Raw genomic sequence first — 453539 nt, 5'->3', positions numbered from 1 at the left:
GGGGCGGAAACCGTCCCCGGAACTGCCCGACCGATCGGTCGTCACCGACGCGGGACCGAAGGCTGCGCCCAACGCGGGTGAACGGACCGACTCGACGTGACCGACTCGAGATCGTCCGTAACAGGCACCCGAATCCGCCGACAGCGACAGCACAGTCGCGAGTCTCGTGGTCGAACAGTCGCGAGTCTGGTGGTTTTTATTACTGCCGCCCCGCTGTACCACGTATGCAAACGCACATCGTTCCGGTCGGCTTCGACTACGATCGGCTGATCGCGCCGCTGGTGCGCGATCAGATCGACGTCGACAGCGTCATCCTGCTCGAGGGGGCCGTCGGCAGCGAGGCGAACGTCGAGTACTCCCGACACCTCTCGAAGAAACTCGAGACGGACTTCCGGAACCTGCTCGGCGCGGAAACCGAACGGTTCGTCCTCGAGGACGTCTACGACTACGACGAGGCGTTCGAGCAGGCCTACAACCTGATCACCGCGGAACTCGATCGGGGCAACGAGGTCTGGGTTAACGTCGCCGCGATGCCCCGGACCGTCAGTTTCGCGTTCGCGACGGCCGCCAACTCGCTGATGGTCGAACGCGAGGACGAACGCGAACAGATCCACACCTACTACACCGCCCCGGAGAAGTACTTAGAGACCGGACTGGCCGAAGAACTGCGCGAGCAGATCACCCTGCTCGAGGACCTCCAGGAGGACTCCGTCGAGGACGATCGAATCGGGAGCCGTCTCGAGAGCGCCCGGAACTTGCTCTCGGAGTTCGACGAGCGGGGGACGACGATCGGCGCGAAAGAGATCGACGGCAGTCACATCGTCGAACTCCCGGTCACCTCCTTTTCGAACGTCAAGCCGTTCGAGGAACTCGTCCTGTTCAAACTCGGCGAGGACGGCGAGTTCGATTCCGTCTCGGAACTCGCCGAATCGCTTGCCCGCGAACTGAACGAGGAGTACACCGACAGCTTCCGCTCGAAGGTGATCTACAACGTCGATCGGCTCGGTCCCGGCGGCAAGGGATACATCGAGCGCGAGGAACACGGGAAGTCCTACCGGACGCGGCTCTCGCGGATCGGCGAACTCTGGGTCCGGGCCCACTCGGACAACTGAGAGTCGACGGGAGACGCGCGAGAGGCGATCACTCGTCCGATCGACCCGCTCGTCCCGGCCGTCGTCGCTCGAACGCGGCACGAACGGCGTCGCTGGGCTCGATCGCGTCGAGTTCGGCATCGACGTCGACGGTCGCGAACGTTTCGGCACCGGCGGGCGTCGTCACGAGTACGGACACGTGATACAGGTACGACAGCCGGACGAGCCATCGAGCGCGGTCGTAATCCGCGGGGTCCTCGATGTAGAAGGTCGTCCAGCCGGACTCGGCGAGCAGGTGGTGAACCCCCGTCAGGTCTTCGTCGATCAGCGCGTCGCGAAGCGCCCGAAGGTACGCGATGTCGAGCATTCCCCGGGCGTGGACGTGCCCGATTTCCCGCGGGCCGACCCGCCACTCGGTACCGCCGAACCGATGCTCGCCCGCGGTGACCCCTGTCCAGGAAGACACCTCGTCGACGAGTCGCTCGACCGTCTCGGCGATGGCGCTCCGATCGTTCGATGCCATACGACCTCGACGACGAGTGTCAGCATAGCTCTTCAGTGCGTTGGAACGGGCGATACGGAACGCGTACGGACCATGTCGGGACTCACCGAGCGGGTCGTCGCTGTCTCCGAGCGTTACCCGCACGACCCGTCCCCGAATCCGTGCGATTAGCTGGCGACCGGTCAGTCGAGTCCCGTCTTTTTATCAGGTCGCGATTCGCCCGAGCAGTCGTTCCCGCAGGACGAGCAGACACGGCAGAACCGTCAGACAGGAGACGAACGCGAAGACGATGCTCAGCCCGGTCACGAGCCCGAATCGCTGGAGGGGCGGAGCCAGTGCGAGCGCGAGCACGCCGAAGCCCGCCGCCGTCGTGAGTGCGCTGCCGAACAGCGCCCCGCCGGTGCCGGTGACGGTCGCTGCGAGCGCACTGTCGAGTGACTCCGAGGTGCCATCGGCTCCCCGCCGCTCGTCGACGAACCGTTCGCCCACGTGAATGCTGTAGTCGACGCCCAGCCCGATCGCGAGACTGGTGATGACCGCCGTCTCGCTGTTGAACGGGAGATCGAGCAGCGCCATCGTCCCCAGCAGCCACGCGAGCGCGGCCACGACCGGGGCGAGCGTGACCGCCCCGAGCGAGAGCGAGCGGTAGCGCACCCAGTAGAGGACGGTGAGGAACGCGAAGATGACGACCAGCGTGACGGCGAACGCCTGGACGAGCGTCTCCAGCAGGGCGTCCTGAACGACGGCAGTCGTGACCGGCCCGCCGGTCGCAGTCGCCGTCACGGGCCCGCCGGCCTCGATCGCGGACGCAACCGTCCGGGTGTCGTCCGCGGCGTCCTGTACGGCCGCGTCGCCGCGGACGCTCACGAGGAGGCGCGCCGACTCGTACTCGCGATCGCCGCCGTCACCGGTTCGATGGAGCACCGACGACGCGGCGTCCTCGTCGGCCTCGTAAAGCACGTCGTAGAGGCCCGCGAGGTCCTCGTCCGGCAGACCGTCACCGTTCGTGTCGCGCTCGTCGAGTGCGGCGGCGACGGACTCGTTCTCGGCCGCGGCCTCCCGGAGCACCGTCACGGGGCTCTCGATCGCCGCCCGGCCGTCCGATCGGACGACGATCGTCCCGTCGGACCCGTCGGCGTCCGCGGTCGCGTCCTCGATCGCCGCGAGGGTCGCCGGATCGGTTACGTCGCCGCGTATCAGGATCTCGGTCCGACTGCCCTCGCCGCGTTCCCGGAAGTTGTCTCCGAGGTACGCCGCGTCGTCGCTGATCGTGTACGTGTCCGGCGCGAGCGGTCCGGGGAGGGACTTGGCCCACTCCGGGGCGTCCTCCGGCAGGAAGTCGGCCTGGTTGAACTCCGTATCGATGCCCGCGGCACCGTACGCGCCGCCGACTGCCAGCACGAGCGCGACGAGAACGATCGCGATCGGCGCGCGTCGGACGACCCCGACGCCGCCGGAGAGGACCCGGTTGGCGAGTCCCGCGCCCGCGCCGAACGGCTGGTTCCGGCGATCGATCCCGACCCGGGTCTCGAGCAGGTCGTCCACCTCGACTTTCAGCGCCGGCACGAGGACGGCGAAGGCGACGAACGTCGCGAGAATTCCCCCGGCGGAGAGGACCGCGAAGTCGCGAATCGCCGGCAGCGGACTGACGACGTTCGAGAGGAACCCGATCCCGGTCGAGAACGTCGCGGCCGCCAGCGCGACGACGACTCCGGCGACGCTGGCCGTCATTCCGGCTCGAACGCCCCGATCGGAGCCGCCGTCGGCTGCCGTGCCGTCGCGATCGAGCAGCCCCGCCCGCGCTTCGCGGAAGCGCATGATCACGTGTAGCGAGTAGTCGATGCTCAGCCCGATCAGCAGGAACGGGACGGCGATCAGCAACTGGCTCGACGGGATCTCGAGCCAGCCAGTGATGCCCGCGAGCCAGGCCATCACCACCGCGATGCCGACGAGGCTGAGCAGCACGTCGACGACGTCGCGATAGGCGACCCCGAGTGCGAACAGGACGAGCACGAGCGCGACGGGGGTGATGATGGCGAAACTGTCGCCGACGGCGTTCGCGGAGGCCTCGTCCACGACCCCCTGGCCGAAGACGAAGGCGTCGTCGAACCGGTCCTCGACGAGTCGATCGATCGCGACCTGTGCCTCGTAGGCGGCCTCGGGATCCTCGTCGGGGCTGCTGTCGTCGACCTGGAAGACGAACACGATGCGAGCGTCAGCCGTGGTCGAGCCGAGTTCGTAGTCCGTCGGCAGGAACTCGGAGGGATCCCCGGCCCCGCTCGCCCGCCCGGCCTGGTCCCCCTCCCGATCGGCGTCGGGAGCCAGCACGTCGGCGAGCAGCGCCTCGACCTCCGCGTCCGATCGGGACTCGAGGGCCGCGATCTGTTCGTCGAGCGTGGGCTCGGTCGCGTCCGGCGGACCGTCTCCCTCGGCCCGCCGGTCTTCGAAGACGGCGGCCGTCGCGACGACGTTCTCGAGGCCGACGATGCCCCCGTCGTCGAGCGTCGCGTTCAACTCGTCGTCCTCGCGGATCTCCTGCTGGAGTCGGAGCCCCTCCAGCAGGGACTCGCGAGTCAGGACGTCGCCGCCCTCGTCGCGAACGACGATCTGGGCGACGACGGCGTCGTCGGTGTCGTACGTGGCCTCGATCTCCTCCTGTGCTGCCGTCTCCTCGGAGTCGACGTCGAACTGCCCGATCCCTCCGTCTTCGCTCTCGCCGATCGCGGCACCGGCAGCGACCACGCCGGTCAGCAAAAGGACGAGCACGACGACGAGTCGACTGTGCGAGACGATCGCGTCGGCGTACCGGCCCGCGATCCCCCCGGTCATCCGTCGATCCAGCCCCAGTTCGTGGTCATCGGTGGCTACTGGGACCGGGTGATTCATAGTGCTTCGGATGGAAACCGGTGTCGTATAATCGGATATCGATTATGGACACGGAAATCGATCGCGAACGGGGCGTCCTCAGTCCGGCCGACCGGGCGTACCTGCTGGGCGAGCGGGAGATGGACCACGAGCAATCGAAGCGAAACGCCGAGGCGCGGATCCGACGGCGAATTCGCGCGGGGGTGCTCGACTTCGACCTGCTGTTGCACACCCTCCCGGCGAAGGATCGGCGGCAGGTGTTCGAGGCGACGACGACGGACGACGCCTTCCTCGACGGACTCCGCGCAATGGTCGCCTTCGTCTACCTCGGCACGGAGCGGTACGGCGTCGACTTCGAGGACGTCCTCGAACCCGCGATCAGGAGTTCGGAGGAGTTCCTCGCCGCGACCGATCGGGACGAGAGCGTCTCCGTCGACGTCACGTTCGAGGTGGAGACGTCCGTCGAGTCCACCCTCGAGGGGATCGCCGCGCGTCTGGACGCCGGCGAACCGGTGACCCCGCGAGAGCTATTCTCGGTGATCATGCAGGGCGACTACGACGCGCGGAGTCACGATCGGATCACGCTCGTCAGGGCCGACGAACACCACGCGGAGGCGGGCTTTCTCGATCGGCTGGCGGCGTACCTCGACGGCGAGGTGAGCCACGTGAGCGATTCGCGGGCCGTGATCCACCTGGGTACGGAGACGTCGGGATCGGAGCAGGAGTAGGCGACTGCGGTGTCGGGGTCGACTCAATCGGCGTGTTCCGGATGGTGTTCGGCGAACAGCGGCCAGAACGGCACCAGGAGCACGGCCCCGACCACGAGAAACGCGACGACCGCCAGGTTCGTCGGGACGCCCAGCCACCGGAGCCCGATCGTGATCCCGAGCGTGAGTGCCACGTACGCGTAAAACGCGGCCTGAACGCCGACGTATCCGTGAATTCCGTTGGCGGGGAGCATCGGTCGGTCATCGCTCTGGAAGCGAAATAACTGTTCGGAGACGGATCACCGACTCCCAAACGCCGTCGCAGTCCCCGATCCAGCGTCGACGACCCGGTGACGACGACGCCGACGACGAAACAACTAACATCGTATCGATCCTACACGGCACCATGACCCGCGTCGGCGCGGCCACGGCCGCGTTCGCCGGCCCACGCGACACGGTTTTCGTAGGGGCCCCATAGCCCCGCATTTCCAACCCCGTTTCGACGGATGTATTGTCGCCGATCAGAATTCACCGATCAAGGGCCAGTAGTAGCTATGAATACCGACCACCTGCGTATCGCACCGACGCACCGACGACGCCCGCGCCGGGCGGTGAGAACATGAGTATGGACGCACCCGAACAGGACCGCGACGAACCGAGCCTCGAGGGGGGCTACGACCCCGACACGGTCGAATCCCGCTGGCAGGAACGGTGGGTCGACGAGGAGGTCTACGCCTACGAGGGCGACGCCGAACGGGACCCCAACACCGTCTACGCGATCGACACGCCGCCGCCGACGGTGTCGGGCAGCCTGCACATGGGCCACCTCTACGGTCACACGCTGCAGGACTTCGCCGCGCGCTTCCAGCGAATGGCCGACGGCGAGGTCCTGTTCCCGTTCGGCTACGACGACAACGGGATCGCGAGCGAGCGCCTGACCGAGAAGGAACTGGACATCCGCCACCAGGACTACGAGCGCCGCGAGTTCCAGAACCTCTGTCGCGAGGTCTGCCAGGAGTACGAGGCCGAGTTTACGGAGAAGATGCAGGGACTCGGGTGTTCGATCGACTGGTCGAACACCTACAAGACGATCGAACCGCGCGTCCAGCGGATCTCGCAACTGTCCTTCCTCGACCTCTACGAGAAGGGCCGGGAGTACCGCAAGAAGGCTCCCGCGATCTGGTGTCCCGAGTGCGAGACGGCCATCTCGCAGGTCGAGATGGAGGACGACGAGCGGGGCTCGCACTTCAACGACATCGCGTTCGAGGTCGTCGGCGACGATGCGCCGCGCGAGGAGTTCGTCATCTCGACGACGCGCCCCGAACTGTTGCCCGCCTGCGTCTCCGTCTTCGTCCACCCCGACGACGACGAGAACCAGGACCTCGTCGGCGAGACGGCTCGTATCCCGATCTTCGGCCAGGAAGTGCCGATCATCGCGGACGACCGCGTCGACATGGAGAAAGGCAGCGGGATCGTCATGTGCTGTACCTTCGGCGACCAGAAGGACATCGAGTGGTACCAGGCCCACGACCTGCCGCTGAGAGTGGCGATCGACGAGTCCGCGACGATGACCGACCTCGCCGGCGAGTACGAGGGACTCTCGACCGAAGAGGCCCGCGAGGCGATCGTCGAGGATCTGGACGACGAGGGTGCCCTGCGCGATCGGTGGGAAATCTCCCACACGGTGCAGGTCCACGAGCGCTGCGAGACCCCCGTCGAGTTCCGCGTCTCCAAGCAGTGGTACGTCGAGATCCTGGACCACAAGGAGGAGTACCTCGAGGCCGGCCGGGAGATGGACTGGTACCCCGAGAAGATGTTCACCCGCTACCGCCACTGGATCGAAGGGCTGGAGTGGGACTGGCTGATCTCGCGCCAGCGCGACTCGGGGATCCCGTTCCCGGTCTGGTACTGCGCCGACTGCGATCACGAGATCGTGGCCGATCGCGAGGACCTGCCGGTCGATCCCCTGAGCGACGACCCGCCGGTCGACGCCTGTCCCGAGTGCGGCCACGACGAGTTCGAGGCCGAAGAGGACGTCTTCGACACGTGGGCGACCTCCTCGCTCACGCCGCTGATCAACGCCGGCTGGGATTGGGACGCCGACGCGGAGGCGTTCACGATGGAACACCCCGAACTCTACCCGTTCGACCTCCGTCCCCAGGGCCACGACATCATCTCGTTCTGGTTGTTCCACACGATCGTCAAGTGCTACGAGCACACCGGCGAGGTGCCGTTCGACGCGACGATGATCAACGGTCACGTGTTAGACGAGAACCGCGAGAAGATGTCCAAGTCGAAGGGGAACGTCGTCGAACCCGACGCGGTGCTCGCGGAGTACCCCGTCGACGCCGTGCGGTTCTGGGCCGCGAGTGCGGCGGTCGGCGACGACTTCCCCTACCAGGAGAAGGACCTGACCGCGGGCGAGAAACTCCTGCGCAAGCTCTGGAACGCCTCGAAACTCGTCGACACCCTCGCGCCCGCCGAGCCCGAGGAACCCGACGAACTCGAGGCGATCGATCGCTGGCTCCTCGCAGAGTTAGACGACGCCATCGATGAGCTCACGTCCCAGTTCGAGGACTACGAGTTCGCGAAGGCCCGCGATCGGCTGCGGACGTTCTTCTGGAACACCTTCTGCGACGACTACCTCGAGATCGCCAAGGGCCGCGAGGACAACCCCTCGACGCAGTACGCGCTGCGGACGGCCCACCGGACGTTCCTCGAACTGTGGGCCCCGTTCCTGCCGCACGTGACGGAGGAGATCTGGCAGACGGTTTACGCGGACACGGAGGCCGAGGACCTCGACAGCATTCACACCCGCGACTGGCCAGAACCCCTGGGATACGAGGCCGATCTCGCGGCCGGCGAGACGGCGATGGAGGTCATCTCCGCGCTTCGGCGGCACAAGAGCGAGAACCAGTTGCCGCTGAACGCCGACCTCGAATCCGTCTCGGTCTACGGACCCGTGGAGGGCTTCGAGGACGCGATTCAGAACGTGATGCACGTCCGGGAACTGACCCTGCTCGACGAGGAACCCGAAATCTCGACCGAGGTCGCCTCGATCGACCTCGACTATTCGACGCTCGGTCCGAAGTACGGCTCGAAGGTCGGCGAAATCGACGCCGGCATCGAGAGCGGCGAGTACGAGATCGATCAGGACGCGGGCGTCCTCCGGGTCGCCGGCGAGGAACTCGACGACGACCTCTTCGAGGTCGAACTCGAGCGCACGTACTCGGGCGACGGCGAGATGCTCGAGACCGAGTCCGCGGTCGTGATCCTCGAGTAGCGGCGACGGTTCCGACGCCCAACCGTGGGCTGACCGGCCCGTTCGTTCGACCGGATCGATCCCCGTCGGGATTGCCGACGTGCCCCCGTCCGATTTCGAGGTTCCGTCGCAGTTGAGGTCCAGCAGTGACGGTGCGATCAGTGGACTGCTGTGCCGAGTAATGGACTATTATTGTGTCTACACCGTCTCGTTCACCAGACGACGAGTATTTGTCCGGAAAACAGCCATACTATCCTATATTTAACGGAAGATTGATGTCCAGAGTGACCAATCGAGCGGTGTGCTCTGCTGAAGTCGCCGTGAGTCGACGGGTCGTCCGGAGCCGTGTAAGCCGAGTACAGAGCACCCATGAAGACCGATATCTCCAACGCAGAAACTTCGTCCGGCCACGCAACGCTCCCCGTGGACACGGTGTTCGAGTTGTTGCTCGACGAACAGCGCCGGGCAGCGCTGTACTACCTGTCCCAGAAAGTCGGGGCGGTGTCGATCGACGACGTCACCGCACAACTCGCCCACCGGGACGGTGGTCCGACGCGCGAACGACTCGCTGCGATCACGACCGCCTTCCACCACACGCACCTGCCGAAACTGATCGATTCGGGAGTCGTCCGGTACGATCGGGCGGCCGGAACGATCGAGCGGCGCGCGGCCGCGGCGGACCTCGATCCGTACCTCGAACTCGCACAGCACCACACGTAGTCACGGATCGCGACGCGAGAGCACCGGGTCCGCCGGACGTCAGCCGTCGGCGCCCTGCGGTCGAGCCGCTTCACACTTTTTGACCCGCGTCGCGAGCGCGAGGAAACACGCGAGCAACGTAAACGTGACTTCGCCCGCGCCGACGACGCCCAGCGCGTCGGCCGCGAGGAACATCGGTTCGTCGCGCGGGACGGGAAGGATCGTGTGATGTGGTTCGCCGACGATCGGAACGAAGTAGTCGACGAGGAGGTTGCTCGTGTACCAGGCGAGCGCGGCGGCGACCCCCCAGACGGGGAAGTCCGTGATCCGGTGGAGGACGTAGGCCTGGACGACCATCGCGAGGTGACTCCAGAAGAGGAACTGGTACATCAGCGGGTGGGTCTGCGCGGCGTAGGTCTCGGAGAAGACCAGCAGCGTGTAGGGGGTCCACAGTCCGAGGATGATATTTCCGAAGAACGCCAGCGCAGTCAGCCAGGGCTGTTCGTGACCGAGTTTCCACGCCGCGATCGCGAGCGCGACGAGCAACGTCGCCATCGGGCTGTCGGGGACCCACGGCCACATCACGGGCGCCGTCGTCGCGAACTGGCCCGAGTAGTACCAGAAGCCGAAGGCCGTCCCCGCGAGGTTGATCGCGACGATGAGCCACGCGAACCGAAGTCCGAGATCCTCGATCGTCTTCGGCACAGGTGCGAGATAGCTCGGCAGCGGGTCGCGATCGGGGATCCCGGTCGACGCGGACATCGTGTTGTCCGGCGCGACGAAGGGCACACCCAAAACGATAGCGATTGCCGGGGGCCGGCGCCGGGCCGGAGTCGATCGCGAAGCCCCACGTCCACAAAGGACACGCGTAAGTGCAGTGGTTCCTAACGCCTCCGCATGGCCGAAGATACCGATCTGGAGGAATTGCGACGCGGGACGGATCTCGTCAAGCGAGGGTTCGCCCGGATGCAGAAGGGCGGCGTTATCATGGACGTCGTCGACAGGGAACAGGCCCGCATCGCCGAAGACGCAGGTGCGGTCGCCGTCATGGCCCTGGAAGCGGTCCCGGCGGACATCCGCAAGCGCGGGGGCGTCGCCCGGATGGCCGATCCCGCCGACGTCGAGGCGATCGTCGACGAGGTCTCGATCCCGGTGATGGGCAAGGCCCGGATCGGTCACACCAAGGAGGCCCAGATTCTCGAGGCCGTCGGCGTCGACATGATCGACGAGTCGGAAGTCCTGACTCCCGCCGACGACGCCTACCACATCGACAAACGGGACTTCACGGCCCCGTTCGTCTGTGGCGCTCGCGACCTCGGCGAAGCCCTGCGCCGGATCAACGAGGGCGCGGCGATGATCCGCACCAAGGGTGAGGCCGGAACGGGCGACGTCAACCAGGCCGTCCACCACCAGCGGACGATCAAGGGCGCCATCCGCGAGTTGGCGGGGTTGACCCACGAGGAACGGGAGGCCTACGCCCGCGAGATCGAAGCGCCCGCAGAGCTGGTCCACGAGACCGCCGAGATGGGCCGACTCCCGGTCGTGAACTTCGCCGCCGGCGGCATCGCGACGCCGGCCGACGCCGCGCTCATGATGCACCACGAGTGCGACGGCATCTTCGTCGGCAGCGGCATCTTCGGTGCCGAGCACCCGCCGGAGATGGCAGAGGCGATCGTCGAGGCGACCAACAACTGGGACGATCCCGAGGCGCTCGCCGAAATCTCGAAGAACCTCGGCAAGGGAATGAAAGGCGACGCGAACGTCGACCTGCCCGAAGAAGAGCAGTTGCAGGGCCGGGGCGTCTAACTGACGGCCTCTCGACCCGATTTCGTCCGCCGACGTGATGGATCCGTTACTGCTCGGCAAGCACGCTCGTTTTGTCCCGGTACCGCCTACTTCCTGTATGAGTCAGGCGACGTCCCCAACCAACTTCGAGCAACTGTCCGATCAAATCAAAGCTGGAATCGAGCGGTTGTTCCGCGAAACGGACGGCGACGGCTCGGACGAGACGCTGTCGTCGACGGCGAAGGAACTGTGGGACGTCGTCGAAGAAGTCGAGGATCTCCTGGACACGATCGACCTCGAACGGCTGCCGGACGTCGTCGAGGTGTCGGCCCTGCCAGACCTCGTCAACCTGGAGGAACTCCCGAACGCGATCCGCGAGAAGGATCCTGACCTGGCACTGGACTTCAGCACGATCCGGCACGCCATCAAACTGCGAGAGCTCTGGAATACCGTCGATCTCGTCGATTTCCAGAGGGAACTCCGACAGCTCAAGGCCGAAGTCGAGGACGTCGTCGGCCCCGATGCGCTCGGGTCCTCCGGCGACTCCAGAGCGGCGGCCGAGATCAGGAAGTTCGGCGAGGAGGAGAAAGGCAACGCGACGAACGCCGCGATCCAGCAGGAGGTAAAAGAGGGCGCAAAAACAGCTCGTAAAGGGGTTATCGAGGGCCATTCGAAGTTCGAGGACCTGTACGAGTCGACGCAACGCGGTCCCGGCTACCTCGGCCGGAAACCGATTTCGAAGAACCCGACGGCGGTCTCGACGCTCCCGTACGGCCCGCTCCCGGCCAGCGTCTCCACGAGAGTGTCGACGGTCCCGCAGAGCGTCCGACAGGCGAGAGTCGACGCTCTCCCCCGGATCTACGCTCACCGCTGGCGAAGAGGTGCTCCGACGAAGTAACGCCGCAGCCGATCGAGCCGGTCGATACGCGCCGTCGATGTGGCCGACCTCGGATCAGTCGTCGATCGAGAGTTCGTACGCGGTCGCATCGAGATAGCGGAGGCGCGGTCCGGGACCGGGAGCGAGGCCGACCCCGGCGATCCGATCGTCGTACCGGACCACGCCGGGTTCGATATTGTCGATCTCGACCCGTTCGGCGACGATACTCCCGTCGATCGTCGGATTGCCCTGGAGGGAGACGGTCGAATCCGGCGCGTAGAGCAGCGCCGCAATCGTCGGGTCGCCGTTCGCGGTCGTCGCGGTCCCGTCGGCGGAGAACAGCAGGCGCGTCCGGGACGGGTCGGACTCGTTCCCGATCACGGCGTTGCCGCGCGCCGAGAGGTCGCCGTCGACGTAGATCGTCAGGTCGTTCTCCCCCTCGAACCGCAACTCGTCCCGGTAGTTCGGGTCGCCGATCGAGTCGCGGACGACCACCTCGATGTCTCCCGCAGCGGTGTCGAACGTGTGGGCGTCGTCGATCGAGTCGACGCAGTACCGTCCGGGCTCGGTTACCTCGTCGGGAAGGTCCTCGAACCCCTGGTCCTCGCAGCGGTCGACGAGTTCGGCGACCCGTCCGTCGACCGACGGATACTCGTACCCGGCGTCGATCACGCTCCCGTTGACCCGATCCTCGTCGACGGCACCGGTTCGCACGTCGCCCTCGATCGGCGGTGCGTTTCGATGGATATCGATCTCGTGAGCGACGACGGCGCTGTCGACGGGATCGATCGTCCGCGGGACGGCCAGTTCGATCCGCACGCGTCCTGGCTGCCCGTCCGAACAGCGTTCGACGACGCTCCCCGGAACCGTCGCCTCGAGTTCCCGCTCCCAGCCGTCGCAGTACGCGCTCTCGATCTCGATCCGGAGGTCGCCGGTCGCGTGCCCCCGAGCGGCGTCGTGATCGGGGAGGTCGATCCTCGTCGGGGACCGCGATCGGGTCACCGAAGCGTCGATCGACCGGCCCTGGACGCCGTCTCCGGTGACGCGGACGACGGGAATCGTGAGCGTTCCGTCCCGGTAGTCGACGGCTGGGTCGGAAAGCAGGACGGTGCCGTTCCCCTCGCGTCGCCACAGTCCGCCGCCCTGGTAGGCAATCTCGGTATCGCCGTCGACGTACGCCACCGTGCCGAGCGAGGCGTCGTACAGCACCGCTTCGGAGTCGGTGACGTGCGTGACGCGCACGCGGCCGTCGTCCGGAGTCGTCTCGACGGAGCCGTGATCGAAGGGGCCGAGGGAGACGGACGACGATCGCTGCCCGGTTACGGCGGCCGTCTCCGCGGCGTGGGTGAATTCGAGCAGCGATTCCTCGGCGCGTTCGGTTTCGACCGCCGTCTCCCGCGTGTCGAGCGCGGTCGAGCCGAGGAGCACGATTCCGACGCTCGCGACCGCGACGGCTCCTACGAGCAGAACCATCCCGAGGACGTGGACCTGGCCACGGCTCCCGATCCCGGACGCCGATCCCTCCGAACTGTACTCCCCTGTCTCGTCGGATCGACGGTCGTCAGGTCGATCGCGTCGGACCACCCGCCCCATTTCGTTCGGGATTCGTGAACGTCAGTAATCGTTATAGATCGAGTTACGGGTGGTACGGACCGCGTACCGCCGTGATAGGGAACAGCTACCGTAGAAATTCGGGCGGCGTCGAGTTAGTTCGATTCCTCGATCGACGATCAAGAGGACGATTCCGACCGTCGATGAGAACTCGCTTCGAATCAGATCGTCACTCGCGATGTGGACGCCCGTTCGAATCGCCCCCGTCGGTTCCGGCGGTCCGGACGAGCGCCCCCGTGACCAGTTCGGCGACCGGATCCAGGCTCCGGCGGAGTCGGCGACCGATCAGCACGATGGGGACGAGCCCGGTGACCAGGAACCCCGCGTGATAGACCCAGGACGCGGTGAGATCGGCGATCACGGGCTCGAACGCGGGCCGAAAGCCGTGGTACGCGACGAGGACGGCGACGAACGCGGTGAGGTACTTCGCACTCGCGGCGGCGTCCGCGACGATTCGATCGGGCCCCTCGAGACTGTCCCGGACGAGTCGGTCGATCGGTGGGACGGCCGCGAGGAGGCCGGCCGCGACGAGATACGTCGCTCCGGCGAGCAGGACGGCGTCGACGGCCACCGGGAGCACCGACAGGAACCGATCGAGTCCCGGGAGGAGCGCGATCAGGCCGAGCAGGGCGAGTCCGGCCGCGACGATCAGCGTGATCCGAACGAATGGAGAAACGTGCTCGTCGTCGATGGTCGGTACTACCGACAGTGAGTCGTCGTTCGTCATCGGTATCCCGACTGTAGTTCCGTCCTAGATATAAGCCTCGTGTTCGTTGAGCCGTTTATCGGTTGCAAACGGTCGAAAACGATCGGAAACGGTTCAGTACCGACGGCGGGCGAAGACGATCGCGAGGAAGAGCAGATAGGTGCACAGCGCACCGACGCCCGCGGAGAGCACTCGAGACGGGGCGACGACGCCGCCGACGATCGCGATCAGGAGCGCGGCCGCGGTCGACGCGACCTGGACGGGTCGGCGCTCCCACACCCGGCGAACGGCGTCCGCGCGTCGAAACGCCAGGAGTTCGAAGACGACGGTGCCGACCGCGCCGAGGAACAGGAACGGGATCGAGTACTCGGCACCGGCGACGAGGGACACGCCGAGAAACGCGGCGAGGGCGAGCAGTGCGAGACCGGCGTCCGTCGGGGTCCCCATCAGTCGCGATACAGCCGCGCCCCGTCGCTGACGGCCGTCTGGTAGGCCCGACTCTCGATGCCGGCGTCGTCGAAGGCGTCGATCATCGCCGCCGCGACTCCGCGTCGATCGGCCGCGTGACAGACCGCGAGCACGCCCGGGCCGGCCCCGCTGACGGTGACGCCGGTCGCGCCGGCGTCGAGTGCCGCCTCGGAGACGGCGTCGTAGCCGTCGATGAGCGCGGCGCGTTCGGGCGTGACGACGCCGTCGTCCATCCCGCGGCCGACGAGGTCGGGGTCGTCGCGGGTCATCCCGACGGTCAGGGTGGCCGCGTTCCCGACGGTTTCGACCACGTCCGTCATCGAGGTGGTTTCGGGAACGACGTCGCGGGCGTCGCGGGTCGAAACGGTGGTTTCGGGGAGGCACACGACGACGGGGATCGACGCGTCGACCTGCGTGACGCCGTCGTCGGTGACGATCGTGAACCCGCCGAGCAGGGATGGTGCGACGTTGTCCGCGTGGGCGTCACCCGAGACGAGGGCTTCGCCTTCGGCGGCGACGGGGACGAGTTCCTCGCGCGAGAGGCCCCGATCGTAGAGTGCGTTCAGCGCGACGGCGGCCCCGGCCGCACTCGCAGCCGACGAACCCAGCCCCGACGAGGGGCGGACGCCCTTGTCGATCTCGATGTGGGCCGGGGCGTCTAAGGCATCCGCGACGGCACCGACGGTGTTCTGGTCGGGCTCTTCCGGGATGTACTGGCTGCCGGCACCGGTGACCGTAATCCGCGTTTCGGGCGCGCGTTCGACCCGAATCACGTCCGCCGGCGTCCCGAGAGCGACGCCGAAGACGTCGAAGCCACTCCCGAGGTTCGCGCTCGTCGCCGGTGCCCGCACGGAGAGCATGCCGATTTCTTCCGAGACTGCAGGCAAAAAGGTAGCGAACGACGACGACCGGCCGCGCCCCACATCCGCAACTGCAAAGAGCCACCACCGCCGTCGTCGAGACATGATCGCCGTCGTCGGTGGGACCGTCTCGGGACTCGCGGCGGCTGCCAGCCTCGCCCAGCGTGGCTACGACGTTCGCGTGTTCGAAGCGGGTGACGAACTCGGTGGCGTCGCCGGGACAGCGGCGACGAACGGTGACCCGATCGAGGCCGTCCCCTGCTCGCTGTCCCGCCCGCGAGACGAGCGGGCCTGCGCCCTGCTCGCGGATCTGGGGCTCGCGACCCACCTCGAATGGCACCCGACTCGAACCGGGCGGTACGTCGACGGGACCGTCCACCCGACGGACGCGCCGTGGGAGTTCGTCGCCCTCCCGGACCTCTCGTTCGGCGACGCCGCGCGGTTGGCGGCGCTGCGGAGCGGCGTCGACGTCAGCGGGTTCCCGCGCACGCTGCCGAACCCCGGCGCGTACGACGAGCACGACGCGTTCGTCGACGTCTCGGCTGAAAGGTTTCTCCGCGCGCACGCGTCGTCGCGCGTCTACGATCGGTTCTTCGAACCCCTCCTCGCGGCGCGGTTCGGTTCCCGCGCCTCCGAGGTCAGCGCCGCGTGGGTTCTCGATCACCTCCGGGCCGAGCGGGAGACGACCCGATTCGGCCGAGAGGTCCGGGGGTACCTCGCGGGCAGTGCCGCTCGACTCGTCGACGCGCTGGTCGAGACGATCGGTCCCGAGGGAATCCACACGAACGCGCGTGTTTCCGCCGTCGACGTCGATGGCGCGGTCGAGTCGATCGCCGTCGATCGGACCGGCGAATCGGGCACGGAGTCCTACGCCGTCGATGCCGTCGTGATCGCCACGGGGCCGGCCCAGCTGGAGGGGCTGACCGGCTACCGCTGTTCGCTCCCGATGCGAACGCGGACCTGCGTCCGGGTCTCGACGACGACGCCGCTGACCGACGTGTATCGGGTGACGATGGGAGCGGACGCGCCGTTCGACGAACTCGTCGCGCACACGGCGTTCGTGGCCGTCGACCGGTACGACGGGCACCACCAATACTACCTCCTCGACGGCGGTCGTTCCGCCGCCCGCGACCAATCGCCGGCGACGATCGAGCGCCGGTGGCTCGAGGCGCTCGGGACGTGTTTCCCGGCGTTCGACCGGACCGACCTCCGGGCAGTCGAGACGACTCGGTTCCGGCAGCCGGTGTACGAGGCCGGCTATCGGACTGCACTCGTCCCCGTCGATCTCGCCGACGAGGTGGCCGACGGCGTCTACTACGCCGGGGTCGCGAGCGCGCCACACTATCCGGAGCGACGGCTGGGCGGGGCAATCGACGCAGGACTGGCGTGTGCCGATCGGCTCGACGGGAGTTCGGAATCGCCGGATCAGACGGACGGTGCGTCTCTGACGGCGTCGGCGTGATTCGCGCCCAGCGGAGAACCCGCGGTTGCGGTGGATCGGCGGGGGCGGTCGCCGTTACTCGGCGTCACCGGGCTGGTCACCGAACGTGAACACGTCCCCGGAGGTGGCGGATTCGGCGTCGTCGGACTCGTCCGTCTCGTCTTCGGCCGTGGACGCCGCGTCGTCGGTCGCGACCTCCGATTCGTCGAGCACGTCGTCGTCGTTCACCGGCGGGAGCGGTTCGGCCTCGGTGTCCGATTCGAGCGTGAGGTCCCGCTCCTCGTCGAACGATCCGGGATCGGTAGCCGATCCGCCGGTCGACACGGTCGCACTCTCCGACCCGTCCCCGACGGTCGACGACTCCCGCTCTCGCAGGGTCGATCGATCGACGTCGGTATCGAAGCGATCGAGCGCCTCGGAGAGTTCGGCGGCCTGTCCGGAGAGCTTCGAGGCGGATTTCGTCACCTCGGTCAGTGCCGTCGTCTGCTCCTCGGCGGCGGCGGCGACGTTCTCGGCCTCCGAGGTGGTCTCCTCGGAGATCGTCGCCGCGTCGTCGACCATGGCGACGACCTCCTGGGTCGTTGCGGCCTGTTCTTCGGTCGCCGCGGAAATCTCCTGGACGCCGACGTTCGTCTCACCCGCGAGATCGGCGATCGCCTCGAGGGACTCGACGGCCTCCTGGACCTGGTCGCTGGCGGCCTCGATCCGGTCGCTCGTCCCCTCGACCTCCGCGGCGGACTGTTCGGTCCGCTTGCGGATCGCCTCCAGCCGATCTTCGGCCTCGTCGGCCGCCTCCGCGACGTCCTCGGAGAGGGTCTTGACCTCCTTCGCGACGACGGAGAACCCTTCGTCCTCCTCGGCGCCGGCGGAGCGTGAGGCCTCGATGTTGGCGTTCAGCGCCAGCATGTTGGTCTGGTGGGCGATATCGGAGATCGAGGCGATCAGTTCGTCGATCTGCTGTACCTCGTCCTCGAGTCGGCGGATCTCGGAAACCGCACCCTCCGCCTCGGTTTCGATGTCGTCCATCGCGGCGATCGCCTCCTGGGCCGCTTCCTGTCCCTCCTGGCCCGTGTTGACCGTGCGTTCGGCGATGTCCGCGACCTCGTTCGAGGAGGACGCGATCTCTTCGGTCGTCGTCGAGAGTCCGCTCATCTCCTGGTTGACCGACTGGAGCGACTCGTTCTGCCGTTCGGCCCCGTCGGAGATCTCCTGGATCGACTCGGTGACCTGCTGTGAGGCGGATCGGACCTCCTCGCTCGACGCCGTCACCTGTTCGGAGGCGGTTGCGACCTCGGATGCGAACCGGTTCAGGTCGGCCACCGTCTCCTCGATCTCGTCGAGCATCTCGTTGACGTCCGTCCCGATCTGTTCCATCACCTCGTTCTCGCTGTCGGTGTCCGCGCGGGCGGTGAGGTCGCCGGCGGCGGCGTCGCCCATCACCGCGCTGTATTCGGCGGCTTTCGCCTCGAGGTGGTCGTTGATCTTCTGGACGCGCTGGCGCTCGCGTTCGGCCTCCTCGCGGGCCGCTTCGGCTTCCTCGATCTGTTCGCGCAGCGCCACGCGCATCGAGTCGAAGCCCTGGTAGAGCCGGCCGATGTTGTCGATCCGGTCCGTCTCCAGGTCGACGTCGAGGTCGCCTGCCTCCATCCTGCCGGCCCTGTCGGTGAGCCGATCGATCGCGACGGCCGTGTTCCGACCGAGCACGGCGCCGACCATCCCGATCAGTAGCACTCCGAGAAGGGTCGCGACCGTCCCGTACTGGTCGACGGCGGTGACGAACCCGTACGCCTCGGCGGTCGGTTCGTGGGTGACGACGACCCAGTCGGTGCCGAGCACGCGGGCCGAACTGACGACGTGTTCCTCGTCCGTGAAGCCGTAGCTCCCGTCGCCGTCGTCGATCGCCGTGGCGGTCGACCCGTCGATCTGCATCGTGGTCGAGCCGTTCGTTCGCGCCGACTGGAGGATCTCGTCGTTGCCGCCGTACGCGTGGCCGAGCGTCGCGTGGTCCTCGCCGTAGCCGGCGTTGTCCAGCATGACCTCGTCGTCGCCGTCGAGCACCATCGTCGTGACGTGCTCGTCTTCGTCGAGCCGCGTCGCGTAGGCCTCGAGATCGGCGGTATAGACGATCGTCCGGTTCCGGTCGTCGGGCGTCTGCATGACGTACGTGATGACGGCCGTCTCCTGCCCGAATTCGCTCTCGGTCGTGTATGCCTTGGAGACCCAGGGGACGTCCTGACCGGCTTCGTCGTGGGCCTCGACCGGTACGCCTTCGATCCGATCGATCGGCTGTCGACGGAGGGCATCGTCGGTGCTCGCGAGCACGGTCCCGTTTTCGGTATCGACGTAGGAGATCGAGAAGATGTCCACGTCCTGATGTTCCTCCCACTCGAGGAACCGTTCCTGGATCCGCGCCGGATCGTCACTCGCGACGGCGTCGGACCTGGCGAGGCTTCCGATCGTGTGTTCGTTTTGCTCGTTCCACATCTGCAGATTCTGTGCTTCCTGGCCGGCGAAAGAGGCGTGGTCGTTCTGGACCCGCTCTTCTACTTCGTTAGTTATTCCGGCGGTCGCGACGAACCCGATCAATCCGACCGACAGCCCGAGTAAGAGCAACGCGATTCCGAACTTGACCGCGTATCTGCGTCGGATGGCCGCCGGTACCAGTCGTCGGACGGAGCCCATTGATAGTCCACGGAGGACGTTACCGGCACATAAATTGTCAGCCGCGATTATCGCTATTGATACTGATCTATCGTGAGTGAGACGCCCGATCGGTTGAACCGATCTCTCCGGCCGAATTTTCGGAGTTGATCGGGCGAGGACGATCGAGGTTGTCAATGGTTCCCGTCCACAAACGTTAAGAATTTTAGGTCGAAACGACCGTGCAGAATGAACGACAGTTGCAGTGGGACCGGGACGAAATGCCCCGACGGCGGCCGAGCAAGCGGGCTGAACCGCCGCCAACTCCTCAGGACGACGGCCGGGGGTGCGACGGTCGCGTCGCTCGCCGGCTGTCTCGACACGTACGGGACGATCGCGGGCAACGACGACGACGACGGCCCGGTCACGATCGGCGTCCTCGCTCCCGAACCCGAGAGCGACTTCATCGGCCGATCGATCGAACACGCGGCGACGGTCGCGGTGGACGAACTCAACGAGGCCGGTGGCATCAATGGCCGCGACGTCGAGCGGGTCGTCGTCGACACCAAGGCCAGTCCGCTCGAGGCCAGGCGCAAGTACCAGGAACTGATCCTCGATCACGGTGCCGACGTGACCGTCGGCGTGTTCGCCAGCGAGGCGCTGATGAACATCATGGACGACATCGCCGAACAGGAGACGCTCCATCTCACCTCGGGGGCCGCGACGGCGGCCGCGAGTGCCCTGGTGAGCGAGACCCGGCCCGGCAACTACGAGGATTACAAGTACCACTTCCGGGTCGGCCCCGTCAACAACTACGACCTCGGGCAGGTCCAGATCGACTTCCTCCAGGACATGGGGGCGGATATCGGCTGGGACTCGATCGCCGTCCTCGTCGAGGACTACGAGTGGACGGAAGGGCCGTGGGAGGTCTACCAGAACCAGCTCGGCGACATCGACGAGGTGGAGATCGCCGTCGAAGAGCGGTATCCCCCCGCGACGGAGGACTTCTCGGACATCTACGAGCGGGTCGCAGCGAACGAGGCCGACGTGGCCTTCATCTCGACCGCCCACACCGGGACCGACGCGTTGCTCGACTGGGCGTATCCCAATCGCCCGGACGTCCCGCCCCGCCCGCAACCGTTCGCGTTCGGCGGCATCCACGTCCCGATGCAGATTCCGGCCTACTGGAACGAGACGAACGGGCTGTGCAGGTACGGCGTCAGTTATACCAGCGCAACGGCACAGAGCGAGATTACCCCCAAAACCCAGGGCTTCATCCAGGCGTACCAGGACGCGTACGGCACCAATCCCGTCTACACCGGCTACATCACCTACGACGCGATCAAACTGTTCGCCCACGTCGCCAACGGGGCCGGGACGGTCGACTCCGAGAAACTGGTCCCGGAACTCGAATCCGCCGAGTACACCGGCGTCACCGGGACCATCGAGTTCTACGACCACGATCACGAGTTCGCTCACGACGTCATCTACGGGCCCGACAACGTGCAGGCGGTCTTCTTCCAGTGGCAGGCAGACGAGAACGGCGACGGTGGCTCACAGGAAGTTATCTGGCCCGAAGACCAGGTGACGACCGAAACCGGGTACCTCGAACCGCACTGGCTCGCGTGAGCGGGTCCCGCGATTCAGTCGTCGACGTCGGTCCGTCTCTCCGGCGCGTGCCCGGTCACGAGATACCGATCGAGTCCGGCGACCAGTCCGATCGAGAGGAGGCCGCCGGCGACCGCGAACCCGGCGATCAGCAGGAAAAACGCCGCCAGCGGAAGTCCCCCGAGGACGAAGCCGCCGATCGCGATGCTCGCCGAGCCGAGACCGAACTCCCCGAGATACGTAAAGCCGTAGGAGAGTCCGCGGCTGTCCGGTGGGGTATAGACCGCGACGGCGTTCTGGTAGAACGGCTGGATCGCGAAGAGGAAGAAGCCGAAGACGCCACAGAGGGCGGCGATCGCACCCAGTCCCAGCCCGGTCACGGGGACGAACGCGACGGCGAGGACCGCGAGGATCCCGAAGATCGCAGCCAGTCCGCGGGCGGGCGCGACGCGGTTCGTCAGTTTGCCGCCGGCGTACTGGCCCGCCATCCCGACGACCAGCAGGCCGACGTAGATGTAGTCGGCCGGTTCGATCCCCTCGAGGCCGGCCGGCAGTTCGAGCGCGTCCATCGCGGGGAGGCCGTGGAGGATCTCGGGGAGGTAGGTGAGCATCCCCCGGTAGTACAGCCCCTCGAAGGTGACGATGACGAAGACGATCGCGAAGGCGCTCGCGAACAGCGCCCGGGAGTCGCCGACCAGGCCCGACAGGGAGAGCGCCTCGTCGGGGCCGGCGTCGGCGTCGTCTTCGACCGCCGCAGCGGGATCGAATTCCGCGGAGAGTCCGTAGAGGACCGCCACCAGCCCGGGAAGCGCGAGCAGGGCGGCGACGAGTTGCCAGTCGAGGACGATCAACAGGGTCGCAGCGGCGAACGGACCGAGCGCGATGCCGGCGTTGCCGGCGATGCCGTGCCAGGCGAAGACGGTGCCCCGATCCTCGACGCCGGTGCTGATGAGCGCCAGGCCGGCCGGATGGTAGATGCTGGCGGCGACGCCCCACAGGAGCAGGCCGACGGCGATCGCGTAGATCGACGTGCCGATCGAGAGGACGAGGAACGCACCGCTCATGCCCGCGAGACACCCCAGGATGAGTCGTTTCGTGCCGAACCGATCGGCGAGGATCCCGCCGGGAAGCGCCCCGAGGCCGAACGGGGCGTAACCGAGCGCGACGACGAGGCCGAAGAGCGCCACGCTGACGTCGAATTCGGCGAGCCAGACGACGAGAAAGATCGGGATCGACGTCTCGAACCAGTGGACCAGCGCGTGGCCGGCCATCGTAAAGCCCGCGATCGAGCGATCGTTCGCGTTCAGTGCCATACTCGGTCGTTGCTGAGACCGCGAGGCCCCGCCCACTTAGCCTCCTCGAAACGAGCGCGGTCGGGACAGCGCGGTGAACAGTTCGTGGTGGCGATTCGAACCGATCGACGCGCCGCGACGACCGGTCTCGGACGGTGCATCGATGACGACGGGACCGATCGGGACACTGGTACCGATCAGTCGTCTTCTGGCTCGGGCGTCTCGTCGTCGACGCCGACGGCCTGCGTGACGTCGACGTCGTCGGGTTCGTCCTGGCCGCCGACGATCAGGTCGCCGTCCGCGGTCTCGACGTAGACGTCGTCCGCGAATCCGCCCTCGGCGTACGGATGTTCGGGTGTTTCGAGTTTTTCGGGGGTCGAGGGTGCCGCGGGAAGCCCCTCCGGCGGCGCGAACTGGCCGAGCGGATCGTCGATCGTGATCTCCCACGTCTCGAAGAAGTCCCGGTAGCGGTCGTAGTGATCGTCGAGTTCGTCGGCGGGGAACTCCATCATCTCGGTCCAGCCGTGGTTGTAGAAGTCGAAGTTGGCCTGGACGTGGGTAATCTCGCGAGCCTCGGCCTCGGAGTACCCCTCCTGGAGCGCACGGAGGTAGGTGTCCATCGTCGCGTCGAAGAAGGCGTCGAGGCGATCGGTGCGTTCGTCGGCGTGGTCCGGATCGGCCTTCTTCGTGAATATTTTCGTGTGAAGGCGGACCAACCCCGACCTGGTGACCGATCGGACGCCCGGAATCTCGAGGGCCTTCCGCGAGGCGAAGTGACGCGCGTTCTGGCGGATCTTCATGGACCCACTTAGGGAATCGCTCCACAAGAACGGTTCGGAGGGGGCGAAGGGCGCTGCACCCGGGCCGATCGGGGACACGACGGGCCACGGGAGCGATCGGTCGGAACGCCCGTCATATATCGGGGTCGAAGTTTCGATCGTGGAGACAAACTCGCCTGCTGGCGGACAATCGTTGGCACAGTTCAGCCAGACGGGAAAATGAACGAGATAGCAACCCACTTTAACCCGCATTACGAACGGTCACGGTATGACCCAGTACGTGATCATCGGTGACGGGATCTCGGGCAGTTCGGCTGCCGAGACCCTCCGGGAGGAAGACCCGGAGTCTTCGATTACCGTCATCACCGATGAGGGGGAGGCTCTGTACAATCGGATTCTCATCAAGGAGCACGCGAAAGGAAAGCTCCCGGAGGCCCCCATCTCGATACACGACGAGGAGTGGTACGAGGAACGCGACATCCACCTCTCGCTCAACACCCACGTGACGAGCGTCGACACGGACGCGAAGACGATCCACACGCACGCGGGTGACGACATCTCCTACGACAAACTGCTGATCGCGACCGGCGGGACGCCGACACAGCTTCCGGTCGACAACAGCGACGCCGACGGAATCCACCACTTCTGGACGTTCCAGGACGCACGGAAGATTCGCGAGAGCGCCGAGGCGGCGGACCGGGCGGTCATCGTCGGCGCCGGACTGCTCGGGATCGACTTCGCCGCCGTCTGTGGCTCCCAGGGCGTCGAGGGCAAGTACCTCATGCGCGGCGATCGCTGGTGGCGGTACGCCCTCTCGGAAGACGGTGCCGAGATCATGCACGAGGGCATGCGCGAGAAGGGCGTCGAACCCGTCTTCGACAGCGGCGTCGATCACTTCGAGACCGACGACGACGGCCACGTCACCGCCGCCGTCGATCCGAACGGCGATCGCTACGCGTGTGACTTCGCCGGCGTCGCGATCGGCCTGACGTTCAACACCGAGTACCTCCGCGGTGCAGGAATCAAGCAGAACAACGGGATCGTCGTCGACGAGTACATGCAGACCAACGTCGACGACGTCTACGCCGCCGGCGACATCACGCGGTTCTACGACGTTCTGCTCGGCGAACAGGCCCAGAACGGCTCCTGGGGGTCGGCCAAGGAACAGGGCCGAATCGCTGCCGTCAACATGGCAGCGGACGACGAAGCCGAGGCGTTCCAGTGGGTGTCCTCGTACTCGATCACCCACTTCGACTTCCCCTTCCTCTCTTTCGGTCACCCGACCCTCGGCGACGACCACGCCGAACGCCGGTACAGCGACACCGAGTGGCGTCGCATCGCGTTCAAGGACGGCAAGGTGGTCGGCGGCGTCCTCATCGGCGACCTCTCGCCCCAGAGCAAACTCAAGCAACTGATGCGCGAACAGCGCATCGTCGCCGACCAGAAAGAGGTACTGCTCGAGGAAAGCGTCGATCTCGACGAACTCGCACCGTCCCAGGAGCAGTAGCGATCGCCGCCCGTTCTCGACGCGACGTCTCGATTCAGTACGCACATCACGAATCGCAGCACTCTCGACGCGCGTTTCGAAATCGTCTTCGCGACGCCGGCTTCACTTTCGGACCGTCGATTCTACAGTGGTGTCAGTTCCGCGCTCCATCTGGAGGCGGAGCGCATTCCTCGAGAAACGGCCGGAATCATTATAAACGGGCACTCGAAGGGCAATCAACCGATCCCGGTAGCACATATATAATGTGTCCTGACTTCTCTACTGAAGCACAATTCTCTTAATTGATTACTGTGTTGTTGGGGCTGGATATGGACGCTGATATTTTCGAGTCACCATCGAGGGCAATCCGAAGTCGCTTCTCACGGAAACTGGCCGTCCTGTTTTTGTTCGTCCTGCTGCTCATCGCGAGTATCGGAGGCGTCATCTACATACAAACGGGAGCGGCACTCCAGGAGAGCACCGAGCAGGAGATGAAGCAGTCGACCGTGCTTCAATCGAACACCGTCGGAAAGTGGGTCGATCAGACGCGAGAGCGAACGCGATACCTCTCGGAATCTGATCGCGTCGCCAGTGGGGACCTCTCGGACATTGAGGCGTATCTTCGAGACGAACACAAGGAGATGTCGGCCCCTGTCGCAGCGATTCACTACTACGATACGGCCGAGAACGAGGTGCTCGCCAGTACGGAAGAGGGGGCCACAGACGTCGATTATCGTGACGTAGGCACCGAATGGGCGGTCCAGGGCATCGCGTCCGAAAACGAGCGTCACACCACCATTACGCATCCGTACGAGGATCCATCGACGGCGACGAGATCGGTCGCGTTCGTCAGCCAGGTGCCGGACGACCCCGAGCGAGCGATCGTCCTGATCGTCGACCTTGAAGCCCAGACGCAGCAACTCGAACGACCGTCCACGGCGGATGGATCGTTCACGCACATCGTCGACAACCGGGGGACGGTCGTGATGAGCCACCACACCGAGGACATCAACACCCAGAACATGGGTTCCGACGACGAATTCGGGGTGGACTCGATGGCCGTCGAACGCGGCCTCGACGGTGAGACGGGCTACATGGAAATGGAACTGGACCACGGGCACGGCGAACAGATGGCGATGGGATTCACGAGGGTCCCCGATACGGACTGGGTGATCATGACGCACGTCCCCGCCGATTCGGCCTACACGCTGCAAAGCGAGATCGAAACCTCCGTAATCGCTCTGGTCGTCCTTTCGTTGCTCGGACTCACCACCGTGGGCGTCGTCATCGGGCGGAATACGACCCGTCCGATCGAACAACTGGCCAGACGGGCGTCCGAACTCGAAACGGGGAACCTCGAGACGGAACTGGAGACGAACCGGACGGACGAAATCGGGCAACTGTACGACGCGTTCGACAGTATGCGAACCTCCTTGCGCGAACGCATGCAGGAGGTGGAGGACGCCCGTGCCCGGGCCGATCGTCTCAACACCCATCTGGAGGAAAAAGCCGACGAGTACGCCGACGTGATGCAAACGTGCGGAGAGGGCGATCTCACGCAGCGAATGGATCCCGAGAGCCAGAGCGAGGCGATGACCGAAATCGCCGTCGAGTTCAATCAGATGGTCTCGGAGATCGAAGGGACGGTCGATCGAGTATCGCGATTCGCAAACGAGGTCGCTGCCTCGAGCGAACAGGTCACCGCGAGCACGGAGGAGGTTCACTCGGCGAGCGTCCAGGTGACGGAGTCGATTCAGGAGATCTCCGACGGTGCCGAGCGGCAGAGCGAAAACTTACAGACCGTCAACAAGGAGATGAACGATCTGTCGACGACGACCGAACAGATCGCCGCCTCTTCGAATAACCTCGCCGACCTCGCGGCGAAGACGGCACAGACCGGCAAGGAGGGCCAACAGGTCGCGAGCGAAATCATCGAGGAGATGAACGAGGTCGAGGCCGACTCCGAGCGAACCATCGACGCGATCGAATCGCTCGAGGACGAAATCGCTCAGATCGACGAACTGGTCGAATTCATCACCAAGGTGGCCAAGCAGACGAATATGCTGGCCCTGAACGCCAACATCGAGGCCACTCGATCGGTCGACTCCGGGGACGGGTTCTCGGCCGTCGCAGAGGAAGTCAAGGAACTCGCCGAAGAAACGAAGGAGGCGACCGAAGACATCGAATCGCGAATCGAGGAACTCAAAACGGAGACCGATCGCACTGCCAGCGAGGTCCGACAGACGAGCGACCGAATCGCACGCCATCGACAGGCCGTCGAGAATACCGTGGACGTCCTCGAAGAGATCGCGGAGTACGCGAACAAAACGAGCGACGGCGTTCAGGAAATCTCTGCGGCCACCCAACAGCAGGCGGCGTCGACCCAGGAAGTCGTCTCGATGGTCGACCAGGCGGCGACGATCGCCAAAGCAACCACCGAAGAGGCCGAAACCGTCGCGGCCGCCGGCGAAGAACAGACCACCGCACTGACCGAGGTTTCCCGATCCATCGATACCCTCTCACAGCAGGCCTCGGAGCTGTACTCGAAACTCGACGAGTTCGAAACCGAGGTCGATCCCGAGAACGCGACCGACGGCGATGCAGCGTCGACGCCGTCGTCCAGCGTCGACGCGTTCTCGTTCGTCGATCCGGCCGACTCTTCGAACGAAACTGACGATCGAGACGCGGAGCCACGAGACACCGGATCGGGCGGTGGAACCCGGTAGCTCGCCGGAAAACCTGCTCGTTTCGGCGGCAATGCCACGTGTTGCCGAACCATTCTCGGGCGCACCCCTCTGCTCCCATTTCCCGTCGACTGCGTACGATACGGTTCGCCGATCGAGCCCCGTCGTCGACAGCACTGCAGGAAAAGAAACCGAACTCGAGACGGCTACGACGGCGATCCGGTTCGCGCGGGACGATCGGAGTTAGCGGTCCGGTCCGTAACCGAGGCTACGATCGCGACCTCGGCCCCGGTTGTCGTGGCCGTTCCCGGGCCGGTCGTCAGCACCGTTACCGCTGACGACTTCGAAGGGTCGCATCATCTCGTGTTCCTCGTGCTCGAGGATGTGACAGTGGTAGGGATATCGACCGGTGTAGCCGTCGAACTTGACGGCGATACGGACGGTCTCGCCCGGATTCACGCGGACGGTGTCTATGCCGCCGCGTTCGTTGGGCAGTGGCCCTTCGGGGTCGTGCCCTTCGGCGTGGTGTTCGCGCTCGATGACCTCGAACTCGACCAGATGCAGGTGGATCGGGTGGGTGTGGTCGTCGTCGTTTTTGAGCTCCCAGATCTCGGTCGAGCCGAGCTGCGGTTTGAACTCCACGGGGTCGCCCCAGCGCTCCTCGTTGAGCGTGTGGATCATGTTCATGTTGTCGTCCATGCCCATGTGCATGGTGACTTGGCGCGTCTCCGTGGCAGCGCTCGGGTCCGGCCCATTTCGGTTCGGGAGCGACAGCTCGGTCGGGTCGACGCTAGTGTCCGTTCCCTCGGCTTCGTCGGCCACCCGGAACTGCATGATCTGGTGGATCTCCGGGTGGTCCATGTTCATCCCCCCCGTTCCACCGTCCTCCTCGTGACCGCTGTCTCCGTGCCCGCCGCCGTACGGGAATTCGGCGTCGTTGGTCACGGTGAACGTCTGGCCGGCGTAGTCCGAGAAGTCGACGACGAGTTCGGCGCGCTCGAACGGAGCGATCACCAGCGATTCCATGTCGCCGTGAGGGCCGATGGGAACGACGTCCTCGAGGAAGCCGTGGCCGGCTGAAATCTGGTGGAGCGTCGGGACGTCGCCGTGATGGCCGTCGTCATCGTCGTGATGACCGTCGTCCTCCGGTTCGCCCTCGACGAGGCCGAGATCGTAGGCTCGGCCGTTGGAGACGTTGATGACGTGGAACCGGTACTTGCGCGGTTCGACCTCCATGTACGGGTACGCCGCGCCGTTGACGGTTGGCGTGTCCCCGGCGACGTTCGCCATGAACATGCCCGGGTAGTAGAGTTCGCCGTCGTTCGTGAACGAGCGGTCCGCCAGAACGAGCGGGACGTCGTACTCGCCGTCCGGCAGCCCGAGGTGCTCCTCCTGCTTGCTTTTGATCCGGTAGGGACCCACCAGCCCGGCGTAATTGTTGAGACGGGAAATACCACGAGCGTGGTCGTGGTACATCGTGGTCAGTCTGTCCTGTCGGTTCGGAACTTCCTGAACAGGTCCGTCGAATCGCGGGCCCTCGACCCCGTCGGGAGAGGTCCACATCTCGGCCTGACCGTCGTCGCCCGGCGGGATCTTGAGCCCGTGGAAGTGCGTGACCGTCCTGACTTCCGGGACGGGTCCGTCGTAGTTGACGTAGTTCTCCGTAGTCGTTCCCTTGATCTGCTCGTCGACGTTGAACAGGTGATCGTCGGGCATCTCGCTGTTGTCGAACTCGATCGCGAGCCGCTGGCCCTTGCGGGCCGAGAGGATCGGCCCTGGGAACTGCCCGTCGAATCCCCAGATCGTCGTGTCCGGGAGATCCGGGTGGAAGCTGTGCTGGGTCTCCTGGACCGGGATGTTGTGATAATCGGCCCCGCGTCGCTTTCCGTCGGGGGTCCGCTCCTCGGGGACCGTCAGCTCGTGGCTGTACTTCTCGAGCTCCGGCGAGGAGTGCTCGTTGTAGGAGGGGCCCATATCGCCCATACCGCCGTCGTGACCCTCTTCCGCCGTCGCGTTCGACGAGGCGACCCCGGCGAGTCCGAGTGCGGCACTGGCTCGCAGCAAGCGACGCCTCGATACGTCGAACATTAGCGCCAGCGCCCTCCGTTTTCGGTTCGGGGTAGTAGCACGTCTCCACCATCGCCAGTTACCGGTCGTTTCCGTGGGGGTAACATGACTAACACATTCAGGGTTAATTATAATTAAACCTTATGGCAGAATTTGGTCGCACTACTCGGCCATAGATCGTCGTTCCAGTACCTGTTGTGCCGTTATACGCATATCCATCACTCTAAGGTCTTATGATAAGTTACCGAATCAATATATTTGCGTTGCACGGAGAGACACGGGTATCGTCGATGCTGCTGATCGCGTACGCGCCAGACCAGCAGGGGACCACGTCGTCCGAGACTGCTTCGTCCAGCGGCGTTCGGCCCGGGTCCTCGCGGTCGAACTCCGTCTCCTCGTTCGCTCCCGGTTCGGTTCGTCGCCCGACGCTTGCGATACCCCACCGACGGGAGCGATCGGGGGCGGTTCGCGACTGCAGTCGGTGGGTGCCTGCCGGCCGACGCGAACTGCCAGCGGACCGCCACGCAGCGGAACGTTTAAGCTGATAGTTGCCATTTGCTACCAATGAACATGGCCACCAGTGAACTCTCCGGACCCGGTCGGACGCTGCAGCTCCGACCGGTAGCGACAGCCGACGCGGACGCGACCGTTCGACACGTCGATCAACTCGACGAAGAGACGCTGGCGGCCGTCTGGAACGCGATCGAAACCGATCGATCGCTGCCGGCTGCCGGGACCGATCTGGAGCGTGGCGAGGTCGTCGTCTTCACCGACTACTACCGCGTCGATCGCGTCTAGGGAGGCTGCCGCCCCGGTCGAGGTGAGAGGTATCGAAGCCGTTTTCCCCGGTGCCCGTTTTCTGTGACCTATGAACGGGGATAGCGACATGACGCTGGCGTTCGAGCTCGAAGCGCTGAAAGAGCTCGCTTCGCCGGAGACCGTCTTCGAGGACGCCAGAAGCTGGACCGAGTACATCGGCGTCGTCTCCGAGAAACCGACCTACGTCGTCACCAACTTCACCCGCAAGAACCGCATCCGTCAGGACTTCTTCTCCGGGCCCCGCGGGAAACAGGAGAGCCTCGAGGGCGTCAAAGGACAGTTCGACACCGACCGACACGTCTTCGTCGGCGTGGACGACGAGGACGAACAACTCGCCGAGACGGTCGGCTGGGAGTACCTCTCGATCGAGGACGCCGCCGAGGCGGCCGACTGGACGCTGGCCGCGAGCGTCGAAACGGAAGACGAGGACACCGAACCGGTCCGGGACGACTGGCCCTGACGAGGCCGACGCTTCGGAGACGATCGTCACGACCCTTCTTCGCGGGGTTCGAACGAACTCCCTGGCGCCGCCGCGATCACGCGAGATTCTTGCGCATCTCGACGACGGTCCCCTCGACGCCGTCGTGGAACTCGTGGACGTGCTCGGTCACCCGCCGGTACCCCATCGATTCGTAAAACGGGACCGCGTTGCGGGACACCCAGAGCCCGAGCGATTCGACCGCCAGGTTCCTCGCGTGCGCCTCGAGCGCGTCGTAGAGTCGGGATCCGACGCCGCTCCGCGCGACCGATGGGGGGACGTAGACGGCGGTGATATCGCCGTCGACCGGCCGCTCGAAGCAGTCGTCGGCATCGGGTTGCAGCCAGCCGAAGCCGACGACGCGATCGTCGGCCGCCGCGACGACGAAGTACGTCTCCGGCGTCTCGATCGGGTACGCGTCCGGCGATCGATCGTGAGCCCACGCCTCGACCTGCCGCTCGTCGTACGCCTCGCCGCCGAACCCCTCGATCGACGCGAGGTGCACGTCGCGAACGGCCCGCCGATCGGTCGGGACCGCCTCGCGAACCGTCACGTCCATGGCCCATCGTATGCGGACTCGCCGGCGTAATACTCCCCCCGCTCGCGGCGGCCGGATCGACGAGCATCGATCGTCCGTAATCGATCACGCGGTCTCGAGTCGTCGCCCTTATGGCCGCGCCGGCCGAATTCGAACCGATGGCAGAACCCCGCGTCCCCGGCCCCCGCGACGACGAACTCGAGTTGCCCTGCGGGGAGACCCTCGACCCGCACGCGATCGACCTCGGGATGCGCGAGTACACCTGTTCCTGTGGCGACGTTCACGCGGTCGTCACCGACGTCCACCCGCCCTCCCGCTTCTTCCCGGAGTCGCTCGTCGCCGTCCTCCAGGAGACGATCGACACCGCCGACGAGTTCGAGGAGTTCGGCACCCCGCACCTCATGGGCGTCGTCATGGAGGAGTTCCCCGAGAAGGTCGCCGTCCACGACGCCAGCGACGACGGCGCGGTCGGCTACGCGATGCTGTGGGCGACGGACTTCGACTCGCGGCGACTCCACGAGATCGTCGTCGAACTCGTCGTCGAACTGATGGAACACGCGATCAGCCACGCCGAGGACGACGCCGCGATCACCGAGTTCGAGTCCCAGATGCTCGAGTTCGACGTGAGCGAGTTCGTCGAGCAGTACCGCCGCCGGCGCGAGTTCGAGACCGAGCACGATCGGCCGGTGTAGCGAAATCGCGGGGCGGCGCTCTATCTCGTTCGTAGTGAGCGACAACCGATCATTCGGCGTCGATCGGCTCGTAGGCGTTCTCGCTGGTCGGGAACGTGCCGGATTCGACGTCCGCCACGTAGGACTCGACGGCCTCCCGAATCACCGAGTCGAGGTCGGCGTACTGTTTGGAGAGGCTGTACCCCTCCCCGCCGAGACCGAGTACGTCCGTGATGACGAGTACTTGACCGTCGACGTACCGGCCGGCGCCGATCCCGATGGTCGGGACGTCCACGGCCTCGGTGATCCGCTTGGCGACGGCCTCCGTGACGCCCTCGAGGACCAGCGAGAAGATTCCAGCTTCTTCCAGTCGCTCGGCGGTGTCGACGAGTTCGTCGGCGAACGCCGAATCCGGTCCCTCGCGGCCCTGAATAACCGCTCCACCGAGTTCGTTCATCCGCTGGGGCGTGAGGCCGAGGTGGCCCTGGACCGGAATTCCGAGTTCGGTGAGTCGGTCGACGATTTCGATCGTCGTCTCGCCAGCGGGTGCGGTCTCGAGTTTGACCGCGTCGGCACCCGCCTCCTGAAGGAACCGACTGGCGTTTTCGACGCTCTCCTCTACGGACGCCCCGTACGAACCGAACGGCATGTCGCCGACGATCATCGCGTCCTCGGTGCCGCGGACGACGGACGCGGTGTTCGACAGTTGTTCGTCCATCGTCACCGGAATCGTATCCTCGTACCCCATGTGGTTGTGACCGGCGCTATCGCCGACGAGTATCATGTCCACGCCGCCTTCGTCGACGAGTTTTCCGATGGGAGCGTCGTACGCGGTGAGCATCGTCAGCGGTTCGTCGTCGCGGTACTTCCGCTCGAGGTCGCGGATCGTTGTTCGACCCATGGCTCGACGCGTTACCGATGTGCCGTATTAATAGTGACTGTCCGTAATACGAACGAATACGCGACCGCTGTTTGAGGCGAGTCTCGAGCGGCGCCGATCCGTCTCCCCGTCACGATGTCGTCGTTAGGAGTAGTCAACGGACCGAACGAGCGACGAGCGCCGCCGATCGAAACGCGAAAGGGCGATCAAACGAACCGCCCGCGGTGCGAGGTTCGAATTTCGAAAAGCCATTTCGAGATTCGTACTGTATCGTGGGGCTTATTACGATGTGCGAACTCCGGACTGACAGGAACCAATGAGTACGGACCACCAGGGCAGCGGGGACGCCGCAGGGGACGGACGCACGATCCTGCTGATCGGGAGTGGCCCGATCCAGATCGGCCAGGCCGCCGAGTTCGACTACTCCGGCGCGCAGGCCTGTCGGGCACTGCAGGAGGAAGGCGCCCGCGTCGTTCTCGTCAACTCCAATCCCGCGACGATCATGACGGACCCGGAGATGGCGGACCGGGTCTACATCGAACCGATCACGACCGAAGCGATCGCCGAAATCATCCGCGAGGAGAACCCCGACGGCGTCATCGCCGGGCTGGGCGGCCAGACCGGTCTGAACGTCACGGCCGAACTCGCCGAGGAGGGCGTTCTCGAGGAGTACGACGTCGATATCATGGGGACGCCGCTGGACACCATCTACGCGACCGAGGACCGCGACCTCTTCCGCCAGCGCATGGAGAAGATCGGCCAGCCCGTTCCGAAATCGACCACCATCTCGCTCGACGAGGGCGAGAAAGTCTCGGAACTGACGGAGGACGACCTCAAGGACCGCGTCGAGGCCGCCGTCGAGGAAGTGGGCGGGCTGCCGGTCATCGCCCGCACCACCTACACGCTCGGCGGGAGCGGGTCGGGCGTCGTCCACGAGATGGACGAACTCCTCCGCCGCGTGCGCAAGGGCCTGCGCCTCTCCCGGAACAGCGAAGTGCTCATCACGGAATCGATCGCCGGCTGGGTCGAGTACGAGTACGAGGTCATGCGCGACGCCGACGACTCCTGTATCATCATCTGTAACATGGAGAACATCGACCCGATGGGTATCCACACCGGGGAGTCGACGGTCGTCACGCCCTCGCAGGTCGTCCCCGACGAGGGTCACCAGGAGATGCGCACCGCGGCGCTCGACGTCATCCGCGAACTCGGCATCCAGGGCGGCTGTAACATCCAGTTCGCCTGGCGCGACGACGGGACCCCCGGCGGCGAGTACCGCGTCGTCGAGGTGAACCCGCGGGTCTCTCGATCCTCGGCGCTGGCCTCGAAGGCGACGGGCTACCCGATCGCCCGCGTCACCGCGAAGGTCGCCCTCGGCAAGCGCCTCCACGAGATCACGAACGAGATTACGGGCGAGACGACAGCCGCGTTCGAGCCCGCGATCGACTACGTGGTCACGAAGGTGCCCCGGTGGCCCAAGGACAAGTTCGACGACGTCGACTTCGAACTGACCACGGCGATGAAGTCGACCGGCGAGGCGATGGCGATCGGCCGGACCTTCGAGGAGAGCCTGCTCAAGGCGCTTCGCTCCTCGGAGTACGATCCCGACGTCGACTGGGACGCGGTCAGCGACGAGGAACTCGAAGCGGAGCACCTCGCGACGCCGACGCCCGATCGCCCGTACGCGATGTTCGAGGCGTTCGAACGCGGCTACACCGTCGAGGAGGTCTGTGAACTGACGGACATCTACGAGTGGTACGTCGAACGGTTCAAGCGGATCGCCGACGCCAGCGTCGCCGCCCAGGACGGCGACTTCACGGAGGCCGCGATCGCCGGCCACACGAACGCGACGATCGCCGCGACCGCCGGCGCGGACGTCGGGACCGTCGAAGAGTCGGTCCCCGGCCGCACATACAAGCAGGTCGACACCTGCGCCGGCGAGTTCGAGGCCGAGACGCCGTACTACTACTCCGCGCGCAAATCCGAGTTCGAGTCGGGGCCGCTGAAGGGCGACGCCGCGGCGGGCGAACTCGAGGTCGATCGGGACGTCGAGAGCGTGATCGTCGTCGGCGGCGGTCCGATCCGCATCGGTCAGGGCGTCGAGTTCGACTACTGTTCGGTCCACGCGGTACAGGCGCTCCGAGACCAGGGGATCGACGCGCACGTCGTCAACAATAACCCCGAGACCGTCTCGACGGACTACGACACGTCCGACGGGCTGTTCTTCGAGCCCATCACCGCCGAGGAGGTCGCCGACGTCGCCGAGGCGACGGGTGCCGACGGCGTGATGGTTCAGTTCGGCGGCCAGACCTCGGTCAACATCGGCGAACCGCTGGAGGACGAACTCGATCGCCGCGGACTCGACTGCGAGGTCATGGGCACCTCCGTCGAGGCGATGGACCTGGCCGAGGACCGCGATCGGTTCAACGCCCTCATGGACGACCTGGGGATCGCCCAGCCCGAGGGCGGGACTGCCTTCTCCAAGGAGGAAGCCCTGGAGCTCGCCCACGAGATCGGCTACCCGGTGCTCGTCCGTCCCTCCTACGTGCTCGGCGGCCGCGCGATGGACGTCGTCTACGACGACGCCGAACTCGAGCAGTACATCGAGGAAGCGGTTCGCGTGAGCCCGGACAAGCCGATCCTCGTCGACGACTTTCTCGAGGACGCGGTCGAACTCGACGTCGACGCCGTCGCGGACGGCGAGGACGTCCTGATCGGCGGCATCATGGAACACGTCGAGAGCGCCGGCGTCCACTCCGGCGACTCCGCCTGCATGATCCCGCCGCGTTCGCTCGGCCGCGACGTCAACCGCCGCGTCCGCGAGGTGGCCGAGGAGATCGCCCGGGCGCTCGACACGGTCGGCCTGCTGAACGTCCAGTTGGCCGTGACCGGTATAGACGACCCGGACGAGGAACCCACCGTCTACGTCCTCGAGGCGAACCCGCGCTCCTCGCGCACCGTCCCGTTCATCTCGAAGGCTACGGGCGTCCCGATCGCCAAGATCGCCGCGAAGGTGATGGCAGGCGAGTCGCTTTCCGACCTCGGCGTCGAGGAACAGGTGCCCACCCAGACCTCGATCAAGGAGGTCGTCCTCCCGTTCGATCGCCTCCCCGGCTCCGACCCGCGTCTCGGTCCCGAGATGAAGTCCACGGGCGAGGTCATGGGCACCGCCGATACGTTCGGCAAGGCCTACGACAAGGCACAGGACGCCGTCGGGAAGCCGATCCCGGAGGACGGAACGATCGTCGTCGACCTCTCGGCCGACGAGTTCCCCGACCCCGGCAGCGAGGCCGGCGAGGAACTCGTCTCCGGCTTCACCGAGTACTACGACCTCTGTGAAGCGGTCGACCTGATCCAGGCCGTCCGCGAGGGCGAGGTGGACCTGATCATTTCCCGGGACCGCGACCTGCTCGAGGTCGCCGTCGAGGAGGAAGTCACCTACTTCTCGACAGAGACGTCCGCGAAGGCGGCCCTCGAAGCCAGGGCGGCCAAGGACGAGCCGATCGACGTCCAGGCGATCACCGACCGTCCGCAGCGCCAGGAGTACTGGGGCCAGCCGAAAGACGACTGATCGTCGTCACGGCCCGACGGCATCGCGCTCGCGTCGCATACAACAGCGAATCGGCCATCTGCGGCGGGCCAGATGCCGCGACCGACGGGGGCGCGGACGGCGAGCACGTCGGCGGATTCGATCGAACGATCGCGTCGGAAACCGACGTCAGTGTATCGATTTCGGGCGTCGAACCCGAGTCCGACACCCTAAAGCGGGCAGACTCTGTGGTTCGAGTATGGAGTACTACGAGGCGGCGGACTTTCTGTTCGGTCTGCGGCGCTTCCGTCCGAAGCCGGGGACGGAGTCGACCGCGCAGTTACTCGCCCACCTCGATGGCCCCCACGAGTCGATCGACTGCGTCCAGATCGCCGGCTCGAACGGGAAAGGAAGCACGGCGCGGATGGTCGAGCGAACGCTGCGCGAGGCGGGGCTCTCGGTCGGACTCTACACCTCGCCACATCTCGAGGACCTGCGCGAACGGGTCCGCGTCGACGGCCGCAAGATCCCCCGATCCGCCGTCGCCGAGTACGTCGGGGCGGTCCGCGGGTACGTCACCGATCGCGGCGCCGACGGCGAGTCGCCGACGTTCTTCGAGACGATGACCGCGATGGCGCTGTGGCACTTCGGCCAGCAGGACGTCGACGTCGCCGTCCTCGAGGTCGGCATCGGCGGCAAGTACGACGCCACGAGCGTCGTCGACCCGGTCGCCAGCGCGGTTACGAGCGTGACCCTGGAGCACACGGGGATCATCGGCGATACGGAAGAGGCGATCGCCCGCGACAAGGCCCACGTCGCCCCCGGCGACGCGCCGCTGGTGACGGGCGTGACCGGCGACCCGCTCGACGCGATCCGCGAGGTCGCCGGCGACGTCGTCACGGTCGGCACGGAATCGGCTGCGGACGTTCGCGTCGAGTACGACGGACTGCGGAATCACACCGAAGCCGCCGTCTCGATCGACGCCGACGAGTGGGCCCTCGAGACGCGGATTCCGCTCCCGGGGAGTCACCAGGCCGAAAACGCCGGAATTGCCGCCGTCCTCGCCCGACAGGTCGCCGACGTCTCGCTCGCGGACCTCGAATGCGGACTGCGCAGCGCCCACTGGCCGGGCCGGTTCGAGGTTATCGACACCGATCCGCTGGTGGTCCTCGACGGTGCTCACAACCCCGGGGCCTGCGAGCAACTCGCCGAAACGCTCGGGGGATACGAGTACGACGACCTCTCGCTCGTCTTCGGGGCGATGCACGACAAGGACCACGGTGAGATGGCCGCCGCGCTGCCGACGCCCGATCGGGCGATCGCGACGGAACCCCCCCTCTCTCGGGCCGAAGACCGGGACGTCCTCGCCGAAGTGTTCGAACGGGCCGGCGTCGAGTCCGTGACGACGGAGCCAGCCGTGCAGGACGCCCTCACGGTGGCGCTCGCGGAGAGCGATCCGGACGACTGCGTGCTGGTCACCGGTTCGCTGTTCGCCGTCGCCGACGCCCGAACGCGCTGGACTGGGACGGGCATCCCGAAGCGCATCCGCGACCTCGACGACGCGACGGCCGCGCTCGAGGGGGCGGACGTCACCGACGCCGGAGTGACCCGTCTGCGCGGGGACGCCGTCCACCGCGTCGTCAAGACGAGTCTGCAGTCCAGACGGGCGAACCACCTGAAGGGGAAACTGCTGCGTCTCGGCGGCGAGTGTGCGATCTCCGGCCTGCAACGCGACGACGAGCGCGTCGATGCCGTCCTGATGGGGACGCTCGACCAGTTCGAGCGCCTCACCGAGACACTCGCGGACGAACCGCACGGACTCGCCGAGATCGGTCGCGAGTTGCGCGAGACGCTGGCGATCGACGCCGGTGGCGCCTCCACCGAGACGGACGCCGATCGCGGCACCGTCGGGGCCGACGGCGACTCCAGATACCCGTGGCACGATCGGACGGCGGTGATGGGCATCCTGAACGTCACGCCCGACAGCTTCCACGACGGCGGGGAGTACGACGCGCTCGAGGACGCGGTCGCCCGCGCCGAGGCGATGGTCGACGCCGGCGCGACCGTAATCGACGTCGGCGGGGAGTCGACCCGCCCCGGCGCGGACCCCGTCCCGGTCGAGGACGAGATCGATCGGGTCGTCCCGGTCGTCGAGCGGATTTCCGATCTCGACGCGACGATTTCGATCGACACGCGCAAGGCCGCGGTCGCCGAGGCGGCGCTCGAGGCCGGCGCGGACGTCGTCAACGACGTCTCGGGGCTCGAGGATCCCGAGATGCGATTCGTCGTCGCCGACCACGATGCGGGACTGGTCCTGATGCACAGCATCGACGCGCCGGTGGTCCCGGACCGGGAGGTCGCCTACGACGACGTCGTCGAGGACGTGATCGACCAGCTTTCCGAACGGATCCTGCTCGCGGAGAAGGCGGGGATCGATCGCGATCGGATCGTCGTCGACCCCGGCATCGGCTTCGGCAAGTCGGCCCGCGAGAACTTCGAACTGCTCGGCCGAATCGACGAGTTCCGTGCGCTCGGCTGTCCCGTCCTCGTCGGTCACTCGCACAAATCGATGTACAGCCACATCGGCCGCGAGGCCGGTGAGCGCCGCGAGGCGACGGTCGCGGCGAGTGCGATCGCGGCCGATCGGGGTGCCGACGTGATCCGGGTTCACGACGTGCCGGAGAACGTCGCGGCCGTGCGAACGGCGCTGGCAGCGCGGGATCCGGACCGGTTCGAGTGGACGTAGGGCCGGGCGATCGATCTCCGCACCTGCCGGTCCAAGCTTCAACCGTCCGGGACGAGTACGGGACGGTCACGATGACGTCAGACCACGATCACGACCCGCAGTCGGACGTCGGAATGGAACGACTCGCGGACCGCGAGGAGGTGAGTTCGCCGATGAAGATGGCAGTGGCTGCCGCCAGGGGCGGTGCCCGAAACGGGGCCCTCGCACTGGCTGGCGGCGGCGTGGTGCTGCTCTCCGCCGTCAGGTCGCTGGCGCGCGGGCAGCCACGGGCGATTCCGAAGGGACTCGTCGGTGCCGGACTGGTCGGTGTTGGCCTCCGGCAGCGCCGATCCGGCGATCGGTCGACGTTCCAGCCGAGGACGGACGAGATCGAGGGCGGGACCGAGGGCAAAGCGGTCTCGGATGCGGCTCACGCGGCCGCCGAGCGCCCCGACTCCGGGCGAGAGTCCCAGATCGACGCGAGCGGCGAGATCGACGACTCGTCACAGCTCGGCGACGAGGGTGATACGGGCTCGAAAATCGAGTTCACGGACGACGCGGCGGAATCGGAGCCGTATTCGAAACCCGGAGTCGAGGGGGGCGAGGAGGACCCCCGACGCGATACCGGCGACGATAGCGTGACGATCGACGTCTCCGACTCGGCCACGGCCGAGGAGATGTCCGAGGCGACGGGCCCCGATCCCGAACAGGCCCAACCGACGCAGACGGACGCGATCGAACCCGAAGAGACGCCCTCGGAAGACGCGTCGGAGATGCAGGTCGACCCCGACGAGGACGACGACGAAGCCGAGGCCCACGACGATGGCGGGAACGCGGCGGACGGCGATCCCGACGAAACGGAGGGAACGGAAGAAACAGAGGAAACGGAGGAGTAACGGGCGACGACGAGCAGGTCTTCGATACGAGCGCGTCGAGACGCCGCCCGACGACGGCCGCCTTGCGCGTGTCGATCGAAACCGGCCCACGGCCGTTCGACCCGATCGAACTGCAAGCGGTGTCCGAGCGGCAGATCGAACCGACGTGAAGCGGGGCGTTATCCGGAGCAGCCGCCCGAACGCGTGCTGGTGGTCCGAACCTGAGTCCTGAGCACCGGAGAACCGACCGACGCGATCGGTGAGACCGGTTCGAAAATGCTCGCGGTATTCGCCGTTCGAACCTCATTTCCCTGATGGGTTTATGTGGTGTGCGGTAGCATACACCAATATGCCACGTTCTAGTCGACTCGACGAGTTGCGCCATCCGGAAGTCGAAGCGTATCTCGACGGTACGGAGACGCCAACAGCGTTGATTCCGGTCGGAACGACGGAACAACACGGCGAACATCTCGCGATGGGTACCGACGCGTTCATCCCGACCGAGATCTGCGAGCGGATCGCCGAGGACGTCGACGCACTCGTCGGGCCACCGATAAACTACGGGGCGTCGGATATGCACGCGGGGTACGATGGCATCACCTATCTCAACTACCGGACGCTGGCGACGGTGGTGCGCGATATCGCCTATTCGCTTGCCGAGAGCGGGTTCACCGATATCGTGTTCATTTCCGGACACCTCACGAACGACTGGGCGGCGAAAGTCGGTGCCAACCAGGCGACACACGACTTGCCCGAAGAGAACTACGTGTACGCGTTCCCCTACTGGGACGCTCTCAGCGGGGAAGACATGGAGGACTACCTCTCCTTCGACGCCGGGTGGCACGCGAACATCGGCGAGACGGCCGCAGTGATGGCCATCGACGAGGACCTCGTCGACCTCGAGAGCACGTCCACCGACGACCCCGACCTGCCCGAGGACATCGAGAATCCCGCGGCGCTGCTTGACCACCTCCTGATCGGCAAAGGTGCATACTACCGGGTCAGCGAAACCGGGACGTGGGGAGACCCGAGCGACGCGACTGCGGACCTCGGCGAGGAGTACTTCGAGACGATCACGTACGCCGTTGCCGAACTCATCAATACGTTCCAGGAGGTTCGAGACGATATTTACCAGCGACAGCGTCCGGACCGCGCCCAGGAGCAGTGGTAGCCCCGACGTGATCGTCTCGAACCGAGAAATCCGTCAGTCCCCATCGATCCGTAGTATCTACTACGTTGTTCGATTCTGATACAACTGTACTTTTCTTTTATAGAACTTTGGATATGTGTATTGAAAAGCATTATTGCTGCGTTCATGGCCCTATGGAATGGGCTTGTTGGCCCGGAGTAACTTATGCCCGAAGTACAATTCGAGGTGGACGTCGACGAGCCACCCGACGAACAGCCAGGGGACAACCCGTTTAATCGCTGGCATCCGAAGATCGAGTCCGTCATCACGGTCGAGCCTGGCGAGACGGTTCGACTCGAGTGTCTCGACTGGACTGGTGGACAGATACAGGACAACGACAACGCGAACGAGGTCCGGGACGTGGACCTCAACCAGGTTCACTACCTGAGCGGTCCCGTGGAGGTAACCGGAGCCGAGCCGGGAGACCTGCTGAAGACGACGCTCCTCGATATCGGGCCGCTGAACGAACGGTCGGAGTTCGGCTTCACTGGGATCTTTTCCCAACAGAACGGTGGCGGGTTCCTCACCGATCACTTCCCCGACGCTGCGAAGGCGATCTGGGATCTCGACGGAACGTACGTTTCCTCGAGACACATTCCGGACGTCTACTACGAGGGGATGATCCACCCGGGATTGATCGGTACCGCCCCTTCCCACGAACTGCTCGAGGAGTGGAACGAGCGCGAACAGGAACTGATCGAGAAACACGAGGAGGATCCCGAGTCCATCCAGAACCACCCGACCGGCGAGTCGGAACCGCCCGTCGCGTCGCCGCCGACCACTGACGGGGCCCTTCCCGGCGAGGCGACCGGCGACACCGCCGACAGCATCGCCGAAGAAGGTGCCAGGACGGTCCCTCCGCGGGAACACGGCGGCAACTGTGACATCAAGGATCTCTCGCTGGGTTCGACGATCTACTTCCCGGTCTTCGTCGACGGTGCGAAGTTCGGCATCGGTGACATCCACGCCTCCCAGGGCGACGGGGAGATCACCTTCTGCGGCGCCATCGAAATGGCCGGCTACGTGGACGTGAAGTTCGAACTCGTCAAGAACGGGATGAACAAGTACGGCATCGACCACCCCATATTCGAACCGGGGCATCGCGGCCCGAACTTCACCGATTACGTCGTCTTCGAGGGCTACTCCGTCACGGAGGACGGCGAACAGCGGTACATGGATCCTCACGTCGCGTATCGGCGTGCCGCGCTCGAAGCGATCGAGTATTTGACCAAGTTCGGATACACGCGCGAACAGGCGTACATGATCCTCGGAACCGTCCCCATCCAGGGCAGACAGAGCGGGATCGTCGACATTCCCAACGCATGTTCGACGATCGCCGTCCCGAAGGACGTCTTCGAGTTCGACGTCAGTCCCGACGCACTCGACGAGCACGACGGCCGCGACCAGATCCCGATCACCGACGATCCGCTGGGCTGATCCGCTCGGTCGTCGGTTTCCGTCGTCGCTCTCAACTCGAATCCCGTTCGGCGGGGTCGAGCAGGTCCTCCCCGTCGAGGACCTCACGAACGGGGGCGGTCAACGGCAGCAGTTGTTCCTCGTCGACGGGTTCGAGTTCCTGAATCTCTCCGGTGGCCAGTGCGTGATAGCGGTCCGCACCGAGGAGCGCGATCCGCATGACGTCGTTCGTCGTGAACACTCGCTCTCCGACGCTGTCGTTGAGTTCGTCCTGGATCGCTCGAAGCCGGTCTCGGGTCTGGATCGACATCGTCAACGAGACCTGAAACTGGTGTGGGACGTCCTCGTGGAAGCGAGTCGCGGCGGCCGCGATTTCGTCGTCGGTCATGGGAGTGTGCCACCAGAGAGACGGACGTAAGTGTTTGGGAGGTTCCGACGGCGAGACGCGGACGCGCGAACGGTACCTGTCGGTTCCGGAGGATCAGTACCGGTGCCGATCGAGTTCTGGCGGGAGCACCGCGGTGTTCTCATTGAAGCTCCACAGTAGCTTTTTGTTCACACCTGGTGAGAGGCACATTCGAACCTCCATGACAAACGGTGGCAACCCTCAACAGGTACTCTCGCGGAGAAACGGGTTCCACAGGCTCGACGGACGCGACGCACAGGCGGACAACGTCGCGGCCGCCAGGGCGCTTTCGGAAACCATCAAGACGACGCTCGGCCCGAAGGGACTGGACAAACTCCTCGTGAGTTCGGACGGCACGATCGTCGTGACCAACGATGGAGCGAGCATCGTCGATCGGATGGAGATCGTCCATCCCGCCGCGAAATCGATCGTCGAGGTCGCGGCCCAACAGGATTCACAGGTCGGTGACGGGACGACGTCGGCGATCGTTCTGGCGGGTGAACTGCTCGAGGAGGCCGAGTCGCTTCTCGAGAAGGGGCTCCACCAGACGACCATCGCGCGGGGGTACACCCTCGCTGCCGAACGCGCACGGGACACGCTGGACGAACGGACGATTCCGGTGGCTCCTGACGACCGCTCTCGGCTTCGAACCGTCGCACGCACGGCGATCACGGGCAAGTGGGATCGAGAGGCGAGCGACTTCCTGGCGGAAAAGACGGTCGCCGCCGTCCGCGCGATCGAACGGGACGGGACGGTCGATCTGAAACGTATCACGCGCACCGCGATTCCGGGTAGTTCCTACTACGACTCGGAACTCGTCGAGGGACTCGTCATCGACATGGAGTCGTCGTCCACGACACCGGTATCACCCGAACCCGGCCTCCCCGACGTGTTCGAAGACGCCACCGTCGCACTCGTCGACGATCAGCTCACGATCGAAACGGCGACTGGACAGGGGGCGGTCACCCTCGAGTCCCCGGAGGACGTACGCGATCTCAGAGAGTACGAGCAGGAGGTCTACGAGCGATACGTCGACCGGATCACCGACGCGGGTGCAGACGTCGTCTTCTGCCAGAAGTCGATCGACGATATGGTCCGGTACTTGCTCGCGAAGGCTGGCATCCTCGCCGTCGAACGGACTCGACAGGACGAACTCGAGAAGATCGGTCGTGCCACGGGAGCGAGTCCGGTCGGAACGGTCGACGACCTGAGGGCTACGGACACCGGCCTGGCGCGACGGGTCGAGCGCCGTGACCTCGGCCCGACCGAAGTCGCGATCGTCGACGGCGGACCGGGTGTCGATCAGGTGTCGTTGCTCCTCCGAGGCGGGACACAACAGGTCGCCGACGAGACGAAGCGAGTCGTCGACGGGTGCTTTCACGTCCTGTCACGCGCGATCGAAGACGGCGCCGTCGTTCCCGGCGGCGGTGCGATGGAGATCCACCTCGCGAGGGATCTCCGCGAGTACGCGGCGAACGTCCCCGGAAGGGAGCAACTCGCCGTCGAGGCGTTCGCCGACGCCCTGGAAGTGATTCCCCGGACCCTCGCCGCATCGGCGGGGCTGGATCCGATCGACGCCATTGTCGAGTTACGAGCCAGACATCACGACGGCGATCACGCGGCAGGATTGCGACTCGAGGAGGAGTCGGGACGGATCGGCGACGTGGTCGAGGGCGGGATCCTCGAGCCCCGTGCGGTCACCGAGCGGGCGATCGCAAGTGCGGCCGAGGCCGCGAACGTGATCGTCCGCGTCGACGAAGTCGTCGCGGTGACCCGTGAAGAAGGTGAGCACGAACACGAGCACGAGCACGAGCACGGCCCGGGAGGCGTCGTCGAGAGTACCGAAGGATACCCGTGGGCGGTCGGTCACTCGATGGGGCACTGATTTGGGAGACGCGGCTCGAAAGATCGATCGCAAAGGGAGACGATCGGCGAATCAGGAGGGCTTGGCGATGTCTCCCTTGTCACCGGAGTCGTACTCGTCAGAGAGCGTATCCGGATCGATGTCGATGTCGAAGGCCTCGTTGGGAACCGACACCGTCACGCAGGTGTTCGGCAGGTCGACGATCCCCGCGATGCGGCTCTCGACGGGGATCGTGCTGAGGAGGATGTACGCCTGTTCTTCGGTGTAGCCGAAGTTCGTCAGGTAGTCGATCGCGTCCAGGCAGGCACGGCGCATTCCGACGTTCGCGTTCTTGTAGTGCTGGGTTCCGTCCTCGTCGACGGAGTAACCCTCGAAGACGACGTAGTTCGAGAAGTCGGGGTCCTGGTATCCGGGTTTGAACATCGCGTAATCAGTTCCCAACTGCTCCATCCCGTTTTTGATGACGTCCACCTTCATGTCGATCCAGCCGGCGATCTCGATGGCGCCGCAGAAGGTGATCTCCCCGTCACCCTGGGAGAAGTGCAGGTCCCCGGTGATGAAGTTCGCACCGTCGACGAATACGGGGAGGTACACCCGGGAGCCGCGACCGAGGTTCTTGATGTCGCAGTTACCAGCGTTCTCCCGGGGCGGGATCGTTCGGGCTGCCTCTTCGGCCGCGTCCTCGACGTCTTCCTCGTCCATGTCCCCGAGGAACACCTCGTTCGGCTCCGGTGGCAGGGCGAGCGGCGGGTCGTCCTCTCGAGTTTCGTGATTGACTGCGGTTTCGGCGTCCGGCCCCCGCTCGATGAGTGCCTGCTCGCGTTCGTTCCACTCCTCGAGCAATTCGTGCGAGGGTGCCGTTCCGACGATGCCGGGGTGGGCACAACCCGGGAACCTGACGTCCTCGATATGACGCGAGTGAGTCATTACGCCGTCGACCTCCCAGATGGCCTTCCGGGCTTCCGGGAAGTGGTCGGTGAGGAACCCGCCACCGTTGTCGAGTTCGAAGATTCCGGTGAATCCCCACTCGTTGTCCGGGAACGCCCCGAGATCCAGAATGTCCATGACGAGAACGTCACCGGGTTCGGCTCCTTCGACCTCGAAGGGGCCGCTCAAGTGATGGTTGGGATCCAATCGCATGTCTCGGATGTCGTTCGCGCTGTCGTCGTTTTTCACCTGGTTCCCCGTCCAGTCGAGGCATTCGATCCGAACCTTCTCACCGGGTTCGATCGTCGCTACCGGTGGAACGTCCGGGTGCCAGCGGTTCACTATCGGATCTGGCTGTTCGTCGATGGACGCGTCGACGTCCACCTCGAATATCGTTTCTGGCATGGTCCGTGTTGACCTCCCACATATCAGTATATATAGCTATTTGACAGCACGGTTTACCCTGATGATTACGTCGATGATCGGCAGAATATCAATTGGAATTCGCGAGTCGACTGCGCGGTATTTCGATTCGGGACCGCGTTCTCTCACCGAGAGTACCCGACAACGTTTTTTATCCGAGCGTCGCCGATTGCGGTACCGATCGATGGCAACGCTCGGCACACTTCCGGCAATCGACGACTGCATCGAGGCGTATCTCACAGCGCATGCCTCCTTCGGTTCCGACCCGTTCTCGGCGGCCGACGTTGCCGACCAGGTAGACGGCGACGAATCATCGGCATCTGACGTCGAGTACCGACTCACACTCCTCGTCGCGTACGGCCTCGTCGACCGTATCGACGACGATCGGTACCGGATTCGCTGTTCACCGGACGAGAGTATCACGCAGTGGCGGGAGCGAACCGCCGAGCGGGCCGAGACGTTACATCGACTGGTCACGGATCCGACGGCGGATCGGCGAACGGCGTCCGACGACGCGAACGTGGAACTGTTGCGGCAGGACGGTGATCCCTTCGCCAGCGTCTTCGTCTTCGAACACGACGACGCCGAGTCCGTCGCGAGGACGGCAGCGACCGCGCTCACTCGGGACGAGTCCGCCGCGGGAGTCGTCCTGCGGGCGTCGGGAGCGCGCGCTAATCACGTCCAGCGGATCGCGGACCAACTGTGTACTTCCGATATCGCCGACCGAACCGACCTCGAGCGGCCGCTCGAGAAGGGGCTTTCCGACGTCGTCGGCGAGTCCAAAGACGCCCTCGAATTTCGGTTGTTCCTGCGGACCGCGTGATCCACCGAGTCGAGTACGTCGTTCACGACGCGTCGCTTGAGTCGGGTGCGCCACCGACGCGATGTAGGGCGTGACGGTCGATCTCGGAAGTGTGTCGCACCCGATCCCCGAAGGTCGACACCCGGCCCGAGAAAACCGCCAGTCCGAGACGAGTCAGTCCACGCCCCGTTCAGCATCGATCCACCAGAGTTCCTCGTGGACGACCCACCCGCCGGTCTGGAGGTTCTGTGATAGCGTGACGCGATTGTCGTTCGGACCGGCGACCGTAACCGAGTATCTGTCCGTCTCGACGACCTCGTACGGGGTGTCTCGATCGTTGAACGATATTTCGTCGCCAACGCTGAGGGAATCGAACCGGTCGGTAATCGTCTTCGGCGGGAGCCGTTCTCGATCCGTGGCGGGGTCAGTCTCGTTCTCGGACATCCGTAGTCGTCCTCACCACGTCCCGAGATATAACCGTTGTACGTGGTGATGATCCGTTAATCGAGATCCGATACTCGATAACTCGAATCGGCTCCCGGGTTCCGGATTGCGGCTGCCGACGCACTGGAACGGGGGGTCTTCGTTTGTTTACGGACTCGAGACGGTATTCGAGCGAAGATAGTTCACAAGTCCTGTGACCAGAATTATTATTCTGTCCGCTGAAGCTGTATTTGTGTGGTAATAACACGCAATATCGAGTGATCATCAATGTCACTGTACATGATCCTGGGCATGGGACTGATTTTCGTCGGTGCCGTACTGGTAGTGAATGGGATATGGTTGCTCGGTAAGGGTGCAGACAGCGACGTCGCGATACTGAATCTGTTTGTCGGGGTATTGACTTTCATTATCGCGATGTGGTGGGCGTTCGGCGAGTTGTGGGCGTTCGGCGAGTACCAGTCCGGAGACGCGTTCGTGGCAGCGGGAACGTTACTGTTCTCGTTTACGTACCTGTGGATCGGAGCGAACGCGATCCGCGGGATCAGTGACCAGCGATCGTTCGGGTGGTATTGCATACTCGTAACCGTAGTCGCCGTTCCGACGGGCTACCTGGTGTTTCTCGGGGGTGATATCGGACTCGCTGCGCTCTGGTGGATCTGGGCGGTCCTCTGGGCGACGTTCTGGCTGCTGTTGGGGCTGGAACGCGATGATTTCACCGAACCAGTTGCCTGGTTCACTACGCTCGTCGGCATCATCACGGGTGCGGCCGGATATCTGATGGCGGCCGGCTTCTGGCCGTGGGCAGCCTGATGACATCGAGTTCGGTTTTCGAGCGCCAGCAGCCAGTCAGACTAGCAGAACCCAGGCGATCCCGATCGCCGTGACCGAGACCAGAATATTGCCGAGCGCGTAGACGACGGCAGTCCACACGTATCCGTCCTCGAGGAGTCGAATCGTATCGACGGAGAACGTCGAAAACGTGGTAAACGCGCCGCACACTCCGACCCCGACGAACAACTGGACCGACTCGCCGACGTCCGCGAACATAACGAGACCGAGCAGGAAACTCCCGATAACGTTCACCATGAAGGTCGATAGCGGGAAGCGCTCCCTCTCGATCGTACTGCTGACGGTGTACCGCCCCAGCGCACCGATCGCGCCACCGAAGCCGACGAGGAACAGCGGATCAATCACGAGACGCACCTCGAATTCGCAGCGCAACCCATCGACCGAGCACGACGCCCGCAAACCCAAACGAGTAATTGGCGACGACGTTGATCAGGCCGAACAGTGGTTCGGCCGTCACCGTTTGGTACGCGAACGTGCTGTAGGTCGTGTACGAGGAGAGAAACCCCGTCGACACGAGCAGTCGGCCTCTGTCGGTGAGATAGTCGGTGTACATCGCTTCGTACACGACGAATCCGAGGACGAAGCTCCCGGTCACGTTTGCGACGAACGTTCCGGTCAAGCCCGGGTAGGCGAGCCCGATCCCGTACCGGGCGTTCGCCCCCAGAAAACCGCCGATCACGATGAGTATTACCACCTCGGTGTCGGCGAATCGGTCTCGAACGGTCATCCCTTCAGACAACACCGCTCTCTGTGAAATCACTGTCGCACAACTGGTAGGTCTCCGAATCGCAAACGGCAAACCGGGCGGATCGTCACTCGTTCTCGACCTGCGTCGGGAAGCAGCGTTCGGCCTTCGATCGATCGAAGTAACACTCCAACCGGCACGGAGGGGAACAGCTTTCGGTCGAACCGAGCGCGGGAACGATCGAGGCGCTTTCGAAACCTCCCTTCGCAGCCAAAGGTTTCAATCCGGCCATCGAACGTCGAGTATGTACGATCGGATCGTCTTGACGACCGACGGAAGCGACGAATCGAACGTTGCCACCGACCACGCGATCGACCTCGCCAGGGCATACGAGGCTCCCCTCCACGTACTCCACGTCGTCGATACGAGACCGTACGACGCGGAGGGCATCACACAGTCGATGATCGAGTCGCTCGAGGAACGAGGACAGCGGGCCGTCGGGGAGATCGCCGAAACCGCGTCGACGCGGGGTGTCGATCGAGTCGAAACGGCCGTCGTTCGGGGCGAACCGCACGACGCAATCCTCGAGTACGTCGACGAACACGACATCGATCTGATCGTGATGGCGACGCACGGACGAACGGGTTTCAAGCGGTATCTGCTGGGGAGCGTGGCGGAGAAGACCATCCGGACCGCACCGGTACCGGTTCACATCGTGCGCGCATCGGCGGCCGATGCCGGGCACTGACGGACGACGGCGCGGATGGCATCCGGTGAGGCGTCTGCTGAGCGGAGGGGAACCGATACGAGAACGGATCTGGTGCTACGGTTCGCGCTCGAGCGGATACTCGAGTCCCGTGGGATACGGACTCGTTTCGGTGGTATCTAACCGCAACGCGATACAGAACCTGTCGAGTCCCACCTCGAGTCCGGCAAACAGCAGGAGTTCGATGATCGCCTCGTCGCTGTATTCCTCACTCAGTTCGGCAAAGAACGCATCCGGCATCTCCTGTGGATCGCGGGACATGTAGTCTGCCACGCGAACGGCGAGTTTCTCGCGCCGCGTGAGTTTGCTCGTATCGATCCGGTCGGAGAAAACTGCGTCTTCTTTCGGCTCGACTGCCTCCTTCACCTCCCAGGTACGAACGGTTCCACAGTAGGCACACCCGTGGACTGCAGCAACCCTCAGTCGCATCAGTTCCAGCGTCTCTGCGTCGATCGAGTCGCTACGAGGGAAGAGCCGGAACGTTCGCACGAGTCGTTTCAAAAGTCGCGGTTGATGCGCAACAGCGCCGAAGTAAGCGGAGTCCTTGTACCACCCGTTTTCACTCTCCTGTAGAATCTCGTTGACTTTCTCGTCGTCCGATTCACCGGGACCCACCGGTTCGATGCGGGGAGGCATATCGCACGCTATGTCACTCGTTCACATAAAGGCCGATCTCGGCACACACGTGAACGGAGGACGCCAACGCTGAAGAGTGGCAGTCGCCGCAGTGCCGTGGGGCGAGTACGATCGGCGAGCAGGTTCCGAGTTTCCGGCCCGTCGCGATCGGTGACCGCAGGCGTCCCCCCGAAACCGATCGGATCCCGTGACTGTCAGTACGACCCTCCAAAACCCTCATTCCCGTGTCGGGTGTACGTGAGTGAAACGCACGCTAGCGTCCGCAACGGCGTCCCTGGAGTCACCCATGAGTGAACCGGAACAGCGCGAGCGCGAGCGCATCGACCCCGAGTACGACCACCTGCGGGACGAGCAGGTCGACGAGACCGAACTCGAGGCGCTGCTCGACGAGTACGCGATCGGGCGGGACGACCACGAGAACGCGCCGGCGTTCGTGATCCGCCCGGACGACGTCCAGGCGGTCCTGGCGCTGCTGCGGGACGAGGCCGGGTTCGATCACCTCTCGTGTCTCACCCCACAGGAGTACGAGGACCGGTACGAGTCGGTCTACCACCTGACGAAGTACGACCGGCGGACCCACGAGGTGACGCTGATCGCGCAGTTACCGAAAGACGATCCCGTCTGCGAGACCGCGGAACCCGTCTTCCGGACGGCGGACTGGCACGAACGCGAGGCCTTCGACCTCGTCGGAATCGAGTACGAGGGACATCCCGATCCGCGCCGAATCCTCCTGCCCGAATCGTGGCAGGGCCACCCCCTCTCGCTCGATTACGACCAGGAGAAGCCACAGGTCGTCCGGTTCGCAGCGCACGCGAACCCGTTGCAACCCGACCGGGAACAGTCCGAGTCGGACACGATGTTCCTCAACATCGGACCGCACCACCCCGCGACCCACGGGGTGCTCCACCTCAAGACGACCCTCGACGGCGAGGCCGTCGCCGACGTCGACCCCGACGTGGGCTACCTGCACCGCTGTGAGGAGCAGATGTGCCAGAACGGCCAGTACCGCCACCAGATCATCCCCTACTCGAACCGGTGGGACTACACCGCGAACCTCCCCAACGAGTGGGCCGTCGCCCGGGCGATCGAGGATCTCGCGGACATCGAGGTGCCCGAGTACGCCCAGGTCCTGCGCACGATGGCGACCGAGTTCGGCCGGATGCTCGGCCACTTCCTCGCGCTGGGAACCTTCGCACTCGACGTCTACGGCGATTTCACCGCCATCTTCCAGTACGCCTTCCGCGATCGGGAGGTCGTCCAGGACATTCTCGAGGACCTGACCGGTCAGCGGATGATGTTCTACTACTTCCGGCTTGGCGGGGTCGCGTGGGACCTCCCCCGACCGCGCGACGAGTTCGTCGAGAAGTGCCGGGATTTCCTGGACGAACTGCCGGCGAAGGTCTCGGAGTACCACGCGCTGCTCACCGGGAACGAAATCTTCCAGATTCGGTGCGTCGACACCGGCATCCTGGAGCCCGACGTGGCCAAAGACTACGGCTGTACGGGCCCCGTCGCCCGCGGTTCGGGAATCGACTACGACCTGCGGCGCGACGACCCCTACGGCTACTACCCGAACCTCGACTGGGACGTCGTCACCATGGACGGCTGTGACAACTACGCGCGGGTGCTCGTCCGAATGCGGGAGGTCGAGGAGTCCGCCAAGATCGTCCAGCAGTGTCTCGACCTGCTCGAGGACTGGCCCGAAGACGAGCGAACCGTCCAGAGCAACGTCCCTCGCACGCTCAAACCGGACGCCGGCACCGAAACGTACCGCGCCGTCGAATCCGCGAAGGGCGAACTCGGCGTCTACGTCCGATCGGACGGCTCGAACTCGCCCGCACGGTTCAAGATCCGCAGCCCGTGTTTCCACAACCTCTCCGCCCTCCCCGAGATGGCCGAAGGCGAGTACGTCGCCGACCTGATCGCCTCGCTGGGTAGTCTCGACATCGTGCTCGGGAGCGTCGATCGCTGACGCCGTCGATTCTCGACTGCGACCCGATTTGCGCCGTCTGACGCACCGTGCTCGCACGGACTACTGGAGCCGGCACGTGGCGAAAGCCGCACAGCAGGACCCACGATGTGAGAGTCCCGCAAGCGGAGATGAGAGCACCTATTACGATCGGGCAAGAGTTGCCGGGTATGTCCGACGGAGAGTTCGAGGGATACGGTGGCCGACACGTTCCAGCACCGCTCGAGGAGCCGCTCGAGCAACTCGCGGCCGCCTACGACGAGGTCGCGACGACCGACGCGTTCCAGACCGAGTTCCGCGATCTGCTCGAATCGTACGCTGGCCGCCCGACGCCGCTGTACCACGCGACCAACCTGAGCGATCGGTACGGGGCCGACATCTACCTCAAACGGGAGGATCTACTCCACGGCGGCGCGCACAAGATCAACAACTGTCTCGGGCAGGCTCTGCTGGCGAAACGCGCCGGGCGCGATCGGCTGATCGCCGAGACCGGGGCCGGCCAGCACGGCGTCGCAACCGCGATGGTCGGTGCTCTGCTGGGCCTCGAGACGGAGATCTACATGGGGACGAAGGACGTTCAGCGCCAGGAGATGAACGTTTTCCGGATGCGCCTGATGGGTGCCGAGGTCAACGAGGTCACCCGCGGAAACGAGGGCCTCGCCGACGCCGTCGACGCGGCGCTCGAGGACTTCGCCGAGAACGTCGACGACACCCACTACCTCGTCGGCAGCGTCGTCGGTCCCGACCCGTTCCCGCGCATGGTCCGGGACTTCCAGAGCGTCATCGGCGAGGAAGCCCGCGAACAGTTCCAGGAGCGCACGGGTGATGTGCCCGACGCAGCCGTCGCCTGCGTCGGCGGCGGTTCGAACGCGATCGGCCTGTTCCACGCGTTCCGGGACGACGAGGTCGCGTTCTACGGTGCCGAGGGCGGCGGCGAGGGCGCCGACTCGAGCAAGCACGCCGCGCCGCTCACGAAGGGGAAAGACGACGTGCTCCACGGGATGAAGACGCGCGTGATCGACGACGACGTCGACGTTCACTCGGTGTCGGCGGGACTCGACTATCCCGGCGTCGGCCCCGAACACGCCATGTTTCGCGCCGTCGGCCGCTGTGAGTACCAGGGGGTCACCGACGAGGAGGCGCTGGCGGCGTTCCGGGAACTCAGCGAGACCGAGGGGATCATCCCCGCACTCGAGTCCAGTCACGCGATCGCGCGGGCGATCCAGATCGCCGAGGCCGGCGAGCACGAGACGATCCTCGTGAACCTCTCGGGGCGCGGCGACAAGGACATGGAGACGGCGGCCGCCAAGTTCGACCTCTGACTACACGTCCCGGAGTCGCGACCCGAGCCGTTCCCCGTCTTCGTCTTCGAGGCGATCCCGTAGCAAGGAGAGCGTGACGTCGTCGTCCTCGAATCGGGGGACGAGGTGGACGTGCGCGTGCTCGACCGTCCCGACGAGCGACCCCGTGGTGTAGAACACGCTGACCCCGATCGGATCGAGGACGTGGTCGACCGCCGTCTTGACCGTCCCGACTGCCCGGAAGACGTCCGCTGTCGTTCGGTCGTCCATCTCGAACAGTTCCGATCCGTGTTGTTTCGGAACGACCAGCGTGTGCCCCGTCGTGGCCGGCCGTCGATCGAGAAACGCGATCACCCGATCGCCGTCGTGGACCCGCGCTGCAGCGGCGTCACCGGCGACGATCCGACAGAAGTCACAGTCGTCGTGCATGTTCGTCTCCCTGTTACGAGTCGATCGTAATAGCTGTCCCGCAGCGACGCCCGATCGGCCGGCGAGCCGTACCCGATCTCGATCGGGTCCGACCACCGTTGGCGTTCCTCCCGTCCGCAGAGCCCGGTACATCACCGGCACGACGACCGTCGTCGACGGAGGACGGACGCTTCCGGAGCCCCAACTCGCCATCGACGAAATCGAGAGCACGTACGCCGTCCGTCTGGACGGTAAAACTCTCGAATCCGAGCAGAAAGTATTTATATGCCACTGGTTCGGTATTTAACATGACCGTCGATGCCTTTCCTCGCCGTTACCCGGTTCCGACCCTGGTGACAGCTGCGTTCGCCGTCTCCCTCGCCGTGACGGCGGCCTACTGGGGCGGCCTCCTTCCCACCGTTCCGAAGACGCTTCCAGTGTTCGTCGAACTGCTGTCGGTGACAGTCGTACTCTTTGCAGTCGCGGTGCTGGCGTGGATGGCAACGCTCCTGGCGCAGTAGCCGGGTACCGGATCCGCTCGCGTGACCGCTCGTGGTCGTCCTCCACCACGGCGTTCCGGAGTCCACGTAGGTCTCGGAGCCGGCAACTCGATGACATTCTCGACGGCCGTCACAACACGCCGTGGTCGTCCTGCAACGCCCGGTACCGCTGTAGATATCGATCGGTCACGGCGTCGCCGTCGTACTCGGCGAAGGTCTCGTCGTAGTCGCGGTGCTCGAGGTCACCCGCCGCGAGGATGGCGTCCGCGAGTTCCTGCTCGCTGGTGGTGCGAAAGCCACGATCCCAGCCCTCGACGAGTTCGTGGGCACTCGAGTCGACGTGGTACTCCACGATCCCGACACAGCCCGAGGCGAGCGCCCACAGCATCTCCGTCGGGAAGGCGCAGTGCTCGGCCGTCTGCGCGAAGACGTGGGCGCCGCGGTAAGCGGCGATCCGCTCGTCGAGCGAGAGTTCGCCGGCGAACGAGATCCGATCGTCGATCCGGAGGTCGCTCGCGAGTCGCTCGTAGGTCTCCCGTTCCGGGCCGTCGCCGACGACGGTCGCCTCCCAGTTGCGATCGCGAAGTTCCGCGAGCGCAAGCAGGAGACTCTCGAGGTTGGCTCCCTCGTCGAGCCGCCGGGCGTAGATCACGTCCACGCGCTCGTCGGGCTGGACGTCCCGGATTCGCTCCAGTTCGATCGGATTGGGGATCGTCTCGACGTCGTCGCCGTCCGCCCCGCGTTCCCGGACCCGCGTCGCGACGAGTTCGGAGGGTGTCACGATCCAGTCCGGGCGACCGGCCGCCAGCCGGGTCGATCGATCGCCGGTAACGCCGCCGTCACCGTACCACTCCACGAGCAGCGGGGCGCGAGCGAGCGTCGCCGCGCAGGTCGCCGCGAGGACCTGTCCCGGCGGCTGTGCACTCGCGTGGACGACGTCCGGCCGCGCGGGGCCGAGCACGAACGGCAGCCGCAACAGGAACGAGGTCGTTGCCTCCGGCCCGATCGAGACGCCGTGATAGGTGATGCCGTCGCGTTCGAGTCGACTCCGCTCGCCGGACCAGAACTGCGTACAGAACAGGTGGACGTCGTGGCCGCGTGCCGCGAGTAGCTCGAGGATCGACTGGAACCGCTGGTTCGTCTCGGTATCGCGGTGGAAGACCGTTTCGTACGAGACGAACGCGATGCGCATATGCCATCGGCACGCAGTGCGGGGATAAAAAATCACTTCTTTCGTTCAGTTCAGCGATGCCGCCCGGTCGCAGGACGCGTTCTCACCGATCGCACCGGCCCGAAGGCCGTGGTTGATTCAGTCCTCGTCGAATTCGGACACGAGATCGTCGATGAAGGACTCGATCCGATCGAGCAGTCCGCCGCCCGGACCGTCGTCGGTGACCTCGTCGATCGGATCGACGACGGTGTCGGAGTCGTCATCGGATTCCGCTCCGGTACCGGTCTGGTCGTCGGTACCGGATTCCGCCCCGGTATCGGCGTCGTCGGAGTCGGCTGGCGTCTCGTCTTCGTCGGCCGCGTCACCCTCATCCCCGTCGTCATCGTCACTACTGTCGTCGCCATCACCGGCACCTTCAGCGCCGTCGCCTGCATCGTCTCCGTAAGCGCCGTCACTCGCCGATCCGTCCCCCGTCGGGTCGGACTCGGTCTCCGGATCGGTCGAGGCGGTTTCGTTGCGTTGCGTGTCCTCGACCGAATCGGCACCCGTTTCGGAATCGGTGTCGGTCGACCCGGTTTCCCCGTCGTCGGCTGGCGACTCCCCGATCACGAACCCCGGTGCGACGATCGCGACGATCGTCCCGAACGCGACCAGCACGATCAGCGTCGTCAGGAGGAGCGTGCGAACCGAAACGTCGTCCGTACCGCGTTCGTCCCCGCCGTCGGTCATCGATACCGTCCCTAGGCCGTCCGAACCGCTTTGTTAGGCACACCGATTGGTGCCGCCGCGATCGGCGGCGAGCGGATCACGACCACCGGCGGACGCGTTCGGAAATCGTTCGTCGGCGCAGGGAACGGGTTCCCAACAGCCGCTGTACGCACGGGTTACGCGAGGGCCGGACCGTGTCGATCGGTCTCTGGTCGAGACCGGGACGTCTCTCCACGCCGATTCGAGCGTAACTATCTCGATGATCGATCGAAACGATCGCCGATCAAAACCGAATTGGTATCCTCAACCCGACGCCCCGGTGACGGTTTCGATCGTTTCGGGATCGACGTAGTACGTGAAACAGGGTACTGGCCGATCGGACGAACGCACCCGAAGAGAGTGCCGTGACGACCCCGTTCGGTTCTCTCGTTTCGAAGCCGAGACAGCGTCTATTACGCCACTTCCACAGCTGACTATCCGTCATCGAATCCGAACGCGATCGGAGTCGGCGAGCAGGAGTCCGGGTCCGGCAATCGAGCGAGTCCGAAGGCGCAGCCACAACACAAACCACTACGGGATCGGCTCCGTACGACTCTCCCATGCGTACCTACGACATCGAACGGTATCTCAACATCCGGAGCGCGTACGGCGCGTCGTTCGGCCCCGACGGTGATCGACTCTCGTTTCTGATGGACACGACCGGGACGCCGCAGGTCTGGACGCTCGCGGGCCCCCGCCAGTGGCCCGAACAGCGCACTTTCTACGACGAGCGGGTGACCTTCGCCTCGTGGTCGCCGGAGCGCCCCGAGTTGATCTTCGGGATGGACGAAGGCGGCAACGAACGGGCTCAGCTCTTCCGGCTCGACGCGGATACGGGCACGATCGAGAACCTGACGGCGATGCCGGACGCCAAGCACCGCTGGGGTGGCTGGAGCCACGACGGCGATCGGTTCGCGTTCGCCTCGAACCGGCGCGACGAGTCCGTCTTCGACGTGTACGTCCAGGATCGAGACGAGACCGGCGACGAGGCAACCCTCGTCCACGAGGGCGACGGCTGGCTCTCGCTGTCGGGCTGGAGCCCGGACGACTCCCGGCTGCTCGTTTCGCAGGCCTACTCCAACTTCGACCAGGACCTGTACGTCCTCGACCTCGAGACCGAGGAGATGGAGCACCTCACGCCCCACGAGGGCGACGTCCGCTACGGGAGCGCGAGCTGGGCGCCCGACGGGACGGGGATCTACCTGGTCACCGACGAGGGCGACGCGGATACCCTCTACCTGGCCTATCTCGACCTCGAGACGAACGAACTCGAACCGATCGTGGAGGGCGAGGGGTGGAACGTCGACGGCATCGCGCTGGACGACGAGACCGGCCGGTTCGTCTACTCGCGGAACGTCGAGGGGTACACCGACCTGACCGTCGGCGAGTTCGACGCCGACGATCCGATCGCGTTCGAAACCTTCCCCGAACCCGATCTGCCTGGCGGCGTCGCGGGCGGCGTGAGTTTCGACCCCGACGCGGAACGGTTCGCTCTCTCGACGACGGGGGATGCGGTCAACACGAACGTTTTCGTCGTCGAGTGCGAGACCGGCGACGCCGAACGCTGGACGGACGCGCCGACCGCGGGTATCCCCCGGGCGACGTTCGACGAGTCCGACCTCGTCCACGTCGAGAGTTTCGACGACCTGGCGGTCCCCGGCTTCCTCACGCTGCCGGAGGAGTCCGAAAAGACCGACGACGGCGTCCCCGTCGTCGTCGACATCCACGGCGGACCCGAGAGCCAGCGCCGACCCTCGTTCTCGAGCGTCAAACAGTACTTCCTCGATCGGGGCTACGGCTACTTCGAGCCGAACGTCCGCGGGTCGGTGGGGTACGGTGCCGACTACGCGGCCCTCGACGACGTCGAGAAGCGGATGGACTCCGTCGCCGACATCAGGGCCTGCGTCGAGTGGCTCCAGGACCACCCGGCCGTCGATCCCGACCGGATCGCCGCCAAGGGCGGCTCCTACGGCGGGTTCATGGTACTGGCAGCGTTGACCGAGTATCCCGACCTCTGGGCTGCCGGCGTCGACGTCGTCGGCATCGCCAACTTCGTGACGTTCCTCGAAAATACGGGCGACTGGCGACGGGAACTGCGGGAAGCGGAGTACGGCAGTCTCGAAGACGATCGCGAGTTCCTCGAAGAGATCTCGCCGATCAACAACGTCGAGAACATCGAGGCGCCGCTGTTCGTCCTCCACGGCGAGAACGACCCCCGCGTTCCGGTCGGCGAGGCCGAACAGATCGTCGAGGAGGTCGACGAACAGGGCGTCCCCGTCCGCAAACTGATCTTCGAGGACGAGGGCCACGGCTTCTCGAAACTCGAGAACCGCATCGAAGCCTACGCCGCGATCGCGGAGTTCCTGGACGAGCACCTCTAGCGGCCCGGACGAGAGTTTCTGGACGTGCCTCGAGCGGCCCGGGCGAGTGATACTCGCGCGCGTATTCACGCTCAGAAACTGCTGAGAAAAGCTACAAGTTACGGGGCGGGACGGGGCGTATGGCTGCGATCGAAACGGCCGCCCTGACGAAACGGTTCGGCGAGGACGTCCTCGCCGTCTCGGACCTCGACCTCGTCGTCGAGGAGTGAGAAATCTTCGGCTTTCTGGGCCCGAACGGGGCCTGGAAGTCGACGACGATCGACCTGCTCCTCGATTTCGTCCGGCCGACGACGGGAACGGCGACGGTGCTCGGACACGACGCCCAGGACGAGGCCGAACGGATTCGCAAGCGGATCGGCGTTCTCCCCGAAGGTGCGACCGTTTACGAGCGACTCTCCGCACGAGAGCACCTCGAGTGGGTCGTCGACACCGCGGAAGCCGACGACAATTCCGACGATCTGCTCGAACGCGTCGGTCTTCTCGAGGACGCCGATCGGAAGGCCAGCGGCTACTCGAAGGGAATGCACCAGCGACTGGGCCTGGGGATGGCCCTCGTCGGGGATCCCGACCTGCTGATCCTGGACTAACCGTCGTCCGGACTGGACCCGACGGGGATTCAGGACATGCGCGAACTCCTCCGCGAGGAGGCCTCGGCCGGGACCACCGTGTTCTTCTCGAGTCACATCCTCTCCGAGGTCGAGGCGGTTCGGGCGTGCGGACCTCGGGTGAGACGCGACGCCTCCGGTCGTCAGTCGATGACGCCCGTTTTCGTCGCGACTTCGCGCGCAGCGCGCTCGTTCATCCCGTCACCGAGTATCGTGTAGCGATCGCGGATCTCGTGGCAGGTCGTCAGCGCCTCGATCACGGTCTCGTCGTCGATACCGAGTTCGGCGGCGGTCGTCGGCGCGTCGATACTCGAGAGGGCGTCGCGGATGTCGCGCCAGAAGCCGCGTTCGCCGCCGTGGAGGTAGGCCGTCATGATCGAACCGACCCCGACCTGGTGGCCGTGCAGCGCCGCCCCGGGTGCGAGCCGATCGAGCTGGTGGGAGAAGAGGTGTTCGGCACCGCTCGCGGGCCGCGAGGAGCTGGCGATGCTCATCGCGACGCCCGAGGAGACCAGCGCCTTGGTGACGATCCACGCAGATTCCTCGAGTCCCGGCCGGACGAGGTCGGCGTTGTCCACGAGGATCTCGGCGGTCATCTCGGAGAGGGCGGCGGCGTACTCGGAATACTCGACGTCCTTGAGCCGCTTCGCGAGTCGCCAGTCCATGACCGCGGTGTAGTTGGAGATGATGTCGGCACAGCCCGCAGTCGTGAGTTCCCACGGTGCCTCGGCCAGGATCGCCGTGTCGGCGACGACGGCCAGCGGCGGTTCGGCGGCGACGCTGTGACGCGTGTCCCCGTCCGGAACCGAGCCACGATTGCTGACGATCCCGTCGTGGCTGGCCGCCGTCGGAATCGACAGGAAGCCCATCGAGAGGTGGTCGCTCGCCATCTTCGCGATATCGATCGCCTTCCCGCCGCCGATGCCGACGAGGTAGGCGACGTTCTCGGCCTCGGCGGTCTCGATCACGCGCTCGACGGCGTCGAACGTCGCTCGTTCGACCGTGACGATCGCGGGATCGATTCCGGCCGCCGCGAAGTCGGCGGCGATCGGATCGGCCGCGACTTTCTTCGGGGTCGGACTCGTGACGAACAGCGGCCGCCCCTGCAGGTGGAGATCGTCGATGACGTCGACGACCTCGTCCATGACGCCGTGGCCGACGACGACGTTTCGCGGCAGGCGAATCCACGTCGACTTCTCGAACATAGTTCGTTCCACGGAGGGGAGCACATAAAACCGTTCTCGTCGATCCGAGCGACCGGCACGGAATTCGGTGGCTCGTTCGCGATCGGACGGCCTCGAGTTACGATCGGACGGTCTCGCGTTCCACGCTTCCGTCTGCCCGCGGACGGCCGCCGACGGCCGAGGACGAGTTCACGAACGACTCGCGTCGACGTCGGCGACGGCACGACGGCTCGAGCGGCTCCGGGAGTCCTGATCAGAACGTGTCCAGAATACCCAGCACGCGCTCCTCGGCCTCCCGATCGGGGCCGTGCTCCCGCCCGGTCCGATCGCTCTCCGTGTGGGCCTCGACCGATCGGGCCATGGCCTCCTCGAGCGGCGTCGACTCCCAGCCCAGTGCGGCGAGTTTCGCGGTCGAGAGGACGTGGGGGTACGCCCGGTAGAGGACGTAGTCGTCGAGGGCGATGTCGCCGGCCGCGAGTTCGCGGGGGCCGGCGGTGACGACCTCCACCGAGGTCTCTAGCTGGTCGGCGATCAGGTCGACCATCTCTTCGAGCGTGACGAGTCGCCGATCGCCGACGTTGTACGCCTCACCCGCCTCGCCGCGTTCGGCGACGATTCGCATCGCGCTCGCGACGTCCTCGACGTACGCCCGGTGCCAGATATTCGTCCCGTCGCCGGGGACGACCACGCGATCGAACCGCTCGACCCGATCGATCCAGAAGTCCAGCCGCTCGGTGTAGTCGTGAGGACCGTAGACGATGCAAGGCCGGATCGACATCGCGTCGACACCGCGTTCCGCGGCGGCGAAGACGGCCCGATCGCCCTCGGCCTTGCGAGCGCCGTACGTCTCGTTCGAGTCGTCGGTCGCCTGATCGGGCGTGCACGGTTCGAGCGGCGTCTCTCCTTCGCGCTTGGGGATCTCCTCGCGGCCGTAGGCCGCGCCGCTCGAGATGTAGACGTACGCCTCGCAATCCGCGAAGATCCGGGTCGCCGCCTGCACGTCCTTCGGATAGTAGGCGACGCAGTCGAAGACGGCGTCCGGCTCGATCGTCGCGGCGGCAGCCTCGAGCGCGGAGTCGTTCGTCCGATCGCCCTCGACGTGCGTGACCCGATCGTCGGCGGCGAAGGGATCGTCGTGGTTGCCACGGTTGAAGGTCGTCACGTCGTAGCCGTGAGCGAGCAGGTCGTCCACGAGATGGCGGCCGATAAAGCGCGTGCCGCCGATGACGAGTGCGGTGTCCATGTCCGATCGTCGTCGCTGGCCGGGAAAACGATGGCGAAGCAGGCCGCCGTTTCTGACCCGGTTCCGTTCTCCCCGTCGAACAGTCAGGGCAGTCACGAAGGGGTTCTATTTCGCCGTTCGTCGTAGGGACGGCGTCATGAGTGAGCACCGATCGACGGACCGGACACCCCAGTATCCACTCCGGTGCGATCACTGCCACTACCCGATCCCGGACGAACTGCAGGAGGGGACGGACGGGCAATACTGCTCCGAGAGCTGTCGCGAGGCCGCCGACGACGAGTCGACGATGCCCGATCCCGACGCCTACAAACGCGTCGTGACGGGGATCGAACCGCTCGACTCCCTCGTACCGAACGGCATCCCGGCGGACTCGTTTCTGCTGCTCTCCGGTGACGAGGGCACCCGCCGAAGCGAACTCCTGACCGAACTCGTCTGGCGCGCCATCGAACGGGGCGAGCCCGCGATCGTCGTCGCCTACGCCAACCCGCCGACGGCGGCCCTCGAGCGGTTCTTCGGGAACGGCTGGAACGTCCTCCCGGCGCTCGAGAGCGATCGGCTGCGGATCGTCGACTGTTTCACCCACCGGCTCTCGGACCGCGAGGAGTTCCTCGAAACCTGCAGCCAGTGGCAGACGTTCGTGGGCGAGGCGGCGGCGGACTCGATCGTTGCCGTCGAAGAGCCGAGCGACGGGCCGGCGGTGGCCGAAGCGTTGCACGAGGCGCTGGACGCCCTCGAGATGACCGAAACGGGACTGGTGGCGATCGACTCGCTTGACGAACTCGGACGGCTGCTCCAGCGCGAACGCGTCCACGACTTCGTCACCGAGGTTCGCGGGACGGTCTGTACGGCCCGGTACGTGCCGATCGTTGCGGGGGCGACAACGGCCGGAAGCGACAGCTATCCGGAGGACGAGTACGTCTTCGACGGGATCGTCGATCTGCGGCTGACGGACCAGCTCGCGCCCGAGACCCGCCTCAAGCAACTCGGGGTGCGCAAACTGATCGGGGCACAGTTCCTGCCACAGTGGATCACCTACGAGTACGAACCGGCCCGTGGCCTGTTCGCGTTCGGCCCGTCGACTGACGCGAGGGAGGTATACGATCTTGCGAACGGACCGCGTGTCTCCGACCGCCGGTGAGTCGGGGCCTCGAACGCGTCGCGTCGGAACCCGATCGCCCGTCGAACGGCTGCAAGCGAACGCACGCCGTGCTTTTATTCACCTGATCGGCGAACCATCGCCCGGAGAACGAACGTAGCGACGGCCATCAGCGCCTCACCTGGGCGAGACGTCACCTCACTCCAATCATGAACGACCGATACGACGACGACCGGCGACGGCGGGATCGAGGAACCGTCCGACAGAGCGAGAGCGATCGGTATCGCGGCGACGAGGGCGGCCGGGATCGAGGCGGCGACGATCGCGGCTGGCTCCACGGGCTGTTCAGCCGCGGTGAGAGCGACAGCGAGCGTCGTCGCGGCGATCGAGGCAGACAGCACGAGACGGGTGACCGAACACGGACGGACACACCCTACGGCGAACCCGGTTGGGGTCAGAGCCCCGGCGTGCAGGGCGAACGCGACCGGAAACGAGGGGACCGCCAGAGCCGCCAGGGCCGCCAGGAGGGTCACCAGAGCCGCCAGAATCAGGACACCGGCTGGCGACGGGAGGGCCGGTCCGACGCCCGCGACCAGCGCGGACCGCCACGCGTCGCCGAGCGCGGCCGACAGGGCCGACAGCGGACGGATCGCGGCGACCAGCAACACGGGCGCCAGGAACGCCGCGAATCGAGCCAACCCGATCGCGAGATCCACCAGCCCCAGGGACGGCAGGACCGTGGCCAGTACGATCGCGAGGGCCAACAGCGACGCGGGCAGTACGAACAGCAGCGAGGCCGCGATCGAGGTAGCCGCCGCGATCAGCAGGCGGAGAGACGCGGCGGGGAGCGAGAAGGGTTCCACACCGACGCGATGCAGGAATCGAACCCCCAGTACGGCGGGGAGGCGCGCCGCGAAGGCAGCCAGCAACAGCACCAGCAGGGCCAGCCACAGGGGGGCCGGCGCGGCCAGCGGGACCATCGCGATCGCGAACAGCAGGGCCCCCAGGAGCGCTGGCACGAGGAACGCGACACCCACCAGGACCGACCGGGCCAGCCCCCGGGAGGCCGGCACCAGCGGAGCCAGGGCTCCCGTGGGCAGCAAGAGCAGGGCCGGACCGAGCAGGGGAGTCGCCACGAGTCTCGAGGCGGAGACCGCGGGCAGGACGAATCGCGTCGTGGGACCGGCGAGACGTCGCGGGACCAGCCCCGAGCGGAGGACCGAACCGGCGGCGGCCTCGAGTACGACCCCGATCGGCCACGCGACGAATCCGGAAGCTGGACCGAGGAGCGATCGAGCGGCGATCGTGACCAGAATCAGCGACGAGAACACGACTCGCGAGCTGACGAGGACAAGCGCAATCGGCGGCACGTCCACGAACAGGATCCGACTGACGAGAGCCGACGCGATCGGTACGAATCCGAGTGAGGGGCCACGCTGATCGATCCAGCGCCCCGAACGCGTCCAGAAATCACGCCAGTTTTTGTTCGTCTCGCCCTCACTCCCGGTATGGGCGGCACGTACGTGCTCGTGATCGACGTTCCGGAGGCGATCGAACTCGACGTCGGCGCGCTGGGGACCCGCGAGTTCCCTGCGGGCGCGTACGCCTACGTCGGCACCGCGTTCGGCCCCGGCGGCTTCGCCCGCGTCGACCGCCACCGCGAACTCGCCCGCGGCAGCCGCGACGTGCGCCACTGGCACGTCGATTACCTGCTCGGCCAGTCCGAGACGCGACTCGAGAGCGCGATCACGTTCCCCGACGCCGATCGGGAGTGCGAACTGGCGGATCGGCTGCCGGGCGATCGGGTCGCCGGATTCGGGGCCTCGGACTGCACCTGTGCGGCCCATCTGCTCGCCGCGCCCGACGCCGAGGCGATCCGCGAGGCGGCGACGGCCGAAGGCGGCACGCCCGCAGACGAGTGATGCCGTCGATCGGCACCGTCCGGTTCGGGAGTCGATCGCGTCGCGATCCAGCGACCGAACACCGCGAATTATCACGATCGACTGTGAAGAGGGGGCTATGTCCGAACCGGAATCAGACCCCGACGCCAGTCTCGAATCCCAGCCCGATCTCGCAGACGACGCCATGCACCGATTCCCCGTCCCCGAGTTCGAGAACCTCCCCGACGATCTCCAGGAGCGCATCGCCGACGAGACCGATCGGGCGGGCTTTACGCCGAACGTGTTCTCGGCGATGGCGTACAAACCGTCGCACTTCCGCGCGTTCTTCGCGTACCACGATGCGCTGGTCGAGGACACCGCCCTGGAGCGCGAGGAGATCGAGATGATCGTCGTCGCAGTTTCGGGCGTCAACCACTGTTACTACTGCAACGTCGCCCACGGCGCACTCGTCCGGATCTACGCGGACGACCCGCAACTCGCCGATCAACTCGTGGCGAACTACCGGACCGCGGATATCAACGACGCCCACCGGACGATGCTCGACGTCGCCGTAAAACTCACAGAACGGCCGACGGAGGTCGAGGAGAGCGATCTCGCGGCCCTGCGCGACGCCGGCTTCAGCGAGGAGGCGATCTGGGACGTTGCGGCCGTCACGGCCTTCTACAACCTGAGCAACCGGCTGGCGATGTTCGCGGACATGCGACCGAACGACGAGTTCCACACGCTGGGAAGAGAATAACCGTGACGGGGCCGATCAGTCGTCGCTCGCGGCGAACCCGGCCGACTCGACGACGGCCTCCGCCTCGGGCGAACCGGGCAGTTCGTTGCGCACGTCGTCCGAGCCCTGTTCGGTGATCGCTCGGTGGTAGGCCTCCGGCATGACCTTCACGAAGGCGTCGACCGCACGGTCCCAGTTCTCGAGGATGAGTTCGCCCCGATCGGAACCGGTGTAGGCGACGTGGTTCTCGACGAGTCGGCGCAGCATCGCCTCGTCTTTCTCTTCTAGCTCCTCGTGGAGCGAGACCATCCCGGTGTTGGCTTTCGCTTCGAACTCGCGGTCCGGGTCGTAGACGTAGGCGACGCCGCCGGACATCCCTGCGGCGAAGTTCGTGCCCGTCTCGCCGAGCACGGCGACGACGCCGCCGGTCATGTACTCGCAGCCGTGGTCGCCGACGCCCTCGACGACGGCCTTCGCGCCGGAGTTGCGGACGGCGAAGCGCTCGCCGGCCACGCCGTTGACGTACAGTTGACCGCCGGTCGCGCCGTACAGCGCGACGTTGCCGATCGCGACGTTCTCGGTCGGATCGTAGGCGGCCGTCTCCGGCGTCCGGACCGTGATCTTGCCGCCCGAGAGCCCCTTGCCGACGTAGTCGTTGGCGCTACCGTCGAGGTGTAGCGAGACGCCGTTCGCGAGGAACGCGCCGAAACTCTGGCCGGCCGTCCCCTCGAGATCGACCGAAATCGTGTCCTCGGGGAGACCGGATTCGCCGTAACGGCTCGTGATGCGGTTCGAGAGCATCGCGCCGACGGTCCGATCGACGTTGGTAACGTCGGTCGCGAGCGAGACCGGTTCCCCGTCCTCGATCGCGTCGGCCGCGGCTTCGATGAGGTCCCGATCGAGCTGGTCCTCGAGTTCGTGGTCCTGCTCGCGGATCTTGCGCCGGACCTCGCTGCCGGGATCCGCGAGGACTTCCGAGAGGTCGACGTTGCGGGCCTTCGGGTGGTCGACGTCGTCGCGCTGGGAGAGCACGCCGACCTGGCCGATCATCTCGTCGACCGTGCGGAAGCCGAGGTCGGCCATGATCTCGCGCAGTTCCTGCGCGATGAAGGTCATGTAATTAATCACGTGTTCGGGTTCGCCGGGGAACCGCTTGCGCAGGTCCTCGCGCTGGGTGGCGACGCCGACCGGGCAGGTGTTCTTGTGACACTGCCGGGCCATCACGCAGCCGGACGTGACGAGCGAGGCGGTCCCGAAGACGTACTCCTCGGCCCCGAGCAGGGCGGCGACGGCGACGTCGCGCCCCGTCTTCATCCCGCCGTCGGCGGAGACGCGGATCCGATCGCGCAGGCCGGTCCGACAGAGCATCTGGTTCGCTTCGGCGAGGCCGAGTTCCCAGGGGAGCCCCGCGCTCTTGATCGAGGTGCGCGGCGACGCACCCGTCCCGCCGGAGTGGCCCGAGATGTGGACCACGTCGGCGTTGGCCTTCGCGACGCCGGCCGCGATCGTGCCGATGCCGGCCTCGCTGACGAGTTTGACGTTGATGTCCGCCTCCTCGTTCGCGGCTTTGAGGTCGAAGATCAGCTGTTTCAGGTCCTCGATCGAGTAAATGTCGTGCAGCGGCGGCGGCGAGATGAGGCCGACGCCCGGCGTGGACTTGCGGACGTGGGCGATCATCTCGTTGACCTTCTCGCCGGGGAGGTGACCGCCCTCGCCGGGCTTGGAGCCCTGGGCCATCTTGATCTGGAGTTCGTCGGCCGACGAGAGGTAGGTGCTCGTGACGCCGAAGCGGCCCGACGCGACTTGCTTCACGTTGCACTCGCGTTCGGTGTCGAACCGTTCCGGCGGTTCGCCGCCCTCGCCCGAGTTGGACTTGCCGCCGATGCGGTTCATCGCGATCGAGTTGTTCTCGTGGGCTTCCGGCGACAGGCTGCCGAGCGACATCGCCGCGGTCGAGAACCGCTGGACGATGTCTTTGATCGGTTCCACCTCCTCGATCGGGACCGGGTCCCGGTCGCTGTCGAACTCGAGCAGTCCGCGCAGGGTCTGGAGGGTTTGCTGCTGGTCGTTGATCTGTTCGGCGAAGTCACCGTAGCGCTCGTAGTCGTTCGATCGCACGGCCTGCTGGAGCGTACCGACGGTGTCGGGGTTCCACTGGTGGTGGATACCGGTCGACCGGTGCTCGAACTCGCCGGAACGGGCGAGATTCGAGTTGTCGTCCCCGCCGAAGGCGGTCTCGTGGCGTTCGCGGACGTCCTCCTCGATCTCGGCGAGTCCGATCCCCTCGGTGCGGTTCTCGGTGCCGGTGAAGTAGTCCGCGACGAGATCCGAGTCGAGACCGACGGCCTCGAAGATCTGGGCCCCCTGATAGCTCTCGACCGTCGAGATCCCCATCTTGGCCATGATCTTCAGCAGGCCGTCCTCGACCGCACCGACGTAGGCGTCGATCGCGACCTGGGTGTCCGCGCCGTCCTCGCCGGCGGTGATGTCTTCGATCGTCTGGTAGGCGAGGTACGGGTTGATCGCACCGGCACCGTAGCCGACGAGCGTCGCGAAGTGGTGGACGGTCCGCGGATCGGCGGACTCGACGACGAGCCCGACGTGGTTGCGCAGCCCGTTGCGGACGAGGTGGTGGTGGACGCCCCCCGTCGCGAGCAGGCTCGGGATCGCCGCGCGCTCGGCGCCGACGTTCCGATCGGAGAGGACGAGCACGTCGTGGCCCGCCTCGATGGCGTCGACGCTCTCCTCGCGAACGCGTTCGATCGCCGCCTCCAAGTCGGTCCCGGGCGCGTCGCTCTCGGGTTCGTAGGTGATGTCGACCGTCGCGGCGGTGATCCCGTTGGCCGAGCAGTCTCGGATCGACTCGAGTTCCGCGTCGGTGAGGATGGGGGAGTCGAGCACGAGTTGGCGGGCGTGTTCGGGTGATTCGGAAAGCAGGTTGCGCTGGAAGCCCAGCCGGCTCTCCACCGAGGTGACAAGTTCCTCGCGGATGTAGTCGAGCGGCGGGTTGGTGACCTGCGCGAACAGCTGCTTGAAGTAGGAAAAGAGCGGGCGGTTGAACTCCGTGAGTACCGACAACGGCGTGTCGTCGCCCATCGAGCCGACGGGGTCTTTCCCCTTCTGGATCATCGGCTCGATCATGTTGTCGAGTTCGTCCCGCGTATAGCCGAACGCGGCCTGGTAGTCGCGCAGCCCGTCGACCCTCTCCCGCGGGGTGTTGTCGGCCGTGGTTCGAATGTCGTCGAGATGGACCTGCTCCTGTTCGACCCACTCGCCGTAGCGATCGTCGGTGAGATCGTCGAAGACCTCCTCGTCGGGAATGACCCGTCCCTCGTTCGGATCTGCGAGGAACAGTTGCCCGGGCTTGAGGCGGCCGCGTTCCTCGATTTCGGCGGGGTCGGCGTCGAGCGCGCCGGCCTCGCTGGCCATGATCAGGCGGTTATCGCTCGTGACGTCGTACCGGCACGGACGGAGGCCGTTGCGATCGAGCACCGCGCCGACGCGTTCGCCGTCGGTCGCCGCCACGAGTGCGGGACCGTCCCACGGCTCGACGAGCGAGGCGTGGAAGTCGTACCAGTCCTTGCGGGCCGAATCCATGGCGTCGTCGCCGCGCCAGGCCTCGGGAATGAGCATCCGCAGGGCGTGTGCGAGGTCGCGCCCGTCCTGCATGAGGAGTTCGAGCGCGTTGTCGACGCTCGCGGTGTCGGACTGGTCGGGGTCGTCGATGATCGGCTTGACCGCTTCGAGGTCTTCGAGGACGTCGCTCTCGATGTCCGTCTCGCGGGCGCGCATCCAGTTGATGTTGCCCTGGATGGTGTTGAACTCGCCGTTGTGGATGATGTTTCGGTACGGGTGGGCGAGGTGCCAGGCACCGAGCGTGTTCGTCGAGAACCGCTCGTGGACCATCGCGAACGTCGACGCCGTCCGCTCGTCGGTCAGATCGGGGTAGTAGGCGGGCACCTGCTCGCCCTTGAGCAGGCCCTTGTAGACGATCGTCTTCGAATCGAGCGAGCAGACGTAGAAGCGATCCGCGCCCTCGACGTCACGCGTTTCAATTTCGTTTTCGAGCGCGCGTCGCGCGACGTAGAGCCGTCGATCGAGGTCGTCGCCGTCGACGTCGTCCTCGGGCGTGACGAACACCTGCCAGACGTCGGGTTCGGCGGCGACGGCCGTCTCGCCGAGGTCCGCGTTGTTCGTCGGGACGTCCCGCCACTCGACGACCGAGAGGTCGTACCGATCGAAGACGTCCTCGGCGATCGCGACCAGTTCCTCGCGAGCCTCGTCGTCCTGCGGGAAGAAGATCGAGCCGGCGGCGTAGGGGTCCGGGAGAGATGCCTCGAGGACGCTCGAAAAGAAGGCGTCCGGAAGCTGGAGCAGGATGCCAGCCCCGTCGCCGGTGTTTTTCTCCGCGCCAGTGGTCCCGCGGTGTTCGAGATTGACGAGGAGTTCGAGGCCGTCGGAGACGACGTCGTGGCCTCCCTCACCGTCGAGGTCCATCACGACGCCGACCCCGCAGTTCGACCGTTCGTCCGCCGGGTCGGCGAGACCCTGCGAACGCTCGGTGGATGAGTGTGGCTGTGGCATACTCCCCACTGGCGCGACCGTACATAAGAGGCTACCCCATAATGGCTAAGGGTATTATAATCACATATAATCGGATATAAGGTATAGGGGTGTGGATGTCGATGCAGCGATCGAACGAGCGCGTCGACGGAAGTACCGCGTGGCCGGAACAGAAGTGTCAGAGGCATGTAGTGCTCACCCACCAGAGTGAACACCACACCCGTGGTTCGTTCTGTAACGGGAAGCCCTATTTGGGTAAACGATTAGGTTCCCACGTTCGACACGACGCGAGAGCGGCCGGGAAACCGTCTCGAACGCCCCCGAGAGGCGTGTTTTCGCCCACTGTTTTCATCGCTCGTACTGTCCGTCGGCGGACCGGGGACTCGACAGGTCGAGAGAAACGATCGCGGGTCGGACCACGCGATTCCGGCGAGTAGAATCAGTACGATTTCGCGAAGTACGCGATCTCGTCGGCGGCGTCGCCGCAGACACCACACGCCGCGTCGTCGTCCGGACGGACTGGTTCGCCCGCGCTCGAGCCGCCCTCCTCGGCCAGCGGCTGCATCACGATTTCGGCGGCGATCTTCTCCTTGATCGCCTCCTCGCAGGCCTGGTCGCCACACCACGGCGTCTTCACGTAGCCACCGTGCTTGCCGATCGTGCCGAGGATCTCCTCGGGGCTGTGTGCCTCGCGGACGTTCGCTTCCAGGTTCTCCGCGGCCGCGTCGTACAACTTGTCGTAGATGGCGTCGAGGTTCTCCTCGACGGTCTCGACGAGTCCCTCGCGATCGGCGACGACGTTCTCGGTGTCCGGCCGGTGGACGAGCGTGACCTCCTCGTCGTCGACCTCGTTGGGACCGATCTCCAGTCGGAGGGGGACGCCATTGAGTTCGTGTTCGTTGAATTTGAAGCCGGGATTGCGCTCGTCGCGATCGTCGAGTTCGACGCGCAGGCCCGCATCCTCGAGTTCGGCGGCGATCGCTTCCGAGTACTCGAGGACTTTCTCCTTGGTGTCGGCCTGCCAGATGGGAACGATCGCGACCTGGGTGGGTGCGATCGTCGGCGGGAGAACGAGTCCCTGGTCGTCCGAGTGCGTCATGATGAGCGCGCCGAGTGCACGCCAGGAGAGCCCCCACGACGTCGTGTAGGCGGTCTGCTCCTCCTCGTCTTCGTCGACGAACGTGATGTCGAACGCCTCGGCGAAGGACTGGCCCAGGTGGTGACTGGTGCCACCCTGGACGGACTTGCCGTCGGGCATCAGCGCCTCGACCGTCGTGGTCGTGTCCGCGCCGGGGAACTTGTCGTGTTCGGGCTTCTTCCCGCGAAGCACCGGAATCGCCAGCACGTCCTCGTAGACGCGTTCGTACTGGCCCAGGCGCGTCCAGACTTCTTCCCAGGCCCCCGCGTCGGTCGCGTGGGCGGTGTGGCCCTCCTGCCAGAGGAACTCCTTCGTCCGGAAGAACGGCTTGGTCTCGGTGGCCTCCCACCGGACGACCGAACACCACTGGTTCAGTCGCAGCGGCAGGTCGCGGTGGCTCCGGACCCACTCGGCCATGAAGGGCGCGATGATCGACTCGCTCGTCGGTCGAACGGCGAGACGCTCCTCCAGTTCCTCGTGGCCGCCCTGGGTGACCCACGCCACCTCGGGGTCGAACCCCTCGACGATGTCCTTCTCGCGCTCGAGGTAGCTCTCCGGGATGAACAGCGGGAAGTAGGTGTTCTGGACGCCGGTCTCCTTGAACCACCCGTCCAGCGCGTCCTGGATCGACTCCCACAGCGCGTAGCCGCGGGGCTTCGTGACGATGAACCCGCCCATCGGCGCGTAGTCCGCAAGCCCTGCCTTCTGGACGACCTCGGCGTACCACTCGCCGGGTTTGTGCGATTTCGACTCGGTGATCCCGAGTTCCTGACTCTCGTCGCTCATGCCTCGAACGACAGTCAGCGCGGTCTTAAACCATGCGAAGGCCGAACGGTGATCGCTCGTTCTCTCGGCCCGATCGTACGATCGACCCGATCCGACGGCCGAGCCAACCGCCGCAACGGCTCACGAGTTCTTTCCAGTTGTCGAATGTTTATGGACGTCGGTTACGAATGTAAGTCCATGAAAGCGATCGAGGTAACAGAGTACGGAGACAGCGAACAGCTCGCGGTCGTGGACCGAGAGGTTCCGGTGCCGGAAGCGGGCGAGGTCCGGATCGACGTCGAAGCCGCGGGGATCAACTTCGCCGACATCATGCAGCGCCGAGGGCTCTACCCGGGTGGGCCGGACGCTCCCTACGTCCCCGGCATGGAAGCCGCCGGGACGATCGACGCGACCGGCGAGGGCGTCGGACTCGACGAGGGCGATCGCGTCGTCGCGATGGTGAACACCGGCGGCTACGCGGAGTACACCACCGCCGACGCCCAGATGCTCTTTCCCATTCCGGAGGGGATGAGTTTCGAGGAGGCCGCGGGCTTCCCGGTCCAGTTCCTCACCGCTCACTCCTGTCTGTTCGAGTGGGGCGGCCTCGAGGAGGACGAGACGGTCCTGATCCAGGCCGCCGCCGGTGGCGTCGGGACGGCCGCCGTCCAGTTGGCCACGAACCACGGTGCAGAGGTGTTCGGCACCGCGAGCACGCAGGAAAAACTCGACCTCGCGGCGGAACTGGGCTGTGATCACCCGATCAACTACACCGAGACGGACTTCCGCGAAGTCGTCGACGAGGAGACGGACGGCGAGGGCGTCGACCTCGTCCTGGAGAGCGTCGGCGACGACGTCTTCGATCGCAGCCTCGACGCGATGGCCCACTTCGGCCGGATGGTCACCTTCGGGGTCGCGAGCGGGGTCCCCGCGAGCGCCGAGAACCAGCGGCTCCTCTTCGAGAACAAGACCGTCAAAGGATTCCACCTCGGCCAGGCCGCCTACCACGACCCGAGCAAGATCATGAAGGCCGTCCCCGACCTCACGCAGGGGCTCACGAACGGCGACCTCGAGGTCGTCCTCGGCGACTCGTTCGCGCTCGAAGACGCGGCCGACGCCCACCAGTACATCGAAGACCGCAAGAGTTCCGGCAAAGTCGTCCTGAAGCCCTGACGACTGCCGCACCCGATCGCGCGACCCGGATCTGCAATCCGATCGGGCGACCGGAGACCGCCGTTACTCGTCGTCTCCGCCGTTCTCATCCTCGCCCTCGCGCTCATCTTCGTCTTCACCCTCGCGCTCCTCCTCTCCATCCCCTTCATCTTCGTCCTCGTCGTCTGTCCCGTCCTCGTCTTCCTCATCCTCGTTCTCGTCCTCGTCTTCGTTCTCTTCCTCGTCTTCGTTCTCTTCCTCGTCTTCGTGCTCTTCCTCGTCTTCGTTCTCTTCGTCGCTTTCCCGATCCCCGTCTCCGTCCTCGTCTCCGTCGGCTCTCTCGTCTTCGTCAGCAGCCGCGCCATCCTCGTCGATTTCCCCGCCGACCTCGGCGTCGTCACTGACGTCGATCGACTCGGCGGTCACGTCGCCCTCGACGATCGCACCGGGGCGGATCGTCACCGCCGTGCCGGAGACGCTCCCGTCCACGGCGGCGTCCTCGCCGATCGTCACCGACACGCCGCTGACGTCACCGCCGACCGCGACGCCAGCACGGACCTCGACGGGACCGTCGGCCGAGACGCTCTCGTCCGTATCCTCGTCGATCGTAACGCCCGTCACCGAGCGGTCGTCGGTTTGGGATCGATTTCCACCGACGTCCCTGATCTCGTTCTCGCACTCGCCGTCGCACTCACCGTCATCCTCGTCGTCGCCCAGACAGCCCGCGAGCGCGGTCGTCACCGCGCCAGCGGCCGCCACGAGGACCGATCGGCGTCGAGACGTCTCGCGCATACGAACTCGGGGCTACCACGGCCCCGGTGAAGAACGTTATCGCGCCCTTCGCTGGCCGAGAGCGTCGGTACAGGGCGTTGACAGTCTCGAGCAGCGATCAATCACGGCCGGTCGTCGAACGAGACGCCCCGCTCGAGGTCGTGATCGACGAAGGCGGCTTCGTCCAGCGGCTTGCCGCCCTCGAACCGGAACTCGCCGGCGACGGTGTCCCCCTCGAGGACGGCCGGGAGCCAGAGTCGATCGTCCTCCCACATCCGATCGTAGGGCACCTCGCCGACCGGAACCCACTCCGGGCGGGCCTCGTCGGAGGGGGTCGGCTCGCCGTCGAACGATCGGGTCCGGTAGACGTGACAGAACGTGTGCGGGTCGCCGTCGAGCGTAAACGTGAGTTCGCCGGCTTTCGTCACCTCGCGAACCGCGAGTCCGACCTCCTCGCGGGTCTCGCGAACGGCACACTCCCGGGGCGTCTCGCCGCCCTCGAGTTTGCCGCCGGGGCCGTTGTACCACCCCTCGCCGAGACCGCGACGCTTCTCGATCAGGAGCACTTCGTCGGTCGCGTCGCGTTCGTCCCCGCCCGATCCGTCCCCGGGAGCGCGGTTCCGGAGCGGAAAACACAGCGTCGCCTCGATCATACCGGGATGTTCGTCCGATCGCGAATAAAGCCCACCATCACGATCCGGTGCGATCCCGGACACCCCTTCTCACGACGTGTCGCGATGGTCTCATCGTCCGTCACGACGTCCCGCGATCGATCCCGACGACGGTCAGGTACCCCACGTACAGCAGGGCCGCGACCACGAGCGCGGCGGCGAACACCGTGACGCCGACGTAGCCCTCGAGTGCGACCTCGGGTCGTTCCCAGAGATACGCCCCGCCTTCGACGGCGAAGACGAATAAGCCGCCGTAGACGACGGCGAGCGCGATCGCGCGCGCGAGCGTGATCACGTCGAGGGTCCCCCGCTGGAGCAACTCGAGGACGAACAGGAGGGCGACGGCCAGTCCGTAGAACGGTTCGGGAATCGCCTGCCCGAGTTGTCGCGGCCCCTGGATCGCGACCACCCCGTAGTACGCCAGGGCGAGCAACACGGCACCGACGAGCGTCAACGTGAGACCGTACCCGCTCGTATCCGTGGGCGACGGGACGGCGCTTGAGCTGGGGTCACCGGCGTCGGATCCGCCGTCGAACGTCGGCGAAGACGCCCTCTCGCGATCGTCGACCGGGTCGTCCGGCATACGTTGCGGTCGTGCCTGCAGGGGCTTTGTTAGGGAGTCCGTGAGCGAGTGCCCGGTCGCGTTCGACGGAGTGGGACTGACGACGAGGGTGTCGCCTGGCGCGAACGTCGCGGAAGCCGGATCGTCACCGCCGGCCGTGACCTCGAGCCCGCGTCCGCGGTCCCGACGAATCGCACCGATTGGCCAATCCTTATACTATCCAAGGGCCATCATTGTCTATGGACGATATTTTCGTCGCACGAGTTATGTCCACGTCACTCCACACCGTGACGCCGGACACGCTCGTCGAGGACGCGGGACAGGTAATGCTCGAAAACGACATCGGCTCGGTCGTCGTCGTCGACGACGACAACCAGCTCGAAGGAATCCTGACGACGACCGACTTCGTCAACATCGTCGCGGAGAGCCACCCGAAAGCCGAGACGTCGGTCTCGCGGTACATGACCACGGACGTCGTCACGGCCTCCGCACAGGACAGTATCGTCGACGCGGCGGACGCGATGGTCGAACACAAGTTCCACCACCTCCCGGTCGTCGACGACGACGAGGGCGTCATCGGGATGGTCACGACCTCGGACCTGGCAGCGTATCTCTCGCGCGTGTCCGCACCGACCCCCGAAGACCTGTAGTCGTCACGACCGCCGCTGGCCCGGAGTCGGCACGATCACGGGGATCGACCCTCGAGCGGCCGCACCTGCGAACGGCCCTGCCCGTCGGTTCACCCAGTTTGGTCACCGCGGATCGGTCCTTGGATTCGGTCACTCGTCCACGTCGGTCGGGTCGTCTTCAGTCATCCAGCGTGCGGTCGCGGCCAGCCGCTCGGACAGCTGGCGCGCCTCCGCGGGCGTCAGCGTCGCGTCGACGTGGCCCGTCCCGTGGTCGCCTGCCATCGCGTCGACGCTCAGGACTACCCGCTCGTCCTCCGGCCGGACCGAGATGTCCGCTCGATCGGGATAGTCCCGCGGCGGTCCGATCTCGATGTCGGCCTCGCCGCGAGTGACGCCGATCTGGACGTCGTCCGGATGCTCGAGATCGAGCGTGTCCGTCGGATCCTCCTCGATCGGGTCGGGTTCCTCGGCGCGATTGGAATCTGCTGGCATACCCGGATGTTGGCGGGCCGGGGCCTTGGCTGTACTCCCCGTCAGGGAGCGACCGGACGACGGAAAATCAACGATCGGTACCCATCGTGAGAACGAACTCCGAAGTTCGCACGCACGGGCGGGATACGAGATGATACGATACCGACGCTGACGTCGAGAATCGGCGCTCGCCCCCGCCACGAACGGCCTAACCGACGATGAACTGGCTCGCCAGTTCCTCGACCTCCGATCGGGATCGGGGCTGATCGAACGGCGTCGGGAACCCGATCTCGTCGTTGAGTTCCCGGAGGAACGAGGCGTGGCGAGCTTCGACGCTGTGGATACTGAGCGCCGGAGGGATCAGTTCCGCCGACTCGATCGATGGTGCTGCACCGGCGTACGCCGACACGCCGACGTCCTCGAGCTGGGCACCGGTCGCGATGAACTCGTCGGGATCTTGAACGGCCGTCCCGAAGTCGAACTCCGGCGCTGCGATCGGCTCTCCGCCGAGCAGTTCGACCGTCTCGCCGAGCGCCTGCGCGTGCGTGATTTCGTGATCGCGAATCACGCGAAATCGGTTGACGACCCGATCCTGAATCACACCGTACTCCTCGACGGCCGCTCTGAACTCTTGCTCGCTAATGTTTCGGATTCCCCTCGTGTAGAACGTCGCTTCGAGGAACTCGAGAAGACGAGCGAAGTTGAGGATCTCGATGTCGTTCGCGAACTCGTCCGGGACGGCCTCGGGTGGCTCGTCGACCGGTTTCTCGTCGCCTTTCCGTTTGTCACTGTCCACGTGGTCGTCTGCGGCGACGGCTGACACCCCGCCCAGCGCACCAGCGCTGAGCACTGCAGAGGCGGCGAGAACGCGGCGTCGTGACGACTCATTACTCATTATTCGCTCGTTCGATCCGGAGCCTGTTTCGGACAAATCGTTGTCGTCTGTCATGATCTACCTGTCGGACTGTCCCCCGTCGATAGGACCTTCTCTACCAGTCACCGATCGGGGTCGCCGACGGACAGGTGTAACGAAACCGTTGGAATATAGCTCAGTACTGTATGACGTGATAATCGTGTCGCAGGACACTCTTGCTCACTGACTGTCGAATCGAACGAACTGTCAGGCAGCCGCGATCGTTTGGCGGATCGAACGGACCGTCGACCCACGGTCCCCACGCCGTCGCCGGTTTCGATCCACTACAATTACAGTACCGAGAGCACACGCACTGCGAACAGCCTGATCGATCGGGTCGGACACCCGGAGTGACCGATTGCCGCTGGCAGCCGCGGACGGGGTCGTGGCTGCACTCCCCATCCAGCCGTCCTCCATCACCGAACCGAGCCTGCATACATTCGAACCTATAAACGCTGGTGACAGTAACGGATCCTGATAATGCCGGGCAGCTATAACTTCGTTTCATCGGTACACTGGGTGTGGGAGACAGTGGCAGTGTCGTCCAAACCGGGCGACGGGACCGGTGTCTCTCGAAACCCCCACAACCATGGACCGAAGGAGTTTCATTCAGGCGGGCAGCGCATCGCTCGGGGCACTCACCCTCGGATCGACGGTCGTGACGGCCGACTCGACCGGCCGCTTCGTCGTCGATCGATCGAGCCTCAACACCGAATCGGACCTCGAGATCGTCCACGAACTGGAGCCGGTGGACCTCCTCGTGGTCCGAGCGACGGCGGACCGGATCGATCGATCGGGAGCCGCGTTCGCGCCCGACGAACGGCTGTCGCTCGATCGGTACCGGCCGGTCTCCGTCGCCGGTGTCGAAGCCGTCGACGAGGAACTCGACCTGTTCGACTATCAGTGGGACAAACACGACCAGGGCATCCTCGAAGCCCACGAGATAACGCGGGGTGAGGGCAGTCGCGTCGCGATCATCGACACCGGTATCGCGACGGGCCATCCCGACCTCGAGGGGCAAGTCGACCTCGAACTGTCCCGGAGCTTCGCGCCGGACCAGTACGGCGTCGGCGAACCGTACGGCGGGGCCCACGGCACCCACGTCGCCGGGATCGTCGCCGCGTCCGATCGCGCCGGGAGCGTCGTCGGCTCCGCGCCGGGTGCCGAACTCGTCGACCTGCGCGTCTTCGGCGCGGCCCTCGAGAGCCGCGACCGGGGGGACCTGCCACCCGACTACTGGCGCGAGACGTACATGGGCGACGTCATGGCCGCGATCGTCTACGCCGCCGAGATCGGCTGTGACGTCGCAAACCTCAGCCTCGGCTGGACCTGGGAGATGCGGATGGACGGCTGGGGCAAATTCTGGGGCACGGTCCACCAGCGCGTGGGCCGGTACGCCCGCCGGAAGGGGATGGTCCACACCCACGCCTCGGGCAACTGGGGCGAGAGCCTCCAGTTCAACCGGGACGAGACGGACTCCTCCGAGACGGCCGGTGGAATCACCACAAGCGCAACGGGGCCCGTCGGGTTCGATCCGGAGACCGGGGAGTACGACGAGCCACCACACTCTCCGTCGACGTACACAACCCACGGCGTAGGTGCGATCGATCTCGCCGCACCGGGCGGCAAGGGCGGCGAGTTCCGGCACGACAACGTGGTGAACGCGATTGCGATCCCGCGGTTCGACGAAGACGGCACGTATCTCGGTGCGGAGTACGGCCACGCCTGGTTCGCGGGCACCTCGATGGCTGCGCCGCAGGTCGCCGGGGCTGGTGCACTCGTCGCGAGCGAGAACTCCCACTATACCGCGGAACAGGTCGCGAACGCCCTGACGCGGACCGCGAGCGTCCCGGACGAATACGAGCACAAATACTACGGGCACGGATATCTGGATACGGTGGCTGCGGTTCGGGACTAACGCTCTGGCGCAGCGGAAGCGATCGTCCCGTGACCGACGGAGCGAAAACCGCGATCGAGTCGATCGGTGACGGGGATCCTTCGCCGGCCACCCCGGCGTTCGTCAACCAATAACGTGGGATTAAAGATCGGAGTTGTAGAATCAAGCGTCTGGCTGGAGCGAGACCACCATCACCACCTACCACTCCAGCCTACTTTCGATCTTGTGCAGAGACGGTCATGTTGGTTCTGCCTAACTGTTATGGCCGGGCTGGATAGCGTCTCGAACGGGACCGATCGGGTCGACGGTCTGACTCGCCGGGAATCGCCTAATCAGTGGCTCGGACGAATCAGAAACACGAGAATTAATCCGCGTGGGTGTCTTCGAGCGCTTTGGCCGTTGGGCCGCCACTAAGTCGCAGGTACTTTTGTGCGGTCTGGAGGGTCGTCCCACGTTCTCGACATTCTCGACTTCTATGATGTCGATGCGACTGTCGGAGAAAGCGATTCGGACGACATCACGGTCACAGAACCGGATTACGACAAGGCCGACTGGAACTGGAACGCTCCTGGAGGTGACGTCGACGAGGACCCGATCGACGAACAGGACGTGAAGCAGGTCGCGGCCTGGACGATGGAGGAGTGTCGAAAACAAGGCATGTCGGCACGCGAAACCGCCGAATTCGTCCCCTACAGCCACGCTACCGTCTCGAACTGGTGGAAAGAGATCGACGAAGGCGGCGAGAAGCGAGACTGGGTTGACACCGTCGAGCAGGTGATCGCATGAGAGCGTCGGGGTGTCAAGCTGTAAAGCGTAAGCGAGCCCCCCTACACTGTAGCCCACAGCCCACCGCGCGATCTCGTGGCCAGCGGAGGAGTATATATATCGGCGCGCGGAGCGCGTGGTGCCCGTGAGTCGATCGCGCTCGAAGCGCGCCAACCACTTCGAGACGATCGTCGAGAAGCGGATGGCGAAGAAACGCCGGTTCGAACTCGCGCGGTGCAGCTGGCACGACGCCAGGTTCGGCAACGGAACGCCTGTCGAGATCAAATCGACGATGCAAGAGCACGCAAACGGCCAACCGGGGAACTTCAAGGAATATCGGAAATATCACGAGAAACTCCGGCGTCACGACGGCTGGTACTGCTTTGTCGTTTACCGGCCACACGGCCGCTCTGGGCTGACGATCCTCCAGGACAAGATGGTTCGATCGGGCGACCTCCCGTTACTTCGCTGGCATGGAGGTGGCGATCACCGTGGCACTCAGCAGGCGAAGATCCCTATAACAGCCCTATTCTGAACTAAGGTTACATAGTACCCCTTACACGGCTCTGTTGAAACCATATTGTTTAGATTTATTTTGAAGGTAAAACATCCGCTTGTTACCGTGCAAACTTAACGCCGTTACTTCTATCAGCTATCAGTGATGGTGGCAAAGCCGTGCTGAATACAGGGCGCGGGCCGTGTTTAGACGCGGCAACAATCGGCTCTCACGCGTTGTTCTCTACATACGAAACTGGACCGTGAGGTGGCCACCACCGTATTCTGGTTAGATGAAGGGACTCCTGACTCGTCCATTCAGGGGCGTCTAAACAAGGCCCAGGGCGCGTATTCAGCGGATGCCGATGATCACTCGGTGAGTACGGCCGACCGTCGGGACGAAAAACTGCCGTCTCACTAAACTGGTATCAGGAATTTACTCAATTGATCTATCAGCCCGAAGAAAACCACCCTTATCGTGCACCGTGGTGTGCTCTTGCAACAGTTGCATGACCAGCAATGGCTGCCAAATTATCACTAGATGCCTATCTATTCCCTGCGATCGTACCTCGCTTGAGGCGTGACTTATGACGATCACCGCTCCGATCGACGAACCCGAATACGAAACGCTTGCTCAGGAAACCCATGGCAAGGTGCTCCGTCCCGGAGACGACGGCTACGACGAGGCCCGATCGATCTGGAATGCGATGATCGACCGGGAACCGGCCGTCATCGTCCGCCCCACCGGGGCAGCCGACGTGATGACCGCCGTGGAGTTTGCCCGCGATCGCGATCTCCCGCTCTCAGTCAAAGGCGGCGGCCATAACGTCGCTGGTAACGCCATCTGTGACAACGGTCTCACGATCGATCTGTCCTCAATCTCATCGGTACGAGTTGATCCCTCATCCCGAACCGCCCGCGTCGGGCCCGGTGCGACGATGGCCGACCTCGACCACGAGACGCAGGCGTTCGGCCTCGCTACGCCTGGCGGCGTCATCTCGACGACCGGCGTCGCCGGGGTCACGCTCGGCGGTGGGATCGGCTGGCTCAGCCGTAAATACGGCCTTTCGATCGACAACCTTCGGTCGGTCGATGTCGTCACCGCGGACGGGGAGCTTGTAACCGCAAATGAAGACGAGAACCCGGACCTCTTCTGGGCGATCCGCGGCGGAAGCGGTAACTTCGGGATCATCACGTCGTTCGAATTCGATCTCCACGAAGTCGGCCCGCAAGTGCTTTTCGGGCCGATTGTCTACCCGTACGAGGACGCACCTGACGTGCTCGCCCGCTACGAGGAGTTTACTCGAGGCGCACCGCGGGAGTGCACTGTCTGGGCGAACAGCGTCGCTGCGCCGCCGCTTCCGTTCCTTCCCGAAGCGATCCACGGAACTACGGTTCTCATACTGATGGGATTCTACGCCGGCGATCTCGATGTGGGCAACGCGGTGCTCGAACCGCTCCGCGAGTACGGCGATCCCATCGCCGACGCCGTCGAACCGATGCGCTATACCGAGGTCCAGAGTCTGCTGGACGAGTTGTACGCTGAGGGTGCCCGAAACTACTGGAAGGCGCCCAATTTCACTGCCCTCACCGAAGAGACGATCGACACCGTAATCGACTCCGCTGAACGGTCCCCGACCCCGCAATCCGAGGTACTCATCCATCAGGTCGGCGGGGCCGTCAACGATGTCGCGTCGGATGCGACCGCATATCCACACCGGGATACGGAGTACATCGTAACCGTCGGCGCACGCTGGGAGGATCCGGCGAAAGACGACGAGTGCATCGCGTGGGTTCGAGAGTGTCACGATGCGCTCGCTGAAGGTGCGACGGGCGGGACGTACGTCAACTTCGAGGGCGACCGCGAGGGCCGTGAGCGGAACGCATACGGTGAGAACTACGACCGACTCGTCGAGTCGAAAAACGAGTACGACCCGGAGAATCGCTTCCAGCTGAATCAAAACGTGAAGCCAGCGGACTAGGAGGGAAGTGGTTCATAGATTCTTTGTATCCAGCACACCTCTCTTGACAGCGACTCGGGAGTTTGGACAGAGTCTGCTGAATAGAAGGCACATATTCATCAGATTCGACATCGAGTACTGAATTGAGACGGGTGTTAGCCCTGGTCGGGTGGCAATTCGATTTTGCTGCCCACGCCGACGGGGCGGAACGCCTCGGGAAGTCGATCGGCGAGGATAGCTTGTGCTTCGAAGCCCGTGCAGTGGGTTCCAGCGAACAGGTCGAGTTTGCCCTCGAGCCAATCTGCGATCTCGTTGATCGCCCGGTAGATCGTCGCGGGGTGTTTCCCCAACTGGTCGGCGAGGTCGTCGACGGTCGCACCGCCGTCGGTCGCGATCGTCTCCGTGACGTCGCGAGCGGTCTCGCCCATGTCCCGCAGCGTCGTCATCAACAGGTGGTCCGTCTTCGCTTCGAGGCGCGGCGTCGGATCCTCGTACAGTTCGACCGCCTCCTCTCGGGCAACCGCATCGAAGTGATCGTCCGCAACGTAGACGCCGTTGCCGTCCGGGGCCAGCGGGATGTCTTCCCAGTGAAGCGCGTTCAACAGCGTCTCGTCGATCTGTTCGGTCACTTCGTGACGATCGGCCTACGCCCACGCCTGACCGCCGTTCATTTTCTTGTTGACCAGTACCTCGACCTTCGGGTGGTACGACGGGTGGTCCTTCGACACCGCGTCCGGGTCCTTCAGCTGGTAGATCTCGAATTTGCGGCCGTAGGTGTGGCCCGGCAGGAGTTCGGTCACCGACGACGGCTCGAGGAAGAGGCGGTTCTGGTGGTTCATCACCTCCGTGTTGTCGATGTGCAACTCGGCCTTGACACCCTCCAGGTCCGATAGGTAGAGCGCGATCTTCTGGAGAACACCGGCCGACGAGAGCTTTTGCGCCCATTCGCGCCTGATCCGGACGTACCGCTCGTACGCCCACATCGTGCTCGTCGGGTGCGGATCGCTTCGGAAGTACTCCGGATGAACGCGCTCGTTTGCCTCGTCGAAGATCGCCGCGAAGAACTCCGGCAGCAACTCGAGGCCTCGTTCGGCTTCGATGTTGCTCGTGTGGTACTCGACGTCGACGCCTTCGGTCTCGCCGACCTGATTCTCCCAAGGAAGCTGCACTGGTTCGTCGGTCTCCCAGTGGCGCATGTTCGGAAACCGCGGAGAGATGTTGAACGACGCCTTCTTTTCGTTTCGCCCACGGCCCACGATGTCCCACTCGTACAGCCGTTCGGCGTTGATCCCGTCCGACAGTCGCGGCGCGAACCCGGACTTGCTATAGCTCACCTCGAGCCACCACGGCTCGCCGTCGACTTCGGTACTCAGTTCGAGGTATCCCTCGAACGGCGGGCCGAGCATGACCGACGAGAGCGCGTCGTACGGACCGCGATCCCAGTCGGGCCACTTCCAGCGGCCCTCGATCTCGTGCGGTGTCGTCGCTACTTGCAGCACCGCTACTCACCTCGCTCGCGGTCGAGCAGGCCGGTCAGCACCGCCACTGGGTTCCACCACGTCGCGCTCCCGCACGGGTGACAGACGTGTTTGAATGACTCAAGGTGGCGAACCTCGATTGTCATTGGGTCGACCTGCAGGTGCTGGCCTATCTCCTCGAGACCAGCCCGCTTGACGCGAATACGCCCACAACCCACGCAAATCGCGTCGACAGGAATGCCGACGTGGCCCGCACTCGCGCTCGCGAGTTCCGCCTCGAGGTCGCGATCGTCGCCGCTGGCCTTCGGTCTCTCGAGTTCCGACGTCCGCGAACTCATAGCGGACCCTCCCGCGCGTCGCGGACGTCGCGCGTACAGTCAGCACACAGTCGGCGAAGCGCGTCGACGCGATCGCCGCAGCGCTCGCACTCGTCGGACTCGACGAGACGACTCATCGCGACCCCCCGCTCCCGTTGACGGAATCAGCCGTGTGACAGCCGTTTTCCAGTCGAAATGGTGCCCCTTTTCGAGTGTTGTTAAACGTTGTCGTATGTAACTTATCCCCACCCTGCCCGCGTGTGTAACGAGCCGTCGATTCGTTCGGATTCTCGACGGCACGACGAACTTGCTCGTCCGTCGCTTGCGTCACTGGGTGGGCTATGGGCGTCCCGGTTTCGACATCGTACAGCCGATTCGCCGGGACGAACGCCCCGTCACGCATTTGCCTCCCCTCCGTGACGTCCCGACGACGTCTCCGGATCGAGTATCTCGACGTCCACGCCAGCAGCGGACCCGCGGCTCAGTCGGCGGTAGCTATCGCACTCGCTACAGCGATGGGCCCGATCGCGATCGTCACCGAAGACGCGCCGGAATCGATCGGTGACGTGGGCTCCGCAGTGACGGCACGTCGACCGATCGACTGACGACCACGGCGCGATCGTCACGCCGACCACCCCCGAATTCCTTCGGTAAAATCGCAGGACAGCGCGGATGCGAATCCCACATCCTCAATCACTCGATTTCGAGAAGGGGTTTGTACGCTCGACATACGACTGCAGAATTGCTCCTCAGGCGCTACAACAACGACTATCGGAACAATTCGAAATGTTGCAAAATCGGAGTGGACTCGCCGGGATTTGAACCCGGGGCCTCTTCCTTGCGAAGGAAGCGATCTGCCACTGATCTACGAGCCCTCGCACGTTCCTAACCCCGGTTTCTATTTGTAGCTTGTGTTTCGAGGATGGCGTGTGGACCGCCCCCATCCCGATCGCCCAGCCCACGAACCCACTCTCACCGATCAGGCGCGAGTCCGCTTGCCCCGACCTCGCGACCCCGACTCGAGCGCCCCGGCGCGGCCGGCGATCAGCCCGAGCAGGAAGCCGGTGAAGTGCGCGACAAGCGCGACCCCGGGCTGGGCGGTTGCCAGGGTGACGATCGCGGCGAGCACGAGGAAGACGGCGAGGCTCACCCAGCCCGGCACGTCGATCACCGACGCGAACGCGTCGGAGAGCCGGTTAGAGGCGAGCAGGTAACCGAGCAGGGCGAAGACCGCGCCGCTCGCGCCGAGGACGCTGCCAGTCGGCGCGACCGCGACGATCGGGAGCGAGGCGAGCGCACCGGTGACGAGGATCTGGGAGACCCCCGCCAGCGCGCCCGCCACGAGGAAGAACGTGTGAAACCGGATGCGGGTAGTCGCTCGCGCGACGGGCCACCCGAAGAGCACGAGCGCGACGCTGTTCGAGAGCAGGTGGCCGGCCCCGTCGTGGGCGTAGACGCTCGTGACGATCGTCCACGGGTTGTTCGCGAGCGGCGGCGCGAGGACGAAGAGCCCGGCCATCGCCCCCAGGAACGCGGTGATCGCCTGCACGACGAAGACGATGACGAAGACCGCGAGCAGTTCGAGGATGGGACTCGACTCGGCATCCGTCGACGAGCCACTCTCCTTCGGCCGCTCCGCTCCCTTCCGCCCCGATCGCGAGGGCGATCGCTCGGACATACCGAACGATGGGGCGGCGAGCCACAAAAGTCTGCGCGGCTTACGACCGGCTGTGGTCCGACTACACAACGATCGGAGTGAGACCGTTGCGATCGTGACGAACGGGCCGAGTCGGTGGACGCGGGGCGCTCGTGGTCGTGGCACCAGTGACTGCGTGACCCACCACTGTACGGTAGTGACGAACGCACAGCTACGGCTCGGACCCGAAGAAAGCGAAAACTCGCACTTCGATGCGATCGCGATCGTCAGTCTTCGAGGACGATCTCGATCGAGACGTCGTTCGGCACCTGGATGCGCATGAGCTGACGGAGTGCGCGTTCGTCGGCGTCCAGATCGATCAGGCGCTTGTGGACGCGCATCTCCCAGTGCTCCCACGTGGCAGTGCCCTCGCCGTCAGGCGACTTCCGGGTCGGCACCTCGAGGGTCTTCGTCGGCAGCGGGATGGGACCGCTCAGGTTGACGCCGGTGTTGTTCGCGATCTCGCGGACGTCGTCGCAGATATCGTCGAGGTCGTCTGGACTCGTGCCCGCGAGTCGAACGCGTGCCTGCTGCATTTATTTCTCGTCGACGCTCAGGACCTTGCCGGCCGCGATGGTCTGACCCATGTCGCGGATGGCGAAGCTCCCGAGTTCGGGGATCTCGCTGGACGGCTCGATGCTGAGGGGCTTCTGCGGTCGGATCGTGACCACAGCAGCGTCACCCGACTGGATGAAGTCGGGGTTCTCCTCGGCGACCTCGCCGCTCGAGGGGTCCATCTTCTTGTCGATGGACTCGATCGTACAGGCGACCTGGGCCGTGTGGGCGTGGAAGACAGGCGTGTAACCGGCCGTGATGACCGAGGGGTGCTGCATGACGACGATCTGGGCCTGGAACGTCTCGGCGACGCTCGGCGGGTCGTCGGCGGGACCGCAGACGTCACCGCGGCGGATGTCGTCCTTGCCGATGCCGCGGACGTTGAACCCGACGTTGTCACCGGGCTCGGCCTTCGGCACTTCCTCGTGGTGCATCTCGATCGTCTTGACCTCGCCGCCCACGTCGGACGGCTGGAAGACGACGTCGTCGCCGGTGTTCATGACACCGGTCTCGATCCGTCCGACGGGGACGGTACCGATGCCCGAAATCGTGTAGACGTCCTGGATCGGGAGTCGAAGCGGCGCGTCCGTCGGCGGCTCCGGCTCCGGCAGGTCGTTCAGGGCCTCGAGCAGGATTTCGCCGTCGTACCACGGCGTGTTGTCGGACTCCTCGGCGATGTTGTCGCCCTCGAACGCCGAGATCGGGATGAACGAGGCGTCGTCGGTGTTGAACTGGACCTGCTTGAGCAGCTGGGTGACCTCGTCGACGACCTCGTCGTACGTCGACTCCTCGTAGTCGACGATGTCCATCTTGTTGATGCCGATGATGAGTTCGTCGATACCGAGGGTGCGGGCCAGGAAGACGTGTTCCTGGGTCTGGGGCGCGACACCGTCGTCGGCGGCGACGACGAGGACGGCGTTGTCCGCCTGGGATGCGCCCGTGATCATGTTCTTCACGAAGTCGCGGTGACCAGGACAGTCGACGATGGTGAAGTCGTACTCGTCGGTCGAGAACTCCTGGTGGGCGATGTCGATGGTGACACCGCGTTCGCGCTCTTCGGCGAGGTTGTCCATGACGTAGGCGAACTCGAAGCCGCCCTTGCCCTTCTCTTCGGCTTCCTCGCGGTGCTGTTCGATGACGTGCTCTGGTACGCTCCCCGTCTCGTAGAGGAGGCGTCCCACGAGCGTACTCTTCCCGTGGTCAACGTGGCCGATGATGGCCAGGTTCTGGTGTCGTTCGCTCATTGTTGTAGCTCACGCGCAGAGGCGCTTATATCGGTCTCTTTTGCTCGTTGCAGTTAAAACCATTTCGAAAGCGTATTCAGTCGAACCCGACGCCTTCTTGCGGTTTGTGTCACATACACACGGTTTCGGTAACCGCCCGTCCGTCGATCGATCTCGATCGAGTCCGACACAACGCGGTCAGTGACCGGCGTTTTGCTCCCGTCCTGTCCCTCCCCACCGGTCTGCCCACTGGTCGCCAACGCCACCGCGGCGGCGAACGCTCGTGAGAACGGAGTCGCGGATGCGAGACGGAACCGACGAAGAATCGCGGATGCGAGACGATATCGCAGAAATCCGACGAGCAGCCGCCTGCCGTCCTACAGTTCCGGAAGTCGACCGACGTCCGACAGCACGGCGGTGGCCGTCTCCGGACCGCCCGCACCGCGCCCGCTGTTGTGGAGACTGCCGGCGTATTTCGTCTCGATCTGGACGATGTTACGCGTGCCCGTGACCGCGAGCGCGCCGTTCTCGGGGACGAGTCGCGGGCCGACGCGGACGCCGTCGCGGGTCGCCTCGCCGATGAGCCGGATCGTCCGACCGTCCTCGGCCGCGAGGTCGAGTGCGCTGCCGGGGATGTCCTGGATCCCCGTGACGTCGGCGTCGTCGAGCGCGAACCCGCCGTCGGCCAGCACGTTCGCGAGGATGACGAACTTCAGCGCGGCGTCGGTGCCGTCGACGTCGAACGTCGGATCGGCCTCCGCGACGCCCAGGTCCTGTGCCTCCGCGAGGACGTGTTCGTAGTCGAGTCCCTCGGCGGCCATCCGCGTGAGGATGAAGTTCGCCGTCCCGTTGAGGACCCCGCGGACGGCCGTCACGGCGTGTGGCGTCGAGTCCTCGATCGTCGAGAGGACGGGGATCGCACCCCCGACGGTCGCCTCGAATCGGATCGAGCCCGCACTCTCGTCTTCGAGCGCCCGCAGTTCCGCGTAGCGCTCGGCGACCGGGCCCTTGTTCGCCAGGACGACGTGCCGATCGGCCTCGAGTGCACGTTTCGTGTGCGTGAATCCGGGTTCGGCGTCGCCCAGCGTCGTCGGGGTCGCTTCGACGAGGACGTCGTAGTCGGTCTCGAAGACGTCCTCTGGGTCGCCGGTGCCGACGGGGGACCCGCCGCCTTTCCGCTCGAGGGTGCGTTCGACGTCGATCCCGTCGGGGTTGATCGAGGCGCCGGTCGAATCCGCGATCGCGACGACCTCGTGGCCGTACTCGCCGGCGAGGTCGGCGACGGATCGCCCGACGTCACCGGCACCCAGGATTGCGAGTCGCATCAGGCATCACCTCCGAGCAGCGGTTCGACGACCGCGAGGTCCTTCTCCGAACCGATCGACCGGATCGACGCCAGCGCCTCGGTCGTCCGCCCGGAGTCGATCGCGAGTCGGACCCGGGCGCTGGCGACGCCGCCTGTCCCCTCCGGCGCGGCCAGCGAGAGGTCGAGCACGACGGCGCTGGCCTCGTCTTCGATCCGCGAGAGCGTCTCCGAGAGATCGTTTTCGACGAGGTGGCCGACCAGGACGACGCTGATCTCCTCGCCGTAGCGCTCGGCACCGGCCTGGATGACGTTGACGCCGGCCTCGCGCAGCCCCTCGACGATGTCGTCGAACCGATCGGGGGGACACTCCATGTCGACCTCGACGGGGATGTGCCCGCGAGGTGTGATGTTCCCGCGTTCGTGGTGGATACTGAGGAGGTTCCCGCCGTTGTCCGAGATCGGTTTGAGCGCGCGAAGCAACTCGCCGGGCTCGTCGACGAGTTCGAGTCGGACGGTGTAGGCGCGAACACCGCCGTCGGTTTCGGCGTCCGCGTCCGATTCGTCCCCGGCGCCGGCGGTGTTACCCATCGCCGACACCTCCTGCCTGCGGGCGTCCACACGTCGTCATGGTATACGACTCCGTAATGGGCGCGTAAAAGGATATAGGACTTCCCAAAACTGTCCGACCCTGTCAACCAGCGGCATACGGGCTGACGGTGTCGGTTCGACAGCGCGATCGGTCCAGCGGGGCCTGCCGGGTCAGAGGTGGTCCTTCCCGGGGTTCGAGGAACCCCAGTCGCCGCGGCCGCCCTCGGTCCGATCGATGCCCATGATGGACTCGGCCTGGTCGGGGCCGCCGAGGCTCTCGCGGGCGTCGGGCACCCGGATGGTCACATCGTCGATCTCCGGCCACTGGATGAGTTCGGCCTCGATGTTCCCCGTCGTCACGTCGCTGACCGAACAGCCCTTGCAGCCGCCGCCGAGTTCGACGACGACCTCGCCGGTCTCCGGATCGGCCTTGCGGACGGCGCTGGTCCCGCCGTGCATCTGGATGATGGGCATCTCGCGTGCGAGCCACGTTTCGACCCGTTCCTTGAGCGGCGTCCCGTCGTCGGAGTCAGTCATTGGCCGTGGCTAGGGATCGAGCAGTAATAGGTCTGGTCCATGGTGACATACGTTCAGGATCGATCACGAAGGATTCTCGGCGTCGACGATTCGGAATCGACGGGCGTCACTGTTCCCGAGCGCGCCGCCGTCGATCGATCGTCCCGTTACGGGTGCCGGTCGGCCATCACGCGTGCCGACCAGCCCTCACTCGTGGGCGTCGCGGCGGCGCAACCACTTCAGCCCGGCGAGCCCGCCGGCGAGTCCCGCGAGGCTCGCCACGCCGGCGAATCCGGGGATCGTCTCGGCGGTATCGTCGTCCCCGCGCTCCTCGTCGGCGGAGCCGATCGGGAACGTGTAGAGTGCGCCCTCGGTATCTGCACCGGGGATCAACTGGGTACTGCTCGCGACGATCGTCTCGCCGGGGACGGCGACGCGTGCCGTCCAGAAGCCTGCGGTCTCGCGGTCCTCCCACGAGACAAGCTCGACGGGATCGGCCGGGTCGGAGACGTCGTGGACCTTCAGGCCGCCCTGGTACCACGACGAGTAGAGGTGGCCGTTCCGGAGTTCGAAGTTGTGAGACGTCGTCCACTCCCCGCCGCGATAGCTCGCGTCCTCTGTCTCGGGGGGTTCGATCGTCGCGACGCGTTCCGGCGCTTCGGTATCGGTCACGTCGTAGAGGTCGATCCCACCCGGTCCGCCCGCGTCGTCGGCGTCGGTGGCCCAGGCCTCCCGGCCGACCGCCATGAGGTCGCCCGCGTCGTCGACGGCCGCGTAGTGGTCGTTTCCCGGCAGGGCCTGCTGGGCCTCGATGGCGTCCTCGATCGTGCGCTGTTCGTCGAGGGCGGTGTCTCGCACCCGCGAGCGGAACTGGGGATCGGACGGGTCGCTGACGTCCAGCAGGTAGGTGCCGGCGTTCCAGTACGGGAGATAGGCGACGCCGTCGTGGACGTACACGTCGTGAAGATAGCGGGCGAGCCAGTAGACCTCGCGCCACTCGGGGTCGTGGTCCAGCAGCGACCAGCGACCGATCGCGTCCACCTCGTCGTCGCTCACGTCGTAGACGTCGAGCCGGTTTCCGTCGGGCATCTCGGGATCCTCTTCCGGCCCGTTGGCGACGACGTAGAGGACGTCACCGTCGAGATGGCAGTTGTGGATGTGGTAGCCGGTCTCGTACGGCTCGCCGACGCGGACGGGATCGGCGGGGTCGCTGACGTCGTACAGCAGGAACCCCTCGAAGACGTCGCTCTTCCTGTTCGCCGGTCCGGGAACGACCAGCCGATCGCCGTCGGCTGTGACGTCGAGAATCTCGGTCAGTCGGCGGTCGTCGACCTCGATCCGGCGCTCCTCCGCCAGGATGGACGGGTCGGCGGGGTCGCCCACGTCGACGGTCACGAACCCGTTCGTCGCCGCGAGATACGCGACGTCGCCGTCGTCGTCGACGGCCGTTTCGGCAGCACCCTCGACGGACACGCGGCCACGGGGTTCGAACTCGGCCGCGTCCGTTCCGGACGCGGCAGTCGACGATACAGCCGTCGTCTGCAGGGCGGACAGGGACGCCCCGGCGATCGTACCGCGCCGGAGGAGGGCTCGTCGGTACACACTCCCTGTTCGCACCGTCAAGATAAATAAGAGGTGGCAGCGACTGGCGGCGCGCAACGTTCGCGACCGGACCACGTCGATCGGACCCGTCGTCGCCGGTCGAATGACGCCGATCGCTCCCGCTCGGATTCCGCGTCGCTATCGCATCCGCCGTTTTTCGTGCCGCTATCGCACCCCCCTCAGTTCGCGAGCCGTCGTCGATCGCCAGTCCCCTGGGTCAGGGCGCTCGCGAGGGCTCCCTCGAGGACGACGTCGTCGCCGAGGTCGGTGACGCGGATCTCGGGCACGTTCGTCATCACCATCTCGGAGACCCGTTCGCGGATCGGATCGACGACCAGCTCCTCGTTGTTGAGTGCGACCGCGCCGCCGAAGGAGACGACGATCGGCGCGAACGCGTGGACCACGTTCGTCACGCCCATCGCGTTCCAGTGGGCGAGCTGCTCGATCGTGTAGTCGGCCAGTTCGTCCTCACCCGCGAACTCGAAGACGTCTTTCGCGGTGAAGTCCGGTCCCTCGAGGGGGAGATCCGTCGAGATGGTCGGGTCGTCCTCGGCGAGCAGTCGCGCGTAGTGGGGGATGGCGTTGCCCGAACAGTAGGCTTCCCAGTGACCGTCGCGGCCACACCCGCAGGTGAGCCGGCCGTGGGGATCGACGACGCAGTGGCCGACCTCGCCGGCGTTGCCGTCCCAGCCGTTCACGATATTGCCGTCACAGCAGACGCCGGCCCCGATCCCCGAGGAGATCGTGACGTAGACCATGTCGTCGGGGTTGCGGGCCGAGTGGAACCGCTCGCCGATGACGCCGGCAGTGGTGTCGTTGTGGAGGTAGACGTCGTCGCTGTCGATCAACTGTTCAATCGGTCCGGTCAGGGGGATGCGATCGATCGAGTCGGGCAGGTTGGCGGGATCGATCACCGCGCCCTCCGCGAGGTCGAACGGGCCGATCGAGCCGATACCCGTGGCTGCGATCGACTCGGGAGCGATGCCGGCGTCGCCACACGCCTCGCGAAGCGTTCGGAGGACGCCTTCCGTCACGTCGATCCCGGTTGGACCGCGCGGCGTCGCCCGACGACTGGCACCGATCGTCGTCCCGTCGGCCTCGGCGACGATGGCCCGCACGTTCGTCGCGCCGAGGTCGACGCCCGCATAGTAGACCATGCTACCTAGGGGACTGCGGCCGCCGTACTTAACTAAACAGATCCTGACTCGCGGGCGAGTACACCGTCGGCTGGAATCCCGGCGCAACCGAACGAGTGCGAACCGGCGACACACGTATGCTATAGTGTGACATAGTACGTCGTATGGCCACCGACGACTCACCCGCGGAGTCCGAACCGGACCCGACGCTCACCGAGACGGAACTCGAGGCGCTCCACGAGGTCGAACTGGGCCTCGAGTGGGTCCAGCGTGCCCAGGGCTGTCTCATCGAGTTCCACCACGCGACCGGCCACGGGATGGACCACCTCTTCGAGGCCGAACACCTGCTCAGGGAAAGCGGCCACGACGCGCTCGCGGACGCGATCAGGACCGACCTGCTCCCCCACGGCGTCGTCGACGAGGACCGGTGGTCCTACGACGTCCTCGAGAACTTCCAGGAGACCCTGCTGGCCGAGACGACCACCCTCGAGCGCCGCGTCCGCCGTAACCTCGCCGACGGCGAACGCCACGTCTGCGAACGACGACAGGAACGCGAGTGGAAAGACCGGGGGAATCGACGGTGATCGATCGGCCGCGGACGACGATCGGCTGTGGACGGAGCGGACGGCTACGAACATGACGGATCGCACGCGCGAGGCCGTTGCGATCAGTCGGTGATGTGCGATCAGTCGGTGATGTGCGATCCGTCGGCGGCGCTGAGAGCGGCGATCAGTCGGTGGCCCGGGGAGTATCGCTCGCCGTACTCCCGTCGGTACCCTCGGCGGTGGCGTCCGCCCGGGTGCCTACCTGGAGGAGATCCGCGGTGATGTCCGGTGCGGGGGGCAGCGATCGCAGGCCGGGACGAACGGCGACGTAGAGGCCGAAAAAGAGGTTGCCGACGGCCCACCAGTACATGACGAAGCGGCTGCCGATGACGCCAGCGACGGCACCGCCAACTGCGGATCCGACCGGGATCGCGACGGTCGCGACGCTCGTGATCAGCGAGGAGACCCGCCCCAGCAGGTCGTCGTCGACGGCCGACTGGAGCATCGTGAAGAAGAGCACGTTGAACGCGCCGACGGGAACGAACGTGAGGAAGAACAACCCGATCGTGGCGGGAAACCACGCGAGGGCGAGTGCGACGGCGAGCAGGATCCCCGTGAGCACGTTACTGACGACGGCGAACCGGCCGAGCGGCCGATCGTCCACGCGCGAGGCGAGCAGCGTCCCCGCGAGCGTGCCCCCGGCGTAGACAGCCATCAGGAACCCGTAGGCGTCCGGCCCGCCGACCGTTGCTGCGAAGGCGGGTAACACGCCGAGCAACGCGCCGGCGGCGAAGTTCGCGACGACGACGCCGATCAGCAGGACGACGAGCAACGAACCGCGGACGTAGGCGAACCCCTCCCGTAGGTCCGCGAGGTAGCCGCCGGAACTCACCGCGTCGTCGACGGTCGTATCCGCCGCATCGTGGGCGTCGGCGTCGGCATCATCGACGGTCGTATCCGGCGCGACGTCGACGAGGTCGGCGCTGGTCGGGACCGTGACCCCGGCGAACAACAGGAGTGCGACGCCGAACGTGACCGAGTCGATCAGGAACAGCGTGACTGCGCCGACGACGGCGATGAGAACGCCGCTCGCGGCGTTGAACGTCATATCGGCCCCCTGGTAGGCCGCTGACAGCAGCGAGTTCGCCTTCGCGAGGTTCTCCTCCTCGATCATCCGTGGAAGCGCAGCGTTCTGTGCGGGATAGACGAACTGGTTGACGAGCGTCACGACCGGAAGCACGGCGAGGATGACCCACACCGAGAGGTGGCCGGTCCAGGCTGCGAACGGCACCGCGAGCACCAGCACGCCGTTCGTCAGTTGCGTGCCGACGAGGACGCGCCGCAGCGACCACCGATCGACGAGCGGGCCGGTGAGAAAGGAGAGGGCAGAGGGCGCGCGCACGAGAAAGCCGGCGATCCCGGTGTACAGCGGCGATCCGGTCAACTCGAAGACCAGCCACATCGCGGCGATGTAGTAGAGGCTGTCGCCGGCGTTCGTGACCAGTCGCCCCGCGAGCAGTCGGAGAAACGCGGGGTTCGATCGCAAGTCCCCGAGAACCGTCGGCAGCCGCGAACGGATGCGTCTCATGGCGTGACGATGGCGCTACCCGCCCATAAACATCAGCTGAAACGTATTTCTATACGCGAACTAGTAGAAACGAGGTCCCTTATATACTGATACGTCGGACGGGGTCGTCGACGCCGACTCGCTCGCGCTACCGTCGCGTGCGTGAACGGGCCGTCTTCGTCGAGCGTTCGGGGCGTCCGTACCTGCTCTCGTGAGCGAGGGCGCGCACGACGCCTCCGGCGTGAGGCGATCGACGACGATCACCGCTTCCCTCTGGATCCCTCCTGTCTCGACGTCCCGAAACGACCGAATTGTATCGGTCGTCACGACGGGCCGCGACGGGCCGGCAGGGGCCGCCGCTCCGACACCAAACGGGGACGAGAGTCGAATCGTCGGTGACGTGAACTACTCCATGACGTCCAGGTCCCGGAAGTAGGTCACCGGACAGGGGGCCTGGAGGATGATCTCCTGGGAGACCGAGCCGAGTACCGCCTTTTCCGCCGGCGATCGGCGTCGGCCGCCGACGACCATCCGATCGGCGTCGACGTCGATCGCCATATCGACGACCGCCGTGCTGATCTCGCCGAGCGCTCCGCGAACCACGGTTTCGACGCCCGCGTCCGAGAACATCTCCACGAGATCGCCGACGGGCGGCCGACGGGCCGCGACCGCGTCCGGGTCGACGTTCTCGACGCGTTCCTCGAAGCCGAGATCGTCCCGGAACTCCTCGTACTCGTCTTCCGTGAAGGCGTGTCCGATCACGACGTTCGCGCCGAGCGGTTCCGCGACCTCGAGAACCGTGTCGGCGAGGTCCTCGGCGCGTACGGTATCCATCGGACCGACTGCGAGCAGAACAGTATCGATCGCCATAACCCTACGTTGGCGCTGCCATCCGCTTAAGTATTCTCGTCCTTGCAGTATTACGCCGTTTTTTACCGCCGGCGGGGACCGTCCCTCTCCGATCGCTCACTCCTCGCTCCGGACGAACGTCACCGGACACGGTGCCGACAGGAGGACCTCCTGCGCCGTGGACCCGAAGACCGCTTTTCCGGTCGGCGAGCGGCGGCGTCCACCCACTATCACGCGATCCGCATCGACGTCGGTCGCGAGGTCGACGATCGTCGGGCCGTGCTCGCCGACGGCACCGCGCGTGTCGTAGTCGACGTCGTGGTCGTCCAGTATCGTCTGCAGGTCACGGATCGTCGAGTGTCGCATCGCGACCTCGTCGGGATCGATCTCGTCGTGTTCGACGTCGAACTCGAGTCGCGTCACTACCTCGTCGTACTCGCTGCTGGTGAAGACGTGGGCGAGTGCAACGGTCGCGTCTGCCGGTTTCGCGACCTCGATGACGGCCTCGGCCAGTTCGTCGATTCGATCGGCGTCGCCCGGTCCGACGGCGAGCAGGACAGTATTCAGCGTCATACCCCGACAATGATCCGCGACCTACTTAAATTCCGGACTTTTGAAATCAGAACGGTGGGGAAGTGGACACATACTCGGATTCGTGGCGAATTCCGAGTGATTTTTCCATACAGTCACCGTCGTCGACGTATGGACGGACCCGACCTCGAGGGACGGACGGTACTCGTAACGGGCAGTGCGAAAGGCGTCGGTCGCGAACTCCTGCTGGCGACGGCCGACTGCGGCGCGCAGACGGCCGTTCACTACCACACGAGCGCCGACGCCGCTCGCGACGTCGCCGAGCGGGCACGGGAGCGCGGCGCGGCCGAAGCGATGACGGTCCAGGGCGACGTCACCGACCCCGAGAGCGTCGACGGCCTCTTCGCGGCCGTCGAGTCGGAACTCGGATCGATCGACGTCCTCGTGAACAACGTCGGCGACTTCGCACCCGCCCACTGGGAGGACCTCGAGTTCGACACCTGGAACCGGGTACTCGAGACGAACCTCAACGGAACCTACCTCTGCTCGAAGCGAGCGCTGCCTGCCATGCGCGAGAACGGGTTCGGCCGGATCGTCAACGTCGGCTACGCCTCGAGCGAGAAGGGGCTGGTCGACCCGACGAACTTCCCGTACTTCGTGGCGAAGGCGGGCGTGTTGATGTTCACCCGGATGCTCGCGGCGGACACTCAAGACGACGGGATCACGGTCAACGCCATCTCGCCGTACGTGGTGGAAAACTCCGCGGAGTTCCCCGACGACCTGCCGCGCGATCGGCCCGCGTCCTTCGCGGATCTGGTCCAGCCACTCTACTTCTTCCTCGATCCGGACAGCGACTACATCAGCGGAGAGAACGTCGAGGTCGACGGCGGCTGGTTACCCGAAGACGTCTGATCGGCCCCCGCAGAACCCTACGACCCGTTCCGATCGGGTCCGGACACCACGTCCGCGTCCGACGGGCCGTCCGCGTCGAACGTCGCGGCGAATTCGTCGAGGCGCTTCGGATCGTCCGCACCGGGCAGGCGACGATCGGCCGTGACGCAGGGGTCGTCGACGCCGAGGCGCTCTGCAACCAGGTCCGCCGTCGCCTCGGCCATCGCCCGGTAGGTCGTCAACTTCCCGCCGACGATCGACGCGACGTTGGTGACGCCCGCGTCCTCGTGATCGAGCAGGAAGAACCCGCGAGAGATGCCCCGGCCGCCGCGGGCCGCCTCGTCGGGTGCGTAGAGCGGACGAACGCCCCACCACGTTCGGATTGTCTCGGCCTCGGCGACGGGCGGCAGCATCTTCGCACACTCCGCCCGGACGCGATCGAGTTCCCAGTCGGCGGTCTCGAAGTCGTCAGGAGCGGCCACGTCGACGCTCGTCGTTCCGAGGACGACCTGGTCCTCGTGGGGGACGACGATGTCGCCGTCGCCGGGGTCGCGACTCCGGTTGAGCACCGGGCCGAGATCACCGTAGTCGACGGCGATCATCACGCCCCGGTTGGGTTGCATCTCGACGTCGACGTCCGCCATGGCGGCGACCTGACCGGCCCACGCCCCGGCCGCGTTGACGACGTACTCGGCCTCGATCGTGTCGTCGACGCGGCCGCCGACGCGAACGCCGGTGACCCGGTCGCCCGCGACGTGCATCTCCTCGACGGGCGTGTGCGTGAGGATCCGCGCGCCGTGATCGCGAGCGTCAGCGGCGTTCGCGGCGACGAGGCGGGACGGATAGATCACGGCGTCGGGAACCGCCATCGCCCGCCGAACGTCCGGGGGGAGATCCGGCACTCGATCGCGGGCCGCGTCCCCGTCCAGCAGCGTTACCGGGATACCGATATCGACGCAGGCGTCGTGTTTGGCTCGGAAGTAGTCCGGATCGTCCGCCGCCAGTTCCACGAACAGGCCGCCGGTGTCGCGAACGCACGCGCCGGCGATCTCCCCCAGGATCCGTCGTTCCTGGATGCACTCTTCGGCACCGATCGGATCGCCCGGCGCGTATCGCGCGCCGCTGTGGAGCAAGCCGTGCGAGCGACTCGAGGTCCCCCCGGAGAGGCCGTCGCGCTCGACGAGGACGACGTCGACGCCCCGCAGTGCGAGATCGCGTGCGATTCCGGCGCCCGTGGCCCCGCCGCCGACGACGAGGACGTCCGTTCGGAGTGTCATATCCGGGTTACGGAAGCGAGCGGGAAACGTCTGGTCCCGATCGGAAGACGCCGATCGGTGGTTCGATCGTCGAATTCGAAACGGGTCCTGAAGCCGGGTAGCCCCCGTCCAGAACCGAAAACGTCCTTGGGGATGAGTCCGAACCGCCGGATGATGAACGAGCCTGGAGTCCAGTCGCTGATGGACCAGGAGACCCTCGATCGGCGCGTTCGATCGGGCGAGGCGCCGGAGTGGGTCGCCGCCCACTGGGAGTCGTTTCGCGACGGACTGCTCGGCGAGCGAAACGACACGCCGTTCCCGTGTTTCTTCGGCGTCGAATCCGTCCAGAACGGGGATCCGCTCTACACCGCCGTGCCGTCGATGTCGGACGCCGACGCGCTGTTGACGCTGCGCGATCGGATCCTCGAGTACCTCGACGTCTACCGGGATCACTCGGAGCGGGCGTCGCTGGTCACCTTCTTCAGACCGCCCGAAGAGCCCCTCTCCGAGGAGGAGTACCACGACGCGCTGTGGCACGTTCTCCAGACCCTGCACCTCCACGACCCCGAACCCTGGCCGGAGGACATCCCGACGGACCCCGACGATCCCTACTGGGAGTTCTGTCTCGGTGGCGAGCCGATGTTTCCGACCTGCCGCGCGCCGTTCTACGAGGAGCGAAAGAGCCGCTACTGTCCGATCGGCCTCGAGATCACGTTCCAGCCCCGCGAACTGTTCGAGCGCATGGACGTGACGGCCGACACCGAGGCGGGCCAGCGGGCCCGCGAGGTCATCCAGGACCGCCTCGAGGGGTACGACGGCGTCTGTCCCCACGCCGACCTCGGCGACTGGGGCGTCGAGGGCGATCGCGAGTGGCCCCAGTACATGCTCTCGGAGGACGACGCGCAGGCCCCCGCGGAGTGCCCGATCACGATCACGCGACACCACCCGAAGCCGGCGGCTCGACTTCCATGACTCACGAATCCGACGGTACACCCGCACGCGACGACGGGCCACGGGAACCGGCCCACGACGACGACCTGGCGCTCCCGGACGACGCCGTCCTCGTGCTGATCGACTTCCAGCGAGGGTTCGACGACGACGCGTGGGGCACCCGGAACAACCCCGACGCGGAGGGGCGCGCCGCGGCACTCCTGGCCCGGTGGCGGGAGACCGATCGGCCCGTCGTCCACGTCCGTCACGCCTCGACCGAACCGGACTCGCCGCTGCGTCCCGATCGGCCGGGGTACGCGTTCAAACCGGAAACCGAACCGCTCGAGGACGAGCCGACGGTCGAGAAGTCGGTCAACGGGGCGTTCGTCGACACGCCCCTCGAATCGTGGCTCCGCGATCGGGGCTGTGAGACCCTCGTCCTCGCGGGCCTGACGACGGACCACTGCGTGTCGACGACGACTCGGATGGCCGAAAATCGCGGGTTCGACGTCTACCTCGTCGCCGACGCGACCGCCTCCTTCGATCGGACGTTCGACGGCGAGACGTTCGACGCGGAGACGGTCCACCGGACGGCCCTCGCCCACCTCGACGGCGAGTTCGCGACGGTAGTGCGGACGGCCGACCTTCTCGAGGCGTGAGCGAGCGGCCGGGAACGGACGCGACGATCGGAGCGACCGTGACCGACGAAACGATCGTGACGATCGGGAGCGGACGAAACGATCGAACGCGAGCGATCGATCCGGCGTCGGCGGACACCGGGGACTGTTCCAGCAGGTTAACGGTCGTCGCGGCCGTCACGATCGACAATGGCGTCGGACCGACACTCGCTGGCCCTCGTCGTCCTCCTCGGCAGTTCGGCGCTCGCCACGCTGATAATTCACCTCTCGATACTGCCGAGATACTATCCCGACGAGCCGTTCACGACAGGCCTGGCCCTGGTGGTCGGCTGGACGACGTTCGCGCTCGTGTTCTACGCGGCCGGGCGACTGCGGGCCAGTCCCGAGGCGATGCCGAACATGCGGATCGGCGACGTCGGCCTCGCACTCTTTCTCCTCTCCGTGTTGTTCGCGCTCGCGCTGGATTCGTTCGGGCTCACGCCGGAGTTGATCGCCGAGGCGTACGTCCTTCCGGGGATCGGAACCTACGTCGGCCTCGCGTTGCTCGGCTGGGCGATCGGCCGGCGCACGGCGGCGATCAACAGGATCGTCACCGCCGACTGATCGGCCGCTCGTCGATCGATCGCGACGATCAGGGCGACTCCTCGTTCGTGGTCGCGACGAACACCGGAACGTCGCCGAACCGGACGACGTGATCCGTCACGCTCCCGACCGCCATCCGGTGGACGCCGCCGCGGCCGCGGGTCCCCATCGCGACGAGATCGGCGTCGATCTCCCGGGCGTAGTCGAGGATTTCGGACTCCGGCGGCCCCTCGCGTACGGTCCCGGTCACGTCGAGGTCGGCCGGCGCGCGATCGAGCGCGCCGTCGACGGTTTCCCGGGCCTGTTGTCGAATCGCCGCTTCGGCACTCGCCGCGTCACCCGGCAGGCGAAGCGCGCCGAGCGGCCCGACGTCGGCGACACAGAGCACGTGCACCGCCGCGTCGTGGACGGCGGCGAGCTCGAATCCGTCCTCGACGGCGGCCGCGGCGTAGTCGCTGCCGTCCGTCGGAACGAGGATAGTATCGAACATCGGCGGACGTACGACCGCCAGTACCGAGAAACCTCCTGCTCTGCGCGACGTATCGTTCGAACGTATCGACTGGGATCGTGTCTCTACAGGAGGTCGCCGACGCTGAACTCCTGCTTCGCGAACCGCGCGAGCATCGGGAGATCGTCGATGTGGAGCAGTTTTGCGATCGCGGCGGGGTTTCCCTTGTTCGCCTTCGCCAGCGTGTCGTCGTCGAGTCGGTTCAGATCGGCCATCAGGCGGTCGTACCGCTCGTCCGGCGCGATATAGAGCAATTTCGTCATCAGCAGTCGGGCCCGCACGTTCGGCGCGACGTCCCGGTGCCAGAGCGTCTCGTAGACCTCGAGGTTCTCGGCGGTCGGTTCGATGTTGCCGTGTTTGAGACAGCTGTCGGCCGCAGCGGCCGCCATCCGGCCGGACTTCATGCACTTGTGGATCCCCTCGCCCCACAGCGGATCGACCGTCGGGACGGTGTCGCCGATCGCCATGAACCGATCGGTGTAGAGTTGTCCGGGCATCTGGATGTGCGCGGAGCCGCGGTGCATCTTTCCGTCGAGACGCGTCGCGTTCTCGAACCGCGGATCGGTGTCGATCCAGTGGTCCAGGTAGTCGTCGATACTGAAGTCCTCGCGGCCGTACTGGTGGTACTGTTCGTTCCGGATGTAACAGAGGCCCACCTTGGCCGTATCCTCGCCGGTATGGAAGATCCAGGAGTAGCCGCCGGGCGCGAGTTCGTGGTCCAGTCGGAGCATCATCGCGTCGTGGAGGTCCGCGAACCCGGGCCGGTCGATGTCGATGCCCTCGAACTCGTACTCGATGCCGATCGCGTGGTTCTCGTGCTTGAGGTCGACGACGTCGAGTTTCTTCGCGAGCGGCGCAGCGGGCCCCGTCGCGTCGACGACGATCTCGCCGTAGACCTCCCGATCGCCGTTGTAGGTGACGCCGACGATCTCGCCGTTCTCCATGATCGGAGCGGCCACTCGCGCGTCGAAGCGATACTCGGCCCCGTCCTCGCGGCCGTCGGCGACGAGGTACCGCTTGAAATCCGCGAACTCGAGGACGGCACCGGGCTGTTTCTGGACGAAATGCTCGGTCGGCGACTCGAGGACGACCGTGTCGGTGTACTGCATCACCACGTCGTCGGGAATCCCGAACGCGGCCATCATCGACGGGAACGTCCCCGCCGTCGACTTGTTGCTCTGGCGCGGGAACTCGTCCTCCGACTCGGTCTCCAGGACGACGACGTCGTACCCCCGTGCCGCGAGGTCCCGAGCACACTGGGCACCGGCGGGGCCTGCACCGGCGATGACCACATCGTAGCGGTTGTTCATAGGAACGGGACTGTCTCGGACCTTAATTAGTTTATTCAGTCGCGACCGCGTAACAGTTCACTGATACATAAGTAATCGTACCATTTTTCGCGCGTTAGCGAGCGATCGTCACGGGAACGTGTGCCCGGCGGACGATTTGTTCGGCGACGCTGCCCAGCAGGATGCGGGAGACGCCCGTGCGGCCGTGACTGCCGACGACGATCCGATCGACCGCGTGTTCGCTCGCGTAGTCGACGATCGCGTCCGCAGGCTGGCCGCGAACGATCGCCGTCTCGATCGAACAGCCGCGTGCCTCCGCGCGATCCCGGGCCGCCTCGAACAGTGCCGCAGCGTGTTCTTCCCGTCGTTCGAGCATCTGGTCCGTGCCGAGGTGAGCGAACTCGCCGTAGCCGCTCTCCGCGAGATCGATCGCGTGGACCACCGTGATCTGGTCGTCCCCGTGCTCCGCACACGCGAACTCGAGTGCCGCCCACCCCGGCTCCGAGTCGTCGAGCGCGACCAGCAGGTGCATAGTCGACCCTACGGGGGGACGATACTCGAGTGTACCGCCCGATTGGACCGATCGACGTGGGCGGACGGCGTCGCGAAATGCGCTGTCGGGGTCGTGACGACTGCGGCCACTCGAAGACCATCCCGTCTCGATCGTCACTCGGAGTATCCTTCCTGGAGGAACGCCCCTTCCGTCTCGTAGATCGACACCAACTCCTCGATGAATTCCTCGTACGATTCGTCCTCCTCGATGTGGCTGTCGATGCGTTCCTTGAGGTCGTCGCTGATTTCGATCGTGTGGGTCATGGTGGTTCTGTGACTGTCGGCGGGCGTCGAGAGTACTGTCGCTGGCACGGGTCAAATAGCTCCGGGCCGCGTGTGCAGCCCCCGAGCAAGCACGGGAAAGCCCTCCAGTTACGCCGTCCGTCGTCGTAGCACGACCACATGACAGCCACACTCACCGACGACGCGGTCGGGAAAACGGTCGTCGACGCAGCAGGGAAGGAACTCGGCATCGTCGCGAGCGTCGATCGGAACCGGGCCGCAGTCGATCCGAACCCGAGCGTCGCGGAACACCTGCTCGCGAAACTCGGCGTGGAGGGCGAAGACGAGGAAGACTACGTCGTCACCGAAGACATGCTCGCCTCGATCGACGACGAGATCGTCCTCCGCGATACCATCTGACGATCGGCGGGACGAGAGCCGTCGTCCAGCCCGGGTGTCGGGGCGACGCCAGCGACACCCGGTTGCCACTGTTTCCCAGAGCCGACGTGCGGTTTCCAGCGTTCAGCCGGACCGTGGATTTATTATCCAATGTTTTGTTATGGCGTGGCATGGGCCAGTGGTCTCGGGCACACGGCGATACAGCGGACCCGGCGGACGATACCGACGCGACGATCGCCCCCGAGTCGATGGGTGAGCGGCGGTGACCGATCGGCACGAGGCGAGCGTCGAGGACCTGATCGAGCGCGTCGAACGCGAGAAACGCGCGGTCGACGACGAGGGCCGCGACGCCGCCGTCACCGCCCAGCACGAGCAGGGAAAACTCACGGCTCGCGAGCGGATCGACTTCCTCTGTGACTCCTTCGACGAGATCGGCAAACTCGCGGCGCCGGCCCCGACGACGCCGGAGACCGCCGACTGGGAACGGGAGGACGCCCCGGCTGACGGCATCGTCACCGGAATCGGCGAAATCGACGGCCGACCGGCGGCGGTCGCCGCGACCGACTTCACCGTCGAGGGCGGCTCGATCGGCCACACCGGCGGGAACAAACTCAAGCGCGTACTGGACCTCGCCTTGGAGCAGGGGTATCCCGTCGTCTTGCTCCACGACGGCGGCGGCCACCGGATCCAGGAGGGGCTGGACGCCCGGCCGTTCGCACAGGGGGACGCTGGACTCACCACGCTCCAGACGAAACTCTCCGGCTGGGTGCCGACGGTGTCGGCGATGATGGGGCCGGGCTTCGCCGCCGCGACGAACTGGGCCGCGATGTCCGACTTCGTGGTGATGGTCGAGGGGACGAGTACGATGGGCGTCGCCGGCCCGTCGCTCGTCGAGGCCGCGCTGGGAACCGACCTGAGCAAGGAAGAACTCGGCGATGCACGGTTCCAGACCGCCGAGACGGGGATGGCCTCGCTCGCCGTCGCGGACGACGAGGCCTGTCTGGATGCGATCAGGACCTACCTCTCGTACCTGCCACGGAACGCACAGGCGGCCCCGCCGATCGACGACGATCCGACGCCGCCCACGGCGCAAGCGGTCGACCGACTCGTAGACGCGATGCCCGCCGACCCGAAGAAGGGATACGACGTCGACGCGATCGTCGAGGGACTCGTCGATCGGAACTCCTTCTTCGAACTCAGGCCCCAGTTCGCGCGAAACGTCGTGACCGGCTTCGCGCGCCTCGACGGTCGATCGGTCGGCGTCATCGCGAATAATCCCCGGATCAAGGCGGGGACGATCGACACCGGCGCGTCGGACAAGGCTTCGCACTTCGCGAGCGTCTGTGACGCGTTCGGCCTCCCGATCGTGCTCCTCGCGGACGTGCCGGGGATCCTGCCGGGGCCGGACTCCGAACGCGAGGGGATCGCCCGCCACTCGGCGAAACTCCCGTTCGAACTCAACCGCGCGACGGTGCCGACGCTGAACGTCGTCCTCCGGCGGGGCTACGGGTACGGCTACGTCGCGATGGGCGGCGGCCGGTCGACCGACAACGACCTCACCGTCGTCTGGCCGACCGCCGAAATCGCCGCCATGGGCATCGAGGGTGCCGTCGACGTCGCCTACCGCGAGGTCTACGAGGCGGCCGCCGATCCCGCCGCGAAACGCGAGGAACTCGTCCAGGAGTTCGTCGATCGCACCGGCCCCGTCCGCGCCGTCGAGGCGGTCGGCGTCGACGCCGTGATCGATCCTCGCGACACCCGCGATCGACTGTTGCGGGCGCTCGCTCGGGACGGCCCCGAGCGAGAGGAGTCGTGGCCGCCGAAGAAGCACCCGATCAATCCGATGTAGTGGTCCGGCTGAACCCCGGTAGTAGTCCCGTCGAAACCCGAACCGTCCGGTGACTTCGGCGTGACCCAGCCGATCGCTGAACGCCCGAACTGACCGTCGAGATTCCTCCCAGGTACGGCTACTGCTCGTCGGTCGCGCCGAGTACAGAGTGCAAATTCAGTTCGTGTTGACGGCCGTTCAGCACAGCGCTCGCAGGTTGCGATTTAGATACTCGAAACGATATTTCCGATCTGTGTTCGATTATTTGCTATTGGCACAGTTATTTTGAAAGCAATGGTGGCGTTCTTGTAAACGGACGAATAATATCTGGATATGCTCGACCAAATGTTGTCAGCGCTGGCGGATAAACATCGCCGACGACTGCTAGTGGCTCTCCTCGACCGGAATCCGCAAGACGAAGTTCTCGTCCCCGAGATAGTTCACACCGGCGAGAAAGAGCTGGCGATCCTGCGAAGCGAGATGGTGCACACGCATCTCCCCGCGTTAGCGGATGCGGGCTTTGTTCGCTGGGACCGCGAAACACGTTCCGTCTCAAAGGGGCCTACATTCGAAGAGATCCGTCCGCTACTCGAGTTACTGCAAGATCATGCAGACGAACTTCCCCGCGATTGGATCTAATCGCGACGATCTGTCGCTTCTTCCTCAGGGGCCCTTCGAACCACGCGAACTGACAGCAGCGGTCGGTCGGTATCCGTATTCAGCACGCTTCTCTCGAACGGGCCCGGGTAGACGAGCGGATTTCGATCCGTAGCGTTACGTCGTTCACCTGTACTGCCCGTCGGGTATCGGGTCGATCCCGTGGCAGAAGAGGGTTAACAGCGTGGGCAGTGGAAGCGTCGTCGCGTTCGCGGGAATCCGTGCCAGGGCTCGACGGCCAGCGACGGGCGCAGCGGTCGTCCGCCCCAGTCTCGATGGCCTGGAATGATCGTCAGACCGATGTCGGGGCGGCTCAAACGGGTGGAATATGGACCCAACGGAACTTCGCGAGGCCATCCCCGCCCTCGATGACGGTATCTACTGCAACTGGGGTGCCGGCGGCCCCAGTCCGCGTCGCGTCGTCGAAGCCGCGGAATCCGCGCTCGAGCACCACGAGTACGCGTCACCGACGGAGACGGGAATGTACCCCGCGGCGTTCGACTTCTACGAGGAGGCCCGAGCCGTCGTCGCGGACCTGCTCGGCGCTGCTCCGGCCGAAATCGCCCTGACCGAGAGTACGACTGACGGCATCAACCGGGTCGCCGGGGCTATCGACTGGGACGAAGACGACGTGGTCGTCCGGACCGACCTCGAACATCCAGCCGGCGTCCTGCCGTGGCAACGCCTCGAACGCGAGCACGGGGTCGAGGTGCGGGTGCTCGAAACCGATCGCGGGACCGTCGATCTCGACGACGTGAAAGCGGCCGCGGACGACGCCACGCTTCTCTGCGTGAGTTCGCTCACCTGGACCCACGGAACCCGGCTCCCGATCGCGGAGATCGTCGACGTCGCTCACGACGCCGGCGCGATGGTGCTGGTCGACGCCGTGCAGGGACCCGGCCAGATCCCCGTCGACGTCGGCGAGTGGAACGCGGACTTCGTGGCCGCGTCGGGTCACAAGTGGCTGCTCGCTCCCTTCGGGTCGGGCTTTTGCTACGTCGACGAGGACGTCGCTGCCGATCTGACCCCAGCCGCGATCGGCTACCGCAGCGTCGTCGACGCGAACGCTGGCGACTTCCGCTACGAGCCGGGTGCACGGCGGTTCGAGGTCGGGACGACGAGTCCCGTCGCCCACGCCGGCCTGATGGAGGCGATCGACATCGTCGAGGAAATCGGCATCGGGACGATCGCGGGCCGGATCGACGCGCTCACGAACCGGCTCGCGGACGGGCTCCCCGAGGACCGGTTACTGAGCCCTCGACCCCCGGAGAGCGGCCTCGTGACGATCGCCGTCGACGACCCCGAGGCGATCGTCGAGCGCCTCGCCGACGGGGGGATCGTCGTGCGATCGTTGCCCGATCCGGCGGCCGTTCGCGTCTCGCTCCACGCGGTCAATACGCGGGCCGACGTCGACGCGCTGCTCGAGGCGCTTCGAGCGGCGTGAGGGCGACTGACCGGCCTCGCGTGCGCAGTCGAAGTCCCACTGATCGGGAACTGTCGCATAGGTGTAAGTCGCTGTGCGATGAGGGGAGCATATGTTCGAACGGATCCTCGTTCCGACCGACGGGAGCGGCCCGGCGAACGCGGCGCTCGAGTACGCCGGCGAGATCGCGGCCGCGGAGGACGTGACCGTCCACGTCTTGCACGTGATCGATCCGGACGCCGATCCGGGTGACGTCGAAGGGCCGATCGCCGAGGGTCGCGAGTGGGCGGGCGACGCCGGTGCGCCCGTTATCGACGAGATTCACACCGGCGAACCGCGGGACACGATCCTCGAGTACGCCGCGACCCGGGACGTCGACGCGATCGTGATGGGGACGCGGGGACGGCGCGGCGTCGGCCGACTCCTGCTCGGGAGTGTGACGGAAGCGGTCGTCCGCGACGCCGAAGTCCCGGTCCTCGTCGTCCGAGGCGCTCCCGAGGTCGAGCGACGGTATCCGTTCGAGACGATCGTGGTTCCGATCGACGGCAGCACCCACGCCGACGCCGCGCTCGAGCGGGCTCTGGAGATCGCTCGCCACCACGACGCGACCGTCCACCTCCTCTCGGTCGTCGACGTGACGCCGGCGGGGATCGACGAGCGCACCGACCTCAGGCTCGATCGACTCGAGAGTGCTGCACGGCGGATCATCGACGACGGTGTCGCGATGGCCGACGAGGCGGGCATCGATGCGGTGACTGCGGTCCGGTACGGATCGACGGATCGAACGATTCGGAGCTACGCGGACGAACAGGATGCGGCGCTGCTCGTGATGGGGACCCACGGCCGAAGCGGAATCGATCGACTCCTCATCGGAAGCGTCACGGAACGCGTCCTGCGGACGGCGACGGTCCCGGTGTTGACGGTGCGCGCGGCCACCGACGGCTGAGGGGCAGTCGTCACGATCGTCACGACGGATGCTGGTGTCTGAGCTTCTCGGCGGTTTTGCCGGGAACCGGCGTGCCGCAGTCCTTGCACTTCCAGGTCGGGTAGACGCCGGCCCCTTCTTTACGGATATCCTGACGGAACTGGAGGGTTGCACCACAGGTGCACCTGTGGGTCGTGAGGGACATACGCACTAGCTCTCGCCGAAGCAAAATAAGCGATCCCCCGCGCTCACAGGGGCGACGCGTGACGCGGTCGGCGCGAGATCGCGATCGAGCGACCGGCGGCGTTCGCCGGGCGGTCGGGGTCGTGGAACGACGTCGAGATCGGAGAACCAGGGGACGAGGCCGGACCAGCGTCCCGGGGCGCCGATCGTCACTTCCGGTCGGACGAATCCGCTTCGATCGCGGCCTCGCACAGCGTCTGGCGCTCCTCGAAGTAGGCCGGCGCGTCGCGGTCCGCCTCGAACTCGACGACTCGCGTCAGCGCCTCCTGGCCGTCCTCGACCTCGTTCTGGAGTTGTTCGGCGAGTTCGGTGTAGCCGGCGGCGAGGTCCTGGAACGCCTGCATCCGGGCCTGCTTGGCGTCGACGAGCGTCTGTTTCTCCGAGAGATCGCGCTCCAGTTCCTCGATCGACTCGAGGTCGACCTCGCGCTCGTTCGGCCGGGCCGCCGTCGACGGCCCCGCAGTGCCCCCGACGTCGGTGGCCCCTCCATCGAGGCGCGATCGGATTTCGGCCATCTCCGCGTCGATCTCGTCGAGCAGGGCCCTGGCCTCGTCACCCATCCGTTCGACGTGCCCGGAGAGGAGGCCGGCCTGCGTCCGACAGTACTCGACGAACTCCGCGACGGTCAGCGAGGGCCCCGGATCGCTAGTCATACCGGTGCATTAGGGCTGGACCCCGAAGTCAGTTGGGACCGGGCGGCTATCGGCAGCAGTATCGCCCGGTGAAGGGTCGTGTTATCATACGCCACGGTATTGGTCATTCAGACTCGTTAAGTCCGTTCGGCCACTGACGCAACCACGATGGATCGAGCACCGAATCGACCACCCGCACATATCGGTTCCGCGAGCAGACCATGAGCAAGGACTTCATCGAGGTACGAGGGGCGGAAGAGCACAACCTCAAGGACCTCGACGTCTCGATCCCTCGAGAGGAATTTACCGTCGTCACCGGTCTCTCGGGGTCGGGCAAATCCTCGCTCGCCTTCGAGACGGTCTACGCCGAGGGCCAGCGCCGGTACATCGAGAGTCTCTCCGCCTACGCCCGGAACTTCCTCGGCCAGATGGACAAGCCGCAGGTCGAGACCGTCGAAGGGCTCTCGCCCGCAATCTCGATCGACCAGAAGAACGCGGCGAACAACCCGCGATCGACCGTCGGGACGGTGACGGAACTCCACGACTATCTGCGACTCCTCTACGCGCGCGTCGGCACCCCCCACTGTCCGGAGTGCGGTCGAGAAGTCGGCGAACAGTCGGCCCAGAACATGGTCGAGCGCATCCTCGAACTTCCCGAGGGGACGAAGGCCAAACTCGCCGCGCCGGTCGTCCGCGACCAGAAGGGTGCGTTCGAGGACCTGTTCGAGGAACTCGTCTCGGAGGGGTACGCCCGCGTCGAGGTCGACGGCGAGGAACACGACCTCACGATCGACGACCCGGACCTGGACGAGAACTTCGACCACACGATAGACGTCATCGTCGATCGCGTGAAGGTCTCGACCGCGGATCGACCGCGGATCGTCGACAGCGTCGAGACCGCGCTCGACGAGGCCGAGGGGGTTCTGAAGGTCATCCTCCCGGACCCGCCGGAGGAGGCCGCCGAAGACCTCGGCGAGGAGGCGCGCCGGACGGGCGCGCTCGGCGACGAAACCGACGAGGACGATCGGTTCGTCGTCGAGTTCTCGAAGGACCTCGCGTGTACCCACTGCGGGATCGACGTCCCGGAGATCGAGACGCGCAGTTTCTCGTTCAACTCGCCCCACGGCGCCTGTCCCGAGTGCGAGGGACTGGGCGAGACCAAGGAGGTCGACGAGGACCTCGTCGTCCAGGACGAGTCGAAGCCGCTCAAACACGTCTTCGAACCCTGGAGCTACAACCGATCGTACTACCAGACCCGGCTGGACGCAGTCGCGGAGCACTTCGACGTCTCGCTGTCGACGCCGTTCGAGGACCTCGACGAAGGAATTCGCCAGGCGTTCCTCTACGGCACCAGCGAGCAGGTGCTGTTCAAACGGCACACGAAGAACGGCACCCGCCGGAAGCGCAAGCGGTTCGAGGGCGTCATCCCGAACCTCGATCGGCGGTACCTCGAGACCGACTCCGACTCGACCCGCGAACACATCGAGGACTACATGTCCGTCACCGAGTGTCCGGCCTGTGACGGCACCCGCCTCAAACCCGCGTCCCGTGCCGTACTCGTCGACGACGCGTCGATAACCGAGATCAACGCGATGAGCATCGGCGACGCCCTGGCGCACTTCGAGTCGATGGAGGCCGATCTCACCGAACGCGAGAAGGTGATCGCCGAGGAGATCCTCAAAGAGATCCGCTCGCGCCTCGGGTTCATGTGCGAAGTCGGCCTCGAGTACCTCACCCTCGATCGGGAGGCTTCGACGCTCTCAGGCGGCGAGAGCCAGCGCATCCGTCTCGCGACTCAGATCGGCTCCGGCCTCGTCGGGGTGCTGTACGTGCTGGACGAACCCTCGATCGGGCTCCACCAGCGGGACAACGATCGGCTGCTCGATACGCTCGAGGAACTCCGGGACCTCGGCAACACCCTGCTGGTCGTCGAACACGACGAGGAGACGATGCGCCGGGCGGACAACGTCATCGACATGGGCCCCGGCCCCGGCAAGCGCGGCGGCGAAGTGGTCGTCAACGGTCCCGTCGAGGACCTCAAGGGGTGCGAAGGTTCGATCACGGGTGACTACCTCTCCGGTCGGCGGCAGATCCCGGTCCCGAACGAGCGCCGCGATCCCGACGGTGCCCTGACGATCCTCGGCGCCCGCCAGCACAACCTGAAGGACCTCGACGTGGACGTCCCGCTCGGCAATTTCACCGCGATCACGGGCGTCTCAGGATCGGGCAAGTCCACGCTCATGCACGAGGTTCTCTACAAGGGTCTCGCACGCGAGATGAACGACAACACCTCGGTGATTCCCGGCGACCACGACAGCCTCGAGGGCCTCGACGAGATCGAGACCGTCCGGCTGATCGACCAGTCGCCGATCGGCCGCACGCCGCGATCGAATCCGGCCACGTACACGAACGTCTTCGACTACGTTCGGGAACTGTTCGCCCAGACCAAACTCGCCAAACAGCGCGGCTACGAGAAGGGGCGGTTCTCGTTCAACGTCAAGGGCGGCCGCTGCGAGGAGTGTGGCGGCCAGGGAACCGTCAAGATCGAGATGAACTTCCTCTCGGACGTCTACGTCCCCTGCGAGGAGTGTGACGGCGCGCGGTACAACGACGCCACGCTCGACGTCACCTACAAGGGGAAGACGATCGCCGACGTGCTCGACATGAGCGTCGAGGAGGCCTACGAGTTCTTCGAGTCCTCCAGCCAGATCCGTCGTCGCCTCAAACTGCTGAAAGACGTCGGCCTCGACTACATGCGCCTCGGCCAGCCCTCGACGACGCTGTCGGGCGGCGAGGCCCAGCGGATCAAACTCGCCGAAGAGTTAGGGAAGAAAGACTCCGGCGAGACGCTGTACCTCCTCGACGAACCGACGACCGGCCTCCACAGCGAGGACGAGCGGAAACTCATCGACGTCCTCCATCGCCTGACCGACAACGGGAACACAGTCGTCGTCATCGAACACGAACTCGACCTCGTGAAGAACGCCGACCACGTCATCGACCTCGGGCCCGAGGGCGGTGAAAACGGCGGCGAGGTCGTCGCGACGGGGACGCCGGAGGATGTCGCGCGCCTCGACGACTCTCACACCGGCCGCTACCTCCGTGACCTGCTGCCCGACGTGGACCTCGACGGCCCCCGCGGCGAGCGCGTCGAACCCGTGACGGCGCCGATGGACGACGACTGAACCCCCGTCTGGTCTCCTCTCGAGTTGCTCCAGCCGCCGCGAGCGATCGGTCTGATCACGTCCATGGTGGGTGCAGTGCTTATGCCCGTCGGACGACTGACTCTCAGTAGCGCCGCCCGGGGATCGCCGCGGGTGGCCACCCCCAAATGACCGACCGAAACGCATCACTCGACGCGACCGGCTGTCTGAAGTGTGGAACCACGATGACCGCCGCCGGCGACCGCCTCACGTGCCCCGCCTGCGGCTGGGGCGAGCGTGCGGGCGCGGACTAACATCGCGATCCGATCGCGACCCCTCCCATAGCACCCGCGACGATTTCGTCGACGGGTCCCGGTTTTCGCGGTCCGAGTCGCGACTGCGACCCTCCGCTGCCCCATCGCACCGACGCGTTCAGCTCGATAGTTTCAAAAGAGTCGATCGCTCGCGACGACGGAACGGACGACCGTGACGGTCGATCGCTCCCGCTGCGGCCGCCGTCAGCCGCCGAGGTACAGCTTCGATACTTCCTCGTTGTCCAGCAGGGCGTCGGCCTCGTCCTCGAACCGGACCGTCCCCTGATCGAGGACGTAGCCCCGATCGGAGATTCCCAGCCCCTTCTTGGCGTTCTGTTCGACCATCAGGATCGCCGTGTCCATCGCGTTGACCTCCTGGACGTCCGCGAACACGTCGTCGGCGGTGTTCGGTGCGAGGCCCGCGGAGGGTTCGTCGATCAGGAGTACGTCGGGTTCCATCACCAGCGCGCGGGCCAGGGCGAGCACCTGCCGCTGGCCGCCGGAGAGGTTCCGCGCCTTCGCCGAGCGCTTCTCGTCGAGCAGCGGGAACCGATCGTACAGCGTCTCGAGGACCGGTTCGAGGGCGGCGTCGCGTGCGACGCCGCCCATGCGAAGGTTCTCTTCGATGGTGAGCGAGCCGAAGACGTTCTCCGTCTGAGGGACGAAGCCGATTCCCTCCCGGACGATGTCCTCGGGCGCCATTCCGCCGATGTCGTCGTCGTGGTAGCGGACGCGACCGTTCCACGGCGTCAGCATGCCGAAGGCCGTCTTGAGGACGGTCGACTTGCCGGCACCGTTCGGGCCGATCAGGCAGACGATCTCGCCCGGGTCGAGGTGGAGCGTACAATCGTCGAGCACCTGCACCTCGCCGTAGCCGCTGTCGACGCCGTCCAGTTCGAGGACGTGGTCGGCGCTCACGCGCCACCACCTCCGAGGTACGCGTCGATGACGCGCGTATCCGACTGGATCGCGTGCGGCGGACCTTCGGTCAGGACGCTGCCCCGATCGAGGACGACGACCGGATCGGCGAGGTCCATGACGAACTCCATGTCGTGTTCGATGAGCAGGAAGGTCGTGCCCTGTTCGTTGAGCCGACGAACCTGCTCGGCGAGCTTGTTCCTGAGCGTCGGGTTGACCCCCGCGACGGGTTCGTCGAGCAGGAGGATCTCCGGCTCGGCGAGCATCGCGCGGGCCAGTTCGACCAGTTTCATCTGGCCGCCCGAGAGGTCCGTCGCGGGCTGGGTCGCCAGGTGATCGATCTCGAACTCCGCGAGGATGCGTTCGACGTCGTCGAGGTTCTGCTGCTCGTGTTCCGCAACCGTTCCGGGATCGGTGAACAGTTTGACGAACGATTCGCCGGGCTGGTCCTGTGGTCCGACGAGCATCGCCTCCCGGACGGTCATCCCCTCGAGTTTGCGCGGGGTCTGGAACGTTCGGATGAGCCCGTGTTCGGCGACTTCGTAGGGTTCGGCTCCGGTCACGTCGGTTCCGTTGACCGTGACGGCACCGCCGTCCGGCTCGTAGAAGCCGGAGATGAGGTTGAACAGCGTCGACTTGCCGGCACCGTTGGGACCGATCAGGCCAGTGATCGTCCCGCGTTCGACCTCGAACGTCGCGTGGTCGGTCGCGACGAGCGCGCCGAAGGACTTCTGGAGATCCTCGACCCGGAGCACGACGTCGTTTTTCGACATGTCGGCGTTCGTCTGAACCGCACTCGCGTCCGCTTCGTCGGTCGATCGCGTCTCTTCGAGTAGATCAGTCATCAGTGCCACCTCCTTTCGAGTCGCGCACGCCCCGATCGGGTCGGGACGGCGCGGCGTCGTCGATCGCGCTCGGCCAGATCAGTTCCCGCTGCGGCGGCAGGATTCCCTGCGGCCGGAACCGCATGACGAGGATGATCAGGAGCCCGATCGCGAGCAGCCTGAGCGGGGCGCCTCCGAGGAAATCGGGAATCACGCTGATTTCGTTGACGAACCGGGACCCTTCCCGGATGGCCACCACGACGAAGCCGCCGAGCAACGCCCCGCGGTTCGAACCGCTGCCTCCGAGGATCACGGCGACCCAGACGTAGAACGTCGTGATCGGATCGAGTTGGTCCGGCGTAACCACGAGGTTCAGGTGCGCGAAGAAGACGCCTGCAAGCGCCATGATGAGGCTGCCGAGGACGAACGACTGCATCTTGTACGAGTACGTGTTCTTCCCCAGCGCCTTCGCGAGGTCCTCGTCCGATCGGATCGTCCGGAGCAGTCGGCCCCACGGCGATCGCTGGGCCCGCCGGAGGATTGCGAAGGTACCGCCGAGGAAGACGAGCAGCAACGCGACGTTGAGCAGTTGCTGCCAGAACGACAGGCCGAGTACGACCGGCGACCCGGGGAGGAGTTCGATCTCGATGGCCGGCATCACGTCCGGGACGGTTCCCAGCACTGGCCACTCCTCGAAGAACGTCGGGATTCCCCGGAGGCCGGCGCTCCCGTTGGTCAACTGGCGTTCGTTGATCGTGAACAGGCGAATGACTTCCGCCAGTCCGAGGGTCGCGATCGCGAGGTAATCCGCACGCAGTCGTAACGTCGGGATTCCGATCGCCACCGCGATCACCGCTGCGAGCACCAGCCCGACGAGCAGGCCGAACACGGGGTTGAACTCGCCCCCGAGCGGCGAGTTGCTGGCGGTCATCAGGGCCGCGCCGTAGGCACCGAGCCCGAAGAAGGCGGCGACGCTGAAGTTAATCAGGCCGGTAAACCCCCACTGAGAGTTCAGTCCGAACGAGAGGAGCGCGTACATCCCCGCCAGTCCGAACAGGAAGAGGAAGTACGACGCACCGAGCGCGCCGGTGAGCAAGAGGAGGACGAGTGACAGTACGATCAGGCCGATGGCAGCCGTGACGCCCTGCTCCGTGATCGTCAGGTCGTCCCAGTAGCCGCGCGGGTCGGTGAGTGCGCCCATGTTACACTCCCTCCCCGTCGATGGCGTCGCCGGCGATCCCGGTCGGCCGCATGAGCAACACGGCGACCATGATCAGGAACGCGACCGCCTCGGCGTACTCGATGCCGATCGGGATGCCGAGATCGGTAAACAGCGGCATCATCTCGACGACCATCCCGATGAGGAACCCGCCGAGCATCGCGCCGTAGACGGAGCCGATCCCGCCGAGGATCACGGCGGCGAAGATGACCAGCAGGACGTTAAAGCCCATCCGGGGCTCGAGGAAGTTGAACAGGCCGAGGAACGCTCCGCCGGACCCGGCAAGGCCCGCGCCGATGATCCACGACCAGAGCTTGATGCGGTACGTTCGAATCCCGCTTGCGCGCGCGAGATCCGGGTTGTCGGCCATCGCGCGCATTTTCCGCCCCAGGTCGGTGTGTTGTAACAGGACGTGCAGTCCGGTCACGAGCACGGCGGCCGAGATGACGATCGCGACGTCGTGCTGGGTCATCCGGATCCCGTAGGGGAGCAGCGCCTCGATGGGCCGGAGCGTGCCGACGTCGTACTGGATCGCGTCCGCGCCGAACCCCATCCGGATCAGTGCGCGGTAGACGAACGCGACCCCGATCGACGTGATCAGCAGGCCGATCGAGCCGATGTCCAGGGGTTCGTAGACGATCTTTTCGGTGACGACCGCGACGACGGCGGCGACGGCGATCCCGATTAGCATCGCGAGGAAGAAGCCCATCGGCAATCCGAGGACGCTGAACCCGACGCCGCCGACGACGCCGAACGCGACCAGCGTGGCATATGCGCCGACGGTCATCGTATCACCGTGCGCGAAGTTCGCGAAGCCGGCGATACTGTAGATCAGCGAGAGGCCGATGCTCCCGAGTACGATGATGCTACTGTATACCAGTCCGTTGGCAGCGTATTCGATAATAGACATTGTAGGGAAGACCGATTACGATTCCCGGAACTCGATCGAGACGTAATCGTGGTCCTGGACTTCCATCACCACGAGACTGCCCCGCGGATCGCCGTTCTCGTCGAAGTCGATCGGGCCGCTCACTCCCTGATAATTGATATCCGCGGGTGAGCCACCGTCGGCGAGAATCTCGCGGGCTTCCTCGTAGGTGAAGACCTTCTCGCCCTCGGGGCGGGTGACGTCGCGAACGACGTCGCCGAGCGCCTCGCCGGTAAACTCGTCGGCAGCCTGGATCGAGAGCGCCGCAGTGACCACGCAGTCGTACGCGAACGCGGACCAGGCCGTCGGCGCCTCGTCGTACTCGTCTTCGAAGGCCGCGGCGAACTCCTCGTAGTTCTCCTGGCCTTTCGGCGCTGCCGGTTCGACGAGTTTCATCCCGTCCATGCTGCCTTCGGGCGTCCCCTCGAGCACGGTGTCACCACGGTTGGAGTCGGCCCCGTACAGCTGGGCCTCGTACCCGTTCTCGTACATGTTCGTGACCATCGTCGCGAACTCCTGCTGGTAGGTGATACAGAGCCAGGCCTCCGCACCGGAGTTGTTCATCTCGGAGACGAGGCTGGTGTACGACGCCTGTTCACCGTCGTGGGCGCTATCGTAGACGATGTCCCCCTCGTAGGCGTCTTCGAAGGCGTCGAACAGGCTCTCACCGAACTCGTCGTTGTTGTAGGTCACTGCGACCTCGTCGTAGCCGTCTTCGCTGATGATGTCCGCAAGCGCGATCGATTGCGTTCGTCCGCTGGGTGACATCCGGAGCAGTCCGGGGTGGTCGGTCAGGCTGAGTCCGGTCGAGTTCTGGCTCAACTGGACGACGTCGGTCCCCTGAATGACGCTCTCGTAGATGGACACCGACACGCCCGAGCCGACCGCCCCGATGACGAACGGAACGCTGTTCTGGTTGACCAGTTTCTGTGCCGCCGAAACGCCCTGTTGAACGTCACCTTCGGAGTCCTCGACGATAATATCGAGGTCCCGATCCTTGACGCCGATCTCGTTGATGTGATCGATCGCCAGGTCTTTGGCACGCTGGTTTCGCTCACCGAAGTCGGCCAGCGACCCGGACAGCGAGTCGATCATCCCGATCGTGTAGGTGTCAGAGTCTCCGTTTCCGTCGCCCTCTTCGTCAGTCGTCCCGACGCAGCCGGCCAGTGCCGCCACCCCCAGGGCACTGCCGAACGTCAGGACGTCTCTTCGATTCTGTAGTGGTGTGTCATCGTCCGCCATAGCTGTTCGTTGGATTGGGAAGTTCCCCGGTTAGTACCACCACCGACCATGGTCAGCCCGGCCGCTGGACCCCTCGGTGCCGGGTCAGGATCGATCCCGTTCGCCGAGCGATCGGGCGTCACGAGGCCCACGATCGAGGGTTTGCCGCGGGCGAGCGAGTGTGCCGACGGCCGCCGCGGTCCGGTCGGGCGTCTATGGTCGGGTGTCCGTTTACCCCGTTTCCGTCCAACCTTCCGGCTATGCTCCTCCCAATTGCGAACAATTTCGTCGCCGCCGAAGAGCGGTCGGGGGCGCTGTCGCACGTCGCCGACCTCAACGATGACGGTATCGCGGGCATTCTGAATCTGCTCGGCGAACACTACGACGATCCGGCGGACGCGGCCGCAGACGCCGACGCCTACGTCGAACTCGTCGAGGCGATCGACGACGCCGGACTCGACTGCTGTATCTCGGTGAAACCGTCGCAGATCGGCCTCGACGTCGGTGACGAGGTCTTCCGGACCCACCTCGAACGAATCGTCGACGCGGGCGTCGAGCACGACGTTTTCGTCTGGATCGACATGGAAGATTACACGACGACCGACGTCACGCTCGACGCGTTCGAGCACCACGCGCGGGAAACCGACGGGAACGTCGGTGTCTGCATCCAGGCGAACCTGAAGCGAACGCCCGAGGACGTCGAGCGACTGGCCGACGTCCCCGGCAAGGTGCGCTTCGTCAAGGGCGCGTACGACGAACCGGGACGCGTCGCCTACAAGAAGAAGGCGCGGGTGAACGAGGCGTACCGCGACCTGCTCGCGACCGCCTTCGAGACGTTCGACGACGGGATCGCGGTCGGCAGCCACGACCCGGACGTGATCGAGTACGTCGAAGGCCTCGCCGCTGAGCACGACACGCCCTTCGAGTTCCAGTTGCTCATGGGCGTTCGCGAGGACGCCCAGCACGAACTCGCCGCGGAGTACGACGTCTACCAGTACGTCCCCTACGGAGGGAAGTGGCTGTCGTACTTCTACCGCCGCATCCGCGAACGCAAGGAGAACGCGCTGTTCGCCCTCCGAGCGATCGTTAGCTGACCAGTCGGTGCTGGCGTCCCGCACCGGGTCACTCGGGGGCGACGTCGTCGGGATCGAGGAGTTTCGACTCGGCCTTTCGCAGGTGGTCGAGCAAGGTCGTCTTCGAGATGTCGAGTTCGGCGGCGAGTTCGCGGGTCGAGACGCCGCGGGGCCACTGGTAGTACCCCCGATCGCGCGCGAGTTCGAACACTTGCCGCTGGGTACTGGTGAGCGAATCCATTCGGCGTTTGCGCTCGGATTCCCCCGGCGGCCTGCTCGTGATGGTCTCGACCGAGACCTCCGCGCCGCCGGCGTCGCAGACGCCGTCGATCGCGGTCTCGATCTCGTCCCGATCGCCGGGGAAACAGACCTCCCAGTACTCCTGTCCCCCCTCGATTCGAACGGGCGCGCTGTGGATGAAGCCGTGCTCGAGCAGCGTCGGACAGATCATGTCCCGGGGATCGTACTCGAGGAAAAACTCGGTGACGACGTTCCCCGGGAGCGAGGCCGATTGCCGTCGCCCGAACCGTTCCTGGAGTTCGAGCACCTCGCCTGCCAGCGGCGACTCGCGGATCTCGTCGAGCAACGCCTCGACCTCGGCCGTCGTCTCGCCGAACGCGGTGAACAGCCCGTTGACCGGCTGGTCCTCCGCCGTCGGTGCATTGTAAATCGCGTGTGCGAGAATTCCGCCGCCGACCCGATCGGTCGATTCGATCGCCCAGCAGTTCGGATGCCACAGCTCGAGTGTCAGCCGCGTTCCCTGAAGTGGTCGGCTCACGTTCGCTGTCATTCAGTGGCGAACCAAATAGTTCTCGTTTCACGGATCACCACCCTCCCATGGGCGGGTTGCGTTATTCTATCCCGACGGTAGAACCGCCGTCCATGAGTCAGCAACAGCAGGTGTACGGTCATCACATCGGCGGCGAGTGGATCGACGGTACCGGTACCGAGACCTTCGCGAGTGAGAACCCGGCGACCGGCGAGGAACTCGCGCGGTTCCAGCAGGGCACCGAGTCGGACGTCGACGCCGCCCTCGAAGCCGCCGAAGGTGCCTTCGAGGAGTGGCGCGAACTGTCGTACATCGATCGAGCGGAGTACCTCTGGGACATCTACCACGAACTCCGCGATCGCACCGAGGAACTCGCCGAAATCGTCACGAAGGAGTGTGGCAAGGAGATCAGCGAAGGGCGCGCGGACGTCATCGAGGCGTACCACATGGTCGAGTGGGCGGCGGGCAACGCTCGCCACCCCCACGGCGACGTGGTTCCGAGCGAAATCGGGAGCAAAGACGCCTACATGCGGCGCAAACCGCGTGGGGTCATCGGTTGCATCACGCCGTGGAACTTCCCGGTCGCGATTCCGTTCTGGCACATGGCGATCGCGCTCGTCGAGGGGAACACGGTCGTCTGGAAACCCGCCGAACAGACGCCGTGGTGCGGCCAGATCATCGCCGAGATGATGGACGACGCAGGGATCCCGGACGGCGTGTTCAACATGGTACAGGGCTTCGGCGGCGCTGGCGCGGCGATCACCGACGACGGTCGTGTGGATACGGTCCTCTTTACTGGCTCGGCCGAAGTGGGCCACGAGATCGCGAGCAAGGTCGGCGGCGAACCCGGCAAACTCGCGGCCTGCGAGATGGGCGGCAAGAACGGCATCGTCATCACCGAAGAAGCGGACCTCGACATCGCGGTTCATTCCGCGGTGATGTCGAGTTTCAAGACGACCGGCCAGCGCTGCGTCTCCTCCGAACGGCTGATCGTTCACGAGGACGTCTACGACGAGTTCAAGGAACGGTACGTCGACGTCGCCGAGAAGGTCGCCGTCGGCAATCCTCTGCAGGAGGATACGTTCATGGGGCCCGCGATCGAGGCCGACCACGTCGAAAAGATCCATCGTCACAACCAGTTGGCACGGGACGAGGGTGCCGAGGTGCTCGTCGATCGAGCGGAACTCGACGACGCGGAGATCCCCGACGGCCACAGCGAGGGCCACTGGGTCGGCCCGTTCGTCTACGAGATCGACTACGACACGGACCTGCGCTGTCTCAAAGAGGAGTGTTTCGGCCCCCACGTCGCCCTCCTGAAGTACTCGGGTGACATCGAGGACGCCGTCGAGATTCACAACGACACCCCCTACGGACTGGCCGGCGCGATCATCTCGGAGGACTATCGCCAGATCAACTACTTCCGCGATCACGCCGACCTCGGCCTGGCGTACGCGAACCTGCCCTGCATCGGCGCGGAGGTCCAGTTGCCCTTCGGCGGCGTCAAGAAGTCCGGCAACGGCTACCCGAGCGCACGTGAAGCGATCGAGGCCGTCACCGAGCGCACCGCGTGGACGATGAACAACTCGAAAGAGATCGAGATGGCCCAGGGCCTCTCGGCCGATATCACGACCTCGGACGACGACTGATCGACCCGGTCAGGTACCGGCGACCGATCGGCCCAATCGGTCTCGGATCCGTGCCTTGTCGGCGGCCTACAGATCGTCTACCGCCCGGCGAATGGGATCGACGTGGCTTCTCCGAGACGATCGTCTCGAAGGTTCGCGCTCAGAACAGGTCGCCCCGATCGCGCTCTCGAACGGCTTGCTCGAACCCGACCTCTTCACAGCGGTCCTTGAACGCGATCCCTTCGGGCGTGTGTCGTGCCATCCCGTCGAAAATGGTCGCCAGCGTCTGACTCGTCTCGAGACCCATGTTTTCGTAGGCCGTGTTGACGGCGAGTTTCTGCATCATCAGCTGATTCGCCGGGATGCCGGCGACTCGCTTCGCGAGGGCTGCGACGGCGTCGTCCAGTTCGTCGTCGGGGTAGGCACGATGGATAAGACCCATGCGCTCTGCCTCGATGCCGTCGATCAGGTCACCGGTCAGGAGCATCCGCTTGGCGTCACCGGGCCCGAGTCGATAGACCCACAGCATCGTGGTCGGACACCCCCACACCCGCGCCGGCGGATACCCGATCGTCGCGTCCTCGCTCATCAGGACCACGTCGGCACAGAGGGCGATGTCCGATCCCCCGGCGACCGCCGGACCGTCGATTTTACAGATCACCGGCGTGTGACTGTGCCATATTCGCATGTAGTTCTCCGTGAATCCCTTCATGAGTCGATAGTCCGCCATCGGATCCCACGGCATCTCCTGGCTGCCGGGGACCGGACGGGGTCGTTCGGCGAACAGTTCGAGATCGTACCCGGAGCAAAACGCCTCACCGGCCCCCTCCAGCACGATTACCCGGACCTCGTCGTCCGCTTCGGCGCGATCGATGGCCGCAGCGAGCGCCCCGGGCATCGACTCGGTGATCGCGTTGAATCGATCGGGTCGGTTCAACGTGACGTGCGCGATTCGGCCGTCGGTTTCGTACAGGACCTCGTCGGTCATGGAAGCCACTCCCACGGCACCCTCCATCAATGATAGTTTTTTGCCACTATCTCGATCCCGAAAACCACCCTCGTACTTATCGGGTATCCTGTTGGCGAATCACACATGAACGTCTACGATCACTTCGAACACGTCGCGACGAAATCACCGACGAAAACGGCGGTTTCGGGGCCCGGTTCCGGGGACGGGATCAGTTACGAAGAGCTCGATCAGCAGGCGAGACAGGTCGCCGCCTGGGTCGACGCAACGGTCCAGGACGGCGGACGCGTCGCGATCTACCTTCCGGACGAGCCCGCGTATCTCCCCGTCGTCCTCGGAATCTGGCGTGCCGGACGCGTGGGAACGCCGCTGAACGCCCGATTCGGGCTCGACGAACTCGAGTACACGCTCTCTGACCTCGACCCGTCGGCGCTGGTCACGAGCGAGGCGTTCGCCGACGAGAGCCGGCAACTCGTCGATCGGATCGAGGCGCTCGAGGAGGATGCCATCGTGACGGCCGACGACGTGAGACGATTCGATCCGGCGGCGTTCCCGCCGGCGACGGACGCCCCCGAGACGGTCCGGCGACTCGACGACGAGACGGCCGTCGTCATGTACACCTCCGGGACGACGGGCCGACCGAAGGGCGTCGTCCAGACCCACCGGAACGTCTCGGCGCAGGTCGACGTCGGCATCACGTTTTACGGACTGGACGAGACGGACGTCGTCCTCGCGCCGGTCCCCCTGTTCCACGTCGGCGGCCTGTACGGGTGTGCCATCCCGGCGCTACTCGCCGGCGGCACCGTCGTCGTCCAGCGCGGCTGGGACGCGACCGACTGGGCGCGGCTCGTCGAGGAGACCAGCGCGACCGTCACCGGCCTCATCCCCACGATGATGATCGACGCGCTCAACACCGACGAGGCGCACGCGTACGACACGTCGTCGCTCCGGATCGCCTTCTACGGCGGTGCCCCCGCGCCGGGCCCGGCACTCGAGCGGTTCGGCGACGCGTTCGACGTCGACGCGCTGTTGAACTACTACGGACAGACGGAGAATACGGGCCTGAGCGTGACCTTCGATCCGGGAACGGAGCCGGAACCGGGTCTCATGGGGCGGCCGACGCAGGCCGTCGAAGCCGACGTCGTCGAGATCGGCGGCACCGAGCCGGTCGACCCCGGAGAACCCGGTGAACTCCTCCTGCGGGGAGACGTCATCATGCCCCGCTACTGGAACGATCCGGAGCGGACGGCGGCGGCGTTCACCGATGACGTCCCCAGGAGCGAAGCGACTGAGGAGTCGGAAGACGGGACTTCCGGACGGTGGCTACGGACCGGCGACGTCGTCAGGCAGGACGACGACGGACGGCTGTACTACGTCGATCGGGTCGACGACATGATCGTCACCGGCGGTGAGAACGTCGCCCCGAGCGCCGTCGAAGACGTCCTCCAAGGGATGGACGAGATCGCGGCCGTCGCCGTCTTCGGGACGCCACACGAGCGCTGGGGCGAGGCCGTCACGGCAGCGATCGTCCCCGACGAGGATCTCACCGAGGACGACGTACTCGAGTACTGGGAGTCGACCGTCGAGATGGCCGACTACCAGAAACCGCGACGGATCGTCTTCGTCGACGAGTTCCCGCGGACGGCGACGCAGAAGATCGACAAATCGACGCTCGCCGAACGGGTGACCGACTGACTCGATCGGCCGGGACAACGTTTCTCCCCGCTGGCACCGTAGTGGCAGGTATGACGATCGGCTACGTCGCGATGCGAGACCGACTCCTCGTCTGCGAGGGGGACGGGACCGACGAGTGGGAGACGTCGACGGCACTCCAGGGCCACGACCTCGAGTGCGTCGCGGCCGCCCCCACGATGCCGGACCGGGTGTTCGTCGGGACGTTCGAGAACGGACTCGTCCGGAGTACCGACGGTGGGGAATCGTTCGATCGGCTCGAAACCGATTTCGTCGGGAACGAACCCGCGGCCGACGGGGACGAGACGCCCGGGGACACCGCCGTGATGTCGCTGGCGATCAGTCCCCACGATCCGGACGTCGTCTACGCGGGCACCGAACCCAGTCGGATCTACCGGTCGACGGACGGCGGGGACTCCTGGATCCACCTCGACGGCCTGACCGACCTGCCGTCCGCGTCGGAGTGGTACTTCCCGCCCCGGCCACACACCCACCACGTGCGCTGGCTCGAGGTGGACCCCTTCGATCCCGATCGGCTCGCCGTCGGCATCGAGGCTGGCGCGTTCGTCTACAGTACCGACGGGGGCGAGACGTGGCGGGAACGGCCCCCCGGATCGCGTCGGGACAACCACAGTCTCGCTATCCACCCCGATCGGGAGGGGCGGATCTACGCCGCGGCGGGCGACGGCTACGCCGAGAGCGACGACGGGGGCGAAACCTGGCGTCATCCACAGGCCGGACTCGATCACCGCTACTGCTGGAGCGTCGTCCCCGATCCCGGCGACCCCGATCGCGTGCTGGTCTCGAGTGCCAGCGGTGCCCGGACGGCCCACGCGGCCGAGCGGGCCGACTCCTACGTCTACCGGCGGGACGGTGCCGACGCCGACTGGGAGCGTCTCGACGGGCGCGGAGTGCCGACGGGCGAGGGAGTCGCCAGGACCGTCTTCGATACGACCGGCGAGAACGGCGTCGTGTACGGGGTGACCAATCGCGGACTATTCGTCACCGACGACTTCGGCGATCGCTGGGACCGCGTCCCGATCGCCTGGGGCGACGACCTCGAGAGGCTGACGCCGCGGGGGTTGGTGGTGCTGTCCGGGTGATTCAGCCACCGACGTGCCGTCGGTCGAGAACCGCGACGACTGCGACCGCGTGAACGGGAGCGACGAGCAGGCTGCTCGGAACGGTCCCCAACGGGGGTCGCGAGGAACAATCCCGTCTCGGTCGGTTCTGACCGGATGTGGAGTTCGCTCGAATCGTCTCGCCGGGGTCGGCCGTCGGACTGGCCTCGTCCGGAGACCAATCGAATCGCGACAATCAAACCGGGTCACAACCGTGCTTCGAGCAGCGAGAGAACCAGCGATACCCGGTGAAGGGGGCGTTACCGCTCCGAGTCGCGCCCGAGGCCCGAGAGCCACCCCTCGCGCCGATCGGGGACGTGGATCGTGTGGTCGTCCTCGTCGACGAGCGTCGCGGTGAGTGCCAGGCCGACGACGCTGGCGAGGATGAGGAACCCGCCGACGGCCACCAGCGGGCCCACGCCCTGCAGAAAGAACCCGAGGACGAGCACCAGTGACCCGACGAGCTGGGTACCGAGTAAGCCGCCGAAGACGATCGATTCTGTGTCCATGCTAGCACGGACGAGCCGTACGAAGGTAAAGGAATTACGCGAAACGCCTGTATTTCCGGACATCCGACCGGTATTCCGCCGTCGCCCGTCGACGGGAGACGCTCGATCGAGGAACGGGGCAGGACGGTGGGTGGTGACGCCCCCCGGCTTCGAAATCCTTTTAGGCGCTACACGGGGATAGTAGGGTAACTGAGTGATATCATGGACGTCGACATCATCTCCGAGGAGGAGAACCCCATGTTGCATCGAACGGACGTTACATTCGAACTGATCCACGAGGACGCGACGCCCTCGCGCCTGCAGGTTCGCGACAGTCTCGCTGCGAAGCTGAACAAGGACGCCGCCGAGGTCGTCATCCGGAAACTCGATACCAAGTTCGGGATGCGCAAGACGGTCGGCCAGGCGAAGGTTTACGACACGGCCGACTCCGCCCGCGAGGTCGAGCAGGACCACATGCTCGAGCGCAACAAGATCGGCGTCGAGGAAGAGAGCGAGGCAGAAGCCGAACCGGAGGAAGCATAGATGGCGCGCTACGAACTCTACAACGAGGACGGTACCACGGCGCGCGAACAGTGCCCCCGCTGTGGCGACGCCTTCCTCGCCGACCACGGCGATCGGACCCACTGCGGCAAGTGCGGCTACACCGAGTGGGAGTAAGGCGATGCGGCGAGCGGAGCGAGACGCATCGTGGAAAAGCGAACGGCGAACGCCGTGAGCGGCGAGGCATCCGGCGCAGCGAGAGGCCTCGGGAAACGCGTCCGGGAAGCGGTTGCCGGCGCGACGCCCCGTAAACCGGCCCGTGAGCACCACTCCGGGCGATAACTACAAACTGTGAGCACTGGTATTCGGGTACTCGGGATCGAGGGTACCGCCTGGGCGGCCAGCGCGGCCGTCTACGATACCGAGACCGATGACGTATTCATCGAGAGCGACGCGTACCAGCCAGAGAGCGGCGGCATTCACCCCCGCGAAGCCGCCGAACACATGCACGACGCGATTCCCCGCGTCGTCGAGACGGCGCTCGATCGCGCCCGCGAGACCGGCGATCGATCGGGAACCGAACCCCCGGTCGATGCCGTCGCCTTCTCCCGCGGTCCCGGACTCGGCCCCTGTCTGCGCGTGGTCGGGACGGCCGCGCGGGCGCTGAGTCAGACCCTCGACGTCCCACTGGTCGGGGTGAACCACATGGTCGCCCACCTCGAGATCGGTCGCCACGCCGCCGGCTTCGACTCGCCGGTCTGTCTGAACGCGAGCGGCGCGAACGCGCACCTGCTGGCCTACCGGAACGGCCGCTATCGCGTCCTCGGGGAGACGATGGACACCGGCGTCGGCAACGCGATCGACAAGTTTACCCGCCACGTCGGCTGGTCACACCCCGGCGGGCCGAAGGTCGAGGACGCGGCGAAAGACGGCGAGTACGTCGACCTCCCCTACGTCGTCAAGGGGATGGACTTCTCTTTCTCGGGGATCATGAGCGCAGCCAAGGGGCGGTACGACGACGGGGTTCCGGTCGAGGACATCTGTTACTCGCTACAGGAGACGATCTTCGGGATGCTCACCGAGGTCTCCGAGCGGGCGCTCTCGCTGACCGGCAGCGACGAACTCGTCCTCGGAGGTGGCGTCGGGCAGAACGCGCGACTCCGGGAGATGCTCCGAGAGATGTGCGCACGACGCGGGGCCGAGTTCCACGCACCCGAACCGCGATTTCTGCGGGACAACGCGGGCATGATCGCCGTCCTCGGCGCGAAGATGTACGACGCGGGCGATACGCTCGCGATCGAGGACTCCCGGGTCGATCCGGACTTCCGGCCCGACCAGGTCCCAGTTACCTGGCGGACGGACGAACCGGAACTCGCCGCCGGTCGCGGCGACGGCCCCCTGCAGGGCGCCGAAGCGATCGTCGATCTCGATCCCGAGGCGGGCCGGGTGACGAAACGACGCGAAGCCAAGACCTACCGTCACCCCGCTCTCGACGATCGACTCCGCCGGGAACGAACCCGCATCGAGGCCCGCCTCACGAGTCAGGCCCGCAGGGAGGGCGTGCCGACGCCGGTACTCTCGGACGTCGATCCACGCGAATCGCGCCTCGAACTCGAGTACGTCGGCGATCGGGACCTCCGGGCGATCGTCCGAGCGAGCGACGCGGCCGCCGCGGCCGATCGGGTCCGTGACGTCGGCCGGTACCTGGCAGTGCTCCACCGGGCGGGGTTCGTCCACGGCGATCCGACCACGCGGAACGTCAGAGTGAATTCGGACCGCACGTACCTCATCGACTTCGGCCTCGGCTACCACTCCGATCACGTCGAGGACTACGCGATGGATCTCCACGTCTTCGATCAGAGTCTCGTCGGCACGGCGGCCGATCCCGGCCCCCTTCGCGAGGCGGTCCGCGAGGGCTATCGCGAGGTCGGCGACGAGGGAGTTCTCGATCGCCTCCGGGAGGTCGAGGGTCGCGGGCGATACGTCGACGACGCGTGATCACGCCGCGGAGCAGGACTCGCCCGTCGTATCGACGCCGAACAGGTAGTTTCCGCCGCAGAATCCGAGCAACGCGTTATTGAGTAAACCGAGGCCGGCTATCCCCGCGATCGCCGCCCGCTCGCGTTCGTCGTCCTGGTAGGCCGCGAGTGCGACGACGACGAGCCAGATGCCGAGAACGCCACGAACGATGCGATCGTATCGGCCGACGTTTTGCTGCATACGCGTTCGGACGGTGGTATCGGAGGAACCGTTTGAGCCGAATATTTCGGCCCCGTTTATTACGGAGCGCGGTGATCGTCCCGATCGAAAGGGATCGATGAAACGCGTTCGCATCACGCTCGCTCCCGCCGGCGAGTACGCTCCGCCGATCTATCGACTGCTCGCGGGCGGTGCCGCGTACCTCGATCGGGTCGAGATCTGCAACTGGAACGTCGCGACGCCGCCGTCGGCGTTCCTGCTGTGGCTCCGCGGCGACTACCGGCGGTTCGAGACCGAACTGGAGCGGCGCGAAAACGTCCACGAGTACGAGATCCTCCCGATCACGGACCGGGAGTGTCACTGTTTTTTCGAGGGGACGGTCTCGTCGGCCGCACGATCCCTGTTCGAGAACTTCACGCGGGGAAGCCTGATGACGGTCCCGCCGATCGAGTGCAACGACGACGGGAGCAACACCTACACGATCATCGGTTCCGAGCGGGACACTCAGGCCGCGATCGATGGCGTTCCCGACGGCGTCGACGTCACCGTCGAGGCGGTCGGCGGCGAGACCGTCGCCCCCGAGAGCGCGGTCGGTCGCCTCTCTCCCCGCCAGCGCGAGGCGATCGAGACCGCACTGGCGATCGGGTACTACGACGTCCCGCGCGAGGCGACGATCGACGACATCGCCCGCGAACTGGACTGCGGGACCGCGACGGCGGCGGAACACCTCCAGAAGGGGGAGTCGAACCTGATCGCGGCCCTGTTCGACGGGTGACGATCGATCGAGTGCCGCTATTCGCGAGAATCGGGCCGTTTCGTACGGCGGCGGTGGTCAACCGGGGTTATTTTGGGATTCCCAGCGGCCGTTTGCAGTTCTTACAGAGGAACAGATTTCGATTCCCGTAGAGGCTGATATTCTTCCCGTCGAACCCGAGTTCGGTCACCTCGTGACCCTCCGTAAGTTGTGCTTTCGATTCGATAGTCGTTTCACAGTTCGGACACGTAAGCTCGGATTCCATCGAGATACGTACGAGAGCCCCGCGTAAATAGCCATCTCCGAACCGTCGAGTGAGGGTTACTATTTTAACGGGTGTGTGGACGGGTATTCCGTGCAGTGGGACCGTCTTCGCAGTAGCCGCCGAACTCGATCGCGACCCGGAGGGTCGGTCGCGTGGGGTCGGTCGCCATCGATCGGAAACCGGGACACTCTTGTCCGGACTGAACCAGATCAGATCGATGAGCGACGTCCTGCTTACGGGGTACGAACCGTTCGGCGACTTCGAGACGAATCCCGCACTTCGGCTCGCGACGCGACTCGACGGCACCGACGTCGGATCGGGGACGGTCGTCGGCCGGGAACTCCCCGTCGCGTTCGATCGGGCGACACCGCAACTCGAGGCCGCCGTGGCGGAACACGACCCCGAGATCGTCTGTGCGCTCGGACTGGCGGCCGGCAGACGCACCCTCACGATCGAACGGGTCGGGATCAATCTTCGGGATACGTCCGGGTCCGGGGTTCCGGACAACGCCGATCGGGAAGTCGTCGACGACCCCGTCGTCGACGACGGGCCGGACGCGTACTTCGCGACGCTGCCGGTACGAGAGATGACGGAGGCGATGCAGGAGGCGGGCGTACCGACGCAGCTCTCGACCGACGCCGGGACGCACCTCTGTAACAACCTGTTGTACGCAGCACGTCACCTCGTCGAGACGACCGATCACGACTTTCGGGCCGGGTTCGTCCACGTCCCGTTCTCGCACGCACAAGCGGCTGCGAGGGCCGACGGCGAGCCGAGTATGGCACTCGAGACGATGGAGACCGGACTCGCCGTGGGTCTCGAGGCGGCACTCGAAGGCGTGACCGATACTGCAGCGACCGCCGACGCGGACGTCGGGGCCGACCCGGGGGAGTGATCAGGAACTGGGACTGAACAATTTCCGGGATCGAGACGGGCACACAATACTCTTATCGGGGGAGGCCGTACGTTCGCCTATGGCAGACAAGCCCACTTCCGGTGAGATTCTCGGGGTGCCGTACAACTTCGAACGACCCAGCATCGGCCGGATGCTCTCCTCGTACTGGCGGCCCGGGGAAGGAATGCTCGTCGAGAAACCCTTCGGCGTCGGCTACACCCTGAACCTCGCCAACTGGCGATCTTGGGTCGTCGTTCTCGTCGCCGGCGCGCTCCTCTGGCAGCAAGAACAGGATACGGGCGGGAGCACCGAAGATACCGACGACGAACCGGTCGAGGTCATCGTCGACGACGAGAGCGGCGACTGAATCGCCGCCGCACGTCGCGGTCGCCGATCGCGATTTTTGTTCGAACGACCGTGGCCGCCGTGTACGGCAGCGCAGTCGCACGTCGCGGCTCGTTTTTGACACCGGCACGAACGTCTCGAATCGCTCCGCTCGCGGTTGGAGACGCATGGACAGCGTGCGTATTCAGGCCCCGCCGGCTGTCACAGTAGCGGGACGACTCAAGCCGGATACTCGTCCACGAATCGATCGAGCGCCTCGTGGGCCGTCGATCGGTACGGCACCGACAGCGGCGAGATGCTGGTCCGATCGGCGAGGATCGCCCGGCGATCGGTCCCGGGTTCGTCGGGGATCGATCCGTCGGCCATCTGCTCCCAGAGCCGGTTGTGGAGTCGGAACTCGCCGTTCTCGACGCTACCGTCCATCTCGTAGACGGTTGACGGGCGCGTGAGTTCGACGGCGGTCGTCTCGCGGTGTGGCCCCGGCGTGTTGACGTTGAAATAGTCGACGCGCTCGAAGACGTCGTGCTCGAGTGCGTACTCGACGAGGTCGGCCGCCAGCGCGGCCGGTTCCGCGAACGACCCGGGAGTGAGATCTCCGTCGTGGCCGAGCGTATCCATCGAGACGGCGACCGACGGCGTGTCGAGAAACGCGGCCTCCATCGCGGCGCTGACGGTCCCCGATCGGGAGAGAACGTACGCCCCGAGGTTCGCACCCGGGTTACAGCCGGCGACGACGACGTCGGGTTCGGGATCGAGTGCTCCCAGTCCGACGACGACGCAATCGCAGGGCGTCCCGTCGATCGCGTAGCCGAGGTCGTGGTCGGCGTGGGGGACCGGACTCGAGAACTGGGCGTTCTCGAATCCGATCGCGGGTTCGTCGTCCTCGCCCGCGGTCCGACCGTACGTGAGCGACCGACCGACCGCGCTCCGGTTGTCCGCGGGCGCGAGCACCCGGACCGTGCCGATCGACGAGAGTTCGTCGGCCAGCGCGCGGAGGCCGGGCGCGTCGATGCCGTCGTCGTTGGTCAGCAGGATGTGTGGGCCGTCGCTCATCTACCGGATGCTGAACCGGCGGCGAGTAAAAGCTAGCCGGTTGGGGACTCCGGTTCCGACCGCACGGAAGCCGAATCAGTCGATCGAGACGGACGTTCCCCGCTCGGCGGAGCGATAGATGGCGTCCATCACGCGCTGGACGGTCAGCGCCTGATCGACGGTACCGAGTTCGTGTGGTTCGCCGGAAGCTACGGCCTCGAGGAATCGCCTATCGCTGCCCTCCCAGCCGGCGTGGTCGATCGATCCCTCGGTCAGCGTCGCATCGAGGTTGTGATCGGTGCCCTGCGTGCCGCTGCGGAACATCGTGAGCGCCTCGCCGCCGAGTTCCAGTTCGGCACCGGCTTCGGTCCCGCGGACGACGAAGTCGGTCGTCTCGGCCTGATTGGCGGCCCACGTAACCTCGAGCGAGATCGTCCGATCGTCCGCACAGCGGATCATCGCCGTCGCCGAGTCCTCGACGTCGAACACCGCCTCCTCGGTTTCGTCGTACCAGTCGCCGGGATCCACGTAGTCGTCGCGCTGACCGAACTCGGTCCGGGTGACGGCGAAGACCTCCTCGACCTCGGGATACCCCAGCAGGTAGAGCGCGAAGTCGATCGCGTGGACGCCGATGTCGACGACGGCACCGCCGCCGGCCAGTTCCTCGCTGGTGAACCACGAACCGACGCCGGGGATGCCGCGGCGACGGACGTAGTTCGCGTCGACGTGGGTGATCTCGCCGAAGTAGCCCTCGGCGCGGTAGTCCGCGAACACCTCGGCGGCCGTCGAGACGCGGTTGTGGAAGTTCACCGCGCAGAAGCCGTCGGCCTCCGCGGCCGCGGCGGCGATCCGCTCGGCGCTCTCGAGGTCGTCCGCGAGGGGTTTCTCACAGAAGACGTCGTAGCCGCGTTCGAGCGCCGCGACGACCGCCTCCTCGTGGAACGTGTTCGGCGTCGAGACCGCGACGGCGTCCAGATTTTCGCCGTCGTACATCTCCGCGAACTCCTCGTAGGTCCGCGCGTCGTACGTCTCCGCGAACTCCGTGCGCGTCTCGGCGACGAGGTCGGCACCGGCGACGACCTCGTGGCCGAACGCCTCGGCGTTGGCGGCGTGCGTCTGTCCCATGAACCCGAGTCCGACGACGCCCAGGCGGACGCGATCGTCTGCATTACTCATACATCGAGTAAATATCTCCCATCGGTGAAAGAAGTATGCGTGGCGGCGACTCCCCAGGCACCGTCGACGGTCGCGGCCTCGTCGGTCGACCGGGGGACTACCGATCGACTTCGCCCATGATGCAGTCCAGGCTTCCGATCGCCGCGATCAGGTCCGCGACGTACTCCCCGCGGACGATCTCGGGAAGGACCGAGAGGTTCGAGAAACAGGGGCTGCGGATCTTGAACCGGGCGGGCGTGTCGGTCCCGTCCGACCGGACGTAGATCCCGAGTTCGCCCTTGGCCCCCTCGACCGCACGATAGATCTCGGCGTCGGCGTCGGGTTTGAGCGTCCGCGGGACATTGGCCTGGATCTCCCGATCGTCGCTGGGCCAGGTCTCGAGGAGGGCACAGCACTGGGCGACGATCCTCGCGGACTCCTCGAGTTCCCCCATGCGGACGAGCACCCGCGCGTAGTTGTCGCCGTCCGGTTCGGTGACGACGTTCCACTCGAGGTCGGAGTAGTAGCCGTAGGGGTCGTCGCGCCGGAGATCGTAGTCGATCCCGGAGCCCCGCGCGACCGGCCCGGTACAGCCGTACCGTCTGGCCGTCTCCGGATCGAGGACGCCGGTGTCGACGCACCGGTGCTGGAAGACCTCGTTCGTGACGAGCAGGTCGTGGTACTCGTCGATCTTCGCGGGGAGCCCGTCGAGGACGTCCCGGACTCCGGTGAGGAACTCCTCGCGCGGCTCCGGCAGGTCCCACACGACCCCGCCCAGCCGGAAGTAGTTGAACATCATCCGCTGGCCGGTCAGGTCCTCCAGGAGGTCGAGCACGAGTTCCCGATCGCGCATGGCGTACTGGAAGGTCGCGGTGAACTCCCCGACGACGTCCAGCGCGTAGGTGCCGAGTGCGATGAAGTGGGCGGCCATCCGGGAGAGCTCCGCGCCCATCGTCCGGACGACCTGCGCGTACTCGGGGACCTCGATATCGGCCAGGTCCTCGGCGGCGCGAGCGTAGGCCCACTCGTTCAGCAGGCCGGCGGACACCCAGTCCCAGCGATCGGGGTAGGGCATGATCTGGTGACGGTAGGTGCCCTGCTGACACAGTTGCTCCTCGCAGCGGTGGATGTAGCCGATGTCCGGGTCGACGTCGACCACGGTTTCCCCGTCCAGGACAGTCTCGACGTGGAGCACGCCGTGAGTCGAGGGGTGATGCGGACCAATGTTGAGAAACATCGTGTCGGACTCGGGGTCGCGCTCGTCGCCGGCGATCGGGTTCGCGTGCTCGGAGAGGGTGACGACCTGTGGCTGATCCTGATCGTACCCGAGCGAGAGCGGGTGGCCCTGCCACGTCTCGGGCAACAGGATCCGTCGCAGGTCGGGGTGGCCCTCGTACTCGATCCCGACGAGGTCGTAAGCCTCCCGCTCGTGCCAGTTCGCCGTCGGATACACCGGCGCGGCCGACTCGCCCACCGGGTCGTCGATCGGTGTCTGGACGACGACGCTCACCTCGCGGGTCGGATCGGCGTAGGATCGCAGGTGGTAGATCGTCTCGAACCGATCGGGGTACTGCTGGGCCGTGACGCAGGCACAGTGGTCGAACCCGGCCTCGTCCCGGAGCGCGGTCAGCGCCGCCTGGACCTCGTCCGGGCGGACGACGAAGCCGGGCGCGTTCAGGTGGTCGTCACGATCGATCGCGTACTCGGCGACCACGTCCGCGACCGGGCGATCGGTGCCCGATCCCCCGGGCGACTCCTCGAGCGACGAGTGTGCGGCCATACCCCTCTGTTGGGACAGGACGGGCGAGTCGCTACTGCGCCACGCGCTAGGCTATTTATATCACCCTCCTGAACCGTACGGCCATGAAGGCCGTTCGGCTCACCCTCCGGCACGACGCCGAGACGGTCCATCCGATGCGCCGGTTCGTCTCGGATCACGACGCCTTCGGGGACTATCGGATGGTCCACGGGAACTTCTCCGGTGCCGACGAGCACGCGTTCATCTTTCACGTCGTGGGCGACCCCGACGTATACGAGACCGCCCTCACGGAGTTCGGCGGCGTCGAATCGTACGACCTCACCCGGACGGGTGACCGATCGTTCTCGGTCTACGTCCGCGACGTCCCCGACGACGTCGGCAGCCAGTTGATCGACACGTTCTCGCAGGGGAGTCTCGTTCCGCTCCCGCCGCTCGAGTACCGATCGGACTGGTCGGTCCGCTTTTCCGTCGCCGGCGAGTCCGACGACCTCAAGCGATCGCTGGCACAGATCCCCGATGGGATCGAGCCGACCGTCGACGGAGTCGGCGAGTACGACGGCGGCGACGCTGTCATCGGGGCGCTCACTGCCCGCCAGCGCGAAGCGCTCCGGGTCGCTCGCGACCTGGGGTACTTCGACGTGCCGCGATCGGCGAGCGTCGAGGACGTGGCGGCGGAACTGGACTGTGCACCGGGGACGGCCGCCGAACACCTCCGGAAGGCCGAGGCGACGGTGATGGGCGAACTCGAGTTGTGAGCGCGAACCGGGAACCGGCCCGACAGCGGTCGAGTCATCCGATCGCCGTCCCGCCGCCCGACTGCTGTCCGTGCGTTCGATCGCCGTCTCTACGCCCGACCGCCGTGTTTGCGATACCAGACCCGTTCGCCGACCGGGGACGCGTCCCCGTCGAGATCCAGCCTACGCAGGACCAGGTCTCGGACCGCGGCCGTGACGACGAGTTCGATCGTCTCCCCGGCCGCGGTCCGGACGGCGACCACGCAGTGGCCGTCCCGGTCGTCGATCCGTTCGATCGTCCCGATCGACCACCGGGCGGTGTCCTGAGTGGGTTTTCTCGCGTGGATCCGATCGTGGGGTGCGGTCACACTGCAGCAGGGTTGGCGGGCAGAGCACTTCCGTGCGTCGCCGACCGGTGCCGGAAGCGCCGCGAGCTAACCGACGGGATTTTGCCACCGCCGGCCGGCCAGTCGTACATGACCATCCGCTTCGTCACGGGAAACGAGGGCAAGGTCGAGGAAGCGCGCGAGTATCTCGACGGGATCGACGACGTCGAACAGGTCGCGTACGACTACACCGAGATCCAGAGCGACTCGCTCGCGGACATCGCGGCCCACGGCGCACGCGAGGCGTTCGAGGCGCTCGGGGGCGAGGACCCGGTCCTCGTCGACGACGCGGGTCTGTTCGTCGACGCGCTCGGTGGCTTCCCCGGTCCGTACTCGGCGTACGTCGAAGAGACGGTCGGGGTCGATCGACTCTGGCGACTGGCGAAGGGGGAAGAGAACCGACGGGCGCGATTTCGGACGGTACTGGCCTACGCGGGGAGCGAGGTCCCACGGACCTCGAGCGACGCGGAGAGCGACGCACCAGCCGTCGGCGTCGAGACGTTCGCGGGATCGGTCGCCGGCACGCTCGTCGCGCCGCGCGGCGAAGGCGGGTTCGGTTACGATCCGATCTTCGAGTACAACGGCCAGACGATGGCCGAGATGAGCACCGCGGAGAAGAACGCGATTTCACACCGGGGCCGGGCGCTGGCCGAGTTCGTGGAGTGGTACGCCGATCGCCACGACTGATATCGTAATTTCTCGATCTGATCATTCCGGAGGTCCCGCCGATTCTAACCAGTAGGTGGATTATTCGAGGGCGTGGAGCGCAACCCTAGACTTATATCGGAGTATCTCGATGTGGGACGTGGAGACACGAGATGACGAATAGCTGCACGACGTCGAAAATACAGATTGGGAAAACCCGATATGTCGTCGGACGATGACCACCTCGCGGACGCCTGTTGCACGGTCGAACAACTGCGCGACGACGTGGCGGACCCCGTCGCGGATCTCGAGGGGTTGCGATCGGACGCGGAGCGAGTCGAGACGCAAACGGCGGTCTACGGCGCGCTCGCGAACGAACACCGGGTCCGGATCCTCGAAGCGCTCCGCGACGGCGAGCGGTGCGTCTGCGAGTTGCAGGTCGTCCTCGACGCACCGCAGTCGACGGTTGCGACGCACCTCCGGACGCTCCGTGAGGCCGGCCTGGTCAAGAGCCGAAAGAAGGGCCGATGGACGTACTACCGGATCGCCGACACCGCGGTCTTCGAGTTGCTCGACGTCGCCGCGGCCGTGGACGTTCCGGACGACGACTGACGGCGAACCTGTACCGACGACGAACGACACACGGACACCAACACGATGACAGACGAGACACCGACCGCACCGACGACGGACGAGACGACACCGACCGATACCGACCCGACGACCCGCCGATCGACCGTCCGCGATGAGTACGGGTCGATCGCGAGTACCGACTGCGACTGCTGTGGCACGGACGACACCACCATCGAGGCCGACGAGACGGCCAGCGATCGGGCCCGCTCGATCGGCTACGACGCGACCGATCTCGAGGGGACTCCCGACGACGCAAATCTCGGACTGGGCTGTGGGAACCCGATCGCGATCTCGAACCTTGAGGTCGGCGAGACGGTACTCGACCTCGGCTCAGGCGGCGGGTTCGACTGCTTCCTCGCGGCGCGCGAGGTCGGCCCCGAGGGACGCGCGATCGGCGTCGACATGACGCCCGAGATGCTCGAGAAGGCCCGGGCGAACGCCCGCGAGAGCGACCTCGAGAACGTCGAGTTTCGGCTCGGCGAGATCGAGCACCTGCCGGTCGCGGACGGGACGATCGACGCGATCATCTCGAACTGCGTCGTCAACCTCTCGCCCGAGAAGCCGCGGGTGCTCGCGGAGGCGTTCCGGGTGCTTCGACCCGGCGGCAGGCTCGCGATATCGGACCTCGTCGCGACCGAGCCGCTTCCCGACGAAGTCCGGGAGAATCCCGAGGCCGTCACCGCCTGCGTGGGCGGTGCTGCGACGATCGACGAGATGGACCGCTGGCTCGACGACGCGGGCTTCGTCGACGTCTCGATCACGATCGAGGGCGAGTGGACCGACGACCTGCCGATCGTCTCCGCACGGATCGAAGCGCGGAAACCGGAGGCCGAGTGACGGTGCCGATCATGCCCGCGGATCCCGATCGGGCCCCGGATACGAGCCACCCTCGACGGCCTCGTAGAGACTTTCGGGATCGAACAGCTGGGCGAACGCGTCCGGCGGCCGGACGCTGACGGACACCCGGGGTTGGAGGGAGAGGCCGGCTTTCGCCGACCGGAGGCGTTCGTCGTAGGAGAGCAGATGGGCCGCGTTGCCCTGGTAGGCCGAGGCCAGCGCCGGGTGATCCTCCTCCGGGTGATCGACCGCGATCCGATCGGCTGCGAGACGGTCCCGATGGGCGGCCGCGAGGTCCGGGTCGGCGAGCCGCGCGACGACGCGTTCCGTCCGATCGAGCAGCGAGTCGCTCGCGACGAGTTCGACCCAGGAGTGGCGGCGAACGTGATCGAGTGCCTCGCGGGCCGCCCCGCCGACGAGCAGGTCGGCCGCCAGCACGTCCGCGTCGGCCACGACGCGGGCCGCGTTCGACCCCTCAGCCATCGATTCCATCCTCCAGTTCGTCGCACGCCTCCCGGACGGCCTCGAGGTCGACGTCGTACTCGCGGCTCCGATCGAACAGGTCGCTCCAGCTCGCGGTCATCGGCGGTGGTTGGACGCGCGGGGTGAAAAAGACCGTCCGTCTCGCAGCGCCGTGGTCGCCGGAGACGGCTATCGATCGAGCAGCCAGAACGCCACGGCGCCGAGCCCGAACGCGACCCCGACGTTGACGACGACGCCGACGAGGCCGACACCGGCGACGAGGGCGATCGATTGCGCATCGCTGACGGGGTCGAACGCGGCCCGGCCGAGTTCGAGGGCGACGACCACGAGCAGGACGCCGAGCAGCGCGAGCGGGAACGCCGCGAGGAGAGCCCCCGCGGCGACCAGCGCGAGCGCGAGGTAGCCTACGCCCAGCAGGACGTTCGCACCGCCAGTACGAGCGCCGAAGGCGTACTTGCCCGCGAGGCCGCCGCTGCCGTGGCACATCGGGATGCCGCCGATCGGGATCGCCGCCAGGCAGGTGACGCCCATGCTCTGAGAGAGGGCGTCGGCCGAGACGTCCCGGTCGTAGAGATCCCCGCAGAGCAGCGCCGTCGCGATTGCCGCGTTGCCGATCGTCATCCCCAGCTGGGCGACGGTGCCCTCGAGTGCAGCCGCGTTGAGCGTCGGCGTTCCGGCCGGGAAGAGGGTGGCCCGCGGGACCGTCGGCGTCGGAACGCCGGTCGTGGCGACCGCGGCGAGGCCCCCGAGCCCGAGGACGACCAGGACGCTCGACTGGCGATAGCCCGCGAGCGCGAGCGTGGCGACGATCGCGAGCCCAGCCGCGGCGATCGGGACGTTCTCCAGCGAGAGTCCGATCGCGGCCTGGAGCAACAGCAACGCGACGGCGAACTGGACGCCGCGAACGACAGGTTCGCCGACGACCCGCTGGAGCCGATCGACGAGGCCGAGACGGCCGATCGAGAGCAATACCCCGCCGGCGAGCAGTCCCGCGGCGGCCAGTTCGGGATAGGAGAGCGAGCCGACGATCGCCAGCCCGACCAGCGCCTTCATCGGCTCGACGGACAGCGGCAGGCCGTAGTGAAGGCCCCAGACGATCTGGAAGACGCCGAACCCCACGAGGACGTGCGGGAGCGAGACGGTCGTCGTCGCGGCGAGCGCCACCAGCAACGGGAGGACCGTAACCGAATCACCTAGCGCTCCCGTCAGTTCGGTCGTCGAAAATTCGATCGCCGAACCGGGCTCCAAACGGGGCGAGTACGCCATCTACCACCGCTATGTCCGGTGACCACTTCATCGTTTTCAGAAACCAGTATCGTTTTCGTTTCCCGGATACGTCGGGGGAATCGGTTACGTGACGGGGCGATCGGGACGTGACGGGGCGACCGAATCGTGACGGACGATCGGGTGGACGTCGGGTGATCGATTCCGCGGCCGGGCGATCGACTACCCCTCGATCGTCTCCGCGAGAACCGATTCGAGGTCGGCGACGGCCGCGTCGTCGAGCGGGCGAAGCGGTCGCCGGGGCGTCCCGACGGGCCGTTCGCGGAGCGAGAGCGCGGCCTTCACGCCGGGGACGCCGTAGCGGGCCGTCACGGCCCGGTTGAGTTCGACCAGGTCCATGTTGCGCGATCGTGCCTCCGCGGCGCGATCGTCCCGGTGGGCGCGGTAGATCGCGCTCGCCCGTTCGGGTGCGACGTTCGCCACGGCGAGCACGCCGCCGTCGGCACCGATCGCGAGGCCGGCCGCGTAGACGCTGCCGCTCCCGACCAGGACCGAAAACTCCTCGCCGCGGGTCAGGCGGACGAGTCGCTGGAGCGATTCGAGGCTCCCGCTGGAATCCTTGATTCCCGCGATGTCGTCGTGAGTCGCGAGCGCCGCAGCCGTATCCGGCGAGAGCGCGCGGTCGGTGAACTTGGGGACGCTGTAGAGGTAGATCGGGATCGGCGACGCGTCGGCGAGGTCGCGGTAGTACGCGGCGAGTACCTCGTCGTCCGACCCGTAGTACGACGGCGTGACGACGAGCGCAGCGTCGGCTCCCGCCTCCGCGGCGCGTACGGTCGTCTCGAGCGTCGGGTCGAACCCCTCGTGACCCGTTCCCGCGACCACGGGGAGATCCGTCGCCTCGGAGACGATCTCGACGAGCCGTACGCGTTCGTCGGGCGTCAACAGCGGCGCTTCGCCGGTCGAGCCACAGGGGACGAGGAAGTCGATTCCGGCGCCTTCGAGCCAGCGGACGAGGTCGGTCAGCGTCGACTCGTCGATCGATCCCGACTCGTCGAACGGCGTGACGATCGGCACTCCGGTTCCGTGCATGGCCGCGGCTACGACGGCGGTGGGTAAAGGCGAGTGGGAATCGATCCGGCGACGCTGGCGACGGGACCAGCACACTCATGATCGATCGACGAAACCCTTCGCGTGTGAGCGACCTCGGCAAGATCGATCGGACCTTCTTCGACCGTCACGTCGCGCCGAACCTCGGCGCGGATCGCAGCGACGTCCGCCTCGGTCCCAGCCACGGCGTCGACTTCGGCGTCCTCGATATCGGCGGGCAGGCGCTGGTGACCGCGACCGACCCGGTGTCGATCCTGCCATCGATCGGGTTCGAGCGGGCGGCCCGGTTCGCGCTGGATCTGATCCTCGCCGACGTGGCCGTCAGCGGCGTCTCCCCCTCGCACCTCTCGATCTGTTTTACCCTCCCCGAGGCGATGACCGACGACGAGTTCGCGACGGTCTGGGAGGCGATCCACGCGGAATGTGCGGCCCTCGGCGTGGCGATCGTCACGGGCCACACGGCCCGCTACTCGGATTCGTCCTACCCGTGGGTCGGCGCGGCGACCGCGATGGGCGTCGGCGACCACGACGCCGTCGTCCGGCCGGACGGGGCCCGCGAGGGCGATCGACTCGTCCTGACGACCGGCCCCGCCGTCGAGGCCGTCGGCCTCCTGAGCACGCTCTTCCCGGAGCAACTCGACCTCCCGGACGACGTGATCGCGGCCGCCCAGGATCGACTCGACGAGGTGTACGCCGTCCGCGACGCCCTCGCCGCCGCGGCCGCGGGTCCCGTGACGGCCGTGCACGACGTCACCGAGGGCGGACTCGCCGGCGCGCTCAACGAGATGGCCGACGGTGCCGGCGTACGGTTCGCGATCGATCGCGATCCGGTCCCGATGCGACCCGGCGTTCGCGAGGTGTGTGACGCCCTCGAGATGGACCCCTGGGCGGCGACCAGCTGCGGCTCGCTCGTGATCGCGGTCGACCCCGACGGCGTGGACGACGTGCTCGCCGCCCTCGAGGATCGGGGAACGGTCGCAGCCGAGATCGGACGCGTCGAGTCGATCCCGGACGGGGGGAAAGACGTACCGGACGACCGCGGAGACGCGGACGCCGGCGGGGAGGTGCTCGTCGACGGCGATCGGCTCGAACACCCGGGCGTCGACCCGTCGTGGGCGGCCTACGCCGAACTCGCGGGCGAGTAACGGTCTTCGCTCCGGGTACGCCGACGTTACGACTCTTCCAGGTACTTCAGCACGCCGGCGACGTCGCCCTCGAGTCCCACGCTGCCCCACTCCGATCGGAGTTCGTTGGCGATCGCGATCGGATCGTCCGTGTCGAGCCGCTGGGCGGCGTCTTCGACCGCTTCGACCCACCCCGGGAGCGTGCGCTCGTAGGTCTCGAGCCGAGCCATCGCGTCGGATGCGACCCCGAAGTGTGGGTAGCAGTTCACGGCCGGTTCGAGGGTCTGCAACCGCTCGACGGTTGCGACGGCGTCTTCGAGGTCGAAACTCGGCGGCTGGGTCGTCGGATAGACGTCGCCGTCGAACAGCATCCCCGCGGCATCGGCGGTGAACAGCACCCCCGTCGTCTCGTCGAAGAACGCGGCCTGGTGTGGTGCGTGACCCGGCGCGTCGTGGACCGAGAGCGATCGATCGCCGAGGTCGATCGAATCGCCGTCGCCGAGCGCCCGGGCCCGATCGGCGGGGACGAGGTCGGGGTCGCCGTACGGTTCCGGCATGCCGATGGCCTTCTCGACGCCCCGTTTCAGCTTCTCGAGCAGGTCCGGGTCGGTGAGGTAGTCGATCCCGCGCTCGTGACAGTGGACGGTGGCGTTCGGGCACGCGGCCGCCAGTTCGCCCGTGCCGCCCGCGTGGTCGAGGTGGACGTGCGTCGGGATCAGGTGCGCGAGGTCCGCGCGATCGATGTCGAGTTCGTCCAGCGCGGCGAGGACGGCGTCCGGCGTGGTGTTCGCCGTCCCGGTATCGATCAGCGCCGGCTGCGGTGTGTCCAGAAGGTAGACGGCGAGCTGGCCGGCCTGGTGGAACATCCGACCGTCGACGCGGTAGACGTCGTCGGTCCCGGGAACGAGTTCGACGTCGGGATCGAGATCGGTCACGGGGCGACGATCGCGCTACGGCGACTTGAAACTACTGTGCCGATCGACGTGTTCGCGAGTTCGATCCGGAATCGTGGCTTCGGTCATTGATCGGACCATCACTGCTTTGTATAACCGCCGAATATTCTCGTCCATGAAGACGCCAGTACCCGAAACGCGTCCCGTAGCGCTGACGATCGCGGGCAGCGACTCCGGCGGCGGGGCCGGGATCCAGGCGGACCTCGCGACGATGGCGACCCACGGAGTCTACGGCACGTCGGCGATCACCGCCGTCACCGCCCAGCACACCCGCGGCGTCGAATCCTCGTTCGTGCTGCCGGTCGCGGAGGTCGCGGCCCAGATCGACGCGGTCACGGACGACTTCGCGGTCGGCGCGGCCAAGACCGGGATGCTCGCGACGACCGAGATCGTCGAGACGGTGGCCGACTACGCAACCCGGTTCGAGTTCCCGCTGATCGTCGACCCCGTCATGGTCGCGACGTCCGGCGATCGGCTGCTCGAACCCGAGGCCGAACGGGCCTACGAGGACCTGATCGCCGAGGCGACGGTCGTCACGCCGAACACGGACGAGGCAGACGTTCTGACCGGCATCGCGGTCGAGGATCGATCGAGCGCGCGCGAAGCGGGCGACGCACTCCTCGAGATGGGTGCCGACGCCGCGCTGGTCAAGGGCGGCCACGTCCCCGGCGAGACGGTACGGGACGTGCTCGTGACGGCCGACGACGCGACGACGTTCGAACACGATCGCGTCGACACCGATGCGACGCACGGCTCTGGGTGTACGCTCGCGGCCGCCGTCGCGGCCCGACTGGCCCGTGGCGAGGAACTCGACACCGCCGTCGAGGGCGCGACTGACTTCCTCGCCCGCGCGATCGAGCACCACTACGACGTCGGCCGGGGTCCCGGCGCGGTCAACCACTCCGTAACAGAGGACGCGGGCGAATGAGCGGGCTCGGTGCCGACGTCGGCGTCATCCTCCCCCAGTACGGCGCCGACGTTGGAACGGTTCGCGACGTCGCGATCGAAGCCGAGACCCGGGGCTACGACGCGGTGTGGCTCGAGGATCACTTCCAGTCGTGGATCGGCGACCCTCGTCGCGGCGCTCACGAGTGCTGGACGACCCTGGCTGCGATCGCCGAAGCGACCGATCGAGTCCGCGTCGGCACGCTGGTCACGAGCCAATCGTACCGACATCCCGCGCTGCTGGCCAAGATGGCGACGACGGTCGATCACGTCAGCGACGGGCGTCTCGACCTCGGTCTCGGGGCGGGATGGTACGCCGACGAGTACGAGCGCTTCGGCTACGAGTTTCGGGACCCTCCGGCGGAGCGGATACGACGACTCGCCGAAACGATCGTGATACTGCGAGGGCTGTGGACGAACGAGACGTACAGTCACGAGGGCGAGTATCTCGACGTCGACCTCGCGGACGCGTTCTGCGAGCCCCGGCCGGTGCAGGACCCGCACCCGCCGATCTGGGTGGGTGGCGGGGGAGAGGAGTTCACCCTCCGGTACACCGCCGAACTGGCCGACGGCTGGAACTACGGCACCCTCGAGCCCGAGGGGTTCGCGGAGAAACTCGACGTGCTGGGCGACTACTGCGACGCGCGGCGGTTCGAAGAGATCGACAAGTCCGCCGAACTGTTCGCCTTCGTCGGCGAGACGACCGACGCGGCCGAGGAGAAACGGGAGCGGTTCAGAGCAGAGTACCTGCCCGACGAACCGAGCGACCCCCGCGAGTTCTTCCTCTCGGGCTACGTCGAGTCGGCGCCGACGGGGACGCCGGCGGAGATCCGGGAGCGACTCGACGAGTACGTCGACGTCGGGATCGAGACGTTCATGCTCGCGATTCCCGACACGACGGCTGACGGCGACCAGAGCCTATCGCTGCTGGTCGACGGTCTGCTCGACTAACTCGCCGTCACCCGAACGATCTTTTCCCGTCCCAATCGATATCGGGGAACATGGTCGAGAATCCGTTCGACGTCGAGATCCGCGTGGGAGAAGTGCTCGAGGCCGAGTCGTTCCCTGAGGCGAACAAGCCGAAGATGACCAAGCTCTGGATCGATCTGGGCGACGAGTTCGGGGAGATCCAGTCCGCCGCCCAACTGGATCACCACTACGACCCCGCGGACCTCGTGGGGCGGCAGGTCCTCTGCGCGACGAACCTCGGCTCGGTCCGGATCGCCGGGTTCAAATCCGAGGCGCTGACCGTCGGCGTCCCCGACGAAGACGAGTATCCGGTCCTCGTCGAACCCGACGAGGACGTGCCGCTCGGCGGGCTCCTGTTTTGAGCGACTGCCCGACTCGAACGAGCCGTCCCGAAACGACCAGCCTGCATCACGGCCGATCGTGAAAACAACTAACTTATAACCGATCGTGAATATCACCCTCCATGAACCGCCGTCGGTTGCTCGCAGTCGGCGCGGCCGTTGCGCTTGCCGGCTGTTCGACCACCGTCGAGCGCAGCGTCGATCCCGAACCCGAAGATCTGATTCGCGACGCCATCGAGACGCGTACCGGCGTCGACTCGATCGCTGGTCGCCGGACCGTCACCGCCACCGCCGACGATGGAGGGATGAAGCGGACCGAACGCGTCTACGAGCGGCCACCGGCGAAAAAGCGGCTCGAAGTGCTCGACGCGACGAACACCACGGTTTCGCCGGGAGCTGTCTCGGTGACGACCCGTCCGGTCACGTGGGAGTACGAGCCGGGCGCGAACGAAGTCACCAAACGTCACCACCCACACCGGGTGTTCGCCGATCGGGTACGGCTCGTTCTCGAGAACTTCCTCGAGGAGTGCTGTCTCACGTACGACGGGACCGAAACCGTCGCCGGGCGGAAGACACACGCGATCGAGGTCGCGCCACCGGCCGACGCGGACGTCAAGCGCTCGATCGACGTCCTCGTGGGGGACACGAGGTACGTCATCCCGCTGGAAGAGGTTCCACAGGAGGAACTCGACGACGCCGAGGTGACCCGGCGGCTCTACGTCACCGACGAGGAGCGGTACCCGGTCAAGGAACGGAACGCGGTCACCGCCGGAAACACCGAACTCCACAGCCTGACCGCCGCCTTCGAGGAGGTGACGATCGACGGCGACCTCGACGACGGGGTCTTCCAGTACGAGCCGCCGGCCGACGCGACCGTCACCGAAACCGGGCTCGAACCCGAGGGAATCTACGACTCGCCCGCTGCCGCCGAAGCCGTCGCCCCGTACGATCTCCCGGAGCCCGACCTTCCGGAGCCGTACGAACTCGATCGGGTCACGGTGGTCGAGATGCCGGACGTGACGACGACGACGCTGTGGTATCTCGATCCGGAGTGGACCGAACGGGAACTGTACGTGAGTGTCCGCGACGAGCAATCGTTCAACGAGGACGTCCTCGAACGCGTCGATATCAACGGTCACGACGGCTACTATCGCGACGGTCGCATCGAGAGCGTCTTCTGGAACTGTGGCGGCCTGAGTTACGAGGTCTCGAGTCCGGACGTCGCCGAACCGGTCGTCGAGATTGCGGCGACGATCGACTGTGACTAGCCCGAACGGTCGCTCCCGTCGACGGCGATGTCGCGATAGCGGTCACGGGATCCGATCGGCTCCCGACGGTGCGGAGGCCGATCGATCGGTTCCACGGGACGATCGGTGCCGTGGGAGTCCCGAAGCCCCGTCGATCCGGGCCGTGTGAACACTCGGTAAACATAACTGGCGTTGCGAGAGAGAGAGTAACTATGAGCGGCGAGTCGTCGGTGAGCGAGGGGACGAACGTCGAAGGCGAGGCTCCCGTCGTCGAACCGACCGTCGAGACGGACGACGCGACGATCACCGACGAGTCGGAACTCGAGCGGACGCTCGGTCTCACCGGCGGACTCGCGATCGGAATCGGGACGATGATCGGGGCCGGTATCTTCGTCTTCCCCGGGCTCGCGGCCGGTCGGGCCGGTCCTGCCGCAGCAGTCTCGTTCTCGATCGGGGCCGTCGTCGCCCTGCTCGTCGCGTTGCCGACCTCCGAACTCGCGACGGCGATGCCCAAGAGTGGCGGCGGCTACTACTTCATTTCGCGCGGTCTGGGCACGCTTGCGGGAGCCGTCGTCGGCCTCTCGCTGTGGTTCGGGCTGGTGTTCGCGACGGCCTTCTACCTCGTCGGGTTCGGCTACTACGCCGTGGACACGCTCGCAGAACTCGGAATCGCGGTCGGTGAGGGACTGGTCATCCCGATCGCGCTGCTTTTCGGCGCGGGGTTTACCGTCCTGAACGTCACGGGGACGGAGAACGCGGCGAAGCTCCAGAACGGCGTCGTCGCGCTGTTGTTGTCGATACTGATCGTGTTCCTCGGATACGGTGGACTCGAGTCGGTCGGGCTCGTGGGCGACCCGGCGGCGCCCGAGCGGTTCGCGCCCTTCGGCGCGATGCCCGTCTTCACGACGGCCGCACTCGTGTTCACCTCGTACCTCGGCTTCGCCCAGGTGGCGACCGTCGCCGGCGAGATGAAAGATCCCGGCCGGAACCTGCCGCTTGCGATGGTCGGTTCGGTGCTCATCGTGGGCGTCCTCTACGTGGTGACGATCTTCGTCGCGACCAGCGCGTTCGGGAGTGAGACGCTTTCGGGGTTCGGCGAGACGGCGATGGTCGAAGTCGGCCGCGACTACCTCGGCCCGATCGGGGCGTTCGCGATCGTCTTCGGCGGCCTGCTCGCGACGATGTCCAGCGCCAACGCGTCGGTTCTCAGCACGTCTCGGGCCATCTACGCCGTCTCGAGGGACGCCCTCCTTCCGCGGCGGGCGAGCCGGATCAACCTCCGGTACGGCACCCCACACACCGCGCTGGGGATGGCCGGCGGGCCGATCCTCGTGCTGACCGCGACCGGGCGCGTGGAACTCCTCGCCGAAGTGGCGTCGTTCCTGCATCTCATCATGTACGGGCTGATCTGCGTCGCGCTGATCGCACTGCGGCGAAACGAGCCGGAGTGGTACGATCCCGACTTCCGGGTGCCGGGCTACCCCGTCGTCCCGGCACTCGGTGCGATCAGCAGCTTCGCACTGATCGGTTTCATGCAACCCGCATCACTGTACGTCGGCACCGGAATCATGATCGCGACCGCCGGGTGGTACGCGTACTACGCCCGGGACGTCACTCTGAAGGGGCAACTATGACACGGATACTCGTTCCACTGGCGATACTCGAGGGGGAATCGGTCTCGGCCGGATTGACGTCGCTGCTCCAGCCGATGAACGTGACCGTGCTGGGCTATCACGTCGTTCCCGAGCAGACGCCGCCGGACCAGGCACGATTGCAGTACGAAGAACGGGCGACCGACGCGCTCGAGGACCTCGCCTCGGAGTTCGGAGCAGAGGACGGGACCGCCGAGTACCGCCTCGTGTTTACGCACGATCGAACACAGACGATCGATCGAGTTGCCGCGGAGACGGGGTCGGACGTCTACGCCATCAGGGGCGCGACCGGCCCCGTCGATCGCCTCCTCGTGGCGCTGACGGGCGACGTCGCCGTCGAACGGATCTGTTCGTTCGTCGCGGAACTGATCGGCGATCGCGAGATCGGCGCGACGCTTTTTCTTGCGACCGACGACGAGGAGGGGGGGCGGGAACTGCTCGAGTTGGCCGCGACGCCGCTTGCTGATCGCGGGATCGACGTCCGGACCGAACTCGCGGTCGACGAACCCCCGTTCGAGGCGCTCCTCGACGCCGCGGCAGACCACGACGCCGTCGTGATGGGCGAACGGGCCCCGTCGCTCCGATCGCTCGTCTTCGGCGAGGAAGCCGACCGCGTCGCCGCCGGCTCCGTCGGTCCGGTGCTCGTCGTTCGACAGCGAGAAGACGATTCCGAGGAGTCCGCCGATCGGACGGCTAACGGCGACGACTCGTGACCGGTCTCGCGGATTCGGTCGGGATCGTGGTCCCCGAGTCGTCGAACCGGTAGAAAGCGGCCGGGATCACGGGGCGACGTCGCCGTCGTCGCGTTCCGCCGGCCGATCACGCATCCTCATCGTCTCGCACCACCGTCCGATCACTCTCGTCAGGCTCCTCCTCGTCCTGCTCGAGGTATTCCCCGCGGATCACGAGCACCGGATCGACCGTGTCCCTGGCCAGCGTCTCCGCCCGATCGCGGAAGATGAACCGGCGCACGGAGGGCCGGCTCTCGCCGGCAACGAGCAGGTCGTGATCGGCCGCGGCGTCGAGAATCGCCTGCGTCGGCGATCCGTCTACGGCGAGCGAGGTGTCGATCCGATCGCGGTCGACTCCCTCGTCGGCGAACGTGTCGACCGCGGCGTCGAGGAGTTCGGTGCCGCGGTCCCGATCGGCCTCGTCGGACACGACGTGAAAGAACGTCACCGTGAGTTCGGTGCCGGTGAGCAGCGTCCCGAGGAGTCGGGCGATGTACTCGAGGTTGACGTCGCTGCGGACGGCGACGAGCACCGATTCGAGAACCGGTGCGGGATTGAGCAGCAAGACCGCGTCGCACTCGGCCTCGACGGCGACGCGTTCGAACGTCTTGAGACGATCGTGGGTGAAGACGAGTCGGGACGTGACGTCGAGACAGCCGGCGTCTTCGAAGACGGTCACGAGTTCGTCGAGTTCGGCGCGGGCACGGTCCTCGTACTGCTCGCGTGCCTGGTCCGTCCCGGTCTGGTCGGGAATCTCTCGGTAGCCGAGCAGGACGACCGGAACCGACGCGAACGCATCGACGATCGTCTGGGGTACGCTTTCGCCGCCCAGGACGTCGATCGGGACGAGCACACGGTGGTCACGGGGGCGAGCCATTGTAGGCGGGTCGAAGGACGTACGACGGCGAGCGTAATAGAACCCCGTACGACCGCGTCGAAGAGAGTCACAGCCGCCGTCATGTGTACCGGTTCGGCGCGATCACTTTCACCGCGGATCCCGCAGGGTTTTTGTCGTGGCCCGCCAGTCACCGACCATGACCGAGGCGACGGGTATCGTCGGGGAGTTTCTCTCGCTCAAGGAGGGGACCGACGCCGACGTGCTGGCGATGCAGTGTGGCGACTTCTACGAGTTCTTCGCGGAGGACGCCGAAATCGTCGCCGACGAACTGGACCTGAAAATATCACAGAAGTCCTCGCACGGATCCTCGTACCCGATGGCCGGCGTGCCGGTCGACGACCTCACGCCCTACCTCAAGGCGCTCGTCGAGCGCGGCTACCGGGTGGCCGTCGCCGACCAGTACGAGACCGACACCGGCCACGCACGCGAAATCGTCCGCGTCGTCACGCCCGGGACGCTGCTGGAGACGACCGACACCGACGCACAGTACCTCGCGGCCGTCGTCGACGGGAGCGGCGGGGACTCGAGCGGTCGATCGGACGACGCCCGCTACGGACTCGCGTTCGCGGACGTGACGACCGGCCGTTTCCTCGTCGCGGAGGCCGACGACGCCGACGCGGCGCTGACGGAACTGTACCGGTTCGATCCCGTCGAGGTGTTACCCGGTCCGGCGGTTCGATCGGACGACGGCGTGCTGGGCCGGGTCCGCGAGCGCGTCGCGGCGACGCTGACGCTCCACGAGACGGAAGCGTTCGCGCCGAAGCGCGCCGCCCACGCGACCCGCGAACAGTTCGGCCGCGAGACCGTCGATCGGCTGTCGGTCGGCGAGGCGACGATCGCGGCCGCCGGCGCGATTCTCTCCTACGTCGAGGAGACCGGCGCAGGAGTGCTGGCCTCGATGACGCGCATCCAGGCCCACCGCGGCGACGACCACGTCACGCTGGACGCGACCACCCAGCGGAACCTCGAGTTGACCGAGACGATGCAGGGCGACGTCGAGGGCTCGCTGTTCGCGACGATCGATCACACCGAGACGAGTGCCGGCCGGCGGCTCCTGAAGGAGTGGCTCTGTCGGCCCCGCCGCTCGATCGAAACACTGGAACGGCGACAGGAATCGGTCGCCCGCCTCTCGTCGGCGGCGCTCGCCCGCGACGAACTGCAGGGCGTCCTCGGGGAGGCCGCCGATCTCGAGCGACTGGCCTCGAAGGCGACCCACGGGAGCGCCGACGCGCGGGACCTGCTGTCGGTCGGGGAGACGCTCTCGATCCTGCCCGCGATCGCCGAGACCATCGCATCGACGCCTGAACTAGCCGACTCGCCGCTCTCCGGGATCGTCGATCGACCCGATCGGGAGGCCGCCAGCGAACTCCAGTCGACGCTCGCGGAAGCGATCGCCGAGGACCCGCCGTCGACGGTGACCCAGGGCGAACTCTTCCAGCGGGGGTTCGACGACGAACTCGACGAGGTGATCGAGCGCCACGAGGAGGTCAAGCAGTGGCTCGACAACCTCGCCGAGCGCGAGAAGCGCCAGCACGGACTCTCGCACGTGACCGTCGATCGGAACAAGACCGACGGCTACTACATCCAGGTCGGCAAGTCCGCCGCCGACGGCGTCCCGGATTACTACGAGGAGATCAAGACGCTGAAGAACTCGAAACGGTTCACGACCGACGAACTCGAGGACAGGGAACGGGAGATCCTCCGGCTGGAAGAACGTCGCGGCGAACTCGAGTACGAACTCTTCGAGGACCTTCGCGAGACGGTGGCAGCGAGTGCCGAACTCCTGCAGGACGTCGGCCGGACGCTCGCGACGATCGACGCGCTCGCGAGCCTTGCCACCCACGCCGCCGAGAACCGCTGGGTCAAGCCCGACCTGCACCAGGGCGATCGACTCGCGATCGAGCAGGGCCGGCACCCGGTCGTCGAGCAGACGACGGAGTTCGTCCCGAACGACGTGCGCCTCGACGACGACCGCGGCTTTCTGGTCGTGACGGGGCCCAACATGTCCGGGAAGTCGACCTACATGCGACAGGTCGCCGGGATCGTCCTGCTGGCCCAGATCGGCAGTTTCGTCCCCGCGAAGGAGGCCGAGATCGGACTGGTCGACGGCATCTTCACCCGCGTGGGCGCACTGGACGAACTCGCGCAGGGTCGATCGACGTTCATGGTCGAGATGAGCGAACTCTCGAACATCCTCCACACCGCGACCGCGGACTCCCTCGTGATTCTCGACGAGGTGGGCCGCGGGACCGCGACCTACGACGGCATCTCGATCGCGTGGGCCGCGACGGAGTACCTGCACAACGAAGTGCAGGCGAAGACGCTCTTTGCTACTCACTACCACGAACTGACCGGACTGGCCGAGAAACTCCCCCGCGTCGCCAACGTCCACGTCGCGGCGGACGAGCGGGACGGTGACGTCACCTTCCTGCGGACGGTTCGCGACGGGCCCACCGATCGCTCCTACGGGATCCACGTCGCCGACCTCGCCGGCGTTCCCGATCCCGTCGTCGATCGGGCCCGGGACGTGCTCGACCGACTGCGCGAGGAGAAGGCGATCGAGGCCAAGGGCGGCGGCTCGAACGAGCCCGTCCAGACGGTGTTCGACGTCTCGAGCGGCCAGTTCCGCGGTCCGGCGAACGCGGACGGCGGTTCGCGATCCTCGTCGGAGGGCCCCTCTGACGCCGGGAAACCCGAGGAGACGATCGATTCAGATACCGAACGGGTTCTCGAAGAACTCGAGTCGATCGACGTGAACACGACGCCGCCGGTCGAACTGATCGCGAAAGTCCAGGAGTGGCAGCGCCACCTGGAGGACTGAAGGGGCCGCCGATCGACGGCATCGAAGACGCGTTTTTCTCTGCACCCACTGTCACAGCGGTCGGTTGCGCCGCGATCCCAGTCGGCTCAGCGGGTCGTTCGAGCCGATACGAAACGCGGTATCTCGGTGGCACGCGACTGGCGAGTTTTTGCCGTTCGGGACCGTAGACGACGTATGCAAACGCGAGTCGCTGCAGTTGCCTCGGTCGTCACCGGCCTCCTCGCGGCCTGGATCGGCTGGGGGCTCTACGTGATCACGACGACCGAGCGCGTCCCGTCCGAGACGCTCGACCGCGACGGGCCGTTCGAACGTCGACGGTATCCTGCGACGGCGCTGGTCGAGACGACGGCTCCGGACGAGCGGACGGCGTTTCGACGCCTCTTTCGGTACATCGGCGGCGAAAACGGTGCGAGCGACGAGATTTCCATGACCGCACCAGTGACCACGAGTGCCCACGGGCGTTCGGCGACCGCACCGGGTCGATCGAGCCGTCGCGACGGCGAGTCCGTCGCGATGACCGCACCCGTTCGAACCGATCGGACGGGCGAGGCGGTGACGATGGGATTCTTCCTCCCACCGGAGTACACGCTGGAGACTGCACCCGCGCCGACCGACCCCGACGTGCACCTCGTCGTCGAGCCGTCCCGAACGGTCGCCGCCTACCGGTTCTCCTGGTACGCGACGCCCGCTCGCGTCGATCGAGCACGTGCGGCGCTGCTTGCGGAACTCGAGGAGCGGGGCCTCGAGCGTCGTGACGACCCGGTCGTGTTCCAGTACAACGATCCGTGGACGCCGCCGTTCATGCGGCGGAACGAAGTAGCGGTGACGATCGAGAACTGAGCGCGCGACGGAACCGAACGGGAGCATAGACCGTTCACTGGATTTCGGATAGGCTCGAATTTCGTACAACTCCACCGACAGAACTGCTTCCACCGGTAACACTATACGACGATGGACACCCAGTCCACACCATGTACGAACCGGACTTCGGCGTGGCGGGCGAGACCGCCATCGTCACGGGTGCGAGTCAGGGTATCGGACGCGCGATCGCCGAAACGCTCGCGGCGGGCGGCGCGAACGTCGCGATCTGTTCGCGATCGATCGATCGGGTCGGTCCGGTCGCCGATGAGATCAACGAAGTCGAGGACGCGGGCGAGGCGCTGGCCGTCGAGTGTAACGTCCGCGAGCGCGAGCAGGTCCAGGATCTCGTCGATCGGACGGCCGAGGAATTCGGCGACATCGACGCCCTCGTGAACAACGCCGGCGGGGAGTTCGTCGCGCCGTTCGAGGACATCTCGGAAAACGGCTGGAACTCGATCGTCGACCTCAACCTGAACAGCACCGTTCACTGCACGCAACTGGCGGGCGAGGTGATGCGCGAGGGTGACGGGGGCGTCATCGTCAACCTCTCCAGCGTCAACGGGCAGCACCCGGCACCCAACGAAAGCCACTACGGCGCGTCCAAGGCGGCGATCATCCGCCTGACCGAGACGCTCGCCGTCGAGTGGGCCGACGACGGCATCCGCGTCAACTGCGTCGCGCCCGGCCTGATCCAGACCCCCGGCGTCGCGGAGACGCTGGGGATCCGGAGCGAGCAGATGCCCGATCGGGACGAGACCGATCGGCGCATCGGTCACAGCGAGGAGATCGCCGACGTCGTCCAGTTCCTGATCAGTCCCGCCGCGTCGTTCATGAACGGTGAGACGGTCACCGCGAAGGGCGTCCCGCGGCCCGGCAACTCCTTCGACGTCGATCTCGGACTCGAATGAGCTATCAGTAGTTAGCAATACGGGTTCCTTATCTAGTGGGCTGAATCTGAATCGGCCGATTCGTCGTGTAGAGAGTGCGAACTGACCGCCGGGATTTCTGTCAGGGAAAGGGCATCTCCGTTGAGTCGTGCTGAGTAGCGGGCGCGTATTCACCACGTCCTGTAACCCGGTTCGTCTCGGAAGAGGCTCGACGAGAGCGTCACGCACGCCGAGACGCCGAGCCGACACGCGAGGCGTTAGATTCGCACGATCGATTTGACCAGTGACGGTCGACGAAACAATCGATCTTGGCTAATTCTAGGGCTTCGCTTCGAAGACCAGACTGGTCGGCGTCTCTGCCGCTCGGCGAAAGCGTGTAAATCCGCCTTCGGCGACGACTTCACGCGTCCGCTCCTCACCCGCTTGTGCGCCGAGACCGTAGCCGACATCCTGACTGAGCGAATTCGGCGTGCAGGCCACCGTCGAGATCGAGTACGCGAGGCGGCCGAACGGGGTCAGGTTGTCTTCGACCCGGTCCTCGGCATAGGGTTCGACGATCATCCACGCGCCGTCGTCGGTAAGCGTCTCCCGGACGTGGGCCGCCACACCGACGGGATCGCCCATGTCATGGAAGCAGTTGAACATCGTTACGAGGTCGTAGTCGGTGCCGTTGTACTCCCTCGCGGTCGCCACCTCGAAGTCGACGCGGTCGCTGACGCCCGCCGTTTCCGCCCGTTCGCGTGCCACCTCTATCGATGCCTCGTGATAGTCGATACCGACAACCGTCGAGTTAGGGTACGCTTCGGCCATGCGGATCGTCGGTGCGCCGTGTCCACAGCCCAGGTCAGCGATTCGCCCGCCCGCTTTCAGCGTGGCATCCATCCCGTCGAGCGACGCGATCCAGTCGAGCAGATAGGCCCCATAGGACGGTCCGAAAAAGCGTTCGGTGCCATGAAACAGGTCCTCGTCGTGTTCGTGCCAGCCGATGCCCTCGCCCGTTCGAAACGCTTCGCGGAGTTCGGGTTCGATCTTGGCCGCCGACGTGACCAGCTGGAACGCGCCTGGCATGAATACCGGACTCTCCTCGTTGGCTAAAACGTACGCCTGCTCAGGAGAGAGCTCGTAGCGGTCGGTCTCGGGATCGTAGGTCACGTACCCGCCAGCGGCCTGCGAGCGCAGCCACTCTCGGACGTAGCGTTCCGAGGTGTCCGTTTTCTCGGCCACCTCGGCGGACGTGAGCGGCCCAGCGTCGTCCAGGACCGCATAGAGTCCGAGTTCGTCGCCGATGACGGCCAGCGCGGCGTGGACCGTCGCGCCGAGATCGACGAGCGACGTTTCCACGAGTTCGTTCAGTTTCTGTTCGTTGATCGGGTCCGCGTCCGCTCGGGTTTCTGTCGTCATTGGTTCCTATACGATTTTCAGGTGTTCACTTCGGAGTTCCTCGTCCGTGTAGTCCTGCCCGTGGACGTCGCGCATGTGGGTTTTCGTCAGCTCGACCGCCTCTTCTTCGTTTTCCGATTGAACGATGAACCGACAATCGGCTGCTGCTTCACAATCCAGCCTGTGAGCGTGTGCCACTTCTGTCCACCTCCGGATACACCATTGCCAGCGATCGAAATAAGCGTAATTAGAACGACATTTCTATTGGAACGTCGATCGAACCGCGATTCTATAAACAAATCCACATACCGTTCCTCGCTCGATGCATCACGGGGAGGCTCCCCTCGTCAATCGTCGACGCCCTTTGATGGTCTCCGTCTTTGTGTCGTATGTTAACAAGGGGAAACCATCTTTACTGTCGTTCACGTCTACGGTGTATGGACTCCTCGAGTACGAGCGAACCAGTACGGCCGGACCCGTCAGCCGGAAATGAGGCGTTCCACCTCCTCTCGGACGGGACCAGACTCGCAATATTACAGGTTCTCTGGGAAGCATACGATCCCGCGGACCAGACGCCGATGCGGTTTGCCGAACTCCGCGAACGCATCGGCGTTGAGGATCCCGGCCGCCTCAACTACCACTTGAACGAGCTTATGGACCACTTCGTCCGGCGGACCGAAGACGGATACGAGCTCATGGATTCGGGAAAGCGGATCGTCAGAATGCTGCTTTCCGGCACCGCGATCGATGACCCGGAGATTGAACCGGTGGCGGTGGATATATCGTGCTGGTACTGTGGGGGGCAACCTGAGTGGAGCTACCGGGAGGGGTGGCGATATCTGGAATGTACGAACTGTGACGCTCGGTGTGTCGATACCTTTCCGCCCGGCGTCATCAGCAAGAACGAGTTCCCACCGTCGGGGTTACGGGGACGCACGCCGAACGAAATCAACGAAGCGGACCGGATCTGGGGCGCTCATCGACGAGCATCCGTGATGGACGGCGTCTGTCCGGAATGTGCGGGTGATATGCCCATCACCTCGGTCGGGATCTGCGACAATCACCGGCCGAATTGGGACGAGTACCAGTTCTGCGAGTCCTGCGGATCGATCTTCTGGATGCTCGTCTCACACGTCTGCGAGGCGTGTAAATATCAGTGGCGGATGCCGACGTTATTCTACCCGTCGAGACAGCCGGCGGTGATCGCGTTCTATTACGAGCACGGCATCGAATTCGACCTCGCCACGTACGAACAACGCGCGCACCTCCTCAGCTTCGAGGAGGAACTCCTCTCGGAGGACCCGCTTCGCATCCGCATCTCGATTCCGTTGGAGGACGAAGCGCTACGGCTCACATACGACGAACGGATGGAGGTGGTGGATGAGCAACGGCGAGGGTGAAAACACTGACTCAAGTGGCCGGTTGCCTATTTCTCGGTGGCTGGTGCTCGAATACCTGATTCTGTTGGACCGCCTCTGATGACCTGGTCGCGATGGTGAATACACCCTCTGTATTTAGCACGCCGCACCTGCCAGCTTTCGAACGACAGCGAGTCCCTGGAGTCGAGCGCTCGGGGCTTTCGTGGCGTTTCCATCGACCGTGTAGAACTCGCGACATCATCTGAACGCTATCGAGCGGTACGCGTAAGACCTAACCAGCCCCTTTCTGTACGAACTAGGGATGAGTCGATCGGGATCGCAGTCACCCGCGTTCGACGCGACTCGAATCACAGTATGAGCGACGACAGCGCCACACCACCGACCCCGGAGGAAACCGAGATTCACCAGTTAGACGAGGACACCGTCGCCCGGATCGCCGCCGGCGAAGTCGTCGAGCGGCCTGCCAGCGCGGTGAAGGAACTCGTCGAGAACAGCCTCGACGCCGGTGCCGAAAGCGTCGACGTGACCGTCGAGGAGGGCGGGACGGAGCTGATCCGGGTCGCGGACGACGGCCGCGGAATGACCGGAGCGGACGTCCGCGCGGCCGTCCGCCAGCACACGACCAGCAAGATCGACGGCCTCGACGACCTCGAGTCCGGCGTCGGAACGCTGGGCTTTCGCGGCGAGGCGTTGCACACGATCGGCTCGGTCTCGCGGCTGACGATCCGATCGCGGCCCCGGAACGGGGACGGGGCAGGAACGGAACTCGTCTCCGAGGGCGGCGACGTCGTGTCGGTCGAGCCGACGGGCTGTCCGGCGGGAACGATCGTCGAGGTCAAGGACCTCTTCTACAACACCCCCGCTCGCAGGAAATTCCTCAAGACGACGGCGACGGAGTTCGCCCACGTCAACCGGATCGTCACGCGCTACGCGCTGGCAAATCCCGACGTCGCGGTCTCGCTGTCACACGACGGTCGCGAGGTGTTCGCCACGACCGGGCAGGGAGACCTACAGGCCGCGGTCCTGTCCGTCTACGGTCGCGACGTCGCGTCCTCGATGATCGCCGTCGAGGCCGACGGTGACGACCTGCCGCCGGGGCCGATCGGATCGGTCTCGGGGCTCGTCTCGCATCCCGAGACGAACCGATCGAGTCGGGAGTACCTCGCGACCTACGTCAACGGACGCGCGGTGACGTCGGACGCGATCCGCGAGGGGATCATGGGCGCCTACGGCACGCAACTCGGGAGCGATCGGTACCCGTTCGTCGTCCTGTTTCTCGACGTCCCCGGCGACGCCGTCGACGTGAACGTCCACCCGCGCAAGCGCGAAGTCCGGTTCGACGACGACGACGCCGTGCGCCGGCAGGTCGACGCCGCGGTCGAACGCGCACTGCTCGAGCACGGCCTCCTGCGATCGGGTGCGCCGCGCGGCCGATCGGCTCCCGGCGAGGCCCGTCTCGAACCCGGGAGTGTCGAGGAGTCGACGGCCCGATCGGGGGCAGGTGACGGGGCGGAGACTGCCGGAGACGACTCCGACGTACGAGACTCGGCGCCCGGCGACGGTGTCGGCGACGAGTCGATCGACACCATGACCGCTGCGTCCACCCCGGACGACCAGCCGCCGCACTCTGACCCCCGGACGGGGTCCGACGGCGACGATCCGTCCACCCCGGATCCGGCGTCGGACGCGGGGATCGCCCGATCGGGCGCGGACTCGAGCGCGGCAGACGAGTCGATCACCGACAGCGAATCGGGAACCGATGGCGGTTCGGGTGCCGACGGCCGCTCGGGAGCCGGCGAGGAACCGAAGCGCCGGACACCGCCGACGCGTTCCACCGACGCTGGCGCGACGAACTCCGGTACCGACGACGCGTCGAGGAGTCGATCGGCAGCGGCCACCGATCCCGCACACGCCGCCGATCGAGCGCCCGAACGGAAGTTCGACGGGCCGACCGAGCAGCGGACGCTCACAGGCGAGGCGGCGACGGGCGACGAGACCGAGTTCGACTCGCTGCCGCCGCTGCGCGTGCTCGGCCAGGTACACGACACCTATCTGGTCTGCGAACTGCCGGACGGCCTCGCACTGATCGACCAGCACGCCGCCGACGAGCGAGTCAACTACGAACGGCTCCGTGATGCCTTCGCGGACGATCCGGCCGTGCAAGCGCTTGCCTCCCCCGTCGAACTCGAACTGACCGCCATCGAAGCCGAGGCGTTCGAGAGCTACACCGCAGCGCTCGAGCGACTTGGGTTCTACGCCGACCGGGTCGACGATCGGACGGTCGCGGTGACGACGGTCCCCGCGGTGTTCGCGGAGACGCTCGACCCGGAACAGTTCCGGGACGTCCTCGCGTCGTTCGTCGAGGGCGATCGCGAATCCGGCGCCGAGACGGTCGACGCGCTGGCCGACGAGTTCCTCGGCGATCTCGCGTGTTACCCGTCGCTGACGGGGAACACGTCGCTGACCGAGGGATCGGTTCTCGACTTGCTGGATGCGCTCGACGACTGCGAAAATCCGTACGCCTGTCCGCACGGTCGGCCCGTAATCGTCGAGATCGACGAGACGGAGATCGAGGATCGGTTCGAGCGGGATTATCCCGGTCACGGCGGCTGACGTCCCTGGATGCCGTATAAAACACTACTACTGGTGATTTCGATCGAGATACTCGAGCGTCGCCTGCCAGGCGCGGGCTGAGGCGTATCCGTTCGCCTCGTGTGTGCCTCCGAACCGGTGCGTCTCCGCCGGATCGGTGTCGCCCCGGAGCCGGTACGGAACCCGAATTGCGTGACCCGCGTCGGGAAACGAGAGATGCTCGAACGGCCAGGGATGGTCGTGCGCAGCGAGCCGATCAGTGACGCGTTCCGCCAGTAGCGTCGACGGCCACACGGTGTCGTTTCCGCCGGAGACGACCAACACCGGGCCGTCGATCGACTCGACGGGGATCTCGGCCCGTTCCTTCTCGGCGGCGGTCGAACGTTCGATCGCCAGCGATCCGGGATTCGGTTCCGGGACGCCGAGCGGTTCGTCGATGCCGTCATCCTCGTAGACGTACTTGTCGATGGGAAGATGCGGCAACGGCTCTCCGTCGAGCGTCCAGGTTGGCTCGCCTTCGCCGATGCCGTCCATCCAGGACGGAGCGGGCCAGACGTAGCAACTCGGAACGTACGCGGCGACGGCGCCGATCGCGTCGAAGTGTGATCCGACCAGAAGCGACGCTTCGCCTCCCCTGGAGAATCCGTCGACGCCGACCCGATCGCCCGCAACGTCGGGACGCTCGAGGAGCCAGTCGGCGGCGTTTCCGATCTCCTCCAGGGGTACTTCGAGCGGTCTGTCACGGACGCCGGGCGCCTCGAAGTACTCGACGCAAAACGCCGTGTAGCCGTGTTCGGCGAGCAGCGCCGCGTACGTCTGTTCGTACCCGCGGGCACCGCCGCCTCCGTGGAGGACGAGCACGCCCGGCGTCGGATCAGCGCCGAGACCCGGATAGAGTCGCCCGCGCACCGCGTCCGTCTGAACCGTCCTCCCGGAGACGAATTTTCTGCCCATGCGATCGCTTCAAACATGACACTAATTAATTATCTGGTACGCGTCGAGTACGACGTCCCCCGTATTCATCGGAGGCCGCGCACTACCGCCGTCACGACCGCCATTTCGGCGCGACGACGGGTGCGATCGCCGCCGATGCAACAGCGGTCCCGATCGCCCATCGACTCACTCGATCGTGCTGAACTCCTGCCAGATTCCGAGCAGGACGAGTAACAGGAGAAGGCCGAGGGCGCCGAGGACGATCGTATCGGCCACCCCGCCCAGCACCGCCTCGACGAGCCCGCCCGCCCAGCCCGTGATCAGAACGAGCAGGGCGGTGGCCGCGACGACGAGGATCAGCAGTCGATCGGTCAGTTCACTCATGGGTCGTCCTACTGCCCAGCGGAGGATAATCACCGAGCCTGCAGTCGAAGCCCGTCGCTCGCGGTGGTGTGATCGGCCGTGAATGGAACGTGCAGGGCCGAGCGTCGGATCCTGCGCTCGCGACGATCGCCCACCCGGCGCGTTCGGCCGATACAGCCGGGTCGATCGCTCAGTCGGCGCGTTCGTGCCGATACAGCCAGAGCGTACAGGCGAGCGCGATCGCGCCGGCGACGGTCGCGATCCCGAACGCGATCCGGTAGCCCGTCTCGGTGTAGACGCGAACGCCGCCGACGAGTTCGCCCGTCCAGTAGGCGTCGAGCGCCCACCCCATCACTGTGGGGAGCATCGCGGCGCCGAAAAAGGCCGCACCGTTGATCGTTCCGGTCGAGATCCCGCTCGCGCTGCTCGGATGGCGCTCCTTGACGATCGTGTAGCTGAGGACGAACGCCCCCAGCAGCACCCCGGTCAGGAAGAACGACGCGGCGACGACCCACAGTGGCGGGTTTCCGGTCGCGGCGATCACGCCGAGCGCGGCGACGAACGTGACGCCGCCCGCGACCATCAGGTCGACACGCCGTCCGAGCCGATCGGAAACCCAGCCGATCGTCGGCGGGCCGACGATGGTTCCGATCCCGCCCAGCAGGGTGAACACCGAGGCGTACGCGATCGAGACGTCGTAGGTCTGGACGACGTACGGGACGCCCCAGAGCCCGAACAGGGTGAGGTTCACGCCGGTCGTGCAGAACAGGAGGACGCTGACGACCCAGATATGGGGGTCCCGGAGGGCGGATCCGAGGTGCGCTCGAAGTTCCGCAGTGGTCAGCGAGGGCTGTCCCGGGACGCCTTCGATCGGATCGAATCCCGCGTCTTCCGGCGTGTCGCGGACGAGGACGTAGACCGCCACGGAGAAGGCGAGTCCGAAAACACCGAGCCAGCCGATCGCCGATCGCCAGCCGACGGCGCCGACGGCGAGAGCCAGCGGAGTCGTCGCGAGGACGCCGCCGACCCCGGAGACGGCGAACGTCAGCCCGCTCATCGTCGCGAACTCGTCGGCCCGGTACCAGCTCGCACAGAACCGGAGGAGACAGACGAAGATCACGCTCCCGCCGAGGCCGACGAGACTCCGGGCGGCCATCGCAGCGAGGTAGCTCTCCGCGAGCGCGAACCAGATCGTCCCGACGCTCATGACGAGTCCCCCCGCCGTCGCCGTCCGACGAGGGCCGACTCGATCGGCCAGAACGCCCGTGGGGATCTGCATGACCGCGTACACCCAGAAGAACGTCGCGTGAAGCGTGCCCAGCTCTGCGCCCGTGGTTCCGAACGCGACCATGAGGTCCTCGGCGAGCACGGCGGAGGAGAGCCGATTGACGTTGACGAGCAGGAAGACGACGCCCAGGATCAGCCACAGCAGCCACCGACGTCGGAGCGGATCGCGCCAGAGTCGCATTCGTGCCGGATCGCTCCCGGAGCATTGAAAACATTACACAAGCGGAAAGCCGAGCCGGGTTCCCCACCGTCCTCGTAGACGCGTCGCCGTCGTCGAGCCGTGTCCGTTCCGTAGCTCGACTCCAATCCCGATCCCGATTCCGACGACCATCGACAACGGGAGGTCGATCGAACCCGTACCGACCCGCATGCGCGAACTCGACGGCTCGGGCGCCGGCGGCCAGTTCGTCCGAACGGCGCTCGCACTGTCGGTTCTCCGGAACGAACCGATCCGAATCGAGAACGTTCGGGGCGATCGATCGACGTCCGGCCTCCGTCACCAGCACCTTGCGGTTCTCGAGACGATGGTCGCGATCTGCGACGCCGACGTCTCGGGTGCGGAACTCGGCGCGGCGGTCGTCGAGTTCGATCCGGCGCTGGAGGGCGACGGGCGCGTCCCCGGCGGCAGCTACGCCGTCGACATCGGGACGGCCGGCAGCGTGACGCTGCTGTTCGAGGCCCTCCTGCCGCTGGCGACGGTCCTCGATGCGCCGCTGTCGGTCACCGCTACCGGCGGGACGGACGTGAAGTGGTCGCCCCCGATCGACTACGTTCGACACGTCAAGCTCCCGCTGGTGAGACGGTACGGGCTCGTCGCCGCCTGCGAGGTCGATCGGCGTGGCTTCTATCCCGCGGGCGGCGGCCGCGCGACGCTCCGACTGGCACCCTCGACGCTCGACCCGATCGACCTCACCGAGCGGGGCCCGATCGAAGACGTGCGTCTCTACTCGACCGAAGCCGCGTCGCTCGCGGATCGGGACGTGGCTCACCGGCAGGTCGCAGGCGCGCACGAACGGCTACACCTCGACGACGAGGCCGATCGATCGGGTTCGGACGGCGATCGCGACGCGGTCGGCGAGCGATGCGAGACGACGGCGGAGAGCCACTGTCCGGGTTCGGCGATCGTGATCCGAGTCGATCACGGGACCGGACTGGCCGGATTCTCCGCGCTCGGCGAACGCGGCACACCCGCCGAGCGGATCGGCGAGGACGCCGCCGACGCGGCGAACCGGTGGCTCGACGGGAGCGCACCGGTCGATCGACACATGGCCGACCAGTTGCTGGTGATGCTCGCCCTGGCCGGCGGCCGCGTGCGCGTTCCGGCGGTGACCGACCACGTCGCGGCGAGTTGCGAACTGCTCCGGTCGTTCGGAGTCGGGCCGACCCTGGAGGACGACGGCGAGACGACGATCGTCTCGGTCGACTCGCCGATAGACGGATAGCAGGAGCCGATCCCGTCCACGGACAGCAGGTCGAGATCGAGCGGATGGTAGTTCCCGACGGCGATCGAGTTCTGCCAACGAGTCGACAACGTAACAACTTATACCGCACCCGTTCGTTTACCCGGTATGACCGAGTCACGTACCACCGATCGATCGGGGTGGAGGCCCGAGCCGTGAGCGACCTCGTCACGTTCGGCGAGACGATGCTCCGGCTCTCGCCGCCGGACAGCGAACGACTCGAGGACGCAGCCGAGTTCGAGGTTCGCGCCGCAGGGGCAGAGAGCAACGTCGCGGTCGCCGCCCAGCGACTCGGAACGCCGTCGACGTGGCTCTCGAAGGTGCCGGAGACGCCGCTCGGGCGCCGGGTCGTGGGTGAACTCAACGGGTACGGAATCGAGACGGACGTCGTCTGGAGCCACCGGGGACGGCAGGGTACCTACTACCTGGAACACGCGGGCAAACCGCGCGGCACGAACGTCATCTACGATCGGGAGAACGCCGCCGTCACGACCGCCGAGGCGCGGGAGTTCGACATCGACGTGATCCAGGACGCGCGCGTGTTCTTCACGAGCGGGATCACGCCGGCACTCTCGTCGACGCTTCGAGAGACGACGGCGAACATGCTCAAGGCGGCCAGACGGGGCGACACCACGACCGCCTTCGACTTCAACTACCGCCGAAAGCTCTGGTCGCCCGACGAGGCCAGGGAGACGCTGACGCGGTTCTTCCCGGGTATCGACGTGCTCGTGATCGCCGCCCGCGACGCCCGGACCGTGCTCGGATTCGAGGGCGATCCGCGTCAGCTCGCGCACAAACTCGGTTCACAGTACGACTTCACGACCGTCGTCGTGACGCGAGGATCGGAAGGGGCGGTCGGCTGGCACGACAGCGTCGTCCACGGCCAGGAGGCCTACGAGACCGATACCGTCGACGCGATCGGGACCGGCGACGCGTTCACCGGGGCGTTCATCGCTCGCCGACTCGACGGCGACGACGTTCCGACCGCCCTCGAGTACGCCGCCGCGACGGCCGCGCTCAAGCGAACCATCCCCGGCGACGTCGCCCTCGTCACACAGGAGGAGGTCGAATCCGTCGTCGAGGAGAGCGGGACGGACATCTCCCGGTAATCGCGTATCGATCGGTCCCTCCGCGTCGGTCACCGTCCGCGTCGGTCCCCACCAGCGACGGACACCGATCGAGCGGGCCGCAGGGCCGCGTTCTCCCGGACTGTTCTGTGTGCGACAACGGCGGCGAGCGCCCGTTTCGGACGGTCCACTCGCCTACGGACCCGGTAGCGGTCGTTGCACGTTCGCGATTGCCCGGGATCGTCGTCTGGGTCCGTGACCGAATCGTGGCACGCGCGCCGGACGTTTTGACGGGTTTGCCACAACCCACTTTTCGTCCACGGAGACAGTCACCGATAGCATGAAACGAACACTAGCGATCGGCCTGGCGGTCCTGCTGACCACGAGCATGGTCGGGATGGCTGCCGCGGCCGGTGGGACGACGTCGACGATCGACGCCGAATCGAGTACGACGGGGACGACCACCGAGGCGTACGCGGGGGCACACGTCGCCTTCGACGTGGAGGACGACGCCATCACCAACTACGAGGTGGGCGGCGACGAGGCGTTCTCCTCGATCGCCGTCCAGTCCCAGAGCGAGGTCGACGCGACCGCCGGCGTCGGAGCGGACGTCGCGCTCGAGACGATGACGGACCTCGTGGGTGCGGGCCTCGCGCTCGAAACGCGGACGTCGGCCGGCGCCGAGGTCCAGGCCGAAAGCGGTGCGACGCTGTCGGCACACGACAACGAACGCGGGACGCTCGTCGTCGAGAGCGGCGGCGAGAGCCAGTACGTGCAGGCGGAACTCGGTGCGAACGCCGACGCGAGCGACGAGGGCGATCGCGTTCGCGTGGAGACCGAAGACCACGAAGGCGTCTTCCTCGTCGTCGGCGACGGCGAGGTGACCGTCACCGAGGAGGGTGACGTCTCCGCCGCGCTCGAGGAGAACGCGACCCTGGCGTACCGATCCTACGAGGACGGCGAGCGCGACGAGGACGCGAAATACGAGGAGTCGCTGATCGCCGAGGGCTCGGCCGCCGCCGAAGTGTACGTCGAAGAACGCGACGGCGAGACGGCCGAGAGCGCCGTCACATACGGCGAGGGGACCAGCGCCGAGGTTTCGGGGGAGGCACGGAACGGGGTCGAGGTGACCGTCGATCGAACCGTCGACGAGGGGACCGTCGTGCTGACCACCGTCTCCGAGGAGGCCGTCGGAAGCCTCGAGGACGTCGCGGTGGCCGTCGACGGGGAGGCGGCCGTCGAAGCCGAATCCGAGAGCGAACTCGAGAGTGCGATCGAGGGCGGCGACACGCCCCGTTACATGGTCGCCCAGGAGGCGACGGCCCAGGGCGAGGCGACGATCTACGTCGCGATCACTCACTTCTCGGAGCGGACGGCGACGATCAGCGGAGACGGTGACGGCGAGGACGACGCTGGTGGCGACGAGGCTGCCGACGACGACACCGGCGGGAACGACGCGGACGACAGCGACACCGAGACGGCCGAGGACGGCGGCACCGACGGACTGCCCGGATTCGGCGGTGGCGTCGCCGCGGTCGCCCTGCTGCTCGCCGTGGCCGCTCGCGTTTACGAGTAACGCCGTACGGTTCGGAGTCCCCGCTCGACCCCGATTCGATCCGCTCTCGATCGAGCCCAATTCGATTGCGTTCCATCCTGCCCAACTGAGTCCCGCTGACTCGATCGGGTGTGGCCGACGCACGACCGCACGAACGTCTTTTTGTATCGCTTTCGTTGACTGTATATGGTCCACGTCGCGATTCTCGACGGCCTCGTCCGCGAGGCGCGTACGAAACTCGAGGGCGGACGGGAGTGCGTCGGCGACGTCGACTCCCCGGACACGGCCCCGTGACTATCGTATCGCTTCACTAACCGTGAGACGCTGACTGGCACAGCAATCACAAAAGTGGGGAACGTCTGGGTGGCGGACGGAACTGTGGTGGAGTCACCCTCACGTGAGAGGTGGCGTGGGCCGTCCGCGTGCAACCGGTCGGCCGAGACCGAATCAACCGTCGTGACAAACCGATCAAAACGAACGACCGTACGTCGAACCGAACTACCGGGGTTGCCACGGCACCGTCCGACGACGAGGGACCACCGGCCCGGGAAGCGCACCGATACCGGCGGTACCGCTGGCGAGACGACGGGCCATGACACGTCTAGAATAGGTCAGCTGTGATCGTATCCATCGTCGTCGATCAGTCAATTGGCCGCAAACCCGGCGAAATCAGCCATGGTTATTTTTGTCGGCTGGAGTGATAGGACCGGACGTGACGCGAGACATCCGGCAGGCGACGACCGAGGACGTCTGGGCCGTCCACGAGACGGCCCGCGAGAGCTGGCACGCCGCCTACGACGACCTGCTCGGCCGGGACCGGGTCGACGAAATCGTCGACGAGTGGTACGCGATCGGCGAGATCGAATCGTCGATCGACGACACCCGTGGGCGCGACGACGCGGCCTTCCTCGTCGTCGAGTCGGCCGCGGACGCGGGATCCGAACCGACCGAGACGGACGAGCGATGCCGCGGCTTCGCCCACATCGTTCCGTGGCCGGAAGACGAACGGGTCGCCTACCTCGTCCGGATCTACGTCCGCCCCGAACTGTGGGGCGAGGGTATCGGCACGGCGCTGTTAGAGCACCTCGAAGCCGAGTGCGAGGAGGTCTTCGATCGACTCCGGTTGGCCGTCCTCGCCGACAACGAGATCGGCGTCTCGTTCTACGAGTCGCGCGGGTTCGAACGCGTCGGGACCTACGAGAGCGACCTCGGTGTGGACCTCGAGGAGTACGTCTACGAAAAGCAACTGTGAAAGACGAGGTTCTCGGTCGCGTCGCTCACACGACGTCGCTCACAGCGTCTTCTCGGCCTCGCTCTCGTCGACGACTTCGATCCCGCGATTGTTGACCGCCATCGGGTCGAGGCCGACCTCCTGGAGGAAGTTCTTGTACTCGCGTTCGCACTGCTCGGCGGCTTTCCCCTTGTCGCTGGCCCGATCGCAGAGTTCCACGAGGTTCTCGGGGACGTCGTTCTTGTAGACGATCCAGTGGTTGATGAGGTCCGAGAGCCGGCGGATGGGACTCGTGAAGTGGCCGTAGATTTCGAAGTTCAGCGCGTGGTGGCCGCCGAAGGGGTCGTTCATGTAGCGCGCCCGGGGCATCACCTTCATCACCGCCCACTGGATCTTGTCGAGTTGGCGGGCCGGGGCGTCCTCCAGCGTCGCGTTGACCGCTTTCCGCGGGTCGTCCCACGTGTCGCCGGGGATCGAGACGCCGTCGAGATCCTGGATCTCCCGGAGGGCTTCGGACCACTCGTCGGGGCTGGGCTGGGGGTGGACCCGGTACATCGCCTCGACGCCGCGATCCCACATCAGCGTGTGCGTGACGGCCTTGTTGGCCTTCAGCATGCACTCCTCGATGATCGTGTGGGCACGATCGCGTCTCGGATTGAGCACGAGTGAGCCGTCCTCCTTGCGCTGTTCGTGCATCCGATCGGCGAGTTCGTGGACCAGCACGTTCTCCTCGTGCAGCGGTGCGTCGGGATCCTCCAGGCGGTTCTCGGCCTGCGAGTAGGTGAGCCGTTCGTCGGACTCGATGACCGACTTGTAGATGTCGATCGACTCGTAGCCGAGATTCTCCTTGTCGAGGTGCATCTCGACGGTGTGGGCCAGCCGATCCTCGTTGGGCACGAGCGAACAGACCGTCTCGGCCAGTACCGGCGGGAGCATGTGGATCGTATAGCCCGGCAGGTAGACCGTGTTTCCGCGCTCGACCGCCTCGTCCCACATCGCCGTGTCGGGGTTGACGTAGTGGGTCACGTCGGCGATGTGGACCCAGAGGACGTACTCCTCCTCGCGTTCCTCGATCGAGAGCGCGTCGTCGAAGTCCTGTGCGTCGATCGGGTCGGTCGTCCAGGTCGTCAGGTCGCGGAGATCCTCTCGCTCGTCGATCTCGTCGGCGATCTCGGACTGGACGTCCTCCGTCCGTTCCTCGGCTTCTTCGATGACCTCGGCGGGGAATCCGTCGCGAATCTCGAACTTCTCGAACAGTTCCTCGCGCTTGTTCTCGAGGTGGCGCGCGAGGTCTTCGGAGATCTCGACGGGCCCCTGCCCTTCGGCCGTCCCGGCTTCGGCCTGTGCGTCGTCGCTCATACAGTAGGGTACGGACGTGAGGGTGAAAGTCGTGTCGGGATCGGGATGAACGACAACGCCGATCGAGCCCGTACTCAGGACTCTTCCTCGAGCGTTCCGTACCGCTCTTCGACGGTCGCCAGATAGCCTTCGAGAAACGCCGCCTGGGTGTCCTCGCCCGCGTCGAGTTCGACCAGTAGCTCCTCGAGTTCGTCACGAGGGTGGTGACAGAGGTCGCCGTGGCAGGACTTACAGAGGTGCTCGAACTCCTTGTTCTCCCGGTCCCATCGATCGCCGTACTTGTCGTATTCGCGGGCTCTCGAACGGGGGACCTCGCTGCCACAGGCGAGACACGTGACCGTCTCAGCCCGGTTCCGGGAGGGCCACATGGTTCGACCGACACCACGCTATTACTTAGCGATTACCACACGTTTCGGGGGCCGTGATTCTCGCCGCTCTCGACCGGTTTCGGAAACGGGCGTTTTATACCGGGAACAGACGTGGTCCTCGGTATGCAGGTCAAGTCTCGACACCACCTCCGTAGCGACGCCGTCTCCAGTCTCGAAGAGATGCTGGAGGATCAACTCGGCGTCGTTCCCGAGGGTGACGCCTACGAGCGCGTCGAGTTCGAAGACACCGACTGGGAGGTGATCCTCATCGACGGAGAGCCCCAGGTCGCCTACTTCGACGAGGAACCGTTCCTGACGGTCCGCGGAGCGAACGCTTACGATCCCGATCGGCGACTGGTCACCGTCGACGCCGGCGCTGTTTCGTTCGTCAGCGACGGGGCCGACGTGATGCGCCCCGGCATCACCGAGGCCACCGACGACATCTCGCCGGACGACCTGGTCGTGATCGCCGAGGAGTCCCACGGGAAGGTACTGGCCGTCGGCCGCGCCCGCGTCGATGGATCGGACATGGTCGGCGACGAAGGGAAGGTCGTCGACTCGCTACACCACGTCGGCGACGAACTGTACGAGTTCACCGGATAGACGGACTCCTCACCGAGTAGCCGCCCTCCCGATCGCGGCGGGTCGCAGATACTCGAGACGGACGCTCCGGCGTTAGCCGTGGGTAGCCGACTCGTCGGTTTCGTCCAGCGAATCCGCTTCGTACGCCGCTTCGTACCGTTCGAGAGTGTCCTCGTACCCTCGCACCGCGAGGTCGTACGTCTCCCGCAGGTCGGCGATCGGCGTCTCCGTCGCGTCCACCCGGAGGTCGTTGTACGGGGGCGTCACGTCGTACTCCTCGGTGGTCTCGACGACGATCGCGGCGCTCTGGACGGTCAGTTCCTCGCGTTTGTCGCCGCCCTCGACGTCGCCCGCCGCCAGCGCGTCGATCAGTCGCTTCGCGAGCGGATCGGGACCGTCGCCGTCCCGTGGACTGCCGCTCGTGTCGTCGGTCGTCTCGTGGACCGCGTTCGCCTCGTAGGCCGCCGCGGTCGCGTCGACGACGGATTCGCCGGTCAGGAGGTTCCCGGCGACCGTGAAGTGATCGCCCTCGTGGTGGCCGTACCAGTCGCCACACTCCTCGCCGGAGAAGGCGAACGTTCCGTCGGCGTCGACGCCGTGGAGTTGGCGCTGCGGGGCACCCTCGTCGGCGTTGAGCAGCGCCTCAAGGGCGTCCTCGACGGCGAGTCCGTCGTCGACGTACGCGATCCCCCGCCGGCCGAGGTCGACGTTGACCAGGCTCTGCGTCGCGACGGCGCAGTTCTCGCTGACGAACGGACAGAGCGTCCCGACGCCCGGCAGCCGGGTCGTGACGGCGACGCCGAACCGCTGGTGTGTCTCGCCGTCGGGCGTTTCGTACGATTCGTGGACGCAGATGCTGAATGTCATGCTCGACTTCAGGCGACGAACCAGCAAAAAAGTCGGTATCGCGGACAGCCGTGATCCAGGCAGCCGAAACCGTAGTGGACACGGCTTCGGTAGTTCGATGCGGTCGCTACCGCGGGCTCACGACGAGTCCAGCAACTCTCGCGTGCGGATTCCGGCGTGGCCACCGGCACCCACCAGGATGCCGACGACGTACAGCATCGTGAGTGCGACGCCCAGGAGCGCGCTCTCGGCGGCCGAATCGGTCTCGTCCTGTCTGTCCGACAGCGAGGCACACCGGTCCACGATCGATCGGGTGGCCCGGGCCGTCAGGCTCCTGGGGTTCCGTTCCAGCGTCTCGGCGATGGGTGGGCTGATCCGGTAGTAGAGCCCGACCAGACCGCGACCCACCGGCGTCGCCGACATGGACTCGTCTCGGAACCGGCGCAGCGAGTTCAGCGTGTGCCCTTCGCCAGCGGTTGCCGTGGTGATGAAACAGCCGCCGTCGCCGCTGTCAGTCGTGAACGACGCCGTGGCTCCGGTGTCCGAGCTCCCGTCGCTTCCGTTGGCGACCGCGCGGAACTCGTAGTCCGTCCCGGAGTTCAGCCCGGAGATGTCGTCGCTGAACGATCCCGTCGACGTGAGCGTCTGGGTGCTCGTCGTGTTCGGGAGGCCGCTTCCGGCCTCGCCCCACTCGAAGTAGACGTCCGCGCTGCTGGCACCGCCGAGCTCGTTCAGCGTGCCGTTCAACGTCGCGGCCGTCTCGCCGACGCCGGTCGCCGAATCGGTGTAGACGGTGAGGACGGGGTCGCTGCCACCTCCGGTCACCGCAGCCTCGGCGTCGAGCAGGCCAGCGCCCTGTTCGTTGCTCGCGAGTCCGAGGTCCTCGGCCGTGTCTTTCATCGTCTGGCGCGCTTCCGAGTTGGTGTAGCCGTTGGCCATCAACTGGCCCGCGGCGCCGGAGACGTGGGGACACGCCATCGAGGTGCCCGAGAGGGTGTTGTAGCCACCGTCGTTGTACGTCGAGTAGATGTCCGACCCGGGCGCGGCGATCTCGACCTCCGGCCCCGTCGAGGAGAAACTCGACAGGCCGTCGCTGCTGTTGGTCGAGGAAACCGCCATGACCTCGGAGTACGCGGCAGGGTAGCCGACGCAGTCCGAGCACGGCCCGGAATTGCCGGCCGCGGCGATCAGCAACACGCCGTTGCTCTGGGCGTACTGGACGGCGTCCTGGAGCGCCGAACTCCCCGAGGAGCCACCGAGAGACATCGACCCGACGTCGTACCCTTGGTCGGCGACCCACTCGATGCCGGCCGCGATGTCCGAGTAGGTCCCGCTGCCCTGGCTGTCGAGCACCTTCACCGCGTGTAGCGTCGCCTCCGTCGAAACGCCGACGACGCCCTCGCTGTTGTCGACGGCGTCGGCGATGCCCGCACAGTGGGTCCCGTGGCCGTTGTCGTCGTCCCACGATCCCGTACCGGTGAAGTCCTCGCCGGTCCCCAGGTTCGCCTGGAGGTCGGGGTGGTCGGCGTCGATCCCCGTGTCGATGATGGCGATATCGGCGCCGTTTCCGGTCTCGCCGTTCGAGTGGAGAACGTCGGCGTCGACGCGATCGACGCCCCACGGGAGCGTCTGCGCCAGCGCCTGCATCGTGCCCTCGTCCTCGACGTAGCGGACGTTCGGGTGTTTCTCCAGCCCCTCGACCGCCTCGGCCGAGAACGTGCCGGACACGACTTTCCCGACCCGATCGAAGTCCAGTTCGTGCGTGACTTCGCTGGCCGCCTTCCTCGCGAGTCCGAACGGTGCGTCGGCGTTCAATCCGACGATTTTCCGTTTCGATCGTCCCTGTGCGACTGCTGTACCTGCCATTCCCGTCGCCGTCACGCCTGCAGCGGTGTTGCGGAGCAGACGGCGGCGAGTGACGTGTTTGTCTGACATAGGTTGCTGGGGTGCACGGCGTCCGTGAAGCGTCCCGATCCCGGCACACCGGCCACCGTCGGCCGGCAGGTACCCTCCTCGACGACGGTTCTCCGCGACCTTCCCCCCGCCATCGAGTCGACACGCTGGTCACACCCACGTCGGGACACGGCTATCGGCGAACTGCGCGTGCCGCCGACGTGGCATGATTGGACGTGACATGCACCTGTTCCCTCCATATATATTACAATACATTAAAGTTATTATATTCATTGAACATTATCCGAACCTACATACGTTCATTAGATAGACGCGTGAGTAATAATCGAAAGATTTGCTGGTACCTTCCGGATCACGGGGACGAGATCGAGACTCGTCTCTCGTCGAGGCCCTACGAACCGATACTCACCGTTTGATTTGTAATCGGTCCGCTGTGACGGTGCCTGCCGCATCGGTGACCGTCAGGTAAACCGGATCGGGCCCGTCGGGGGCCTCCGCAAACAGTCACTGCACCTCGTATCGGGTCACGTGACACTCCGTCTGACGTAAGAACTATACTCGCGGCCCCGGTGGATATCGGCAATGGGACTCATGAGCAAAATTCTCGGCGGCAACCAGTCCCGGACCGCCGAGGATTACGTCGAACTGGGCCTCGACGACGTACCCGCAGAGTCGACAGAGGCGACGATGCAGGTCCACATCGCGGAGGTAGACAACCAGGCCGACGCCATCGACATCAAAGACGCCGTCTACGACGGTGATCTGGTCGTCGCGGACATCACGCGCCTGCGAACCGAGGACAAAACCGTCGAACACATCGTCGACGAACTCCGGCAGGTCGCCCAGGAGGTCGACGGCGACATCGTCCGGAAAGGCGAAGATCAGATCATCATCACGCCGACCGGCGTCCGGATCAGCCGCGAGAAACTGGGCCAGAACTTCTGACGGCGAGCGCGGTCACACGCTCCGATCGAAATCGACCGTTTCGGTATCCACTGACGGACCGCCGGTACTGCGGGAAAAGTTACTTTCCCCGGCGCGATTACTCGCGGGTATGAGCGAGAAGCCGCTCGACGATCTCGATCGACGAATCGTACACAGTCTCCAGCAGGACGCCCGCAAGACGTCGGCGAGCGAGATTGCAGAACGGGCAGGCGTCTCGGCCAGCACGGTCCGGAATCGGATCCGGAATCTGGAGGAAACGGGCATCCTCACCGGTTACCGACCCGAAGTGAACTACGAGAAGGCCAGTTATCAGCTACAGACGCTCATCGTCTGCACTGCGCCCATCCCCGATCGAGAAGCCCTCGCGAAGAAAGCCCTGGAGGTGTCAGGCGTCGTCGCAGTTAGAGAGATCATGACCGGCACCGAGAACGTCCACGTCGAAGCGATCGGATCGGACGGCGACGACCTGAGCCGAATCGGCCGGGATCTCGACGAACTCGGCCTCGAAGTCGTCGACGAGGACTTGATACGAAACGAGTACGAGTGCGCCTTCTACGGGTTCGACGTCGAGGACGTATAGCGACGTCTCGCGGATTCCGTTGCGCGTCCTCGGGAGAGAATCACTGCCCCCCGACGAAGGTTCGGGATTCTCAGTCTCACCTGTATAGGTTGTGTGGCGGAACCGAAAAAGTACGGGTGGAATGTTGGGGATTCCTGAATGAAAACGCCGGTTTTATGCTGATCCGGGACGATCGACCCGTACGGAACTACTCGTGAGCGACGCCCTGCCGGCCCGCACGATGCGGCTGCGTTCGGGGCCATCGACGTTGACACCGTCTGCACGACCTCGATGCCGGTGAAAAGGTAGCCGAACGTTGCTGATCTACATCGCTGCACTCCCGTAATGCCAAAAGAACTCGAACGAGACCTCGGACTGTTCGCGGTCGTTGCTATCAGTATCGGCGCGATGATTGGAAGCGGGATCTTCATCCTTCCCGGCCTGGCACTGAAGACGGCAGGACCGGCGGTCATCCTCGCGTACCTGCTCGCCGGGGTACTCGTCCTGCCGGCCGCCCTGAGCAAGGCGGAGATGGCGACGGCGATGCCGGAGGCCGGCGGTACGTACATCTACATCGAACGCGGAATGGGGCCGCTGCTCGGAACGATCGCCGGCATCGGGACGTGGTTCTCCCTGTCGTTCAAGGGAGCGCTGGCGCTGGTCGGGGGCGTCCCCTACTTGCTGTACCTGTTCGACCTGCCAGTGAAGCCAGTTGCGATCGCGCTGGCAGCCGTTCTCGTCCTCGTCAACCTCCTCGGTGCGAAACAGACCGGACGCCTCCAGATCGCCATCGTCACGGTGATGCTCGCGGCGATGGTGTGGTTCGTCGCCGGTGGACTCCGGTCGACGACCGGGACCTACTACGGCGGGTTCTTCGATAAGGGATCGGGTGGTCTCCTCGCCGCTACTGGCCTCGTGTTCGTTTCGTACGCGGGTGTGACCAAGATCGCGAGCGTAGCCGAGGAGGTCGAGAACCCGGATCGAAACATCCCGCTCGGGATCCTGGCGTCGCTTTCGTTCACGACGCTCCTGTACGTGCTCATCGTCGTGGTGATGGTCGGCGTGACGCCACCGGACCTCTTGAGCGACTCCGCGGTGCCGATGATCCACGCGGCCGAGGCGACGCTCGCCTGGCCGGGCGTGGTCGCCGTCATCGTCGCGGCCGTCCTCGCACTGGTCAGTACAGCCAACGCGGGTGTTCTGTCTTCGTCCCGATATCCGTTCGCGATGGCCCGAGACGAACTCGCGCCGCCGTCGCTGACGGCGATCCACGAGCAGTGGGGAACGCCCGTGCGGGCGATCACGCTCACGGGTGCCGTGATGCTGCTGCTCATCGCGTTCGTTCCGATCCTTCAGATTGCGAAACTGGCGAGCGCCTTTCAGATCGTCGTATTCGCCCTGGTCAACGGCGCGGTGATCGCGTTCCGTGAGGGGAACGTCGGGGAGTACGACCCCAGCTTCCACTCCCCGCTGTATCCGTGGACCCAGATCGTCGGCATCGCCGGCGGGTTCCTGCTCATCGGGTATATGGGAACGATCCCGCTCGTCGGCGCCGTCGTCATCACGGTGGGATCGGTGCTGTGGTACGCCTACTACGCGCGAGACCGCGTCCAGCGCGAGGGCGCCGCCACGGACGTCGTACGGCGGACCGTCGGCCGCAAGGCCGTCGAGCGGACTAAATCGACCTTCGAAGAGGTTGCCGGGTACGAGGTGCTCGTCGCGATCACCGAGGAGACGAGCGGGCGGCGAGAGCGTACACTGCTGCGGATCGCCGCCGATATCGCTCGCGAGAACGACGGGACCGTCACCGTCGTTCAGTTCGACGAAGTTCCCGACCAGGTGCCGCTCCGACAGGCATCGGAGACGCAATCGCCGGCGGACATCGAGTTCGAGGAGCGGACGGCGCCCCTCACCGAGGAGTTCGACGTCCCGGTCCACTACGGCGAGATCGTAAGCCACGACACGAAGCGGGCGATCGTCAACTTCGCCGAACACGAGGGTGCGGACTTCCTCCTCCTCGAACGAAGCGACGACCCGCTGTACGCATCGGTGTTCGGCACTCCCGTGGAGTGGATCACCCGCAAGGCACCGTGTGACGTCTTGCTCATCGAGGACCGCGATCTGGACCGGGTCGACGCCGTTACGGTCATTACCGATCGCGGACCCTTCGATCCGCAGAAGATCACCGTCGCGAACGCGTTAGCGAGCGAGGCCGGGGGTAGCATCGACCTGCTGTACCCACTCGATGACGCGGCGACCCAGACGCAACGCGAGACGATAGACGAGTACCTCGCGGAACTGGAGTCGTTGTGTTCGGTTCCGGTGAACAGTTCGATCGTCGAGACCGACGACCCCGAACGGGACTTCGTCTCGGTGACCACCTCCGCCGACATTCTCGTCATCGGGACGGACGGAGGACGGATACGGGGGAACCTGTTCGGTCGGCCGGCGGACAGGATCGTCAACAGCGTCGACTGCACGGCGATTCAGGTCGAGTCGAACTGGGGGAGTTCCGGTCCCCTTCGTCGGGCCGTCGAGCGGTTCGTGTTCTAACGCATCCGGACGGGTTCTCCTCGACCGCGTGGGGGAGCGAAACGATCACTGAGCAACGATGCACGAACAGGCTTCTCGTGTTTCCTCGACGAACGACGGGTTCGAGTAGCGAGTCCACGAGAAACGCTCACCGTCTCGTAGTAGCGTGTAAGAATACCACTATTTTTTGCCAGGGCGTCAGTATCTTCCCGCATGGACCCCGAACCATCCCCGTCGACCACGACCGATGCACCGGAGACGGACAGGCGTTCAAGCACCGCGGTCAACGCGCTGATCGGCGCGGTCGCCGGGATCGTCCTCTCGTTCATCCCACTGTCGACGCTCCTCGGTGGCGCGGTCGCCGGCTACCTCGAGGGCGGCGACACGAACGACGGACTGAGAGTCGGTGCGATCGCCGGCCTCATCATGCTCGTCCCGTTCGTGCTCATCGGCCTGTTCTTCGTGACGTTCCTCCTCGGCGTCGGGCCAGGCGGTCCGCCCCTCGCGTTCGGCATGATGGCCGTCTTCATGCTGGTCGTCGGCGCGCTGTACACGATCGGATTGAGCGCGATCGGCGGTTATCTCGGCGTCTACCTCAAGTACGAACTGTGACCTCGTGTCCCGCTCTCGTCTCGGTTATCGGTCACCTGCCGAGTGCGAGGTGGGTTCTCACCGCTGACGGGGAGAGGTCTTCTCGAGCCCTGTTCGAGAGATCCCGATTCGATCACGGTACAATTTTCCGAGGTTCGGTACCGTCGACCGTCCGAACGGTCCTCGGGGGGAAGATCTAGCGGTCGGTTCCCCACTAGAGTTTTTGCTGCTAGACCCACAGTTTCCAGTAATGGAATCGTCACGGGGGTGCCCGCGTGCGCTTCGTCGCGCCGAGTTAACCCGTGGAGTGACGATTTCGCTCTCGACGGCGATCCTCCGCAGCGCACCAGCGACAAACGGGTGGTACGACGAATGATCGCCTGCGCGGCCACCGTCGGTGCTCCCCCGCTCGCACCGCCGACGGCGAATACGAACGCCGACCGCGTGTCGCGGTCCAGCGCGTCTCGACGATCGGTGACCGCGAATCAGCGTTCGAGCGCGCATCGCGTGCTCGGCGTCGCGTTCCTCGCTCCAGGATCCGTCCCCTTCTCGCACGGATCGGCACCGTTAGATATCGACGCTCCACACGTCGACCGTCCCTACTATCAGCCGTCGATCCGAATATGACCGACGAGTGTACGCTGTGTGGATTGCCGACACCGACGCCAGCCGTCACGACGACCGACGTTCGGGGATCGTTCTGCTGTCGTGGGTGTCTGGAGGTCGCTCGAGCGGTCGACGAGATAGAAGACGTGGATACGACAGCGGTCAGGGAGTACTCTCGTACCGTCGCCGACGACGACGCAGCCGTCACGGCCGCCGACGAACTGGAGGAGGTCTTCCTCGAGATCGGCGGAATGCACTGTACCACGTGCGAGGCGTTCCTCTCCCTTCGGGGCGAATCCCGCGACGGGATCGACTCCGTCGAGGCGAGCTACGCGACTGACACCGCACGCATACGATACGATCCCGAGCGGATCGACGTGGCGGATATTCCGGCGGTGTTGAGCGGATACGGATACACCGCGAAACGCAGGGACCGAACCGACGACGATCGGCCGAACCGCGACGAGGAGACGCTTCAGCGACTGCTCGTCGGTGGGTTTCTCGCGATGCTCGTCATGCCGTGGTACGTCTTCTTCCTCTATCCGAGCTACGTCGGAATCGAGACGGGTATCCTCACCGCCGATAGAACCTCGGTATTCGGTCTCTATTTCCCGATGGCGGTCATCGGAACGCTCTCGAGTATCGTCGTCTTCTACACCGGATGGCCGATACTCCGGGGCGCGTACGTCAGCGTTCGAGCGCGGCAGCCGAACATGGACCTCCTCCTTTCGGTGGCGATACTGTCGGCCTTCACGTACAGTACGGTCGCGCTCATCACCGGGAGCATCCACCTCTACTACGACGTCTCGATCGCGATCGTGATCATCGTCACCGCCGGCAGTTACTACGAGGGGAAACGAAAGCGACGGGCGACCGGCCTGCTGTCGGATCTCATCACGACGCGGGTCACCGAGGCGACGCGTCGAGACGAAGACGGGGTAACGGAGACGGTTCACGTGGACGACCTCGAACCGGAAGACGAGGTTGTGGTCCGACCGGGCGAGCGCGTTCCGATCGACGGGACCGTCGTGGAAGGCGTCGCTGCGGTCGACGAGGCCGTGTTGACGGGGGAGTCGCTTCCCAGTACGAAACGGCCGGGAGATGCCGTCATCGGCGGGAGCGTCGTCACCGATGACGCGCTCGTCTTCGCGGTAGACGAAGACGCCGAAAGTACGCTCGATCGCATCACGTCGCTGCTCTGGACCGTACAGAGCAATCGGCCCGGAGTGCAGCGATTCGCCGATCGCCTCGCGACGGTGTTCGTACCGCTCGTCCTCTTGTTGGGGACGGGCGTAACCGGTTGGCGTCTGGCCGTCGGTGAACCGATAGCAGGGGCACTGTTAGCCGGGCTGACGGTTCTGGTCGCTGCCTGTCCCTGCGCGATGGGACTGGCGACGCCGCTGGCGGTCGCTGGCGGCCTCCGCGACGCGCTCGGACGCGGCGTCGTCGTCACCAACGGATCGCTGTTCGAGGACGCACCGACGGTCGACACGGTAGTCTTCGACAAGACGGGGACCCTCACGACGGGCGAGATGACCGTTCGGAAGGTGATCGGCGACGCCGACGCGCTGGTTGCGGCGGCCGCCGTCGAGCGGCGGTCGTCTCACCCGATCGGGTCCGCGATCGTCGACCACGCACAGGCTGTGACCGACGGTGGAACGGGCAGGGACGGGGAGGATGACGACGGCGATCGGGGTTTCGCCGACGTCGAGACGGGAACGGTGACCGACTTCGAACGCCATCCCGGAGAGGGCGTGAGCGGCGATGTCGCCGGCGAGGAGGTCGTCGTCGGAACGGACGAACTCGTCGAGCGGCGGTGTGGACCGCTCCCGGATCGCCTCCGGGCGGCCGTCGAGAACGCGAGGGAAGACGGCGACGTCCCCGCCGTCGTCGGTCGAGGAAGTCGACCGGCGGCGGTCGCGGTCGTCGGAGACCGCGAACGGGGCGACTGGCGACGGACGCTCGACGCGTTCGACGATCGAGGGGTGATCGTCCTCACGGGTGACGACGAGACGGCAGCCGCACGGTTCCGCGACCACCCCGCCGTCGATCGAGTGTTCGCAGGCGTTCCACCCGACGGGAAAGCGGCGACGATCCGTCGGGTAGGAGCTACCGGTTCGACAGCGATGGTCGGCGACGGAACGAACGACGCGCCGGCGCTGGCGGCGGCCGACGTCGGGATCGCGATCGCCGGGACGGCCCGTGCTGCGGACGCAGCGGACGTCGTGCTCGTCGACGGGGCGCTGGACGATGTCCCGGCCGTGTTCGAACTCGCTTCGGCGACGCGACGCCGCATCCGAGAGAACGTCGGCTGGGCGCTCTGCTACAACGCGATCGCGATTCCCCTGGCCGTCGCCGGCGTTCTCAACCCGCTCTTCGCGGCCGTCGCGATGGCCACCAGTAGCGTCCTCGTCGTCACGAATTCCCGACGTGAGTTGCTGTGAATCCGAATCTCGAGGAAGGTGATCATTCGCCCGGAATCGTCTCTACAACGCGAACGTATCTCCGCAGGGTCTGGCCGTCGCTATCCCGTAGCTCGACGGTGAACTGTTTCTGTCCGCGGACGGACTCGAGTTCGTCGATCCGGACGTCGAACTCGAACGGGGACTCTTCGACCGTCTCTATCGTTCTATCACTCGACGTGACGACGAGCTGATCGATCCCTCGAGAGTCCGAGAGGTGGCAGTGAACCTCCTCCTCGGACTTCGTACACTGGAGTTGCGGGTTGACGTCCCCGCTCGATTCGCTGCCGGACGGCAACTGAAACTCGAAGGTCATGGGGCCGACGGGAAACGTCCCGAGAACGAGCACGAGTATCAGGAAGATGGTGAGATTCGTTTTCGATCCGTGCCGAGAGATGAAGCGTGCGATTGGCCCGTCTCCGCGTTTCCGCATTCGAATGACGAACGGAACGACGACGAAGTGGGTGAACGGTCCCCAGAAGAGAAGCAGAAATCCGTATGCCATCACGTACCACAGGATCCCCCAGTCGGGACGATACGAGAGCAGCAGGTTCGCCCCCGTCCAGCAGAACAGACCGAGGAAAACGAGGGCTCCGCTCTTGAATACGCGCCAGATGAGCGTGTTCGCGTAGTAGACGCTCAGAAGGTCGTTCCACGACCGCCGGACGACGTTTCGGATCCACGTTACTGGTCCCCCCAGTTCCGGCGGACCCGTGCTTCGTTCAGTCATCGGGACGTCGTAGTCGTGGGGTGCGTTCGAACATCCCGAGACTGCGACGACGATCGGTGGGAATCACAGTCCAACCGACCATAGTTCGGTGAGCAGGTACCAGTTCGCCACGTACGACGCGACGAATACGGCCAGGAAGAGGAGGCAGAGGAGAAAGGTCCCCCGCATCTCGTAGGCGTGGACCGGATCGTCCTCGTCGACCGTCGCGCCCCCGTCCGGTACGATGTCCGCGTCGCTGCCGGTTCCATCGACGCGCTCGCCGACGAGAATCGATGCGACCGCCACCAGAACGAACGCCGCACCGGCGAGGATCGCGATCACGGCGAAGACGCCGAAGATCGCGAACAGCGGAGCGGCCGCAGCGAGGTTAAACTCCGTACCGGGGATGTTCTCGACCACCTCGGCGGTTCGACGGGGCACGCCGTAGAGGAGGCCAGCGTACAGCATCATGAGCGTCGCGATACCCATCCCGCCGGCGTAGAGGTACGGCTGGAGGGTCGCGAGCCGATCGAAGACGAATCGACGCAGAAACATCGTGCGGACGACGAAGTAGACGAGTCCCATGAAGGCGAGCGTCGTTCCGAGCGCGACGGTGGCGTGGAAGTGACCGACCGTCGCGAACGTGTTGTGCCACGTCATGTTAACCTGCAACTGGCCCATTACGACGCCGGTGATGCCGCCGACGAAACCGAACAGGACGATGCTGAACACGGTCGCGGAGAAGACCGGATTGTTCCACGGTGCAGACGTGAGCCAGCCGAACAGCCCGCCGCCCAGCCCCCGCTTGCGTCGACCCGCCTCGATGCCGGCCGGGATGGCGAACGCGTGAATCATGCTGGCGAAGGCAGCGCCGTACATCGCGTAGGAGGCGTTCCAGATGCGCCACCCCGTGGAAACCGCCGGATCCGACAGGATGTGGTGTGCGGCCCCGAGGTTGATGAAGAAGATGTAGAGGATGAACGCGGTCCGCGAGACCTTCTCGCTGACGACCTCGGCCCCGCCGACGACGTGTGTGAGGAAGTACCAGACAGTCACCATCGCCGCGAGGTTGATCTGTTGCGTGCTGTGGCCGATGGTCCAGTACATGTGACGATACCAGGCGGCGTCCATCCAGCCGATGAACTCCATTCGCCAGAGGAACGCGACCACGAACGTGACGAGGCCGCCGACCAGCGCCTCGAAGGCGATGATCGAGGTTGCGAACGCGCCGAAGGCGATGAGCGGCAGGGTCTTGTACGGCTGGCCTCGCTTTTCTCGCCACAGTGTCACGAAGAAGGGTATCGCCGCAACGATGGCGCCGAGTATGAACAGGATCGCCCCGGCGTAAAACCACGGATGAGCCGTCAGCGGCACGTAGGCCGTCAACAGTGGCGCCGTATCCGGCGGGGCCGTCATCCAGACCCCGAGATTGACGAGAACGGCCCCGACGACCATCGTCACCCAGCCGGTCTTTGCGAGCGCGGTCAGTGGCAGTCGACGGCCGAGCACCATCGGCCCGCCGACGTACAGAACCGCGATTTCCATGAACACCATCCAGAAGATCAGCAGGTTCCAGGCGTGAAGCGTGAGGTGAACGTAATAATCCTGGGCCTCGAGTAACCCGATCACCTCCCACCGCGTCATCGCGACGAAGAACGCGAAGGTGCCGCCGATCACCATCGCTACGACCGCCGACAGGCCGAACAACTTGACCAGATTCTCGACGGTTCGATGGACGTTCAACCCTGTCACGGAGCAGCGCCGGAACCCGTCCTCGTCGTAGTCGTTATCGAAGAGACCGAGCGTCGACATCTATGAATCCCTCACGACGATCCGCCCGTGCATCGTTCTGTGTCCCTGGCCACAGAACTCGTTGCAGATGATGTGGTACTCCCCGGGTTCGTCGAACTCCATGGGCAGAACCCACTCGTAACCGGGCAGCACCTGGAAATTCATCTGCTGGCTCAGCGCGTGTTCTGGCCGGATCGAGAACCCGTGCTGGACGTCCAGCGAGCTGAGGTGGAAGTCGTACTCCCGGCCGGTCTCGAGGACGACCGGCGTCCCCTGCCAGGAGAACCGTATCCCGGCGATGTACACGTCGTCGCCCGGAGGTACTAATCCGGCATCGGTCTCCTCCGCGGAATCCTCGTACTCCGAGAACTTGTCCTGAAACTCGCTGGCGCTGACCTCGTACGTCTCCCCGATCGGATTCTGGTCACCGAAGCGGGTGAAACCGCTCATCCAGCCGAAAATGATGACCGACCAGGTACCCGCGAGGCCCAGCCAGATGCCCTCACGCCTGTTGATCGGCTGGTTCCACCAATTGCCGTCCGGCGGTTTGAGTGGTGACGTCACGGAATCACCCCGGCGGTACGGTGAAGATGTCGACGTATCCCCACAGCACGTACGACAGTGCCCAGAACAGGATCGCTGCCAGTGCAATAAGCCAAATACGGTCGTAAAGACGCTGCAACAGCGGCGGATCTGTCTCTACGCCTCCGGACATAGTGGCAACTGTTAGCACGAATGACTTCAAAAAACTATGGGTTCGTCAACGATATCGAACGAAACGGGATCCGTCCGCGCGTACCGTTGCCGCCGATCCCGCGTCTGGCCGAGCAGGGGTGTACGAATCCGTCGGTCCCGACGTCACCGTCGTGTGGTCGATCTTCAAAGACCAGTATCAGCAGTCGTCTCGGTGTCAGCAGGGAGTGACCGGCGCAGGCGGAATACCTGCGCCAACTCGTAGCCCCACAGGACGACGAGGACGGTGTATCCCGGCCCGAAGAGGTACGCCGACCACGACTGATCCTGGTAGAAGAACCCGACGCCCACGAGCAAGATCGCACCGTTCCAGAGCCAGACCATCCACGTCGAGATCACCGACGGGACGTCCACGTCCGGAACGGCATCGGCTGAATCGACCCGGTCCCCGAGTCCGGACCGCTCCTTCCGCAGGACGGGGAGATTTCGGAAATAGAGCAAGAGTCCGCCGAGCGCGATGGGGAGGGCCCAGCCGACGAAAAAGAAGTGGAGAGCCCCGTCTTCGATGTACGCCGGGTCGACCCACTCGACGCCGAACAACACGAACGGGGCGAAGCCCGCCGGCCCGAGCATCCAGAACTGGGCGGCCAGCACCGACAGCGCGATGCCCGATCGGGAATCCACCGATCGGTACGTCTGGACGAGATTGTACAGGTACAGTGCGAAGCCCGTCGCGAAGAGGACGAGCCCGGTTGCCGTGACCGTCCGACCCATTCCGATCCAGGGGCCGGTGATCAGCGGGAAGATGCCGACGACGAAGAACCACGCCGAGTAGTTCTGTAGCTTCTCGCTGTAGAGATCGGTACCGAGCACGCGAGGGAAGAGATCGTAGAGCGTGCCGATGGCCGCGAGCCCGAGGAATCCCCAGGCGTTGGCGTGAACGTGGGCTTCGCGCAGGCCGAGCCAGCCTCCGGGAACCTGCCAGACGTGGGCGAATAGTCCGTACGCGTACGTGATTCCCCACAGGAACACGAAGACCGACGCCAGGTACAGCCCGATCGTCGCGTTCCACGCGCGACCGCTCTGCATGATCATTCGCAGCATCACGACCAGCAATCCGGCGACGAGTAGCCAGATCGCAACCAGACCGCCGTCAAATGCCCAGGTGTGGTTCCAGCCGCGTCCGTACCACAGCAGGAGGAACCCGCCGTTCAGCCCGACGAAGCTCAGCCAGTCGTACCACTTCGAGGGTAGCCGTCGATCGAGCTTTCGAGCCGTGAGTAGGGGGAGCGTCCCGAACAGGAGCTGCGTGAAGCCGCCGATCGTCACGAAGTGGATGTGACTCCACGAAACCCATCCGAGTCGCGGAACGAGATCGAACTGCTCGAGACCGTGGTAGACAGCCAATACGAGGCCGGCGAGCAGGAACAGCGCACCTGCGAGGTAGAACGGGGTGAACCGAACGGGTTGGCGTGCCATAGGTACGCACACGAGCGCAGACCGGAAATAGGCCTCCACGAATAGTCTACTACTCATCAAATATATTTGTACGTAACTGGTAGTCGGGAGGCGATTTCCTCGAACGGAGCGCGGGTGCGAACGCTAGTTCGGATCGAGGCTCGGTACCGTCCTGAAGTGAGACCGTCACTGGAACGAACTGACCAGCAGCACGTCGCGCCGGTCTATCGTCCGCGTGCGATCGGTCCGTAGAGTGAAGTCGATTCCTGGTCTCAGGCTGAGGTATGAACGTGGTACTGATCTCGATCGATAGCCTCCGGCGCGACGTGTTGGAGGTCTATCGGGACGAACCGACGGGCTTCGGGTATCAGGTGGCGACGCCGAACCTCGATCGCTTCGCCGAGCGAGCGGCGGTGTTCGACACGCACTACGCCGGAAGCCTCCCGTGTATGCCCGCTCGCCGTGAGTGGCTGACCGGGACGCAGGAGTTCCTGTGGCGGTCGTGGGGGCCGATCGAACCCTTCGACGCGCCGATCCCTCGGCTGGCGCGGGCCTCCGGTATCGTCACCCAACTGATCACCGATCACTACCATTACTTCCAGCACGGAAGTCACGGCTACTACGAGGACTTCAACGGGTACGAGTTCGTTCGCGGTCACGAGTGGGACGCCCACCGGACGAATCCACGAACGCCGCCGGACCGAACGTTCGCGAGTCAACTCAACGCCGAGACGGGAGCCCCGTCCGATCTGGTGAATCGAACGGTCTACGCTCGAAACGTCGCGGACGTCGCGGACGAACGCGAGTACTTTGCGCCCCGCGTCTTCAGGCGAACCGCGGAGTGGCTCACGGAGAACCGGGAGTGGGACGAGTGGTTCTGCTACGTCGATAGCTTCGACGTTCACGAGCCGTTCGACGTCCCCGAATCGTACGCGTCGATGTACACCGACGAGCCCCTCGACGACTCCGAACTGACGATCTGGCCGTTCTACGGGCGCATCGACGGCGAGGGGGATGGACCCGACTCACCCGGCGGGAGTGGCGAGCGGCTCTCCGATCGCCAGGTCGAGTTCGTGACGGCGCAATTCGCCGCCAAGACGACGATGACCGATCGCTGGTTCGGCCGCGTTCTCGAGACGCTCGACGAGCAGGAGCGCTGGGAGGACACGATGGTCATCGTCACGTCGGATCACGGCCACTACCTCGGCGACCACGGGTGGATGGGCAAGCCGTTCGCCCCGATCTACGACGTGCTCGCTCACACGCCCCTTTTCATCTGGCACCCCGAGACCGCTCGGACGGGCGAGACGATCGACGCGCTCACCTCGGCCGTCGACCTCTACGCGACGATCCTCGACGCGCTCGGAATCGACGCCGATCGCCGACACGGCCGGAGCCTGATTCCGCTGCTCGAGGGTACCACCGAACGGATCAGGGAGTGGGCGATTTACGGCTACTGGGGCTCGTCAGTCAACATCACCGACGGACGGTACACGTATCTCCACCCCTGTGAGGCCGACGACCCGACGTACTGTTACTCGGCGTCGATGATGAACCCGTATCCGGATCAGTTCCAACCGCCCCGGGCGAGGCCCGACGCCGAATGCGGGTCGTTCCTTCCGTACGCGGAGGCCCCAGTCTGGCGCTACCCCGCGGAATCACACGCTCGCCACGCGGATCCCTTGCTTTTCGACGTTCGAACGGATCCGGATCAACTGACGGATCTTGTCGGAACCGATGGGGAGACCGAAATCCGCATGCGCGGCCTCCTGACAGAGGCTCTCCGGGAACTCGGGGCCCCGCAAGGGCAGTACGATCGACTCGCGCTGTCCGGCCGGCGGACCTAACGGCCCGGCAGCGCGCTCGCTTGCGCCGACCGGCGACGGCTTCTGCGCCGAGAGCGTCGCGCGGCCGGATCCGGAGGCGGGTGCCGACTGAGCGCGCGTTCGGAGTCGAGCGTGGCCCGAAAACTGCGCCGCGACGCGAGAAGCGATGACGGGCGTCTGACTACCCGAAGCTGAACACGTGGGCGGCGTCCGCCGTTTCGTCGAGGAACGCGGCCGCGCCGGCGAACTCGGTCGTCAGCGACTCGTCCATCGCCTCGCGGTCCCAGCCCAGCATATCGATGGTCGTCGTGCAGGCCACGGTCGTGACGAGGTCGTCCCCGGCCTCCACGAAGTCCGCGAGCAACCCGTAGGGATCGGGTACGCCCGCCTCGACCATCCGCTCGAAGTCGCCGAGATCCTTCTCGCCCGACAGCAGGTGCGAGAGGCCGTCGAACGTGAAGTAAACGACGACCTCCGTCTCCATCGCCAGGGCGACCTGGCCGAGGTTCATGGCCATGGCGAGGCTCTTCGGATCGTCGCTGTACACGATGATACCGATTTTGTCGACGGTCGCCATGGTTACACCAGCAACTGGATGTCCGCCTCGGCCATGTGCTGCAACGCGGTGGCCGCGCCGACGCCCGTCGTCACGCCGTCGTAGAAGTCGTCTTCGTCGTAGTCCATCAGCTCGATCGTCATCTGGCAGGCCTGCAGATCGACGCCGCTGTCGAGCGAGAGGTCGATCAGTTCCTCGATGGTGGCGGTGCCGTTCTCGTCGATCTTCTTCTGCATCATCTTCGTGGCCATCGAGTCCATGCCGGGGAGCGCGGCGAGCGCGTTCGGCATCGGCATGTTCGGGTTCCCGACGGCGCTCAGCTTGAGGTTCTGGGATTTCTCCTCGTGGAGGATGTCGAGACCCCAGAAGGTGTGGAAGACGACGACGTCCCAGCCGAAGGCAGCGGCCGTGCTCGCGAGGATCAACGGCGGGTAGGCCATGTCCAGCGACCCCTTCGTCGCGATGATGGTCATCCGTTTTTGCTCGTCGTCGTTTTTCACGGCGGCGAGATCCTCCCGGAGTTCGTCGATCTGCTCCTGCAGCTTCGCCACGCTCGGGTCCGCCGTCGCGTCCTCCGTCGGCGAATCCGTGCTCATGCGTCTGTCCTCCGGACGTAGTGTCGGTAGACGGTCTCGCCGTCCTCGTCGGTCTCGTCCTGTTCGAGGAGTTTTACGCTGCCCGTCGCGTTCGCCCATCCCTCGATGTCGGATACGCTCCCGGGGTCCGTCGCGACGATCTCGAGGACGTCTCCCGATTCGAGGCCGTCTACCGCCTGCTTCGCCTTGACGACTGGCATCGGACAGTTCAGTCCTTTCACGTCGAGCGTTTCGGTGACTCTGTGTTCCGTACTCATGTGTCTTGCCAACCTCGCACAATATTTCTCTCGTGTACAAGACAATAAAGATTCGTATTGTTGAAAAATGGGTGATAGTCTCAACCACAGATACCGGTATTCGTGGTTCTAATGTTCGTTTCTGACGGAGGTTCTCGATCGGTTGCCGTCGGTCCGCGCATCCGTTCCGAGCCGTACCCAGACGAAGTGTTCTGTATTCGGTATATTGTACAATTCGCACAAGCTTTAAGTATACTCCCGATCGCATGTTGATCGTTGCCATGACTCAACGGAGGTGGCCCCTATAACGAACTACGGCTTCGTCATCGACAACAGGAGATGTATCGGCTGTCACGCCTGTACCGTCGCCTGCAAGAGCGAGCACGACGACCCGATCGGTGTGAACAAGACCTGGGTCAAGTACATCGAGAAAGGCGAGTTCCCCAATACGAACCGCAACTTCTCGGTGATGCGGTGTAACCACTGCGACGACTCCCCCTGCACCGACGTCTGTCCCGTGACGGCACTGTGGGAACGCGAGGACGGCATCGTCGACTTCGATCCGGAGCGTTGCATCGGCTGTAAGGCCTGCATGCAGGGCTGTCCGTACGACGCGCTCTACATCGACCCGAACACGGAGACGGCTGCGAAGTGTAACTACTGCAGCCACCGGGTCGACACGGGGCGAGAGCCGGCCTGCGTCACCGTCTGCCCGGAGGACGCGATCGTCGCCGGCGATCTCGAGAACCCCGACAGCGAAATCGCCCGCACCGCCTCCCGCGAGGAGGTCCAGGCCCGCAAGCCCGAGAAGGGCACGGAGCCGAAGCTGTTCTACGTCGACGGCGACGAGGGCAGCACCACCCCGGGCACGACCGCCCGCGAGGAACACTACATGTGGAGCGACGCTCCCCACCAGGTCGAGACCGAGGGCGAAGCGGTCCCCGACTTCGACCTCGAGAAGGCCGCCGAGTCGCTCGCGGCGTCCGACGTCTCGCTGGGCGATGCCGGGGGATCGGACGACGCGGATGCCCGCGCCGACGGCGGGCGAACGGACTGTGGCTGTGATTCCTGTGGGTGCGGCAAGGAGGACGCGTCCGCGTCGTCGACGAACACGAGTGACGTCCAGTCCGATGGCGGGTACGGAACCGAGCCCGCAAGACGGAGCGGGTCCGACGACTCGAAAGGCCGGACCGAGCGAGCCTACGAACTCCTCCACGAGGAGGCAACGCGGGTCTACGACATCGGCGAAGACCACTACGGGTCCTGGGGCTGGGAGGTGTACTCCTACACCTGGACGAAGGGGATCTCGGCCGGGACGTTGCTGCTCTCGGCGCTGTTCATGCTGTTCGGCGTAGTCGAACCCGACGTGACCGCCTTCGGCGCGAGCGCGTTCGTCAGCGGTCTGTTCCTGGCGGCGACCGGCGTGCTCCTCGTCCTGGACCTCGAACAGCCGACCCGGTTTCACTGGGTGCTGTTGCGGCCGAACTGGAACTCCTGGCTCGTGAAGGGAGCCTACATCATCTCGGCGGCCGGCGCGTACCTCGGGCTGGCCGTCCTGGGAGCACTCCTGGGAATCGAAGCCGTCGTCCACCCGCTCTCGCTGGGCGCGGCCGCCGTCCTCGGCGCGGCGACGGCGGTCTACACGGCGTTTCTGTTCAGCCAGTCGAAAGGACGCGACCTCTGGCAGAGCCCCGCGATGCCGCTGCACATGTTCGCGCAGTCGATCGTCGCCGGGGGCGCGACACTGATCGTCCTCGGCGTCGCGGGTGTGCCGGGATTCGAGGCGATGGTCGGTCCGTCGGCGCTTGCCCTCGGAGCCGGCCTCGTCCTGCACGCCGTGCTGGTCGCCTCCGAGATCTTCACGCCTCACCAGACCGAGGACGCCGAGGAAGCCGCCGCGCGCATCACCCGCGGTCGGTTCCGGACGGCGTTCTGGATCGGCGGCGTCGTCGTCGGCATCCTGCTGCCGCTGGCCGCGCTGGCCGTCGGCTGGCCCGTCCTCGCGGCGGTGGCCGGCGCGCTCGCGCTGGCCGGCCTGTTTGCCTTCGAGTATTGCTGGATAACCGCCCCGCAGACCATCTCGCTCGCCTAATTATGGGACACGAATTCGAACCGAGCCGCATAGAGAAAGTCGCCGAGCGACTCGGCGTCATCTCGAACCGCACCGAGGAGACGAAGAAGCAACGACAGCGCCGCGGCGTGGACGGCATCGACCGCATCGCCCCGGAGGGCGAACTCGGCTCCTACCCAGACCCCGAGCAGTGGCACGACTGGGTCGAGTACGAGTCCGAGGGCCTCCCGAAGGAGTACTCGGTCGTCCCCACGGCCTGCTTCAACTGCGAGGCAGGCTGCGGTCTGCTGACCTATATCGACAAGGAGACCGGCGAGATACGCAAGATAGAGGGCAATCCCGAACACCCCGGAAGCCGGGGGCGCAACTGCGCGAAGGGGCCGGCCACTATCAACCAGATCAACGATCCCCAGCGTATCCGCTATCCGCTCAAGCGGGACGGGCCGCGCGGGAGCGGCGAGTGGACCCGCGTCTCCTGGAACGACGCCCTCGATGACATCGCCTCCGAGATGCGCGAGACCATCGAGGACGACCGCGAGAACGAGATCACCTATCACGTCGGCCGGCCCGGCCACGAGGGGTACATGGACCGGGTCATCAACGCCTGGGGGGTCGACGGCCACAACTCCCACACGAACATCTGCTCGTCGGGCGCCAGGGCGGGCTACGCCTTCTGGCACAAGTACGATCGGCCGAGTGCGGACTTCGCCAACGCCGAGTTTATCCTGCTGCTGTCCGCCCACCTGGAGTCCGGCCACTACTTCAACCCGCACGCCCAGCGCATCATCGAGGGCGTCATGGAAGGGGGCCAGCTCGCGGTTCTGGATCCGCGGCTGTCGAACACGGCCGCCATGTCGGACTACTGGCTGCCCACTCAGCCCGGCAGCGAGGCCGCGGTTCTGCTAGCGATGGCCAACGTCATCCTCGAGGAGGGGCTTTACGACGAGGAGTTCCTCCGCAACTGGGTGAACTGGCGGCAGTTCCTCGACGAGGAACACCACGGACGCGAGCGGACGTTCGAGACGTACCTCGACGTGCTCCGGGAGACGTACGCGGACTTCACGCCGGCGTACGTCGAGGCGGAGAGCGGCGTCGACGCCGCCACCATCGAGAAGGTCGGCCGGAAGATCGGTCTCGCCGGCGACCGGTTCGCCAGCCACATCTGGCGCTCTGCGGCGTCGGGGAACAGGGGCGGCTGGCAGGTCAGTCGCACGCTGCACTTCCTGTCCGTGCTCACCGGGAGCGTCGGCACGAAGGGCGGCACCTCGCCCAACGCCTGGCACCAGTTCGAGCCGGAGATGCCGAAGGAGCCGCCGCGCCAGAAGCTCTGGGACGAACTCCAGTTGCCGCCGGAGTGGCCGTTCGCCCACTACGAGATGAGCCAGCTTCTGCCGTACTTCCTCAAGGAGGGTCGCGGGAAGCTGTCGGTCTACTTCACCCGCGTGTTCAACCCCGTCTACACCTACCCCGACGGGTTCTCCTGGATCGAGGCGCTGAGCGACGAGGACAAGGTCGGGATGCACGTCGCGCTGACGCCCACCTGGAACGAGACGGCGTACTTCGCCGACTACGTCCTGCCGATGGGCCACAGCCCCGAGCGCCACGACATCCAGAGCCAGGAGACCCACGCCGCGACGTGGGTCACCTACCGACAGCCCGTCCAGCGGGAATACGCCGAGCGCGAGGGCGCGGACATCGAGCGCACCTACGAGGCGAATCCGGGCGAGGTCTGGGAGGAAGACGAGTTCTGGATGGACCTCTCCTGGCGCATCGACGAGGACGGCGAACTGGGAATCCGGGAGTACTTCGAGAGCCCCTACCGCGATCGGGAGACGTCCGCGGCGAACGGCGGCACGACCGAACAGCGGGACGACGGCGCGGCCGATCGGGAGGCGACGGGCACTGACGGGGCCACGGACGAACCGCCCCAGATGACCATCGACGAGTACTACCGCTACATCTTCGAGCACGAGGAGAACCTCGTCGAGGCCGCCGAGGAGGCCGGTATGGAGCCCCTGGAGTACATGAAACACCACGGGGCGTTCGAGGCCAGCCGGAACGAGTACGAACTCCACGAGGAGCCGCTCGATCCGGCACTCCTCGAGGAAGACGACGTGTTCGTCGACGAGTACGGGACCATCCACCGTGTACTGGACGAGGACGCCGACGTCTCGATTCCCGACGGGGCGGCGGAGTCGGCCGAAATCGACGAGGGCTCTGACTACCCCGGCGGGTACGACACGATTCCCCACGGCGGACTCTCGGACGTCGACACCCAGGTGCTAGGCGTGATGGTGGACGGCGAACCGAAACGCGGGTTCCCGTCCCCGACCGGCAAACAGCAGTTCTACTCGAAGACGCTCGCGGAGTGGGGCTGGGACGACGAGGAGTACACCATTCCCCACTACCTGAAGAGCCACGTCCACCCCGAGAACATCGACTACGACGACGGCGAGATGGTGCTGGTGCCCACCTTCCGGTTACCGACCCAGATCCACTCCCGATCGTCGAACTCCAAGTGGCTAGAGGAAATCTCGCACAACAACCCCGTCTGGCTCCACAGCAAAGACGCCGAGCGACTGGGGGTCGAGACGGGCGACCTCGTGCGCGTGGAGACCGACATCGGCTACTACGTCAACGAGGTGTGGGTCACCGAGTCCATCAAACCCGGGATCGCCGCGATGAGCCACCACATGGGCCAGTGGAAGATCGACCGCGACGGCGACGGCGAGGCCGAAGGGGACTTCGACGAGGGCGGCGACCCCTACGGGAAGGTCACGGTCGACCTGAAAGACGATGACAGCAGCTGGGGGATGCGCCAGCAGTCCGGCATCGGTCCCTTCGACAGCGACGACCCCGACTCCGCCCGGGTCTGGTGGACCGACGGGGGCGTCCCGCAGAACCTCACGCACGCGCCCCATCCCGACCCCATCTCGGGGATGCACTGCTGGCACCAGAAGGTCCGGGTCCGGCCGGCGAAGCCGGACGACTACTACGGCGACGTCTACGTCGATACCGATCGGTCCATGGAAATCTACCGCGAGTGGGTCGAGGAGACCCGACCGGCCGGTGGGCCGGACGGCAAGCGCCGGCCGAAGTGGCTCAAGCGACCGATCGCCCCGCCGACCGACCCCGACGAGGACGACGCCTGGTACATGGACGGCCCGGTCGGCCGGGAGGAGCGATGGGACCCGGACGAGTTCGGCCCGCGGGACGGGGACTGACTGACGATGGGTGACTCCGACGACGCGTCCGAATCGGAGAGGGTCGACGGTGGGGCCACAGCGCCGTCCCACGCCGATCGGCGGGACGATGCCGCCGCGGCCGTCCGGGAGGCCATCGCCTCGGCGGACGTGGGGCAGGACGAACTCCACGCCGACCTCGCGTCGATCGATGGCGTCGGCGACGTCGTCGTGCGCGACGGCGTGGCGTCGGTCGAGGTATCGCTCCCCGTGCCGAGCGAGACGCTCCGCGAGCACCTCGCCGCGGGCGTGGCGGCGGCCGCCGAGTCCGTCGAGCGCGTCGAGGCGGTCGAAGTCGGCTTCCGGGCCAGCGCCGCCGATCCGGGAGAGCGCATCGACACGCTCCCCGACGTGAAGAACGTCGTCGCCGTCGCGTCGGGCAAGGGCGGCGTCGGCAAGAGTACCGTCGCGGCGAACCTCGCGGTCGCGCTGGCGGACACGGGCGCGGCCGTCGGCCTGCTCGACGCCGACGTGTACGGCCCGAACGCGCCGACGCTCCTCGGCCTCGACGAGCGACAACCCGACGCGACGACCGACGACCAGATGGTCCCTCGAGATACCTACGGCGTCCGGACGATGAGTATGGGGTTCGTCGCCGGCGAGGACGACCCGGTTATCTGGCGCGGCCCGCTCGTCGACGAGTTCGTCAAGCAACTGGTCGGCGACGTGCAGTGGGGTGAACTGGATTACCTGATCGTCGACTTGCCCCCGGGAACGGGAGACGTACACCTCTCGCTGGTGCAGCACATCCCCGTCGCCGGGACCGTCATCGTGACCACTCCCCAGGAAGTCGCGGTCGACGACGCCGCTCGCGGACTGGTCGGGTTCGCGCGCTACGACACGCCAGTGCTTGGTATCGTCGAGAACATGGCCGGGTTCGAGTGTCCGGACTGTGAAGGGGTTCACGACATCTTCGGGACCGGCGGTGCCGACGACCTGGCCGACCAGTTCGACGTCCCGATTCTGGGGCGGATTCCACTCGACTCGGGCGTCGGAACGGAAGACAGCGACGGTGATCCGGAGCGTCCGCCCGGCATCGACGTCCCGCTCGTCGGTCGCCTCCAGTTGCCCCGCACTCACGAGGAGCGGACGGGGGCCGACAGGGCACCTCCGATCGCGCTCCGAACCGACGGCGGTGCCGCCCGCGATCACCTCCGGACTGCTGCGACCCGGATCGCGGCGAGGCTGAACCAAGCCGCCGTCGAACTCCAAAACTGACGCTAAATCTGCGGATCAGCCCGTCCAGAACTCACCGACGAAAGAGCCGGGGACGACCAGGATGCCACTGTTGCGGGCCGACTGGGTAGTGGGCGCGAACACGATCTCCCTTCCCCGGTCGAGCGGTGGGACGCTCTCGAACACGCCGACCCGGACGGCACCCTCCAGTTCGGCGTCCGGAACGGTGACGCCACAGATCGAAGCGTCGAGCGTGGACGGAAGCACGTCGCGATGGCGAGAGAGCGCTGCTGCGGACCGGTTCGCGGCGGCCGATCAGTGGCTCGGGCGTCTTGTGTCGCAATATCGTTGTACGCGAACGTCAGGGCGAGTTTCAGTTGTCCCTGGTCGGTGACCTGTTCTACGCCACCACACATGATACCCCACTGATATATAGGAGCACTGCAAGTCCCCTTTCAGGTACCAGAACCAATCAGAAATCGATACCTGTTATCAGATAGTCAATTACGGCCGACTGTTCGCGAGGTAGACAGTGATCGTGCCGGATCGGGATCCGATCGAGAGACCCGGACGGCTGTGACACCAGCCTACACGATTTCGACGTCGCCATCCTGTACGGTGATATCGAGAAGCGTCGTGACGTCGTGAGACAGATCCTCCAGCGCGTTCTCACCGCCAACTTTGTGCAAAACGACGACGATATCGACGATGTCGGCACCGATCGTTTCGAGAGCGTCGATAATCGCCCGAAGCGTCCCACCAGTACTGAGCATATCGTCGAGCAGGAGGATCGAATCGGTTTCGTCGACGTCGTTGATATACATCTCACTTTTCGAGTATCCGGTCCGTTGTGTCAACGAAACTTCCCCATCTAACCCGTATTCGCGTTTCCGAATGACGACCAGGGGAATGTCGGAGAGAAGGGACACGGCGGTCGAAATGTGAATCCCCATGGCTGCGGGAGTGACGATCTTGTCTACGGTTTCGAGATCGGCCGTTGCCACGATGTGCGACGCGACTTCACGGAGGAGTTCCGCGTCGAGTTTCGGAACGCAGTTACTGATGGGATGGACGAGATACTCGTACTCCCCCTTGTCGATAATCGGCGCCTCGTGGACCGACCGTTCCAGTTTCTCCATGTGCATACTTTTCGCGGGACAAATAAAGGATGCTGATTACTGCGTCTCGGGAGCGCAAAAGATCGCGTGTCGGACTGTATCGTTCTACCCCTCCAACCAGATCGCTATTTCGCGGGCCACCGGGATCCGCCACCGGATAGTGTACGCACCGCTATTTTTGTCGCAATCTGCTACTATATACTGTATTCGCACAAGATGTGATATAAGATTGCTGCTTTCGTCCCAAAGACAGTAGGGATTATTAAACCCAAATGGCTGAATTGGCCGTTGTTTATCAACCATAAATGTAATAATGACAGTGTATCGTGGTTCATACCTGGAAATATTGGGCATAGAAGTAATATAATGAATGCACAATATTCGAGTTATATGTGTACGTGTTACCATTCTGTTCGGCCGTGCATCGACTACTCCAAGTCCGATCGCAGACTGTCACACCCGTTCAGGTCCGACACGTTTCGAGAAGGGGTTCCACTCCTCCCACGACCGCGTGCCGATACACTCGGCCGGCGCTGTCGAACCTTTCTTCTCCGAATGTATTGGCCGCAAACTAACCGATCGCTACGCGTGCGAACCGATTGCGGCATGGAAATGCAGCTGTCGATTCAAAAAAGGTTATAATCAACCGCGACGCAAAAACTCCGATGCGTCTCTGGGACCGCTACGTGCCGGTCGTCGGTGGAAAGCGCGTTATTATGGCTCTCGGCGGGCTGTATCTCGCGCTCGCTGCCGGATGGGTGTTCACCCGGACGTCTCCGGAACTGTCTGTCCTGAGTGTTCTCATCGTCTCCAGTTTCATCGGTGGCTCCGGTGTCGTTCTTCTCGTCGGCGGCTATCGATTGCCTTACACCGACATCCACCCGCGATTCTATCCCACTATCGCGGGCTGGTGCTTCGTCGGGGTCGGAGTGATGCTCGCCATTCTGGCGCTTTACAACCTCCAGCCCGGACCGGGCCTCTCCAGCCCAGTGCGGTCCATCTCGATACTCACGGGATTCAGTTGCGTCGCCGGATACGGCGTCGGGACGTACAATGCGCAGGCCGAAACGCACGCCTATCGACTCGAACGGCAAAATCAGCTGCTGGAACGGACGCAGACGCAACTCGAAGAGTCGAACGAACGCCTCGAGCAGTTCGCGTACGCTGCGTCCCACGACCTGCAAGAGCCCCTCCGGATGGTGTCGAGTTACCTGGAACTCATCGACCGCCGATACGGTGACGAACTCGACGAAGAGGGCGAAGAGTTCCTCGAGTACGCGATCGACGGCTCGGAGCGAATGAAAGAGATGATCGAGGGGCTGCTCGAATATTCACGCGTGGACACGCAGGGAGAACCGTTCGAACCCGTCGATCTCGACGCGGTGCTCGCCAGCGTTCGCAAGGATCTCGAACTACAGATCGACGAAAACGACGCCACCATCCAAACGGAGGCGTTACCGCGTGTCGAGGGAGATGTGAGACAATTACGCCGGCTCTTTCAGAACCTCCTTTCGAACGCGATCGAGTACAGCGGCGACGAGCCGCCGCGGATCGTCGTTTCCGCCGAACGCGATGCCGAGGAGTGGACCATCTCGGTTCGCGATAACGGCATCGGGATCGATCCAGCGGAACAGGACCGCATCTTCGAGGTGTTCCAGCGGCTCCACACCCGTGAAGAGCACTCGGGGACGGGAATCGGGCTCGCACTCTGTAAACGGATCGTCGAACGTCACGACGGCGAGATCCGCGTCGATTCCAGTCCCGGCGAGGGGACGACGTTCGCGTTTTCGTTACCAGCAGCGACCGACGGGGGAGACAACCGCTCCGCACGGAGCAATTCGGTATCGACCTGACCGGCCCGATCGGATCGGTTCCCGTAACCGATCGGGTGTCTGCGTATCGGACCCGTCGACGTGACGGACTTCACCGGACCCGCTCACGGGACGACTGTGAGCCGATTCGTCTCGAACGAGGAGATGAGCCCCCGATCGAACCGCGTGGTGTGCTCGAACGCCGCCGAGAGGACTTCCTCCGCACGTCTTTCGAGAGCGTCGTCGTCCGCCTTGTTGACGAGCGGGACGATCGTCGCGTCGTCGGGGACGTTCTTTCGCCCACCAGCAGGATGCGCAAGTACTCGGCCAACGGTTTCTGGCGTGATCCGCTCCCCCTCGGCGGTATCGGTACAGCGTTCGATCCGATCGACGCGGTGGGCGACGTCGTCCGTGAGTGACTGGCCGACGGCCTGCACGGACGCGACCGGGACGACGCACGTGCTCGCCCGGGGAATGGGCGGTTCGTCCGGCCCCGGCGCCTTGAATTCGCGCATTCTGGCTCCGTCGGCTTTGACGAGGAGCCAGTCGAGGTCCCCGTCTCGAAACAGCGAACTCAGGACGGCGGGCTCGTAGCCTCGAACTTTCTCGTCGACGCGGTCCGGATCGGCGACGTGGTCGCTCGCCAGCGCGATCGGCGCCGTCTCGTCGTCCAGTACGGTCCGAACGCGGTCGGGGTCGGCGAGAACGAGCGGGAGATCCGTCGGCGGCGGCATGTGCGTCGACGTGGTGTAGCCCGCGTCGAGTCCGCGATCACCCGCCGCTGCGACCAGGTGCCCCATGGCGGTCTTTTTTCCGCCGGCACCGACGAACGAGACGAGTTCCTCGGCTCCGAGGCCGAGCCCGTCGGCGAGATTCATATCTGGACCTCACCGGCTGGCGGGATGAGCGTTACGGCGAGAACGGATGCCGCGGACGGGTGGTGGGGGCGACCTGGCGGCGGCGATACAATTATTCGGACAGCCTCGGTAGGCTACCGTATGGAACGTGTGGACGTCACCGGAGAAGTGTGTCCGCGTCCCGCTCTCATCGTCCGTCGGCGGCTATCCGAACTCGATCGGGACGACGAACTGCTCGTTCGTGGTGACTATCCGCCGGCCGAGAGCAATCTTCGCCGAACGTGTACGAAACGCGGATACGAGGTCGAGGACCGACCGACACCCGAAGACGCCGATGGCGGTTTCGAGTTGCTGATTCGTCCACCCGCGGATTCGAACCGATCGGAGGGGGCCGATGACTGACGAGGGAGACGATCGCTCGCCGGCGCTGACCGAATACGCGGACCTCCACGGCTGCTCGTGCAAGGTCGGTCAGGACGACCTCGACTCGCTGCTCGCCGACGTCGGGTTGTCGGGTGCACAGGCGGAACTGCAGTTCGGCGTCGGTGAGGACGCGAGCGCCCGTTCGATCGGCGACGATCGCAGTCTCGTGACGACGATCGATTTCTTCACGCCGATCGTGGACGATCCGTACGAATTCGGTCGCGTCGCCGCGTGTAACGCCGCCAGCGACGCCTTCGCGTCGGGCGCCGGCGACGATCTGACGTTTCTCGTCGTGCTCGGCCTCCCGCGGGAGGTAACGGACGCGGCCACGGAGATTCTGGGCGGTATCGTCGACGCGGTGGAGGACATGGGTGGCGTCGTCGCCGGTGGCCACACCATCATGAACCCGTGGCCGATCGCCGGGGGAACCGTCGCCGCGACCGCGTCGCCCGAGCACCTGCTACGGATGAGCGACGCGTCGCCGTCCGAGTACCTGTACCTGACGAAACCCCTCGGGACCCAGGCGGCGATGGGCGCCCTTCGAGTACAGGACGGAGAGTTCGGCGAGACGATCGCCGAAACGACGCCCCGTCCCGTCGGGACCGTCGCCGACGAGGCGCTCGCGTGGATGACGACGCCGAACAGGGCCGCGATGCTCGCGGCCCGCGAGTACGCGACGGCCGCGACAGACGTCACGGGGTTCGGCCTCCTCGGACAGGCTCGCGTCCTCGCCGAGAGCGCCGGCGTCGGCGTCGAACTCACGCACCTCCCCGTCATCGAGGGGACCCTCGAACTCTCACAGCTCTTCGGCTACGGTCTCGAGGACGGCGAGAGCGCGGAAACGAGCGGTGGGCTGTTGCTGTCGGTCCCGGAACGGCGGACCGATGCGTTCGAGGATTCCCTCTCGGCCGCCGGCGTTTTCCATCGCGAGGTCGGCCGCGTCACTACCGGTACCGGCGCGGCGCTGGTCGATCCGACGATCGAACGGGTTCGCGGGTAGCAGTCACGCCGATCGATCCGTGCCGAACACTGCAGGCGAGCGACCGGTGCTACGAGAGTTTGAGCACCGCCTCGAGGACGCCGCCGCCGAGACAGAGCGCTTTGTCCGAGAGTTTCGCGTGATCGACGTCCTCGCGAGGGTCGACGTCGCCGAGTTTCGCGTCCGTGGAGACGGGGACGCCCTCGTGGACGAGTCCCCGGACTAGCCCCCCGATCTCCGTGACGACCGGATCGTCGTCGACGTGGCCGACGATCGACTCCGCCTCGACGACGTCGCCGATTTCGACCGCCGGTGACCACTCGCCGTCGCTCGGTGCCCGCAGGACGCGTTCGTGCGTGTATCCCCGTCGGTCACCCGGTTCGCCGTCGTACGGACTCGGTTTACCGTCGTAGATGACGCGTCCGAGTTCGTGTCCCCGATCGGTTTCGACGACCGCGTCCACGTTCTCGCCGGCCTCGAACCCCGGTCCGAGACCGACGACGACGTCGGCGAGATCCCTCCGAGTTCCGGTGTCTGCCTTCCCTTTCGCCATGATCGCGTCGACGACCACCCCGGGCTCGAGTTCGTCGACGATGGCGGCGGTCGGATCCTCGAGGACGGGGACCGCGTCGTCGGCGAGAACGGCGATCGCCTCGTCCACGTCGTCGACGCGACGGCCCGTCACGCCTTGGACGGTGACGTCGTCTTCGTACATCGCCGCCCCGAACGCGACTTCGCGACGGACGACGGTCGGCTGAGCCGTCTCGGTGACGACGACCGGAAACCCGGCCTGCTGGAGGCGGTAGACCACGCCGGTCCCGAGGTCGCCGCCGCCCCGGACGACGATGAGATCCTCGAGGTTCTCGCGGGTCGCGCGCTCGCCGGTCGCTCCGTGGCGATCGCGGTGGATTTCGGCGAGGGTCGAGAGCGCGACGTCTTCTGGCCCGCCACCGCCGAGATCGAGACCGACGGGCGAGCGAACGCGAACGAGTTCGCGACGCGAGTAGCCGTCCTCGAGCAACGAGTCGACGATGTGTGCGGCCTTGTCCTCGCTGGCGACGACGCCGACGTAGCCGGCACCGCCGTCGAGTGCAGCGGCGACGGCCTGCTGGTCGAACGTGCCGCTTCGCGTCGCGACGGCGACCGCCGTTTCCGACGTCATCGGGAGCCCGGCGAGCGCCTCGTCGTAGTCATCGTGAACGACGTCGGTCGCCGCGGGAAACCGCTCCGGGGACGCGTACTCGTCGCGGTCGTCGACGACGGTGACGTCGTAGCCGAGCCGTCCGCCCATCGCCGCGAGTTCGACCGCGATGTGTCCGCCACCCGCAACGTAGAGCCGGGAGCGGCCGCGGATCCGATCGACGAAGACGTCCATAGAGCCGCCACAGACCATCCCCGTGTTGCCACCGGGTCGCAGTTCGTACGTCCGGACTCCCGGCTCCGCATCACCTCGGAGGACGTCACGGGCTTCGTCGACGGCGAGTCCCTCGACCGTCCCGCCGCCGATCGTGCCGAACGCGTCGTCTTCGGTCACGAGCATCTTCGCCCCGACGTCCCGCGGTGCGCTGCCATCTTTGTCGACGACCGTCAGCATCGCGGCCGGTCGGCCCCGTTCGACGAGGTCGTCCACGCGATCGAACAGCGTCATACGAAACTCCTCACCTCGTGGTCGACCATGAGTTCGATCAGTTCGTCGTACGTGACGGTGTCGATCCGATCGGGCAGGCTCGCGCCGCGCATCTCGACGTCCCGTTCGACCGCGAGCGTCGGGACGTCGAGATCCGGATTGAGCAGGACGCCGTCCTGTATCAGGACGACGATGCCGTCGGCGTCGGTCGCTGCGGTTCTGCGTCCGATCTCCGCCATCGGTTCGTCTATCAGATAGAGCATTGTCAAAAGTCGAGCGCGTGATCCGCCCGTTCGATCATCGATGCGACCTCCTCGCCGGACCGGATACTGACGTCGGGGGCGATCTCCTCGCTCGTGACGTTTCGTGCCGTCATCGACGCTTCGTCGACGAACAGGTCCCCGTCTTCCGCCGCCAGATCGGCGAGGTGGTCCGTCATATTGAGCGCATCTCTGTCGACGGCCGCGCGAGCGGCGTAGACGCCGTCCTGCGTGAACACGACCGAGACGTCGTGTCGATCGAACCCGGCCGCGACGCCGCGTGCCGCCCGGAGGCCCTCCGGGACGTGGACCCGTCCGTACGGCGTTCGCGTGAGCACGACGACGACGTCCCGTTTCATAGCGAGATCACCCTGTCGGCCTCGCCGATCGTGTCCGCGAGATCCGGCAGCAAGCCGACCTCGACGCCGTCCGGGTAATCGGTCTCGGCGTCGATACCCCGCGCGTTGACGCATAGCCCGCAACAGATCACGTCCGCACCGTCGGCGATCAACTCCTGAAACTTCTCGGTCGGCATCTCGTCGTACAGTCCCGCGTCCGAACAGTCGGGGAGGCGCTGGTCGGCGACCGGAACGTACGCGCCGTCGAGATAGTGAAAGTACGTGACCTCGTGACCGGCGTCGAGTGCCGCACGCCCGAGTTCGTAGGCGGTGCGCCACCGTTCGCTATCGAAGGGACCGCCGGTGAGCAAGAACCCGACGTGGATCATGTCCGAAGTATTGGCAGAGTACGATAATAAGGGTTAGCATGCGACAACGTCGAAAATCGCGGTGGGACGGGACGATCGGCGTCGGGGAGTCCCGCCTCACTCGATCACGACGTCGACGTGTTCCCAGCGCTCGACGTCGACCAGTCCCCGATTCGTCAGCCGATACTCGGGGATCACTTCGAGTGCGAGAAACGAGAGGGTCATCAGTCCGTGCCGGCCGAGCCCGAGGGCTTCCGCCCGAGCGACGACCGACTTGAACCGCTCGCAGACGTCGGTCAGCGGGTCGTCGGACATCAGACCCGCGACCGGAAGGGGAACCGCCGCAATCTCCTCGCCGTCCCGTTCCGGATCGCACACGGCGACGCCACCGTCGATGTCCCGGAGGTGGTTCGCAACTCGAGCCATCGCGTCGAACGCCGTGCCGGCGACGACGCAGTTGTGCGCGTCGTGGGCGACCGTCGACCCGATCGCCCCGCGCTCCAGGCCGAGTCCGCGGACGAAGCCGCGACCGATACCGGCGTCGCGTCCGTGTCGCTCGATAACCGCCATCGCGAGCACGTCGTCATCGGGCATCGGTTCGATCGTGCCGTCCCCGACGGGAAGTGACGCCTCCGCGCGTCCCGTCTGGATTCCGCCGGTGAGTTCGAGCACGCGGACGGTGGCGCGCTCCGCCGGCGATTTCGGCGCATCGAGCGCCAGGTCACGCCCCGTGACTGGATCGAAGTCGACGGTGCCCGTCGAAAGCGCGGTCGCCGGCGGATCGCGATCGGTACGCGTGGGATCGAGTTGCCCGTCGACGAGAACGCGATCGACGGACCACGTCTCGAGATCCTCGAGCAGCACCAGATCGGCCGGCGCGCCGGGTTCGATCCGCCCGAACGGGAGATCGTAGCTCTCCGCCGTGTTCAGCGTCGCCATCTGTACGGCCTCGACCGGGTCGACGCCTTCGTCGATCGCCTTTCGCACTGCGAAGTCGACGCCGCCGTTTTCGACCAGATCGACCACGTCTCGATCGTCCGAACACAGCGACAGCCGACGCGTGGGGACGTCGTCGACGAGGCCGACGAGATCGGCGAGGTTCTTCGACGACGACCCTTCGCGAAGGTAGACCCGGAATCCGAGATCGACTTTCTCGCGTGCCTCGGCCTCGGTGATGCTCTCGTGATCGGTGTCGAGGTAGCGTGCGGCTTCCTGCAGGTCCGATCCGGACACCCGAGGGAGGTGCCCGTCGACGGTCAACCCGCGCTCTCGGGCGGCGCGGATCTTCGCGTGAAGGTCCGAATCGCCCGAAACCAGTGCCGGGAGGTCCATCACCTCGCCGAGTGCGACGACGTGTTCGTGATCGAGTAACGCCGCGACGTCGTCCGCGTCGAGCGTGGCTCCGCCGTCTTGCAGGTTCGAAGCGGGAACGCTCGAGGGAACGCTAAACCGGACCTTCAACGGCGTTTTCGTCGCGTCCTCGAAGGCGGCCCGGACGCCGTCGACGCCGAGGACGTTCGCGATCTCGTGGGGGTCGTGGACGATGCTGGTGACCCCGCGAGGAACCATCGCTTCGCCGTACTGTGGCACCGTGACCATGCTCGATTCGACGTGTTTGTGTGCGTCGATCAGTCCCGGTGCGACGTATTCGGCCTCGAGTTCGCGGTCCGCCGGCCGCTCCTCGAGTGCGACCACGTCCCCGTCGTCGATGGCGATCGCGCGGTCCTCGAGCACGCCCGTGTTGACGTTGACGAGCGTCCCTCGAACGAGTGTGTCGACGCGATTCATGGGTGGATAGCGGCGGCCCTCCGGCTAGCTGCAGCGGCCGACACCCGAACACATGCGCGATCGATCGGACCCACCCCGTGTGAGGCCTTCGTGAGCGTCAACGCTGTGGTCATGGTTAGTCTTCCTGCACGGCAGAGCGTTCGGCGGGCGACGGCTGGTCGCCGTCGACCGGTTCCTCGAGTCCCATCTCGTAGTCTCCGTCCGGGCGCGGGACGAGAGAGTTGAGCAGGACCGCACAGAGAGCGGTCATGATTATGGCGTTGCCGAAGAAGATGGTCACGCCCCTGGGCATCGCCTCGAATATCTCGGGTCGGACTTCGACGCCGAGGCCGAGACCGATCGAGACGGCGATGATGACCATGTTCCGCCGATTCATGCGTTCGTTCAGGAAGATGAGCCGAAGACCGCTCGCCATCACCATCCCGAACATGACGATCACCGCACCGCCGAGAACGGCCTGGGGAATCGTCGCGACGACGGCACTGACCTTCGGAATGAAACCGAGCGCCAGCAGCACGGCACCACTGATGCCGACCACGTACCGGCTCATCACGCCGGTGAAATTGATGATGCCGACGTTCTGTGAGAACGTCGTCAGCGGGAACGCTCCGAAGACGGCGCCGAGTGAACTGCCGAGACCGTCGACGAACAGGCCGCCGCGAATTTCGGAATCGTCCGGAGTACGGCCCTCTGCGGCCGTGATACCGGACATATCGCCGATCGATTCGATCGCAGCCGTGATGTGAATCGCGGTGAACGTCAGGACGGCGATCGGTTCGAACGCGAACCCGAATCGACCGGGCACCGGAAGTGCGAACCAACTCGCGTCCGCGACCGTGGAGAAGTCGACGATGCCGATGGCAACGGCGACGACGTAGCCGACGACGATCCCGATGAGAATGCTGAGGAGTCGCCAGATTCCCTCCATGAAGAGGTTCATACCGACGGTGATAGCCAGGACGAGCAAGGCGAGGCCGAGGTGGTGGTACGCACCGTAATCGGCAGCGTCGGCTCCGCCGGCCATGTAGTCCATCCCGACCGGAATCAGGTACAGACCCAGGATCATGACGATGAGGCCGGTGACCAGCGGTGGAAACAGCTGTTTGACCCGCTGATACTGCCAGCCGATGAGGATCTCGACCAGGGCGCCGATGATGATCGCACCGAAGACGGCGTCGAGACCGTACTGCCCGCCGATGGCTATCGCCGCACCGACGAACGCGAAACTCGATCCCATTACGATGGGGAGTCGCGCCCCGACCGGTCCGATCGGGAACACCTGAACGAGCGTCGCCAGCCCGGAGAAGATCAGGACCATCTGTATGAGGTAGGTCGTGTCTGCGCCACCGGTCCCGATCGCTCCGGCGACGATGATGGCCACTGCGATCGTCGGGACGAACATCGCCGAGACGTGTTGCAAGCCCAGGAAGATCGCCTTGAGCGTCGGCGGTTTCTCTTCTAACTCGTACGCCAGTTCGATGGACCCATCGTTGGATGACATGGGATAACACGGTACAAATCTCCCCGGGGAGTGATAAATTCTTTGTTACATCCACATTTAACCACGGTGTGCCGGATTATACCTACATTCGTGCACCGTTTCTGGAGAATACGTATTAGGACGACGTATTTGTACGGCGTGTGCCACGTGAAGCCCAGAGATCGAAATCGACCCTCACGTTCCGGATATCACGCCGCCAGCCGAGACGTAGTAGTAGAGCACGAAGGCCGCGGCCAGGACCCATTGGCCGGGGTGGATGTCGTCCGTTTCCCCCATCGTCGCTTTGATGATCGGGTAGCTGATGATCCCCGCCGCCAGCCCATTCGCGATGGAGGCCGTGAGCGGCATCACGGTGATGGTGAGTCCGCCCGAGATGAGCCAGGCCGGGTCCTCCCAGTCGATGTCCGTCACGCCCTGGAGCATGATGATCCCGACGACCACCAGTGCGAGGTACGACGCGTACTGCGGAATCGCGGCGATCAGCGGCACGGCCACGAGCGAGAGCAGGAACAGGACGCCGACTGTGAGCGCCGTCATGCCCGTCCGCCCGCCCTCTTCGATCCCGGTCGAACTCTCGATGAACGTCGTCACCGTCGACGTCCCGACCATCGCACCGAACGTCGTCCCGATCGCGTCGGCCATCAGCGGCTTCTCTATCTCCGGCAGGTCACCGTCCTCGTCGAGGAAGCCGCCGAACTGTGAGACGCCGATCAGCGTTCCGGCGGTGTCGAAGAAGTCGACGAAGAAGAACGTGAACACGATCAGAACGAACGTCGCCGGGTCGATCTGACCGAAGCCATCGAGGAAGGCCCCGGCAAGCGGCGTGATATCGTACTGAGGGGAGGCGAGTTCCGCCGGTGCGAGGACGCCCCGATCGACGACCCCGCCGAGCGTGAGCGCCCACCCCGCGATCGCCGTCGTGATGATCCCGATGATGATCGCACCGGTAATATCGCGTGCGTACAGAACGAACGTGAACGCGAGTCCCGCGAGTGCGACGAGTGCGACGGGATCCGTCGCAACGTCGTTCAACTGAACCATCGTCGCTTCGTACTGGACGATGACGTTCATCTCGATGAGACCGAGCAACAGCAGGAACAACCCGATACCCGCACCGACGGCGAACTTGACCGGTGCCGGGAACAACTCGATGATGTACCGTCTCGCGCCGAAATACGTCAGGCCCATGAATATCACGCCCTCGACGAACACGGCCGCGAGCGCCGTTTGCCAGGGGACGCCGAGTAGTATCACGACCGTGAACGCGAAGTACGCGTTCAACCCCATTCCCGGGGCCAATCCGAACGGTCGATTCGCGTGAAAGGCCATCACCAGGATGGCGACGGCGGACGCCAGAATGGTCGCGATAGCGATCATCTGGAATACCTCCTGCTGAGAGTAGCCTTCGATCTGGATCGCTTCGGAGAGGATCGCGGGATTCACGATGATGATGTACGACATCGTGAGGAACGTCGTCATCCCCGCGAGCAGTTCCGTCTTCAGATCGGTCCCGTGCTCGTCGAATCCGAAGTACTCCCCCAGCCGGGAGTTCGTGCCAGTTGAATCTGACATATACGCCATGCCACACCATATCATCATATAATTTTCCCTGATCGATCCGATTCGTCACCGTCGCACAACTGTTCGGCCACACTGTGGCACACGATTTCGTCGGCGACCTGGGGTCGCGGTGACACCCTCCGTACTGCCGATGCCGATCGGCGTCGGGTCGCTGGCGCGACCGTTTCCGCGATCGATTCGGTTCGACATCGACGTCGAACGGCGAGCGGACGAACTCCGTTCCGCCCTCCGCTGGACAACGTTTAAGCGCTCGTACCTGTATTCGGGCTGTATGAAGCGCATCCTCGGTACCGACGACGCGCCGGCCGCGGTCGGTGCGTACAGTCAGGCGACGACCAACGGCGACGTCACGTTCACCGCCGGACAGATCCCCATGACCGCCGACGGGGAGTTACTCGACGACGAACCGATCGCAGTCCAGACGGAACGGGCGCTCGACAACGTCGAAGCCGTCCTGGCCGAGGAAGACCTCGAGATGAGCGACGTGCTCAAGGTCACGGTCTTTCTCGACGACATCGAGACCTTCGACGAGATGAACGAAACGTACGCCGAATTCTTCGACGAGGAACCGCCGGCCCGGAGCGCCGTCGAGGTGGCGAACCTGCCCAAGGGCGTCGGGGTCGAAATCGAAGCGATCGCGGCGAACCGCTGACTCGACCGCCGCAGTCGCGTTTTCGGTCACGGAGACCGGCGAGCGGCGTCACTGAATCCCCGCGCCGAGATCGCGGCCGTTCGACACCCGTCGTGGACTCCGACCCGGTTTTCGGCACCACAATCGGTGCAGCGATTCAGTCCAGCGAGAACGGACTGACGGAGAATCGTCCCAGTACGCGCTCGTCGGGGGCAACCATAATTATATGTAGCGCTGTCTCTCATCTTTCACTACGACACGTATGCTAGTGATACGCTTACAGGAGGGATCACTGTGCAGTTCACCCTGACCGTCAACGGCGAATCGATGGACGTCGACGCGGCGCCGGAGGACAACCTCGCGTCGGTGTTGCGACGCGAAGGCTACACGGGCGTGAAGTGCGGCTGTGACGGCGGCGTCTGCGGGGCCTCGAAGGTACTCATCGGGGGCGACGCCCGGATGGCCTGCGGGACGACCGTCCGGGAGGCCGACGGCGCGTCCATCCGGACGATCGAGGGCCTCGGCACGCAGGACGACCTCCATCCGATCCAGCAGGCGTTCGTCGATCACTTCGCGGTCCAGTGTGGGTTCTGTATCCCGGGGATGATCATCCAGGCGAAAGCGTTGCTCGAGGAGACCCCGGACCCGAGCGAAGCCGACGTTCGAGCGGCGATCGACGACAACCTGTGTCGGTGTACCGGCTACCAGAAACCAGTCGAAGCGATACTCGACGCCGCCGAGCGGATGAACGGCGACGGGACCGTCGCGACGGACGGCGGCACGTCGCCCGCATCCACCGCTCGAGAGGCGACCGAACGCAGCGGTGAGACGCATGACTGATCCAGACGATCCGAAACCCGACGGCGGTACCGCATCGCGTTCGGAGAGGGAGTCCCCCGAGTTCGAGGACCATCCCCTCGAGTGGGACGAACCCGAGAACAACGACCTGGAACCCGACGAGCGAGCCAGCGTCTCGCGACCGGCCCAGAAAGACGACGATCCGAAACTCGTCACCGGGCAGGCGAAGTACACCGCCGATTACGAGCAACGGTTCCCCGACCTCGCACACGCCGCGGTCGTTCGCAGCGAGATCCCACACGGCTACGTGACCGACGTCGACGCGAGCGCGGCCGAGGGGATGGACGCGGTCCACGCGGTCCTGACGCCGTGGTCCGAGGAGACCCCCGACGCGAAGTACACGAGCGCGGGCCAGTCCTACCCCGAACCGAGTCCGTGGGACATGAACGTGCTCAACGACCACGTCCGCTACGTCGGCGATCCGATCGCGGCGGTGGCGGCGGACGACGCCGAGACCGCACGCACCGCGGCCGACAGCATCGAGGTCGAGTACGAGGAGGACGACTACGTGCTCGACCCCGAGGAGGCCTACTCCGAGGACGCACCGCGGCTGTTCGACGACGACGAGGTCGAGAACGAGATCGTCGGGCACGACTACAGCCGCAACCGGATGTCCCGGATCGACGGCGAGATCGGCGACGTCGACGACGCCCTCGAGCGCGACGACGTCCACGTCCACGAGACCGAGTGGGAGACGATCCGCCAGTCACACGCCCAGATCGAGCCCCACACCTCCCTCGCGTACACCGACGAGGACGACCGACACGTGCTCGTCACGAGTACGCAGGTGCCGAACCACACGCGGCGGCAACTGGCTCACCTGTTCGACATCCCCATCCGGGATATCCGCGTCTCGAAGCCCCGGGTCGGCGGCGGCTTCGGCGGTAAACAGGCGATGGTCGTCGAGCCGATTCCGCTCGCACTGTCCCTCGCGGCCGATCGGCCCGTGATCTACGAAGCCACGCGCGAAGAGGAGTTCCACGCGATGCGCTCGCGTCACCCGATGAACGTCCGGGCGCGCACCGCGGTCACCGAGGACGGATCTATCGAAGCGATCGATCTGTACGCGCTCTCGAACACGGGTGCGTACGGGAGCCACGGGATGACGGTCGCGGGGAACGTCGGCAGCAAGCCGATGCCGCTGTACTCGAAGGTCCCGAACGCACGATTCGAAGCCGACATCGTCCACACGAACACCCCTCAGACCGGCGCGATGCGCGGCTACGGCGCACCGCAGGGAACCCTGGCACTCGAAGGCCACCTCGACGAGGTCGCCCGCGACCTCGACCTGGATCCCGTCGAGTTCCGGCAGCGACACTACATGGAGGTCGGCGACCTCGACGAAATCGCCGGCATGATGGGCGGCGAAGGCGCGGAACGACGGATTCGATCGTGCGGCCTCGACGAGTGTATCGAACGCGGCAAGGAGGCGATCGGCTGGGACGCCCTCGAGCAACCCGACGAGGAGCACCGCCACCGCGGCATCGGGATGGCGCTCTCGGCACAGGGAACCGGCGTCGCGGGCGACGAACTCGGGGCCGCCCAGCTAATGATGAACGAGGACGGCTCGTTCCACCTCCACGTCGGCGGCGTCGACATCGGAACGGGGGCGGACACGGCGTTCATCCAGATCGCAGCCGAAGTGCTGGGTTGTGAGGAGACGGACATCGTGATCAAGTCGTCGGACACGGACGTCACGCCGTTCGACTACGGCGCGTACGCCTCCTCGACGACCTACATCAGCGGCATGGCGGTCAAGAAGGCCGCGGAAGACGCGAAAGGGCGGATCCTCTACTGGGGCTCGAAGCTCCTCGAAGAGCCCGAGTCGAACCTCGACACCGGAGATGGGACGGTCTACAGCGAGGAGACGGGTGCGAGCGTAAGCCTCGAGGAGATCGGCTACGAGGCCGCCTACGGCCACGACGAGCGCGAACACATCCTCGGCAAGGGAACCCACTGTACGGAGGAAAGTCCGCCGCCGTTCGCCGCGCAGTTCGCGGACGTCACCGTCGACGAGGAGACCGGCGAGTTCGACGTCAACAAACTCGTCGTCGCGGTCGACTGCGGCGTCGCGATCAATCCGGGAATGGCGGAGGGGCAGGTCGAAGGCGCGAACCACATGAGCTACGAGATGGCCGTCTGCGAGGGCATCACGTTCGACGACGAGGGTCGAGCGGAGGTGACGAGTTTCGACGAGTACGACTGGCCGACGGCGGCGGAGACGCCCACGATCGAGTCGATCCTGGTCGAGACCCACGAACCGACGGGGCCGTTCGGCGCGAAGTCCGTCGCGGAGGTACCGACGAACACGGTTCCGCCCGCGCTGAGCAACGCCATCCGGGAGGCGGTCGGGGTCCGCATCACCGACATGCCGATCACCGCGGCGAAGATCAAATCCGCGCTCGAGGCCGACGACTGAACCCGCTCCCTGGACTCGTCGCTACCGCCGACTCGTTTTCGGTCGGCCCCGCGATCGGTTGCCGCGTCGGGCAGACGGGGTTTTTTGCACGCCAGTGGAGAGCAGAAACCTCGACAATTATTTAGGTGCCAGCGCGCGATGTGCAACACATAGTGTTAGCATCACCCATAGAGTGAGCGATATGCACATCGACTGTACGATCAACGGTAATGAGCGGACGTTCGAGGTATCGAAGACCGATCTCCTCCTCGACGTGTTGCGTCGAGACGGGTACACAGGTGCCAAGCGAGGGTGTGACACCGGCGCGTGCGGCATGTGTGCGGTCCAGATCGACGGCGAACCGGCGATGTCGTGCGTGACGCCGGTCGTGAAAGTCGACGGCGCGACCATCGAGACGATCGAGGGACTCGGCACGCAGGACGACCTCCACCCGGTCCAGCAGGCGTTCGTCGACAATTCGGCGCTGCAGTGTGGGTTCTGTATCCCCGGGATGATCATGCGCTCGAAAGCGTTACTGGAGGAGAACCCGTCACCGAGCGAGGCCGAGGTGCGCGAGGCGCTCTCGGACAACCTCTGTCGGTGCACCGGCTACAAGAAGATCGTCGAGGCGGTCCTCGACGCGTCGGAGCGAATGGCCGACCGCGGGGTGGCCGCGGACGGCGGGCGATCGTCCGACCGCGGTGACGACTGCCGCTGCGCCGGTGCCACCGGGAAGACCGGACCCGACTCGCGAGGTGAGACGCGTCGATGAGTACACCCGACGAACTCGATCGGTCCGACGCGGACGCCGACGCCGTCGAGGGGGACGGAGGGATGGAAGGCGTCGAGCGGGACGAACCGCAAGCGGCGGACGCCGAGGGATCTCCGATGGAGTGGGACGAACCGGCGAACAACCGGAAGAGCAGGGACGAACGCGTGAACCTCACGACGGACGTCGAGAAGGACGACGCGCGAAAGATCGTCACCGGGGAGGCACACTACACGGCCGACTACAGCCGCCGGTTTCCCGACCTCGCCCACGGCACGGTCGTTCGCAGCGAGGTCGCACACGGCTTCGTGACGGATATCGACGCGAGCGACGCCGAAGCGATGGACGGCGTGTACGCGGTCGTCACCCCCTGGGACGACGTCGTTCCCGACACGCTGTACTCGAGTTCCGGACAGTCGTATCCGGAGCCGAGTCCGTGGGACATGCGCGTCCTCAGGAGACACGTCCGGTTCGTCGGGGATCCGATCGCGGCCGTGGCCGCCGAAACGAGCGAGATCGCGGACCGCGCCGCCCGCGCGATCGACGTCGAGTACGACGAACGGGAGGCCGTCTTCGACGTCGGGGCGGCGACGGAACCGGACGCTCCGCGCCTGTTCGCGGACGACGAGGTCGAGAACGCACAGAGCGGCGCTGACTACGGGCGAAACCTCGAGTCGCACTTCGAGGGGGAAATCGGTGACGTCGACGCCGCGTTCGATCGGAACGACGTCCGCGTCCACGAGACCGAGTGGGAGACGCCGTACCAGTCCCACTGCGTTCCCGAGCCTCACACCACGATCGCCTACACCGACGAAGACGACCGACACACCTTCATCACGGCGACGCAGGTGCCGAACCACACGCGGCGACAGCTGGCGCACGTCTTCGACGTCCCGATCCGCGACGTCCGCGTGGAGAAACCGCGCGTGGGTGCCGGATTCGGCTCGAAACAGGAGATGGCGATCGAACCGATCGCGTTCGCGCTACACCTGGCGGCGGACCGGCCGGTCAAACTCGAGATGACGAGACGGGAGGAGTTCTACGCGCTGCGCTCGCGCCATCCGATGGACCTGACGATGCGATCGGCGGTGACCGAGGACGGGACCATCGTGGCGATGGACCTCTACGCGCGCTCGAACGCCGGAGCGTACGGCACCCACGGGATGACGGTCGCCTCGAACGTCGGGACCAAGGCGCTCCCCCTGTACCCGCGCGTGCCGAACATCCGGTTCGAGGGGGACGTCGTCCACACGAACCTGCCGATGGGGGCCGCGATGCGGGGCTACGGCGCGCCGCAGGGTCACTTCGCCGTCGAGGCCCACGTAGACGAGGTCGCCCGCGACCTCGGCGTCGACCCCGTCGAGTTCAAACGGCGACACGCGATCCGGAAGGGCGACCTCGACGACGTCTCGACCATTCTCAAGGACGACGATCGGTTCGCCCGGCGGATCCGATCGTGCGGCCTCGACGAGTGCATCGAACGTGGGATGGACGCGATCGGTTGGGACGACGTCGAACAACCCGACGAGGAGCATCTCCACCGGGGCGTCGGCATGGCGATGTGCGCACAGGGAAGCGGCGTCGCCGGCAAGGAACTCGGCGCGGCCAAACTCGCGATGAACGAGGACGGTTCGTTCCACCTCCACGTCGGCGGCGTCGACACCGGGACCGGCAACGACACCATGTTCACCCAGATCGCAGCCGAAGTACTCGGCTGTCGGCCGGCCGATATCGTCGTCACGTCCTCCGATACCGACATCACCCCGTTCGACTACGGCTCCTACGCCTCGTCGACGACGTACATCAGCGGGACCGCCGTCAAGAAAGCGGCCGAAGACGCGAAAGAGCGGATCCTCTACTGGGGCTCGAAACTCCTCGAGGAACCCGAAGCGCACCTCGAGACCGAGGACGGCGAGGTCTACAGCGAGGAGACGGGTGCGAGCGTCGACCTCGAGGAGGTCGGCTACGAGGCGACCTACGGCCACGACGAGCGCGAGCAGATCATGGGCGACGGACATCACTCGACGGACGAGAGTCCGCCGCCGTTCGGCGCGCAGTTCGTGGACGTCACCGTCGACGAGGAAACCGGCGAGTTCGAACTCGACAAACTGGTCTACGCCGCCGACTGCGGCGTCGCGATCAATCCGCCGCTCGCCGAGGGTCAGGTCGAGGGTGGCCAGCACATGAGCCTCGAGTACGCGACCAGCGGCGACCTGGAGTTCGACGACGAAGGGGCCCCACAGACCACCGGGTTCCGGCAGTACGGGATGCCCCGGACGACGGATCACCCGCCGATGGAAACGCTCCTGGTAGAAACCCACGAGCCGACGGGGCCGTTCGGCGCGAAGTCCATCGGCGAACTGCCGACCAACGGGATCCCGCCGGCGCTGAGCAACGCCATCCGCGACGCCGTCGGGGTGCGACTGACCTCCTTGCCGATCACCCCCGAGGACGTCAAGGCGGCGATCGAACGCCGTGGAGAGCGGACCTAGGTCGACTCCGACGGGATCTTCTGCCGACCCTGGGCGCTCGGCGAACGGCCGTCGAGTAGAGATCGTTTCGTCGGGACCCAGTCCGCGAACGCGTCGCACACGCTACGTACACGGCCGACGGAGGCCGGTTCCGGCACCGCGCGACCCGCTCAGCCGCTCCAACCGGGTGAAGAGGTGGACGATCGACCTCGGCCGTGAGGAACGCCAGTGGATGGAATCGAGGAGATCGAGGAGGCGGTGCTGGTGACGCGGTTCGACGACGCCGACGGAGACGCCCGGCGGAACCGGACGTCGAACGGTGCGTTTTCGGCAGCGATCGATTCCTGATCGATCAGCGGAGCGATACCGTTTCGCTCGTGGACGGATCGGCACGTTCGGTTACGCGGATGCGGAGGGTGAACGTCTCCGCTCCGTCGGTGTCCGCATCGATACTGTCGGCCTCCGCATCGGCACCGTCGGTGTCCGCATCGGTAGCGTCGGTAACGGCGTATCCGTGCTTGTAGCACGTTCGGCAGATACTCCGCTCGGCCGGCGGATAATCCCCAGTCACGACGAGTTCGTCGCCCGGTTCGAGTGCCTCGAGACAGCGGCGGACGATGCTCACCGGTTGCGGACAGACCAGTCCACTGACGTCGATGTGCACGCGAATCGCTACGATCACGCGCGTAATAACTGTTGGTGGCTGGGCTGTCGCAGCCGTTTGTCGGTGGCTGTCGCGGCAGTTCGCGGTCGGTTGGCGAACCCGATCGCGGTATTCGGCCTCGCCGTCGGCGACGGGTACTTCTCGACACGCCCCGAGCAGGACCGCTCTAGGGCCGCACCTCCGCCGCCGCGTCGCGGTGTTCCTCGAGCGAGAGTCCGACGTCGTTCGCCCGTTCGCGGACCGCGTCCGCATCGACGGTCGTCACCTCGCCGTCGTCCATCAGTACATTACCGTCGACCATCGAGAAGACGACGTCGTCGCCGTGGGCCCCGAAGACGAGGTGGGAAAGTGGATCGTGCAGCGGCGTCGCACGGGTCACGTCGGTTCGAACCCCGATAATATCCGCTCGCCACCCCTCTCGGAGCGCGCCGAGCCGATCGAAGCCGGCGGCTCTCGCGCCGTTGATCGTCGCCATCTCGAACAGCGTCTCGGCGGGTGCCGCGACGGGATCGAGCCGATCGACCTTCTGGAGGAGACTCCCCTGGCGCATCTCCGTGAACGGATCGAGCGTGTTGTTACACGGTGGTCCGTCGTTGCCGAGCGCGACGTTGATCCCGCGATCGAGGTAGTCCACGACGGGGGCGACGCCACTCGCCAGTTTCATGTTCGACGACGGGCAGTGGGTGACGTGCGTTCCGGTCTCGGCCAGGACCTCGCGTTCGCTCTCGTCCGTCCAGACGCAGTGGGCGAGGACGACGTCCTCCCCGGTGAGTCCGACCTCGTCCAGCCAGTGGATGTTTCGCATCCCGGTGTCCGATTCGACCGTCTCGATCTCGCTTCGGTTCTCGCTCGCGTGCGTGTGAATGCGAACGCCGTCGTACGTATCCGCGAGTTCGCGAGCGCCGCGGAGACACGCCTCGGAACACGAGACGGCGAATCGAGGCGTCACCGCGTACCGGATGCGATCGTCGAACGCACCGTGGTACTTCCGGATGAGTCGTTCCGTCTCGGCGAGCGCGTCGTCGGTCGCTTCCGCGAGTCCGTCCGGTGACCGTCGATCCATCAGGACCTTTCCGAGCAGCCCGCGGATCCCGACTTCGCCGGCCGCTTCGAACGCTCGATCCGCGTGGTTCACCGACAGATGATCGATACACGTCGTCGTCCCGCTCTCGACGAGTTCGAGGTAGCCCAGTTTCGCCGCGATCTCCATCTCCTCCGCCGAGAGCGAGGCTTCCATCGGGAGGATGTACTCGAAGAGCCAGTCGAGTAACTCCGAATCGTCCGCGATGCCCCGGCCGAGACTCTGGACCGAGTGGATGTGTCCGCCGACGAGACCGGGAAGGAGAATATCGTACGATCGCTCCTCGCGGTCCGGATACCGATCGACGAGTTCGTCCCGTCGCCCCACCGCTTCGATCCGCGTCCCCTCGACGACTACGCTCCCGTCGTCGACGACGGTGTCGGCGTCCGCGATCACCGTGCCGGATAGTATCATATACCTTCTACTCGTCGTCGAAATTGAAAATGATTGCTACTGCTGGCTGGCAGGCCACTCGCGAGTTTCGATCGCGAGCCGCGCGATCGGTCCCTCAGACGGATGCTTGCTCGTTCACGGCCCGGAGGAGGACCTCGGCACCTGTGACGACGTCTTCCCACTCGGTGTACTCGCTCTCCCGGTGGCTGATGCCGTCGACGCTCGGGACGAAGATCATGCTCGTCGGGGTGATCTTGTTGAGGTAGTTGGCGTCGTGACCCGCACCGCTAACCAATCGCGTGTACTCACAGCCGGCGTCCTCGGCCGCGTCCGCGACGGTCTCGATACACTCGTCGTGGAACGGGTCGGCGTCGACGCGCATGATCTCCTCGAACTCGTACTCGAGTCCCTCGCGTTCGGCGGCCCACTCGATCTCGTTCCGGACGCGATCGACGGCCGCGTCGACGACGGCGTTGTCGTACGACCGGAAGTCGAGGGTGAACTCGACGCGCTCGGGGATGACGTTGATCGCGTTGGGCCAGACGTCGACGCTGCCGACCGTGCCGACGAGATCCGTTCCTTCGGTGGCCGTGATCTCGCGGACGGCCTTCGTCACGTCCGCCGTGGCGACGAAGGCGTCGTGGCGCATGTTCATCGGCGTCGGGCCGGCGTGGTTCGCCTGCCCCTCGAAGGTAACGTTCATCCACGAGAAGCCGAAGACGCCCTCGACGACGCCGACGCTCAGGTCCGCCCGTTCGAGGAACGGTCCCTGTTCGACGTGCACCTCGAAGTAACAGTGGAGATCGTCCGGTTCGCAGGGCTCCTCGCCCTTGTATCCGATTCGTTCGAGTTCGTCCCCGAACCGGTTTCCGTCCTTGTCCTCCCGATCGTAGGCGTACTCGAGGTCGAAGACGCCGGTGTACACGCCGCTGCCGAGCATATCCGGCTGGAAGCGGACGCCCTCCTCGTTGCTCCAGGCGACGATTTCGAGCGGGCGATCCGTTTCGACGTCGGCGTCGTTGAACGCCTCGACGACCTCGAGCGCGCTGAGCACCCCGACGACGCCGTCGTACCGGCCGCCGTTGTACTGACTGTCGATGTGAGAGCCGAACAGGACCGCGTCCGCATCCGTATCGCGCCCCTCGCGGCGACCGAAGATGTTCCCCATCTCGTCGATACGCACGTCGAGGCCCGCGTCGCGGAACCACTCGACCAGCGTATCGCGCGCTTCTCTGTTCTCCTCGGAGAGTGCGGGGCGATTCACACCGCCGGCGTCGGTCGCACCGATCTCGTTGAATTCGTCGAACCGTTCGCGGAACCGACGCTCGTCGATCGTCGCATCCGTCATACACCAGTCCACCCAGGCCACGGTCTTTAACATTCCGACGGCTACTGTGTGGCGGCCCGATCGGCACGTCGAGCGGGGTGTGACGACCAAAAGAATCAAACCGACGATACACGATACCACTGGTATGTCGGCTACGAGCACCGAGTCGATAGAGTTCCGCAACGCGCGGGTTCTCGACGGGAGTGGCGGCGACGCGTACACCGCCAACGTCCTCGTCGACGAGGGCCGAATACGTCGAATTGCGCCCGACCCTGCCGGTGCCGATCGCGAACTCGATCTCGACGGATCGTATCTCGCGCCGGGATTCATCGACATGCATGCTCACTCGGAACTGCGACTGTTCGACAGGCCCGGGGCGGCCGAGAAAGTGACGCAGGGTGTTACGACGGAGGTCCTCGGCCAGGACGGGGTTAGCGTCGCACCTGTTCCGCCGGAACGCAAAGCGGAGTGGGCGAACCGGATCCAGTCGCTCGACGGCACGATCGAGGACGAGTGGCCGTGGACGACCGTCGAGGGGTATCTCGACGAACTGGACGACGCCGAACCGGCCGTCAACTGCGCCTTCTACGCCCCACACGGGAACCTCCGCTCGCTACTGGCCGGGTTCGAAGACCGCCCGCTCGACGACGCCGAACTCGAGACGCTCCGGGACGAACTGGCGACTGCGCTGGACGAGGGCGCGTTCGGACTCTCGAAGGGGATGATCTACCCGCCGAGTTCCTACGGCCGCGACCCCGAACTGGAAGCGCTGGCGGCGACCCTCGGCGATCGCGACTCGTTCATGATCTCGCACGTCTGGAACGAAACTGACTACGTCGTCGAATCCATCGAGCGCTACCTCGACATCTGTCACCGCGGCGGCTGTGACGCCCACGTCTCGCATCTCAAAGTCGGCGGCAAGCAGAACTGGGGGGCTTCCGAAGACGTTCTCTCGCTGTTCGACGACGCCGACGCACGCGGACAGCGCGTCTCCTTCGATCAGTACCCCTACACCGCCGGGTCGACGATGCTCACTGCCCTGCTGCCGCCGTGGGCGCGACGGGACGATTCCGAGGCGATACGCGAGCGCCTCCGCGACGAGTCGACGCGGGATCGAATCGCCGCGGACATCGACGAGTCGGGCGACTGGGAGAACCTCGCCCGTGCGGCGGGGACGTGGGACAACATCCTGATCACGCGAACGGCGAGCGGGCAGCATCAGGGGGCAACGATCGCGGAGATCGCAACCGAACGGAATCGCGAACCGATCGACGCGATGTGCGACCTGCTCGTCGAAGAGGACCTCGACGTGACGATGGCCGACTTCATCATGTCCGAAGCGGACATCGAGCGCTTCCTCGCCGATCCGCGAGGAACGTTCTGCAGCGACGGCATCTTCGGCGGCAAACCCCATCCGCGTGCGATCGGGACGTTTCCCCGGATCCTCGAACGATACGTGCGGGAACGCGACACGCTGTCACCCGAACGCATGGCGTACAAGGCAGCGGGTCGACCGGCGGACCTGCTCGGACTTCCCGACCGGGGCTACGTGACGGAAGGCTACGTCGCTGACCTCGTCGCGTTCGATCTCGACGCCATCGTCGAACGGCCGACGTACGAGAACCCGAACCAGTTGACGGAGGACTTCGACTACGTCCTCGTCGGCGGCGCGATTGCGGTCGAGGACGGCGAACCGACCGGCGTCCGGAACGGCTCCGTGCTCCGATCGACGGAGGAGTGGGACGGCCGGGCTCGTCCGTCCCGCTCCCGAAGAGCGTTCTGAGCGGTACGGGACACGTAGTGCGTGTGGCACCGTGTTCTCGGAATCGGGCACTGGCGGAGGCGGCCTCGGATCCGTGTTACCTTGCCCCATAGTTATATATCACCTGCTATGCTATTTGGAACCGACTCCATGAGCTACAGTCACGAGGCAAGCGACGGGAGCGACAGGGTCGGACTCTACCTGCAGGACAAACACCCGATTCGGGAGAACATGGAACTGGTACAGTACGCCGAGGAGCAGGGTTTCGACGAAGTCTGGCAGGCCGAATCTCGCCTCGCCCGGGACGCCATCACGCCGATGGCTGCCTACGCCGCCGTCACCGACGACATCAAGATCGGCTCCGGCGTCATCAACAACTGGACGCGAAACACGGCGCTCATCGCGCAGACGATGAGCACCCTCGAGGAACTTGCCGGTCCGGACCGGATCCTCTGTGGGATCGGCGCCTGGTGGGACCCCCTCGCGGAGAAGGTCGGCGTCGATCGATCGGACGCGCCGCGGGCGATGCGCGAGACCGTCGAAGTGACGAAACGACTGCTCGACATGGAGAACGTGACCTACGACGGCGACCACGTCACCGTTCGCGACATCGAACTCGACGTCGTCCACGGGGACGCCGGACCTCGAACCGTCCCCGTCTACGTCGGTGCCACCGGGTTCAAGATGATGGAACTGACCGGCCACTTCGCGGACGGGGCGCTCATGAACTACCTCGTCAGCCCCGAGTACAACCAGAAGGCCCTCGATGCGCTCGCGACCGGGGCGGATCGATCGGACCGATCCCTCGACGAGATCGATCGGCCGCAACTGATCGTCTGTTCGATGGACCACGACGAAGAGCGAGCGCTGGACAACGCCCGGGAACTCATCACGCAGTACCTCGGCCAGCAGCCACACATCATGAAAGCGAGCGGCGTGAGCCAGGACCTGATCGACGAGGTCGGCGAGGCCATCGGCGGCTGGCCGGCCGACAAGGACGACATCCAGACGGGTATGGATCTCATCCCGGACGAGGTCGTTCACAAGCTGACGGCGAGCGGGCGACCCGAACAGTGTCGCGAGAAGGTCCGGGAGTACGCCGATAACGGGTGTCTGTGTCCGATTCTGTACCCCCTCGGTGACGATCCGAAGCTCATGATCGACGAGTTCGCGGACGGCTACCGCTGACAGGTTGGACGCTGCGACGGACGACAGGTTCGTTCACATCACGATTCGCGGTGCGCTTGCCCGCTAGTTTCAGTTCGATAGGCGATCGACATCGATCGTAGTCTCGACTCGAGGGTGGCCGGCGAAAAACGCGGTCGACGGGCGGACCGATCGCCTGGCTCAGTCGTCGGCCGCAGCCGATTCCGGGACGTCGTAGCGTCGCTGGACTTCGGCGATGTCCGGGTCGATCCGCATCACGTCGCCGGTCGCCCGCTTCGCGCTCTCGGTGTCCTTGAGGCCGAAGCCGGTCGAGTTGACGACGACCGTCTCGTCGGATTCGATGATTCCCTCGGCGATCGCGCGCTTGACGCCGGCGAGCGGCGTCGCACCCGCGGGTTCCGTGTAGATCCCCTCGGTACTGCCGAGCAGTTTCTCGGCCTCGAGGATCTCCTCGTCCTCGACGAGCAGGGAGGTACCGCCGCTCTCCTCGAGCGCGCGGCACGCTTTGATCGTGTTCCGTGGCCGGCCGACGGCGATGCTGTCGGCCAGCGTGTCGGCGATGTCGTCGACGCCGTCGTGATCGTGGAACGCGTCGTGAATCGCGGACGCACCCTCGGCCTGGACGCCGAGCATCCTCGGCGTGTCGTTCACGTAGCCGAGTTCGTGGAACTCGCGGAACCCTTTCCAGGCGCCGGCGATCGTACAGCCGTCCCCCATCGAGAAGACGATCCAGTCCGGCACCTCGCCGCGGACCTTCGACTGTTCGGCGAGTTCGTGTCCGACGGTGCGTTTGCCCTCGACCTGGAAGGGGTTGATCGCTGCGTTGCGGTTGTACCACCCGTACTCGTCGGTGACTTCGACGCTCAGGTCGTAGGCCTCGTCGTAGGATCCGTCGACGGCCAGGACGTCTGCGCCGTAGACGAGCGGCTGGGCGAGTTTGCCGGCAGGGGCGTCGCCGGGAACGAAGATCCGACAGTCCAGACCACCGCGGGCGGCGTAGCCCGACAGCGAAGCCGCGGCGTTGCCAGTCGACGCGCAGGTGATAATCTCTCGCCCGGCGTGTTTCGCTTTCGTCACCGCGACGGAACTCGCACGGTCTTTGAAACAGCCGGTCGGATTTCGGCCGTCGTCCTTGACGAGCGTCTCGACGCCGAGTTCCTCGCTGAGATTCGGCGCGTCGAAGAGGTCCGTCCCGCCCTCGTTGAGCGTCACGACGTCGGCCTCGTCGTCGACCGGAAGGAACGCCTCGTACTTCCACTGGCTGTCGATGGTGCCGTCGAGATCGGCGTCGAAGGTGTCGTGGATGACGTCGTAATCGTACTTCACTTCGAGAATGCCGGAGACGCCGTCTTCCTCCGGGCAGGTGTAGATGATCTGGTCCGGATCGTACTCTTTCCCACAAATGGTACACTCGAGTGTGGTAACGTGATCCATCGCCATGCAGGGAACAACACAGGCGGCTCACATAAAGACTCGCCTCCGGGCTCCCGTGTGGCCGTGTACCACCGAAATCTGTGGCCGGCAGACCGGACTGCAGGACCTACAGTTGCAAAAACGGGAAGAGATCGATACGCATGGCGAATCGATCCGAACCAGATGGCTCTCCACCGTCGTCGGTGGACTTCGATTACCAGCCGGTGTCCGACAGCCGGGACACCCTTGGTCGTTCGAGGAGGTATACGCAGCGTGTACGGAGGTGGGATCGATAGCGTCCCCGGAACGGGGGCGGAGATTCTCGTCGACGCCGTCTGGGAGTACGACACCTACCCGTGGGACGTCAACGCCGGCCTCGTCATCGGCCGGGCGGCCGGCGCGACCGTAACGAACGCCGCCGGCGACCCCTACGATCCGAAGGCCGCTCTCGAGAGAAGGACCGAACTGGTCGGGTCGAACGGACCGCTCCACGACACGCTGCTCGCACACCTCCAGAACGCGGAGACGCTCCAGGCCACGACCACGAGCGCGGCCGACTGACCGCGTCGTTCGGGTTCGCCCGTCCGTTCCGTTACTCCGTCGGTGCGCGGGGACCCCGTGGAAGGAACGATCCGTCACCCGGTTCCGTGAACACGTCGTGATCGCACGCAGCGATCGATCCGTCGGTGATGACCGTATCGACCCGCCACTTCCAGGTCCGCCCCTCGAAGGGGGTCCACCCACCGTTGTACGCCAACTCGTCTGCCGACACCTCGTACGCCTCGTTGCGGAGAAGGACGAGGTCGGCGTCCGTCCCCACCGCGAGTGATCCCTTCCGCGGGAAGATGCCGGCCTCGCGCGCGGGTTGTGCACAGACGAGTTCGAGGAGCCGCGGCCACGAAATCCGCCCCTCGTGAACGCCTTCGCTGACGAGAAACTCGACCATCGTCTCGACACCCGGTAACCCGGCGTAGGGCTCCCAGATGTCCTCCCACCCTCGTTCGCGGTCCTCGCGGTGCGTCGGGAAGTGATCCGTCGCGACGAGGTCGATGGTGCCGTCCCGTACCGCCTGCCAGAGCCGCTCGACCTCCGCCGCGGATTTCAGGCTCGGATTGACCTTCAGGAACGGCCCGCGGTCCGCGACGTCGTCGACGGAGAACGCGAGGTACTGCGGACACGTTTCGAGTGTCACCGGAACGTTCGCACGAGACTGGAAGCGATCGGCGATCGCAGCGCCGCTCCCGCTCGAGATGTGGACGACGTGAAGGGGGCAGTCCGCGTACTCCGCGAGCCACCCCGCGCGGCCGATCGCCTCGAGTTCGGCCTCGAGCGGGCGCGATCGGGGATAGAGTTCCGGATCGGTACCGTCGAGCCGTTCCCGCGCTCGGTCCAGTATCGCCTGCGACTCGCAGTGAACCCGGACCGTCCCGCCGGCGGCACCCACCTCCGTCATCAGATCGAGGATCGCCTCGTCGTCCGCGCGGTACGGATCCGCCGTGAACGTCTTGAATTCCGGCACACCGGTTTCGAGGACCCCCTCGACGTCGACCTCGCCATCCTGGACGTTCCCGGCGACGAGTCCGAAGTCGACGTGGGCCCGTTCCTCGCAACGGGTCCGTTTCTCCCGGAGTTCCGAGGGCGTGGTGACGGAGGTTTGCGTCGGTAGTTCGACGACGGTCGTCACCCCACCCGCAACGGCGCTCTCGGTCTGCGTCCCGATATCGATGTCGTCCGGAAACAGGTCCGGATCGTGCATGTGCGTGTGAACGTCGATCGCGCCAGGAAGCGCGACCGTTCCGGCGGCCCGGACGACCGTCTCGGCGTCGGTGTCGGTCACCGAGAGGTCCGGGCCGATCGCCGCGATCGATCCGTCCTCGATCGCGATCGAGCCGCGCTGGAGCCCCGCGTTCGTCACGATGTGCGCGTTCTCCACGAGACAGTCCGTCATGGTTCGTATACTCATGCGGGAGTCTCATAACAGTTCAGGTACCTCTCCTGCGTCGCTCCGGTCCCTGACGCGCCACCGCGCCGTGGTACCCGACTCCCGATCGGAGCGTGGGGCGGGCCGGAGGTAGTTTTTTGAGGGTCGATAGAGAGTCCCACGTTGTGATACTCAATGCTGGTACGCTCGTCACGATGAACGACGAGCGCGAGGTCAGAGAAGAGGTACACGTCGTCGTCGAGAACGGGGAAATCGTCGAGATTGCGGACGGATACGTCTCCGGTGACGACGTCGTCGACGCGCGTTCCGAAGTCGTCATTCCCGGACTGGTCAACTGCCACACGCACATGTACGCGCTGCCGATCCGGGGTGCTCCGCTGTCGGCGTCGCCACGGAGTTTCTACGAAGCGCTGGTCGACATCTGGTGGGAAGTGGACGAGGCGTTCACGGTGGCGGACGCGCGCCTCTCGGCGCTCGGATCGTGCAAGGAGATGCTCGAGGGCGGGGTCACCGCCTTCTGTGACAACTACTCCGGGCCGAACACCCTCCCGGGCGGACTGGACGCCGTCGCAGAGGGGGTCGCCCGGACGCCGATCCGCGGCCTGATCGCGTTCGAGACCACCGCCCGGAACTCCCGGGACGAAGCCGTGGCGGGACTCGACGAGAACCGACGGTTCATCGACGAGAAAGAGGCCGAATACGATCGTGTGACCGGCCACTACTGCCTCCACACGCTGTTTACGAACCCGGAGGAGATCGTCCGCGAGTGCGTCGACCGGGCGACCGACGACGATCGGCCGATACAGATCCACCTCGAAGAGGGGCTGGTCGACGTCCACAGATCGATCGAGGAGTACGGCGAGCGCCCGGTGCACGCGCTCGACTCGATGGGGTTCTTCGACGCCGACGTCATCGCCGCACACTGCGTCCACGCGACCGACGAGGAGATCGAGGTCCTCGGCGAGAACGAGGTCGCCGTGGCGCACAACCCGTACTCGAATACGAACAACGCGGTCGGGATCGCGAACGTCGAGAAGATGCAAGCGGAGGGGCTCACGATCGGGATCGGGGACGACGGCTGGGACCCGGACATGTTCGAAACGATGCGGACCGCCGTCGGGATCCACAAACTGAAGCAGAACGACCCGAGCGGGTTCGACATGGCGACCGCGCTCGAGTGGGCGACGATCGGGAGCGCGACCGTGATGGGAATGGAAGATCGGATCGGCAGCATCGAGGAAGGGAAGCGCGGCGACTTCGTCACCCTCGACCTCGGACCGAACCCCGTCCTGCGAGAGAGCGCGCCCTACTACGTCGTCAGTGCGGCGAGTCGGGCCGACGTCACCCGGACGATCGTCGACGGCGACACCGTCTACGAGCGCGGCGACGGTGTGCACGCCGTCGATGCCGAAGAGATGGACGCGGTCGGTGCCGCGAGTGCCGAACTGTGGGAACGAATGCAAATCGGCGGTGAATCGCATACCTGAACGCCCCCTCTCCGTTTGCGCTCGAATCCACTCTCCGGACGGAGGACGGGATCGCCTATCGCGCGTGAACGGCGCGTATACAGCTCTCGACGGACTCGAGAGGTGGGGATCGAGGAGGGCCGCTCGGACCGACGCCGGGATTCAGCGACCCGTCACCGTTCCCGATCCACCTCCGCACCACGAGTATACGGCCTTAGGGTGTATATTCAATGCGTCGAAGGAGTGGCATTCCAGTTAGAAACGGCCGATCTAGTATACACCCTTAGGGTGTGAATTCGGACGGTAACGGGACTCGATCGAGCGATTCGTCACGGGAGCGCCGTCGATCGGTCACCGGGGCCACGAACGCCGCCGTGAGCCCCGGAAAGCGCGGTTACCGCCCGCCAACGAACCGTACACGCATAGTCAGGCTTATTAAACCGCGGAAGGTACTTCCGGTAGATGTCCCCTGATCCAGGTTGCAAGGTCGACGCAACGATCGATCAGTACGGCCTCGAGACGGCCGATCCTCGCCACGAATCGCTCGACGATGGACTTCTCGCGCGGTGGACGGGGGCCAGCGGGCACTCCGAGAGCGGGTATCGGACGCTGACCGAGTGGTTCAACAAGCGACTCCTCAAGCGCGTCTACGACGAGCACGGACGGGGGGCACTCGACGCACAGATCGACGCCGACTACGAGGCGCTGACTGCCGGCGACGAACTGGTCCGCGAAGAAACGATCGAGCGCCTCTCGGCGGCGGGGATCGACGGCGAGCAGTTGCTCGACGATATGGTCTCCTGGGGGACGATGCGAACTCACCTGAACGAGTGTCTCGACGGGTCCAAAGAGCAGTCGAGTGCTCGCACGGACTGGGAGCAAAACAGCATCGACGTCGCACGAGATGTCCTCATCGAGAACGTCGACGAAGCGCTCACTTCGCTCGCAAATAAAGGAGAACTCGACGGAACGACGATGTCCACCGTCGAAGTGCAGATTCACCTGCGATGCGACGAGTGCCCCACGCGGGTGCCACTCGCGGTGGCGCTCGAACGCGGATACGTCTGTGACCAGCACAGCGATACGACTGCAAGCACGCGTACACACTCATGACCTGGGAAATCGATATCGAGAACATCGCCGGTATTTACGAGGGGAGTGCACGACTCGAACCGGGCTTGAACGCGGTCAAGGGATCGAACTGGCAGGGGAAGTCGAGTTTCATCGAAGCGATCAAAACCGGCCTCGGAACGGCGGCAACGCTCACCGAAGGGCGAGACCGCGGGAGCGTGCACCTGGAGACGCCCGAGGAGGAGATTGCCGTCGAACTCAGTCGTGCGAACGGCGTCGTGTCCGTCGAGGGGTCCCCCTATCTCGAGTCCGAATACGACATCGCTCGCACCTCGTTGTTCGCCTGTCTCGGCGAGCAAAACGAGATCCGTCGGGCCGTTCGTGAGGGGGAGAACCTCGAAGACGCGTTACTACGGCCGCTCGACTTCCAGAACATCGACGTACAGATCGCAGACCTCAAAAACGAGCGCGAACAGATCGATTCCGAACTGGCACAGGCAAAGGAGGCGCGCAAACGTCTCCCTGCGCTCCAGGAGCGCGTTACGCAACTCGAAAGCGAAGTCGAAGACCTCCGCGATCGACGCGAAGATCTGTCGCCGCCCCCCGGCACCGAGGATCAGGCCGACTCCGTGCAAGGTGAACTGAGTCAAGCGCAAGCGGATCGCAGTCAGGCGAAGAGCCAACTCGAACGCCTGACACAGACTATCGCGCGCGTCGAAAGCCGCCTCGAGGACCGCCGTTCGGAACTCGAGGACGTCGAGGTCGACGAGGACGCCGCCGTCGAGTCCGAACTCGAAGCCGCATGCGAGAAACGTCAGCAGGTGAATCGGGCCCTGGAGGTGTTACAGAACGTCTACTCGGCCAACGAGATGGTTCTCGAGGAGGACCATCTCGATCTCATTACCACCGTCGACCGGGAACTTACCGGCGACTCGGTCGTCTGCTGGACCTGCGATTCGGAGGTGTCCAGAACGGATCTCGAGAATCGACTCGACGCGCTCGGGGAGAAGATCACCGAGAAGCGAGCCCAACTCGAAACCCATCGTGATCGGGTCGAGGAACTCGAGGCGCGACGGGAAGAACGCGCGCAGGCTCGGCGACGGAAACGGGAACTCGAGACGGAGATCGAAGATCTCGAAGAGAAACTCGCCGATCGAAAACAGAGCCTCGAGGAGGCCCGTGATCGCTTCGAACGCGCGGACGAACGCGTCGAGGCGCTCGGCGAGACGGTCGACGAGACCGTCGGAGAGATTACGGACGTAGAGAGCGAGATCAAGTATCGGGAAGCGGAATTGAAAGACGCGCGTACCGAACTCGACGAACTCGAATCTCGTGCGGACCAGATCGAGCTGCTGGAAGGCAAACGAGAGGAGGTTCAACGGGAGATGGAGGATCTCCGCAACCGCAAACGAGAGATCAAACAGCAGGCGCGCGACGAGTTCAGCGAATCGATTCAGGACATTAGCGAACGGTTCGAGACCGGATTCGAGTCGGCTCACCTGACCGGTGATTTCGATCTCGTGGTCGCTCGAGACGGACGCGAAGCGAGCCTCGAGGCGCTCAGCGAAGGCGAACTCGAACTGATCGGGTTCATCGCCGCGCTCGCGGGGTACGAGTCGTTCGACGTCGACGAGGCCGTGCCGATCATGCTCGTCGACGGCGTCGGGAGTCTGGCGGACGAAAACCTGCAAACGCTCGTCGAGTACCTGGACGACCGAACGGAGTATCTGGTGTTTACCACCTATCCGGAACACACGACCTCCGAGGGTCGGACTATCGACCCGACGACGTGGTCGGTGGCGAGTCGTGAAGCGATCGACGTCGACCAGTAGCCGATCCGGTGGCGCCGTTTCTCGCGTACGACGTTTCGACGATCGAACTGCCGACGCGAGCGGTTCGTCGGAGGACAAACCGATTCCCGAAGTGCCACACTACCGGTCGCGACGATACACCGCCATACCTGGCTGCGTTTTCGACACCCCACGAGAGACGCCGTAAACGAAGATTTTATTCTCATCTCTGCAGTACGTCCGGTGTAAATGACGTCCGATCCGAACGACGTAATATCCATCGGAAACCGCCTTCTCAAGCAGTATCCGGACGCGTTTTCGACGGAGTTCAGCGCGAACAGGGATGTCGTCCGGACGATGACCTACGTGAGTTCGAATCGACTCCGAAACCGTATCGCCGGATACATTACCCGGGAAAAACGGTCCAGTTGACGCCCCGAGTCCGTCTCGAGTTGGCTCTACGACTCCCGAGAAGGGGGCTGTATCGCGCTCTCGGACACCTATCAGGCCGACGTTCGATCGAGAAACGGAGCGTAGTGTTGGTACCACCACGACGTCGTATGACAATAGGTAACAAGAGCGTATGGTGGCCAGCGCCGCGATCGGAGAGTTCGCCGAGATCCTCGCACATCTAGAGCAAATCCCCTGGCGGTGGCGTTCGAGTGCGGTATTCGGAGCACCGTGCCGGTCGAATCGCGAGTCAGAACTTAATTCTCACGCGGTGACGTGACAGTTCGCATGCGGATTGACGATCGATACGCGATAGTACTCGGTGAATTTGACCACGTCGTACTGGGCCAGTTCCGCTTCGACGTCCGACTCGACGGCTATCTGGCCGTCCTCACACACGACCCTGTAGAAGCAGTCTTTGGCTGTATCGGAGAGTTCGTCGATGTGGCGGACCTCCAGCGAGGGTGGAATCGATTCGATTCGGGATACTGTAACTCGCGATCGCATGCTAAACGCTACCATTTATCTACACTCTCTCACCGGTAATCAATATACCGGCATCGGTAACTTCCCGCGGAAGTTCCGCGTGATCGAGTAGCGTCCTGGAACGATAGCCGATCCGCGCGTACACTACGAGTATAGTGCGCGTATACGACCGATATTTCGCGAGTGGTCGACCCGGAAGGTGATCCGTCGGCCCCGAAACTGATCGAGACGAGGCGTTCGTGACGCCGATCGACGAAAGTGGTTTTACAGGCCGATGCGCCTCGCACTGGCCGAGGATATAACCGAATATACACACGTCTACTGGGGGATCTTGAATAACGACGGCTGGAAACCGACCGTCCGACGTTCACCGCCGCTGACTGTTTGGCAAACGTTATTGTGTTTGGCAGGCACACGCACACACGAAGATGACAGCCGATTCGGAGAACATCATCAGTGTCGGTGATACCCTTCTCGAACGGTATCCCGACGGGTTCTCGACCGACTTCGAGGAGAACAAGGATCAGGTCGAGAAACTAACTGACGTCGAATCCAAACGGGTCCGAAATCGGATCGCCGGGTACGTCACACGAAAGCGCACTGGTAACGTCCAGTGAACCGATACCCTGGTGGTTCGCGCTATCCGGTCACGGGCCTCTTCGAACGATCGACACTGCGATCGACTACGAGTACGTAACCGGAAGAAACCATTATCTGTGTTTATACGGAGCGTATATGGTATGGCCACGATCAGAATACGGGACTGGACCAAAGAGCAGTTAGAAGAGATTCAGGACGCGGAGTCTCACTCGTCACACGACTCGGTCATCAAGTCGCTGCTGAAAGACCACGAGTTAGCGCAGTTCGCACACGCCACCGCACCGAGTGACGAATCGATCGAGTCCGAATCAACGCCCGAGGAGAAGGCCTTCGACGATTTGACCGTGTTCGACGAACTGACCGCCGTCGATAACGGCGTCGTGTTCCTCTGGTGTCCCAACTGTGGCAAGGAGATGGCGCATCTCTCCGTCGAAAACCCGATCCGGATTCCCGTCTACGAAATGGAATGCCAGCGCTGTCTCACGCACCTCGACCATCACGCGATCGTCGGCATCGAAATCGGCTATCCGATCGAAAAACGGCTGGTCGAGGAGACGTTACAGGACGATCTCAAAGCTTGCGTGATCGATTACTGGGATCGAAAGCTCGAACAACTGGCCATCGAGGTTTCCGACGACGCCGATCTAGATCATCTCGTCTGGCAGTTCGGCCAGTACGTCCGCACCTTCAACTGGGACTGGCCGTCCGACGTCCCCGTCATCGGGATCGAAATCGGTCGAACCTATCGTGACGACGTAACTGGTGACGTCCTCGAAGTACTCGAGTGCGTGACCGAAAACCGGAACGAACTCGATTCCTACCGGGTTCGGCGGTACCGGAACGACGCGGACGACCCGGAAACTGAAATCATGGGGAAAGACTCACTGATGCCGCTTCTCCTTCGTCGAAGCCTGTATGTAGAGGAAGAAGAGGCGTCGAACACTGATCCGTAGTGCGTCGTTCACACTTCACGCCGACTCGCGATCGGTTCGGCCGCGACTTGACGTCCTCCCATCCTACAGGGGAGGATTCTCCGAAGGAAGATCGATCATCTGCGAGAAGCGGTCCGGCTGAGAGGCGTCAGGTGCATCCTCGCACATAGTCGGGGGCGCCCTCGTACATGGAGACCGTCCCGCCGAAGGCGTGGGTCCCGGATCGGCATCTACGGCCCGCTCATTCTCCTTGACCGCCTGCATCAGCGCGCCCGAGTGGACGTGGACGGTGTCCTTCGGTTTGCCAGCGGTTCCCGACGAATAGAGGAACACCGGCTCCTGGGCCGACGGAAGTTCCCTGGTGGCGTAATCGTCGTCCTGCGATTCGTCGGCGTCGGTCCAGTGCTCGTCGGGGTCGTCCCAGGGGTCTCGCCGGCGAGTCCGAGTCGGTCGAAGACGATCGTGTGTACGAATCGGCGATCGGCGATATCCGGCCTCACGATCGGAGACGCGTTCCTCGAAGCGACCTTTGTCCCTGTACAGTCGGTCGTGTTCGACGTCCCATTCGTGTTGTGGCTGATTCGAGTATCCGGCTCGGTCTCTTCGAATTATCAGTTATTGATATTGTTCTGTATTATGGGAATTGCGGTGCCTAACGAGTCCGCTCGAGGATCTATTACCGGGTACGGAAAGTCGACATGCAGTCAGCAACTGGGATCCAACCGGTTCAGGTTCCGATCGACGAAGTGGTGATCCACCACGACGGTCAGCGCGACCGACTGAACGCTGCTGTCGATCCATCATTGAACGAATTTCTCCTCGTACCGCTCTATTCAAACCGAACTACACTATTTTCTTCGATGTTCTACGGTAAACTCATCGAAAACCAGAGCGTCACGAAGAGCGTGTTTCTCGTCGATCCAGTACCGCGGCTTGAAGCCGCACTTCACCGGTCGGGCTCCGATTTCGAGACGGAAAACACGGAAATCGGAGCACCAACGGATAGTTATTCTAAGCGATAAAAAGTCGAACCTCACGGATTAGAAACCATTTAGACGCGGCGAGACAGACACCGTCGAAACGTGGCTCCAGAGCGACACATACTGCTGGAATTACCTCCATTGACCGCTGCCTCGCGTTCGCGTGTCTGTTACGATCCGCCGAGCGATCGATTTTCGTTCGAATCGTACTCACTGGTGCGTACGCGACGTCACGATTGCGAACGAGATGGACGGTGACGATGCCCTGATCGCCCCGTCAGACCCTTCTGTTGGAACGAGGCTCCAATCGCACGCACCGACTCTACGAATCGGAGACAGAGGTGGAGCGGTTCACTTGCTGCGCCCGTAGCGAACCGATCGACCCGAAGAGTGGATCGTTCACTCTCTAAGCGAGATCGGGTGGATTTTCGGCCGGACGCTGTGACCGGGACTTCGCGATCGAGGTCTCGAAGTCGCCGAATCGACCGAAGAGACTTCGACAGCGAGCGGTCTGTATCGAGCGACGGACGGATGCACTCATCATTTTCTGAGAATCTCAAGAGAGGTTATGGGACGTGTATACAAACACCAATGTGGACGGTCCAATGAAACCTACACGTCGAACGCAACTCACGGTGCTGGGCAGTACGGCCGCGATCGAGAGCATAGGGACGGCAACTGCGCGCGAGCAGCCATCGAAAGGACGGATCAGGACACTCGGTCACGCCCTTCTCTCGGACCCGCCCGGAGGATACACCGAGAGAGACGTCCGCGACGACGGCCAGGACGCGCTCACGGGGAAGGTGGTAGCTTCCTCGTCGATACAGGGTCGCGCCTTCGAAGGGGGACGTACCCATGCGTAGTCCCCAGAGACGCGACGTCCTGAAGGCGACCAGTGCGCTCGCCCTCGCCGGCATCGCCGGCGTCGGAAGTGCCAGCGGCCCCGACGACGGCGGCGACACGCTTCGCCTCTTCAGCGAGGTGGCAGTCGGCGGGTCCCTCGAAGTCTCCACCCAGGGTACTCGCGCGTACGTCGCGACCGGAAACGGCCTCGCGGTCGTGGACTGGCGAAACCCGACTCGACCCGAAGTCGTCGGATCGATGACCGCCGCCGACCCCGCGGGAGGTATCCTCGACGCCAAGGTCGAGGGCGACCTCGCGAGTCTCGCGAGCAACGGCGGTCCCGGCATCACGCTCGTGGACGTGAGCGATCCGACCGACCCCACGGAAATCGGGTTCGTGGACGTCGGCCACCACATCCACAACAACTTCCTCGCGGACGGCTACGCCTACCTCACCGTCAACGAGTCCGGCGACGCCGCGTTCAGCGAAGCGCGGACCACCATCGTCGACGTGCGCGACCCGTGGAACCCCGAAGTCGTCGGCGAGTACCGACTCAAGGACGACTTCCCCGAGTTCGCCGCGGGCGGCGTCAATCCGTGTCACGACGTCTACGTCCAGGACGACCTGCTGTATCAGGCGTTCTGGGACGCCGGCGTCGTCGTCGCCGACGTGAGCGATCCGACTGACCCGCAACTGGTGTCGCAGTTCGGGGAGGCGCCGAACGCGGACTCGCCAGGGTTCGACCTTGAGGAGTACCTCACGGCACCCGGAAACGCCCACTACGTCCAGCCGTCGCCGGACGGTGACCTCGTCTACGTCGGCGCCGAGACGTTCCCCGGTGGCTTCGTCGAGAACCCCGACAACGACGACTACGGCGGCATCACGATTTTCGACGTCTCGGACTACGACGAGCCACGGGAACTCGTCCGGATCGACCCGCCGAACGTCGATGCGTTCCGCACGTCGCACAACTTCGACGTCACGGCGAACCGCCTCCACGCCTCGTGGTACGACGGCGGCGTGACGGTCCACGACGTAACCGATCCCGCGAACCCCGAAACGGTAGCGAGCTATCACACCGACGATACGTCGTTCTGGGGCGCCGAGGCCGCTCGAGGCTTCACCGTCGGGAGCAACATCGGCGGCGGCCTCGTGTTCCTCCACGAGGACCGCGGAAAGCGGGGCTCGCCCGGCTTCGATACCACCGGTCGCCCCGACTCGCCCGGCATCGAGTAGGGGATCGCAATAGCGATCCGGCATCGGGATTCCCAGACGGTCCTGCTGTAGTAACGTACGGGTATCTCGATACTGGGGACAGTGTACGCCGGATAACTCGACACGAGTTCACCAGTTCCGAGTTCGAGACGGCGACGACGATCGGAAACAGTGTCGATGCTGTACCGACGATCCCAGACGGCGATGCGAATCGAAGGTTCTACAGGGACGGTCGACCCTCGATGCTCCCGGACGGGCCGGTTCTATCGGAGCAGCCGCCGGTGTTCGGGTTTCATACATCGATCCTGGACGACTCGCACCCCAGCGTCCTCTGCTCGCGCAACCGCATCGTCGTCGTGAATGCCGAGCTGGAGCCAGATGACGTCGACGTCGTCACGTTCGAGTACCTCGTCGACGATCCCGCGAACTTCGTCACTCGGCCGGAATACGTCCACGATATCGATCCTTTCGTCGACGTCGGAAAGCGAGTCGAAGGCCGGCCGCCCCAGGACCTCGTCCGCGTAGGGATTGACGGGGATGACCTCGTACCCCTGCGCCTGGAGGTACTTCGGTATCTCGTGGGCGTCCTTGCCGGGTGTCGACGAACAGCCGACGACGGCGATCGTTTCCCGTTCGAGTATCTCTCGCAGTTCGGCATCCGTCTCTACGGGCATACGTCGTGTACGGACCGAAACGGCAAAACGGCACTGTCGTCGCGACCGCAACCCACGTCCACTCCAGCACCGGGCCCGACCGAGGGATCGTCAGTTGCAGACCGGAACGCGACGCTCACGATTCAGGTGAGCAGATCGGACCACAGCGGGACGGTACCACTGTCACCCGCAATAGCAGTTGCCGTCGGGACAGAACGACGGTTCCCGGTCACCGATCGAGAGACCGAGCGTTGACAGGGAACTCCGCAGTCGCTGGCTGGTGGTCGTCTCGGGCCGAACCATTCCGCCCACGGCACCCGTCGGCGACTCTCCGGCATCGATGGTCGTGAGAACGTCCCGCTGCTCGTGATCGATCACTGCAACGTGGTTCGCCGTCTGGACCGGGACGTACAGTTTCTCCCGAGCAGGACCCCAAGCCCCGGATATCGCACTCCCGCCGACGTCGAGTTCACGGTCGACGGCCCGTTCGTCGAGGTCGATCACCGTCACGGCGTCGATGTCGGGGGTAAAGAGGTAGGCTGCCTCGCTATCGGGGTCGATTTCGCTCGTGATCGGAGGCGCCGATACCCCGTCGTCGCGAGTGATGCGTTCGAGTTCGACTGGCTCCTCGGGATCGGAGACGTCCCAGATGCTCTCGGATCCCCGACGCGGAATATCCGGATCGGGTCCGAGTTCGCCCTCGCCGTTCTCGACCAGGAGACGATCGCCGTCGAACGACGCCGTACACATGAACGGGAGGACGCGTCCCTCTCCTGCCGGATCGCCGACGTCTATCCGAGCGGCGATTTCGAACGGATCGACGCGAACCACGGTCAGCGTCTCGTTCGCGATGTCCGCCACGAATCCGTACTCGCCGCTCGGAGTGAGCGTCATATCACACGGCCCTGTGTACCCGACCTCGATTTCGCCCGTGACCTCGCCGAACGTGTCGCTCTCACGATCGGCATCGATACGAACGAGGACGTGATCCTCGGGATCGTCCGGGTCGGGGTCGATGGTCGTCGTCCCGCCGGCAGCGACGAGTAGATGGTTCTCGTCCGGCGTCAGGTTGGGATAGTTCGGTTCGAATCCGGTTTCGATCGCCGCGATCTCGTCTAGCGTGTGCTGATCGAGGGCTCTGACGCCGCCGGAGACGTTGAGCCAGAGCGTGTCGGACGCCGAATCGACGCCGGTTCCGTACTGGTTGGCCGGGAACGACGCGGTCGTATCGATGAAGACGGTCTCGATCAGTTCGTCACTCGTGGCGTCGATGATACTCAGCGTTCGATCGCCGTTGTTGAACACGTACACCGTCGGCGCACGCTGTCCGTTCGTGTCGGACAGACAGCCCGACAGCGTCGCGGTCGCGCCGATGACGGCCGACGATTGCAGGACTCGTCGGCGATCGATTCCGTTCCGGAACGGGTCCCTCGCCGTCGGATTCGATCGACCCCGTCCTGACTCGCTGCCGATGTCCTCGTCCTCGTGGTGGACCATACGTGAGTTTCGGTCGGAAGCCAGTAAATACTGAAACACGCCTGTGCGTCGATCGCACACGACCAACGTCCGGTTATTGGGTACGCGCCCCCTCCGATACCCATGGGAGACGGACGGATACCCGGCGGCATCTCCAGACGGCATTGTATCGACTCGACCGGAGGCGTCGGTCTCGCCGCCCTGGCAGGGTGTCTGGATAGTTCCGGCGCTTTCGATCGCGGAGCAAGTGACGTGAACGGGTCGACTGGCGGCCCGCCGACTGCCGATCGGTCGCTCCCCGAGGAGTACACGACTCGAGAACTCGACGAGGCGAGCCTCTCCGGCGGCCCGGGACAGGACGGCATCCCCTCGATCGACGATCCGCAGTTTACCTCGGCCGACGATCCACCCACCAACCTGGCTGACGGCGATCCGGTCTTCGGCGTCGTCCTGAACGGCGAGGCGAAGGCCTACCCACAGTACATCCTCGTCTGGCACGAAGTCGTCAACGACGTCGGCGGCGGCGAGTCGATCGCGGTGACCTACTGTCCGCTGACGGGGACGGCGCAAGGCTTCTCCCGCGGTGAGAGCGACGGTGGAACGAAGCGGCGCTCACGGGACCCGGTGGCGATCGGCAGAGCTCCCGTTCGTCAGTGGGGGCGTCCCGTGACCCCCTCCGATCCAGCCCCGGCAACCTCGCCCCTCCCGCTGGTCCAGGAACCTGGAGCCGAAATGGCGACTGCGGGACCACCGGTGATAGCGAGCGAGTCAGAGGAGGGCCCGTTTCGGTGGGTTCCGTCTCGCTCGTCGGCCACCGCCTCCGCCGTGAGAGCGCGCCTCGAAACGTCGGCCGTCGCCGGTCCGCGTGCTGGTCGACGAGCAGCGATCGGTCTCGCGACTCTCGTGCCGGACCGCACAACGGTTTTGTACCGTGCTGACGGTGTTCGCAAACGACGGACGTGCCGGCAGATCGAGACGAGGACAACGACTCCAACGGTCCCCCGACCGGGCGAATTCCCGCGACGGGGGCCACGGAAACGCAGTCCAGCGAGACGCCGCCGGCGTAACGCTCGCCCGCGGCCGACGCGCACCGACTGCTCGAGAGTGTCAGGTGCGCGGGGTCAGCCGAGCCGTCCCTGACCGGGATCGCCGCGGTCGGCGACGACGTACCCTCGGCCGTTCGCCGCGGATGCAGAACCCGAAACCAGTTCGTATGACTCGAATCACTCCCCCGTTCGAAACCGCTCGAGGACAGGATACATGACGCCACGAAGCGTATTCAGGAGAGCCAACGGCGTATCGAGACGAACCGTACTGGCTACCGCGACCGCCGTCGGCGTCGGAACGATCGCGGGCTGTCTGGACGACGCGGACGGGACCGAGCAAGAGGCCGCCCAGGGGACCGGTGACGGAACCGGGGACGACGAAACCGACGTCAGTGAGGAGGAGAGAGCGCTCGCTGCGGAGATGGTCGATGCCATCGACGACGAACTCTCGGTGACGGACTGGGAATTACACGGGATGTTCATCCCGGAGTACGCCGACAGCGGCGGCCTGGAGGCCGACGTCCCGATACTCGGGGACGCCTACGCCGACATCGTCGATCAGGGGTTCGATCGGCGGGCGATGCCGACCGCGCTCGCGGACGACGGAACCGTGGACTTCATGGTCTTTCTCGAAACGGAGTGGGCCAACGCGTACCTCGACGGCGACTGGTCGGAAGACGAGTACTACGCGGAGATCGAAGACTCCGAACACTGATCGACGGCACGGTTCGACCGATGCGGTCCGGTCGACGTGACCCGATCGTTCGGACGAGCTCCGGGCAGCGTCTCCACCCGCTGTCCCGTCGGTCGTGTCTCGCCGGCGAACACCCCCGTTCGCTATTTACGTGTTCTCGGAGTCGATACCGCTGGAATGGGCGATTTTGACGTCCTCGTCATCGGTGGTGGCACAGCCAACAACGTCGCCGCGGCGGCGGCGGATCGCGGACTCGACACGGCGCTCGTCGAACCGGGACCGCTCGGAGGGACGTGTCTCAACCGGGGCTGTAACCCCTCCAAGATGCTCATCCAGGCGGCGAACGCGGTCAATCACGTTCGGGATGCCGAACGGTTCCACGTCGACGCCAGCCTCGAGGGGATCGACTGGGAAGCCGTCGTCGACGAAATGGACGGCCTGCTCGGCGGAATCGCCGAGGACATGGCGCAGCGATACCGCGAGAAAGACCACCTCACGCTCTTCGAGGAACGAACGGCGTTCGTCGACGACCGGACGGTCGAACTCGACGGCCGGGAGGTGACTGGTGAGAAGATCGTCGTCGCGACCGGCAGCCAGCCCGTCGTGCCGCCGATCGACGGTCTCGACGAGATCGACCACCTGACGAGCAAAGAGGCGCTGTACCTGACCGACCCGCCGGAGAGCCTCGTCGTCCTCGGCGGTGGATACATCGCCGTCGAACTCGGCTACGTCTTCGAGTCGATCGGGACGGACGTCACCATCGTCGAGATGATGGACGCGCTCGTCCCGCGAGAGGACGGCGACGTCTCCGCGACTTTCACCGAAATCGCGAGCGATCGCCACGACGTCTACACCGGACATCAAGTAACAGCCGTCGAAGCGGTTGGAGACGGACACCGCGTCCACGCCGAGACCGAAGCCGGCGAGACGATCGCCGTCGACGGCGAAGAGGTCCTCGTCGCGCTGGGCCGACGGCCGAACACCGATTCGCTGAACCTCGACGCTGCCGGTATCGACGTCGACGATCGCGGCTTCGTCGAGACGAACGAGTATCTGGAGACGTCCGCGGAGAACGTGTGGGCCCAGGGCGACGTCGCCGGAAACGCCCTGTTCAAACACTCCGGCGACTACGAGACGCGCCACGTCATCGACAACGTCGTCCACGACGAGCGTCTGGCACTCGATCTCACTGCGATGCCGCACACGATCTTCACCGACCCACAGATCGCCGGCGTCGGTGCTACCGAGGAGGAACTCGAAGAAGCAGGCCGCGAGTACGTCGTCGGCCGCGCCAACTACGCCGACTCGGCGATGGGGCGGGCAAAGAAACTCGAGGAGGGCTTCGTGAAGGTACTCGGGGCTCCCGACGGCGAGATCCTGGGCTGTCACGTGATCGGCTACGAGGCGTCGATGTTGGTACACGAGACGGTCGTCGCGATGCGGACCGGTGCCGCCGTCGACGAGGTGGCTGAGACGATCCACGCCCACCCGACGCTCGCGAAGGTCGTCGAGGCGGCGTTCCGCGACGCCTCGAGGTGACCGATTCCGAATACCGCTCCCTCTAGACGGTGACGACGTCTTCGCGTCGTCCAACCCTACCGATGAGGGCTGTTCGGACTCCTCCCGTGGGCCGTGTTCGTCGATCACCCCGTTCCTACCGCTGGGGCAGCGAAGCTTCGTTCTCGAGGGTGCCACTCGTGCCAGCATCGGTTTGCGTGTGGTACGCTCCGGGACCGATAACAGGCGTCGAGCGTGACTGCACACCCACTCACGATTCGGCAGCCTAAAGCGATGTCCCGGCCACACTCGCGTAAGTGGTTCATGTAACGCTTCAACGGCTCCCACGACGTAAACGGCCAACTGAAGAATCGCGGGTGAGAGTGTCCGCACAGCTTGACTCTCAGCCAAAATAATAATATTACTAGAAATTAAATAATACTTATCTTTGTGTGGAACTCCCTACCACCTATGAAAGACGAGGTTACTACTCCAGACGGTCACGATCGCGCGACTCTCCCGAGCGACGACCTGTTCCGCGTTCTCTCGGACTCGAGTCGACGGACCGTACTGTTCCATCTCCGTCAGCACAGGGCTGCGACGCTCGACGAACTGGTCGACGTGCTCTCGGCGACCAGCACGGAGGACTCTGGTGAGTACGACCGAGCGCACGCGCAAACGTCGTTGCTCCACAGTCATCTCCCATTACTCGAAGATCACGGCCTCCTCACGTACGATCCTGGCGAGCGTATCGCCGAATCGACGAACCTCCAGGGCAAAATCGGCGAGTGGCTCGATCTCGCGGTCCGCCAGCAGATCCGGTTCGAAAACGCGAGCGAAACGCACGATCGATCCGGCGACGAGATCATGGTGTTGCTCGTCGACGACGAACCCGGACTCCCCGAAACCATCGGAGCCTACATCGAACGCGAGAACGACGACGTGGAGGTCACTACCGCGGCGAGTGCGCTTGAGGCGGTGTCGACGCTCGAAGACGAGTCGTTCGACTGTATCGTCAGTGACTACGATATGCCCGCGATCTCCGGGCTCGATTTTCTGAAAGCTGTTCGCGAGGAGGACCCGACGCTTCCGTTCATCGTCTTTACCGCCAAAGGGAGTGAGCGAGTTGCGGGCGAGGCGATCGCAACTGGTGTCACCGACTACGTCCAGAAGGGACCCGACTCCGAACAGTTCGACGTCCTGGTCGAACGTATCCGCAAGGCCGCTACCCAGGATTGAAACTGTCGTACGCTCGTCCGTACTGCATCGTGCCACCCGTGTAACCGCCTGATCGATGACCGACGCCCAGCCCGAGTACGAGCGATTGATCGAACGCGTCTCGGACGCGTACTGTGCCGTGGATTCCGAATGGCGAATCACGTACTGGAACGAACGGATGGAGGCGTGGACTGGCAGTCGGGCAGCGGACGTCGTCGGTGGCGTTCTCTGGGATGCCCTGCCGGCGCTTCGCGGATCGCCCCTCGAGTCACACTGCCGTGCGGCTGTGGAAACGCACGAATCACGGTCGATCGAAACGCAGCTCGGTGAGTCGTCTGACACCTGGTTCGAGGTGACCCTCTATGCCGACGCGGACGGCCTGTCGATCATCGCCCGTGAGATATCCGATCGAAAGGTTCGGGAAGCGGACGTCCACCTCGCGGAAACGGTGTTCGAGAACACGCAGGACGCGCTATTTCTCGTCGACGTCGACGAAGACAGCGACGAGTTCCGGCTCGAACGAGTGAACCCGGTCTACGAATCCCACACTGGGCTATCGAACGACGAACTCAGCGGACGGCGGCTACGGGACGTCTTCGGCGACGAGCAGGGGAGTGCCATCCTCGAAAACTACCGCGAGTGTGTCGCCCGCGATGAGTCGCTCCACTACGAGGAGGTCCTCTCGGTCCCCGACGAGCGGACCTACTGGGAGACACAAATTGCACCGGTCAGTATCGACGGCAAAATCGAAAAAATCGTCGGCGCAACGCGCAATATTACCGACCGCAAGGAGCGAGAACGCCAGTACGACGCTATCCTCAACCAGACCTACCAGTTTACGGGTCTGCTCGACCCCGACGGAACGGTGCTGGAGGCGAACGATTCCGCGCTGGAATTCGGCGGGTTCGACCGCGAGGACGTGCTGGGCGATTCACTTTGGGAGTCCGAGTGGTGGCAGAACGGCGTGGACGCCCAGGAAACCCTAAAAGAGGCGATCGAGTCGGCAGCCGACGGCCAGTTCGTCCGGTGCGACGAGGAGGTCCAGGGCGCCGACGGGACCGTGATCATCGACTTCTCGCTTCGTCCGGTCACGGACGAACGGGGCGACGTCGTCCTGCTCGTGGCCGAGGGACGAAACATCACGGACCACAAACGACGGGCCCGGGAACTCGAGCAAAAACGGGAGTTTCTCGGGCATATCCAGTCGGTCGCAGCGATCGGCGGGTGGGAGGTCGACTTCCGGACGGAGACGATGCGATGGACGAACGAAGTCTATCGCATCCACAATATGCCCCTGGAGTACGAGCCGACGGTGGAAGACGGAATCGGCTTCTATCACCCTCGAGACAAGGCGACGATCACGGACGCGTTCGAGCGGCTACAGACGACGGGAGACGGGTACGATCTGGAGTTGCGGATCATCGCGAACGGCGACGAACCACGCTGGGTTCGAACGCTGGGAACGCCGTGGTACGACGACGAGGGCGAACTGATCGGTGCCCGCGGCGCGTTCCAGGACATCACCGAGCGCAAGGAACGCGAGCGGACGCTTCAACGGACCAACGATCGTCTCGAGGCGTTCGCATCCGTCGTGAGCCACGATCTTCGCAACCCACTCACAGTCGCGCAGGCCGCGCTCGAACTCGCCCGGGAGAGCGGTTCGTCGGAAGATTTCGATCGCATCGAGGCGGCACACGGGCGGATGAACGCGCTGATCGACGACCTGTTAACGCTCGCACGCGACGGCCAGCAGGTCGACGAGACGCACCCCGTCGCACTCGCCGGCCTGGTCGAGACAGTCTGTGAGACGATTCCGGGCGACGACGCCACCATCGACGTCGCGCTCGACGACTACCGTATAGAAGCGGACGAGGCGCGGTTGCGTCAGTTGCTCGAGAATCTCCTCTCGAACGCGCTCAACCACGGCGGCGTAGACGTGACGATCCGAATCGGTCCGCTGGACGATGGAGCGGGATTCTACGTCGCGGACGACGGACCGGGCGTCCCGCCTGCGATACGCGACGCGATATTCGACCAGGGTTTTTCGACGACGAGCGACGGAACCGGCTTCGGCCTCGCGATCGTCAGGGGGATCGCCGACGCCCACGGCTGGACCGTCGACGTGACCGAAAGCGTCGACGGCGGCGCGCGGTTCGAAGTGAACACCGGCCGGTACCCGCCGGACTGACCGGGACTGTCTACGACGAGTCTCCGTCGAAGAGCCGTGAAACCGTCTCGTCGTCCGGGATCCAGCCGACGAACTCGCCGCCCTCGAACGGCAGGTCGACCGACGCGATGTAGTTGCACAGGCCGACGTAGAAGTCGATCAGCAGGCCGGCCGCGACGATCTCCGACGGCGAATACTCGCGAGCCAGCGCGTCGTGGATCTGGTCCGTCACCGTTCCGGACTCGACGGCTCGAACGTACTGGAGCAAAACGAATTCGGCGTCGTCGAACGACGAAAAGTCGTCGCCGCCGATCGCACGCATCTCCGCGGTCGTGACGCCCTTTTCGCGGGCGATGTCGACGTGTTGATGCCACTCGTAGCGAGCTCCACGCGCTCGAGCGACCGTGAGGATGACCAGTTCCTTTCGTCGGTCTCCGAGTTGATCGTAGAGGGTATTCAGGTACTCCAGCGTGGCCTCGAGCACCTCGGGATTGTGGGCCCACGCGCGGAAGATGTGGCGATCGCCGAGGTACTCGTCGGTGAACAGGTGATGGTACTCTTTCGGGATGTCGTCCAGTTCGAGGAGTGGAAGTCGTGACATGGGTTTCGGTCTGTGATCGGTTGTCGTCGTGGTGTATCGCCGTCTCGTGATCGATTACTGAGTCGATGGGCTGTGCCGCGGCTCCGGGACGGTGTACTCGCTCTCGTCGGGCGGGCCGGTCTCGAGAAACGCGGCCGCACGCTCTTCGCCGAGGGTCATCAACTCCCGGACGAACGACGGGCTGCGATCGACCTTCGTCGAGCAGTGGTAGTTCTCTTCCATCGGAATCCGTCGGACGGCGGTCTTCGAAAACTCGCTCTCCGGGAGGTGGCCGGCGTCGATCCACTCGTTGACCCGCTTGATGACGTTCAACTCCTGGTTCAACGAGATGTTTCCGGCGAGTTCGTTGCGCCTGTCGGCGATTTCCTCGAACGACGTGGGTTCCCCGTCGATCTCCTGTGAATTGATCTGGATGACCCACAGTTCGTCCGGCTTGTGCTCGGAATCGACGGTCATGAGGTCGTCGATCGGCGGGTTCTGCGAGAAGAGGCCGTCCCAGTGGAGGTGGCCATCGATCTCGACGGCCTCGAAGAGCGTCGGGACGGCGGCCGAGGCGAGCACCGCCTCCGGCGTCACCTGTTCGTCGACGAACGTCTCGAACACGCCCGCGTTGACGTCGACCGTTCCGACGACGAGTTCCGGCGCGTCTCGCGTGCAGAGATCGGGAATCTCCTCGAACTCGATGTGCCGTTCGAGGGTGTTCCGGATCTCCTCTTTGCCCAGTTCCGGCCCTGGCATCTGGTACGGGCTGACCCGCGGAATCGGCAACCCGCTGCTCTCGAGGCGCGACAGGCCGGTGGCCCAGTCGTTGAGGAACCGATCGGTGACGCCGGTCGCCGACAGGTCCTCCCACAGCGCCTCGAGGAGTTCGATGGCGCGTTCTTCGTCGGCCGTGACGAGTCCGTACCAGGTCGCGAGCGCGTTGAAGGCGCCGCCGGAGGTCCCGCTGATCCCGACCAGTTCGTACTCCTCGGGCCACTCGCGGAGCAGCCCTTTCAGTACGCCCGCGGTGAACGCCGTGTGGCTCCCGCCGCCCTGGCAGGCGACGGCGACGTTCGTCGATGCGTTCGCGTCGTCGTTGCGCTCACTCATACGTCGTGGTGTAGCCGCCGTCCCAGAGCAAGTCGGCGCCGTTGAGGTGCCTCGCGTGACTCGAGAACCCGAAGACGAACAGGTTCGCCACCTCCGCGGGCGTCATCATCTCCTTCGTTCGCGCCTGGCCGAGCATCACGTCCTCGATGACGTCTCGCTCCGAGATCCCGCGCTCCTCGGCGGTGTCTTCGATCTGATCGACCATCAGCGGCGTCAGCACGTAGCCCACGCTCACGGAGAATCCACGGAGGGTTCCGCCGCCCTCGGCCGCGATCGCCCGAGTCAACCCCATGAGACCGTGTTTCAGCGTGATGTAGGCCGGTTTGTCCTGCGTCGCGTAGTGGCCGTGCACCGAGGACATGTTTCCGATCGCGCCGACGCCGTCGTCGGTCGCCTCGACGTGCGGAATTACGTGCTTCGAGAGCAGGAACGGCGACCGCAGCATGAGGTCGTGCATGAAGTCGTACGTTTCCATCGGGAAGTCGGCGATCGACGCGATGTGTTGCATCCCAGCGATGTTCGCGGCGTAGCGCACCGTCCCGTGGTCGGCGGCTTCCTCGACGGCCGCTTCGACGGCGTCGTCGTCGGTGAGGTCGCCCTCGATCGGGACGACGCGTCCGTCCGCGTCGATAGACGCTGCGACGTCGACGGTTTCCTCGAGACCCTCCTCGTCGATGTCGACGGCGGCGACGGTCAGTCCGTTGGTCGCCAGGGCGACGCTCGTCGCCTGTCCGATACCCGATCCGCCGCCGGTGACGATGGCGACGGTGTCCGCTGTGAAATGGTCGTCCGGAATGCGGAGGAAGTCGTCTGCCGATAGCTCCGGGGGTTGCAATTCGAGGGTACCGTTCGTCATGGGGTCCGTACTCCGACGATCGTTATATAGTCCACCCGGTCAGGCAACCACCGTGCACGGGGGCGAAGAACGCCGGAGAGTGCGCTCCGAAACGCGTCACCAGAGGGACCGAACGATCGCCGTCGCCCCGCCGCTGGCCAGGCGACGTCCCTGTTCGTGGACGCGCTCCCAGTCTTGGACGAACCGGGAGTAGACGTCGTCGTCTTCGATCCGGAGGACCGTCTCGTCATTGGTGGACAACCCGTTTCTGCTCAAGTTCTGCGACCCCGTGTAGACGAGGCGCCGGCGTCTCGTTTCGCCGCCCACGTCGACGTCGGCGTCGACGAGCATGGTCTTCGAGTGGACGTTCGGCGACTGCCACGGCGTCAATCGTCCCAGGGTAGTCGACGGGTACTCGAACACGTCCGCGCCCGCCCGTCGCAAGCGGTGGCCGATGTCGGATTTCTCGCCGTTGAGGATCACTTCGACCGTACAGCCGCCGTCGACGAGTTCCGCGACGCGATCGACGATCGCGGGACGCTTCTCGTTCCAGATCGAGTACATGAATCGGATCGTCGCGTCACGCGTCGGAACGACGTTCTCCAGCGCCGCGAGGTGCGTGTCGAAGTCGGATCGAGGAGAAAAGTACACGGTCGCGGAATCGGTCTCAGCCGTGCGATTGTAGTGGGGGTCGGTGTCGCCGACGGCCAGTTCGTTCCAGTACCCCCGGTACACGTCGTACAGGTCGCCGTCGCCGCGAAACACGACCGACGTGTTGTGGAGGTAGCGCTGCGTGTTCGTGAAGTTCGACGAGGACTGCCACACCACGTTCGACTCGCCGTTCTCCAGTTCCTCCACGAGGAGGAACTTGTTGTGATTCCTGCCGTCGCCGAGCCCCCCGCCGGCGGTGATCGAGATGCGATCGACCGACGTCTCGCGGAGTCGCTGCACCGCGTCCGCCTCCGCGAGGTGGTCGTCCAGCAGGACGTTGACGTCGACTCCGCGGTCGGCAGCCGCGATACACGCCCTCGCGACGTTGGTGCGCGTGAACGTGTACGAGGAGAGGTGCACCGCCGTCCCGGGCACGGCCCGGTGCAGCAGGTCGAGCACCGTCCGTTCGTGTACGTCGTCGGGCATCCCCAGCGCCGACGGATAACTGAAAATCGGCTCGATGCGAGGGGCGGATCCGAGACTCGTCCGCTCCCGTCTCGTGCCCGACCCGAGTACGACCGATCCCACCACGCTCATCGAACCGACCGCCCTGAGAAGAGATCGTCTGTTCGTAGTCATGAGAAACGAGTGGCGGATCGACGTCGCGTCGGCGCGATCGAACGGTGATCGGTACGTCGTCTGTTCGATTCGATCGTCGAGCGGGGTCGCCAGGGAGTCTCGGCTGTCATCGGACGGAGGCGGTGTCAGTCGATGGACCCCACCGTAGGCGCATAATCGTCGGCCTGCACCAGTCCTCCGTTTACGTTCGGGATCGCGAATTCGGACGACCTCGTCCGAACTTATTGCTACGCAGATCGTTCCGTGACGTCCTCGTCCGGGTCGTTGACCCGGCGCCGACGCGCGTCGTTCGGCCGTTCGATCGTCGATACTGTCCGTCGTGGCCAACCGGATCTCACAGCAGGAACGTCGTCACGAGAACGATTCCGCCGACGAGGCCGAAGATCACGCCGAGCCCCGCCTCCATCAGGTCGCTCGGAACGTACTTGCCCACGCGGGTACCGATCGTGCCGCCGATCAGGACGCCCGGAATCGACCAGGCGACGACGTACCAGACGGGGGTCGCGCTTAGCGCGTGAACGGCCGCCCCTGCGACGGCGGCGACGCCGAGGACGAAGACCGAGGTCGCGATCGCAACCCGGGGCGGGACGCGACACCGGATGACGAGCTGCGTCGTCACGATTTCCGGGAGACCGGCGCTGATGAGTCCGGTTACGAAGCCGCCGATCGTCGCCAGCGCTACCCCCGGTGGACGCCAGCAGGTGTCGAACGCGTATCGCTCGCCGTCGGCGGCCTCGACGACGGTCTGTCCTCGACCGGTATTCTTCTCTTTCAGATACGGTCCCTCGCCTTCACCGGGAACGCACTTCTCCGGCGGCTCGTAGTAAAAGAGGAACCCGCCGAGAACGAGTAGTCCGACACCGAAGATGCCACGCAAGAGAGCTTCCGGGGCGTACTGTGCGGCGAACGCGCCGACGACGATCGAGGGACGGCCCCGAGCAGGAGCCACTTCGCCGTCGCGTAGTCGACGAGTCCCTGCTTGACGTACGATCGGAGGCCGTTCCCCATCCCGAAGACCTCCGTCAGGAGCCCGGCACCGATCGCCTGGGCCGGCTGCAACCCGACGACCAGCAGGAAGAACGGACTGAAAAAGAGGGCTCCCGAGACGCCGGAGGCGAGCGCGATCGTCGAAAACGCGATCGACGCGGGGAAGATCCACCAGTGTGCCAGGAACGCCGCCGTCGGGAACGAACCGATCAGTGGAACCGTCGCGAGCGGTCCGTCGAGAGACGCCGCCACGACGCCGGTCGAATCGCCGAGGAGCAGCAGGCCGGTCAGTAGCCCGAAACTCGCCAGGCCGAACCGCCGTGGAGCTACATCCCTCATTCGTACTCCGACTGCGCGTTCGCGGAACGGTCCTGAGACGCTACGGAGCCGGCTTCGAGGTCGAACGCTGGGAATCGTATCATGTGAATCGAGACGGGGCCACCAGGTACGTACACGAATCGACGGGTGGATGTATGAATCCGGTCGGTAGCGCGCGAGACATTCGCTCAGGCGAAAATACCGGCACTCAGGACGGCACCGAGGACGACGCCGTAGACGACGTGGACGGCACCGAACATCACCATCGCGTCGCGATCGGGTTCCATCCCGAGCACGGTCCGCATCCAGAACACCATCTCCCCAATCATGAGACTCAACCCGTAGACGAGGCCCAGACCTACCGCGACGGCGATCGAGTCGAAATGCAATCCGATTAGGGGGACCCCGAGGGCAAAGACGGCACCGGCCCCGACGCCGAAGGCCATGTGCAAGAGCATTCCCGGCAGCTTGTACGCCGCAGGCTCGCCATCCGCAATTTTCGCGACGAGTCCGGCCGTCGGCAGCGGCCCGTCGTCACCCAGAATCATCATCCCCGTCGTCATGACGATCGTTGCAACCGCGCCACCAATGAGTCCCGCAAGCAGTGTTACCATACTGTGACAGAAGGAATGGGAACGGAGAATACCTTCTGCGGTAGTGTATTTCGACTACACACCCGACCGAACGACGCGGTGGTCGCTCCCTCCAGATCCGTCGGAAACTGGGCGCTTCAGTGAGGTATCGGAAGACGTTACAACGCAGGGTCACTAGTCCCGGTATGAACGGGAGTAGTCGGTTCGTCGTCGCGACGCACGTGCTGACAGTACTCGCTGTCAAGCGAGGGCAACGCCTCTCGTCGGAGAAACTCGCCTGGAGCCTCGACACCAATCCCGTCGTCGTCCGTCGTCTTCTCGGTGATCTGCGGGACGCTGACCTCGTCACGTCCAAACGTGGACCGAACGGCGGGTTCGCACTGGCTCGAAGTCCGGACGACGTGACGCTCGCCGACGTGTACGAGGCAGTCGAACTGGAATCGCTCTTCGTGTTCCATCCGAACGACCCGAACGAAGAGTGTCCCGTCGGCGACAACATCCAGGAAGTCCTCACCGAGACGCTGGAACCGGCGGAGGTCGCGCTGAAAGACGAACTCGAAGGCGTCACCGTAGCCGACCTCTCCGATCGGATTCTCGATCGATCCGCCACGCCGGACGGAGAGGCCGAGAACCCCGGCATCGGCGAGTAAAAGTGTGCCGCTTTTCGGATTGTCGTCGTAAAAATAACTGCCCGAAAACGGTTCCGTCCGGAGCAAATCGCATCGCCAACGTCACGACCAGCGCCCCGGTTTCGCCTTTCCTCACTGGTTTCGTTAGCAACTGCATCCCCCTCACGCAGTTTCGCCGGGATAGCAATAGATTGTAACATCCGAAGTTACAAATAGTGGGGCGCCGACCGATAGTTCGATGGCAAACGAACCTACCGCTCAGGAATGGACGAACGCGCAAGAAGAGACGACGGTCTCGCTCGACACTCACGAACTGACGGTGTCGTACTACGACGACGGCGCTACCACGGCGACCGAGAACCCGATCGTGTTCCTCCACGGCATTCCGACGTGGTCGTACCTCTGGCGCGACGTCGCGCCGGCCTTCGAGGACGAGCGACGAGTGATCGCGCCGGACTTCGTCGGATACGGTAACTCCGCGATGCACGACGGTTTCGACCGCTCCGTCCGTGCTCAGGAGGAGGTACTCGACGACCTTCTGGCACAGCTCGAGGTCGACCAGATCGACCTCGTCGCTCACGACATCGGCGGCGGCGTCGCGCTGCGCTACGCGGCACACAATCCAGATGCCGTCGGGAAACTCGTCCTCTCGAACTCGATCGCGTACGATTCGTGGCCGATACAGTTCGTCGTCGATCTCGGGCTTCCCGCGACGATCAACGACATGACCGTCGACGACGTGGACGAACAACTCACCGGCATGTTCCGATCGACGCTCGTCGACCCGGACGACGAATTCGTGGAGGCGATGGCGTCCCGATTCCGGAGCGACGACGGCCGGATTTCCCTCAGCCGAAACGCGATCGCGACGAACACGAGCCACACGACCGAAATCGACTACGGTGCGATCACGGCGGAGACGTACTTCATCTGGGGCGAGAACGACGAGTTCCAGCCGATCGAGTTCGCGGAGCGGTTGGACGACGACCTCGAGAACACGGCTGGCATCGCCCGACTGGACGCGAACCACTGGGTCCCGGCGGATCGTCCGTCGCAGTACGTCGACCAGCTCTCGAACTTCCTCGAGTGAATTTCCGGAAGACGACCCTCCGTTCGTCTCCGGCGTGTGGTCGCCGTGCATCGGAACCGAACGGTTGGACACTCGTCACTCGAAAAACGCGTCCGGGCCGTGATCGTCCTGCCAGGCGAACGCGAAGAGACGCCGCGTCGGCAGTCGCGTCAGTTGTCGTCCGTCGGCTGCTTCGCCCGTCGTGCGGTTCCAGGTGGTCGAATCGCCACGAAACTGGCCGTCTTCCGCCGTCGCACGACGCTTTTTTGTGATCCGAACACTCGCGACAGCTCGAGTCGATCACATCACCTGAGAGAACGTGCGAACGCGATGCACGACCGAGAGTGGGTTATTCCGGGTCCTGCTGTACTTCCGATCGAGAACACGATGGTAACAGATCCCGCCTGTGGTATGGAAGTCGATCCGCTCGTGTCCAGCGTGACAGCCGAGTACGACGGCCAGTTGTACTACTTCTGTTCGAACGGATGCAAAGAGCAGTTCGAAAAGGACCCACAACGGTTCGCAGAGGCTGCGATCCCGGCATTCGACCGTCAAGACGGCGTCAGAACGCCGAGACTCTCCTCGGAATCGGCGGGCGGAACGTTCGAACTCCACGTCCATCACGACGATCACGTCGGCGTCGGCGACGAAGTTACGCTGACGAAGACGATCACTGAAGTCGACGTGAATCGGTTTGCAGTGGCGACGAGCGATACCAACGCGTTACACCTCAACGAGGAGTTCGCCGGTCGAACGCGGTTCGGGAGGCGAATCGCCCACGGAACGCTCGTCGCGGGCCTCGTTAGTGCTGCTCTCGCCTCGCTCCCAGGGATTACGATCTACATCTCCCAGTCGCTCGAGTTCTACGATCCCGTCTACATCGGAGAAACGGTCACGGCGCGTTGTCAGATAGACGAGCGAATTGACGGGAACAGATATTGTCTCACCACCCGAGTCGAGAACGAACGTGGAGAGTCGGTTATCGACGGAAATGCAACTGTTCTCGTCGACGGATTACCGTTTGGAACACATGATGAGTGATCCTCACGGGACAGTAACGAGCCGGTAATCTACTAACGGGATCGTTAGACTATATTTTATATTCTTGTGGGGTCGATATTTGATCTGGAGGCGCCCATTGCACCACGTTTCACGTCCCTGCAACGACGAAATCACCCCAATCACCCTCAACCGCTCGAATTTCGAGTAACCCGTTGCTCGAGACTCGTCGAACGCGCGCCGTCTGTCACACGTCGGTACGATGCCGGGACAAATCGATGTCGCGATCCGGAGTCGAAATCGACTGCCGATGAGGTTCGACGCATCCAGACACGCTGCCAGGGTGCCTCCGCTTCGAGCGGATCGTCGGACGCTGATACCCGATTTCGAAGAAACTGAACGATCAATTCATTCCACACCATGCCTGAACTCACAGATTTCGAACTCTCGAACGCAGCTACCGGTCCCGATCCATTTCGACTGAGCGAATTCGCCGCGGATCCCGATCGCGACGCGATCGGCCTGCTGTTTCAGCGGGACTATCACTGCCCGAAGTGTCGTGAACAGGTCCAGACGGTCGCCTCGCGATACGACGAATTTACCGCTCGTCGAGCGGACGTCGTGTCGATCCTTCCCGAACCGATCGAGCGAGCACGGCAGTGGAACGAACAGTACGACCTTCCGTTTCCGCTCCTGGCCGACGAATCGAAGACGACGAGCGACCAGTACGATCAGCCCGTCCGGTTCGGTGCCGTCGGCTCGCTCCACGACATGGTCGGGCGGATGCCCGAAGCGATCCTCATCGACGCATCCGGTGACCGGCCGACGATCGAATACGTCCATCGTGGAACACACCCGGCCGATCGCCCCACCGCCGACGACCTTCTCGAGCGTGTCGACGAACTCGCGACGGCCCGGGTGGACGGGTAGGCCGGATCCGACTCGCCAGAGATCCAACGATAGCTGACACTTCCGGTCGTGCACGAACGACGCACCACCAGTAAACGGATATGTGCCCATACGGACAAGGAGACACGTATGACTGACGTTCCGGATCGACTCTACGACCTCCCGCCGAGTGCGAAACTCGTGTTGAAGGTCCTCGAAGTCGATGGCGCGATGACGCAGGGACAGATCGCAGCCGAATCCCGTCTGAGCAAGCGGACGGTTCGGTTCGCACTCGAGAGCCTCCGTGACGCTGACGTCGTCCACGAAGGCGTGTACTTCCGCGACGCGCGGAAATCGCTCTACTCGATTTCCGACTCGATGCCGACCGACGGGTCGGCAGCGGCCAGCGACTGACTTTCCTCGTCGTTACCTCGTAACGAGGTCGTTCGCGAGTCTTTATCAGTTACTAAGTGTTACCTAGTACTGTACGGTAACCCCTGGAGAACAGCCTCATGTCCGCAGACACCACCCCACGCGACCAGCAGTCGACGATCGGCGTCGACGCAGTCCCGCTCGAGCGATATTCGGCCGTCCAGACGGACGATTCACAGTTGCTCGTCTACGACGAACTGACCGAAGATGCCTGGATCCAATCTGACGACTGGATCGACGCGCTGACGATGGCGTGAGCGATCGACGGGCCGGATTCGCCGTCGACGAACCGATCGCCGATTCAGAAATTCGAACGAACGAGCCTCGAGCGAACCACTTCAATCACCTTCTGCCGACGAGTGAGTGTTCGCTTGCCGCCGTACCTCGGCGGAAATCGCGGGAACGTTCTGCGGTTCGACTGCGCCGTCGGCCTGGAGTTCCGCGAGCGACTTCGGGAACTCGCGGAGGCTCTTGTGAAGCGCGATGCCCGCTTTCGCACCCTGGCCCATCGCAACGGGGATCTGGTTGTGGCCGGGGGTCAGATCGCCGACGGCGTAGAGGCCGTCGACGGTCGTTCGGCCGTGATCGTCGACGACGACCGTGCCGTCCTCGGTGAGATCTGCACCGAGCGACGCCGCCAGGTCGTTGTTGTAGTTGGATCCGTACATCGCGAAGCCGCCGCGATAATCGCGAACGGTGCCATCGGCGAACTCGAGGGCCTCGAGCCAGCCGTCCTCGCCGTTCCGGACGCCGGTGACCTCCTCGCGAACGATATCGACGGGGTGGTGCTCGAGCAACGCGCCCGTCTCGTCGCTCCAGTCGGGGTCGTCGCCCCGCAACAGGAGGTCGACGCTGTCGGTGAAGTTGAGCATGAGCATCGCCACGGTGGCGGCGCTGTCGCCGTTGCCCATCACGTACACCGATTCGTCGACGAACAGATACGCGTCGCAGTGAAGACAGTAGTGCAGTCCACGTCCGGTCCGGGGCAGCGGTGGATCGGGTCGACCGTCGGAGAACCCGGTCGCGAGGACGACGCGATCGGCGGTCGCCGAGCCGTCGGTCGTCTCCAGGTGGAACGACCCGTCGCGGCGGTCGATCCCGGTCACGAACTCCGTGCGGTAGTCCGCACCGTACGATCGGATCTGGTCGACGGCCGTCGCCAGGAAGTCGTTGCCGGAGACGGATTCCGGAACGCCGATGACGTTGTGCGTCTCCTGGATCATCGCGGCGCGGCCGCCGCCGCGGTCGAAGACTGCGGTTTCGTGCCCGAGTCGGGCCGCGTACAGGGCGGTCGTCAGGCCGGCCGGGCCGCCGCCGACGACGGCGACCTCGTAGTGGTGCGTCGCTGCGGGTTCGGTCGATGTGGTGGAGTCGGTTGGTGCCGTCACGTTCAGTTACCTTCTGTAACTCCGTTACCCCTGGTTGGTCATAAGTGCGAGCCAACCGTCCCGTCACCGGGTTACCGATCGGTAACCCCGAGCGGAACGGGCGGAGGTCGGGACGTCTCGGTGGGAGTTATACAGTGACTACTAGTAACTAGCTAACAATACGTAACTATATGGTGATTCGGCCCGTTTCGACGAACATGGACGAGTCGACAGAGCAACTGGAAGTGTGGTGTGCTGGCGAAGACTGGTGTCCCGTCACGTCCACCGCGACGTTGATCGGCAAGAAGTGGCACACCGTGGTTCTCCATCGGCTGCTCGCCAACGGACCGCTCGGATTCAACGCGCTGAAAACGGAAGTCGGGGGGATATCGAGCAAGGTCCTCTCGGACGTCTTGGACGATCTCGAGGGGAAACGACTGATCGACAGGGAGATCGTCAACGAAAAACCCGTCCGCGTCGAGTACTCGCTGACTGCACACGGCGAATCGCTCGAACCGGTTATCCAGGAGATGGCCGAATGGGGGCGAGAACACCTGACGGCTGCAGCCGACGTGGAGAGTTCAATCGCGTAAGAGAGTATCGATCACGGGTTCGATCGACGGCCGTCCGTATCGGTTCGCCCCTGTTGGAACACCCACTCGGCGATGCATGCGCGCCTTCTACGCAGCAGCAATACAGCTGCGATCGAATACATCGCCGAAACACTGTCGGGAGTGACGTGTGAACGGAGCGGATGTCGCTATCACGTCGGGTGTGTTCCTTTCGATCCCAATCAATCGCAGTACTCGATTCGCGTACGTGACGAGTTGTCGACTGCTCGAGTCCGAGACGCCGTCCCGAGAATCGTGGGGCTTCTCGAGACGCTGCGGGTCGTGGTAGGACGCTGGAAGACGCTGCTCGAGTACGCGTAACGCCGGTCTATTGCCCGAGAATCTTCTCACGGGATGGGAACTGTGGGCAAGAATTACCTGCTCTGGAGTGGTTCGGTATTTATGGAAGACGTAACCGACTTCGACGACATCCTCGTTCCGACCGACGGCAGCAAAACCGCCCGCAACGGGGCGAAACAGGCTATCAAGTTCGCACGGCGAAACGGTGCGACCCTGCACGTGCTGTACGCGATGGACATGGGTGACGCCGACTACGTCGCCGTTCCGAGCGACATCGCGCAGACGCGAAGCCGCCTGGAGAAGAAGGGTCAGAAATTCGTCGGGGAGATCGAGGATCTCGCCGAAGACGCCGAGGTCCCCTGCGTCACGACGGTTACGCCGAACACGCCCGTCGAGGCCATCCTCGAGTACGTCGACGAACACGACATCGATCTCGTTGTGATGGGCAAACGGGGGCGCTCCGACCCTGACAAGCCGCTCATCGGTTCGATCACGAATCGAGTCGTCGGCTCGCTCGATATTCCCGTGTTCACCGCCTGATCGATGCGTCCCTCGGCGTCTCGCCGTCCACTGGCGCAGTTCCGACGTCGGAGCCTGAGCGGGAGATGCCGTGCTCGGGGTGGAACGCTTCCGGATCGCCCCGGTAGCGCACTCGAAAAGACGGTTGCGTTATTGTCCGTTCGATACGGGGACTGATATCGGAACCGTCAGCCCGAGAGACGGGATTCGAGTCGTGACGAAAGCGCGGAACGAGTGACCGTTTCCGTCTGGACGGACTCAGACCCCGTTCCCATCTCTTTGAACCCGGTTCCGGTCGGAACGAGTACGACCGTCTCGTCGTCGTCGATCTCTCCGCGCGCGCCGAGTCGAGCGACCCCGGCGAGCGGTGCCGCCGATGCCGGTTCGACGCAGAGCCCGCTCCGCTGAGCGTACTGCCGCTGCGCGTCCCGGATGTCGTCGTCGGTAACGGAACACACTGCGCCGCCGGTCTGCCTGACAGCGGTCAGCGCTCGGGTGCCACTGGGTGGATCCGGATTCCCGATCGAGTGGGCGATCGTCTCCCCGACCGCCTCGGTCGACAGCGCCGATACCTCGTCTCGATTCGCGTCGAACGCGCGGGTGATCGGATCCGATGCAGCCGTCTGGACGAGGTACAGACGCGGCGGGGTTTCGAGTAGCCCGGCGTTCTGAAGGTCGAGGATTCCGCGCCAGAGCCCGCTGGCGAACCCGCCCGAACTGGCCGGCAGCGCGATCGCGTCGGGTGTCTCGGGGGCCAGCGACTCGTAGATTTCGAACAGCGCGGTCTTGTAGCCGCTGATCCGTCCTGGAGCGTCGCTGGGCAGAAACGATACCGGCAGATCCCGGTTCAGTTTCAGCACCTCGTGATACAGGTCGCCGTAGTCCCCTTCGACCTGCAGGATCGTCGGATCGTACTGGGCGATCAACTCCAGGCGGCCGGGCTGAATGTCGGTGGGGACGAGTACGACGCACTCACAGCCGAGGCTGGCGGCGTGGGCGGCGGTGCTCATCGCCATGTTCCCGTAGGAGACTGTCCCGACGACGTCGGTGCCCCGCTGGAGCCCCCGAGAGACCGCGACCGCACTCCCGCGATCCTTGTACGATCCGGTCGGATTTTCGCTCTCGTCTTTGACGTACACTCGACAGCCGGCGACCCGATCGAGCCGTCGGCTTCGGACCAGCGGTGTGCGTCCAGCGGCAGTGGCGATCCCCTCGAGCCCGGAGACTGGGAGAAGTTCCGCGTATCGCCACAACCCCTGTGCCTCCGAACGGGTCGAGAAGTCGACTCCTGTCGAGTCAGCGTCGAACCAGAGCGGTTCGCCACAGTCACAGCGAACTCGATCGTCCTGATACTTCCGATCACACCGATAGCAGACCGCCGACGGAATCATGGATTGACTCTCGGACGAGAACGTGATATAGGTTCACGTCCCCGAACTGTCGGTGTGTTCACCGCTGGGGACCGGTGCTCGTCGGGAACGAGATCCGATCCGATTCGCGGCGCAGTATAGGCGGTCCGATCGGGGGGAGCACATTTATGTGCGCCGATACCGACCGCGGCGGTATGGAGACGCGTTCGCTGGGCGAAACTGGCCACGACAGCACCGTGATGACTTTCGGCGCGATCGCGCTCAACTGGCTCGAACAGGAGGGTGCCGATCAGCTGGTCGAACTCGTGCTCGACCGCGGGGTCAACCACTTCGACGTCGCCCCGACCTACGGAGACGCGGAACTCAAGCTGGGGCCCAAGCTCCGCCAGCACCGCGAGGACATCTTCCTCGGCTGCAAGACCCAGGAGCGGGAGTACGAGGGGGCAACGCGGAAGCTCGAGCAGTCGCTCACCCGCCTCGGCGTCGAGACGATCGACCTCTACCAGATCCACGGCCTCGAGTACGAGCACGAACTGGACACGATTACCGGCGAGGGCGGCGCGCTCGAGGCCTTCCGCGAGGCCAGATCGGAGGGCCTCGTCGACCACATCGGGCTGACCAGTCACGGCGATCCCCAGCTCATCCTGGACGCCCTCGATCGAATCGACGACCTGGCGACCGTGATGTTCCCGTTGAACCCGGTCGTCGTCGGCAAGGACGACGACGAGCACGACTACGAGGCGGTACTCGAGCGCGCGAACGAGCTAGACGTCGGGACGCTCGGGATCAAGGCCTTCGCGAAGGGACCGTGGCCATCGACAGACGAACTACCCGAGGCCGACCGCCCGTACGCGAACTGGTACGAACCGGTCGATACGCCCGCCGAGATCGAGGAACGGTTCGACTTCGCGGCCTCGCAGGGCCTGACGAGCGTCATCAGCCCGGGCGACCCAAAGCTCGTCGCGATGGTACTCGACGCGGCCGAACGCTACGACGGGATGGCCGAGTCGGCCCAGCGATCGCTCGTCGAGCGACTGCGCCACGAGCAGAGCCCCGTTCCGGAGCAACTCCACCACTGACTCCGGAGAGGGCGACAGAGCCAGGAACCCTGCGATGGACGTCCCCGAAACGGTCACGGCCGCGCTCGCGGATCGCCCGGTGACAGGACGGGTTTGTCTCGAAGCCGGTGCGGGCGTCGGCAACGCGACTGCCGGGTTGCTCGACGCTGGTGCGACCCGCGTCTACGCCGTCACGAACGACAGGGAGCACGCGACCGCCGTTCGCGAGCGGGTCGACAACCGTACGGTCGATCGGATCGACGACGAAATCGGTCGGGCCGCCGTTCTGGAGGCAGACCTTCGTCGCCTCCCGCTGACGGCGGATTCGGTCGAACTCATCACCGCTCACGGCCTGTTCAACGTACTCCCGCCAGCGTCGCTCGAATCGGTCGCAGCGGAGTTAACGCGCGTCGCCACCCCCGGGTGTCATCTCGTTATCGACGACTACGAACCGCTTCCCGAGGACGCAGCTGTGCGCGAACTCTTCGCGCTCGAGAACGCGGCGACCGAACTGGCCGAGGGGCGACCCGCACTGACGTTCTATCCGGCAGCGGTGCTCCGGAGGCTGTTCGTCGGCTACGGGTGGCAGTTCGATCGAGAACGGACGTTGCTCGACCCGGTTCCGTGGACCGCGAGCCACGTCGAGGCACACGCCGATGCGACGCGCACGGCGGCTTCGGAGGTGCCGGGCGAACTCGGCGCGGACCTGACGGCAGCGACGGAGCACCTCGCGACGGCGATCGGTGAGGACTCGGTCGGGGAGATGTACAGCGTCGCGTTGCGGTTGCCAGTCTAACTCGATCCGACGGCCGAGTACGATCGAATCGCGTCCGTCACGTCGTACGTACCGACGCCGTTGGCGCGGTGGAACGAGAACGGCCTGAAATCGATCCGGTCCGTTCGGCGACCGTAGCGTGGACTTTCGTGGCCGAGTACTTCGGATTCCATCGTACTCACGCTCGATCCACACGGGACGAGCATCGAACCGCTTTCTGTATCCTTTTTCCCGATGCCCGCCAAGCACCACCAGATGGCGCAATCACTGTCGGAGATCGACCTCGATTTCGTACGACTCGGACGCACCGGCATTCGGACGAGCGAACTCCAGTTCGGGACGTGGCGCTTCGGGCGGACCACGGAAGAGGGCACGCTCGAAATCAGCGAGGAGCGGGCGCACGAACTGCTCGACGCCTACGCCGACGCCGGTGGCCGGTATATCGACACCGCAGACGTGTATGGGGGCGGCGACAGCGAGCGGTGGATCGGTGACTGGCTCGCCGACCGCGATCGAGAACGCTACACGATCGCCTCGAAACTGTACTGGCAGATCCGCGACGGCGATCCGAACAGTAAAGGGACGAACCGGAAGAACGTCCGGCACCGCGTCGACGCCATTCTAGAGCGGCTCGACACCGAGTACGTCGACGTCCTCTACATCCATCGCTGGGACGACGAAACGCCGACCCGCGAACTGATGAAGACGCTGAACGGAATCGTCGAATCCGGAAAGGTCCACTACCTCGGCGCGTCGACCCTGCGACCGAACGCGTGGAAAGTCGCACGCGCGAACGCGATCGCCGACGCCCACGGCTGGGAGCCGTTTTCCGTCCTCCAGCCGCGGTACAACCTCGCCGATCGCGAAATCGAGGGCGATTACCTGGAGTTCGCTCGCCAGCGCGACCTCGCGGTCTGTCCGTGGAGTCCGCTCGGCCAGGGCTTTTTGACCGGAAAGTACTCTCGCGACGAGGACCTCCCGGAAGATTCGAAAGTGGCCGAGTCGAGTCGATTCAGAGAGTCGTATCTCACCGAGGCGAATTTCGACCTGCACGACGAACTGGACGCGGTCGCCGAGGAAGTCGACGCATCGCCTGCGCAGGTCGCACTCGCGTGGCTCATGCATCGTGACGGCGTTACCGCGCCCATCGTCGGCGCACGCACGGTCGAACAGCTCGAGGAGAACCTCGCCGCGGCGACGATCGATCTCTCCGCCGACCAGGTCGATCGGTTGACGGCGGCGAAGGCGGGCCCCTATCAGGGGTTGTAGTTGCCAGCAACGGCCCCTCGGGCCGTCTCAGTACGACGGGTGCGTGATTGGACCGGCACGTTCGATCGATCGCGGGGTATCGTCTCGCACCTTCCCGGTTCGTCGTATCGATAGCTCGCCTATCCGATGCGTCGTACCGGCGGCCTCGCGTTTTTGTAGCTGGCTCACTTGAACCATCACTGTGACCGTTCGAGACGACGGGAGGCCAGGCAGTGAGGGCGCTGGTAACCCGCTCGGTGAGGGACTGGCTGCGGACTCTTCCGACCGGTCTCCGTTCGCCGATCCGGTCGGCGATGCTGGGGGCGAATCCGCCTCCGAATCTCCTGCCGGTGTCGAAGGATCGACGACGGCCAGCCGTGACGTCGCCGTTTCCGTTACCGGTCTGAGCAAGCGGTTCGGTGACGGACCGGAAGCGATCACCGCCGTGGACGACGTCTCCTTCGAAATCGAGACCGGATCGATAGTGGGATTGCTGGGTCCGAACGGCGCCGGGAAGACGACGCTCATCAAGTCGATTCTCGGAATGGTTCTGCCAGAAGAGGGAACTGTCCGGATCCGGGGCGTCGACGTCTACGATCGGCCGCGTGAAGCGTACGCCTACGTCGATGCGATGCTCGAGGGTGCGCGGAACGATTACTGGCGGTTGACCGTTCGAGAGAATCTCCGGTACTTCGCCACGATCAGCGGCGTCGATCCGGATTCGGTGAGCGACCGACACGAACGGCTTCTGGCACAGTTGGGGCTCGCGGCAAAAGCGGACGTCCCCGTCCGCGAGTTGTCGCGTGGCATGAAACAGAAGGTGTCGCTGGCGAGCGTCCTCGCCGGGGGAGCCGAGGTCGTCTTTCTCGACGAGCCGACGCTGGGGCTGGATATCGAGAGCTCACGAACGCTCCAGCAGGAGTTACGACGGCTCGTCGAGGAAGAAGCGCTGACCGTCATCCTCAGCAGTCACGATATGGACGTCGTCGAGACGGTGTGCGATCGCGTCCTCATCCTGTCCGACGGGAAGGTTATCGCGGACGACACCGTCGACGCGCTTCTTTACGGAACTGATCTGCACCGCATTCAGATCACGAGTAGCGATCTCGACGCGGCGATCGTTTCGACCCTCCGGAATCGATTCGACGCGCTCAGTGTCGAGCCACGTGATCGCGGCGGCCGAATCGACGTGACGACGGACAGCGACGGACTGTACGAGTTGCTAGACCACCTCCGCGCCGCGGACGTAACGCTCGAACGCGTGCGGACGATCGAACCGGATCTCGAGGACGTGTTCGTCGACCTGACGACGTTCGAACGGGGGGACCGATGAGTGCACGACGGCACGACACGGATGGGGCACCTCGGGCGGCCGGCTACTATCACCTCGCCCGGGCCGTTCTCTACCGTGAATTCCTGATTTTCGTTCGCTACCCCGCGAACGCTATCGGCGGGATAATCGTCTCGTTGTTCTTCTTCGGAGTGCTCTTCTACGGCGGGCGAATGGTCGCCGGACGAGCGCTCACCGACTCGATCGAGGGGATCATCGTCGGCTACTTCCTGTGGACGCTGTCGGTGGGCGCGTACTCCGCAATCTCGAACGATATCTCGAGCGAGGTTCAGTGGGGGACCCTCGAACGCCACGTGATGACGCCGTTCGGCTTCGCGCCCGTTGCGCTGTTGAAAGGCGTCGCGAAGATCGTGCGGTCGTTCATCACCTCGACGATAATTCTGGCAGTGATGATCGGGATCACCGGCACGTCGCTCGAATTGCCGCTGTTCACGATCGGTGTCATCGCGACGCTCAGCATCGTCTCGGTGCTCGGTCTCGGGCTCGCAGCCGGTGGCGTTACCGTGCTCTACAAACAGATCGGCAACTGGCTCAACCTCCTCCAGTTCGGGTTCATCGTGCTCATTTCCGCGCCCGCGTTCGACCTCGGCTGGATGCGATTTCTCCCCCTCGCCCACGGCAGCGCCCTCCTCCAGCGTGCGATGATCGACGGAACTCGGCTCTGGGAGTTCACACCGATTGAGTTGGGGCTTCTGATCGGCGTTGCTGCCGGATACGTGGCGCTGGGGTATGCAGTCTTTCAGTACGCGACCCGACGGGCGAGACGGCTCGGCGTTCTCGGCGACTACTGACGGACACACGACTTCCCGTACGGTCTCGAGTCGTTCCGTGCCGCGAAGCTGTGCTCTCACGATCGACTGGATTTCGTCGGGAGCGACGCCGTCGGGAGGCGTACGACGGGAGGTAATCGGTCGCCCCTTGACGAGAGTGGAGAAACCCGGTCGCCCCGCGACGGGCGGTGTTTTCATCGCGCGGGAATTACGGCACCCGGTTATCAGATTGCGGTGCCAAACGATGGATATGTCCGGGTTTCGAGCAACAGTCGTCGTCACCGATCCCGCGGGGTGTCCGGTCGCCAGCGCGTCGGAGCGTGCCGACGAAACGATCGACTCCGTGACGCGGTCACGAACGGCCACGGACGGAACGGTCGTCGAGGAATTCAGCGTCGCCGCTGGGACGTCGGTCGCGACGGAGAACGACACAGAACTGACACCGGTGCAGGCGAACGATCGAGAAGAGGTCTACCGCTTCGAACGGGAGAGCGCGGCCGACTGTGCGTGTGAACGCGTCGAGCGCATGGGAACGCCGATCTCGTCGGTCCGAGCCCAGGACGGCTCGTTGCTGCTCACCTTCCGGACGCTCGAACTCGAGGAGGTCGCTGCCATCGTCGACGACCTCCGGGAGTACTTCGACGGCGTGCTGGTCGAGGAACTCACCCAGGACCACGAGGAGTCGACGGCCGATCCGGTCGTCGTCGATCGGGATCGACTCACGGACCGCCAGCGCGAGATCGTCGAGACGGCCCACGAAATGGGGTACTTCGAGTACCCGAAAGGGGCAAACGCGACCGACGTCGCCGAGGAACTCGGCGTCGCGAGATCGACGTTTACCGAACACCTGGCCGCCGCTCAGACGAAGCTGTTGAACGCAATCTTGGAAAAATAATCATCACGAACGAATTCCGGTTGACGTACGTCCACCTACCCACCCGGATTCCCCCATCAGTCATCCGTGCGAACGAAAGTAAACGAAGACATCGTACGTGTTCGGCCCTGACAGCGGACAAACGACAATACTTTTCCATCGGGGTACGAAATCCCCACTATGGCTGACGACCTCAAGAAAGGGCTGGAGGGTGTCCTGGTCGCAGAGTCGGAACTCAGCTCGATCGACGGCGACGAAGGTCGGCTGATCTACCGCGGATACACGATCGAGGACCTCGCGCGCGGTGCGAGCTACGAGGAAGTCGTGTACCTGCTCTGGCACGGACACCTCCCGGACGAGGCGGAACTCGCGGAGTTCACCGAGTCGATCAACGAGGAACGCGAGGTCCACGAGGACGTCCTCGCGACGATGGAACGCCTCGCTGAGGCCGACGAGCGGCCGATGGCCGCCCTCCGGACGGCGGTCTCGATGTTCTCGGCCTACGAACCCGAGGACGACGTCGAACCCGACGATCTAGACGCGACGCGACGGAAGGGACGGCGCATCACCGCCAAGATCCCGACCGCGCTCGCGGCCTTCGAGCGGTATCGACTGGGCGAAGACCCGATCGATCCACATCCCGACCTCGGACTCGCCGCGAACTTCCTCTACATGCTGACCGGCGAAGAACCGGACGACGTCGCCGCCGAGACGTTCGATCAGGCGCTGATCCTGCACGCGGATCACGGACTGAACGCGTCGACGTTCACCTCGATGGTCATCGGCTCGACGATGGCCGACATCTACAGCGCGGTCACCGGCGGGATCAGCGCCCTTTCCGGCCCGCTGCACGGCGGTGCCAATCAGGACGTCATGGAAGTGCTCATCGAGATCGACGAGAGCAACCTCGACCACCGCGAGTGGGTCGAGCAGGCGACCGAGGAGGGGCGGCGCATTCCCGGCTTCGGCCACCGCGTCTACAACGTCAAGGACCCCCGCGCGAAGATCCTCCAGGAGCGAAGCGAGGAACTCGCCGAAAACGGCGAGGACAAGTGGTACAACTACACCACGACCATCGAACAGTTCCTCACGGAGGAGAAGGGGCTCGTAGAGAAGGGGATCGCCCCGAACGTCGACTTCTACTCCGGGTCGGTCTACTATCAACTGGGCATCCCGATCGACATGTACACGCCCATCTTCGCGATGAGCCGCGTCGGCGGCTGGGTCGGTCACGTCCTCGAATACCAGGAGGAGAACCGTCTGATCCGCCCGCGTGCGCGGTACATCGGGCCCCAGGATCAGGAGTTCGTCCCGCTCGAAGAGCGGTAGGCCACGACTGACGCGGACTCGGACTCGTTTTTGCGCGTCTCACGTCGACGAGTGGCGACGCCATCGACGCGGCGAGTCGATCGACGATCGACCGACGCGACGCCGTGTCAAAGACGTCTCGTGGATCGTCAGCTGAGTTCCCGGACGATCAGCGAGACGCCGGTCAGGGAGGCGAGCAGGACGACGAGGTTGAACGCGGCGCGCATCAGCGGCTGGTGTCTGGGCTCGATCCAGAGATCGATCGCGTCGGCCACGCTGCCGTAGAACTGGACGAGCGCGAACAGCGCGAGCACCGAGCAGACTCCGAGCGCGCCCCACGCGAGATAGCGCCGGACCGTCGACGACTGGAGATCGACTCCGTCGTCGGGTTCGGGCTGCGGGCGATCGGCAGGCGATTCGTCGTCGGGATCGATCGTCGAGTCGGCTGTCGGATTACTCATTGGTTGACCTCCGTGCGAGTGCGATGGTTGCAAGCAGTGCCACTGCGGCGACGGCGACGCCGAAGCCGGCGGTTCCGTCGGCGCTGTCGGCCCCGTCGTCGTGATCGGCGCCCTCCACCTCGTCCTCCTCGTCGAACGACTCGGCATCCCCTTCGCTGGTCTCGAATTCTTTCGAGGTCCCGTTTTCGTCGAACTCGGCCGTGTCGAGGTCGCCGCCGTCCGTCGCGTTCGGACGGAGATCGGCGCCGGCCCGATCGGTCGCGACGATGGTGCCGTCGAGCCAGAGGATTCCGTCGAGGTGGTAGGCGTACTCGCCGGGGATCTCGAGGGTGGTCGTGGGCGAGACCGTCTCGCCGGGTTCGACGCCCGAGAGGTCGACCGTGGCCGAGTCGGCGACGATGTTCGAGTCCGCCTGTCGGGCTTTCAGTTCGAGTTCGAGGCCGTCAGCGGTACGGTCACCCGCGTTTGTGAGATAACTCTCGACCGCGAGTTCGACCCGGTCGCCCGTCGACGACTCGACCTCGTACTCGATCGCGGGGACGTCGGCGAGTGCACCGGTGTAGCTGTGGAACTCGAGTCCGGTGTCGGCGTAGGCGGGTGTCAGCGAATCGACGCCGGAGACGCGGTGGCTTACCGACTCCGTTCGCGTCCCGTCGGTGTAGACGATCGTCTCGATCCGGTGGGTTCCTTCCCGGGGGACGTCGACGGTTCCCGAGACGACCTCTTCGGACTCGCTCTCCAGTCCCCCGACCTCGCGTTCGGTGACGTCGACCACGAGGTTGGTGTCGGTGTCCGTCGTCCGGTGGACAACCGTGACGTTCTCGACGGCCGGACCCTCGTGTTGGAGGTAGGTATCGACCGCCAGCGTGGCCGTCTCGCCGGACACCTCGTCGGCGGCGATCGTCACTTCGAGCAGCGATGCGGTTCCGGCGCGATCGATCGCGGCACCCGTATCCGGAGCGCTTGGATCGCTGACTGCACCGGAGAGGGCGAGGGTCGTGAGGGCCGCGACGGCGACGACGAGCGCGGCGACCATCAGGGCGGACTCCCGATTCATGTCAGAGAAACTGATGTAGTTGTATAAGTGTTTTGTGTGGTCGGGACGAAAACACGTTCGAGCCCTGGACGGAGGCGACGACCATGTACGTCTTCGTGTACGGAACGCTGACGGATCCCGCGCAGGTCGAGCACGTTCTCGGCCCCGGAGACGAAACCGAGGGCGAGACGGCGTGGGAATTCACGGACTCAGCGACCCTCGACGGATTCCACCGCGTCGACGGTCGGTACCCTACGCTGGCCCCCGGTGGAAACGTCGACGGGCGACTGCTCGCCGTCGACGAGGCCGGACTCGATCGCCTCGATCGCTACGAGGGCGTCGATCGAGGGCTCTACGTGCGCGTCGCCGTCCCGCGGAGCGAGACGACCGGGACGGCCTGGACCTACGTCGGCGATCCCGATCGGCTGAGCGTCGACGTCGAGTGGCCCGGCGATGGGTCGCTGGTGGATCGGGTCCAACGGTATATCTCGACGTCGGAAATTGTGGTAGAAAGTAACGAATGACGATCGTCTGTCCAGCGTCTGACGCCGGAGATTCTCCCGTCGCCCTCGTGCGGTATCACTTTCGGTCCGCCTCCATGACCTTTATATGGTACCGGGCCCCGTCTACACTCGCACGTCACACGCCGTGCAATCCCTGTATTCCCTGTCGTGCTGCCACCGGCAGCACGTCCCTGTTGGGGGGACGACGGCTGTGCGGACCGCCCGCGACGGCCGCACCCCGACAGTAACTCTTACAACACGCGCCGAGTAGTCGGGCGTATGCTCGGACTCTCGGATATTCTCGAGGCACGCGATCGCGTCCGCGAGACCTCGCGGCACACCCCGCTCGAACACTCCCACACCTACTCCGCGATGACCGGTGCCGACGTCCGTCTGAAACTGGAGAACTTCCAGCGGACCGGCGCGTTCAAGATCCGCGGCGCGACGAACCGGATCGCGACGCTATCGGACGCCGAGAAGGAGGCCGGCGTCGTCACCGCCAGCGCGGGCAACCACGCCCAGGGCGTCGCGCTCGCGGCGACCCGCGTGGGCGTCGACGCGAAGATCGTCATGCCCGAACACGCGCCGATCTCGAAGGTCAAGGCGACGCGCAACTACGGCGCGGAGGTCGTCCTCGCCGGCGCCGACTACAACGAGGCCGCCCAGCGGGCCCACGAGATCGAACGCGAGGAAGACCGGACCTACGTCCACGCGTTCGACGACGAGTACGTCATGGCCGGCCAGGGCACGATCGGCCTCGAGATCGTCGAGGACTGTCCCGAAGTCGATACGGTCGTGGTACCGATCGGCGGCGGCGGACTCATCAGCGGGATCGCGACCGCAGTGAAGGAACGGAAACCCGACACCCGCGTCATCGGCGTCCAGGCCGAGGGCGCGTCGAGCGTCGCGACGTCCCTCGAAAAGGGCGAACGCGTCTCCCTCGACGGCGTCGACACGATCGCCGACGGGATCGCGACCCGCAGCGTCGGTGAGAAGACCTTCCCGATCATTCGGGACCGGGTCGACGAAGTCGTCACCGTCTCCGATCCGGAGATCGCGGTCGCGCTGGTCTACCTGCTCGAGCGATCGAAGACCCTCGTCGAGGGCGCGGGCGCGGTCCCGCTGGCCGCACTCCTCTTCGAGAAGTTCGACTTCGAGGACGACGAGACGATCGTCCCCGCCCTCTGTGGCGGGAACATCGACCTCAACACGCTCACGAACGTCATCGTCCGCGGACTGGTCGAGACGGGCCGATATCTCAAGATCCGCACCGTGTTGAAAGATCAGCCGGGCGCGCTCGAAGACCTGCTCGAGATCTTCACCGCCCACCGGGCGAACATCTACGCGATCCACCACGATCGGACCTCCCGGGACGTCGAGATGAGCGACACCGAGGTCGAGATCGAACTCGAGATGCGCGGCCCCGATCACGTCGACGCCTTCCTCTCGGACATGCGGGACGCGGGCTACGAGGTCGACGTGCTCGTCTGAGCGGCGTCCTCGAACACTTCGCCTGCTTTTATGCCCCACCGCCGAGACCACTCGATCGTGAAACGAATCATCGAAACCGACGACGCACCCGCCGCGGTCGGCGCGTACAGTCAGGCGACGACCGACGACTCGCTGCTGTTCACCGCCGGACAGATCCCCATGACCGCCGACGGGGACCTGCTCGACGACGACCCGATCGATCGTCAGACCGAACAGGCCCTCTACAACCTCGACGCCATCCTCGACGAGGCGGGCGCGTCCGCCGAGGACATCCTCAAAGTGACCGTCTTCCTCGACGACATCGACGACTTCGAGACGATGAACGAGGCCTACGCGAACTACTTCGACGACGAACCGCCGGCCCGGAGCGCCGTCGAAGTCGCCGCCCTTCCGAAGGGCGTCGGCGTCGAGATCGAGGCCGTCGCGTCGATCGAGTGAGCCTGCGTGACCACGGATCGTACCGCGACCGAGTCCGAACGCGCCCTCACGGCCCGGCGGAAATCCGCACTCCTGTGGGGTGCCGTCGGCGCGCTGACCTTCCTCGTCCTCCTCCAGGGGTACGCCCTGGTCGTCGACCCGCTCGTGACGATCTCCCAGGGGGTCGGGATCGCCGCGCTGGTCGGGATCGGGGCCACGATCGGGGCGTACGTCCTCGAGGACTCGATCGCGGCGTGGGCCCGCGATCGGGCCGAAGAGTGAGGCCGTCTCGTAACAGTTAAACGACGGACGTGGTTAGGACGAGGTGAGCCAGGATGGCCGAACGGTAAGGCGCACGCCTGGAAAGCGTGTTCCCTTTCGGGATTCTGGGTTCAAATCCCAGTCCTGGCGTTTTTCGACATTTCATAACCGGTAGCGGCCGGTATTCGTGAATTCGGGTGCGGTCGAGACGCCGCGTCGCGACGAACGGAGCACACGGACGCGATTCCGATCGGGCTAGCGGATTAGTCCCGGTGTTCTGCGGCCGTCGTGAGCCCTCGGGAAGCAGTACATTCCGACCCCAGTCCGAGCAGCGATCGACGCGAGCGAGAACGAGCGCCAGCGGTCCGTTCCACTACTGCTCGATCTCCGCGGGGGTATCGGTCTTGATCCACCGGTCAGGATCGTCCGGGTCCCGCAACTCGAGTAACCCGCTCTGACACACCACGAGTTCGTAGCGATCGGTCATCCTGGATCGTGACCCCGACGAGGACTCCATCCCGATCGGGTATCGTAACGAGTGGCCTACCAGCCTCAAAACGGGGAGTAGACGCTCCATAACCGGTTTCGGAGGGAACGGGAGAGGGGACGACGAGGGCCGTGGACGAACAGCGATTAGTACCGGCCGCCCGTTCGGACGTGTATGTGCGGCCGGTACACGCTGATCGTCGATCGAGACGACCTCGAAGACCGATTCGACGCGGCAGTTAGGGGGTCGTTTCGGCCGCGGTACAATATGGCGCCCGGCCAGGAGTTGCCGGTGATCACGGGCGACGAACCCGACGTCGTCCAGTACCTCGAGTGGGGACTCGTCCCGTCGTGGGCCGACGACGATCGCGACGGCCTGATCAACGCGCGGGCGGAGACGATCGACGAGAAGCCGAGTTTTCGGGACGCCTACGAGCGACGCAGATGTCTGGTCCCTGCCGACGGCTTCTACGAGTGGGTCGAGACGGAGTCGGGAAAACAGCCCTACCGTGTCGCCTTCGAGGACGATCGCCCGTTCGCGATGGCGGGGCTGTGGGGGCGCTGGGAGCCGGAGACGACACAGACCGGGCTCGACGCGTTCGGCGGTGGCGTCGAGGACGAGACGGACGAGGGCGGGGCGCTGGAGACGTTCACGATCGTCACCACCGAACCGAACGACCTGGTCGCGGATCTGCACCACCGGATGGCGGTCGTCCTCCCTCGCGATCGCGAGCGAGCGTGGTTGACGGCGACCGATCCGCGGGACCTCCTCGAGCCGTATCCGGCCGACGAGCTACGGGCGTATCCGGTCTCGACTGCGGTCAACGATCCGTCGATCGACGAGCCCTCGCTGATCGAGCCGATCGAGATCGAGTGATCGAGCCGACGGCGTCGATCGCCGGAGCCTACAGCCCCTCGCGCCCGCCCTGCGAGAGGAGCACGAGCATCGAGAGTCCGGAGACGGCGAGCAGGAGGAACGCCGGAATCGCGGTGTACTGGAAGTAGGCGGCTTCCTGGGCTCGCCAGATGATCGTCACGAGGGTTTCGAACCCGCTCGGACGGAGGATCAGGGTCACCGGAAGCTCTTTCATGGTCGTCAGGAACACGAGCGCGGCGCCAGCGGTCACGCCCGGCGTGACGAGCGGGAGCGTGATCTTCCGGAAGGTCCGCAGCGGCGTCTCGCCGAGCGTCCGCGCGGCTTCGACCAGTTGCGGATCGACCTGGAGCGTGGTCGTCCGGATCGAGCCGACGGCCTGGGGCATGAAGCGGACGACGTACGCGAACACGAGCAGCGGAAGCGTCTGGTAGAGCGCGGGGGCGTAGGCGAGGTCGAGCGAGTCGTAGCCCGTCGCGAAGTAGACGAGCGCGAGCCCCAGGACGATCCCCGGCACGGCGAAGCCGACGTACGTCGCTCGCTCGAACACCACCGCCACCAGCGACTCGTATCGCGCCGCGAAGTACGCGACCGGCAACGCCGCGAGGACGGCGACGATCGCGGCCGCCGTGGCGACCAGCACCGAGTTCAGCGCGTAGCTGAATTCGAACGCCAGCGTCTGTCGCGCGTACGGATCGGCGGTGACCATCCAGAGCCCGAGGATCCAGATCGGGACGGCGAGCGCGAGGGTCGTGACCGCCGCAGGGAACGCCGCCGCCGGCCAGCGCCAGACGCCCAGCGAGACCACGGGTTCGTGTGATCCCTCCGCACCGTCGCCCCGGATCGTTCGATCGGGCCGCACCCACCACTCGAGGGCCAGCACGACGAGGACGATCGCGAGCAACTGCAGGGAGAGCAACGACGCGTAGTCCAGTCCGCCGTTGTTGTACTCGACGAAGATCTGTCGCGTGAACACCGGGAACTGCATGATCGCCGGGGTCCCGAAGTCCGAGACGCCGTACAGCGCCGCGAGCAGGGCACCCGCGACGATCGCCGGGCGGATCTGCGGGAGCGTCACCCGGCGGAACGCGTCCCACTCGTCGTGGTTGAGCGTTCGAGCGGCATCGAGCAGCGTCGTGTCGAACGACAGCAGGGCCGCGCGGGTCGTGAGGTAGACGTAGGGATAGGTGTAGAGCGTGATAACCAGCGTCGTACCGGGGAGCCCGTAGATCTCCGGCAACTGTTCGATCCCGAACGGCTGGAGGATCGACTGGAACTCGCCTCGCGGGCCGAACGCGGAGACGAACGCGAACGCCCCGATGTAGCTCGGGACCACGAGCGGCAACGCGACGACGATCGACCAGAAGCGTCGGAACGGGAGATCCGTCTGGACGGTCAGCCACGCCAGTGGCACGCCGATCAGCACCGACAGGACGGTCACCGACGCCATCAGCAGGAGGCTGTTGGTGATGATGTCCACCGTCTCCGGGCGGACGAGCATCTCCCGGGCACGGGCGGGGTCCACCCGTCTCGCCTCGAAGAGCAGCCAGGTCAGCGGAAGGATCATGCTCGCGGCGATCGCGCCGGACAACAGCGCCAGCCCGAGCGGCACGTCGTCGGCTGCGTCGAACCGCCGAAGCGGAGCAAGCGATTTCATGTATCTCGAGTTGTCGACTCTCGGTCCGTGAACGGCAAGTGTCGATCGGTTCGTCCCGGAATCCGGTACCGCGATCGCCGAACGCTGCGCCACCGTTACGGGTCCGTATTTCGACGGACTCGTTCCAACGGGTATAAGGTTTAGGTTTGCCTAATCCGCGATATGGAGTTGACCAGGCGAGACGCGACCGCCGCGCTGGCCGCGCTCGGTGCCGGCGGCGCGGCCGCGGTCGGCCTCCGTCGGTCCCGTCGATCGGCGGATGCGCCCACGGTCGACGACGGGCAGGTCCGCGAAACGCTGGTCGCCGTCGCCGAAGTCGTCTACCCCGACGCGGTGACCGGGACGGCGACGTTCGTCGAGGCGTTCCTCGAGGGACGACTGGACGACCCCGGACACGCTCGGGGACTGCGCGAGGCGGTCGCCGACCTCGAACGGCTGTCGGCGGAGTGGTACGGCGACGCCGTCGCCGATCTCTCCGCGGCCGATCGCGACTCGCTGTTGCGCGAGGTCGGGTCGGACACCGCCGACGAGGATCCCGACGGCACGACCGCCGAGCGGGTGCGCTACTACGTCGTCAACGAACTCCTGCTGGCGCTGTACGCGTCGCCGACGGGCGGCGAACTGGTCGGCATCGAGAACCCACAGGGCCACGCCGGCGGGGTCGACACCTACCAGCGGGGGCCGGAGCCGTGAGCGCCGATCGGCCGCCCGCCGAGAGCGCGGGTCCGGCGGACGCGGAGAGCGACGCCGACGACGTCGATCGGACGCCGGTCGAAGACGCCGACGTCTGCGTCGTCGGTGCCGGGCCGGCCGGCGGACTGGTCGCCGATCGACTGGTCGCGGCCGGACTCGAGGTGGTGATCCTGGAGGCCGGGCCGCGGTTCGATCCCGGTGATCGCCTCGCGCGCCAGGAGCGGGCGATCCGGCCCGCCTACGATCGCCCGGCCGTCTGGGACGGCGACCCGGAGCGTGACGCCCACTCGGCGAGCGGCGACTGGTTCTACCCGCTGAACCACACCCGTGTCAAGGGCGTCGGCGGGTCGACGCTGCACTGGCAGGGGATGGTAATGCGCCTCCACGAGGACGACTTCGAGTCCCGGAGCGCCCGCGGAGTCGGAACGGATTGGCCGATCGACTACGAGGATCTCCGACCGTACTACGCCGAGGCGGAACGGGAACTGGGCGTGGCGGGGGCCGACGACAACCCCTTCGCGCCGCCCCGCCAGAACCCCCATCCGATGCCCGCCTTCCCGCCCTCCTACAGCGACGGGCTGTTCGCGGAGGCCTGCGAGGAACTCGAGATCGCGATGCACTCGGTGCCGAACGCGCGCAACTCGGAGAGCTACGACGGTCGAAGCGCCTGCGTCGGTTACGGGACCTGTCAGCCGGTCTGCCCCTCCGGCGCGAAGTACGACGCGACCGTCCACGTCGAGCGCGCCGAGGGGCGGGGCGCGACGGTGATCGATCGCGCGCCCGTCCAGCGTCTCGAGCACGGGCCCGACGCGATCGAGGCGGCCGTCTACGCCACCCCGGACGATCAGGAGCACCGCCAGGAAGCCGACGCCTTCGTGATCGCCTGTGGCGGCGTCGAGACCCCGCGGCTCCTGTTACTGTCGGATTCGAGCCACTACCCCGACGGGCTGGCTAACTCGAGCGGTCTCGTCGGCCAGTTCTTCATGGACCACCTGTTCGCGGGGATGGGCGGCACGCTCGAGGAACCGACGCGCCAGAATCACGTGGGTTTCCTGACCAGCGAGTGCCACCAGTTCTACGACGACGCCGACGCGGAGGTCGGCCCGTTCAAACTCGAGTTCTTCAACTACGCCGGCCCCTCGCCGGTCGAGACGGCACTCACCGGCGACGACTGGGGCGACGATCTCCTCGATCGGCTTCGCGGGGAGTACGGCACCCACGTGGGCCTGGGCGCGCTCGTCGAGCAACTCCCCCGCGAGGACAGCTACGTCGCGCTCGATCCCGATCGGACAGACGACCGCGGCAATCCCGTCCCCGACGTCCACTGGACCGTCGGCGATCGGGCGCTGCGGACGATCGAACGGGCGAACGAGGTCCAGGAGCGGATCCTCGAGGAACTCGGCGCGGAGATCACCTGGCGAGCGGGCCCCGACGACACCGGGCCGGCGTACCACCACATGGGAACGACCCGGATGGGGTCGGACCAGGAGGAGAGCGTCGTCGGCCCGGGTCTCCGGACGCACGACCTCGAGAACTGCTGGATCGCCTCCAGCAGCGTCTTCCCGACCGCCGGCGCGATGAACCCGACGCTGACGATCGCCGCGCTCGCGCTGAAGGCCGCGGATCACGTTCTCGACGCGCTCTGATCGTCACACTCGTCGTTTTAGGCGAACCTAAAATATAAGTGCGCCGGGCAGAGAGTACCGTCAATGAGTCGCGCAGACGGGCGCGTCGGAGACGACGCGGACGACACGGAGACCACGACGGGGGGCCAGGACGCCGACGGGGACGCCTACACCTTCGAGGACGTCAGCGTCGTGATGGGAACGTACGACGAGGAGGAAGCGATCGGCACGGTGCTCTCGGACATCGAAGCGATCACCGACGGGAAGGCGGAGGTCGTCTGCGTCGACGGCTCCTCGGACCGCACGCCGGAGATCGCCCGCGAACACGGGGCGACGGTCGTCACGCAGCGACCCCAGGGATACGGCGTCGCGGTCCGCGCGGCGATCCTCGAACCGGACCGACCGATCGTCGTCACGACCGACTGCGACGACACCTATCCGATGGAACAGCTCCCGGAGTTCCTCGAGTTGATCAACGATGGTTACGACGTCGTCAGCGGCGATCGTCTCTACCACGGCGCGGAGGCGATGCCCGCCTTCAACCGATTCGGCAACCACGCCTTCGCCGCCATCGCGAGCGTCCTGATGGGCACCCGGGTGCACGACACGACGACCGGGATGCGCGCGTACCGCCGCGACGTGGTCGAGTCGATCGAGTGGACCGAGAACACCGGCCTCTCCGCGGAACTCCTCATTCGGCCGCTGATGCGGGGCTACGACGTCCGCGAGCGCCCGATCGAGTACCGCGAACGCGCCGGCGAGACCAAACTTGACCCCGTACAGGGCGGCGCCGCCATCGCGAAGTCGATCGTCAAAGTCTGTCTCGAGGAGCGGTTCCGGTGAGCCCCTAGAAGCGGACGCTGCGAGTGAGGACGAACACCAGCAGCGCCATCAGCAGCGAGCCGAGCATCGTCTCGACCCCGGCGATCGCCCGCGCCCAGCTTCCGACCGGCTGGATGTCACCGTACCCGAGCGTGGCGAAGGTGATAACGCTGAAGTAGAGGCTCTTGAAGAAGGCCCGGAGAAGGACCCCGCCGGGCGTCTCGGTCGGATCCTCGACCCGGTAGGTCACGGCGGTGTCGGCCCCCACCTCCTGGATACCGCCCGTGAGCGGGAACAGGCCCGCACAGAAGAGGATCAAGAGGATCGACGCCGTCACGACCCGCCAGGGACTCGTCCCGTAGCGCATGATCCAGCGGGAGCCGGCGAATTTGAGCGCGACCAGATAGTTCCTGACACGCCACGCCTGTCGCCGCCGCAGGTCCATCTCCCGAACGTAGTAGTCGATAGCGCGCTCGGAAAACGCGTTTTCCTCGTAGAGGCGCTGGAGTTCCCGGTAGACCCACCGTGCGGATTCGGCCCGTTCGGTGATCTCGTCCGTGGACGGTTCCCCGGAGAGTTCGTCCTCGTAGACCGGCCGCTCGTCGAACGCCGTCTCGAGGTTGAGTCGGACGTCGGTCAGCCCCGCGCGGTAGAGTCTCGCACCGCGGAAATCGGCACTGCGGAGGTCGGCGAAGACGAACACCGCGTCGTGGAGGTTCGCGTCCCGAAAGGAAGTCCCGTGAGCGTCGACGTCCCGGAACGTCGCCCGACGGAGGTCGGTCTCGGAGAGATCGGCGCGGTCCAGCGTCGCACCCGTGAAGTCGGCGTCGACGAGCGAGCAGTCGGCCAGAACGTCCGACCCGCTCAGCGGCGCCTGACGCAAGTTCGCGCCGTCGAGTCGTTCGCCCGCTTTCGGACGATTTTGCTCGTAGGCCGGCGCCGGAACCGTGCTGTCCGTGTGCCAGATGCACCGATCGGTCTCGCGCCACACGGATCGCCAGCAACAGACTGATCCCTTGTCGCCGATACCGCTGATGTTCGCGACGTGGCCGCAGCGATCGTCGGACATACGGTTCGTACCGGCAGCCGATTCCTAACGGTGGTGCCTGAACTGTGCGACGAGTGGCCGAGAACGCACGATTCGTCTTCCGTGTCGCACATTACCCTCGCGGCTCGAGCCGCGTCTCGAACGATTCCCACTCGCGGTGGGTGTCCGGGCGGTCGGGAAGATAGGTTCCCTCGCGATCGCAGTCCGTGACCAGCGCACAGCTCGTCCGCTCGGGCGGCCAGACGACCCTGATCCCGTCGTCGGTCGCCCGGACGGGCGCTGCCTGCCGGTACGTGAACGTCGCGCCGTCGAACTGGACCAGCGTGATCTCCAGTACGACTTCGTCGGTCGGGTCGAGCGGGATCGTCGCGTTCTCGGTGGCCGCCAGCCGTGCTGTGGCGGTGCTCTCGTCGGCACCGGATTCGAGCGCCCACTCGACCGCGATCGAGTTCCCCGGATCGTCGATCCGGGAGGTGGCCGTCGCGCCGCTCTCGTTTTCGAGGCGAACTACCGCTCGATCGACCCGATCGGGAACGCCGACGACCGTCTCGCCCGCGAGCGACTCGCCCTGGCGAATCGACAGCGGTTCGAGTTTCGGCACGACGGGATCGTCGGGAACGGCCGTCCACTCGCCGCGATACGTGTAGCGGTAGTACTCGCGGTCGGAGTAGGCGTCGAGCACCGCGAAGTCCCGTTCTGGCGGGCCGTCCAGCGCGTAGACCACCGCACCGTCGAGATCGGGGTCGTTCCGCAGCGACTGGAACGGGTGATTTTGCCACTGGCCGTACGGCGTCGGCTGGAACACGAGCGCGTTCTCGAGGTCGCGCTCCTCGAACGGCTCGTAGGCCGACTCGAACCGATCGGTGTGGGCCGCGTTGCGCTCGATCGGCGCGGAGAGGAGAGCGACGGTGGCCACGCCGACGACGAGCGTGCTCGCTACCAGCGCCGCGAGGACGACGCTACGGACCGTGCGGGGCGAGCGCGACGCGGCGAACCGATCGCGAATCGCCCCGTCGCGGAGTCGCCGCCAGCCGGCCACGAGGCCGAATCCAGCGAAGATCGACAGGGGGACGAGCACGTCGAAGTGATAGAAGGGGCCGAACCTGGAGACGAGCCCAGTCGTGGGATCGGTCATCCCCGCGAGCACGTTGAAGTTCCCCCAGAACGCGAGGTTGCCGAGCGGAACGGTCACCAGCAGGCCGGCGAGAAGGAGCCCCGCCGTCCGACCGTCCGACGAATCGACGGACGCCGAATCGGCGGAGGGGGCGCTCCCGCGCCACCGATCGAGCGGGACGGGCTGCCACCGCCACAGCGCGAGACCGAGTCCCGCGAGCGCGGCGATCGACCCGATCGGGCCCGCGGTGAACCAGCGCGTCGTGAGGTACCAGAGGGCGTAGCCGTTGGTCTCGAGGGCCAGCGCCGGCGTGTACTCGATCGAGTGATCGAGGATTTCGCGGGTCCCGAAGCCGGGTCCGTCACGCGGTGCGAACGCCTCGTAGGGGAACACCAGCGGCGAGCCTGTGATCCGGGCGTTGTACGCGAGCGTGACGCCGACGAACGCCAGTCCGACGGCGGCGGTCAGCGCGTTCCGCCGGGCCGGATTCGGGAGCGATCGGAGCCTTCGCGGCCGTCCCTCGGCGCGTCGCACCGACCGCAGGATCGACCAGCACGCGTGACAGATGAACGGCGCGGCGAACAGGACGGCGGTGTACGGACGGGCGAAGAAGGCGAGGCCGATCGCAACGCCCGCGAGGACGGCGTCGCGAAGGCGGCCGTCACGGTCGCCGCGGAGGTACGCGACGGCGAATACCAGATTCAGGAGCGTCGTCGGCGCGTACGGCAGGAACACCGACGACGTGAGCAGGGCCATCGGCGAAGCGGCGAAGACGGCCGCGGCGACGGCGCCGACCCGTCGATCGAACACCATCGAACCGAGGACGTAGGTCAGCGCAGCGTTGCCGGCCGCGACGGCCGCCAGCGTCACGCGCGGCTCGTCGAAAAACGCCATCGACACGGCGTACATCGCGGCCGGAACGGGCGAGTACTTCGGGTAGAGTCGGCCTCCGTCCTCGACGAAGAACCACGGTCGGAACGCGCCGGCGAGATCGCCCGCGTGGAGTTCGAGTTGCCCCTCGAGGAGCATGGCCGCCTGCAGCAGGTAGACGGCCTCGTCGTCGTTACTGGAGTGGTACGGAAACAGTTCCGTTGCGAGCGCGAACACGGCGAGTCCCGCGAGGACGGCGATACAGAGCGCGTAGAGGGGGTCACGATCGGCGCCGTCGCGGACGCGGCCGTGCAGGATCGAGCGAGCGCGGCCCGCGAGCCCGCGAACGGCGGCGAGGCGAGTCGCGACGGACGACGACGAGGAGAGCCAACGGCGGGGATCGGGAATCACGGAGTGACGAGAGTGGGTGACTGACCAGGGTGCTGTGACCGTTCGCGGGCGCTCAGGTGTTGATACCGACCTCGCGCATGAGGTCGATCGTCGGCTGACGGTCCGACAGCCGGGACAGATCGAGGTCCGGGACGTCCAGTTCGTCAATCGTCGGCAGGTCGCCGACCGGCTCCACGCCCGGGATCAGCGGGTACTCGAACGTCGAGGTGGCGAAGTACTCCTGGGCCTGCGAGGAGAGCAGGTGGCGGACGAAGTTCTCCGCGAGGTCCGGATCGTCCGCCGCGTCGGTGACGGCAGCACCGGCGACGTCGAAGATCGACCCCGCGTCGCCCTCGGTGAACGAAGTTGCGATCGGCGCGTCGTCTGACCCGTCGCGGACCCGCTGGACGTAGTAGTGGTTCGTGAAGCCGGCGTCGATCTCGCCGTTGGCGATCGCCTCGCAGACCGCGTACTCGTCGTTGTAGTCGGTGATACCCGAGTCGACGACGCCTTCGAGCCACTCGCGGGTGGCGTCTTCGCCCTCGAGGAGTCGCATCGCGGTGACGAAGGACTGGCAGGAACCGTAGGATGGCGCCCAGCCGAGATCGCCGTCGAAGTCCGTCGCGTAGGCGTCGATGCTGTCGGGCATGTCGTCCTCGGAGAGCGCGTCCGTGTTGTACGGGATCGCCCGCGCGCGACCCGAGGTTCCGATCCACTGGTCGGTCCGGAACTCCGAGCGGACCATCTCCAGGAGGTCGTCGGAGAGCGTGCTCGCCCGTCCGTTGTCGGCGAGATCACCGAGTGCGGCCGCATCGACCGTGTAGAAGACGTCCGCCGGCGTTCCCGATCCTTCCTCGCGGATCTGGTTGACGAGGTCCGACGAGTCGCCGTAGCGGGGGTCGATCGAGAAGTCGTCGTAGTACTCCTCTAAGTCGTCGACGAGGCTACCGACGAGGAACTCGCTGCGCCCGGAGTAGACGGTGAGTTCCCCCTCGAGATCCGGTAACTCCTCGACCGGCGTACCGCCGGGTTCCGGCCGACCCGCGCGGCCGGAACCGATCTGGCCGAAGACGTTCTCGCCGTCGTCGTCTTCGCTGCCGATCAGGCCGAGGCAACCGGCCGTTCCTGCCGTACCGAGTGCGGCCGAACCGGCGAGGAATGCCCGGCGGCCCACCGAACCGTCGTGTCGCGTCATATCTTTTAGGCTCGCCTAAACTAACTTATAACCGTCGATTCCGCCGCACGGGACGTCGGCCGATCGAGCGCGTAGAGGCAGTCCAGCCAGTCGAGCATGTACTCGCCGACGTGGTTGAAGAACGCGCCGTTGGTGTACTCGGACCAGTCCCCGCGTGCGAGTTCGCTCCCCATCGCCTCGAAGACGGCAGCGTAGGAGTCCGCGTCGACGCCCACGTCGTCGGACGGCGACGCCGTCCGACCGTCACGTGGAACTTCCGGTTCCACGTCGTCGACGACGCGCCAGAGGTGTTCGTTGAGTTCGAGCCCCGGCACTTCGTTGTTGAGATCGTCGAACGTGCTGCGCGGGGCTTTGTTGTGTTCACACAGCGGCGCTCCGTTGTAGATCCGCTTGCCGAGTACGTCGCAGGCCCGCTTGAGGAAGACGCCGCTCCAGATGTCGTCGAAGCGGCCGACGTTCCACTCGTTGTCGTCCATCGGCAGCTGGTAGAACGCGGGGATCACTTCGCGGCGGAACGCGAGGTTCATCGAGCAGACGGTGAGGTAGTTGCCCCGCGCGGCGACGAAGTCCTCGCCGAAGTCCTCCCGAGTCGTCCGGGTCTGGGCCTGCCCCTCGAGGTCGCCGTCCATGAGAATACGGACGGCATCGAGGTCCGGGACGTTGGTCCACAGCCCCTGCGAGGCGACGACCTCGCCGGACGCGATCGCGGTCGTGTCCGTCTCGATCGTTTCGTCCATCGCCGAGTAGGGGTACCCTCGGGGATAGAGTCCGTGTTCGTCGGCGTTCTGGTAGAGGACGTTCACCCACCGCTCGTCCGAGGAGACCGCCTCGATCTCGCCCTCGAACGCGAGATTTTGCATGTGCGTGCCGAAGAAGTCCACGTCCTCGTGGGGCAGCGTGTCGTCGTCGATGAAGAAGCCGTAGTCGAACTCGTCGTGGGCCCACATGTAGAGCAACCCGAAACTCGTCTCGGCGTGACTCGCCGCCGGGACGACGTGGCCGTACCCCGCGACGCCGTGGTCGACGTACCACTCCTCGCGGCGCGTTCCGTCGAAAACCTCGCCGGAGACGCCCTCCTCCGCGAGCATCGCTTCCATCTCCCCGGTTTCGCAGAAATCCTCCGTGACGAGCACGACGTGGAGTCGCGAGAGGTCGAACCCGTGCTCGCGGGCGTTCTCGAAGTACGAACGCAGGCACTCGTACTCCCGTATCGTCGGCACGATAACGCAGATGTCCTGACTCATTGCCGCCCTATTTTTTAGGTGAACCTAAAAAGTTGCCGGTCTCCGCCGATCGGCTCGATCGGGACTCCTCGGCGGCGGACGATAGGGAAACGCCCAGCGACGCGACCGCGCCGGTGCCGCCGACCAGCGTCACCGCGTTCTTCAGGGCGTGATCGACGAGTGCGGCCGCCAGCGCCGTGCTCGCGCCGACGGGAGTGAGGCCGACGACGAGGGCCGTAAACGCCGCTTCGTAGAGGCCGATCCCGCCCTGGGAGAGCGGCAGGACCTTCGCGAGGTTCCCGACGCTGACCGCGAGGGTGCCGACCGCCAGCAGCGTGCCGGTGGGCAAGCCGCTATCGAGCGCCGCGAGGACGAGCACCGCTGTGAGCACGTCCAGCGTCCACACGGCCAGGCTCGCGCCGCCGATCGCGACGAGCGCCCGCGGCTGGCGGGCGACGATCTGGACGTCCGCCACGAACTGGAGGGCGGCCTCGAGCGCCCCTTCGAGCCGCGGCTCGCCGCGGATTCGCGCTCGGAGCCGCCCGCCGTACCCGTAGTTGGATCGGGCCGACGTCACGACGACGGCCCCGACCCCGAGGGTCGCAGCGCTCACGATCGCCGCGGCGACGAACGCGGTTCGCGCGCCGCCGGTCTCCGCGACGATCTGGAGCGGGCCGGTGTCCCCACCGATCGCCAGCCACCCCATCGCGACGCCGGCGAGGACGGCGATCGACGCCAGGTCGAAGACCCGCTCGACAGTCAGCGAGGCAAATCCCGACGCGTAGGGGACGTCCCGGTAGGTATTGACGACGGACGCGCGTACCGCGTCGCCCGCCCGCGCCGGGATCGCGAGGTTGGCCGTCTGGCTGACGAAGACGGCCAGCGTGAGAAACGTCGTCCCGGCCGGGTGGCCGATCGATCCGAGGATCGACCCGTAGCGACGACCCCGGACCGGCCACGAGACGGCGTAGACGGCGATCGCGGCGACCAGCACGAGCGGGTCGGCCGTCGCGACCTCCGCTGTGACCGCGCGGACGTCGAGTTCTCGCACAGCGACGGCCAGGCCGAGGACCACGAGCACCGTGCCCGCGATCGTCACCCGGCGTCGGGTCAGCGTCGCTGCGATGCCGCCGTTCGTCGCCCCATTTCCGTCGACCTCTCCCGACGTCGCCCCATCTCCGTCGGCGTCTCCCGTTCCCGACCCGTCCCCCCTCTCCCGCACGGCAGACTGCTCGCCGTCGATCCGCGGGGACCCCCGCTCGCCGCTCATGCTCGAAGGCTGCGACCCCAGATATTTAAGCCCACCTAAAACTCCACGGAATCGGGACTTCGGTGACTCTCGGAGGAATTTTCACCCGGAAAACCGATCGCTGTCGACGGACGACGAGGCAGTGAGATCGCCGTCGACGGTCGACCAGGCGATGGCGACGATTTCGGTCACGCCGGCGTCGGGAGCCGATCGATCGGCGGACTCGCGTCCTCTCGCGTGCCGCCGGCCGTTCCGGATCCGCGAGCCAGTCCGCAGACATATAAAAGCACCGTGTGGACGATCGACACGATGCGAACACCGAACGTCGCGTCTCGGATCGGACGCCGACGATCGTTCCGCACTGGTGCGGTTTTCGACGACCGATCGCCGAGCCACGCCCGATCGGATCGAGTCGAGCATCGGAACATTTATTTGGAACCACAAACAATCACTCGCTCGACTATGAGCCAGCGAATGCAGCAGGGACAGCCGATGATCGTAATGAGCGAGGACTCCCAGCGCGTCAAGGACAAGGACGCGCAGGACTACAACATCAGTGCCGCGCGTGCGGTCGCTGAAGCCGTCCGCTCCACGCTCGGCCCGAAAGGGATGGACAAGATGCTCGTCGACTCGATGGGGTCGGTCACCATCACCAACGACGGCGTCACCATCCTTCAGGAGATGGACATCGACAACCCGACGGCCGAGATGATCATCGAGGTCGCCGAGACCCAGGAAGACGAGGCCGGTGACGGCACCACGACGGCCGTCGCGATCGCCGGCGAACTCCTCAAGAACGCCGAGGACCTCCTCGAGCAGGACATCCACCCGACGGCGATCATCAAGGGCTTCCACCTCGCCAGCGAGCAGGCCCGCGAGGAGATCGACGACATCGCCGAGGTCGTCGACTCCGAGGACGAGGACCTCCTGCGCTCGGTCGCCGAGACCTCGATGACCGGCAAGGGCACCGAGGTCAACAAGGAGTACCTCGCGGAACTCATCGTCGAGGCCATCCGTCAGGTCACCGTCGAGGACGAGGAGGGCGAGAACGTCGTCGACCTCGAGTTCCTCAACATCGAGACCCAGACCGGTCGCAGCGCCGGCGAATCCGACCTCCTCGAGGGCGGCATCGTGGACAAGGACCCCGTCCACGACAACATGCCCACCGCGGCCGAGGACGCCGACATTCTGCTGCTGAACTCCGCGATCGAGGTCGAAGAGACCGACGTCGACACCGAAGTCTCCGTGACGGATCCGGACCAGCTCCAGAAGTTCCTCGACCGCGAGGAACAGCAGCTTCGCGAGAAGGTCGACAAGATCGCCGATCTCGGCGCGGACGTCGTCTTCTGCCAGAAAGGCATCGACGACCTCGCCCAGCACTACCTCGCCAAGGAGGGCGTCCTCGCCGTCCGCCGCGCCAAGAAGTCCGACCTCGAGTTCCTGAAGGAGGTCGTCGGCGCGAACATCGTCTCCGACCTCGAGGGCGCGACCGAGGACGACCTCGGCTTCGGTGACGTCACCCGCGACGAGGAGGACGAACTGTTCTACGTCGAGGGCGAGGACGCCCACGGCGTCACCCTCCTGCTGCGCGGCTCGACCGACCACGTCGTCGACGAACTCGAGCGCGGCGTCAACGACGCGCTCGACGTCGTCGCCCAGACCGTCTCCGACGGCCGCGTCCTCGCCGGCGGCGGTGCGATCGAGGTCGAACTCGCCTCGCGCCTGCGCGACTACGCCGACTCCGTCTCCGGCCGCGAGCAGCTGGCCGTCGAGGCCTTCGCCGACTCGCTCGAACTCGTCCCGCGCGTGCTCGCCGAGAACGCCGGCCTCGACTCGATCGATACGCTCGTCGACCTGCGTGCGGCCCACGACGAGAACGACGTGACGGCCGGCCTGAACGTCTTCTCCGGCGACGTCGAGGACACCTACGAGGCCGGCGTCGTCGAACCGGCCCACGCCAAGGAGCAGGCCGTCACCTCCGCTGCCGAGGCCGCGAACCTCGTCCTCAAGATCGACGACATCATCTCCGCCGGCGACCTGTCGACGGACAAGGGCGACGACGAAGAAGGCGGCGCCCCCGGCGGCATGGGCGGCGGCATGGGTGGCGGCATGGGCGGCATGATGTAACGTCGGTTCCCTGACTGCTTCCCACTGCCGACCTCGCGCCACACTCGAACCGGCCGTCGATCGATCGCGATTCTTCCATTTTTCAGGTTGTCGGTAGCGACTGCTCGGGAGTCGAGCAGGACCGTCGCCCCGCAACTGGCAGGCCGGCGAATTATTGCCCCCGGGCAGGTACGGTCGGTATGGCCTACCAGACGACGATCGGCTGGTCGCTGTTCACCTCCGGTATCGTCACGCTCGTCCTGAAAGTGCTCCCCGGCGATTCGCTCTGGTGGGGGCTCCTGCTCCTCGCGCTCGGCGCGGTGTTCCTATACGTTCGCTGAGGGTTTGGCGCGCGATCCGCGTCCGCGATGAGCGAAATCGGTGTAGGTTTACGAATCGAAACAGTAGCGAGTCGCCAGTGAGTACGCACGATGACGAGACCCCGTTCGACGCCTACCGCGAGGCCGTCGATCGACCGCTCACGCGACTCTTCCGCGAGTACGGGCCCGGTCGCCTCGGCTGGTTCGCGTCGGGGATGGTCGCCAACTTCGTCGCACGGATGGCGAGTCTCGTGCCGCCGCTGTTGCTCGGGGTTGCCATCGACGCCATCTTCGTCGGCGAGGGGGCGTTCGAACTGCCACTCGTGCCCGGCGGGTGGCTCCCAACGGCCCGGATGGCCCAGTTCTGGTTCACCATCGTCGCGATCGCGGGGTCGTTCCTCGTCGTCGCGCTCTGTACCTGGATCTACGGGGTCACCGCGAACCTGTTCGCCCACGGCGTGATGCACGCGGTGCGGGTCGACTGCTTCGAGAAGATGCAGCGCCTGGACATGACCTTCTTCGACGACAAGGAGACCGGGGAGGTCATGGCCGTTCTCAACAACGACACCCAGAATCTGGAGCGATTCCTCGACGACGCGCTCATGAACTCCGCGCGCTTGCTGGTGATGGTCGGGGGCATCGCCGGGGTACTGATGTATCTCAACTGGCACCTCGCCGTCGTCGCCCTCGTCGCCGTGCCGGCGATGGCCGCGTTTACGGTCTGGTTCATGCGCGCCGTCGAACCCCGGTACGTCCGCCAGCGCGCCGCAGTGGGGGCGCTCAACACCCGCCTCGAGAACAGCATCTCGGGCGTCTCGCTGACGAAGACGACCAACAGCGAGGCCCACGAGATCGGTCGCGTACGCCAGGCCTCGCGGCGGCTCTACGAGGACACGATGGCCATTCTCCGGCTCTCGTACGTCTATCGGCCCGGTATGGAACTGCTCGCGGGGCTCGCCTTCGCCGCGACCTTCCTCGTCGGCGGCCTCTGGCTCGCGACGGGGACCGCGCCGGGACCGCTCACCGGCGAGCTGTCGGTCGGCGACTTCGTCGTCTTTCTCTTCCTGACCCAGCGGATCGTCGACCCGCTCGCCGAAGTCTCGACCATCGTCGACCAGTACGAGAACGCCAACGCCTCGAGCGAGCGCGTTTTCGGGTTGATGGACGTCCCGGCCCACGTCGATGATCCCGACGACCCGGTCGACGTCACGCCCGTCGAGGGGCGGGTCACGTACGACGACGTCTCCTTCAGCTACGCGGAGAGCGAGGGCCGCGTGGACGACGGGGCGGACGCGGCGTTCGACGAATCCGTCGTCGACGACGTCTCCTTCGAGGCCGCACCTGGCGAGACGATAGCGTTCGTCGGACCGACCGGGGCGGGGAAGTCCACGCTGTGCAAACTCCTGCTCAGACTGTACGACGTCCGGGACGGTTCGATCCGGATCGACGGCCACGACGTTCGCGACGTGGCGCTGTCGGATCTCCGGTCGGCCGTCGGCTACGTCAGCCAGGACACGTTCCTCTTCGACGGGACGATCGCCGACAACGTCCGGTACGGGCACTTCGACGCGTCCGACGAGGCGGTGCGCGAGGCCGCGACGGCCGCCCAGGCCCACGAGTTCGTCGCCGATCTCCCGGACGGCTACGACACGCGCGTCGGCGAACGCGGCGTCAAGCTTTCCGGCGGGCAGCGCCAGCGAATCGCCCTCTCCCGGGCCGTTCTCGCCGATCCCGAGGTGTTGATCCTCGACGAGGCGACGAGTGCGGTCGACACGAAGACCGAACTCCGGATCCAGCAGTCGATCGATCGCCTGACCGACGATCGCACGACGCTGGCGATCGCCCACCGGCTCTCGACGGTCAAAGACGCCGACGCGATCCTCGTGCTGGAAGACGGAGCGGTCGTCGAACGCGGGGATCACGAGACGCTGCTGGCCGCCGACGGCCGCTACGCACAGCTGTGGCGTGCACAGGCGGGCGATCGGGAGACGGCGGCCGAGACGCTCGTAGACGGCTCCGGCTGAGGGGTGCGAAGGCCGGGGACTCGCGTGCAGGAGCCCCGCCGATCAGGTCTCTTCGACGTCGAGTTCGAACTGTTCGTTTTCACTGACCGCGTTGAGGACGACGCTGGTGTTCGAGGCCTTGATATCCGGGTCGGTCAGCAACTGTTTGATCTGATCGTTCATTCCGTCGGTGTCCCTGAACTTACCGATCGCGATCACGTCGTAGTCGCCGGTCACCTCGTAGACGCTGGTCATCTGTCGGTGCTCGCGGAGCGTATCCGTGATGTCCGGCAGAGCGTTCCCTTCGACCTGGAGCTGGATGACGGCGGTCACGTCGTAACCGACGGCGTCGTAGTCCACACGCGGCGTGTACCCTTCGATTACGCCCTGTTCCTCGAGATCCGAGAGGTGGTTCGAGACCGTCGTCACGGACACGTCGAGCTCCTCGGCGAGGCTGCGGAGGCTCGCTCGGCCGTCGCCAAGGAGTGCATTCACTAGCTTTGCGTCGAGATTTTCGTACGTCATCACGTTTACCCTCTCACTCTAGCCTTTAGAAGTTTACGAATATCCAATTCCATCCGGGAGACCGAAGAATTGCTCGGAGCAGCAGGGTTTTAGTAGCAGAGATACTTGGATACGCCGACGAGAAAGATGACAAGCGGAAACATCACTGGGGCCGAGCGGGCCGTACTGGACGAAATCGAGGAAAAAGATATCAGTTTCCTCCGACTGCAGTTTACCGACATTCTGGGGACGGTCAAGAACGTCTCGGTGCCGGCCCGCCAGGCCGAGAAGGCATTTACCGAGGGCATCTACTTCGACGGCTCTTCGATCGAAGGCTTCGTGCGCATTCAGGAATCGGACATGCGCCTCGTGCCGGACCCGGACACCTTCGCGATTCTCCCCTGGCGGCAGAAAGAAGACGGGGCTTCGGCCCGGATGATCTGTGACGTCTACGACACCTCGACGGGCGACCCCTTCGAGGGCGATCCGCGCTACGTGCTCAAACAGGCGCTCGATCGCGCCCACGAGATGGGCTACACGGTCAACGCCGCGCCCGAACCGGAGTTCTTCCTGTTCGAGGAGGACGAGGAGGGTCGTGCGACCACCGAGACCAACGACGCCGGCGGATACTTCGATCTCGCCCCGAAAGACCTCGCCTCAGACGTTCGCCGCGATATCATCTACGGGCTCGAGGATATGGGATTCGAAGTCGAGGCCAGCCACCACGAGGTCGCCCAGGGGCAACACGAGATCAACTTCACCTACGACGACGCGCTCGCGACGGCGGACAACGTCGGTACCTTCCGCACCGTCGTCCGTGCCATCGCCGCCCAGCACGACTACCACGCGACGTTCATGCCCAAGCCGATTCCGAAGATCAACGGCTCGGGGATGCACACCCACCTCTCGCTGTTCACGGAGGACGGTGAGAACGCGTTCCACGACGATGACGACGAGTTCAACCTGAGCGAGACCGCTCACTCGTTCCTCGCGGGCATCCTCGAACACGCACCGGCGATCACCGCGGTCGCGAACCCGACGGTCAACAGCTACAAGCGCCTGGTGCCGGGCTACGAGGCACCCGTCTACGTCGCCTGGTCCGACCGGAACCGATCGGCGCTGATCCGGAAGCCGGCCGCCCGCGTCCCGGCGGCCTCCCGGATCGAACTCCGCTCGCCCGATCCGTCCTGTAACCCCTACCTCGCCATCGCCGTCATGATCCACGCCGGACTGGACGGCATCGAGAAGGACCTCGAGGCCCCCGATCCGGTCCGCGAGAACATCTACGAGTTCGACGAACAGAAACGCGAGGAGTACGGCATCGAGACGCTGCCGTCGAACCTGGGCGCGGCCGTCGACGCCCTCGAGGAAGACGAGGCCATCTACGAGGCGCTCGGCGACCACGTCGCACCCAAGTTCGTCGAGGCCAAGCGCCAGGAGTTCGAGGAGTACCTCGTCGACGTCTCTCAGTGGGAACTCGATCGCTACCTCGAGACGTTCTAACCGGCGCATCACCCCGAATCCGGTTCGGTTGCGGTTCGCGTTTTGTTCCCGTTCTCGTATCCCGCGACATCGGCTCCACGGGAGCCGTCGGCGTCGATTCGAACCGCATCGTACCGGCGGTTCGAGGACCGGGGTCTGTCGTTACCGATCGAGGGGGCGCCGTTCGACGGCCGTCAGGACCGCCAGTCGCCGATCCGATCGCGCAGGCGGCCGGGTGCGCCGAGCAGCGAGAGGCCGAACCCGAACAGCACCATCAGCACGTAGACGCCGAGCGTGGACGTCCAGACGACGAACATCGCGAGGATCGCCCAGCCGCCCGAGAGGAAGTAAAACGCGGCGATGGCCATCGCCGTCCCGTACAGGAGCACGATGTAGGGCCCCCAGCCGTGGGCGTGCCCGCGGCGGACCCGGCGGCGGACGTAGCGTTTGAGTTCGCTCTCGATCGACTCCTTCTTGACCGTCCGATCCTCGACGTCCGTCTCGAAGTCGTCGATCCGATCGCGCAGCCGTTCGATCTCCTCCCGGAGCGCTTCGGGGTCGGCCGATCGGTCGCGCGTGCGAGCGGTCGTCCGCGATCGCTGGCCCGTGGGCTCGTCGCCGGGTTCGCGATCGATACTGGCCCCCTCGTCGTGATCGGGTTCACCGCCCGCCCCGGCGCTCTCGTCGTGGCCGCCGCCCTCGCCCTCGTCGGCACCCGTGGCGTCGTCGGTCATCGCTTCTGTGGAAAACTGTCGGGCGCGGGGACTTTGTAGCTGCCGATCCACTTCACGGGTGGCGAGGACCGCGTTGAGGAGGGCTCCGAACACGAGGACGATCGCCCCGGCGTACAGCCAGACGAGGACGAGAAAGACGGCTCCGAGTGCGCCGTAGACGGCGTAGTCGCCGGCGAGACCCGCGTACAGCGAGAACGTCCGGCTCAGGACGTACCAGCCGATCGCGGCGAAAACGGTCCCGGGAAGGGCCTCGCGAAATCCGACGTCGACGTCCGGAAACACCACGTACAGCGGCAGGAAGGTCGCGACCAGGCCCAGCAGGACGAACAGTTGACCGACGACGAAGACGCCGGCGAACGGAAACACGCGGATCCCGATCTCGAGCGCGCCGACGAACGCGAGTCCGAGCGCGATCACGGCGAAAACGATCGTGGCGTCCCAGATCGTGTCCAGCAGCGACTTCGTGCCCCCGGTACCGTACACCAGCGAGAAGGCCCGATCGAGTCCCCACAGGACCCGGCTCGATCCCCAGAGCAGGCCGAGGATCCCCACGATGGTCGCCCCCGTACGGCCGGTTTCGTCGACGATCGTCTCCGCGAGCAGTTCCTGTGCCGACGGCGTGAGCACGTCACTGGCGGCGGTCGAGAGTCGGATTGCGAGTGCTTCCCCGCCGATCGAAGCCGCGAGCGCGACCGTCAGCAGCGCGAGCGGGACGAGCGAAATGAACCCGTAGAACGCGACCCCGGCCGCGAGCAGCGTCAGTTGCTCGCGTTTCGCGAGGCCGGCGAGTCGACGCGTGAACGCGAGTCCCTGTCTGTAGTCGATCACACGTCTCTCTATGCGGGATGGGGCCAAATATGCGATCGTGTAGCAGAGGCTTGCAGGGGAGCAGTGACGGGTACCGACTCTCCCGGAGAGACGATAGTTGTTCGTCGAACGCGTCCCCGATCCAGATCGCCCACACCGGCCGATCCGAGCGCCGTAGTCTCCGGTTTCCGGACGACTCGGCGCTTCGCTCGTGCCACGAGTCGGATACGGCACGCCCAAATCGAGCAGTGCAACGCCGTCGCAAAAATCGGGTTCAGCTGGGTCGACCAGCCTGCGGGTCGCCGGTCTCCGACTCTGAGCGGGCCATTCCCTTGTAGGTGTTGACACCGAGCAACGAGTTCATGGGACACTTCTGCGTGATCGCGGTGGTCGTCAGCACCGCACCGACGACGAGCGCGAGCACGGCGAGGGCCGCGCCGACGGCCCCGGCAGCGATCGAGAGCAGCCCAGCAACTGCGGCGATACCGACGATCAGCAGTACCGGCCCAACGATGAACCGAATTCCGCGGTCGTATCCGCCGACGTTCTTTTCCATGGCGTATTTCACCGTCCACTCGTACGCTACGCAACAGCATAACGTATGCATATCGTTCCCAAATAATCGACCATTTCCGGCGATCGTGCTGCCCGCGTCCCGGCGGTTTCGTCTCTCGGGTGTTTCTCTCCCCGTCTACCGGGCGTTCTGCTCCCACGTACCCGCATTACTCGGAGGCAACCGGTACTTACGGCCGCGGGCCACGGACTTTACGATCGCGAGTCACGGCTTCTCGGGCGGCCGATCGACACGGCGTCGCCGCCCGATCAGTCGAGATTGTCCTCGGTCGCCGCACGGATCTCGCCGACGCTCGCGTCCGTCTTGAACGTCGTTCCGCCGTAGTGGGCCCGCGAGGCCGCGTGGCCCGCGTCGCGAAGGTCGGCGAGAAAATCGTCCATCGCGTTGGCGGGCAGCCCCCAGTTCCGACAGAGTTTGTGCTGATCGTAGTGGGTCGGCGTGTCGAGTTCGGCGGCGAGCGTCTCGCAGAGTTCTCGCGCCTTCTCCGCGGTGCCGAACGCGTCCGGCACCGCCGCACGAACGGCCTCGACGAAGTCGTGATCGTGCACCGGGCCGAGCCAGACCGGCCCCGCCGCGAGCATCCGATCGTCCCCGCAGTGGGGACAGGTCTCGATCGGGTCGGCGATCAGCCCGGGGTCGTGCTCGCGGTAGAGACAGTCCTCGCAGTGGTAGACGTGCCCCAACTCGTCGATCGCGGCGTCGGCCGACGTCGCCCGGTGATCGAGTTCGAGGTAGGTCCGGACGTAGTGGCTGGTCGCGTGGGTCAGGATCGGTTCGACGCCGACGTCGAACCGGGCGGCGCTACGGGCGAGCGCGGAGAGGAGGATCCGGACGCCCATCTCGGGGTGGTAGTCCGTGTTCCGCGGCACGGCGGAGTACGAGCGGACGCCGCTGTCGAAGTGGGCCCCGCACAGCGGCGCGGTGTCGGTCGCGGTGACGCAGACGAGGTCGCGGCAGTTCGCGAAGGCGGCGTCGGCGAACGGCATCGGCGTCCCGTAGGGGTCGAGGTCGATCACGTCAAACACCTCGTCGTGCATCAGACCGTTGACGTTGCGGTGTTCGACCGTCGCCTCCAGGTCGTTGCGCCCGAGGTTCTCTCGGGCGAGGTCGACCGCCTCCTCGTCGACGTCACAGCAGGTGACGTCCCAGCCGTCGACGGCGGCACGCACGCCCCGGATGCCGCTGGCGGTCATCGCGTCGAGGTACGATTCCGCTCGCGGTTCCCGATCGCGGAAGGCCCGCAGCGTCGCGATCGTCAGGTCCCGGTTCAACTCCTGTCGCGGGTTGTAGAACACCGCCTCCTCGACGCCCTCGGTCTGCTCGCCGGGTACCTCGAGTTCGACGCCGCCCTCGGTGACGCGCATACCCGTTCTCGTCGGCGGAGATCGAAAAACGGCGTGGTCTCGGCCGACGGGACTCCGACGTTCTTCAGCATCGGCAGATCGGCTGGCTCGCCGACCGATCGTCCACGCTCGTGTGGTGAGTGGTACCACCGAACGATAGTTAAAGAAATCTGAAAGCTTATACGGGCGTACCGGCACGCTCCGATATGGTCCAAAAATCGCTCTCCCGCCGCCGATTTGGTTCCACGATAGCCTCCCTGACGACGGTCGCACTCGCAGGCTGTTCCGACGAAACTGCGGACGACGAGAACGACAGCGACGAGAACGACGAGTTCGAACTAGACAATCCGGGCGAACTCACGATCAACCTGGAGAACGAGGACGGAGACCCTATCTCGACGGGCGTCGAAGTGACGATCGCTCACGACGAGGAAGATACCACCCTCCACTACGGTCAGGAGATCCAGAACGGCCAGATCGTGGTCTCGACGCTCGTCCACACCGGCGACCACACGATCACCGTCGAGAGTCTCGACGACGAGTTCGAGACCGTCGAAGAGTCGGTCACGGTCGAGGAGGAGACGGACGAAGAAGTCACGATCGTCCTCGAAGGTGCATCGGGAGATTCCGACGACGCAAACTAGAACGGCATGGACGAAGGCGACACCGAAGACGAAGACAACTGAACGGGTCACATAGCCGTCGCACGGACAGGAAGACCCCGCTGGCAGTAATCGTATCGAGGCAGGTCCCGTCCCCGTGGCCCGCAATTCGGGTCCTGATTCGATTCTGTCGCGGATTGTAGCGCCTCCTCGACGCCCTCAGAGTGCTCCCGGGACCCTCGAGTTCGGCGCTGTTCCCGGTGACGCGCATACTCCCGCTGAACGGTGGCGGTCGAAAACCGTCGTGACCTCGTCCGGACCGCGCCGACGAATTCCTTCGGACCGCCTCTCCCGCGGCGTCACTCGCCCCGGTCGGCGGCCGGCAGGGTAAACGAGAACGTCGAGCCCTCGCCGGGTTCGGAGTCCACCCAGATCTCGCCGCCGTGGCGTTCGACGATCCGTTTACACAGTGCGAGCCCGATCCCCGTTCCCTCGTACTCCTCGCGGCCGTGAAGTCGTCGGAACACCTCGAAGACCCGATCGGAATCGGCCGGATCGATACCGATTCCCTCGTCCGCGACCGACACCGTACAGTTCGATCCGTTTCGCTCGGCAGTGACGTGCACCCGTGGCGGTTCGTCGCCGCTGTACTCGATCGCGTTCGAGAGCAGGTTCTGGAACAGTTGGCGTAACTGGTTGCGGTCGCCCTCGACGCGGGGCAACGCTTCGGTATCCACGGTGGCGTCGCTTTCGGCGAGTTGCACTTCGAGATCCTTCCGCACGTTCGCGAACACGTCATCGAGTTCGACCGGTTCGAACGGCTCGCCCTGCGTTTCGACGCGGAGTACTCGAGCAGGCCGTCGATCATCGCGCGCATCCGATCCCCCCCGTCGACGGCGTACTCGATGAACTCCTCGTCGTCGTCGTCGAGTTCGTCGGCGTACCGGTTCTCGATGAGCGTGAGGTAACTCGTGATCATCCGCAGGGGCTCCTGCAGGTCGTGGGAGGCCGCGTAGGCGAACTGCTCGAGACGCTCGTTCGATTCCTCGAATTCCCGATTGGCCACCTCGAGTCGAGCTACCGTCTCGTCGAACCGGTCCTTGATCCGCTGTAGTTCCCGATTGCGACACCTGATTTCGGCGGCTCGTGTTTTGGCCAGTGCGTCGTTGACGCCGACGCCGAAGCCGGCGACGCTCCCGAACACGGTGAGCACGGGCACCGCCCGGAACGGATCGGTCACGCTCGCGGCGGGCTCGAACTGGTAGAGGGCGAGGATTCCGAGCAGCAGCCCGACCCCACCAAGACACCAGTTCGCGACCGTGGGGTAGAACTCGGGCCGGACGTCGGTTCGCGGCAACCGATAGCCGCCGTACAGGAGGATCAGACCGGGGATGCCGATAAAACAGGCGACGAGCGCCACGTTCGAAACCGGTTTGCCAGCGGTCAGTTGTCCGATCGCCCACCCGACTGCGAGGACGACGTACAGCAGGCCAAGGGCGACGACAGCACCCCGTCCTCCGGCAACAGCCGTACTTCGGCGCCAGCGAACCTTCAGTACTCCTCGACGCTGAACCCATTTTTGGGTCACGCTAGGCGTCAGGGAGGCCGAATTTCGTTCTTTCCCGGTGCATCCGGTCAAGCAGGTGATGCGACGTGTCGGACGGGGATCAGCAGCGATACCCGTTCCCGCCCGACTCGCCGGAAATCACGCTTCGAGGCGTCGTTCGGCCCGCCCTGACGGCGACACAACCAAACCAATTTTACAGTTCGGTGCACAGTTCCGCACGTGTCGGAGGCCACACCCGTCGATCGCTGGCAGGCCGCCCTCGAGGAGGCGGGCGAGTTGACGCCGGCGATCGTCGAGCGGATCACACAGTTGCACGGCGATCGCGGAGCCCGTGCCATCGAAGCCGTCAGCGAGAACCGGGTGAAGGCCTACCGCGATTTCACGATCGTCGTCGGCTACGAGGACGAGTACATCGTCGAGGACGGCGGCTGTACCTGCAAGGACAGCGAGTACAACCTCGACGCCGACGATCCGACCGACCTCTGCTGGCACGCGATCGCCGTCGCGATCGCTCGCCGGGTCGGCTACGTCGACTACCACGACATGTGGTACTCGGACGTGCGCGAACTGCTCTGAGAGGAGGCAATTACGGCCGAGGAGAAACATTCACGGCCGTTGTTCGATCCACGGAACGGGCACCGGAGTTCCGCTGAATCAGGTCAAAAATGCCACGATAGATGCGTATTCGGTTGATTTCCACTCCGGAGTGCCGCTGTATCGGGGGGTACACACCCCGTGGTGCCGCTGTAAGGATGTGATGGAATGTGTCGACTCGAAACGGTGGTCGATCGGGGAGTATCTGGGTCCGTCGTATCGGTACGGAGGCCGGGATCGCGACGTAACCGGTGCCAGCAGTAGTGGGCACAGACACCACTACCAACCCGGAACCAGAAGACTCCCACTCGAGAACGGACGAGCGGTCTCCTACCCGAAAACGGGCGGTGCCGTTCGCCTCAAGCGACGAAGCCGAGTCCGATCGCGGTCGACACTCTCCTACTATGCGTGCACCCTAATTCGAGAAGTACAGAGCGTGCATTCACCATCGAAATAGGTGGAATCAACACCGTGGGAAGAGTTCTACGACACCCTCACTCGCTGGCGCAAATTTCGACGAAGTTCCGCAGAATCTGCAGGCCCGTCTCGCCGCTCTTTTCGGGGTGGAACTGCGTCCCGAAGACGGTGCCGTCCTCGCTGGCGACGATCGAAGGGAACTCGATCTCGTAGTCGGTGGTCGCGACGGTCGCGATTTCGTCGTCCGGCACCGCGTAGTAGGAGTGGACGAAGTAGGCGTACTCTCCATCCACACCCTCGACCAGCGGGTGATCGCGATCGACGGAGAGCTCGTTCCAGCCCATGTGGGGGACCTTCTGGCCCTCCGCGAACCGGACGTTGGTGCCGGGGATCAGGTCGAGGCCCTGCACCGCGGACTCGCCCTCGTTTTCGCCTTCCTCGCTCGTCGTGAGTAGCATCTGCATTCCGAGACAGATGCCGAAGAGTGGGGTTCCGGTCTCCGCGACTTCGAGGAGATCCTCGCGGAGGGGATCGGCGTTCTCGACGCCCTCGCGGAACGCACCGACGCCGGGGAGGACGACGCCGTCGGCCGCGTGGAAGGCCTCGGGATCGTCGGTGATCTCCACGTCGGCACCCGCACGCTCCAGTCCGCGGGTGACGCTACGCAGATTGCCGAGTCCGTAGTCGACGACGACCACGGAGGCGAGCGACTGCTCCTGTGCGGACGAGACGCTGCTCATACGCCCACTCGGCGCGGCGCGTTGAAGTGTATTACCTTTCGAGCAATCACCTGGTGCGCACGGGCCGAACGCGACGGCGACTGGCAGTTCGCTTGGCCCCGGCCCGATCGGACGGATTCGAAATGGGGTCACAAACCGATCGGTGACGATCGACTCGACGCGAGAATCCGATCGGTGACGGTCAACACGAAGTGACAAGTCGGTCAGGCGCGGATGAGATCGAGAACGCGCTCGTAGTACTCGCCGAACGCCTCGTCGGCGCGCGATCGGGGGCGCGGAAGATCGATCTCGACGATTTCGCGAACTCGACCCGGGTCTTTCGCCATCACGACGATCCGGTCCGCGAGTTTCACGGCTTCCTCGACGTCGTGCGTGACGAACAGGATGGTCTTGCCCGTCTGATCCCAGATCTCGAGGAGTTCGGTCTGGAGCCGTTCCTTCGTCTGCGCGTCGACGGCACCGAACGGTTCGTCCATCAGGAGGAGCGCGGGATCGACGGCCAGCGCCCGTGCGAGTGCGACGCGCTGTTTCATCCCGCCGGAGAGTGCCTTCGGATAACTGTCCTCGAACCCGTCCAGTCCGACGAGGTCGACGAGGTGCTGGACGCGCCGTTCCCGGTCGTCCGTCGAGACGTCCGTCCGCTCCAGCCCGAAGGCGATATTCCCACGGACGGTCCGCCACGGGAACAGGTGGTACTCCTGGAACACGATTCCCATGTCGGGGTTCGGTTCCCTGACCGGCGTCCCGTCGAGGGAGACGGACCCCGACGTCGGCGATTCGAGGCCGGCGACGACGCGAAACAGCGTCGTCTTTCCGGATCCGGAGGGGCCGACGAGACAGACGAATTCGCCGGGTTCGACCTCGAACGAGACGTCTTCGAGTGCCTGCACCGGGCCCTGTTCGGTGGCGTACTGCTTCCCGACGCCGTCGACCCGGACGCGGGAAGCGTCGGTATCGTCTACCGCCACGCCAGAACCCTCCGCTGGGCCGCGCGGAACGCGGTATCGACGACGAGGAACACGAGACTCAACGCGAGGATGTACGTGATCACCGCGTCGACCTGCAGGTTGTTCGACGCCCGCAGAATTTCACGGCCGATTCCGGGAACGCCGAAGAGTTCGGCGGCGACGACGAGCATCCACGATCGACCGATCCCGGTCCGGATGCCGGTCATGAGTTCCGGCGACGCGGCCGGCACGACCACCGATCGGACGAGTTCGAGGTTGCCCTTGACGCCGAGACTGCGAGCGACGTCCAGCAGGTCCTCCGACACCCCCTCGACGGCGCCGTAGGCGGCGTAGAAGTTGATCCAGAACGCGCCGACGGCGATGATGAACGCCGCGCCGGCGTGGTTGATGCCGAACCACGCGATCGCGAAGCCGACCAGCGCGAGCGGCGGCACCGGTCGGAGCACGCGAACGACCGGCGACGAGACGTCGTCGAGGACCGAACTCCACGCCAGTGCGATGCCGACGCCGATTCCGAGGCCCGTCCCGACGACGGCACCCGGGAGCCAGTGACGGACGCTCTGTCCCAGCGCCGCGGTCAGGTCCCCGCTCGCGGCCTCGGCGGCGAACGTCTCGGCGACGGCGATCGGCGACGGAAGAACGTACGACGGCTGGACGAGCGAGCCGAGCCACCAGAGCGCGACGAACGCGGCGATTCCCCCGGCACCGAACAGGAGCCGTCGGAGGTCGACGTCAACGAACGGGAGCCTGCTCGTCGCGTTCGGCCGGTCGATCTCCTGTGTTACGTCGGTTGCCATCGGTCGGTTCCCTCCGTCGTCACGATGTGACTCCATCGTAGAGGTCGTAGTCGAAGACGTCCTCGGTCGACAGTTCGTCGTCGATCTGGCCGTTCTCGTGTGCGAACGACGCGAAGATCTCCGTCCCGTTCTCGATCTCGCGCGGATCGGTGACGAAATTCGCGAGCGGTCCGTCGAGCGCCCGTCGGGCCTGCTCGGCCGGCATACCGATCCCGTCCTCGACGATGTCGGCCGTCTCCGCCGGGTTCTCGTGGATGAAATCCGTCGCACGGACGTGCTGTTCGAGGAACTGCGACGCAACGTCCGAGTCGCGGACCTCGTCGTGCATCAGCGTGACGGCGGCGGGTTGTCCGGGCATGATTTCGGCCGACGTCCGGAAAAGCTGGACCGGAAGGCCCTCCGACTCGGCGCGAGTGGGCACCGGTTCCATGATCGACGTGCCGTCGATTTCGTCGTTCGCGATCGCCTGGAACACCGCGTTCGCACCGCCGATCTCGATGATATCGACGGCCTCGTCGGGATCGACGCCGACCTCCTCGCGGAGCCAGTACCGGAGCAAGACGTCGGGGACCGACCCCTGCGGGAACGTTCCGAATCGGAACGTCTCCCCGCGGTCGTCTTTCCAGACCTCGAAGGCGTCGGCGCCGTGGTCGTCCCACAGCGTCTGGAACTCCTCGTGGGCCATGATCGCCATCGGTTCTTTGATATTCGTCGCGGTCACCGTCGCCGGAATCCCACGGTCGATGACGATCATCGCGGGCACGATGCCGAACATCGCGATGTCGATTTCGCCGCCACCGTACGCCTGGACGATGGCCGGGCCGTCGGTGAACTCCCGGCTGTCGATCTCGGCGTCGATCTCCGAGAGGAATCCCTCGGACTCCATCACGAAGTACTGCAGATCGGGAAAGATCGGCATGTGCGCGATCGTGAGTTCGTTCGATCGGCTCCCGAAGCAGCCGGCGACGGCCGCCGTTCCGACAGCGCTCGTTCCCGCGAGATACTCCCGTCGTGAGAGAGAAATCGAGTCGTCAATCACTACCCTCACTCGGGCCGACGGCTACTTTCCCGGTTTGGTCACGGTAAGTACGACCAGCAGTCACGACGCCGTCGAGACGGTCTCGCCCCCGAAGACGCGGTACCGCTCCGTCCTGCTTGCTCGACGGACGTTCCAGTCGCGTCATACATATCGGCAATAGTTTCCGGGTCGAACCGGGGAATCGGGCCGAGATCCGGGCATCTTGCGTCCCTGTCGCGCTCAAAACCCGTCGAGTCGGGTCTGTCCGCTCCCGTTGTCGCTGCCGTCGACGCCAGCGAGGTCCGCCGCCCGCTGGAGGGTCGTCTCGAAGGTCTCCTCCTGGCTCCGATCGTAAAGCGTCGCCGCCGGGTGGACGCAGATCAACACTCGCCGCGGCGTCCCCTCGATCCGCACGTCGGCGACGTCGCCGGCTTCCTTCGTCACGGCGACCGATCGATCGAGCAGGTGTTCGCTGGGCACCTTCCCCAGCGTGACGATCGCGTCCGGGTCGAGCAGGTCGATCTCCCGCTCCAGGTACTCCCGGCAGTTCTCGAGTTCCTCGGTCGTCGGGTCGCGGTTCTCGGGCGGCCGACAGCGCACGCAGTTCGTGATGCGGACGGTCTCCCGATCGAGCCCGACGGTTCGGAGCGCGTCGTCCAGAACGGTGCCGCTGCGACCGACGAACGGTTCGCCCTGCTCGTCCTCGTTCGCACCCGGCCCCTCGCCGACGAACAGCACGTCGGCGTCCTCTGGGCCGGTGCCGTTGACGATCCGACTCCGACAGTCGACGAGGTCCGGACACCGGGTGCAGGCGGTGACCCGGAGATCTTCCATCTCTCCCATGGCCGGCAGGACACGCGGCCGCCTCCTACCTCTTTCGAGTCGTGGCAGTCGCGATGCAATCTACTTCGGACGCGATCGCTCGAGAATCTGTCAGGCCCGGACGACGTCGATCGAGTTGTGCTGAATACAGGGCGCGAATGTGGCACGAGTAGGGGCCGATCACGTGGGCTGGTAGTTGTTCACCACAGCGTGTGTAATTCACAGAGATAAGTGCAATTGAGCCACTCAGCTATCGTGTTTCAGCCGAATTATTGTCGGTTGACGGTCCATTCACAGCTACCTCGATACCAGTAAATAGCCCGTGAGCGGCTATGTACAGACCAAAGACGGTCAACATGCCAGAGAACAGGAAGCCGAAGAAGTCGTGCAAGGCAGTTGCCACGAAGTGCATTACGTAAGCAAATACAACGCCCGTCGCCACTTGCAGAGAGGGTATTCCGTAACTCATACTCTCAATCGACCAGGACCTGGGAAAAAGTATTCCTTTTGAAAGAATGTGTGTACTTTTGAATTGTGAATTTCGTCTATAGCCACGGACGTCGCAATGCTCAATTCGCGGGTTCTCTACCGGGAATCCAGAATCAAGGGGCGAAATAACCGAGGTTGCCGTGCTGCATATAACCTCGTAGCCAGCACGCCTTTTCTGACAACATCTCGGTGAGTTGGTCAACCCCTGCTGAATAGAGGGCGCGAATCTTATAATCCAGATCGTGCTGAAATCGTCAGTAATGATACCCGTTTCGTTTTCAGTCTCCCTTCAGTTCATCCATACACTCGGCGCAAACTCTCATATCATCCTCCCCGGCAAGGTCTTCTTCGCCGCGATCGACTGAGTCGATTAGTTCTTTCGTGATAACATCTGGCGTGATGCTTTGAAGATCATCCACATCACGGCCGCATCGAGTACATTTAACCATGGAATGAAGTAACAAGGTCACAGCTTGTTATTGTAGGCCACGAATCCTACCGTTAACGCTGTACCCTATCGTTACCGATCTGCTGAATTCATCCTCTGGGCCGTGTTTAGACGCGAAAATTCGAGGGTAACGAGGTCCACAGACCGAAAGTAGATATATAGGTGTTGGAAATGGAATCGCCATCGTGGAACTGGACTCTACAATTTCGGTTCTGCAGCCGTTTTATCGAGATTGGAGCAACACCATCACCTCGGTCGAGGGGCAAAACTCTCGACGAGGTCTCGTCTGGAAGATCAGAATTGAGCCACAGCACCGCTCTCACTAGCGTCTAAACAAGGCCCATCCGCTGTATTCAGCAGGCCATTTGTGCCAGCCACCGAGGAGTTCAAGGGGCCGACTGATCCAAAACGGTCTGCCGCCGGTGCCACGTGAAGAGATTATCCCGCTTGACCACCGAGGATCTATATGCAGTGGTGCGACCAGCCAACGAGATCGGCCGGGAACGAGAGTGTGAGGGCCAGGAACCGAAGCCCGAAGGGACAAGTGACGTGACCGACGACCCTCTCCCGGCCGAACATCTCTCGCCGCTCGCCACGCTCGTTGACGAGGTACTCGCAGGTGTCGGCTACGAGGTGGCGGCCGCCACCGACGCCATCGACGATGCTGTCCCCGGCTACGGCGGTCTGTTCGACCCCGCAACCACCCCGCCCGAGTTGCGTCGCGCGCTCGAAAGCCTCCTCGCGTCGGGACTCACCCGACCATCCGTCCCCGAACCGACGAGCGACACGTTCGTCCTCTACGTCGATGGCAGTTCACGCGGCAACCCCGGCCCCGCGGGTGCGGGCGCTGTCATCACGGACGCTGCGGAGGACCAACTCGTCCGTCTCGGCCGACCCGTCGGCTCCCGAACGGGGAACAACACCGCCGAATACGTCGCCCTCCAACTCGGACTCTCCGAACTGTTGGCTCGCTACGAGCCACGCAGGCTGGACGTGCGCATCGATTCAATGACGGTCATCCGAGACGTCTGGGGTGGCAATGACCCGACGGAACCGGGCGTCGAGACATACAGCGAGGCCGTCACGACAGCACTGTCGCGCATTCCGGAACACCAGTACACGCATCTGGCCGACAGCGACCCGAACCCCGCCGACGCACTGGCGACAGTGGGAGCCGATATCGCGGCCTTTGGACCTGGATAGTAGCGTTACGCCGCGCAACATCCGAAATCCCCGGCTCCGTTGAAATCCGCAGAAGCTACTAGAAACCACATGCTGACTACCCCGCCGTATTCAGCACGCTGTTTTTGATGAGAACGAGAGAGGTCCTCGTCCGCCAGTGATACCGGTAGCCGTCCGTTCGTCGAAACGGATCGACGATCTCACTCCCGATCACCGAGATACGCGTTCGCCGCCCGCGCCGCCAGCCGGGCAACCCGGAGCGGTTCCGGGCGACCCCCGTCGGGTGTAAAGGCGCGAACGATCTCGCGGGCCTCGTCGGCGTCGCAGCCGAGGTGTCTGACGTAGACGGTCTCGTCGTTGACCGACACGTCGCGACGATCGGGGAGCGATCGGTACGTCTCCAGTCGTTGCTGGAGTTCGGGTCCGGAAAACGCATCTCTGAGGCCAGCCTCGAGGCCGTCGCTCGCCTCGAAGGTCACGGCGAGAACCGGCCGCTCGGCGGCCTCGTGGATCCGCGAAAGATCGAGCAGGTTGTACCACGCGGGGGCGACTGCGCCGAGCAGGACGTACCGGACGTCCGGCCGCGCGACGTCGTCGACGAGCGATTCGACCGCAGCCGTCGCGTCGGTTCCACCGACGGTACACGCCGCGTACCCCAGCCCATCGACGACGCGATCGCGACGGACGACGGCACCCGCGAGCGTGCTTCGATCGACACTCGCGTCGTCACCGCGAAACGATTCCGCGACGCCCAGCGCCCGCACCCCGGATTTCATCCGGACTCAACCGTCGTCTTTGATCTCCTTGAGCCGATCGAGGAGTTCGTCGCTGGACGCGCCGTTCTCGAATTCGATCGTGCCTTCGTGACTGTTCTCCGAGGATTGTACCGCGTCGTCGTCGTCAAAATCAGCGTCGACCTCCTGTTGCTCGGATTCGTCGTAGCTCCCGAATCCCATACGTGTATCCCTTGGGGCTTGCGATAGAAAAATTTCGTGGTTACGAGTTACCGACAGTATTGTCGATATTCGATACGTTCTCCATCGAAACGGGGGACGTAGCTGCCGGTGTAGAATGACAGCAATACGGTACGGCGTCTCGATTCGGCTCGATCGCCGCCGTCGATCGGACGGTACCGTTTTGCCGTCGGCTCACGACGGGCAGGGTATGGAGATCTATCACGTCACCGACGACGCGGAGACGTTCACCTGTAACGCGTTCCTGGCAGTCGGCGATCGAACGACGCTCGTCGACGCCGGCGCGTGGGACGGGATCGTCGACGAGATCCGCAGCCACACCGACGACGTGGACGACGTGGTGCTGACCCACCAGCACGGCGACCACGTCGCGCAGCTCGAAGCCGCAGTCGAGGCGTTCGATCCCGACGTCTACGCCTACGCCGACCACCCGACGCGCACCCACGCGATCGACGACGGGGACACGGTCGCGATCGGCGACGAGGAGTTCGACGTGGTCTACACGCCGGGCCACGCGGACGACCACGTCTCCTTCGTCTCCGAGACGACGCTATTCTCCGGTGACGTGGTCGTCCACGACGACGGGGCCTTCGACTACGGCAGCTTCGGCCGCACGGACATGGCCGGCCAGTCCCGCGAGCGACTCATCGAGAGCGTCGAGGACCTGCTCGATCGCATGCCGGAGGGCGTCGAACACATGTACGCGGGCCACGGCGGCGTCTTCCACGGCGACGTGCGCGACGTGGTGGAGACGGCGCTGGAGCGGGCCGAGAAGCGCGAGCCGAAGTACCCGGACGAGTAGCGCGCCGGAGTACCGCGCCGTTCCCGAGGCGGAATCGAGGTGGGCGGTCAGTCGGCCGTCGCCGGCAGGTCGTCGGCGTGGTAGTCGCGCGCGTACTCCACGAAGTTCTCGAGGAGTTGTAACCCCGTCTCCCCGCTCTTCTCGGGGTGGAACTGCGTTCCCATCACGTTCCCCGCCTCGTTCGCGGCGACGGCCGCGAACTCGAACCCGTAGTCACAGGCGGCGATCGTGTGATCGTCCGCCGCGGTGCAGTAGGAGTGGACGAAGTAGGCGAAGTCGTCGTCCGCGATGGACGCGACCAGCGGGTGCTCGCGTTCGATCGCGAGTTCGTTCCAGCCCATGTGGGGGACCTTCACCTCACTCCGGGGAAGCCGGACGACGCGACCGGGAATCAGGCCGAGTCCCTCGATCGTCTCGCCCTCGGGCGCGCCTTCCTCGCTCTCGGCGAACAACAGCTGCAGTCCGACGCAGATGCCGAGGATCGGCGTGTCCTCGGCGGCCTCGACCAGCACGTCGTGGAACGGCCGCGAGTTCCGCATACACTCCTCGAATGCGCCGACGCCGGGGAGGACGAGCGCCTCGGCGGCGACGATATCGTCGGGATCGTCGGAGACCGTGACCGTGGCGCCGGCCCGTTCGAGCCCGCGCCTGAGGCTGCGGAGGTTACCCACGCCGTAGTCGATAATCGTAACGTTCACACCGGATCTACGGGCGACCGCGGGCAAAATCGTTGCCGTTCGTGCAACGAGCGACGGGACCGATCGGGCCGGGGTCGAAGCCGGGGCTGGGATCGAAAATCGATCGAGCGGGGACCGCGATCGAACGACGGCCCGATCGGCAGGCCGGCGAGGCGGTCCTGCGAGGCAGTCGGGCGAGAATTAGGCTGCGCGGGGTTCCTTCGCCTTGGGGCGAAGGTTCCCGTAGCCGCACTTCCGGCAGTTATCGGCTCGCTTCGGGTTGCGGGCGTTACAGCGCATACAGATCATCTTCTCGAGGGAGCGCTTCTCGGCAGCGTCGAACTTGGGCATACCCCTCGGTTGGCCCGTGGTGCATATAACCGCTGTGGTCCGGGATAACCCCCGAAAGTGGTCACTCGTCGGCGAGATAGTCGTCCTGGACGGCGACGACCTCGCTCGAGTCGGCACACTCGCTGTAGCGTCGGAGCGGTTCCTCGTTGAGCGTCAGAAAGGTCTCGCCCCAGCGGAACGGTTCGAGAAGTTCCTCGGCGCGCTCGCGCTCGCCGAAGATGCAGCAGGCGGCGGCGAGCGCCTCGACGGTGGTGAGCCGGAACGGACGGCCGTAGTTGACCGGGTTCGCGGCGACGAGGAAGGGCAGTGCCCGGTGAACGCCGCGCATTCGGAAGGCGGCTTCTCCCGCGGACTCCCACGAGCAATCCAGTGCGACCAGCGTACCGAACCCCTCTTCGGCGTCGGCCGGCGAGAGCGCCTGCTCGGCGTGGGGGTTGAGGACGACGCCGTAGGGCACCCGGTCCATCTTGCGGTGGAGGATCGCCTCGTCGAACTTCTCGAGGCGCCGCGCGGTGCATTTGTCGGGGTCGTCGTCACCCTCGTAGTAGACGTGACACTCCACACCTGACCTACGATCGGGGACGAAAAAAGACAGTCGATCCGATTACTCCTCGTGGATCGTTTCACCACGGTTGAGCCGCTGAGCGATCGCAAACGTCTGGTCCGCTTCGCGTCGGGTCGGGAAGTGGGCGGCCATGTAACGGGCGGTCGCGATCAACGGCACTCGTCGGCGGCGCTCGAGGTCGATCGAGGCATCCTCCCGGCGGGATGCCAGCGTGTCTGCCAGTTCGAACTGCCGGAACGCCGCCTCGACGTTCTGGAGCGTGTGGAAGCCGGCGTCCTCGCGCAGCAGGCCGCGACCGAGCGTCCGCTTGAGGGCTGCCGGGTCGCCGCCGCAGTCGAAGAACTCCGCCACGAACCGGCCGGCCTCGTTCACCGCACCCTCCCTGTCGAACGTCTCGAGGAGGTGGTCGAGCACGTCGTCGGGATCGCGATCGGTTCCGTGCTCGCCGGGTTCCGGAACGGGCGCTGGCGGCGTGTTGAGGAACCGATCGAGGTAGACGCTGAGCGCGGCGTCGAAGACGCCGCGATAGCACGCGACGGCGTCCGTCCGTCGGGCAAACCCGTGGACCGCGTTCGCGTAGGTGAACGTGTGATGGACGGTGTTCCAGTCCGAGAACTCGTTGGCCGTCCCGAACTGGGCGACGCGGGTCGCGGCGGCGTGGGCGACCTCGGCGGCGAGGGCCTCGGTCGTCGCCCCCGATCGGATCGCGTCCGCGAGCGCGTCGACGATCGCCCCGGGGTCGTCCCCGAGCAGGGTCTCCTGGAGGTCGACGGGGGGCGTCCAGGCATCCCGATCGCCCTCGGCACCACCCTCGGCTGCGAGTTCCGCGAGTCCGCTCGTCTCCGTCACGTCGCCGCCGTAGACGTCTTCGAGTAGCGCGACGAGGTCGATCGGCTGTCGCCACGAGGACTGCTCGTCGCTGCGGGTCGCCGTGACCAGCGGCTCGACCAGTGCCGCCAGCGTCTCGTCCGCATGCGTCCAGCCCACGTGGTCGAGGCTCTCGACGGCCTTGTTCGCGAAGTCGAGCACGTGCCCGTTCGAGAGGTACGGGTGGTCGGTCGCCGCGGTGACCAGCAGTTCGGCGACCTCGGACTCCGAATAGCCCGACGTGACGGCGGTGCGAAGACACCGTTCGGCCCCGTCGGCGTCACGAACATCGACGCAGTCCCGGAACCACGACCGCAGGCGATCGAACTCGACCTCGCTCGTCGAGAACGACGGCTGGTCGAAGTTCGGTGGCTCGTTCGCGCAGTCGTCGGCGACGTGGCGAACCCCGGTGTACAGCGCCCGCATTCGATCGTCGGAATCGAGATCGTCCATCACGTTCGCCGTGCACCCGAGGATCGTCAGTCCGGGCCCCCAGCCGGAGTCCCGGTACCGGGTACCGAATTCGAGCGTCGTGGCCATCGGCTCCCGGTAGTCGACGCCGGCGTCGAGGAGGCCGATCGACGACTTCGCGGCGACGAGACGGAGGTTTTCCTCGAGACCGGTCTCGAGACGATCGGCCCAGTGCTCGTCGGGCGGGCGTTCGCGGTCCGGATTCGGGTCCACGTAGACGGTGCCATCCCGGATCTCCGTCGGGTAGGTCCGGACGTCGTCGGCCCACGGATCGAACGTGTCGCCACAGGAGAGTTCGAATCGCGCGTGGTGCCAGTGACAGGTGAGGATCCCGTCGTCGACGGTCCCCTCGGAGAGCGGGAACCCCATGTGCGGACAGCGGTTGTCGACGACCCGGACCTCGCCCTCGTGGTAGAACGCGGCCAGCGGCGTCCCGTCGATCGTGACCTGTGTTCGGCCCGCCGCCTCGAGTTCGGAGAGTGGTGCGAGTTCGTGAAGCGCATCCGTCGTAGCCATATGCGTGACGTTGCCACACTACCGTGTAAAGATTCGCTGAAGACGCGTTACGTTACTTCGTTGACCGTTCGCCCGATCTCGTCACCGAGTCGCACAGTCACCGTCACACACTTTTCCCGGCGGCGACGAACAGTCCGGTATGGCCACCGACGCAGCGCGGGTCGTCCGACGGTACTACGACGCACTCGACGACCACGAGTACGGACGACTCGAGGACGTGCTCGCGCCCGACTTCGTCCAGCGCCGGCCCGATCGGACCTTCGAGAGCCGCGAGGACTTCGTCGAGTTCATGCGCGACGAGCGGCCGAACCCCGACACCCGTCACGAACTGGTCGCGATCGTTACGGACGAACAGGGGGTGGCGGCCCGCGGCCGCGTGGTGGACGAGGCCGCGGATCGGTCCCTGTTCGAGTTCGCCGACTTCTTCGAATTCGAGGACGATCGGATCGGGACACTCGAGACGTACTCCCGGTGACGATCGGCAGTCACCCCGTTCCGGCCCTTCGGTAGCTTGCTCGACGCTACTCACGGTGCCGGTTCGACGTTCTGGTTCACGTGGAAGACGTTGTCTGGATCGTACCTCGCCTTGATCTCCTGCAGGCGCTCGTAGTTGTCGCCGTAGGTGGCCCGAACCCGCTCGTCTCCCTCCTCCATCATGAAGTTGACGTACGCCGCACCGGCCGAATGCGGGTGGAGCGCGTCCCAGTAGTCGCGGGTCCAGTCGACGATCAGGTCGCGGTTCTCCGGATCCCGATCGACGCCGAAGATGACCATCGACCAGGTGACGTCGCGATGACTCCAGGCGGTTTCGTCCGCGTCCACGTCGTGGACGGCGCCGTCGATGGGATAGAGGTGCATTCCCGACTGTGGCGTCGGCACGTCGGCGAAGCGCTCGTGCTCGGCGATCGCGTCGTCGGTCAGATCGTCCACGAAGTCGCCCTTCCAGTACCACTGGTCGCCTTCCGGGTAGAGATCGTCGAACATGCTCTGGAGTGCCGGATAGGGCATCGGTTCGACGTGTTCGAACAGCGGCTCGGCAACATCACGGGCTGGTTGGATCACCTCCTCGGCCTGGTCCTCCGGCCCGAGATAACACCACATCAGGCCGCAGACCTGTTCGCCGTGGATCTCTTCGGGGAAGGGGTCACCTGGCACCTCGTGGATCAGATAAAAAGCGGAGACGTCATCGGGCGCTTCGGGCAGCCACTCGCGGTACCAGCGCATCGTGTCTTCGAGGTCGTCGATCGGCCAGAACAGCGGCCCGGCGACAACCGTCTCGACCGGATGCAACTGGAACTCGAACGAGGTGACGACACCGAAGTTGCCGCCGCCGCCGCGCAGTGCCCAGAACAGGTCCTCGTTTTCGTCCTCGCTCGCGTGAACCAGGCGACCATCGGCCAGCACGACGTCCGCGCTCACCAGATTGTCAATCGTCAGTCCGTACTTGCGGCTCAGATAGCCGTGTCCGCCGCCGAGGGTCAGGCCCCCGACGCCGGTCGTAGAGATGACCCCGCTGACCGTCGCCAGGCCGAAGGCGTGGGTCGCGTGATCGACGTCGCCCCAGGTGCAGCCGGGTTCGACGTGCACCGTCTTCGCGTCGGGATCGACGTGAACCCCCGTCATGTCGGACAGGTCGACGACCAGTCCGTCGTCCACCAGCGCCAGTCCGGGACCGTTGTGACCGCCGCTGCGGATCGCGATCTCGAGGTCGTGCTCGCGGGCGGCGGTCACGGCTGCGATCACGTCCGCGACGTCGGTACACCGGGCGATCACTCCCGGCCGCTTGTCGATCATCGCGTTGTAGATCGTGCGCGCCTCGTCGTACGCCGGATCGTCAGGGTGGATCAGGTCGCCCCGGAAGTCCGCCTGTAGTCGTTCGATCGCTGCCTCCGCATCGTCTCTCGTAGTGGTTGCCATCTGCTAACTCGCCTCACGTCGGGGTACACCGGACGAACTAATGTAGGCAGCTAGTGATATTTGCCCGGGCAGTAATTCCCTTGCAGTGGATGACCGATGAGCACGTGGTGCAAGTTCGTGACCCGATCGACGAGGCCGAAGAATTCGCAGGGACCTGCAGTCTCCGATAGTTCGGTGCTCTCGTCTAATACGCCTGGACGGGGAGTTCCTCTACTCGTCATGCTGGCGTTTCGAGCAAGTGGTTCCGGACATGGGTCTCGACGAACGCCGGTGGAGGACGTCAGACGTCCTCCGTCTCTGTAATTTGCGATTCCGATCGGGATCCCGGGTACGCGAGTACGGCACCCACCACGAACACGATCGTTGCGAGGTAGATGGGGCCGAGGTGCGTCACCCAGTCGTGGGCGAAGAGGTCGGCGTAGTGCATCGGGAGTGCGATGGCCAGCCCGACCACGGCGGCGACGACCGCCGTCGTCCACGCCCACAGTTGCTCACTTCGGACACCGTACCACGCGAGCGCCGTGATGGCGATCCCGGTGGCGATGATAAACGCCGCAGTGGCAACGTGGAGGTGATTGATGTAGCTCATGATGGCCGGGTCGATCGCTTCGAGTTCCGCCGGCGTGACCCCGTTCAGAGTCGCGACACCGAGTTCGAAGCCGGTGCCGAAGAACGTTCTGGCGAGGAAGACGACTCCGTAGCCGACGAAGGCGACGCCCGCGAGCGCCATCAGGAGTGAGCCGATCCGTACTCCCCGATCGAGTTCGTGCTCGGTCCGGTGTCGTGAACCTGTCGCTTGATCCAGACTCATCGTTCCAGTCCTCCGAGTTAGACCTCGACCGTTTCCACGTGACGGGCTTCGATTTCGTCGCGTGTGAATTCCTTCCCGTGCTGTTCTTTGACGTGCTCGCGCGCGATCTCCACCAGTCGTTCCTTGTCGTTCTCCTCGGTACGCATGAGGAAGACGCACCCCGAAACGGCTGTGTCGCACGCTACCTGTAGTGCCATCGTGCTGTCTTCTTCCGATTGCAGGTCGTTTGTCATGGTTTCGCCTCCCAGCGAGAGACGCTACGAGACGGGGGATAGTGTAGGCATCTAGTGATTTCCGTGCACCCGTTGCTTTCCGTGCAACGGCTGCATCAGGGTCATCGGTTGCAAGCGGGCGACCCGGTCGCTACTGGGATCGTCGCCAGGGCCAGGGACCGTCCGTCGACCCGACTACCGACGATAGTCGGCAGCACGTCTCGCGACGATAGCCGGCAGAACGGCTCGTAGCTGGCAGAGCGTTTGCTCGGTCTCGAATCGGTCGACCAGACCCTGCATTCCCGACGTGACGAACGCACCCAGCTGTGTCGCCTCGTACTGGCGTCCGTTCCTGCCTGATCCAGTGTCGGTCCTCGAACTCGCGGAGCGTCCGCCCGACCGCGGACTACGACACGCCGGTCGGTTTCCGGAGGTCGGCCTGGCCTCCCGGGGACGCATAGCCAATGCGTCGAGCGCGGTGATCCGACCGCGCGAGGAACACGATGTCGTCGAGCGGAGATCCTTCGACACACGATAACACGGTATCCGTACGCATGCCGGTGTATAGCTATGGTCCCTCCGGATCACCCGTAATCCATCGCGTCCGCGGCGAATCTCCGTCTCCACGTCCTGTCGAATAGCACGGATTCCTGCCACGGGGCTTGGTGCCCTCATCGAAATGCTAACTCCCACGATCACATCACTCTTCGAGAATGCGTCTTTCGAAACCGGTGTCGTCCGACCGTTCGGGGATCGCAACCCGCGGCAGTCGCAGGCACGATGAGCATTTCGATGCGGTGCGTACGTTGATTCGATCGAGGCGGGTTTCGATACGATTTCCATGAGACGACGAGCGCTCGGCGCGATTTCGGCCGCGTTCGCACTGACACTTCCCTGGGTCGTCGTGTGGGGGGCCGCCGATCTACTCCCCCGGCTCACGGGGGCCGTACTCCCGGGCGGTGGGTACGAAGCACCGGCTGTGTTCCGTCCGTCGACGCTCGGGACGGTGATTGTGACTGGTCTCGCCGTCCTCGGGGCCGCATTTCTGCTCGCGTGGGCCGCCGAAACCGCCGAGAAGGACGTCCCCCAGGCGTTCGCGATCGCAGTACTGGCGGTGCTAGCGGTCGCGCCCGAGTACGCCGTCGACGCACTCTACGCGTGGAACGCGGGCCAGTTCGCGGGGACTCCGCGCGGGATCGAGGCGGGTAACCTCGCCGTGGCCAACATGACCGGTGCGAACCGTATCCTGATCGGCATCGGCTGGGCCGGCGTCGCCCTCTTTACGATCTTCCGCCGGGGCGCGTCGTCAGACCCCGCGGTCGAAACCCGACCCGGCTTCCTCGCCGACGTGGTCGTCCTCGATCGGGAGATCGGCCTCGAGATCGTGTTCCTGTTGATCGCAACGCTCTGGGCGTTCCTCGTGCCGCTCAACGGCGGTATCGACGTCTTCGATATGCTGTTCCTGGTCGGGCTGTACGTCTGCTACATCGCGGTCATCCTCCGGGGCGATGTCGAACCCGACATGGACCACGTCGGCGTTCCGGCGTATCTCCAGCACTTCCCGAAGCGGCGCCGGATCGCCACCATCCTCCTGCTGTTCGCCTACTCCGGCGTGATGATCTTCACGGCCGTCGAACCCTTCGCACACGGACTCGAGCGTCTCGGCGAAGGAGTCGGCATCCCGTCCTTTTTCATGATCCAGTGGATCGCACCGCTGGCCTCCGAAGCGCCGGAGTTGATCGTCGTCGTCTATCTGGTGAACAAGGCGCGCTCGACGGCGGGATTCAACGCGCTCATCTCGTCGAAGCTCAACCAGTGGACGCTGCTCATCGGGACGCTCGTCATCGTTCATTCGATCGCGCTCGCCCGGTACGGCGTCCTCGCGTTCGACTACAAACAGGCGGCCGAGATCTGGCTGACCGCCGCGCAGTCGTTTTTCGCCATCTCGCTTCTGATCAGATTCGAAATCTCCGTGAAGGAGGCGGTGACGCTGCTCGTACTCTTTCTCTCACAGGTCCTGCTCGAGTTCGCCATTATCCGGGAGTTCGTCACGATACCGATCTCGAGTACCGACGTCCTGATCGCCTACAGCGTCGTCTACGTCGTCCTCGGGACGGTATTGTTCGTCCGCCGGCGACGGGCGTTCTCCCGACTCGTCCGGCGAGCCGCGGGCACGGTGGGTGACGCGATGTCGATCGGCGAGGGTCGATCGCACAGTGCCGACGACTGAGCCGACACGCAAACCGGGTCCTCGTCAGTGGTGGTCGTCACCGTCGGCTGCTCTCGATCGGGCTACCGAATACGGACGCGGTGGTTCCAATCGCGTTCGCGGTTTCTTCGCAGGGCGCATCTCTTCCCGAGCAGGGTGCACCTCTTCGCAGGCAGGGTACGGGTCGGTGCTCGTTTCCCCCCGGAGCCGGCGGGTGTCCGTTACGGGCGGCATCTCGATCGCGTACGCGTTCGTCCGTCTCCTCCGACCTGCCCCGTGGATTACCCTTCTTCTGCCGCCCATTCTAGCAACGGCTGGATCCGCGTCTCGAGTTCCCGACCGCGAGGCGTCAGCGAGTACTCGACTCGCGGCGGAATCTCGTCGAAGCTCCGTCGCTCGATCAGCCCTTTCTCGGTCAACTCGTCGAGGCACACCGTCGACGAGCGCGTTCCAGAGGAGCAACTCCATCTCCTGGAGGATATCCCGGAGGTCGGGATCGCCGTAGAACGCAAGCAGCGTGGAGGGCCGAACGGTTCGGACGTGCGTCTCGTCGCCCTCTTCAGATATCGTCACCGAGAGCGGGACGAAGACGGCGACGTCCGGTTCGATCGCGAGGGCCTTGTGCGCCTGACCGGGGTTCCCGACCAGCAACGTGTCGCCGACCTCGCCGAGGACCTTCTGCCCGCGGCGATCGAGGGCGTCACGCACGTCGGCTTCGACCTGCGCTCACGGGAGCGGACTCGAGACGTGGATGCTGTACTCGGCGTCGACCAGCGTGAGCACGAGGTTGAGCGCCTTCTTGATCCGCGTTCGGGTGGATTCTTCGCCGGGCATCAGCGGCGGCTCCTCGCTGAGTACCTCGGCGGCGGGGATCCCTTCCGTGAGAACCCGCCAGAGCACCCCCTCTGTCTCCTGGATGGCTCGCTGGAGGTCGTCGTCGGTGAACAGGGCCAGCAGCGTGGTCGGTCGCACCGCGCTCACCCGGGTCTCGCCGTCGAGGTCGTAGAGAATCACCGACAGCGGGACGAACGCGCCGAGTCCCGGATCGATCGCCATCTCCGCCTCCAGCTCTCGTCGGTTGCCCACACAGAGGATCGTGAACTCGGGATACTCGAGGTTGTAGTGGTGGTGGATGGCCTGGACGTCCACGTCCGCAAGCACCTCGACCCCCTCCTCGGCGAGCTCCTCGCGGAGCGCCGCTTCGGCGTCCGACACGGAAACGGGCGTCGTGACGCGAATAGCCGTCTCGATGCCGAGCCGATCGATTACCGGGTGGAGTCCCTTCTTGACCGTCTCGCGAGTGAGCTGACAGATGGTCTTGTTAGCGATTGTCATGCATTATCCGAGAACAGTTCGAACGATCGTATTAGTGTTTCCTTCGTTACCGATCTAATGGGTGCGTGTTCCCGAATTTCTGTCTCCCTCCTCCCCGATCAGTGGTCGAGTAGCACGGTTCGTCGTGCCTTGCTCGCGGTCCTTACTCCGGAAACAGCTCCTGCTCTCGATCGATCGAGGCGATGCGTGCGCGATCGTCGGCGTCCAGGTCGATATCACCGGCGGCGAAATTCGACTCGAGGTGCGCACGCGAGGAGGCTTTCGGGACCGTGACGACGCCGTCGGTGCCGACGAGCCAGGCGATCGCGACCGATTCGGGCGCGACGTCGTGTTCGTTGGCGACTGCCCGTACCTCGGGCAACTCCCCGACGCGACCGCCGGCCAGCGGCGAGTACGCGACGAGCGGGTAGTCGTTGGCCCGCGCGTCGGCGAGGAGGTCGTTCCGTGCGAACAGCGGGTGGCGTTCGACCTGGTGGGCCGCGACGGGCGCGTCGAGGTGATCTCGGGCCCTCGCCGCCTGGTCGACCGTGAAGTTCGAGAGGCCGACGTTCGAGACGAGTCCGTCGTCGACGAGGGCGTCGAGCGCCGGCAGCGTCGCCGACGGGTCGTACGGGCCACGCGGACGGTGGACGTACAGGAGGTCGAGCCGATCGAGTCCGAGGCGATCGAGGCTCTCCTCGGTCGCTGGTCGGACTCGGTCGGGGGCGAGGTCGTCGACCCAGAGCTTCGTCGCGACGGTCACGTCCTCGCGGGGGACGTCGCTCGCGGCGAGCCCCGCGCCGACGACGCGCTCGTTGTCGTAGATCCTGGCCGTGTCGAGGTGCCGGTAGCCGACGTCGAGGGACGTCTCGACGGCCCCGGGGTCGTCGATGCCCATCGTGCCGAGACCGATCGGTGGGAGGTGCATACGGCTCGTCCGGCTGTCACGGTGATAAGCACCGTCCTTCGGCGACCACCTTCGCGGTCGCTGTCAGCGATCCGGACCTGTCGAAATCGCGACCTGGGCAAGCGTTATGTTGGTTGATAACGTACCACATAGTGTAACGGGCGAAGCCACGAGGAGACACCGAACGACTCGGTTCGATCATTTCGAATCGAGTGCGAGGGACAACCGACGCTCCGGTCACGCGGAACCGAGGTCTCCCCTCGACGGAGTTGCACGCGGTCCACCATCGATCCACGTCGTGGATCGGTGTCACAGCCCAGTACCGGATCTCGCGCGAGTGAGATTCGCGAACCAAACCAGGGCTGACGGATCGTAGAAGAGCGCTCCCGTTCGGCTCCAGATCGTGGCTTCGTCCGGATGTTTTTCACCACGAACCGAGAGCCACCGCGCCGGGTCAGCCGCGTCCACGGCGGTCGAGTTTTGGGCAGTCGCCACCTGGTCGACCGGCGATTCGACGGGCCGGGAACCCACGTGAACGGCACGGAGGTCCAGCACGGACCGTCCCCCAACACGTCCCGCTCTCGACGCTCCGCTCTGCCCCCCTTTTCTTGTGACTGGACGCCGTCGGTACAGCGCATGCTCGTCGCAGTCGCCGGCACCTTCGGACCGATTCACGACGGCCACCGCCTGTTGTTCGAGCACGCGCTCCGGTTCGGCGAGGACGGCGTCATCGTCGGGCTGACCGGCGACGACCTCGCCACCGAGACGCGCCACGTCCCGCGGCCGGTTCCTCCCTACGAGGACCGCGAGCGATCGGTCGCGGCGGAATTCGCGGCGATCGACGAGTGGGACCGCGAGGTGACGATCAGGACGCTCACCGACCCCCACGAGATCGTGACGGACGACCCGGCGATCGACGCGCTGGTCGTCTCGCCCGAGACCGCGGACGAACTCGAGGCGATCAACGAGGCACGGAGGGACCACGGGTTCGACCCGCTTACGGGAATCGTAGCACCGTACGTGCTCGCCGACGACGGCGAACGCATATCCTCGACGCGGATCGTTCAGGGTGAGATCGACGAACACGGGACGGTGATCGAGTGACCGTCGCGGCACGTGACGCCATCGGGTGACACGTCTCAACACTTTTTAGCTCGGTGACCAGTAGTTGTGCGTATGGTTCCCGATACCGCGTCCCTCTCGACGGACGATCGCCCTGCGTCCGACGACGGCTTCGGCATCGTCCTCAACGGACTGATCGGCGGAATCGTCGGTGTCGTCCTCTCGTTCGTGCCGTTCGTCTCGACGGTCGCCGGCGGCGCGATCGCCGGCTACCTCGAGGGCGGCGAGGCGAGCGACGGGCTGACGGTCGGAGCGATCGCCGGGCTGGTGATGGTCGTCCCGTACGCGCTGTTCGCCTTCGTGATTTTGTTCATGCTCGGTCTCGGCGGTAGCCCGCCCGGGTTCGGGGTGATGGCCATCGTCGTGGTGCTGTTCGCTGCGGCGTTCACCGTCGGATTGAGCGCGCTCGGTGCCGTTCTCGGCGTCGCCCTCGCGGAGAACCGCTGAGGTCTTGCGGCGGGCGTCACGGTCCGGTCGACGGCCGCGCACGACTCGATTCAGTCACGAGTCGAACGTCTTCCGGTCACCAGTCGAACGCCTCGTGGAGCGCCCGCCCCTCGTCGTTCAGTACGGGCCCGACGACCTCGCTGACGCCTTCGAGGACGGTGGCCGATCGGACCGGCGTCTCCTGGCCCGCGAATTCGCCGATCTCGTCGCCCCCGACGCTGTAGACGATGCGACCGAGTCCGGCGTAGCGGAGGCCGCCGGCACACATCGGACACGGTTCGGTGCTGGTGTACATCGCGGTCTCGGCACGCGCTTCCGGATCGAGTTCCCGGCGAGCGCGATAGGCGAGGTGCAGTTCCGGGTGACGGCGAACGTCGTTCTCGGTCAGGACGCGATTCGAGGCTTCCATGACGACCGCGTCGTCGCGAACGAGCACGGATCCGAACGGCCGATCGCCCCGCTCGACGGCCGATCGGGCGAGTTCGAAGGCCCGGCGCATGTGCGATTCGTGATCGAAACGGTCGAACTGTGCTGTGGTCACGTCCGAACGTCTCCCTGGACTGGCAAGAAACCGCGGTCGTCGACGGTTCGGCGGCGGTCATCGGTGGCGGCGAACAGGTCCCGGGACGGAGACCTCTCGATCGATCGCGGCGGTCGATCCGTCGGAGTGTTCGGTTCGCTCCGGAGTGCTCGATCCGAAACTCACTGAATGATTATGCCACATAATGGCATAATAGGTATATTGTATGTTTACCGGTTAGGTTTATATTGTTGTTTCCGGTCTTTCGACGTACGATGTCCGTGAACACGACGACGAACTGGTCCGACCCCGGCACCTGTCCGTTCTGCGGCGACGAACTGTCCAGCCCCGGCGTGGGGTTCATCGATCACATCGACGAGAACGCGACCTGCGAAACCAGCTTCGACCAGTGGCGGGGCAATCTCAGCGGCGACCTCGCTGGCGAGTGGAGCGGGTGACGGTCCGATTCACACGCCGGGCACCCCGCTCGTGCTTGTCTCCGCGCTCGTATCGATCGGCCCCCGGTGTCGATCGGCGTCCGTGACCGGCGACGGATTCGCGGTCGGACGTCCGCCCCGTTATATATTCGTAGCACGTGCCACATGCAGGTATATCAGCGCGGGACTGTTCCCACGAGGTGGAGGAACCTGCAATGCCAACCGGTACGGTCGCGTTTTTCAACGACACAGGCGGCTACGGCTTCATCGAGACGGACGAGATCGACGACGACGTCTTCTTCCACATGGAAGACGTCGGCGGTCCCGACCTCGAGGAAGGACAGGAAGTTGAGTTCGAGATCGAACAAGCGGACAAGGGGCCACGAGCGACCAACCTCGAACGCCTCTAGCGGCGACTCGACGGCGATTCGAGAGCGGTCGAGACGTCCAGTCGCGCCCCGAGTCGCTCGCTCGATACACCGACCATTCGGCGGCCCGATAGACGGCGAGCAGGACGGACGAATCGGCACTGAGGCCGGCCGAGGAGCGGTTCGACTGCCGCCCCCGATCGGGCGTAGCGCCACGATTGGCGACCCGGCAGTTCCAGCAGTTCTCACCACATGACTCAGGATGCAGACGACGTTCGGCGTCGATGGGCGGATCGATCGCGGGCCTACTCGCCCGAGTACTACGCGTACTACGGACCCGACGAGCGGAGCGAGCGGCTCCGTACCGTGCTCGACGAGCGGGTTGATCGAGATGCGGCCGTGCTCGAACTCGGCTGTAGTTCGGGTCGACACCTCGCACACCTCGCCGAGCACGGCTACGCGAATCTCACCGGCATCGACGTCAACGACGACGCGTTCGACGTGATGGAACGGGCCTATCCCGACCTCGCGGCCACGGGCACGTTTCACCACGGTGCGATCGAGTCCGTCGTTCCCTCGTTCGACGACGACCAGTTCGACGTCGTCTACTCGATCGAGACGCTCCAGCACCTGCATCCGTCCTGTGACTGGCTGGTCGACGACCTCGATCGGGTGACGGCCGAGTTGCTCGTCACCGCCGAAGTCGAACCCGACGAGGCCGACGCCGCTCGGGCGCAACCGGCCGACGGGATTCACGAGACGACCGTCGACGGAATCCCCCTGTACAAACGCCGCTGGGATCGCGTGGTTGCCGAGTCCGGATTCGTCGAACTCCGTTCGATCGACCTCGACCGGGTCACTGTCAGGGCGTTTCGATCGACGGACCGGTGAGCCGGGTCCCCCTTCGATCCCTCAGTCTGTGTCGGCGTACGCGACGAGTCGGACCAGCGATCGGTCGGGATCCTCGGCGTAGTACCTGACGGTCAGGTCCGCGCAGGCGTCGAGCAATTCGTTCGATTCGAACCGATACTGGTTGCCGGGGCCGCTCGCCGCCGACTCCGACTGGAGGTGGTGTTCGTAGACGAGGGCGCCTCCGGGCGCGAGGGCGGATTTGACGGCGTCCAGCCGATCGCGGGCGTCGAAGAACCGGATCGCCACGACGTCGTAGACGGACTCGGGAAAACAGTAGCTGTCGACGTCGGCGAGGATCCAGTCGATCGATCCCGAACGCCCGGCTGCCGCCGATCGCTCGTCCCGCCGATCGCGGGCCCGATCGAGCATCGCGCGCGAGATGTCGACGGCGTCGACCGACCAGCCGCGGTCGGCGAGCACGCTCGCGACTCGCCCTTCGCCGGTCGCGAGGTCGAGTGCACGGCCGCCCGGCAGGTCGTCGGCGATCGCTTCCGTGAGCGTGGACTCGTCTCCCGGCCACCGCGTGGCTCGTCGTCCGTCGTCGGTCCACGATCCGTTCTCCTCCGGCATCACTGGCCAGTCCCACCCAGACGCACATGAGTCTGCCTGTCGTCCGCACACTCGCTGGAACCACCGTCACCCCCACATTCGATGGAACCGCTGTCACCCGCACAGGAGCCCACGCGTGTCGCGGCCCGATGACCCTCGCGTACTGACCCTCGCGTACGAGTCCGACGTTCACGGCTGACGTCGGCAAGCCCGTCGAGAACGCGGGCGGCGATCGGACCGGGAGGGACAATCGAGAGACGCGACGGGAACGGACCGCCGCAATTCGCTACTGGTATGCGATTTATCGGCAGCGAGCACGGACCCGACGGCTCGATCGAGATCCGGAGAAATCCGGCTCGAAAAACCCTCTCCTGCGTTTCGAACGCTCCGTCGGCGGATCTCGCGTCGATTCCGTCGCGACCGATCGCACTCGCCGGCCGGACCACTAAACCTCTCGCGGTGATACGTCGGGTAGCTATGGCACTGCACGAGGGAAACGGCGGTCCGAGCGGCGTCGACGTCGCGGGCCCCCGGGACGCGCAGTCGATCGTGTTCGTCCACGGCGCGATGTTCACGCGAACGATGTGGCTCCCCCAGCAGCGGGCGCTCGCCGACGGATACCACGTCGTGGCTCCCGATCTCCCCGGTCACGGGGTGTTCGGCGACGAACCGTTCCGAATGGGGGCTGCGATCGAACGGCTACGACGGGTGATCGACGCGGAGACGGACGGGAGTGCGGTACTCGTCGGCCTCTCGCTCGGTGGCTACGCCGCGACGGAGTACGCCCACCGCTATCCCGGGGACGTGGATGGACTGGTCCTGTCCGGCAGTAGCGCCAACCCGGTCCGCGGGTTGGAACTTCTCACGCGGGCGACCGGCGGGATAGCCCGGCTCCTCACGAAACCCGACGTCGGCAAACGCGCGGTCGAACGACTCGCGACGCGGTGGGTCCGCAACCGCGATCTCCCGCCGGACATCGAGACGGCGATCGTCGAATCCGGCTTCTATCCGAAGCAGTTCGGTGAAGCGGGTCCGGAAATCGCCGGGCGGGACTTCCGAGACGCGCTCTCGACGTACCCCGGTTCGACCCTGATCCTCAACGGCGAGAACGACACGCTCATGCGCCGCGGCGAGCAGGCGCACGCGGCGGCCGCACAGGACGGCCGCATCGAAGTCCTCTCGGACGTCGGCCACATCTGCAATCTCCACCGGCCGGAGACGTACTCGTCTCGCGTCCGCAACTTCGTGCAACGCCGGGTTCCACAGCGGTGAGCGGGGCCTGACGGCTGCGATCGGTCTCTCGGCCCCCAAAACCGTCAACTACGTGGCCGGCGGAGTCTCGAACATGGCGATCGACGAACTGCACACCGTGGCCGACATTCCCGTCGGTGACGCGACGCTCGAGGGCGAACTCGCCGTGCCCGCCGACGCCGGCGGACTGGTCGTCTTCGCTCACGGAAGCGGCAGCAGCCGGCACAGCCCGCGAAACAACTTCGTCGCGGAGACGCTGCGCAAGCGCGGACTCGGAACCCTGCTGTTCGATCTGCTGACCGAGGAGGAGGATCGCTATCGGGAGAACCGCTTCGACATCCCACTGCTGACCGATCGGCTCGTCGCGACGACGACGTGGGCCCGCAATCGAAGCCAGATCGGGGACGACACCTCGATCGGCTACTTCGGCTCGAGTACGGGCGCTGCGGCGGCACTGCGCGGAGCGGCCCGGCCGGAGACGGACGTCGACGCGGTCGTCTCGCGGGGCGGCCGCGTGGACATGGCCGAGGACGCGATCGACGACGTCACGGCGTCGACGCTGCTGATCGTCGGCGGCGAGGACGAGTCGGTGCTGGAGTTGAACCGGGCGGTCCACGACGCGCTGTCGTGCCAGAAGGGCCTCCGCGTGATCGAGGGTGCTGGCCACCTCTTCGAGGGCGAGGGCGAACTCGAAGCGGTCGCCGATCACGCCGCGGACTGGTTCACGACGCACCTCGGGTGACTCCCGGTTCGAGGCTCGTGGCCTCACTCGATCGAGTCCCGATCGTGGGCCGTCAGTTGGAGCGTCTCCGGATCGAGCGTGTAGTACCGCTCCCACGCCGGTGCGAGGCTCACGACGCGGGTACCCGCTATCTCCGCCGCCCGGTGCTGGTGGTGGTGCCCTACCAGACAGAGGTCTGGTGAGACGGTTTCGAGCAGGTCGGTCACGTGCTCGCAGCCGGGATCGTAGCCGTACCAGAGCAGGCCGGTCGGGGCCTCGTGGGTGAGGAAGACGTCGATATCCGAGAGTTCGGCCGCCCGATCGACGTCTTCGTGGGTGAAGTGCCGCCGGCGATCGCCCGACAGCGCCGCCCGTGACAGGTCGTACTTCGTCGGAGCGTGATTCCCGGAGAGTCCACCTACGCGGAGGCCGTCGATCGTGGCCGCCGTACTCGCGAGGAGGTGGACGTTTCGCGTTCCGTCGGGGTCCTCGCCCGCCCGGAGCGCGTCGATCACGTTCAGGTCCTCGTTGTTGCCCGCGACGAACCACGTCGGTGCAGGGAGGTCGTAGTGTTCGAGGTCGCCGACCTGCAGCACGCGGTCGGGATCTATGGCTCGATAGTACGCGAGCAGCGTCTCGCGGCGGTCCGAATCGGACGCGTGGGCGTCGCCGAGGACGAGCATGCCGAGCGTCGCTTTGCGACCGAGACGGAAACACCTCCTGCTGACACGTGCGCGTTCGCCCGATCGCGGCGCGATGAGTTGCGCCGCGGCCCACGACGAGATCGATTCGGTGCGGGCAGGTTCAGGGTCAGGATTTAGGGCAGCCATGGCGGTACCCCAGTACATGGCTACCATACCCGGCGTCGACAACGTCGAGACCGAAGACGACTACATTCACGTCCGATTTCGCGATCCGGACCGGTACGACGAGATTCGAACGCCCGACTGGGCGGAGAACCCGGCGGAATCGGTCTCCGAGGGGAGCGAAGTGCGAACCGGCAAGGTCGAAGGCGAGGACGACTGGGAGGTGACCAGCGTCCTCATCAGCAAGAACGTCGGCGAGGACAAGGCGGAAGAACAGGCGCGAGAAATCGTCGAGAAGATCGAATCGTAACGCCCGGGCGGAATCCGAGTGATCGAGGTTCGAGGGGCGTATCGCGTCGACACGGTCGCTGGAGTCGCGGACGATTTCCGGACCGTGACGGTCACGATTTCGCCAACGAACGCTTATGAGCGGCGTCGTGGTCGAATCCGGTATGGTCGACAGCCGAACCTACGAGTTCGAGGGTGCCAGCCCCACCATCGACGATGCGGCGCACGTGAGTCGCGATGCGGTGTTGGTGGGTGACGTCGAGGTCGCAGCGGACGCGAGCGTCTGGCCGGGCGTCGTCTTGCGGGGTGACATCGCTCCGGTTCGCGTCGGTCGTCAGGCACACGTCGGCGATAACGCGACGATTCACGCGTCGACGCTCGAACCGGAAGTGATGGTCGGTCACGGGGCCGTCCTCAACGAGGTCACCGTCGAGGAGCGCGCGCTGGTCGGGTTCAACACGACGGGCAACACCGACGCCACGATCGGCGAGCGAAGTATCGTCGCCGCGGGGACGGTGATCCCCGACGAGTACGACATCCCGCCGGAGTCGTTCGCCCGTGGCGTTCCCGCAGAGATCACGCCGCTCTCCGAGACGGGGATCGATCCCGAGGCGATCTTCGAGGAGTTCTCCTCGGGCGAGTACACGAACCTGGCTCAGCGCCACGAGGACCTGTTCTCGTAGCCGATCAGGGCCTCGAGCGGCCCGCAGGCGGGGTTCGGTGCCCCAGTCAGAACAGCCCGATCGAGTCGCCCCGATCGGCGAGCATCGATCGATCGAGCGTGAGCCGTTCGAGGCCCACCTCGCGGGCGTGATCGACCACCTCGTCGTATTCCTCGGCGGTGATCGGCCGGCTGATCTCCTCGTAGAACTCCTCGTCTTTGGCCTTGTAGTACGGCCGGTACTGGGCCATCACGTCGACGAACGTCGCCTCGGAAATCTCCTCGGCGACGAACGTTAGTACCCGTTTCGCGCTCTCGACGTGGTTCGGCATCACGAGGTGGCGCACGAGGAGGCCGCCGGTCGCGAGTCCGGTGTCGGCGAGTTCCAGGTCGCCGACCTGCCGGTGCATCTCCCGCAGCGAGTCGGTGACGTTCGACCAGTAATTGGGCGCTTTCGAGTACGTCGCCGCGGCCGCGTCGTCGCCCCACTTCACGTCGGGCATGTAGACGTCGACGATCCCGTCCAGTTTCGTGAGGATCTCGGGTCGTTCGTACCCCCCGCAGTTCCAGACGACCGGGAGGTCCAGACCGCCATCCTTCGCGATCTTGACGGCCTCGACGAGGTGCGGCGAGTGGTGGGTCGGCGAGACGAAGTTGACGTTGTGACAGCCCTTCGACTCGAGTTCGAGAGCCATCTCGGCGATCTCCACGGGCGTCGCTGGCTCCCCCTTCGCCTCGTGGCTGGTCTCGAAGTTCTGGCAGAAGACGCACTTCATGTTGCAGTTGGCGAGGGAGATGGTCCCGCTACCGTTGTGCCCCTTCAGGCAGTCTTCCTCGCCGAAGTGTGGGAAGTACGACGAGACGTACGCGGTGTCGTCGACCTGGCAGGTGCCGACGTTTCCTGCGGTCCGATCGACCCCGCAGTCGTACGCACAGAGGTCGCAGTCTTCGTACCGGTCCCAGAGGTCCGCGATCCGTCGCTCGAATTCCTCGCCCCCGAGTGTGCGGTAGTTCGGCGTCGTATCCGGCGTGCCGATGCTCATGTCGCGTGTGATGGCGACCGATCGGCAAAGCTGTGTTGCAAGGCATCATATACCACGACCGTCCGGGACGGCTACCCGCTCACTCGTCGATCGAAATCCCCGAAACCTCCGCTTCAGGGCTGCTGTGGTGCGTCGCCGATCTCGAAGATTTCCTCGAAAAGGCTCTCGGCGACCCGATCGAGGTTCGCTTCGGCCTCGCTCGCGTCCATCCCGTCGCCGACGCCCTGCCACTCGACGGCGAGTCGCGAGATTGGGACGAGCGCGACGCCGCCGATGGTGATCTCGCCGTCGGGCGTGTGGACGGTCCACTCGGTTCGCATTCCCTTCGAGGAGCGGGTGACGTCGGTGATCTGCGCGCCGGCGTCGAGCCACCGCTCGACGAGGCCGTCCGTGATCCGTCTGAGTTTTCGCTCGCCCAGCAGGTGGACGACGCCGCCGCCGATCGCGAGGAGGGCGAACGCGACGCCAGCCATCAGGAGGCCGCCGTAGGGGACGTTCAGCGACGCCGCGAGCGCCGCGATCACGACCACGAGGCCGAGGACGCGCCCGTCGAACGCGTTCGGAACCGTGCCGGACCAGGTCGCGTCCTGGGTCGGCTGTTCGAGTTGCATGCCGGCGCATCGTGACGACGGTCTCGTAGTCTTTTCCGTGTCCGATTCGCCGCTTTAAGCGGGTGTGGGGACTTCTATTCGAGATCGAGTAATTCGTGGTCGCCGTGACTGTCGCGGAGATCCTCGAGGTACTCGCGCTGTTCGTCGAGCCGCGGCGTCGGGTCCTCGTACGTGAACTCGAACATCTCGCGCGGATCGGCGTCGACGTCCTCGGTCCGATCGACGATCGTTTCGAGCGTGTCCTCGATCTCCGCGTCGATCTCCCGGATCAGGTCGTCCCCGAGCACGCTGCGATCCCGGAGGTACGCCTCGAACCGGTCGATAGGGTCGCGCCGTCGCCAGCGATCGACCTCGGCCTCGTCCCGGTAGACGTCCGGATCGTCCGCCGTCGTGTGCGCCCCGTAGCGGTACTGGATCGCCTCGATCAGCGTCGGTCGGCGCCGATCGTCGCCGGCGTCGAGGGCCTTCTCCCGGGCGGCCCGCGTTACGACGTAGGTCGCGAGCGGATCCATCCCGTCGACCTGGACGCCCTCGAAGCCGTAGGCGTGAGCCTTCTGGGCGAGCGTCGCACTCGCAGTCTGAGTCTCCCGCGGCACCGAGATGGCCCACTGGTTGTTGTTACAGAAGAACACCGTCGGCGCGTCGTAGACCCCGGCGAAGTTCATCGCCTCGTGGAAGTCGCCTTCGGAGGTCGACCCGTCGCCGAAGTGAACGACGGAGACGCGCTCGTCGTCGTTCAACTTCGCCGCCCACGACCAGCCGACGGCGTGGGGAAGGTGCCCGCCGATCGAGATGTTCAGCGGGAAGACGTCGACGTCCGCAAGTGCCGCGTTCCCGTCCTCGTGGCCCATCCAGTACAGCAGGTACTCCCACGGGAGATCCCGGGCGACGAGCGCGCCGTGTTCGCGGTACTGGTAGGAGAGCATATCGTCGTCGGCCAGCGCGTACGTCGACCCGATCTGGGAGCCCTCCTGACCGGCCAGGGACGCGTAGGTCCCGAGCCGACCCTGCCGCTGGAGGCTGATCATCCGCTCGTCGAAGCGTCGACAGAAGCGCATATCGCGGTACATCGATCGCAGCGTCGCCGGTTCGAGGTCCGGTTCCAGCGCCGGGTCGACGACGGTCCCGTCCGTGTCGAGGACCTGCACCCGATCGTCCGGCGCTCGATCGAGGACGTCCCGGGCGGACACGTTTCGTGACATGTCCCCACCGTGGCACCGGGTCCCCATAACAGTATTGCGATGGCAGGCGGGCAGTAGCCGGGACCGACCGACGCGAGTCATCGCGTCGACGTGTCGAAAAACGCTATGCGCTGGCCGCGGAACGTCCGCACATGAGCTGGACGGTCATGCCGACCTTCGAGGACTACGATCGGGCCCGCGAGGCGTTCGCGTGGGACCTCCCGGACGAGTTCAATCCCGCCGTCGATTTCCTCCGGAAACACGACGACACCAGCCGGGTCGCGCTGCGATACGAACGGCCCGAGCGCGGCGACGTCGAGACGTCCACGTTCGACGATCTCGACGATCGATCGGACCGCATCGCCGCCGCGCTGGCGGATCTGGGGGTCGAGGCGGGCGATCGCGTCGGCGTCGTCGTCCCCCAGAAACCGGCGAACCCGATCACCCACCTCGCGAACTGGAAGCGCGGTGCGATCTCGGTCCCGCTGACGGTCCTGTTCGGCCGCGACGCCCTCCAGTACCGCCTCGAGGACAGCGGGGCGACGGCGGTCGTCGTCGATCCGGGCGTCCGGGAGGCGATCGACGAGATCCGCGACGACTGTCCGGCGCTGGAGCACGTGATCGAACTCGGCGACGGCGACGCGGTCGACGGTGACGCACACGCCTTCGACGATCTTCTCGGGAGCTACGAGCCGGGAATCGACGTCTACGACGCGACGCCGGAGACGCCGACGGCGATCATGTACACCAGCGGCTCGACGGGTCCGCCGAAGGGGGTCCTCCACAGCCACGCGCTGTGGCTCGGCCGGGCCGCGGCGGCGTACAATTACTTCGATCGGGGGCTCGTCGAGGGCGAGGCGATCCTCTGGACGCCGGCCGACTGGGCGTGGGGCGCTGCGCTCGGCGGGACCCTCTTTGCGGCGTGGCACCACGGCTGTGCGGTCGTCGGCTGGCCGCGTGACGACTTCGACCCCGAGGACGTGTTCGATCTGCTGGAACGCCACGGCGTCACCCACTCGTTCATGCCGCCCACGGCACTCCGGATGCTAACGTCGGTCGAGGACCCCGAGCGCGAGTACGACCTCGAACTCGAGACGTTCGCATCAGCCGGCGAACCGCTCACCTCGGAGGTCGTCGACTGGGTGGACGGGACGTTCACGGACGTCGCGATCAACGACTTCTACGGGCAGACGGAGTTGAATCTCGTCGTCGGCAACTCCGAGGCCTGGTTCGACACCCGTCCCGGCAGCATGGGTAAGCCGTTCCCCGGCTACGAGGTCGCGATCCTCGACCCGGACACGCGAGACGAGGTGCCGACCGGCGAGGTGGGCGAACTCGCGGTGAAGCCGGCCGATCGACGCGTCTTCTTCGACGAGTACTGGGGACTGCCGGAGAAGACGGCGGCGAAGCGGACGGCGGAGGGATGGTTCCTGACGGGTGATCTGGTCGAGCGGGACGCGGACGGCTACCTGTGGTTCGTCTCCCGGACCGACGACGTGATCCTCACCAGCGGCTACCGCGTCGGACCGATGGAGGTCGAGGAGGCGATCCTCCACCACCCGCTCGCCGAACAGGCGGGCGTCGTCGGCGTCCCCGACGAGACCCGCGGGGAGGCGATCACGGCGTTCGTCCAGCCCGCAACGGACGAGTACGACCCGGAGACGGTCCGCGAAGAGATCCGCGACCTGGTCCGCGATCGACTCGCCGAGTACGAGTACCCCAGAGCCATCGAGTTCGTCGACGAACTGCCGACGACCACGACCGGCAAGATCCGGCGCCGATCGCTGCGCGAACGCGAGGGCGTCGCCGACGAGTGAGCGGGGGACGGTCCGATCGCTCGTCGACGGGTGCACACTGCCGGTTCGCCCGACTCGGGAATTGTAACTCGTCCGGAACTCACTAGCGGTTTTATAGGTCGACCATGCGAACTGTTCGGTATGTACCGCGTGCTGATACCCGTCGACACGACCGAAGAGCGAGCACGTGCACAGGCCCGGTACGTCGCGTCGTTGCCCGACGCCGACGAGTCCGTCGAGGCGTACGTCCTGTTCGTCTTCACCGACGAGGGCGAGGACCTGCCCAAGGAGTTCGAGCAGTTCAAATCCGCCTCTCGGATCGGATCCGTCCGGACGGCACAGGAACACCTCGAGGACCACGACGTCGACGTGACGATCCTCGAAGACAGCGGTGACACGGAAGACGACATCCTCGACTGGGCCGAGGAATACGACGTCGACGCCATCGTCCTCGGCGGCCGGAAGCGGTCCCCGGTCGGCAAGGCCGTGTTCGGAAGCGTTACGCAATCGGTCATTCTCAACACCGATCGACCGGTCGTCGTGACGGGTGCGGAAGCCGACTGACCGGAATCGAGGCCACGAACGCCCGGACGATGCGAACCGGTTCGCTCTCCGTCCTGGGGCAGTGATTTAGGGTTCGATACCCTACTCCGGGACATGACGGACGATCCTGACGTCACCGCAGACCCGCCCGAAAGTCCGATTCGACTCTCCGGAACCGACCACATCACGCTGATCGGCAGTAACGAGGAAGACACGATCGCGTTCTACCGCGACCTGCTGGGGATGCCCCTGGTGCTCAGACAGCCCAACCTCGACGATCCGGACTCGACGCACCTGTTCTTCGACACGGGTGACGGCCGGATTCTCACCCTCTTCGTCAGCGACGATCGAGGCTCGAATCCGCGTCCGCTCCAGCACCAGATCGGCTCTGTCCACCACCTCTCGTTCTCGGTCGATCCCGAGCGGTTCGTCGAGACGAAGGAGGCGCTCGAGGACGCCGGCCGCGGCTACAACGAGTTCGATCGCGGCATCTTCCACTCGCTGTACACCCGCGACCACAACGGGCTCACGATCGAACTCGCCACCGACAAGTTCTCGATTCCGGACGATCGCCGCGGTGAAGTGCTGGCGACGGCCCAGCGACTCCGCGAGGAAGACGGCGTCGACTTCGCCGAAGAACGCCACCTCGAGGCCGCACTCGAGGAACTGGATATCGAGGTCGAGAAACACGACTTGCCGGACGCGCCGACCGGTGCCGGCGTCTGAGGACGCGTCGGTCGGCCACCGGCGTTCGATTTTCGGTCGATCGGTCCGAACCCGGCGAGCGGCGGTTCATCGCCCGCCGCGGGCGCGATCGGTCACCGCGGGCGTCTCCTCGCTCCCCGGGTCGGCCCCGACCGCCGCCTCGGGGCCTTCGTAGGGCCGCTCGAGTTCCGGATCGCCGCCGAGGAGTTCGCTCAGACCGCGCGTGAGGAGATCGAAGACGAGCACGAGCGGATAGAGGAATCGCTGGATCGCGGCCAGCGGTCGAGCGATCCGGAGACTCCACGTCTCGGCGTGACCCAGGCCGTAGGACTTGGGGAGGATCTCGCCGACGATCAACACGAGGGAACTGGCGACGACCGTCGCTACGACGGTCGCCTGCGTCGGAGGCAGGTAGGTGACCGCGAGGACGGTCGTGATGCTCGAGATCGCGACGTTGACGACGTTGTTCCCCACGAGCAGGGTCACGAGCAGTCGGTGGCTGTTCTCGGCCAGCGCGGCGAGCGTCGTCGCGTCGGCGTCGCCGGTCGCCGTCTTCGACGCTATCCACTCGGGTCGCAGCGAGAAGATCGCGATTTCGCTGCTCGAAAAGAAGGCGCTGATCCCCAGCAGCACACAAACCGCGACGATCCCCGCGGGGAGGAGTCCGAAGTCAGTCATCGACGGTCGTTGGGCCACCCGGGACAAAAAGCCACGCGTCGATCGGGCTGCGAGCCACGGTCGCGGGCCGCTACCAGCGACCGACCCCGACAATTATACGCGCGGTCGCGAATACTGGGGTATGTCACTGGAGAAACCGGATCTGTCGGGCCAGACCGCCTTCATCACCGGAACGACCCGCGGAATCGGCAAGGCGATCGCGCTCGCGCTCGCCGAACGGGGCTGTAATATCGTCTCGACCGGCAAGACCAGCGAGGAGGACGACGACTACGAAGACGGCGACCTCGAGGGCTCGATCGAGGAGACGGCCCGCCAGGCTCGCGATCACGGCGTCGAGGCGCTCCCGATCCAGCTAAACGTCCGCGACGAGGCGAACGTCGAGGCGGCCGCCGATCGCGCGATCGACGAGTTCGGCGAGGTCAACATCGTCATCAACAACGCGAGTGCGATTCAGTTGGCGACCGTCGCGGACCTGCCGCCGAACCGGTTCGACCTGCTGACCGACGTCAACGTCCGGGGCACGTACCTCACCTCGCGAGCGTTCGTCGACCACCTCGCCGACGTCGAGAACGCGTGGCTGCTCGCCAACGCGCCGCCGGTGACGGTCGATCGGGCACCCGGCGAGGCCCCCTACGCGTGGTCGAAACTCGGGATGACGTTCCTGACGCTCTCGCTCGCCACCGAACTGAGCGGGGACGACGTCGGCTGTAACGCGTTCTGGCCCGTCACGGCGATCGACACCCGCGCGACGCGGTACTTCGGGCTGGGGACCGAAGACGACTGGCGGACGCCCGACATCGTCGCGGACACGGTCCTCGAGATCCTCGGCCGCGATCCGGCCGAGTTCACGGGCAACGCCGTCTACGACGAGGACTTCCTCCGGGAGGCCGGCGTCGAGGACTTCTCGCGGTACAACCTGACCGAGGGAGACCCGGCCCCGATGTCGGCACAGATGTTCGATCCCGACTACAGCCGTCCCGAGTAACGCCTCCACCGGGTCGATCGGACAGAAAATATATACAGGTCGACAGGCTCGGCGAACACATGCCGGGTGCCCGCATCCAGGACGGTGACCGTGTCACGCTCCGGACGGTCGAGCGGGAGGACGTTCCGTTCCTTCAGCGCGCCCACGCCGATCCGGCGATTCGATACCCGCTCGGCTCACCGGTCAAGACCCAGTCCCAGATCGAGGAGTGGCTCGCGGACTACGACGGCGAGCAGTTTCTCGTCTGTCTCGACGGGGACCGTGACGTGCCGGGACAGCCCCGATCGGACGGAACGACCACCAACGAGCGTCCGATCGGCGTCGTCTCGGTCGAAGACGCCGACTGGCGTCGTCCCGAACTGACGTACTGGCTGGTTCCCGAGGTCCACGGCGAGGGGTACGGACGGGAGGCCGTTTCGCTGGTCGTCGAGTACGTGTTTCGGGTTCACGACACGCCTGGCGTCGGGGCGGTGGCCTACGATTTCAACGACGCGTCGCGCGGGCTGCTGGAGTCGCTCGGATTCACGGAGGAAGGCCGCATCCGAATGGATCGATTCGTCGACGGCGAATACCGGGACACGATCCAGTACGGACTGCTCCGGGAGGAGTGGCAGAACTGACGGACCGCGATCGCGATCGGTAACTCCGGGGGCCCGCCTTTCGAAGGCGGACTTACGACGGGGCGGACCGGGCCGCGAACGCGTCCGCTCGTCCGGGAGCGCGCGGCGACACTGTGGCCGGTGACCCGTCCGCGGTACTCGGATCCGACCCGGTCTCGTCCGTCTCCTCGATGACGTAGCGCTGTCCCAGCATCGGATCGAGCAGACTGTTGACCTCGCCGCGATCGTCCGTCAGCAGCGGTGCGTCGTCGGTATCGGGGTCGGACATCCGGTTGTCGATCGCGTTTTCGAGGTCGACGCTCGTCTCTCGCGCGGCGTTCCGATCGGCGAGTTCGGCCTGCGAGAGTTCGGTCTCGTCTTTCGTGGCCACGAGCTGGATGTTCTGGACCGAGTTCGAGTCCGACGTGCGGAAACTGTACACGGAGGGGAAGACCTCGTCCATCGTCTTGTACTGGGCGTGATAAAACTCGGCGGCCGGTCCGCTCGGGGAGGAGATCACGTTCGCGTGTACCATCCCGTCCTCGCTCAATCGCTCGGTGAGCAGTTCCATGAACTCGACGGTGGTCAGGTGAAACGGGACCTGCTCTTTCTTGAAGGCGTCGAGGACGATCAGGTCGTAGGTCTCGTCGGTCCGCTGGAGGAACTGTCTGCCGTCCTCGGTGTGGACGTTTACCTCCCCGCGATCGAGTCCGAAGTACGTCTCGGCCGCGTCGGTCACGTCGGGATCGATCTCGACGACGTCGACGGTCGCGTCGTAGTGGTCTGCGAAGTCCTGCGGGCCGGTGTAGCCGCCGCCGCCGACGAACAGGACTCGATCGACGTCGTCGGGATCGTCGGTCAGCAGCATCGGCAGGTGGAAGTACTTCGTGTAGGTGAAGACGTGGCGATCGGGGTCCTCGAGATCGATCGCGCTGTGGCGGGCCGCGTCGAGGTACATCGTCCGGACGTCCCCGTCGTCGACGACCTCGAGTTGCTGGTAGGGCGTCTGGGTCTCGTAGACGACGTCACCGCGGTAGTCGTACGCGACCGGGCCGCCGCCTGCGGCGCCGACGAGCAAGAGCGCGACGAGCACGCTCGCGACGGCTGGCTTTCGCGGGAGCGACGGCAGCGTCAGCGCGATTGCCGTCCCGACGAGGGCGAACCCGAAGAGGACGCCGATCTGCGGGATCGTCAGGGCCGGAACGAGGACGAACGTGGTCGCGGCCGAGCCGAGAATGCTTCCGATCGTTCCCAGCGCGTAGACGTGTCCGGACGCTTCGCCCGTCCCGTCCTTCCAGGAGAGTTCGGCCGCGTAGGGGCTGATGAAGCCCAGCAGGTACGTCGGCGGACCGAACAGGACGATCACGGCCGGCAGCGAGGCGTACCGCGGCGGCAACGCCAGCGTCGACGTAGCGGTGAGCAACAGGTCGCTCCCGTAGACCACGACGGCGACGTACAACGCCGTCGCGAGCATGATCCAGGCCATCTCGCGGTTCGTCGCCAGTGCCGATCGCTTGCCGCCCTGCCAGTAGCCCAGGCTCAGGGCCCCGAGAAAGACCGTCAGGATGCCGCCGACGGTGTAGATGTGGCTCCCGAACTGCGGCGCGACGATCCGCACCGCGAGGATCTCGAGGCCCATGCTGGTGATCCCCGAGACCAGGACGGCGAGTTCGGGTTTCGTGGGTCGGTACGTCGAAATATCCCGTCCTCCCATTCTTGTCGGGACTGAGTCGATCCGTCCGTGAGTACCTGTCGTCTCGTCGCGAGGGTACGATCCTGCCGGAGAGACCCGTTTCCGCGGCGCTACTCGGCGGCTGTGACTGCGGTGAGGAGGTGAGCGGGTCGACACGCGGCGCTCCCGTTCCCGTCAACACCGGCAGGCCCCCGATCGATCGATTCCGGCGGCCGGATATCCGGTACCGCTATACGAAATCTCGGCACCGTCCGGCAACCGGACCCGATCGAGGGGGCGGTTCCGCCGGCGAGCGGGACCGTGTCCGCGGCCGTCCGGCCGTCAGTCACCGATCGAGACGATACTCTCGGTCGAATCGAAGTGAACGCGGTGGTCCGGACTGACGGTGAAGCTCACGCGAGCCAGGGACGTCCCGCCGTCGGGGCGCTCGACTTCGAGGACGGACAGTCGGGTGTTCATATCGGCGAGTCGTTCGTACGGCATCGCGTAGTACCCGTGGAGGTGGACGCCGTCGTCGACGTCCTTGACGCGCGCCCAGCGATGGACGACAGAACTGGAGCCGTACCCGGATTCGACGACCACCAGGACGGCGTCGTCGAAGTCGACTGCCCGGAGCCGATCGCGAGTCGCCTCCTCGACGTCCTCCGTCTCGAGGACGTCGTCGCGCTCGGCCGGGGTTTCCAGTAGTCTGACCCGGAACTCGCCGTCCGGGTCGGCGTCGGTGGTCGCCTCGTCCGGCACCGTGATTTCGTGTGGCGGTTCGTCGACGTGGGGGTCCGATTCGACGCGGTCGACTTTGCCGTCGGCGGTGCCATCGTCGCTCTCAAGCGGGACGCCCGCCAGTCGTGCATCAGGAATCGTACTGAACTCGAGCGACGGCGTCGTCGCCATGTGTTCGCCGAGGTACTCGTCGTTCCACTCGTCGCCGTCGTCTTTGCTCCCGTCACTCCCGGGGTCGTCGTCTCTCGTGTCGTTTTCACCGGGTTCGTCGCCCGTTCCCGTATCGAGACCGTCGGCATCGGTCAGACAGCCGGCGAGCGCGACCGCCAGCGTACCGCCTGCCGTCGTGAGGGCCGTGCGCCGGTGCATACGAATCCCACGGATCGATATCGGTAAAGGCGTTCTCCAAGCTAAAAGAGGGCCTTCAGCGGGGGTCCCGGCGATTTGATGGGTACGGATTCCGGTCCGCGTCGCGCCGAGAGCACCGTCTGATCTGGACGGTCGCGTCCGGCCTCTCCGATCGCGATCGGTACGTTCGAAGCCACGCGGTCGATCGGACTGATCACGTCCACATTCTTCCGTCCGGGCAGCGGACTGTCTACCATGTCGAACTCACCGGACGACAGCGTACGCGTGTGGCTCGTCGAGCGAACGTACTCCGACGACGAGCAGAACCTGATCATCCTCACCTACGCCACGACGGATGGCGACCGGTACTTCCGCAAGGAACGAGCGCTCACGTCGTTTACCGACGCGCGCGAGACGACCGCTGCCGTCGACGCCGACCTCGACAACCTCGGCACGACCGACGATCCTGCCCTGCAGGAGCAGTACGCGGCGGAAGCCCGGCGAATGGCGGACGCCCACGAACCCGACGACGTCATCTAGCACCGCGGCGGGGTCACCCTCGCTACGTGGATTTTCGGGCCGCGGTCGAGTCAGAACGACGTCGTCGCCAGTGCGAACAGTGCCGTGACGATCGCTCCGAGGGTCGGTCCGGGGGTTCCACGACGCCTGCCGCGGACGCGACCGGGAGGCGTACGGTCGCGGCGACCGCCGTGGCGAAATGTTACCGGAAGCGGCCGTCTTCCGCAACGATCGCCCGCTCGGATGCCCTCTTGGGGAGGGTGGTCGTCGCCGCCTCGAGATACGGCCGGAACAGTTCGAGGCGGTCTGTCGATCGGACGATTCCGCGCGGCTTGTCGTACTCGATGACGCCCGCCTCGTCGAGTTTCGGGAGGTGTGACTGGTACAGTGGAATGTAGACGCGCTGGCGCTGCGTCGGCGTCAGGTCGGCCACGCTCGTCTCGTGTTCCCGCGCGGCGACGTGGTCGGCGACGTCGCCCATCTTGACCACGTCGTCCGCATCCAGCAGGTATCGAATCGTCTCCCGACGCCGGAACGGCCGGAGGACGTGAAACGCGTCGTCGGGGGAGAGGGACGCCCCCTCGGATCGCGGTTCCGCGGAAGGTGCGTCCGAAGCGCGGAGTGGGCGGTCTGTGGCTGTCATATCACTCGGTCGAGTGGGAGAACCGGCACTACCTAAACTTTTTTGTATGGGTTTTTAAATATATGGTTATAGACAACTCTCGGGGATGGAACCGCGACGCGATCCACCCGTCTCGACGCCGTGATCCGAGCCGGGCGAACCCGGTTACCGGGCGGCTACGAGATGGCGCTCTTCCACGCTCCGTCCCGGGGCCGGCCGGACCTGTCGCCGAACGAACGGTCTCGAAGCCCGTTTCGATCCGACGGGTCCGACCCGACGATGCGACGGACGAGGGGGCGGCCGATCATTTCGATCCCGCCTCCTGCTTGCCGTCGCGGGCCGGTCGGACCTCGAGATACCCCTCGCCGAACACGGCGATCCGAAATCCGAGGTAGGAGAACCTGACCGACCGTCCGGCCGCCGTCTCGTCTTCGCCGGCCGACGCCAGAATCCGATCGAGTGCGTCGGGATCGATCGCATCGTACAGGGGGTCGCCGCGTTCGAGTCGGCCGGGGGCGATCCATTCGAGGCCCGAGAGGACGGCCGCGCTCGGCGCCGTCGTCGCCGTGTCGTACGTGATCCGATATCTATCGGCGTCGGAGTCGTACTCGAGCGACTCGACGGGATCAGTTGGACTCGTCATCTCTGGGGTCGTCGACGATTTGCTTGCCGAAGTGATCGAACGGCTGGACGTGCGAATTCGTGAGGACGTTCGAGTTGACGACCGTCAGACCGAGGTCGCTCAGTTCGTCGCTGACGCGGGCGATGTCGTCCGTATTCGTCCCCACGGCTTCGATCTGGAGGTTTTCCCGGCCGTCGAGGACTTCCTGAACCGTCACGACGCCGCTCACGTTTTGTGCGTTTTCGGCGAGTGCTTCGCGGTCGGGATGCGGTACGTGACAGATAAAGACGATGTGGAGCTGAAGGCCCGCCTTCTCGTAGTCGATCTTCGGATAGTAGCCCTGAATGATCCCCTCGTCTTCCATCTTCTCGATCCGATTCTGTACCGTGCTGGCCGATACGCCCACCCGGTCTGCCATTTCACGCGTTGTCATCCGGCGAGAATCCTGTTGGAGTAGAAACAGAATTCCCTTATTCACGCCGTCTAACTTCATAAATCGCAATTTCGCAGTCTCCCGGGCCTGTGATGATAGTTTCCCCAAATCACGATGGTACGCCTTACAATTCGCAATCGGAGGGAGAAATAATGCTCGTGGCTCGGGACCGAACTGTGTAGATCACAGCGCGACCGGGACGAAGAACCGAGCGTGACCGGTCGCCGGTCGTGACAGCGCCGTCGAGACCGACGCTCGCTCGGCACGCGCCGGGGCACTCCCTTGCAACCCCGCGAGGCGAATTCGCCGCGCGTGCGATCGGCAGGGAGCGATCCCGGTCGATCGAACCGTCAGTTGGTGGTGATAACCTCGATCACGTCGCGGTCCTCGACCGCGTAGTCCTTCCCGAGTTGGCGGTTCGATCGACAGTCGATCGCGTGGAGGAAGCCGTCGCCGATGTCCGAGTGGAGGCTGTAGGCGAAGTCCTCCGCGGTCGAGTCCGGCGGGATCAGGTAGCAGTCGGGCAGCACCTCGCCGCGTTCGTTCCCGAGTCCGTTCGCGCCGCCGGGGAAGACGGGCGTGACGCCGAGCACGTCGAACAGGGCGGTCTCGAGGGCCGCCTGGACGCCCGTCGCGCCGTACTCGGCGAGGAAGTCGCGGATCTGCTCGAGCCCCCGTTCCTGGTCGCTCGAGACGTCACCCGCGATTTCGAAGTCCTCGTCGCCGGGCCGGTAGTCGACGACGCCGGCCTTGTCGGCCGACTTCAGGGCCTTCTCGGCGTGGGCGCTGCAGGGAACGATCGTCAGGTGGTCGTACGCCGGATCGGCCGTGATCTCCTCGTAGTTCGCCTGCGCCGCGGGCGTGTCCATCTTGTTCGCCGCGATGACCATCGGCTTGGTCTCTTTCCGGATCTCGCGGGCGAGTTCGAGCCTGTCGGCTTCGTCCCACGCTTCGGGCTCGAAACCGACGCCGACCCGCCGGATCAGGCGCTTGATCTCGTCCTCGTTCGTCTTGAACGCGCTCATCTGCTCGGCGAGTTCTTCCTCGATGGCGTCCTCCTCGGTCGTGTAGCCCGACTCGTAGCGCTCGATCCCCTTCTCGAGGACGCCGAGGTACCACTGGTCGAGTTCCTCCTCGAGGAAGTCGATGTCCGTCCGCGGGTCGTGGCCTTCGGTGGGTTCGCCCTCCGCGTCCGTCTCGCCGGAGAAGTCGACGACGTGGACGAGGACGTCGGTCTCGTTCAGGTCCGTGAGAAACTGGTTGCCGAGGCCGTTGCCCTCGTGTGCGCCGGGAATGAGACCGGCGACGTCGACGAGTTTCGTCGGGACGAACCGCATCCCGTCGTCGCAGTAGCCGACGGTCGGGGTACACGCCTCGTCGAACTCCGGTGCAGCGCACTCGACGCGAACGTAGGCCTCGCCCACGCTCGGATCGATCGTCGTGAACGGGTAGGCCCCCTCGGGGACGTCGTTCATGGTCGCTGCGTTGAAAAAGGAGGACTTGCCGACGGAGGGTTTGCCGACGAGTCCGATACGGTAACTCATTGGTCCGTTTCGGCGGGCGTCGCCTAAACTGGTTTCTTTTCGTCAGTGCAGTGGGACGCATCAACGTGGCACGCGTCTACCGGCCAGCCCGCGGTACACGTCCTGCTGCCCGATCGGATCGGGGGCCGATCGACTCAGACGTGTGTCGGCGTCTCGGCGACCGTCTCGATGTCGAGTTCGTCGGCGACGTCGTCGAGGAGGTCGCCCTTGACCTCCGCGACCCGCCAGCCGATCTCGGCGACCAGCGGCGGATCGAACTCCTCGCGGATCGTCTCGAGGTGGTTCCGCTCGGTCTCGACGCGCTCGCGGAGGTAGTGCGCGCCGCGGCCGTTCTCGTCGGGATCGGGCGCGGGGGTAAGTTTGTTCGCGACGAGGCCCCTGACCGCGAAGTCTTTCTCACGGAGGTCGGCGATCGATCGCTCCGTCTCGTTCAGGGAGAGTTCGTCCGGGTTCAGGACGAGGAAGAACGCGGCGTCGTCCCGCAGCGCATTGCCGGCGAACTCGAAGAACTCCTTGCGCCCTTCCAGTCGGGCCAGCACGGGATCGCCCTCCATGACGCGACGCGGTTCGTTGCTCCCGACTGCGGCCTTCTCGAAGAGGTCGATGCTCTGTCGGCGCTTGTACATGAGCCGATCGATCCAGTTCTCGAGCAGGTCCGGGAGGCCGAGCAGTCGGAGCGTACTTCCCGACGGCGCGGTGTCGAAGACGACCCGATCGTAGGCTTCCGAGTTGCGCATCACGTCGACGAATCGATCGAACAGCGCCGATTCGTACGCGCCGGGCGTCCCGTGGGCCATCTCGAGTTGCCGGTTGATCTCGTTGACCATCGCGGCAGACACCTGTTCGGAGAGGTCCTGACGGATTTCGTCCAGGTGTCGCGTGACCTCGTCCTCGGGGTCGAGTTGCATCGCGTCGAGACCGTCGACCCCCTCGACCGGTTTCGGCGAGTCGTCGAACGGCTGGTCGAACACGTCGGTGACCGAGTGGGCAGGGTCGGTCGAGACGACGAGCGTCCGGAGTCCGTCGCGGGCACAGCGGAGCCCGTAGGCACACGAGACGGTCGTCTTGCCGACGCCACCCTTGCCACCGAAGAAGACGAACGGTTCCATCAGAAGTGGTACTGCTGGCCCTTTCGTTCGATGAGCGAGCCGCGATCCCACAGCCGCCGCTCCCACGCCTCGAACTCGTCTTCGAGGTACGGCAGCAGTTCGGCGGTGTAGTACGAGACCGGCGACGGGATCCCGAACGCGTCGGGGAAACACGCGAGCAGGAACGCGTCCTCGGCGTCCTCGGCTTCCTTCTCGATCTTCTCGTAGGACGGGTGCGAGATCATGCCGTGGTAGAGTCCCCGGAGCCACTCGTCCAGCGTCTTCCGGAACGTTTCGATCCGGTCGGCCAGTTCCATGCCAGTATGTCCGTTTCAGGCGAGTAAAATCTGTCGAGGGTCGCTTTCAAGGCGCCTGGATCCCAGTGTCCGGTATGGACGCCGACGGGACCATCCCGGTAACGATCCTCTCCGGAAGTCTGGGCGCTGGCAAGACGACGCTGCTCAACCACCTGCTGTCGACCGCCGGCGATCGGACGCTGGCGGTGCTGGTCAACGACATGGGCGAGGTGAACGTCGACGCGGAACTCGTCGCCGAGGGCTCCGAGCTAGAACTCGACGACGGCGTCGCGGAACTCTCGAACGGCTGTATCTGCTGTGAGTTGCAGGACGACCTCGAGACGGCCGTCGTCAGGTTGGCCAGCGATCGCTCGTTCGACCACCTCGTCGTGGAGTCCTCGGGTATCTCCGAGCCCGCGCCCGTCGCGCGGCTGTTCACGACGGAGTCCCGCGTTGCCGCACGCTACACGGTCGATACGCTCGTGACCGTCGTCGACACGCCCGCCTTCCTCGACGCGTTCGCGGGCGAGGAGGTTCCGGAGCGCCGCGGCGACGAGGCCGATCGGCCGCTCTCGGACCTGCTCGTCGAACAGGTGGAGGTCTCGAACGTCGTTCTGCTCAACAAGGCAGACCTGTGCAGCGAAAGCGAACTCGCGGAGGCCGAGGAACTCGTCCGCGCACTCCAGCCGGACGCCGAGACGATCCGCACGGAATTCTCGGCGGTCGATCCCGATCGGCTGCTCGGCAGGGGGTTGTTCGAGCCCGATCCGCTGAACGACCTCCCGGGCTGGAAACGGGCCCTGGACGCCGCCGAGGAGGGAGACGAGGGAGAGCACGATCACGGGCACGATCAGCGACCCGGAGACGAGCACGGTCACGAGGAGGAGGAGCACGGTCACGACCACGATCACCACCACCCCGACGAGGTCTACGGCGTCTCGTCGTTCGTCTACCGGCGTCGACGACCGTTTCATCCCGATCGATTCGCGTCGGTTCTCCGCGACTTGCCGCCCGAAATCGTCCGCGCGAAGGGGACCGCGTGGCTCGCGGACAACGAGATGCGGGTCGCGATCGCCCAGGCCGGGCCGTCGGTCAGGGCGTCCGCACAGGGGCCGTGGATCGCCAGCCTCCCCGAGATCGAACGCGACATGTACCGATCGAACCGGCCGGACCTCGTGTGGGACGACGAGCACGGCGATCGGCGAACCGAACTCGTCTTCATCGGCACCGACTACGACGAATCGGCGCTTCGGGCGGCGCTCTCGGAGGCGCTCGTGACCGACGACGAGTGGGACGGGACGTTCGACGGTCCGTTCCCCGACGAGCAGGGCGCGGAGACGGTCGTTCGCGAGCCCTGAGCCGGCGTCAGCAGGCGCAGCTACGGCCAGTGGAGCGCTCGAAGCGCATTTCGTCGCCGCAGTCGGGGCAGACCGGCTCGCCCGTCTCGTGGGTCGCTTCGCTCCCCTCCAGATCCACGTCCCTGATCCGGACGCCGCAGTCGTCACACCAGTAGGCACCCGTGGAGCCGTCGGTGGGGCGGTTTCTGGAACCGGTCGAATCGAGCATCGCTTTCACGGACGCGAGCAATCCCATGGTCGAACGTTCGACGTCATCCCTAACAACTCTTTGTGAGTGTGTCTCACTCGTGCACGATCGGTTCGACGATCGCCGATCGGGCGGTCGACGCCCGATCGACGACGCGCGGTGGCGGATCGATCCCGGGCGGCGAACCGATACCGAGTTGGACGCGGACGACGCCAGTGAGCGTACGAGACTGCACCGCTCCGCAGCCCTCAAACGAGTAACGGGATCGCGAGCCCGACGATGAGTGCCGCGAGAACGAGGATGAGGTAGAACAGCCGCTCCGCGCGGACTCCGGCCGGGACGAGGTGGACGGCCTCGGGGCGAGCGGTCCACACCTGCCTGTAGTACGCGCTGACGGTGACGAGGACGAAGAGCGCGGCCGACGCTGCGATCGATCGGTCGAGCGATGCGCCCAGCGCCTGGCCGTACAGCGGGCCGAACGACAGCAGGATCATGAACGCGAGTCCGACGACGACGACGAACGGGACGGGATCGACGGGACTCCCCTGGCGGTTCCGCGGGCGCATACTACGGGGACGCCGTCGAGCGGCAAAGAGCTAAGTGTTGCACGGACAGTTGTCCCGTATGAACGACCGGGACCAGGAAGCCGAGGGATTCAGCGCCGGCGTCTCGTCCTCCCGGGGTGATCCCCGTATCCTGTTCGTGATGAACGCGATCCTGTCGACGCTGTTCGGCTGGACGATCGTCTGGGGGCTCTCCTTCCTGGGGATCGTCGAGTTCGGGCTGATCAACGTCGCGACCGCAGCGATACTGTTGTTTGCGATGACCTACGCCGTGACGATGGCGTAAGCCGGTATCGTGAGGATGGGGCCGCCAAGCCTCGTTACGGTGGCGGAAGTCCGTATCGTGTGGACGGCGTCGGTCACCACCGCCCGACGCAGTCGACGAGTCGCCGATCGCCCCGACTACCGTCCGTAGATGAATCGCTGTGCGGCGTCGTCGATCCGGGCCGTCACCCGCCCTGCCCACGCGGCGGGTGATACCCGTTTGAGCGTCTCCTCGTCGATTTCGATCGCGTCGTCGCCGAACGGGTCTCGATCGGCGTTCTCGGCTCCGTCCTCGGACTCGGCGACGTCGACGACCGACGACATCGCACACCGGCCGCAGGACTCGGTTTGCTTTCCTCCCATGGGATTCTCTTTCACGATAGTACGTCCCCAGCGGCTAAAACGTATCGCCCGGCGGGCCGGAACACGGCCCGTTCGTCGTCGAGTCCAGCCATCGACGCATATTTGCGATCCCGGCCGGTACGCGGTGGTATGGGATACCGAATCGTCGATCCGGACGCTATCGATCCGGAACCCGATCGCCCCAGCGAGTGTCGGAAACTGTCCGAGCCCGCCGGCCTCGAGACGATGGCGATCAACCGGTTCCACGCCGAACCGGGCGAGGAGCTTCCGCTCGCCTACCACTACCACGACACCCAGCAGGAGGCGTTCTACGTCCTCTCGGGGACGCTGTCCGTCGAAACGCCCGACGAGACGTACGAGGTGCCGAACGACTGCCTGTTCGTCGTCGACCCGGAGAGTCCCCAGCGCGCGTACAACCCGTCCGACGCCGACGATCCGGTGACGGTGCTGGCCGTCGGGGCACCGTCGGCCGACGACGTTCACGCGTACGACCCCGACGACGCATGAACGAGGAACCATCGCCGGCGGCCGACGACCTGCCCGCGGAGATTCGCGAGGCGGTTCCCGAGTGGGACGACGAGTACTTCGATCGGGTCGCCCACCGGCTCGTGTACAGCTACGATCTGGAGAAGGATTACCGGCTCGACGGCCAGCGGTGGGATCTCTACGCCGAGATGCGCGTGGTCAACCAGAAGCAGTTCTTCCACCCCGCGCTGAGTTACGCCGATCACGAGGCCGAGGAGTACGTCTTCGCCCGTCGGGAGTCCCGACCGACCGTCGCGGAACTCGATCGGCTCGTCGACCTCGGTCACGACGTCGCGGACGAGCGCATCGTCGCCGACGAGGAGCACTTCGGGACGGACGTGAGCTTCGTGCTCGTCGCCGACGAACTGCCCGACGACGTCCGCGAGTACGTCTCGGGGTTTCGCGATCGGACGCTGCTGAAGTTCGGTTACTACGGTCACTACGACGTGAACCTCGTCGTCGTCGTTCCCGACGCCGAAACGTACGTCGGCAGCGAGGCCGCTGACGTCGCCGAGGCGTTTACGCTCTGGGACGACGTGAGCGAACCCGAGGACGGCGTGCTCTCGCGGTTCGCGAAGCGATTCTGGCGATAGCCGACGAGCGGTTTTGCGGATAGCCGACGCTGTTTCCGATCGATCGACCCAAAAAAGCGACCGGATCCGCGTTCGAACTGCGTTCAGTCGTCGCCCGGTGCGGCGGGCGCTTCCGGTCCGCGACGGACGTCGCGGATGTTCCTGTACCCGAGTCTGACGAGCGCGAGCGCCAGCCCGATCAGGACGAGGCCGATCCCCATCTGGACGATCGATGAAATCGTCGCCTCGGTGGTTCCAGCCCCTCCCTGAATCAGATTCAGGTAGAGGTTCTCGTAGAACACCAGGATCGAGAGCCCGAGGATGGTGATCGTCACCATGATCGCCATCGGGACGCCCGTGGAGACGAGCTGTTTGCTGTCGTCCCAGTTGGCCAGCCACACGGTCGCGGTCAGCAGCGCCAGCGCGGCGAGCAACTGGTTCGCACCGCCGAACAGCTGCCAGAGGACGACCCACTGACCGGAGACGACCAGCAGGTACGCGGGAACGGTCTGGACGATCGGGTTCGTGTACCGTCCGCGAGCGAACGACGCGGGATTGGCGTTCAGACCGGTGTCGGTCCGCCCCGCGGGCGTGCCGACGATCTCTTCCATCATGTATCGACCGAGACGGACGGCCGTGTCGGTCGACGTGAGCAGGAAGCTACACAGCACCAGCGCCATGAACACGGCGCCGACGGTCTCGGGAACGCCGAGGCTGGTGAGGATGAGCCCACCACCGGACGCGAAGTTCGGCAGCGCCTGGCCGATGCCGCCGCCTTCGGTGAAGCCCCACACTGCGAGCGTCGAGAGTGCGACCGCGGCGAGGAGACCCTCGCCGAGCATCCCGCCGTATCCGATCAGGCGGGCGTCGGTCTCCTTGTCGAGCTGTTTGGCGGTCGTCCCCGAGGAGACCAGTGAGTGGAATCCACTGATCGTCCCGCAGGCGATCGTGATGAACAGCAGCGGGAACAGCGGCGCGTAACCGGCCGTTTCGACGCCCCAGAACCCTTCGAACGCGCCGATCGAGCTGTCGATGACGAGCGGTTCGGACGAGGTTCCGAGGACCGTCCCGACGATGATCGCGACGATCGCCCCGCCGACGCCGGTGTACAGCAGGAACGACGACAGGTAGTCACGCGGCTGGAGCAGGACCCACACCGGGAGCGCGCTCGCGATGGCGGCGTACACCATCACGACCGGGATCCACGCCGCGGTGTTCCCGCCGAGGTCTGCCGCGCCCGGGACCCAGGATCCGTCGCCGCTGAGCAGGACCGTCACCGAAATGTCGGCGGTTCGCTCGGCGGTCGGTTCGAAGATCGCGACCGGGTACTGGATCCCGACCCAGACGGCCGCGAACACGCCCAGGACGAACACGATCGTTCCGGGAATGAACGGGCCGTTGAACTGGTACAGGTAGACCCCGAACGCCAGCGCCAGGGCGATGTAGATGAACGACGCCGTCGTCACCTCCGGATAGGCGTTGAACACGATCCCGACGACGAGCGCGAACACGGCCACGACCAGGATGATCGTCAGGAACGCGAACCACAGCAACATGTTCTTGCCGCTCTTGCCGACGTACTCGCCGATCATGTAGCCGATCGACTTCCCCTCGTGGCGCAGACTGCCCGACAGCGACACGAAGTCGTGAACCGCGCCCATCAGCGGGTTGCCGATCGCGATCCACAGGAGCGCGGGGACCCAGCCCCAGATTGCCCCGGCCGTGATCGGGCCGACGATCGGGGCGCCCCCCGCGATACTCGAATAGTGATGCCCCAACAAGACCGGTTTCTTCGACGGGACGTACTCCTGGCCGTCCTCGTACTTGTGTGCCGGTGTCTCGCGGTCCGAGTCGAGTTCGACGAACTGAGTGAGGTACTTCGAATACCCCACGTACCCCACTGTGAACGTTACCAGTACTGCGGCAACGATCCATATCACCTGTGTCATGCTAGATCCACACAAGCCAAGGGAGTGCGAGAACCTTAATAGTTATTTATTCTTCTGCGGCAAGCTCCCTGAATCTGTTCGAATTGCGGCGGTAATATCCGTATAGAAGAATGTAACTCTACGTATAGAAGAATGATCTCCAGTTTGACCCTTTATCTCGTCCGACCGAGGACCGGCCACGACGGGTTAGCCGACGATCGCGCTCCAGCCCCAGCCGGCGAGTGCGATCACCCCGAGTGCGAGGACGGCGAATACGCCCCACTGCTGGGCCTCGGTGTCCGCGAACGGTGCCAAGACGTCCACGAGCCCCGTCGCCTGCATCATCCCGAGTGCGAGCAACAGCAGCCCGAAGATCGAGACGGCGGCGATCCCGACCCAGTTTCGGATCATCCACTGATCTTCCTCCTTGGCCTCCGCTTTGGTGTTCGTCGGCTTGTCCGTCGGCTCCCGATCGGGCTCGGACATACGTCTCGATTGTAGCGAAGCGGAGGAAACGGTTCTACCTGCAGGCTCCGGCCGTCCCCGCGGGCGGTCGGCGTCGCGACCCTCGTTCGTCGTCAGTCGAGTACGGCTGCCAGCGCATCCATCGTCTGCTCGACCCGATCGACGCGAGCGTTGTGGCCCATGTGTCCGATTCGGAGGACGTCGTCTTCGAGATCCCCGAGGCCGGTCGCGAGGACGACGTCGTGCTCCTCGCGCATCGCTCGCTGCAACTCGCCGGCCCGATCGTCGACCGAGACCGCGGTCACGGTCGGTGACGAATCGTCCTCGGTCGTCGGATACGTGTCCAGCCCGAGGTCCGCGGCTCGCTCGCGACACCGCTGCGCCGCCGTCTCGTGTCGATCGAAGACGGCCTCGAGTCCCTCCTCGAGGAGCAGGTCGACCGCGGCGTCGAGGCCGTACAGGTTCGCGGTGAGGTGGGTGTAGGGAAACCACTCGTCGTCGGCCGCCGTCCGCCACGGTTCGAGGTCGGCGTAGAAGGATCGCGTCTCGACCGACTCGATGCGGTTCCACGCGCGATCGCTGATCGCACAGGTCGCGAGCCCCGGTGGCGTGCTGAAACACTTCTGGCTCGCGCCGAGACAGACGTCGATCTTTCCGGTCGGGACGGGCGTGCCGCCCAGCGAAGAGACCGCGTCGACGACGGTGACGACGTCCCGATCGTCGAGGAGGTCGAGGATCGGCTCGAGGTCGTTCAGCGTCCCCGTCGGCGTCTCGCAGTGGACCATCGTCGCGACGTCGAACGGCCCGTCCGCATCGTCGAGGAACGCCGTGACGGTCTCCCGATCGAGCGTCTCGTCCCAGGGCACGTCACAGACGGCCGCCTCGCCGCCGTACTGCTCGACGAAGTCGGCGAAGCCCTCGCCGTACAGACCGTTCGAGAGACACAGCACTCGATCGCCGGACTCGACCAGCGAGGCGACGGCGGCCTCGAGGCCGAGGATCCCCTCACCGCCGAGGACGACGACGTCCCGCCGTTCGTTCGACTCGGTCGCGGACCGGTCGTGCCCGTCGGACCGATATATCGTGGCCAGTTTGTCCGTCAACTCCCGGTAGAACGCGAAGAACTCGGGTTCGACGTCGGGGTTCGGGGTGGGCTGGGCCATCCGCTGGCGCACCGCTCCGGGGACCTCGGTCGGACCGGGCGTCATCCGCAGTCTGTCCGCGGTTGGATCGGTCATAGGCTGTACAGGAACTCGCTTACGGATAAACCCCCGGCGCCGTCTCGGCGTCGTTCCAGCCGCCCCCGGACGATCGGCGTCGCCGGAAAGAGCCCGATCGAGAGTCGTTCGATCTCGTCGACGTCGAAATCGTCGTGGCAGACGAACCGTTCGACGGTGGCGCGATTCAACTGACAGCCGCCGGCCACCCGCTCCCAGAGCGGATTCAGGAGATTCTGCCCCGCGGCACGCCAGCCGTCTGCCCGGACGTGCTCGAGGAAGCGGAACTCGCCGCCCGGTTTCAACACCCGTGCGACCTCCGCGAGCGCCGCGTCGGGGTCCCGGATCGTACAGAAGACCAGGCCGGCGACGACGACGTCGAAGGCGTCGTCGGGATAGGGCAGCGACTCGGCGCGAGCGTCGCGGAGGTCGACGGCACAGCCGACCTCGCGCGCCTTCTGCGCCGCCCGGCGGCGCATGTAGGGATCGGGTTCGATCGCGTGAAACTCGACGTCCCGGTCGCTGGCGGCGACGTGCGGGAAGTTCGCCCCGGTTCCCGCCCCGACGTCCAGTACCCGTCCGGCGAGGTCGGCGGTCAGATACCGTCTGTGTGGCGCAAACAGGGTTCGTTCCGGAACGACCCAGTCGTAGACCGCCGCCACGAGCGGGTGTGAAATGTCGTCGCTCGCGTCGCCGGAGGCCGTCCGGCTCACGTCGTGCGTGAACATGATCTACGCCGATCGACGTGGGGCAGCGGGAAATCGATTGTGCCGCGAGCGTACCAGTGTTTGTGCGGCGCGAGCGTACCGGTGTTAACGGACCGCGCACGCGAACGAGCGCCACGGGCCGCGGCGTGCGGTCCGTGGCTCGCGCGCCGGCGGCCAGCGGTCTTCGGCGGCGGCCGCGTGACGCCGCTCACCGGATCGCGTCCGGAATCCGATCGATCACGTCGGTCGCGACGACGCCGGGACCGTACTCGGCCGTCGCCAGTTCGCCGGTCTTGCCGAGCACCCACGTCCCGAGTTCGGCGGCCTCCGCGCGGTCCATTCCCTGGCCGAGTAGGGACCCGACGATGCCGGCCAGCGTGTCGCCGGTTCCGGCAACGGTGAGCGCCGAGGTGCCCGTCTCGTTACGAATTCGCTCTCCGTCGCCGATGATTTCGTCGACGTCGCCGGTCAGCGTGACGACGGCGCCGGTTTCCGCCGAGAAGGCTTCGAGCGAACCGTACGACTCGCGGATCGGATCGACTTCGGCGCTGCTGGGCGTGAGGACGGTGTTCGAGAGGTCGACGTCGAGTGCCGGTTCGATCGCGAGCGCGTCGACGACGGTCGGTACGTCGACGGCGTCGACGGCGTCGCGCAGGGCAACGGGATCGGCGTCGACGAGACCGGGGCCGATCACCAGCGCGTCGGCCCAGTCGCTCAGCTCGCGGGTGCGCTCGACGGCGCTCGCCTCGAACTGCTCGCCTGCGTAGCGATCCACGAGCAGGTTCGGATCGTGACTCGCGACGACCTCGTAGATCGGGTCGGCGACGAACGCGCGGACGTGGTCCGACCCGGTCCGGAGCGCCGCCCGCCCGACGAGCACGGGCTGGTTGGGGTACTCGATCGAACCGCCGACGATGCCGACGCGACCGTTGTCGTTCCCGCCCTCGGAGACGTTCGAGAGCGTCCGCTGCAGGCGTACCATACCACCGTTCGCTCCGCCCGACTGGTAGCGGTTCGGCAGGCGTGTTCCGGTCGCCCAAACCCGACGTATGCTACGTCAGATCATAGTACGTGGCCCTCGTACCGTCGTCCATGTTCGACGACAGAACGGACGCCGGCGATCGACTCGCAACGGAACTCGAGCGCCGCGACTTCGAAGCCGACGTCGTCCTCGGCATCCCGCGCGGGGCCCTGCCCGTCGCCCGGCCCGTCGCGGACGCGCTCGACGCCGACCTGGACGTCGTCGTGGCCCGGAAGATGGGCGCGCCGGGGAACCCCGAACTGGCGATCGGCGCGGTCGCGAGCGACGGGAGCGTCTGGTACAACGACGACCTCGTAGATCGGTTAGGCGTGGACGACGCGTACCTCGAGGAGATCCGCGAGGAAGAGGCCGAGAACGCGGCGGCGAAAGCCGATCGCTACCACGACTCGCCGGGCCTGCCGGATCTCGCGGACAAGCGCGTGGTGATCGTGGACGACGGCGTCGCCACGGGCGCGACGGCGACCGCCTGTCTCCGACAGGTGCAGGATTCGGACGCCGAGTACGTCGCGCTCGCCGTTCCCGTGGGCTCGCCCCGATCGGTCGCGGAACTCGCGGACGAGGCCGACGAGGTGATCGCGCTCGAGACGCCGGACCACTTCCGGGCGGTGGGACAGTTCTACCGGACGTTCGGCCAGGTGACCGACGAGGAGGCGATCGAGTACCTCGAAGGGCGATAGGGCCACGATACGTCGTCACCCGCGGGAAAACGGCGGCTACGGGGGATCGGTGTCCGTGTCTCAGGGCCAGAGCCCGCGCATCTCGTGGGCCTCGCTGATCCGCGAGAGGGCGACGATGTAGGCGGCGTCGCGCCAGGTCACGTCCCGCGCTTCGACCTCCTCGCGGACGGCGTCCCAGGCCGCGACCATCTCGGCCTCGAGTTCGTCCTGGACCCGATCGAGGCTCCACGCGCGGCGGTTGATGTCCTGGAGCCACTCGAAGTAGCTCACAGTGACGCCGCCGGCGTTGGCGAGGATGTCGGGGAGGACGTCGATCCCGCGCTCGGCGAGGATCGCGTCGGCGGCGAACGTGGTCGGGCCGTTGGCCCCCTCGACGACGAGATCGGCGCGCACGTCGTCGGCGTTGTCCTCGGTGATGACGTTGCCGACGGCCGCCGGAACGAGGACGTCGACGTCGAGTGCGAGCAGTTCGTCGTTCGAGATGCGGGTCCCGTCGGCGTTCTCGGTGACCGCTTCCGGCTCCTCGTCGTGTGAGGGAATCGCGGCCACGTCGATCCCGTCGGGATCGTACACGGCACCGTTGACGTCGCTGATCGCCGCGACGGTCGCGCCCCACTCGTCCAGGAGGCGAGCGGCGTTCGCGCCGACGCTGCCGAACCCCTGGACGGCGACGGTCGTCTCCGCGATCGGCTCGTCGTAGTAGTCGAGCGTTTCGCGGGTGACGATCGCGACGCTGCGGCCCGGGGCCTCCTCGCGACCGTAACTACCGCCGACTGCGGGCGGTTTGCCGGTGACGACGCCCGGGATGGTTTCGCCCTCCTGCATGCTGTAGGCGTCCATCAGCCAGGCCATCGTCGCCGAATCGGTTCCCATGTCCGGGGCCGGGATGTCCGTCGTCGGGCCGATCACCTCGCGGATTTCCTGGGTGAACCGGCGCGTGAGCCGTTCTTTCTCCTCGTCGCTCAGGGACTTGGGATCGACGACGATCCCGCCTTTCGCACCCCCGAAGGGGATGTCCATCACGGCACACTTCCAGGTCATCCACATCGCCAGCCCGACGCACTCGTCGCGGGTCACGGCGGGATGGTACCGGAGGCCGCCCTTGTACGGCCCGCGAACGCTATCGTGCTGGGCGCGATAGCCGGTAAAGACGTCGACGCTCCCGTCGTCGCGCTCGAGGGGAACGGTCACCTCGTGGACTTTCCCGGGATATCTGAGTCGCTCGAGGACGGTGTCGTCGATCTCGAGGTAGTCCGCGGCGCGGCCGAGTTGGCGACGAGCGGTCTCGAGTGCCGTCTCGGGTTCGTCACCCGACGATCGCTGTGGCTCCGGGCTCGGTGTCGAACGCTGGTGAGACGCCATCGCTACTCGATCGGTGTCCGCCGGTTACGCATGTCGGCCCCGCACTCCGGGCACGTACCCGGTGCCGACGCGCTGACGACGGTGCCGCAACTGAAACACTCGTAGGTCGATTCGTCCTCGGGATCGTAGTTGACGTCTTTCATGGTAGTCACGACGAACGGATACGGGGGGCGATCGTCGCATTAGTATTGTACTAGGGATATTAGGATGAGTGTGTCCATCAGATAACTAGCGCCGGACTGGCGAGGGGGTTCACTATTCAACGGCGGGCGCAGTATTTGCCGGGAGTCCGACGTCCTCGAACAGTACTTCGAAGAGTTTCCGCTGCACGGTTCGGGCGTGACGGTAGAACGCGGCTGGCGAGATGTCGAGCGTCTCCGCGACGTCTTCGCCCGTCTTCGCCCGCGGCGATTCGAAGTACCCGCCGTAGTACGCTAGCTGGACGACCTCGAGTTGTCGGTCGGTCAACCGATCGAGCAGCGTCGATCGAAGGTCGCGGGCGGTGGTCCGGTCGACGGTTCGTTTCGATCGGAGTTCGATCTCGGAGAAGGCGTTCGAGACGACGGCGGCACCGCCCCGTTCGTCGACCGTGCTCGGAACGTCCACGACGACGCGTGCACGCTCCGGCGTCGCTTCCACGCTTCGCAACACGACGCCGTGGTCCGCGAGCCGAAGTGCGAGAAACGGCCGTGACAGTTCCAGGAGTACGGCACCGCCGTCGCGAGTATCGCTTCCGTTGTCGCCGTCGTCGGCGCTGATCACCTGTACGTCTTCGACGGCGACGAGCCCAGCCGCTGCAGTCGCGACGGCCTCGGGGGACGCACCGTCGACCGTCACGAACACGGACGCCCCGCCTTCGTGCTGGCGGACGCCGCCGTCGAACGAGAGACGGGCGTCGGCCTCCCGTGCGAGGCGGGCGAAGATGAACCCGTCGTCGTGGACGTCGAACTCGAAGCGCGTCCGCGAGTCCGTCACCAGGGCGCGTTTGCGTTCGACCGCGGCGATGGCGGCCGCGATCGTCTCGCCGAGTTCCGCGAGCACGGCGCGCGTCGTCTCGTCGAAGGCGTCGGGTCGATCGGCGTAGACCGTCAACACCCCGTAGGTGAACTCGTCGTACGCGAGAGGGACGCTCGTGACCGATTGGTAGTCTCGCACGAGCGCGGCCTCACGCCACGGTTCGTCGTGGAGTCGGTCGACCACGTTCGAGACGACGGTGACCTCGCGTTCGGTCGCGGTCCTGACCGCTGGTTCGGTTCCGTCCGCGAGGCCGAGGCGGACGCCGTCGAGGTAGTCCCGCCCCCGTTCCGACCCGCTGTGGGCGGTCGACTCGAGGCGCTCGTCCGCGGGGTCGGCCGTGCCGATCCAGGCGAACGAGAACCGCTCGGCGGCGGTGAGCCGTTCGCAGACGGCCTCCTCGATCTCCGCGCGAGTTTCGGCCCCGACCAGCGCCTGATCGATTTCCCTGATGACCTCGTTCATCCCGTCGAGGCGAGAGAGCTTTCGGTTCTGGCGCTTGAGCTCTCGATCGCGTTCCCGTAACGTGCGTTCCCGCTCGACCCGATCGAGCGCCGCCTCCGCGGTCGCCGCCAGCAGGTCCGCCAGTTCCCGGGTGACCTCGTCGAAGGCGTCGACCTCGGCCGAGCCCGCGACGAAGACGCCGTGATCCCCGAGCGGGACGAACCCGGCGCTGCGGACGTCGGTCGTCGGATCCGACAGCGTGGGCGACTCGTGGACGTCCGCGAAGAACTGCCGCTCCCCCTCGACGAATACCTGCCCCGAGATCGTGTCGCCGTTGGCCCGTCTGGTCGAGAACGGTCCGTGTAACCGTTCCATCGCCGGCGAGGTGGCGGCCGGCCGCAACAGGTTCTCGTCGGTGTCGAACAGGAACGCGGCGCTGGCCTCGAGGTCGAGTACGTCGGTGGCGTCCGCGACGATCCGATCGGCGATCTCGCGATCGGTCTCCGCGTAGAGCAGTTCGCGGGCGGTTCCGTGCAGCGCCGTCAGCGCTTCCTCGCGGCGTTTGCGTTTCGTGATGTCACGACAGCTGTAGAGGAGCGTCCCGCCCTGGATCGAGACCTCGCGGACGTTGACCAGCAGGGTGTGTTCGCGTCCCGCCTTGTCGGTCGCCGTACACTCGACGTTCGTCAACACACCCTCCTCGCCGAGTCGATCGCGATCGAAGAGGTCCGGTTCGAGCAGGTCGTCGATCGTCCCCATCTCGTGGATCTCCTCGTCCGTGTAGCCGAAGATGAAGTGGACGTTCGGACAGACGTAGGTGAACTCCCCCTCGTCGTTCGTGATGAGGACGGTGTCCGTCATGTTGTTGAGCGTCACGCGGTGGAGTTCCTCGGACTCGCGGAGTTCGGTCTCCAGTTGGACCCGTTCGGTGACGTCGGTCGCCTGTGCCAGCAGCGAGACGATCGCACCCGACTCGTTTCGGACCGGCCGGATCGTCACCTCGAGCGTCCGCGACTCCGCCTGGGCGCTCACGCCGTCGGCGGTCGACTCCGCCTGCGTCAGTTCCCGGTGCGTGACCGTCCCGTTTGCCGCGCGCTCGACCGCGTTCCGGATCACCGCCCGCCCGTCCTCGGCACCGTTCCACCACGGGAGCGCCCAGAACCGTTCCCCGCGGACGTCCCCCTCGGTCGCGTCGATCGTCGCGAGCGCGACCTCGTTGGCCCGGCGAACTCGCCCGTCCGGTTCGAGCACCCACGAGTACGTCTCCGGGTCCTCGAAAACCCCCTCGAACTGGCGCGCTCGCGCCCGACGCGCCCGGCGGTCCCGTCTCCGATCGAGCGCCCGGTCGACGGCCGCCGCGAGCGCGTCCGGACCTTCCTCGCGGGGGACGTACTCGGTGACGTCGGCGGCGATCGCCTCGCTCGCGAGCGCCTCGTCGCCGTCGGCCGGCGCGAGCACGACGGGGAGTGCGGTATCGCGCTCGCGAGCCGCCTCGAGCAGGTCGAGTCCGGTCCCGTCCGGGAGCGTCGCGGCGGTCAGGACGCAGTCGATCGAACCCGAGTCCACCATCTCGACGGCCTCGTTCGCGGTCGATACCTCGCGGACGTCGTCGACGCCATCGGCCGTGACGGTCGCCGCCACTTCCGTCTCGAACCCGACGACGAGGAGGGTGCTATGGATCCCTGCGGTACCCATTCGTCGTCACTACGCACGTCACGGGATAGAAGGTATCGGTTATCGTGCCGATCGAGGATGGGGGCGGGCCGGGGTCTGGCGATCGAGGACGGGGCAGGGGAGCTCTGTGACGGTGAGCGCGCGTGCGAACGATCCAAAAAGACGAAAGGACGGGTAACTCGGAGGACGGGGAAGTCGGCGCGCTCGCACGCGGACCGAAACCGACACTCGTTCACGGTTCGACGCCGTACGGCACGGTATGTCCGTCGCCGTCACCGTCGACGATCGGGAGCCCGCCGGCCTGCTCGCCGCCGTCAGAGACCATCCGGACGTGACGTCGGTCTCCACCGATCGACTCCCCGCTGGCGATATCGCCGTCGATTCCGTCGGGATAGAACGGAAGACGCCCCGCGACTACGTTTCCAGCGTCATGGCCCGGTCCGGCCCCGACCTCTACGATCAGGCCCGCCTGGTCGACTACGCGATTCGGCTGGCCCGGAAACACAGCGAGGAGCCGTCGACCCGTCGACTTCCCGTCGGTGCCGTCTCGAGCCGTCGCGAGCCGACGGCGAAACGGATGTACGGCTGTATCGAGGGCATCGGCCCCGAACTCGCCGAAACCCTGTACGAGGCCTACCCGGCCGTCGCGGCCCTGGCCGACGCGAGCCGCGCGGAGCTACTGGCGATCGACGGCATCGGCGAGACGCGAGCGCGGGCGATCCGGGCCGCACTCGACGACTCCCGGATCGAGATCGAATGAGCGCCACGATGGAACGAGTATGACGACGGATCACAGCACTCGGATCGACGAGGAGGTCGTCGACGCGGTCGCATCGCTCGGGAACCGGCAACGGCTCGAGATACTGGTGGCACTGGCCGACAGGGAACGGGAACTGGGCGTCGACGGGCACTCGATGACGTTTACGGACCTGTACGACGCGGTCGACGTCGATAGCACGTCCCAGTTCTCCTACCATCTCGATCGGCTCGTCGGCGAGTTCGTCGCCGAGACGGCCGGCGGCTATCGACTCACCTACGGCGGTGACAGTATCGTCCGCGCGATCCGATCGGACCTCTACGAGAGCGCGACGTCGTTCGAGGACCGGCCGATCGACGGCACGTGCGTGTTCTGCGAGGAGGACGCACTCGTGGCGAGGCTCGTCGACGGCCGGTTCGTCGTTCGCTGTGACTCGTGCGCGTCGACCCTCGTAACCGACTTCTTTCCCCGAAGTCAGTCCGCCCACCGATCCCCGTCGGAGATCGTCGCTAGCTTCGGCTACCGCATCTGGAGCACCGTCGTGTTGATCCAGGGGGACGTGTGTCCCGAATGTTACGGGCTGGTCGACACCCGGATCGACGGCACCGAACGCGGCGACCGATCGTTCTACGTGCACGTCAGTACCTGCCGCGAGTGCGGGCTCGTGATCACGCTCCCGATCGAGGTGACGGCCGCATTCCATCCGTCGGTCGTGGGGTTCCTGTGGGAACACGGCATCTCGCTGTTTTCCGTGCCCCTCTGGGAGTTCTTCGAGTTCGTCACGACCGAGACCGTCCGGACCGCGGTCACCTCGACCGACCCGTTCGCCGCGACGGTCGAAATCGCGTTCGGCGACGGGACGCTGCCGATCGAGGTCGGCGAGTGCGGCGTCGTCGACGTCGGCGATTCCGCCGACCCCGCGTAGGCGGCCCCGATCTGTGCTCGTCTCGACGTCGCGCCCATGCTGTTCAGGCGCGTTCTCAAAGATATTTGAGTACGCGTGCTGTCAATATGTAATCCGAATAACAATACTTATCCTCCGGTGACGATCTAGTCGTTCTATGCATCTCGTCACGTGGACCATCTACGGCGTAGAAGAGTGCTGGAGTGGTGAGCATGGCCGCAATTGAACTCGACGGACTCACGAAGCGGTTCGACGACGTCGTGGCCGTCGACGACCTCGACCTGACCGTCGAGGAGGGCGAAATCTTCGGCTTTCTCGGCCCGAACGGCGCGGGGAAGTCGACGACCATCGACATCCTGCTCGATTTCATCCGGCCGACGGAGGGCAGCGTGACGGTGCTCGGTCACGACGCGCAGGCCCAGGGCGAGGCGGTCCGGCGACGGACGGGTGTCCTGCCCGACGCGTACCACGTCTACGATCGGCTCACGGGCCGCCAGCACGTCGAGTTCGCCATCGAGATGAAAGCCGCCGACGAGGATCCGATGGCGCTGCTCGAGCGGGTTCGGGTCGCCGACGCCGCCGATCGGAAGGCGGGCGGCTACTCGAAGGGGATGCGCCAGCGACTCGTCCTCGCGATGGCACTGGTCGGCGATCCCGACCTGCTGGTGCTCGACGAGCCCTCGACCGGACTCGATCCGAACGGGGCCCGCGAGATGCGCGAGATCATCCGCGAGGAGAACGCCCGCGGGACGACCGTGTTCTTCTCGAGTCACGTCATGGAACAGGTCGAGGCGGTCTGCGATCGCGTCGCGATCATCGATCGCGGGAAACTCGTCGCCGTCGACACGATCGACGGGCTTCGCGACGCGACCGAAATCGGGGAGACCCTGTACGTCTACGCCTCGTCGCTCGACGAGGAGATCGTCCGGCAGGTTTCGGCGCTCGACGGCGTCGGGAGCGCGTCGATCCACGACGGTCGGCTCCGGGTGTCCGTCGACGGCGTCTCCAAGTTCGCCGTCTTGCACGCGATCGACGCCGAGGTAGTTCCGATACAGGACTTCTCGGTCGTCGAGTCGTCCCTCGAGGACCTGTTCGTCCGGTACACGAACGAGGTCGGGACGGTGGAAGCATGACCTGGGTCGCGATCGCGAAGAAGGACTTCCGGGACGCCGTCCAGTCGCGGGCGCTGTGGGCGCTCGTCACCATCTTCGTGATACTGTCGGTCATCTCGACCTACGCCTACGTCGAGGCACCCGAGTTGCTCGGCTCGTCGACGGCCGCCACCTTCGGCGGCCTGATCTTCTTCACGATCGGTCTCGTCGGACTGTTCGTGCCGCTTTCGGCGATCGTGGTCTGTTACAAGTCCCTCGCCGGCGAGCGGGAACTCGGGAGCATCAAACTGCTGCTCTCGCTCCCGACGAACCGGCTGCACGTGTTCGTCGGGAAACTCGTCGGCCGGGCCGGCGTGCTCGCGTTCGGTCTCGGCGTCGGGCTGGTAGTCGGACTCGGGATCGGAGCCGCGCTCCTCGGCGAGATCGACCCCGTCGCGACTCTGGTGTTCGTGCTGACGACGCTGGCGTTCGCGGCCATCTACGCGGGAATCGTCGTGAGCATCTCCGCGACGACCGGGTCGACGTCGCGGGCGACGACGCTGGCGCTCGGGTTCTTCGTCGTCTTCGAACTGCTCTGGGACGTCGTTCCGATGGGTCTGCTCTACGTCGCCGAAGGGTTCACGCTTCCGGCACGGCCCCCTGACTGGGTGTTCTTCGTCATGCAGCTCTCGCCGTCGTCGGCGTACCTTTCGTCGGTCGTCGCGCTGTTGCCCGATCTCGCGGACGTCGCCGGGGCCGATCCCGGGGGAGCCGGTGTCGGCGTCGAGGCGGCCCCGGCGGAGGCCGAGCCGTTCTTCGCCTCGCCGGAGATCGGTCTCGTCGTGCTCGCGCTCTGGCTCGTCGTCTCGTTCGTCGTCGGCTACTACCGGTTCGACGCCGCCGACCTCTAGGTGGGTATCCGATCGCAGCCGAGGGACCTGCGACGAGAGTGGCGTGCCCTTTCGATCGGCTTTTCAACAACCACGGACGTCAGGCGTCCTTCGACCAGACGTCTCGCACGGGTACCCAGCCCTTCTCGGGGTCGGCCCGATCGGCGAGGACGGCGTTGAGGACGGCCCCGAGGAGCAAGCAGAGTCCGCCGAGGTAGACCCACGTGAGGATCAACGGGATCGCGCCGGCGATTCCGAACAGGGCGATACTCTCCGAGGCGGCGACGTAGACGCGAAACCCGATCGCGAGCGCGGTTCACGAGAGTGCGGCGAAGACCGTCCCGGGGAGTACCTCGCCGATCGAAACGTCGGGCTGGGGAAAGAGGTAGTACATCGGGAGAAAGAGTCCGGTCAGGAGCAGCGCGAGGAGGAGACTACTGACAACGACGGCCCGGACGCCGCCCACGAGGATCGAGAGACTGACGCCGAGAACGCCGACCAGCGTGACGCCGACTGCGAGCGTCGCCGTGACGAGCGCGGCGTTGACGATCGTCACGATCGTTACCGTCACCGCGTTCTCGACGTACGACTGGTCCTTTCGAGCCCCGTACACGTCGGTGAAAGCGCTGTTGACCGCCTGGAACAACCGGACTGCGCTCCACAGCAGGATCACGAGTGCCAGGATCCCCGCCCGGACGAGGTTGCCGCCACCGTTGCCGGTCACGCTCTCGAGTCCGTCGTCGGTCACTGCACCCTCGAGTCCGGTCGCCGACTCGAGCGCCCGGACGAGCGGTTCGAGCGCATCGAGGAGCGTGATGCCGACGAGCAGCAGGATGACGAGCGGGACGAGCGTGTTGAACGCGTGGTAGGCCAGGCCCGCGGATTTGACGGTGATCTGGCGCTCGCGAGCGACTGCGGTGACGTCCCGGACGAGCGTGACCAACCCGGAGTCAGCCATACCGTGTCGACGACGGCCCGATAGAAATCGATTTGGCCGGCAGTGGAACCGGATCGACGACCCGATCGAACCGCGAATTCGCCCTCCTGTCCGCCGTCAGTCCCGGGTCGTCGACTCGTCGTGGACGACCGACCGGACGTGACCGACGACGCCACTCTTCGGTTCGACCTCCGGTCCTTCTGGCTCGTCCCCGTAGATCGTGCCGATTTCGCCGACTATCGGCTCCGTCTCCGTCGACTGCACGTCCTGATCGCCCCGGACGATTTCGACGGTGAGTCCCTGGCGTAGGTCGTCTGCAGTCGGGCGTTCCTCGGACACGGGTGATGGTGTGCCGTTTCGACGGAAACGGATACTGTCTGCAATCGTCTCGATGGCGGCCGGTCAGAAATCGTTCAGGGATCGCTCTCCCTCGCGTCCGTTGCTCCGACGCTCCCCCGTGTCGAACTCGAGCGTGAGGGTGTTGTGACAGTAGCGCGTTCCGATCGGCCCGGCACCGCCGTCGAAGAACGGTCGAGGCGTCCGCCGCAGTTAGTACACACGCCCTCGATCCGGCGCATCCAGTGGCTGGTGTCGACTCGTCTCGATCCGGTCGTCGCCGAATCCGGCCCGCCACTCGGCGTCGATCACCGGCAATCCGTCCGGATCGTGGTCGTACGACATTCCGGTCGGTACGATCGTGAGGAGCAAGAGCCAGTCCGGTGGTCCGTTCCCATCGCGTCTCGGTCCCCGTCGCCGGACGCCGATCGGGGAGTCCGTTCGGTTAGCGTCGTGTGATGACGTCCGTACTCTCACAGGCGGGACACTGGGTCATTCGACCGAGTTTCGGGACGTCGATCCTGATCCACTCGTCGGAACCACCGGGTGCCTCGAAGCCGCAGTTCCGACACCGTGAGTGCTCGACTGTCGCAGATTCACCTGCCATACCGTGTCATATGATGTAGAGTAGCATATAAGTTAGTCCTCTCCGACAGCGAGTGAACGCACGGCGTCGTCTCCTCGATCGGCGCTGGTCGCGGGTCCGCGCCGGGCCTCGGATCGGCCGGGCGACGGACCGGGACGCGGGTGACAGGTGGTGCGCGTGACGTGGGGTCGGTTCGAACCGGTCGGCGACGACCCGACGACTCGGCTCCGTCGGCGGGGGCCGTCCCTCGTCCGTGTCCGGTCGGAGATCCCGTCGTCGCTCTCTCGACTTCCCTCGTCCGTACTCACCGGATCCGTCGCCACGTCGCGCTCGAGGGCCCGCTCCTGGGTCGGTTCGGTCGCCACGGGTGCGAACGAACGGATCCACAGTTCGATCGTCTTCGATCTGGGCTGGTGTTCCGACACGAGTGATCTCCGTCGAGGGTGTCCACGAAGAGGGAGACAAACGTTTGGCAGGGCGCCACTCAATGTGAGCGTTTCATAACTACAGTCCGGACGCGTCAGATCAATTGTTCGAGGCGGGTATCTGCCGGTTCCGCCCGGCAGTGTCACTGGTTCACGATCGGTGAGACGTTCGATTCACCGGTAGACGTTCTATCCGGTCTCGAACGTCGATCCGACTGACTCTACCGGTGACGGTGGTAGACGAGCATCGTACCGGCGAGCGCGGCGACCGCCACCAGCACGCCGAAGCCGGGAACCGAGTCGTCCGCGTCGTCGGATTCGTTTCCGGCCGGATCTTCGGACTCGTCTTCCCCGTCGTCGGCATCGGGGTCGACCCCTTCGACGGTGACCGCCTCGGACGTCGTGTCCTCGGCCACGGCGGTCAGTTCGTACTCGCCAGCCTCGTCGATCGAAACCCTCGCCGAACCGTCGGCCGCCGTCGTCGCGACCGCGTCGCCGTTCAGGCGCACCTCGGCACCCTCGATCGGTTCGCCGTACTCGTCGGTGACGTCGATGCCGACGCCTTCGCCGACGAGAACGCGTTCGTTCATCGCCTCCAGGGTCACCGCGGTTTCCCGCACGACCCGGTAGTTGACGGTACGGTCCGACTCGCCGACGACGATTTCGCGTGCGGGTTCGCCGTAGCCGTCTTTCTCGACGACGACGGTGTACTCCGTGTTGACGTCGAGCGGGATGGTCCGCTGGCCGTTTTCGTTCGTCGAGACCGTCGCGTCGTGTTCACCGTCCTTGCGGAACGTCACCTCCGTCTCGAGGGGTTCCTCGAGGTAGCGGTCGGTGATCGCGACCGACACGTCGACGGTACCCGTTTCCAGCACCATCGACGTCTCGCCGGTCGTGCTGAAGTCGACGACCGCCGATTCGTCGTAATAGCCCGTTCGTTCGACCGTGACGTCGTACTCGCCTTCCTCGATCCCCTCGGCCGTGATCTCGCCGTCACCGTCGGTCGTTCCCGTTGCGGCCGGGCGGTCGTCGTCGATCTTGGTGAGCGTGACCGTCGCTCCGTCGATCGCGGCCTCACCGTCGGTGACCGTGACCGTCGCGTTGGTTTCGGGGAAGAGTTCGACCGCGACGTCGGTGTGGTCTTTGACGGTGCCGAGCTCTTTCGGATTGTTCTGGACGAGACCATCGTGCTCGGCGGTAATCGCGACGTCCGCGCCGCTCGGGACGTCGATGAGCGTCTGGCCGTTCGAGGCGGTCTCTTTCGTCTCGCTGCCACCGTCCCACGACGCGGTCACCGTCGCGCCGGCGACGTCCGCACCAGCGTCGTCGACGACGTGAACGCTAACTGTCAATTCTTCGCTCGCGCCGACGGCTCCCGTTGTGACTATCGGCGTTGCGAGGACGCATACTGTGACGAAAAGGACGAATCGATACATACGAGCGGATGGATACCGCAATTACTTAAATTCTCCTCAGTTGAGTTGTTAGGTTCGAGGTCGGGCCTGGTCGATCGGTGTCGCCGGTCCGAGACGCACACATTCACGGTCCCGGACCGCCAACCCCTTCCCGATGACAGTTTCGCGCACCGTCGAACTCGAGGGGCACATCATCGACTCGGGGACGATGGGCAATTGTTTCGGGGTCGTGATGGACATGGGCGGCGAGTTCGAGGTCGAGGAGTTCGAGGTCGGCCGCCACAAACACGCCGAGACGTACTGCCGGATGCGGGTGCTGGCCGACACCGAAGAAGACCTGCGAGCCATCCTCCACGAACTCAACCAGCAGGGCGCGACCGTTGCCGATCCCCGCGACGCCACGCTCGAGGCCGCACCCGACGACCAGGTCGTCCCCGTCGACTTCTACTCGACGACGAACCACCCGACCTACGTCCGCGTCGACGGCGAGTGGGTTGAGGTCGAGGGCCCGGAGATGGACTGCGCGCTCGTCGTCGAGCGAGCGGATCCGGAGGATCCGCAGGGAGCCGGCACCGCCGGCGAGGACGACTCCTCCCCGCGAGTCCACACGAAAGTGCTCAACGCCGTCGAGGAAGGCGATCTCGTCGTCACCGGCGACACCGGGATCCGCGTCGAACCGCCGGAACGACCGCGCAACGGCAGCGGCTCCTTCGGCTTCATGCAGGGCGGCGTCTCCAGCGAGCGCCCGTCCGCGTCGCTCATCGCCGAAATCGCCGACGAGATGCGCGAGGTCAACGAGAACGACGGCACCGTCCTCGCGGTCTGCGGCCCGGCGATCGTCCACTCCGGCGGCCGGGACGCGCTCGCCGATCTGGTCCGTGCGGGCTACGTCGACGCGATCAGCGCGGGCAACGGTTTCGCCGTCCACGACCTCGAACGGGACCTGTACGGCACCTCGCTCGGGATGGACACGGAATCGCTCGAACACCCCCGCAAGGGTCACAAACACCACATCTACACGATCAGCGAGGTCGGCCGCGTCGGCGGCATCGAGGAGGCCGTAACGGAGGGGATCGTCGACGAGGGCGTGATGTACGAGTGCGTCGCCAACGACGTCCCCTACGTCCTCGCCGGTTCGATTCGCGACGACGGGCCGCTCCCGGACACGATCACCGACGCGATCGAGGCCCAGGACGCGATCCGCGAACAGGCCCACGAGGCCGATCTCGTGCTCATGCTCTCGACGCTGCTGCACTCCGTCGCCGTCGGGAACTGTCTCCCCTCCACGACGAAGACCGTCTGCGTCGACATCAACCCCGCCACCGTCACCCAGTTGCTCGATCGGGGCAGCGCCCAGGCGATCGGCATGGTCACCGACATCGGGACGTTCATCCCGATGCTGCGCGACGAACTGCTCGCGTAGGTCGGCGCGATCGGACCCGACGCTACGCGGGTGGCCAGATCACGTCCGGTGACCGACGACGGGGCATGCGTGTTAAGCCGATTCGCGACGAAGCATCTCCTGATGGTCCAACGGCACTCGCTCGCCGCAGCGACCCTCGATACGCTCCCCATCACAGTCGCTGTTCTCGACGAAAGGGGTACCATTCTCCTGACGAATCGCTCGTGGCGGGAATTCGGAGCCGAGCAACGAACCGACGCCGACGACGTCGGCGTCAACTACATCGCCACGGCCGCCGACGCCGACGACGAGCACGCCGCGCGGGCGGTCGCCGGCCTCGAAGCCGTCCTCGCAGGTGATCGGGAGACGTTCGCGATGGAGTATTCCTGCCACTCCCCCGAGCAAAAGCAGTGGTTCCTGATGCGGGCCAGCCGGTTCACGGTCGGCGACGAGATCCGGATCTCCGTCGTCCACCTCGACATCACCGATCGGAAACTGGCGGAACTCGAGACCGAGGCGACGTCCGATCGGCTCCGCGACGAACGGGCGGCGCTCGAACACGTGCTCGAGCGGATCGACGGGCTCGTCCGGGACGTGACCGACGCCGCGGTCGGTGCCGGGACGCGGCCCGAGATCGAACGGCGGGTCTGCGAGCGGCTGATCGGGTCCGACTCGTACGTCCTCGCGTGGATCGGACGTGCAGACGTCACGAACCAGCGGATCACGCCCCGGGAGTGGGCCAGTTCGGCCGACCTGCCGCTGGAGGACGGCGAACTCGCCCTCGCGTCGGCTCGATCGCACCCGGCCGTCCGGGCGCTCGAGGAGGACGAGCCAGCGGTCGTCCAGGACGTCGACGGGTTCGAGGACGCCGATCGGTGGTGGCCCTCGGGGGCCGGATCGGGGTTCCAGTCGGTGGCCGCGCTGCCGGTCGTGTACGGCGACGTCACGTACGGCGTCCTCGTCCTCTTCGCCGACGAACCGGACGTCTTCGGGGAGCGGGAACTGCTCGTCCTCGAGTCGCTCGCCGGGACGATCGCGACAGCGATGAACGCGATCGAGGCCCGCCGCATGCTCACGATCGACACCGTCGTCGAACTCGAACTGGCGATCGAGGACCCGTCGCTGTTCGTCACCGCACTCGCCGACGAACTCGGTTCGGTCGTCTCCTACCGGGGGCTCACCGCAGACGAAGACGGCACCCCGCTGGTCTTCTTCCACGTCGATCGGGTGGACGACGTCGCGGCGATCGTGGAGGGGCTCGACGCGGTCTCGTCGGTGACGGAGCTGACGGAACACGACGGCGGGACCTTGCTGGAGGTCGCCGTCGACGAGGACGTCGTGACCTCGCTGAGCGAGCACGGCGCGGTGATCCGCCGGTTCGACGCCGGCGATGGGATCGCCGATCTGACCGTCGAACTCCCGAGCGGACAGTCGGCACGCTCGGTCTACGACCTGCTCGCGAATCGGTACGACCACGTCGAGTTGATAAGCTACCACGAGAGTGAAGAACCGACGCGGACGCCGCAGGACCTGGCCGCCCGGCTCGAGTCGGAACTGACCGATCGCCAGCTGATGGCGTTGCGAAAGGCCTACTACGCGGATTACTTCGCGTGGCCGCGAAACGTCTCCGGCGAGGATCTCGCCCAGACGATGGGCATCTCTCGATCGACGTTCCACCAGCATCTCCGAACGGCCCAGCGGAAGCTGCTCGACGAACTATTCAACAGCGAATACTTTCACCCTACTAGTGAGGGATAGCCCTTTTATATACTCCTGTCGTATCGTAGACACCCGACTGAAGTTAGGTTGATACGAGGACGAGAATGCAACAGGAACACATCGACGCTGGCAAAGCAATCCAGAAACGGACCGGCAAAACGTTTTATCTCGCGACGCGATTCCTCCCCGAACGGGTGCGTAACGCGACGCACGTCCTCTACGCGTTTTTTCGGATCGCGGATGAAGTCGTCGACGACGCGGCTGGCGTGTCGCCCGAACGACAGCGGGCCGAACTCGAGCGGCTCCGGGCGCAAGCGCTGGGCGAGGTCGAGCCGGACGATCCCGTCCTCGAGGCGTTCCAGGAACTGCGCGAGCGGTACGGGATCGCTGACGAGGAGGTCGAGGAGTTCCTCGACGCGATGGCCACCGACATCGATCGACGCCGGTACGAGACCTACGCCGACCTCGAGGAGTACATGCGCGGTTCGGCCGCGGCGGTCGGCGTGATGATGACCGCGATCATGGAACCCGACGACCCGGAGACCGCCCTCCCGCACGCGATCAAACTCGGTGAAGCCTTCCAGATGACGAACTTCCTGCGGGACGTCCGCGAGGACGTCGTCGAACGCGATCGGATCTACGTCCCCCAGGAGACCCTTCGTGCACACGGCGTTCCGGACGAGCAGATCGAACGGCTCGAGTACTCGGACTCGTTCGGAGCGGCGATGGCCGAGGAACTCAGGCGAACGGAGGACCTCTACCGTGAAGGCGTCGCCGGAATCCGGTATCTCCCGGAGGACTGTCAGCTTCCGGTCCTGCTCGCGGCCGTGCTCTACGCCGAACACCACGCCGTCATCCACGACCAGGGGTACGACGTGCTCTCGACCGAGCCGTCGCTGTCGACGGCGCGGAAACTGTGGTGTCTCGCGAAGACCCGCTGGCACTGGCACTGGAACCGCGACCCTGAGGCGGTGTTCCAGCGCGTCTCGGCGATTCCGGCGGTCGAACAGGACCGCCACAGTCCGGGCCCGAGCGATCACGTGCCGACGCGATAACGTCAACCCCCTCTATATTTTGGGTCGAAATTCGTTGGATCGGCGATCCTGATCGTCACGTATGCGTACTGATTCGGGACACGATCCGCTCGCGATCGATCGGGAAGGCGTTCGAACGACCGCGATCAGCCTCGCCGTCTGGCTGACGATCACGCTCGCAGCCGTGCTGTTGTTGCTCCAGTTCGGCGAACCGCTCAGTAACCTGTTCGTCTAAGTGCGCTGCAGCTGCAGGTCGTCCCGATCGTCGATCGAAGACGAACGACGGACCGCTCTCTCCGGTCTCGGAACAGGTAGATACATCCGACTCGTCTCGCGCTGTTCGGTCACCACCCGTCCGGCGAGGGACCGTCATACACGGGACTAATTTCAAAGAATATCCGGAGATATGTTTATCTCTCGTATGAGCTAGTTACTATGCCGACTACGGGTGCGCGTTCCAGGATCCGCGAATGGGCCACGACACAGCGTACTATTACAACGCTTACGGCGATCGTCGTCGCTATCCCTACGGCGAACGTCTTTCAATCCAACACGGACGGGATAGCCGGACGTTTCTTCCTCTTGACGGCGCTGGCGGTCGGAGTTCCCACAGTTTACGAGGATCACTGGCCGAAGTACGATCGGACGCGGAAGGCCGTCGTGTGGATACTCGTCGCCTGTGCGCAGACTACGATCGCGTTCACCGCGCTCTACGTTGCGGGAACGGTGATCGCCGGCGCTCCGTCGGTTCTCGCGGCTATCGGTGCTTTTCTGGTCGTCTATCTTTCTGCGAGGAGAGAATCCCGCCGTTTACGGCGGGAGTGAATCCGACAACGCCTCCACAACCCACCGCCGATGGCAGGACGGATATTCCACGTTAATCCACACTATTAAGTAAGTTTGTCTACATAGGCTATGTATGGCGATTGAGGTTACGCGCACCTACGTTGGTTCCATCCAGAACCACCGACAGGTGTGTGGTGGCCTCGACTCGCTCGGAGATTCCGCCTCCAAAATTTGGAACGTCGCACGCTGGACAGCCGATCGCATCTGGGACGCAACCGGCGAAATCCCAGACGAAGGGGCGCTGAAAGCATATATGAAGAACCAGTCGTGCTGGAAAGACCTGAACGCGCAATCCAGTCAGAAAGTCATTGAAGAACTTTCTGACGCTTTCCAGTCGTGGTTCGACCTACGACAGAAAGACCCAGAGGCGAATCCGCCCGGCTACCGCAAACACGGCGACACCCGACCGCGTTCTACGGTGACGTTCAAAGCAGACGGCTTCAGACACGACCCCGAGAACAACCGCGTCCGACTCTCGAAAGGCTCGAACCTCAAAGAGAACTGGTCGGACTTCATCCTCTGCGAGTACCAGACCCGACCAGACGTTGATCTCTCGGAAGTCAACAAGGTGCAGAACGTTCGTGCCGTCTGGAACGGCGACGAGTGGGAATTGCACTTCGTCTGCAAGGTCGAACTCGAAACCAACGACTCGGCAGGCGACGAAGTTGCAGGTATCGACCTTGGCATCGCGAACATCGCCACAGTCGCCTTCCCCGACGACTACGTCCTGTACCCCGGCAACTCGCTCAAAGAAGACAAGCACTACTTCACGCGAGCAGAGTATGACACTGAGGGTGAGAACGGCCCCTCGGAGAAGTCGATGTGGGCACGTCGGAAACTTGCGGAACGTGAGACACACTTTTACCACGTTCTCACGGACGCCATCATCGCCGAGTGTGTCGAACGTGGTGTTGGCACGCTTGCGGTGAGTTGGCCTGAAGACGTGCGAGAGTCGGACTGGGGCAAGATCGGCAACAAGAAGTTGCACTCGTGGGCGTTCGACCGTATCTACCAGTACCTCGACTACAAAGGCGAGATACGCGGCGTTGAGGTGCTGAAGGAGAATGAGTGGGACACCTCGAAGACGTGTTCACGATGTGGCGACGATACGAAGTCGAACCGTGTTGAACGTGGCCTGTACGTTTGCTCGTCGTGTGAGTTGGTTGGAAACGCGGATTGTAACGGGGCGGAGAATATGCGTCAGAAGATAACTCCGAGTCCTCACAGTGAGGATAGGAGTAACGGCTGTGTGGCACAGCCATCGGTACACCTGTTCGACCGCGAGAGCGGGACGTTTCGGACGAGAGAGCAGGCCGTCTCGTAGACCAGCAAATATCCCAACGTGCGGTACGGGAAGCCTCGCCGTTTACGGCGAGGAGGATGTCACTTCGGGACTCCCGTGTTGCTCTCGTTACGACAGTCTCAGTAACGATTCGAGTACGGCCGTCTCGTCGCTTCGAGATGCTGCTCGAGAGCGGCCCCAAAACAACTCGATCGCCCGTGGCGAATCCCCGTCACGAACTGGGTCGGTACTCCCGTCACCCGACTCCCGGGAGCGCCGTCCGGAGCAGGTCTCGATCGTACCGATCGGTACGCAGCAGGCCGAGACAGAACAGGCCGGCGACGCCGGCCGCGAGCCAGTTCCCGTAGAGGACGTTGATCGACCCCCACAGCAGGACGAAACTCACCAGGTCGTCGAGGACGAACTCGCAGGCTCGAACGCGCTCTCGGAGGGCTGCCCGATCGAAGGCGAGATCGACCAGCACGACGGCGACGGAGCCCGAGATGAGCCAGCCGACGTAGTTCGAGACGGGGACCCCGTAGTACCCTCCCGGCGGGAGGAAGGCCCAGAAGCCGATCGCGACGGCTGCGGGGTCCAGCACGAGGTCGATCCCGACGATGGCGGCGATCGCGGTCGCGAGCCGAACCACGGGGTTTTCGGCCCACTCGCGGAGGACCAGCAAGGTGAGCAGGTACGCGTTCAGCACCAGCGGGACGAAAAACAGGGGCAAGGCGAGAGGGATCTCCCCGAACAGCATCGGCCCGAGCCGGATCCCGTACTCGAACGCCCCGTAGGGCCAGTCGGTTCGTACCCCGACGATCTCGATCGCGTACGTGAACGCCGTCAGGGCCCCGAGGACGCCGAGCGCCCGCCGGTCGATCCGCGGGAGGAGCCCCACGACGAGCGGCGATCGCATGACCAGCGTCCCGAACAGGATCAGGAACGGGTTGTACGAAAGCGGGTCGGGGAGCAGTCCCTCGGCGCTCGCCACGAGCGTCACCGCGCCGACGATCGGAAACACCACCGCGATCGTGAACCGGTTCTCGCGGACGATCGTCTCGAGGCGCCGCTGGACCGTCGCTCGCGTCCAGTCGTGGGACCCCGTCGAGAAACTATCCATAGAGCCTCCAGAGTCCGCCCATCGTCAGCGCCGCGCCGACCGCGGTATTGATCGCCGGGAACCACCAGTAGGCCCGATCGACGGCGACGCTCGCGGTGGCGATCGACACGACGAGCACGGGATACACCGCCATGAGTACGCCGAGCCGGGGGTCGAGCGCGCCGAAGGCGACGGCGCTGGCGAGCCAGCACGCCCCGCAGTACGCGTAGCTCCGCCCTTTCCCGAGGACCGTCGCGGTCGTCCGGATCCCGGTCGCCCGATCGGGCTCGATGTCGGGAATCGCCGAAAAGGTGTGCATCCCCATCGCCCACAGCCAGCCGCCACCGATCGCGAGCAGCGGCGGTTGCGTCCCGGCGACGGCGGCGTAGGCGGCTGCACCGGGGGCGACGTAGAGCCCGTTCGAGATCGAATCGAGGAGCGGGGTCGTCTTGAACCGCGCCGGCGGCGCGCTGTAGGCGGTCCCGAGGACGAGGAAGGCCGCGAGCCACGGCCACGCCGTCGACTGGACGAGTGGCAGGAACAGGATCGGCAGGACGGCACAGCCGGTGACGACGGCCGGAACCCAGCGCTGTCCCCGGTACCGCGCCTCTCTATCCTCCTTCTTCGGATTCGTGGCGTCGATCTCCCGATCGTAGACGTCGTTGATTCCGTAGAGGAAGACGTTCGCCGGGAGGAGGAAGTAGGCGAACAGGACGGCGGTCGCCGGCGAGACGAGGTCGCCGACGCCGTCGGCGGCGTAGGCGACGCCCACGAGCACCGGGCCCGCGAGGTAGAGCCAGAACCGCGGTCGCGAGAGCGTCAGCAGGTACGCGAGTCGGCTGCGTAGCCCCCGGTCGTCGCCGTCGGCGATCGCCGGCTGCGACGCTGGTCCGGAGCCCGATCCCGCACTCGAATTCGACGCCGGATCCCCGGTCACGACCGTCACCGGCGGCCGTCCGCCAGTACCGGTTGCCCGTAATCCTCGATCACCTTCTCCGCGGTCAACTCGCCGCTGATCAGACACATGGGGACGCCGATCCCGGGCGTCGTGTACGAGCCGGTGAAGTACAACCCGTCGACCTCCTTCGATCGGTGGGGCGGCCGGAAGAGGGAGGTCTGGCGGAGCGTGTGGGCCATTCCCAGGGCAGTTCCCTTGAAGCTGTTGTACCGATCGGCGAAGTCCTCGACGGAGAACGACTCCTCGACGACGATCCGATCGCGCAGGTCGGTGCCGGTGTTGGCGGCGACGTCGTCGAGGATCAGGTCGCGGTACTCCTCGCGGCGTTCGGGCGTATCCTCGAGCCCCGGCGCGATCGGGACGAGGACGAACAGGTTGCTGTGACCCTCCGGGGCGACCGAGTCGTCGGTCTTCGAGGGCACGCACAGGTAGTAGGCGGGGTCGTCGGGCCACTGTGGATCCTCGAAAATTTGGTCGAAGTGCTCCTCCCAGTCGGTCGGGAGCACGAGCGTGTGGTGTTCGAGGTTCTCGACCTCGCCCTCGACGCCGAGATAGAGCAGGAAGGCGGAGGGCGCGTAGGTCCGGGACTCCCAGTAGTCGGCGTCGTAGCCGCGCCGTTCGGGCGGGAGCAGTTCTTGTTCCGTATGGGCGTAGTCGGCGTTGCTGACGATCAGGTCCGGTCGCAGCGGCCCGTCCGGCGTCTCGATCAGGAACGCGCCCTCGCGTCCCTTGATGGCGGTCGCCGGTCGATCGGTGTCGTACTCGACGCCGAGTTCCCGACCGAGGTCGGCGATGCCGTCGACCACGCCGCCGAGGCCGTTCTCGGGGTACCAGACGCCGAGGTTGAAATCGACGTGGCTCATCAGGTTGTACAGCGCCGGGGTGTTCTTCGGTGAGCCGCCGAGGAACACCAGCGTGTACTGCACGATCTGCTGCAGCTTTGGGTGGTCGAAGTACTTCTCGACGTGGCCCTGCATCGACCCGAGCAAGGAGAGGCCGCGGGCCTGTCTGGCCACGTCGAGGTCGAGGTAGTCCCGCAGTCGGGACCGGTCCTCGTAGACGAAGTGTTCCATTCCGACCTCGTAGTTCTCCTTCGACTTCTCGAGGTAGCGTTCCAGGGCCTCTCCCGCACCCTCCTCGTACTCCTCGAAGAGTGCTTTCGTCCGGTCGATGTCGGCCGTAATGTCCACCCGATCGCCGTCTTTGAAGAAGATCCGGTAGTGGGGATCGAGGTGCGTGAGGTCGTAGTAGTCGGTCGGCGTCCGATCGAATTCGGCGAAGAAGCGCTCGAAGACGTCGGGCATCAGGTACCACGACGGGCCCATGTCGAACCGGAACCCGTCACGTTCGAGGCGGCTCGCCCGGCCGCCTAGCTGCTCGTTCTTCTCGATGACTCGCACGTCGGCACCCGCGTCGGCGAGGTAACAGGCCGTCGACAGCCCGCCGACGCCGGCTCCGATCACGACGACCGACTCTCCGGCCAGCGATTCCATGTGGTACTCTCAGTGTCGGTTCCGTGTTAAATGTGTGTCATACTTACGTAGGGTTTCGCTATCGCCGATCGGAATCGACGACCCGACGAACGCCGAGCCGTGGGTCGGGATCGGTCGATGACCATCGCCACGACCGCCTGACGGACCCGATAGATCGATTCGAAAGCCAAACGCTTAGTTCGTTACCCGATTCGATCCACCAATGAGTGATTCCGAACGCCCTCAACACGTGGATGCGGGGCCGCCCGATCAGGTAGACGCGGAGTCACCCGATCAGTCCGGGGAAGACTCCGTTCGCGAGGCGGTCGAACGGTCCAGACACGGCGCGCCTGCGGTGGGATCGGTCGTTCGCGATCGATTCTCCTCCGACGAGGTGTTCCAGCGGATCATCGCGGCAGCCGACGAGGAGATCACGTCCGGAAATCGCGAACTCTTCTTCAGCGGTCTCGCGGCCGGGTTCGCGATCACGATCACGTTCCTGCTGTACGCCTCGTTGTACGGCGCGACGGACGGGCATCCGATACTCAGCTCGATGCTGTACCCGCTCGGGTTCATCTACATCATCATCGGCGGCTATCAGCTGTACACCGAGAACACGCTGCCGCCCGTCGCCCTGACGATCGAGCGACTGGCCAGTCTCCCGGCGCTGCTCCGTCACTGGGTCATCGTGCTCGCGGGCAACTTCGCCGGTGGAGCGTTCGGCGCGGCCGCGCTCACCTGGGGCGGCGTGTTCGATAGACCGGCGGAGGAGGCGGCGATGAGCATCGCAACCCACGGACTCGAGACGGCGTGGTGGGACCTGTTCTTCAAGGCCGCGTTCGCGGGCCTGATCGTCGCCGGCGTCGTCTGGGTCACCTTCGCCTCGCGGGACACGATTTCCCGCCTCGTGATGGTCTACCTCGCGTTCCTCGCGATTCCGCTCGGCAACCTGTTTCACGTCGTCGTCTCCTTCACCGAGATGCTCTACCTGGTCTTCGCCGGCGAACTCGGACTTTTCGTCGGGGCGACCGAGTTCGTGCTCCCGGTGTTGCTCGGCAACACGCTCGGCGGCGTCCTGCTGGTGACGGTTGTCAACTACTACCAGACGAGCGAGAAACGCCTCGAATCCGCACGCTTTGCGGGCAGCGAGCGACGGCTCTCCCCCCGCGAGTGGCTGTTCGGGGGATTCGCGGGTCGATCGTACGTCCCGCTGATCGACACCGGCGAGCGGACGGCCGCTGACGACGAGTCCTACCGGGTGCTGGTGCCGATCGCGAACCCCCGGACCGAGTCGAGGATCGTCAAACTCGCCGCGATGCTCGCCAGCGGCCACGAGTCGGGCACCGTTCACGTCGCCCACATCGTCCAGGTTCCCGAGCGTCCGTCCGCGAACTACGGGAGTCGCCAGCACCGGCGCATCGTCTCGGAGTCGGACAACCAGCTCGAGGACGTTCGCGACCTCGTCGGGGACTACGACGTCGAGTGTGAGACCTCGACGGTCGTCTCCCACCGGTCGTTCGAGGAGATATTCATCACCGCGGAACGCATGGGGACGGATCTCGTGGTGATGGGATGGGGTGCAAACCAGCTGTGGGACGCCGCGCGCGCCGAACGCCCGCTCAGCGAACTCACCAGCGAGCTTCCGTGTGATTTCCTCGTGTTCAAAGACCGCGGTCTGGACACCTCGCGGATCCTCCTCCCGACCGCAGGCGGGCCGGATTCGGACCTCAGTGCCGAGGTCGTACGGACCCTTCGAACGACCGCCGGCGCCGAGGTGACCCTGCTGTACGTCGCCGACGAACCGGCGGAACCCGATCGGGCGGAACAGTTCCTCGGCGAGTGGGCCGTCGATCACGACCTCGGCGATGCGAACCTCGTCGTCGACGACTCCGGCGACGTCGAGGCGGCGATCTGTCGCGAGGCGTCGGATCACACGATGATGCTCATCGGCGCGACCGAACGCGGTCTCCTCTCGCGACTCGTGACCGGGACGCTGCACATCGACGTGATCGACGAGGTCGGCTGTTCGGTCCTGCTCGCCGAACGACCGACCGAGCGCAGCCTGTTCCAGCGGCTGTTCGGCCGGTAGTGACGCCGCTGCTCGCGCTTACTGATCCGGACGCGTTTGGATTTCTCGCCGTCGGGTCCGACGCCCGTTCGAGCCGTTCCACCTTGCCGGGAGACCGTGGTTTCCTGAGGGCGCCCCTCGTAGCACGAGTATGGACGAAACGACCGCCATCGTGACCGGCGGGACGGGTGGCATCGGACGTGCAGTCGCCGAAGCGTTCGCGGCCGAGGGTGCGACCGTCGTCGTCGGCGCGCGAGACGGGGAGGCGATCGACGACACCGTCGCGGCGCTCGCGGAACTCGACGAGAGCGGTGCCGTCGACGGGGTGCGAACCGACGTCCGCGACGAGTACGACGTCGAGCGTCTCGTGGAGACGGCCGCTCGAACCGGCGAGAGCGGCGGTATCGACGTCGTCGTCCCGGCGGCGGGCGTCTACCACGGTACACCGGGCGAGACGCCGACCGATCGGGAGTCCTACTCGTCGTTCGACGACCACTGGCGGACGAACGGGCGGGGCGTCTTCGCGACGATCCGCGAGGCGCTGCCCCATCTGAACGAGGGGGCTCGCGTCCTCGTGCCGACAGGTGGGGTCGCTCGCGATCCCGGTCCAGGATACGGCTCCTACGCGATATCGAAGGCCACTGCCGAGGCGGTCGTGCGCGGATTCGCCGCCGACACCGACTACGCTGTCGGCTGTCTGGAACCCGGGCAGGTCGCGACGGATCTCACCGGCGGGACGGGGCGCGATCCCGACTCGATCGCGGGGCTGTTCGTCTGGGCGGCGACCGAGGCCGATCGGGACGCCCTCGACGGCGAGATCCTCGGATTGAAGGAGTGGAAGCGGGCGACGCGGTGAGTCGATAGCCCCGTTGCAAAAGTAAGTCGAACCGTTACGCCGGTGGCGGCCCCAGGGTCGTCCGATGAGTCACTCCGATCGACAGCCACTCGAGGGAACGACGGTGGGGATCTTCCTCGCCCCGGAAGGAAGCGAAGAGGTAGAGTTCACGGAACCGAGGCAAGCCGTGTCCGACGCCGGTGCCGCGGTCGAGGTTCTCGGTAGCGAGACCGGCGAAGCACGAACCGTCAACAACGATCTCGAGTGGAGCGACTCCTACGAGGTCGAAAACACCTTCGAGGGAGTCTCGGCGAACGACTACGACGCCCTGATCGTTCCTGGTGGGACCGTCGGGGCGGACACGCTCCGGACTGACGAGGACGCGGTCGAACTCCTCCGGCAGCACCTGGCGGACGGCAAGCCTGCCGGGGTCATCTGTCACGGGCCGTGGACGCTGATCGAGGCGGACGTGATCGACGGTCGGACGCTGACGTCCTACTCCAGCCTGCAGACCGACGTTCGGAACGCGGGCGGGGAGTGGGTCGACGAGGAGGTCGTCGTCGACGACGGACTGGTCACGAGCCGCGATCCGGACGACCTCGACGCGTTCTGCGACGCGATCGTCGACGAGTTCGCTGCGACTGCCGAGTGACCGGCCGCGTCGATCGACCTGCGGCCGGCTCCGGTCGATCTCGCGATCGTCTCCGTTCCTGAACTCGTCGCTTGGGAGTGGCCGCGCCGTCGCTCACGACGTCGTCGAGAAGAGTGGTCTCGTTTCAACCCGCCGGACAAGGATCGCTATCAGTCGATGTGGCCTTCGCGGCGCAGCTGGTCGGCGTCCTGACTGGTGTAGCGCCACTCGATCGTGGCCTTCTCGTCCTGCCAGTCCCAGGGCTCGGCGACGACGATGTCGTCCTGTTCGATCCAGGTGCGGTATTTCATCCGCCCGGGAATGCGGCCGAGACGCTCTTCGCCGTCCTCACAGCGGAGCTGTACGTGGTTGCCCCCGAGGTGTTCGGTTACGACGGCGAATACTTCGTCACTGTTGGGCATACGGAGGTTCCGTCGCCCGGAGTTTTCTGTCACACCTCCACTACGAGCGGCGCACATTTAAATGGTCGGAGAGACGTGGTAGCACGACTCCATATTCTGGCGAATCGTTCGGTCGGTCGAACCTGGCCTCGACGTGTCCCGATCGAGTCCCGGCTACAGTTCCCGGTCCGAATCCGGATTCTCGAGGTCCCACAGCAGTTCCGGCAGGAAGGCGTCGAGGTTCTCGATCACCCGCCGGTCGCTGACGTTCAGCCCGTCGCAGTGGTCGTGTGCGGAGTCTCGGACGTCGACGTGGAGCTCGCCGTCTTCGCGCCAGACGCCGAGCGGAAAGACCGAACACCGGGTCGGTTTCCAGTCCTCCTCCAGGTGGAGCGAACAGAGGCCGTCGTCGCGGAGGAAGGCGCAGGCGTGCCCGTCGTCGGCGGCGTGCTCGTCGCGACCTTTCTCCTCGCGGGTGACGAACTTCTCGCCGCGAAAGTCGGTCGTCGTCTCCGCGAGGTTCGCCCGCTGGGCCAGCTCGAGGAGGTCCCGATCGTAGAGCAAGACCCCGTGGTGGCAACACCAGGTGCAGTCGTCGACGCACTCGAAGGTCAGGTCGGGATCGAACTCGACGACGACTTCCCGATCGGGGTGGACTTCGACGCGGCGCGGGGCGTCAGCGCTCACGTCGGAGGGGAGGGGATACGGGCGGAAGTGCCTTTCTTCCTGGGTCGGGACGGGCCCGTCGATCGGCGTCGTTCCTCGGAGAGCGAGCCGCCGTCCCGCCGACCGATCGAGAGGCGAATATATTTCGGTCAAGACTCTTCCGGGTGTCGCGCCGATATTCGGATATGGTCGCGACTGACTTCGACGCCGAGCGAACGTACGACGACGAGAAATTCTCGACGCGAGAGATCTATCGGAGCGATCGGCTGAAAGCGGTGCTCGGCTACTTCGAACCGGGACAGTTCATCCCCGTCCACGCACCCGACAGCGACGTCGTCATCGACGTCGAATCGGGACGCGGACTCGTCAGGGACGGCGACGAGGACCGGCACGTGGAACCGGGCGACGTGGTCGTCGTCCCCGCCGGCGAGTCCCGGGGCGTCCACGCGAACCGGGACGAACGGCTGGAGGCCCTGCTCGTCACGTCGCCGCCGCCGTCCGACGCCGAGCACGAACCGGTCCGGGTCGGCCTCCGCCGCGGCGAGTTCGATCCCGAGTGAGCGACGCCGGTTTTCGAGGCGATCGGATCGCCCGTCCGGCGCAGTCGCGGTTCCGATCTCGGATACGTTCGGGTCAATCGTTTAGGGAACGGCGTCGTAGTATCGGGCGATGAGCGACCTCAGAACCCACGACGTGCCGGCCGACGTCGACCCCGACGGGTGGGCGCTACGCGTCACCGGGACGGTCGATCGATCGCTCCGGCTCGCACCGGCCGACCTCGCGTCGTTCCCGCTCGAGACGGCGGCCGACGACTTCGCGTGCGCGGAGGGGTGGGTCGCGAACGGGCTCTCCTGGCGCGGCGTCCGCGTCGGAGCCGTCCTGGACCGCGCCGGCCCGACGGGGGACAGCGAGTACGGCCTCGTCCGCGCGATGGACGGCGACTACGCCTGCTCGTTCCCCATCGATCGCCTCTCGGAGTCGATCCTCGCGCTCGAACTCAACGGCGAGGCGCTTCCGGTCGAACACGGCGGCCCGGCACGGTTCGTACCGATCGATCCCGGGCGGGACTGCTGGGAGAGCATCAAGTGGGTGTCGGAGATACGGATCGGCGAAACCCCGTTTTCGGGGGCCGATACCGCGAAGGGACTGGCGCTGTCCCGGATCGAATAGCGACGGTCCGGGTCGGCGAGGTCACTCTCCCGCGTGTGGGCGATCCGCGATCGTATTCCGCAAGGTCCCGACGCCCTCGTAGGTGATCTCGACGGCGTCGCCGGGTTCGACCAGTCCGGGGTTCGCGGGGCTGCCGAACGCCACGACGTCACCGGGCCGGAACGTGAATCGTCGGGAGAGGTACGAGACGATCTCGTACGGATCGAACAGCATCAATTCCGTGGTGGCCTCCTGCCGGCGTTCGCCGGCGACGTCGGTCCACATGTCGATCGCCGTCGGGTCGAGATCGGTCTCGATCCACGGCCCGAGCGGGCCGGAGCCGTCGAAGGCCTTTCGCGCCGTGCGTCCCTGCTGGTCGAGCGCGTCCACGTCGTTCATGATCGTGTACCCGCGCACCACGTCGGAAACCTCGTCTTCCGGGACGTCGTGGCAGGACTCGTCGATGACGGCCGCGAGTTCACCGGCGTAGGTCAGTTCCTCGGTGAACTCGGGGTACGGAATCGGCTCGCGGTGGCCGAGCAGCGAGGCGGGCGGCTTGATAAAGAAGTCGGGTTCCTCGGGTCGCTCGTATTCCATCTGATCGAGCGTTTCCGCGTAGTTGCGGCCGACGCAGTACAGCGCCGAGGGCTCGCAGGGCGGCAGAAACGCGGTGTCATCGTCGTCGACTTCGTAGGTTCCGTGATCGCCGTGGACGACGCCGTCTTCGTACCGTCCGGTGACCGGTCCGTCGGGGGTCGAAATCCTCGCGAGTCGCATCGCCGGTGGATGGGCGGCCCGCGAATTAGTCCTACCGGTTTGATTTCGGACAGGAGCGGTTCGAAGCACCCGTGTGAGGTTTTTGTCGTTCGTCGTGGGAGCAAGGCCAGGCATGCCCGAATACGATACCGACGTCCTGGTTTCGGCGGACTGGGTCGAAGACCACCTGGACGAGTTCCAGGCGGACGATCCCGACTACCGCCTCGTCGAGGTCAACAGTCCGGAATCGCCCGACGAGGGGGACTTCCCCTCCCGGTACGACGAGGGACACATTCCCGGCGCGATCGGACTCCAGTGGGACGAGGACCTCTCCGATCGGGACCAGCGAGACATTCTCAAGAAAGACGAGTTCGAGGAGGTCGTGGGGAGCCACGGTATCAGCGAGGACTCGACGGTCGTCTTCTACGGCGACGGCTGGATCCCCAACTGGTTCGCGCTCTTCGCCTACTGGGAGTTCAAATACTACGGTCACGACGACGCCCGCGTCCTCGACGGCGGGAAGGATTACTGGGTGAACGAGGACTACCCGATGACCGACGAGGAGCCCGATTTCCCAGCGCAGGAGTACGCCGCGAGGGGCCCCTTCGAGAGCATCCGGGCCTACAGGGACGACGTGGACAAGGCCCGCGAGGCCGGCATCCCGATGGTCGACGTGCGATCGCCCGAGGAGTTCACGGGCGAGATAATCGCGCCGGAAGGGCTCCAGGAGACCGCCCAGCGCGGGGGTCACATCCCCGGCGCGTCGAACGTCCCGGTCAAGACGAACCTGCGCGACGACGGCCGGTTCAAGGGACCGGACGAACTCGAGGAACTGTACGCCGAGGAGGGGATCGACGGCGACGAGTCCGTCGTCACCTACTGTCGGGTCGGCGAGCGATCGGCGATCGCGTGGTTCGCGCTCCACGAACTGCTCGAGTACGAGGACGTCCACAACTACGATGGCTCGTGGACGGAGTGGGGAAATCTCATCCGTGCCCCGCTGGAGAAGGGCGAGGGTGACGGCTGAACGGCGTGAGGGAGTCTCTCCGCGAGCGGCGTTCGCGATCGACCGCCCGCTCAGTCTTCGCCTTTGGTCTCCCAGGCGAGCGACACCGTGAGTTCCTCGCGATCGCCGCCGAGCATCGGCGATCGTTCTTCGACCTCGACGTCGTACTCGAGGACGGACGCCGGTGTCAGCGTCAGGGTCTTGTTACCGATGCGAACGTCCGCCCGGCCTTCGCCCCGGAGTTCGCGCGCGATTTCCTGGAGGAGGTCGGCCGCTTCGTCGCGCGTAACCTCGTCCGAGCTACTGGTAGTTTCTCCCATGGGCGAACTGACACCGACGGGACAGAAATAGGTTGGCCGGGAACAGGCAGGCCCGCCTCTGGCCGCGGTCCAACCGACCCGTTGCGCTCTCACCGGAGCAGGCTCTCGAGGTTGCGAGGAACGATTTGTTGCTCGTCGGCGGCCTGTTCGGGATCCTCGGCTTCCTCGTGTTCTTCGTCTCCGACGGCTTCGGCCTGCCGTGTGACTCGATCGCGATGGGGGTCGTGATCTCGGCGCTCGGCCACCGGATCGCCTTCGACTACGACGCGATCGGCCTCCGCGTCTCGGCGGCCGATCGACGGCGGATCGGCGACCGGCGCTGCTCTCGGGCCTTCTCGATCGATGGAGCGACGAGCAAGCGTTATCTTGCTATGTGTCCACAACCAACGTGGGACATGAAGAAACTCATTAACGAACCGGCGGACGTCGTCGACGAGATGCTCGAGGGAATGGTCGCGGCCCACGACCTCCGGCGCGTCGACGGTACGGAGACCGTCGTTCGCAGCGACGCACCGGTCGAGGGAAAGGTCGGACTCGTCACCGGCGGCGGCAGCGGTCACGAACCCACGCACGCCGGGTACATCGGTGACGGCATGCTCGACGGCGCGGCTGCAGGGGAGGTGTTCACGTCGCCGACGGCCGACCAGTTGAGCGAACTGATCCAGGCCTGTGACGGCGGCGAGGGCGTCTTCTGCGTCGTCAAGAACTACGAGGGCGACGTGATGAACTTCGAGACGGCAATCGAGATGGCCGAGATGGAGGCCGATACGGAGGTCGAGCACGTCGTGGTAAACGACGACGTCGCGGTCGAAGACTCGCTGTACACCTCGGGTCGTCGCGGCGTCTGCGGGACGGTCTTCGTCCACAAGGTCGCCGGCGCGATGGCCCAGCGGGGCGGCGATCTGGCGGAGGTCAAACGCGTCGCCGAGAAGGCCAACGAGAACGTCGGGACGATGGGCATGGCGCTCACCTCCTGTGTCACGCCCGAGAAGGGCGAACCGACGTTCGACCTCGGCGAGGACGAGATCGAACTCGGGATCGGCATCCACGGGGAGCCGGGCACGGAACGGACCGACCTCATGTCCGCGGACGAGATCACCGACCACCTCACCGAGGCCGTGCTCGAGGACCTCGACCTCGGGGCGGGCGCCGAGGTCGCGACGATCGTCAACGGAATGGGTGGCACGCCGCTGATGGAGCTGTACGTCGTCAACCGTCGGCTCCAGGCGGTACTCGACGACCACGGGCTCGAGACCTGGGACGCCTGGGTCGGCGACTACATGACTTCCCTCGACATGATGGGGTGTTCGATCACGGTACTGGAACTCGACGACGAACTGAAGGAATTGCTCGCCGCCCCGGCCGAGACGCCCGCGCTGACGGTACCCGAGTAACCGACTGGTGACGACAGGATGGATCAAGAGACTCAGTCCGACGCGGTTCAGACGGCAGTCGAAGCGATCGCCGACCGGCTCTCGGTCGAAAAGCAGTACCTGACGGAACTCGACTCCGCGATCGGCGACGCCGACCACGGTGCCAACATGGATCGCGGCTTCCGGACCGCACTCGAACGCGTCGAGGAGACCGACGGCGACCCGGCCGAACTCGTCAAGACGGCGGGCGTCGCGCTCGTCTCGGAAGTCGGCGGCGCGTCCGGCCCGCTGTACGGCGGGTCGCTGATGAAGGCGAGCCAGGAACTCGAGGACGGGATTACCGCCGAAACGACGGTGGCGTTCGCGGAGCGGTACCTCGAGACGGTCGAGGAGCGCGGGAAAGCGTCAGTCGGCGACAAGACGATGGTCGACGCGCTCACGCCCGCGGTCCACACCTACAAGAAATCGATCGAGGTCGACGACTGCGAACCGATCGAGGCCCTGGGACGGGCCGTCGACGCCGCCCGTCGTGGCGTCGAGTTCACCACGCCCATTCACGCGAAGAAAGGGCGAGCGTCGTACCTCGGGTGGCGATCGGTCGGTCACCAGGACCCGGGCGCGACGAGTACGCTGTACCTGCTCGAGGAACTGCTCGACGTCGCGACCGAGTACGTCGACGGCGAGGTCGTGATCGACGCGGAGGCGGACGAGGTCCCCGAACCCGACGCCGAGGACGTCCCCGCGGACGGGGGTGAGTGATGGTCGGCATCGTCGTCGTCTCTCACAGCGAGCGAGCGGCCGCGGGTATTCGCGAGGTCGCCCGGGAGATGGGCGGCGACGCCCGTATCGAGGCCGTCGGTGGAACCGAAGACGGCCGAATCGGAACGACACCGGGGCCGATACGGGAGGCGATCGAGGCAGTTGCCGACGACGGCGGCGTCGTCGTCCTCGTCGATCTCGGCAGTGCCGTGATGAACGCCGAACTCGCGATCGAGGAGACGGCCGTCGACGCCGTCGTCGCCGATGCGCCCGTACTCGAGGGTGCGCTCAACGCGACCGTCGCGGCGACCGCGCCGTCCGCGACCGTCGAGTCGGTTCGCGAGGCCGCCGAGGACGCGCACGACGTCTCGAAGGTGTGAGGGCGTCGGCGATCGGCGGTCGAGTGGGGTCAGCGCGACTCGTCCTCGTAGCGCGCTCGAACCTCTTCTCGCGTCGCCGCGTCGAGAACCCGATCGGCCAGGTCCGTCGCGGCGTTCGCGTCGAGGTCCTGCACCTGCCGCTTGACCGCCGGAACGGCGATCGGACTCGCACTGAGTTCGTCGAGACCGAGGCCGACGAGGAGCTCGGTGACCGCCGGGTCGCCGGCCAGTTCGCCGCACATTCCGACCCACGCGCCCCCCTCGTGGCCCGCACGGACCGTCCGGGCGATCGCCCGTAGCACCGGTGGAGAGAGCGGATCCTGCAGGTCCGCGACCCGCTCGTTCTCCCGATCGGCGGCCATCACGTACTGGGTGAGATCGTTCGTGCCGAGACTGAGGAAGTCCACGCGGGCTGCCAGTTCGTCGGCGACGAACGCCGCAGCGGGCGTCTCGATCATCACGCCGAGTTCCGGAACGGCGTTGTCGACGCCCGCCGCGGTCAGGTCCTCCGCGATCGCGTGGAGTCGCTCTCGAGCCGCATCGAGTTCCTCGACGGTCGTGATCATCGGGAACATGACCGCGAGATCGTCCCCGTTCGGCGTCGCGGCCGCCCGCAGGAGCGCTCGCAGTTGCGTCTCGAAGAGGTCCGACTGCTCCTCCAGCGAGAGGCGGATGCCTCGCGCACCGAGGAACGGGTTCCGCTCGGTCCCGTCCTGCCGGTAGGGCAGTGGCTTGTCCCCGCCGACGTCGAGCGTCCGGACGATCACGCGACCGGAGACGGTCTCGAGGGCCTCTCGGTACGTCCGAAACTGCTCGTCCTCGTCGGGCGGTTCGTCGCGATCGAAGAAGAGGAACTCCGTCCGGAACAGGCCGACGCCGTCGGCACCCATCGCGACCGCCCGGTCGAAGTCCGCGGGTCCGGCGACGTTCGCGGCCACCTCGATCGATCGTCCGTCGCTCGTCGACACCGGTTCCGGGATCGGCTCGGCGGTTCGATCGGCGGCGGCCCGCTCGCGCGTTTCGTCGTCCGGATCGGGGACGACGACCCCGCGGTCGCCGTCGACGACGACCGGCGTGCCGTCCGAAACCGTCCGCAACACGTCGCCGACGCCGACGACGGCGGGGATTCCGAGCGCCCGCGTGATGATCGCCGCGTGGGAGGTCTCGCCCCCGGTGCTCGTCGCGATTCCCGCGATCCGGTCCGGATCGAACGCCGCCGTCTCGCTCGGGGTGAGTCGATCGGCGAGGACGACGGCACCCCCGGGAATCGACGGCTCCGGGTCTTCCGCCGCGGCCGTCCCGTCCGTAGCAGCGTCTCCGGCGTCCGCCTCGTCGGCGAGCAGCCGACGGAGCAGCCGATCCCGAACGTCGCGCAGGTCGTCCGCTCGCTCCGCCATCGGTCCCTCCAGTCCCTCGAACTGGTCGACGTGCTCGTCGAACGTTTCCCGGACTGCGTGTGTCGCGGGGAGTCCGTCCTCGATCGCCGCCGTGACGCCGTCCGCGATCTGGGGGTCCATCAGGAAGGCCGCGTGCGCGTCGAAGATGTCGGCTTCCTCGTCACCGACCCGTTCCGCGATTGCTTCCCGTTCCCGTTCGAGCGCTTCGCGAACCGCATCACGGGTTCGCTCGAACCGATCGCGTTCGACGTCGGCGTCGACGTCGTCCGGATCCGGCGGTGGTCCGAGTTCGACGCTCGTCTCGAGCCAGTACGCGTGTCCGACGCCGACGAGCGGTGTGACGCCGGTTCCCGCGAGTTCCCCCTCGTCAGTCATTGTCGTTCGGGTCGGGGTTCGCTTCGTCGGCGTCGGCGACGGGGGTCGTGACGATCTCCTCGAGGGCGTCGATCGCCGCCGCCTCGTCCGGCCCGTCGACTCGTAGCGTCACGTCCTCCCCGTGTCGGACGTTCAGCCCGGTGACTGCGAGCATGCTGTTCGCCGGAACGAAGTCGCCGTCGTCGGCGCGTGCGATCGTTACGTCGGCCTCGTACCCGCTCGCCGTCGAGGTGACCGTTGCGGCCGGCCGGGCGTGTAATCCGTCCGCCGGCACGACGGTGACCGTCCGTTCGATCATGCGATTCGTCCTCCCGGGAGACCGGTGCGTGTAAATCCCATGCAGGACTAGTCGCGGGAACGACCAAAACAGTTCCCCGGTTCGAGCACGGCGTTTACTCCTCGATTACGAGGTAGGTTCGCTCGCCGCGGTGTTCGAGCGAGACCCGATCGGTCTCGACGTTCGATCGGACGAAGGATTCGATCCCGGCCGCGTGCAGATCGGTGACGTCGATCCGCCGGCGGCGGTCGGGATCGCGGCGGTCGTGTTCGTGCGTCACCAGTTTCTCGCGCGTGCTCTGGGCGTCGGTACCGTCCATTATCAGTGCCATACTCGTCAATCGGCCTGATAGTACGTCAAACCGATCCGTCCGCGGTGAAAGTGAAAGTGCGGGACGGAGCGGCGCTCTCGACGAAATCGTGGCTCGGACCGTCGCCCATCGCGATCGACGCCTCAGCCGAGTCGCTTCAGTTCGACGCGATGTGGGCCGTCGTCGGTCTCGAGCGTGACCGACCCGGCGATCGCCTCGCGAGCGCGGTCCTGCCACGCCGCGACCGCCTCGGCGTGCCGTTCCCGGATCCGGTCCGCGTCGTCCGGATCCGCGTCCGCGAGCGCCGCCTCGAGTCGGGGATACTCCGCGACGACGTCGTCCTCGAGGATGTCAGCGGGCGAGAGGTGGACCGCGCCGGTCAGTTCGGTGTCGTCGACGCGGTAGACGTGGATCCGCGCCCGCATCCGGCCGTGAAACGGCGGCGTCACCCGGAGCACGGCGTCGCCCGGATTCTCCTGGCTGTACACGAAGGCGTCGACGGCGTCGTCCGGCGACACGGCGAGCGAACGGATCACCGATGGATCGTCCTCAGCCATAGGGCGATCGTACGGCCCGCGACGGTTTAGCGTCCGGGTTCGACGCTGGTCCGTGTCACGGGCGACGGTCGCCATTTCCGATCTCGATCCCACCTCGATCCCGATCGGTGCGGGCTACGTCAGTCGCACTCCGCGAGCGGCGGTCGAAACACGTCGGCCCGGACGTCCGTCGAGACGCCGTAGGTCGCCTCGGCGACCGACGACGGGAGTTCCGGGTCGTTGCCGTCGTAGTGGGCCCGCAGCGATGCCCGGACGGCCTCGCGGACGCAGGCCCGCGTCGCCGCGCCGACCGCGGTGGCGCTCCCGGAGAACGACGCGGCGGTCCCCGACGGATCGTGGCCGACGACGATCGCGTCCGTCGTCGTCCCGGGGAAGCCGGTCTCGGCCAGCAGGGTCGCTGCCTTCGCCTCCGCGGCGACCGCGATCAGGTTGGCGAGCGCGCCGTCGGCGAGCGCCCGCGTCGTGCCCACGACGACGTTGACCGTCCCCTGGGTCGCGTCGGGGTCGGTTTCGGCGACCACCTCGCGTCCGACCGTCCCCGTCGGATCCATCGGCAGCGCCGCGGGATTCGAGACGCCGGCCGTCGCGTAGGCGGTGACCGGGCCGCAGCGTGCGCCCCGGGCGTCCTCGATCGCGACGCCCGTAAACAGCACGGGCCCGTCGCCCACCCCGTCGAAGCCCGCCCGATCGAGCCGATCGGTGGCGTAGGCGTCGAGTGTCGTCTTCTCCCACTCGGCGGGGACCGAGACGTTGTACGCGGCGTCGGCCGTGACGCGACCGCCGTCCGGGCCAGTCGAGAGCCACTCGGTGTCGGGGCGGGCGACCTGGAGCACGCCGTCGCGACGGGACGCGCCGTAGGCGGGGTCGACCGGTTCAGCCATCGCTCTCGAGTGCGTCGAGGAGTCGATCGTTCGATCGCCGATCCTTGATCGCGACGCGGACGTGCGAGTCGAGCGCGCGGAACGTTCGCGCGTCGCGGATCGCGACCCCGTCGTCGCGGGCCGATTCGATCACGCTCTCGACCCCGCGATCGCCGACGTCACACAGGAGGTACGGCGCGTCCGACGGATGCACGTCGAATTCGGTCTCGAGCGCGGTCCGTACCCGCTCGCGCTCGCTCGCGACCCGATCGCGAGTCGCCCGGACGAACGCGTCCTGGCGGAGACAGTGGGCGCCGACCCGCGCCGCGGGCGTTCCGAGCGACCACGCCCGTCTCGCGGTCTCCAGCGCGTCTCGACGATCGCCCGTCGCGACGGCGAAGCCGGCGCGGAGTCCGGGGAGGCCGAACAGTTTCGTGAGCGATCGTGCGACGACGACGTGCTCCGCGTCGAGACGGGCCGCCGACGGCAAGTCGGTGAAGCCGAGAAACGCCTCGTCGACCAGTAGCGTCGTCCCCGCCTCCGCGCAGCGATCGGCAAAGGCCGCCAGCGCGTCGGGGTCGGCGGCCTCGCCGGTCGGGTTGTTCGGCGTACAGACGACCGCCAGCGCACAGCCGTCGAGGACGTCGGTTCCGATCGAGAGCACGTCCTCGTGGTAGACGAACTGCGGACTCGCTCCCTGCAGCCGGACTTCGCGGGCGTACTCGCCGAAGCTGGGGTAGGGGATCAGCGCCCGATCGCCGGGTGCGAGCACACTTTCTATCGCCAGCCTGATCGCGGCCAGTCCGCCGGGCGTCGGGATCACCCGATCGGGCGCACAGTCGACGAACGCCCCCGCGGCCACCCGAAACTCGGCGTAGTCGTCGTCGGGATACCGGCGGGAGTCCTCGAGCGCCGCCGCGTAGACGTCGGCCGCGCCGTCCGGGGTCGCGGGGTTCGTGTTGGCCGAGAAGTCGAGCAGGTCCCGATCGGACTCGCCGCCGTGAGGGACCCGCTCCCCGGACCGGATCGCGTCAGGATCCACGATCGGCCTCCGTGGCGGTGTCGTCCGAGTCGCCGGTCGCCGCCGCAGACTCTTCGTCCCCGTCGGCCGCCTCGATCCCGAGTCTCGCACAGACCGTCTCGAATCGGTCCCGCACGGCGGCCATCCGTCCGTCGGGGACGAGCGAGAGCGCGCCGCCCATCGCGACGCCCTCCTTGGCTTCGCCCGCACAGTACCGTGCCATCGCGACGTGATCGCGTTCGTCGAAGCCGGGATCGGTCACGACGAGGTCGCAGTCGAGTCGATCGCAAGCCGCCCCGAGGCTGTCACCCTGCTCGGCCGCGACGAACGAAGTTGTCGCGATCGACAGCGGCGCGTCGATCCCGGCGTGGCGCAACAGGGCCGCGACGGCGACCATCTGCGTCCCGCCGGCCAGCGTCACGTCGGTTCCCGACTCGATCGCGCCGGCCGCGATGCCCAGGACGGTCGGCTGGACGGGATCGCCCACCGCCTCGATCGCCGCGAGCGGGTCGCCCTCGCAGGCTCCCGCCTCGAGGTCGCTCGCCGCGAGACCCTCGTCGACGACGCGGCGCTTGCGCTCGATCGGGTTGGTAGGGAGGGACGACGAGACGCCGATCGGCTCGCCGAGGGCGGTGAGGACGCCGAGGGCGGTCGTCGTCCCGCCCGGTACGGTCTCGCCGATCACGATCTCGTCGTCCGGGAGGCCCGACCCGTAGCCGAAGGCTCGATCGAAGACCGAGGTCGCGTCGGGGACGGCGGTCTCCTCGCGGATGTCGGCTCCCGGACGCGCGTCGAGGTCGATCGTCGGCGCGGCGGTCGACCGGGCGAGTCCGGCGTCGACGACCGCGAGGTCGAAACCGACCACCTCGCGGACGGCCCGCGTGACGGCGGCGGGCGTCGGACACCCGTTCGGGCTCACGGGGGTGACGGGCGCGGCCGTCGGCTCCCCGTAGACGAGGATCTCGACGTCGGCCGAGGGCGTGTGTTCCATCAGCTCCGGGGCTGCACCGGCCGCGCTGATCCCGTCGATCAGCGCCGTCTCGGTCGTGCCGGCGGGGAGGATCACGCGCACGGATCATTCCTCCCGGCCAGGCGTTCGGCCGCGATGTCGGCGTCTGCACGTCGGTTCACGTTCACCGCGAGTCGTGGATCGTAGGACACGTCAGTCATGGTCCGGTCAGTACTGCCGACGACGTTGATCCCCGTCGGCGCGAGGTGTGTTTGCGGTTCGAGGCGCGAGTCGATGCTCGCGCCGAGCCGTCGCTTCAGTGCGACGGGGACGGCGACGGTCCGCGATGGCGCGCCGTCGCCGTCGTCGCTTCCGTCGGAGCGATCGAGGACGCGATCGATCACCGGTCCCGCGAGCAGCGGCAAATCAGCTGCGACGGTGAGGATCGGCGGCTCGATCTGGGGTCGATCGAGCAGGGCCGTCAGGTCGGCGACGTAGCCGTCCCCGGCCGTCTCGATCGTTCTCGCGTCCTCGCTCCCGTCGAGGTGGGCGCGCGTCTCCGGCGCGTTGGGCGAAACGGCCGCGTACGCGGTCCCGACGCCGCTCTCGTCGAGGGCCGCCAGAACGCGATCGACCATCGGGCGGCCGGCGATCGGGTGCAGCGGCTTCTCGTGGCGGCTCTCGAGGCGGGTTCCGCGCCCGCCACACATCACAACAGCGTCCACGCGATCACCCCCGCGTGCACGCCGGCGACGCGTCCGATCTCGTTGGCCGCGCCGAAGATATCGCCGCTGAGACCTCCGAGGTGGCGGGTCGCCCAGTACCAGGGGAGGCCGATTCCTCCGATCGCACCGCAGAGCGCGATCGCGGCGGCCGGATGCGGCCACGTGAGCGCGACTGCGGGGAGGCCGACGACCGCGGGCGCGACGAACGAGCGAGGCGCGGCACCCGCCGTGAACTGCCGCCCCATCCCCTCGTAGCTCGCCGTTCCGAAACAGCCCATCGCCGCCATGCCGAGTTTCGTCCCCACCTCGGCCGCGATCGCGATCGCGACGGCCGCCAGGACGGGGAGCCCGGCGAGGCCGAGTCCCCCGAGCGCGAGTCCGACGACGGTGATCGACACCGCGAGGAGCGCCCCGACGCCGGTCGTCGTATCTTTCAGCACCTCGCGGCGGCGGTCCACGTCGCCGTGGACGACGAGCGCGTCGCCGAGGTCCGCCACGCCGTCTACGTGGTGGACCCCGGTCACCGCGTAGACGGCGAGCAGGTAGCCCAGCGCGACGCTCGGTGCGGAAAGGGCCTCCGCCGCGACCAGCGGCAGGGCTGCGATCGCGCCCGTCACGAACCCGACGATCGGGAAGGCCGCCGGCGTCGTCCGGAACGCCTCCCAGTCGCCCTCGCGGTGGGGCGCGGGGAGTCGCGTCAGGAAGCCGATCGCGCCGCGGACGGCACCGAGCCAGCGTCGCATCACGGAGTCACCTCCGTTCCTGCCAGGACTGCGTATCGGAGTAACTCGAGTCGGTCCCAGCCGATCGAGGCGGCGATCGCGAGGAGGACGGCGATGGAGACCGCGACGGCCGCTGCCAGTCCCACGAGGGAGACCGCTCGCTCGCCGTCCGCGACCGTCGGCAACGCCAGATCGGGCGCGAGATCGTAGACGCCCGGTTTCGTGAGTCGGACGTCGAGCGCGCAGGCGAGCGTCGCCATCGGCCACCCGGAGTTCGGCGACGGGGGCTCGCGAGCCCACTCGCGCGCCCGTCCCAGCACCAGCGGATCGGCCGCGGCGACGGCGATCGTCACTGCCGCGACCCGGGCGGGGAGCCACATCACGGCGTCGTCGAGGCGGGCGCTCGCGGTCCCGATCGGTTTCGAGGGGTAGCCGAGCATGGAGTCGAGCGTGTTGACGCCTTTCACCCACGCGGCGGCGGCCGCGGCGGCCGGGAGCGAGAGCGGGGCGAGGACGGCGAAGGGAAGCAGCGTCGCGACCAGGCCGTCGGCGAGGTTCTCGCCCGCGCTCTCGATCGCCGCGCTGCGGATTTCGGCCGACGAAAGCGCCGACGCGTCCCGTCCGACGAGGCCGCGAACCCGCTCCCGAGCCGTCTCGAGATCCGTTTCGGTCGTACCGACGACCTCCTCGGTGAGATCGAGCAGCGAGCGCAGGCTGACCGACAGGAAGAGGACGACGCCGGCGGCCACGGGACCGGCAGTCGGGTGACCGGCGGACGCTACGAGGACGGTTCCGCCGGCAACGCCCGCCGGGACGAGCGGCGCGACGAGCGCGATCCCGACGCCGACCAGTCGCTGGACGCGGGCGTCGTCGTGCCAGTCCCGATCGAGGACGGCGACGAGGCGGCCGAACCACGCGACGGGGTGGGACGCGGTGGGCGGCTCGCCGACCAGCAGGTCGAGGCTGAACGCCAGCCCGAGCACGGCGAGCGTCACGAGGATCACGGGGTCGGTCCCCTCCGATCGGTCGGTCCGGTTTCGGCGACGGCTATCATGGCTCGTCCCCCAGGTCCAGGGTCGCGAGTCGCTCCGGGATCTCGTCGATCGACACGTCGCCGAGCAGCAGTGCCGTCCCCCCGACGGCGTCGACGCCGCCGTCCGTCGCCGGATCGTCGCCGACGTGGACGAGATCGGCGGGGTCGACGTCGAGTTCGGCCGCCGTCAGTTCGAAGATTTCGGGCGCCGGTTTTCGCCAGCCACAGCCGACGCTCGTCACGACGGCGTCGAAGTCGTCGCGATCGAAGTCGGACCTGACGAGCGTCCGGCCGACCAGTTCCGGGACGCTACAGTTCGAACAGAGCGCGACCGGACCCCGCTCCCGGGCGGCCGCGACCGCCTCGGGGGCACCCGGTCTCGTCTCGACGGCGGGATCGAACGCGGCGACGACGGCCCGTCTGGCCGCGTTGTGTTCGTGGTCGACGTCGCGGCTCGCGAGCGCGCGCGAGACGTGGGCCGGAAGGGGAACCTCCGCCCCCTCGGGCGCGTCGACGTGCGGTTCGGCGTACGCGTCCGGCCAGTCGTCGGGGACGGCGACGTCCCGTTTCGCGAGTTCGGTCGCGATGGCCGTCGCTGGATCGGCCGGCCGATCGACTGTCACGAGGGTCCCGAAGAGGTCGAACGATACGGCCACGTTCGTGTGACTAGCACAAGCTGACTTTAGCTTCGCGGTCCGATCGCGCCCCGCGAACGTTTGGACGGGTTTGTGAATACCCCTTTGACGGGCTGGATTCGACGAACGAGTATGACGCAGCGACAGGCACCGTTCGTGTCCCGACTCTCCGGCGCTGTCAGACGAACCGTCCGGCGCTGTACGACGGCCAGTGGAGGAGTGGCGGAGGCGCCCACAGATCGGGCTGGCGCGGACCACGGTGGGGCGGGGGTTGACACTGCGGCACGGGCCGAGTCGACGGATCGATCGGCACCGACGGCACGGTCGAGACCGAGCACGGAACCGTCCAGACGGCTCCTCGACCCGGAGCAGGGACCGACCAGCCGGAGCGAGATCCTCGAGTACGGTATCTCGCCCGAGGCGTACGTCCGGGCCGTCCTGGAGGATCGCGACGGTCGGCTGAAACAGCGCCGCTTCGCGGACGAGTACGGCTGGTCACCCTCGACGGCGAGCCGCCTCCTCTCCGACCTCGAAGCGCGAGGCGCGATCGAACGGTACCAGCTCGGTCGCGAGAAAATCGTCTGTCTGCCGGACGACGTTCCCGCACCGCTCTCCTGATCGGGTTCCGAGGTCCCGCGACCGGGACGAGAACGCGATTCGCGTTCGGACCGTGCCACGAACTCGGTGGTTCGGTTCCGGTGTCGACGAACGGGTACGCTCGATCGGTGAGGAGACGTCGAAGAATCGAGAGCCGACCGCTCAGGCGAGCCGGGCGAACGCGAGGTTGCCGGAGATGTTCTTGATGTATATTTCGACCACGTCGCCCTCCTCGGCCCCGGGGACGAAGATCGTGTACTCGCCTTTCTCGGCGACGCCGTCGCCCTTGCGGCCGGTACCGGTGATCTCGACCGTGTACGTCTTGCCCTCCTCGACGGCTTCCTGTTGCTGTTGTTGCTGGCTGCTGGTCGAGCGTTTGGTCACCGGCCGGAACGCACCACAGGCGTCACAGCGCAGCATCGGGGTGCGGTCCTCGCGGACGAGGCGGGTGTCCGGCAGGCCACACTCCGAACAGAGGACGTACTCGTCCACGTATGCGTCGATCGCCGCGTCGAAGTCCTTCTCGGAGAACGAGCCGTTGTAACGGGCGCGCCCGTCCTCGAGTTTGCCGCTGGTCCCGAGTTCGCGCTGGATGAACCGGTGGAGGTGCTCGTCCTCACGGGAGAGCACGTCGGCGACGTCGCCGAGGTTCGTAAACCGCGTGAATGCGCCGTCTTTCTGCGCCTGCGGGTCGGGGATCTGTAATCGCTGCTGGTCGCCCCCGATGTCGGGGACTTCGTCCATCGCTCGGTCGAGACTCGATTCGTAATCCATACACGAACGCAGTGCCCCGTAACGTAAATCCGTTCTGCTATCGTCGCTCCCTCGCCGGATACGGGCGTCGATCGGAGCAAAGCACCCGGTTCGGATCGGGACCCAGTACCCGGTTCCAACTCGATCGCGGGTGACGGCTCCGGCCCTAGAACTGGTCGTTTCCGCCGTCGCTGATCGATCCCTGTTTCTCCTCGTCCAGCCGGCCCAGGTCGCGTTCGGGGTTCGCCTCGTTGGGACTGCCCGCCTCGCCGGTGATCTCGCCGTAGACGGCCTCGCGGACCTCCTCGGGCGACTCGAACTGTTCGTCCGTCAGTCGATCGAAGACGCTCCCCAGCGACTCCGTCTCGTTCGGCATGTCGATCGGCTCGCTGCCGTACTCCGTCGCGAGTTCCTCGCCCGTGACCGGGTACTCCACGTCGCCGAGGTGACGCTCGACGTCGTCGAGGATCGACTCGGTGGTGTCGGCCCGCCGGGACTTTCGCTGTTCGGCGCGATCCTGGACGCGATCGCGGCTCGGGGGGTCGTCGCTCATGGCCGGTACTATCACGACAGCGTGTAAAAGCGGCCGGCCGGCGATCGCACGTGTCCGGTCGCGACGAACAGCTGTCGAGCCAGCGGGCCGTCACGCGGCGTCGCTCACTCTCGTAGCCACTGAAACGATGTACACACTGATCGCAAAGCCGTCCTGCGATCAGGTGTGCATTGACGTTCAGTGGCTACTATCGTAGGCCGTCGCGACGTACGGCGAGGCCGCGCTGCGGGCGAGCGCACCGTAGTCCAGTTCGAACGCGAGGGTGTCGCCCGGTCGAATCGACTCCTGGACCGCAGTGACGTCGAGGACGGCGTGGTCGCTGCTCGCTCCGAGGACGTCGATGCTCTCCCGAACCGCCGTCAATCCATCGACGGGGGCGTCGACGCGGCCCATCGCGACGATCGCACGGTCCCGGACGCCCCGATCCTCGACCGTCGGCGACTCCCCGAACGCGTCGCGGCCGGTCGGCCCCGCCGGTGTGGACGGTTTGGCCTTGCACTCGATCACGTCCGCGGACAGGACGACGGCGTCGGTCTCGAACCCTGGCAGTGGCTCGCCGGTGGTCGGATCCGTCCCCAGCAGGATCGCCTCGCCGATCCGGAGCTGGGTCACGCGCTCCGGGAGGTCGCCGTCGAAACACAGCCCCAGGGTGTTGGAACTCCCCGCGGAGCAGATCGGGAACTGCCGACCGATCGACTCCTCGGCCCGCTCGAGGCAGTCGACGAACCGCGATACCGACTCCACGGTCGGAACGACGCCGTTGAGCGAGCCGGTGTGGGCGGCCACCCCCGCGACCTCGATTCCGTCCATCTCTGCGGCGACCGAAAGCGTCGCCGCGAGATCGTCGAGCAGGACTCCCTCACGTCGGTCACCGACGTCGACCGCGAGCACGACCCGATGATCGATGCCCCGTCGCGATGCGGCGGCCGCGATCGCTCGCAGCACCGACGGCTCGGACTGGAACGAGACGTCCGCGTCACGGACGACGGCGTCGATTTCGTGGCGCATCGGTGGTCTGAGCAGGTAGCGGTCGCAGTCGACCCGATCGCCGAGCCGTCGCAGGTTTGCCAGCCGCGAATCAGCGATCGCGGTTGCGCCGCCGTCGACCATCGCCCTCGCGACCCGGGGATCGCCCCCAACGCCCTTCGTGACGCCGACGAGATCGCCGTCGAACCGATCGGCGATCCGGCGCGCGTTCCGCTCGACGATCTCGGGTCGAATCGTCAGGATCGGGGCGTAATCCTGCCGATCCCGACTGGGATCGTCGATCACGGCTCACCCCGCGAACGCGGTCGTCGCGTCGACGAGAATACGAGCCACGTCGACGACCTCGTCGGTGTAGACGAACTCGCCGGCGCCGTGGATGTTCTCGCCGTCCGGACCCACGATCACCGTCGGGAGTTCCGCGCGGTGGCCGAAGTAGCTGAAGTCGCCGACGCTCGAGAAGTAGCCGATCGCGGGCGTTTCGCCCGTGACCGACTCGGACGCGGACTGCAGCGACCGGACCAGCGGGTGGTCCTCGTCGGTGACGTACGGCCCGTAGCGGACGTCCGGCGCGGGGGCCTCCCGGAATCCGATCTCGACGTCGGAGCCGAGATCGAGGTCGTCGACGACGCGCTCGGCGTCGGCCAGCACGACGTCGGCGTCCTCGCCGATCACGACGTGGCGATCGACGATCAGGCGACAGCTCTCCGGGACCGAGAGCGTCACGCCGCCGCCCTCGATCGACAGCGGACAGACCGATCCGTCGCCGAGCTTCGGGTGCGATCCGACGTCCATCTCCGCGAGCGCGCCCGCCAGCGCGCCGGCGTCGACGACTGCGTTCTGGCCCTTCTCGGGCTGAGAGCCGTGGGCGGCGTGGCCCCGAACCGTGATGTCGTAGAGGAACCGTCCGCGCGCGCCAAGCAGGAGCGCCGGGTTCTCGATCTCGGTCTGGGCGAGGATCGGGCCCGGCTCCGTGACGATGACCGCGTCGCAGTCGTCGGTGATGCCGTCGCGGATCATCTGATCCGTGCCGAGCCCGTGGGGGCCCTCCTCGTCGACGACGGCCGAGAGGACGACGTCGCCCCGCAGGTCGGCGTCGGCGAGCGCCCGGAACGCAACCATCACGGCGGCCAGCCCGCCCTTCATGTCGCAGGCGCCCTGCCCGTAGAGCTTCCCGTCCTCGATCCGCCCGGAGAGCGGGTCTTCGTCCCACTCTTCGACAAGCTGTACGGTGTCGACGTGAGCGTTCAACAGCAGTGTCGGCGCCTCGGAGTCGCTCCCCTCGATGCGGGCGAGAACGTTGTTGCCCTCGAAGCCCGTGAGATCGGGTTCACTCACCGGGTGGTACTCGGGGTCGAGCCCCTGATCGTCGAGCCACTCGTGGACGAACTCGACGATCTCCTCCTCCTCGAAGTACGGGCTCCGTATCCTCACGAGGTCCTGCAGCAGTTCGATCGTCTCGTCGGCGTCGATCTCGTCGGCCGGCGTGCGCGTTTGTTCGCTCATGATAGTCAGTCGTCCGCGGGCGTCCCGTCGTCGGCGATCGTCGGTTCGTCGACGAGCGCCGGGCTGTACTCGTCGGTCGGCACGCCCGGAAGCGTGTCGAGGATCGCGTCGACGTCGGCGTCGGAGCGCTTGCCCAGGTACCAGTAGACGGCGAACACGGCGAGGCCGATCGCGAGCCACGGGACGTAGATCACCATCGATCCCTGGTAGGACTGGGACAGCAGGAGGACGCAGCCGCCGAACCCGAGCAGACCCGGGACGAAGATCCACCGGCCGGGGTCGAAGGCCGCCTCCTCGCACAGTTCCGGCCGCCTGAGGTAGACGAACATCGCGGTGAAGGACGTCGCCCCGTACGCGATCAGGTAGCTGAACGTCGCGATGGCGATGACCTGGCCCAGCCCGCCCGTCCACAACGTCAGGCCGACCGACACCGCAAACAGCGTAAACAGCGACCAGTGGGGCGTCCGCCAGCGCTCGTTGACCTCCGAGAACTTCTTCGAGAACACCTCGTCCCACGACCAGCAGTACGGCAACTTGATGCCGGCGGCCATCACGGCGTTGACGCTCGACGCGGTCGCGAGCAGCCCCCCGAAGCCGACGACGGCGGTCGCGTTCAGCGAGAGGAACGTCTCGGCGGCCGTTGACAGCGGCCGGTCCGAGGCCGCGAGGACGGTGTAGTCGCCGACGACGCCGTAGATCACCGCGGCGGTCCACATGTACAACACGATCAGGACGAGCGTCCCCCCGGCCATCGCGAGCGGCAGGTTCCGCGAGGGGTTTTTCACCTCGGCGCCGATATCCCCGGCGACGGCGATCCCGATGTACGCGTAGAACAGCGGGACGGCGGCGGCGAGCGCGCCGTCGAATCCGCCCGTGAAGAACGGCGTGTAGTTCCCGGCCTCGATGGAGAACGTCCCGGGGATGACCAGTACCGCGATCGAGACGAGCAGCAGGATGAAGATGACGTTCTGGGAGATGCTGTACCGCTTGGCGCCGAGCATATTGATCACGAACAGGACGCTGATCAGCCCGATCCCGGCGAACCGCGGATCGACGGCCGGGTAAAACACCTGCAGGTAGCTGCCGAACCCGATAGCGAGCACGGAGACGGCTGCCATATAGCCCAGCCAGAGCGACCACGTCGCGACGAACCCGGCCAGCCGGTTCCGGAACACCCGCGTGACGTAGGAGTACGTCGACCCGGCGGCGGGGAAGATCGTCGCGAGCCAGCTGTAGTTGACCGCGATCGCCATCGCGATCACGCCCGACAGGGCGATGACCAGGATGACGCTGGGACCGGTCGTCGTACTGGCTGTCCCGAGCGTTACGAACAGCCCGGCGCCGAGCGTCCCGGCGACGACGGTCGCGATCGCGCCGAGCGGACCGATGTCGCGCGCGAGACTTTGACCGGACTTGTCATCAGTTGCCATGGGTGATAATAACAAGGTGATCCCTGGGGTTAACCCCCCACCCTAGGTACACAGGGACCGGTCCAGCCGGTCGCTTCGGCGCGTCTACGTCGACTCGGGATCGAGAAGCTTCGCTTCCGCTTTCCGGAGGTGTTCGAGCAGCGTCGCTTCGGAGATGTCGAGTTCCGCCGCGAGATCGGCGGCGGCCACTTCGCGCGGCCAGGTGTAGTAGTGCCTGCTGCGGGCGAGTTCGAACACTTCACGCTGGCGCTCCGAGAGCCGGTCGGTCCGGAACAGTCCGTTCGTTAGGCCGTCGTGAAGCGATCGCAGCGACTCGATCCGAACGCTCGCTGACTTCTCGTCGCGGATCTCGTCCAGTCGTTCGGCGATCGTCTCCCGGTCCTCGTGGATCACGACCGTCCAGTACTCGCGTCCGTCGGCCATCCGGACGGGTTCGTCCGGGATGAACCCCCGCGAGACGAGCGCGTCGTCGATGCTGTTGGTCAGTTCGTACTCCACGACCAGCCCGGTCGTGACGCTCTCGGGATCCGGCGTGCCGACGTCGGTCGCGTAGTGGTGGTCGGCCTCCCAGACGGCGTCGGTCAGCGGCGAGGCGTCGACGGCGTCGACGAGCGCCTCGACGTCGGCGAGCGACTGCCCGTACGCGGTAAACCGTCCGGTAGCCTTCCCGTCGATGGCGTAGACGCCGTGACCGAGCAGACCGCCGGGAGCGCTCTCGGTGACCTCCAGCGCCCAACAGTCGGGGTGCCAGATGTCCAGCACCAGCCGCGAGCCGGCGGCCCGCTCGTCGGCCTGAGTGATGGTCACGGTGTGTGTTGCCATACGACAAGTAACGACAAAAAGGTGGCCGCGCACGCGTCGCACAACGGGGTTCCCGTCCGCTCTCTGCTCCTTGCCCAGTCTCCGCTGCGGTGCCTGCGCGCCGACTCGGCGTCTACTCGATCGAAATCACGTTCGCCTCCAGGTCGCGCGGATAGTAGGTCAGCCACTCGATCCCGTCGTCGGTGACGGCGATCGTGTCTGAGTGTCGATAGCCGTACGTATCGGTGTAGATCCCGGGCTCGATCGTCCAGACCTGGCCCGGCCGCATCACCGCATCGTCCTCGTCGTAGCTGGTGTGCTCGCTCTCGCAGTGGTCGCCCCAGCCGCGATCGATGTACGGCGGTTCGTGGCCGCCGAGGCCGATGTTGTGTCCGACGTGGTGCTGGGCGAGGTCCGCGACCCCCTGCTCCTCGAAGTACTCCTGGACGGCTCGATCGACGTCGGCGATCGGAACGCCCGGCCCGAGCGCCTCGATCGCGATCGTCTGGGCCTCGCACATGAGTTCGAAGTAGTGGACCTGTTCGTCCGTCGGGTCGCCGACGAACATCGTCCGCTCGAGTTCGGAGTAGTAGCCGTCGACGGTCGCCGTCGCGCCCGTGATCAGGACGTCGCCCTCCTCGAGCCGGCGATTCGCGGTGTGACCGTGGGGCAGTCGCGTCTGCTCGCCCGTAATGTAGCCCGCGTGAACCGGGCCGTCGCCACGGGTCCGCGGGACGTACCGTTCGCCCAGCGTATCGAGCATCGCCCTCGAGGCGTCCATCGACGCGCGCTGACTCACCGTCACCGGGTGTGCGCCGGGTTCGGTGTACTCCGCGAGGTACCGATGGCCCAGGTTCGCCCACGTCGCCGACTCCCGGATCAGGTCGATCTCCGCGTCGGACTTCTCCCAGCGCAGCCGCGAGATCCACGACTGCGTTTCGACGTCGACGTGGTCCGAGAGCGGTGGCCCCTCGTAGCCCATGGTGCCGGGCGCACCCTCGGCGTCGGCCGCGACGCGTTCCGCGCCGAGATCCGCCAGCATCTCGACTGCGACCGCGATCGGCCGCCCGCCCGGGTAGTCGCGGTAGTGATGCACCGCGTCGATCCGCGGGTTGGACTCGACGCGCTCGACTTCGAGTCGCGGCACCGTGATCCCGGCGCGATCCTCGGTCACCGCCAGCACGACGGGGCGCTCCGTCTGGATGTGATCGAAGCCGGTCAGGTACTCGATGCTCGTCGCGCCGAACCAGAGGCCGGCGTCCGCGTCGGTCTCGGCGATCCGGTCGCGAATCCGCTCGAGTCGATCCTCGTATTCCGCATCGGGGAGTTCGGTGGCCATAGGAATCCCTCTGTGCGGTAGCTAAAAAGGATTCAGGAGGCGGTGAGCGGGGAACCGGTCGGAGTCCAGTCGCGATCGGTCCGCAGGATCCCCACGCTAGCTGCGGCTGGCCACGCAACTCGGGCAGCAGATCGTGGCGACCCGCTTTACGGAGTACCCGAGAGCGGGGCGGACGAGACGGGTACCGGCCACCCGCGGCCGCAATATCACTCACCCGGTGCTCAAATTCATCTGTTATGACAATATTTATTAGCACATTTTATAGTTATGTTCATATACATGTCATCAATTCGCGGAAGTACACAGTCCAGTCACTACCACCCCACAGTCGATGTTCCGAAGGTCGCGGGGATTGCAACCGTGCTCGTCGCGGTGAACATTCTGCTGATGCTGGCGGGCAGTTACACACCGATCGCGGACCTCGGACTCGTCCTCTTTTCGAACTTCTTCGTCGGCGTTGGCACGTTCGTCGTAACGATCGGTGGCGGATTCTGGATTTCGAACAGGGGTATCGAACGGGGTACCCTGCCGGTTGCAGGCGCTGGCGTCGCACTGATCCAGTTTGGCTACACGCTTCTCGGTTCCGCAATCCTCGTGATCGCACCGTCCGCGCTTCGAGTTCCGGCCCTCAGCATCACGACGATCCTTACGGGTCTCCTCACGGCCGGCGTCGTGGTTCTCGTGTACCGCACCGATCGGTCGTTCGAGCGCTGGCAGACTTACTCCAGAGGGCTGTTCGTCGCTGGGTTCGGTGCTGGCGGAGTCGGGTTCTTCCTCAACTCCTCGCTCATGATTTTCGCTTTCGTCCTGTTCTTCCTGGGGTTCGTCACGGATCTCACGTACGAAATCTGGGCCGTGAAGGAGCACAAGTATGCGAGCGCGCTCCGGAACGCGCTCGGAATCTACGTCGCCGTGATGGGCGTCTTCGTCCACATCCTGCAATTGGTACTGCGCGTTCTCTCCCTTCTCGATAACTAATATCAGCACACAGATCGCGCGAATACCCCACAAGGGCATCCTCCTCAGGGTAGTGTTCCCGGTTGGGTCCCCCTGAAGGTCGCTTCCGGAAACAGTCCGTCGACCGCTCCCTCGTTGAGCGCCTCGATGAGCGCCCCCGTCGTCCCTTCGAGTAATACTATCCCCATCTGGGCCGACGAATCGGCGATCGCGAGCGCATCCATATCCTCGACGGACGATTCGAAGTCCTCGATGGCGGCTTCGATCAACTCGAGTTGCTCCTGTTGTATCTGCTCGAGTTCCGCCCGGTACTCGGATTCGTTGAGTTCCGTCCGCTGTCGACTCAGATTGAGCTGGCGCTGCTGGAGTTCGACCAGGTCCTCCTGATCCGGCTGGATGTACGCCGTGACCGTGGACGTCGGTCCGAGGGTCTCGCCCGAGCCGTCGCCGTCACCGTCGTCGGTGGAATCGTCTTCGCCGTCCGAGCCGGTCGGACTGGCACTGTCGAGTTGGCTACACCCAGCTACGGAGACCGCCGCTCCGGTTCCTGCGAGCCCGAGAAACCGACGGCGGTTTGGAAAGAGATCCATTACGCGTCTGTTCTCGACCACTGAAAAATAAGTCTACCTCTCAGGAGTCGATCCCTTCGAGCCGCGTTCGCCGTCGCGGCCCCGAACCGATCGTCGCGAATCCGTCCACCGTCGGGGCGAATATCGACTACAAAATCTCACACGGAAGACGGCGGCTGCGGGCGTTACAAGGGGATGGATTCGTCGAATACTACGAAAACCGGGGGCTCTATCAGATCGCTAGTCGCGGCCACGCGTATCTCGATCGTCGGCTATCGAGTGAACTTGCCGCGAAAGAACTCGAATGAAAAGGGGTACATTTCCCCTAGTTTTCTTGGAGGTCCGTTGTGAATTCGTTACTATTGATTGAGTTCTCGTCGTCACCAGAAACTGCGACGGCATCAATTCGAACAGTAACAGTATCGCCATCAGACCAAGCAGAACTGCCTCCTGCATTTGCGTCAACAGTTTCTGTGTTGCCTACATCTGTAAGTCCCCGCTGGCTTTCGGACTCTCGGGGGGGCGACGTCCGCGTCACGCGGGAGGGTCCGCTATGAGTTCGCGGACGTCGCGCGTACAGTCAGCACACAGTCGGCGAAGCGCGTCGACGCGATCGCCGCAGCGCTCGTCGGACTCGACGAGGCGGTTCCTCGCGAATCACCGTCCTCGTGGCCAGAAAGGGTGTTTCCTGAAGGATCAGCGGTCGACAATCCGGTTTTTGATCCAACAGAATTTGGGGCTACTGTGATTACGATACGCCACGCTGGACCAATTGCGATGTCAACCGCAAGCGGACGGAAGAAACTCGCTGCGAGGTGTGAAAACTGCCACTCTATCTTCGCTTCCGAGATCGGCGCGGATGGGACTATTCGCCCCATCGGAATAAAGCAAGGTTGTAGCTGTGGCAGCGGAGACTTCCGGCCGTTAGGGTGAACGGTACCGTCCGCACAGTGAGCATCGTCGTTCGCGCCGACTCACCTCGATTCTCGACGGCAAGACGAACCTGCTCATCCGTTGCCTGTTCGGCAGGATGGGAGATCGCCGTCCGGGACTCGACGTCGTACAGCAGACTCGTCGGGCCGAACAGTCCGTCACGCAGTCGCCTCACCTCCGTGACGACCGGGAGACGTCTCCGGATCGGGAATTCCGACGGCGAGCCAGCAGCGGACCCGTGGCTCAGTCGGCGGTAGCTATCGCAGTCGCTGCAACGATGGGTGCGATCGTCACCGAAGACGCGACGGAATCGATCGGTGACGTGGGCTCCGCAGTGACGGCACGTCGACCGATCGACTGCCGACCACGGCGCGATCGTCACGGCGACCACCCCGTTTCTGCTACTACTTTCGCAAGACGGCGGCGATCCGCGACGTGGAACCAGTTCAGTTCATCGTTTCCTCGGGTGATCCCAGACAGAAAAACTGGCAGTAGATAGCTTGGAACGGATGATAACGAAGCTTCAGCAGTATGCCACGCTTCGATCGAGAACGAAGTCCGCCCTCCCCGATTTGAACGGGGGTCTTCAGCACAAAAGAACGGACTGCGTCGGCCTAACTGGCTCGGATTTTCCGACCATGGGTTCGCAGAGATGACCTGAAGCGTCGATCCCATCGCATCAAAGCGAGCAGCCGATCTCTCCGTCGTACGACGGGCAGCCGACGCTTCAGAGTAGAAACCCGCGGAGCTCTTCCAGTGTCCGCTCTGGGGCTTCCTCTGGTAGGAAGTGGCCACACGAGAGCCCCTGGCCGGTGACGTCGGTCGCCCAGCGCTCCCAGACGTCGAGAGGATCGAACGAGACGGTCCCTGAACCGGCGCCCCACAGGGCGAGAACTGGGCACTCGATACGTTCACCCGCCTCACGTGATGCGCGATCGTGGTCGAGGTCGATGCTCAATCCGGCGCGGTAGTCTTCGCAACTGGCTCTGACGACCGACTCCTGCTCGAAACAGCGGTGGTACTCGGCCACGGCCTCGTCGTCGAGTTCCTCCGGATGTTCGGCCCAGTTCTCGATGAGGTGGTCGACGTAGAACGTCGGCTCGTGACTGATAAGCCGCTCGGGAATCGGATGGGGTTGAGCGAGGAACAGCCAGTGGTACATCGCCTTCGCGTACGCGTAGTCCATCGCCTCCGCCGTTTCGAGCGTGGGGACGATATCGAGGACGGCGAGCTTCCGGATACGCTCGGGGTGGTCGAACGCGAACCGATAGCCGACGCGTGCACCGCGGTCGTGGCCGGCGAGCAGATATTCGTCGTAGCCGAGTGCCTCCATGACTGTGACCATATCCTCGGCCATGACCCGATTCGCGTAGTCGGCCGTTTCCGGATCGTCGGGGCCGATACTGTCGCCGTACCCGCGGAGGTCCGGCGCGACGACGGTATACTTCTCCGCCAGCTGCGGGGCTATTTTGTGCCACGTAACGTGGGTCTGGGGATAGCCGTGCAGGAGGAGCAGCGGCGGCCCGTCCCCGCCCTTCTGAAGGTGGATCTCGGCCTCGCCAACGTCGATGTACTGCCCATCGAAATTTGTGAACACACCACATAGATGTGTCCGGCATCGCTTGAAGCTTCGGCCGCTACTGAACCGTACTGTGAGATGACGTGTCCGTCAGAAAGCGGAGTTAGTCTCGTGGCCGGGGACGGATCCGGCACGACCATCGGTGAGTACGGTATCGAACTCTCCGGTGGTCAGCGCCGAGCGGCCGGTATCCCCGGGACGCTGTTCAGTGACTCTGCAACCATCTTCGGTAAGGAACCGGTTACCTGGTCACGGAGACGGACTGTTACTGTTGCTGCCAACGATCGCTCAGGCCCGCGTGCCCGTCGGTTCCGGAGCGGTCCGGCGTCCCTTGGCCCACGAGCCGATCGCACCACCCAGGGCACCGGGGATGGCGTAGAAGGCGAGCATGAGTATCCCGAGGACAAGCACACTGAACGACGCGACGAGACCTGCGAATAGCAGGGTCGTGAACGTCGCAAGGGCTAACAAGACCAGGGACCCGAAGACGGTCGCGATACCGCCGTGGATCGCACCGGAACTTACCGCCCCGCCAGCGAGATATCCGGCGGTGAGGCCACCGAGGACACCGATTCCACCCCAGTACAGTAGCACGACCGAGGCTTCCGATCCCACGTAGATGAGCCCGCTGATGAACCCTAACGCGAGGGTCGTGACGAATCCGGTTATTACAGCCGTCCAGTTGATGCTCATAATCAAGCGTTAGTACGCTGTTAGTGGTGATAAAGAGCGTTTCACAGGATACGGACAGTACGATCCCGCGGACTGTATATACAGTAGTACTCGGGTATCGATACGGGCAGTCTATACAACGATTTCAAACAAAACTCCCCCCTCATACACGAACGTGTCGTTGCCTGGAAGCCTGTTTCTTGGTAATTCAGCCTGAAGATGCAATTTCGTTAATACTCTCACTGTGGAATCACTACCATGGGCGAAACTGACTCTCCGGTTCGTAACGTCCGCGTCTGGGCGGCGCGCGAACACCTCGGATGGTGGGGTCTGGGGGCTGTGCTACTGGCCGTCCTTGGACTCGTCGTCAACCAGTATCTCCCGTGGCTCGTCTTCGGCCTGTTTATTTACTACGTCGCGCGGCCCATCACCCGGCGACTCGAACAGCACATCGCCTCGCCGACTCTCGTCGCGGCCCTGACGCTGCTCCTGATCATCGTCCCGATCGTCCTGGTGGCCGGCGTGATCTTGCTCGTCGCGCTCGGGCAACTCGTGACGGCAGTCTCGAACGTGCCGGTCGACAGGATCGTCGCGCAGTTACCGATCCCGATCTCGGATCTCCCGAACACGCCCTCGGAGGTGTACGACACGACGCTCGTGCTGATCCAGGAACCGTCCGTCCAGAACCTATTGGGCACGGTCGGCGGCGTAGTCGGTGCGATCGGCGCAGTGCTTTTCAACGCGTTCATCTCGCTGTTGATCGCGTTCTTCCTGCTGATCAGCGACCGCGACATCGCAGTCTGGTTCGAATCGAACGTGTTCGGCGAGGACACCCTCACATCGGAGTACCTGTCGGCCGTCGATCGCGGGCTGGGTTCGGTCTACTTCGGCTACACGATGACCATCTTCGCGGTCATCATCCTCTCGGCGGTCATCTACGCGGTGTTCAACCTCGCCGCTCCAAGAGGAATAGCGATCCCCTCAGCGGTGCTGTTTGCCGTCGTCACCGGCCTCTTCACGCTCGTCCCGCTCGTCGGGCGATCGATCGTTTACGCCATGATCGCCGCGATCCTTGCCGTTCAGGCGGTCGCTGTCGATCCGATATTCCTCTGGGTTCCGCTGGTGTTCCTCGCGGTCATGATCGTTGCGTTCGACAATCTCGTCCGGACGTACATCCGACCGTACCTCTCCGGCCGGTTGCTCAACACCGGGCTGGTCATGTTCGCGTACCTGTTCGGTCCGCCACTGTTTGGCTGGTCAGGGATCTTCCTCGGACCGTTCCTGATGCTGTTCATCGTGATATTCGTCCAGATGATTCTCCCGGTCCTGGCCGATCCGGAGCACGAGCGCGCCGACGGCGAACCCGAGCACACGCTCGACGAGTACTCCGATAGCGTGGCCGACCAGCAGGACGACCGTCCGTCCGAGACAGACCGTTCCGACGTCGGATCTGGGGGAGATCCGGCGGCGTAAGTTCCGCGCGCTCGCCAAACGCGACCAAGATAAGCGATGGGAAGGCCAGAACCAGAAGTGTAAGCGAGATGAATGTCGTCCGCTGTACGTCGACTGTAATCCGTTCGCAGGAGAAGTCCGCCCTCCCCGATTTGAACGGGGGACAAGTCGATCTACAGTCGACTGCTCTACCAGTCTGAGCTAAGGGCGGGTACACCAGAACGTAGTCGCCGGTGCAAACATAAGGGTTACCATTCATCCTCGAATGCGAGTGTGTAACAAACCGTGAACGGAAGAATGATTAATATGGGTGAAGTGTTAACATGCAAGGTACCTATCCCCCATGAGCAAGATCACGTTCCGCGCCGACGACGATCTCGTCGACGAACTCGAGACCCTGGACGCCTCGAAAAGCGAAGTGATGCGGGAGGCGCTCCGGGCATATCTTACGGACGCGGAGCAGCGCGAGGGGAACCAGAACGCGGACGAAGGCGTTCGACAGGACGGGACGGGTCCGATCGACGATCTGATTCGCGAGCGCGTGGACACACTGTTGTCGGAGCGAGTCGGAGAGCGACCCCCACGAGAACCACAGGACGTCAACGTGTCAATCACACTCGACGGGAACGCCGCGGACCGTAATACAGATGTCTCACAATCGACTGGCGTCCCGGCGGAGCCCGCCGACCGCGATCGCCGGTGCAGCCAGTGTGGCGAAGACGTCGACGCGGACCACGTCTACTGCCCCAATTGCGGGGAGAAAGCGTCTCGGCGGTCGTTCTGTGAGTGCGGCGACGAACTCCGATCGGACTGGGCGTTCTGTCCCAGCTGCGGTCGCCGAACGCCCGCCGCGGACGTGCTCGACTCGAAATAGTCGGAACCGACGACAGTCGTAAGACACAGAAAGTGATGATGGACGAAAGTTTTATTGTATCGGCCAGTCTCTTCCTTATTCGCGTAAGACGGTTGTCTTACAGCGGTCGGCTGGGGCCGGAAAACGCCCGATGTCGGGCGGTTCCGACGTAAGACACGCTGCGTCTGACAGGGGCGCGCGATCCGTCTTACCCTCAACGGGGAATACAATCATGGAGCGTGTGACACTGCGAATCCCGAAACAGCAGATCGAGGAGGTAGAACAACTGGTCGACTCGGGCGAGTTCCCGAACCGGAGCGAAGCGATTCGGTCGGCGGTCCGAGAGATGATCAACGAACAGTACGACGGACACAGCGAGCAGTCCGGTAAACGCACCTGGGCGAAGGTGTAACGATGCAGGATATCGTTCAGGACGCCCTGGAGAACGCCGAGGAAGAGGCCCGCGAGATGGACGCCGAGATGGACGGCGACGAGTTCGGGGATCCACGAATCGTCATCGTCGGCTGCGGCGGCGCGGGTAACAACACGATCAACCGACTGTACAACATCGGCGTCGACGGTGCGGACACGATCGCGATCAACACCGACAAACAGCACCTCAAGATGATCGAGGCCGACACGAAGATCCTCGTCGGCAAGTCCCTCACCAACGGGCTCGGGGCGGGCGGCGACCCCTCGATGGGCGAACGCGCCACCGAGATGGCCCAGGGTACGATCAAGGAAGTCCTCGGCGAGGCCGACCTCGTGTTCGTGACGGCGGGCATGGGCGGTGGTACCGGCACGGGTGCCGCCCCCGTCGTCTCGAAGATCGCCAAGGAACAGGGAGCGATCGTCGTCGGGATGGTCTCGACGCCGTTCAACGTCGAGCGCGCCCGCACGGTGAAAGCCGAAGAGGGCCTCGAGAAGCTTCGCGATCGCGCCGACTCGATCATCGTCCTCGACAACAACCGACTGCTCGATTACGTCCCGAACCTCCCGATCGGCAAGGCGTTCTCGGTGATGGATCAGATCATTGCCGAGACCGTCAAGGGAATCTCGGAGACGATCACCCAGCCCTCGCTGATCAACTTAGACTACGCGGACATGTCCACGATCATGAACCAGGGCGGGGTCGCGGTCATGCTGGTCGGAGAGACACAGGACAAGAACAAGACCGACGAGGTCGTCAAGGACGCAATGAACCACCCCCTGCTCGACGTCGACTACCGTGGGGCCTCGGGTGGCCTCGTCCACATCACCGGTGGGCCGGATCTCACTCTCAAGGAGGCCGAAGGGATCGCCGACAACATCACCGAACGCCTCGAGGCGTCGGCGAACGTCATCTGGGGTGCCCGGATCCAGGAGAACTACAAGGGCAAGGTCCGCGTGATGGCGATCATGACGGGCGTCCAGAGCGCACAGGTGCTCGGGCCGACGACGCAGAAACAGGCCGACAAGTCGCGCCAGAGCATCGAAGGCGTCACGGAGGCCGACTTCGACGCGAGCCAGAACGTCGAGAGTCGCGAGTTCGGTGCCCAGAGCGACGGGGGCAAGCGCGAACTCGAGAAACAGAACGGCGTCGACGTCATCCGCTAGCGGTCCGACACACTTCCGGTCCGACGTTCGAACCGGCTGTTTCCCTCTCGATACGACGCTCGGATCGTCCGACACACCACCGATCCGTACACCCGGATCGACCGACACACCGCCGGTTCAGCGTCGGTTCGACGCTCTCTTTGGAACCAGTGGCCGATTCAGAAAGATCGAAGCGCGAGAGCGACGGCGATCGTGATTGCGATCGACGGACGACGCTCATCGCGTGCACATTCGGTGCCCGTCCGACGTGCGCAGTCGTTTTTCCGGCCGGACGTGGTACGAGAGTCCGCCCGCTGACGGACGACGGGCCGAAGCAACTTCGAGATCGCGGGGACTCTACTGCTCGCACACCGTCACCGTGCCGTGGTTGATTCCGGCGTCGACGAAAACGTCGTCGCGATCGGCGACCGTACCGGCGACGGGAGAGACCGCGACGGGTGGCACCTGTCCGTCACTACGCCGGCAGACGTGCCGATTGCACGCGGGTGCCTGGAGCTAATTCCTCGTAAACGGGGGAAATAGCGCGTTTACGATCGATCCGATGATCGGCGGTGCGGACTGCCGATCCGGCCCGAACGGACGAGCGACCGCGTCCGATCGGTCGAGGACCGCAGGTCAGGCCAGCGACTCGAGGAGCGAACACTTCCGACAGACCTCGCGGGTAGTGGTCGAGCCACATTCGACGCACTCCTGCAGGTCGGCGCCGTCGTCGCCGCCGTATTCGTCGGCGGCGATGCCGGCGAGTTCCTCGTAACCGGCGAGGATCGAGTGGCGCGTCCCGGGATGGTTCTCCTCGAGATCGTACAGCAACTGCTGGATCTCGCCCCGGTAGGCCTCGCTGGCGTGGGGACACTCGGTGATGTGGGCCGGGAGGTCGTCGATGTGGGCGTAGAGGGCGACTTCCTTCTCGGGAACGTCACGAAGTGGTTTCGCGCGCGGGACGAACTCCTCCTGGTCGTCGCGTTCCGACAGCGGGCCGAGGCTGGCGTCGAAGTGTTTGGCGATCTGGGCGACGTCGCCTTCGAGGACGTTCATCAGCGCCGTCTGGGCTTCGTCGTCGAGGTTGTGGCCCGTCAACAGGAGGTCGGCCCCGAGGTCCGCGGCGTACCGAGAGAGCACGTCCCGCCGGAAGACGCCGCAGTAGGCGCAGGCGGCCATATTCTCGGGGTCGTCTTCGACGACGTCGTCCATCCGAACCCCGAACTCGTCCTCGTAGGTGACGAGTTCGTGACGAATCCCCAGGTCGTCCGTGAGTTCCACGCAGGCCTCGACCGATCTGTCCCGGTAGCCCTCGATGCCCTCGTGAATCGTCAGGCCGACGAGTTCGATGCGGGGGTCCTCGGAAAAGGTGTCGTGGAGGATCTGCGTGAGGACGACGCTGTCCTTTCCCCCCGAGAGTCCGATCACCCACGTCTGGGGGTCTTCGGGCGTCGCGTCGTGTGGGACGAGGTCGTCCCGACGCACCCGACGGCGCACCCGCTTCTCGACCGATTCGCGGAAGTGATCCGCACAGAGGTGCGCTCCGGAGTAGGCGGCGTGCATCACCGCCTCTTCGTCACACCGGTTACAGTCCATTAGCGGTCCGTTGTGGGTCGCCCTCCATCACGGTTTCGTCTGCGAGAGCGAGCGAGGTCGATCGGGCGGCGGCGGTCGTCAGGCGGGGATCTCGTCTTCCTCGTCTCGCTCCTCGACCGCGGCGGCACCCTCGTCGAGCGCCGCGAGTAGCGTGTCGACGTGGGCCTCGCGACTCCGCGAGGAGAACAGTTCGTGGCCGCCGTCGTACAGCACGACGTGTCTGGCAGGGACCCGCTCCCCGATCGGGCGCAGGCTGACGACGGGATCGCGAAGCGAACAGAAGACGACGGCGTCGTGGTCGATCGTCAGCAGTTCCTGCTGTGCGCGGCGGGTCTCCCGGACGAACGCGGGCGAGACCCAGCGCGGGGTCGTCGCGATCTGGTGGTCGGTCGCCAGTTCGCCGAGGGCGTCCGCGTCCAGCTCGGCGATCGGCAGGCACGGGAACGTCGTCGGGACGGTCGCGACCAGATCGAGAACCGTCTCCGGGTAGTCCTCGCTGTATCCCCACCACGGACTCAGGTAGACGTGGTTGTCCGCGCCGTCGAGGGCCTGCGCGACGAGTGCGCCGGCGCTGTGGCCCAGCAGCTGGTACCCCTCCAGGTCGAGGACGTACTCGGCGATCGGCTCGAGCCAGTCGGCTTTGAAGTCGTCGATGTTGGTCGGCAACTCGAACGCGTGGACGCGATAGCCGGCGTCGGTCAACTCGCCGATGAGCCAGCTGACGTTCTCGTGGGTCCATCGGTTCCCCCAGCCCATGACGAAGACGAGTTCCGTCTCGCCGTCCTCGTTGAAGACGCGGTGTCTCATACGTCTCAGTTTGCCGGGAACGGACAAAAATGTGGTCTCTTGACACGAGCCTGGGAAAACGAGGGCGAACCGATCCGCCGTTTGACAAGGACTTTCGCCGTTGCACACCAGTAACGGGTATGTTCGACGCCCTGCGGGCCCGCCTCTACCGGATCGCGTTCAACCTGTTTCCCGCCTACCGGGGGACCGGCGCGCGAGTTACCCACATCGACCCGGACTGGCGGGAAATCCGGATCGAACTGCCGCTCTCGTGGCGCACGCGAAACTACGTCGGGACGACCTTCGGCGGGAGCATGTACGCCGCGGTCGACCCGTTCTACATGATCATGCTGCTCAAAACGCTCGGCGACGAGTACGTCGTCTGGGATAAAGAGGCCGAGATCCGGTTCAAGAAACCCGGACGCGAGACGCTGTACGCGAGGTTTACGCTCTCCGACGCGGAACTCGAGGCGATCCGTGCCGAACTCGATCGGCCGGACGCGGAGTCGATCGATCGCCACTACACGGTCGATCTGGTCGACGCGACGGGCGAGGTCCACGCGACTGTCCGGAAGACGATCTACGTCACGACGGACCAGTCGAAGAAAGCCTGAGACGCACCGAGAGTGGGCGGACCGTCGGACTGAGAAACGGTTTTGCGCCTCGAGACCGAACTTCGGCCGATGACTGGCTTTGACCGCAGCGACGCGGTCGATCGGCTCGAGGACCTCGTCGACACCGTCGCGGAAGAGCGGATGCCCGTCCCCGTCCGTGAAGTCTGGGCGTTCGGCGACGTCGCGCTCGGACTCGATCCCGTCGATCGGCTCGACGTGTACCTGACGAAAGACGTGCTGATGCGAGACGATAGCAGGGCCGCGTCGGACGCTGGCGACGACGATCGGGAGCCGGCGGCACGGTTCCGCGAATCACACGGGATCGAGGGCGTCGGCAAGTCGGTTCGTGCCGACTGGGCCGCCGACCACCCGGAGTACCTCCGGGCGAACGCGAACGGCCACGCCGCACCCGAGAAGTGCCTCGCCGCCCACCTGCTCGGCGAGAACGAACCGATCCACCTCGAGGTCTGTAACGCGCCCTTCGAGGACAACGTCACGCAGCGCCTCCGGGGGGCGAAACTGCGCGAGGATTACACCCAGTTGCTCGATCCCCGCGGCGTCTGTCTCTGGGCCGACGGTACCCGAAGCGGCGAGGCGTTCCGCAAACTCCGCGAGAGCGAACTGGCGCTACCGACGCTGTCGGCGGCCCTGGAGATGCTCGGGATGGACGAGGAGGAAGCGACCGAGGCCGCACGGGAACTCCACGCCTGGCGGGAACGACAGGACGGCGTGACGGTGCGAGGGGACGTCGTCTGAGCCGATCGCGAGAGCCTACAGCATGATGCCCATCATCTGCTCGGCGACGTAGTCGTCGTCGATCTTGTAGTGGGCCTGCCGGAGCGCTTCGGTCTCCCAGCGGTGATCCTCGAGGAACCGAACGGCGTCCTGGTTCGTCGCCGGAACGCTCTGGTATACCTTCTCGAACCCGTTCTCCCGCGCCCACCTGAGGCCTCGCTCCATGAGGTGGCTGCCGATCCCGTGGCCGCGGTACTCTTCGAGCACGCCCATCGTGAGTTCGGCGGTGTGTGCCAGTTTCTCGTAGTTCGGCGCGTGCAGGTGGGCCCAGCCGACCACGTCGTCGTCGACTGTGGCCACGAAGAAGATCCGGGACTCGATGTCGTTGTGCCGGAAGACGACCTCCTCGTGGTCCAGCAGGTCCACGACGGTCTCCGCGACGAGGTAGTCGTTCTCCTCGGCGACCTCGCGCATCACGCCCACGATCCCCTTGAGGTCGCCCTGGTTCGCCGGTCGAATCGTGAACGTGAGGTCGTCGGTCGTGTGTTCTACCTCGGCACCGGTGTCGATCGCGATCCGTAACAGGCTCCCTTCTTCCTCGAGGTATTCGTCTCGTTTGAGTTCGTCGATCGCTTCTCGCAGGCGGTTCGGTTCGATCGAGAGTGCCGTCTCGAGTTCTTCGATGGCGACGGCACCGTTTCGCTCGATGTAGTCGTAAATGTCTCTGTAGTCTCTGGTCTCGAATCGCGGCTGGTCGATGGCTTGCATGGCGGGACTAGTTCTCCGCCGGCGTATTTAGAGATTGTCAGATGTTACCAAACACCATAATAGTGCGCGTCGACAGGTTCGAGACCGGAGAGTCCGTGGAGTCGGAGACGGTCAGACGGGACGACGCTGCCGTCGGACACCAGTCAGCGATCGCTCGCTCGCGTCTCAGCGATCGTCGCAGCGGGTGACGACCGTTCGGGTGCGATCGATGCGGACAGCGGGTCGTCCGACGGCATCAGTTCAGATCCTTCCGGACGAACCAGAACTGGCTGAGCAGTACCAGTCCGATCGTCATCGCGAGCAGGGCGCCGACGCCGGCGAAGTCGTACTGTCCGTCGAGCAGGATCGCGTTCGGGTCGTAGTACCGCATCGGGGCGATCGCACCCAGCGCCTCGGAGTCGGTTTCGGCGAGCAGCGACTCGAACAGGTAGAGTCCGAACGTCACCCCCAGCGCGACTCGCTGGGCGATACTCGTTCGATCGAAGACGACGGACGCGAGCAGGCCGATCCCCGCGCAGGCGAAGAGATACGGGATGGACAGCAAGTGAACGGCGAGCACGTCGCTCGCGGCGACGGGGTGGTCGATCAGCCGGGAACCGACGTAGACGACGAACGGCGTCGGAAGGTTGACGACGACGATCGGGACGACCATCGCGCCGAACTTCTCCCCGACGACGCGGGCCCGCGAGATCGGCATCGAGAGCAGGAGGTCCATCCGCCCGCGTTCGACGTCGTCGGCGATCACGCCCGCCGTGGCGTAGGCGACGTACAGTCCCAGCAGGATGATCCAGCCGAACATGTAGAGTTCGAACGCGAGAAATCCCTCGAGGCTGGCCATCGTCTGGACGTCGAACAACTGGATGATCTGCTCGGGATAGGCCTCGAGGAGCGCGTCGGCGTCCTCGAACGCCTCCCCGAAGGAGGGATAGACCCAGATCACGAGCGCCGCGAGCAGGGCCATCCCGACTCCGAGGACGGCACTGCCGGTGAGTCGATGTTCGCCGTCGTAGCGGGCGATCTCAAACATCCTCTTCACCCCCGTAGAAACGCATGAAAACGTCCTCGAGCGGCGCTTCCTCGATCGAACAGTCCTGCAGTTGATACTCGGACAGCGCCGCCAGCAGCTCGTTGACGTTGCCGGTGAACGTGAACGTACACTCGTCGACGGTGTCGGGTGTCGAACTCGTAACCGTCGCGGATCCGTCCGATCCGCCCATCGTCTCTACCCTCGTCTCGTCGGGGTTTCCCGCCGCCTCTACCGTCTCACGTTCGGGCCCGTCGTGCTGCCCGACTTCGAGGTCGTGGACGCCCGGCAGATCGAGCGCGTCGACCGGAATCGGCTCCGAAGCTTTGAGCCGGACGACTTTCCCGCTCCGATCGAGCAACGCCTCGACGGGTTCGATGGTGACGATCCGCCCGTTGCGAATGATCCCGACCCGATCGCAGAGCCGCCGGACCTCGCCGAGGACGTGCGAGGAGAAAAAGATCGTCACTCCGCGGGCTCGTTCGTCCCGGACGAAGCTCGCGAAGCGCTGTTTCAACAGGGGATCGAGGCCGTTCGTCGGCTCGTCGAGGATCACGAGGTCGGGTTCGTGCATGAACGCCGTCACGAGTCCGAGCTTCTGGACGTTTCCCTGCGAGTACTCGCGGATCGGTCGGTCGAGCGGCGGATCGAACAGTTGGAGCAACTCCTCGCTGCGCTCGTCACCCTTGATGCTGGCGTGTAAGTCGAGCACCTCGCGGCCGGTCGCCCGCTCGTCGAACGCCGGATCGTCCGGGAGGTAGCCGATCCGCCGTTTGGCCTCGATGAGGTCGCGTTCCGCGTCGATCTCGTGGCCGAGCAGGCGCACCGTGCCGGCGGTCGGCGAGAGAAAGCCGAGCAGGGTCCGGATCGTCGTCGTCTTCCCGGCGCCGTTCGGGCCGAGGTAGCCGAACACCTCGCCCCGTTCGACGGTGAACGTCACGTCGTCGTTGGCGAGGACCTCGCCGTAATCCTTCGTCAGTCCTTCGAGTTCGATCGCAGCCATACGATGGCTACGGACGGGGGGATCAAGGTGTTGTCGACAGGAGAATAGGTCGGTCGAACTGACCGGTTGCTGTCCCCGTACTCCCGGCGATCCGTCGCGTCGACGAGTGCCTATGCGTCCGTCACCCGGCCGACGGTCACGTAGAACGGCACCGTCTCGGTGCGGCGGTACTCGCGGTTGCCCATCTGATCGATCACGTCCCGGCCCATCTCACGCCAGGCGCCCCGGAGTTCGTCGTACTCCGGCCCGGTCAACTCGCCGTCGAGCATCGTCTCGCGATCGTCGGCCAGCCCGGCCCCCGTCGCCTTGCGGCGGGCGACGGTCAGGGCGTGCTCGTCGTACGGCGGTTCGATCGTCCGGACGTGATCGTAGCGCCGCGTCTCGCACACGTCGAGTCCGGCGTCCGTAAACGCCGTTTTCGCACCGGATCCCAGCGTGACGTCGGTGTCGACGCCCTCGAGATAGGCTCGTCGCGCCCGCCGTTCGAGTGACTCCTCGGCGTCGACGCTCGAGTCGACGGCGACCGCACCGTTGTCGGGTTCGATCGCTGCGACGAGGGTCGTCGAGACGCGAGCGAACTCCGCCAGCGCAGCGGCCGGATCGGGCAGGTTGATCAACAGCGCCTGACAGACGACGAGGTCGAACGCGTCGTCGGGAAACGGTAGTTGGAGCGCGTCGCCGGCGACCACCGGGACGTGCTCGCCGGCGACCGCGAGGAGGTCCCGATCGGCGTCGCAGCCGATCACCTCGCCGGGACACTCCGATGCGAGCACGCGGCTCAACTCGCCGGTCCCGCAGCCGACGTCGAGAACGCGATCGCGGGACGACAGGTCCAGCGGCTCGAGGGCCTCCCGGGAGTCGTCCCACATCCCGGAGCGGGTACGGCGCAGGTAGTCTTCGGAGAACTCGCGCACGGCGACAGGTAACGGGGTCGCAACCAAAAACGGGTCGATCTCGGATCCGGTCGCGGGGTCGCCCCGGCCGATCGTCGTCCCGATTCGCGGCGTCTACTCCTCGCGCAGTTCCTTGACCTTCTCGATGTTCCAGGCGAACCCGCGGCCGTCCTCGGTCGGCGTCTCGAGCGCGAACGGCAACTCCCGCAGGTCGGGGTGGTTGACGATCGCCTTCATGCCGTCCTCGCCGATGTAGCCCTCGCCGACGTGGGCGTGTTCGTCCTTGTGAGTTCCCACGTCGTGTTTCGAGTCGTTGAGGTGGACGTACTCGAGATACTCCAGGCCGACCACGTCGTCGAACCGCCCGACCGTCTCGTCGACCGCCTCGGGGGTCGTGAGGTCGTTGCCCGCGACCAGGGTGTGGGCGGTGTCGATGCAGATGCCGATGTCGGTCTCGGTCCGATCGATGATGCCGGCCAGGTGCTCGAACTCGCCGCCGAGTTTGGTGCCGCTGCCGGCGTCGGACTCGATGAGGATCCGGACGCCGTCGGGGACGTCGAGTTCGTCGATGACGCTCGCCGCGTTGTCGAGGCCACCTTCGACGCCCGCGCCCGTGTGCGCACCGAGGTGAACGTTGACGTACGGAAGGCCGAGTTTGTCCGCGGCGTCGAGTTCGGCCTGCATGCTCTCCATCGACTTCCGGCGGAGGTCGTCTTTCGGCGTACAGAGGTTGACGAGGTAGGCCGAGTGAATCACCCACGGCCCCTCGAGCAGTTCGTCGGTCTCTTCCCGGAACCCGTCGGCGGCCTCGTCGCTGATCTCTGGCTGTTGCCAGACCTGCGGCGAGGTCGTGAAGATCTGCCCGCAGTTACCGCCGAAGGCGCGCTGGCGGTGGACCGCGTTGCGGATGTCGTCGTACGGCGGTGTTTCCTCGTCGGACGAGACGCGCGAACCGGAGATCGAAACGTGTGCGCCGACCTTCATAGCCACTCGTCAGTCCCGGGTCGTGATAGGTACTTCGGAGGAACGCGATCGATGCGTGACTGGATCTCAGCTGTCGGTAATCACTGTTCGCCCGCCTCGAGGACCTCTCGATCCCGCACCCACGCATCGGTACCGAACTTCCGGTCGGCGAGGTCGCGAGCGGCCTCGAGTTCGTCGTCGTTCCAGGTCGACTCGGCCGCGTCACACCAATCCCGCAGCGCTCCCGCGATCGTCTCGACCGCTTCGTCGCGGTCGATTCCCGCTTCGTCGCGGATGGCGGTCACTCGACCGGTAAACGTCGATTCGTCGATATCCGCGTCGAAGACGCCGACGTGTGCCCGCGGCTCGAGAGCGTAACTGATCGAGCCGTGCTGGATGACGACGTCCCGCTGTCGGTACTGGGCGTTGCCGCTGATCTTCTCGGCGTCGTCGCCCGCGTCCGCCGGCGCGACGATGTCGTGGGCCGGGTTGATGTCCCGAAGATAGCACGAGGGCTGGTAGATTGCGTCCTGCTCGACCGACGCGAAGGCGGCGTCGACGCCCATCCGATCCAACGCCTCGAGGATCGGTTCGCAGAACAGTTCGTAACAGTCCATCAGGTCCCCCGGAACCTCGTCGGCCGGGGCGACGATGGTGTAGGAAATGTCGGCGTACCGGTCGTGATAGATCCCGCCGCCGCCGGTCTGTCGGCGCGTGACGTCGATCCCCTCCCGTTCGCAGAAGTCCCAGTCGACAGTGTCGGCGTCCTGTCGATACCCAAGCGAGAGCGTGCTCGGCTCCCACGAGTACGTGCGGACGGTTCGAACGTCGTCCTCGAGCGCCGTTCGCGCGGCGACTTCCTCGAGTGCCATCTGCGTCGCTCCGTCGCGAGGCTCGTCCCGGATCAGCCGCCAGTCCCGATCCGCGAGGTCCGTATCGGTCGAACGGTCTGTGGTGTCGCTCATATCCCCCCAGTTGCGCTCGAGGAGGTTAGAGGTAGGGTTCGGACGGTCCGTGGACCTGCATCCGGAACGGGGCCGTGTCCGCGGATGGGTCACCTGCGTGTTCGATTCCCAGTTCCCAAGAACGGCTCGAGGTGTTTATTCGCTGTCGTGATCTCGGTCGGCGTATCGATGGCGATGATCTCGGAACGCGTTGCGGACGGCGTCTACCGGTGCGGGAGCGAGCGAGTGAACTGGTACCTCGTGGAGACGGCCGACGGCATCACGGTCGTCGATACTGGCTTTCCGGCACACTGGGAACAGTTCGACAGTCAACTCGAGACGATGGGCCACGGCGTGACGGACGTCGACGCCTGCATACTGACTCACGCGCATCCCGACCACGCGGGGTTCGCCGAGCGACTCCACAGGGAAGCCGGGGTCCCGGTGTGGGTCCATGAAGCCGACGCCGCACACGCTCGAGGCGACGCCGAGGTGGCTCTCACCAAAGGAATCGTTCGCCTCTGGCGGCCGGAGCTCGCCCGGTATGCGGTCGAATTCGTTCGCTCGGGTGGCCTCTCTGTCCCGCCGCTGACGACGTTTCGTACGGTCGCGGACGGCGAGACGCTCGACGTGCCGGGCTCGCCGCGAGTCGTTCACACCCCCGGCCACAGCGAGGGGCACGTCGCGTACCACTTCCCCGAGCAGGAGGCCCTCTTCTGCGGCGATGAACTCGTCACGACCGATTTCGTCGCCGGCCGCGGCCACCGGCCGCAACTGCTCGCCGACTGGTTCAACCCGGATCACGACCGCGCGTACAAGTCGCTGTCCCGACTCGAGTCGATCGGCGAGGTCTTCATCCTGCCGGGCCACGGCGAGCCGTGGTACGGTCACACCGAGACAGCCGTCGAACTCGCTCGAGAGCGAGAAAAACGGAAGTAACGATTCATCCGCGAACAGCGATACCCGTCAAACCGACGCCCGGTCCCGTTCGTTGAGAACACGATGAAATCCGACACGAACACGCACAGTGAACGGACTGCCATCCGGAGGAAGTAGTACGGTAGGGGTAGCTAATTCGATATACCGACATCTGATTTATACCACGGTGGTGCATCAGTAGCCCAGCCGACGAGAGCGACGGACACGACTCCCTCGCCGACTGTGACGCACTCGAGCGTGCGTCACGCCGTTTTTACGTATACGACGGCTACCCACGCCTATGGTGCGAAACGTCGCCGGGCTACTCCCGGAACTCGACGAGGAAGACTTCTATCTCCTCTCGGGGGTCGAACAGGGGATGCGGTTCTCCGAGTGGGTCCAGCGAGAGAAGCTCCCGAAGTTCACCAATATGACCGAGGAGGAGGTCGACTACCGGCTCGAGCGCTGTCTCAAGCGCGGGCTAGTCGAGAAGGAGACGATCCAGTACGAGGGGTACACCCTCCAATTCGAAGGGTACGACGTCCTGGCGTTGCGAGCACTCGTCGAACAGGATACGATTTCCGAGTTCGGCTCGCCGCTGGGCGTCGGCAAGGAAAGCGACGTCTACGAGGTTCGATCGTACAAACCCCTGGCCCTGAAGTACCACCGCGAGGGGTACACGAACTTCCGGGAGGTCCACAAGGAACGCGACTACGCGTCCGACAAGGAACACGTCTCCTGGATGTACACCGCCCGCAAGGCCGCCGAACGGGAGCACGACATCTTGGAGGACCTGTACCCGGACGTTTCGGTCCCGCAGCCGATCGACCAGAACCGTCACGCGATCGTGATGGAGAAGATGGACGGCGTGGAACTCTCCCGGACGAAACTCGAGGACGACCAGGTGGTCGGAGTTCTCGATCTGCTGGTTTCCGAGATCGAACGCGCACACGAGATCGGATACGTCCACGCGGACATGAGCGAGTACAACGTCTTCGTCGACAAAGGGGGCGTCACGATTTTCGACTGGCCACAGGCCGTGCCGACGGACCACGAGAACGCCGACGAGTTCCTCCGTCGCGATCTGGGGAACGTCGTCGGCTACTTCCGGCGAAAGTACCCCCAGCACGTGCCGGACGACGTCGCGAGCGACGATCTCGCGGCGTCGATCGAGGACGGCTCGTTCGAGACCGTGACCGAGTTCGTGTGACCGGGGCTGTCCTGCCGCGTGGACGCCTCGACTGGTAGTCGATCGACTCCGGAACCCGAACCGAATTCGAACCCGGACCCAGTCCCGTCCGCACGACGTCGCCGGTCAGCGCTTTCATCAGTCCGAACACGCGACCTGCCGGGTCGATCGTCCCGGGTCCGCGCGCATTCGCGTCGGTTTCGTCCGTCGCCAGTTCGGCCCTGGTGTCGCCGACTCAGCCCGGGTGTGGCCGTTCTGAATCCCGCCCGCATCAGGAGTTGGCTGCGATCGTTCCCCCGACACTGGACGACGGGGACGTTCCTGCTCGTCTGGTGGTGTCCGGTGACTCACTCGAAGCCGCCACCGACGCCGTTCTACCGCCTCCCCGGTTCGACGACGGGTGACGGGTCGATCGGAACCCGCCCGATCGGCGCGGCGGTCGAACCGCCTGTTTCGGCGTCTGTGAAGCTGCTACCGCCTGTTGCTCCGATCGCCGTCGCAGCCGCTCGCTGGCGGTGGTAAATCAAATATCGATATACGAAATCGCGTGCTTCCGGTGCCGGACGAGCCGAGACGATGGCGTCCCGTCGGTTCAGACCGGCGTTCCCGAGAGGTCCGGCTGTCGATCCGGCTCGATCGGCCGTTCGGGGTGCCGGAGCTGCTCGTACGCGCGAGCCGTGGTCGCGAGCGTGTAGACGGTGAGGGCCGCCCCGGCGACCTGCGTGAGGACGAGCCCGAAGACGCCACCGATCAGGAGCGCCGGGAGGCCGACGACCGCGTTGACGGCCAGCCCGATCGCGAGGACCGCGACGCCGAGACCGAACAGTCGGAGCCGACTGCCGCGGGTGAGAGCCCAGCTACTCCGGAACGCGCGAACGAAGTTCTGATTCTCGACTGCGACGAAGACGCCCCAGTAGTAGAGACTGACGAGGAGGAACAGGCCCGGCAGGAGGAGAAACAGACTCCCGAGGGCGACCACGAGCGCGAACACGATCGCGCCGACGAGCATGTTGAGCGCGACGAGACCGACGTTCCGGCGGACGAACTCGCGAGGGATCGTCTCGGTCTCGTCGGAGACGAAGGTCCTGAGCGCGACGATCGTCGCGACGAGCGTCGCCAGGGCGAGAACGATCGAGAGGAGTCCGGCGCCGAAGGTCACGAGTCCGCCCGCCGGCGCCTCACCTGTGCCCATCGGACCGAGCGTCGATCGGGTTACGAGGGCGTTTCCGACGGCGAGAACGGCGAAGATCGCGGCGAGGAGCAGTCCGTTTCGCTGGCGAGTCCGGTCGAATCCCTCGGCCATCGCGTCGATGATACTGAAGACCATACGGGTAGTACGCGCCCCGTACAGATATGTGTAGCACTCGTTATGTGTATCGGCGAATCTGATCGATCGGTATTCCTGGGAATAGCGGGTTGTTCGAGGGGAGTTCGAATTTTGTTAGCCAGTACTATCAGCATGTGTATATAGATCGAACCCGGGATCGAGTCGTCGGTTTTCGACGACGTCGGGATTTACGCCCGGTGCGAGGACGAACTCGGCCCCGGCGTCGATCACCGACTGGGCGGTCGCCTCGTCGAGGACGGTTCCCGCCCCGACGACGGCGTCCGCGTCGGCCAGCGCCTCGTCGACGGCCGCCACCTTCTCGCTCACGTGCGGGTCGTTCGCAGTGACCTCGATCGCGCCGACGCCGGCGTTACGCTCCCCGACTACCGCGTACGCGAGGACTGAAGTCACCGGCGTCACGACGTTTTCTCATGTCGACACCGAAGACCGCGATCAATCTCTACAGCGTGCGCGCCCTCGACGAATCGCTCACCGAGGTGCTCGATCGGGTCGCCGCCGCCGGCTACGACGGCGTTCAGTTCGCCGGTCAGTACAGCCCGATCGCCGCCGCCGACCCGGACGCGATCGCGGACGCGCTCGCCGACCGCGACCTCGAGGCGACGCCGCCACACGTCGGGTTCGAGGCGCTGCGAGACGATCGCGAAAGCGTCCGCTCGGCGTACGGGCCGTTCGACGTCGACGGCGTCGTCGTACCGTGGCTCGACGAATCGCACTTCGAATCGGCCGCGGCGGTCGACGAGGCTGCGACCGAACTCGACGACCTCGCGGCGGCGCTCGCTGCCGACGGATGGGACCTCCACTACCACAATCACGCCCACGAGTACGCGGCCCTCGACGGCGAGCGGGCGTTCGATCGCTTCTGCGAGAGAACCGCGATCGGCATCGAACTCGACGTCGGCTGGGCGCTCGTCGGCGGCGACGATCCCGCCGAACGCATCCGCGAACTCGGCGATCGGGTGTCTCAGGTTCACATGAAAGACATCGACGTCGGAGGGGTTTCCGGTCCGGTCGCCGCCGACTCGGACGCCGTCGAGTTCGTCGAAATCGGACAGGGCGACGTCGACATGGGGGCCTGTGCCGACGCGGCCGCGGCTGTCGACGCGGAGTGGCTGATCTACGAACACGACGATCCGGCGGATCCGGCGGGGTCGATCGATCGAGGGGCGGCGTTTCTGGACACCCTGTAACGACAGCACGCCATTCGCGGCGTCGAGCGAGGTCGGACACGGTCACACTGCCGATTCGGATCGATGGGACGGTCTCTGGGGGACCCTGTCCAAAACGCACTGCGTTACGGCCTTTCACCGCGAGCGGCCCCCGACGTCCCTCGAAAACGAAATCGGATTCCGAACGCGTCTCGACGAAACTGCCCACGGATGCCCACGGCGTCGAGACGGCTAGACCCGTCTACTCGAAGCGATCGACGGCCTGCTCGTAGCGGTCGGACGGCTCCTCCCAGTCGACGACCTCGAAGAAGTTGTCGACGAAGTCGCCGCGGCCGGGTCCGTAATCGTGGTAGTAGGAGTGCTCCCAGACGTCCAGCGCGAGCACCGGGTGCGAGCCCCAGAGCGCGCCCTGGTCGTGCTTGTCGACCACGACGTTGCGGAGTCGATTGGAGAAACTGTCGTAGACGAGCAGCGCCCACCCGCCGGCCGCGGACGCGGCGGCCTCGAACTCCCCCTTCCAGGCCCCGTAGGAGCCGAAATCCTCCTCGATGCGGTCGGCGAGCGCGCCTGTCGGCTCGTCGCCGCCGTCGGGACTCATGCTCTGCCAGAACAGGTCGTGGAGGACGTGACCCGATCCGTTGTGCGTGACGTTGCGGATCGCGCCGGCGGACGAGGAGAAGTCTCCCTCCTCGCGGTTCGCGGCCAGCGTTTCCTCGGCGCTGTTCCAGCCGTCGACGTAGCCCTGGTGGTGCGTGTCGTGGTGCCAGGTGAGCGCCTGTTCGGAGATGTGCGGTTCGAGCGCGTCGTAGTCGTACGGTAGCGGCGGCAGTTCGTAGCGTGTCATGGATTTGATCTCCGGTAGGATTCCAGGTGGCAACGGAGAATAAGGATTTCCTGAAATTCAGTTTTGTACCCTGAAACGCACATTTCGCGTTACACTACCGGTCCCCGAACAGGCGACTCAACAGCTCTTTCTGGCCGAGCCGGAGGTGCCGATTGACGGTCGGCTGTGACACGCCGAGCATCTCGGCGATCTCTTCGCCCGTGCTCTCGCGTGGCCACTCGAAGAAGCCGCCGAAGTAGGCCGCGTTGAGCACCTCCTGCTGGCGGTCGCTCAGTGCGTCGACGAGTTCCCGTTCGGTATTCGTCGACCGCTCGACGTCGTGACGGGAGACGAGTTCGACGGTCGGGAATTGCTCGCCGAGCATCTCGACGAACTCTCGGACGTCGGTCTCGATCGGAACCTCGACCACGACCTCGGCCCCGTCGGGAGCCGCGACGATCGACTGGGGGCTGCCCCCGTGGCGAACGAGTTTTGCGGCGACGACCGGCCCCCTTGCCCGGATTTCGAACCGGTGGTCGCCGTCGACCGAACTGATGCACCTGTGTTCCGTGACCGAAACCAGGTCGTCCAGGCTGGTCTCGATCGTCTCCGCCGCCGCGCCGGTGACCGTCACGAACAGCTGCGTCTCGTCGTCCGAGGCGGCGACGAGTCCGTCGTATCGGACGCGGGCGTTCGCGTCGCGGGCGAGTTGCATCATGAACGAGTCGGCGTCGGTGAATCGCAGTTTCAACTGGAGGGTGGTACTCGAGTGGAGTCCGCGCCGGGTCTCGACCGCGTTTATCGAACTGGCGATCGTCTCGCCGAGTTCCTCGAAGACGTTTCGTTCGAGGTCGCTGAAGGCCGACTGTTCGGTGGCGTACACCGCCAGGACGCCGTAGGAGTACTCGTCGTACACCAGGGGCACGGCGATGAGAGACCGGAACCCGAACGAGAGCGCCGTTCCTCGCCACGGCTCGTCTCGCATTCCCTCGACGACGTTCGAGACGACCGTCGACTCGTCGGTCCGCGCGGTTTGCCACGCCGGCTCGTCGATCGGCACGCGTCCGTCGACCGCGATCGCGTCGAGGTAGTTCAGCGTGGTCCCGTGCCACGTTCGCGGGACGAGGTCCCGGCCGTCCGACTCGACGTCGCCGATCCAGGCGAATTCGATCCCGTCGCTCTCGACGAGCTGTTCGCAGACGGCCGCTTCGATCCCGTCGCGGGACGTCGCTCGAACCAGCGATCGATCGATCGTTCGCAGTAGTTCGTTGATCGCGACCTGCCGCGTGAGGTTCTCGTTCCGGGCCTCGAGTTCCGCGTCGCGTTGCTCGAGATTCGACTCGCTTCGCAGTCGATCGAACGCCGCGACCGTCGTCGCGACGAGCGTTTCGACCAGCTGTCGCGTCGCGTCGTCGACGGTCGGATCGTCCGAAACGGCGACGAAGACGCCGTGATCGCCGATCGGCACCAGGAGACCGCTCCGGTCGTCGCCGAAGGCGTGCGATCCGTCGGACCGGTCCGACGGGTCGAGAACGGTCCCGGTGCCGGTGACGAAGGTATTCCAGATGGGCGATTCCTCGTCGCCGATCGCGACGGGCGGCGGGTCGTCACAGAGTTCGTCGAACGCCGGTGTGGTCACGACCGGTTCGAACTCGTTCATCTCGGTATCGAGCAGGTACATTGCGACGCCGGGAAGATCGAGGACGTCCGCCGCGACGTCGACGACGAGTGCGGCGGTGTCGGATTGCGACTCCGTGTTGAGCAAGCCGCGCGTCGCGTCGTGGAGCGACTGCAAGGCCAACTCGTGGTGCTTTTGCGCAGTAACGTCCTGCAGCGATCCGCGAAGCGCGACGAGACGATCTCCTTCGAACACGGGCGTCCCGATCGTCCGCACCCAGCGGACGTTGCCGGCTGCCGTGATCAGTCGCGCCTCGAGATCGTAGCCCTCTCCGTCCTCGATCGCACCGGTGACCGCCGTCCGGATCCGGTCCCGGTCGCCCGGATGGTAGAACTCGATGCCGCGCTCCATGTCGTGGACCGTGTCGAGCGGCAGTTCGTGAATCCGGTAGAGTTCGTCGGTCCACATTCCGCTGTAGGGCGGGTCCGATCGGAGGTCGAGTTCCCAGCCGCCGACCCCTGCGAGCCGTTGTGTCTGTCGGAGCAGGTCACTGGTTCGCTCGAGCACCTGCTCGTGCTCCGTCCGATCGGTGATATCCAGCGCGGCACAGGTCAGGCCCGCGATCGTCCCGGACTCGTCTCGCAGTGGCTCGATGATCAGGTCGTAGGTGACCGCGCCGCTCGGTACCTCGTAGGTCACCACCTCGCGGACGCCCGTTCCCGTCTCCAGCACCTGCCGTTTCGGTGCCATGACCGTCTCGGCTGCGGCCGTCGGCAGCAACTCGTCGTCGCGCTTCCCGAGCACGTCTTCGGGCCGGAAATCGGGGTGTGGGCTACTGATCCACGTGTAACGGAGATCGGTATCCAGTCTGAACGCGACCATCGGCGAGTTCTCGAGCGCCACCCGAAAGTGCTCCTTCTCCGTGCGGAGTTCCGTCGCGAGGCGGTTGCGCTCGCTCACGTCGCGACCGATTCCGGCGACGACCGGGCGGCCGCGTGCGTCCTCGAGTTCGACGCCGACGAATTCGAACGGGATCGGCGTTCCCGCTTTCGTCAGGAGATCGACCGCCAGTCGGTTCCGCCCGTCGTCGATTGTCTTCTCGAGCGCGTCCGCAACCCGCTGCGTATCCTCGTCGCCGAAAAATTCGAGGGCGTTCATCGACGCGACCTCCCGATCGCTGTAGCCGGTCACCTCTGTCAACCGATCGTTCCAGCGTTCGAGATCTCCGTTCGCGTCGAGTACGTAGAAGACGTCGTCGAGCGCGTTCAGGATTTCGTTCGTGTAGGTCTTCTGGCGGCCGAGTTCCTGCTCGCGTTCGTACAACGCGTGCCAGCGGCGAACCTGGGCCGGAACCTCGCGGTCCGGTGTCATCGCGGCCCGTAGGTGAACAGCAGTAATAAAGAGGTCGGGCGATCGGGCCGAGCGTCGGAGCGTCTGCGTTCCGTACTGCCGGCCGTCTCCGTTCGTTCGACTGGCCGAGACCGGCCGACGAATCCGCGCTCCGGCTGGGGGAGTCGACAGACGACACGGCTCGGCCCGCTTGCCGAACCGTTGGTCCTCGATCGGTCCCGAGACCGGTTTCGATTCCGAAGAGCACCGTCGCCGTCACTCGATACGGCGACCGGGGGTATACACGTAATAGCCATCCGTCCGCTGGTGAATACACGTAACAGGTAGCGACTTTTTCTCCGTCGTCCTTCGCTGTGGTAATGGCTCACAACAGCAGGCTCCGACGACTGGCCGACCTCGCCGACGAACGCACGAGTATGCGGATCATCGAGGCGCTGGCAACTGCACAGCACGTTCCGCCGGAAGAACTCGAACTGCCGCTCTATCATACCGTCGATCCGGAAGCGCTCGATCGTCTCTTCGATGCCGATCCCGCAACCGACCTCCGGGTGACGTTCGAGTACGCGGACCACACCGTGCAGGTCCGGAGTGGCGGCCGGGTTTCGATCGACGGCGTCGGGTACGACCCGGGCGACGACCCCGAACGAAGTCTCGGTTGATGGCGCGGGCGAATCCACCGCCGTCGGAGTTTCCGGTGATCGAAGAACGCTACGAGGAGTACGCGATCGGCTCGGTCAGGCTCGCGTTGATCGGGCATCCGACGGACGGACGCGCCTGGATCATGTCCGATTACACGCTCCCGATCGACCGGTGATCGTTATTCGGTCCGGTCGACCGAGAGCCAGTCGACGAGTTCGCCGTCGGCGACCGCCACGTCGAACGCTTCGACGGTCGGGCCGCCGACGAGCCACGAGACGTCCTCGGCAGCGACCCGATGCCGATCGCTCGAGAAGTTCGTCACCCACGTCCGGCCGCCGCGCTCGCAGACGCGGAGCCCGTCGGGGAGGCGGTCGCTGTAGGACACGCCCGCACGACTCAGCAGGGGGCGGACGATGGTCGTCCCCGCGGCGACCGGGCGACTCTTCGGCGACGCGGCGGCGCTCACGGGCGGGTCCGATCGACTCGACGTCTCGGAACTCGCGGACGGCACCCTCCGGGCCGACGTCGACGGCTCGGACGTGGGCTTCCACACGGTGTGACGCGGACCCGATCGGGTTTCGCCTCGACGGTTCGAAGCGCTTATACACGAACGCTGGGTACGTTCGGGCAGACTCGCTGGGTCGCGGGCACCAGCGGGCACCTGTTCGGCACGACGCCGCCACAGGACGGGATGTGATCCGCGGGGCTTCGCCCCGTTCGGATTGAACCAGGAAACGCCCGCGGTGATTACGATGGCAAAAAGCTTCTACTCCCACATCAAGGACGCGTGGAAGGACCCCGGCGACGGGAAGCTCGGGGAACTCCAGTGGCAGCGCAAGCAGGAATGGCGAAAGCAGGGCGCGATCGAACGGATCGATCGCCCGACGCGACTCGACAAGGCTCGCGAACTCGGCTACAAGGCCAAACAGGGGATCGTGATGACCCGCGTCTCGGTCCGCAAAGGCACCGCTCGCAAGGAGCGGTTCACGGCCGGACGCCGGACGAAGCGCCAGGGTGTCAACCGCATCGGGCGGCGCAAGAACATCCAGCGCATCGGCGAAGAGCGCGTCTCCCGGAAGTACCCCAACCTGCGGGTGCTCAACAGCTACTGGGTCGGTGAAGACGGCAGCCAGAAGTGGTTCGAAGTGATCCTCGTCGATCCCAACCACCCGGCGATCGAGAACGACGACGACCTCAACTGGATCTGCGACGACAACCACCAGAACCGCGCCTTCCGCGGCCTCACCAACGCGGGCAAGGCCAACCGCGGGCTCAACAACCGCGGCAAGGGTGCGGAGAAGGTCCGGCCGTCCAACAACGGCGGCCAGGGTCGCGCGAAGTAACGTCGTCGCGACCGCACACGCACACTCGCCGCCGTACTCGATCCCGTTTTTTTATCGCGCGTTCACGGTCAGGAGCGACGGCTCGGGGTAACAGGCCCCGCCCGATCGACGCCGAGCGGCGATCGATTGACACCGGTTCATCTCCCTGACCGCTGTCCATCTCCCCGATCGGTGGGAGACGGGGTGGGCGTTTATTTCGGGGGCCGTCGTACGCACGGCTATGCCGGACCACATCCTCGTTCCCGTCGACGAGTCGGACCGATCGACCGACGCCATCGACTTCGCCTGCACGGAGTACCCCGACGCCAGGATCACGGCGTTGCACGTCCTCGACCCGGGCGATTTCTACACGGCGACCGGCGTCGAAGGCGGCGCGATGGCCAACTACGAGGAGATCCAGAAACACCACGAGAGTCGAGCCGAGGAGATCCTCGAGGGTGCCCGCGAGCGGGCGGCCGAACACGGCGTCGAAATCGACACCGAGCAGGTCATCGGCGGCGTCTCCCGTTCGATCGTCACCTACGCCGAGGACCACGACGTCGACCACATCGCGATCGGTAGCCACGGCCGGACCGGCGCGAGTCGGATCCTGCTCGGCAGCGTCGCGGAGACCGTCGCCCGGCGGTCGCCGGTTCCGGTGACGATCGTTCGCTGAGAGAGCCGGATACGCGATCGATATTCGATTCTCGATCGGTTTCGTCGGCGAGACGACGGTCGACCTGGGGGTTACGGCCGACCTAGCCGACCAACGACGGCCGCCTCAGTCAACGCGCGTCGAGGCGGTGTTCGTGGATCCTCAGTCGTCGGTGTCGTCTCCGGTCTCGGCCGTCGCGTCGGGCCACCGCTCGATGTACACCGTTTCGTCGGTGTAGAAGCGAATCACGTCCTCGGCCTAGGCGTGGAGGTCGCCGAAGAACGAGTCGTTCTGCCCGCCGAAGTGGAAGAACGCCATCGGGGCCGCCGTTCCGACGTTGACGCCGACGTTGCCCGCTTCGACGCGCGTCCGGAACTCGCGGGCCTCGCGACCGCGTTCGGTAAAGAGGCTCGCGGCGTTCCCGTACCGGCTTGCATTGACCGTTTCGAGCGCCGTCTCGAAGGTTTCGGCGCGAACGAGGCCGAGCACGGGGCCGAAGATTTCCTCCCGGGCGATCGTCATGTCTCGGGTCACGTCGCCGAAGATCGTCGGGCCCAGGTAGAACCCGTCGCCCGGGACGTCGGCGTCGCGACCGTCGAGCAGGAGCGACGCACCCTCGTCGACCCCGGTCCGGACGTACTCCCGGACGGTCTCGACACGGTCCGCCGAGACGAGCGGCCCCATCTCGGTCGCCGGATCGTCGCCGGGGCCGACCTCGAGCGCGGCGGCCCGCTCGACGATGCGATCCGCGAACTCGTCGTAGACGTCCTCGTGGACGACGGCGATCGGGTTTGCGAGACAGCGCTGGCCGGAGTTGGCGAACGCCGAACTGATCGTCTTTTCGGCGGCGTACTCGAGGTTCGCCGAGTCCGACACGACGACGTGGTTCTTCGCGCCGCCCTGTGCCTGGACGCGCTTGCCGTTTTCCGCCGCGGTCTCGTAGATGGTCCTCGCGACCGGCGTGCTGCCGACGAACGAGGCGCCGACGACGTCCTCGTGGTCCAGCAGTCGATTCACCGTCTCCGGACCGCCGTTGACCAGCGAGACGACGCCGTCCGGAAGGCTGGTGTCCGCGAGCACCTCGATCAGTGCCCGCGCCGTCAGCGGCGTTCGCTCGCTGGGCTTGAGGACGAACGCGTTCCCGGTCGCGACCGCGTAGGGTAGAAACCACAGCGGGATCATTCCCGGGAAGTTGAAGGGCGTGATCGCGGTGAAGACCCCGAGCGGGTGGCGGATCGCGCTCTCGTCGATCCCCGGTGCGGCGTGCTGGATCGATCCCGCCTGCATCAGCGTCGGCGCGCCACACGCGACCTCGACGTTCTCGATGCCCCGACGCAGTTCGCCGCGGGCCTCGTCGTGCGTCTTGCCGTGTTCGGCGACGATCACCGACGCCAGGTCGTCGATCCGCTCCTCGAGCAGGTCCTTGAACTCGAACAGCGGTTGTACGCGCTCCTCGATCGGACGGTGGCGCCACTCCTCGAAGGCCGCCTGCGCCGTTTCGACGGCCGTATCGACGTCCGCGTCGGAACTGAACGGCGTCTCGGCGACGCGCTCGCCGGTCGCCGGGTCGACGATGCCTCGACTCCCGTCGCCGGCCGGTGCCACCCACTCGCCGCCGACGTAATTTCGAACGGGCCGTTCGAGGGTCGACGTCGCTGGTTCGTCGGTCATGGCTGGATCCGTTGGCCCTCGATCGCGATGTCGCGCTTGCGGAGTTCGGCGATGAACGCCTCGGGGTCGAGTACCTCTTCGGGTGGCTTCGCCCCCGTCTCGAGGGCCTCGCCGCGTCCGACGGCCGCGGCCGCGACGCCCATCGGGACGCCGGTCCAGACGGCCGTAGCCTTCAGTCCCCAGTCCTCGAGTCGGGACTCGACGACGACGGTGTAGCGGTAGTGAGCGGACTCACCGTCTTCGGTGCCGTGGACGTCGACGCGGAACGACTTCCACTCCTCGACGGCACCGGGCTTCGGCTGTCGATCGAGGTGCCAGTCGAGGAACTCGCGGGGGGTCGTCTCGACGCCCTTGAACTCGACCGTCTCTTCGCTGGTGAGGTTCAGGCCGATGAGGACGTCGCAGATGTTCACGAGGTCCGGCGAGAACGCCACCCGGAAGTCGACGGTCTCGACGCCCTCGAACGCGTAGGGCATCGTCGCGAGTTCGGAGTGAATGCTGTGAAAGCCCTCGACCTCGCCGACGGGGTCGGGCATCTCGTACGTTTCCCGTCCCGAAAGCGGGTCTAGCGTCTGGAACTCGCCGTCCTCGTAGACGATCGGCTCCATGGTCAGTTCGTCGAGGATCGTCTTCGCGGAGTAGGCAAAGCCCTCACCGCCTCCTTTCGCGCCGGTGCGAATGTGGATCTCCTCGACCGAATCGAGTTGCTGGGCGCCCCGTGCGGTCGCGACGTTCGTCAGCCCCGGACTCGCGCCGATGCCGAGGACGGCCGTCAGCCCTGCCTCGTCGAACTCCGCGTCCAGTTCGAGCTGGTCCTGAGTCTTGTGATACAGTCCTCCGAGGTCGAGGTAGTGACAACCGGCCTCGAGGCAGGCTTCCATCACGTCGACGTTGAACGCGTACGGGAGCGCGTTCGCGACGACTTCGCCGTCCTCGATCGTCGCCACGAGCGCCTCGTGGTCGGTCACGTCGACTCTCTCCGTCGTGATCTCGCCCGTGTACTCGTCCTCGCGCAGTTCGTCGGCGAATTCCGTCGCCGCGTCGAGATCCGCGTCGGCGATCAGCAGTTCGTCGACCGTGTCGTTCTCCGCCAGTTCCCGTGAGGTGGCCCGCCCCATCGCGCCGCAGCCACCGAGTGCAGTTACCTTCATGTCAGTAGTCCTTGTAGTTCAGCATGACCGCTTTCACTTGCGTCATCGCTTCGAGGTGCCACTTGCTGCCGTAGCGCCCGCCCGATCCCGATTCGCCGTAGCCGCCGAACGGGAGCAACCGTTCCCAGTAATTGTTCGTCTCGTTGACGAACACGCCGCCGGCTTTCAGTCGGTTGGCGGCGTCGTGTGCGCGTTCGAGCGAGTCGGTGAAGATCGCGGCCTGGAGTCCGTACCGCGATCGGTTGGCGACGTCGATCGCCTCGTCGTAGCTCTCGGCGCGGACGATCGGCGTCACCGGGCCGAACGTCTCCTCTCGCGCGATCGCCATCTCTTCGGTGACGTCATCGACGACCGCGGGTTCGTAGAACAGGCCGTCGGTGTCGCCGCCGGTCTCCAGCGTCGCGCCCTGATCGATCGCGTCGTCCACGTGTTCGACGGCCTTCGACTGGATGCGTTCCGAGACCATCGGTCCGACGTCCGTCCCCTCCTCGAAGGGATCGCCGAGCACGAGTTCGTCGGTCTTCTCGACGATCGCGTCGACCAGTTCGTCGTGGACGCCGTCGGTCGCGACGACGCGTTCGGTCCCACAGCAGACCTGGCCGGCGTTCCAGTTCGAACCGACGACGATGCTCTCCGCGGCGTGGTCGACGTCGGCGTCGTCGAGGACGAGAATCGGGTCCTTGCCGCCCATCTCGAGGAGACACTGTGCGTTTCGATCGGCCGCGGTCTTCGCGATCTCCTGGCCGACCTCGGTACTTCCGGTGAACGCGATCAGTCGAATATCTCGGTGGTCGACGAGCGCCTGTCCGGTCTCGCCCGCGCCGGTGATCAGGTTGAACGCGCCGTCGGGAAGGCTCGACTGGGCGAACGCCTCCGCGATGTGGTAGGCCGTAAGCGGCGTCTCCTCGGCCGGCTTGAACACGACCGGGTTGGCCGTCGCGATGGCCGAGTAGATGCTCCCGCCGGGGACCTCGAGCGGGAAGTTCCACGGACTGATCACCGCACACGGCCCGTACGGTTCGCGCTGAGTGTAGGCGAATCGGCCCCGGTGCTCGGAGGGGACGACGTCGCCGAACAGTCGGATGGCGTCGTGGCCGTAGTCGTCGCTCGAGGAAATGACGTATTCGGTCTCCTCGTAGGACTCGTGAAGCGGTTTGCCCTCCTCGAGCGTGATGAGTTCCGCGATCTCGTCTTCGTGCGCTTCGAAGTAGTCGGTGACTTCGTCGAGCACCGCCGCACGCTCGAAGGCGGTCATCTCCTCGAGTTCCCGCTGTGCGCGCCTGGCGGCTTCGACCGCCTCGCGGACGTCCCGTTCGGACGCCGCCGGGACGGTGTCGATTACCGTTCCGTCGACCGGGGACTCGACGTCGATGCCCGTCGAGGACTCCGCGTCGACCCATTCGCCGTCGATGTATAGCCGTCGCATGCGTGTGTCGACCTACCAAATGAAATGGGGCTGGAAAAGTTTTTCTGAATATCTGCCGATAGATCGGAAAACAATCGGAACTATACGTTATTCATACATCATTCTTCGGCCCACTCAGGCCGACGCGAACTCCGCGAGGTCGAGCCGTTCGAGCGTCTCCGGCGTCGGTTCGCCGTCGCTCGTCCATCCCCGCAGTTCGTAGTACTCGGTCAGCATCGTCTCGAACGTATCGTCGGTGATTTGATTGCCGTCGGCCGGACCGCCCCGTTCTAACGGCCGTTTCATCCGCTCGGGTAGCTCGTCGTCCGATCGGTCGAACCCTTCTCGGACGTTGAACAGCCTGGCGAGGTTCCAGGCCCGTTCGCCGACGGTCTCTAGCTCGCCTGCGTCGACGTCGTAGCCGAGCGCGTTCAGCCACTCGGCGACTCGATCGTAGTTGTAGGCGGTGAAGTCACAGGTCACCATACTGTACGTGAGCGCGCGTTCGTCTTGCTCTTCGACGACGACCGTGGCGTGACCCTCGGTGTCGTACGGATCTCGCTCGCCGCCCATCGCGTCGGACCCGATCGGCCAGGCGCGCTGGTGACACGCGCCGCGGTCGGAGGTCGCGTACGCGAGCGCCATGCCGAACGACGCTCGCGGTTCGTACGCCGGGAGTTCCATGCCCTTGACCTCGACGGCGGCCTCCCGGGCACGCGGATCGCCGTCGCAGAGCCGTTCTGCGGCGACGGCGGTCCCCTCGGCGAGCGCGTCGCCGATTCCCTCGCGGTGGGCGACCTCCTCGATCAGGCGGGCGGCCGCCGCCGCGTCGCCCCAGTCGATGTCGTACTCGAGGAGTCCCGCGTCGACGCACTCCATCACCCACGAGAGGACGTTCCCCAGCGAGATCGTGTCCATTCCGAGCGTATCCGCGCGGCTCGCGAGTTCGGTCACGGCGGTGACGTCGGTAATGTCGGCGTTCGCGCCCATCAGGCCGATCGTCTCGTACTCGGGTCCCCAGTCGACGTCCGCGTCCTCGAACGCGCCGTCGACGTCCGACTCCGAAAAGTCGGTGACGTGGCCGCAGGCGACCGGGCAGCTGTAACAGGAGTCGGTGTCGACGTGGCCCGACGAGAACGCCTCGATGTTGAGGTCGTCGCCGTCCTCGATCCGGCCGCGCGTCCAGTTGTGCGTCGGAAGCGCACCGATCTCCTGGGTCCAGTCGACGACGAGTTGCGTGCCTCCGTTTCGCGCCCAGCTCACCTCCTCGCTGGTGCCGAGTCGCTGTGTGTGCTCGACTCGCAGGTCGCGGACGTCCGGCGCCTCGGGCGGTCCGCCCGCGGTGGCGACGACCGCCTTCAGGTTCTTGCTTCCCATGACTGCACCGACGCCGCCGCGCCCGGCGTGGTGGGTGGCTTCATCACTCGAAATCGTCGCGTACCGAACCAGGTTCTCACCGGCCGGTCCGATCGCGGCCGTCTTCGTTCGCTTCCCGTCGAAGCGTTCGGCGGTCTCCTTCGTATCGAGTCCCCACAGATCGGTGGCGTCCTCGATGGTCACCCCGTCGTCTGTGACGCGGAGCGTGACGGGTTCGTCGGCCTGCCCCTCGAAGACGATGCCGAGGTAGTCCGGCAGGGCCCACCGCAGCATCGTCGGGAAGTGCCCGCCGGAGTAGGAGTCCACGAACGCGCCCGTCAGCGGCGACTTCGTCACCACGGCGTACCTGGAGGTCCCCGGCGCGAAACCGGTCAGCGGTCCGAGCATGAAACACAGCCGGTTGTCGGGGCTCAACGGGTCCGTTCCGGGCTCGAGTTCGTCCAGGAGCAACGCCGCTCCCAGTCCCTTCCCGGAGATGAATCGGTCGCGGTACGATTCCGGGACGGTCTCGGTTTCGACGGTTCGCTCGGTGAGGTTCACCCGGAGAAGGTATCGCAGGTCCTGTTCCTCGGTCGCCTGATCGGCGCTCCCTGACATGCCGTCTCAAACGTTGGCCTCCACGAACAAATACTTATCCGAAAATCGATCGGGCGTTCCCCGATAAAGATAAAATATCTTCGGCCACCGGTCCAGGAGCCGACTTCCCGATCGCGTCGCCTACTCTGTGAGCACGACCGCGTTCTCCCGGGACCAGCCGACGCGAACTGTCTCCCCGGTCGATCGATAGACGCCCTGATCGCGGATCTGCATGTCGACCGTGAGCTGCTGGCCGTTCTCGAGGCGGACGACGAACTTTCCGAGGTTCCCCTTGTAGATTTCGTCGATCACCTCGCCCTCGAACTCGTTGTCCTGCCCACGGGCGTCAGCACCGAGTCGGAGCTTTTCCGGCCGGATCGCGAACGATGCGTCGTTCGTGTCGGCGGCCTCGGCGTCCGGTGAGACGGCGAACTCGAGACCGTCGGCCGCGATCACCGCGCCGGCGTCGGTCTCTCGGTAGCTCCCGCGAACGAGATTCGTCTCCCCGATGAAGTCCGCGACGAACTCCGTCTCGGGCTGTTCGTAGATCTCGGTCGCGGTGCCCAGTTGCTCGATCCGGCCCTCGTTCATCACCGCGATCTTGTCGCTCATCGTCAACGCCTCCTCCTGGTCGTGGGTGACGTAGACGAACGTGACCCCGAGTTCCTCCTGGAGGTTCTTGAGTTCCACTTGCATGTTCTTCCGCAGTTTGAGGTCGAGGGCACCGAGCGGTTCGTCGAGCAACAGCACGGCCGGTTCGGTCACGATCGCCCTGGCGAGTGCGACTCGCTGTTGTTGCCCGCCCGAGAGTTCGCCGATCGATCTGTCTTCGTAGCCCGGCATCTCGACGAGTTCGAGGACCTTCGACACGCGCGCGTCGATTTCCTCGCGACCGTGGCGGCCGATCAGCCCCCCGAGGGACTCGCGCAGCCCGCCGGACCGGGTAACCGTTCCGCCATCGGTAGCGTGGGACTCCGGGATTCCCTGTCTCTCGAGGCCGAACGCGACGTTTTCGCCGACTGTCATGTGCGGGAATAGCGCGTACGACTGGAAGACCATGCTCGTGTCGCGTTCGAACGGCGGCACACTGTTGACGCGCTCGTCGCGGATGGACACGTTACCCTCCGTCGGCGTCTCGAACCCCGCGATACAGCGTAACGTCGTCGTCTTGCCGCAGCCGCTCGGACCGAGCAGCGTGAGAAACTCCCCCCGTTCGATGTCCAGCGAGAGGTCGTCGACGGCGATCACGTCCCCGAACCGCTTCGTGATGTCCGACAGTTGAACGTCGTACTGAGTCATTCGTTCACGCGTTCTGGATCTCCGTCCAGGCCTGATCGTACGTTTGCGTCGCCTGTCCGATGTTCTCGATGAACTCGAGGTTTTCCAGCGTCTCGTCGTCCGGGTAGATCGATTCGTTCTCGAGGATCTCGTCGTAGATGTACTCCTCTGCGGCTGCGTTCGGGCTGCCGTAGTACGTGTAGTTCGTGACCTCGGCGGCGTTTTCGGCGTCGAGGAAGTAGTCGATGAACGCGTGTGCGGCGTTCGGGTGACGCGCCTTCGCGGTCACGGCAGCCGTGTCGACCCAGACGACGCCGCCTTCGGTTGGGATGGTGTAATTGACCGGGGAGTAGCCCTCGTCCTCGTCGTACGTCTCCCAGAGAGCCACGAAGATGTCCCCTGACCAGCCGTGAAGGGGACTGTTCTGCTTGTTGATGAGGTTCGTCTGGACGTTGGTCGAGTCGTACGCCCGAAGGAGGTCTTTCTGCTGGATGAGCGTCTCTTTGGCCTCCTCGATCTCGTCCTCGTCGGTGGTGTTCAACGAGTATCCGAGCCGTTTGAGCGCGGCGCCCATCGTCTCGCGCATGTCGTTGAGCATCGTGATCTGGCCCGCCCACTCGTCGTTCCAGAGCGCGTCCCAGGAGTCGATCTCGACCTCGCCGATCATGTTCTCGTTCCATCCGATCCCGGAGGTTCCCCACTGGTACGGGGCGGAGTATCGATCGTCGCCGGGATCGTACGGCGCTTCCTGGAACATTTCGGAAAGGTTCCCGAAGTTGGAGAGTTCGTCGAGGTCGAGCGGCTGGATCATGTCCTGCTCCTGGAGGACGTTGACCATGTAGTCACTCGGGAAGATGAGGTCGTACTGATCGGTCCCACCCGCCTGCAGACTGTTGAACATCTCCTCGTTCGACGCGAAATTCGAGACGCTGACGGCGACGTCGTGTTCCTCCTCGAACGACTGGACGAAGCCGTCCGGCCAGTAATCTCCCCACTGGAAGATGTTGAGGCTATCTTCGAGGTCGTCGGTGTCGATGTCCGCACTGCCGGTATCGTTGTCCTCGTCACCGAGACAACCGGCGAACCCGGTGACTCCGATCGTCGCGAGTGCGCCGGTCGACTTGAGAACGGTTCGTCTGTCCTGGTGTATGTCGTGCGTGTCCATCACAACCAACCTTATTCTTTTCGTCAAATGTATCTCACAGTGATAAGGTTTATGGATAAATGCCGGGCCAGAGGAACTATTTATGTTACCAGACTGGCCCTTCGATCCACTGTGCGAGTCCGACGAGGAGTAGCGTCGCGATGAGAATGAGCGACGCGATGACGTTCACTCCCGGCGAGATTCCCTGCCTGACCATCGAGAAGAAGAAGATCGGAAGCGTGTTCTCCCGGCCGATGACGAAGAACGTGACGACGAAGTCGTCGAAGCTCATCGCGAACGCGAGCAGCGAACCGGCGACCACGCCCGGTTTGATCACCGGGAACGTCACGTACCGGAACGTCTCCAGTTCGTTCGCGCCGAGGTCCATCGCTGCCTCCTCCAGCGTCCGATCGAACGACTGGAGCCTGGCGGCGACGACGACGGCGACGAAACTGATCCCGAAGGCGATGTGCGCGATCATCGCCGTCTGAATCCCCAGGCTCATGCCGACGATATTGAAGAACAACAGCAGCGAGATCCCCATCACGATGCTCGGGATGATGATCGGCATGTAGACGAGGCCGATGAACAGCCCCTTTCCGGGGAAGTCGTATCGGTCCAGTGCGAACGCGAGCATCGTACCGAAGACGGCGCTCACAAGCACTGTCACGACGGCAATCTCGAGCGAGTACAGCAGCGACTGAAACGCGGCGTCTGGATTGATCCGAGCGACGGTCTCGCCGGCGAGCAGGGCTTCGTACCACTCCGTCGTGAACCCCTGCCAGACGACGGCGTGTCGGGAGTCGTTGAACGAGAGCGCGATGACGACGACGATCGGAACGTACAGGAACAGATAGACGAGCAGCGCCTGAAAGGCGAGGGCGACGGACGCGTATTCGAAGAGACGAGACCGCACCCGGCGCACCCGTTTCGAGAACGACGGGCCGTCGGCGAGGCTCACGCCAGATCACCGTCCCCGTAGCGCTGGTAGATCCCGATCGCGGCGAGCATGACCCCCATGAGGACGAACGACGCGGCGGCCCCGAGCGGCCAGTTCCCGGCCGAACCGAACTGGTTCGCGATGAAGTTCCCGATCATCTGGCTCCGTGTCCCGCCGAGCAGTTCCGGAATGACGTACGCACCGGTCGTCGGTATGAACACGAGAATGCTCCCGGCGATTACGCCGGGCATCGAGAGCGGGAAAATCACTCTGCGAAACGCCTCGAACCGATCGGCACCGAGGTCCATCGCCGCTTCCTGGAGGGTGAAATCGATCTGCTCGATGCTGGCGTAGACCGGCAAGATCATGAACGGAATCCAGATGTAGGTCAACCCGACGATCACCGCAAACTGCGTGTTCATCAACGACTGTCCCGTCTCGTAAAACGGCAGAATTCCGAGGGCGTTCGTCAGGATGCTGTTTCGCGCCAGCAGGATCTGGATCGCGTACACGCGAACGAGATACGAGGCCCAGAACGGCAGGATGACGAGCACGAGGAGCACGCTCTGGTAGCGAGACGGCGCGACGTGACCGATGTAGTACGCCGTCGGATACCCGATGGCGAGCGAGACGGCGGTCGAGAGGAGTCCGTACGCGATGCTCTTTATCGTTAGCTGGACGTACGGGGTCGGTTCGCCGGCGGCGAGTCCGAGTTCGATCGGAACCAGTCCGTCGACGATCCAGGCGATCGTCCACCAGATCGCCTGCAGAACCGACGCGTCCGATGGCACGACGAAGAGCCTGTACTGCTGGAGTCCGAGGTGTTCCGCGCCCAGCAGCACCTCCCCGAACGCGCCACGCTCGCCGAAGCTGTAATAGAACATCACTCCCAGCGGGATCAGGAAAAACACCGTCAACCAGAACAGGCTCGGTGTGACGTTCACGACTAGTCCGGTCCATCGATTCCGGCGGACAGCCCGGACCGCTCGACGAACCGACGACGGTTCTCCGCTCTCGATACTGTGCTCGGCTCCCATGGGTGTCCTTCTCGACCATTGCCCCTCCAAGCACCAAATAAGTTTTGACAGTGGTCCAATTACACCGATAATCTTCCCCTTCAGTGGTATTTTTGACAAACGTTATACTGTAGCTCCGAGAACGACGAGTAACAACCGAAATGTAAACCGATGAAAACACATAGGACACGAGAGCCGAAAGGAATCGGTATGGAGCTCGACGAAGTTGACAGGAAGATTCTGAAGATTCTTCAGGCCGACGGACGAACGGCTCTGTCGGAGATCGCGCGTCGACTCGATATGGGCTCGGCGACGATTCACGAACGTGCGAATCGCCTGGAGTCGGAAGGATACATCCGGGAGTACCGAGCCGTACTCGACCCGGAACTGCTCGAGATCAACCAGGTCGCGTTCGTTCGTATCAGCACCGAACCGGGCCGGTTCTCGGAAGTCGCGGAGCGACTCGTCGAGGAACCCGACGTCCAGGAGATCCACGAGATCACCGGCGACGCCGACCTCCAGCTGAAGGTCCGAGTCCGCGAGCGCAGCGAACTCACCGAGTTGCTCCGTCAAATCGGCTCCTACGAGGGCGTCCGCGAAACCTCGACCGACGTCGCGCTCCGGAACGTCAAGGAAGAACAGGCACTCAACCTCGACACCGATCGATGAGTACGATGTGGGAACTCTCACCTTCCGTGAGCTCGGAAGTCGGTCGCCTGGAGCGGGTACTCGTCCACGAACCGGGATCCGAGTTCAACACGGTCGTCGACCCCGACGCGTGGAACTGGGACGGCCTCCCGCGCCAGAAGAAAGTCGCCGAGGAACACGGGGCCCTCGTCGACGAACTCGAGGACAACGGCGTTACGGTCCACTACCTGGGCGACGTCCCGGAGCAGTTCGCGGAGTCGCTTTTCGTTCGCGACGTCGGTTTTGCCGTCGAGGGCGGGATGTGCATCGGCAAGATGGTCGAGGAAACGCGACGCGGTGAAGAATGCCACGTCACCGAACGATGCGTCGAACTCGGCTCCCCGATCTACCATTCGGTGCACGGTCCCGGGAGCTTCGAGGTCGGCAACGTCGTCTGGGTGGACGAGGAGACCATCGCGATCGGGCGCTCTCAGACGACCAACGCCGAAGGTATTCGACAGGTTCGAACGCTGCTCGAGACCTACGACATCGACGTCGTCGAGGTACCGATCTTCGGCAGCACCGACAGCACCGGTCAAACCCACCTGGCGCTCGTGTTCTCGATGGTCACGTCCGAACTCGCGCTCGTGTACCCGGAGGCAGTTCCGGACGAGTTCCTCGAACTGCTCGCGGATCGCGGCATCGACGCCATCCCGGTTCCGATGCGCGAACAGCGAAACCGGGCCACGAGCACCGTCGTCGTCGAGCCCGGGTCGGTTTTGCTGCCGGCGGGGAACCAGACCGTCCGATCGGCGCTTCGCGACCGCGGGATCGAGGTGACGGAGTTGTCGATCAGGGAGACGAAGAAGGCCGGCGGTGGCCTGAAGGGACTCGTACTGCCCCTCGAGCGCGCCCCTCCTGAGTGATGTTTACGGGTATTTCGGTTTTGTTTCGTACTAATTTCGGCTAGCCTCCAGTAACTCCAAAGATTTATTGGACACCCCTCCGTCGTTGTCGCCGATGAGTCTTGGTGACGAGGAACACGAGTACGACCACGCCGAACTGCTGCGCCAGCGAACGCCGGAGAGCGAACGACTGCACGAGCGTGCAGCGGACGTAACGCCGCTCGGAGTCGAGTCGAACGTCCGTGCGTTCGATCCGTACCCTTTCTACATCGACGAAGCCGACGGTTCGTACGTCTACGACGTCGACGATAACGAGTACCTCGACTTCTTGCTGGCTCTCGGGCCGATCATCCTCGGACACGGCCACCCCGACGTGCGCGAGGCAGCGAAGACGCAGGTCGACACGTGCGACCTCACGGCGACGCCACAGCCGATCGCCATCGAGTTCATGGAGAAGATCGTCGAGTTGACCCCGAGCATCGAGATGGTTCGCCTCGCCAACAGCGGCACCGAGGCGACGATGCACGCGCTCCGGGTCGCCCGTTCGTACACGGGGAAAGAGAAGATCGCCAAACCCGAGGGCGGGTACGCGGGCGCACACGACTACGCGCTCCAGAGCGTCTACGCCAGCGAGGAGGCGCTCGGTCCCGCGGATCGACCGAACACGGTCTCGTACGGCACCGGAATCCCCGATGCCGTCAGCGATACGGTCGTCGCCTTCCCGTTCAACGACAAGGAAGCCACGGAGGAGATCCTGCGCGAACAGGCCGACGACCTCGCGGCGGTCATCATCGAGCCCGTGATGTTCTCCTGTGGCTGTCTCAAACCGCGTGACGGCTACCACGAGTTCCTTCGCGACCTGACCGAGGAACTCGGCATCGTCCTCATCTGGGACGAAGTGATGACCGGCTTCCGGCTGGGCCTCGGGAGCGCACAGGAGCGATTCGGCGTCACGCCCGACATGACCACTTTCGCGAAGGTCGCCGGCGGCGGCTACCAGACCGGCGGCTTCGGCGGGACAGCCGAGATCATGCGTGAAATCGAGCCGCCGGAGAAGAACGAAGACGAGAAGTGGCACTCCTCTGCGTTCCACGGCGGCACCTACAACGGCCATCCCGTCTCCGCCGCGGCGGGGCTGAAGACCCTCGAAATCCTCGAAGAAGAAGACGTCTACGACCACATCGAACGCCTCGGCGATCGGCTCTTCACCGGCCTGCAGGAGGTCGCCGACGACGTCGGCCTTCCGGTGAACGTCCAGCACGTCGGGTCGATGGGGCAGGTGTACATGACCGACGCGGACATTCACTTCTACCGCGACAGCTGGAAGTCGAACGACGAGCAGTTCGCCGACTGGTGGCTCGAGGCCGCCGGTCGCGGCGTGCTGTTCGGCAATCCGATGCAGGGAGAACGGTTCTTCACGACGTACACGCACACCGACGAGCAGATCGACGATGCGCTGGAAGTCGCCGAGGAGGCGTTCCGGGCGGTCGATCATCCGTACGATAACTGACCCAACTTATGGCCCCAAATCAGGAATCCACGGCCCGGACCGACGACGTGATCGAAAAGTACGACGAGTACGTCATGCCCATCGCCAAGGGGTACGATCCGTTCTCGATCGAGCGAGCGGAGGGAACGACGATGGTGACGGCCGACGGCGAGGAGTACCTCGATTGCTTCTCGGGTATCTCGGTGACGAACGCAGGCCACAACCACCCGGCAGTCGTCGACGCGGCGAAGGACCAACTCGACGACCTCGTTCACACCTGTTCGTACGTCTACCGGAATCGGCCGGTCGCGGACCTCGCCGAGAAACTCGCCGAGATCACGCCGGGCGACCTGCAGAAGTCGTTCTTCTGTAATTCCGGAACCGAAGCCGTCGAGGGCGCCGTCAAACTGGCCCGCAAGTACACCGGCTCGACGGAGGTCGTCGCCCTCGAGATGGCCTTTCACGGCCGCACTCTCGGGAGCCTCGCGCTGACGGGTAATCACGGCTACAAGCACGGGATGGCCCCGACGCTCAACGACGTCACGCACGCACCGGCGCCGTACCAGTACCGCTCGCCGTACGGGGACTGCTCGGAGGAGGAGTTCGCCGCGCGCGCAGCGGCGGAACTCGAGCGGGTGATCGGCACGCACACGAGCACCGATCTCGCGGCGATCGTCGTCGAACCGGTCATGGGCGAGGGCGGGATCATCGTGCCGCCGGCGGACTACCTGCAGCGGGTGAAAGACGTCGCTCACGACCACGGCGCGCTGTTCATCGCCGACGAAGTCCAGACGGGGTACGGCCGGACCGGCGACCTGTTCGCCTGCGACGGCGCGGGCGTGAACCCGGACATCCTCACGCAGGCGAAGGGGATCGCCGACGGCCTCCCCCTCGGGGCGTTCACCGCACCTGCCGAGATCGCCGACGCGTTCGAGGCCGGCGACCACCTCTCGACGTTCGGCGGCAACCCCGTCTGCTGTGCCGCCGCGCTCGCGAATATCGACGCGTTACGGGACGGCATCGTCGACAACGCCCGCGAGCAGGGCGAGTGGCTCGGCGACAGACTGGCAGCCCTCGAGGCCGAATTCGATCGCGTCGGCGAGACTCGCGGAACAGGACTCATGTACGGCGTGGAACTCGTCGATCCGACCGACGGATCCGGGGTCGACGGAGACGATTCGGCCGCTCCTGCGCCGACGAGCGAGGCGGCGAAAGCGATTCAAACGCACGCCCGCGACGAACACGACGTCCTGATCGGGGTCGGCGGCTACCACAAGAACGTGCTCCGGTTCCAGCCGCCGCTGACCATCGCCCGCGAGGAACTCGAACGCGCGGTTACCGCGATCGAGGACGGACTGGGGACGATCGGGTAAATCGCGATGACTGACGAAACACACTGCGACGTTGCGATAGTGGGTGGCGGCGTCATCGGCTGTGCAGTGGCGCGGGCGCTCGCGCCGGCGTTCGACGTGACGCTGTTCGAACGAGACGTGATCGCGAGCGGCGCGACCGCCCGCGCCGCAGGTGAGGTCACGACGATCCCGTCGTACACCGACTACCCCGGCATCGGCGAGTACGCGATGGACTTCTTTCGCGAGTACGACGGGCACGAACGCGTCGAATTCAGCGAGCGGCACAGTCTCGAACTCGTCGTGCCCGCTAGCGAGGATGCGGCTCGACGGCGAACCGACCGCCTCTCTTCGGAGGGGTTCGACGTGTCGTTCCTCGAGCCAGCCGACGTCGAACGTCGATACCCCCGATTCGATCTGGAGTCGTACGCCGGAGCGGTCCGTCACGGCGACACGGGGTTTATCGACCCGTACACGCTGACGATGGCCCTCGCGACGGACGCCGAAGAGAACGGCGCGAACCTGCGAACGGGAACGCAGGTCGACGAACTCGTCGTCGAGGACGGGCAGGTCGCGGGCGTCGACACGGCGTCCGGTATCGTCCGCGCCGACCACGTCGTGGTGGCCGCGGGCTGGCGGACTCCGGCGTTTCTCCGCGACCACGTCGAACTGCCGATCCGACCCTATCGAACGCAGATTCTCGTCCTCGAACCGGACGAGCCTATGGGCGAGTCGTTCCCGATGGGCTGGATCCCCGGCAAGCACGTCTACTTCCGTCCCGAACTGAACGGCGACCTGCTGGTCGGCGGCTGGTCGTTTGCCGAGGACGACCCGGCGGGCGCGAGCAGGGACGCCGACGGGGAGTTCGTCGAACACGTCGCCGACCTCGTTCCGGCGTTCCTTCGATCGCTCGACGAGGCCGGTCTCAGCGGCGACTGGGCCGGAATCGACGCCGCGACGCCCGATACCAGACCGATCGTCGACGCGCCGACCGACGGTCCCGACGGTCTCGTCGTCGCGACCGGCTTTCACGGGCGCGGCGTGATGACCGCACCGGTCGCCGCGGCACTCGTGCGCGCGCTGGTCGTCGACGAGGACGTACCGTTTCCGACCGCTCCGTTCGAACTCGATCGGTTCGACGATCGGTCGGGGGACTTCGAATTCGTCAGCATCAGCGATGGGGCGGACAATCACTGACGGGTCGCTGGTCCGGATTCCCCATCTGTCCACCTGTCTGGCCCACTGCTCGCCAGTCGATATCGGACGCTAAAACGTAATCCGACGCGTCCGGATCAGGCCGAGAGGGTCTGATTCTCTCGTTCGGCCTCCGTCGAGCGCATATCCAGATCGGCTTTCAGCGCCTCGATCGCCTCTTCGGGATCGGTTTCGGAGTCGAAGACCCGATCGAATCCCATCTCGCGGAACTTCGTGCGCGTCTTCTCGAAGTCGTCCTGGCCGACGGCGAGGTTGCCGCCGATGTAGGTGGTGACGTCGAGGTCTGACTCCGCGATCCGCTGGTGGAACCCCTGACAGTCCTGCTCGGCGTGGCCGTACAGCGACGAGACGAGTACGGCTTCGGCGTCCCGGGACGTTGCGGCTTCGATGAACTCCTCCTGGGACGTCTGGACGCCCAGGTTGACGACGTCGAACCCACTCGCCTCCAGCGCCTGTTCGAGAATGGTAATCCCGACGACGTGCGCATCGGAACCGATCACGCCGAGGATGACTGTCTGCGTCATGGTCGTACCACCACAAACTGCGGGGACCCACATAAACTTAATCATTAATCATGTGTGGGTCGATCACACGGTAGCCGTCTTGCGATAGTGCCCATTCGTCGAGCGCAACTGCCGGTCGCGAGACCGAATCGATAGCTCGAATGCGAACCGGGCATACGAGAGCAATCGTTCCGCGAGGGAACTCGACGAACGTCCGTTCCACTGCCGTCTCCGTCGTACCGGTCGCGGAGACTCTCCGCGGATCGAGACGATCAGACGGTCGTGAGCGCACCGACCGGGGCGTCGGTCCGTTCGCGCGCCCGCTCGATCCCGTCTTCCCCGGCGGCGATGAGGGCGAAGACGCCGGCCACGTCCGCTTCGGCCGTCTCGACGATGTCGAGGAGGAGTTCCTGCGTCTCGCCCGATCGGATGAGGTCGTCCACGACGAGGACGGATTCCCCGGAATCGATCGCGGCGGCGGGCAGGTAGTAGGTGAGTTCGATCCCGGACTCGAGGCGCTCGCGAGCCTCGATGAAGTCCTCGACGGCGGTTTCCTTGCGTTTCTTCGCGTAGGCACACCGCGTGCCGTAGTAACTCGCCAGCGCCGCGGCCAGGGTGATCCCGTCGGTCGCGGCGGTGAGGACGACGTCCGGCCGATCGAACTCGTAGCCGTTCGCGACGACCGGGGCGACGAGATCCAGGAACGACTGGTCGAAGACCGTTCCGGAGTTGTCGACGTACCCTTCGTCGTCGACCCGGATCCGGGCCTCGAGTTCGTCGGCCAGCGCCTCCCGTCCGAGGTCGTCGACGATCTCCCGCGCGCGATCGGTGCCGGGGAGGACGTGCCCGTTGACGTACCGGTTGAGATCGCCCGCCGGGAGTCCGGTCGTCGCGGCGAGTTCCTCGTAGGTCCGGGTCTCCTTCAGCATCCGCAACACGTCGACGGCCCGCAACTGGAGGGCAGCCTTCTCGGCTCTGTTCATGCTGGATATCCACGATTCCACAAGTATGGGTATTTCGATCCTTCTCAATCCGTACGATCAGCACGAACGTGGTTCTGCCGGGGAACCGGACGATCGAACACCGGATCGTCGATCGCGGACCGGGGCGCCGAGAAACCGAGCCAGAGTGGCTCGAACGTCGAAGCGATCCCGGTGCGGTCTCAGTCCTGCAGGAAGTCCGGTTCCGTCCGCTGCTCGTCCCGTTCGGCCTCGAGATGATCGCGGAACGCCTCGATTTCGACGTCGTACTCCTGGTCCTCGAAGCGATCGCGGACCGAGATGTTCCCCGCTTCTTCCTCGTCGTCGCCGACGATGATCTGGTAGGGGACCCGATCGTCGTGGGCCGCGCGGATCTTGCGCTCGAGCGTCGAGTCGCGATCGTCGACCTCGACGCGGAAGTCGTCGAACTCGTTTGCGATCCGATGGGCGTAGCCGAGGTTGTCGTCGGAGATCGGCAGCATGCGGACCTGTTCGGGAGCCAGCCACAGCGGGAACCGTCCCTCGTAGTGCTCGATGAGCATCATGAAGAACCGCTCGTAGCTGCCGTACAGCGCGCGGTGGATCATGACGGGGCGGTGCTCCTCGTTGTCCTCGCCCACGTAGGAGAGGTCGAACCGCTCGGGCATGTTGAAGTCGAGTTGCACCGTCGGGCCGTCCCACGAGCGCCCGATCGCGTCCTCGAACGCGAAGTCGATCTTCGGCCCGTAGAACGCGCCGTCGCCCTCCTCGAGTTCGTACTCGTGGCCGTGGTCCTCCAGGACGCTCTCGAGTTGGGACTCCGCGCGCTCCCAGATCTCGTCGCTGCCGACGCTCTTCTCGGGGCGCGTCGCGAGGGCCATCTCGTACTCGAGGTCGAACGTCTCGAGGACGTCCGTGATCATGTCCATGATCTCCTCGACCTCGCGCTCGATCTGGTTGGGGCGGATGAACAGGTGGCCGTCGTCGATCGTAAACGCCCAGACCCGGGAGAGGCCCGACAACTCGCCGCGCTGCTCTTTCCGGTAGACTTTGCCGTTCTCGGCGTACCGAACGGGGAGGTCGCGGTAGCTCCAGGAGTGGTCCTGGAAGATGGCGGCGTGGCCGGGACAGTTCATCGGCTTCAGGCCGAACTCGTCGTCGCCGACGTCGAAGATGAACATGTCGTCCTGGTAGTTCTCGTAGTGACCCGATCGGTGCCAGAGATCCGTCTTGAAGACGTGGGGCGTCTCGACGTAGTCGTACCCCGCGTCCTCGTTCAGATCCCTGACGAACGCCTCGAGTTCCGAGAGGACGGTCTTCCCGGCGGGGTGATAGAGCGGCAGGCCCGGCCCCGTCACGTCCTGAATGGAGAACAGATCCATCTCGTTGCCGATCCGGCGGTGATCGCGCTTCTCGGCCTCGCGTTTGCGCTCCAGGAACGCCTCCAGATCGCTCTCGTCCTCGAAGGCGGTGCCGTAGATCCGCGTCTGCATCGGATTTTCCTCGTCGCCGCGCCAGTAGGCGCCGGCGATCTCGAGCAGTTCGACGACGCCGATCTCGCCCGTCGAGTCGACGTGCGGGCCGGCACAGAGGTCTTCCCACTCGCCCTGGCTGTAGAACGTAACGGTATCGTTCTCGTCGGCGAACTCGGAGAGCAGTTCGAGTTTGTACGGTTCGTCGGCCAGTCGCTCTTCGGCCTCCTCGATCGAGACCGCCTCGCGCTCGATGTCGTAGTCGGCCGCGATGATCTCCTCGATCTCGTCTTCGAGGTCCGCGAGGTCCTCCTCGTCGATTTCCAGGTTGTCGAAGTCGTAGTAGAAGCCCTCGTCCGTCGGCGGCCCGATCGCGAGATCGACGTCGTCGTAGTGGCGCTCGACGGCCTGGGCGAGACAGTGGGCCGCGGAGTGGCGCATGACGTCGAGATACTCGTCCGACTGATCGGTGACGATCTCGAGTTCGGCCCCGTCGTAGACCGGTTCCTCCTTGGCGACGAGGTCGCCGTCGAGTTTGCCGGCGACGGTGTCGCTCCCGAGGCCGGGCCCGATCTCGTAGGCACAGTCCTCGACCGCCGCGCCGGGGTCGACGTCGAGTTCGGATCCGTCTGGCAGTACGACCGCGATCTGCTCCTGTGATTCTGATTCTGACATGGCTGTTACTGTGGCTGTCGCTGATCTGGGAACTTCGGTGAGAAGTTCGGTGGGTGGTCCGCGCGTCCCGCTCGGCCGTGGGTCGGTTCCGACACGGCCGGCGGTAGGTGGAGATTAGAAGCGGGCGAAAGCCCCTGTAAAGCGGACACCTACCATCGTGGATACGCGTAGTCTCGAATGGGATAAAAGCGTTGTGATGGTGCTTGCGCGATTCAGAACTGGTCGATCGTCGTCGCGATCGTCTCGTCGTCTCCCATCTCGTTCTCGAGAGCGGTCGGATCCGGTGCGGGAAACGTGACGACCGGATCGTCGTCCGTGACCGCGTCGACGAGACGATCGATCTCCCGGAACAGTTCGTGGTGGGACCCGGACCCGGTGACCCGACACCAGGCGCGGGTCCGGGTGATGCCGACGAACGCCTCGTTTCGCGGCTTCACTCGCGTGTCGTGCCAGTAGGGATCGTCGAGATAGTCGAGGGACGTCAGGTAGACGGCCGCGGCCTCGTTTCCCTTCGCCCGATTGACTCCCGAGATCGTTACGGCTCCCGGTTCTCTGAAGACGCTCTTGTTTCCTTCCCAGACGAGGTTCGTCTCGAGGCCGCGGTTCCGGAGCCGGTTCGCGAGTTTCTCGCCGGTCGAACGCGTGTCGAACGGCGACCCGAGCGGAATCGCCAGCACGTTCTCGGGTTCGAGCCCGTGCTCGTGGACGTCCGCGGCGATCGCGTCCGCGACGGCGTTGAGTTCGGCGGTCTCGTTCTCGTAGGCCTCGAAATCGACGAACGGCTTCGCTTCCGGAACGTCGGAGAGCGGATGCGGGGAGTGAGCCGCCGGTCGGCGGATCGAAACCGGCTCTCCGGTCCGACGAAAGTCCCCGTCGAGCACCTCGTACCCGATGTCCTCCCACCCCTCCTGTGTCGTAATCGCCTGCACGGCACCGCGCTCGCTCGTGAGTCCCATCCCGAAGACGTGCGCGAGCATCAGGACCGATCGTGGCGTCCGGTAGGACTTGCGCATGACCTGGCTCTTCTGGATGCCACCGGGGTACGAGCCGCTCAGATCGACCGTCGGCTCTCCGTCGTCGTCGACGCCGAAGATGTGTTTCGGACTCGGCGCGGAGAGGCTCGTGAGATTCTGGGCCTCGTCGTAGGCCCAGATCAACCGCTTCGGCGGCGTCAGCGCCCGGTAACACATCTCGTAGAACGCCGGTTCGAAGTCCTGGGCCTCGTCGATGAGGATCGCGTCGTAGCGTTCCTGGATCGGCGCGTCCTCGACGAGTTCCCGACAGCAGGCATCGAACAGGTCGCCCGGGCCCAGATCGCCGAACTCGTCCTTGGCAGTCCCGACGGTGCGAGGAGAGACGCCCGCGTCCTGGGCGACCTTGTAGTACATTCCGTGCTCGCTCTTGCCACCCCACCCGTGGAGGATCTCGAGCCGATCCCAGTCGGGGTCGTCGCCGCCCAGACCGGTGTAGAACCGGCGGACGGATTCGCGAACCGTCTGATAGAGGCTCCGCGTGTTGAACGTGAGGGCGATCCGCCAGTCGGGGTGTCTTGCGTGCATCGCCGCGGCCTTCCGCGCGATGAGCGCGGTCTTGCCGGACCCGGCGATGCCGCGGATCTGCTGGGGGCCGTCCGGGATCTGGATGCCGATTTCCTCCTGTCGGTCGTCGAATCGTTCGAGCCCCTTCTGGACGGTCTCGTAGAGCCCCGCTTTCGTCGTCCCGTCCGCCAGGACCGGGCCCCGATCGCCGCTGATCGCCTGCCCCCCGCCGAGGACCGCCCGCGCGTCGGCGTACTGTTCGCTCGTCAGTTCGGTCTCGCCGGGCAGCGACTCGAAGACCTCGCGCAGCGACGCGCTCGTGAGATCGTCCTGCAGGATCACCCGCGGTGCCGACGGGAGGTCGTCGAACCCCCGTTCTTCCCACTCCCTGCGGCTGACGTTCGGCAACGCGACGAGCGGGGTCATCGTGATGTGGCAGTTGCCGCGCTCGTCGACCAGCGTCGGTTCGCGCATCATCGGCGATCGGAGCCGGAACCCGTGGTCACGCGCCTGCGAGTACGGAGCCGCGTGATCCTGTCTCGTCCCCCGCAAGGACCACCGTGCGCCCGCTATCGACTCGATGTGGTCGATCCGATACCCCTTGCACTCGATCACGACGAGTCCGTAGCGCCTGTGCAGGAGGACGAAGTCCGCCTCCCGGTCTAACTCGTCGTTTTGCTGGTCGACGATCGGATATCGGTAGTAACAGATGCCGTCGTCCTCTGGCGTGAAACACCGCTTGAGCCGCCCCCAGACGGTCAACTCGGCGTCGACGCCGGCCGTAGCCGGGTCGTATTCAGATGAGATGAATTTCACGGCTGGTGGCAGGAATCGGGCCGTGATAAACCAACCGGGATTCCCGGACGATCGGGATTTCGCCGCGACCTCTCGGTTCGGAGCGACGCCGTCCACGCAACCGGTACTCGTTTTTCCCGCCCGGTCGACGTACGCGTATGACTGCGAACGCCGTGTTGTTCGACTTCGACGACACGTTCTACCCGTACCCGCCGTGTAATCGCGCAGGGAAGGACGCCGCCCGGGAAACCGCCCTGGAACTGGGCTACGAGTTCGACACCGAGTCGTTCGAGGCCTTCTACCAGACAGGTCGTCGGAACGTGAAACGAGAGGTCCCCGGGACGGCCGCCTCCCACGAGCGGTACCTCTACTTCAAAGCCGCCATCGAGGAACACACGGGGACGGCGAAGCCGGACGACGCGCTGGCCCTCGGGAACGCCTACTGGAACGCCTACTTCGAGGCGATGGAGCTCTTTCCGGGCGTCGAGGACACGCTCGCCGCTCTCCGGGAGGCGGGGATCGACGTCGCCATCGTGACCAACCTCACGACGCGGATTCAACTCGAGAAACTCGATCGACTGGGTCTCGGGCCCGACATCGATCTCTTGCTCACGTCCGAGGAGACCGGCCGGGAGAAACCGGGGGCGGTCATGTTCACGCTCCCGCTGGTACGACTCGATCGCCGAGCGTCGGAGACGGTGATGGTCGGCGACGACGTCGCGGCCGACGTCGTGGGAGCAAACGCCGTCGGTCTCGAGACGGTGCTGTTCAACGCCGACCCCGACGACCCCCTCGAGGGCCAGCGGGAACCCGACCACAGGATAGATGCGTTCGCGGAGCTAACGGAGGTGGTACTGTGATCCTCAAGTCCGAACGACGACTCGTCGTCGAGTACGCTTCGGATCTCGCGACGCTGACGCCCGGTCGAACGGGCAATCTCAGCGTTCGCGACGGGACCGACGGCGACGCCTTCACGATCACACCGACGGGCGTCCCCTACGCCAGTTTCGACGACGCGGACGTCCCCGTCGTCGGCGTCGACGGCGAACAGCGCGACGGCCGGATGGCACCCAGCAGCGAGGTGCCGATGCACGCCGCCATCTACCGGCGCGAAGACGTCGGCGCGATCGTCCACACCCACTCGCCGTGGTCGACGACGATGGCGGTTGCTCACGAACCGCTGCCGCCGATCCACTACATGATCGTCGCCGTGGGCAAGCGCGTCCCCGTCGCCGAGTACGCGCCCTACGGGACCGACGAACTCGCGGAGAACATCGTGGCGGCGATGGAGGCGGCCGACGCGACGGCGTCGTTCATCGAGAACCACGGCCTGGTCGTCACTGCCCCCGATATCGAGGCCGCCCTCGAGAACACGGCCCACGTCGAGAGTCTCGCTCGGCTCTATCTCGAGGCGCGATCGGCCGGTCTGGAGCCTGAGACGCTCTCGGACGAGCAACTCGAGACGGTGATCGAGAAGTTCGAATCCTACGGGCAGTGACTCGCCGCGCTCCCGCGAATAATAGCGTCGTCGAGTCCCGTTTCGGAACAGAACGCCATCGAGTCGAGATCGCTCACTCCCGGAACGCCACGACGCGATCGTGAGTCGCGACGTATAGCGTCGAGTCTGCAGCGGCGAGTCGGACGACGCCGCCAACGCCGACCACGTTCCGCTCCCAGAGCCGCTCGCCGGATTCGCTGTCCAGTGCGATCAGCGGGTTCCCGGCGTACACCGTACCGTTGGCGGAGATTGCGCTGGCGTGCCCGCTCACGTCGGCCGTCCACCGCCGGCCACCGTCGGGACGTATCGCGCGGAGTCCCGCTCCGATCGTCGCTGACGGCACGACGACTGGTCCGTCCTCGGTGGTGGTGAGCTGGAGCGGATTGTAGTCGAGTTCGATTTCGGTCCGGTCCTCCCCGGATGGCTCGGCGACCAGCACGGCGCCATCGTCGCGGCCGGGAGCATACAGTGGAACGTCGATCAGCTCCTCCCCGACGACGGGTTGTGCCGATTCGATCGGGTAGTCACGCCGCGTCCGCCAGCGTGCCTCCAGTACTCGACCGTCGACCTCGTACCTGACGAGAATGCCCGAAAATGCTGCGTACAACGCATCGCCGGCGGACGCCACGTTCCGCACCCAGTCGTCGCGCTCGCGCACGACCTCGCCGGTATCCGCGTGGAGCGTCCAGTACCGATCCCGGCCCGCGACGAACGCGTATCCGCTCTGCTCGTGTACGCCCCTGATCCGGGACGGTGGTCCGCCATCGTTCCTCCCCGTCGAGCGATCGCGCCACCAGATCCGGCTCTTGAAGCGCCCAGTTCAGCTGATACAGCCGCCCATCGACGTACTTCAGCCCGGCAGGTCCGGCGATACCGTGCTCCCACCGTACCCGTTCGTCGCGGGCGTCGAGTGCCAGCAGTCGACGCTCCGTTGCAACGTACACCGTGTCGTCGACGACGACGAGCCACCCGTCACCGAGCGGCGCGTCGAGGTCGTGTTCCCAGTCGACGCCGGGTTCGGTTCGCGGTGGCGTCGCGCGGGGGTTGTGCCGGCGTTTCGCGGGCCCGTAATCGCGTTCGGCCCACGTTCCTGCCTCGGGACGCCAGTCGGGATCGACGCGGCGCTCCGGCGGACTGCGGCGGACGTCACCGACGCGTTCCCGAGCGGTGGCACATCCGGCGAGGCCGACGATCGCGGCGGATGCGCCCATCAGCACCTGCCGCCGACGCACGGAACGCATGCGTGATGATTATTTTCCCACACCAAAGGGTACGTACATCGCCCAGCATCGGCAGTTCGTCGGCAGTCACGAGCGCATCTCTCGAAATCCGCGTTCGCGAGGGGTTCGCTCAGAGGTACGGTTCGAGCAGGGCCCGGTCGTGGAGGTTCTCGGGAAGCGTTTCGAACCAGCGCGCTGCCGCGATTTCGTCGTCGGTGACACCCAATCGATCGGCGTCGGGGATCGTCCCCTCGGCGCGGGCCGAATAGACGACGTACTGGCCCGAAAACTGCTCTCCGCCGTCGCGTCTCGAGACGTACGTCTGATCGACGACGACGAGCGGCGATCCGATCGTCGCACGCAGCCCCGTTTCTTCGCGGACCTCGCGCCGGGCAGCGTCGATCGGGTCCTCGTCGGGTTCGACGCCGCCCCCGGGCAGGATCCAGCCGTCGGACCAGCCGTTTTCGACGAGTGCGATCCGCCCGTCGGGATCGATCACTCGCGCCGCGGCCGTCAGTCCGGATCCCTCGATCGCCCACGCTCGAAGGGACGCCAGTCTCGATCGTGACAGTCGAACGGTCTGCCGTTCTCGAGGAACGTCTGACGAGATTTCGTGGCTCATTGCGCCGATTCGTTCGATTTCGAGTGCGTCGACGGGATGGTGCCGGTCAGCGTCAGTCCCGATCGGCCAGCAGTTCCTCGGCCGTCACGAGCGCCTCCATCTCGACGCCCGCGTCCGCGACGTTCTCGCGGCCGCCTTCCTGCCGATCGACGACGACCAGCGCCCGATCGACGGTCGCGCCGGCGTCGCGCAGCGCCTCGACGGCGTCGACGAGACTCGTTCCCGTCGTGACGATGTCCTCGACGACGACGACCGTCTCGCCCTCTTCCAAGCGGCCCTCGATCTGGTTCGCGGTGCCGTACTCCTTGCGCTGTTTGCGGGCGATGACGTAGGGGACGCCCGCGGCGACGCTGGTCGCGGCCGCCAGCGGGACCCCGCCGAGCGCCACGCCGCCGAGTTTGTCGTCGTCCGCGAGTCGATCGGCGAAGGCCTCGGCGATGGCCTCGAGACAGCGCGGGTCGGTCTCGAAGAGGTACTTGTCGACGTAGTACTCGCTCGTGCCGCCGTGGGCGAGTTCGAACTCGCCGAACTGCACGGCCTCCGACTCGCGCAGGGCGTCGATGAGATCCTGGGTCGTCATTGTCCGGACAGGCGCGTTCGACCGAAATAAGCGGTGTGGAACCGCGACGTCGACTCGCCCCGTCACCCGCTCGAACGAATGTACACACTATCCGTTTTCGACATCTACGAAAAACTTTTACCACTCCTGATCGACTGACTCGGTAGAGCACGCGTTACCATGTCTCAGGATATTTTCGACGAGCGAGAGTACGAACGACGGCTGACCCGGACGAAAGAACGGCTCCGCGAGGAGCGCCTCGACGCGATCGTCGTCGCCGATCCGGCGAACATGAACTACCTCGCGGGGTACGACGGCTGGTCGTTCTACGTCCACCAGGCGGTCGTCGTCACCCCGGACCGCGACGAACCGGTCTGGGTCGGCCGCGAGATGGACGCGAACGGCGCTCGGGCGACCACCTGGCTCTCGGAGGAGAGCATCCGCTCCTACAGCGACGACCACGTCCAGTCGCCGTACGACCTCCATCCGATGGACTACGTCGCCGGCGTCCTCGAGGAACTCGACGTCGCGGACGGCCGGATCGGTCTCGAGATGGACGCCTCCTACTTCACGGCGAAATCCTACACGCGCCTGCAGGAGAACCTCCCCGAGGCCGAGTTCGAGGATACCACCTTGCTGGTCAACTGGGTTCGCATCACGAAGTCCGAACAGGAACTCGAGTACATGCGCGAGGCCGCCCGCATCTCGGAGAACGCGATGCAGGCGGGGCTCGACGTCATCGAGGAAGGGGTTCCGGAGTACGAAGCCGCGGCCGCGATTTACGACCAATTGATCACCGGCACCGAGGAGTACGGCGGCGACTACCCGTCCATCGTCCCGCTGATGCCCTCCGGCGATCACACCGGCACGCCGCACCTGACTTGGACCGATCGGCCGTTTCGGGACGGCGATCCGGTCATCATCGAACTCTCCGGCTGTCGGCACCGATACCACTCACCGCTCGCGCGCACGACCTTCGTCGGCGATCCGCCCGAGGAAATCGAACACACCGCGGAGGTCGTCGTCGAAGGACTCGAGGCAGCCCTCGACGTGGCAGAACCGGGCGTCACCTGCGAAGCCGTCGAGAAAGCCTGGCGGGAGACCATCGCCCAGTACGACATCGAGAAGGAGGATCGAATCGGCTACTCGATGGGACTGGGCTACCCGCCGGACTGGGGCGAACACACCGCGAGCCTGCGGCCGGGCGACGAGACGGTCCTCGAGGAGGACATGACCTTCCACATGATCCCCGGCATCTGGACCGACGACTTCGGCGTCGAGATCAGCGAGACGTTCCACGTCACCGGCAGCGGTGCCGAGACGCTCGCCGAGTTCCCGCGGGAACTGTTCACCACGTAGGATCGAGTCGCCGAACGCCCACGAACGCCGTTTTCCGTTTTGAGCGACGGACGGCGAATCCGGATCAGCGATCGGCGACGAGTCGGCGCTCCGCCGACTCGAAACGCCGACCGGCCCGCCGCTCCGACGAGTCGAAGCGGCCGACCGGCCCGCCGTGATCGCTCTCACGCCGAAAGCGTTGCAGCGACTTTCTCGATCGGATGCGGCGGCTCCCCACAGCCGTCGTGGGCCGAGAGTTGCGTTCGACAGGACGCGCCGGGCGCGACGACCGTCTCGCCGTCGCTCTCGTCGACCTGCTCGAACAGGATCCGACCGATCGCTCGGCTCAGCGAGTAGTGTTCGGCCTCGTAGCCGAAGGAACCGGCCATCCCACAACAGCCCGAATCGAGCGCGTCGACCTCGTAACCGACCGTCTCGAGGACGGTGGCCGCGTGCCCGTCCTTCTTCGTCGCCTTCTGGTGGCAGTGGCCGTGATAGGTCAGTCGCTCCGCCGGTTCTTCGCTGGCTGCGGTGGGCAGCCCGGACGCCAGTTCGAACCGATCGAGGAACTCCATGACGCCGTAGGTACTCGCTGCGACTCGCTCCGCGTCGCGGCCGGTGAGGAGGTCCAGGTAATCCGACTGGACCATCACCGCGTCGGAGGGTTCGACCAGAACGATTTCCCAGCCGTCCGCGACACGGGGTGCCAGCGCCTCGACGTTGGTTCGGGCGCGCTCCCGTGAAACGTCGAGAAAGCCCTTCGAGTGCGCCGGACGGCCGGTCGAGGTCACCCCGTCGGGAATCGCGACGTGGACACCTGCGGTCTCGAGTACCTGAACGGCCGCCTTCCCCGCCCGCGGGTAGTTGTAGTTAGTGTACGTATCGGGGAAGAGGAGGACCTTCCGGGAGGCCTCCTCGAGCGGAATCCGGGAACCGCCGCGCGCGTCGAACCAGTCCTCGAAGCTCTCGTCGGCGAACGACGGGAGGTCGCGTTCGCGTGCGATGCCGACGGTCTTCTCGGCGATCGTCCCGGCACCGGGGAGCGACGCGGCCCAGTTCGAGAGCGGCGCGAGCGCGGAGCCGATCGCGTTCAGCCGATCGACGTCGGCGAAGAGCCGATCGCGGAGGCTCGCGCCGTTTTCCCGGTGGTTCGCGTGTTCGACCTCGGCCTTGAGTTTCGCCACGTCGACCTCGCTCGGGCAGTCCCGCGCACAGCCCTTGCAGCCGATACAGAGATCCATCACTTCGGCCAGGAACTCCGGATCGGTGGCCTCGGCGTCGAGTTCGCCGTTCATCGCG

The 453539-nt window shown here is 65.5% G+C and carries 438 protein-coding genes, 3 tRNA genes and 14 pseudogenes (2 of these 455 running past the window's edge); 213 read left to right on the top strand and 242 right to left on the bottom strand.

Features of this window, described 5'->3' with window-relative positions; all coding sequences use genetic code 11:
- Positions 1-100 carry the final stretch of a metallophosphoesterase gene (locus tag MUG98_RS17765; RefSeq protein WP_265108763.1) on the top strand. Its footprint begins 1250 nt before the window's first position, so 100 of the gene's 1350 nt are visible here — the last part of the coding sequence; its start codon lies beyond the left edge, outside the window; the stop codon is at positions 98-100.
- A gap of 124 nt (positions 101-224) precedes the next feature.
- Positions 225-1112 (top strand): HFX_2341 family transcriptional regulator, encoded by an 888-nt coding sequence (locus tag MUG98_RS17760; RefSeq protein ID WP_265108762.1) that lies wholly within the window; start codon positions 225-227, stop codon positions 1110-1112.
- A 28-nt stretch (positions 1113-1140) separates the two neighbouring features.
- Here the strand turns inward: MUG98_RS17760 and MUG98_RS17755 are convergent, their stop codons facing one another.
- Together MUG98_RS17755 and MUG98_RS17750 are read right to left on the bottom strand one after the other, a co-directional pair.
- Positions 1141-1614, bottom strand: a complete 474-nt coding sequence (locus MUG98_RS17755; RefSeq protein WP_265108761.1) for a luciferase domain-containing protein — start codon at positions 1612-1614, stop codon at positions 1141-1143.
- 183 nt (positions 1615-1797) lie between these two features.
- Positions 1798-4422 carry an efflux RND transporter permease subunit gene (locus tag MUG98_RS17750; protein ID WP_265112483.1) on the bottom strand — a complete coding sequence of 875 codons (2625 nt, stop codon included), beginning with the start codon at positions 4420-4422 and terminating at the stop codon, positions 1798-1800.
- Positions 4423-4523: 101 nt separating this feature from the next.
- Here MUG98_RS17750 and MUG98_RS17745 point away from each other — a divergent pair, with 101 nt between their 5' ends.
- Positions 4524-5186 carry a DUF8102 family protein gene (locus MUG98_RS17745; protein WP_265108760.1) on the top strand — a complete coding sequence of 221 codons (663 nt, stop codon included), beginning with the start codon at positions 4524-4526 and terminating at the stop codon, positions 5184-5186.
- A 23-nt stretch (positions 5187-5209) separates the two neighbouring features.
- Here MUG98_RS17745 and MUG98_RS17740 read toward each other — a convergent pair whose 3' ends face one another.
- Complete coding sequence (locus MUG98_RS17740; protein ID WP_265108759.1) at positions 5210-5419, bottom strand: hypothetical protein; 210 nt, start codon at positions 5417-5419, stop codon at positions 5210-5212.
- 257 nt (positions 5420-5676) lie between these two features.
- Here MUG98_RS17740 and MUG98_RS17735 point away from each other — a divergent pair, with 257 nt between their 5' ends.
- Both MUG98_RS17735 and MUG98_RS17730 read left to right on the top strand, forming a co-directional pair.
- Positions 5677-8448 (top strand): valine--tRNA ligase, encoded by a 2772-nt coding sequence (locus MUG98_RS17735; RefSeq protein ID WP_425601056.1) that lies wholly within the window; start codon positions 5677-5679, stop codon positions 8446-8448.
- A 348-nt stretch (positions 8449-8796) separates the two neighbouring features.
- Entirely contained in the window at positions 8797-9147 is a 351-nt protein-coding gene (locus tag MUG98_RS17730; RefSeq protein WP_265108757.1) for a DUF7344 domain-containing protein, read from the top strand.
- Between the two features lie 39 nt (positions 9148-9186).
- Here MUG98_RS17730 and MUG98_RS17725 read toward each other — a convergent pair whose 3' ends face one another.
- Complete coding sequence (locus tag MUG98_RS17725; RefSeq protein WP_265108756.1) at positions 9187-9888, bottom strand: DUF1405 domain-containing protein; 702 nt, start codon at positions 9886-9888, stop codon at positions 9187-9189.
- 135 nt (positions 9889-10023) lie between these two features.
- On the opposite strand from MUG98_RS17725, the gene pdxS reads away from it, so the two are divergent.
- The gene (pdxS, locus tag MUG98_RS17720; protein ID WP_265108755.1) at positions 10024-10932 is read left to right on the top strand and encodes a pyridoxal 5'-phosphate synthase lyase subunit PdxS; all 909 of its coding nucleotides are present in this window, start codon (positions 10024-10026) and stop codon (positions 10930-10932) included.
- A gap of 97 nt (positions 10933-11029) precedes the next feature.
- Entirely contained in the window at positions 11030-11809 is a 780-nt protein-coding gene (locus tag MUG98_RS17715; RefSeq protein WP_265108754.1) for a hypothetical protein, read from the top strand.
- A 54-nt stretch (positions 11810-11863) separates the two neighbouring features.
- Here the strand turns inward: MUG98_RS17715 and MUG98_RS17710 are convergent, their stop codons facing one another.
- The 4 genes from MUG98_RS17710 to MUG98_RS17695 all read right to left on the bottom strand — a co-directional run bounded on the left by MUG98_RS17710 (position 11864) and on the right by MUG98_RS17695 (position 15433).
- The gene (locus MUG98_RS17710) at positions 11864-13381 is read right to left on the bottom strand and encodes a DUF7289 family protein (protein WP_265108753.1); all 1518 of its coding nucleotides are present in this window, start codon (positions 13379-13381) and stop codon (positions 11864-11866) included.
- Between the two features lie 187 nt (positions 13382-13568).
- On the bottom strand, positions 13569-14126 hold the full coding sequence (locus MUG98_RS17705) for a hypothetical protein (RefSeq protein ID WP_265108752.1): 558 nt from the start codon (positions 14124-14126) through the stop codon (positions 13569-13571).
- Between the two features lie 93 nt (positions 14127-14219).
- Positions 14220-14552, bottom strand: a complete 333-nt coding sequence (locus MUG98_RS17700; protein ID WP_265108751.1) for a hypothetical protein — start codon at positions 14550-14552, stop codon at positions 14220-14222.
- Positions 14552-15433: a homoserine kinase gene (locus MUG98_RS17695; protein ID WP_265108750.1), complete on the bottom strand. Its 882-nt coding sequence runs from the start codon at positions 15431-15433 to the stop codon at positions 14552-14554. Before MUG98_RS17695 ends, MUG98_RS17700 begins: the two co-directional genes overlap by 1 nt.
- A gap of 103 nt (positions 15434-15536) precedes the next feature.
- On the opposite strand from MUG98_RS17695, the gene MUG98_RS17690 reads away from it, so the two are divergent.
- Entirely contained in the window at positions 15537-16895 is a 1359-nt protein-coding gene (locus MUG98_RS17690) for an FAD-dependent oxidoreductase (protein ID WP_265108749.1), read from the top strand.
- A gap of 54 nt (positions 16896-16949) precedes the next feature.
- Here MUG98_RS17690 and MUG98_RS17685 read toward each other — a convergent pair whose 3' ends face one another.
- Complete coding sequence (locus MUG98_RS17685; RefSeq protein ID WP_265108748.1) at positions 16950-19556, bottom strand: methyl-accepting chemotaxis protein; 2607 nt, start codon at positions 19554-19556, stop codon at positions 16950-16952.
- 207 nt (positions 19557-19763) lie between these two features.
- On the opposite strand from MUG98_RS17685, the gene MUG98_RS17680 reads away from it, so the two are divergent.
- Positions 19764-21143, top strand: coding sequence for an ABC transporter substrate-binding protein (locus MUG98_RS17680; protein ID WP_265108747.1), 1380 nt, complete (start codon positions 19764-19766; stop codon positions 21141-21143).
- Between the two features lie 14 nt (positions 21144-21157).
- Here the strand turns inward: MUG98_RS17680 and MUG98_RS17675 are convergent, their stop codons facing one another.
- On the bottom strand, positions 21158-22435 hold the full coding sequence (locus MUG98_RS17675; RefSeq protein ID WP_265108746.1) for an MFS transporter: 1278 nt from the start codon (positions 22433-22435) through the stop codon (positions 21158-21160).
- 176 nt (positions 22436-22611) lie between these two features.
- Positions 22612-23214 carry a DUF6149 family protein gene (locus MUG98_RS17670; RefSeq protein ID WP_265108745.1) on the bottom strand — a complete coding sequence of 201 codons (603 nt, stop codon included), beginning with the start codon at positions 23212-23214 and terminating at the stop codon, positions 22612-22614.
- A gap of 247 nt (positions 23215-23461) precedes the next feature.
- Between MUG98_RS17670 and MUG98_RS17665 the strand changes: the two genes are divergently transcribed.
- Both MUG98_RS17665 and MUG98_RS17660 read left to right on the top strand, forming a co-directional pair.
- Positions 23462-24700 carry an NAD(P)/FAD-dependent oxidoreductase gene (locus MUG98_RS17665; protein ID WP_265108744.1) on the top strand — a complete coding sequence of 413 codons (1239 nt, stop codon included), beginning with the start codon at positions 23462-23464 and terminating at the stop codon, positions 24698-24700.
- A 308-nt stretch (positions 24701-25008) separates the two neighbouring features.
- The gene (locus tag MUG98_RS17660) at positions 25009-27405 is read left to right on the top strand and encodes a methyl-accepting chemotaxis protein (RefSeq protein WP_265108743.1); all 2397 of its coding nucleotides are present in this window, start codon (positions 25009-25011) and stop codon (positions 27403-27405) included.
- A 201-nt stretch (positions 27406-27606) separates the two neighbouring features.
- On the opposite strand, the gene MUG98_RS17655 is transcribed toward MUG98_RS17660, so the two are convergent.
- On the bottom strand, positions 27607-29451 hold the full coding sequence (locus tag MUG98_RS17655) for a multicopper oxidase family protein (protein ID WP_265108742.1): 1845 nt from the start codon (positions 29449-29451) through the stop codon (positions 27607-27609).
- A gap of 543 nt (positions 29452-29994) precedes the next feature.
- On the opposite strand from MUG98_RS17655, the gene MUG98_RS17650 reads away from it, so the two are divergent.
- Together MUG98_RS17650 and MUG98_RS17645 are read left to right on the top strand one after the other, a co-directional pair.
- The gene (locus tag MUG98_RS17650; RefSeq protein WP_265108741.1) at positions 29995-30228 is read left to right on the top strand and encodes a DUF7979 domain-containing protein; all 234 of its coding nucleotides are present in this window, start codon (positions 29995-29997) and stop codon (positions 30226-30228) included.
- 70 nt (positions 30229-30298) lie between these two features.
- Entirely contained in the window at positions 30299-30709 is a 411-nt protein-coding gene (locus MUG98_RS17645; protein ID WP_265108740.1) for a DUF7124 domain-containing protein, read from the top strand.
- 76 nt (positions 30710-30785) lie between these two features.
- Here MUG98_RS17645 and MUG98_RS17640 read toward each other — a convergent pair whose 3' ends face one another.
- Complete coding sequence (locus tag MUG98_RS17640; RefSeq protein WP_265108739.1) at positions 30786-31286, bottom strand: GNAT family N-acetyltransferase; 501 nt, start codon at positions 31284-31286, stop codon at positions 30786-30788.
- A 137-nt stretch (positions 31287-31423) separates the two neighbouring features.
- On the opposite strand from MUG98_RS17640, the gene MUG98_RS17635 reads away from it, so the two are divergent.
- Positions 31424-31957 carry a DUF5815 family protein gene (locus tag MUG98_RS17635; protein ID WP_265108738.1) on the top strand — a complete coding sequence of 178 codons (534 nt, stop codon included), beginning with the start codon at positions 31424-31426 and terminating at the stop codon, positions 31955-31957.
- Positions 31958-32006: 49 nt separating this feature from the next.
- Here MUG98_RS17635 and panB read toward each other — a convergent pair whose 3' ends face one another.
- A complete protein-coding gene (gene panB / locus MUG98_RS17630) occupies positions 32007-32837 on the bottom strand; it encodes a 3-methyl-2-oxobutanoate hydroxymethyltransferase (protein ID WP_265108737.1) in 831 nt (276 codons plus the stop codon).
- Positions 32838-33132: 295 nt separating this feature from the next.
- Here panB and carB point away from each other — a divergent pair, with 295 nt between their 5' ends.
- The 5 genes from carB (at position 33133) to fmdA (MUG98_RS17605) (ending at position 42571) form a co-directional block, all read left to right on the top strand.
- Positions 33133-36387 carry a carbamoyl-phosphate synthase large subunit gene (carB, locus tag MUG98_RS17625; RefSeq protein ID WP_265108736.1) on the top strand — a complete coding sequence of 1085 codons (3255 nt, stop codon included), beginning with the start codon at positions 33133-33135 and terminating at the stop codon, positions 36385-36387.
- A 217-nt stretch (positions 36388-36604) separates the two neighbouring features.
- Positions 36605-39091 (top strand): dihydropteroate synthase, encoded by a 2487-nt coding sequence (folP, locus tag MUG98_RS17620; protein WP_265108735.1) that lies wholly within the window; start codon positions 36605-36607, stop codon positions 39089-39091.
- Between the two features lie 71 nt (positions 39092-39162).
- The gene (locus MUG98_RS17615) at positions 39163-39966 is read left to right on the top strand and encodes a hypothetical protein (protein ID WP_265108734.1); all 804 of its coding nucleotides are present in this window, start codon (positions 39163-39165) and stop codon (positions 39964-39966) included.
- A 328-nt stretch (positions 39967-40294) separates the two neighbouring features.
- Positions 40295-41116: a creatininase family protein gene (locus tag MUG98_RS17610; protein ID WP_265108733.1), complete on the top strand. Its 822-nt coding sequence runs from the start codon at positions 40295-40297 to the stop codon at positions 41114-41116.
- Between the two features lie 183 nt (positions 41117-41299).
- Complete coding sequence (fmdA, locus tag MUG98_RS17605; protein WP_265108732.1) at positions 41300-42571, top strand: formamidase; 1272 nt, start codon at positions 41300-41302, stop codon at positions 42569-42571.
- 31 nt (positions 42572-42602) lie between these two features.
- Here the strand turns inward: fmdA (MUG98_RS17605) and MUG98_RS17600 are convergent, their stop codons facing one another.
- On the bottom strand, positions 42603-42938 hold the full coding sequence (locus tag MUG98_RS17600; RefSeq protein ID WP_265108731.1) for a hypothetical protein: 336 nt from the start codon (positions 42936-42938) through the stop codon (positions 42603-42605).
- A gap of 199 nt (positions 42939-43137) precedes the next feature.
- On the opposite strand from MUG98_RS17600, the gene thsA reads away from it, so the two are divergent.
- On the top strand, positions 43138-44841 hold the full coding sequence (gene thsA, locus MUG98_RS17595) for a thermosome subunit alpha (protein WP_265108730.1): 1704 nt from the start codon (positions 43138-43140) through the stop codon (positions 44839-44841).
- Between the two features lie 51 nt (positions 44842-44892).
- Here thsA and fmdA (MUG98_RS17590) read toward each other — a convergent pair whose 3' ends face one another.
- A complete protein-coding gene (gene fmdA, locus MUG98_RS17590) occupies positions 44893-46152 on the bottom strand; it encodes a formamidase (RefSeq protein WP_265108729.1) in 1260 nt (419 codons plus the stop codon).
- A 202-nt stretch (positions 46153-46354) separates the two neighbouring features.
- On the opposite strand from fmdA (MUG98_RS17590), the gene MUG98_RS17585 reads away from it, so the two are divergent.
- Positions 46355-46993 carry a hypothetical protein gene (locus tag MUG98_RS17585; protein WP_265108728.1) on the top strand — a complete coding sequence of 213 codons (639 nt, stop codon included), beginning with the start codon at positions 46355-46357 and terminating at the stop codon, positions 46991-46993.
- 153 nt (positions 46994-47146) lie between these two features.
- Here the strand turns inward: MUG98_RS17585 and MUG98_RS17580 are convergent, their stop codons facing one another.
- Positions 47147-47416, bottom strand: coding sequence for a transcriptional regulator (locus tag MUG98_RS17580; protein ID WP_265108727.1), 270 nt, complete (start codon positions 47414-47416; stop codon positions 47147-47149).
- Positions 47417-47683: 267 nt separating this feature from the next.
- Between MUG98_RS17580 and MUG98_RS17575 the strand changes: the two genes are divergently transcribed.
- Complete coding sequence (locus MUG98_RS17575) at positions 47684-48226, top strand: AmiS/UreI family transporter (RefSeq protein WP_320443086.1); 543 nt, start codon at positions 47684-47686, stop codon at positions 48224-48226.
- 36 nt (positions 48227-48262) lie between these two features.
- Here the strand turns inward: MUG98_RS17575 and crcB are convergent, their stop codons facing one another.
- Both crcB and MUG98_RS17565 read right to left on the bottom strand, forming a co-directional pair.
- Entirely contained in the window at positions 48263-48610 is a 348-nt protein-coding gene (gene crcB / locus MUG98_RS17570; RefSeq protein WP_265108726.1) for a fluoride efflux transporter CrcB, read from the bottom strand.
- The gene (locus MUG98_RS17565) at positions 48603-48992 is read right to left on the bottom strand and encodes a fluoride efflux transporter FluC (protein ID WP_265108725.1); all 390 of its coding nucleotides are present in this window, start codon (positions 48990-48992) and stop codon (positions 48603-48605) included. The genes crcB and MUG98_RS17565 overlap by 8 nt, the downstream gene beginning before the upstream one ends.
- Before the next feature lie 262 nt (positions 48993-49254).
- Here MUG98_RS17565 and MUG98_RS17560 point away from each other — a divergent pair, with 262 nt between their 5' ends.
- A complete protein-coding gene (locus MUG98_RS17560) occupies positions 49255-49698 on the top strand; it encodes a universal stress protein (RefSeq protein WP_265108724.1) in 444 nt (147 codons plus the stop codon).
- 75 nt (positions 49699-49773) lie between these two features.
- On the opposite strand, the gene MUG98_RS17555 is transcribed toward MUG98_RS17560, so the two are convergent.
- Positions 49774-50352 carry a carboxymuconolactone decarboxylase family protein gene (locus MUG98_RS17555; RefSeq protein ID WP_265108723.1) on the bottom strand — a complete coding sequence of 193 codons (579 nt, stop codon included), beginning with the start codon at positions 50350-50352 and terminating at the stop codon, positions 49774-49776.
- Positions 50353-50638: 286 nt separating this feature from the next.
- On the opposite strand from MUG98_RS17555, the gene MUG98_RS17550 reads away from it, so the two are divergent.
- Both MUG98_RS17550 and trpB read left to right on the top strand, forming a co-directional pair.
- Positions 50639-52324: an NADH-quinone oxidoreductase subunit D gene (locus tag MUG98_RS17550; protein WP_265108722.1), complete on the top strand. Its 1686-nt coding sequence runs from the start codon at positions 50639-50641 to the stop codon at positions 52322-52324.
- A 167-nt stretch (positions 52325-52491) separates the two neighbouring features.
- Positions 52492-53643, top strand: coding sequence for a tryptophan synthase subunit beta (gene trpB / locus MUG98_RS17545; protein WP_265108721.1), 1152 nt, complete (start codon positions 52492-52494; stop codon positions 53641-53643).
- Here trpB and MUG98_RS17540 read toward each other — a convergent pair whose 3' ends face one another.
- Positions 53644-54051 (bottom strand): HIT family protein, encoded by a 408-nt coding sequence (locus MUG98_RS17540; RefSeq protein ID WP_265108720.1) that lies wholly within the window; start codon positions 54049-54051, stop codon positions 53644-53646.
- 332 nt (positions 54052-54383) lie between these two features.
- On the opposite strand from MUG98_RS17540, the gene MUG98_RS17535 reads away from it, so the two are divergent.
- On the top strand, positions 54384-54551 hold the full coding sequence (locus tag MUG98_RS17535) for a hypothetical protein (protein ID WP_265108719.1): 168 nt from the start codon (positions 54384-54386) through the stop codon (positions 54549-54551).
- Positions 54552-54660: 109 nt separating this feature from the next.
- Here MUG98_RS17535 and MUG98_RS17530 read toward each other — a convergent pair whose 3' ends face one another.
- Together MUG98_RS17530 and MUG98_RS17525 are read right to left on the bottom strand one after the other, a co-directional pair.
- Positions 54661-55722 (bottom strand): glycosyltransferase family 4 protein, encoded by a 1062-nt coding sequence (locus MUG98_RS17530; RefSeq protein ID WP_265108718.1) that lies wholly within the window; start codon positions 55720-55722, stop codon positions 54661-54663.
- 117 nt (positions 55723-55839) lie between these two features.
- Positions 55840-56430, bottom strand: a complete 591-nt coding sequence (locus MUG98_RS17525; protein ID WP_265108717.1) for a hypothetical protein — start codon at positions 56428-56430, stop codon at positions 55840-55842.
- 578 nt (positions 56431-57008) lie between these two features.
- Here MUG98_RS17525 and MUG98_RS17520 point away from each other — a divergent pair.
- Together MUG98_RS17520 and MUG98_RS17515 are read left to right on the top strand one after the other, a co-directional pair.
- Positions 57009-58829, top strand: a complete 1821-nt coding sequence (locus tag MUG98_RS17520) for a S9 family peptidase (RefSeq protein WP_265108716.1) — start codon at positions 57009-57011, stop codon at positions 58827-58829.
- A 119-nt stretch (positions 58830-58948) separates the two neighbouring features.
- A pseudogene (locus MUG98_RS17515) lies at positions 58949-59536 on the top strand (ABC transporter ATP-binding protein); the annotation flags it as partial.
- Positions 59537-59577: 41 nt separating this feature from the next.
- Here the strand turns inward: MUG98_RS17515 and MUG98_RS17510 are convergent.
- Both MUG98_RS17510 and MUG98_RS17505 read right to left on the bottom strand, forming a co-directional pair.
- On the bottom strand, positions 59578-60639 hold the full coding sequence (locus MUG98_RS17510; protein WP_265108715.1) for an NAD(P)-dependent glycerol-1-phosphate dehydrogenase: 1062 nt from the start codon (positions 60637-60639) through the stop codon (positions 59578-59580).
- Positions 60640-60871: 232 nt separating this feature from the next.
- A complete protein-coding gene (locus tag MUG98_RS17505; protein WP_265108714.1) occupies positions 60872-61861 on the bottom strand; it encodes an NAD-dependent epimerase/dehydratase family protein in 990 nt (329 codons plus the stop codon).
- A 136-nt stretch (positions 61862-61997) separates the two neighbouring features.
- On the opposite strand from MUG98_RS17505, the gene MUG98_RS17500 reads away from it, so the two are divergent.
- From MUG98_RS17500 to MUG98_RS17485, 4 genes are all read left to right on the top strand, one after another.
- The gene (locus tag MUG98_RS17500; RefSeq protein ID WP_265108713.1) at positions 61998-62999 is read left to right on the top strand and encodes an RAD55 family ATPase; all 1002 of its coding nucleotides are present in this window, start codon (positions 61998-62000) and stop codon (positions 62997-62999) included.
- A 167-nt stretch (positions 63000-63166) separates the two neighbouring features.
- Positions 63167-64384 carry a hypothetical protein gene (locus MUG98_RS17495; RefSeq protein WP_265108712.1) on the top strand — a complete coding sequence of 406 codons (1218 nt, stop codon included), beginning with the start codon at positions 63167-63169 and terminating at the stop codon, positions 64382-64384.
- Positions 64385-64465: 81 nt separating this feature from the next.
- Positions 64466-64879: a GIY-YIG nuclease family protein gene (locus tag MUG98_RS17490; protein WP_265108711.1), complete on the top strand. Its 414-nt coding sequence runs from the start codon at positions 64466-64468 to the stop codon at positions 64877-64879.
- A 97-nt stretch (positions 64880-64976) separates the two neighbouring features.
- Positions 64977-65597 (top strand): peroxidase-related enzyme, encoded by a 621-nt coding sequence (locus MUG98_RS17485; RefSeq protein ID WP_265108710.1) that lies wholly within the window; start codon positions 64977-64979, stop codon positions 65595-65597.
- Between the two features lie 15 nt (positions 65598-65612).
- Here MUG98_RS17485 and gltB read toward each other — a convergent pair whose 3' ends face one another.
- Positions 65613-70160 (bottom strand): glutamate synthase large subunit, encoded by a 4548-nt coding sequence (gltB, locus tag MUG98_RS17480; RefSeq protein WP_265108709.1) that lies wholly within the window; start codon positions 70158-70160, stop codon positions 65613-65615.
- A gap of 418 nt (positions 70161-70578) precedes the next feature.
- Positions 70579-72063 carry a proline--tRNA ligase gene (gene proS / locus MUG98_RS17475; protein ID WP_265108708.1) on the bottom strand — a complete coding sequence of 495 codons (1485 nt, stop codon included), beginning with the start codon at positions 72061-72063 and terminating at the stop codon, positions 70579-70581.
- Between the two features lie 177 nt (positions 72064-72240).
- On the opposite strand from proS, the gene MUG98_RS17470 reads away from it, so the two are divergent.
- The gene (locus MUG98_RS17470; protein WP_265108707.1) at positions 72241-73212 is read left to right on the top strand and encodes a quinone oxidoreductase family protein; all 972 of its coding nucleotides are present in this window, start codon (positions 72241-72243) and stop codon (positions 73210-73212) included.
- A 63-nt stretch (positions 73213-73275) separates the two neighbouring features.
- On the opposite strand, the gene MUG98_RS17465 is transcribed toward MUG98_RS17470, so the two are convergent.
- The 3 genes from MUG98_RS17465 to MUG98_RS17455 form a co-directional block, all read right to left on the bottom strand.
- A complete protein-coding gene (locus MUG98_RS17465; RefSeq protein WP_265108706.1) occupies positions 73276-73983 on the bottom strand; it encodes a bactofilin family protein in 708 nt (235 codons plus the stop codon).
- Positions 73984-74084: 101 nt separating this feature from the next.
- The gene (locus MUG98_RS17460; RefSeq protein ID WP_265108705.1) at positions 74085-74615 is read right to left on the bottom strand and encodes an 8-oxo-dGTP diphosphatase; all 531 of its coding nucleotides are present in this window, start codon (positions 74613-74615) and stop codon (positions 74085-74087) included.
- A gap of 100 nt (positions 74616-74715) precedes the next feature.
- A complete protein-coding gene (locus MUG98_RS17455) occupies positions 74716-75216 on the bottom strand; it encodes a hypothetical protein (RefSeq protein WP_265108704.1) in 501 nt (166 codons plus the stop codon).
- Positions 75217-75434: 218 nt separating this feature from the next.
- On the opposite strand from MUG98_RS17455, the gene MUG98_RS17450 reads away from it, so the two are divergent.
- Positions 75435-75845 carry a CBS domain-containing protein gene (locus MUG98_RS17450; protein ID WP_265108703.1) on the top strand — a complete coding sequence of 137 codons (411 nt, stop codon included), beginning with the start codon at positions 75435-75437 and terminating at the stop codon, positions 75843-75845.
- A 129-nt stretch (positions 75846-75974) separates the two neighbouring features.
- Here the strand turns inward: MUG98_RS17450 and MUG98_RS17445 are convergent, their stop codons facing one another.
- On the bottom strand, positions 75975-76316 hold the full coding sequence (locus MUG98_RS17445) for a hypothetical protein (protein ID WP_265108702.1): 342 nt from the start codon (positions 76314-76316) through the stop codon (positions 75975-75977).
- Between the two features lie 187 nt (positions 76317-76503).
- A complete protein-coding gene (locus MUG98_RS17440) occupies positions 76504-77190 on the bottom strand; it encodes a ferritin-like domain-containing protein (RefSeq protein ID WP_265108701.1) in 687 nt (228 codons plus the stop codon).
- Between the two features lie 607 nt (positions 77191-77797).
- Here MUG98_RS17440 and MUG98_RS17435 point away from each other — a divergent pair.
- The 4 genes and pseudogenes from MUG98_RS17435 (at position 77798) to MUG98_RS17420 (ending at position 82347) form a co-directional block, all read left to right on the top strand.
- Positions 77798-79126 (top strand): S8 family peptidase, encoded by a 1329-nt coding sequence (locus MUG98_RS17435; protein ID WP_265108700.1) that lies wholly within the window; start codon positions 77798-77800, stop codon positions 79124-79126.
- A gap of 519 nt (positions 79127-79645) precedes the next feature.
- A pseudogene (locus MUG98_RS17430) lies at positions 79646-79891 on the top strand (helix-turn-helix domain-containing protein); the annotation flags it as partial.
- Between the two features lie 181 nt (positions 79892-80072).
- Positions 80073-80405 (top strand): PD-(D/E)XK family putative nuclease, encoded by a 333-nt coding sequence (locus tag MUG98_RS17425; protein ID WP_265112481.1) that lies wholly within the window; start codon positions 80073-80075, stop codon positions 80403-80405.
- Between the two features lie 547 nt (positions 80406-80952).
- A complete protein-coding gene (locus MUG98_RS17420; RefSeq protein ID WP_265108699.1) occupies positions 80953-82347 on the top strand; it encodes an FAD-binding oxidoreductase in 1395 nt (464 codons plus the stop codon).
- A 269-nt stretch (positions 82348-82616) separates the two neighbouring features.
- On the opposite strand, the pseudogene MUG98_RS17415 reads toward MUG98_RS17420, so the two are convergent.
- The 12 genes and pseudogenes from MUG98_RS17415 to MUG98_RS17360 form a co-directional block, all read right to left on the bottom strand.
- A pseudogene (locus tag MUG98_RS17415) lies at positions 82617-83825 on the bottom strand (DUF7845 domain-containing protein); the annotation flags it as partial.
- Positions 83826-83827: 2 nt separating this feature from the next.
- Positions 83828-84142 (bottom strand): hypothetical protein, encoded by a 315-nt coding sequence (locus tag MUG98_RS17410; protein ID WP_265108698.1) that lies wholly within the window; start codon positions 84140-84142, stop codon positions 83828-83830.
- 374 nt (positions 84143-84516) lie between these two features.
- On the bottom strand, positions 84517-84756 hold the full coding sequence (locus MUG98_RS17405; RefSeq protein WP_265108697.1) for a DUF7563 family protein: 240 nt from the start codon (positions 84754-84756) through the stop codon (positions 84517-84519).
- A 168-nt stretch (positions 84757-84924) separates the two neighbouring features.
- A tRNA-Ala gene (locus MUG98_RS17400) sits at positions 84925-84996 on the bottom strand.
- A gap of 104 nt (positions 84997-85100) precedes the next feature.
- Positions 85101-85799, bottom strand: a complete 699-nt coding sequence (locus MUG98_RS17395; RefSeq protein ID WP_265108696.1) for a rhomboid family intramembrane serine protease — start codon at positions 85797-85799, stop codon at positions 85101-85103.
- A 245-nt stretch (positions 85800-86044) separates the two neighbouring features.
- The gene (gene rpsJ / locus MUG98_RS17390; RefSeq protein WP_004215311.1) at positions 86045-86353 is read right to left on the bottom strand and encodes a 30S ribosomal protein S10; all 309 of its coding nucleotides are present in this window, start codon (positions 86351-86353) and stop codon (positions 86045-86047) included.
- On the bottom strand, positions 86354-87616 hold the full coding sequence (gene tuf / locus MUG98_RS17385; protein ID WP_265108695.1) for a translation elongation factor EF-1 subunit alpha: 1263 nt from the start codon (positions 87614-87616) through the stop codon (positions 86354-86356).
- A gap of 356 nt (positions 87617-87972) precedes the next feature.
- On the bottom strand, positions 87973-88920 hold the full coding sequence (locus tag MUG98_RS17380; protein ID WP_265108694.1) for a homoserine dehydrogenase: 948 nt from the start codon (positions 88918-88920) through the stop codon (positions 87973-87975).
- Positions 88920-89489, bottom strand: coding sequence for an amino acid-binding protein (locus MUG98_RS17375; protein WP_265108693.1), 570 nt, complete (start codon positions 89487-89489; stop codon positions 88920-88922). The genes MUG98_RS17380 and MUG98_RS17375 overlap by 1 nt, the downstream gene beginning before the upstream one ends.
- A 171-nt stretch (positions 89490-89660) precedes the next feature.
- A complete protein-coding gene (locus MUG98_RS17370; protein ID WP_265108692.1) occupies positions 89661-90026 on the bottom strand; it encodes a NifU family protein in 366 nt (121 codons plus the stop codon).
- Positions 90027-90212: 186 nt separating this feature from the next.
- Positions 90213-91607, bottom strand: coding sequence for an LVIVD repeat-containing protein (locus MUG98_RS17365; protein ID WP_265108691.1), 1395 nt, complete (start codon positions 91605-91607; stop codon positions 90213-90215).
- 179 nt (positions 91608-91786) lie between these two features.
- Positions 91787-92764: an ROK family protein gene (locus tag MUG98_RS17360; RefSeq protein ID WP_265108690.1), complete on the bottom strand. Its 978-nt coding sequence runs from the start codon at positions 92762-92764 to the stop codon at positions 91787-91789.
- A gap of 143 nt (positions 92765-92907) precedes the next feature.
- Here MUG98_RS17360 and MUG98_RS17355 point away from each other — a divergent pair, with 143 nt between their 5' ends.
- Positions 92908-93327, top strand: a complete 420-nt coding sequence (locus tag MUG98_RS17355) for a hypothetical protein (protein ID WP_265108689.1) — start codon at positions 92908-92910, stop codon at positions 93325-93327.
- A 145-nt stretch (positions 93328-93472) separates the two neighbouring features.
- On the opposite strand, the gene MUG98_RS17350 is transcribed toward MUG98_RS17355, so the two are convergent.
- The 3 genes from MUG98_RS17350 to MUG98_RS17340 all read right to left on the bottom strand — a co-directional run bounded on the left by MUG98_RS17350 (position 93473) and on the right by MUG98_RS17340 (position 96277).
- The gene (locus MUG98_RS17350) at positions 93473-94876 is read right to left on the bottom strand and encodes an MFS transporter (RefSeq protein WP_265108688.1); all 1404 of its coding nucleotides are present in this window, start codon (positions 94874-94876) and stop codon (positions 93473-93475) included.
- Between the two features lie 384 nt (positions 94877-95260).
- The gene (locus MUG98_RS17345; RefSeq protein ID WP_265108687.1) at positions 95261-95725 is read right to left on the bottom strand and encodes a universal stress protein; all 465 of its coding nucleotides are present in this window, start codon (positions 95723-95725) and stop codon (positions 95261-95263) included.
- 96 nt (positions 95726-95821) lie between these two features.
- A complete protein-coding gene (locus MUG98_RS17340; protein ID WP_265108686.1) occupies positions 95822-96277 on the bottom strand; it encodes a universal stress protein in 456 nt (151 codons plus the stop codon).
- A gap of 129 nt (positions 96278-96406) precedes the next feature.
- On the opposite strand from MUG98_RS17340, the gene MUG98_RS17335 reads away from it, so the two are divergent.
- Positions 96407-97147 (top strand): SDR family NAD(P)-dependent oxidoreductase, encoded by a 741-nt coding sequence (locus MUG98_RS17335; RefSeq protein ID WP_265108685.1) that lies wholly within the window; start codon positions 96407-96409, stop codon positions 97145-97147.
- 17 nt (positions 97148-97164) lie between these two features.
- On the opposite strand, the gene MUG98_RS17330 is transcribed toward MUG98_RS17335, so the two are convergent.
- Complete coding sequence (locus MUG98_RS17330; protein ID WP_265108684.1) at positions 97165-98403, bottom strand: FAD-dependent oxidoreductase; 1239 nt, start codon at positions 98401-98403, stop codon at positions 97165-97167.
- A 153-nt stretch (positions 98404-98556) separates the two neighbouring features.
- On the opposite strand from MUG98_RS17330, the gene MUG98_RS17325 reads away from it, so the two are divergent.
- From MUG98_RS17325 to MUG98_RS17315, 3 genes are all read left to right on the top strand, one after another.
- Positions 98557-99354 (top strand): YqcI/YcgG family protein, encoded by a 798-nt coding sequence (locus tag MUG98_RS17325; RefSeq protein WP_265108683.1) that lies wholly within the window; start codon positions 98557-98559, stop codon positions 99352-99354.
- Complete coding sequence (locus MUG98_RS17320) at positions 99351-99971, top strand: cysteine hydrolase family protein (RefSeq protein ID WP_265108682.1); 621 nt, start codon at positions 99351-99353, stop codon at positions 99969-99971. Before MUG98_RS17325 ends, MUG98_RS17320 begins: the two co-directional genes overlap by 4 nt.
- 168 nt (positions 99972-100139) lie before the next feature.
- Positions 100140-100553 (top strand): hypothetical protein, encoded by a 414-nt coding sequence (locus MUG98_RS17315; protein ID WP_265108681.1) that lies wholly within the window; start codon positions 100140-100142, stop codon positions 100551-100553.
- A gap of 28 nt (positions 100554-100581) precedes the next feature.
- On the opposite strand, the gene MUG98_RS17310 is transcribed toward MUG98_RS17315, so the two are convergent.
- The 4 genes from MUG98_RS17310 to MUG98_RS17295 form a co-directional block, all read right to left on the bottom strand.
- The gene (locus tag MUG98_RS17310; protein WP_265108680.1) at positions 100582-101022 is read right to left on the bottom strand and encodes a universal stress protein; all 441 of its coding nucleotides are present in this window, start codon (positions 101020-101022) and stop codon (positions 100582-100584) included.
- A gap of 83 nt (positions 101023-101105) precedes the next feature.
- Positions 101106-102350, bottom strand: coding sequence for a digeranylgeranylglycerophospholipid reductase (locus MUG98_RS17305; RefSeq protein WP_265108679.1), 1245 nt, complete (start codon positions 102348-102350; stop codon positions 101106-101108).
- A 94-nt stretch (positions 102351-102444) separates the two neighbouring features.
- Entirely contained in the window at positions 102445-102861 is a 417-nt protein-coding gene (locus tag MUG98_RS17300; RefSeq protein WP_265108678.1) for a universal stress protein, read from the bottom strand.
- Positions 102862-102995: 134 nt separating this feature from the next.
- Positions 102996-103145, bottom strand: a complete 150-nt coding sequence (locus MUG98_RS17295; protein WP_425601099.1) for a DUF7557 family protein — start codon at positions 103143-103145, stop codon at positions 102996-102998.
- 138 nt (positions 103146-103283) lie between these two features.
- On the opposite strand from MUG98_RS17295, the gene MUG98_RS17290 reads away from it, so the two are divergent.
- The 4 genes from MUG98_RS17290 to MUG98_RS17270 all read left to right on the top strand — a co-directional run bounded on the left by MUG98_RS17290 (position 103284) and on the right by MUG98_RS17270 (position 108356).
- Positions 103284-103523 (top strand): hypothetical protein, encoded by a 240-nt coding sequence (locus MUG98_RS17290; RefSeq protein ID WP_265108677.1) that lies wholly within the window; start codon positions 103284-103286, stop codon positions 103521-103523.
- A gap of 241 nt (positions 103524-103764) precedes the next feature.
- Positions 103765-105351 (top strand): acyl-CoA carboxylase subunit beta, encoded by a 1587-nt coding sequence (locus tag MUG98_RS17285; protein WP_265108676.1) that lies wholly within the window; start codon positions 103765-103767, stop codon positions 105349-105351.
- Between the two features lie 964 nt (positions 105352-106315).
- Positions 106316-107431, top strand: coding sequence for an aminotransferase class V-fold PLP-dependent enzyme (locus MUG98_RS17275; protein WP_265108674.1), 1116 nt, complete (start codon positions 106316-106318; stop codon positions 107429-107431).
- 91 nt (positions 107432-107522) lie between these two features.
- Complete coding sequence (locus MUG98_RS17270; RefSeq protein WP_265108673.1) at positions 107523-108356, top strand: universal stress protein; 834 nt, start codon at positions 107523-107525, stop codon at positions 108354-108356.
- Between the two features lie 19 nt (positions 108357-108375).
- Here MUG98_RS17270 and MUG98_RS17265 read toward each other — a convergent pair whose 3' ends face one another.
- Together MUG98_RS17265 and MUG98_RS17260 are read right to left on the bottom strand one after the other, a co-directional pair.
- Positions 108376-108540, bottom strand: a complete 165-nt coding sequence (locus MUG98_RS17265; RefSeq protein WP_265108672.1) for a hypothetical protein — start codon at positions 108538-108540, stop codon at positions 108376-108378.
- Between the two features lie 187 nt (positions 108541-108727).
- The gene (locus tag MUG98_RS17260) at positions 108728-109231 is read right to left on the bottom strand and encodes a hypothetical protein (protein ID WP_265108671.1); all 504 of its coding nucleotides are present in this window, start codon (positions 109229-109231) and stop codon (positions 108728-108730) included.
- Between the two features lie 200 nt (positions 109232-109431).
- Between MUG98_RS17260 and uvrA the strand changes: the two genes are divergently transcribed.
- Positions 109432-112395: an excinuclease ABC subunit UvrA gene (gene uvrA / locus MUG98_RS17255; RefSeq protein WP_265108670.1), complete on the top strand. Its 2964-nt coding sequence runs from the start codon at positions 109432-109434 to the stop codon at positions 112393-112395.
- A 146-nt stretch (positions 112396-112541) separates the two neighbouring features.
- Complete coding sequence (locus MUG98_RS17250; protein WP_265108669.1) at positions 112542-112667, top strand: hypothetical protein; 126 nt, start codon at positions 112542-112544, stop codon at positions 112665-112667.
- 204 nt (positions 112668-112871) lie between these two features.
- Here MUG98_RS17250 and MUG98_RS17245 read toward each other — a convergent pair whose 3' ends face one another.
- The 5 genes from MUG98_RS17245 to MUG98_RS17225 all read right to left on the bottom strand — a co-directional run bounded on the left by MUG98_RS17245 (position 112872) and on the right by MUG98_RS17225 (position 117798).
- Positions 112872-113585: an ABC transporter ATP-binding protein gene (locus MUG98_RS17245; RefSeq protein ID WP_265108668.1), complete on the bottom strand. Its 714-nt coding sequence runs from the start codon at positions 113583-113585 to the stop codon at positions 112872-112874.
- Positions 113582-114358: an ABC transporter ATP-binding protein gene (locus MUG98_RS17240; RefSeq protein WP_345779804.1), complete on the bottom strand. Its 777-nt coding sequence runs from the start codon at positions 114356-114358 to the stop codon at positions 113582-113584. The genes MUG98_RS17245 and MUG98_RS17240 overlap by 4 nt, the downstream gene beginning before the upstream one ends.
- A gap of 64 nt (positions 114359-114422) precedes the next feature.
- Entirely contained in the window at positions 114423-115610 is a 1188-nt protein-coding gene (locus MUG98_RS17235) for a branched-chain amino acid ABC transporter permease (protein WP_265108666.1), read from the bottom strand.
- Position 115611: 1 nt separating this feature from the next.
- Positions 115612-116538, bottom strand: coding sequence for a branched-chain amino acid ABC transporter permease (locus MUG98_RS17230; RefSeq protein ID WP_265108665.1), 927 nt, complete (start codon positions 116536-116538; stop codon positions 115612-115614).
- A gap of 15 nt (positions 116539-116553) precedes the next feature.
- On the bottom strand, positions 116554-117798 hold the full coding sequence (locus MUG98_RS17225) for an ABC transporter substrate-binding protein (RefSeq protein WP_265108664.1): 1245 nt from the start codon (positions 117796-117798) through the stop codon (positions 116554-116556).
- Positions 117799-118037: 239 nt separating this feature from the next.
- Between MUG98_RS17225 and MUG98_RS17220 the strand changes: the two genes are divergently transcribed.
- The gene (locus MUG98_RS17220) at positions 118038-118871 is read left to right on the top strand and encodes a proline dehydrogenase family protein (protein ID WP_265108663.1); all 834 of its coding nucleotides are present in this window, start codon (positions 118038-118040) and stop codon (positions 118869-118871) included.
- Positions 118872-118899: 28 nt separating this feature from the next.
- Here the strand turns inward: MUG98_RS17220 and MUG98_RS17215 are convergent, their stop codons facing one another.
- Complete coding sequence (locus MUG98_RS17215; RefSeq protein ID WP_265108662.1) at positions 118900-119640, bottom strand: helix-turn-helix domain-containing protein; 741 nt, start codon at positions 119638-119640, stop codon at positions 118900-118902.
- A 92-nt stretch (positions 119641-119732) separates the two neighbouring features.
- Here MUG98_RS17215 and MUG98_RS17210 point away from each other — a divergent pair, with 92 nt between their 5' ends.
- On the top strand, positions 119733-121265 hold the full coding sequence (locus MUG98_RS17210) for an aldehyde dehydrogenase family protein (RefSeq protein ID WP_265108661.1): 1533 nt from the start codon (positions 119733-119735) through the stop codon (positions 121263-121265).
- Between the two features lie 139 nt (positions 121266-121404).
- On the opposite strand, the gene MUG98_RS17205 is transcribed toward MUG98_RS17210, so the two are convergent.
- Complete coding sequence (locus MUG98_RS17205; protein WP_265108660.1) at positions 121405-122232, bottom strand: crotonase/enoyl-CoA hydratase family protein; 828 nt, start codon at positions 122230-122232, stop codon at positions 121405-121407.
- Positions 122233-122337: 105 nt separating this feature from the next.
- Between MUG98_RS17205 and MUG98_RS17200 the strand changes: the two genes are divergently transcribed.
- Both MUG98_RS17200 and MUG98_RS17195 read left to right on the top strand, forming a co-directional pair.
- On the top strand, positions 122338-123906 hold the full coding sequence (locus MUG98_RS17200; RefSeq protein ID WP_265108659.1) for a class I adenylate-forming enzyme family protein: 1569 nt from the start codon (positions 122338-122340) through the stop codon (positions 123904-123906).
- Between the two features lie 50 nt (positions 123907-123956).
- On the top strand, positions 123957-125006 hold the full coding sequence (locus tag MUG98_RS17195; protein ID WP_265108658.1) for a WD40/YVTN/BNR-like repeat-containing protein: 1050 nt from the start codon (positions 123957-123959) through the stop codon (positions 125004-125006).
- A 278-nt stretch (positions 125007-125284) separates the two neighbouring features.
- On the opposite strand, the gene MUG98_RS17190 is transcribed toward MUG98_RS17195, so the two are convergent.
- Complete coding sequence (locus MUG98_RS17190) at positions 125285-125533, bottom strand: hypothetical protein (protein WP_265108657.1); 249 nt, start codon at positions 125531-125533, stop codon at positions 125285-125287.
- 201 nt (positions 125534-125734) lie between these two features.
- Between MUG98_RS17190 and MUG98_RS17185 the strand changes: the two genes are divergently transcribed.
- The 3 genes from MUG98_RS17185 to MUG98_RS17175 all read left to right on the top strand — a co-directional run bounded on the left by MUG98_RS17185 (position 125735) and on the right by MUG98_RS17175 (position 128011).
- Positions 125735-126055, top strand: a complete 321-nt coding sequence (locus MUG98_RS17185) for a 30S ribosomal protein S24e (protein WP_265108656.1) — start codon at positions 125735-125737, stop codon at positions 126053-126055.
- Positions 126056-126190, top strand: coding sequence for a 30S ribosomal protein S27ae (locus MUG98_RS17180; protein ID WP_265108655.1), 135 nt, complete (start codon positions 126056-126058; stop codon positions 126188-126190).
- A gap of 174 nt (positions 126191-126364) precedes the next feature.
- Positions 126365-128011 (top strand): bifunctional N(6)-L-threonylcarbamoyladenine synthase/serine/threonine protein kinase, encoded by a 1647-nt coding sequence (locus tag MUG98_RS17175; protein ID WP_265108654.1) that lies wholly within the window; start codon positions 126365-126367, stop codon positions 128009-128011.
- On the opposite strand, the gene MUG98_RS17170 is transcribed toward MUG98_RS17175, so the two are convergent.
- Positions 128012-128233 carry a YgaP family membrane protein gene (locus tag MUG98_RS17170; RefSeq protein ID WP_265108653.1) on the bottom strand — a complete coding sequence of 74 codons (222 nt, stop codon included), beginning with the start codon at positions 128231-128233 and terminating at the stop codon, positions 128012-128014.
- A 97-nt stretch (positions 128234-128330) separates the two neighbouring features.
- On the opposite strand from MUG98_RS17170, the gene MUG98_RS17165 reads away from it, so the two are divergent.
- The 3 genes from MUG98_RS17165 to MUG98_RS17155 all read left to right on the top strand — a co-directional run bounded on the left by MUG98_RS17165 (position 128331) and on the right by MUG98_RS17155 (position 130493).
- Positions 128331-128987 (top strand): helix-turn-helix domain-containing protein, encoded by a 657-nt coding sequence (locus MUG98_RS17165; protein ID WP_265108652.1) that lies wholly within the window; start codon positions 128331-128333, stop codon positions 128985-128987.
- A 461-nt stretch (positions 128988-129448) separates the two neighbouring features.
- Positions 129449-130126 (top strand): pyroglutamyl-peptidase I, encoded by a 678-nt coding sequence (gene pcp / locus MUG98_RS17160; protein WP_265108651.1) that lies wholly within the window; start codon positions 129449-129451, stop codon positions 130124-130126.
- 79 nt (positions 130127-130205) lie between these two features.
- The gene (locus MUG98_RS17155; RefSeq protein WP_265108650.1) at positions 130206-130493 is read left to right on the top strand and encodes a DUF5808 domain-containing protein; all 288 of its coding nucleotides are present in this window, start codon (positions 130206-130208) and stop codon (positions 130491-130493) included.
- 197 nt (positions 130494-130690) lie between these two features.
- Here the strand turns inward: MUG98_RS17155 and surE are convergent, their stop codons facing one another.
- The 3 genes from surE to MUG98_RS17140 form a co-directional block, all read right to left on the bottom strand.
- Complete coding sequence (surE, locus tag MUG98_RS17150; protein ID WP_265108649.1) at positions 130691-131524, bottom strand: 5'/3'-nucleotidase SurE; 834 nt, start codon at positions 131522-131524, stop codon at positions 130691-130693.
- 75 nt (positions 131525-131599) lie between these two features.
- Positions 131600-132679: a Gfo/Idh/MocA family protein gene (locus MUG98_RS17145; RefSeq protein ID WP_265108648.1), complete on the bottom strand. Its 1080-nt coding sequence runs from the start codon at positions 132677-132679 to the stop codon at positions 131600-131602.
- 97 nt (positions 132680-132776) lie between these two features.
- The gene (locus MUG98_RS17140) at positions 132777-134438 is read right to left on the bottom strand and encodes an NADH-quinone oxidoreductase subunit D (RefSeq protein WP_265108647.1); all 1662 of its coding nucleotides are present in this window, start codon (positions 134436-134438) and stop codon (positions 132777-132779) included.
- 83 nt (positions 134439-134521) lie between these two features.
- Here MUG98_RS17140 and MUG98_RS17135 point away from each other — a divergent pair, with 83 nt between their 5' ends.
- On the top strand, positions 134522-135172 hold the full coding sequence (locus MUG98_RS17135; RefSeq protein ID WP_265108646.1) for a helix-turn-helix domain-containing protein: 651 nt from the start codon (positions 134522-134524) through the stop codon (positions 135170-135172).
- Between the two features lie 89 nt (positions 135173-135261).
- On the opposite strand, the gene MUG98_RS17130 is transcribed toward MUG98_RS17135, so the two are convergent.
- Positions 135262-135519, bottom strand: coding sequence for a DUF7861 family protein (locus MUG98_RS17130; RefSeq protein WP_265108645.1), 258 nt, complete (start codon positions 135517-135519; stop codon positions 135262-135264).
- A gap of 108 nt (positions 135520-135627) precedes the next feature.
- Between MUG98_RS17130 and rdgB the strand changes: the two genes are divergently transcribed.
- The 3 genes from rdgB (at position 135628) to arsM (ending at position 137652) form a co-directional block, all read left to right on the top strand.
- Positions 135628-136224, top strand: a complete 597-nt coding sequence (rdgB, locus tag MUG98_RS17125) for an RdgB/HAM1 family non-canonical purine NTP pyrophosphatase (RefSeq protein WP_265108644.1) — start codon at positions 135628-135630, stop codon at positions 136222-136224.
- A gap of 180 nt (positions 136225-136404) precedes the next feature.
- Positions 136405-136794 carry an ArsR/SmtB family transcription factor gene (locus MUG98_RS17120; RefSeq protein ID WP_265108643.1) on the top strand — a complete coding sequence of 130 codons (390 nt, stop codon included), beginning with the start codon at positions 136405-136407 and terminating at the stop codon, positions 136792-136794.
- Between the two features lie 45 nt (positions 136795-136839).
- Positions 136840-137652: an arsenite methyltransferase gene (gene arsM, locus MUG98_RS17115; protein ID WP_265108642.1), complete on the top strand. Its 813-nt coding sequence runs from the start codon at positions 136840-136842 to the stop codon at positions 137650-137652.
- A 9-nt stretch (positions 137653-137661) separates the two neighbouring features.
- On the opposite strand, the gene MUG98_RS17110 is transcribed toward arsM, so the two are convergent.
- From MUG98_RS17110 to MUG98_RS17100, 3 genes are all read right to left on the bottom strand, one after another.
- Positions 137662-138135 (bottom strand): DUF7384 family protein, encoded by a 474-nt coding sequence (locus MUG98_RS17110; protein WP_265108641.1) that lies wholly within the window; start codon positions 138133-138135, stop codon positions 137662-137664.
- A gap of 168 nt (positions 138136-138303) precedes the next feature.
- Positions 138304-139401, bottom strand: a complete 1098-nt coding sequence (locus MUG98_RS17105) for a putative sulfate/molybdate transporter (protein WP_265108640.1) — start codon at positions 139399-139401, stop codon at positions 138304-138306.
- 180 nt (positions 139402-139581) lie between these two features.
- Positions 139582-140451, bottom strand: a complete 870-nt coding sequence (locus MUG98_RS17100; protein ID WP_265108639.1) for a dihydrodipicolinate synthase family protein — start codon at positions 140449-140451, stop codon at positions 139582-139584.
- A gap of 104 nt (positions 140452-140555) precedes the next feature.
- Between MUG98_RS17100 and MUG98_RS17095 the strand changes: the two genes are divergently transcribed.
- Complete coding sequence (locus MUG98_RS17095; protein ID WP_265108638.1) at positions 140556-141614, top strand: AIR synthase family protein; 1059 nt, start codon at positions 140556-140558, stop codon at positions 141612-141614.
- Positions 141615-141640: 26 nt separating this feature from the next.
- On the opposite strand, the gene MUG98_RS17090 is transcribed toward MUG98_RS17095, so the two are convergent.
- Positions 141641-142528 (bottom strand): MBL fold metallo-hydrolase, encoded by an 888-nt coding sequence (locus MUG98_RS17090; protein ID WP_265108637.1) that lies wholly within the window; start codon positions 142526-142528, stop codon positions 141641-141643.
- Between the two features lie 133 nt (positions 142529-142661).
- On the opposite strand from MUG98_RS17090, the pseudogene thiD reads away from it, so the two are divergent.
- From thiD to MUG98_RS17060, 6 genes and pseudogenes are all read left to right on the top strand, one after another.
- A pseudogene (thiD, locus tag MUG98_RS17085) lies at positions 142662-143453 on the top strand (bifunctional hydroxymethylpyrimidine kinase/phosphomethylpyrimidine kinase); the annotation flags it as partial.
- Between the two features lie 17 nt (positions 143454-143470).
- Complete coding sequence (locus MUG98_RS17080; RefSeq protein WP_265108636.1) at positions 143471-144442, top strand: LLM class flavin-dependent oxidoreductase; 972 nt, start codon at positions 143471-143473, stop codon at positions 144440-144442.
- A 50-nt stretch (positions 144443-144492) separates the two neighbouring features.
- Entirely contained in the window at positions 144493-144822 is a 330-nt protein-coding gene (locus MUG98_RS17075) for a tRNA-binding protein (RefSeq protein ID WP_265108635.1), read from the top strand.
- 101 nt (positions 144823-144923) lie between these two features.
- A complete protein-coding gene (locus MUG98_RS17070) occupies positions 144924-146069 on the top strand; it encodes a LolA family protein (RefSeq protein WP_265108634.1) in 1146 nt (381 codons plus the stop codon).
- A 191-nt stretch (positions 146070-146260) separates the two neighbouring features.
- Positions 146261-147682 (top strand): APC family permease, encoded by a 1422-nt coding sequence (locus MUG98_RS17065; protein WP_265108633.1) that lies wholly within the window; start codon positions 146261-146263, stop codon positions 147680-147682.
- Positions 147679-148413 carry a universal stress protein gene (locus MUG98_RS17060; protein WP_265108632.1) on the top strand — a complete coding sequence of 245 codons (735 nt, stop codon included), beginning with the start codon at positions 147679-147681 and terminating at the stop codon, positions 148411-148413. Before MUG98_RS17065 ends, MUG98_RS17060 begins: the two co-directional genes overlap by 4 nt.
- 106 nt (positions 148414-148519) lie before the next feature.
- On the opposite strand, the gene MUG98_RS17055 is transcribed toward MUG98_RS17060, so the two are convergent.
- Positions 148520-149308: a universal stress protein gene (locus tag MUG98_RS17055; RefSeq protein WP_265108631.1), complete on the bottom strand. Its 789-nt coding sequence runs from the start codon at positions 149306-149308 to the stop codon at positions 148520-148522.
- A 157-nt stretch (positions 149309-149465) separates the two neighbouring features.
- On the opposite strand from MUG98_RS17055, the gene mutS reads away from it, so the two are divergent.
- The 3 genes from mutS to MUG98_RS17040 all read left to right on the top strand — a co-directional run bounded on the left by mutS (position 149466) and on the right by MUG98_RS17040 (position 153919).
- On the top strand, positions 149466-152150 hold the full coding sequence (mutS, locus tag MUG98_RS17050) for a DNA mismatch repair protein MutS (RefSeq protein WP_265108630.1): 2685 nt from the start codon (positions 149466-149468) through the stop codon (positions 152148-152150).
- A gap of 174 nt (positions 152151-152324) precedes the next feature.
- The gene (locus MUG98_RS17045) at positions 152325-152990 is read left to right on the top strand and encodes an SOUL family heme-binding protein (RefSeq protein WP_265108629.1); all 666 of its coding nucleotides are present in this window, start codon (positions 152325-152327) and stop codon (positions 152988-152990) included.
- A gap of 131 nt (positions 152991-153121) precedes the next feature.
- The gene (locus MUG98_RS17040) at positions 153122-153919 is read left to right on the top strand and encodes an SDR family NAD(P)-dependent oxidoreductase (protein ID WP_265108628.1); all 798 of its coding nucleotides are present in this window, start codon (positions 153122-153124) and stop codon (positions 153917-153919) included.
- A 297-nt stretch (positions 153920-154216) separates the two neighbouring features.
- Here MUG98_RS17040 and MUG98_RS17035 read toward each other — a convergent pair whose 3' ends face one another.
- Together MUG98_RS17035 and MUG98_RS17030 are read right to left on the bottom strand one after the other, a co-directional pair.
- The gene (locus MUG98_RS17035) at positions 154217-155299 is read right to left on the bottom strand and encodes a class I SAM-dependent methyltransferase (protein WP_265108627.1); all 1083 of its coding nucleotides are present in this window, start codon (positions 155297-155299) and stop codon (positions 154217-154219) included.
- A gap of 6 nt (positions 155300-155305) precedes the next feature.
- On the bottom strand, positions 155306-155476 hold the full coding sequence (locus tag MUG98_RS17030) for a DUF1059 domain-containing protein (protein WP_265108626.1): 171 nt from the start codon (positions 155474-155476) through the stop codon (positions 155306-155308).
- A 239-nt stretch (positions 155477-155715) separates the two neighbouring features.
- Here MUG98_RS17030 and MUG98_RS17025 point away from each other — a divergent pair, with 239 nt between their 5' ends.
- Together MUG98_RS17025 and mutL are read left to right on the top strand one after the other, a co-directional pair.
- Positions 155716-156678, top strand: a complete 963-nt coding sequence (locus MUG98_RS17025; protein ID WP_265108625.1) for a winged helix-turn-helix domain-containing protein — start codon at positions 155716-155718, stop codon at positions 156676-156678.
- Between the two features lie 333 nt (positions 156679-157011).
- On the top strand, positions 157012-159270 hold the full coding sequence (gene mutL / locus MUG98_RS17020) for a DNA mismatch repair endonuclease MutL (RefSeq protein WP_265108624.1): 2259 nt from the start codon (positions 157012-157014) through the stop codon (positions 159268-159270).
- 27 nt (positions 159271-159297) lie between these two features.
- On the opposite strand, the gene MUG98_RS17015 is transcribed toward mutL, so the two are convergent.
- The 3 genes from MUG98_RS17015 to MUG98_RS17005 form a co-directional block, all read right to left on the bottom strand.
- Entirely contained in the window at positions 159298-160203 is a 906-nt protein-coding gene (locus MUG98_RS17015; protein ID WP_265108623.1) for an acyl-CoA thioester hydrolase/BAAT C-terminal domain-containing protein, read from the bottom strand.
- Positions 160204-160368: 165 nt separating this feature from the next.
- On the bottom strand, positions 160369-160566 hold the full coding sequence (locus MUG98_RS17010; protein WP_265108622.1) for a hypothetical protein: 198 nt from the start codon (positions 160564-160566) through the stop codon (positions 160369-160371).
- A gap of 169 nt (positions 160567-160735) precedes the next feature.
- Positions 160736-162013: an MFS transporter gene (locus MUG98_RS17005; RefSeq protein ID WP_265108621.1), complete on the bottom strand. Its 1278-nt coding sequence runs from the start codon at positions 162011-162013 to the stop codon at positions 160736-160738.
- 187 nt (positions 162014-162200) lie between these two features.
- Between MUG98_RS17005 and rtcA the strand changes: the two genes are divergently transcribed.
- The 4 genes from rtcA to MUG98_RS16985 all read left to right on the top strand — a co-directional run bounded on the left by rtcA (position 162201) and on the right by MUG98_RS16985 (position 167166).
- A complete protein-coding gene (rtcA, locus tag MUG98_RS17000) occupies positions 162201-163274 on the top strand; it encodes an RNA 3'-terminal phosphate cyclase (protein ID WP_265108620.1) in 1074 nt (357 codons plus the stop codon).
- A gap of 173 nt (positions 163275-163447) precedes the next feature.
- Complete coding sequence (kdgK1, locus tag MUG98_RS16995) at positions 163448-164401, top strand: bifunctional 2-dehydro-3-deoxygluconokinase/2-dehydro-3-deoxygalactonokinase (RefSeq protein ID WP_265108619.1); 954 nt, start codon at positions 163448-163450, stop codon at positions 164399-164401.
- Positions 164402-164699: 298 nt separating this feature from the next.
- Positions 164700-165935: a hypothetical protein gene (locus MUG98_RS16990; protein WP_265108618.1), complete on the top strand. Its 1236-nt coding sequence runs from the start codon at positions 164700-164702 to the stop codon at positions 165933-165935.
- Between the two features lie 691 nt (positions 165936-166626).
- The gene (locus tag MUG98_RS16985) at positions 166627-167166 is read left to right on the top strand and encodes a GNAT family N-acetyltransferase (protein WP_265108617.1); all 540 of its coding nucleotides are present in this window, start codon (positions 166627-166629) and stop codon (positions 167164-167166) included.
- 39 nt (positions 167167-167205) lie between these two features.
- Here MUG98_RS16985 and MUG98_RS16980 read toward each other — a convergent pair whose 3' ends face one another.
- Together MUG98_RS16980 and MUG98_RS16975 are read right to left on the bottom strand one after the other, a co-directional pair.
- Positions 167206-168504 (bottom strand): RNB domain-containing ribonuclease, encoded by a 1299-nt coding sequence (locus MUG98_RS16980; protein ID WP_265108616.1) that lies wholly within the window; start codon positions 168502-168504, stop codon positions 167206-167208.
- A gap of 74 nt (positions 168505-168578) precedes the next feature.
- Positions 168579-168872 carry a DUF7562 family protein gene (locus MUG98_RS16975; RefSeq protein ID WP_265108615.1) on the bottom strand — a complete coding sequence of 98 codons (294 nt, stop codon included), beginning with the start codon at positions 168870-168872 and terminating at the stop codon, positions 168579-168581.
- A 123-nt stretch (positions 168873-168995) separates the two neighbouring features.
- On the opposite strand from MUG98_RS16975, the gene MUG98_RS16970 reads away from it, so the two are divergent.
- Positions 168996-169475: an RNA-binding protein gene (locus MUG98_RS16970; protein WP_265108614.1), complete on the top strand. Its 480-nt coding sequence runs from the start codon at positions 168996-168998 to the stop codon at positions 169473-169475.
- 72 nt (positions 169476-169547) lie between these two features.
- Here the strand turns inward: MUG98_RS16970 and MUG98_RS16965 are convergent, their stop codons facing one another.
- Positions 169548-170321 (bottom strand): DUF1028 domain-containing protein, encoded by a 774-nt coding sequence (locus MUG98_RS16965; RefSeq protein ID WP_265108613.1) that lies wholly within the window; start codon positions 170319-170321, stop codon positions 169548-169550.
- A 117-nt stretch (positions 170322-170438) separates the two neighbouring features.
- Positions 170439-172235, bottom strand: a complete 1797-nt coding sequence (locus tag MUG98_RS16960) for a S8 family peptidase (RefSeq protein ID WP_265108612.1) — start codon at positions 172233-172235, stop codon at positions 170439-170441.
- A gap of 561 nt (positions 172236-172796) precedes the next feature.
- On the opposite strand from MUG98_RS16960, the gene MUG98_RS16955 reads away from it, so the two are divergent.
- The 5 genes from MUG98_RS16955 (at position 172797) to MUG98_RS16935 (ending at position 179891) form a co-directional block, all read left to right on the top strand.
- A complete protein-coding gene (locus MUG98_RS16955) occupies positions 172797-173159 on the top strand; it encodes a cell division protein SepF (protein ID WP_265108611.1) in 363 nt (120 codons plus the stop codon).
- A 109-nt stretch (positions 173160-173268) separates the two neighbouring features.
- Positions 173269-173739, top strand: coding sequence for an Lrp/AsnC family transcriptional regulator (locus tag MUG98_RS16950; protein ID WP_265108610.1), 471 nt, complete (start codon positions 173269-173271; stop codon positions 173737-173739).
- Between the two features lie 324 nt (positions 173740-174063).
- A complete protein-coding gene (locus tag MUG98_RS16945; protein WP_265108609.1) occupies positions 174064-176271 on the top strand; it encodes an amino acid permease in 2208 nt (735 codons plus the stop codon).
- Between the two features lie 192 nt (positions 176272-176463).
- Positions 176464-176862, top strand: a complete 399-nt coding sequence (locus MUG98_RS16940) for a DUF5518 domain-containing protein (RefSeq protein WP_265108608.1) — start codon at positions 176464-176466, stop codon at positions 176860-176862.
- Positions 176863-177464: 602 nt separating this feature from the next.
- A complete protein-coding gene (locus MUG98_RS16935) occupies positions 177465-179891 on the top strand; it encodes a heavy metal translocating P-type ATPase (RefSeq protein WP_265108607.1) in 2427 nt (808 codons plus the stop codon).
- Between the two features lie 22 nt (positions 179892-179913).
- Here MUG98_RS16935 and MUG98_RS16930 read toward each other — a convergent pair whose 3' ends face one another.
- The 5 genes from MUG98_RS16930 to MUG98_RS16910 all read right to left on the bottom strand — a co-directional run bounded on the left by MUG98_RS16930 (position 179914) and on the right by MUG98_RS16910 (position 184581).
- The gene (locus tag MUG98_RS16930) at positions 179914-180639 is read right to left on the bottom strand and encodes a hypothetical protein (RefSeq protein ID WP_265108606.1); all 726 of its coding nucleotides are present in this window, start codon (positions 180637-180639) and stop codon (positions 179914-179916) included.
- A 63-nt stretch (positions 180640-180702) separates the two neighbouring features.
- Entirely contained in the window at positions 180703-182430 is a 1728-nt protein-coding gene (locus tag MUG98_RS16925; RefSeq protein WP_265108605.1) for a cytochrome c oxidase subunit I, read from the bottom strand.
- The gene (locus MUG98_RS16920) at positions 182431-182973 is read right to left on the bottom strand and encodes a cupredoxin domain-containing protein (RefSeq protein ID WP_265108604.1); all 543 of its coding nucleotides are present in this window, start codon (positions 182971-182973) and stop codon (positions 182431-182433) included.
- A gap of 4 nt (positions 182974-182977) precedes the next feature.
- The gene (locus MUG98_RS16915) at positions 182978-183124 is read right to left on the bottom strand and encodes a hypothetical protein (RefSeq protein ID WP_265108603.1); all 147 of its coding nucleotides are present in this window, start codon (positions 183122-183124) and stop codon (positions 182978-182980) included.
- 164 nt (positions 183125-183288) lie between these two features.
- Positions 183289-184581: a hypothetical protein gene (locus MUG98_RS16910; protein ID WP_265108602.1), complete on the bottom strand. Its 1293-nt coding sequence runs from the start codon at positions 184579-184581 to the stop codon at positions 183289-183291.
- A 263-nt stretch (positions 184582-184844) separates the two neighbouring features.
- Between MUG98_RS16910 and MUG98_RS16905 the strand changes: the two genes are divergently transcribed.
- On the top strand, positions 184845-186407 hold the full coding sequence (locus MUG98_RS16905; RefSeq protein WP_265108601.1) for a sulfatase family protein: 1563 nt from the start codon (positions 184845-184847) through the stop codon (positions 186405-186407).
- Between the two features lie 160 nt (positions 186408-186567).
- Here MUG98_RS16905 and MUG98_RS16900 read toward each other — a convergent pair whose 3' ends face one another.
- From MUG98_RS16900 to MUG98_RS16890, 3 genes are read right to left on the bottom strand one after another with little or no spacing between them, the layout of a single operon-like run.
- On the bottom strand, positions 186568-186963 hold the full coding sequence (locus MUG98_RS16900) for a DsrE family protein (protein WP_265108600.1): 396 nt from the start codon (positions 186961-186963) through the stop codon (positions 186568-186570).
- 2 nt (positions 186964-186965) lie between these two features.
- A complete protein-coding gene (locus MUG98_RS16895; protein ID WP_265108599.1) occupies positions 186966-187538 on the bottom strand; it encodes a DsrE/DsrF/DrsH-like family protein in 573 nt (190 codons plus the stop codon).
- Positions 187535-187795, bottom strand: coding sequence for a sulfurtransferase TusA family protein (locus MUG98_RS16890; protein ID WP_265108598.1), 261 nt, complete (start codon positions 187793-187795; stop codon positions 187535-187537). The genes MUG98_RS16895 and MUG98_RS16890 overlap by 4 nt, the downstream gene beginning before the upstream one ends.
- 274 nt (positions 187796-188069) lie before the next feature.
- On the opposite strand from MUG98_RS16890, the gene MUG98_RS16885 reads away from it, so the two are divergent.
- Genes MUG98_RS16885 through MUG98_RS16875 form a run of 3 tightly spaced genes read left to right on the top strand, consistent with a single transcriptional unit; the run spans position 188070 to position 194305 of the window.
- Positions 188070-189866 (top strand): 4Fe-4S dicluster domain-containing protein, encoded by a 1797-nt coding sequence (locus tag MUG98_RS16885; RefSeq protein WP_265108597.1) that lies wholly within the window; start codon positions 188070-188072, stop codon positions 189864-189866.
- Between the two features lie 2 nt (positions 189867-189868).
- Positions 189869-193069, top strand: a complete 3201-nt coding sequence (locus tag MUG98_RS16880) for a molybdopterin-dependent oxidoreductase (RefSeq protein ID WP_265108596.1) — start codon at positions 189869-189871, stop codon at positions 193067-193069.
- Between the two features lie 6 nt (positions 193070-193075).
- The gene (locus tag MUG98_RS16875) at positions 193076-194305 is read left to right on the top strand and encodes an Mrp/NBP35 family ATP-binding protein (protein WP_265108595.1); all 1230 of its coding nucleotides are present in this window, start codon (positions 193076-193078) and stop codon (positions 194303-194305) included.
- A 15-nt stretch (positions 194306-194320) separates the two neighbouring features.
- Here MUG98_RS16875 and MUG98_RS16870 read toward each other — a convergent pair whose 3' ends face one another.
- Positions 194321-194530: a hypothetical protein gene (locus MUG98_RS16870; RefSeq protein WP_265108594.1), complete on the bottom strand. Its 210-nt coding sequence runs from the start codon at positions 194528-194530 to the stop codon at positions 194321-194323.
- Positions 194531-194850: 320 nt separating this feature from the next.
- Positions 194851-195402 carry a hypoxanthine/guanine phosphoribosyltransferase gene (hpt, locus tag MUG98_RS16865; protein WP_265108593.1) on the bottom strand — a complete coding sequence of 184 codons (552 nt, stop codon included), beginning with the start codon at positions 195400-195402 and terminating at the stop codon, positions 194851-194853.
- A gap of 644 nt (positions 195403-196046) precedes the next feature.
- Between hpt and MUG98_RS16860 the strand changes: the two genes are divergently transcribed.
- Positions 196047-197234, top strand: a complete 1188-nt coding sequence (locus MUG98_RS16860) for an ATP-binding protein (RefSeq protein ID WP_265108592.1) — start codon at positions 196047-196049, stop codon at positions 197232-197234.
- A gap of 83 nt (positions 197235-197317) precedes the next feature.
- Here the strand turns inward: MUG98_RS16860 and yqeC are convergent, their stop codons facing one another.
- A complete protein-coding gene (gene yqeC / locus MUG98_RS16855) occupies positions 197318-198070 on the bottom strand; it encodes a selenium cofactor biosynthesis protein YqeC (protein WP_265108591.1) in 753 nt (250 codons plus the stop codon).
- Between the two features lie 120 nt (positions 198071-198190).
- Between yqeC and MUG98_RS16850 the strand changes: the two genes are divergently transcribed.
- Positions 198191-198451, top strand: coding sequence for a sulfurtransferase TusA family protein (locus MUG98_RS16850; RefSeq protein WP_265108590.1), 261 nt, complete (start codon positions 198191-198193; stop codon positions 198449-198451).
- Positions 198444-199472 (top strand): selenide, water dikinase SelD, encoded by a 1029-nt coding sequence (gene selD, locus MUG98_RS16845; RefSeq protein WP_265108589.1) that lies wholly within the window; start codon positions 198444-198446, stop codon positions 199470-199472. The genes MUG98_RS16850 and selD overlap by 8 nt, the downstream gene beginning before the upstream one ends.
- Positions 199473-199521: 49 nt before the next feature.
- Here selD and yqeB read toward each other — a convergent pair whose 3' ends face one another.
- The 7 genes from yqeB to MUG98_RS16810 all read right to left on the bottom strand — a co-directional run bounded on the left by yqeB (position 199522) and on the right by MUG98_RS16810 (position 206914).
- The gene (gene yqeB / locus MUG98_RS16840) at positions 199522-201099 is read right to left on the bottom strand and encodes a selenium-dependent molybdenum cofactor biosynthesis protein YqeB (RefSeq protein ID WP_265108588.1); all 1578 of its coding nucleotides are present in this window, start codon (positions 201097-201099) and stop codon (positions 199522-199524) included.
- Positions 201096-201341, bottom strand: coding sequence for a hypothetical protein (locus MUG98_RS16835; RefSeq protein WP_265108587.1), 246 nt, complete (start codon positions 201339-201341; stop codon positions 201096-201098). The genes yqeB and MUG98_RS16835 overlap by 4 nt, the downstream gene beginning before the upstream one ends.
- 2 nt (positions 201342-201343) lie before the next feature.
- The gene (locus MUG98_RS16830; RefSeq protein ID WP_265108586.1) at positions 201344-201697 is read right to left on the bottom strand and encodes a DsrE family protein; all 354 of its coding nucleotides are present in this window, start codon (positions 201695-201697) and stop codon (positions 201344-201346) included.
- Positions 201694-202065, bottom strand: a complete 372-nt coding sequence (locus MUG98_RS16825; RefSeq protein WP_265108585.1) for a DsrE/DsrF/TusD sulfur relay family protein — start codon at positions 202063-202065, stop codon at positions 201694-201696. The genes MUG98_RS16830 and MUG98_RS16825 overlap by 4 nt, the downstream gene beginning before the upstream one ends.
- A 96-nt stretch (positions 202066-202161) precedes the next feature.
- The gene (locus MUG98_RS16820) at positions 202162-203832 is read right to left on the bottom strand and encodes an adenine deaminase (RefSeq protein WP_265108584.1); all 1671 of its coding nucleotides are present in this window, start codon (positions 203830-203832) and stop codon (positions 202162-202164) included.
- Positions 203833-203947: 115 nt separating this feature from the next.
- A complete protein-coding gene (locus MUG98_RS16815) occupies positions 203948-205333 on the bottom strand; it encodes a uracil-xanthine permease family protein (RefSeq protein WP_265108583.1) in 1386 nt (461 codons plus the stop codon).
- A 174-nt stretch (positions 205334-205507) separates the two neighbouring features.
- On the bottom strand, positions 205508-206914 hold the full coding sequence (locus MUG98_RS16810) for an NCS2 family permease (RefSeq protein WP_425601055.1): 1407 nt from the start codon (positions 206912-206914) through the stop codon (positions 205508-205510).
- 271 nt (positions 206915-207185) lie between these two features.
- Between MUG98_RS16810 and MUG98_RS16805 the strand changes: the two genes are divergently transcribed.
- The 5 genes from MUG98_RS16805 to MUG98_RS16785 all read left to right on the top strand — a co-directional run bounded on the left by MUG98_RS16805 (position 207186) and on the right by MUG98_RS16785 (position 214062).
- The gene (locus MUG98_RS16805) at positions 207186-207566 is read left to right on the top strand and encodes a Rid family detoxifying hydrolase (RefSeq protein WP_265108581.1); all 381 of its coding nucleotides are present in this window, start codon (positions 207186-207188) and stop codon (positions 207564-207566) included.
- 273 nt (positions 207567-207839) lie between these two features.
- Positions 207840-208385 carry a (2Fe-2S)-binding protein gene (locus MUG98_RS16800; RefSeq protein ID WP_265108580.1) on the top strand — a complete coding sequence of 182 codons (546 nt, stop codon included), beginning with the start codon at positions 207840-207842 and terminating at the stop codon, positions 208383-208385.
- Positions 208378-210822 carry a xanthine dehydrogenase family protein molybdopterin-binding subunit gene (locus MUG98_RS16795; RefSeq protein ID WP_265108579.1) on the top strand — a complete coding sequence of 815 codons (2445 nt, stop codon included), beginning with the start codon at positions 208378-208380 and terminating at the stop codon, positions 210820-210822. The genes MUG98_RS16800 and MUG98_RS16795 overlap by 8 nt, the downstream gene beginning before the upstream one ends.
- Positions 210823-211003: 181 nt before the next feature.
- Positions 211004-211573, top strand: a complete 570-nt coding sequence (locus tag MUG98_RS16790; protein ID WP_265108578.1) for a (2Fe-2S)-binding protein — start codon at positions 211004-211006, stop codon at positions 211571-211573.
- A 62-nt stretch (positions 211574-211635) separates the two neighbouring features.
- On the top strand, positions 211636-214062 hold the full coding sequence (locus tag MUG98_RS16785; RefSeq protein WP_425601098.1) for a xanthine dehydrogenase family protein molybdopterin-binding subunit: 2427 nt from the start codon (positions 211636-211638) through the stop codon (positions 214060-214062).
- A gap of 331 nt (positions 214063-214393) precedes the next feature.
- On the opposite strand, the gene MUG98_RS16780 is transcribed toward MUG98_RS16785, so the two are convergent.
- The 3 genes from MUG98_RS16780 to MUG98_RS16770 form a co-directional block, all read right to left on the bottom strand.
- On the bottom strand, positions 214394-214705 hold the full coding sequence (locus tag MUG98_RS16780; RefSeq protein WP_265108576.1) for a sulfurtransferase TusA family protein: 312 nt from the start codon (positions 214703-214705) through the stop codon (positions 214394-214396).
- A gap of 166 nt (positions 214706-214871) precedes the next feature.
- Positions 214872-216200, bottom strand: coding sequence for a 5'-deoxyadenosine deaminase (locus MUG98_RS16775; protein WP_265108575.1), 1329 nt, complete (start codon positions 216198-216200; stop codon positions 214872-214874).
- Positions 216201-216294: 94 nt separating this feature from the next.
- On the bottom strand, positions 216295-217527 hold the full coding sequence (locus MUG98_RS16770; protein ID WP_265108574.1) for a Zn-dependent hydrolase: 1233 nt from the start codon (positions 217525-217527) through the stop codon (positions 216295-216297).
- A gap of 124 nt (positions 217528-217651) precedes the next feature.
- Between MUG98_RS16770 and MUG98_RS16765 the strand changes: the two genes are divergently transcribed.
- Positions 217652-219289, top strand: a complete 1638-nt coding sequence (locus MUG98_RS16765) for an N-acyl-D-amino-acid deacylase family protein (protein WP_265108573.1) — start codon at positions 217652-217654, stop codon at positions 219287-219289.
- Between the two features lie 129 nt (positions 219290-219418).
- A complete protein-coding gene (locus MUG98_RS16760; RefSeq protein WP_265108572.1) occupies positions 219419-220456 on the top strand; it encodes an LLM class flavin-dependent oxidoreductase in 1038 nt (345 codons plus the stop codon).
- A gap of 159 nt (positions 220457-220615) precedes the next feature.
- Here MUG98_RS16760 and thrC (MUG98_RS16755) read toward each other — a convergent pair whose 3' ends face one another.
- Complete coding sequence (gene thrC / locus MUG98_RS16755) at positions 220616-221875, bottom strand: threonine synthase (RefSeq protein WP_265108571.1); 1260 nt, start codon at positions 221873-221875, stop codon at positions 220616-220618.
- A 246-nt stretch (positions 221876-222121) separates the two neighbouring features.
- On the opposite strand from thrC (MUG98_RS16755), the gene MUG98_RS16750 reads away from it, so the two are divergent.
- Positions 222122-222409: an inositol monophosphatase family protein gene (locus tag MUG98_RS16750; protein ID WP_320443085.1), complete on the top strand. Its 288-nt coding sequence runs from the start codon at positions 222122-222124 to the stop codon at positions 222407-222409.
- Between the two features lie 31 nt (positions 222410-222440).
- Here the strand turns inward: MUG98_RS16750 and MUG98_RS16745 are convergent, their stop codons facing one another.
- The gene (locus MUG98_RS16745; RefSeq protein ID WP_265108570.1) at positions 222441-223796 is read right to left on the bottom strand and encodes a dihydroorotase; all 1356 of its coding nucleotides are present in this window, start codon (positions 223794-223796) and stop codon (positions 222441-222443) included.
- Positions 223797-223954: 158 nt separating this feature from the next.
- On the opposite strand from MUG98_RS16745, the gene MUG98_RS16740 reads away from it, so the two are divergent.
- The 4 genes from MUG98_RS16740 (at position 223955) to MUG98_RS16725 (ending at position 228549) form a co-directional block, all read left to right on the top strand.
- A complete protein-coding gene (locus tag MUG98_RS16740) occupies positions 223955-225277 on the top strand; it encodes an amidohydrolase family protein (protein WP_265108569.1) in 1323 nt (440 codons plus the stop codon).
- Between the two features lie 441 nt (positions 225278-225718).
- Positions 225719-226369 (top strand): rod-determining factor RdfA, encoded by a 651-nt coding sequence (gene rdfA, locus MUG98_RS16735; protein ID WP_265108568.1) that lies wholly within the window; start codon positions 225719-225721, stop codon positions 226367-226369.
- Positions 226366-228159 (top strand): archaea-specific SMC-related protein, encoded by a 1794-nt coding sequence (locus MUG98_RS16730; protein ID WP_265108567.1) that lies wholly within the window; start codon positions 226366-226368, stop codon positions 228157-228159. The genes rdfA and MUG98_RS16730 overlap by 4 nt, the downstream gene beginning before the upstream one ends.
- A gap of 207 nt (positions 228160-228366) precedes the next feature.
- Positions 228367-228549 carry a 30S ribosomal protein S17e gene (locus MUG98_RS16725; protein ID WP_265108566.1) on the top strand — a complete coding sequence of 61 codons (183 nt, stop codon included), beginning with the start codon at positions 228367-228369 and terminating at the stop codon, positions 228547-228549.
- Positions 228550-228831: 282 nt separating this feature from the next.
- Here the strand turns inward: MUG98_RS16725 and MUG98_RS16720 are convergent, their stop codons facing one another.
- Positions 228832-229089 (bottom strand): DUF7979 domain-containing protein, encoded by a 258-nt coding sequence (locus MUG98_RS16720; protein WP_265108565.1) that lies wholly within the window; start codon positions 229087-229089, stop codon positions 228832-228834.
- A 392-nt stretch (positions 229090-229481) separates the two neighbouring features.
- On the opposite strand from MUG98_RS16720, the gene MUG98_RS16715 reads away from it, so the two are divergent.
- From MUG98_RS16715 to MUG98_RS16690, 5 genes are all read left to right on the top strand, one after another.
- Positions 229482-229670, top strand: coding sequence for a 30S ribosomal protein S17e (locus MUG98_RS16715; RefSeq protein WP_265108564.1), 189 nt, complete (start codon positions 229482-229484; stop codon positions 229668-229670).
- Positions 229671-229793: 123 nt separating this feature from the next.
- Positions 229794-230606: a hypothetical protein gene (locus tag MUG98_RS16710; RefSeq protein WP_265108563.1), complete on the top strand. Its 813-nt coding sequence runs from the start codon at positions 229794-229796 to the stop codon at positions 230604-230606.
- Between the two features lie 677 nt (positions 230607-231283).
- A complete protein-coding gene (locus tag MUG98_RS16700) occupies positions 231284-231607 on the top strand; it encodes a hypothetical protein (protein ID WP_265108562.1) in 324 nt (107 codons plus the stop codon).
- 563 nt (positions 231608-232170) lie between these two features.
- Entirely contained in the window at positions 232171-232428 is a 258-nt protein-coding gene (locus MUG98_RS16695; protein WP_265108561.1) for a hypothetical protein, read from the top strand.
- On the top strand, positions 232421-233644 hold the full coding sequence (locus MUG98_RS16690; RefSeq protein ID WP_265108560.1) for an LVIVD repeat-containing protein: 1224 nt from the start codon (positions 232421-232423) through the stop codon (positions 233642-233644). Before MUG98_RS16695 ends, MUG98_RS16690 begins: the two co-directional genes overlap by 8 nt.
- A 242-nt stretch (positions 233645-233886) precedes the next feature.
- Here the strand turns inward: MUG98_RS16690 and MUG98_RS16685 are convergent, their stop codons facing one another.
- The gene (locus MUG98_RS16685; RefSeq protein ID WP_265108559.1) at positions 233887-234297 is read right to left on the bottom strand and encodes a CoA-binding protein; all 411 of its coding nucleotides are present in this window, start codon (positions 234295-234297) and stop codon (positions 233887-233889) included.
- 162 nt (positions 234298-234459) lie between these two features.
- The gene (locus MUG98_RS16680; RefSeq protein WP_265108558.1) at positions 234460-235773 is read right to left on the bottom strand and encodes a YncE family protein; all 1314 of its coding nucleotides are present in this window, start codon (positions 235771-235773) and stop codon (positions 234460-234462) included.
- A 102-nt stretch (positions 235774-235875) separates the two neighbouring features.
- On the opposite strand from MUG98_RS16680, the gene MUG98_RS16675 reads away from it, so the two are divergent.
- The 5 genes from MUG98_RS16675 (at position 235876) to MUG98_RS16655 (ending at position 242395) form a co-directional block, all read left to right on the top strand.
- On the top strand, positions 235876-236892 hold the full coding sequence (locus MUG98_RS16675) for a DUF3179 domain-containing protein (protein WP_265108557.1): 1017 nt from the start codon (positions 235876-235878) through the stop codon (positions 236890-236892).
- A gap of 120 nt (positions 236893-237012) precedes the next feature.
- Positions 237013-237513, top strand: a complete 501-nt coding sequence (locus MUG98_RS16670) for a hypothetical protein (protein ID WP_265108556.1) — start codon at positions 237013-237015, stop codon at positions 237511-237513.
- Between the two features lie 156 nt (positions 237514-237669).
- Positions 237670-239031, top strand: coding sequence for a dihydrolipoyl dehydrogenase family protein (locus tag MUG98_RS16665; RefSeq protein WP_265108555.1), 1362 nt, complete (start codon positions 237670-237672; stop codon positions 239029-239031).
- A 429-nt stretch (positions 239032-239460) separates the two neighbouring features.
- Complete coding sequence (locus MUG98_RS16660) at positions 239461-240228, top strand: response regulator (protein ID WP_265108554.1); 768 nt, start codon at positions 239461-239463, stop codon at positions 240226-240228.
- Positions 240229-240283: 55 nt separating this feature from the next.
- Positions 240284-242395, top strand: coding sequence for a PAS domain-containing sensor histidine kinase (locus MUG98_RS16655; protein WP_265108553.1), 2112 nt, complete (start codon positions 240284-240286; stop codon positions 242393-242395).
- 10 nt (positions 242396-242405) lie between these two features.
- Here MUG98_RS16655 and MUG98_RS16650 read toward each other — a convergent pair whose 3' ends face one another.
- From MUG98_RS16650 to MUG98_RS16620, 6 genes and pseudogenes are all read right to left on the bottom strand, one after another.
- Positions 242406-242975 (bottom strand): carboxymuconolactone decarboxylase family protein, encoded by a 570-nt coding sequence (locus MUG98_RS16650; RefSeq protein WP_265108552.1) that lies wholly within the window; start codon positions 242973-242975, stop codon positions 242406-242408.
- Positions 242976-243029: 54 nt separating this feature from the next.
- Complete coding sequence (locus tag MUG98_RS16645; RefSeq protein WP_265108551.1) at positions 243030-244067, bottom strand: patatin-like phospholipase family protein; 1038 nt, start codon at positions 244065-244067, stop codon at positions 243030-243032.
- Positions 244060-244923 (bottom strand): SDR family oxidoreductase, encoded by an 864-nt coding sequence (locus MUG98_RS16640; protein WP_265108550.1) that lies wholly within the window; start codon positions 244921-244923, stop codon positions 244060-244062. Before MUG98_RS16640 ends, MUG98_RS16645 begins: the two co-directional genes overlap by 8 nt.
- Positions 244924-245019: 96 nt before the next feature.
- Entirely contained in the window at positions 245020-246039 is a 1020-nt protein-coding gene (locus MUG98_RS16635) for a phospholipase D-like domain-containing protein (RefSeq protein WP_265108549.1), read from the bottom strand.
- Positions 246040-246526: 487 nt separating this feature from the next.
- Positions 246527-247518: pseudogene (locus MUG98_RS25430) on the bottom strand (sulfite exporter TauE/SafE family protein).
- Positions 247519-247685: 167 nt separating this feature from the next.
- Positions 247686-248111, bottom strand: a complete 426-nt coding sequence (locus MUG98_RS16620) for a hypothetical protein (protein WP_265108547.1) — start codon at positions 248109-248111, stop codon at positions 247686-247688.
- 164 nt (positions 248112-248275) lie between these two features.
- Here MUG98_RS16620 and MUG98_RS16615 point away from each other — a divergent pair, with 164 nt between their 5' ends.
- Positions 248276-248740, top strand: coding sequence for an Rrf2 family transcriptional regulator (locus MUG98_RS16615; RefSeq protein ID WP_265108546.1), 465 nt, complete (start codon positions 248276-248278; stop codon positions 248738-248740).
- Between the two features lie 217 nt (positions 248741-248957).
- Positions 248958-249809 (top strand): alpha/beta fold hydrolase, encoded by an 852-nt coding sequence (locus MUG98_RS16610; protein WP_265108545.1) that lies wholly within the window; start codon positions 248958-248960, stop codon positions 249807-249809.
- Between the two features lie 75 nt (positions 249810-249884).
- On the opposite strand, the pseudogene MUG98_RS25565 reads toward MUG98_RS16610, so the two are convergent.
- Positions 249885-250022: pseudogene (locus MUG98_RS25565) on the bottom strand (DUF3179 domain-containing protein); the annotation flags it as partial.
- A 153-nt stretch (positions 250023-250175) separates the two neighbouring features.
- Between MUG98_RS25565 and MUG98_RS16605 the strand changes: the two are divergent.
- From MUG98_RS16605 to MUG98_RS16590, 4 genes are all read left to right on the top strand, one after another.
- Positions 250176-250829 carry a MaoC/PaaZ C-terminal domain-containing protein gene (locus MUG98_RS16605; protein WP_265108544.1) on the top strand — a complete coding sequence of 218 codons (654 nt, stop codon included), beginning with the start codon at positions 250176-250178 and terminating at the stop codon, positions 250827-250829.
- Positions 250830-251207: 378 nt separating this feature from the next.
- On the top strand, positions 251208-251717 hold the full coding sequence (locus MUG98_RS16600; protein WP_265108543.1) for a peroxiredoxin family protein: 510 nt from the start codon (positions 251208-251210) through the stop codon (positions 251715-251717).
- A 108-nt stretch (positions 251718-251825) separates the two neighbouring features.
- On the top strand, positions 251826-252089 hold the full coding sequence (locus MUG98_RS16595; RefSeq protein WP_265108542.1) for a helix-turn-helix domain-containing protein: 264 nt from the start codon (positions 251826-251828) through the stop codon (positions 252087-252089).
- A 98-nt stretch (positions 252090-252187) separates the two neighbouring features.
- The gene (locus tag MUG98_RS16590; RefSeq protein WP_265108541.1) at positions 252188-252364 is read left to right on the top strand and encodes a hypothetical protein; all 177 of its coding nucleotides are present in this window, start codon (positions 252188-252190) and stop codon (positions 252362-252364) included.
- 81 nt (positions 252365-252445) lie between these two features.
- On the opposite strand, the gene MUG98_RS16585 is transcribed toward MUG98_RS16590, so the two are convergent.
- Positions 252446-253495 carry an NAD(P)/FAD-dependent oxidoreductase gene (locus tag MUG98_RS16585; RefSeq protein WP_265108540.1) on the bottom strand — a complete coding sequence of 350 codons (1050 nt, stop codon included), beginning with the start codon at positions 253493-253495 and terminating at the stop codon, positions 252446-252448.
- A gap of 197 nt (positions 253496-253692) precedes the next feature.
- Between MUG98_RS16585 and MUG98_RS16580 the strand changes: the two genes are divergently transcribed.
- Positions 253693-254067, top strand: a complete 375-nt coding sequence (locus MUG98_RS16580) for a winged helix-turn-helix transcriptional regulator (RefSeq protein ID WP_265108539.1) — start codon at positions 253693-253695, stop codon at positions 254065-254067.
- 420 nt (positions 254068-254487) lie between these two features.
- Positions 254488-254925 carry a universal stress protein gene (locus MUG98_RS16575; protein ID WP_265108538.1) on the top strand — a complete coding sequence of 146 codons (438 nt, stop codon included), beginning with the start codon at positions 254488-254490 and terminating at the stop codon, positions 254923-254925.
- 167 nt (positions 254926-255092) lie between these two features.
- On the opposite strand, the gene thrC (MUG98_RS16570) is transcribed toward MUG98_RS16575, so the two are convergent.
- On the bottom strand, positions 255093-256295 hold the full coding sequence (thrC, locus tag MUG98_RS16570) for a threonine synthase (RefSeq protein ID WP_265108537.1): 1203 nt from the start codon (positions 256293-256295) through the stop codon (positions 255093-255095).
- A 173-nt stretch (positions 256296-256468) separates the two neighbouring features.
- On the opposite strand from thrC (MUG98_RS16570), the gene MUG98_RS16565 reads away from it, so the two are divergent.
- The gene (locus MUG98_RS16565; protein ID WP_265108536.1) at positions 256469-257353 is read left to right on the top strand and encodes an aldo/keto reductase; all 885 of its coding nucleotides are present in this window, start codon (positions 256469-256471) and stop codon (positions 257351-257353) included.
- Positions 257354-257387: 34 nt separating this feature from the next.
- Positions 257388-258128 carry a class I SAM-dependent methyltransferase gene (locus MUG98_RS16560; RefSeq protein WP_265108535.1) on the top strand — a complete coding sequence of 247 codons (741 nt, stop codon included), beginning with the start codon at positions 257388-257390 and terminating at the stop codon, positions 258126-258128.
- Here the strand turns inward: MUG98_RS16560 and MUG98_RS16555 are convergent.
- Positions 258128-258319 (bottom strand): annotated as a pseudogene (locus MUG98_RS16555) (ATP-binding protein); the annotation flags it as partial. The gene MUG98_RS16560 and the pseudogene MUG98_RS16555 sit on opposite strands and share 1 nt — an antisense overlap.
- Before the next feature lie 43 nt (positions 258320-258362).
- Here MUG98_RS16555 and MUG98_RS16550 point away from each other — a divergent pair.
- The 5 genes from MUG98_RS16550 to citZ all read left to right on the top strand — a co-directional run bounded on the left by MUG98_RS16550 (position 258363) and on the right by citZ (position 263679).
- On the top strand, positions 258363-259376 hold the full coding sequence (locus MUG98_RS16550) for an aldo/keto reductase (protein WP_265108534.1): 1014 nt from the start codon (positions 258363-258365) through the stop codon (positions 259374-259376).
- Positions 259377-259557: 181 nt separating this feature from the next.
- Positions 259558-260688, top strand: a complete 1131-nt coding sequence (locus MUG98_RS16545; RefSeq protein ID WP_265108533.1) for an ABC transporter ATP-binding protein — start codon at positions 259558-259560, stop codon at positions 260686-260688.
- A complete protein-coding gene (locus MUG98_RS16540) occupies positions 260685-261497 on the top strand; it encodes an ABC transporter permease (protein ID WP_265108532.1) in 813 nt (270 codons plus the stop codon). The genes MUG98_RS16545 and MUG98_RS16540 overlap by 4 nt, the downstream gene beginning before the upstream one ends.
- 229 nt (positions 261498-261726) lie before the next feature.
- A complete protein-coding gene (locus MUG98_RS16535; RefSeq protein ID WP_265108531.1) occupies positions 261727-262371 on the top strand; it encodes a helix-turn-helix domain-containing protein in 645 nt (214 codons plus the stop codon).
- 159 nt (positions 262372-262530) lie between these two features.
- Complete coding sequence (gene citZ, locus MUG98_RS16530; RefSeq protein ID WP_265108530.1) at positions 262531-263679, top strand: citrate synthase; 1149 nt, start codon at positions 262531-262533, stop codon at positions 263677-263679.
- 128 nt (positions 263680-263807) lie between these two features.
- Here the strand turns inward: citZ and MUG98_RS16525 are convergent, their stop codons facing one another.
- On the bottom strand, positions 263808-264119 hold the full coding sequence (locus MUG98_RS16525; RefSeq protein WP_265108529.1) for a DUF8060 family membrane protein: 312 nt from the start codon (positions 264117-264119) through the stop codon (positions 263808-263810).
- Positions 264112-265176 carry a DUF7490 domain-containing protein gene (locus tag MUG98_RS16520; protein WP_265108528.1) on the bottom strand — a complete coding sequence of 355 codons (1065 nt, stop codon included), beginning with the start codon at positions 265174-265176 and terminating at the stop codon, positions 264112-264114. The genes MUG98_RS16525 and MUG98_RS16520 overlap by 8 nt, the downstream gene beginning before the upstream one ends.
- 83 nt (positions 265177-265259) lie before the next feature.
- On the opposite strand from MUG98_RS16520, the gene MUG98_RS16515 reads away from it, so the two are divergent.
- From MUG98_RS16515 to MUG98_RS16490, 6 genes are all read left to right on the top strand, one after another.
- A complete protein-coding gene (locus MUG98_RS16515) occupies positions 265260-265679 on the top strand; it encodes a gamma-glutamylcyclotransferase family protein (RefSeq protein WP_265108527.1) in 420 nt (139 codons plus the stop codon).
- 258 nt (positions 265680-265937) lie between these two features.
- Entirely contained in the window at positions 265938-267149 is a 1212-nt protein-coding gene (ilvA, locus tag MUG98_RS16510) for a threonine ammonia-lyase (RefSeq protein ID WP_265108526.1), read from the top strand.
- A gap of 57 nt (positions 267150-267206) precedes the next feature.
- Positions 267207-267587 (top strand): Rid family detoxifying hydrolase, encoded by a 381-nt coding sequence (locus tag MUG98_RS16505; protein WP_265108525.1) that lies wholly within the window; start codon positions 267207-267209, stop codon positions 267585-267587.
- Positions 267588-267593: 6 nt separating this feature from the next.
- Complete coding sequence (locus MUG98_RS16500) at positions 267594-267848, top strand: DUF7981 family protein (protein ID WP_265108524.1); 255 nt, start codon at positions 267594-267596, stop codon at positions 267846-267848.
- Positions 267849-267895: 47 nt separating this feature from the next.
- Positions 267896-267977 (top strand) — tRNA-Ser (locus tag MUG98_RS16495).
- A gap of 511 nt (positions 267978-268488) precedes the next feature.
- Positions 268489-269190, top strand: coding sequence for an SOS response-associated peptidase (locus MUG98_RS16490; protein ID WP_265108523.1), 702 nt, complete (start codon positions 268489-268491; stop codon positions 269188-269190).
- 28 nt (positions 269191-269218) lie between these two features.
- Here the strand turns inward: MUG98_RS16490 and MUG98_RS16485 are convergent, their stop codons facing one another.
- On the bottom strand, positions 269219-270844 hold the full coding sequence (locus tag MUG98_RS16485) for an ABC transporter permease (RefSeq protein ID WP_265108522.1): 1626 nt from the start codon (positions 270842-270844) through the stop codon (positions 269219-269221).
- A 162-nt stretch (positions 270845-271006) separates the two neighbouring features.
- On the opposite strand from MUG98_RS16485, the gene MUG98_RS16480 reads away from it, so the two are divergent.
- The 3 genes from MUG98_RS16480 (at position 271007) to MUG98_RS16470 (ending at position 274005) form a co-directional block, all read left to right on the top strand.
- On the top strand, positions 271007-271537 hold the full coding sequence (locus MUG98_RS16480; RefSeq protein WP_265108521.1) for a gluconate 2-dehydrogenase subunit 3 family protein: 531 nt from the start codon (positions 271007-271009) through the stop codon (positions 271535-271537).
- A complete protein-coding gene (locus MUG98_RS16475) occupies positions 271534-273183 on the top strand; it encodes a GMC family oxidoreductase (protein ID WP_265108520.1) in 1650 nt (549 codons plus the stop codon). The genes MUG98_RS16480 and MUG98_RS16475 overlap by 4 nt, the downstream gene beginning before the upstream one ends.
- A 174-nt stretch (positions 273184-273357) precedes the next feature.
- Positions 273358-274005 (top strand): dolichyl-phosphate hexose transferase, encoded by a 648-nt coding sequence (locus tag MUG98_RS16470; protein ID WP_425601097.1) that lies wholly within the window; start codon positions 273358-273360, stop codon positions 274003-274005.
- A 4-nt stretch (positions 274006-274009) separates the two neighbouring features.
- Here MUG98_RS16470 and MUG98_RS16465 read toward each other — a convergent pair whose 3' ends face one another.
- From MUG98_RS16465 to MUG98_RS16445, 5 genes are all read right to left on the bottom strand, one after another.
- Positions 274010-275053 carry a pentapeptide repeat-containing protein gene (locus tag MUG98_RS16465; protein ID WP_265108518.1) on the bottom strand — a complete coding sequence of 348 codons (1044 nt, stop codon included), beginning with the start codon at positions 275051-275053 and terminating at the stop codon, positions 274010-274012.
- Between the two features lie 91 nt (positions 275054-275144).
- Positions 275145-277331, bottom strand: a complete 2187-nt coding sequence (locus tag MUG98_RS16460; RefSeq protein ID WP_345779802.1) for an ArnT family glycosyltransferase — start codon at positions 277329-277331, stop codon at positions 275145-275147.
- A gap of 148 nt (positions 277332-277479) precedes the next feature.
- Positions 277480-278601: an iron ABC transporter substrate-binding protein gene (locus MUG98_RS16455; RefSeq protein ID WP_265108516.1), complete on the bottom strand. Its 1122-nt coding sequence runs from the start codon at positions 278599-278601 to the stop codon at positions 277480-277482.
- Between the two features lie 20 nt (positions 278602-278621).
- Positions 278622-279845 (bottom strand): alpha-1 4-glucan-protein synthase, encoded by a 1224-nt coding sequence (locus MUG98_RS16450; RefSeq protein ID WP_265108515.1) that lies wholly within the window; start codon positions 279843-279845, stop codon positions 278622-278624.
- A 7-nt stretch (positions 279846-279852) separates the two neighbouring features.
- A complete protein-coding gene (locus tag MUG98_RS16445; protein ID WP_265112479.1) occupies positions 279853-281046 on the bottom strand; it encodes a lysylphosphatidylglycerol synthase transmembrane domain-containing protein in 1194 nt (397 codons plus the stop codon).
- 489 nt (positions 281047-281535) lie between these two features.
- On the opposite strand from MUG98_RS16445, the gene thsB reads away from it, so the two are divergent.
- The 3 genes from thsB (at position 281536) to MUG98_RS16430 (ending at position 285523) form a co-directional block, all read left to right on the top strand.
- On the top strand, positions 281536-283200 hold the full coding sequence (thsB, locus tag MUG98_RS16440) for a thermosome subunit beta (protein WP_265108514.1): 1665 nt from the start codon (positions 281536-281538) through the stop codon (positions 283198-283200).
- Between the two features lie 179 nt (positions 283201-283379).
- Entirely contained in the window at positions 283380-283520 is a 141-nt protein-coding gene (locus tag MUG98_RS16435; RefSeq protein ID WP_265108513.1) for a hypothetical protein, read from the top strand.
- Between the two features lie 77 nt (positions 283521-283597).
- Complete coding sequence (locus MUG98_RS16430; RefSeq protein ID WP_265108512.1) at positions 283598-285523, top strand: ABC transporter ATP-binding protein; 1926 nt, start codon at positions 283598-283600, stop codon at positions 285521-285523.
- Positions 285524-285565: 42 nt separating this feature from the next.
- Here MUG98_RS16430 and lrp read toward each other — a convergent pair whose 3' ends face one another.
- A complete protein-coding gene (lrp, locus tag MUG98_RS16425) occupies positions 285566-286027 on the bottom strand; it encodes an HTH-type transcriptional regulator Lrp (RefSeq protein WP_265108511.1) in 462 nt (153 codons plus the stop codon).
- 126 nt (positions 286028-286153) lie between these two features.
- Between lrp and glnA the strand changes: the two genes are divergently transcribed.
- Positions 286154-287509 carry a type I glutamate--ammonia ligase gene (gene glnA, locus MUG98_RS16420; RefSeq protein ID WP_265108510.1) on the top strand — a complete coding sequence of 452 codons (1356 nt, stop codon included), beginning with the start codon at positions 286154-286156 and terminating at the stop codon, positions 287507-287509.
- A gap of 173 nt (positions 287510-287682) precedes the next feature.
- Here glnA and MUG98_RS16415 read toward each other — a convergent pair whose 3' ends face one another.
- The 3 genes from MUG98_RS16415 to MUG98_RS16405 all read right to left on the bottom strand — a co-directional run bounded on the left by MUG98_RS16415 (position 287683) and on the right by MUG98_RS16405 (position 290967).
- Positions 287683-289050 (bottom strand): YihY/virulence factor BrkB family protein, encoded by a 1368-nt coding sequence (locus MUG98_RS16415; protein WP_265108509.1) that lies wholly within the window; start codon positions 289048-289050, stop codon positions 287683-287685.
- 253 nt (positions 289051-289303) lie between these two features.
- Entirely contained in the window at positions 289304-289585 is a 282-nt protein-coding gene (locus MUG98_RS16410) for a YgaP family membrane protein (protein WP_265108508.1), read from the bottom strand.
- A 266-nt stretch (positions 289586-289851) separates the two neighbouring features.
- Complete coding sequence (locus MUG98_RS16405; protein ID WP_265108507.1) at positions 289852-290967, bottom strand: tRNA (guanine(26)-N(2))-dimethyltransferase; 1116 nt, start codon at positions 290965-290967, stop codon at positions 289852-289854.
- 185 nt (positions 290968-291152) lie between these two features.
- Between MUG98_RS16405 and MUG98_RS16400 the strand changes: the two genes are divergently transcribed.
- On the top strand, positions 291153-291590 hold the full coding sequence (locus MUG98_RS16400) for an S-layer protein (RefSeq protein WP_265108506.1): 438 nt from the start codon (positions 291153-291155) through the stop codon (positions 291588-291590).
- A 317-nt stretch (positions 291591-291907) separates the two neighbouring features.
- Here the strand turns inward: MUG98_RS16400 and MUG98_RS25270 are convergent, their stop codons facing one another.
- The 3 genes and pseudogenes from MUG98_RS25270 to MUG98_RS25260 all read right to left on the bottom strand — a co-directional run.
- Entirely contained in the window at positions 291908-292330 is a 423-nt protein-coding gene (locus tag MUG98_RS25270; RefSeq protein WP_320443084.1) for a sensor histidine kinase, read from the bottom strand.
- Positions 292331-292449: 119 nt separating this feature from the next.
- Positions 292450-292527, bottom strand: a pseudogene (locus tag MUG98_RS25265) (hypothetical protein); the annotation flags it as partial.
- 222 nt (positions 292528-292749) lie between these two features.
- Positions 292750-293136, bottom strand: a pseudogene (locus tag MUG98_RS25260) (hypothetical protein); the annotation flags it as partial.
- Positions 293137-293334: 198 nt separating this feature from the next.
- On the opposite strand from MUG98_RS25260, the gene MUG98_RS16390 reads away from it, so the two are divergent.
- Positions 293335-293691: a hypothetical protein gene (locus MUG98_RS16390; protein WP_265108505.1), complete on the top strand. Its 357-nt coding sequence runs from the start codon at positions 293335-293337 to the stop codon at positions 293689-293691.
- Positions 293692-294203: 512 nt separating this feature from the next.
- Here the strand turns inward: MUG98_RS16390 and hisH (MUG98_RS16385) are convergent.
- From hisH (MUG98_RS16385) to MUG98_RS16360, 6 genes are all read right to left on the bottom strand, one after another.
- Entirely contained in the window at positions 294204-294866 is a 663-nt protein-coding gene (gene hisH, locus MUG98_RS16385; RefSeq protein ID WP_265108504.1) for an imidazole glycerol phosphate synthase subunit HisH, read from the bottom strand.
- A gap of 203 nt (positions 294867-295069) precedes the next feature.
- The gene (locus MUG98_RS16380) at positions 295070-295834 is read right to left on the bottom strand and encodes an ABC transporter ATP-binding protein (protein ID WP_265108503.1); all 765 of its coding nucleotides are present in this window, start codon (positions 295832-295834) and stop codon (positions 295070-295072) included.
- Positions 295825-296631 carry an ABC transporter permease gene (locus MUG98_RS16375; RefSeq protein WP_265108502.1) on the bottom strand — a complete coding sequence of 269 codons (807 nt, stop codon included), beginning with the start codon at positions 296629-296631 and terminating at the stop codon, positions 295825-295827. Before MUG98_RS16375 ends, MUG98_RS16380 begins: the two co-directional genes overlap by 10 nt.
- Positions 296632-296650: 19 nt before the next feature.
- Positions 296651-297670, bottom strand: coding sequence for an ABC transporter substrate-binding protein (locus MUG98_RS16370; protein ID WP_265108501.1), 1020 nt, complete (start codon positions 297668-297670; stop codon positions 296651-296653).
- A gap of 219 nt (positions 297671-297889) precedes the next feature.
- On the bottom strand, positions 297890-298492 hold the full coding sequence (locus MUG98_RS16365) for a uracil-DNA glycosylase (RefSeq protein WP_265108500.1): 603 nt from the start codon (positions 298490-298492) through the stop codon (positions 297890-297892).
- A gap of 229 nt (positions 298493-298721) precedes the next feature.
- Entirely contained in the window at positions 298722-298940 is a 219-nt protein-coding gene (locus MUG98_RS16360; protein ID WP_265108499.1) for a hypothetical protein, read from the bottom strand.
- 1017 nt (positions 298941-299957) lie between these two features.
- Between MUG98_RS16360 and MUG98_RS16355 the strand changes: the two genes are divergently transcribed.
- Positions 299958-300611: a ribonuclease HI family protein gene (locus tag MUG98_RS16355; RefSeq protein WP_265112478.1), complete on the top strand. Its 654-nt coding sequence runs from the start codon at positions 299958-299960 to the stop codon at positions 300609-300611.
- A gap of 179 nt (positions 300612-300790) precedes the next feature.
- Here MUG98_RS16355 and MUG98_RS16350 read toward each other — a convergent pair whose 3' ends face one another.
- Together MUG98_RS16350 and MUG98_RS16345 are read right to left on the bottom strand one after the other, a co-directional pair.
- Positions 300791-301366: an endonuclease dU gene (locus tag MUG98_RS16350; protein WP_265108498.1), complete on the bottom strand. Its 576-nt coding sequence runs from the start codon at positions 301364-301366 to the stop codon at positions 300791-300793.
- Between the two features lie 6 nt (positions 301367-301372).
- Entirely contained in the window at positions 301373-301546 is a 174-nt protein-coding gene (locus MUG98_RS16345; RefSeq protein ID WP_265108497.1) for a DUF5786 family protein, read from the bottom strand.
- A gap of 208 nt (positions 301547-301754) precedes the next feature.
- Between MUG98_RS16345 and MUG98_RS16340 the strand changes: the two genes are divergently transcribed.
- Positions 301755-302366, top strand: coding sequence for an MBL fold metallo-hydrolase (locus MUG98_RS16340; RefSeq protein WP_265108496.1), 612 nt, complete (start codon positions 301755-301757; stop codon positions 302364-302366).
- Positions 302367-302413: 47 nt separating this feature from the next.
- Here the strand turns inward: MUG98_RS16340 and hisH (MUG98_RS16335) are convergent, their stop codons facing one another.
- From hisH (MUG98_RS16335) to MUG98_RS16320, 4 genes are all read right to left on the bottom strand, one after another.
- Positions 302414-303064, bottom strand: coding sequence for an imidazole glycerol phosphate synthase subunit HisH (gene hisH / locus MUG98_RS16335; protein WP_265108495.1), 651 nt, complete (start codon positions 303062-303064; stop codon positions 302414-302416).
- Positions 303065-303244: 180 nt separating this feature from the next.
- Positions 303245-303394 carry a 50S ribosomal protein L40e gene (locus MUG98_RS16330; protein WP_250140510.1) on the bottom strand — a complete coding sequence of 50 codons (150 nt, stop codon included), beginning with the start codon at positions 303392-303394 and terminating at the stop codon, positions 303245-303247.
- A gap of 61 nt (positions 303395-303455) precedes the next feature.
- Complete coding sequence (locus MUG98_RS16325; protein WP_265108494.1) at positions 303456-303956, bottom strand: DUF367 family protein; 501 nt, start codon at positions 303954-303956, stop codon at positions 303456-303458.
- Between the two features lie 42 nt (positions 303957-303998).
- The gene (locus MUG98_RS16320; RefSeq protein WP_265108493.1) at positions 303999-305813 is read right to left on the bottom strand and encodes a Rieske (2Fe-2S) protein; all 1815 of its coding nucleotides are present in this window, start codon (positions 305811-305813) and stop codon (positions 303999-304001) included.
- A 139-nt stretch (positions 305814-305952) separates the two neighbouring features.
- Here MUG98_RS16320 and MUG98_RS16315 point away from each other — a divergent pair, with 139 nt between their 5' ends.
- The gene (locus MUG98_RS16315) at positions 305953-306288 is read left to right on the top strand and encodes a nuclear transport factor 2 family protein (protein WP_265108492.1); all 336 of its coding nucleotides are present in this window, start codon (positions 305953-305955) and stop codon (positions 306286-306288) included.
- A gap of 50 nt (positions 306289-306338) precedes the next feature.
- Here MUG98_RS16315 and MUG98_RS16310 read toward each other — a convergent pair whose 3' ends face one another.
- The 3 genes from MUG98_RS16310 to MUG98_RS16300 form a co-directional block, all read right to left on the bottom strand.
- Positions 306339-307730 carry an FAD-binding oxidoreductase gene (locus MUG98_RS16310; RefSeq protein WP_265108491.1) on the bottom strand — a complete coding sequence of 464 codons (1392 nt, stop codon included), beginning with the start codon at positions 307728-307730 and terminating at the stop codon, positions 306339-306341.
- Between the two features lie 280 nt (positions 307731-308010).
- Positions 308011-308541 carry a hypothetical protein gene (locus MUG98_RS16305; protein ID WP_265108490.1) on the bottom strand — a complete coding sequence of 177 codons (531 nt, stop codon included), beginning with the start codon at positions 308539-308541 and terminating at the stop codon, positions 308011-308013.
- Between the two features lie 17 nt (positions 308542-308558).
- Positions 308559-308774, bottom strand: a complete 216-nt coding sequence (locus MUG98_RS16300; RefSeq protein WP_265108489.1) for a DUF1059 domain-containing protein — start codon at positions 308772-308774, stop codon at positions 308559-308561.
- Positions 308775-309594: 820 nt separating this feature from the next.
- Between MUG98_RS16300 and MUG98_RS16295 the strand changes: the two genes are divergently transcribed.
- Positions 309595-310983: a sodium:calcium antiporter gene (locus MUG98_RS16295; RefSeq protein ID WP_265108488.1), complete on the top strand. Its 1389-nt coding sequence runs from the start codon at positions 309595-309597 to the stop codon at positions 310981-310983.
- A 24-nt stretch (positions 310984-311007) separates the two neighbouring features.
- Here the strand turns inward: MUG98_RS16295 and MUG98_RS25560 are convergent, their stop codons facing one another.
- The 3 genes from MUG98_RS25560 to MUG98_RS16275 all read right to left on the bottom strand — a co-directional run bounded on the left by MUG98_RS25560 (position 311008) and on the right by MUG98_RS16275 (position 313204).
- Positions 311008-311670, bottom strand: coding sequence for a DUF302 domain-containing protein (locus MUG98_RS25560; RefSeq protein ID WP_425601054.1), 663 nt, complete (start codon positions 311668-311670; stop codon positions 311008-311010).
- Between the two features lie 18 nt (positions 311671-311688).
- Positions 311689-312297 (bottom strand): DUF302 domain-containing protein, encoded by a 609-nt coding sequence (locus tag MUG98_RS16280; RefSeq protein WP_265108487.1) that lies wholly within the window; start codon positions 312295-312297, stop codon positions 311689-311691.
- 142 nt (positions 312298-312439) lie between these two features.
- Entirely contained in the window at positions 312440-313204 is a 765-nt protein-coding gene (locus MUG98_RS16275) for an aldo/keto reductase (RefSeq protein WP_265108486.1), read from the bottom strand.
- Positions 313205-313819: 615 nt separating this feature from the next.
- On the opposite strand from MUG98_RS16275, the gene MUG98_RS16270 reads away from it, so the two are divergent.
- Positions 313820-314287: a phosphopantetheine adenylyltransferase gene (locus tag MUG98_RS16270; RefSeq protein ID WP_265108485.1), complete on the top strand. Its 468-nt coding sequence runs from the start codon at positions 313820-313822 to the stop codon at positions 314285-314287.
- A 72-nt stretch (positions 314288-314359) separates the two neighbouring features.
- Positions 314360-314752 carry a DUF5518 domain-containing protein gene (locus MUG98_RS16265; RefSeq protein ID WP_265108484.1) on the top strand — a complete coding sequence of 131 codons (393 nt, stop codon included), beginning with the start codon at positions 314360-314362 and terminating at the stop codon, positions 314750-314752.
- Between the two features lie 76 nt (positions 314753-314828).
- On the opposite strand, the gene MUG98_RS16260 is transcribed toward MUG98_RS16265, so the two are convergent.
- Positions 314829-315293, bottom strand: a complete 465-nt coding sequence (locus MUG98_RS16260; RefSeq protein ID WP_345779775.1) for a nucleoside deaminase — start codon at positions 315291-315293, stop codon at positions 314829-314831.
- Between the two features lie 254 nt (positions 315294-315547).
- Between MUG98_RS16260 and MUG98_RS16255 the strand changes: the two genes are divergently transcribed.
- The 3 genes from MUG98_RS16255 to MUG98_RS16245 all read left to right on the top strand — a co-directional run bounded on the left by MUG98_RS16255 (position 315548) and on the right by MUG98_RS16245 (position 316968).
- Positions 315548-315730 (top strand): DUF7501 family protein, encoded by a 183-nt coding sequence (locus MUG98_RS16255; protein ID WP_265108483.1) that lies wholly within the window; start codon positions 315548-315550, stop codon positions 315728-315730.
- A gap of 194 nt (positions 315731-315924) precedes the next feature.
- Complete coding sequence (locus MUG98_RS16250; protein ID WP_250140215.1) at positions 315925-316119, top strand: cold-shock protein; 195 nt, start codon at positions 315925-315927, stop codon at positions 316117-316119.
- 210 nt (positions 316120-316329) lie between these two features.
- Positions 316330-316968, top strand: a complete 639-nt coding sequence (locus tag MUG98_RS16245) for a class I SAM-dependent methyltransferase (protein ID WP_265108482.1) — start codon at positions 316330-316332, stop codon at positions 316966-316968.
- Between the two features lie 21 nt (positions 316969-316989).
- Here MUG98_RS16245 and MUG98_RS16240 read toward each other — a convergent pair whose 3' ends face one another.
- A complete protein-coding gene (locus MUG98_RS16240) occupies positions 316990-317559 on the bottom strand; it encodes a class I SAM-dependent methyltransferase (RefSeq protein ID WP_265108481.1) in 570 nt (189 codons plus the stop codon).
- Between the two features lie 456 nt (positions 317560-318015).
- Here MUG98_RS16240 and MUG98_RS16235 point away from each other — a divergent pair, with 456 nt between their 5' ends.
- A complete protein-coding gene (locus MUG98_RS16235; RefSeq protein WP_265108480.1) occupies positions 318016-318810 on the top strand; it encodes an alpha/beta fold hydrolase in 795 nt (264 codons plus the stop codon).
- Between the two features lie 73 nt (positions 318811-318883).
- Positions 318884-319531, top strand: coding sequence for a dienelactone hydrolase family protein (locus MUG98_RS16230; protein WP_265108479.1), 648 nt, complete (start codon positions 318884-318886; stop codon positions 319529-319531).
- A 23-nt stretch (positions 319532-319554) separates the two neighbouring features.
- On the opposite strand, the gene MUG98_RS16225 is transcribed toward MUG98_RS16230, so the two are convergent.
- Positions 319555-320193, bottom strand: coding sequence for a metallophosphoesterase family protein (locus tag MUG98_RS16225; RefSeq protein WP_265112475.1), 639 nt, complete (start codon positions 320191-320193; stop codon positions 319555-319557).
- A gap of 163 nt (positions 320194-320356) precedes the next feature.
- On the opposite strand from MUG98_RS16225, the gene MUG98_RS16220 reads away from it, so the two are divergent.
- Together MUG98_RS16220 and MUG98_RS16215 are read left to right on the top strand one after the other, a co-directional pair.
- Positions 320357-320626, top strand: a complete 270-nt coding sequence (locus MUG98_RS16220; protein ID WP_265108478.1) for a hypothetical protein — start codon at positions 320357-320359, stop codon at positions 320624-320626.
- A 142-nt stretch (positions 320627-320768) separates the two neighbouring features.
- Positions 320769-321287: a gamma carbonic anhydrase family protein gene (locus tag MUG98_RS16215; protein ID WP_265108477.1), complete on the top strand. Its 519-nt coding sequence runs from the start codon at positions 320769-320771 to the stop codon at positions 321285-321287.
- Between the two features lie 46 nt (positions 321288-321333).
- On the opposite strand, the gene MUG98_RS16210 is transcribed toward MUG98_RS16215, so the two are convergent.
- The 3 genes from MUG98_RS16210 to pdhA all read right to left on the bottom strand — a co-directional run bounded on the left by MUG98_RS16210 (position 321334) and on the right by pdhA (position 324121).
- Positions 321334-322308, bottom strand: coding sequence for a radical SAM protein (locus MUG98_RS16210; protein ID WP_265108476.1), 975 nt, complete (start codon positions 322306-322308; stop codon positions 321334-321336).
- A 113-nt stretch (positions 322309-322421) separates the two neighbouring features.
- Positions 322422-322919, bottom strand: coding sequence for a hypothetical protein (locus tag MUG98_RS16205; RefSeq protein WP_265108475.1), 498 nt, complete (start codon positions 322917-322919; stop codon positions 322422-322424).
- Between the two features lie 74 nt (positions 322920-322993).
- Positions 322994-324121 (bottom strand): pyruvate dehydrogenase (acetyl-transferring) E1 component subunit alpha, encoded by a 1128-nt coding sequence (gene pdhA, locus MUG98_RS16200; RefSeq protein ID WP_265108474.1) that lies wholly within the window; start codon positions 324119-324121, stop codon positions 322994-322996.
- Between the two features lie 131 nt (positions 324122-324252).
- Between pdhA and MUG98_RS16195 the strand changes: the two genes are divergently transcribed.
- The 3 genes from MUG98_RS16195 (at position 324253) to MUG98_RS16185 (ending at position 327165) form a co-directional block, all read left to right on the top strand.
- Entirely contained in the window at positions 324253-325917 is a 1665-nt protein-coding gene (locus tag MUG98_RS16195; protein WP_265108473.1) for an acetate--CoA ligase, read from the top strand.
- A gap of 120 nt (positions 325918-326037) precedes the next feature.
- A complete protein-coding gene (locus MUG98_RS16190; protein WP_265108472.1) occupies positions 326038-326460 on the top strand; it encodes a universal stress protein in 423 nt (140 codons plus the stop codon).
- Positions 326461-326553: 93 nt separating this feature from the next.
- Positions 326554-327165: a VOC family protein gene (locus MUG98_RS16185; RefSeq protein WP_265108471.1), complete on the top strand. Its 612-nt coding sequence runs from the start codon at positions 326554-326556 to the stop codon at positions 327163-327165.
- A 66-nt stretch (positions 327166-327231) separates the two neighbouring features.
- Here MUG98_RS16185 and MUG98_RS16180 read toward each other — a convergent pair whose 3' ends face one another.
- On the bottom strand, positions 327232-327822 hold the full coding sequence (locus tag MUG98_RS16180; RefSeq protein ID WP_265108470.1) for a DUF21 domain-containing protein: 591 nt from the start codon (positions 327820-327822) through the stop codon (positions 327232-327234).
- A gap of 121 nt (positions 327823-327943) precedes the next feature.
- On the opposite strand from MUG98_RS16180, the gene MUG98_RS16175 reads away from it, so the two are divergent.
- Both MUG98_RS16175 and MUG98_RS16170 read left to right on the top strand, forming a co-directional pair.
- Positions 327944-328807: an SDR family oxidoreductase gene (locus tag MUG98_RS16175; RefSeq protein WP_265108469.1), complete on the top strand. Its 864-nt coding sequence runs from the start codon at positions 327944-327946 to the stop codon at positions 328805-328807.
- A 59-nt stretch (positions 328808-328866) separates the two neighbouring features.
- Positions 328867-329427 (top strand): GNAT family N-acetyltransferase, encoded by a 561-nt coding sequence (locus MUG98_RS16170; RefSeq protein WP_265108468.1) that lies wholly within the window; start codon positions 328867-328869, stop codon positions 329425-329427.
- Positions 329428-329479: 52 nt separating this feature from the next.
- Here MUG98_RS16170 and MUG98_RS16165 read toward each other — a convergent pair whose 3' ends face one another.
- Positions 329480-331120, bottom strand: coding sequence for a spermidine synthase (locus tag MUG98_RS16165; RefSeq protein WP_265108467.1), 1641 nt, complete (start codon positions 331118-331120; stop codon positions 329480-329482).
- Between the two features lie 300 nt (positions 331121-331420).
- Positions 331421-332188 (bottom strand): hypothetical protein, encoded by a 768-nt coding sequence (locus tag MUG98_RS16160; protein WP_265108466.1) that lies wholly within the window; start codon positions 332186-332188, stop codon positions 331421-331423.
- A 234-nt stretch (positions 332189-332422) separates the two neighbouring features.
- Here MUG98_RS16160 and MUG98_RS16155 point away from each other — a divergent pair, with 234 nt between their 5' ends.
- Complete coding sequence (locus MUG98_RS16155; RefSeq protein WP_265108465.1) at positions 332423-332707, top strand: DUF7967 family protein; 285 nt, start codon at positions 332423-332425, stop codon at positions 332705-332707.
- 181 nt (positions 332708-332888) lie between these two features.
- Here the strand turns inward: MUG98_RS16155 and MUG98_RS16150 are convergent, their stop codons facing one another.
- The 6 genes from MUG98_RS16150 to MUG98_RS16125 form a co-directional block, all read right to left on the bottom strand.
- Positions 332889-333329, bottom strand: coding sequence for a DUF7344 domain-containing protein (locus tag MUG98_RS16150; protein WP_265108464.1), 441 nt, complete (start codon positions 333327-333329; stop codon positions 332889-332891).
- Between the two features lie 283 nt (positions 333330-333612).
- The gene (locus tag MUG98_RS16145) at positions 333613-333951 is read right to left on the bottom strand and encodes a HalOD1 output domain-containing protein (RefSeq protein WP_265108463.1); all 339 of its coding nucleotides are present in this window, start codon (positions 333949-333951) and stop codon (positions 333613-333615) included.
- Complete coding sequence (locus tag MUG98_RS16140; protein WP_345779774.1) at positions 333935-334423, bottom strand: Lrp/AsnC family transcriptional regulator; 489 nt, start codon at positions 334421-334423, stop codon at positions 333935-333937. Before MUG98_RS16140 ends, MUG98_RS16145 begins: the two co-directional genes overlap by 17 nt.
- Before the next feature lie 290 nt (positions 334424-334713).
- Positions 334714-335907, bottom strand: a complete 1194-nt coding sequence (locus tag MUG98_RS16135; RefSeq protein ID WP_265108461.1) for a redox-regulated ATPase YchF — start codon at positions 335905-335907, stop codon at positions 334714-334716.
- A 134-nt stretch (positions 335908-336041) separates the two neighbouring features.
- Entirely contained in the window at positions 336042-337016 is a 975-nt protein-coding gene (locus tag MUG98_RS16130) for an ArsA family ATPase (protein ID WP_265108460.1), read from the bottom strand.
- A complete protein-coding gene (locus MUG98_RS16125) occupies positions 337016-337312 on the bottom strand; it encodes a DUF7990 family protein (protein WP_265108459.1) in 297 nt (98 codons plus the stop codon). The genes MUG98_RS16130 and MUG98_RS16125 overlap by 1 nt, the downstream gene beginning before the upstream one ends.
- 74 nt (positions 337313-337386) lie before the next feature.
- Between MUG98_RS16125 and MUG98_RS16120 the strand changes: the two genes are divergently transcribed.
- Positions 337387-338649: a CobW family GTP-binding protein gene (locus tag MUG98_RS16120; RefSeq protein WP_265108458.1), complete on the top strand. Its 1263-nt coding sequence runs from the start codon at positions 337387-337389 to the stop codon at positions 338647-338649.
- Between the two features lie 7 nt (positions 338650-338656).
- Here MUG98_RS16120 and MUG98_RS16115 read toward each other — a convergent pair whose 3' ends face one another.
- Genes MUG98_RS16115 through MUG98_RS16105 form a run of 3 tightly spaced genes read right to left on the bottom strand, consistent with a single transcriptional unit; the run spans position 338657 to position 339402 of the window.
- Positions 338657-338884 (bottom strand): hypothetical protein, encoded by a 228-nt coding sequence (locus MUG98_RS16115; RefSeq protein ID WP_265108457.1) that lies wholly within the window; start codon positions 338882-338884, stop codon positions 338657-338659.
- A gap of 46 nt (positions 338885-338930) precedes the next feature.
- On the bottom strand, positions 338931-339071 hold the full coding sequence (locus tag MUG98_RS16110; protein ID WP_265108456.1) for a hypothetical protein: 141 nt from the start codon (positions 339069-339071) through the stop codon (positions 338931-338933).
- Between the two features lie 13 nt (positions 339072-339084).
- Positions 339085-339402, bottom strand: coding sequence for a hypothetical protein (locus tag MUG98_RS16105; RefSeq protein WP_265108455.1), 318 nt, complete (start codon positions 339400-339402; stop codon positions 339085-339087).
- A 58-nt stretch (positions 339403-339460) separates the two neighbouring features.
- On the opposite strand from MUG98_RS16105, the gene MUG98_RS16100 reads away from it, so the two are divergent.
- A complete protein-coding gene (locus MUG98_RS16100; protein ID WP_265108454.1) occupies positions 339461-339685 on the top strand; it encodes a DUF8107 family protein in 225 nt (74 codons plus the stop codon).
- Between the two features lie 116 nt (positions 339686-339801).
- On the opposite strand, the gene MUG98_RS16095 is transcribed toward MUG98_RS16100, so the two are convergent.
- Positions 339802-340026, bottom strand: coding sequence for a DUF8007 family protein (locus MUG98_RS16095; RefSeq protein ID WP_265108453.1), 225 nt, complete (start codon positions 340024-340026; stop codon positions 339802-339804).
- A gap of 129 nt (positions 340027-340155) precedes the next feature.
- Here MUG98_RS16095 and MUG98_RS16090 point away from each other — a divergent pair, with 129 nt between their 5' ends.
- Both MUG98_RS16090 and MUG98_RS16085 read left to right on the top strand, forming a co-directional pair.
- On the top strand, positions 340156-340533 hold the full coding sequence (locus MUG98_RS16090) for a cupin domain-containing protein (protein WP_265108452.1): 378 nt from the start codon (positions 340156-340158) through the stop codon (positions 340531-340533).
- Complete coding sequence (locus MUG98_RS16085) at positions 340530-341144, top strand: DUF8052 family protein (protein WP_265108451.1); 615 nt, start codon at positions 340530-340532, stop codon at positions 341142-341144. Before MUG98_RS16090 ends, MUG98_RS16085 begins: the two co-directional genes overlap by 4 nt.
- An 83-nt stretch (positions 341145-341227) precedes the next feature.
- Here MUG98_RS16085 and MUG98_RS16080 read toward each other — a convergent pair whose 3' ends face one another.
- The 5 genes from MUG98_RS16080 to MUG98_RS16060 form a co-directional block, all read right to left on the bottom strand.
- On the bottom strand, positions 341228-343072 hold the full coding sequence (locus MUG98_RS16080) for a carbon starvation CstA family protein (RefSeq protein ID WP_265108450.1): 1845 nt from the start codon (positions 343070-343072) through the stop codon (positions 341228-341230).
- Positions 343073-343258: 186 nt separating this feature from the next.
- On the bottom strand, positions 343259-343537 hold the full coding sequence (locus MUG98_RS16075; protein ID WP_265108449.1) for a hypothetical protein: 279 nt from the start codon (positions 343535-343537) through the stop codon (positions 343259-343261).
- Between the two features lie 92 nt (positions 343538-343629).
- Positions 343630-344754 carry a pyridoxal-phosphate-dependent aminotransferase family protein gene (locus tag MUG98_RS16070; RefSeq protein WP_265108448.1) on the bottom strand — a complete coding sequence of 375 codons (1125 nt, stop codon included), beginning with the start codon at positions 344752-344754 and terminating at the stop codon, positions 343630-343632.
- The gene (locus tag MUG98_RS16065; RefSeq protein ID WP_265108447.1) at positions 344751-345461 is read right to left on the bottom strand and encodes a class I SAM-dependent methyltransferase; all 711 of its coding nucleotides are present in this window, start codon (positions 345459-345461) and stop codon (positions 344751-344753) included. Before MUG98_RS16065 ends, MUG98_RS16070 begins: the two co-directional genes overlap by 4 nt.
- 187 nt (positions 345462-345648) lie before the next feature.
- Entirely contained in the window at positions 345649-346422 is a 774-nt protein-coding gene (locus tag MUG98_RS16060) for an NAD(P)H-hydrate dehydratase (RefSeq protein ID WP_265108446.1), read from the bottom strand.
- A 110-nt stretch (positions 346423-346532) separates the two neighbouring features.
- Between MUG98_RS16060 and MUG98_RS16055 the strand changes: the two genes are divergently transcribed.
- Entirely contained in the window at positions 346533-347159 is a 627-nt protein-coding gene (locus MUG98_RS16055) for a phosphoribosyltransferase (protein WP_265108445.1), read from the top strand.
- A gap of 60 nt (positions 347160-347219) precedes the next feature.
- Here the strand turns inward: MUG98_RS16055 and gdhB are convergent, their stop codons facing one another.
- The 3 genes from gdhB to MUG98_RS16040 all read right to left on the bottom strand — a co-directional run bounded on the left by gdhB (position 347220) and on the right by MUG98_RS16040 (position 351674).
- Positions 347220-348521 (bottom strand): glutamate dehydrogenase GdhB, encoded by a 1302-nt coding sequence (gene gdhB / locus MUG98_RS16050; RefSeq protein ID WP_265108444.1) that lies wholly within the window; start codon positions 348519-348521, stop codon positions 347220-347222.
- A gap of 2 nt (positions 348522-348523) precedes the next feature.
- Positions 348524-348664 carry a rubrerythrin-like domain-containing protein gene (locus tag MUG98_RS16045; RefSeq protein WP_265108443.1) on the bottom strand — a complete coding sequence of 47 codons (141 nt, stop codon included), beginning with the start codon at positions 348662-348664 and terminating at the stop codon, positions 348524-348526.
- A 112-nt stretch (positions 348665-348776) separates the two neighbouring features.
- Positions 348777-351674, bottom strand: coding sequence for a bacterio-opsin activator domain-containing protein (locus MUG98_RS16040; protein ID WP_265108442.1), 2898 nt, complete (start codon positions 351672-351674; stop codon positions 348777-348779).
- 238 nt (positions 351675-351912) lie between these two features.
- Between MUG98_RS16040 and MUG98_RS16035 the strand changes: the two genes are divergently transcribed.
- From MUG98_RS16035 to MUG98_RS16020, 4 genes are all read left to right on the top strand, one after another.
- Positions 351913-352413: a helix-hairpin-helix domain-containing protein gene (locus MUG98_RS16035; protein ID WP_265108441.1), complete on the top strand. Its 501-nt coding sequence runs from the start codon at positions 351913-351915 to the stop codon at positions 352411-352413.
- 19 nt (positions 352414-352432) lie between these two features.
- On the top strand, positions 352433-353335 hold the full coding sequence (locus MUG98_RS16030; RefSeq protein WP_265108440.1) for an ArsR/SmtB family transcription factor: 903 nt from the start codon (positions 352433-352435) through the stop codon (positions 353333-353335).
- A gap of 191 nt (positions 353336-353526) precedes the next feature.
- Positions 353527-354447, top strand: a complete 921-nt coding sequence (locus tag MUG98_RS16025) for an ABC transporter ATP-binding protein (protein WP_265108439.1) — start codon at positions 353527-353529, stop codon at positions 354445-354447.
- On the top strand, positions 354444-355316 hold the full coding sequence (locus MUG98_RS16020) for an ABC transporter permease (RefSeq protein WP_265108438.1): 873 nt from the start codon (positions 354444-354446) through the stop codon (positions 355314-355316). Before MUG98_RS16025 ends, MUG98_RS16020 begins: the two co-directional genes overlap by 4 nt.
- Before the next feature lie 79 nt (positions 355317-355395).
- Here the strand turns inward: MUG98_RS16020 and MUG98_RS16015 are convergent.
- The 6 genes and pseudogenes from MUG98_RS16015 to MUG98_RS15990 form a co-directional block, all read right to left on the bottom strand.
- Positions 355396-356253, bottom strand: a pseudogene (locus MUG98_RS16015) (YihY/virulence factor BrkB family protein).
- Positions 356254-356349: 96 nt separating this feature from the next.
- Complete coding sequence (locus MUG98_RS16010; RefSeq protein WP_265108437.1) at positions 356350-356571, bottom strand: DUF2196 domain-containing protein; 222 nt, start codon at positions 356569-356571, stop codon at positions 356350-356352.
- 210 nt (positions 356572-356781) lie between these two features.
- Positions 356782-356913 carry a hypothetical protein gene (locus MUG98_RS16005; protein ID WP_265108436.1) on the bottom strand — a complete coding sequence of 44 codons (132 nt, stop codon included), beginning with the start codon at positions 356911-356913 and terminating at the stop codon, positions 356782-356784.
- Positions 356914-357013: 100 nt separating this feature from the next.
- Entirely contained in the window at positions 357014-357175 is a 162-nt protein-coding gene (locus MUG98_RS16000; protein WP_265108435.1) for a hypothetical protein, read from the bottom strand.
- A gap of 32 nt (positions 357176-357207) precedes the next feature.
- Positions 357208-357579 (bottom strand): hypothetical protein, encoded by a 372-nt coding sequence (locus MUG98_RS15995; RefSeq protein WP_265108434.1) that lies wholly within the window; start codon positions 357577-357579, stop codon positions 357208-357210.
- Between the two features lie 221 nt (positions 357580-357800).
- Positions 357801-359015, bottom strand: coding sequence for a PGF-CTERM sorting domain-containing protein (locus tag MUG98_RS15990; protein ID WP_265108433.1), 1215 nt, complete (start codon positions 359013-359015; stop codon positions 357801-357803).
- 133 nt (positions 359016-359148) lie between these two features.
- Here MUG98_RS15990 and MUG98_RS15985 point away from each other — a divergent pair, with 133 nt between their 5' ends.
- The 6 genes from MUG98_RS15985 to MUG98_RS15960 all read left to right on the top strand — a co-directional run bounded on the left by MUG98_RS15985 (position 359149) and on the right by MUG98_RS15960 (position 365319).
- A complete protein-coding gene (locus tag MUG98_RS15985) occupies positions 359149-360417 on the top strand; it encodes an ornithine cyclodeaminase, nickel-pincer nucleotide-dependent (protein WP_265108432.1) in 1269 nt (422 codons plus the stop codon).
- A gap of 102 nt (positions 360418-360519) precedes the next feature.
- Positions 360520-362154, top strand: coding sequence for a bacterio-opsin activator domain-containing protein (locus MUG98_RS15980; RefSeq protein WP_265108431.1), 1635 nt, complete (start codon positions 360520-360522; stop codon positions 362152-362154).
- Between the two features lie 65 nt (positions 362155-362219).
- On the top strand, positions 362220-363170 hold the full coding sequence (locus MUG98_RS15975) for a phytoene/squalene synthase family protein (RefSeq protein WP_265108430.1): 951 nt from the start codon (positions 362220-362222) through the stop codon (positions 363168-363170).
- Positions 363171-363231: 61 nt separating this feature from the next.
- Positions 363232-363384 carry a hypothetical protein gene (locus tag MUG98_RS15970; RefSeq protein WP_265108429.1) on the top strand — a complete coding sequence of 51 codons (153 nt, stop codon included), beginning with the start codon at positions 363232-363234 and terminating at the stop codon, positions 363382-363384.
- A gap of 200 nt (positions 363385-363584) precedes the next feature.
- Complete coding sequence (locus MUG98_RS15965; RefSeq protein ID WP_265108428.1) at positions 363585-363974, top strand: hypothetical protein; 390 nt, start codon at positions 363585-363587, stop codon at positions 363972-363974.
- 94 nt (positions 363975-364068) lie between these two features.
- Positions 364069-365319: an RNA-guided endonuclease InsQ/TnpB family protein gene (locus MUG98_RS15960; RefSeq protein WP_265108427.1), complete on the top strand. Its 1251-nt coding sequence runs from the start codon at positions 364069-364071 to the stop codon at positions 365317-365319.
- A 214-nt stretch (positions 365320-365533) separates the two neighbouring features.
- Here the strand turns inward: MUG98_RS15960 and cruF are convergent, their stop codons facing one another.
- The 3 genes from cruF to MUG98_RS15945 all read right to left on the bottom strand — a co-directional run bounded on the left by cruF (position 365534) and on the right by MUG98_RS15945 (position 368827).
- Complete coding sequence (cruF, locus tag MUG98_RS15955) at positions 365534-366397, bottom strand: bisanhydrobacterioruberin hydratase (protein WP_265108426.1); 864 nt, start codon at positions 366395-366397, stop codon at positions 365534-365536.
- Positions 366390-367247 (bottom strand): prenyltransferase, encoded by an 858-nt coding sequence (locus tag MUG98_RS15950; RefSeq protein WP_265112474.1) that lies wholly within the window; start codon positions 367245-367247, stop codon positions 366390-366392. The genes cruF and MUG98_RS15950 overlap by 8 nt, the downstream gene beginning before the upstream one ends.
- A 71-nt stretch (positions 367248-367318) precedes the next feature.
- The gene (locus MUG98_RS15945; RefSeq protein ID WP_265108425.1) at positions 367319-368827 is read right to left on the bottom strand and encodes a phytoene desaturase family protein; all 1509 of its coding nucleotides are present in this window, start codon (positions 368825-368827) and stop codon (positions 367319-367321) included.
- A 202-nt stretch (positions 368828-369029) separates the two neighbouring features.
- On the opposite strand from MUG98_RS15945, the gene MUG98_RS15940 reads away from it, so the two are divergent.
- The 3 genes from MUG98_RS15940 (at position 369030) to MUG98_RS15930 (ending at position 372361) form a co-directional block, all read left to right on the top strand.
- Positions 369030-370895 (top strand): formate/nitrite transporter family protein, encoded by a 1866-nt coding sequence (locus MUG98_RS15940; RefSeq protein WP_265108424.1) that lies wholly within the window; start codon positions 369030-369032, stop codon positions 370893-370895.
- Between the two features lie 130 nt (positions 370896-371025).
- Positions 371026-371730, top strand: coding sequence for an SDR family oxidoreductase (locus tag MUG98_RS15935; protein ID WP_265108423.1), 705 nt, complete (start codon positions 371026-371028; stop codon positions 371728-371730).
- Between the two features lie 64 nt (positions 371731-371794).
- A complete protein-coding gene (locus tag MUG98_RS15930) occupies positions 371795-372361 on the top strand; it encodes a type 1 glutamine amidotransferase domain-containing protein (RefSeq protein WP_265108422.1) in 567 nt (188 codons plus the stop codon).
- 149 nt (positions 372362-372510) lie between these two features.
- Here the strand turns inward: MUG98_RS15930 and MUG98_RS15925 are convergent, their stop codons facing one another.
- Complete coding sequence (locus MUG98_RS15925) at positions 372511-372762, bottom strand: translation initiation factor eIF-1A (RefSeq protein ID WP_004216827.1); 252 nt, start codon at positions 372760-372762, stop codon at positions 372511-372513.
- A 153-nt stretch (positions 372763-372915) separates the two neighbouring features.
- The gene (locus MUG98_RS15920) at positions 372916-373428 is read right to left on the bottom strand and encodes a YkgJ family cysteine cluster protein (RefSeq protein WP_265108421.1); all 513 of its coding nucleotides are present in this window, start codon (positions 373426-373428) and stop codon (positions 372916-372918) included.
- Between the two features lie 164 nt (positions 373429-373592).
- Here MUG98_RS15920 and MUG98_RS15915 point away from each other — a divergent pair, with 164 nt between their 5' ends.
- Both MUG98_RS15915 and MUG98_RS15910 read left to right on the top strand, forming a co-directional pair.
- A complete protein-coding gene (locus MUG98_RS15915; protein WP_265108420.1) occupies positions 373593-373967 on the top strand; it encodes a cupin domain-containing protein in 375 nt (124 codons plus the stop codon).
- A 109-nt stretch (positions 373968-374076) separates the two neighbouring features.
- Positions 374077-374577 carry a molybdopterin-dependent oxidoreductase gene (locus MUG98_RS15910; RefSeq protein ID WP_265108419.1) on the top strand — a complete coding sequence of 167 codons (501 nt, stop codon included), beginning with the start codon at positions 374077-374079 and terminating at the stop codon, positions 374575-374577.
- Between the two features lie 21 nt (positions 374578-374598).
- On the opposite strand, the gene MUG98_RS15905 is transcribed toward MUG98_RS15910, so the two are convergent.
- Positions 374599-375333, bottom strand: coding sequence for a fumarylacetoacetate hydrolase family protein (locus MUG98_RS15905; RefSeq protein ID WP_265108418.1), 735 nt, complete (start codon positions 375331-375333; stop codon positions 374599-374601).
- A 112-nt stretch (positions 375334-375445) separates the two neighbouring features.
- Between MUG98_RS15905 and MUG98_RS15900 the strand changes: the two genes are divergently transcribed.
- Complete coding sequence (locus tag MUG98_RS15900) at positions 375446-376339, top strand: sulfurtransferase (RefSeq protein ID WP_265108417.1); 894 nt, start codon at positions 375446-375448, stop codon at positions 376337-376339.
- A gap of 50 nt (positions 376340-376389) precedes the next feature.
- On the opposite strand, the gene MUG98_RS15895 is transcribed toward MUG98_RS15900, so the two are convergent.
- Complete coding sequence (locus MUG98_RS15895) at positions 376390-376638, bottom strand: amphi-Trp domain-containing protein (protein WP_265108416.1); 249 nt, start codon at positions 376636-376638, stop codon at positions 376390-376392.
- Positions 376639-376805: 167 nt separating this feature from the next.
- Here MUG98_RS15895 and MUG98_RS25665 point away from each other — a divergent pair.
- From MUG98_RS25665 to dhaM, 4 genes and pseudogenes are all read left to right on the top strand, one after another.
- Positions 376806-376856 (top strand): annotated as a pseudogene (locus tag MUG98_RS25665) (hypothetical protein); the annotation flags it as partial.
- Positions 376857-377033: 177 nt separating this feature from the next.
- Positions 377034-378032: a dihydroxyacetone kinase subunit DhaK gene (dhaK, locus tag MUG98_RS15890; protein WP_345779801.1), complete on the top strand. Its 999-nt coding sequence runs from the start codon at positions 377034-377036 to the stop codon at positions 378030-378032.
- 18 nt (positions 378033-378050) lie between these two features.
- Positions 378051-378770 (top strand): dihydroxyacetone kinase subunit DhaL, encoded by a 720-nt coding sequence (gene dhaL, locus MUG98_RS15885; protein ID WP_265108414.1) that lies wholly within the window; start codon positions 378051-378053, stop codon positions 378768-378770.
- Positions 378770-379150 (top strand): dihydroxyacetone kinase phosphoryl donor subunit DhaM, encoded by a 381-nt coding sequence (gene dhaM, locus MUG98_RS15880; protein ID WP_265108413.1) that lies wholly within the window; start codon positions 378770-378772, stop codon positions 379148-379150. The genes dhaL and dhaM overlap by 1 nt, the downstream gene beginning before the upstream one ends.
- A 29-nt stretch (positions 379151-379179) precedes the next feature.
- Here dhaM and ptsP read toward each other — a convergent pair whose 3' ends face one another.
- The 11 genes from ptsP to MUG98_RS15825 all read right to left on the bottom strand — a co-directional run bounded on the left by ptsP (position 379180) and on the right by MUG98_RS15825 (position 388032).
- The gene (ptsP, locus tag MUG98_RS15875) at positions 379180-380922 is read right to left on the bottom strand and encodes a phosphoenolpyruvate--protein phosphotransferase (RefSeq protein WP_265108412.1); all 1743 of its coding nucleotides are present in this window, start codon (positions 380920-380922) and stop codon (positions 379180-379182) included.
- Positions 380915-381217, bottom strand: a complete 303-nt coding sequence (locus tag MUG98_RS15870; protein ID WP_265112473.1) for an HPr family phosphocarrier protein — start codon at positions 381215-381217, stop codon at positions 380915-380917. The genes ptsP and MUG98_RS15870 overlap by 8 nt, the downstream gene beginning before the upstream one ends.
- Positions 381218-381314: 97 nt before the next feature.
- Positions 381315-381530 carry a hypothetical protein gene (locus MUG98_RS15865; protein WP_265108411.1) on the bottom strand — a complete coding sequence of 72 codons (216 nt, stop codon included), beginning with the start codon at positions 381528-381530 and terminating at the stop codon, positions 381315-381317.
- Between the two features lie 122 nt (positions 381531-381652).
- Positions 381653-382066, bottom strand: coding sequence for a DUF8009 family protein (locus MUG98_RS15860; protein ID WP_265108410.1), 414 nt, complete (start codon positions 382064-382066; stop codon positions 381653-381655).
- A gap of 119 nt (positions 382067-382185) precedes the next feature.
- Positions 382186-382947, bottom strand: a complete 762-nt coding sequence (locus MUG98_RS15855) for an adenosylcobinamide amidohydrolase (RefSeq protein WP_265108409.1) — start codon at positions 382945-382947, stop codon at positions 382186-382188.
- Entirely contained in the window at positions 382940-383968 is a 1029-nt protein-coding gene (locus MUG98_RS15850) for a threonine-phosphate decarboxylase (protein WP_265108408.1), read from the bottom strand. Before MUG98_RS15850 ends, MUG98_RS15855 begins: the two co-directional genes overlap by 8 nt.
- On the bottom strand, positions 383958-385019 hold the full coding sequence (cobT, locus tag MUG98_RS15845) for a nicotinate mononucleotide-dependent phosphoribosyltransferase CobT (RefSeq protein ID WP_265108407.1): 1062 nt from the start codon (positions 385017-385019) through the stop codon (positions 383958-383960). Before cobT ends, MUG98_RS15850 begins: the two co-directional genes overlap by 11 nt.
- Positions 385010-385606, bottom strand: a complete 597-nt coding sequence (locus MUG98_RS15840) for an NTP transferase domain-containing protein (RefSeq protein WP_265108406.1) — start codon at positions 385604-385606, stop codon at positions 385010-385012. The genes cobT and MUG98_RS15840 overlap by 10 nt, the downstream gene beginning before the upstream one ends.
- Complete coding sequence (gene cobS / locus MUG98_RS15835) at positions 385606-386364, bottom strand: adenosylcobinamide-GDP ribazoletransferase (protein ID WP_425601053.1); 759 nt, start codon at positions 386362-386364, stop codon at positions 385606-385608. The genes MUG98_RS15840 and cobS overlap by 1 nt, the downstream gene beginning before the upstream one ends.
- Complete coding sequence (cbiB, locus tag MUG98_RS15830) at positions 386364-387347, bottom strand: adenosylcobinamide-phosphate synthase CbiB (protein WP_265108404.1); 984 nt, start codon at positions 387345-387347, stop codon at positions 386364-386366. Before cbiB ends, cobS begins: the two co-directional genes overlap by 1 nt.
- Before the next feature lie 46 nt (positions 387348-387393).
- Positions 387394-388032: an HAD family hydrolase gene (locus MUG98_RS15825; RefSeq protein WP_265108403.1), complete on the bottom strand. Its 639-nt coding sequence runs from the start codon at positions 388030-388032 to the stop codon at positions 387394-387396.
- Positions 388033-388143: 111 nt separating this feature from the next.
- Between MUG98_RS15825 and MUG98_RS15820 the strand changes: the two genes are divergently transcribed.
- On the top strand, positions 388144-388629 hold the full coding sequence (locus MUG98_RS15820) for a helix-turn-helix transcriptional regulator (protein ID WP_265108402.1): 486 nt from the start codon (positions 388144-388146) through the stop codon (positions 388627-388629).
- A 141-nt stretch (positions 388630-388770) separates the two neighbouring features.
- On the opposite strand, the gene MUG98_RS15815 is transcribed toward MUG98_RS15820, so the two are convergent.
- From MUG98_RS15815 to MUG98_RS15785, 7 genes are all read right to left on the bottom strand, one after another.
- On the bottom strand, positions 388771-389382 hold the full coding sequence (locus MUG98_RS15815) for a translation initiation factor IF-2 subunit beta (protein ID WP_265108401.1): 612 nt from the start codon (positions 389380-389382) through the stop codon (positions 388771-388773).
- Positions 389383-389527: 145 nt separating this feature from the next.
- Positions 389528-389914 carry a DUF5789 family protein gene (locus MUG98_RS15810; RefSeq protein WP_265108400.1) on the bottom strand — a complete coding sequence of 129 codons (387 nt, stop codon included), beginning with the start codon at positions 389912-389914 and terminating at the stop codon, positions 389528-389530.
- A gap of 177 nt (positions 389915-390091) precedes the next feature.
- Positions 390092-391186 carry an alanine racemase gene (locus MUG98_RS15805; protein ID WP_265108399.1) on the bottom strand — a complete coding sequence of 365 codons (1095 nt, stop codon included), beginning with the start codon at positions 391184-391186 and terminating at the stop codon, positions 390092-390094.
- A gap of 3 nt (positions 391187-391189) precedes the next feature.
- Positions 391190-392404: a M20 family metallopeptidase gene (locus MUG98_RS15800; protein ID WP_265108398.1), complete on the bottom strand. Its 1215-nt coding sequence runs from the start codon at positions 392402-392404 to the stop codon at positions 391190-391192.
- Positions 392405-392409: 5 nt separating this feature from the next.
- A complete protein-coding gene (locus MUG98_RS15795) occupies positions 392410-393834 on the bottom strand; it encodes an APC family permease (protein ID WP_265108397.1) in 1425 nt (474 codons plus the stop codon).
- Positions 393835-393918: 84 nt separating this feature from the next.
- Positions 393919-394656 carry a helix-turn-helix domain-containing protein gene (locus tag MUG98_RS15790; RefSeq protein WP_265108396.1) on the bottom strand — a complete coding sequence of 246 codons (738 nt, stop codon included), beginning with the start codon at positions 394654-394656 and terminating at the stop codon, positions 393919-393921.
- 112 nt (positions 394657-394768) lie between these two features.
- A complete protein-coding gene (locus MUG98_RS15785) occupies positions 394769-395974 on the bottom strand; it encodes a M24 family metallopeptidase (RefSeq protein ID WP_265108395.1) in 1206 nt (401 codons plus the stop codon).
- A gap of 279 nt (positions 395975-396253) precedes the next feature.
- On the opposite strand from MUG98_RS15785, the gene MUG98_RS15780 reads away from it, so the two are divergent.
- Positions 396254-396952 (top strand): hypothetical protein, encoded by a 699-nt coding sequence (locus tag MUG98_RS15780; protein ID WP_265108394.1) that lies wholly within the window; start codon positions 396254-396256, stop codon positions 396950-396952.
- Between the two features lie 44 nt (positions 396953-396996).
- Here the strand turns inward: MUG98_RS15780 and MUG98_RS15775 are convergent, their stop codons facing one another.
- From MUG98_RS15775 to MUG98_RS15755, 4 genes and pseudogenes are all read right to left on the bottom strand, one after another.
- On the bottom strand, positions 396997-397521 hold the full coding sequence (locus tag MUG98_RS15775) for a hypothetical protein (protein WP_265108393.1): 525 nt from the start codon (positions 397519-397521) through the stop codon (positions 396997-396999).
- Positions 397522-398591: 1070 nt separating this feature from the next.
- A pseudogene (locus tag MUG98_RS15765) lies at positions 398592-398824 on the bottom strand (DUF7563 family protein).
- Positions 398825-399160: 336 nt separating this feature from the next.
- Positions 399161-400030: an alpha/beta fold hydrolase gene (locus tag MUG98_RS15760; protein WP_265108392.1), complete on the bottom strand. Its 870-nt coding sequence runs from the start codon at positions 400028-400030 to the stop codon at positions 399161-399163.
- Positions 400031-400300: 270 nt separating this feature from the next.
- The gene (locus MUG98_RS15755) at positions 400301-400705 is read right to left on the bottom strand and encodes a DUF5518 domain-containing protein (RefSeq protein ID WP_265108391.1); all 405 of its coding nucleotides are present in this window, start codon (positions 400703-400705) and stop codon (positions 400301-400303) included.
- 237 nt (positions 400706-400942) lie between these two features.
- Between MUG98_RS15755 and MUG98_RS15750 the strand changes: the two genes are divergently transcribed.
- A complete protein-coding gene (locus MUG98_RS15750; RefSeq protein ID WP_265108390.1) occupies positions 400943-402157 on the top strand; it encodes an AI-2E family transporter in 1215 nt (404 codons plus the stop codon).
- 116 nt (positions 402158-402273) lie between these two features.
- On the opposite strand, the gene MUG98_RS15745 is transcribed toward MUG98_RS15750, so the two are convergent.
- Positions 402274-402347: transfer RNA gene (locus MUG98_RS15745), tRNA-Tyr, on the bottom strand.
- 132 nt (positions 402348-402479) lie between these two features.
- On the opposite strand from MUG98_RS15745, the gene MUG98_RS15740 reads away from it, so the two are divergent.
- From MUG98_RS15740 to ftsZ, 3 genes are all read left to right on the top strand, one after another.
- Complete coding sequence (locus MUG98_RS15740) at positions 402480-403010, top strand: double zinc ribbon domain-containing protein (protein ID WP_265108389.1); 531 nt, start codon at positions 402480-402482, stop codon at positions 403008-403010.
- A 211-nt stretch (positions 403011-403221) separates the two neighbouring features.
- Entirely contained in the window at positions 403222-403401 is a 180-nt protein-coding gene (locus tag MUG98_RS15735; protein ID WP_250140132.1) for a ribbon-helix-helix domain-containing protein, read from the top strand.
- Positions 403402-403403: 2 nt separating this feature from the next.
- On the top strand, positions 403404-404585 hold the full coding sequence (gene ftsZ, locus MUG98_RS15730) for a cell division protein FtsZ (RefSeq protein ID WP_265108388.1): 1182 nt from the start codon (positions 403404-403406) through the stop codon (positions 404583-404585).
- Positions 404586-405200: 615 nt separating this feature from the next.
- On the opposite strand, the gene ncsA is transcribed toward ftsZ, so the two are convergent.
- Both ncsA and MUG98_RS15720 read right to left on the bottom strand, forming a co-directional pair.
- Entirely contained in the window at positions 405201-406160 is a 960-nt protein-coding gene (gene ncsA / locus MUG98_RS15725; protein WP_265108387.1) for a tRNA 2-thiolation protein NcsA, read from the bottom strand.
- A 78-nt stretch (positions 406161-406238) separates the two neighbouring features.
- The gene (locus MUG98_RS15720) at positions 406239-406967 is read right to left on the bottom strand and encodes an alpha/beta fold hydrolase (protein ID WP_265108386.1); all 729 of its coding nucleotides are present in this window, start codon (positions 406965-406967) and stop codon (positions 406239-406241) included.
- 119 nt (positions 406968-407086) lie between these two features.
- On the opposite strand from MUG98_RS15720, the gene MUG98_RS15715 reads away from it, so the two are divergent.
- Both MUG98_RS15715 and MUG98_RS15710 read left to right on the top strand, forming a co-directional pair.
- Positions 407087-407560, top strand: a complete 474-nt coding sequence (locus MUG98_RS15715) for a DUF4442 domain-containing protein (RefSeq protein WP_265108385.1) — start codon at positions 407087-407089, stop codon at positions 407558-407560.
- A gap of 69 nt (positions 407561-407629) precedes the next feature.
- Entirely contained in the window at positions 407630-408316 is a 687-nt protein-coding gene (locus MUG98_RS15710) for a DUF7095 family protein (RefSeq protein WP_265108384.1), read from the top strand.
- Between the two features lie 15 nt (positions 408317-408331).
- Here the strand turns inward: MUG98_RS15710 and MUG98_RS15705 are convergent, their stop codons facing one another.
- The 6 genes from MUG98_RS15705 to MUG98_RS15680 all read right to left on the bottom strand — a co-directional run bounded on the left by MUG98_RS15705 (position 408332) and on the right by MUG98_RS15680 (position 413911).
- A complete protein-coding gene (locus tag MUG98_RS15705) occupies positions 408332-409063 on the bottom strand; it encodes a GNAT family N-acetyltransferase (RefSeq protein WP_265108383.1) in 732 nt (243 codons plus the stop codon).
- A 235-nt stretch (positions 409064-409298) separates the two neighbouring features.
- On the bottom strand, positions 409299-410090 hold the full coding sequence (locus MUG98_RS15700; protein WP_265108382.1) for an ABC transporter permease: 792 nt from the start codon (positions 410088-410090) through the stop codon (positions 409299-409301).
- The gene (locus tag MUG98_RS15695) at positions 410083-411090 is read right to left on the bottom strand and encodes an ABC transporter ATP-binding protein (protein ID WP_265108381.1); all 1008 of its coding nucleotides are present in this window, start codon (positions 411088-411090) and stop codon (positions 410083-410085) included. Before MUG98_RS15695 ends, MUG98_RS15700 begins: the two co-directional genes overlap by 8 nt.
- Positions 411091-411200: 110 nt before the next feature.
- A complete protein-coding gene (locus tag MUG98_RS15690) occupies positions 411201-412004 on the bottom strand; it encodes a class I SAM-dependent methyltransferase (RefSeq protein WP_265108380.1) in 804 nt (267 codons plus the stop codon).
- 93 nt (positions 412005-412097) lie between these two features.
- The gene (locus tag MUG98_RS15685) at positions 412098-412967 is read right to left on the bottom strand and encodes a deoxyribonuclease IV (protein ID WP_265108379.1); all 870 of its coding nucleotides are present in this window, start codon (positions 412965-412967) and stop codon (positions 412098-412100) included.
- A gap of 80 nt (positions 412968-413047) precedes the next feature.
- The gene (locus MUG98_RS15680) at positions 413048-413911 is read right to left on the bottom strand and encodes a lipoate--protein ligase family protein (RefSeq protein WP_265108378.1); all 864 of its coding nucleotides are present in this window, start codon (positions 413909-413911) and stop codon (positions 413048-413050) included.
- A gap of 168 nt (positions 413912-414079) precedes the next feature.
- On the opposite strand from MUG98_RS15680, the gene MUG98_RS15675 reads away from it, so the two are divergent.
- On the top strand, positions 414080-414829 hold the full coding sequence (locus MUG98_RS15675) for an MBL fold metallo-hydrolase (protein ID WP_265108377.1): 750 nt from the start codon (positions 414080-414082) through the stop codon (positions 414827-414829).
- A 280-nt stretch (positions 414830-415109) separates the two neighbouring features.
- Positions 415110-416018 carry a serine/threonine-protein kinase RIO2 gene (locus MUG98_RS15670; protein ID WP_265108376.1) on the top strand — a complete coding sequence of 303 codons (909 nt, stop codon included), beginning with the start codon at positions 415110-415112 and terminating at the stop codon, positions 416016-416018.
- Positions 416019-416589: 571 nt separating this feature from the next.
- Here the strand turns inward: MUG98_RS15670 and MUG98_RS15665 are convergent.
- Together MUG98_RS15665 and MUG98_RS15660 are read right to left on the bottom strand one after the other, a co-directional pair.
- Positions 416590-417324 (bottom strand): DUF7847 domain-containing protein, encoded by a 735-nt coding sequence (locus MUG98_RS15665; protein WP_265108375.1) that lies wholly within the window; start codon positions 417322-417324, stop codon positions 416590-416592.
- 174 nt (positions 417325-417498) lie between these two features.
- Positions 417499-417744, bottom strand: a pseudogene (locus MUG98_RS15660) (bifunctional 4-hydroxy-2-oxoglutarate aldolase/2-dehydro-3-deoxy-phosphogluconate aldolase); the annotation flags it as partial.
- Between the two features lie 11 nt (positions 417745-417755).
- Here MUG98_RS15660 and MUG98_RS15655 point away from each other — a divergent pair.
- Complete coding sequence (locus MUG98_RS15655; protein WP_265108374.1) at positions 417756-418532, top strand: sugar phosphate isomerase/epimerase family protein; 777 nt, start codon at positions 417756-417758, stop codon at positions 418530-418532.
- Between the two features lie 220 nt (positions 418533-418752).
- On the opposite strand, the gene sod is transcribed toward MUG98_RS15655, so the two are convergent.
- Both sod and MUG98_RS15645 read right to left on the bottom strand, forming a co-directional pair.
- Positions 418753-419355 (bottom strand): superoxide dismutase, encoded by a 603-nt coding sequence (sod, locus tag MUG98_RS15650; protein ID WP_265108373.1) that lies wholly within the window; start codon positions 419353-419355, stop codon positions 418753-418755.
- Positions 419356-419449: 94 nt separating this feature from the next.
- Positions 419450-422323, bottom strand: coding sequence for a bacterio-opsin activator domain-containing protein (locus MUG98_RS15645; RefSeq protein ID WP_265108372.1), 2874 nt, complete (start codon positions 422321-422323; stop codon positions 419450-419452).
- A 338-nt stretch (positions 422324-422661) separates the two neighbouring features.
- Here MUG98_RS15645 and MUG98_RS15640 point away from each other — a divergent pair, with 338 nt between their 5' ends.
- The gene (locus MUG98_RS15640; RefSeq protein WP_265108371.1) at positions 422662-422961 is read left to right on the top strand and encodes a HalOD1 output domain-containing protein; all 300 of its coding nucleotides are present in this window, start codon (positions 422662-422664) and stop codon (positions 422959-422961) included.
- The gene (locus MUG98_RS15635) at positions 422961-423116 is read left to right on the top strand and encodes a hypothetical protein (protein ID WP_265108370.1); all 156 of its coding nucleotides are present in this window, start codon (positions 422961-422963) and stop codon (positions 423114-423116) included. The genes MUG98_RS15640 and MUG98_RS15635 overlap by 1 nt, the downstream gene beginning before the upstream one ends.
- 3 nt (positions 423117-423119) lie before the next feature.
- Here MUG98_RS15635 and MUG98_RS15630 read toward each other — a convergent pair whose 3' ends face one another.
- Complete coding sequence (locus tag MUG98_RS15630) at positions 423120-423326, bottom strand: hypothetical protein (RefSeq protein ID WP_265108369.1); 207 nt, start codon at positions 423324-423326, stop codon at positions 423120-423122.
- Positions 423327-423354: 28 nt separating this feature from the next.
- On the opposite strand from MUG98_RS15630, the gene MUG98_RS15625 reads away from it, so the two are divergent.
- The 3 genes from MUG98_RS15625 (at position 423355) to MUG98_RS15615 (ending at position 424939) form a co-directional block, all read left to right on the top strand.
- Positions 423355-423501, top strand: coding sequence for a hypothetical protein (locus MUG98_RS15625; protein ID WP_265108368.1), 147 nt, complete (start codon positions 423355-423357; stop codon positions 423499-423501).
- A gap of 192 nt (positions 423502-423693) precedes the next feature.
- Positions 423694-424284, top strand: a complete 591-nt coding sequence (locus MUG98_RS15620) for a 50S ribosomal protein L15e (protein WP_265108367.1) — start codon at positions 423694-423696, stop codon at positions 424282-424284.
- A 220-nt stretch (positions 424285-424504) separates the two neighbouring features.
- Entirely contained in the window at positions 424505-424939 is a 435-nt protein-coding gene (locus tag MUG98_RS15615) for a universal stress protein (protein ID WP_265108366.1), read from the top strand.
- Positions 424940-425080: 141 nt separating this feature from the next.
- Here MUG98_RS15615 and MUG98_RS15610 read toward each other — a convergent pair.
- The 8 genes and pseudogenes from MUG98_RS15610 to MUG98_RS15575 form a co-directional block, all read right to left on the bottom strand.
- Positions 425081-426589: pseudogene (locus MUG98_RS15610) on the bottom strand (CoA-acylating methylmalonate-semialdehyde dehydrogenase).
- A complete protein-coding gene (locus MUG98_RS15605) occupies positions 426586-427740 on the bottom strand; it encodes a saccharopine dehydrogenase family protein (protein WP_265108364.1) in 1155 nt (384 codons plus the stop codon). Before MUG98_RS15605 ends, MUG98_RS15610 begins: the two are co-directional and overlap by 4 nt.
- A 1-nt stretch (position 427741) precedes the next feature.
- A complete protein-coding gene (locus tag MUG98_RS15600; RefSeq protein WP_265108363.1) occupies positions 427742-429166 on the bottom strand; it encodes an aldehyde dehydrogenase family protein in 1425 nt (474 codons plus the stop codon).
- Positions 429167-429280: 114 nt separating this feature from the next.
- A complete protein-coding gene (locus tag MUG98_RS15595; protein WP_265108362.1) occupies positions 429281-431119 on the bottom strand; it encodes an aldehyde ferredoxin oxidoreductase family protein in 1839 nt (612 codons plus the stop codon).
- Between the two features lie 120 nt (positions 431120-431239).
- On the bottom strand, positions 431240-432397 hold the full coding sequence (locus tag MUG98_RS15590; protein ID WP_265108361.1) for an ABC transporter ATP-binding protein: 1158 nt from the start codon (positions 432395-432397) through the stop codon (positions 431240-431242).
- A 4-nt stretch (positions 432398-432401) separates the two neighbouring features.
- Complete coding sequence (locus MUG98_RS15585) at positions 432402-433541, bottom strand: polyamine ABC transporter substrate-binding protein (RefSeq protein ID WP_265108360.1); 1140 nt, start codon at positions 433539-433541, stop codon at positions 432402-432404.
- A gap of 85 nt (positions 433542-433626) precedes the next feature.
- Complete coding sequence (locus MUG98_RS15580) at positions 433627-434481, bottom strand: ABC transporter permease (RefSeq protein WP_265108359.1); 855 nt, start codon at positions 434479-434481, stop codon at positions 433627-433629.
- Entirely contained in the window at positions 434478-435404 is a 927-nt protein-coding gene (locus tag MUG98_RS15575) for an ABC transporter permease (protein ID WP_265108358.1), read from the bottom strand. Before MUG98_RS15575 ends, MUG98_RS15580 begins: the two co-directional genes overlap by 4 nt.
- Positions 435405-435686: 282 nt before the next feature.
- Here MUG98_RS15575 and MUG98_RS15570 point away from each other — a divergent pair, with 282 nt between their 5' ends.
- The 5 genes from MUG98_RS15570 to MUG98_RS15550 all read left to right on the top strand — a co-directional run bounded on the left by MUG98_RS15570 (position 435687) and on the right by MUG98_RS15550 (position 441043).
- Positions 435687-436145 carry an Lrp/AsnC family transcriptional regulator gene (locus MUG98_RS15570; RefSeq protein WP_265108357.1) on the top strand — a complete coding sequence of 153 codons (459 nt, stop codon included), beginning with the start codon at positions 435687-435689 and terminating at the stop codon, positions 436143-436145.
- A complete protein-coding gene (locus MUG98_RS15565; RefSeq protein ID WP_265108356.1) occupies positions 436142-437029 on the top strand; it encodes a dimethylarginine dimethylaminohydrolase family protein in 888 nt (295 codons plus the stop codon). The genes MUG98_RS15570 and MUG98_RS15565 overlap by 4 nt, the downstream gene beginning before the upstream one ends.
- Positions 437030-437123: 94 nt before the next feature.
- Complete coding sequence (locus MUG98_RS15560; protein ID WP_265108355.1) at positions 437124-438518, top strand: aspartate aminotransferase family protein; 1395 nt, start codon at positions 437124-437126, stop codon at positions 438516-438518.
- Between the two features lie 8 nt (positions 438519-438526).
- A complete protein-coding gene (locus MUG98_RS15555) occupies positions 438527-439870 on the top strand; it encodes an aspartate aminotransferase family protein (RefSeq protein ID WP_265108354.1) in 1344 nt (447 codons plus the stop codon).
- Between the two features lie 6 nt (positions 439871-439876).
- Complete coding sequence (locus tag MUG98_RS15550; protein ID WP_265108353.1) at positions 439877-441043, top strand: NAD(P)/FAD-dependent oxidoreductase; 1167 nt, start codon at positions 439877-439879, stop codon at positions 441041-441043.
- A 95-nt stretch (positions 441044-441138) separates the two neighbouring features.
- Here MUG98_RS15550 and glmS read toward each other — a convergent pair whose 3' ends face one another.
- From glmS to MUG98_RS15530, 4 genes are all read right to left on the bottom strand, one after another.
- A complete protein-coding gene (gene glmS / locus MUG98_RS15545) occupies positions 441139-441585 on the bottom strand; it encodes a methylaspartate mutase subunit S (RefSeq protein ID WP_265108352.1) in 447 nt (148 codons plus the stop codon).
- Positions 441586-441836: 251 nt separating this feature from the next.
- A complete protein-coding gene (locus MUG98_RS15540; RefSeq protein ID WP_265108351.1) occupies positions 441837-442547 on the bottom strand; it encodes a phosphoribosyltransferase family protein in 711 nt (236 codons plus the stop codon).
- Positions 442548-442726: 179 nt separating this feature from the next.
- Entirely contained in the window at positions 442727-444670 is a 1944-nt protein-coding gene (thrS, locus tag MUG98_RS15535) for a threonine--tRNA ligase (protein WP_265108350.1), read from the bottom strand.
- 212 nt (positions 444671-444882) lie between these two features.
- On the bottom strand, positions 444883-447024 hold the full coding sequence (locus MUG98_RS15530; protein ID WP_265108349.1) for an NERD domain-containing protein: 2142 nt from the start codon (positions 447022-447024) through the stop codon (positions 444883-444885).
- A gap of 137 nt (positions 447025-447161) precedes the next feature.
- On the opposite strand from MUG98_RS15530, the gene MUG98_RS15525 reads away from it, so the two are divergent.
- Together MUG98_RS15525 and MUG98_RS15520 are read left to right on the top strand one after the other, a co-directional pair.
- Positions 447162-447863, top strand: coding sequence for a ribulose-1,5-bisphosphate 5-phosphatase (locus MUG98_RS15525; RefSeq protein WP_265108348.1), 702 nt, complete (start codon positions 447162-447164; stop codon positions 447861-447863).
- Positions 447860-448501 carry a ribulose-1-phosphate aldolase gene (locus MUG98_RS15520; RefSeq protein ID WP_265108347.1) on the top strand — a complete coding sequence of 214 codons (642 nt, stop codon included), beginning with the start codon at positions 447860-447862 and terminating at the stop codon, positions 448499-448501. The genes MUG98_RS15525 and MUG98_RS15520 overlap by 4 nt, the downstream gene beginning before the upstream one ends.
- Before the next feature lie 73 nt (positions 448502-448574).
- On the opposite strand, the gene MUG98_RS15515 is transcribed toward MUG98_RS15520, so the two are convergent.
- Positions 448575-449159 carry a PQQ-binding-like beta-propeller repeat protein gene (locus MUG98_RS15515; RefSeq protein WP_345779810.1) on the bottom strand — a complete coding sequence of 195 codons (585 nt, stop codon included), beginning with the start codon at positions 449157-449159 and terminating at the stop codon, positions 448575-448577.
- Positions 449160-449376: 217 nt separating this feature from the next.
- Here MUG98_RS15515 and MUG98_RS25660 point away from each other — a divergent pair, with 217 nt between their 5' ends.
- Positions 449377-449748: a hypothetical protein gene (locus MUG98_RS25660; RefSeq protein ID WP_486606243.1), complete on the top strand. Its 372-nt coding sequence runs from the start codon at positions 449377-449379 to the stop codon at positions 449746-449748.
- A 103-nt stretch (positions 449749-449851) separates the two neighbouring features.
- Here the strand turns inward: MUG98_RS25660 and MUG98_RS15505 are convergent, their stop codons facing one another.
- Together MUG98_RS15505 and pyrE are read right to left on the bottom strand one after the other, a co-directional pair.
- Positions 449852-450343, bottom strand: coding sequence for an NUDIX domain-containing protein (locus MUG98_RS15505; protein WP_265108346.1), 492 nt, complete (start codon positions 450341-450343; stop codon positions 449852-449854).
- A 52-nt stretch (positions 450344-450395) separates the two neighbouring features.
- Entirely contained in the window at positions 450396-450923 is a 528-nt protein-coding gene (gene pyrE / locus MUG98_RS15500) for an orotate phosphoribosyltransferase (RefSeq protein WP_265108345.1), read from the bottom strand.
- 159 nt (positions 450924-451082) lie between these two features.
- On the opposite strand from pyrE, the gene MUG98_RS15495 reads away from it, so the two are divergent.
- Positions 451083-452261, top strand: coding sequence for a M24 family metallopeptidase (locus tag MUG98_RS15495; RefSeq protein WP_265108344.1), 1179 nt, complete (start codon positions 451083-451085; stop codon positions 452259-452261).
- 164 nt (positions 452262-452425) lie between these two features.
- Here the strand turns inward: MUG98_RS15495 and MUG98_RS15490 are convergent, their stop codons facing one another.
- Positions 452426-453539: the 3' end of an FAD-binding and (Fe-S)-binding domain-containing protein gene (locus MUG98_RS15490; RefSeq protein WP_265108343.1), read on the bottom strand. It continues 2015 nt past the right edge of the window; the window shows 1114 of its 3129 coding nt (coding positions 2016-3129); the start codon falls outside the window, past its right edge; it ends in the stop codon at positions 452426-452428.

It is taken from the genome of Halosolutus halophilus (genome assembly GCF_022869805.1).
In the GTDB taxonomy this organism is placed as follows: Archaea; Halobacteriota; Halobacteria; order Halobacteriales; family Natrialbaceae; genus Halosolutus; species Halosolutus halophilus.
Note: the sequence above shows the minus strand (reverse complement) of the source record. Positions and strands in the feature narration are given on the sequence as shown.

Excerpts from the sequence above, each read along its gene's own strand:
- MUG98_RS17760 (WP_265108762.1), top strand. The coding sequence starts at position 225 with ATGCAAACGCACATCGTTCCGGTCGGCTTCGACTACGATCGGCTGATC.
- MUG98_RS17755 (WP_265108761.1), bottom strand. The coding sequence starts at position 1,614 with ATGGCATCGAACGATCGGAGCGCCATCGCCGAGACGGTCGAGCGACTC.
- MUG98_RS17750 (WP_265112483.1), bottom strand. The coding sequence starts at position 4,422 with ATGACCGGGGGGATCGCGGGCCGGTACGCCGACGCGATCGTCTCGCAC.
- MUG98_RS17745 (WP_265108760.1), top strand. The coding sequence starts at position 4,524 with ATGGACACGGAAATCGATCGCGAACGGGGCGTCCTCAGTCCGGCCGAC.
- MUG98_RS17740 (WP_265108759.1), bottom strand. The coding sequence starts at position 5,419 with ATGCTCCCCGCCAACGGAATTCACGGATACGTCGGCGTTCAGGCCGCG.
- MUG98_RS17730 (WP_265108757.1), top strand. The coding sequence starts at position 8,797 with ATGAAGACCGATATCTCCAACGCAGAAACTTCGTCCGGCCACGCAACG.
- MUG98_RS17725 (WP_265108756.1), bottom strand. The coding sequence starts at position 9,888 with ATGTCCGCGTCGACCGGGATCCCCGATCGCGACCCGCTGCCGAGCTAT.
- pdxS (WP_265108755.1), top strand. The coding sequence starts at position 10,024 with ATGGCCGAAGATACCGATCTGGAGGAATTGCGACGCGGGACGGATCTC.
- MUG98_RS17715 (WP_265108754.1), top strand. The coding sequence starts at position 11,030 with ATGAGTCAGGCGACGTCCCCAACCAACTTCGAGCAACTGTCCGATCAA.
- MUG98_RS17710 (WP_265108753.1), bottom strand. The coding sequence starts at position 13,381 with ATGGGGCGGGTGGTCCGACGCGATCGACCTGACGACCGTCGATCCGAC.
- MUG98_RS17705 (WP_265108752.1), bottom strand. The coding sequence starts at position 14,126 with ATGACGAACGACGACTCACTGTCGGTAGTACCGACCATCGACGACGAG.
- MUG98_RS17700 (WP_265108751.1), bottom strand. The coding sequence starts at position 14,552 with ATGGGGACCCCGACGGACGCCGGTCTCGCACTGCTCGCCCTCGCCGCG.
- MUG98_RS17695 (WP_265108750.1), bottom strand. The coding sequence starts at position 15,433 with ATGCTCTCCGTGCGGGCACCGGCGACGAGCGCGAACCTCGGGAGTGGC.
- MUG98_RS17690 (WP_265108749.1), top strand. The coding sequence starts at position 15,537 with ATGATCGCCGTCGTCGGTGGGACCGTCTCGGGACTCGCGGCGGCTGCC.
- MUG98_RS17685 (WP_265108748.1), bottom strand. The coding sequence starts at position 19,556 with ATGGGCTCCGTCCGACGACTGGTACCGGCGGCCATCCGACGCAGATAC.
- MUG98_RS17680 (WP_265108747.1), top strand. The coding sequence starts at position 19,764 with ATGAACGACAGTTGCAGTGGGACCGGGACGAAATGCCCCGACGGCGGC.
- MUG98_RS17675 (WP_265108746.1), bottom strand. The coding sequence starts at position 22,435 with ATGGCACTGAACGCGAACGATCGCTCGATCGCGGGCTTTACGATGGCC.
- MUG98_RS17670 (WP_265108745.1), bottom strand. The coding sequence starts at position 23,214 with ATGAAGATCCGCCAGAACGCGCGTCACTTCGCCTCGCGGAAGGCCCTC.
- MUG98_RS17665 (WP_265108744.1), top strand. The coding sequence starts at position 23,462 with ATGACCCAGTACGTGATCATCGGTGACGGGATCTCGGGCAGTTCGGCT.
- MUG98_RS17660 (WP_265108743.1), top strand. The coding sequence starts at position 25,009 with ATGGACGCTGATATTTTCGAGTCACCATCGAGGGCAATCCGAAGTCGC.
- MUG98_RS17655 (WP_265108742.1), bottom strand. The coding sequence starts at position 29,451 with ATGTTCGACGTATCGAGGCGTCGCTTGCTGCGAGCCAGTGCCGCACTC.
- MUG98_RS17650 (WP_265108741.1), top strand. The coding sequence starts at position 29,995 with ATGAACATGGCCACCAGTGAACTCTCCGGACCCGGTCGGACGCTGCAG.
- MUG98_RS17645 (WP_265108740.1), top strand. The coding sequence starts at position 30,299 with ATGAACGGGGATAGCGACATGACGCTGGCGTTCGAGCTCGAAGCGCTG.
- MUG98_RS17640 (WP_265108739.1), bottom strand. The coding sequence starts at position 31,286 with ATGGACGTGACGGTTCGCGAGGCGGTCCCGACCGATCGGCGGGCCGTT.
- MUG98_RS17635 (WP_265108738.1), top strand. The coding sequence starts at position 31,424 with ATGGCAGAACCCCGCGTCCCCGGCCCCCGCGACGACGAACTCGAGTTG.
- panB (WP_265108737.1), bottom strand. The coding sequence starts at position 32,837 with ATGGGTCGAACAACGATCCGCGACCTCGAGCGGAAGTACCGCGACGAC.
- carB (WP_265108736.1), top strand. The coding sequence starts at position 33,133 with ATGAGTACGGACCACCAGGGCAGCGGGGACGCCGCAGGGGACGGACGC.
- folP (WP_265108735.1), top strand. The coding sequence starts at position 36,605 with ATGGAGTACTACGAGGCGGCGGACTTTCTGTTCGGTCTGCGGCGCTTC.
- MUG98_RS17615 (WP_265108734.1), top strand. The coding sequence starts at position 39,163 with ATGACGTCAGACCACGATCACGACCCGCAGTCGGACGTCGGAATGGAA.
- MUG98_RS17610 (WP_265108733.1), top strand. The coding sequence starts at position 40,295 with ATGCCACGTTCTAGTCGACTCGACGAGTTGCGCCATCCGGAAGTCGAA.
- fmdA (WP_265108732.1), top strand. The coding sequence starts at position 41,300 with ATGCCCGAAGTACAATTCGAGGTGGACGTCGACGAGCCACCCGACGAA.
- MUG98_RS17600 (WP_265108731.1), bottom strand. The coding sequence starts at position 42,938 with ATGACCGACGACGAAATCGCGGCCGCCGCGACTCGCTTCCACGAGGAC.
- thsA (WP_265108730.1), top strand. The coding sequence starts at position 43,138 with ATGACAAACGGTGGCAACCCTCAACAGGTACTCTCGCGGAGAAACGGG.
- fmdA (WP_265108729.1), bottom strand. The coding sequence starts at position 46,152 with ATGCCAGAAACGATATTCGAGGTGGACGTCGACGCGTCCATCGACGAA.
- MUG98_RS17585 (WP_265108728.1), top strand. The coding sequence starts at position 46,355 with ATGGCAACGCTCGGCACACTTCCGGCAATCGACGACTGCATCGAGGCG.
- MUG98_RS17580 (WP_265108727.1), bottom strand. The coding sequence starts at position 47,416 with ATGTCCGAGAACGAGACTGACCCCGCCACGGATCGAGAACGGCTCCCG.
- MUG98_RS17575 (WP_320443086.1), top strand. The coding sequence starts at position 47,684 with ATGTCACTGTACATGATCCTGGGCATGGGACTGATTTTCGTCGGTGCC.
- MUG98_RS17565 (WP_265108725.1), bottom strand. The coding sequence starts at position 48,992 with ATGACCGTTCGAGACCGATTCGCCGACACCGAGGTGGTAATACTCATC.
- MUG98_RS17560 (WP_265108724.1), top strand. The coding sequence starts at position 49,255 with ATGTACGATCGGATCGTCTTGACGACCGACGGAAGCGACGAATCGAAC.
- MUG98_RS17555 (WP_265108723.1), bottom strand. The coding sequence starts at position 50,352 with ATGCCTCCCCGCATCGAACCGGTGGGTCCCGGTGAATCGGACGACGAG.
- MUG98_RS17550 (WP_265108722.1), top strand. The coding sequence starts at position 50,639 with ATGAGTGAACCGGAACAGCGCGAGCGCGAGCGCATCGACCCCGAGTAC.
- trpB (WP_265108721.1), top strand. The coding sequence starts at position 52,492 with ATGTCCGACGGAGAGTTCGAGGGATACGGTGGCCGACACGTTCCAGCA.
- MUG98_RS17540 (WP_265108720.1), bottom strand. The coding sequence starts at position 54,051 with ATGCACGACGACTGTGACTTCTGTCGGATCGTCGCCGGTGACGCCGCT.
- MUG98_RS17530 (WP_265108718.1), bottom strand. The coding sequence starts at position 55,722 with ATGCGCATCGCGTTCGTCTCGTACGAAACGGTCTTCCACCGCGATACC.
- MUG98_RS17525 (WP_265108717.1), bottom strand. The coding sequence starts at position 56,430 with ATGACCGACGGCGGGGACGAACGCGGTACGGACGACGTTTCGGTTCGC.
- MUG98_RS17520 (WP_265108716.1), top strand. The coding sequence starts at position 57,009 with ATGCGTACCTACGACATCGAACGGTATCTCAACATCCGGAGCGCGTAC.
- MUG98_RS17510 (WP_265108715.1), bottom strand. The coding sequence starts at position 60,639 with ATGTTCGAGAAGTCGACGTGGATTCGCCTGCCGCGAAACGTCGTCGTC.
- MUG98_RS17505 (WP_265108714.1), bottom strand. The coding sequence starts at position 61,861 with ATGGACACCGCACTCGTCATCGGCGGCACGCGCTTTATCGGCCGCCAT.
- MUG98_RS17500 (WP_265108713.1), top strand. The coding sequence starts at position 61,998 with ATGAGTGAGCACCGATCGACGGACCGGACACCCCAGTATCCACTCCGG.
- MUG98_RS17495 (WP_265108712.1), top strand. The coding sequence starts at position 63,167 with ATGAACGACCGATACGACGACGACCGGCGACGGCGGGATCGAGGAACC.
- MUG98_RS17490 (WP_265108711.1), top strand. The coding sequence starts at position 64,466 with ATGGGCGGCACGTACGTGCTCGTGATCGACGTTCCGGAGGCGATCGAA.
- MUG98_RS17485 (WP_265108710.1), top strand. The coding sequence starts at position 64,977 with ATGTCCGAACCGGAATCAGACCCCGACGCCAGTCTCGAATCCCAGCCC.
- gltB (WP_265108709.1), bottom strand. The coding sequence starts at position 70,160 with ATGCCACAGCCACACTCATCCACCGAGCGTTCGCAGGGTCTCGCCGAC.
- proS (WP_265108708.1), bottom strand. The coding sequence starts at position 72,063 with ATGAGCGACGAGAGTCAGGAACTCGGGATCACCGAGTCGAAATCGCAC.
- MUG98_RS17470 (WP_265108707.1), top strand. The coding sequence starts at position 72,241 with ATGAAAGCGATCGAGGTAACAGAGTACGGAGACAGCGAACAGCTCGCG.
- MUG98_RS17465 (WP_265108706.1), bottom strand. The coding sequence starts at position 73,983 with ATGCGCGAGACGTCTCGACGCCGATCGGTCCTCGTGGCGGCCGCTGGC.
- MUG98_RS17460 (WP_265108705.1), bottom strand. The coding sequence starts at position 74,615 with ATGATCGAGGCGACGCTGTGTTTTCCGCTCCGGAACCGCGCTCCCGGG.
- MUG98_RS17455 (WP_265108704.1), bottom strand. The coding sequence starts at position 75,216 with ATGCCGGACGACCCGGTCGACGATCGCGAGAGGGCGTCTTCGCCGACG.
- MUG98_RS17450 (WP_265108703.1), top strand. The coding sequence starts at position 75,435 with ATGGACGATATTTTCGTCGCACGAGTTATGTCCACGTCACTCCACACC.
- MUG98_RS17445 (WP_265108702.1), bottom strand. The coding sequence starts at position 76,316 with ATGCCAGCAGATTCCAATCGCGCCGAGGAACCCGACCCGATCGAGGAG.
- MUG98_RS17440 (WP_265108701.1), bottom strand. The coding sequence starts at position 77,190 with ATGAGTAATGAGTCGTCACGACGCCGCGTTCTCGCCGCCTCTGCAGTG.
- MUG98_RS17435 (WP_265108700.1), top strand. The coding sequence starts at position 77,798 with ATGGACCGAAGGAGTTTCATTCAGGCGGGCAGCGCATCGCTCGGGGCA.
- MUG98_RS17425 (WP_265112481.1), top strand. The coding sequence starts at position 80,073 with ATGGCGAAGAAACGCCGGTTCGAACTCGCGCGGTGCAGCTGGCACGAC.
- MUG98_RS17420 (WP_265108699.1), top strand. The coding sequence starts at position 80,953 with ATGACGATCACCGCTCCGATCGACGAACCCGAATACGAAACGCTTGCT.
- MUG98_RS17410 (WP_265108698.1), bottom strand. The coding sequence starts at position 84,142 with ATGAGTTCGCGGACGTCGGAACTCGAGAGACCGAAGGCCAGCGGCGAC.
- MUG98_RS17395 (WP_265108696.1), bottom strand. The coding sequence starts at position 85,799 with ATGTCCGAGCGATCGCCCTCGCGATCGGGGCGGAAGGGAGCGGAGCGG.
- rpsJ (WP_004215311.1), bottom strand. The coding sequence starts at position 86,353 with ATGCAGCAGGCACGCGTTCGACTCGCGGGCACGAGTCCAGACGACCTC.
- tuf (WP_265108695.1), bottom strand. The coding sequence starts at position 87,616 with ATGAGCGAACGACACCAGAACCTGGCCATCATCGGCCACGTTGACCAC.
- MUG98_RS17380 (WP_265108694.1), bottom strand. The coding sequence starts at position 88,920 with ATGCGACTCGCAATCCTGGGTGCCGGTGACGTCGGGCGATCCGTCGCC.
- MUG98_RS17375 (WP_265108693.1), bottom strand. The coding sequence starts at position 89,489 with ATGGGTAACACCGCCGGCGCCGGGGACGAATCGGACGCGGACGCCGAA.
- MUG98_RS17370 (WP_265108692.1), bottom strand. The coding sequence starts at position 90,026 with ATGACTGACTCCGACGACGGGACGCCGCTCAAGGAACGGGTCGAAACG.
- MUG98_RS17360 (WP_265108690.1), bottom strand. The coding sequence starts at position 92,764 with ATGGTCTACTATGCGGGCGTCGACCTCGGCGCGACGAACGTGCGGGCC.
- MUG98_RS17355 (WP_265108689.1), top strand. The coding sequence starts at position 92,908 with ATGGCCACCGACGACTCACCCGCGGAGTCCGAACCGGACCCGACGCTC.
- MUG98_RS17350 (WP_265108688.1), bottom strand. The coding sequence starts at position 94,876 with ATGAGACGCATCCGTTCGCGGCTGCCGACGGTTCTCGGGGACTTGCGA.
- MUG98_RS17345 (WP_265108687.1), bottom strand. The coding sequence starts at position 95,725 with ATGGCGATCGATACTGTTCTGCTCGCAGTCGGTCCGATGGATACCGTA.
- MUG98_RS17340 (WP_265108686.1), bottom strand. The coding sequence starts at position 96,277 with ATGACGCTGAATACTGTCCTGCTCGCCGTCGGACCGGGCGACGCCGAT.
- MUG98_RS17335 (WP_265108685.1), top strand. The coding sequence starts at position 96,407 with ATGGACGGACCCGACCTCGAGGGACGGACGGTACTCGTAACGGGCAGT.
- MUG98_RS17330 (WP_265108684.1), bottom strand. The coding sequence starts at position 98,403 with ATGACACTCCGAACGGACGTCCTCGTCGTCGGCGGCGGGGCCACGGGC.
- MUG98_RS17325 (WP_265108683.1), top strand. The coding sequence starts at position 98,557 with ATGAACGAGCCTGGAGTCCAGTCGCTGATGGACCAGGAGACCCTCGAT.
- MUG98_RS17320 (WP_265108682.1), top strand. The coding sequence starts at position 99,351 with ATGACTCACGAATCCGACGGTACACCCGCACGCGACGACGGGCCACGG.
- MUG98_RS17315 (WP_265108681.1), top strand. The coding sequence starts at position 100,140 with ATGGCGTCGGACCGACACTCGCTGGCCCTCGTCGTCCTCCTCGGCAGT.
- MUG98_RS17310 (WP_265108680.1), bottom strand. The coding sequence starts at position 101,022 with ATGTTCGATACTATCCTCGTTCCGACGGACGGCAGCGACTACGCCGCG.
- MUG98_RS17305 (WP_265108679.1), bottom strand. The coding sequence starts at position 102,350 with ATGAACAACCGCTACGATGTGGTCATCGCCGGTGCAGGCCCCGCCGGT.
- MUG98_RS17300 (WP_265108678.1), bottom strand. The coding sequence starts at position 102,861 with ATGCACCTGCTGGTCGCGCTCGACGACTCGGAGCCGGGGTGGGCGGCA.
- MUG98_RS17295 (WP_425601099.1), bottom strand. The coding sequence starts at position 103,145 with ATGACCCACACGATCGAAATCAGCGACGACCTCAAGGAACGCATCGAC.
- MUG98_RS17290 (WP_265108677.1), top strand. The coding sequence starts at position 103,284 with ATGACAGCCACACTCACCGACGACGCGGTCGGGAAAACGGTCGTCGAC.
- MUG98_RS17275 (WP_265108674.1), top strand. The coding sequence starts at position 106,316 with ATGGACCCAACGGAACTTCGCGAGGCCATCCCCGCCCTCGATGACGGT.
- MUG98_RS17270 (WP_265108673.1), top strand. The coding sequence starts at position 107,523 with ATGTTCGAACGGATCCTCGTTCCGACCGACGGGAGCGGCCCGGCGAAC.
- MUG98_RS17265 (WP_265108672.1), bottom strand. The coding sequence starts at position 108,540 with ATGTCCCTCACGACCCACAGGTGCACCTGTGGTGCAACCCTCCAGTTC.
- MUG98_RS17260 (WP_265108671.1), bottom strand. The coding sequence starts at position 109,231 with ATGACTAGCGATCCGGGGCCCTCGCTGACCGTCGCGGAGTTCGTCGAG.
- uvrA (WP_265108670.1), top strand. The coding sequence starts at position 109,432 with ATGAGCAAGGACTTCATCGAGGTACGAGGGGCGGAAGAGCACAACCTC.
- MUG98_RS17250 (WP_265108669.1), top strand. The coding sequence starts at position 112,542 with ATGACCGACCGAAACGCATCACTCGACGCGACCGGCTGTCTGAAGTGT.
- MUG98_RS17240 (WP_345779804.1), bottom strand. The coding sequence starts at position 114,358 with ATGTCGAAAAACGACGTCGTGCTCCGGGTCGAGGATCTCCAGAAGTCC.
- MUG98_RS17235 (WP_265108666.1), bottom strand. The coding sequence starts at position 115,610 with ATGGGCGCACTCACCGACCCGCGCGGCTACTGGGACGACCTGACGATC.
- MUG98_RS17230 (WP_265108665.1), bottom strand. The coding sequence starts at position 116,538 with ATGTCTATTATCGAATACGCTGCCAACGGACTGGTATACAGTAGCATC.
- MUG98_RS17225 (WP_265108664.1), bottom strand. The coding sequence starts at position 117,798 with ATGGCGGACGATGACACACCACTACAGAATCGAAGAGACGTCCTGACG.
- MUG98_RS17220 (WP_265108663.1), top strand. The coding sequence starts at position 118,038 with ATGCTCCTCCCAATTGCGAACAATTTCGTCGCCGCCGAAGAGCGGTCG.
- MUG98_RS17215 (WP_265108662.1), bottom strand. The coding sequence starts at position 119,640 with ATGACAGCGAACGTGAGCCGACCACTTCAGGGAACGCGGCTGACACTC.
- MUG98_RS17210 (WP_265108661.1), top strand. The coding sequence starts at position 119,733 with ATGAGTCAGCAACAGCAGGTGTACGGTCATCACATCGGCGGCGAGTGG.
- MUG98_RS17205 (WP_265108660.1), bottom strand. The coding sequence starts at position 122,232 with ATGACCGACGAGGTCCTGTACGAAACCGACGGCCGAATCGCGCACGTC.
- MUG98_RS17200 (WP_265108659.1), top strand. The coding sequence starts at position 122,338 with ATGAACGTCTACGATCACTTCGAACACGTCGCGACGAAATCACCGACG.
- MUG98_RS17195 (WP_265108658.1), top strand. The coding sequence starts at position 123,957 with ATGACGATCGGCTACGTCGCGATGCGAGACCGACTCCTCGTCTGCGAG.
- MUG98_RS17190 (WP_265108657.1), bottom strand. The coding sequence starts at position 125,533 with ATGGACACAGAATCGATCGTCTTCGGCGGCTTACTCGGTACCCAGCTC.
- MUG98_RS17185 (WP_265108656.1), top strand. The coding sequence starts at position 125,735 with ATGGACGTCGACATCATCTCCGAGGAGGAGAACCCCATGTTGCATCGA.
- MUG98_RS17180 (WP_265108655.1), top strand. The coding sequence starts at position 126,056 with ATGGCGCGCTACGAACTCTACAACGAGGACGGTACCACGGCGCGCGAA.
- MUG98_RS17170 (WP_265108653.1), bottom strand. The coding sequence starts at position 128,233 with ATGCAGCAAAACGTCGGCCGATACGATCGCATCGTTCGTGGCGTTCTC.
- MUG98_RS17165 (WP_265108652.1), top strand. The coding sequence starts at position 128,331 with ATGAAACGCGTTCGCATCACGCTCGCTCCCGCCGGCGAGTACGCTCCG.
- pcp (WP_265108651.1), top strand. The coding sequence starts at position 129,449 with ATGAGCGACGTCCTGCTTACGGGGTACGAACCGTTCGGCGACTTCGAG.
- MUG98_RS17155 (WP_265108650.1), top strand. The coding sequence starts at position 130,206 with ATGGCAGACAAGCCCACTTCCGGTGAGATTCTCGGGGTGCCGTACAAC.
- surE (WP_265108649.1), bottom strand. The coding sequence starts at position 131,524 with ATGAGCGACGGCCCACACATCCTGCTGACCAACGACGACGGCATCGAC.
- MUG98_RS17145 (WP_265108648.1), bottom strand. The coding sequence starts at position 132,679 with ATGAGTAATGCAGACGATCGCGTCCGCCTGGGCGTCGTCGGACTCGGG.
- MUG98_RS17140 (WP_265108647.1), bottom strand. The coding sequence starts at position 134,438 with ATGGCCGCACACTCGTCGCTCGAGGAGTCGCCCGGGGGATCGGGCACC.
- MUG98_RS17135 (WP_265108646.1), top strand. The coding sequence starts at position 134,522 with ATGAAGGCCGTTCGGCTCACCCTCCGGCACGACGCCGAGACGGTCCAT.
- rdgB (WP_265108644.1), top strand. The coding sequence starts at position 135,628 with ATGACCATCCGCTTCGTCACGGGAAACGAGGGCAAGGTCGAGGAAGCG.
- MUG98_RS17120 (WP_265108643.1), top strand. The coding sequence starts at position 136,405 with ATGTCGTCGGACGATGACCACCTCGCGGACGCCTGTTGCACGGTCGAA.
- arsM (WP_265108642.1), top strand. The coding sequence starts at position 136,840 with ATGACAGACGAGACACCGACCGCACCGACGACGGACGAGACGACACCG.
- MUG98_RS17110 (WP_265108641.1), bottom strand. The coding sequence starts at position 138,135 with ATGGCTGAGGGGTCGAACGCGGCCCGCGTCGTGGCCGACGCGGACGTG.
- MUG98_RS17105 (WP_265108640.1), bottom strand. The coding sequence starts at position 139,401 with ATGGCGTACTCGCCCCGTTTGGAGCCCGGTTCGGCGATCGAATTTTCG.
- MUG98_RS17100 (WP_265108639.1), bottom strand. The coding sequence starts at position 140,451 with ATGCACGGAACCGGAGTGCCGATCGTCACGCCGTTCGACGAGTCGGGA.
- MUG98_RS17080 (WP_265108636.1), top strand. The coding sequence starts at position 143,471 with ATGAGCGGGCTCGGTGCCGACGTCGGCGTCATCCTCCCCCAGTACGGC.
- MUG98_RS17075 (WP_265108635.1), top strand. The coding sequence starts at position 144,493 with ATGGTCGAGAATCCGTTCGACGTCGAGATCCGCGTGGGAGAAGTGCTC.
- MUG98_RS17070 (WP_265108634.1), top strand. The coding sequence starts at position 144,924 with ATGAACCGCCGTCGGTTGCTCGCAGTCGGCGCGGCCGTTGCGCTTGCC.
- MUG98_RS17065 (WP_265108633.1), top strand. The coding sequence starts at position 146,261 with ATGAGCGGCGAGTCGTCGGTGAGCGAGGGGACGAACGTCGAAGGCGAG.
- MUG98_RS17060 (WP_265108632.1), top strand. The coding sequence starts at position 147,679 with ATGACACGGATACTCGTTCCACTGGCGATACTCGAGGGGGAATCGGTC.
- MUG98_RS17055 (WP_265108631.1), bottom strand. The coding sequence starts at position 149,308 with ATGGCTCGCCCCCGTGACCACCGTGTGCTCGTCCCGATCGACGTCCTG.
- mutS (WP_265108630.1), top strand. The coding sequence starts at position 149,466 with ATGACCGAGGCGACGGGTATCGTCGGGGAGTTTCTCTCGCTCAAGGAG.
- MUG98_RS17045 (WP_265108629.1), top strand. The coding sequence starts at position 152,325 with ATGCAAACGCGAGTCGCTGCAGTTGCCTCGGTCGTCACCGGCCTCCTC.
- MUG98_RS17040 (WP_265108628.1), top strand. The coding sequence starts at position 153,122 with ATGTACGAACCGGACTTCGGCGTGGCGGGCGAGACCGCCATCGTCACG.
- MUG98_RS17035 (WP_265108627.1), bottom strand. The coding sequence starts at position 155,299 with ATGACGACAGAAACCCGAGCGGACGCGGACCCGATCAACGAACAGAAA.
- MUG98_RS17025 (WP_265108625.1), top strand. The coding sequence starts at position 155,716 with ATGGACTCCTCGAGTACGAGCGAACCAGTACGGCCGGACCCGTCAGCC.
- mutL (WP_265108624.1), top strand. The coding sequence starts at position 157,012 with ATGAGCGACGACAGCGCCACACCACCGACCCCGGAGGAAACCGAGATT.
- MUG98_RS17015 (WP_265108623.1), bottom strand. The coding sequence starts at position 160,203 with ATGGGCAGAAAATTCGTCTCCGGGAGGACGGTTCAGACGGACGCGGTG.
- MUG98_RS17010 (WP_265108622.1), bottom strand. The coding sequence starts at position 160,566 with ATGAGTGAACTGACCGATCGACTGCTGATCCTCGTCGTCGCGGCCACC.
- MUG98_RS17005 (WP_265108621.1), bottom strand. The coding sequence starts at position 162,013 with ATGCGACTCTGGCGCGATCCGCTCCGACGTCGGTGGCTGCTGTGGCTG.
- rtcA (WP_265108620.1), top strand. The coding sequence starts at position 162,201 with ATGCGCGAACTCGACGGCTCGGGCGCCGGCGGCCAGTTCGTCCGAACG.
- MUG98_RS16990 (WP_265108618.1), top strand. The coding sequence starts at position 164,700 with ATGAAACGAACACTAGCGATCGGCCTGGCGGTCCTGCTGACCACGAGC.
- MUG98_RS16980 (WP_265108616.1), bottom strand. The coding sequence starts at position 168,504 with ATGAGCGACGACGCACAGGCCGAAGCCGGGACGGCCGAAGGGCAGGGG.
- MUG98_RS16975 (WP_265108615.1), bottom strand. The coding sequence starts at position 168,872 with ATGTGGCCCTCCCGGAACCGGGCTGAGACGGTCACGTGTCTCGCCTGT.
- MUG98_RS16970 (WP_265108614.1), top strand. The coding sequence starts at position 168,996 with ATGCAGGTCAAGTCTCGACACCACCTCCGTAGCGACGCCGTCTCCAGT.
- MUG98_RS16965 (WP_265108613.1), bottom strand. The coding sequence starts at position 170,321 with ATGACATTCAGCATCTGCGTCCACGAATCGTACGAAACGCCCGACGGC.
- MUG98_RS16960 (WP_265108612.1), bottom strand. The coding sequence starts at position 172,235 with ATGTCAGACAAACACGTCACTCGCCGCCGTCTGCTCCGCAACACCGCT.
- MUG98_RS16955 (WP_265108611.1), top strand. The coding sequence starts at position 172,797 with ATGGGACTCATGAGCAAAATTCTCGGCGGCAACCAGTCCCGGACCGCC.
- MUG98_RS16950 (WP_265108610.1), top strand. The coding sequence starts at position 173,269 with ATGAGCGAGAAGCCGCTCGACGATCTCGATCGACGAATCGTACACAGT.
- MUG98_RS16945 (WP_265108609.1), top strand. The coding sequence starts at position 174,064 with ATGCCAAAAGAACTCGAACGAGACCTCGGACTGTTCGCGGTCGTTGCT.
- MUG98_RS16940 (WP_265108608.1), top strand. The coding sequence starts at position 176,464 with ATGGACCCCGAACCATCCCCGTCGACCACGACCGATGCACCGGAGACG.
- MUG98_RS16935 (WP_265108607.1), top strand. The coding sequence starts at position 177,465 with ATGACCGACGAGTGTACGCTGTGTGGATTGCCGACACCGACGCCAGCC.
- MUG98_RS16930 (WP_265108606.1), bottom strand. The coding sequence starts at position 180,639 with ATGACTGAACGAAGCACGGGTCCGCCGGAACTGGGGGGACCAGTAACG.
- MUG98_RS16925 (WP_265108605.1), bottom strand. The coding sequence starts at position 182,430 with ATGTCGACGCTCGGTCTCTTCGATAACGACTACGACGAGGACGGGTTC.
- MUG98_RS16915 (WP_265108603.1), bottom strand. The coding sequence starts at position 183,124 with ATGTCCGGAGGCGTAGAGACAGATCCGCCGCTGTTGCAGCGTCTTTAC.
- MUG98_RS16910 (WP_265108602.1), bottom strand. The coding sequence starts at position 184,581 with ATGGCACGCCAACCCGTTCGGTTCACCCCGTTCTACCTCGCAGGTGCG.
- MUG98_RS16905 (WP_265108601.1), top strand. The coding sequence starts at position 184,845 with ATGAACGTGGTACTGATCTCGATCGATAGCCTCCGGCGCGACGTGTTG.
- MUG98_RS16900 (WP_265108600.1), bottom strand. The coding sequence starts at position 186,963 with ATGGCGACCGTCGACAAAATCGGTATCATCGTGTACAGCGACGATCCG.
- MUG98_RS16895 (WP_265108599.1), bottom strand. The coding sequence starts at position 187,538 with ATGAGCACGGATTCGCCGACGGAGGACGCGACGGCGGACCCGAGCGTG.
- MUG98_RS16890 (WP_265108598.1), bottom strand. The coding sequence starts at position 187,795 with ATGAGTACGGAACACAGAGTCACCGAAACGCTCGACGTGAAAGGACTG.
- MUG98_RS16880 (WP_265108596.1), top strand. The coding sequence starts at position 189,869 with ATGGGACACGAATTCGAACCGAGCCGCATAGAGAAAGTCGCCGAGCGA.
- MUG98_RS16875 (WP_265108595.1), top strand. The coding sequence starts at position 193,076 with ATGGGTGACTCCGACGACGCGTCCGAATCGGAGAGGGTCGACGGTGGG.
- hpt (WP_265108593.1), bottom strand. The coding sequence starts at position 195,402 with ATGGAGAAACTGGAACGGTCGGTCCACGAGGCGCCGATTATCGACAAG.
- MUG98_RS16860 (WP_265108592.1), top strand. The coding sequence starts at position 196,047 with ATGCGTCTCTGGGACCGCTACGTGCCGGTCGTCGGTGGAAAGCGCGTT.
- yqeC (WP_265108591.1), bottom strand. The coding sequence starts at position 198,070 with ATGAATCTCGCCGACGGGCTCGGCCTCGGAGCCGAGGAACTCGTCTCG.
- MUG98_RS16850 (WP_265108590.1), top strand. The coding sequence starts at position 198,191 with ATGGAACGTGTGGACGTCACCGGAGAAGTGTGTCCGCGTCCCGCTCTC.
- selD (WP_265108589.1), top strand. The coding sequence starts at position 198,444 with ATGACTGACGAGGGAGACGATCGCTCGCCGGCGCTGACCGAATACGCG.
- yqeB (WP_265108588.1), bottom strand. The coding sequence starts at position 201,099 with ATGACGCTGTTCGATCGCGTGGACGACCTCGTCGAACGGGGCCGACCG.
- MUG98_RS16835 (WP_265108587.1), bottom strand. The coding sequence starts at position 201,341 with ATGCTCTATCTGATAGACGAACCGATGGCGGAGATCGGACGCAGAACC.
- MUG98_RS16830 (WP_265108586.1), bottom strand. The coding sequence starts at position 201,697 with ATGAAACGGGACGTCGTCGTCGTGCTCACGCGAACGCCGTACGGACGG.
- MUG98_RS16825 (WP_265108585.1), bottom strand. The coding sequence starts at position 202,065 with ATGATCCACGTCGGGTTCTTGCTCACCGGCGGTCCCTTCGATAGCGAA.
- MUG98_RS16820 (WP_265108584.1), bottom strand. The coding sequence starts at position 203,832 with ATGAATCGCGTCGACACACTCGTTCGAGGGACGCTCGTCAACGTCAAC.
- MUG98_RS16815 (WP_265108583.1), bottom strand. The coding sequence starts at position 205,333 with ATGTCATCCAACGATGGGTCCATCGAACTGGCGTACGAGTTAGAAGAG.
- MUG98_RS16810 (WP_425601055.1), bottom strand. The coding sequence starts at position 206,914 with ATGGCGTATATGTCAGATTCAACTGGCACGAACTCCCGGCTGGGGGAG.
- MUG98_RS16805 (WP_265108581.1), top strand. The coding sequence starts at position 207,186 with ATGAAGCGCATCCTCGGTACCGACGACGCGCCGGCCGCGGTCGGTGCG.
- MUG98_RS16795 (WP_265108579.1), top strand. The coding sequence starts at position 208,378 with ATGACTGATCCAGACGATCCGAAACCCGACGGCGGTACCGCATCGCGT.
- MUG98_RS16790 (WP_265108578.1), top strand. The coding sequence starts at position 211,004 with ATGCACATCGACTGTACGATCAACGGTAATGAGCGGACGTTCGAGGTA.
- MUG98_RS16785 (WP_425601098.1), top strand. The coding sequence starts at position 211,636 with ATGGAAGGCGTCGAGCGGGACGAACCGCAAGCGGCGGACGCCGAGGGA.
- MUG98_RS16775 (WP_265108575.1), bottom strand. The coding sequence starts at position 216,200 with ATGATACTATCCGGCACGGTGATCGCGGACGCCGACACCGTCGTCGAC.
- MUG98_RS16770 (WP_265108574.1), bottom strand. The coding sequence starts at position 217,527 with ATGACGGATGCGACGATCGACGAGCGTCGGTTCCGCGAACGGTTCGAC.
- MUG98_RS16765 (WP_265108573.1), top strand. The coding sequence starts at position 217,652 with ATGTCGGCTACGAGCACCGAGTCGATAGAGTTCCGCAACGCGCGGGTT.
- MUG98_RS16760 (WP_265108572.1), top strand. The coding sequence starts at position 219,419 with ATGAGCTACAGTCACGAGGCAAGCGACGGGAGCGACAGGGTCGGACTC.
- thrC (WP_265108571.1), bottom strand. The coding sequence starts at position 221,875 with ATGGCGATGGATCACGTTACCACACTCGAGTGTACCATTTGTGGGAAA.
- MUG98_RS16745 (WP_265108570.1), bottom strand. The coding sequence starts at position 223,796 with ATGACGGACTGTCTCGTGGAGAACGCGCACATCGTGACGAACGCGGGG.
- rdfA (WP_265108568.1), top strand. The coding sequence starts at position 225,719 with ATGTCCCCTGATCCAGGTTGCAAGGTCGACGCAACGATCGATCAGTAC.
- MUG98_RS16730 (WP_265108567.1), top strand. The coding sequence starts at position 226,366 with ATGACCTGGGAAATCGATATCGAGAACATCGCCGGTATTTACGAGGGG.
- MUG98_RS16725 (WP_265108566.1), top strand. The coding sequence starts at position 228,367 with ATGACGTCCGATCCGAACGACGTAATATCCATCGGAAACCGCCTTCTC.
- MUG98_RS16720 (WP_265108565.1), bottom strand. The coding sequence starts at position 229,089 with ATGGTAGCGTTTAGCATGCGATCGCGAGTTACAGTATCCCGAATCGAA.
- MUG98_RS16715 (WP_265108564.1), top strand. The coding sequence starts at position 229,482 with ATGACAGCCGATTCGGAGAACATCATCAGTGTCGGTGATACCCTTCTC.
- MUG98_RS16710 (WP_265108563.1), top strand. The coding sequence starts at position 229,794 with ATGGCCACGATCAGAATACGGGACTGGACCAAAGAGCAGTTAGAAGAG.
- MUG98_RS16700 (WP_265108562.1), top strand. The coding sequence starts at position 231,284 with ATGCAGTCAGCAACTGGGATCCAACCGGTTCAGGTTCCGATCGACGAA.
- MUG98_RS16695 (WP_265108561.1), top strand. The coding sequence starts at position 232,171 with ATGAAACCTACACGTCGAACGCAACTCACGGTGCTGGGCAGTACGGCC.
- MUG98_RS16690 (WP_265108560.1), top strand. The coding sequence starts at position 232,421 with ATGCGTAGTCCCCAGAGACGCGACGTCCTGAAGGCGACCAGTGCGCTC.
- MUG98_RS16685 (WP_265108559.1), bottom strand. The coding sequence starts at position 234,297 with ATGCCCGTAGAGACGGATGCCGAACTGCGAGAGATACTCGAACGGGAA.
- MUG98_RS16680 (WP_265108558.1), bottom strand. The coding sequence starts at position 235,773 with ATGGTCCACCACGAGGACGAGGACATCGGCAGCGAGTCAGGACGGGGT.
- MUG98_RS16675 (WP_265108557.1), top strand. The coding sequence starts at position 235,876 with ATGGGAGACGGACGGATACCCGGCGGCATCTCCAGACGGCATTGTATC.
- MUG98_RS16670 (WP_265108556.1), top strand. The coding sequence starts at position 237,013 with ATGACGCCACGAAGCGTATTCAGGAGAGCCAACGGCGTATCGAGACGA.
- MUG98_RS16665 (WP_265108555.1), top strand. The coding sequence starts at position 237,670 with ATGGGCGATTTTGACGTCCTCGTCATCGGTGGTGGCACAGCCAACAAC.
- MUG98_RS16660 (WP_265108554.1), top strand. The coding sequence starts at position 239,461 with ATGAAAGACGAGGTTACTACTCCAGACGGTCACGATCGCGCGACTCTC.
- MUG98_RS16655 (WP_265108553.1), top strand. The coding sequence starts at position 240,284 with ATGACCGACGCCCAGCCCGAGTACGAGCGATTGATCGAACGCGTCTCG.
- MUG98_RS16650 (WP_265108552.1), bottom strand. The coding sequence starts at position 242,975 with ATGTCACGACTTCCACTCCTCGAACTGGACGACATCCCGAAAGAGTAC.
- MUG98_RS16645 (WP_265108551.1), bottom strand. The coding sequence starts at position 244,067 with ATGAGTGAGCGCAACGACGACGCGAACGCATCGACGAACGTCGCCGTC.
- MUG98_RS16640 (WP_265108550.1), bottom strand. The coding sequence starts at position 244,923 with ATGACGAACGGTACCCTCGAATTGCAACCCCCGGAGCTATCGGCAGAC.
- MUG98_RS16635 (WP_265108549.1), bottom strand. The coding sequence starts at position 246,039 with ATGCCCGACGACGTACACGAACGGACGGTGCTCGACCTGCTGCACCGG.
- MUG98_RS16620 (WP_265108547.1), bottom strand. The coding sequence starts at position 248,111 with ATGGTAACACTGCTTGCGGGACTCATTGGTGGCGCGGTTGCAACGATC.
- MUG98_RS16615 (WP_265108546.1), top strand. The coding sequence starts at position 248,276 with ATGAACGGGAGTAGTCGGTTCGTCGTCGCGACGCACGTGCTGACAGTA.
- MUG98_RS16610 (WP_265108545.1), top strand. The coding sequence starts at position 248,958 with ATGGCAAACGAACCTACCGCTCAGGAATGGACGAACGCGCAAGAAGAG.
- MUG98_RS16605 (WP_265108544.1), top strand. The coding sequence starts at position 250,176 with ATGGTAACAGATCCCGCCTGTGGTATGGAAGTCGATCCGCTCGTGTCC.
- MUG98_RS16600 (WP_265108543.1), top strand. The coding sequence starts at position 251,208 with ATGCCTGAACTCACAGATTTCGAACTCTCGAACGCAGCTACCGGTCCC.
- MUG98_RS16595 (WP_265108542.1), top strand. The coding sequence starts at position 251,826 with ATGACTGACGTTCCGGATCGACTCTACGACCTCCCGCCGAGTGCGAAA.
- MUG98_RS16590 (WP_265108541.1), top strand. The coding sequence starts at position 252,188 with ATGTCCGCAGACACCACCCCACGCGACCAGCAGTCGACGATCGGCGTC.
- MUG98_RS16580 (WP_265108539.1), top strand. The coding sequence starts at position 253,693 with ATGGACGAGTCGACAGAGCAACTGGAAGTGTGGTGTGCTGGCGAAGAC.
- MUG98_RS16575 (WP_265108538.1), top strand. The coding sequence starts at position 254,488 with ATGGAAGACGTAACCGACTTCGACGACATCCTCGTTCCGACCGACGGC.
- thrC (WP_265108537.1), bottom strand. The coding sequence starts at position 256,295 with ATGATTCCGTCGGCGGTCTGCTATCGGTGTGATCGGAAGTATCAGGAC.
- MUG98_RS16565 (WP_265108536.1), top strand. The coding sequence starts at position 256,469 with ATGGAGACGCGTTCGCTGGGCGAAACTGGCCACGACAGCACCGTGATG.
- MUG98_RS16560 (WP_265108535.1), top strand. The coding sequence starts at position 257,388 with ATGGACGTCCCCGAAACGGTCACGGCCGCGCTCGCGGATCGCCCGGTG.
- MUG98_RS16550 (WP_265108534.1), top strand. The coding sequence starts at position 258,363 with ATGGCGCAATCACTGTCGGAGATCGACCTCGATTTCGTACGACTCGGA.
- MUG98_RS16540 (WP_265108532.1), top strand. The coding sequence starts at position 260,685 with ATGAGTGCACGACGGCACGACACGGATGGGGCACCTCGGGCGGCCGGC.
- MUG98_RS16535 (WP_265108531.1), top strand. The coding sequence starts at position 261,727 with ATGTCCGGGTTTCGAGCAACAGTCGTCGTCACCGATCCCGCGGGGTGT.
- citZ (WP_265108530.1), top strand. The coding sequence starts at position 262,531 with ATGGCTGACGACCTCAAGAAAGGGCTGGAGGGTGTCCTGGTCGCAGAG.
- MUG98_RS16525 (WP_265108529.1), bottom strand. The coding sequence starts at position 264,119 with ATGAGTAATCCGACAGCCGACTCGACGATCGATCCCGACGACGAATCG.
- MUG98_RS16520 (WP_265108528.1), bottom strand. The coding sequence starts at position 265,176 with ATGAATCGGGAGTCCGCCCTGATGGTCGCCGCGCTCGTCGTCGCCGTC.
- MUG98_RS16515 (WP_265108527.1), top strand. The coding sequence starts at position 265,260 with ATGTACGTCTTCGTGTACGGAACGCTGACGGATCCCGCGCAGGTCGAG.
- ilvA (WP_265108526.1), top strand. The coding sequence starts at position 265,938 with ATGCTCGGACTCTCGGATATTCTCGAGGCACGCGATCGCGTCCGCGAG.
- MUG98_RS16490 (WP_265108523.1), top strand. The coding sequence starts at position 268,489 with ATGTGCGGCCGGTACACGCTGATCGTCGATCGAGACGACCTCGAAGAC.
- MUG98_RS16485 (WP_265108522.1), bottom strand. The coding sequence starts at position 270,844 with ATGAAATCGCTTGCTCCGCTTCGGCGGTTCGACGCAGCCGACGACGTG.
- MUG98_RS16480 (WP_265108521.1), top strand. The coding sequence starts at position 271,007 with ATGGAGTTGACCAGGCGAGACGCGACCGCCGCGCTGGCCGCGCTCGGT.
- MUG98_RS16470 (WP_425601097.1), top strand. The coding sequence starts at position 273,358 with ATGGGAACGTACGACGAGGAGGAAGCGATCGGCACGGTGCTCTCGGAC.
- MUG98_RS16465 (WP_265108518.1), bottom strand. The coding sequence starts at position 275,053 with ATGTCCGACGATCGCTGCGGCCACGTCGCGAACATCAGCGGTATCGGC.
- MUG98_RS16455 (WP_265108516.1), bottom strand. The coding sequence starts at position 278,601 with ATGACGCGACACGACGGTTCGGTGGGCCGCCGGGCATTCCTCGCCGGT.
- MUG98_RS16450 (WP_265108515.1), bottom strand. The coding sequence starts at position 279,845 with ATGAGTCAGGACATCTGCGTTATCGTGCCGACGATACGGGAGTACGAG.
- thsB (WP_265108514.1), top strand. The coding sequence starts at position 281,536 with ATGAGCCAGCGAATGCAGCAGGGACAGCCGATGATCGTAATGAGCGAG.
- MUG98_RS16435 (WP_265108513.1), top strand. The coding sequence starts at position 283,380 with ATGGCCTACCAGACGACGATCGGCTGGTCGCTGTTCACCTCCGGTATC.
- lrp (WP_265108511.1), bottom strand. The coding sequence starts at position 286,027 with ATGACGTACGAAAATCTCGACGCAAAGCTAGTGAATGCACTCCTTGGC.
- glnA (WP_265108510.1), top strand. The coding sequence starts at position 286,154 with ATGACAAGCGGAAACATCACTGGGGCCGAGCGGGCCGTACTGGACGAA.
- MUG98_RS16410 (WP_265108508.1), bottom strand. The coding sequence starts at position 289,585 with ATGGAAAAGAACGTCGGCGGATACGACCGCGGAATTCGGTTCATCGTT.
- MUG98_RS16405 (WP_265108507.1), bottom strand. The coding sequence starts at position 290,967 with ATGCGCGTCACCGAGGGCGGCGTCGAACTCGAGGTACCCGGCGAGCAG.
- MUG98_RS16400 (WP_265108506.1), top strand. The coding sequence starts at position 291,153 with ATGGTCCAAAAATCGCTCTCCCGCCGCCGATTTGGTTCCACGATAGCC.
- hisH (WP_265108504.1), bottom strand. The coding sequence starts at position 294,866 with ATGAGCAGCGTCTCGTCCGCACAGGAGCAGTCGCTCGCCTCCGTGGTC.
- MUG98_RS16375 (WP_265108502.1), bottom strand. The coding sequence starts at position 296,631 with ATGGCAACCGACGTAACACAGGAGATCGACCGGCCGAACGCGACGAGC.
- MUG98_RS16365 (WP_265108500.1), bottom strand. The coding sequence starts at position 298,492 with ATGGGAGAGATGGAAGATCTCCGGGTCACCGCCTGCACCCGGTGTCCG.
- MUG98_RS16360 (WP_265108499.1), bottom strand. The coding sequence starts at position 298,940 with ATGAGTTACGGAATACCCTCTCTGCAAGTGGCGACGGGCGTTGTATTT.
- MUG98_RS16350 (WP_265108498.1), bottom strand. The coding sequence starts at position 301,366 with ATGAAATCCGGGGTGCGGGCGCTGGGCGTCGCGGAATCGTTTCGCGGT.
- MUG98_RS16345 (WP_265108497.1), bottom strand. The coding sequence starts at position 301,546 with ATGGGATTCGGGAGCTACGACGAATCCGAGCAACAGGAGGTCGACGCT.
- MUG98_RS16340 (WP_265108496.1), top strand. The coding sequence starts at position 301,755 with ATGGAGATCTATCACGTCACCGACGACGCGGAGACGTTCACCTGTAAC.
- MUG98_RS16330 (WP_250140510.1), bottom strand. The coding sequence starts at position 303,394 with ATGCCCAAGTTCGACGCTGCCGAGAAGCGCTCCCTCGAGAAGATGATC.
- MUG98_RS16320 (WP_265108493.1), bottom strand. The coding sequence starts at position 305,813 with ATGGCTACGACGGATGCGCTTCACGAACTCGCACCACTCTCCGAACTC.
- MUG98_RS16315 (WP_265108492.1), top strand. The coding sequence starts at position 305,953 with ATGGCCACCGACGCAGCGCGGGTCGTCCGACGGTACTACGACGCACTC.
- MUG98_RS16310 (WP_265108491.1), bottom strand. The coding sequence starts at position 307,730 with ATGGCAACCACTACGAGAGACGATGCGGAGGCAGCGATCGAACGACTA.
- MUG98_RS16305 (WP_265108490.1), bottom strand. The coding sequence starts at position 308,541 with ATGAGTCTGGATCAAGCGACAGGTTCACGACACCGGACCGAGCACGAA.
- MUG98_RS16300 (WP_265108489.1), bottom strand. The coding sequence starts at position 308,774 with ATGACAAACGACCTGCAATCGGAAGAAGACAGCACGATGGCACTACAG.
- MUG98_RS16295 (WP_265108488.1), top strand. The coding sequence starts at position 309,595 with ATGAGACGACGAGCGCTCGGCGCGATTTCGGCCGCGTTCGCACTGACA.
- MUG98_RS16280 (WP_265108487.1), bottom strand. The coding sequence starts at position 312,297 with ATGACAATCGCTAACAAGACCATCTGTCAGCTCACTCGCGAGACGGTC.
- MUG98_RS16275 (WP_265108486.1), bottom strand. The coding sequence starts at position 313,204 with ATGCACCTCCCACCGATCGGTCTCGGCACGATGGGCATCGACGACCCC.
- MUG98_RS16270 (WP_265108485.1), top strand. The coding sequence starts at position 313,820 with ATGCTCGTCGCAGTCGCCGGCACCTTCGGACCGATTCACGACGGCCAC.
- MUG98_RS16265 (WP_265108484.1), top strand. The coding sequence starts at position 314,360 with ATGGTTCCCGATACCGCGTCCCTCTCGACGGACGATCGCCCTGCGTCC.
- MUG98_RS16255 (WP_265108483.1), top strand. The coding sequence starts at position 315,548 with ATGTCCGTGAACACGACGACGAACTGGTCCGACCCCGGCACCTGTCCG.
- MUG98_RS16250 (WP_250140215.1), top strand. The coding sequence starts at position 315,925 with ATGCCAACCGGTACGGTCGCGTTTTTCAACGACACAGGCGGCTACGGC.
- MUG98_RS16245 (WP_265108482.1), top strand. The coding sequence starts at position 316,330 with ATGACTCAGGATGCAGACGACGTTCGGCGTCGATGGGCGGATCGATCG.
- MUG98_RS16240 (WP_265108481.1), bottom strand. The coding sequence starts at position 317,559 with ATGCCGGAGGAGAACGGATCGTGGACCGACGACGGACGACGAGCCACG.
- MUG98_RS16235 (WP_265108480.1), top strand. The coding sequence starts at position 318,016 with ATGGCACTGCACGAGGGAAACGGCGGTCCGAGCGGCGTCGACGTCGCG.
- MUG98_RS16230 (WP_265108479.1), top strand. The coding sequence starts at position 318,884 with ATGGCGATCGACGAACTGCACACCGTGGCCGACATTCCCGTCGGTGAC.
- MUG98_RS16225 (WP_265112475.1), bottom strand. The coding sequence starts at position 320,193 with ATGCTCGTCCTCGGCGACGCCCACGCGTCCGATTCGGACCGCCGCGAG.
- MUG98_RS16220 (WP_265108478.1), top strand. The coding sequence starts at position 320,357 with ATGGCTACCATACCCGGCGTCGACAACGTCGAGACCGAAGACGACTAC.
- MUG98_RS16215 (WP_265108477.1), top strand. The coding sequence starts at position 320,769 with ATGGTCGACAGCCGAACCTACGAGTTCGAGGGTGCCAGCCCCACCATC.
- MUG98_RS16210 (WP_265108476.1), bottom strand. The coding sequence starts at position 322,308 with ATGAGCATCGGCACGCCGGATACGACGCCGAACTACCGCACACTCGGG.
- MUG98_RS16205 (WP_265108475.1), bottom strand. The coding sequence starts at position 322,919 with ATGCAACTCGAACAGCCGACCCAGGACGCGACCTGGTCCGGCACGGTT.
- pdhA (WP_265108474.1), bottom strand. The coding sequence starts at position 324,121 with ATGTCACGAAACGTGTCCGCCCGGGACGTCCTCGATCGAGCGCCGGAC.
- MUG98_RS16195 (WP_265108473.1), top strand. The coding sequence starts at position 324,253 with ATGAGCTGGACGGTCATGCCGACCTTCGAGGACTACGATCGGGCCCGC.
- MUG98_RS16190 (WP_265108472.1), top strand. The coding sequence starts at position 326,038 with ATGTACCGCGTGCTGATACCCGTCGACACGACCGAAGAGCGAGCACGT.
- MUG98_RS16185 (WP_265108471.1), top strand. The coding sequence starts at position 326,554 with ATGACGGACGATCCTGACGTCACCGCAGACCCGCCCGAAAGTCCGATT.
- MUG98_RS16180 (WP_265108470.1), bottom strand. The coding sequence starts at position 327,822 with ATGACTGACTTCGGACTCCTCCCCGCGGGGATCGTCGCGGTTTGTGTG.
- MUG98_RS16175 (WP_265108469.1), top strand. The coding sequence starts at position 327,944 with ATGTCACTGGAGAAACCGGATCTGTCGGGCCAGACCGCCTTCATCACC.
- MUG98_RS16170 (WP_265108468.1), top strand. The coding sequence starts at position 328,867 with ATGCCGGGTGCCCGCATCCAGGACGGTGACCGTGTCACGCTCCGGACG.
- MUG98_RS16165 (WP_265108467.1), bottom strand. The coding sequence starts at position 331,120 with ATGGGAGGACGGGATATTTCGACGTACCGACCCACGAAACCCGAACTC.
- MUG98_RS16160 (WP_265108466.1), bottom strand. The coding sequence starts at position 332,188 with ATGCACCGGCGCACGGCCCTCACGACGGCAGGCGGTACGCTGGCGGTC.
- MUG98_RS16155 (WP_265108465.1), top strand. The coding sequence starts at position 332,423 with ATGTCGAACTCACCGGACGACAGCGTACGCGTGTGGCTCGTCGAGCGA.
- MUG98_RS16150 (WP_265108464.1), bottom strand. The coding sequence starts at position 333,329 with ATGACAGCCACAGACCGCCCACTCCGCGCTTCGGACGCACCTTCCGCG.
- MUG98_RS16145 (WP_265108463.1), bottom strand. The coding sequence starts at position 333,951 with ATGACGAGTCCAACTGATCCCGTCGAGTCGCTCGAGTACGACTCCGAC.
- MUG98_RS16140 (WP_345779774.1), bottom strand. The coding sequence starts at position 334,423 with ATGAAGTTAGACGGCGTGAATAAGGGAATTCTGTTTCTACTCCAACAG.
- MUG98_RS16135 (WP_265108461.1), bottom strand. The coding sequence starts at position 335,907 with ATGAGTTACCGTATCGGACTCGTCGGCAAACCCTCCGTCGGCAAGTCC.
- MUG98_RS16130 (WP_265108460.1), bottom strand. The coding sequence starts at position 337,016 with ATGGAACCGTTCGTCTTCTTCGGTGGCAAGGGTGGCGTCGGCAAGACG.
- MUG98_RS16125 (WP_265108459.1), bottom strand. The coding sequence starts at position 337,312 with ATGGAACTGGCCGACCGGATCGAAACGTTCCGGAAGACGCTGGACGAG.
- MUG98_RS16120 (WP_265108458.1), top strand. The coding sequence starts at position 337,387 with ATGGACGCCGACGGGACCATCCCGGTAACGATCCTCTCCGGAAGTCTG.
- MUG98_RS16115 (WP_265108457.1), bottom strand. The coding sequence starts at position 338,884 with ATGGGATTGCTCGCGTCCGTGAAAGCGATGCTCGATTCGACCGGTTCC.
- MUG98_RS16105 (WP_265108455.1), bottom strand. The coding sequence starts at position 339,402 with ATGCGCCCGCGGAACCGCCAGGGGAGTCCCGTCGATCCCGTCCCGTTC.
- MUG98_RS16100 (WP_265108454.1), top strand. The coding sequence starts at position 339,461 with ATGAACGACCGGGACCAGGAAGCCGAGGGATTCAGCGCCGGCGTCTCG.
- MUG98_RS16095 (WP_265108453.1), bottom strand. The coding sequence starts at position 340,026 with ATGGGAGGAAAGCAAACCGAGTCCTGCGGCCGGTGTGCGATGTCGTCG.
- MUG98_RS16090 (WP_265108452.1), top strand. The coding sequence starts at position 340,156 with ATGGGATACCGAATCGTCGATCCGGACGCTATCGATCCGGAACCCGAT.
- MUG98_RS16085 (WP_265108451.1), top strand. The coding sequence starts at position 340,530 with ATGAACGAGGAACCATCGCCGGCGGCCGACGACCTGCCCGCGGAGATT.
- MUG98_RS16080 (WP_265108450.1), bottom strand. The coding sequence starts at position 343,072 with ATGACACAGGTGATATGGATCGTTGCCGCAGTACTGGTAACGTTCACA.
- MUG98_RS16075 (WP_265108449.1), bottom strand. The coding sequence starts at position 343,537 with ATGTCCGAGCCCGATCGGGAGCCGACGGACAAGCCGACGAACACCAAA.
- MUG98_RS16070 (WP_265108448.1), bottom strand. The coding sequence starts at position 344,754 with ATGACCGATCCAACCGCGGACAGACTGCGGATGACGCCCGGTCCGACC.
- MUG98_RS16065 (WP_265108447.1), bottom strand. The coding sequence starts at position 345,461 with ATGTTCACGCACGACGTGAGCCGGACGGCCTCCGGCGACGCGAGCGAC.
- MUG98_RS16060 (WP_265108446.1), bottom strand. The coding sequence starts at position 346,422 with ATGGTACGCCTGCAGCGGACGCTCTCGAACGTCTCCGAGGGCGGGAAC.
- MUG98_RS16055 (WP_265108445.1), top strand. The coding sequence starts at position 346,533 with ATGTTCGACGACAGAACGGACGCCGGCGATCGACTCGCAACGGAACTC.
- gdhB (WP_265108444.1), bottom strand. The coding sequence starts at position 348,521 with ATGGCGTCTCACCAGCGTTCGACACCGAGCCCGGAGCCACAGCGATCG.
- MUG98_RS16045 (WP_265108443.1), bottom strand. The coding sequence starts at position 348,664 with ATGAAAGACGTCAACTACGATCCCGAGGACGAATCGACCTACGAGTGT.
- MUG98_RS16040 (WP_265108442.1), bottom strand. The coding sequence starts at position 351,674 with ATGGGTACCGCAGGGATCCATAGCACCCTCCTCGTCGTCGGGTTCGAG.
- MUG98_RS16035 (WP_265108441.1), top strand. The coding sequence starts at position 351,913 with ATGTCCGTCGCCGTCACCGTCGACGATCGGGAGCCCGCCGGCCTGCTC.
- MUG98_RS16030 (WP_265108440.1), top strand. The coding sequence starts at position 352,433 with ATGACGACGGATCACAGCACTCGGATCGACGAGGAGGTCGTCGACGCG.
- MUG98_RS16025 (WP_265108439.1), top strand. The coding sequence starts at position 353,527 with ATGGCCGCAATTGAACTCGACGGACTCACGAAGCGGTTCGACGACGTC.
- MUG98_RS16020 (WP_265108438.1), top strand. The coding sequence starts at position 354,444 with ATGACCTGGGTCGCGATCGCGAAGAAGGACTTCCGGGACGCCGTCCAG.
- MUG98_RS16005 (WP_265108436.1), bottom strand. The coding sequence starts at position 356,913 with ATGTCGTACGACCACGATCCGGACGGATTGCCGGTGATCGACGCCGAG.
- MUG98_RS16000 (WP_265108435.1), bottom strand. The coding sequence starts at position 357,175 with ATGGCAGGTGAATCTGCGACAGTCGAGCACTCACGGTGTCGGAACTGC.
- MUG98_RS15990 (WP_265108433.1), bottom strand. The coding sequence starts at position 359,015 with ATGTATCGATTCGTCCTTTTCGTCACAGTATGCGTCCTCGCAACGCCG.
- MUG98_RS15985 (WP_265108432.1), top strand. The coding sequence starts at position 359,149 with ATGACAGTTTCGCGCACCGTCGAACTCGAGGGGCACATCATCGACTCG.
- MUG98_RS15980 (WP_265108431.1), top strand. The coding sequence starts at position 360,520 with ATGGTCCAACGGCACTCGCTCGCCGCAGCGACCCTCGATACGCTCCCC.
- MUG98_RS15975 (WP_265108430.1), top strand. The coding sequence starts at position 362,220 with ATGCAACAGGAACACATCGACGCTGGCAAAGCAATCCAGAAACGGACC.
- MUG98_RS15970 (WP_265108429.1), top strand. The coding sequence starts at position 363,232 with ATGCGTACTGATTCGGGACACGATCCGCTCGCGATCGATCGGGAAGGC.
- MUG98_RS15965 (WP_265108428.1), top strand. The coding sequence starts at position 363,585 with ATGCCGACTACGGGTGCGCGTTCCAGGATCCGCGAATGGGCCACGACA.
- MUG98_RS15960 (WP_265108427.1), top strand. The coding sequence starts at position 364,069 with ATGGCGATTGAGGTTACGCGCACCTACGTTGGTTCCATCCAGAACCAC.
- cruF (WP_265108426.1), bottom strand. The coding sequence starts at position 366,397 with ATGGATAGTTTCTCGACGGGGTCCCACGACTGGACGCGAGCGACGGTC.
- MUG98_RS15945 (WP_265108425.1), bottom strand. The coding sequence starts at position 368,827 with ATGGAATCGCTGGCCGGAGAGTCGGTCGTCGTGATCGGAGCCGGCGTC.
- MUG98_RS15940 (WP_265108424.1), top strand. The coding sequence starts at position 369,030 with ATGAGTGATTCCGAACGCCCTCAACACGTGGATGCGGGGCCGCCCGAT.
- MUG98_RS15935 (WP_265108423.1), top strand. The coding sequence starts at position 371,026 with ATGGACGAAACGACCGCCATCGTGACCGGCGGGACGGGTGGCATCGGA.
- MUG98_RS15930 (WP_265108422.1), top strand. The coding sequence starts at position 371,795 with ATGAGTCACTCCGATCGACAGCCACTCGAGGGAACGACGGTGGGGATC.
- MUG98_RS15925 (WP_004216827.1), bottom strand. The coding sequence starts at position 372,762 with ATGCCCAACAGTGACGAAGTATTCGCCGTCGTAACCGAACACCTCGGG.
- MUG98_RS15915 (WP_265108420.1), top strand. The coding sequence starts at position 373,593 with ATGGTCGCGACTGACTTCGACGCCGAGCGAACGTACGACGACGAGAAA.
- MUG98_RS15910 (WP_265108419.1), top strand. The coding sequence starts at position 374,077 with ATGAGCGACCTCAGAACCCACGACGTGCCGGCCGACGTCGACCCCGAC.
- MUG98_RS15905 (WP_265108418.1), bottom strand. The coding sequence starts at position 375,333 with ATGCGACTCGCGAGGATTTCGACCCCCGACGGACCGGTCACCGGACGG.
- MUG98_RS15900 (WP_265108417.1), top strand. The coding sequence starts at position 375,446 with ATGCCCGAATACGATACCGACGTCCTGGTTTCGGCGGACTGGGTCGAA.
- MUG98_RS15895 (WP_265108416.1), bottom strand. The coding sequence starts at position 376,638 with ATGGGAGAAACTACCAGTAGCTCGGACGAGGTTACGCGCGACGAAGCG.
- dhaK (WP_345779801.1), top strand. The coding sequence starts at position 377,034 with ATGAAGAAACTCATTAACGAACCGGCGGACGTCGTCGACGAGATGCTC.
- dhaL (WP_265108414.1), top strand. The coding sequence starts at position 378,051 with ATGGATCAAGAGACTCAGTCCGACGCGGTTCAGACGGCAGTCGAAGCG.
- dhaM (WP_265108413.1), top strand. The coding sequence starts at position 378,770 with ATGGTCGGCATCGTCGTCGTCTCTCACAGCGAGCGAGCGGCCGCGGGT.
- ptsP (WP_265108412.1), bottom strand. The coding sequence starts at position 380,922 with ATGACTGACGAGGGGGAACTCGCGGGAACCGGCGTCACACCGCTCGTC.
- MUG98_RS15865 (WP_265108411.1), bottom strand. The coding sequence starts at position 381,530 with ATGGCACTGATAATGGACGGTACCGACGCCCAGAGCACGCGCGAGAAA.
- MUG98_RS15860 (WP_265108410.1), bottom strand. The coding sequence starts at position 382,066 with ATGGCTGAGGACGATCCATCGGTGATCCGTTCGCTCGCCGTGTCGCCG.
- MUG98_RS15855 (WP_265108409.1), bottom strand. The coding sequence starts at position 382,947 with ATGGCTGAACCGGTCGACCCCGCCTACGGCGCGTCCCGTCGCGACGGC.
- MUG98_RS15840 (WP_265108406.1), bottom strand. The coding sequence starts at position 385,606 with ATGTGTGGCGGGCGCGGAACCCGCCTCGAGAGCCGCCACGAGAAGCCG.
- cobS (WP_425601053.1), bottom strand. The coding sequence starts at position 386,364 with ATGCGACGCTGGCTCGGTGCCGTCCGCGGCGCGATCGGCTTCCTGACG.
- MUG98_RS15820 (WP_265108402.1), top strand. The coding sequence starts at position 388,144 with ATGACGCAGCGACAGGCACCGTTCGTGTCCCGACTCTCCGGCGCTGTC.
- MUG98_RS15815 (WP_265108401.1), bottom strand. The coding sequence starts at position 389,382 with ATGGATTACGAATCGAGTCTCGACCGAGCGATGGACGAAGTCCCCGAC.
- MUG98_RS15810 (WP_265108400.1), bottom strand. The coding sequence starts at position 389,914 with ATGAGCGACGACCCCCCGAGCCGCGATCGCGTCCAGGATCGCGCCGAA.
- MUG98_RS15800 (WP_265108398.1), bottom strand. The coding sequence starts at position 392,404 with ATGAGCGAACAAACGCGCACGCCGGCCGACGAGATCGACGCCGACGAG.
- MUG98_RS15795 (WP_265108397.1), bottom strand. The coding sequence starts at position 393,834 with ATGGCAACTGATGACAAGTCCGGTCAAAGTCTCGCGCGCGACATCGGT.
- MUG98_RS15790 (WP_265108396.1), bottom strand. The coding sequence starts at position 394,656 with ATGGCAACACACACCGTGACCATCACTCAGGCCGACGAGCGGGCCGCC.
- MUG98_RS15785 (WP_265108395.1), bottom strand. The coding sequence starts at position 395,974 with ATGGCCACCGAACTCCCCGATGCGGAATACGAGGATCGACTCGAGCGG.
- MUG98_RS15780 (WP_265108394.1), top strand. The coding sequence starts at position 396,254 with ATGTCATCAATTCGCGGAAGTACACAGTCCAGTCACTACCACCCCACA.
- MUG98_RS15775 (WP_265108393.1), bottom strand. The coding sequence starts at position 397,521 with ATGGATCTCTTTCCAAACCGCCGTCGGTTTCTCGGGCTCGCAGGAACC.
- MUG98_RS15755 (WP_265108391.1), bottom strand. The coding sequence starts at position 400,705 with ATGAGCATCAACTGGACGGCTGTAATAACCGGATTCGTCACGACCCTC.
- MUG98_RS15750 (WP_265108390.1), top strand. The coding sequence starts at position 400,943 with ATGGGCGAAACTGACTCTCCGGTTCGTAACGTCCGCGTCTGGGCGGCG.
- MUG98_RS15740 (WP_265108389.1), top strand. The coding sequence starts at position 402,480 with ATGAGCAAGATCACGTTCCGCGCCGACGACGATCTCGTCGACGAACTC.
- MUG98_RS15735 (WP_250140132.1), top strand. The coding sequence starts at position 403,222 with ATGGAGCGTGTGACACTGCGAATCCCGAAACAGCAGATCGAGGAGGTA.
- ftsZ (WP_265108388.1), top strand. The coding sequence starts at position 403,404 with ATGCAGGATATCGTTCAGGACGCCCTGGAGAACGCCGAGGAAGAGGCC.
- ncsA (WP_265108387.1), bottom strand. The coding sequence starts at position 406,160 with ATGGACTGTAACCGGTGTGACGAAGAGGCGGTGATGCACGCCGCCTAC.
- MUG98_RS15720 (WP_265108386.1), bottom strand. The coding sequence starts at position 406,967 with ATGAGACACCGCGTCTTCAACGAGGACGGCGAGACGGAACTCGTCTTC.
- MUG98_RS15715 (WP_265108385.1), top strand. The coding sequence starts at position 407,087 with ATGTTCGACGCCCTGCGGGCCCGCCTCTACCGGATCGCGTTCAACCTG.
- MUG98_RS15710 (WP_265108384.1), top strand. The coding sequence starts at position 407,630 with ATGACTGGCTTTGACCGCAGCGACGCGGTCGATCGGCTCGAGGACCTC.
- MUG98_RS15705 (WP_265108383.1), bottom strand. The coding sequence starts at position 409,063 with ATGCAAGCCATCGACCAGCCGCGATTCGAGACCAGAGACTACAGAGAC.
- MUG98_RS15700 (WP_265108382.1), bottom strand. The coding sequence starts at position 410,090 with ATGTTTGAGATCGCCCGCTACGACGGCGAACATCGACTCACCGGCAGT.
- MUG98_RS15695 (WP_265108381.1), bottom strand. The coding sequence starts at position 411,090 with ATGGCTGCGATCGAACTCGAAGGACTGACGAAGGATTACGGCGAGGTC.
- MUG98_RS15685 (WP_265108379.1), bottom strand. The coding sequence starts at position 412,967 with ATGAAGGTCGGCGCACACGTTTCGATCTCCGGTTCGCGCGTCTCGTCC.
- MUG98_RS15680 (WP_265108378.1), bottom strand. The coding sequence starts at position 413,911 with ATGAGCGACACCACAGACCGTTCGACCGATACGGACCTCGCGGATCGG.
- MUG98_RS15675 (WP_265108377.1), top strand. The coding sequence starts at position 414,080 with ATGGCGATGATCTCGGAACGCGTTGCGGACGGCGTCTACCGGTGCGGG.
- MUG98_RS15670 (WP_265108376.1), top strand. The coding sequence starts at position 415,110 with ATGGTGCGAAACGTCGCCGGGCTACTCCCGGAACTCGACGAGGAAGAC.
- MUG98_RS15665 (WP_265108375.1), bottom strand. The coding sequence starts at position 417,324 with ATGGTCTTCAGTATCATCGACGCGATGGCCGAGGGATTCGACCGGACT.
- MUG98_RS15655 (WP_265108374.1), top strand. The coding sequence starts at position 417,756 with ATGTCGACACCGAAGACCGCGATCAATCTCTACAGCGTGCGCGCCCTC.
- sod (WP_265108373.1), bottom strand. The coding sequence starts at position 419,355 with ATGACACGCTACGAACTGCCGCCGCTACCGTACGACTACGACGCGCTC.
- MUG98_RS15645 (WP_265108372.1), bottom strand. The coding sequence starts at position 422,323 with ATGACACCGGACCGCGAGGTTCCGGCCCAGGTTCGCCGCTGGCACGCG.
- MUG98_RS15640 (WP_265108371.1), top strand. The coding sequence starts at position 422,662 with ATGGCTCACAACAGCAGGCTCCGACGACTGGCCGACCTCGCCGACGAA.
- MUG98_RS15635 (WP_265108370.1), top strand. The coding sequence starts at position 422,961 with ATGGCGCGGGCGAATCCACCGCCGTCGGAGTTTCCGGTGATCGAAGAA.
- MUG98_RS15625 (WP_265108368.1), top strand. The coding sequence starts at position 423,355 with ATGGTCGTCCCCGCGGCGACCGGGCGACTCTTCGGCGACGCGGCGGCG.
- MUG98_RS15620 (WP_265108367.1), top strand. The coding sequence starts at position 423,694 with ATGGCAAAAAGCTTCTACTCCCACATCAAGGACGCGTGGAAGGACCCC.
- MUG98_RS15615 (WP_265108366.1), top strand. The coding sequence starts at position 424,505 with ATGCCGGACCACATCCTCGTTCCCGTCGACGAGTCGGACCGATCGACC.
- MUG98_RS15605 (WP_265108364.1), bottom strand. The coding sequence starts at position 427,740 with ATGAAGGTAACTGCACTCGGTGGCTGCGGCGCGATGGGGCGGGCCACC.
- MUG98_RS15600 (WP_265108363.1), bottom strand. The coding sequence starts at position 429,166 with ATGCGACGGCTATACATCGACGGCGAATGGGTCGACGCGGAGTCCTCG.
- MUG98_RS15595 (WP_265108362.1), bottom strand. The coding sequence starts at position 431,119 with ATGTCAGGGAGCGCCGATCAGGCGACCGAGGAACAGGACCTGCGATAC.
- MUG98_RS15590 (WP_265108361.1), bottom strand. The coding sequence starts at position 432,397 with ATGACTCAGTACGACGTTCAACTGTCGGACATCACGAAGCGGTTCGGG.
- MUG98_RS15585 (WP_265108360.1), bottom strand. The coding sequence starts at position 433,541 with ATGGACACGCACGACATACACCAGGACAGACGAACCGTTCTCAAGTCG.
- MUG98_RS15570 (WP_265108357.1), top strand. The coding sequence starts at position 435,687 with ATGGAGCTCGACGAAGTTGACAGGAAGATTCTGAAGATTCTTCAGGCC.
- MUG98_RS15565 (WP_265108356.1), top strand. The coding sequence starts at position 436,142 with ATGAGTACGATGTGGGAACTCTCACCTTCCGTGAGCTCGGAAGTCGGT.
- MUG98_RS15560 (WP_265108355.1), top strand. The coding sequence starts at position 437,124 with ATGAGTCTTGGTGACGAGGAACACGAGTACGACCACGCCGAACTGCTG.
- MUG98_RS15555 (WP_265108354.1), top strand. The coding sequence starts at position 438,527 with ATGGCCCCAAATCAGGAATCCACGGCCCGGACCGACGACGTGATCGAA.
- MUG98_RS15550 (WP_265108353.1), top strand. The coding sequence starts at position 439,877 with ATGACTGACGAAACACACTGCGACGTTGCGATAGTGGGTGGCGGCGTC.
- glmS (WP_265108352.1), bottom strand. The coding sequence starts at position 441,585 with ATGACGCAGACAGTCATCCTCGGCGTGATCGGTTCCGATGCGCACGTC.
- MUG98_RS15540 (WP_265108351.1), bottom strand. The coding sequence starts at position 442,547 with ATGAACAGAGCCGAGAAGGCTGCCCTCCAGTTGCGGGCCGTCGACGTG.
- thrS (WP_265108350.1), bottom strand. The coding sequence starts at position 444,670 with ATGTCAGAATCAGAATCACAGGAGCAGATCGCGGTCGTACTGCCAGAC.
- MUG98_RS15525 (WP_265108348.1), top strand. The coding sequence starts at position 447,162 with ATGACTGCGAACGCCGTGTTGTTCGACTTCGACGACACGTTCTACCCG.
- MUG98_RS15505 (WP_265108346.1), bottom strand. The coding sequence starts at position 450,343 with ATGAGCCACGAAATCTCGTCAGACGTTCCTCGAGAACGGCAGACCGTT.
- pyrE (WP_265108345.1), bottom strand. The coding sequence starts at position 450,923 with ATGACGACCCAGGATCTCATCGACGCCCTGCGCGAGTCGGAGGCCGTG.
- MUG98_RS15495 (WP_265108344.1), top strand. The coding sequence starts at position 451,083 with ATGTCTCAGGATATTTTCGACGAGCGAGAGTACGAACGACGGCTGACC.